Annotated in this window: 456 protein-coding genes, 11 tRNA genes, 2 other RNA genes, 6 pseudogenes and 1 riboswitch (1 of these 476 only partly in view); of the genes and pseudogenes, 214 read left to right on the forward strand and 261 right to left on the reverse strand. The window is 35.0% G+C overall.

Annotation, left to right across the window (positions count from 1 at the left end):
• The first annotated feature begins 282 nt into the window (after positions 1–282).
• Positions 283–2,667, forward strand: coding sequence for a tetratricopeptide repeat protein (locus AC6EJB_RS05120; RefSeq protein ID WP_498492681.1), 2,385 nt, complete (start codon positions 283–285; stop codon positions 2,665–2,667).
• 1,407 nt (positions 2,668–4,074) lie between these two features.
• Here the strand turns inward: AC6EJB_RS05120 and AC6EJB_RS05125 are convergent.
• The 7 genes from AC6EJB_RS05125 to AC6EJB_RS05155 all read right to left on the reverse strand — a co-directional run bounded on the left by AC6EJB_RS05125 (position 4,075) and on the right by AC6EJB_RS05155 (position 10,072).
• Positions 4,075–4,212 carry a hypothetical protein gene (locus AC6EJB_RS05125; RefSeq protein WP_498492683.1) on the reverse strand — a complete coding sequence of 46 codons (138 nt, stop codon included), beginning with the start codon at positions 4,210–4,212 and terminating at the stop codon, positions 4,075–4,077.
• Between the two features lie 394 nt (positions 4,213–4,606).
• Entirely contained in the window at positions 4,607–5,215 is a 609-nt protein-coding gene (lexA, locus tag AC6EJB_RS05130) for a transcriptional repressor LexA (RefSeq protein WP_498492685.1), read from the reverse strand.
• 65 nt (positions 5,216–5,280) lie between these two features.
• Positions 5,281–6,237 carry an ornithine carbamoyltransferase gene (gene argF / locus AC6EJB_RS05135; protein WP_498492687.1) on the reverse strand — a complete coding sequence of 319 codons (957 nt, stop codon included), beginning with the start codon at positions 6,235–6,237 and terminating at the stop codon, positions 5,281–5,283.
• A gap of 55 nt (positions 6,238–6,292) precedes the next feature.
• On the reverse strand, positions 6,293–8,167 hold the full coding sequence (gene ftsH / locus AC6EJB_RS05140) for an ATP-dependent zinc metalloprotease FtsH (protein ID WP_498492688.1): 1,875 nt from the start codon (positions 8,165–8,167) through the stop codon (positions 6,293–6,295).
• Positions 8,168–8,272: 105 nt separating this feature from the next.
• The gene (ribD, locus tag AC6EJB_RS05145) at positions 8,273–9,325 is read right to left on the reverse strand and encodes a bifunctional diaminohydroxyphosphoribosylaminopyrimidine deaminase/5-amino-6-(5-phosphoribosylamino)uracil reductase RibD (protein ID WP_498492690.1); all 1,053 of its coding nucleotides are present in this window, start codon (positions 9,323–9,325) and stop codon (positions 8,273–8,275) included.
• Positions 9,326–9,369: 44 nt separating this feature from the next.
• Positions 9,370–9,864, reverse strand: a complete 495-nt coding sequence (locus AC6EJB_RS05150) for a DUF3122 domain-containing protein (RefSeq protein WP_498492692.1) — start codon at positions 9,862–9,864, stop codon at positions 9,370–9,372.
• Complete coding sequence (locus AC6EJB_RS05155) at positions 9,848–10,072, reverse strand: DUF8678 family protein (RefSeq protein WP_498492694.1); 225 nt, start codon at positions 10,070–10,072, stop codon at positions 9,848–9,850. Before AC6EJB_RS05155 ends, AC6EJB_RS05150 begins: the two co-directional genes overlap by 17 nt.
• A gap of 161 nt (positions 10,073–10,233) precedes the next feature.
• Between AC6EJB_RS05155 and cbiE the strand changes: the two genes are divergently transcribed.
• A complete protein-coding gene (gene cbiE / locus AC6EJB_RS05160; protein ID WP_498492696.1) occupies positions 10,234–11,520 on the forward strand; it encodes a precorrin-6y C5,15-methyltransferase (decarboxylating) subunit CbiE in 1,287 nt (428 codons plus the stop codon).
• 3 nt (positions 11,521–11,523) lie between these two features.
• Here cbiE and AC6EJB_RS05165 read toward each other — a convergent pair whose 3' ends face one another.
• Positions 11,524–12,432: an NAD(+) kinase gene (locus AC6EJB_RS05165; protein WP_498492698.1), complete on the reverse strand. Its 909-nt coding sequence runs from the start codon at positions 12,430–12,432 to the stop codon at positions 11,524–11,526.
• Between the two features lie 96 nt (positions 12,433–12,528).
• Positions 12,529–13,536 carry a phenylalanine--tRNA ligase subunit alpha gene (gene pheS / locus AC6EJB_RS05170; protein WP_498492700.1) on the reverse strand — a complete coding sequence of 336 codons (1,008 nt, stop codon included), beginning with the start codon at positions 13,534–13,536 and terminating at the stop codon, positions 12,529–12,531.
• A gap of 67 nt (positions 13,537–13,603) precedes the next feature.
• Here pheS and surE point away from each other — a divergent pair, with 67 nt between their 5' ends.
• The gene (gene surE, locus AC6EJB_RS05175; RefSeq protein WP_498492702.1) at positions 13,604–14,392 is read left to right on the forward strand and encodes a 5'/3'-nucleotidase SurE; all 789 of its coding nucleotides are present in this window, start codon (positions 13,604–13,606) and stop codon (positions 14,390–14,392) included.
• A gap of 3 nt (positions 14,393–14,395) precedes the next feature.
• Here the strand turns inward: surE and AC6EJB_RS05180 are convergent, their stop codons facing one another.
• The gene (locus AC6EJB_RS05180) at positions 14,396–14,959 is read right to left on the reverse strand and encodes a DUF3611 family protein (protein ID WP_498492704.1); all 564 of its coding nucleotides are present in this window, start codon (positions 14,957–14,959) and stop codon (positions 14,396–14,398) included.
• 27 nt (positions 14,960–14,986) lie between these two features.
• Between AC6EJB_RS05180 and AC6EJB_RS05185 the strand changes: the two genes are divergently transcribed.
• From AC6EJB_RS05185 to AC6EJB_RS05210, 6 genes are all read left to right on the forward strand, one after another.
• Positions 14,987–15,940 (forward strand): bifunctional riboflavin kinase/FAD synthetase, encoded by a 954-nt coding sequence (locus AC6EJB_RS05185; RefSeq protein ID WP_498492706.1) that lies wholly within the window; start codon positions 14,987–14,989, stop codon positions 15,938–15,940.
• 157 nt (positions 15,941–16,097) lie between these two features.
• Positions 16,098–17,144 carry a thiamine phosphate synthase gene (locus tag AC6EJB_RS05190; RefSeq protein ID WP_498492708.1) on the forward strand — a complete coding sequence of 349 codons (1,047 nt, stop codon included), beginning with the start codon at positions 16,098–16,100 and terminating at the stop codon, positions 17,142–17,144.
• Positions 17,141–17,359 carry a sulfur carrier protein ThiS gene (gene thiS, locus AC6EJB_RS05195; RefSeq protein WP_498492710.1) on the forward strand — a complete coding sequence of 73 codons (219 nt, stop codon included), beginning with the start codon at positions 17,141–17,143 and terminating at the stop codon, positions 17,357–17,359. Before AC6EJB_RS05190 ends, thiS begins: the two co-directional genes overlap by 4 nt.
• Positions 17,360–17,378: 19 nt before the next feature.
• Positions 17,379–18,341, forward strand: coding sequence for a DUF1517 domain-containing protein (locus tag AC6EJB_RS05200; protein ID WP_498492711.1), 963 nt, complete (start codon positions 17,379–17,381; stop codon positions 18,339–18,341).
• A 124-nt stretch (positions 18,342–18,465) separates the two neighbouring features.
• On the forward strand, positions 18,466–18,633 hold the full coding sequence (locus AC6EJB_RS05205; protein ID WP_156095773.1) for a DUF8633 family putative protein: 168 nt from the start codon (positions 18,466–18,468) through the stop codon (positions 18,631–18,633).
• A 65-nt stretch (positions 18,634–18,698) separates the two neighbouring features.
• Positions 18,699–18,836 carry a hypothetical protein gene (locus tag AC6EJB_RS05210; protein ID WP_498492713.1) on the forward strand — a complete coding sequence of 46 codons (138 nt, stop codon included), beginning with the start codon at positions 18,699–18,701 and terminating at the stop codon, positions 18,834–18,836.
• On the opposite strand, the gene larB is transcribed toward AC6EJB_RS05210, so the two are convergent.
• The 4 genes from larB to era are packed head-to-tail and all read right to left on the reverse strand — an operon-like array spanning position 18,833 to position 22,098.
• Positions 18,833–19,480 (reverse strand): nickel pincer cofactor biosynthesis protein LarB, encoded by a 648-nt coding sequence (gene larB / locus AC6EJB_RS05215; RefSeq protein ID WP_498492715.1) that lies wholly within the window; start codon positions 19,478–19,480, stop codon positions 18,833–18,835. The two genes, AC6EJB_RS05210 and larB, sit on opposite strands and share 4 nt — an antisense overlap.
• A gap of 2 nt (positions 19,481–19,482) precedes the next feature.
• The gene (locus AC6EJB_RS05220; protein ID WP_498492717.1) at positions 19,483–19,938 is read right to left on the reverse strand and encodes a TIGR03792 family protein; all 456 of its coding nucleotides are present in this window, start codon (positions 19,936–19,938) and stop codon (positions 19,483–19,485) included.
• Complete coding sequence (gene trmD, locus AC6EJB_RS05225; RefSeq protein ID WP_498492719.1) at positions 19,925–21,151, reverse strand: tRNA (guanosine(37)-N1)-methyltransferase TrmD; 1,227 nt, start codon at positions 21,149–21,151, stop codon at positions 19,925–19,927. Before trmD ends, AC6EJB_RS05220 begins: the two co-directional genes overlap by 14 nt.
• Before the next feature lie 5 nt (positions 21,152–21,156).
• Complete coding sequence (gene era / locus AC6EJB_RS05230; protein ID WP_498492721.1) at positions 21,157–22,098, reverse strand: GTPase Era; 942 nt, start codon at positions 22,096–22,098, stop codon at positions 21,157–21,159.
• Between the two features lie 51 nt (positions 22,099–22,149).
• Between era and AC6EJB_RS05235 the strand changes: the two genes are divergently transcribed.
• The gene (locus AC6EJB_RS05235) at positions 22,150–22,662 is read left to right on the forward strand and encodes a sll1618 family protein (RefSeq protein WP_498492722.1); all 513 of its coding nucleotides are present in this window, start codon (positions 22,150–22,152) and stop codon (positions 22,660–22,662) included.
• A gap of 44 nt (positions 22,663–22,706) precedes the next feature.
• On the opposite strand, the gene AC6EJB_RS05240 is transcribed toward AC6EJB_RS05235, so the two are convergent.
• The 5 genes from AC6EJB_RS05240 to AC6EJB_RS05260 form a co-directional block, all read right to left on the reverse strand.
• Positions 22,707–23,444 (reverse strand): Bax inhibitor-1/YccA family protein, encoded by a 738-nt coding sequence (locus tag AC6EJB_RS05240; RefSeq protein WP_498492724.1) that lies wholly within the window; start codon positions 23,442–23,444, stop codon positions 22,707–22,709.
• Positions 23,445–23,519: 75 nt separating this feature from the next.
• Entirely contained in the window at positions 23,520–24,497 is a 978-nt protein-coding gene (locus tag AC6EJB_RS05245; protein ID WP_498492726.1) for a PhoH family protein, read from the reverse strand.
• A 37-nt stretch (positions 24,498–24,534) separates the two neighbouring features.
• Positions 24,535–24,867 carry a 30S ribosomal protein S16 gene (gene rpsP / locus AC6EJB_RS05250; protein ID WP_498492727.1) on the reverse strand — a complete coding sequence of 111 codons (333 nt, stop codon included), beginning with the start codon at positions 24,865–24,867 and terminating at the stop codon, positions 24,535–24,537.
• A gap of 87 nt (positions 24,868–24,954) precedes the next feature.
• The gene (gene ffh / locus AC6EJB_RS05255) at positions 24,955–26,418 is read right to left on the reverse strand and encodes a signal recognition particle protein (RefSeq protein WP_498492729.1); all 1,464 of its coding nucleotides are present in this window, start codon (positions 26,416–26,418) and stop codon (positions 24,955–24,957) included.
• A 38-nt stretch (positions 26,419–26,456) separates the two neighbouring features.
• Positions 26,457–28,508, reverse strand: a complete 2,052-nt coding sequence (locus AC6EJB_RS05260; RefSeq protein WP_498492731.1) for an IMS domain-containing protein — start codon at positions 28,506–28,508, stop codon at positions 26,457–26,459.
• 113 nt (positions 28,509–28,621) lie between these two features.
• On the opposite strand from AC6EJB_RS05260, the gene pdhA reads away from it, so the two are divergent.
• A complete protein-coding gene (pdhA, locus tag AC6EJB_RS05265; protein WP_498492968.1) occupies positions 28,622–29,698 on the forward strand; it encodes a pyruvate dehydrogenase (acetyl-transferring) E1 component subunit alpha in 1,077 nt (358 codons plus the stop codon).
• 12 nt (positions 29,699–29,710) lie between these two features.
• Here the strand turns inward: pdhA and AC6EJB_RS05270 are convergent, their stop codons facing one another.
• Together AC6EJB_RS05270 and AC6EJB_RS05275 are read right to left on the reverse strand one after the other, a co-directional pair.
• On the reverse strand, positions 29,711–30,652 hold the full coding sequence (locus AC6EJB_RS05270; RefSeq protein ID WP_498492733.1) for an RpoD/SigA family RNA polymerase sigma factor: 942 nt from the start codon (positions 30,650–30,652) through the stop codon (positions 29,711–29,713).
• A gap of 158 nt (positions 30,653–30,810) precedes the next feature.
• The gene (locus AC6EJB_RS05275) at positions 30,811–32,358 is read right to left on the reverse strand and encodes an NAD(P)H-hydrate dehydratase (RefSeq protein WP_498492735.1); all 1,548 of its coding nucleotides are present in this window, start codon (positions 32,356–32,358) and stop codon (positions 30,811–30,813) included.
• Positions 32,359–32,400: 42 nt separating this feature from the next.
• Here AC6EJB_RS05275 and mnmA point away from each other — a divergent pair, with 42 nt between their 5' ends.
• Entirely contained in the window at positions 32,401–33,615 is a 1,215-nt protein-coding gene (gene mnmA / locus AC6EJB_RS05280) for a tRNA 2-thiouridine(34) synthase MnmA (protein WP_498492737.1), read from the forward strand.
• Here the strand turns inward: mnmA and AC6EJB_RS05285 are convergent.
• A complete protein-coding gene (locus AC6EJB_RS05285) occupies positions 33,612–35,090 on the reverse strand; it encodes an apolipoprotein N-acyltransferase (RefSeq protein ID WP_498492738.1) in 1,479 nt (492 codons plus the stop codon). The genes mnmA and AC6EJB_RS05285 overlap by 4 nt on opposite strands.
• A 164-nt stretch (positions 35,091–35,254) precedes the next feature.
• On the opposite strand from AC6EJB_RS05285, the gene AC6EJB_RS05290 reads away from it, so the two are divergent.
• The 3 genes from AC6EJB_RS05290 (at position 35,255) to sodX (ending at position 36,727) form a co-directional block, all read left to right on the forward strand.
• A complete protein-coding gene (locus AC6EJB_RS05290) occupies positions 35,255–35,809 on the forward strand; it encodes an FKBP-type peptidyl-prolyl cis-trans isomerase (protein WP_498492739.1) in 555 nt (184 codons plus the stop codon).
• Between the two features lie 95 nt (positions 35,810–35,904).
• Positions 35,905–36,375, forward strand: coding sequence for a superoxide dismutase, Ni (gene sodN, locus AC6EJB_RS05295; RefSeq protein WP_498492741.1), 471 nt, complete (start codon positions 35,905–35,907; stop codon positions 36,373–36,375).
• The gene (sodX, locus tag AC6EJB_RS05300; protein WP_498492744.1) at positions 36,350–36,727 is read left to right on the forward strand and encodes a nickel-type superoxide dismutase maturation protease; all 378 of its coding nucleotides are present in this window, start codon (positions 36,350–36,352) and stop codon (positions 36,725–36,727) included. Before sodN ends, sodX begins: the two co-directional genes overlap by 26 nt.
• 33 nt (positions 36,728–36,760) lie before the next feature.
• Here the strand turns inward: sodX and trpC are convergent, their stop codons facing one another.
• Genes trpC through AC6EJB_RS05315 form a run of 3 tightly spaced genes read right to left on the reverse strand, consistent with a single transcriptional unit; the run spans position 36,761 to position 39,967 of the window.
• Positions 36,761–37,648, reverse strand: coding sequence for an indole-3-glycerol phosphate synthase TrpC (trpC, locus tag AC6EJB_RS05305; RefSeq protein WP_498492747.1), 888 nt, complete (start codon positions 37,646–37,648; stop codon positions 36,761–36,763).
• A gap of 44 nt (positions 37,649–37,692) precedes the next feature.
• Positions 37,693–39,135 carry a dihydrolipoyl dehydrogenase gene (lpdA, locus tag AC6EJB_RS05310; protein WP_498492750.1) on the reverse strand — a complete coding sequence of 481 codons (1,443 nt, stop codon included), beginning with the start codon at positions 39,133–39,135 and terminating at the stop codon, positions 37,693–37,695.
• The gene (locus AC6EJB_RS05315; protein ID WP_498492752.1) at positions 39,128–39,967 is read right to left on the reverse strand and encodes a TrmH family RNA methyltransferase; all 840 of its coding nucleotides are present in this window, start codon (positions 39,965–39,967) and stop codon (positions 39,128–39,130) included. Before AC6EJB_RS05315 ends, lpdA begins: the two co-directional genes overlap by 8 nt.
• 241 nt (positions 39,968–40,208) lie before the next feature.
• Here AC6EJB_RS05315 and murA point away from each other — a divergent pair, with 241 nt between their 5' ends.
• The 4 genes from murA to AC6EJB_RS05335 all read left to right on the forward strand — a co-directional run bounded on the left by murA (position 40,209) and on the right by AC6EJB_RS05335 (position 44,115).
• Positions 40,209–41,585 carry a UDP-N-acetylglucosamine 1-carboxyvinyltransferase gene (murA, locus tag AC6EJB_RS05320; RefSeq protein WP_498492754.1) on the forward strand — a complete coding sequence of 459 codons (1,377 nt, stop codon included), beginning with the start codon at positions 40,209–40,211 and terminating at the stop codon, positions 41,583–41,585.
• 41 nt (positions 41,586–41,626) lie between these two features.
• Positions 41,627–41,708: transfer RNA gene (locus AC6EJB_RS05325), tRNA-Leu, on the forward strand.
• Positions 41,709–41,716: 8 nt separating this feature from the next.
• Positions 41,717–42,898 (forward strand): aspartate aminotransferase family protein, encoded by a 1,182-nt coding sequence (locus AC6EJB_RS05330; RefSeq protein WP_498492756.1) that lies wholly within the window; start codon positions 41,717–41,719, stop codon positions 42,896–42,898.
• Complete coding sequence (locus tag AC6EJB_RS05335; RefSeq protein ID WP_498492758.1) at positions 42,877–44,115, forward strand: bifunctional folylpolyglutamate synthase/dihydrofolate synthase; 1,239 nt, start codon at positions 42,877–42,879, stop codon at positions 44,113–44,115. Before AC6EJB_RS05330 ends, AC6EJB_RS05335 begins: the two co-directional genes overlap by 22 nt.
• Before the next feature lie 22 nt (positions 44,116–44,137).
• Here the strand turns inward: AC6EJB_RS05335 and AC6EJB_RS05340 are convergent, their stop codons facing one another.
• Together AC6EJB_RS05340 and AC6EJB_RS05345 are read right to left on the reverse strand one after the other, a co-directional pair.
• Complete coding sequence (locus AC6EJB_RS05340; protein ID WP_498492760.1) at positions 44,138–45,490, reverse strand: FAD-binding oxidoreductase; 1,353 nt, start codon at positions 45,488–45,490, stop codon at positions 44,138–44,140.
• Positions 45,487–46,797 (reverse strand): amidohydrolase family protein, encoded by a 1,311-nt coding sequence (locus AC6EJB_RS05345; RefSeq protein WP_498492762.1) that lies wholly within the window; start codon positions 46,795–46,797, stop codon positions 45,487–45,489. The genes AC6EJB_RS05340 and AC6EJB_RS05345 overlap by 4 nt, the downstream gene beginning before the upstream one ends.
• A gap of 208 nt (positions 46,798–47,005) precedes the next feature.
• On the opposite strand from AC6EJB_RS05345, the gene AC6EJB_RS05350 reads away from it, so the two are divergent.
• The 6 genes from AC6EJB_RS05350 to ftsZ all read left to right on the forward strand — a co-directional run bounded on the left by AC6EJB_RS05350 (position 47,006) and on the right by ftsZ (position 52,164).
• Positions 47,006–47,078: transfer RNA gene (locus tag AC6EJB_RS05350), tRNA-His, on the forward strand.
• Positions 47,079–47,142: 64 nt separating this feature from the next.
• Positions 47,143–48,534 carry a tRNA (N6-isopentenyl adenosine(37)-C2)-methylthiotransferase MiaB gene (gene miaB / locus AC6EJB_RS05355; protein ID WP_498492764.1) on the forward strand — a complete coding sequence of 464 codons (1,392 nt, stop codon included), beginning with the start codon at positions 47,143–47,145 and terminating at the stop codon, positions 48,532–48,534.
• Between the two features lie 53 nt (positions 48,535–48,587).
• On the forward strand, positions 48,588–49,649 hold the full coding sequence (locus AC6EJB_RS05360; protein WP_498492766.1) for a D-alanine--D-alanine ligase family protein: 1,062 nt from the start codon (positions 48,588–48,590) through the stop codon (positions 49,647–49,649).
• Positions 49,650–49,686: 37 nt separating this feature from the next.
• A complete protein-coding gene (locus tag AC6EJB_RS05365) occupies positions 49,687–50,097 on the forward strand; it encodes a hypothetical protein (RefSeq protein ID WP_498492768.1) in 411 nt (136 codons plus the stop codon).
• Positions 50,085–50,897: a cell division protein FtsQ/DivIB gene (locus AC6EJB_RS05370; RefSeq protein WP_498492770.1), complete on the forward strand. Its 813-nt coding sequence runs from the start codon at positions 50,085–50,087 to the stop codon at positions 50,895–50,897. Before AC6EJB_RS05365 ends, AC6EJB_RS05370 begins: the two co-directional genes overlap by 13 nt.
• Positions 50,898–51,060: 163 nt before the next feature.
• A complete protein-coding gene (gene ftsZ, locus AC6EJB_RS05375) occupies positions 51,061–52,164 on the forward strand; it encodes a cell division protein FtsZ (protein ID WP_498492772.1) in 1,104 nt (367 codons plus the stop codon).
• A gap of 24 nt (positions 52,165–52,188) precedes the next feature.
• Here ftsZ and ffs read toward each other — a convergent pair.
• An RNA gene (gene ffs, locus AC6EJB_RS05380) (signal recognition particle sRNA small type) lies at positions 52,189–52,285 on the reverse strand.
• A gap of 42 nt (positions 52,286–52,327) precedes the next feature.
• Between ffs and panB the strand changes: the two genes are divergently transcribed.
• Positions 52,328–53,146 (forward strand): 3-methyl-2-oxobutanoate hydroxymethyltransferase, encoded by an 819-nt coding sequence (panB, locus tag AC6EJB_RS05385; RefSeq protein WP_498492774.1) that lies wholly within the window; start codon positions 52,328–52,330, stop codon positions 53,144–53,146.
• Here panB and hemW read toward each other — a convergent pair.
• Positions 53,088–54,317 carry a radical SAM family heme chaperone HemW gene (hemW, locus tag AC6EJB_RS05390; protein ID WP_498492775.1) on the reverse strand — a complete coding sequence of 410 codons (1,230 nt, stop codon included), beginning with the start codon at positions 54,315–54,317 and terminating at the stop codon, positions 53,088–53,090. The two genes, panB and hemW, sit on opposite strands and share 59 nt — an antisense overlap.
• A gap of 108 nt (positions 54,318–54,425) precedes the next feature.
• On the opposite strand from hemW, the gene AC6EJB_RS05395 reads away from it, so the two are divergent.
• The 5 genes from AC6EJB_RS05395 to cbiB all read left to right on the forward strand — a co-directional run bounded on the left by AC6EJB_RS05395 (position 54,426) and on the right by cbiB (position 59,045).
• Entirely contained in the window at positions 54,426–55,535 is a 1,110-nt protein-coding gene (locus AC6EJB_RS05395) for a PIN/TRAM domain-containing protein (RefSeq protein ID WP_498492777.1), read from the forward strand.
• A gap of 38 nt (positions 55,536–55,573) precedes the next feature.
• Positions 55,574–56,248: an ATP-dependent Clp protease proteolytic subunit gene (locus AC6EJB_RS05400; protein ID WP_498492779.1), complete on the forward strand. Its 675-nt coding sequence runs from the start codon at positions 55,574–55,576 to the stop codon at positions 56,246–56,248.
• A gap of 62 nt (positions 56,249–56,310) precedes the next feature.
• A complete protein-coding gene (locus tag AC6EJB_RS05405; protein ID WP_269625399.1) occupies positions 56,311–56,913 on the forward strand; it encodes an ATP-dependent Clp protease proteolytic subunit in 603 nt (200 codons plus the stop codon).
• A 129-nt stretch (positions 56,914–57,042) separates the two neighbouring features.
• Positions 57,043–58,035 (forward strand): ketol-acid reductoisomerase, encoded by a 993-nt coding sequence (gene ilvC, locus AC6EJB_RS05410; RefSeq protein WP_498492781.1) that lies wholly within the window; start codon positions 57,043–57,045, stop codon positions 58,033–58,035.
• Positions 58,020–59,045, forward strand: a complete 1,026-nt coding sequence (gene cbiB / locus AC6EJB_RS05415) for an adenosylcobinamide-phosphate synthase CbiB (RefSeq protein WP_498492783.1) — start codon at positions 58,020–58,022, stop codon at positions 59,043–59,045. Before ilvC ends, cbiB begins: the two co-directional genes overlap by 16 nt.
• Before the next feature lie 5 nt (positions 59,046–59,050).
• Here cbiB and AC6EJB_RS05420 read toward each other — a convergent pair whose 3' ends face one another.
• From AC6EJB_RS05420 to AC6EJB_RS05430, 3 genes are all read right to left on the reverse strand, one after another.
• Positions 59,051–59,803: an undecaprenyl-phosphate galactose phosphotransferase family protein gene (locus AC6EJB_RS05420; RefSeq protein WP_498492785.1), complete on the reverse strand. Its 753-nt coding sequence runs from the start codon at positions 59,801–59,803 to the stop codon at positions 59,051–59,053.
• 66 nt (positions 59,804–59,869) lie between these two features.
• Positions 59,870–61,087, reverse strand: a complete 1,218-nt coding sequence (locus AC6EJB_RS05425) for a glycosyltransferase (RefSeq protein WP_498492787.1) — start codon at positions 61,085–61,087, stop codon at positions 59,870–59,872.
• Between the two features lie 134 nt (positions 61,088–61,221).
• Positions 61,222–61,674 carry an NAD(P)H-quinone oxidoreductase NdhF gene (locus AC6EJB_RS05430; protein ID WP_498492788.1) on the reverse strand — a complete coding sequence of 151 codons (453 nt, stop codon included), beginning with the start codon at positions 61,672–61,674 and terminating at the stop codon, positions 61,222–61,224.
• Positions 61,675–62,163: 489 nt separating this feature from the next.
• Between AC6EJB_RS05430 and AC6EJB_RS05435 the strand changes: the two genes are divergently transcribed.
• Together AC6EJB_RS05435 and AC6EJB_RS05440 are read left to right on the forward strand one after the other, a co-directional pair.
• Complete coding sequence (locus AC6EJB_RS05435; protein WP_498492790.1) at positions 62,164–62,460, forward strand: high light inducible protein; 297 nt, start codon at positions 62,164–62,166, stop codon at positions 62,458–62,460.
• A gap of 56 nt (positions 62,461–62,516) precedes the next feature.
• On the forward strand, positions 62,517–62,729 hold the full coding sequence (locus AC6EJB_RS05440; protein ID WP_498492792.1) for a hypothetical protein: 213 nt from the start codon (positions 62,517–62,519) through the stop codon (positions 62,727–62,729).
• Here AC6EJB_RS05440 and AC6EJB_RS05445 read toward each other — a convergent pair.
• From AC6EJB_RS05445 to AC6EJB_RS05465, 5 genes are all read right to left on the reverse strand, one after another.
• A complete protein-coding gene (locus AC6EJB_RS05445) occupies positions 62,726–62,965 on the reverse strand; it encodes a hypothetical protein (RefSeq protein WP_498492793.1) in 240 nt (79 codons plus the stop codon). The genes AC6EJB_RS05440 and AC6EJB_RS05445 overlap by 4 nt on opposite strands.
• Positions 62,966–63,021: 56 nt before the next feature.
• A complete protein-coding gene (locus AC6EJB_RS05450) occupies positions 63,022–63,204 on the reverse strand; it encodes a DUF8633 family putative protein (protein WP_498492794.1) in 183 nt (60 codons plus the stop codon).
• Positions 63,205–63,376: 172 nt separating this feature from the next.
• The gene (locus tag AC6EJB_RS05455; RefSeq protein ID WP_498492796.1) at positions 63,377–63,652 is read right to left on the reverse strand and encodes a hypothetical protein; all 276 of its coding nucleotides are present in this window, start codon (positions 63,650–63,652) and stop codon (positions 63,377–63,379) included.
• A 146-nt stretch (positions 63,653–63,798) separates the two neighbouring features.
• Entirely contained in the window at positions 63,799–64,125 is a 327-nt protein-coding gene (locus tag AC6EJB_RS05460; RefSeq protein ID WP_498492798.1) for a hypothetical protein, read from the reverse strand.
• A gap of 183 nt (positions 64,126–64,308) precedes the next feature.
• Positions 64,309–64,584, reverse strand: a complete 276-nt coding sequence (locus AC6EJB_RS05465; RefSeq protein WP_011295240.1) for an HU family DNA-binding protein — start codon at positions 64,582–64,584, stop codon at positions 64,309–64,311.
• A 734-nt stretch (positions 64,585–65,318) separates the two neighbouring features.
• On the opposite strand from AC6EJB_RS05465, the gene AC6EJB_RS05470 reads away from it, so the two are divergent.
• Positions 65,319–67,379, forward strand: a complete 2,061-nt coding sequence (locus AC6EJB_RS05470) for a glycogen debranching protein (protein WP_498492800.1) — start codon at positions 65,319–65,321, stop codon at positions 67,377–67,379.
• 11 nt (positions 67,380–67,390) lie between these two features.
• Here AC6EJB_RS05470 and AC6EJB_RS05475 read toward each other — a convergent pair.
• Positions 67,391–67,461, reverse strand: a tRNA-Gly gene (locus AC6EJB_RS05475).
• A gap of 134 nt (positions 67,462–67,595) precedes the next feature.
• On the opposite strand from AC6EJB_RS05475, the gene AC6EJB_RS05480 reads away from it, so the two are divergent.
• From AC6EJB_RS05480 to plsY, 5 genes are read left to right on the forward strand one after another with little or no spacing between them, the layout of a single operon-like run.
• On the forward strand, positions 67,596–68,933 hold the full coding sequence (locus AC6EJB_RS05480) for an MFS transporter (protein ID WP_498492970.1): 1,338 nt from the start codon (positions 67,596–67,598) through the stop codon (positions 68,931–68,933).
• A 3-nt stretch (positions 68,934–68,936) separates the two neighbouring features.
• Positions 68,937–69,683, forward strand: coding sequence for an MlaE family ABC transporter permease (locus AC6EJB_RS05485; protein WP_498492802.1), 747 nt, complete (start codon positions 68,937–68,939; stop codon positions 69,681–69,683).
• A 5-nt stretch (positions 69,684–69,688) separates the two neighbouring features.
• Complete coding sequence (locus AC6EJB_RS05490; RefSeq protein ID WP_498492803.1) at positions 69,689–70,096, forward strand: DUF3119 family protein; 408 nt, start codon at positions 69,689–69,691, stop codon at positions 70,094–70,096.
• A 37-nt stretch (positions 70,097–70,133) separates the two neighbouring features.
• Complete coding sequence (locus AC6EJB_RS05495; RefSeq protein ID WP_498492805.1) at positions 70,134–71,162, forward strand: DUF3086 domain-containing protein; 1,029 nt, start codon at positions 70,134–70,136, stop codon at positions 71,160–71,162.
• A gap of 20 nt (positions 71,163–71,182) precedes the next feature.
• Positions 71,183–71,779, forward strand: a complete 597-nt coding sequence (plsY, locus tag AC6EJB_RS05500; protein ID WP_498492807.1) for a glycerol-3-phosphate 1-O-acyltransferase PlsY — start codon at positions 71,183–71,185, stop codon at positions 71,777–71,779.
• A gap of 4 nt (positions 71,780–71,783) precedes the next feature.
• Here the strand turns inward: plsY and pyrF are convergent, their stop codons facing one another.
• Genes pyrF through AC6EJB_RS05515 form a run of 3 tightly spaced genes read right to left on the reverse strand, consistent with a single transcriptional unit; the run spans position 71,784 to position 74,110 of the window.
• A complete protein-coding gene (gene pyrF, locus AC6EJB_RS05505) occupies positions 71,784–72,509 on the reverse strand; it encodes an orotidine-5'-phosphate decarboxylase (protein ID WP_498492809.1) in 726 nt (241 codons plus the stop codon).
• 9 nt (positions 72,510–72,518) lie between these two features.
• Positions 72,519–73,766: a tyrosine--tRNA ligase gene (gene tyrS / locus AC6EJB_RS05510; protein ID WP_498492811.1), complete on the reverse strand. Its 1,248-nt coding sequence runs from the start codon at positions 73,764–73,766 to the stop codon at positions 72,519–72,521.
• Between the two features lie 26 nt (positions 73,767–73,792).
• Positions 73,793–74,110 (reverse strand): DUF1825 family protein, encoded by a 318-nt coding sequence (locus AC6EJB_RS05515; RefSeq protein WP_498492813.1) that lies wholly within the window; start codon positions 74,108–74,110, stop codon positions 73,793–73,795.
• 318 nt (positions 74,111–74,428) lie between these two features.
• Here AC6EJB_RS05515 and AC6EJB_RS05520 point away from each other — a divergent pair, with 318 nt between their 5' ends.
• Positions 74,429–75,028, forward strand: coding sequence for a GIY-YIG nuclease family protein (locus AC6EJB_RS05520; protein ID WP_498492815.1), 600 nt, complete (start codon positions 74,429–74,431; stop codon positions 75,026–75,028).
• Positions 75,029–75,065: 37 nt separating this feature from the next.
• Positions 75,066–76,553: a leucyl aminopeptidase gene (locus tag AC6EJB_RS05525; RefSeq protein WP_498492817.1), complete on the forward strand. Its 1,488-nt coding sequence runs from the start codon at positions 75,066–75,068 to the stop codon at positions 76,551–76,553.
• A gap of 64 nt (positions 76,554–76,617) precedes the next feature.
• Here AC6EJB_RS05525 and msrA read toward each other — a convergent pair whose 3' ends face one another.
• The 7 genes from msrA to purC form a co-directional block, all read right to left on the reverse strand.
• The gene (msrA, locus tag AC6EJB_RS05530) at positions 76,618–77,175 is read right to left on the reverse strand and encodes a peptide-methionine (S)-S-oxide reductase MsrA (protein WP_498492819.1); all 558 of its coding nucleotides are present in this window, start codon (positions 77,173–77,175) and stop codon (positions 76,618–76,620) included.
• A 47-nt stretch (positions 77,176–77,222) separates the two neighbouring features.
• Positions 77,223–78,398: a lipid-A-disaccharide synthase gene (gene lpxB, locus AC6EJB_RS05535; RefSeq protein WP_498492821.1), complete on the reverse strand. Its 1,176-nt coding sequence runs from the start codon at positions 78,396–78,398 to the stop codon at positions 77,223–77,225.
• Between the two features lie 3 nt (positions 78,399–78,401).
• Positions 78,402–79,253 (reverse strand): acyl-ACP--UDP-N-acetylglucosamine O-acyltransferase, encoded by an 852-nt coding sequence (gene lpxA / locus AC6EJB_RS05540; RefSeq protein ID WP_498492823.1) that lies wholly within the window; start codon positions 79,251–79,253, stop codon positions 78,402–78,404.
• A gap of 4 nt (positions 79,254–79,257) precedes the next feature.
• The gene (fabZ, locus tag AC6EJB_RS05545; protein WP_498492972.1) at positions 79,258–79,665 is read right to left on the reverse strand and encodes a 3-hydroxyacyl-ACP dehydratase FabZ; all 408 of its coding nucleotides are present in this window, start codon (positions 79,663–79,665) and stop codon (positions 79,258–79,260) included.
• A 63-nt stretch (positions 79,666–79,728) separates the two neighbouring features.
• Positions 79,729–80,574, reverse strand: coding sequence for a UDP-3-O-acyl-N-acetylglucosamine deacetylase (lpxC, locus tag AC6EJB_RS05550; protein ID WP_498492825.1), 846 nt, complete (start codon positions 80,572–80,574; stop codon positions 79,729–79,731).
• Positions 80,574–82,877, reverse strand: coding sequence for a BamA/OMP85 family outer membrane protein (locus tag AC6EJB_RS05555; protein ID WP_498492827.1), 2,304 nt, complete (start codon positions 82,875–82,877; stop codon positions 80,574–80,576). The genes lpxC and AC6EJB_RS05555 overlap by 1 nt, the downstream gene beginning before the upstream one ends.
• A 55-nt stretch (positions 82,878–82,932) precedes the next feature.
• Complete coding sequence (gene purC / locus AC6EJB_RS05560) at positions 82,933–83,676, reverse strand: phosphoribosylaminoimidazolesuccinocarboxamide synthase (RefSeq protein ID WP_498492829.1); 744 nt, start codon at positions 83,674–83,676, stop codon at positions 82,933–82,935.
• Between the two features lie 185 nt (positions 83,677–83,861).
• Here purC and purD point away from each other — a divergent pair, with 185 nt between their 5' ends.
• Together purD and AC6EJB_RS05570 are read left to right on the forward strand one after the other, a co-directional pair.
• On the forward strand, positions 83,862–85,175 hold the full coding sequence (gene purD / locus AC6EJB_RS05565) for a phosphoribosylamine--glycine ligase (RefSeq protein WP_498492831.1): 1,314 nt from the start codon (positions 83,862–83,864) through the stop codon (positions 85,173–85,175).
• A 16-nt stretch (positions 85,176–85,191) separates the two neighbouring features.
• A complete protein-coding gene (locus AC6EJB_RS05570) occupies positions 85,192–87,261 on the forward strand; it encodes a HAMP domain-containing sensor histidine kinase (RefSeq protein ID WP_498492833.1) in 2,070 nt (689 codons plus the stop codon).
• A 6-nt stretch (positions 87,262–87,267) separates the two neighbouring features.
• Here AC6EJB_RS05570 and kaiC read toward each other — a convergent pair whose 3' ends face one another.
• Together kaiC and kaiB are read right to left on the reverse strand one after the other, a co-directional pair.
• Complete coding sequence (kaiC, locus tag AC6EJB_RS05575; RefSeq protein WP_498492834.1) at positions 87,268–88,767, reverse strand: circadian clock protein KaiC; 1,500 nt, start codon at positions 88,765–88,767, stop codon at positions 87,268–87,270.
• Between the two features lie 128 nt (positions 88,768–88,895).
• Positions 88,896–89,219, reverse strand: a complete 324-nt coding sequence (kaiB, locus tag AC6EJB_RS05580) for a circadian clock protein KaiB (RefSeq protein WP_498492835.1) — start codon at positions 89,217–89,219, stop codon at positions 88,896–88,898.
• Positions 89,220–89,400: 181 nt separating this feature from the next.
• Here kaiB and rplU point away from each other — a divergent pair, with 181 nt between their 5' ends.
• A complete protein-coding gene (gene rplU / locus AC6EJB_RS05585) occupies positions 89,401–89,820 on the forward strand; it encodes a 50S ribosomal protein L21 (RefSeq protein WP_498492837.1) in 420 nt (139 codons plus the stop codon).
• Positions 89,821–89,845: 25 nt separating this feature from the next.
• Positions 89,846–90,118: a 50S ribosomal protein L27 gene (gene rpmA / locus AC6EJB_RS05590; protein WP_498492838.1), complete on the forward strand. Its 273-nt coding sequence runs from the start codon at positions 89,846–89,848 to the stop codon at positions 90,116–90,118.
• On the opposite strand, the gene AC6EJB_RS05595 is transcribed toward rpmA, so the two are convergent.
• Positions 90,110–90,865 carry a class I SAM-dependent methyltransferase gene (locus AC6EJB_RS05595; protein ID WP_498492840.1) on the reverse strand — a complete coding sequence of 252 codons (756 nt, stop codon included), beginning with the start codon at positions 90,863–90,865 and terminating at the stop codon, positions 90,110–90,112. The genes rpmA and AC6EJB_RS05595 overlap by 9 nt on opposite strands.
• 96 nt (positions 90,866–90,961) lie before the next feature.
• On the opposite strand from AC6EJB_RS05595, the gene truB reads away from it, so the two are divergent.
• On the forward strand, positions 90,962–91,906 hold the full coding sequence (gene truB / locus AC6EJB_RS05600; protein ID WP_498492841.1) for a tRNA pseudouridine(55) synthase TruB: 945 nt from the start codon (positions 90,962–90,964) through the stop codon (positions 91,904–91,906).
• A 53-nt stretch (positions 91,907–91,959) separates the two neighbouring features.
• Here the strand turns inward: truB and AC6EJB_RS05605 are convergent, their stop codons facing one another.
• Complete coding sequence (locus AC6EJB_RS05605; protein WP_498492843.1) at positions 91,960–93,210, reverse strand: SpoIID/LytB domain-containing protein; 1,251 nt, start codon at positions 93,208–93,210, stop codon at positions 91,960–91,962.
• Between the two features lie 97 nt (positions 93,211–93,307).
• Between AC6EJB_RS05605 and rnz the strand changes: the two genes are divergently transcribed.
• Both rnz and AC6EJB_RS05615 read left to right on the forward strand, forming a co-directional pair.
• Positions 93,308–94,264 (forward strand): ribonuclease Z, encoded by a 957-nt coding sequence (rnz, locus tag AC6EJB_RS05610; RefSeq protein WP_498492844.1) that lies wholly within the window; start codon positions 93,308–93,310, stop codon positions 94,262–94,264.
• A gap of 75 nt (positions 94,265–94,339) precedes the next feature.
• Positions 94,340–94,888, forward strand: a complete 549-nt coding sequence (locus AC6EJB_RS05615) for a pentapeptide repeat-containing protein (RefSeq protein WP_498492846.1) — start codon at positions 94,340–94,342, stop codon at positions 94,886–94,888.
• A 74-nt stretch (positions 94,889–94,962) separates the two neighbouring features.
• Here the strand turns inward: AC6EJB_RS05615 and AC6EJB_RS05620 are convergent, their stop codons facing one another.
• The 5 genes from AC6EJB_RS05620 to serA form a co-directional block, all read right to left on the reverse strand.
• Positions 94,963–95,154 (reverse strand): hypothetical protein, encoded by a 192-nt coding sequence (locus tag AC6EJB_RS05620; protein WP_158467090.1) that lies wholly within the window; start codon positions 95,152–95,154, stop codon positions 94,963–94,965.
• Positions 95,155–95,279: 125 nt separating this feature from the next.
• Positions 95,280–95,669, reverse strand: coding sequence for a DUF8632 family protein (locus AC6EJB_RS05625; RefSeq protein ID WP_498492848.1), 390 nt, complete (start codon positions 95,667–95,669; stop codon positions 95,280–95,282).
• Positions 95,670–95,778: 109 nt separating this feature from the next.
• Entirely contained in the window at positions 95,779–96,078 is a 300-nt protein-coding gene (locus AC6EJB_RS05630) for a 2Fe-2S iron-sulfur cluster-binding protein (RefSeq protein WP_498492849.1), read from the reverse strand.
• Between the two features lie 36 nt (positions 96,079–96,114).
• Positions 96,115–97,026 carry a 50S ribosomal protein L11 methyltransferase gene (gene prmA / locus AC6EJB_RS05635; RefSeq protein WP_498492850.1) on the reverse strand — a complete coding sequence of 304 codons (912 nt, stop codon included), beginning with the start codon at positions 97,024–97,026 and terminating at the stop codon, positions 96,115–96,117.
• Between the two features lie 25 nt (positions 97,027–97,051).
• On the reverse strand, positions 97,052–98,638 hold the full coding sequence (gene serA / locus AC6EJB_RS05640; protein WP_498492852.1) for a phosphoglycerate dehydrogenase: 1,587 nt from the start codon (positions 98,636–98,638) through the stop codon (positions 97,052–97,054).
• 104 nt (positions 98,639–98,742) lie between these two features.
• On the opposite strand from serA, the gene AC6EJB_RS05645 reads away from it, so the two are divergent.
• The 3 genes from AC6EJB_RS05645 (at position 98,743) to AC6EJB_RS05655 (ending at position 100,382) form a co-directional block, all read left to right on the forward strand.
• Positions 98,743–99,312 carry a hypothetical protein gene (locus AC6EJB_RS05645; RefSeq protein WP_498492854.1) on the forward strand — a complete coding sequence of 190 codons (570 nt, stop codon included), beginning with the start codon at positions 98,743–98,745 and terminating at the stop codon, positions 99,310–99,312.
• 142 nt (positions 99,313–99,454) lie between these two features.
• Positions 99,455–100,243 carry a photosystem II electron transport protein, Sll1252 family gene (locus AC6EJB_RS05650; RefSeq protein WP_498492856.1) on the forward strand — a complete coding sequence of 263 codons (789 nt, stop codon included), beginning with the start codon at positions 99,455–99,457 and terminating at the stop codon, positions 100,241–100,243.
• 67 nt (positions 100,244–100,310) lie between these two features.
• A tRNA-Val gene (locus AC6EJB_RS05655) sits at positions 100,311–100,382 on the forward strand.
• Positions 100,383–100,448: 66 nt separating this feature from the next.
• On the opposite strand, the gene AC6EJB_RS05660 is transcribed toward AC6EJB_RS05655, so the two are convergent.
• Positions 100,449–100,595, reverse strand: coding sequence for a hypothetical protein (locus tag AC6EJB_RS05660; RefSeq protein ID WP_498492858.1), 147 nt, complete (start codon positions 100,593–100,595; stop codon positions 100,449–100,451).
• Positions 100,596–100,884: 289 nt separating this feature from the next.
• On the opposite strand from AC6EJB_RS05660, the gene murD reads away from it, so the two are divergent.
• The 4 genes from murD (at position 100,885) to AC6EJB_RS05680 (ending at position 103,533) form a co-directional block, all read left to right on the forward strand.
• Entirely contained in the window at positions 100,885–102,294 is a 1,410-nt protein-coding gene (gene murD / locus AC6EJB_RS05665; protein WP_498492859.1) for a UDP-N-acetylmuramoyl-L-alanine--D-glutamate ligase, read from the forward strand.
• 94 nt (positions 102,295–102,388) lie between these two features.
• A complete protein-coding gene (locus AC6EJB_RS05670; protein WP_498492861.1) occupies positions 102,389–102,697 on the forward strand; it encodes an MATH domain-containing protein in 309 nt (102 codons plus the stop codon).
• 117 nt (positions 102,698–102,814) lie between these two features.
• Positions 102,815–103,237: a hypothetical protein gene (locus tag AC6EJB_RS05675; RefSeq protein WP_498492862.1), complete on the forward strand. Its 423-nt coding sequence runs from the start codon at positions 102,815–102,817 to the stop codon at positions 103,235–103,237.
• 47 nt (positions 103,238–103,284) lie between these two features.
• The gene (locus AC6EJB_RS05680; RefSeq protein WP_498492863.1) at positions 103,285–103,533 is read left to right on the forward strand and encodes a hypothetical protein; all 249 of its coding nucleotides are present in this window, start codon (positions 103,285–103,287) and stop codon (positions 103,531–103,533) included.
• Here the strand turns inward: AC6EJB_RS05680 and AC6EJB_RS05685 are convergent.
• The 3 genes from AC6EJB_RS05685 to AC6EJB_RS05695 form a co-directional block, all read right to left on the reverse strand.
• Complete coding sequence (locus AC6EJB_RS05685) at positions 103,530–104,396, reverse strand: EamA family transporter (protein ID WP_498492865.1); 867 nt, start codon at positions 104,394–104,396, stop codon at positions 103,530–103,532. The two genes, AC6EJB_RS05680 and AC6EJB_RS05685, sit on opposite strands and share 4 nt — an antisense overlap.
• A gap of 95 nt (positions 104,397–104,491) precedes the next feature.
• Complete coding sequence (locus AC6EJB_RS05690) at positions 104,492–105,253, reverse strand: GAF domain-containing protein (RefSeq protein WP_498492866.1); 762 nt, start codon at positions 105,251–105,253, stop codon at positions 104,492–104,494.
• A 238-nt stretch (positions 105,254–105,491) separates the two neighbouring features.
• On the reverse strand, positions 105,492–105,740 hold the full coding sequence (locus AC6EJB_RS05695; RefSeq protein ID WP_498492867.1) for a DUF8653 family protein: 249 nt from the start codon (positions 105,738–105,740) through the stop codon (positions 105,492–105,494).
• Positions 105,741–106,175: 435 nt separating this feature from the next.
• Here AC6EJB_RS05695 and AC6EJB_RS05700 point away from each other — a divergent pair, with 435 nt between their 5' ends.
• Positions 106,176–106,574 (forward strand): DoxX family protein, encoded by a 399-nt coding sequence (locus tag AC6EJB_RS05700; protein WP_498492869.1) that lies wholly within the window; start codon positions 106,176–106,178, stop codon positions 106,572–106,574.
• Between the two features lie 8 nt (positions 106,575–106,582).
• Here AC6EJB_RS05700 and AC6EJB_RS05705 read toward each other — a convergent pair whose 3' ends face one another.
• Positions 106,583–106,963, reverse strand: a complete 381-nt coding sequence (locus tag AC6EJB_RS05705; RefSeq protein WP_498492871.1) for an OsmC family protein — start codon at positions 106,961–106,963, stop codon at positions 106,583–106,585.
• A 210-nt stretch (positions 106,964–107,173) separates the two neighbouring features.
• Here AC6EJB_RS05705 and AC6EJB_RS05710 point away from each other — a divergent pair, with 210 nt between their 5' ends.
• On the forward strand, positions 107,174–107,545 hold the full coding sequence (locus AC6EJB_RS05710) for a DUF8671 domain-containing protein (protein ID WP_498492872.1): 372 nt from the start codon (positions 107,174–107,176) through the stop codon (positions 107,543–107,545).
• A gap of 465 nt (positions 107,546–108,010) precedes the next feature.
• Here the strand turns inward: AC6EJB_RS05710 and AC6EJB_RS05715 are convergent, their stop codons facing one another.
• The 3 genes from AC6EJB_RS05715 to AC6EJB_RS05725 are packed head-to-tail and all read right to left on the reverse strand — an operon-like array spanning position 108,011 to position 108,394.
• Positions 108,011–108,160: a high light inducible protein gene (locus AC6EJB_RS05715; RefSeq protein ID WP_498492106.1), complete on the reverse strand. Its 150-nt coding sequence runs from the start codon at positions 108,158–108,160 to the stop codon at positions 108,011–108,013.
• Positions 108,160–108,279 carry a high light inducible protein gene (locus AC6EJB_RS05720; protein WP_011294968.1) on the reverse strand — a complete coding sequence of 40 codons (120 nt, stop codon included), beginning with the start codon at positions 108,277–108,279 and terminating at the stop codon, positions 108,160–108,162. Before AC6EJB_RS05720 ends, AC6EJB_RS05715 begins: the two co-directional genes overlap by 1 nt.
• A gap of 7 nt (positions 108,280–108,286) precedes the next feature.
• A complete protein-coding gene (locus tag AC6EJB_RS05725; RefSeq protein WP_011125327.1) occupies positions 108,287–108,394 on the reverse strand; it encodes a high light inducible protein in 108 nt (35 codons plus the stop codon).
• A 196-nt stretch (positions 108,395–108,590) separates the two neighbouring features.
• Here AC6EJB_RS05725 and AC6EJB_RS05730 point away from each other — a divergent pair, with 196 nt between their 5' ends.
• The 6 genes from AC6EJB_RS05730 (at position 108,591) to AC6EJB_RS05755 (ending at position 111,982) form a co-directional block, all read left to right on the forward strand.
• Complete coding sequence (locus tag AC6EJB_RS05730) at positions 108,591–108,851, forward strand: hypothetical protein (RefSeq protein WP_498492873.1); 261 nt, start codon at positions 108,591–108,593, stop codon at positions 108,849–108,851.
• 332 nt (positions 108,852–109,183) lie between these two features.
• Positions 109,184–109,858, forward strand: coding sequence for a DUF3386 domain-containing protein (locus AC6EJB_RS05735; protein WP_498492875.1), 675 nt, complete (start codon positions 109,184–109,186; stop codon positions 109,856–109,858).
• A 120-nt stretch (positions 109,859–109,978) separates the two neighbouring features.
• Positions 109,979–110,524, forward strand: coding sequence for a hemagglutinin (locus AC6EJB_RS05740; protein WP_498492876.1), 546 nt, complete (start codon positions 109,979–109,981; stop codon positions 110,522–110,524).
• 505 nt (positions 110,525–111,029) lie between these two features.
• Positions 111,030–111,254 (forward strand): hypothetical protein, encoded by a 225-nt coding sequence (locus AC6EJB_RS05745; RefSeq protein ID WP_498492878.1) that lies wholly within the window; start codon positions 111,030–111,032, stop codon positions 111,252–111,254.
• Between the two features lie 46 nt (positions 111,255–111,300).
• The gene (locus tag AC6EJB_RS05750; protein WP_498492879.1) at positions 111,301–111,624 is read left to right on the forward strand and encodes a hypothetical protein; all 324 of its coding nucleotides are present in this window, start codon (positions 111,301–111,303) and stop codon (positions 111,622–111,624) included.
• A 187-nt stretch (positions 111,625–111,811) separates the two neighbouring features.
• Positions 111,812–111,982, forward strand: coding sequence for a hypothetical protein (locus AC6EJB_RS05755; RefSeq protein ID WP_269606777.1), 171 nt, complete (start codon positions 111,812–111,814; stop codon positions 111,980–111,982).
• A 48-nt stretch (positions 111,983–112,030) separates the two neighbouring features.
• Here AC6EJB_RS05755 and AC6EJB_RS05760 read toward each other — a convergent pair whose 3' ends face one another.
• The 5 genes and pseudogenes from AC6EJB_RS05760 to AC6EJB_RS05780 form a co-directional block, all read right to left on the reverse strand.
• The gene (locus AC6EJB_RS05760) at positions 112,031–112,237 is read right to left on the reverse strand and encodes a hypothetical protein (RefSeq protein WP_498492881.1); all 207 of its coding nucleotides are present in this window, start codon (positions 112,235–112,237) and stop codon (positions 112,031–112,033) included.
• A gap of 341 nt (positions 112,238–112,578) precedes the next feature.
• The gene (locus AC6EJB_RS05765; RefSeq protein WP_498492883.1) at positions 112,579–112,746 is read right to left on the reverse strand and encodes a hypothetical protein; all 168 of its coding nucleotides are present in this window, start codon (positions 112,744–112,746) and stop codon (positions 112,579–112,581) included.
• A 591-nt stretch (positions 112,747–113,337) separates the two neighbouring features.
• Positions 113,338–114,594, reverse strand: a complete 1,257-nt coding sequence (locus tag AC6EJB_RS05770) for an ABC-F family ATP-binding cassette domain-containing protein (RefSeq protein ID WP_498492974.1) — start codon at positions 114,592–114,594, stop codon at positions 113,338–113,340.
• A gap of 171 nt (positions 114,595–114,765) precedes the next feature.
• Positions 114,766–115,197, reverse strand: a pseudogene (locus tag AC6EJB_RS05775) (ATP-binding cassette domain-containing protein); the annotation flags it as partial.
• Between the two features lie 264 nt (positions 115,198–115,461).
• A complete protein-coding gene (locus AC6EJB_RS05780; RefSeq protein WP_498492884.1) occupies positions 115,462–115,623 on the reverse strand; it encodes a hypothetical protein in 162 nt (53 codons plus the stop codon).
• A 130-nt stretch (positions 115,624–115,753) separates the two neighbouring features.
• Between AC6EJB_RS05780 and AC6EJB_RS05785 the strand changes: the two genes are divergently transcribed.
• The 9 genes from AC6EJB_RS05785 (at position 115,754) to AC6EJB_RS05825 (ending at position 124,816) form a co-directional block, all read left to right on the forward strand.
• Entirely contained in the window at positions 115,754–116,119 is a 366-nt protein-coding gene (locus AC6EJB_RS05785; protein WP_498492886.1) for a DUF805 domain-containing protein, read from the forward strand.
• 690 nt (positions 116,120–116,809) lie between these two features.
• Positions 116,810–117,013 carry a hypothetical protein gene (locus AC6EJB_RS05790; protein ID WP_498492888.1) on the forward strand — a complete coding sequence of 68 codons (204 nt, stop codon included), beginning with the start codon at positions 116,810–116,812 and terminating at the stop codon, positions 117,011–117,013.
• Positions 117,014–117,356: 343 nt separating this feature from the next.
• On the forward strand, positions 117,357–118,403 hold the full coding sequence (locus AC6EJB_RS05795) for an amino acid ABC transporter substrate-binding protein (RefSeq protein ID WP_498492890.1): 1,047 nt from the start codon (positions 117,357–117,359) through the stop codon (positions 118,401–118,403).
• Positions 118,404–118,421: 18 nt separating this feature from the next.
• Positions 118,422–119,321: an ABC transporter permease subunit gene (locus AC6EJB_RS05800; protein WP_498492891.1), complete on the forward strand. Its 900-nt coding sequence runs from the start codon at positions 118,422–118,424 to the stop codon at positions 119,319–119,321.
• 3 nt (positions 119,322–119,324) lie between these two features.
• A complete protein-coding gene (locus AC6EJB_RS05805; RefSeq protein WP_498492893.1) occupies positions 119,325–120,359 on the forward strand; it encodes an amino acid ABC transporter permease in 1,035 nt (344 codons plus the stop codon).
• A gap of 6 nt (positions 120,360–120,365) precedes the next feature.
• Entirely contained in the window at positions 120,366–121,112 is a 747-nt protein-coding gene (locus AC6EJB_RS05810) for an amino acid ABC transporter ATP-binding protein (RefSeq protein WP_498492895.1), read from the forward strand.
• A gap of 339 nt (positions 121,113–121,451) precedes the next feature.
• Positions 121,452–121,874, forward strand: coding sequence for an alternative ribosome rescue aminoacyl-tRNA hydrolase ArfB (gene arfB / locus AC6EJB_RS05815; protein WP_498492897.1), 423 nt, complete (start codon positions 121,452–121,454; stop codon positions 121,872–121,874).
• A 590-nt stretch (positions 121,875–122,464) separates the two neighbouring features.
• The gene (locus tag AC6EJB_RS05820) at positions 122,465–124,222 is read left to right on the forward strand and encodes an FAD-dependent oxidoreductase (RefSeq protein WP_498492898.1); all 1,758 of its coding nucleotides are present in this window, start codon (positions 122,465–122,467) and stop codon (positions 124,220–124,222) included.
• Between the two features lie 120 nt (positions 124,223–124,342).
• A complete protein-coding gene (locus AC6EJB_RS05825; protein ID WP_498492975.1) occupies positions 124,343–124,816 on the forward strand; it encodes an EVE domain-containing protein in 474 nt (157 codons plus the stop codon).
• A gap of 1 nt (position 124,817) precedes the next feature.
• On the opposite strand, the gene AC6EJB_RS05830 is transcribed toward AC6EJB_RS05825, so the two are convergent.
• From AC6EJB_RS05830 to AC6EJB_RS05840, 3 genes are all read right to left on the reverse strand, one after another.
• Positions 124,818–125,081, reverse strand: coding sequence for a DUF2811 domain-containing protein (locus AC6EJB_RS05830; protein WP_498492900.1), 264 nt, complete (start codon positions 125,079–125,081; stop codon positions 124,818–124,820).
• Between the two features lie 304 nt (positions 125,082–125,385).
• Positions 125,386–125,766, reverse strand: coding sequence for a DUF1818 family protein (locus AC6EJB_RS05835; RefSeq protein ID WP_498492902.1), 381 nt, complete (start codon positions 125,764–125,766; stop codon positions 125,386–125,388).
• Positions 125,767–125,979 (reverse strand): DNA-directed RNA polymerase subunit omega, encoded by a 213-nt coding sequence (locus tag AC6EJB_RS05840; protein ID WP_498492976.1) that lies wholly within the window; start codon positions 125,977–125,979, stop codon positions 125,767–125,769. It abuts the gene before it with no gap.
• 167 nt (positions 125,980–126,146) lie between these two features.
• On the opposite strand from AC6EJB_RS05840, the gene AC6EJB_RS05845 reads away from it, so the two are divergent.
• On the forward strand, positions 126,147–127,772 hold the full coding sequence (locus tag AC6EJB_RS05845) for an Hsp70 family protein (protein ID WP_498492903.1): 1,626 nt from the start codon (positions 126,147–126,149) through the stop codon (positions 127,770–127,772).
• A 19-nt stretch (positions 127,773–127,791) separates the two neighbouring features.
• On the opposite strand, the gene pyrR is transcribed toward AC6EJB_RS05845, so the two are convergent.
• A complete protein-coding gene (pyrR, locus tag AC6EJB_RS05850) occupies positions 127,792–128,349 on the reverse strand; it encodes a bifunctional pyr operon transcriptional regulator/uracil phosphoribosyltransferase PyrR (protein ID WP_498492904.1) in 558 nt (185 codons plus the stop codon).
• Positions 128,350–128,510: 161 nt separating this feature from the next.
• Here pyrR and gpmI point away from each other — a divergent pair, with 161 nt between their 5' ends.
• On the forward strand, positions 128,511–130,136 hold the full coding sequence (gpmI, locus tag AC6EJB_RS05855; RefSeq protein WP_498492906.1) for a 2,3-bisphosphoglycerate-independent phosphoglycerate mutase: 1,626 nt from the start codon (positions 128,511–128,513) through the stop codon (positions 130,134–130,136).
• 9 nt (positions 130,137–130,145) lie between these two features.
• Complete coding sequence (gene secG / locus AC6EJB_RS05860; RefSeq protein WP_498492908.1) at positions 130,146–130,376, forward strand: preprotein translocase subunit SecG; 231 nt, start codon at positions 130,146–130,148, stop codon at positions 130,374–130,376.
• 156 nt (positions 130,377–130,532) lie between these two features.
• On the opposite strand, the gene groL is transcribed toward secG, so the two are convergent.
• Positions 130,533–132,170, reverse strand: coding sequence for a chaperonin GroEL (gene groL, locus AC6EJB_RS05865; protein WP_498492910.1), 1,638 nt, complete (start codon positions 132,168–132,170; stop codon positions 130,533–130,535).
• Between the two features lie 66 nt (positions 132,171–132,236).
• The gene (groES, locus tag AC6EJB_RS05870; RefSeq protein ID WP_011295315.1) at positions 132,237–132,548 is read right to left on the reverse strand and encodes a co-chaperone GroES; all 312 of its coding nucleotides are present in this window, start codon (positions 132,546–132,548) and stop codon (positions 132,237–132,239) included.
• A gap of 221 nt (positions 132,549–132,769) precedes the next feature.
• Between groES and atpD the strand changes: the two genes are divergently transcribed.
• A complete protein-coding gene (gene atpD / locus AC6EJB_RS05875) occupies positions 132,770–134,236 on the forward strand; it encodes a F0F1 ATP synthase subunit beta (protein ID WP_498492912.1) in 1,467 nt (488 codons plus the stop codon).
• A 53-nt stretch (positions 134,237–134,289) separates the two neighbouring features.
• The gene (gene atpC, locus AC6EJB_RS05880; protein ID WP_498492913.1) at positions 134,290–134,697 is read left to right on the forward strand and encodes an ATP synthase F1 subunit epsilon; all 408 of its coding nucleotides are present in this window, start codon (positions 134,290–134,292) and stop codon (positions 134,695–134,697) included.
• Positions 134,698–134,748: 51 nt separating this feature from the next.
• Here atpC and AC6EJB_RS05885 read toward each other — a convergent pair whose 3' ends face one another.
• Both AC6EJB_RS05885 and AC6EJB_RS05890 read right to left on the reverse strand, forming a co-directional pair.
• Complete coding sequence (locus AC6EJB_RS05885; RefSeq protein ID WP_498492914.1) at positions 134,749–135,249, reverse strand: 30S ribosomal protein PSRP-3; 501 nt, start codon at positions 135,247–135,249, stop codon at positions 134,749–134,751.
• Positions 135,250–135,442: 193 nt separating this feature from the next.
• Positions 135,443–136,762, reverse strand: a complete 1,320-nt coding sequence (locus AC6EJB_RS05890; protein ID WP_498492915.1) for an aminopeptidase P N-terminal domain-containing protein — start codon at positions 136,760–136,762, stop codon at positions 135,443–135,445.
• 95 nt (positions 136,763–136,857) lie between these two features.
• Between AC6EJB_RS05890 and AC6EJB_RS05895 the strand changes: the two genes are divergently transcribed.
• The 4 genes from AC6EJB_RS05895 to AC6EJB_RS05910 are packed head-to-tail and all read left to right on the forward strand — an operon-like array spanning position 136,858 to position 141,450.
• On the forward strand, positions 136,858–137,850 hold the full coding sequence (locus AC6EJB_RS05895) for a CNNM domain-containing protein (RefSeq protein WP_498492917.1): 993 nt from the start codon (positions 136,858–136,860) through the stop codon (positions 137,848–137,850).
• Positions 137,847–139,169 (forward strand): GTP-binding protein, encoded by a 1,323-nt coding sequence (locus AC6EJB_RS05900; RefSeq protein ID WP_498492919.1) that lies wholly within the window; start codon positions 137,847–137,849, stop codon positions 139,167–139,169. Before AC6EJB_RS05895 ends, AC6EJB_RS05900 begins: the two co-directional genes overlap by 4 nt.
• Entirely contained in the window at positions 139,166–139,750 is a 585-nt protein-coding gene (locus AC6EJB_RS05905; RefSeq protein WP_498492921.1) for a nicotinate-nucleotide adenylyltransferase, read from the forward strand. Before AC6EJB_RS05900 ends, AC6EJB_RS05905 begins: the two co-directional genes overlap by 4 nt.
• The gene (locus tag AC6EJB_RS05910; RefSeq protein ID WP_498492923.1) at positions 139,750–141,450 is read left to right on the forward strand and encodes an NAD+ synthase; all 1,701 of its coding nucleotides are present in this window, start codon (positions 139,750–139,752) and stop codon (positions 141,448–141,450) included. The genes AC6EJB_RS05905 and AC6EJB_RS05910 overlap by 1 nt, the downstream gene beginning before the upstream one ends.
• 22 nt (positions 141,451–141,472) lie before the next feature.
• Here AC6EJB_RS05910 and AC6EJB_RS05915 read toward each other — a convergent pair whose 3' ends face one another.
• The 10 genes from AC6EJB_RS05915 to AC6EJB_RS05960 form a co-directional block, all read right to left on the reverse strand.
• Positions 141,473–142,579, reverse strand: a complete 1,107-nt coding sequence (locus tag AC6EJB_RS05915) for a DUF3326 domain-containing protein (protein ID WP_498492925.1) — start codon at positions 142,577–142,579, stop codon at positions 141,473–141,475.
• Positions 142,580–142,586: 7 nt separating this feature from the next.
• On the reverse strand, positions 142,587–142,814 hold the full coding sequence (locus AC6EJB_RS05920; RefSeq protein WP_498492927.1) for a DUF8621 family protein: 228 nt from the start codon (positions 142,812–142,814) through the stop codon (positions 142,587–142,589).
• A gap of 53 nt (positions 142,815–142,867) precedes the next feature.
• Entirely contained in the window at positions 142,868–143,818 is a 951-nt protein-coding gene (locus tag AC6EJB_RS05925; RefSeq protein ID WP_498492929.1) for a F0F1 ATP synthase subunit gamma, read from the reverse strand.
• 31 nt (positions 143,819–143,849) lie between these two features.
• Positions 143,850–145,364, reverse strand: a complete 1,515-nt coding sequence (gene atpA, locus AC6EJB_RS05930) for a F0F1 ATP synthase subunit alpha (RefSeq protein ID WP_498492930.1) — start codon at positions 145,362–145,364, stop codon at positions 143,850–143,852.
• 61 nt (positions 145,365–145,425) lie between these two features.
• The gene (gene atpH / locus AC6EJB_RS05935; protein ID WP_498492931.1) at positions 145,426–145,974 is read right to left on the reverse strand and encodes an ATP synthase F1 subunit delta; all 549 of its coding nucleotides are present in this window, start codon (positions 145,972–145,974) and stop codon (positions 145,426–145,428) included.
• Complete coding sequence (locus AC6EJB_RS05940; protein WP_498492933.1) at positions 145,974–146,486, reverse strand: F0F1 ATP synthase subunit B; 513 nt, start codon at positions 146,484–146,486, stop codon at positions 145,974–145,976. Before AC6EJB_RS05940 ends, atpH begins: the two co-directional genes overlap by 1 nt.
• The gene (locus AC6EJB_RS05945) at positions 146,483–146,944 is read right to left on the reverse strand and encodes a F0F1 ATP synthase subunit B' (RefSeq protein WP_498492934.1); all 462 of its coding nucleotides are present in this window, start codon (positions 146,942–146,944) and stop codon (positions 146,483–146,485) included. Before AC6EJB_RS05945 ends, AC6EJB_RS05940 begins: the two co-directional genes overlap by 4 nt.
• Before the next feature lie 124 nt (positions 146,945–147,068).
• A complete protein-coding gene (gene atpE, locus AC6EJB_RS05950; protein ID WP_011125758.1) occupies positions 147,069–147,317 on the reverse strand; it encodes an ATP synthase F0 subunit C in 249 nt (82 codons plus the stop codon).
• Between the two features lie 168 nt (positions 147,318–147,485).
• Positions 147,486–148,211: a F0F1 ATP synthase subunit A gene (gene atpB / locus AC6EJB_RS05955; protein ID WP_498492936.1), complete on the reverse strand. Its 726-nt coding sequence runs from the start codon at positions 148,209–148,211 to the stop codon at positions 147,486–147,488.
• A gap of 77 nt (positions 148,212–148,288) precedes the next feature.
• Positions 148,289–148,804, reverse strand: coding sequence for an ATP synthase subunit I (locus AC6EJB_RS05960; protein WP_498492938.1), 516 nt, complete (start codon positions 148,802–148,804; stop codon positions 148,289–148,291).
• 329 nt (positions 148,805–149,133) lie between these two features.
• Here AC6EJB_RS05960 and AC6EJB_RS05965 point away from each other — a divergent pair, with 329 nt between their 5' ends.
• Genes AC6EJB_RS05965 through AC6EJB_RS05975 form a run of 3 tightly spaced genes read left to right on the forward strand, consistent with a single transcriptional unit; the run spans position 149,134 to position 152,411 of the window.
• Positions 149,134–150,345, forward strand: a complete 1,212-nt coding sequence (locus AC6EJB_RS05965) for an FtsW/RodA/SpoVE family cell cycle protein (RefSeq protein WP_498490440.1) — start codon at positions 149,134–149,136, stop codon at positions 150,343–150,345.
• 39 nt (positions 150,346–150,384) lie between these two features.
• Entirely contained in the window at positions 150,385–151,125 is a 741-nt protein-coding gene (locus AC6EJB_RS05970) for a cytochrome c biogenesis CcdA family protein (protein ID WP_498490441.1), read from the forward strand.
• Between the two features lie 5 nt (positions 151,126–151,130).
• Entirely contained in the window at positions 151,131–152,411 is a 1,281-nt protein-coding gene (locus AC6EJB_RS05975) for a cytochrome c biogenesis ResB family protein (protein ID WP_498490442.1), read from the forward strand.
• On the opposite strand, the gene queF is transcribed toward AC6EJB_RS05975, so the two are convergent.
• The gene (gene queF, locus AC6EJB_RS05980) at positions 152,400–152,786 is read right to left on the reverse strand and encodes a preQ(1) synthase (RefSeq protein WP_498492978.1); all 387 of its coding nucleotides are present in this window, start codon (positions 152,784–152,786) and stop codon (positions 152,400–152,402) included. The genes AC6EJB_RS05975 and queF overlap by 12 nt on opposite strands.
• Positions 152,787–153,000: 214 nt before the next feature.
• Between queF and AC6EJB_RS05985 the strand changes: the two genes are divergently transcribed.
• Together AC6EJB_RS05985 and AC6EJB_RS05990 are read left to right on the forward strand one after the other, a co-directional pair.
• The gene (locus AC6EJB_RS05985; RefSeq protein WP_498490443.1) at positions 153,001–153,228 is read left to right on the forward strand and encodes a hypothetical protein; all 228 of its coding nucleotides are present in this window, start codon (positions 153,001–153,003) and stop codon (positions 153,226–153,228) included.
• 40 nt (positions 153,229–153,268) lie between these two features.
• A complete protein-coding gene (locus AC6EJB_RS05990; protein ID WP_498490444.1) occupies positions 153,269–153,607 on the forward strand; it encodes a P-II family nitrogen regulator in 339 nt (112 codons plus the stop codon).
• On the opposite strand, the gene AC6EJB_RS05995 is transcribed toward AC6EJB_RS05990, so the two are convergent.
• Entirely contained in the window at positions 153,604–154,404 is an 801-nt protein-coding gene (locus AC6EJB_RS05995; RefSeq protein WP_498490445.1) for a TlyA family RNA methyltransferase, read from the reverse strand. The genes AC6EJB_RS05990 and AC6EJB_RS05995 overlap by 4 nt on opposite strands.
• Positions 154,405–154,500: 96 nt before the next feature.
• Between AC6EJB_RS05995 and AC6EJB_RS06000 the strand changes: the two genes are divergently transcribed.
• The 3 genes from AC6EJB_RS06000 to AC6EJB_RS06010 all read left to right on the forward strand — a co-directional run bounded on the left by AC6EJB_RS06000 (position 154,501) and on the right by AC6EJB_RS06010 (position 157,620).
• Entirely contained in the window at positions 154,501–154,761 is a 261-nt protein-coding gene (locus tag AC6EJB_RS06000) for a hypothetical protein (RefSeq protein WP_498490446.1), read from the forward strand.
• Between the two features lie 43 nt (positions 154,762–154,804).
• Positions 154,805–156,100, forward strand: a complete 1,296-nt coding sequence (gene purB, locus AC6EJB_RS06005; RefSeq protein ID WP_498490447.1) for an adenylosuccinate lyase — start codon at positions 154,805–154,807, stop codon at positions 156,098–156,100.
• Positions 156,101–156,225: 125 nt separating this feature from the next.
• Complete coding sequence (locus AC6EJB_RS06010; RefSeq protein WP_498490448.1) at positions 156,226–157,620, forward strand: class II fumarate hydratase; 1,395 nt, start codon at positions 156,226–156,228, stop codon at positions 157,618–157,620.
• An 18-nt stretch (positions 157,621–157,638) separates the two neighbouring features.
• Here AC6EJB_RS06010 and AC6EJB_RS06015 read toward each other — a convergent pair whose 3' ends face one another.
• Complete coding sequence (locus AC6EJB_RS06015; RefSeq protein WP_498490449.1) at positions 157,639–160,416, reverse strand: DEAD/DEAH box helicase; 2,778 nt, start codon at positions 160,414–160,416, stop codon at positions 157,639–157,641.
• 128 nt (positions 160,417–160,544) lie between these two features.
• Here AC6EJB_RS06015 and AC6EJB_RS06020 point away from each other — a divergent pair, with 128 nt between their 5' ends.
• Genes AC6EJB_RS06020 through bioA form a run of 5 tightly spaced genes read left to right on the forward strand, consistent with a single transcriptional unit; the run spans position 160,545 to position 165,171 of the window.
• Positions 160,545–161,687, forward strand: a complete 1,143-nt coding sequence (locus tag AC6EJB_RS06020; protein WP_498490450.1) for an aminotransferase class I/II-fold pyridoxal phosphate-dependent enzyme — start codon at positions 160,545–160,547, stop codon at positions 161,685–161,687.
• Entirely contained in the window at positions 161,684–162,412 is a 729-nt protein-coding gene (locus AC6EJB_RS06025; protein ID WP_498490451.1) for an alpha/beta hydrolase, read from the forward strand. The genes AC6EJB_RS06020 and AC6EJB_RS06025 overlap by 4 nt, the downstream gene beginning before the upstream one ends.
• Positions 162,393–163,148 carry a methyltransferase domain-containing protein gene (locus AC6EJB_RS06030; protein ID WP_498490452.1) on the forward strand — a complete coding sequence of 252 codons (756 nt, stop codon included), beginning with the start codon at positions 162,393–162,395 and terminating at the stop codon, positions 163,146–163,148. Before AC6EJB_RS06025 ends, AC6EJB_RS06030 begins: the two co-directional genes overlap by 20 nt.
• Positions 163,145–163,789, forward strand: a complete 645-nt coding sequence (gene bioD / locus AC6EJB_RS06035; protein ID WP_498490453.1) for a dethiobiotin synthase — start codon at positions 163,145–163,147, stop codon at positions 163,787–163,789. Before AC6EJB_RS06030 ends, bioD begins: the two co-directional genes overlap by 4 nt.
• Positions 163,790–163,845: 56 nt before the next feature.
• Positions 163,846–165,171: an adenosylmethionine--8-amino-7-oxononanoate transaminase gene (bioA, locus tag AC6EJB_RS06040; protein ID WP_498490454.1), complete on the forward strand. Its 1,326-nt coding sequence runs from the start codon at positions 163,846–163,848 to the stop codon at positions 165,169–165,171.
• A 51-nt stretch (positions 165,172–165,222) separates the two neighbouring features.
• On the opposite strand, the gene AC6EJB_RS06045 is transcribed toward bioA, so the two are convergent.
• Entirely contained in the window at positions 165,223–165,663 is a 441-nt protein-coding gene (locus AC6EJB_RS06045) for a J domain-containing protein (protein ID WP_498490455.1), read from the reverse strand.
• Between the two features lie 77 nt (positions 165,664–165,740).
• Here AC6EJB_RS06045 and rsmG point away from each other — a divergent pair, with 77 nt between their 5' ends.
• Positions 165,741–166,487, forward strand: a complete 747-nt coding sequence (gene rsmG / locus AC6EJB_RS06050) for a 16S rRNA (guanine(527)-N(7))-methyltransferase RsmG (RefSeq protein WP_498490456.1) — start codon at positions 165,741–165,743, stop codon at positions 166,485–166,487.
• Here rsmG and AC6EJB_RS06055 read toward each other — a convergent pair.
• The 14 genes from AC6EJB_RS06055 to rpsT form a co-directional block, all read right to left on the reverse strand.
• On the reverse strand, positions 166,484–167,710 hold the full coding sequence (locus AC6EJB_RS06055) for an aldo/keto reductase (protein WP_498490457.1): 1,227 nt from the start codon (positions 167,708–167,710) through the stop codon (positions 166,484–166,486). The two genes, rsmG and AC6EJB_RS06055, sit on opposite strands and share 4 nt — an antisense overlap.
• Before the next feature lie 16 nt (positions 167,711–167,726).
• Entirely contained in the window at positions 167,727–168,146 is a 420-nt protein-coding gene (locus AC6EJB_RS06060) for a ferredoxin (protein WP_498490458.1), read from the reverse strand.
• A 15-nt stretch (positions 168,147–168,161) separates the two neighbouring features.
• Positions 168,162–168,554, reverse strand: coding sequence for a DUF1257 domain-containing protein (locus AC6EJB_RS06065; protein WP_498490459.1), 393 nt, complete (start codon positions 168,552–168,554; stop codon positions 168,162–168,164).
• Positions 168,554–168,757 carry a DUF2997 domain-containing protein gene (locus AC6EJB_RS06070; protein WP_498490460.1) on the reverse strand — a complete coding sequence of 68 codons (204 nt, stop codon included), beginning with the start codon at positions 168,755–168,757 and terminating at the stop codon, positions 168,554–168,556. Before AC6EJB_RS06070 ends, AC6EJB_RS06065 begins: the two co-directional genes overlap by 1 nt.
• Before the next feature lie 88 nt (positions 168,758–168,845).
• On the reverse strand, positions 168,846–169,655 hold the full coding sequence (locus tag AC6EJB_RS06075; RefSeq protein WP_498490461.1) for a HEAT repeat domain-containing protein: 810 nt from the start codon (positions 169,653–169,655) through the stop codon (positions 168,846–168,848).
• A 24-nt stretch (positions 169,656–169,679) separates the two neighbouring features.
• Positions 169,680–169,805 carry a DUF8624 family small hydrophobic protein gene (locus AC6EJB_RS06080; RefSeq protein ID WP_498490462.1) on the reverse strand — a complete coding sequence of 42 codons (126 nt, stop codon included), beginning with the start codon at positions 169,803–169,805 and terminating at the stop codon, positions 169,680–169,682.
• 59 nt (positions 169,806–169,864) lie between these two features.
• The gene (locus AC6EJB_RS06085) at positions 169,865–171,622 is read right to left on the reverse strand and encodes a sodium:solute symporter family protein (RefSeq protein WP_498490463.1); all 1,758 of its coding nucleotides are present in this window, start codon (positions 171,620–171,622) and stop codon (positions 169,865–169,867) included.
• Positions 171,623–171,651: 29 nt separating this feature from the next.
• Entirely contained in the window at positions 171,652–172,731 is a 1,080-nt protein-coding gene (rlmN, locus tag AC6EJB_RS06090; protein ID WP_498490464.1) for a dual-specificity RNA methyltransferase RlmN, read from the reverse strand.
• Positions 172,728–172,880, reverse strand: a complete 153-nt coding sequence (locus tag AC6EJB_RS06095; RefSeq protein WP_498490465.1) for a CAB/ELIP/HLIP family chlorophyll-binding protein — start codon at positions 172,878–172,880, stop codon at positions 172,728–172,730. The genes rlmN and AC6EJB_RS06095 overlap by 4 nt, the downstream gene beginning before the upstream one ends.
• A 65-nt stretch (positions 172,881–172,945) precedes the next feature.
• Positions 172,946–177,055 carry a DNA-directed RNA polymerase subunit beta' gene (locus tag AC6EJB_RS06100; RefSeq protein WP_498490466.1) on the reverse strand — a complete coding sequence of 1,370 codons (4,110 nt, stop codon included), beginning with the start codon at positions 177,053–177,055 and terminating at the stop codon, positions 172,946–172,948.
• Between the two features lie 40 nt (positions 177,056–177,095).
• Positions 177,096–179,003 carry a DNA-directed RNA polymerase subunit gamma gene (locus AC6EJB_RS06105; protein WP_498490467.1) on the reverse strand — a complete coding sequence of 636 codons (1,908 nt, stop codon included), beginning with the start codon at positions 179,001–179,003 and terminating at the stop codon, positions 177,096–177,098.
• Positions 179,004–179,043: 40 nt separating this feature from the next.
• Entirely contained in the window at positions 179,044–182,331 is a 3,288-nt protein-coding gene (rpoB, locus tag AC6EJB_RS06110) for a DNA-directed RNA polymerase subunit beta (protein WP_498490468.1), read from the reverse strand.
• A 247-nt stretch (positions 182,332–182,578) separates the two neighbouring features.
• Complete coding sequence (locus tag AC6EJB_RS06115) at positions 182,579–183,370, reverse strand: TatD family hydrolase (RefSeq protein ID WP_498490469.1); 792 nt, start codon at positions 183,368–183,370, stop codon at positions 182,579–182,581.
• Positions 183,371–183,412: 42 nt separating this feature from the next.
• Positions 183,413–183,709, reverse strand: a complete 297-nt coding sequence (gene rpsT, locus AC6EJB_RS06120; RefSeq protein WP_498490470.1) for a 30S ribosomal protein S20 — start codon at positions 183,707–183,709, stop codon at positions 183,413–183,415.
• Positions 183,710–183,826: 117 nt separating this feature from the next.
• Between rpsT and hisD the strand changes: the two genes are divergently transcribed.
• Positions 183,827–185,176, forward strand: a complete 1,350-nt coding sequence (hisD, locus tag AC6EJB_RS06125) for a histidinol dehydrogenase (RefSeq protein WP_498490471.1) — start codon at positions 183,827–183,829, stop codon at positions 185,174–185,176.
• On the opposite strand, the gene rpiA is transcribed toward hisD, so the two are convergent.
• Both rpiA and AC6EJB_RS06135 read right to left on the reverse strand, forming a co-directional pair.
• Positions 185,163–185,873, reverse strand: a complete 711-nt coding sequence (gene rpiA / locus AC6EJB_RS06130) for a ribose-5-phosphate isomerase RpiA (RefSeq protein WP_498490472.1) — start codon at positions 185,871–185,873, stop codon at positions 185,163–185,165. The two genes, hisD and rpiA, sit on opposite strands and share 14 nt — an antisense overlap.
• A gap of 36 nt (positions 185,874–185,909) precedes the next feature.
• Entirely contained in the window at positions 185,910–187,055 is a 1,146-nt protein-coding gene (locus AC6EJB_RS06135; RefSeq protein ID WP_498490473.1) for a trypsin-like peptidase domain-containing protein, read from the reverse strand.
• A 98-nt stretch (positions 187,056–187,153) separates the two neighbouring features.
• Between AC6EJB_RS06135 and AC6EJB_RS06140 the strand changes: the two genes are divergently transcribed.
• The 4 genes from AC6EJB_RS06140 to infB are packed head-to-tail and all read left to right on the forward strand — an operon-like array spanning position 187,154 to position 193,039.
• Positions 187,154–187,705, forward strand: a complete 552-nt coding sequence (locus AC6EJB_RS06140) for an LSm family protein (RefSeq protein ID WP_498490474.1) — start codon at positions 187,154–187,156, stop codon at positions 187,703–187,705.
• A 55-nt stretch (positions 187,706–187,760) separates the two neighbouring features.
• Positions 187,761–189,194: a transcription termination factor NusA gene (gene nusA, locus AC6EJB_RS06145; RefSeq protein ID WP_498490475.1), complete on the forward strand. Its 1,434-nt coding sequence runs from the start codon at positions 187,761–187,763 to the stop codon at positions 189,192–189,194.
• Complete coding sequence (locus AC6EJB_RS06150) at positions 189,191–189,466, forward strand: YlxR family protein (RefSeq protein WP_498490476.1); 276 nt, start codon at positions 189,191–189,193, stop codon at positions 189,464–189,466. Before nusA ends, AC6EJB_RS06150 begins: the two co-directional genes overlap by 4 nt.
• A 60-nt stretch (positions 189,467–189,526) precedes the next feature.
• A complete protein-coding gene (gene infB / locus AC6EJB_RS06155; protein ID WP_498490477.1) occupies positions 189,527–193,039 on the forward strand; it encodes a translation initiation factor IF-2 in 3,513 nt (1,170 codons plus the stop codon).
• 60 nt (positions 193,040–193,099) lie between these two features.
• On the opposite strand, the gene AC6EJB_RS06160 is transcribed toward infB, so the two are convergent.
• Complete coding sequence (locus AC6EJB_RS06160; protein ID WP_498490478.1) at positions 193,100–193,366, reverse strand: DUF3493 domain-containing protein; 267 nt, start codon at positions 193,364–193,366, stop codon at positions 193,100–193,102.
• A 33-nt stretch (positions 193,367–193,399) separates the two neighbouring features.
• Here AC6EJB_RS06160 and AC6EJB_RS06165 point away from each other — a divergent pair.
• A tRNA-Thr gene (locus tag AC6EJB_RS06165) sits at positions 193,400–193,471 on the forward strand.
• Positions 193,472–193,709: 238 nt separating this feature from the next.
• On the opposite strand, the gene AC6EJB_RS06170 is transcribed toward AC6EJB_RS06165, so the two are convergent.
• Positions 193,710–194,150: a hypothetical protein gene (locus AC6EJB_RS06170; RefSeq protein WP_498490479.1), complete on the reverse strand. Its 441-nt coding sequence runs from the start codon at positions 194,148–194,150 to the stop codon at positions 193,710–193,712.
• 3 nt (positions 194,151–194,153) lie between these two features.
• A complete protein-coding gene (locus AC6EJB_RS06175; RefSeq protein ID WP_498490480.1) occupies positions 194,154–198,803 on the reverse strand; it encodes a S8 family serine peptidase in 4,650 nt (1,549 codons plus the stop codon).
• A gap of 538 nt (positions 198,804–199,341) precedes the next feature.
• Between AC6EJB_RS06175 and folE the strand changes: the two genes are divergently transcribed.
• Complete coding sequence (gene folE, locus AC6EJB_RS06180) at positions 199,342–200,082, forward strand: GTP cyclohydrolase I (RefSeq protein WP_498490481.1); 741 nt, start codon at positions 199,342–199,344, stop codon at positions 200,080–200,082.
• A 187-nt stretch (positions 200,083–200,269) separates the two neighbouring features.
• Positions 200,270–200,691 (forward strand): annotated as a pseudogene (locus AC6EJB_RS06185) (GTP cyclohydrolase I); the annotation flags it as partial.
• A gap of 72 nt (positions 200,692–200,763) precedes the next feature.
• Here AC6EJB_RS06185 and AC6EJB_RS06190 read toward each other — a convergent pair.
• Entirely contained in the window at positions 200,764–201,222 is a 459-nt protein-coding gene (locus AC6EJB_RS06190) for a hypothetical protein (protein ID WP_498490482.1), read from the reverse strand.
• A gap of 493 nt (positions 201,223–201,715) precedes the next feature.
• The gene (locus AC6EJB_RS06195) at positions 201,716–202,552 is read right to left on the reverse strand and encodes a porin (protein ID WP_498490483.1); all 837 of its coding nucleotides are present in this window, start codon (positions 202,550–202,552) and stop codon (positions 201,716–201,718) included.
• 222 nt (positions 202,553–202,774) lie between these two features.
• Here AC6EJB_RS06195 and AC6EJB_RS06200 point away from each other — a divergent pair, with 222 nt between their 5' ends.
• Both AC6EJB_RS06200 and AC6EJB_RS06205 read left to right on the forward strand, forming a co-directional pair.
• Complete coding sequence (locus AC6EJB_RS06200) at positions 202,775–202,957, forward strand: DUF3721 domain-containing protein (protein WP_498490484.1); 183 nt, start codon at positions 202,775–202,777, stop codon at positions 202,955–202,957.
• A 12-nt stretch (positions 202,958–202,969) separates the two neighbouring features.
• Positions 202,970–203,413: a DUF3721 domain-containing protein gene (locus tag AC6EJB_RS06205; protein ID WP_498490485.1), complete on the forward strand. Its 444-nt coding sequence runs from the start codon at positions 202,970–202,972 to the stop codon at positions 203,411–203,413.
• 122 nt (positions 203,414–203,535) lie between these two features.
• Here AC6EJB_RS06205 and AC6EJB_RS06210 read toward each other — a convergent pair whose 3' ends face one another.
• Together AC6EJB_RS06210 and AC6EJB_RS06215 are read right to left on the reverse strand one after the other, a co-directional pair.
• A complete protein-coding gene (locus tag AC6EJB_RS06210) occupies positions 203,536–204,153 on the reverse strand; it encodes a hypothetical protein (RefSeq protein ID WP_498490486.1) in 618 nt (205 codons plus the stop codon).
• 162 nt (positions 204,154–204,315) lie between these two features.
• Positions 204,316–205,101 (reverse strand): metal ABC transporter permease, encoded by a 786-nt coding sequence (locus AC6EJB_RS06215; RefSeq protein ID WP_498490487.1) that lies wholly within the window; start codon positions 205,099–205,101, stop codon positions 204,316–204,318.
• Between the two features lie 53 nt (positions 205,102–205,154).
• Between AC6EJB_RS06215 and AC6EJB_RS06220 the strand changes: the two genes are divergently transcribed.
• On the forward strand, positions 205,155–205,559 hold the full coding sequence (locus AC6EJB_RS06220; protein WP_498490488.1) for a Fur family transcriptional regulator: 405 nt from the start codon (positions 205,155–205,157) through the stop codon (positions 205,557–205,559).
• 23 nt (positions 205,560–205,582) lie between these two features.
• On the opposite strand, the gene AC6EJB_RS06225 is transcribed toward AC6EJB_RS06220, so the two are convergent.
• Positions 205,583–206,278, reverse strand: coding sequence for an ABC transporter ATP-binding protein (locus AC6EJB_RS06225; RefSeq protein WP_498490489.1), 696 nt, complete (start codon positions 206,276–206,278; stop codon positions 205,583–205,585).
• An 89-nt stretch (positions 206,279–206,367) separates the two neighbouring features.
• On the opposite strand from AC6EJB_RS06225, the gene AC6EJB_RS06230 reads away from it, so the two are divergent.
• From AC6EJB_RS06230 to AC6EJB_RS06265, 8 genes are all read left to right on the forward strand, one after another.
• Positions 206,368–207,837: a metal ABC transporter solute-binding protein, Zn/Mn family gene (locus AC6EJB_RS06230; RefSeq protein ID WP_498490490.1), complete on the forward strand. Its 1,470-nt coding sequence runs from the start codon at positions 206,368–206,370 to the stop codon at positions 207,835–207,837.
• Between the two features lie 53 nt (positions 207,838–207,890).
• A complete protein-coding gene (locus tag AC6EJB_RS06235) occupies positions 207,891–208,208 on the forward strand; it encodes a hypothetical protein (protein WP_498490491.1) in 318 nt (105 codons plus the stop codon).
• Between the two features lie 9 nt (positions 208,209–208,217).
• Positions 208,218–209,600, forward strand: coding sequence for a CobW family GTP-binding protein (locus AC6EJB_RS06240; protein ID WP_498490492.1), 1,383 nt, complete (start codon positions 208,218–208,220; stop codon positions 209,598–209,600).
• Positions 209,588–210,661, forward strand: a complete 1,074-nt coding sequence (locus tag AC6EJB_RS06245; protein ID WP_498490493.1) for a WD40 repeat domain-containing protein — start codon at positions 209,588–209,590, stop codon at positions 210,659–210,661. The genes AC6EJB_RS06240 and AC6EJB_RS06245 overlap by 13 nt, the downstream gene beginning before the upstream one ends.
• Before the next feature lie 92 nt (positions 210,662–210,753).
• Positions 210,754–210,951 (forward strand): hypothetical protein, encoded by a 198-nt coding sequence (locus AC6EJB_RS06250; RefSeq protein WP_498490494.1) that lies wholly within the window; start codon positions 210,754–210,756, stop codon positions 210,949–210,951.
• Between the two features lie 127 nt (positions 210,952–211,078).
• Positions 211,079–211,234 carry a hypothetical protein gene (locus AC6EJB_RS06255; protein ID WP_498490495.1) on the forward strand — a complete coding sequence of 52 codons (156 nt, stop codon included), beginning with the start codon at positions 211,079–211,081 and terminating at the stop codon, positions 211,232–211,234.
• 150 nt (positions 211,235–211,384) lie between these two features.
• The gene (locus AC6EJB_RS06260; protein WP_498490496.1) at positions 211,385–212,014 is read left to right on the forward strand and encodes a 2OG-Fe(II) oxygenase; all 630 of its coding nucleotides are present in this window, start codon (positions 211,385–211,387) and stop codon (positions 212,012–212,014) included.
• A gap of 227 nt (positions 212,015–212,241) precedes the next feature.
• On the forward strand, positions 212,242–212,382 hold the full coding sequence (locus AC6EJB_RS06265) for a hypothetical protein (protein ID WP_498490497.1): 141 nt from the start codon (positions 212,242–212,244) through the stop codon (positions 212,380–212,382).
• A 559-nt stretch (positions 212,383–212,941) separates the two neighbouring features.
• Here the strand turns inward: AC6EJB_RS06265 and AC6EJB_RS06270 are convergent.
• Positions 212,942–213,126 (reverse strand): annotated as a pseudogene (locus AC6EJB_RS06270) (DUF8641 family protein).
• Positions 213,127–213,135: 9 nt separating this feature from the next.
• Between AC6EJB_RS06270 and AC6EJB_RS06275 the strand changes: the two are divergent.
• Positions 213,136–213,635: pseudogene (locus AC6EJB_RS06275) on the forward strand (amidohydrolase family protein); the annotation flags it as partial.
• 24 nt (positions 213,636–213,659) lie between these two features.
• Here the strand turns inward: AC6EJB_RS06275 and AC6EJB_RS06280 are convergent.
• A complete protein-coding gene (locus AC6EJB_RS06280; protein WP_498490498.1) occupies positions 213,660–213,887 on the reverse strand; it encodes a DUF1830 domain-containing protein in 228 nt (75 codons plus the stop codon).
• A gap of 157 nt (positions 213,888–214,044) precedes the next feature.
• On the opposite strand from AC6EJB_RS06280, the gene AC6EJB_RS06285 reads away from it, so the two are divergent.
• Both AC6EJB_RS06285 and AC6EJB_RS06290 read left to right on the forward strand, forming a co-directional pair.
• Entirely contained in the window at positions 214,045–214,224 is a 180-nt protein-coding gene (locus AC6EJB_RS06285; RefSeq protein ID WP_498490499.1) for a DUF8638 family protein, read from the forward strand.
• Positions 214,225–214,503: 279 nt separating this feature from the next.
• Positions 214,504–215,508, forward strand: a complete 1,005-nt coding sequence (locus AC6EJB_RS06290; RefSeq protein ID WP_498490500.1) for a porin — start codon at positions 214,504–214,506, stop codon at positions 215,506–215,508.
• A gap of 74 nt (positions 215,509–215,582) precedes the next feature.
• Here AC6EJB_RS06290 and AC6EJB_RS06295 read toward each other — a convergent pair whose 3' ends face one another.
• The 4 genes from AC6EJB_RS06295 to AC6EJB_RS06310 all read right to left on the reverse strand — a co-directional run bounded on the left by AC6EJB_RS06295 (position 215,583) and on the right by AC6EJB_RS06310 (position 216,875).
• Positions 215,583–215,774: a hypothetical protein gene (locus AC6EJB_RS06295; protein ID WP_498490501.1), complete on the reverse strand. Its 192-nt coding sequence runs from the start codon at positions 215,772–215,774 to the stop codon at positions 215,583–215,585.
• Between the two features lie 14 nt (positions 215,775–215,788).
• Entirely contained in the window at positions 215,789–215,965 is a 177-nt protein-coding gene (locus AC6EJB_RS06300; protein ID WP_498490502.1) for a hypothetical protein, read from the reverse strand.
• A 222-nt stretch (positions 215,966–216,187) separates the two neighbouring features.
• Positions 216,188–216,460, reverse strand: coding sequence for a hypothetical protein (locus tag AC6EJB_RS06305; protein WP_498490503.1), 273 nt, complete (start codon positions 216,458–216,460; stop codon positions 216,188–216,190).
• 166 nt (positions 216,461–216,626) lie between these two features.
• On the reverse strand, positions 216,627–216,875 hold the full coding sequence (locus AC6EJB_RS06310) for an RNA recognition motif domain-containing protein (RefSeq protein WP_498490504.1): 249 nt from the start codon (positions 216,873–216,875) through the stop codon (positions 216,627–216,629).
• Between the two features lie 197 nt (positions 216,876–217,072).
• Between AC6EJB_RS06310 and rpsU the strand changes: the two genes are divergently transcribed.
• On the forward strand, positions 217,073–217,249 hold the full coding sequence (gene rpsU / locus AC6EJB_RS06315; protein ID WP_011295405.1) for a 30S ribosomal protein S21: 177 nt from the start codon (positions 217,073–217,075) through the stop codon (positions 217,247–217,249).
• Between the two features lie 57 nt (positions 217,250–217,306).
• Positions 217,307–217,531 carry a hypothetical protein gene (locus AC6EJB_RS06320; protein ID WP_498490505.1) on the forward strand — a complete coding sequence of 75 codons (225 nt, stop codon included), beginning with the start codon at positions 217,307–217,309 and terminating at the stop codon, positions 217,529–217,531.
• A 27-nt stretch (positions 217,532–217,558) separates the two neighbouring features.
• Here the strand turns inward: AC6EJB_RS06320 and AC6EJB_RS06325 are convergent, their stop codons facing one another.
• On the reverse strand, positions 217,559–218,077 hold the full coding sequence (locus AC6EJB_RS06325) for an AbrB family transcriptional regulator (protein WP_498490506.1): 519 nt from the start codon (positions 218,075–218,077) through the stop codon (positions 217,559–217,561).
• 239 nt (positions 218,078–218,316) lie between these two features.
• On the opposite strand from AC6EJB_RS06325, the gene AC6EJB_RS06330 reads away from it, so the two are divergent.
• Positions 218,317–219,930 carry a photosystem II high light acclimation radical SAM protein gene (locus AC6EJB_RS06330; protein WP_498490507.1) on the forward strand — a complete coding sequence of 538 codons (1,614 nt, stop codon included), beginning with the start codon at positions 218,317–218,319 and terminating at the stop codon, positions 219,928–219,930.
• Here AC6EJB_RS06330 and AC6EJB_RS06335 read toward each other — a convergent pair.
• From AC6EJB_RS06335 to AC6EJB_RS06345, 3 genes are read right to left on the reverse strand one after another with little or no spacing between them, the layout of a single operon-like run.
• A complete protein-coding gene (locus tag AC6EJB_RS06335) occupies positions 219,852–220,703 on the reverse strand; it encodes a CPBP family intramembrane glutamic endopeptidase (protein ID WP_498490508.1) in 852 nt (283 codons plus the stop codon). The genes AC6EJB_RS06330 and AC6EJB_RS06335 overlap by 79 nt on opposite strands.
• Before the next feature lie 44 nt (positions 220,704–220,747).
• Positions 220,748–221,059, reverse strand: a complete 312-nt coding sequence (clpS, locus tag AC6EJB_RS06340; RefSeq protein ID WP_498492979.1) for an ATP-dependent Clp protease adapter ClpS — start codon at positions 221,057–221,059, stop codon at positions 220,748–220,750.
• A gap of 56 nt (positions 221,060–221,115) precedes the next feature.
• Positions 221,116–222,342 (reverse strand): LL-diaminopimelate aminotransferase, encoded by a 1,227-nt coding sequence (locus tag AC6EJB_RS06345; RefSeq protein WP_498490509.1) that lies wholly within the window; start codon positions 222,340–222,342, stop codon positions 221,116–221,118.
• A gap of 387 nt (positions 222,343–222,729) precedes the next feature.
• On the opposite strand from AC6EJB_RS06345, the gene AC6EJB_RS06350 reads away from it, so the two are divergent.
• The gene (locus tag AC6EJB_RS06350; protein WP_498490510.1) at positions 222,730–224,619 is read left to right on the forward strand and encodes an Rne/Rng family ribonuclease; all 1,890 of its coding nucleotides are present in this window, start codon (positions 222,730–222,732) and stop codon (positions 224,617–224,619) included.
• A 2-nt stretch (positions 224,620–224,621) separates the two neighbouring features.
• Positions 224,622–225,209 carry a ribonuclease HII gene (locus AC6EJB_RS06355; RefSeq protein WP_498490511.1) on the forward strand — a complete coding sequence of 196 codons (588 nt, stop codon included), beginning with the start codon at positions 224,622–224,624 and terminating at the stop codon, positions 225,207–225,209.
• A gap of 14 nt (positions 225,210–225,223) precedes the next feature.
• Here the strand turns inward: AC6EJB_RS06355 and AC6EJB_RS06360 are convergent, their stop codons facing one another.
• A complete protein-coding gene (locus AC6EJB_RS06360) occupies positions 225,224–225,736 on the reverse strand; it encodes a DUF1997 domain-containing protein (RefSeq protein WP_498490512.1) in 513 nt (170 codons plus the stop codon).
• Positions 225,737–225,792: 56 nt separating this feature from the next.
• On the opposite strand from AC6EJB_RS06360, the gene pheA reads away from it, so the two are divergent.
• Positions 225,793–226,623, forward strand: coding sequence for a prephenate dehydratase (pheA, locus tag AC6EJB_RS06365; protein WP_498490513.1), 831 nt, complete (start codon positions 225,793–225,795; stop codon positions 226,621–226,623).
• Between the two features lies 1 nt (position 226,624).
• Here pheA and AC6EJB_RS06370 read toward each other — a convergent pair whose 3' ends face one another.
• The 7 genes from AC6EJB_RS06370 to rpsL all read right to left on the reverse strand — a co-directional run bounded on the left by AC6EJB_RS06370 (position 226,625) and on the right by rpsL (position 233,040).
• Positions 226,625–227,557 (reverse strand): methyltransferase domain-containing protein, encoded by a 933-nt coding sequence (locus AC6EJB_RS06370; RefSeq protein WP_498490514.1) that lies wholly within the window; start codon positions 227,555–227,557, stop codon positions 226,625–226,627.
• Between the two features lie 2 nt (positions 227,558–227,559).
• A complete protein-coding gene (locus tag AC6EJB_RS06375) occupies positions 227,560–228,222 on the reverse strand; it encodes an LON peptidase substrate-binding domain-containing protein (protein ID WP_498490515.1) in 663 nt (220 codons plus the stop codon).
• A 60-nt stretch (positions 228,223–228,282) separates the two neighbouring features.
• Positions 228,283–228,603 (reverse strand): 30S ribosomal protein S10, encoded by a 321-nt coding sequence (gene rpsJ, locus AC6EJB_RS06380; protein WP_498490516.1) that lies wholly within the window; start codon positions 228,601–228,603, stop codon positions 228,283–228,285.
• A gap of 122 nt (positions 228,604–228,725) precedes the next feature.
• Positions 228,726–229,925 (reverse strand): elongation factor Tu, encoded by a 1,200-nt coding sequence (gene tuf / locus AC6EJB_RS06385; RefSeq protein WP_498490517.1) that lies wholly within the window; start codon positions 229,923–229,925, stop codon positions 228,726–228,728.
• A 40-nt stretch (positions 229,926–229,965) separates the two neighbouring features.
• On the reverse strand, positions 229,966–232,041 hold the full coding sequence (gene fusA, locus AC6EJB_RS06390; protein ID WP_498490518.1) for an elongation factor G: 2,076 nt from the start codon (positions 232,039–232,041) through the stop codon (positions 229,966–229,968).
• Between the two features lie 106 nt (positions 232,042–232,147).
• Complete coding sequence (rpsG, locus tag AC6EJB_RS06395) at positions 232,148–232,618, reverse strand: 30S ribosomal protein S7 (protein ID WP_498490519.1); 471 nt, start codon at positions 232,616–232,618, stop codon at positions 232,148–232,150.
• Positions 232,619–232,665: 47 nt separating this feature from the next.
• A complete protein-coding gene (gene rpsL, locus AC6EJB_RS06400; protein ID WP_011824478.1) occupies positions 232,666–233,040 on the reverse strand; it encodes a 30S ribosomal protein S12 in 375 nt (124 codons plus the stop codon).
• Positions 233,041–233,316: 276 nt separating this feature from the next.
• On the opposite strand from rpsL, the gene gltB reads away from it, so the two are divergent.
• The gene (gene gltB, locus AC6EJB_RS06405; RefSeq protein WP_498490520.1) at positions 233,317–237,906 is read left to right on the forward strand and encodes a glutamate synthase large subunit; all 4,590 of its coding nucleotides are present in this window, start codon (positions 233,317–233,319) and stop codon (positions 237,904–237,906) included.
• A 10-nt stretch (positions 237,907–237,916) separates the two neighbouring features.
• Entirely contained in the window at positions 237,917–238,243 is a 327-nt protein-coding gene (locus AC6EJB_RS06410; protein ID WP_498490521.1) for a YciI family protein, read from the forward strand.
• Here AC6EJB_RS06410 and lipA read toward each other — a convergent pair.
• Both lipA and cobJ read right to left on the reverse strand, forming a co-directional pair.
• Complete coding sequence (gene lipA / locus AC6EJB_RS06415; RefSeq protein ID WP_498490522.1) at positions 238,231–239,100, reverse strand: lipoyl synthase; 870 nt, start codon at positions 239,098–239,100, stop codon at positions 238,231–238,233. The genes AC6EJB_RS06410 and lipA overlap by 13 nt on opposite strands.
• A gap of 138 nt (positions 239,101–239,238) precedes the next feature.
• On the reverse strand, positions 239,239–241,020 hold the full coding sequence (gene cobJ / locus AC6EJB_RS06420) for a precorrin-3B C(17)-methyltransferase (protein ID WP_498492980.1): 1,782 nt from the start codon (positions 241,018–241,020) through the stop codon (positions 239,239–239,241).
• Between the two features lie 593 nt (positions 241,021–241,613).
• On the opposite strand from cobJ, the gene psaA reads away from it, so the two are divergent.
• Both psaA and psaB read left to right on the forward strand, forming a co-directional pair.
• Positions 241,614–243,920, forward strand: coding sequence for a photosystem I core protein PsaA (gene psaA, locus AC6EJB_RS06425; RefSeq protein WP_413683605.1), 2,307 nt, complete (start codon positions 241,614–241,616; stop codon positions 243,918–243,920).
• A gap of 21 nt (positions 243,921–243,941) precedes the next feature.
• On the forward strand, positions 243,942–246,170 hold the full coding sequence (psaB, locus tag AC6EJB_RS06430) for a photosystem I core protein PsaB (RefSeq protein ID WP_498490523.1): 2,229 nt from the start codon (positions 243,942–243,944) through the stop codon (positions 246,168–246,170).
• A 274-nt stretch (positions 246,171–246,444) separates the two neighbouring features.
• Here psaB and AC6EJB_RS06435 read toward each other — a convergent pair whose 3' ends face one another.
• Both AC6EJB_RS06435 and AC6EJB_RS06440 read right to left on the reverse strand, forming a co-directional pair.
• A complete protein-coding gene (locus tag AC6EJB_RS06435) occupies positions 246,445–246,972 on the reverse strand; it encodes a photosystem I reaction center protein subunit XI (protein ID WP_498490524.1) in 528 nt (175 codons plus the stop codon).
• Between the two features lie 35 nt (positions 246,973–247,007).
• The gene (locus tag AC6EJB_RS06440; protein WP_011295429.1) at positions 247,008–247,124 is read right to left on the reverse strand and encodes a photosystem I reaction center subunit VIII; all 117 of its coding nucleotides are present in this window, start codon (positions 247,122–247,124) and stop codon (positions 247,008–247,010) included.
• Between the two features lie 133 nt (positions 247,125–247,257).
• On the opposite strand from AC6EJB_RS06440, the gene AC6EJB_RS06445 reads away from it, so the two are divergent.
• Positions 247,258–247,740 carry a HEAT repeat domain-containing protein gene (locus AC6EJB_RS06445; protein WP_498490525.1) on the forward strand — a complete coding sequence of 161 codons (483 nt, stop codon included), beginning with the start codon at positions 247,258–247,260 and terminating at the stop codon, positions 247,738–247,740.
• On the opposite strand, the gene AC6EJB_RS06450 is transcribed toward AC6EJB_RS06445, so the two are convergent.
• On the reverse strand, positions 247,698–248,660 hold the full coding sequence (locus AC6EJB_RS06450; RefSeq protein ID WP_498490526.1) for a glycosyltransferase family 2 protein: 963 nt from the start codon (positions 248,658–248,660) through the stop codon (positions 247,698–247,700). The genes AC6EJB_RS06445 and AC6EJB_RS06450 overlap by 43 nt on opposite strands.
• 33 nt (positions 248,661–248,693) lie before the next feature.
• Positions 248,694–249,446 (reverse strand): C40 family peptidase, encoded by a 753-nt coding sequence (locus AC6EJB_RS06455; protein WP_498490527.1) that lies wholly within the window; start codon positions 249,444–249,446, stop codon positions 248,694–248,696.
• Between the two features lie 21 nt (positions 249,447–249,467).
• On the opposite strand from AC6EJB_RS06455, the gene AC6EJB_RS06460 reads away from it, so the two are divergent.
• Positions 249,468–250,361, forward strand: coding sequence for a serine hydrolase (locus tag AC6EJB_RS06460; RefSeq protein WP_498490528.1), 894 nt, complete (start codon positions 249,468–249,470; stop codon positions 250,359–250,361).
• On the opposite strand, the gene AC6EJB_RS06465 is transcribed toward AC6EJB_RS06460, so the two are convergent.
• From AC6EJB_RS06465 to AC6EJB_RS06475, 3 genes are all read right to left on the reverse strand, one after another.
• Positions 250,354–250,488, reverse strand: a complete 135-nt coding sequence (locus tag AC6EJB_RS06465) for a hypothetical protein (protein WP_011295180.1) — start codon at positions 250,486–250,488, stop codon at positions 250,354–250,356. The two genes, AC6EJB_RS06460 and AC6EJB_RS06465, sit on opposite strands and share 8 nt — an antisense overlap.
• 121 nt (positions 250,489–250,609) lie before the next feature.
• On the reverse strand, positions 250,610–251,173 hold the full coding sequence (locus AC6EJB_RS06470; RefSeq protein WP_498490529.1) for a hypothetical protein: 564 nt from the start codon (positions 251,171–251,173) through the stop codon (positions 250,610–250,612).
• A 91-nt stretch (positions 251,174–251,264) separates the two neighbouring features.
• On the reverse strand, positions 251,265–252,416 hold the full coding sequence (locus AC6EJB_RS06475; RefSeq protein WP_498490530.1) for a hypothetical protein: 1,152 nt from the start codon (positions 252,414–252,416) through the stop codon (positions 251,265–251,267).
• A gap of 166 nt (positions 252,417–252,582) precedes the next feature.
• On the opposite strand from AC6EJB_RS06475, the gene AC6EJB_RS06480 reads away from it, so the two are divergent.
• The 4 genes from AC6EJB_RS06480 to AC6EJB_RS06495 all read left to right on the forward strand — a co-directional run bounded on the left by AC6EJB_RS06480 (position 252,583) and on the right by AC6EJB_RS06495 (position 260,267).
• Positions 252,583–254,346 carry a tetratricopeptide repeat protein gene (locus tag AC6EJB_RS06480; RefSeq protein ID WP_498490531.1) on the forward strand — a complete coding sequence of 588 codons (1,764 nt, stop codon included), beginning with the start codon at positions 252,583–252,585 and terminating at the stop codon, positions 254,344–254,346.
• Entirely contained in the window at positions 254,346–254,957 is a 612-nt protein-coding gene (locus AC6EJB_RS06485) for a 2OG-Fe(II) oxygenase (protein WP_498490532.1), read from the forward strand. Before AC6EJB_RS06480 ends, AC6EJB_RS06485 begins: the two co-directional genes overlap by 1 nt.
• Positions 254,958–254,963: 6 nt before the next feature.
• Positions 254,964–257,597: a tetratricopeptide repeat-containing sulfotransferase family protein gene (locus AC6EJB_RS06490; protein ID WP_498490533.1), complete on the forward strand. Its 2,634-nt coding sequence runs from the start codon at positions 254,964–254,966 to the stop codon at positions 257,595–257,597.
• Between the two features lie 117 nt (positions 257,598–257,714).
• A complete protein-coding gene (locus AC6EJB_RS06495; protein ID WP_498490534.1) occupies positions 257,715–260,267 on the forward strand; it encodes a tetratricopeptide repeat protein in 2,553 nt (850 codons plus the stop codon).
• 8 nt (positions 260,268–260,275) lie between these two features.
• Here the strand turns inward: AC6EJB_RS06495 and rfbB are convergent, their stop codons facing one another.
• The 3 genes from rfbB to AC6EJB_RS06510 form a co-directional block, all read right to left on the reverse strand.
• The gene (rfbB, locus tag AC6EJB_RS06500; protein ID WP_498490535.1) at positions 260,276–261,319 is read right to left on the reverse strand and encodes a dTDP-glucose 4,6-dehydratase; all 1,044 of its coding nucleotides are present in this window, start codon (positions 261,317–261,319) and stop codon (positions 260,276–260,278) included.
• Positions 261,320–261,394: 75 nt separating this feature from the next.
• Positions 261,395–262,309 (reverse strand): glucose-1-phosphate thymidylyltransferase RfbA, encoded by a 915-nt coding sequence (gene rfbA, locus AC6EJB_RS06505; RefSeq protein WP_498490536.1) that lies wholly within the window; start codon positions 262,307–262,309, stop codon positions 261,395–261,397.
• 63 nt (positions 262,310–262,372) lie between these two features.
• Positions 262,373–263,629, reverse strand: a complete 1,257-nt coding sequence (locus tag AC6EJB_RS06510; RefSeq protein ID WP_498490537.1) for a DegT/DnrJ/EryC1/StrS family aminotransferase — start codon at positions 263,627–263,629, stop codon at positions 262,373–262,375.
• Between the two features lie 226 nt (positions 263,630–263,855).
• Here AC6EJB_RS06510 and AC6EJB_RS06515 point away from each other — a divergent pair, with 226 nt between their 5' ends.
• From AC6EJB_RS06515 to AC6EJB_RS06600, 18 genes are all read left to right on the forward strand, one after another.
• Positions 263,856–265,133, forward strand: coding sequence for a tetratricopeptide repeat protein (locus tag AC6EJB_RS06515; protein WP_498490538.1), 1,278 nt, complete (start codon positions 263,856–263,858; stop codon positions 265,131–265,133).
• A 2-nt stretch (positions 265,134–265,135) separates the two neighbouring features.
• On the forward strand, positions 265,136–265,759 hold the full coding sequence (locus AC6EJB_RS06520; RefSeq protein WP_498490539.1) for a 2OG-Fe(II) oxygenase: 624 nt from the start codon (positions 265,136–265,138) through the stop codon (positions 265,757–265,759).
• A 141-nt stretch (positions 265,760–265,900) separates the two neighbouring features.
• On the forward strand, positions 265,901–267,808 hold the full coding sequence (locus tag AC6EJB_RS06525) for a tetratricopeptide repeat-containing sulfotransferase family protein (RefSeq protein WP_498490540.1): 1,908 nt from the start codon (positions 265,901–265,903) through the stop codon (positions 267,806–267,808).
• A gap of 80 nt (positions 267,809–267,888) precedes the next feature.
• Complete coding sequence (locus AC6EJB_RS06530; protein ID WP_498490541.1) at positions 267,889–269,493, forward strand: tetratricopeptide repeat protein; 1,605 nt, start codon at positions 267,889–267,891, stop codon at positions 269,491–269,493.
• A 71-nt stretch (positions 269,494–269,564) separates the two neighbouring features.
• A complete protein-coding gene (locus AC6EJB_RS06535; protein ID WP_498490542.1) occupies positions 269,565–270,842 on the forward strand; it encodes a tetratricopeptide repeat protein in 1,278 nt (425 codons plus the stop codon).
• Positions 270,843–271,091: 249 nt separating this feature from the next.
• The gene (locus AC6EJB_RS06540; protein ID WP_498490543.1) at positions 271,092–272,765 is read left to right on the forward strand and encodes a tetratricopeptide repeat protein; all 1,674 of its coding nucleotides are present in this window, start codon (positions 271,092–271,094) and stop codon (positions 272,763–272,765) included.
• Positions 272,766–272,972: 207 nt separating this feature from the next.
• On the forward strand, positions 272,973–274,796 hold the full coding sequence (locus AC6EJB_RS06545) for a tetratricopeptide repeat protein (protein WP_498490544.1): 1,824 nt from the start codon (positions 272,973–272,975) through the stop codon (positions 274,794–274,796).
• Positions 274,797–275,043: 247 nt separating this feature from the next.
• Entirely contained in the window at positions 275,044–277,101 is a 2,058-nt protein-coding gene (locus AC6EJB_RS06550; protein WP_498490545.1) for a tetratricopeptide repeat protein, read from the forward strand.
• Between the two features lie 20 nt (positions 277,102–277,121).
• Complete coding sequence (locus tag AC6EJB_RS06555; protein ID WP_498490546.1) at positions 277,122–277,718, forward strand: 2OG-Fe(II) oxygenase; 597 nt, start codon at positions 277,122–277,124, stop codon at positions 277,716–277,718.
• Positions 277,719–278,062: 344 nt separating this feature from the next.
• The gene (locus tag AC6EJB_RS06560) at positions 278,063–281,038 is read left to right on the forward strand and encodes a tetratricopeptide repeat protein (RefSeq protein ID WP_498490547.1); all 2,976 of its coding nucleotides are present in this window, start codon (positions 278,063–278,065) and stop codon (positions 281,036–281,038) included.
• A gap of 52 nt (positions 281,039–281,090) precedes the next feature.
• Positions 281,091–281,972 carry a tetratricopeptide repeat protein gene (locus tag AC6EJB_RS06565; protein ID WP_498490548.1) on the forward strand — a complete coding sequence of 294 codons (882 nt, stop codon included), beginning with the start codon at positions 281,091–281,093 and terminating at the stop codon, positions 281,970–281,972.
• A complete protein-coding gene (locus AC6EJB_RS06570) occupies positions 281,969–282,580 on the forward strand; it encodes a 2OG-Fe(II) oxygenase (RefSeq protein WP_498490549.1) in 612 nt (203 codons plus the stop codon). Before AC6EJB_RS06565 ends, AC6EJB_RS06570 begins: the two co-directional genes overlap by 4 nt.
• Positions 282,581–282,887: 307 nt before the next feature.
• Positions 282,888–284,456, forward strand: a complete 1,569-nt coding sequence (locus AC6EJB_RS06575) for a CmcI family methyltransferase (RefSeq protein ID WP_498490550.1) — start codon at positions 282,888–282,890, stop codon at positions 284,454–284,456.
• Positions 284,457–285,048: 592 nt separating this feature from the next.
• Positions 285,049–287,307, forward strand: coding sequence for a tetratricopeptide repeat protein (locus AC6EJB_RS06580; RefSeq protein ID WP_498490551.1), 2,259 nt, complete (start codon positions 285,049–285,051; stop codon positions 287,305–287,307).
• A gap of 442 nt (positions 287,308–287,749) precedes the next feature.
• Positions 287,750–288,724 carry a tetratricopeptide repeat protein gene (locus AC6EJB_RS06585; RefSeq protein WP_498490552.1) on the forward strand — a complete coding sequence of 325 codons (975 nt, stop codon included), beginning with the start codon at positions 287,750–287,752 and terminating at the stop codon, positions 288,722–288,724.
• Complete coding sequence (locus AC6EJB_RS06590; protein WP_498490553.1) at positions 288,725–289,321, forward strand: 2OG-Fe(II) oxygenase; 597 nt, start codon at positions 288,725–288,727, stop codon at positions 289,319–289,321.
• Between the two features lie 57 nt (positions 289,322–289,378).
• Positions 289,379–290,215 (forward strand): tetratricopeptide repeat protein, encoded by an 837-nt coding sequence (locus tag AC6EJB_RS06595; RefSeq protein ID WP_498490554.1) that lies wholly within the window; start codon positions 289,379–289,381, stop codon positions 290,213–290,215.
• A complete protein-coding gene (locus AC6EJB_RS06600) occupies positions 290,216–290,815 on the forward strand; it encodes a 2OG-Fe(II) oxygenase (protein ID WP_498490555.1) in 600 nt (199 codons plus the stop codon).
• Between the two features lie 684 nt (positions 290,816–291,499).
• Here AC6EJB_RS06600 and AC6EJB_RS06605 read toward each other — a convergent pair.
• Together AC6EJB_RS06605 and AC6EJB_RS06610 are read right to left on the reverse strand one after the other, a co-directional pair.
• Positions 291,500–291,670: a hypothetical protein gene (locus AC6EJB_RS06605; protein ID WP_498490556.1), complete on the reverse strand. Its 171-nt coding sequence runs from the start codon at positions 291,668–291,670 to the stop codon at positions 291,500–291,502.
• Positions 291,671–291,898 carry a hypothetical protein gene (locus AC6EJB_RS06610; protein ID WP_498490557.1) on the reverse strand — a complete coding sequence of 76 codons (228 nt, stop codon included), beginning with the start codon at positions 291,896–291,898 and terminating at the stop codon, positions 291,671–291,673.
• Between the two features lie 404 nt (positions 291,899–292,302).
• Here AC6EJB_RS06610 and AC6EJB_RS06615 point away from each other — a divergent pair, with 404 nt between their 5' ends.
• The 3 genes from AC6EJB_RS06615 to AC6EJB_RS06625 all read left to right on the forward strand — a co-directional run bounded on the left by AC6EJB_RS06615 (position 292,303) and on the right by AC6EJB_RS06625 (position 295,243).
• A complete protein-coding gene (locus tag AC6EJB_RS06615; protein WP_498490558.1) occupies positions 292,303–292,611 on the forward strand; it encodes a DUF1651 domain-containing protein in 309 nt (102 codons plus the stop codon).
• 441 nt (positions 292,612–293,052) lie between these two features.
• Positions 293,053–293,277 carry a hypothetical protein gene (locus AC6EJB_RS06620; RefSeq protein ID WP_498490559.1) on the forward strand — a complete coding sequence of 75 codons (225 nt, stop codon included), beginning with the start codon at positions 293,053–293,055 and terminating at the stop codon, positions 293,275–293,277.
• A gap of 82 nt (positions 293,278–293,359) precedes the next feature.
• Entirely contained in the window at positions 293,360–295,243 is a 1,884-nt protein-coding gene (locus AC6EJB_RS06625; protein ID WP_498490560.1) for a tetratricopeptide repeat protein, read from the forward strand.
• A gap of 490 nt (positions 295,244–295,733) precedes the next feature.
• On the opposite strand, the gene AC6EJB_RS06630 is transcribed toward AC6EJB_RS06625, so the two are convergent.
• Both AC6EJB_RS06630 and alr read right to left on the reverse strand, forming a co-directional pair.
• Positions 295,734–295,822: transfer RNA gene (locus tag AC6EJB_RS06630), tRNA-Ser, on the reverse strand.
• A gap of 60 nt (positions 295,823–295,882) precedes the next feature.
• A complete protein-coding gene (alr, locus tag AC6EJB_RS06635) occupies positions 295,883–297,085 on the reverse strand; it encodes an alanine racemase (protein WP_498490561.1) in 1,203 nt (400 codons plus the stop codon).
• An 83-nt stretch (positions 297,086–297,168) separates the two neighbouring features.
• Here alr and AC6EJB_RS06640 point away from each other — a divergent pair, with 83 nt between their 5' ends.
• Complete coding sequence (locus tag AC6EJB_RS06640) at positions 297,169–297,675, forward strand: HNH endonuclease (protein WP_498490562.1); 507 nt, start codon at positions 297,169–297,171, stop codon at positions 297,673–297,675.
• 6 nt (positions 297,676–297,681) lie between these two features.
• Here the strand turns inward: AC6EJB_RS06640 and prfA are convergent, their stop codons facing one another.
• From prfA to rplC, 30 genes are all read right to left on the reverse strand, one after another.
• On the reverse strand, positions 297,682–298,779 hold the full coding sequence (gene prfA, locus AC6EJB_RS06645) for a peptide chain release factor 1 (RefSeq protein ID WP_498490563.1): 1,098 nt from the start codon (positions 298,777–298,779) through the stop codon (positions 297,682–297,684).
• Between the two features lie 35 nt (positions 298,780–298,814).
• Positions 298,815–299,075 carry a 50S ribosomal protein L31 gene (gene rpmE / locus AC6EJB_RS06650; protein WP_498490564.1) on the reverse strand — a complete coding sequence of 87 codons (261 nt, stop codon included), beginning with the start codon at positions 299,073–299,075 and terminating at the stop codon, positions 298,815–298,817.
• A 37-nt stretch (positions 299,076–299,112) separates the two neighbouring features.
• Positions 299,113–299,520 carry a 30S ribosomal protein S9 gene (gene rpsI / locus AC6EJB_RS06655; RefSeq protein WP_498490565.1) on the reverse strand — a complete coding sequence of 136 codons (408 nt, stop codon included), beginning with the start codon at positions 299,518–299,520 and terminating at the stop codon, positions 299,113–299,115.
• Positions 299,517–299,969 (reverse strand): 50S ribosomal protein L13, encoded by a 453-nt coding sequence (gene rplM / locus AC6EJB_RS06660; protein WP_498490566.1) that lies wholly within the window; start codon positions 299,967–299,969, stop codon positions 299,517–299,519. The genes rpsI and rplM overlap by 4 nt, the downstream gene beginning before the upstream one ends.
• A 222-nt stretch (positions 299,970–300,191) precedes the next feature.
• Positions 300,192–301,001, reverse strand: coding sequence for a tRNA pseudouridine(38-40) synthase TruA (truA, locus tag AC6EJB_RS06665; protein WP_498490567.1), 810 nt, complete (start codon positions 300,999–301,001; stop codon positions 300,192–300,194).
• 70 nt (positions 301,002–301,071) lie between these two features.
• Positions 301,072–301,422: a 50S ribosomal protein L17 gene (gene rplQ / locus AC6EJB_RS06670; protein WP_498490568.1), complete on the reverse strand. Its 351-nt coding sequence runs from the start codon at positions 301,420–301,422 to the stop codon at positions 301,072–301,074.
• Between the two features lie 37 nt (positions 301,423–301,459).
• Entirely contained in the window at positions 301,460–302,398 is a 939-nt protein-coding gene (locus AC6EJB_RS06675; RefSeq protein WP_498490569.1) for a DNA-directed RNA polymerase subunit alpha, read from the reverse strand.
• Between the two features lie 51 nt (positions 302,399–302,449).
• Positions 302,450–302,842, reverse strand: a complete 393-nt coding sequence (rpsK, locus tag AC6EJB_RS06680; RefSeq protein ID WP_269611556.1) for a 30S ribosomal protein S11 — start codon at positions 302,840–302,842, stop codon at positions 302,450–302,452.
• Positions 302,843–302,904: 62 nt separating this feature from the next.
• A complete protein-coding gene (gene rpsM / locus AC6EJB_RS06685; protein WP_498490570.1) occupies positions 302,905–303,270 on the reverse strand; it encodes a 30S ribosomal protein S13 in 366 nt (121 codons plus the stop codon).
• A 115-nt stretch (positions 303,271–303,385) separates the two neighbouring features.
• On the reverse strand, positions 303,386–303,502 hold the full coding sequence (rpmJ, locus tag AC6EJB_RS06690; protein ID WP_011295453.1) for a 50S ribosomal protein L36: 117 nt from the start codon (positions 303,500–303,502) through the stop codon (positions 303,386–303,388).
• Positions 303,503–303,543: 41 nt separating this feature from the next.
• Complete coding sequence (locus AC6EJB_RS06695) at positions 303,544–304,095, reverse strand: adenylate kinase (RefSeq protein ID WP_498490571.1); 552 nt, start codon at positions 304,093–304,095, stop codon at positions 303,544–303,546.
• A 21-nt stretch (positions 304,096–304,116) separates the two neighbouring features.
• Positions 304,117–305,436, reverse strand: coding sequence for a preprotein translocase subunit SecY (gene secY, locus AC6EJB_RS06700; protein ID WP_498490572.1), 1,320 nt, complete (start codon positions 305,434–305,436; stop codon positions 304,117–304,119).
• Between the two features lie 63 nt (positions 305,437–305,499).
• On the reverse strand, positions 305,500–305,952 hold the full coding sequence (gene rplO, locus AC6EJB_RS06705; protein WP_498490573.1) for a 50S ribosomal protein L15: 453 nt from the start codon (positions 305,950–305,952) through the stop codon (positions 305,500–305,502).
• Positions 305,953–305,957: 5 nt separating this feature from the next.
• Positions 305,958–306,584, reverse strand: a complete 627-nt coding sequence (gene rpsE / locus AC6EJB_RS06710) for a 30S ribosomal protein S5 (protein ID WP_498490574.1) — start codon at positions 306,582–306,584, stop codon at positions 305,958–305,960.
• Positions 306,585–306,598: 14 nt separating this feature from the next.
• On the reverse strand, positions 306,599–306,967 hold the full coding sequence (gene rplR, locus AC6EJB_RS06715) for a 50S ribosomal protein L18 (protein ID WP_498490575.1): 369 nt from the start codon (positions 306,965–306,967) through the stop codon (positions 306,599–306,601).
• A gap of 33 nt (positions 306,968–307,000) precedes the next feature.
• A complete protein-coding gene (rplF, locus tag AC6EJB_RS06720) occupies positions 307,001–307,540 on the reverse strand; it encodes a 50S ribosomal protein L6 (protein WP_498490576.1) in 540 nt (179 codons plus the stop codon).
• 17 nt (positions 307,541–307,557) lie between these two features.
• Positions 307,558–307,959 (reverse strand): 30S ribosomal protein S8, encoded by a 402-nt coding sequence (rpsH, locus tag AC6EJB_RS06725; protein WP_269611567.1) that lies wholly within the window; start codon positions 307,957–307,959, stop codon positions 307,558–307,560.
• A gap of 19 nt (positions 307,960–307,978) precedes the next feature.
• Positions 307,979–308,518: a 50S ribosomal protein L5 gene (gene rplE, locus AC6EJB_RS06730; RefSeq protein ID WP_413678650.1), complete on the reverse strand. Its 540-nt coding sequence runs from the start codon at positions 308,516–308,518 to the stop codon at positions 307,979–307,981.
• Positions 308,519–308,609: 91 nt separating this feature from the next.
• On the reverse strand, positions 308,610–308,966 hold the full coding sequence (gene rplX, locus AC6EJB_RS06735; protein ID WP_498490577.1) for a 50S ribosomal protein L24: 357 nt from the start codon (positions 308,964–308,966) through the stop codon (positions 308,610–308,612).
• A 2-nt stretch (positions 308,967–308,968) separates the two neighbouring features.
• Positions 308,969–309,334 carry a 50S ribosomal protein L14 gene (rplN, locus tag AC6EJB_RS06740; RefSeq protein ID WP_498490578.1) on the reverse strand — a complete coding sequence of 122 codons (366 nt, stop codon included), beginning with the start codon at positions 309,332–309,334 and terminating at the stop codon, positions 308,969–308,971.
• Positions 309,331–309,597 carry a 30S ribosomal protein S17 gene (gene rpsQ / locus AC6EJB_RS06745; protein ID WP_413679101.1) on the reverse strand — a complete coding sequence of 89 codons (267 nt, stop codon included), beginning with the start codon at positions 309,595–309,597 and terminating at the stop codon, positions 309,331–309,333. The genes rplN and rpsQ overlap by 4 nt, the downstream gene beginning before the upstream one ends.
• A gap of 10 nt (positions 309,598–309,607) precedes the next feature.
• Positions 309,608–309,820 (reverse strand): 50S ribosomal protein L29, encoded by a 213-nt coding sequence (gene rpmC / locus AC6EJB_RS06750; RefSeq protein WP_498490579.1) that lies wholly within the window; start codon positions 309,818–309,820, stop codon positions 309,608–309,610.
• Positions 309,817–310,302: a 50S ribosomal protein L16 gene (rplP, locus tag AC6EJB_RS06755; RefSeq protein ID WP_498490580.1), complete on the reverse strand. Its 486-nt coding sequence runs from the start codon at positions 310,300–310,302 to the stop codon at positions 309,817–309,819. Before rplP ends, rpmC begins: the two co-directional genes overlap by 4 nt.
• Positions 310,303–310,314: 12 nt before the next feature.
• A complete protein-coding gene (gene rpsC, locus AC6EJB_RS06760; protein WP_498490581.1) occupies positions 310,315–311,049 on the reverse strand; it encodes a 30S ribosomal protein S3 in 735 nt (244 codons plus the stop codon).
• Positions 311,049–311,429 carry a 50S ribosomal protein L22 gene (rplV, locus tag AC6EJB_RS06765; RefSeq protein ID WP_498490582.1) on the reverse strand — a complete coding sequence of 127 codons (381 nt, stop codon included), beginning with the start codon at positions 311,427–311,429 and terminating at the stop codon, positions 311,049–311,051. Before rplV ends, rpsC begins: the two co-directional genes overlap by 1 nt.
• 2 nt (positions 311,430–311,431) lie before the next feature.
• On the reverse strand, positions 311,432–311,707 hold the full coding sequence (rpsS, locus tag AC6EJB_RS06770) for a 30S ribosomal protein S19 (protein ID WP_269608978.1): 276 nt from the start codon (positions 311,705–311,707) through the stop codon (positions 311,432–311,434).
• A gap of 35 nt (positions 311,708–311,742) precedes the next feature.
• On the reverse strand, positions 311,743–312,606 hold the full coding sequence (rplB, locus tag AC6EJB_RS06775) for a 50S ribosomal protein L2 (protein ID WP_498490583.1): 864 nt from the start codon (positions 312,604–312,606) through the stop codon (positions 311,743–311,745).
• A 4-nt stretch (positions 312,607–312,610) separates the two neighbouring features.
• Positions 312,611–312,922, reverse strand: coding sequence for a 50S ribosomal protein L23 (locus tag AC6EJB_RS06780; protein ID WP_498490584.1), 312 nt, complete (start codon positions 312,920–312,922; stop codon positions 312,611–312,613).
• The gene (rplD, locus tag AC6EJB_RS06785) at positions 312,915–313,550 is read right to left on the reverse strand and encodes a 50S ribosomal protein L4 (protein ID WP_498490585.1); all 636 of its coding nucleotides are present in this window, start codon (positions 313,548–313,550) and stop codon (positions 312,915–312,917) included. The genes AC6EJB_RS06780 and rplD overlap by 8 nt, the downstream gene beginning before the upstream one ends.
• A 2-nt stretch (positions 313,551–313,552) precedes the next feature.
• A complete protein-coding gene (rplC, locus tag AC6EJB_RS06790; protein ID WP_498490586.1) occupies positions 313,553–314,209 on the reverse strand; it encodes a 50S ribosomal protein L3 in 657 nt (218 codons plus the stop codon).
• A gap of 368 nt (positions 314,210–314,577) precedes the next feature.
• Here rplC and AC6EJB_RS06795 point away from each other — a divergent pair, with 368 nt between their 5' ends.
• From AC6EJB_RS06795 to recA, 5 genes are all read left to right on the forward strand, one after another.
• Positions 314,578–315,042: an NAD(P)H-quinone oxidoreductase subunit N gene (locus tag AC6EJB_RS06795; RefSeq protein WP_498490587.1), complete on the forward strand. Its 465-nt coding sequence runs from the start codon at positions 314,578–314,580 to the stop codon at positions 315,040–315,042.
• Between the two features lie 12 nt (positions 315,043–315,054).
• Positions 315,055–316,077 carry a Light dependent period protein LdpA domain-containing protein gene (locus tag AC6EJB_RS06800; RefSeq protein ID WP_498490588.1) on the forward strand — a complete coding sequence of 341 codons (1,023 nt, stop codon included), beginning with the start codon at positions 315,055–315,057 and terminating at the stop codon, positions 316,075–316,077.
• A gap of 183 nt (positions 316,078–316,260) precedes the next feature.
• A tRNA-Gln gene (locus AC6EJB_RS06805) sits at positions 316,261–316,332 on the forward strand.
• Positions 316,333–316,345: 13 nt separating this feature from the next.
• Positions 316,346–317,125 (forward strand): HAD family hydrolase, encoded by a 780-nt coding sequence (locus AC6EJB_RS06810; RefSeq protein ID WP_498490589.1) that lies wholly within the window; start codon positions 316,346–316,348, stop codon positions 317,123–317,125.
• A gap of 112 nt (positions 317,126–317,237) precedes the next feature.
• On the forward strand, positions 317,238–318,371 hold the full coding sequence (gene recA / locus AC6EJB_RS06815) for a recombinase RecA (RefSeq protein WP_498490590.1): 1,134 nt from the start codon (positions 317,238–317,240) through the stop codon (positions 318,369–318,371).
• A gap of 20 nt (positions 318,372–318,391) precedes the next feature.
• Here recA and AC6EJB_RS06820 read toward each other — a convergent pair whose 3' ends face one another.
• Positions 318,392–318,631: a DUF2839 domain-containing protein gene (locus AC6EJB_RS06820; RefSeq protein WP_498490591.1), complete on the reverse strand. Its 240-nt coding sequence runs from the start codon at positions 318,629–318,631 to the stop codon at positions 318,392–318,394.
• A 38-nt stretch (positions 318,632–318,669) separates the two neighbouring features.
• Positions 318,670–320,118, reverse strand: a complete 1,449-nt coding sequence (locus AC6EJB_RS06825; RefSeq protein WP_498490592.1) for a helicase — start codon at positions 320,116–320,118, stop codon at positions 318,670–318,672.
• A gap of 73 nt (positions 320,119–320,191) precedes the next feature.
• On the opposite strand from AC6EJB_RS06825, the gene AC6EJB_RS06830 reads away from it, so the two are divergent.
• The gene (locus AC6EJB_RS06830; protein WP_498490593.1) at positions 320,192–321,067 is read left to right on the forward strand and encodes a prephenate/arogenate dehydrogenase; all 876 of its coding nucleotides are present in this window, start codon (positions 320,192–320,194) and stop codon (positions 321,065–321,067) included.
• Here AC6EJB_RS06830 and crtD read toward each other — a convergent pair.
• Positions 321,060–322,577: a C-3',4' desaturase CrtD gene (crtD, locus tag AC6EJB_RS06835; RefSeq protein WP_498490594.1), complete on the reverse strand. Its 1,518-nt coding sequence runs from the start codon at positions 322,575–322,577 to the stop codon at positions 321,060–321,062. The two genes, AC6EJB_RS06830 and crtD, sit on opposite strands and share 8 nt — an antisense overlap.
• A gap of 28 nt (positions 322,578–322,605) precedes the next feature.
• On the opposite strand from crtD, the gene AC6EJB_RS06840 reads away from it, so the two are divergent.
• Positions 322,606–323,493: a fructosamine kinase family protein gene (locus AC6EJB_RS06840; protein WP_498490595.1), complete on the forward strand. Its 888-nt coding sequence runs from the start codon at positions 322,606–322,608 to the stop codon at positions 323,491–323,493.
• A 42-nt stretch (positions 323,494–323,535) separates the two neighbouring features.
• Here the strand turns inward: AC6EJB_RS06840 and AC6EJB_RS06845 are convergent, their stop codons facing one another.
• Positions 323,536–323,898, reverse strand: a complete 363-nt coding sequence (locus AC6EJB_RS06845; RefSeq protein WP_498490596.1) for a CAAD domain-containing protein — start codon at positions 323,896–323,898, stop codon at positions 323,536–323,538.
• A 123-nt stretch (positions 323,899–324,021) separates the two neighbouring features.
• Between AC6EJB_RS06845 and AC6EJB_RS06850 the strand changes: the two genes are divergently transcribed.
• On the forward strand, positions 324,022–324,534 hold the full coding sequence (locus AC6EJB_RS06850; RefSeq protein WP_498490597.1) for a M67 family metallopeptidase: 513 nt from the start codon (positions 324,022–324,024) through the stop codon (positions 324,532–324,534).
• Between the two features lie 23 nt (positions 324,535–324,557).
• Positions 324,558–325,703 carry a molybdopterin-synthase adenylyltransferase MoeB gene (moeB, locus tag AC6EJB_RS06855; RefSeq protein WP_498490598.1) on the forward strand — a complete coding sequence of 382 codons (1,146 nt, stop codon included), beginning with the start codon at positions 324,558–324,560 and terminating at the stop codon, positions 325,701–325,703.
• 6 nt (positions 325,704–325,709) lie between these two features.
• Here moeB and AC6EJB_RS06860 read toward each other — a convergent pair whose 3' ends face one another.
• Positions 325,710–326,861 (reverse strand): cob(I)yrinic acid a,c-diamide adenosyltransferase, encoded by a 1,152-nt coding sequence (locus tag AC6EJB_RS06860; protein ID WP_498490599.1) that lies wholly within the window; start codon positions 326,859–326,861, stop codon positions 325,710–325,712.
• Positions 326,862–326,989: 128 nt separating this feature from the next.
• Here AC6EJB_RS06860 and larE point away from each other — a divergent pair, with 128 nt between their 5' ends.
• Complete coding sequence (gene larE, locus AC6EJB_RS06865) at positions 326,990–327,838, forward strand: ATP-dependent sacrificial sulfur transferase LarE (RefSeq protein ID WP_498490600.1); 849 nt, start codon at positions 326,990–326,992, stop codon at positions 327,836–327,838.
• Between the two features lie 47 nt (positions 327,839–327,885).
• Here the strand turns inward: larE and speD are convergent, their stop codons facing one another.
• Complete coding sequence (gene speD / locus AC6EJB_RS06870) at positions 327,886–328,353, reverse strand: adenosylmethionine decarboxylase (protein ID WP_498490601.1); 468 nt, start codon at positions 328,351–328,353, stop codon at positions 327,886–327,888.
• A gap of 40 nt (positions 328,354–328,393) precedes the next feature.
• Positions 328,394–329,494, reverse strand: coding sequence for a DNA replication/repair protein RecF (gene recF / locus AC6EJB_RS06875; protein WP_498492981.1), 1,101 nt, complete (start codon positions 329,492–329,494; stop codon positions 328,394–328,396).
• Between the two features lie 80 nt (positions 329,495–329,574).
• Here recF and AC6EJB_RS06880 point away from each other — a divergent pair.
• Positions 329,575–329,648: transfer RNA gene (locus tag AC6EJB_RS06880), tRNA-Arg, on the forward strand.
• Positions 329,649–329,661: 13 nt separating this feature from the next.
• On the opposite strand, the gene AC6EJB_RS06885 is transcribed toward AC6EJB_RS06880, so the two are convergent.
• The 6 genes from AC6EJB_RS06885 to AC6EJB_RS06910 all read right to left on the reverse strand — a co-directional run bounded on the left by AC6EJB_RS06885 (position 329,662) and on the right by AC6EJB_RS06910 (position 337,767).
• Positions 329,662–330,114, reverse strand: coding sequence for an N-acetyltransferase (locus AC6EJB_RS06885; protein WP_498490602.1), 453 nt, complete (start codon positions 330,112–330,114; stop codon positions 329,662–329,664).
• 1 nt (position 330,115) lies between these two features.
• Positions 330,116–333,100: a phosphoenolpyruvate carboxylase gene (ppc, locus tag AC6EJB_RS06890; RefSeq protein ID WP_498490603.1), complete on the reverse strand. Its 2,985-nt coding sequence runs from the start codon at positions 333,098–333,100 to the stop codon at positions 330,116–330,118.
• A gap of 35 nt (positions 333,101–333,135) precedes the next feature.
• Positions 333,136–334,275 (reverse strand): glutamate--cysteine ligase, encoded by a 1,140-nt coding sequence (gene gshA / locus AC6EJB_RS06895; RefSeq protein WP_498490604.1) that lies wholly within the window; start codon positions 334,273–334,275, stop codon positions 333,136–333,138.
• Positions 334,272–335,792, reverse strand: coding sequence for an anthranilate synthase component I family protein (locus tag AC6EJB_RS06900; protein WP_498490605.1), 1,521 nt, complete (start codon positions 335,790–335,792; stop codon positions 334,272–334,274). The genes gshA and AC6EJB_RS06900 overlap by 4 nt, the downstream gene beginning before the upstream one ends.
• A gap of 61 nt (positions 335,793–335,853) precedes the next feature.
• Positions 335,854–336,279: a photosystem I reaction center subunit II gene (psaD, locus tag AC6EJB_RS06905; protein WP_269611601.1), complete on the reverse strand. Its 426-nt coding sequence runs from the start codon at positions 336,277–336,279 to the stop codon at positions 335,854–335,856.
• A 96-nt stretch (positions 336,280–336,375) separates the two neighbouring features.
• The gene (locus tag AC6EJB_RS06910; protein ID WP_498490606.1) at positions 336,376–337,767 is read right to left on the reverse strand and encodes a sensor histidine kinase; all 1,392 of its coding nucleotides are present in this window, start codon (positions 337,765–337,767) and stop codon (positions 336,376–336,378) included.
• Between the two features lie 69 nt (positions 337,768–337,836).
• On the opposite strand from AC6EJB_RS06910, the gene AC6EJB_RS06915 reads away from it, so the two are divergent.
• On the forward strand, positions 337,837–337,962 hold the full coding sequence (locus AC6EJB_RS06915; protein WP_498490607.1) for a hypothetical protein: 126 nt from the start codon (positions 337,837–337,839) through the stop codon (positions 337,960–337,962).
• Between the two features lie 236 nt (positions 337,963–338,198).
• On the opposite strand, the gene rodA is transcribed toward AC6EJB_RS06915, so the two are convergent.
• Both rodA and AC6EJB_RS06925 read right to left on the reverse strand, forming a co-directional pair.
• Complete coding sequence (rodA, locus tag AC6EJB_RS06920) at positions 338,199–339,473, reverse strand: rod shape-determining protein RodA (protein ID WP_498492982.1); 1,275 nt, start codon at positions 339,471–339,473, stop codon at positions 338,199–338,201.
• A gap of 9 nt (positions 339,474–339,482) precedes the next feature.
• A complete protein-coding gene (locus AC6EJB_RS06925) occupies positions 339,483–340,568 on the reverse strand; it encodes an Mrp/NBP35 family ATP-binding protein (RefSeq protein ID WP_498490608.1) in 1,086 nt (361 codons plus the stop codon).
• A 181-nt stretch (positions 340,569–340,749) separates the two neighbouring features.
• Here AC6EJB_RS06925 and hemF point away from each other — a divergent pair, with 181 nt between their 5' ends.
• A complete protein-coding gene (gene hemF / locus AC6EJB_RS06930; RefSeq protein ID WP_498490609.1) occupies positions 340,750–341,796 on the forward strand; it encodes an oxygen-dependent coproporphyrinogen oxidase in 1,047 nt (348 codons plus the stop codon).
• An 11-nt stretch (positions 341,797–341,807) separates the two neighbouring features.
• Here hemF and AC6EJB_RS06935 read toward each other — a convergent pair whose 3' ends face one another.
• Positions 341,808–342,560 carry an N-acetylmuramoyl-L-alanine amidase gene (locus AC6EJB_RS06935; RefSeq protein WP_498490610.1) on the reverse strand — a complete coding sequence of 251 codons (753 nt, stop codon included), beginning with the start codon at positions 342,558–342,560 and terminating at the stop codon, positions 341,808–341,810.
• Positions 342,561–342,572: 12 nt separating this feature from the next.
• Complete coding sequence (locus AC6EJB_RS06940) at positions 342,573–343,130, reverse strand: cofactor assembly of complex C subunit B (RefSeq protein WP_498490611.1); 558 nt, start codon at positions 343,128–343,130, stop codon at positions 342,573–342,575.
• A 185-nt stretch (positions 343,131–343,315) separates the two neighbouring features.
• Here AC6EJB_RS06940 and AC6EJB_RS06945 point away from each other — a divergent pair, with 185 nt between their 5' ends.
• Positions 343,316–343,960, forward strand: a complete 645-nt coding sequence (locus tag AC6EJB_RS06945) for a ribonuclease D (RefSeq protein WP_498490612.1) — start codon at positions 343,316–343,318, stop codon at positions 343,958–343,960.
• A gap of 21 nt (positions 343,961–343,981) precedes the next feature.
• Here AC6EJB_RS06945 and AC6EJB_RS06950 read toward each other — a convergent pair whose 3' ends face one another.
• Positions 343,982–344,251, reverse strand: a complete 270-nt coding sequence (locus AC6EJB_RS06950) for a DUF8658 family protein (RefSeq protein ID WP_498490613.1) — start codon at positions 344,249–344,251, stop codon at positions 343,982–343,984.
• 56 nt (positions 344,252–344,307) lie between these two features.
• On the reverse strand, positions 344,308–345,528 hold the full coding sequence (locus AC6EJB_RS06955; protein ID WP_498490614.1) for a lipid-A-disaccharide synthase-related protein: 1,221 nt from the start codon (positions 345,526–345,528) through the stop codon (positions 344,308–344,310).
• Between the two features lie 57 nt (positions 345,529–345,585).
• On the opposite strand from AC6EJB_RS06955, the gene AC6EJB_RS06960 reads away from it, so the two are divergent.
• Positions 345,586–345,656, forward strand: a tRNA-Cys gene (locus AC6EJB_RS06960).
• A gap of 340 nt (positions 345,657–345,996) precedes the next feature.
• Positions 345,997–346,428 carry a hypothetical protein gene (locus AC6EJB_RS06965; protein WP_498490615.1) on the forward strand — a complete coding sequence of 144 codons (432 nt, stop codon included), beginning with the start codon at positions 345,997–345,999 and terminating at the stop codon, positions 346,426–346,428.
• 74 nt (positions 346,429–346,502) lie between these two features.
• Here the strand turns inward: AC6EJB_RS06965 and AC6EJB_RS06970 are convergent, their stop codons facing one another.
• The gene (locus AC6EJB_RS06970; RefSeq protein WP_498490616.1) at positions 346,503–346,682 is read right to left on the reverse strand and encodes a DUF8639 family protein; all 180 of its coding nucleotides are present in this window, start codon (positions 346,680–346,682) and stop codon (positions 346,503–346,505) included.
• A gap of 50 nt (positions 346,683–346,732) precedes the next feature.
• On the opposite strand from AC6EJB_RS06970, the gene AC6EJB_RS06975 reads away from it, so the two are divergent.
• Positions 346,733–347,704, forward strand: a complete 972-nt coding sequence (locus AC6EJB_RS06975) for an aldo/keto reductase (RefSeq protein ID WP_498490617.1) — start codon at positions 346,733–346,735, stop codon at positions 347,702–347,704.
• A 7-nt stretch (positions 347,705–347,711) separates the two neighbouring features.
• Here AC6EJB_RS06975 and AC6EJB_RS06980 read toward each other — a convergent pair whose 3' ends face one another.
• Positions 347,712–348,344, reverse strand: coding sequence for a DUF8655 family protein (locus AC6EJB_RS06980; RefSeq protein WP_498490618.1), 633 nt, complete (start codon positions 348,342–348,344; stop codon positions 347,712–347,714).
• A gap of 162 nt (positions 348,345–348,506) precedes the next feature.
• On the reverse strand, positions 348,507–349,547 hold the full coding sequence (gene purM, locus AC6EJB_RS06985; RefSeq protein WP_498490619.1) for a phosphoribosylformylglycinamidine cyclo-ligase: 1,041 nt from the start codon (positions 349,545–349,547) through the stop codon (positions 348,507–348,509).
• 122 nt (positions 349,548–349,669) lie between these two features.
• Here purM and AC6EJB_RS06990 point away from each other — a divergent pair, with 122 nt between their 5' ends.
• Positions 349,670–351,220 carry a bifunctional pantoate--beta-alanine ligase/(d)CMP kinase gene (locus tag AC6EJB_RS06990; RefSeq protein ID WP_498490620.1) on the forward strand — a complete coding sequence of 517 codons (1,551 nt, stop codon included), beginning with the start codon at positions 349,670–349,672 and terminating at the stop codon, positions 351,218–351,220.
• Here AC6EJB_RS06990 and AC6EJB_RS06995 read toward each other — a convergent pair.
• From AC6EJB_RS06995 to AC6EJB_RS07010, 4 genes are all read right to left on the reverse strand, one after another.
• Complete coding sequence (locus AC6EJB_RS06995; protein ID WP_498490621.1) at positions 351,210–351,683, reverse strand: low molecular weight protein-tyrosine-phosphatase; 474 nt, start codon at positions 351,681–351,683, stop codon at positions 351,210–351,212. The two genes, AC6EJB_RS06990 and AC6EJB_RS06995, sit on opposite strands and share 11 nt — an antisense overlap.
• 18 nt (positions 351,684–351,701) lie before the next feature.
• Positions 351,702–352,478, reverse strand: coding sequence for a phycoerythrobilin:ferredoxin oxidoreductase (locus AC6EJB_RS07000; RefSeq protein ID WP_498490622.1), 777 nt, complete (start codon positions 352,476–352,478; stop codon positions 351,702–351,704).
• A 7-nt stretch (positions 352,479–352,485) separates the two neighbouring features.
• Positions 352,486–353,208, reverse strand: a complete 723-nt coding sequence (locus tag AC6EJB_RS07005) for a 15,16-dihydrobiliverdin:ferredoxin oxidoreductase (protein ID WP_498490623.1) — start codon at positions 353,206–353,208, stop codon at positions 352,486–352,488.
• 147 nt (positions 353,209–353,355) lie between these two features.
• On the reverse strand, positions 353,356–354,063 hold the full coding sequence (locus AC6EJB_RS07010; RefSeq protein ID WP_498490624.1) for a biliverdin-producing heme oxygenase: 708 nt from the start codon (positions 354,061–354,063) through the stop codon (positions 353,356–353,358).
• A 79-nt stretch (positions 354,064–354,142) separates the two neighbouring features.
• Here AC6EJB_RS07010 and AC6EJB_RS07015 point away from each other — a divergent pair, with 79 nt between their 5' ends.
• On the forward strand, positions 354,143–355,567 hold the full coding sequence (locus tag AC6EJB_RS07015; RefSeq protein WP_498490625.1) for an NADP-dependent isocitrate dehydrogenase: 1,425 nt from the start codon (positions 354,143–354,145) through the stop codon (positions 355,565–355,567).
• Between the two features lie 28 nt (positions 355,568–355,595).
• Here AC6EJB_RS07015 and AC6EJB_RS07020 read toward each other — a convergent pair whose 3' ends face one another.
• From AC6EJB_RS07020 to AC6EJB_RS07040, 5 genes are all read right to left on the reverse strand, one after another.
• Positions 355,596–356,948: a four-carbon acid sugar kinase family protein gene (locus AC6EJB_RS07020; RefSeq protein WP_498490626.1), complete on the reverse strand. Its 1,353-nt coding sequence runs from the start codon at positions 356,946–356,948 to the stop codon at positions 355,596–355,598.
• Between the two features lie 30 nt (positions 356,949–356,978).
• Positions 356,979–358,163 carry an alpha-hydroxy acid oxidase gene (locus AC6EJB_RS07025; RefSeq protein ID WP_498490627.1) on the reverse strand — a complete coding sequence of 395 codons (1,185 nt, stop codon included), beginning with the start codon at positions 358,161–358,163 and terminating at the stop codon, positions 356,979–356,981.
• 146 nt (positions 358,164–358,309) lie between these two features.
• Positions 358,310–359,167, reverse strand: a complete 858-nt coding sequence (locus AC6EJB_RS07030) for an aldose epimerase family protein (RefSeq protein ID WP_498490628.1) — start codon at positions 359,165–359,167, stop codon at positions 358,310–358,312.
• A 3-nt stretch (positions 359,168–359,170) separates the two neighbouring features.
• Complete coding sequence (locus AC6EJB_RS07035) at positions 359,171–360,082, reverse strand: alpha/beta fold hydrolase (protein ID WP_498490629.1); 912 nt, start codon at positions 360,080–360,082, stop codon at positions 359,171–359,173.
• Between the two features lie 116 nt (positions 360,083–360,198).
• A complete protein-coding gene (locus AC6EJB_RS07040) occupies positions 360,199–361,572 on the reverse strand; it encodes a cation:proton antiporter (RefSeq protein ID WP_498490630.1) in 1,374 nt (457 codons plus the stop codon).
• 164 nt (positions 361,573–361,736) lie between these two features.
• Between AC6EJB_RS07040 and AC6EJB_RS07045 the strand changes: the two genes are divergently transcribed.
• Entirely contained in the window at positions 361,737–364,256 is a 2,520-nt protein-coding gene (locus AC6EJB_RS07045; RefSeq protein ID WP_498490631.1) for a glycogen/starch/alpha-glucan phosphorylase, read from the forward strand.
• Positions 364,257–364,260: 4 nt separating this feature from the next.
• On the opposite strand, the gene AC6EJB_RS07050 is transcribed toward AC6EJB_RS07045, so the two are convergent.
• The 3 genes from AC6EJB_RS07050 to AC6EJB_RS07060 all read right to left on the reverse strand — a co-directional run bounded on the left by AC6EJB_RS07050 (position 364,261) and on the right by AC6EJB_RS07060 (position 365,258).
• Positions 364,261–364,713 (reverse strand): DUF8661 family protein, encoded by a 453-nt coding sequence (locus tag AC6EJB_RS07050; protein ID WP_498490632.1) that lies wholly within the window; start codon positions 364,711–364,713, stop codon positions 364,261–364,263.
• Positions 364,714–364,749: 36 nt separating this feature from the next.
• Positions 364,750–365,088 (reverse strand): DUF8670 family protein, encoded by a 339-nt coding sequence (locus tag AC6EJB_RS07055; protein ID WP_498490633.1) that lies wholly within the window; start codon positions 365,086–365,088, stop codon positions 364,750–364,752.
• Between the two features lie 96 nt (positions 365,089–365,184).
• Positions 365,185–365,258: transfer RNA gene (locus tag AC6EJB_RS07060), tRNA-Arg, on the reverse strand.
• Between the two features lie 35 nt (positions 365,259–365,293).
• Here AC6EJB_RS07060 and rnpB point away from each other — a divergent pair.
• Both rnpB and rnc read left to right on the forward strand, forming a co-directional pair.
• Positions 365,294–365,694, forward strand: an RNA gene (rnpB, locus tag AC6EJB_RS07065) — RNase P RNA component class A.
• Positions 365,695–365,766: 72 nt separating this feature from the next.
• Positions 365,767–366,510: a ribonuclease III gene (gene rnc / locus AC6EJB_RS07070; RefSeq protein ID WP_498490634.1), complete on the forward strand. Its 744-nt coding sequence runs from the start codon at positions 365,767–365,769 to the stop codon at positions 366,508–366,510.
• A 23-nt stretch (positions 366,511–366,533) separates the two neighbouring features.
• Here the strand turns inward: rnc and AC6EJB_RS07075 are convergent, their stop codons facing one another.
• Positions 366,534–366,719: an NAD(P)H dehydrogenase subunit NdhS gene (locus AC6EJB_RS07075; protein ID WP_498490635.1), complete on the reverse strand. Its 186-nt coding sequence runs from the start codon at positions 366,717–366,719 to the stop codon at positions 366,534–366,536.
• Positions 366,720–366,766: 47 nt separating this feature from the next.
• Between AC6EJB_RS07075 and rimM the strand changes: the two genes are divergently transcribed.
• Together rimM and AC6EJB_RS07085 are read left to right on the forward strand one after the other, a co-directional pair.
• Positions 366,767–367,297: a ribosome maturation factor RimM gene (rimM, locus tag AC6EJB_RS07080; RefSeq protein WP_498490636.1), complete on the forward strand. Its 531-nt coding sequence runs from the start codon at positions 366,767–366,769 to the stop codon at positions 367,295–367,297.
• Between the two features lie 58 nt (positions 367,298–367,355).
• Positions 367,356–368,807 (forward strand): mannose-1-phosphate guanylyltransferase/mannose-6-phosphate isomerase, encoded by a 1,452-nt coding sequence (locus AC6EJB_RS07085; RefSeq protein WP_498490637.1) that lies wholly within the window; start codon positions 367,356–367,358, stop codon positions 368,805–368,807.
• A gap of 69 nt (positions 368,808–368,876) precedes the next feature.
• Here AC6EJB_RS07085 and glmS read toward each other — a convergent pair whose 3' ends face one another.
• The gene (gene glmS, locus AC6EJB_RS07090; RefSeq protein WP_498490638.1) at positions 368,877–370,781 is read right to left on the reverse strand and encodes a glutamine--fructose-6-phosphate transaminase (isomerizing); all 1,905 of its coding nucleotides are present in this window, start codon (positions 370,779–370,781) and stop codon (positions 368,877–368,879) included.
• Between the two features lie 67 nt (positions 370,782–370,848).
• Positions 370,849–371,094 (reverse strand): photosystem I iron-sulfur center protein PsaC, encoded by a 246-nt coding sequence (gene psaC / locus AC6EJB_RS07095; RefSeq protein ID WP_011295528.1) that lies wholly within the window; start codon positions 371,092–371,094, stop codon positions 370,849–370,851.
• Positions 371,095–371,230: 136 nt separating this feature from the next.
• Between psaC and acpP the strand changes: the two genes are divergently transcribed.
• The 3 genes from acpP to tkt are packed head-to-tail and all read left to right on the forward strand — an operon-like array spanning position 371,231 to position 374,797.
• The gene (acpP, locus tag AC6EJB_RS07100; RefSeq protein ID WP_269609037.1) at positions 371,231–371,473 is read left to right on the forward strand and encodes an acyl carrier protein; all 243 of its coding nucleotides are present in this window, start codon (positions 371,231–371,233) and stop codon (positions 371,471–371,473) included.
• Positions 371,474–371,480: 7 nt separating this feature from the next.
• The gene (gene fabF / locus AC6EJB_RS07105; protein WP_498490639.1) at positions 371,481–372,728 is read left to right on the forward strand and encodes a beta-ketoacyl-ACP synthase II; all 1,248 of its coding nucleotides are present in this window, start codon (positions 371,481–371,483) and stop codon (positions 372,726–372,728) included.
• A 56-nt stretch (positions 372,729–372,784) separates the two neighbouring features.
• Positions 372,785–374,797, forward strand: coding sequence for a transketolase (gene tkt / locus AC6EJB_RS07110; protein ID WP_498490640.1), 2,013 nt, complete (start codon positions 372,785–372,787; stop codon positions 374,795–374,797).
• Positions 374,798–374,851: 54 nt separating this feature from the next.
• Here the strand turns inward: tkt and thiC are convergent, their stop codons facing one another.
• The 5 genes from thiC to ruvB all read right to left on the reverse strand — a co-directional run bounded on the left by thiC (position 374,852) and on the right by ruvB (position 379,727).
• Positions 374,852–376,252 carry a phosphomethylpyrimidine synthase ThiC gene (gene thiC / locus AC6EJB_RS07115; protein WP_498490641.1) on the reverse strand — a complete coding sequence of 467 codons (1,401 nt, stop codon included), beginning with the start codon at positions 376,250–376,252 and terminating at the stop codon, positions 374,852–374,854.
• Positions 376,253–376,295: 43 nt separating this feature from the next.
• Positions 376,296–376,398: riboswitch (TPP riboswitch) on the reverse strand.
• Between the two features lie 58 nt (positions 376,399–376,456).
• Positions 376,457–376,678, reverse strand: coding sequence for a DUF3188 domain-containing protein (locus AC6EJB_RS07120; protein WP_498490642.1), 222 nt, complete (start codon positions 376,676–376,678; stop codon positions 376,457–376,459).
• Between the two features lie 12 nt (positions 376,679–376,690).
• A complete protein-coding gene (locus AC6EJB_RS07125) occupies positions 376,691–377,875 on the reverse strand; it encodes an amidohydrolase (protein ID WP_498490643.1) in 1,185 nt (394 codons plus the stop codon).
• Positions 377,872–378,660 (reverse strand): tetratricopeptide repeat protein, encoded by a 789-nt coding sequence (locus tag AC6EJB_RS07130; protein ID WP_498490644.1) that lies wholly within the window; start codon positions 378,658–378,660, stop codon positions 377,872–377,874. Before AC6EJB_RS07130 ends, AC6EJB_RS07125 begins: the two co-directional genes overlap by 4 nt.
• On the reverse strand, positions 378,657–379,727 hold the full coding sequence (ruvB, locus tag AC6EJB_RS07135; RefSeq protein ID WP_498490645.1) for a Holliday junction branch migration DNA helicase RuvB: 1,071 nt from the start codon (positions 379,725–379,727) through the stop codon (positions 378,657–378,659). The genes AC6EJB_RS07130 and ruvB overlap by 4 nt, the downstream gene beginning before the upstream one ends.
• A 47-nt stretch (positions 379,728–379,774) precedes the next feature.
• On the opposite strand from ruvB, the gene smpB reads away from it, so the two are divergent.
• On the forward strand, positions 379,775–380,272 hold the full coding sequence (gene smpB / locus AC6EJB_RS07140) for an SsrA-binding protein SmpB (protein ID WP_498492983.1): 498 nt from the start codon (positions 379,775–379,777) through the stop codon (positions 380,270–380,272).
• A 66-nt stretch (positions 380,273–380,338) separates the two neighbouring features.
• On the opposite strand, the gene AC6EJB_RS07145 is transcribed toward smpB, so the two are convergent.
• The 6 genes from AC6EJB_RS07145 to AC6EJB_RS07170 form a co-directional block, all read right to left on the reverse strand.
• Complete coding sequence (locus AC6EJB_RS07145) at positions 380,339–380,590, reverse strand: DUF8660 family protein (protein WP_498490646.1); 252 nt, start codon at positions 380,588–380,590, stop codon at positions 380,339–380,341.
• A 41-nt stretch (positions 380,591–380,631) separates the two neighbouring features.
• Entirely contained in the window at positions 380,632–382,152 is a 1,521-nt protein-coding gene (lysS, locus tag AC6EJB_RS07150) for a lysine--tRNA ligase (protein WP_498490647.1), read from the reverse strand.
• Positions 382,153–382,222: 70 nt separating this feature from the next.
• Positions 382,223–382,963, reverse strand: a complete 741-nt coding sequence (rpaB, locus tag AC6EJB_RS07155; protein WP_158467370.1) for a response regulator transcription factor RpaB — start codon at positions 382,961–382,963, stop codon at positions 382,223–382,225.
• Between the two features lie 158 nt (positions 382,964–383,121).
• The gene (locus AC6EJB_RS07160) at positions 383,122–383,643 is read right to left on the reverse strand and encodes a hypothetical protein (RefSeq protein WP_498490648.1); all 522 of its coding nucleotides are present in this window, start codon (positions 383,641–383,643) and stop codon (positions 383,122–383,124) included.
• On the reverse strand, positions 383,636–384,385 hold the full coding sequence (gene mreC / locus AC6EJB_RS07165; protein ID WP_498490649.1) for a rod shape-determining protein MreC: 750 nt from the start codon (positions 384,383–384,385) through the stop codon (positions 383,636–383,638). The genes AC6EJB_RS07160 and mreC overlap by 8 nt, the downstream gene beginning before the upstream one ends.
• Before the next feature lie 3 nt (positions 384,386–384,388).
• On the reverse strand, positions 384,389–385,441 hold the full coding sequence (locus AC6EJB_RS07170) for a rod shape-determining protein (protein WP_498490650.1): 1,053 nt from the start codon (positions 385,439–385,441) through the stop codon (positions 384,389–384,391).
• Between the two features lie 85 nt (positions 385,442–385,526).
• Between AC6EJB_RS07170 and AC6EJB_RS07175 the strand changes: the two genes are divergently transcribed.
• The gene (locus AC6EJB_RS07175; RefSeq protein WP_498490651.1) at positions 385,527–385,916 is read left to right on the forward strand and encodes a single-stranded DNA-binding protein; all 390 of its coding nucleotides are present in this window, start codon (positions 385,527–385,529) and stop codon (positions 385,914–385,916) included.
• A 10-nt stretch (positions 385,917–385,926) separates the two neighbouring features.
• Here the strand turns inward: AC6EJB_RS07175 and AC6EJB_RS07180 are convergent, their stop codons facing one another.
• Positions 385,927–386,583, reverse strand: coding sequence for a DedA family protein (locus tag AC6EJB_RS07180; RefSeq protein ID WP_498490652.1), 657 nt, complete (start codon positions 386,581–386,583; stop codon positions 385,927–385,929).
• 19 nt (positions 386,584–386,602) lie between these two features.
• Entirely contained in the window at positions 386,603–388,036 is a 1,434-nt protein-coding gene (ahcY, locus tag AC6EJB_RS07185) for an adenosylhomocysteinase (RefSeq protein ID WP_498490653.1), read from the reverse strand.
• A gap of 25 nt (positions 388,037–388,061) precedes the next feature.
• Here ahcY and tsaE point away from each other — a divergent pair, with 25 nt between their 5' ends.
• The gene (gene tsaE, locus AC6EJB_RS07190; RefSeq protein WP_498490654.1) at positions 388,062–388,550 is read left to right on the forward strand and encodes a tRNA (adenosine(37)-N6)-threonylcarbamoyltransferase complex ATPase subunit type 1 TsaE; all 489 of its coding nucleotides are present in this window, start codon (positions 388,062–388,064) and stop codon (positions 388,548–388,550) included.
• Here tsaE and AC6EJB_RS07195 read toward each other — a convergent pair.
• The 4 genes from AC6EJB_RS07195 to AC6EJB_RS07210 all read right to left on the reverse strand — a co-directional run bounded on the left by AC6EJB_RS07195 (position 388,529) and on the right by AC6EJB_RS07210 (position 394,385).
• The gene (locus tag AC6EJB_RS07195; protein WP_498490655.1) at positions 388,529–389,545 is read right to left on the reverse strand and encodes a carbohydrate kinase family protein; all 1,017 of its coding nucleotides are present in this window, start codon (positions 389,543–389,545) and stop codon (positions 388,529–388,531) included. The two genes, tsaE and AC6EJB_RS07195, sit on opposite strands and share 22 nt — an antisense overlap.
• A 51-nt stretch (positions 389,546–389,596) precedes the next feature.
• Complete coding sequence (mutT, locus tag AC6EJB_RS07200; protein ID WP_498490656.1) at positions 389,597–390,757, reverse strand: 8-oxo-dGTP diphosphatase MutT; 1,161 nt, start codon at positions 390,755–390,757, stop codon at positions 389,597–389,599.
• 29 nt (positions 390,758–390,786) lie between these two features.
• Positions 390,787–392,607, reverse strand: a complete 1,821-nt coding sequence (locus tag AC6EJB_RS07205; protein WP_498490657.1) for a tetratricopeptide repeat protein — start codon at positions 392,605–392,607, stop codon at positions 390,787–390,789.
• 134 nt (positions 392,608–392,741) lie between these two features.
• On the reverse strand, positions 392,742–394,385 hold the full coding sequence (locus tag AC6EJB_RS07210; protein ID WP_498490658.1) for a glycosyltransferase family 4 protein: 1,644 nt from the start codon (positions 394,383–394,385) through the stop codon (positions 392,742–392,744).
• A gap of 161 nt (positions 394,386–394,546) precedes the next feature.
• On the opposite strand from AC6EJB_RS07210, the gene AC6EJB_RS07215 reads away from it, so the two are divergent.
• Positions 394,547–395,446, forward strand: coding sequence for an alpha/beta fold hydrolase (locus AC6EJB_RS07215; protein WP_498490659.1), 900 nt, complete (start codon positions 394,547–394,549; stop codon positions 395,444–395,446).
• Here the strand turns inward: AC6EJB_RS07215 and AC6EJB_RS07220 are convergent.
• Entirely contained in the window at positions 395,431–396,432 is a 1,002-nt protein-coding gene (locus tag AC6EJB_RS07220) for an RpoD/SigA family RNA polymerase sigma factor (RefSeq protein WP_498490660.1), read from the reverse strand. The genes AC6EJB_RS07215 and AC6EJB_RS07220 overlap by 16 nt on opposite strands.
• 100 nt (positions 396,433–396,532) lie before the next feature.
• Complete coding sequence (gene mgtE, locus AC6EJB_RS07225) at positions 396,533–397,942, reverse strand: magnesium transporter (RefSeq protein ID WP_498490661.1); 1,410 nt, start codon at positions 397,940–397,942, stop codon at positions 396,533–396,535.
• A gap of 62 nt (positions 397,943–398,004) precedes the next feature.
• Between mgtE and AC6EJB_RS07230 the strand changes: the two genes are divergently transcribed.
• Positions 398,005–398,481 (forward strand): glutathione peroxidase, encoded by a 477-nt coding sequence (locus AC6EJB_RS07230; RefSeq protein ID WP_498490662.1) that lies wholly within the window; start codon positions 398,005–398,007, stop codon positions 398,479–398,481.
• On the opposite strand, the gene AC6EJB_RS07235 is transcribed toward AC6EJB_RS07230, so the two are convergent.
• From AC6EJB_RS07235 to gyrB, 4 genes are read right to left on the reverse strand one after another with little or no spacing between them, the layout of a single operon-like run.
• Positions 398,478–398,789: a fluoride efflux transporter FluC gene (locus AC6EJB_RS07235; RefSeq protein ID WP_498490663.1), complete on the reverse strand. Its 312-nt coding sequence runs from the start codon at positions 398,787–398,789 to the stop codon at positions 398,478–398,480. The two genes, AC6EJB_RS07230 and AC6EJB_RS07235, sit on opposite strands and share 4 nt — an antisense overlap.
• Positions 398,790–398,822: 33 nt before the next feature.
• On the reverse strand, positions 398,823–399,197 hold the full coding sequence (locus AC6EJB_RS07240; RefSeq protein WP_498490664.1) for a fluoride efflux transporter FluC: 375 nt from the start codon (positions 399,195–399,197) through the stop codon (positions 398,823–398,825).
• Positions 399,198–399,201: 4 nt separating this feature from the next.
• Positions 399,202–399,540: an SH3 domain-containing protein gene (locus AC6EJB_RS07245; RefSeq protein ID WP_498490665.1), complete on the reverse strand. Its 339-nt coding sequence runs from the start codon at positions 399,538–399,540 to the stop codon at positions 399,202–399,204.
• The gene (gene gyrB / locus AC6EJB_RS07250; RefSeq protein ID WP_498490666.1) at positions 399,540–401,507 is read right to left on the reverse strand and encodes a DNA topoisomerase (ATP-hydrolyzing) subunit B; all 1,968 of its coding nucleotides are present in this window, start codon (positions 401,505–401,507) and stop codon (positions 399,540–399,542) included. Before gyrB ends, AC6EJB_RS07245 begins: the two co-directional genes overlap by 1 nt.
• Positions 401,508–401,680: 173 nt before the next feature.
• Here gyrB and miaA point away from each other — a divergent pair, with 173 nt between their 5' ends.
• The 4 genes from miaA to cysE all read left to right on the forward strand — a co-directional run bounded on the left by miaA (position 401,681) and on the right by cysE (position 405,092).
• Positions 401,681–402,580 carry a tRNA (adenosine(37)-N6)-dimethylallyltransferase MiaA gene (gene miaA, locus AC6EJB_RS07255; RefSeq protein WP_498490667.1) on the forward strand — a complete coding sequence of 300 codons (900 nt, stop codon included), beginning with the start codon at positions 401,681–401,683 and terminating at the stop codon, positions 402,578–402,580.
• A gap of 60 nt (positions 402,581–402,640) precedes the next feature.
• Entirely contained in the window at positions 402,641–403,249 is a 609-nt protein-coding gene (gene infC, locus AC6EJB_RS07260) for a translation initiation factor IF-3 (RefSeq protein ID WP_498490668.1), read from the forward strand.
• A gap of 91 nt (positions 403,250–403,340) precedes the next feature.
• Entirely contained in the window at positions 403,341–404,330 is a 990-nt protein-coding gene (locus AC6EJB_RS07265; RefSeq protein ID WP_498490669.1) for a GntR family transcriptional regulator, read from the forward strand.
• A gap of 18 nt (positions 404,331–404,348) precedes the next feature.
• Entirely contained in the window at positions 404,349–405,092 is a 744-nt protein-coding gene (gene cysE / locus AC6EJB_RS07270) for a serine O-acetyltransferase (protein ID WP_498490670.1), read from the forward strand.
• Positions 405,093–405,123: 31 nt separating this feature from the next.
• On the opposite strand, the gene AC6EJB_RS07275 is transcribed toward cysE, so the two are convergent.
• From AC6EJB_RS07275 to secA, 4 genes and pseudogenes are all read right to left on the reverse strand, one after another.
• Positions 405,124–405,903, reverse strand: a complete 780-nt coding sequence (locus tag AC6EJB_RS07275) for an ABC transporter permease (protein ID WP_498492984.1) — start codon at positions 405,901–405,903, stop codon at positions 405,124–405,126.
• Positions 405,890–407,266: an ABC transporter ATP-binding protein gene (locus AC6EJB_RS07280; RefSeq protein ID WP_498490671.1), complete on the reverse strand. Its 1,377-nt coding sequence runs from the start codon at positions 407,264–407,266 to the stop codon at positions 405,890–405,892. Before AC6EJB_RS07280 ends, AC6EJB_RS07275 begins: the two co-directional genes overlap by 14 nt.
• 23 nt (positions 407,267–407,289) lie before the next feature.
• Positions 407,290–408,729 (reverse strand): annotated as a pseudogene (locus AC6EJB_RS07285) (preprotein translocase subunit SecA); the annotation flags it as partial.
• Positions 408,730–409,774: 1,045 nt separating this feature from the next.
• Positions 409,775–410,197, reverse strand: a pseudogene (gene secA, locus AC6EJB_RS07290) (preprotein translocase subunit SecA); the annotation flags it as partial.
• A 267-nt stretch (positions 410,198–410,464) separates the two neighbouring features.
• Here secA and gmd point away from each other — a divergent pair.
• From gmd to AC6EJB_RS07320, 6 genes are all read left to right on the forward strand, one after another.
• The gene (gene gmd / locus AC6EJB_RS07295) at positions 410,465–411,523 is read left to right on the forward strand and encodes a GDP-mannose 4,6-dehydratase (protein ID WP_498490672.1); all 1,059 of its coding nucleotides are present in this window, start codon (positions 410,465–410,467) and stop codon (positions 411,521–411,523) included.
• A gap of 41 nt (positions 411,524–411,564) precedes the next feature.
• Positions 411,565–412,725: a DUF4214 domain-containing protein gene (locus AC6EJB_RS07300; protein ID WP_498490673.1), complete on the forward strand. Its 1,161-nt coding sequence runs from the start codon at positions 411,565–411,567 to the stop codon at positions 412,723–412,725.
• A 104-nt stretch (positions 412,726–412,829) separates the two neighbouring features.
• Complete coding sequence (locus AC6EJB_RS07305) at positions 412,830–413,015, forward strand: DUF6447 family protein (RefSeq protein ID WP_498490674.1); 186 nt, start codon at positions 412,830–412,832, stop codon at positions 413,013–413,015.
• 78 nt (positions 413,016–413,093) lie between these two features.
• The gene (locus tag AC6EJB_RS07310; protein WP_498490675.1) at positions 413,094–413,837 is read left to right on the forward strand and encodes a peptidylprolyl isomerase; all 744 of its coding nucleotides are present in this window, start codon (positions 413,094–413,096) and stop codon (positions 413,835–413,837) included.
• Entirely contained in the window at positions 413,837–416,770 is a 2,934-nt protein-coding gene (locus tag AC6EJB_RS07315; protein ID WP_498490676.1) for an ABC transporter transmembrane domain-containing protein, read from the forward strand. The genes AC6EJB_RS07310 and AC6EJB_RS07315 overlap by 1 nt, the downstream gene beginning before the upstream one ends.
• A gap of 2 nt (positions 416,771–416,772) precedes the next feature.
• A complete protein-coding gene (locus tag AC6EJB_RS07320) occupies positions 416,773–417,876 on the forward strand; it encodes an HlyD family secretion protein (protein ID WP_498490677.1) in 1,104 nt (367 codons plus the stop codon).
• A gap of 299 nt (positions 417,877–418,175) precedes the next feature.
• On the opposite strand, the gene AC6EJB_RS07325 is transcribed toward AC6EJB_RS07320, so the two are convergent.
• Complete coding sequence (locus AC6EJB_RS07325) at positions 418,176–422,174, reverse strand: DUF4214 domain-containing protein (protein ID WP_498490678.1); 3,999 nt, start codon at positions 422,172–422,174, stop codon at positions 418,176–418,178.
• A gap of 502 nt (positions 422,175–422,676) precedes the next feature.
• Between AC6EJB_RS07325 and AC6EJB_RS07330 the strand changes: the two genes are divergently transcribed.
• Positions 422,677–423,636: a GDP-mannose 4,6-dehydratase gene (locus AC6EJB_RS07330; protein WP_498490679.1), complete on the forward strand. Its 960-nt coding sequence runs from the start codon at positions 422,677–422,679 to the stop codon at positions 423,634–423,636.
• A 1-nt stretch (position 423,637) separates the two neighbouring features.
• On the opposite strand, the gene AC6EJB_RS07335 is transcribed toward AC6EJB_RS07330, so the two are convergent.
• Positions 423,638–427,291: a glycosyltransferase gene (locus AC6EJB_RS07335; RefSeq protein WP_498490680.1), complete on the reverse strand. Its 3,654-nt coding sequence runs from the start codon at positions 427,289–427,291 to the stop codon at positions 423,638–423,640.
• Complete coding sequence (locus AC6EJB_RS07340; RefSeq protein ID WP_498490681.1) at positions 427,288–428,502, reverse strand: class I SAM-dependent methyltransferase; 1,215 nt, start codon at positions 428,500–428,502, stop codon at positions 427,288–427,290. The genes AC6EJB_RS07335 and AC6EJB_RS07340 overlap by 4 nt, the downstream gene beginning before the upstream one ends.
• Before the next feature lie 142 nt (positions 428,503–428,644).
• Here AC6EJB_RS07340 and AC6EJB_RS07345 point away from each other — a divergent pair, with 142 nt between their 5' ends.
• Positions 428,645–429,127, forward strand: coding sequence for a GNAT family N-acetyltransferase (locus tag AC6EJB_RS07345; protein WP_498490682.1), 483 nt, complete (start codon positions 428,645–428,647; stop codon positions 429,125–429,127).
• Here the strand turns inward: AC6EJB_RS07345 and AC6EJB_RS07350 are convergent.
• The 3 genes from AC6EJB_RS07350 to psbZ all read right to left on the reverse strand — a co-directional run bounded on the left by AC6EJB_RS07350 (position 429,128) and on the right by psbZ (position 430,069).
• Positions 429,128–429,199: transfer RNA gene (locus AC6EJB_RS07350), tRNA-Gly, on the reverse strand.
• Positions 429,200–429,285: 86 nt separating this feature from the next.
• On the reverse strand, positions 429,286–429,762 hold the full coding sequence (gene ribH / locus AC6EJB_RS07355) for a 6,7-dimethyl-8-ribityllumazine synthase (RefSeq protein WP_498490683.1): 477 nt from the start codon (positions 429,760–429,762) through the stop codon (positions 429,286–429,288).
• Positions 429,763–429,871: 109 nt separating this feature from the next.
• Positions 429,872–430,069, reverse strand: coding sequence for a photosystem II reaction center protein PsbZ (psbZ, locus tag AC6EJB_RS07360; RefSeq protein ID WP_498492985.1), 198 nt, complete (start codon positions 430,067–430,069; stop codon positions 429,872–429,874).
• Between the two features lie 171 nt (positions 430,070–430,240).
• Between psbZ and mutS the strand changes: the two genes are divergently transcribed.
• Positions 430,241–433,015 carry a DNA mismatch repair protein MutS gene (mutS, locus tag AC6EJB_RS07365; protein ID WP_498490684.1) on the forward strand — a complete coding sequence of 925 codons (2,775 nt, stop codon included), beginning with the start codon at positions 430,241–430,243 and terminating at the stop codon, positions 433,013–433,015.
• A 25-nt stretch (positions 433,016–433,040) separates the two neighbouring features.
• Here mutS and AC6EJB_RS07370 read toward each other — a convergent pair whose 3' ends face one another.
• Positions 433,041–433,676: a precorrin-8X methylmutase gene (locus AC6EJB_RS07370; RefSeq protein WP_498490685.1), complete on the reverse strand. Its 636-nt coding sequence runs from the start codon at positions 433,674–433,676 to the stop codon at positions 433,041–433,043.
• A gap of 57 nt (positions 433,677–433,733) precedes the next feature.
• On the opposite strand from AC6EJB_RS07370, the gene holA reads away from it, so the two are divergent.
• Both holA and AC6EJB_RS07380 read left to right on the forward strand, forming a co-directional pair.
• Positions 433,734–434,762 carry a DNA polymerase III subunit delta gene (gene holA / locus AC6EJB_RS07375; protein WP_498490686.1) on the forward strand — a complete coding sequence of 343 codons (1,029 nt, stop codon included), beginning with the start codon at positions 433,734–433,736 and terminating at the stop codon, positions 434,760–434,762.
• A 27-nt stretch (positions 434,763–434,789) separates the two neighbouring features.
• Positions 434,790–436,556, forward strand: coding sequence for an aspartate kinase (locus tag AC6EJB_RS07380; protein ID WP_498490687.1), 1,767 nt, complete (start codon positions 434,790–434,792; stop codon positions 436,554–436,556).
• An 8-nt stretch (positions 436,557–436,564) separates the two neighbouring features.
• On the opposite strand, the gene uvrB is transcribed toward AC6EJB_RS07380, so the two are convergent.
• The gene (gene uvrB / locus AC6EJB_RS07385) at positions 436,565–438,601 is read right to left on the reverse strand and encodes an excinuclease ABC subunit UvrB (RefSeq protein WP_498490688.1); all 2,037 of its coding nucleotides are present in this window, start codon (positions 438,599–438,601) and stop codon (positions 436,565–436,567) included.
• Between the two features lie 89 nt (positions 438,602–438,690).
• Positions 438,691–439,470 carry a DUF561 domain-containing protein gene (locus AC6EJB_RS07390; RefSeq protein WP_498490689.1) on the reverse strand — a complete coding sequence of 260 codons (780 nt, stop codon included), beginning with the start codon at positions 439,468–439,470 and terminating at the stop codon, positions 438,691–438,693.
• Between the two features lie 130 nt (positions 439,471–439,600).
• On the opposite strand from AC6EJB_RS07390, the gene tilS reads away from it, so the two are divergent.
• Positions 439,601–440,581, forward strand: a complete 981-nt coding sequence (gene tilS / locus AC6EJB_RS07395; RefSeq protein ID WP_498492986.1) for a tRNA lysidine(34) synthetase TilS — start codon at positions 439,601–439,603, stop codon at positions 440,579–440,581.
• A 19-nt stretch (positions 440,582–440,600) separates the two neighbouring features.
• Here the strand turns inward: tilS and AC6EJB_RS07400 are convergent, their stop codons facing one another.
• The 3 genes from AC6EJB_RS07400 to AC6EJB_RS07410 form a co-directional block, all read right to left on the reverse strand.
• On the reverse strand, positions 440,601–442,550 hold the full coding sequence (locus AC6EJB_RS07400; protein ID WP_498490690.1) for a ribonuclease J: 1,950 nt from the start codon (positions 442,548–442,550) through the stop codon (positions 440,601–440,603).
• A gap of 74 nt (positions 442,551–442,624) precedes the next feature.
• The gene (gene dapA, locus AC6EJB_RS07405) at positions 442,625–443,533 is read right to left on the reverse strand and encodes a 4-hydroxy-tetrahydrodipicolinate synthase (protein ID WP_498490691.1); all 909 of its coding nucleotides are present in this window, start codon (positions 443,531–443,533) and stop codon (positions 442,625–442,627) included.
• Positions 443,533–444,564 carry an aspartate-semialdehyde dehydrogenase gene (locus AC6EJB_RS07410; protein ID WP_498490692.1) on the reverse strand — a complete coding sequence of 344 codons (1,032 nt, stop codon included), beginning with the start codon at positions 444,562–444,564 and terminating at the stop codon, positions 443,533–443,535. Before AC6EJB_RS07410 ends, dapA begins: the two co-directional genes overlap by 1 nt.
• 153 nt (positions 444,565–444,717) lie before the next feature.
• Between AC6EJB_RS07410 and tig the strand changes: the two genes are divergently transcribed.
• From tig to AC6EJB_RS07430, 4 genes are all read left to right on the forward strand, one after another.
• A complete protein-coding gene (gene tig, locus AC6EJB_RS07415; RefSeq protein ID WP_498490693.1) occupies positions 444,718–446,136 on the forward strand; it encodes a trigger factor in 1,419 nt (472 codons plus the stop codon).
• Positions 446,137–446,180: 44 nt separating this feature from the next.
• A complete protein-coding gene (clpP, locus tag AC6EJB_RS07420; RefSeq protein ID WP_498490694.1) occupies positions 446,181–446,837 on the forward strand; it encodes an ATP-dependent Clp endopeptidase proteolytic subunit ClpP in 657 nt (218 codons plus the stop codon).
• 107 nt (positions 446,838–446,944) lie between these two features.
• Positions 446,945–448,303 (forward strand): ATP-dependent Clp protease ATP-binding subunit ClpX, encoded by a 1,359-nt coding sequence (clpX, locus tag AC6EJB_RS07425; protein ID WP_498490695.1) that lies wholly within the window; start codon positions 446,945–446,947, stop codon positions 448,301–448,303.
• 139 nt (positions 448,304–448,442) lie between these two features.
• Positions 448,443–450,152 (forward strand): DNA polymerase III subunit gamma/tau, encoded by a 1,710-nt coding sequence (locus AC6EJB_RS07430; RefSeq protein WP_498490696.1) that lies wholly within the window; start codon positions 448,443–448,445, stop codon positions 450,150–450,152.
• Positions 450,153–450,165: 13 nt separating this feature from the next.
• On the opposite strand, the gene AC6EJB_RS07435 is transcribed toward AC6EJB_RS07430, so the two are convergent.
• On the reverse strand, positions 450,166–451,482 hold the full coding sequence (locus AC6EJB_RS07435; protein WP_498490697.1) for a glycosyltransferase family 2 protein: 1,317 nt from the start codon (positions 451,480–451,482) through the stop codon (positions 450,166–450,168).
• A gap of 45 nt (positions 451,483–451,527) precedes the next feature.
• Positions 451,528–453,081 carry a SpoIID/LytB domain-containing protein gene (locus tag AC6EJB_RS07440; protein WP_498490698.1) on the reverse strand — a complete coding sequence of 518 codons (1,554 nt, stop codon included), beginning with the start codon at positions 453,079–453,081 and terminating at the stop codon, positions 451,528–451,530.
• Between the two features lie 93 nt (positions 453,082–453,174).
• On the opposite strand from AC6EJB_RS07440, the gene rpmI reads away from it, so the two are divergent.
• The 7 genes from rpmI (at position 453,175) to AC6EJB_RS07475 (ending at position 457,962) form a co-directional block, all read left to right on the forward strand.
• Entirely contained in the window at positions 453,175–453,372 is a 198-nt protein-coding gene (gene rpmI, locus AC6EJB_RS07445) for a 50S ribosomal protein L35 (protein ID WP_038654742.1), read from the forward strand.
• A 53-nt stretch (positions 453,373–453,425) separates the two neighbouring features.
• Positions 453,426–453,773, forward strand: a complete 348-nt coding sequence (gene rplT, locus AC6EJB_RS07450; protein WP_498490699.1) for a 50S ribosomal protein L20 — start codon at positions 453,426–453,428, stop codon at positions 453,771–453,773.
• Positions 453,774–453,916: 143 nt separating this feature from the next.
• Complete coding sequence (locus AC6EJB_RS07455; RefSeq protein WP_498490700.1) at positions 453,917–454,474, forward strand: tetratricopeptide repeat protein; 558 nt, start codon at positions 453,917–453,919, stop codon at positions 454,472–454,474.
• A gap of 28 nt (positions 454,475–454,502) precedes the next feature.
• Positions 454,503–455,309, forward strand: coding sequence for a thiazole synthase (locus tag AC6EJB_RS07460; RefSeq protein ID WP_498490701.1), 807 nt, complete (start codon positions 454,503–454,505; stop codon positions 455,307–455,309).
• A gap of 50 nt (positions 455,310–455,359) precedes the next feature.
• Positions 455,360–455,527 (forward strand): high light inducible protein, encoded by a 168-nt coding sequence (locus AC6EJB_RS07465; RefSeq protein ID WP_498490702.1) that lies wholly within the window; start codon positions 455,360–455,362, stop codon positions 455,525–455,527.
• 56 nt (positions 455,528–455,583) lie between these two features.
• A complete protein-coding gene (locus AC6EJB_RS07470) occupies positions 455,584–456,777 on the forward strand; it encodes an NAD-dependent epimerase/dehydratase family protein (RefSeq protein ID WP_498490703.1) in 1,194 nt (397 codons plus the stop codon).
• 36 nt (positions 456,778–456,813) lie between these two features.
• Positions 456,814–457,962 carry a glycosyltransferase family 4 protein gene (locus AC6EJB_RS07475; protein ID WP_498490704.1) on the forward strand — a complete coding sequence of 383 codons (1,149 nt, stop codon included), beginning with the start codon at positions 456,814–456,816 and terminating at the stop codon, positions 457,960–457,962.
• A 3-nt stretch (positions 457,963–457,965) separates the two neighbouring features.
• Here AC6EJB_RS07475 and AC6EJB_RS07480 read toward each other — a convergent pair whose 3' ends face one another.
• The 3 genes from AC6EJB_RS07480 to gcvH all read right to left on the reverse strand — a co-directional run.
• On the reverse strand, positions 457,966–458,226 hold the full coding sequence (locus AC6EJB_RS07480; protein WP_498490705.1) for a hypothetical protein: 261 nt from the start codon (positions 458,224–458,226) through the stop codon (positions 457,966–457,968).
• Positions 458,227–458,349: 123 nt separating this feature from the next.
• Positions 458,350–461,256, reverse strand: coding sequence for an aminomethyl-transferring glycine dehydrogenase (gene gcvP, locus AC6EJB_RS07485; protein ID WP_498490706.1), 2,907 nt, complete (start codon positions 461,254–461,256; stop codon positions 458,350–458,352).
• 101 nt (positions 461,257–461,357) lie between these two features.
• Positions 461,358–461,373 carry the end of a glycine cleavage system protein GcvH gene (gcvH, locus tag AC6EJB_RS07490; RefSeq protein ID WP_498490707.1) on the reverse strand. The gene runs 371 nt beyond the window's last position, so only the last 16 of its 387 coding nucleotides appear in the window; its start codon lies beyond the right edge, outside the window; the stop codon is at positions 461,358–461,360.

Consider the following 461,373-nt stretch of genomic DNA (forward strand, 5'->3'; position numbering starts at 1 on the left):
TATACAACTTCGCAAGATATGGCTAATTATGACTAATATGCTAACGAAAACTCCAGATAGCGATTGATTGGGAAGCAAATCTACAAACACTAAAAAAACGGAGAGGCTAAGGAAACGGAGAATGGAGTGAGTTTATATGCACCGCACCGAAAGAGATTTAACAGATCAAAGAGATAGAAGCGATTCAACAAGTAGTTGATAAGCAAATAGTTCGTTTTACAAAAAACTCCTTAAAAATCAAATAGAAGCCTGATATAGTTGAGAAATATTAGGCTTTTTGATTTGAAAGCAAATATAGATATAGCTCAATCGCTCTTTCAACAAAATAAATATCAAGAAGCAATTGTTATCTGTAATCAAATATTAGCTACTGATAGCAATTCAATAGAAGCTATCAAATTAATCGCAAAATCTTTTTTAGCTACAAGAAAGATAGATGATGCTCGTTTATATCTAAATAAAGCTCTAAATATTAAACCTGATGATTATGAAGTCTTTAAAGATCTAGGTAATACCTATCAAGCTGTTGGGGATGTAAGTTCTGCTAAAAACTATTATCAAAAAGCAATAGCCATTAATAGTTCTTACGCTCCAGCTTTAACGAATCTAGGAAGCATTGAACTCAACACAGATAATAAACAAGAAGCATTATCTTTATTAATCAAAGCGACTGAATCTGACCCTCAATTAGCTCCTGCCTGGGGAAATCTAGCTAATGGTTATGTTCAACTAGGAAAGACAAAAGAGGCTGAAATTGCTTGCCACAAATCCATAGATCTCAATCCCAATCTGTTTAAATCTCATTTCCTTCTTGCCAACATCCTACTTGAACAAAAGAAGCTTCAAGAAGCGGAAATTGCTTCCCGTAAATCAATAGCACTCAATCCCAATCTCTTTAATTCTCATTTCCTTCTATCAACCATCCTCATTGGGCAGAAGAAACTACAAGAAGCTGAACAACCTCTACGCAAAACTATTGAACTTAATCCTGATTTCTTTCAGGCTCATTCCAACCTTGGAAGCATTTTGAGAGATCTTGGCAATTTACAACAAGCAGAGGAATCTACTCGCAAAGCGATTGAACTTAATCCTAATCTCGCTGAGGCGTATTCCAATCTGGGAATCATATTGAGAGATCTTGGCAAACCAAAAGACGCAGAATTCGCTTACCGCAAAGCAATTGATATCAAACCTAATTACCCAGAAGCTCATTACAATCTAGGAAATGTATTGAAAGATCTTGGCAAATTACAAGAGGCAGAATTCTCTTACCGCAAAGCAATTGATATCAAACCTGATTACCCAGAAGCTCATCTAAATCTAGGTAATATATTGAAAGATCTTGGCAAATTACAAGATGCAGAAATCTCCACTCGCAAAGCTATTGAAATCAATCCTAATTATCCAAAGGCTCATTCCAATCTGGGAATCATATTGAGAGATCTTGGCAAACTAAAAGACGCAGAATTCTCTTACCGCAAAGCAATTGAAATTAAAACTGATTTCGCAGAGGCTCATACCAATCTCGGGAATGTACTGAAAGAACTCGGTAAATCAAAAGACGCAGAATTATCATATCTCAAAGCGATTGAAATTACTCCTGATTACGCAGAGGCTCATTCCAATCTAGGAGTCTTATTTAAAGATCTAGGCAAATTAAAAGAAGCAGAATTATCTACTCGCAAAGCAATTGAACTCAATCCTAAGAATGAAGAGATAAACCATAATCTCTCTTTGATTCTACTGAAAACAAATAATTTTAAAGAGGGTTTGAATAGATATGAATCCAGGTTGAGAATAGGAACAAAAAAACCAATTATCAAATCTAAACCAGAATGGAGCCCAATAAAAAAGGGCAAAGTTTTACTTTGGGCAGAGCAAGGTATTGGAGATGAGATATTATTTGCATCTTTGATACCTGAATTAGTAAAGAAAGTTGATCAACTAATAGTTCAAGTAGATGAAAGATTAATTCCATTGTTTAAAAGATCGTTCGATAAACGAATCATTTATATACAGAAAAATCAGATTTTAGAAGAAAAAAAATATGATTTCCAAATCGCAATGGGTTCAGTGATTAGATACCTTCGAGATGACAAAGAAAGTTTTAAGAAAGGCAAAAAAAAATATCTTAAAGTTAATGAAAGAAAAACTATTCTTTTTAGAGATAAAATCCTAAAATATTCAAAAAAAAATAAAATTATTGGTATCTCATGGATCTCTAAATCTCTAACATATAAAAATAAATCGATATCTCTAGAAAAGTTTTTAACCGGAATTTATTCACCAAATGTAGTCTTTTTAAACCTACAATATGGAGATACTAAAGAAGAGATAAATAAAATGAAAATAAAATATGATATTGATATCTTTGATTTAAAAGAAGTAGATAATTTTAACAATATAGATGATCTGGCTGCCCTTACAAATGCTTGCGATATGGTAGTTTCAATTGAAAACATAATATTTGCACTTGCAGGCGCCTTAGGTATTGATAGCAAAATATTACTTATGCGTAATTGTCTTTGGGTTAATGGTAATAATGATTTAAAAAGTTATTGGTTGGAAAGTCAAACCTTTTTCAGGCAGACATTATCTGGAGATTGGGAAACAGCATTAAGTCAAATAAAGAAAGAAATAGAAGACTCTAATTCATCAAATCTATAAGATCATGAACTTTCGAAAGAGGTAATATTTTAAGAGAAGGTGCAAAATATATAATTACTGGTTGGATCAGTTTTGCTAATTAATTTAAGAAAGAGTGAACGAGAATTAGAATCGACTTTTGTAAACCGTCTATGAATTCAAATAATCATTTATAAAGAATCAACAAGGATTAGAATTAATAGTAAAGTTACAAGAATAAAAAAGAGAAAAAAGGAATGGAGCGCTCTACTAGGAATGCGGAAGAAAAAAACAAGTCTCTCAAGCAAACACTATTACATTTCCTTTTAACTCCATTCAAAATAAAGACATTATTTCATTTTCTACATTCCATATATACTCATTGATTCTAATCATGAATATTTGCTAGGAGTAATAGAGATAAGGCTTAAATTATTGTCCTTCAAAACCTAGTCTTAAGGAAGGCTTAGTTAAATAATATAGCAGATAACTTAAGAATAGATACTTTTAATTAGGATCTCTAAAAGGCAACTTTTGATAGTTTTGGGGAGTATTAATTGAGTTTAAAAAATAGAGGTATTTTTTCTGCAAGAATAACTAGCAATCCTAATGAAGTAAATAGGTTTTCTATAGCCATTTTATAAAACAACCTTGAAACTGATCTCAAGTACTTAATTAAAAAATTAGTATGATTTAGTTATGTTTATTTTAGATTTGCATGCAAGAAGGAAGAAAAAATGACTCAAATACAATCTCTCTAGCTTTTCTTATCAATATCAGAAATTCGTTTTTCTTGTTCATTATCAAAACTTGATAAAGCAGCTTCAGAGAAAATCTCCCTTATTTTCCAATTTACATCGAAAGGAAGTCTAATTTTTTTCCGATTTAAGGTGGTCGTCCATTAAGTCAAATAATTCTTGTACTTGATAAAAAATTAATAATTTCTCAAAGAGTGGTCTAAACATATTTTATTCATAACAAAAATTCATATCAAAAAAAAGAACGGCTCCTTTTTAAAAAGCTCATAATTAACCTTGGAATTCAGGTGATCAGTCCTATTAAAAGACTTGTTATACATTGTGATGCTTTTCCACATTTTTATCTTTTCCTCATATTACAAAAAGTTTTGTCTGAGAATTTTGACAAGCACATCGTTATGTATCAAGAGATACTTAATCCTTGAAAGCTGCTGCAGTAACTAGTTTTTAGAGAGGGCTAATGCTTTTTGTAATTAATCCACTTATTCAATTGACATGCTCCCTATTGAGATTTTTTTTAAAATATGAATTTTGTGGAAAAGTGGAAAACCAACCTCTAAAGATCCAAAAATACTATTTTTTTTGAACTTTAATCTTCTAGAAAATTCTTTCCATAAAGGTATTAATTCAAGCTGAAAAGAAAACACAATTCAGACTGCTTAATAGACTCCGGCTAGTCGATCTAGCCACTCTAGCTGCAATCATTCTGGTCTTCTTCAACTTCTTTTGTGAGTAATTCCAATTCCTTTTCAAGCGCGTCAATTGTTTTAAAACCTAAGACTTCAAGAGTTTCATTGCCTAAGGAATTTTCAAAAAGAACGTTGTTCATGATATTTTTTTCATAAAATAAATAATTAATTACCACTTTCAATTATTTATGTTGAAAATAAGTTTTGAGATAAGAATAGAAATTAGTTAATTAATTTATTTTGCTAACTTTGAGGCACTCACAGATAATATAGAAACATATTGGTTTAATACATAATCCTTTCACCATTTATTGGAATAAAAACTGGACATTTCAAATAGTTCATATAGAAGGTGTTATTTATTTAGAAGCAAAAGGGTTAGGAGTTCTTTTAAGAAAACCTTTCCAGCTAAATTAAAATCCATTCACTGCAGCAGATAATTTAGTTTATCGCGAAGATAAAAATAGAAAATATTTTTTGAACTCTTGGAAATCAAGAAAACTCACTAATTTTTAATTAGTTTTAAAAATAATTTTAAGTTTGCCTCCACACAGCAGCTAATTTTCCTTGAACATGAACTTGTTCAGCATCGATTTCTATAGGTTCATAAGCTGTATTAGCGGCTTCCAAGCGGACTAAGCTCCCATCACGGAAAAAATGTTTCAAAGTAGTTCCCAAGCCTGGGACCATTGCACTTACTACCGTTCCATTCCTCAAGCGAGAAGGGTCGTTCACAGGTTCCATTAAGACCATATCTCCATCTGCGATATAAGAATCAATCATTGAATCTCCATTTACTGTCAAAGCAAAAAGGCCTTTTAACTGTAGGACTGAATTAAAATCAAGAGTTTCGCGCACATCATCAAAAGTTTCAACTAGTCCACCAGCAGCTATTGCACCCAAAACAGGCACGCCAGAGATGCCTTCTTCAATTAATTGGAGCGTTCTAGCCTGACCCTCTTGCCATTTTATCCAACCTTTTTCTTGCAAATGTCTTAAACGGCTTTGTATCGGTGCTGGAGACCTCAACCCCATAGCATGCATCATCTGCCTTATTGAAGGGCTATGGTGTTGATCTTCAATAAAATCCACAAGCCAGTCATAGAGCTCTTGCTGGGCTGTTGTTAAATCCTCTCCAGGCATTTGAATTAATCAAGTACATATGTCCTCCAATACATATGTACCTAATATCTCTCGTTATAGCAACCCTAAAGTCCTCCTAGTTGAGCAGCAAGCAATGCTTGCTGAATATGTAGACGATTCTCGGCTTGATCAAAAACACAACTGTTTTTGCTTTCCAAAACCTCGTCTGCAATTTCCTCACCTCTATGCGCTGGTAAACAATGCAAAAGAATTACTTGCTCATCGGCAAGTGCAACTAATTCCTTATCAACTCTATACTTTTCAAAAATTTCTTTTCTATTTAGATATTCTTCTTCTTGCCCCATTGAAGCCCAAACATCCGTGTAAATAACTTGAGCATTTTTGACAGCCTTTGTAGGGGAATTGCAAATAGAAATTTTCGAACCGAATTCAGAAAGAGATTTCGCCTTTTCTACAATTTCAGGATCAGTTTCAAAACCTTTTGGCGAGCAAATTGTGACATTAACTCCCAAAATTGTTCCACATATCATCAATGAATTTGCGACATTATTGCCATCCCCAATATAAGTAAGATTTATCCCTTTGATAGTCCCAAATTTTTCTTGAATAGTTAGATAATCAGCTAATGCCTGACAGGGATGTTCAAGGTCAGTCAAAGCATTAATTACTGGAATAGTAGACCAATCTGCATATTCATCGAGCTCTTCCTGAGAGAAAGTTCGAATTGCGAGGGCATCACAATAACGACTCAAAACTCTTGCGGTGTCTTTAATAGGTTCTCCCCTGCCCAGTTGTGTAACTTGAGGATTCAAATCTACAGTCTGACCTCCAAGTCTTGCCATTGCTACTTGAAAACTGACTCTTGTTCTTGTGGAGGCTTTTTTAAAAATTAAACCTAATACTCTATTTCCAAGATCTATTCTTCTATTTCCTATTTTGAGCTGTTTAGCCAACTCAAATAAGGAGAGAATCTGATTGTTTTTTAAATCAGCTGAAGAAAGAAAATTTGAGTTATTGAGGGTACTTAAGTTAGAAGCTAACCCTATAGATGCTGAAGCCATAAGAAAGCCTCAAATATCCTTTATCGGGGATAAAGGATATAAAAGTCAAGTCTTTTTAATTTAAAACTTTTTCAGGCATGACACTGCTCGATAACATCTCTTTAAGCTCATCTCCCTCTATAACTTCCTTCTCAAGGATTTTTTGAGAGATATCTTCCAATAATGAAAGATTATTCTTAAGAATGTTTAAAGCACTTTCATGCGCATCATCTACCAAACTTCTTACTTCTTTATCAATGGCCTGGGCAGTTGCATCACTTAATTCTCTTCTTGGATTGTTATTGCCCCCTAGGAATTGTCCCCCTCCCTGTTTGTCATATGCCAATGGTCCTAAAATATCACTCATACCATATGTTCCAACCATTTGCTCTGCTAAATCAGTAGCTCTTTGAAGATCATTTGATGCTCCAGTTGTAATTTTTCCAAAAATTATTTCTTCTGCAGATCTACCCCCTAGAAGAGTAGCTATTTGTCCTTGTAAATCTTCTTTTGAATTTAAAAATCTTTCCTCAGTAGGTAATTGAAGAGTATAACCTAGTGCACTCATTCCCCTTGGTACTATTGATATTTTTGCAACTTTGCTCCCTCCAGGCATTAAGTGTCCAACTATTGCATGGCCTACTTCATGATAAGCAACGATCTTTTTCTCATCATCTTGTAAAACTCTACTTTTTTTCTCCAATCCAGCTACTACTCTTTCAATTGCCTCATTAAGATCCTTTTGTTCAACTGAAGTTCTTTTTCCTCTTGCAGCTAGAAGAGCTGCTTCATTTACCATGTTGGCCAAATCAGCCCCAGCAAAACCACTTGTTGCCTGTGCAATACGTTCTAAATCAATTTCATTAGAAAGTTTTACCTTTTTGGTGTAAATCTCCAAAATTGTTTTTCTACCAGATAAATCAGGTCTATCGACGAGTACCTGTCTATCAAATCTGCCAGGACGTAGTAAGGCTGCGTCTAAGACTTCAGGTTGGTTAGTTGCAGCAAGGACAATAACTGGTTTGTCAGTTGAAGCAAATCCATCCATTTCAGTGAGAAGTTGGTTCAGAGTTTGTTCTCTCTCATCGTTTCCACCAACAACTCCCATTGAACCTGACCTACTTTTACCTATGGCATCAAGTTCATCTATAAAAATTATGCAAGGAGCTTTTTTCTTAGCTTGCTCGAACAAATCTCTTACTCTTGCTGCACCAGCACCAACGAATAGTTCAACAAATTCAGAGCCAGAAATGATAAAGAAAGGTACTTCAGCTTCACCTGCTACCGCTTTGGATAAGAGAGTCTTACCAGTTCCAGGAGGGCCTACTAGCAAAACACCTTTGGGAATTCTTGCGCCAATGTCGGTGTATCTTTGTGGCTTCTTGAGGAAATCAACTATTTCAGTAAGCTCATCTTTTGCTTCATCAACTCCTGCAACATCCTCGAAAGTAACTTTAGATTCATCATCAGGAACATATACTTTTGCCTTGCTTTTAGTAAAACTGAGTGCACCTTGAGCTCCCCCTCCACCCATACTTCTACGAGCGAAAAACTGCAAAACAAGTATAAAAATTAGAGGTGGTACAACCCAACTAAGAATAGTAGTAAATATGTTTGGCTTTTTAGGAGGTGCAGCTGCAAATTCTACCCCTTTTTTCTCCAATCTTTGAGGTAACTCCATATCAAAAATTGGAGTTGTTGCAAGTACTGACGGGGCGCCTTCTTCTGCTGTAGAAAGTTCGTATCTTATTTGATCTTGAGTTATGTACGCTCGTTTCACTTCTCCGTCATCTACTTGGTTAATAAAGAGGGAATAGGGAACTCTTGGAACTTGTGTATTTTGACTTGGGAAAAAACTACTAAAGAGTAGAAGTGCTCCAAAACCGATTAGAACTAAATTAATTATTCCAAAACGTCTATTTGGTTGATTTTCATCCTGTCGTATTGGCATTAGCAAATATTTAGTTGTCTCTAAGTTAAACAATTTTCATCCCAAATCGACTTGTTTAACTGGAGGGAGATCCGAACGAATATCTAATGCTAAAAAATTATCCCCCTAAAGAAGTAGTCTCCAACAAAGATCTTCTCCTTTTCGATCTAAAAAAAAATGTTGCAATTTGTAGGTAGAACTTATTGATTCAAATCCAAAGCTATTCAGAGGGCTCATTGCAGTCTTTCCTCCCAAGAGTTTTGGGGCGACAAAAACCACTAATTCCTGAACACAATTGGCCTCAATTGCACTTGTAGCTAATTGGGGGCCGCATTCCCAAAGTATTTTATTACAGCCTTTTTTCGCAAGCGCAATAAGTAATTCGGTTGGATCATTTGTATTCAATCTCAATTTCTCTGGACCATCTGGGAAATCAGTAAAGAAAGCTTCATCCCCCGCTGGTCCATAAGCAATTATTGTCTTTGCAATTTTTGTATCCCAAAGTTTTGCTGATTTAGGTAAATTCAATGACCTTGAGAAAATGACCCTTAAAGGTTCAAGATTAGATTTTCCCCTTGAAGTCAAAAGAGGATTATCTTTCCTAACTGTTCCTCCTCCAACAATTACTGCATCACATTTAGATCTGATTTGATGAACCGAATTCCTGGCAGGAACATCTGAAATCCACTTACTGCAACCATTGGGCAAGCCAATTCTTCCATCTAAGCTCATCGCCCATTTAAGAATTCCCCAAGGGCGACCATGACGAACTCGAAAACTAAATTCCCTATTAATGGATTCACATTCTTGAGTCAAAACACCCTCTATAACTTCAATTCCAGAGTCTCTTAATCTTGAAATTCCATTACCTGAAACTCTTGGATCAGGATCAACCATCCCAACAACAACTTTTTTTAACCCTGCTTTTATTATTGCTTCAGTACAGGGAGGGGTTAGACCTTGATGGCAGCAGGGCTCTAAGGTTACAACGATAGTTCCATCAACCGATTTATCTTTAGCTTGAGCAAGTGCTTCTATTTCTGCATGTGGTTTCCCTGCTCTTCTATGAAAACCCTCTCCAACAAGCCTACCATTAGCATCCAAAACAATTGCTCCCACAAGAGGGTTAGGACTAGTATTCCCTTCAGCTAACAAAGCCAGTTGGATTGCGCGTCTCATCCAAGGCACCCAAATTTTTTGATTCCAAGGCAAATTAATCATTTTTAGTCAGCCAATGATCTCCATTCACTTACCAAGTATGGCGGGATAGGTAAATCATTTATAAAGCCAGGCAATCTGAATCTTAGGGGTCTATTTTTGTCCAACTCAGCAATCAAAGTGCTTAGATCAAATTCTGCAGCAGAGTCATTCAAGGTTTCAGCTTTGATTTTATTGATTTTTGTTATGTCTTTCAGATCCCAAGTCTTTCTACCTGAGTTAACTTTCATGTTAGTTGGATGATCAATTCTTAATGATCCTGGATAACCCACAATTCTTAAAATTAAATTCTTAGCCTCTTTGGGACTTGGATAGACGATAATTTGCCAAGTTTGGTAATCCAAGTCTTTGAGGCTCTCTAAGCTTCTTTTTATCTCTTTTTTCTGATTATCTACAGTGAATTTTGAGTCTGCATAACTTTTAGTTACGCTAGTAAAAAAACAACAATAAATCAAAAGAAAAGAAATTATTAGACGAAATAAATTACGAAATCCTTCCATCACTAATGTCGTAATCTTCTGATTCAAGTAGTGCATCCAACGCTATTGCTGAGCGAACGAGTGACTGGTATTTCTTAATGATACGTTGATTACGTTCAACTATTTTGGAAGGAGCATATTTTTCTAAATGATTAGTAGAGTTTTCAAAGATTTGAACATCATCGTCCATAAGTTCTAAATCTTTTTGTTGCTTGATCAAAGCTATCAAAATTTCATGGAGTCGGGATCTTCTTGATAAGTGTTCATCGGCTTCATTTTTTTTAAGATTCACAAAACTTTCAAACTAGCTATTGAAGTTTTAGTTGATTTTCATCGAAAAAATAGTAAAGCTATAAAAAAGAAATTTTTCTAAGTCCATTTATTTAAACCATGCCTAATGAGTCAAAGCAGATTCACATAATAGGAATTGATACTTCAAATATTGAAAGTTTTTTTGAAGCTAAAAAAAACTCAATTTTTAAAGCTGAGAGAATCGCTGGTCCAAAAAGAATTTTAGATTCATTCAAAACTTGGTTGCAGGATAAAAACATAAAAAATCATAAGTTTGAATTCATTGCAACTGACAAACTAAATGAATTTATGGATATATTAAAAAAGGAAGAGAAAAGAACAATTATTTTTTCTGGTGGTGATCCTCTGTGGTTTGGAATTGGTAGATTATTAATTCAAAACATTCCTTTATCAAAACTTTATTTTGAACCTGCCGTTACATCTTTCCAACTGGCTTTTTCCAGACTTGGGAAACCTTGGCAAAATACAAAATGGATCAGTCTTCATGGACGAGACCCTCTTCCATTTGAAAAAGCAATTAAAAAGCTTCCTTCCTCACTAGTTGTTTTAACTGACTCATATAGAGGGGGGGCTAAAGAAGTTTATGAATTGCTTATCACACTGGGGCTTGAGAGGAAATATGAATTTTGGACTTTTGAAAGGCTTGGATATCAAAATGAAAGAATCTTAGAAATTAATTCAATTGAGGATTTACCAACTGATATAGATCCATTGCATCTTGTTATTCTTTTTGAGAAAGGAAAGCCGCTAATAAAATCAAAAAATTTACCCTTATTTGGAATTGATGATTCGGTTTTCCTTCAAAATAAAGATTGTCCTGGCTTGATGACAAAAAGAGAAGTTAGAGTTCAACTTCTTGCCGAGCTTAATCTTCCCAAAAAAGGAATAATTTGGGATATAGGTAGTGGTGTCGGGAGTATAGGCTTAGAAGCATTAAGGATATCCCCAAACTTAAAACTAGTGTCCATTGATAAAAGGATTGGAAGTAAAAATATTGTTGAAGAAAATGCTAGAAGGCTTAATGTTCGTCCATCTTTAATAATTGAAGATGAAGTATTAAATATATTTAAAGAAAAGAAAATCCCATATAATCTTTTACATCCAGATAGAGTGATTATAGGAGGCGGTGGATCAAGATCAGATTTAATTATTCAAGAAGTATTAAAGAAAATAAATGGTTTCTGTATTTTAATCATTCCTTTAATTTCGTTAAAATCTTTGTCAAAGTTAGAATCAATTTTGAAGCCTAAAGTTAACAAATTTTCTATAAGCCAACATCAATCATATCGGGGGATAAATATTGGAGATGATATAAGATTATCTCCTTTAAATCCTGTTTTTATTTTGAAAGGTGAAATTCAATAATCATTATGTTTTATCAGGTTTAGCAACGTGGGGTAGTCCCCAACCCAATTTATTTCTTAGAACTTGAAAGAACTCATGATCTGAAAGTCTAATGAACTTGACTGGATGATCACTTTTTCTGATTAAAACTCTATCCTCTGGCCATACATAACAGCCTGCACTACCGTCAACTACCATCATTAATCTTTCAGGTGTAGCAGGAAAAACTGTAACTGGCTCTTCATTACTAAAGACAAGAGCTCTTGATGCCAATGAGTGAGGAGATACAGGGGTAAGCTGCAAAACAGGACAATCAGGAGTAATTACTGGCCCCCCAGCACTGAGTGAATAAGCCGTTGAGCCAGTAGGAGTAGACAGAATCACACCATCAGCAGAAATATCGACAGGTGCATGCCTCCCAACAGAAATTTCAAAATGACACATGCTAGTCATAGGTTCTCTATGTAATGCCATTTCATTTAGGCAAAGGGCTTCCCATCTACATTGATCACCTCTCATAACACTTACTACTAGGCTTGTTCTCTCCTCAATATTCCATTGCCTTGCAATTAAATGTTTAAAGATTTTATCAATATCTGAAAGATAAGCTTCTGCTAAAAACCCTAAATGCCCTGTATTTACAGTGAGTATAGGGATGCCCAATGGTGCAGTTTGCCTTGCTGCAGATAAGACAGTCCCGTCCCCACCTAATACAACGGCAAACAAAATTGAAGAATCAAAGCCATCTGGAATACATGAGTTGTATCCTTGTGAACTCATGTATTGATCAGGATTAGTAAATCCTAATAAGCCTCCTGCGCTGCTAACTCTGACAACATCAAAACCAGACTCTTCTAGTTTCTTGTGAAAAGAGCTTGCTGTCTTAACAGCAAGCTCTTTTCCGTCATTAACGATCAGTCCTACTCGGGGCACCGATCATACATCACAAACTATCAATCAATATTAGCAATTAAACGTCAATAAATATTTATTTAATACAATTAAAAGTTAATTCAAAAATATCTAACTTTAAAATTGTTCTAAAAATCTGAGATCACTTGTATATAACTTTCTAATATCATCTAATCCATGACGAACCATGCAAAATCTTTCCACCCCAAGTCCAGCGGCAAAACCACTATATTTTTCTGGATCAATCCCTAATCCTTCTAGGACAGCAGGATCTACCATCCCGCAACCCATAACTTCTAACCATTTACCTCTCCATTGAACATCAACTTCTGCTGATGGCTCCGTAAATGGAAAATAACTAGCTCTGAATCGAATAGGAAGATCTCCAAAAAACGCTTTTAAAAAAGCCATTACTGTTCCTCTTAAATGACTAAAGTCAAGCTTTTCATCGATTGCTAAGACCTCAATCTGGTGGAAAACAGGAGAATGAGTAGCATCAACTGCATCTCTTCGATAAACCCTGCCAGGAGAAACAATTCTCACAGGAGGTTTTTTGTTTTCAAGGGAACGAATCTGAACAGGCGAAGTATGAGTTCTTAAAAGGTATTCACCTCCCAAATAAAAAGTATCTTGCATATCTCTTGCAGGATGGTCAGATGGAATGTTTAGTGCCTCAAAATTGTAGTAATCATTCTCTATCTCAGGCCCTTCAGAAACTTGATATCCAAGGCCTAAGAAAAGATCAATTATATCCTCAGTAGTTGTTATTAAGGGGTGTCTGTTTCCTTGAGAAACTCCGGTTGGAGGGGCTGTGACATCTATAGTTTCTTTTATTAGTATTTGATTAAGTGCTTGAGTTTTTAAATATTCAAGCTTTTCTTTTATTAATTCTTGCAGTTGACTTTTCAAAACATTCGCTCTTTGACCAATTAAAGGTCTCTCATCATTAGAAAGATTTCTCATCTCTCCCAATAAAATTGAGAGTTTTCCTTTTTTCCCAAGGAAACCCAACCTTAATTTCTCTATTGATTCAGAATTTTTAGCAGCTGCAATCTCTTTTGCAGCCTGGCTTTCCAAAATCTCAAGCTCATTAATGAGCTGTTTTAGGGAAAATGTTGAACTCAATGAATTCCAATAGCAATTACTAGCTTAATCGGCAATCAGTCCCAGTTCTATAACCAAAAGCTAAAAAATGAAACCATTGAGAATTTTAATAAGTAACGATGATGGAGTTTTTGCAGAAGGGATAAGAACACTTGCTGCATCAGCAGCAAGTAGAGGACATGAAGTAACTGTTGTTTGTCCAGATCAAGAAAGATCAGCAACTGGGCATGGATTGACTTTGCATTCTCCAATAAGAGCTGAAAGGGCAGATGAATTATTTGGAGAAGGTATTAAAGCATGGGGCTGTAGTGGCACTCCTGCCGACTGCGTAAAACTCGCTCTTAATGAACTTCTAGATCAAAAACCTGATTTGATACTTTCTGGAATTAATCATGGGCCTAATCTAGGTACTGATATTTTTTGCTCAGGAACTGTAGCGGCAGCACTAGAGGGAACTCTGGATGGAATTCCCTCTATAGCCGTAAGCATTGCCAGTTTTCAATGGAAAAGTTTTAGTTTTGCTGGGAAACTCGCCTTAGATATTGCAGAAAAAGCAATTAATCAACATTGGCCGAAAAATCTCTTACTAAATTTAAATATTCCACCTTGTGATGAAAAAAAGATGGGGGCTTTAGTTTGGACAAGACTTTCAATAAGACAATACGAGGAACAATTCATCCGTCGAGTAGATCCAAGAGGGAATACCTACTTTTGGATGGCTGGAGAAGCCGTCAAAGATCTTCAATCGGCCGGAGAAGGTCCTAAAGAATGGCCAAGTGATGTTTCACAAATAGCTTTTTGCTCCCCTTCGCTCACACCCATTCAACCAGATCTTTTTTGGCGAGGAGATTTAAATAATTTGCCAAAGCTGGAATAGAAGTTAGTTTTTCCTAAAAATTCTCTGTAATAACCACAGAGAAAAAATTAGCCCAATCAAGTGAGCGAACAAAACTTGAGTATTACTTAATACTGAGAGCATTTCTAAAGAAGTAATTGGATAATTTTCCATTGCCCTCATTCCTGCCCCGATTGAAATACCAGGGGCTTGCATTGACGCCTGAACAAATAAAGCGCCTGCCAAAGATTGATATCCTACCGAAGAAAACACTAATCCAACCAAATCGACAATCAAACCTCTCTTAAGCAATCGACTTGTTTCCCCTCTGCTTGGGCGAGCCTCACTATCAAGGGCTCTTCCAGTCTTTACAATCAACCAACCTTGCCAAAGACTAAATAGCAATAAGATAAAGGCCAATGTCGTAAGTGACAAACCGGGTCCTAAGCCCAATGCCCGCTCTGAGTTTCTAGCTAAACTACTTCCAACATTGTTGAACAACAAAACACCCACTACCACTACACCCAAAATTGTTTGAATCCAAAACCGAATCCACCCAATTCTTCTCAAACCCAAAGAAAGCAATTGAAAGTCTCGTTGATCTGCCATCACGATGAATAAGGCGATAAACCAAACTTGCCATCAAAGCACAAAAATTGCACGCTTATCTTGATCCCTCTCTGTGCCCCTAAAGATGCAAAGCTACCTACAGCACTGGCTTTAGGTAGTTTCGATGGCCTTCATATGGGTCACAAAAAAGTAATAAAAGCTATCTTAAAAGAACCAATTGGGATTCCAACAGTAGTCAGTTTCTGGCCTCATCCACGTGAAGTACTCTTCGGAGAATCAAGGTTAAGATTGGACTTACCCAGTGAAAAGACATTATTACTTAAGCCACTTGGAATAGAGCAATTAGTTTTAGTTCCATTTAATAAAACACTTGCATCTAAAAGTGCTGAAACCTTTGTAAATGAAATTCTCGTAAAAACACTTCAGGCGAAACATATAGCAGTTGGAGAAAATTTTCGATTTGGACGTAATAGAGAAGGTGACATTTTTACTTTAAAAAAAATCGGAGCATCACTAGGAATAAAAGTTTCTATCATTCCTATTCTTGAGGACCATAACGGACGATTGAGCAGTAGCAGAATAAGAAAAGCACTATCTGATGGAGATTTACAGCATGCAAAATATCTTTTAAACCGTCCTTATACCTTTAGAGGAACTGTAGAAAGAGGTAAAGGTTTAGGTAACAAAATTGGATGGCCAACTGCAAATTTAAAAATAGATGGACGAAAATTTCTTCCATCTTTGGGTGTTTATGCTGCCTGGGCTTCAATAGCAAATAAAAAAGAACGTTTCTATGCAGTTATGAATCTTGGCCCTCAACCTACGATTGATCCAAATTCTTCTTCAGCAGTAGAAGTTCACCTTCTAGACAAAAAAATCGATCTATTAGAAAAAGAATTAATTATTGAACCTATTCAAAGGATAAGACTTCAAAAAAGGTTTGAAAATATTGAAACTCTGAGCAAACAAATAAGTTCAGATGCAAAGTTGGCAAAAGAAATATTGATTAATAACCTTTAGATTTAAGAAATTGAGGGATAAGCATTTGATAATCCCCATACAACAAACAAGCCAATGCCTCCTAACAAAAACACGCCCCAAATAAGCACATTCATATTGTTTTCAGAATTATTTTCCACAATAAAATTTAAATACATACCATCTAATAAAGGATGACATGAAATCAATGTCTGTCACCCCTCCATCAGATAATCGTATTGCACAATTAATTGACGCGAACCTTGATCGAGCAAGAGAAGGGCTTCGAGTTATGGAAGATTGGTGCAGATTTGGTCTGAAGAGAAGTGATTTTTCAATTCAAATTAAAGATTGGAGACAACAGTTAGGAGTTCATCATCACAACATTTATCGAAAAGCAAGGCTCACATCCAATGACCCAGCCATGGGAGTTTCACATCCATTACAAAAAGTCAGGTCCACCCCATATGCTGTATTCATTGCAAACTCATCAAGGGTTCAAGAAGCCTTGAGAGTAATAGAAGAATTTACTCGAATAACAGATCCGAAGCTTTGTGAAATCGCCAGCAAAATCAGATACGAGACTTATGCAATAGAGATAAAAGTACTTAACATGACTGAAGGTATAAATAAAAGGCAAACTCTAAAAGATTGTTCCTTATATTTAATAACTAAAAATAGTAGAGACCTCGAGGATATTGTTCTTCAGGCTCTAAAAGCGGGTGTAAAAATAGTCCAATACAGAGAGAAACTTTTACACGATAAGGAAAAAATTTTACAAGCAAAATGCCTAGCCTCTCTTTGTAAAAAATTTAGTTCTCTATTTATAGTCAATGATCGCATCGATATCGCACTTGCTGTTGACGCTGATGGGATTCATTTAGGACAAGAAGACATACCACCAAAAATTGCAAGAGAACTTTTAGGGGCTGAAAAGATTATTGGCCGAAGCACACACTGTCTTGAAGACATAAAAAATGCCGAAGTAGACGGCTGTGATTATATTGGCATAGGACCGATATTTCCCTCAAAAACAAAAAAGAAACTAAATCCTATTGGAATTAACTACCTTAAAAAGGGATTAAAGGAAACTCTCCTACCAGCTTTTGCTATTGGGGGAATCAATAGCTCAAATTTCAATGAATTAAACAATATAAATAATCTACGTATAGCCGTTTCTGATGCAATCATTAATTCAACTAATCCCCACAAGACAACTCAAGAGCTTCTCCAATTTCTAACATGAAATTAAAAATCAACGGTGAAATTAAAACTATTGACAACTCTAATGAAGATTTTCCACTGGAAGATTTACTTGAACACTTAGGTTACAAACCTCAATTAGTTGTAGTTGAGTTAAATGGAGAAATAATTAGCCCAAAAGTTTGGACAACTACAAAAGTAAAAGATGATGATTGCTTAGAGGTTGTGACAATTGTTGGTGGAGGCTCCTACAGTTAATTAAATCTGTCATAAATAGGTGTTCAAACTTACTCGCTTTAATTGGTTGATTAGAAAACGTTTTTTTTATTTTCTAGTTATTTCTTCAATAATTTCCTCTTTTATATTTATTAATCCCAACCCGGCGTCAGCAGCCAGTGGAGGACGTATCGGTGGTGGAAGTTTTCAGTCACCGGCACCACGAAGCCAAAATTACGGAGGCTATGGAGGCAATAACTTTCGAGGCTATGGCAGTGGATACAGAGGAGGTGGTATTGGTTTTCCTTTCTTATTACCAATATTTGGCTTTGGTGGTGGTGGGATTTTTGGGTTTTTAATACTTATGTCAATCGTTGGTGTGATTGTTAATTCATTTAAAAACTCTTCAAATTTTTTCAACTCAAGCAATAACTCAATAGTTTCTCAATCGGCAAACCCATCCAAAGTTTCTTTAATACAGTTTCAGATTGGTTTACTTGCAAGTGCAAAAGAGATTCAAATGAAGCTTAGGGAACTTGCTTCCTCTTCCAATACTTCAACCTCATCTGGTCTTCAAAGGGTCCTTCAAGACACAACACTCTCCTTACTAAGGAAGCCTGAATTATGGGTCTATTCAAATGTAGAAACAGGCTCTGTTCCTTTTGCCTCCGCAGAATCAACATTTAATCGAATCTCAATAACTGAAAGAAGCAAGTTAAAAGCTGAACTCACATCAAACTATTCCGGTCAAATATCTACATCAACAAATAAAGAATCAAATCCTGGTGATTCAGATTCAACAAATGAATACATCGCGATAACGATTTTAGTCGCAGCAAAAAAGGATTTAAGGCTAAACAACTCCGCAAACAACGAACAAATCACAGAGGCATTGAGACTCTTAGGATCAATATCATCAAATGACTTAATCGCTTTAGAAGTTATCTGGCAGCCTGATGGAGAAGGAGAGACACTGAGAGAGGAAGAGCTAATAACTCAATACCCAAATCTTAAACATTTATAAAGTCAGTGTCCTAAGCGACCAAAAACCTAATTTCTTTATATTTTTTTCATCTTATTTACGTAAAGAAGAGTCAAAAAATATACAAATACGAGTTAGCATTCCATGACAGTTATTTAAAATAGAAGTGTCGGCTTCTTCGCAACCAGAACCTCGTTCAATGAAATGGGAAAGCTCAGGTGAGCTAGCTCAAAGAGATTTATCAGAATTAGTCACTCGTCTTCTTGATGTTGAATCGAGCAACAATAGTGACGAGCTAACAAGACTTAGTAGCAAATATGACGAAGAATCTTAAAACTATAAATACCCCCTTGCGCTCCTAAATTAAATAGCTCAATTTAGGATAAAGAAGATAGTTTAATGAGACGCAAGACTATTCAATGGATAAACACCCCGGTTATTACTGAAGCGATATTTCGTTATGAGAGAGGACTACTACCTAATTCGATGAAATTGTGGTTAGAACAAGTTCTAGAAATAGATTCAAATAAAGTTTAAGCCGATAAAATTCTAATAGCAGCCATTGCTGCACCATAGCCATTATCAATATTCACTACTAGTAATCCTGGGGCACAACTAGCAAGCATTCCTTCCATAGCTGTTTTACCACCACCACTAATCCCATATCCAACTGAAACTGGAAGTCCAATAATTGGCTGCGGAATTAATCCAGCGAGTACCGTAGGCAAAGCCCCCTCCATTCCAGCACACGCAATAACTACTTTTGCTGATTTTATTTCCTCTATCCTATCCAGAAGCCTGTGAAGTCCTGCGACACCAACATCAATCAACAATTTAGTCTTTATTCCATGCAGATTTAAAGCTATTTCTGCTTCCGAGGCCACTACTACATCACTTGTTCCTCCAGTTAAGATGATTACTTCTCCCTCTGAAGAATTACATTCCTTAAACTCTCCCATAGTTAAACAACCAGCTATTTCATGAAACTCTGCCGAAGGAAATTCAACTAAAAGTTTTTCTCCTTTATCTTTTGAAAGTCTTGTCACCAAAGCAGTTTCAGATTTAAATTGATATTTTTTCAATATTTCAGAAATTTGTTCAATTGTTTTATGCTCCCCCCAAATAGCTTCAATAACACCAAGTCGACTTCGCCTCTGAAAATCAATAATTGATTGATTCATTTTTACTCTGGATTTAATTCCCCTTCAAAAATCAACGGGAAAGGATTTCCACTAGTTGCTCCTGTTTCCTCTCTGGCAATCATTTCGAAATCCTGCTGAACATCATTTATTTCTACCTGAGAGATGTTTTTCCAAACTGCTCTTGACTCCCAACCAATCAATAAAGTTGCTTCTTCATTTTTTGGATCCCAAAAAAGTTGGCGTCCTAAAAAACCATTTTGTTTCAACAACCATGGCTCCCAACTTCCTTGTTCGGCTTTTAACCAAGCATGTTTAAATTTTTTCGGTACATCAAGCTTAAGGTGCTCGACAATAGATTCCTTTGGGAAATTCACTTTCAATAAAGACTCAGCTTGAATATTTTTGACATTTCCAAAAATAGTAGAAAGAAAAATCAAACCAAGAAAAAGAAACTTACATATTTTTTCGGTAAAGTTTTTATTTCTATGTATTTTCATTTCTTTTCATCAGAACAACTGCATGACAACATATACCTTCCTCTCTTCCTTCAGCACCTAATTTCTCATTTGTAGTTGCTTTAACTCCTACATCATCAATTTCAACTCCTATTTTCTTAGATATTTTCTCCTTCATCAAGTTAATGTAAGGTTTTAATTTTGGTCTTTCAGCAACAATAACTGAATCAATATTTTGAATTTGCCAACCTTTCTCCTCAATTAATTCCATTACCTTTTCAAGAAGAATCAAACTATCCGCATTTTTCCATTTCGGGTCATCTGGAGGGAAGTACTTCCCAATATCACCCAAAGATAATGCCCCTAAAATGGCATCCATAATTGCATGAGTAAGAACATCTGCATCACTATGCCCATCAAGACCTAAACCTTCAGGATGATTTAACTTTATGCCTCCAAGTATCAAAGGGCGACCAGGAACCAATCTGTGCATGTCATAACCGTTGCCTATTCGCAAACTCACTTCTGTTTTAAAAAATGAACTTCTTTTATCGAATGATAATTGGTCAAGTCTCCAAAGTTCGAACAAATCAGGTCTACGGGCCTGAGTTCTGATTTCTCTTTGCTTCTGCCTCCATTCTCTAATTAATTTATGGTTACCACTTAGTAGTACATCAGGAACTTTCATGCCTTTGAATTCTGAAGGTCGTGTGTACTGCGGATGCTCTAAAAGAAAATCATTATGACTTTCTTCTTCCAATGATTCGGCACTACCTAAAGTTCCAGGCAAAAGACGTACTACTCCATTAATCACAGTTATTGCAGGGATTTCTCCACCGGTAAGAACAAAGTCTCCAATTGAAATTTCCTCATCGGCCAGAGACCTAATCCTTTCATCAAACCCCTCATAGCTACCACATATCAATATGAGTTGATCTTCTCTTGACCATCTAGACAAATCAGATTGAGCTATTTTTCTACCTTGTGGAGTCATCAAAAGTATTCTTTTTTTATTGAGCTTTGGAATTTGATCAAATATCGAAAAAAAAGGTTCGGGTTTCAAAACCATGCCGGCGCCTCCACCATATGGTTCATCATCAACTTTTCGATAATTATCTATTGCATGATCACGAGGATTGTGTATATGAATTGATGCAATCTTCTCTTCAAATGCCTTTTTTATAAGTCCATGATTAAAAAAATTTCTAAAGGCTTCTGGGAAAAGGCTTACGACATCGAATCTGAATTTACTCATATGAATTAACTCCCTTCATAACCAAACTCATTAAGCCTAGAAGATTTACTTCTCCAGTCAGGAACAACTTTAACAAACAACTCTAAATACACATTTCCATTAATTAAAGTTTGAATTTGAAGTCTTGATTCCTGGCCAATTTTCTTCAACATACTTCCCCCTTTACCAATTAAAATTCCTTTCTGACTTCTTTTCTCAACACAAATAGTTGCAAGAATTCCTGTTCTTGAATTCTCTTTAGATTTTTTTTTCGAGGGGATATCTTCAATTTTATCAATAGATACTGCAACACTATGAGGGACCTCTTCGCGTGTATTGATTAACACTTGTTCTCTTATAAATTCAGCCATTAAAAACTTCTCAGGATGGTCACAAGTCATATAACTTGGATACAACTGAGGTCCCAAAGGTAGTATTTCTTCTATTTCATTAATCAATTCAGTACATCCCTGTCCTGTAAGAGCACTACAACAAAAAACCGGCCAATTTGTACCTTCAAAAAAGTCTAAATATTCTTTCTTCCTTTCTTTAAATTGACTCAACTTAACAAGATCCCACTTATTCAAGGCAACAATCACTGGTATTTGTAAATTTCTAATCAAATTCAAAATAAATTTATCACCCCTACCCGGAGAATGATTGGCTTCAAAAATAACTAAAACTGCATCTACCTCTCCAATAGAACTTTTGGCGCTCTGAACAAGTCTTTCACCTAATAAATGATGGGGTTTATGAATACCAGGAGTATCTACAAAAATAATTTGAGATGTTTCATTACTTAGTATTCCTTTTAATCGATTTCTAGTGGTTTGAGCGATGGGTGATGTAATTGCTATTTTCTCGCCTATAAATTTATTTAAGAAAGTTGATTTACCAACATTGGGTCTACCTATTAATGCAATAAATCCTGACTTAAAATCCTCATTCTTTAAATCTCCTAAAGACATTTTCTTTTTCTACGATTATCTATAGCCTTACTCTAAAAGAGCAATAAAACCATGAATGAGCAGAAACCAACTTTTAAAGAAGCTATGCAAGCTTCAATGATTTGGTGCAAAAGTTGGGAAAATGATGAAATAAGTGACGAAGTTATTTCTGATCGCATTGGAGAGCTTATTAAAACAGTAGATGGTGCAAGAGGATTTTTTGTTGTAAGTCTCTCAATAGATTCCCCTTTAATGGATAGATTTCCTGATGCATTAATTTTTCAATTAAGAAGTTCTGGAGAAATTGTTATTGACTTAATCGTAAAGAATCTTGCCATGAGTTCAGCGATGATAATTACACATCGAAAAAATAAAGATCCACAGGAAACCCAATCAGAAAGAATAAAAATTCGGTGCATTGAATTGCTTAAGTTGTTAGATTCTACTCAAGTAAAAAAACGTCTTGATGTTTTACTAGAAGCGACAAAAGGGAGTGGAACGGACTTGGAGTTTATTAATAAATGGGGGTATAACGATGAACAAATCAATGCAATTTCAGAAAGTATTTATGAAATTGCAACATAAAAAAAGAGCCTTGCGGCTCTTTTTTTATGTTTAAAGTATTAATTTCAGTCTCTTCTGCCACCACCTTGGAGAGCAATAATAAGACGAAGTACAAAAACAAATAAATTTATGTAAGTTAAGTACATTCCCAAAGCTCCAGCCAAATACTGTTCATCGTTGTATCTTCTTGGCATTGTGTAGAAATCTACAAAAGACATAGCAACAAAAAGTACAGTTCCAAAGCCAGCTATCATCAATTCAAAGCCACTGCCTCCAAACATCCCTGGAGCAAATAAACCACCAATAAACTGGAATAGCATTGCAATAATCAAACCAAGCAATCCAAGACCCACTGCGCCTTGCAAAGCTTGACCGACGTTATCACTCATTTTTCTACCTACAGAAGATGCGATCACGAAAGTGATTCCTGTAGCAAATACAGCTGTTCCTATCGCACCCATTCCTGCAACTTGAATTGCTAATCCAACAATCCCACTCAAAGTAAATCCAGTTAGCAGGCTGAACCCAGTCAATAGTGGGAGAGCTTTGGAATTATTAGCATTGTTAGCAGCGCTGCTTGCCATGAAAAATAGGACTATTTCTGCAATAAATGCAACTATAAATAATGGTCCAAAAAGAGGATTATTAGTTGCTTGTAAAGAAAGTCCACCCAATACACCTAATCCGGTTAATGCCATTCCGCCGCCTACATAAGGCAAGGCTTTATTAACAACATTTGGGCCGATAAGTGCACTTGATTGTGCTTCACGAATAGCTTGTTGAAAATTGCTGTTTGCTGGCATAACGCACCAGATAATTAATAACTATTATTTTGACACAAAAAAAATAAGTCTTCATGAATGTGAATGCGGATCACCCTATCGTCTTTTTTTATCTAGTTCTGCATAGGCATCAACAACGCTTTGAACAAGTGGATGTCTTACTACATCTGCTGAGGTAAGTCTGCAAACTGAAATTCCATCAACCTTTTCGAGTAAATCTGCTGCTTCAATGAGTCCACTCATTTGTCCGAATGGCAAGTCTATTTGGGTTACGTCCCCTGTTACTACCATTCTTGATCTCTCACCTAACCTGGTAAGAACCATTCTCATTTGTGCTGTTGTTGTATTTTGCGCTTCATCAAGTATCACAAAAGATTCTTCTAAAGTCCTTCCCCGCATGTAAGCCAAAGGAGCAACTTCAATAACGTTTTTTTCTATGAGCAAATTAGTTTTTTCTTGTCCAAGTAAAGAATGGAGAGAATCATATAAAGGTCTTAAGTAAGGATCTACCTTTTGCTGTAAGTCTCCTGGCAAAAAACCCAATCTTTCTCCAGCTTCAACGGCAGGTCTTGTCAAAATAATTTTCTCAATTTTTCTCTCTGTAAGCATTCTCACAGCTAATAAAGTTGCCAAGAATGTCTTACCTGTTCCTGCAGGACCTAAAGCAAAAGTAAGATCGCTTTTTTCCATTGCTTCAACATAATTTTTTTGTCTAATTGTTCTAGGTCTTAAAAGATTTCCTCTTTGACTTCTCGCCAAAACTTGATTTGTAGATTTCGCGTGATCATTTCTTTTCCCACTATCCAAAGCTCCAGCTGCTGCCTGAAGATCAACGGTTGAGACAATTTGTCCCTCTTGCCAGATTGGTCTAACCAATTCAACAATTGCCGCCGCTCTCTCTAATTGATAAGAATTGCCTTTTATCTCAAGCTCTAAGCCTCTCAAAGAAAGAGAAGCTCCGGTAAGTGTTTCCAATCTGTGAAGTGTTGACTGACCAGTCCCTGATAAAGCTGTAGCGGCATCGGAATCAGGGAGATCTATACAAAAGCGACCTTTAGTGGTTGCTTCAGACATAAATTTTCATAAAGTTTTTGATATTCATCAAGACTTCTTATTTCGAAGTTTCTGATGCAACATCACCTTTTTTCTTTTCTGATCTTTCTTTTTCTTGCTTTTGCTTACCTAAAACTTCAGCTGGTCGAATTTTCTTTTCAAGGAGACCACCTTTTTCTAATAGAGTTCTTACTGCATCTGTAGGCTGTGCACCCTGCCCAAGTCGAATTCTCAAGGCCTCAGTATCTAATCTAGTTTCTTTGGTTCTTGGATTGTAAAAACCTAATTCTTGTAGAGGTCGGCCATCTCGCCTTGATGTGCTATTACAGGCAACCAGACGAAAACTGGCTTCACGTTTTTTACCAAACCGCTTTAGGCGGAGCTTGATCATCTTCTATGTATTTGTAAGTGGATTGAACTCAAAGGTTCTTCGTTTAAATAATACTCCACAGATGTTTAATTTCGGCTTTTGTTATGTCTAAAGATCACCAAAACCCTTCTTTTTCTTCAATGGTCGATGTCTTCGTGGAGCGGAACCAGGTGCTCCTCTTCCTTTTCTTGACTGATATGGATTAGGACCTGATGAAGGCATACCAGTAAGTCCGCCCATCCCTGGCAATCCTCCTTCCATACCTGGAAGCCCTCCTCCAGTAGACATCTGCTTCATTAGTCCTCGCATACGCTGAAAATCTGCAAGAACCTTATCAACATCAGCTGGCTGATGTCCGCTTCCACTAGCAACTCTTCGTCGTCTTGAGGGTTGTGCTGCCAGTAACTCAGGCTTAATCCTTTCATCAGAAGTCATTGAACCAATCATTGCTTCAATTTTTTTAAGTTGATCTTCTCCACTTTTAATCATTCCATCATCAATTTTGTTCATCCCAGGAATCATTTTTAGCAAGCCCCCTAAGGACCCCATTCGTTTAATCATCCTCATCTGCTTGACGAAATCTGAAAAATCAAAAGTTGCCTCTTGAAGCTTCTTTTGCATGATTTCTGCATCAGCAATTTCAACTTCTTTCTGTGCTTTTTCTACAAGTGTTAAAACATCTCCCATTCCCAAGATTCTGCTTGCCATCCTCTCGGGATAAAAAGGCTGTAATGCCTCAACTTTTTCTCCAGTACCTATAAATTTGATTGGTTTTCCACTTATTTTTCTAATAGAAAGAGCAGCTCCTCCCCTCGAGTCTCCATCAAGTTTAGTTAACACAGCTCCTGTTATTCCAACTTTTTCATGAAAACTTCTTGTAATGTCTGCGGCCTCTTGGCCAATCATTGAATCAACTACCAATAAAACTTCATCAGGTTGAACAGCCTCTTTAATACGAACCATTTCGCTCATCATTTCTTTATCGATTTGAAGTCGACCAGCAGTGTCAACAAGAACAGTGTCAAAACCTTCTTCCTTCGCTTTTTCTAGACCTTTTCTGGCAATTTCCTCTGGCTTCAAATCGGAACCTAAATTAAAAACCTCCACATTAATTTGATTACCTAAAGTTGATAATTGATCAATAGCGGCTGGTCTGTATGTATCCGCAGCAACAAGTAATGGCTTTTTACTTTTTTCTTTGAGAAGCAATCCAAGTTTTGCTGTGGCTGTAGTCTTTCCCGCCCCTTGAAGTCCAGCCATCAAAATAACGGTTGGTTTTTCCTCTGCATTTGCCAAGGGATCATTCTCGCCTCCCATGACATTCACAAGTTCCTCATGAACCACTTGAATAAATTTTTGACCAGGGTTTATACCTCTAACAACTTCTGTGCCAATGGCCTTGATTCTTACTTCTTCAATAAAGTCTTTTACTACAGACAAACTAACATCTGCCTCTAACAGAGCACGTCGTACTTGCTTTAGTGCTTCATCAACATTTTCCTCTGAAATCTTAGCTTCGCCTTTAAATGCTTTTACAGCATCCTCAAATTGATTAGTTAGTTCCTCAAACATTTTCTTAGAGCTACAGAATTGATTGTAAAAATTATTTTTTAATTTCCACTAATATAATCAACAACTTGCCAATTATTTTTATTCTTACCGAGTATATATCTTACTTTCAATGAAGGAATAACAGTTTCTGATAAAATCTCTCCTGAAGAACTAATTCTTTTATCCTGATAGTTTAATTCAACATCTGCTGCGATTCTATTAAGTGATCTTTGAACAATCTTTATTAAGGTTATCTTTGCATCAATAATTTCTCTTTCACCTAGTAAATTATCTTTCTTTCTTTGATCAATGACTCGATTGAACAAAGAAGGTCTTGCAACTAAAGCAAGAGTTTCACTTTCTGATCCTTTCAAAATATCTGCTTTTCCCTTTAACCAAGCCTCAATTAGAAATTGAATTTCCTGATCTGTTGGAGAATCCGAAATAAGAGGCAACCTCTTTATTTTTTCTCTTTCATTATTATTTTGTCTTTCAGTTAATCTATTTGCATCAGTTTTCAAATTTCCTTGTTCAATAGTTTCTGAACTAGAAATAATATTGAGTTTTTTATTTTCAGATGGTCTTCTCTGCGTGAGAATTCCTAAGCTTGTGCCCAAAATAAACAATCCAATAAATGCTGCAGCACTTGTATAAATTGGTCTTTTTAAAATTAAAGATTTTAAATCTGCATTTTTTATAGTCTCAGACACTGAATAATATTTTTTAATTATCTTTTGGGCTAATTTAGATTTTAAGAAAGTTTCTTTACTTTTTAAGCTTTCATTAAAAGCATTTTCTTTCATATTCGCATCCAAAGATCCTCCTGGCATTGCCAAATCAGCTCCTGATTCTGAATCTTTGGATGAATTACTATCTATTTGCTGTTCAGAGGCCAAAGACGATAGAAATGAAAATCCAGCCTTTGCAAGACCTATTGCACTCTTTGTTTCCAAGTGATCTACATATTCTTGAACTTCTTTAGTAGTAAACCAATCATCAAGATTTACAGCTTGGGTCTCAACATCACTAAATCCCACTAAAACATCTTTCCTCAACCAATTTCTGCAGTAGTCACAAAGGGCTGCCAAAGTCTCACCAGGATAATTATCTAACCAGTCTTTTAATTTCTCATCTGAGCTACTTCTAAAACGTGATTCAGCTTGTCTTACATCTCCCAATAAGAGATCTAAACATCCAATTAATGGCATGGAATCAAAACCATTAATGTTGATATTCCGAAGATATTTTCGAGCCTCTTGTAAAAGTTCTGGATTTCTATAGGTGAAGCCAGAGGCTATCAAAGCAAAAGCAGCAAGAAATCCTGCATCCTCAGATCCTCTTCGATACCAATTTATAAAAAGTTTTGACTGTTCTTTTGCAGTTAAAAATTTTCTAATTTGAAGGAAAAATAACTCAAAATCGTTTTGATTTAATCCTGCTATTTTTTCTGAATTTCTTTTTCCTTCTAATCCACCCCTTCTGTTAACAAAATCTTCTAAGAATCTCAATCCTTCTTGATGAGATATTTCATCTTTTTGGTCCCTACTTAATAAATCTAGAATTCTGTATGGAAGTAAAGTCTCTAAATCAGCTTCAAGAGTTTTTCTTTCTTCTAGAAGCTTTCCCATCCTTTGTAACAATTGAATACCTTCCTGGAGCAAATCAGCCCCTGAGGCATACCTTCTAGCCGTCTGCTCATCAATAGAGGCATCTCTGCAAGATAAAGCCGCTATTAATGTCAAATCAGACTCTCTACCACTGCCTAGAGCTGGAGCTTGAGGAGGTTGCAATGCTTTCTTTGCAAGCTTAAAAGCCTGCAAAGAAGCGTTTGATTCCCAAAGAAGAAGCAAACCAGCAACTTCTCGGTTTGAAGATAAATCAAGGCCCGAAGAGCCCTCAACAAGAGCACGCTCGTAAGATTGACGCTGTTTAGGGTCAGATAGAAGATCAGCCGAAAGTCTAAGCAACTCAGATCTCTGAGCTAAAACTTCATAAGTAAATCCTTGCTTGGGAGGACGATCTAGCCTTAACTGAAAAGCCCTGAGGACTTCTTCAGCATTTGCAGAAGGGCTAACCCCCAATAAGCGAAAATGATCAATAGGTAATTCCAATCGCTACTAGGTAATCAGAAAAAAGCTCTAGGCATCGTAAGGGGTTTTAACCATTTTGCATCCATTGACGCTTAAAGTCTAAAAAGGATTGATACGTGAATATGAACAAAGTCATGTCTCCAAACTCAGAACAAACCAGCCAAGACCCTATTCAGCACAGGGAACACGCCGACAGACTAAGTAATCTTGGCAATTCCAAACCAGCCGAAATTAATAGAGAAATTGGTTTAAATCTTTTCAAAGATATGACTTTGGGAAGACGATTTGAAGATAAATGCGCAGAAATGTATTACAGAGGAAAGATGTTTGGATTTGTTCATCTTTACAACGGACAGGAAGCAATAAGTACAGGTGTTATTGGGGCAATGCAACTCAAACATGACTGGTTTTGCAGCACCTACAGAGATCATGTACATGCTCTGAGTGCAGGAGTACCTGCTAAAGAAGTAATGAGCGAGCTATTTGGTAAAGAGACAGGTTGTAGTAAAGGCAGAGGAGGATCAATGCATCTCTTCTCAAAAGAACATCATTTACTAGGTGGCTATGCATTTATTGGAGAAGGCATTCCAGTTGCACTAGGAGCAGCTTTCAGCAGCAAATATAAAAGAGAAGCTCTTAAAGAAAATAGCGATTCTGTAACTGCAGCCTTCTTCGGAGATGGTACCTGCAACATTGGTCAATTTTATGAATGTTTAAATATGGCTCAATTATGGGAATTGCCGATCATCTTTGTAGTTGAAAATAACAAATGGGCAATTGGTATGGCTCATGACAGAGCAACTAGTGAGACAGAAATATGGAGAAAAGCTTCTGCATTTGGGATGCCAGGAGAAGAGATCGATGGAATGGACGTTTTAGCGGTAAGGGGTGCCGCTCAGAGAGCTGTTGAGCGAGCAAGAGCTGGCGGCGGTCCCACCTTAATAGAATGTCTAACTTATAGATTTAGAGGCCATTCATTGGCTGATCCAGATGAGCTTAGATCAGAAAAAGAAAAAGAGTTTTGGGCCAAACGAGATCCAATAAAAAAACTAAAAAATGATTTAACAACTTCCGGATTAGCCTCAGATGAAGAATTAAAAAATATCGAAAAAGAAATAGATCAAGTGGTTAATGATGCGGTCGAATTTGCTCTAAATGCACCAGAGCCTGACCCTAGTGAACTGACTAAATATATTTGGGCGGAAGATTAAAAATAAAATTTTTCAAATCCCACTTGGCAGCTTTCTAGTAAGGTTTCTCAACTTTCTTAAAGCTTTTAACTCTACTTGTCTAACCCTCTCACGCGAAACTTGGAGCAGTCTTCCAATCTCTGCAAGAGTATGTCTTTCATTACCTTCTAAACCAAATCTCAGCCTAATAACGTGCTGCTCTTGTTCGCTTAAATGACTTAGCCACCTTCCAAGTTGCTCTTGATGAATTTTTTGTTCAACTTTATCTAGTGGTTCTTCTCCAGAACCATCAGCTATTAAGTCTCCTAAAAAACTTCGCCCTTCATCGCCATTGACTGGAGCATCAAGACTACTAGTAGTAAGAGCTTGCCTCAAAATTGAATCAAGTTCTTCCACCTCAATTTCCATTGCCTCGGCTATTTCAAGGCGGCTAGGCATTGCGCCTAGCTTATGAGCTAAATCCAAGCTAACTTTTCTGATCGTCGCTAATCTCTCACTTAAATGAACGGGTAAACGAATTGTTCTTGACTGGCAGGCAATCGCCCTAGTCATGCTTTGCCTAATCCACCAAAAAGCATAAGTGGAGAACTTATAACCACGAGTTGGGTCAAATTTTTCAACGGCTCTTTCTAAACCAAGAGAACCTTCCTGAACTAAATCGAGAAGTTCAAGCCCTTTCCCTTGATACTTTTTTGCAACGCTGACTACTAATCGAAGATTGGCTTTCATCATTCTCTCCTTTGCTCTTCTTCCAATTCGAATCAATCTTCTCTGGTGAGAATTAAATTCTTTGTTATCTTCTTTTATTTGACCATCTTCAGTAAGATTCATCATCGTTTGAACCTGATTTCCAAGTTCAATTTCTTCCGCAGGGGTTAAGAGAGGAACTCTTCCTATGGAAGACAAATACCAACTAATTGGATCACTGCTGCGTCGTTTTTGTGATTCAGCAGGCTTGGGTGCAGATGAAACCATTGTTTCTTGACCCCGTACTTCAAAGTGATAAGACTTTCCTACATAAATTGTAAAAAAGCCCTGGGTTTCAAGAAGGCTTCAGATTCTGTTGACGATTAGTTAACAAATGGCACCAAATCGACCATTTAGAGCCCTCTAAATGTTTGTTTCAAAACATTTCAAGAACTTTCTTTTTTTATTAATTCACCAAGAAAAGTGCAAATAGCACTTGCTGTACTCCCTTTTGAGCAAGATGAACCTGCATATGCATGCATCAATGCAGATGCAGCAAGCAAATTTGTATCCACTTGATTATTAGTTGCCAGGCCAAAAGCTCCCATCCCTGAAACGAAACCAGCCAATACATCGCCAAAGCCAGTTCTTGCAACACTTGAACTTACTTGTCCTATTTGCCAGGTTTTCCCTTCTGGATCAGAAATAACACTATGAGCACATTTCAATAAGATCGAAGAACTACAAATTTTTGAAGCCTCAAGTCCAGCCTTCAATGGGTTCGAATAATCAATAAAAGGAAATAGCCTCTTAAATTCATCTAAATGAGGGGTAAGCCAGGTGGGACCTTTTCTAGTATTTAGCCATTTAAAACCCTTCGAAGTTATCGAAAGACGATTTATCGCATCAGCATCAAGAATTAGCAGGCCTTTGAAATCCTGTAAATCAGCTCCAAAAAATTCTTTTTCTTCTGCAATTCCTAATCCTGGGCCAAGCAAAATCGAGTCAAACCTACTTAAATCAACTTCATTGAAGACTTTGGAACAATCTGCAGAACCGTTCTGAAAAGTTTTTAAATCTCCAAGCAATAAGACTTCAGGATGAGTACTCCAAAGAGAAGATGAAACTGAACTAGGCAAAAAAGCGCTAACACTACCTGTTCCACTTGCTAAAGCTCCATTCAAAGCAAGTGATGCTGCTCCCCTGTATATCTCACTTCCTGCAACGACCAGAACTCTCCCTCTCTGGTATTTACTTTTACTTTTACTTGGTTTGGGCCAAACAAAAGTTGACAAATCTGAAAAAGAAATCCTTAATGGCTGGGTTTTAGGGAGATCCGCCAAAATCTTATCTGGGATCCCGATATCTACTCTCTCTAAATCACCTACAAAATCAATAGCTGAATCTTGAATCAACCCAGACTTAAACAAGCCTAAAGATAATGTAGATGAGGCTATGCATGATGAATTTGATAAGGTATTCCCATTATCTGAGTCCAATCCTGCAGGGACATCAATACTAATTAATTTATAAGGACTAAATGTCTTCTTCTTATTCAATAAGTGTCCTATTTCATCAGAAAGAATTCTTGATTGACCTAATCCAAATAAAGCCTCAATCCATAATAAATCAGAATTCGAATCGGGTTTTTGCAAAAGGTTTTTAATCCCAATCTGCATTGCATAGTCGAAATGTTTTTTTGTTAATTCTTTTTTCAATGGGTATGGACACCAAATAGAGATATCAACACCTGCCATATAAAGTTCTCTAGCGACAACAAGTCCATCGCCTCCGTTGTGACCTGGGCCTACTAAAACGAGTGCACCATTTTCAATCAATCCTTGTCTGTCTAGTATCCATGAAGAGATACCAATCCCTACTTTTTCCATAAGAGCTTCAACAGGCATACCCATAGAAAACATTTCTTTTTCTATGTTTTGCATCTGCGCTGCAGAAACCATCAAATGTTCCGAATCAGATTGAGGCCAATTCAAAATCAAAAAGCAACCAAACCCGCTTAAGAGAAGCTACTATCAATGCCCATGAATGTGGAAACAAGGGAAACAAAAAAAGTCATTAATCATTTGACTTCAGAAGAAACAGTCGCAACAACATTAAAAAGACTGAAAAATTTTTCTGGGAATCATTCTGTTGTTGTCGGGCTTTCTGGAGGCGTAGATAGCTCTTTAACGGCTGCTCTTCTCTGTGAAGCTGGCTGGGATGTGGCAGGATTAACTTTGTGGCTAATGAAGGGGAAAGGCTCTTGCTGCTCAGATGGATTAATTGATGCTGCCGGGATATGTGAACAACTTGGAATCAAGCATCACATAGTGGATTCAAAAGAAATCTTTCAAAACGAAATCATCAATAATGTCGTAAAAGGATACGAGGAAGGAATTACCCCTTTGCCATGCTCTCGATGCAATAAATCAGTTAAATTTTCAGAAATGCTGAAATGGGTTGAGGAACATAAAACCATCGAAAAGATCGCTACAGGGCATTACGCAAGGATTAGATATTCAAATGAATCTTTCAACAAAAATGATCTTCCGAGTGATGGAATTAAAAGACATAAGCTTTTAAGAGGCAAAGATCTCAACAAAGATCAAAGCTATTTTTTATATGATCTCCCTCAAGAAATATTAGGAAAAACTATTTTTCCTCTTGGAGAATTAACTAAAGAGATCACACGAATCGAAGCTAATAAACATTCATTAAAAACCGCCGAAAAGCCAGAAAGTCAAGACCTTTGTCTTGCTGAACATTACGGATCAATGAATGCATTTATTGATAAGTATCTACCCCCAAAGAAAGGAGAAGTTGTCCTTAAAAACGGAAAAATTATAGGATCCCATAATGGAATTCAGCATTTCACGATAGGACAAAGAAAGGGACTAGGTATTGCTTGGGAAGTTCCTTTACATGTAGTTGAAATTGATGCCTCATTAAATAGAGTAATTGTTGCCCCAAGAGAAGACTCTGGGAAGTCAAAGTGTATTGTCAAAGAAATAAATTGGGTATCAATTGAAGCGCCTAAAAAACCTATAGAAGTTGAGGTCCAAATTAGATATAGAAGTAAAGCTGTAAAAGCAAAGTTAACACCAATTATTGATAGTACTCAAGAAAGTTATTGTTATAAATGTCAAATTAATTTTGAAGAAGATCAGTTTTCAATAACGCCTGGGCAAGCAGCAGTATTTTACAAGGGTGATTATGTATTAGGAGGAGGACTTATTTCGAAAGAGTATTAATATTGATCATACTTACGTAATCTCAAAACACCTATTAAACTTACAAAAATCACTGAAATTAAAGGTAAATCAGTAATCAATGTATATACTGTTTTCTTTCCATTTAATTCCAAGTCAACGAGTTGGACAAGTTCTTTATTTGGCTTAAGAAGGGTATCAATTTTCCCATTACTTTTAATCAAAGATGTCGGGCCGGTATTAGCGACAGATATTAAATTTTTTGAGGTTTCAATACTCCTTAATTGAGCAATAGATAAAAATTGTCTCTGCAAAGATATAGGATAGGGATCTAAATTTGCAATCACTAAGATCCATTTAGCCCCTTGATTTACTGCTTTAGCTATTGCTTTACCATTACTCAATTCATAACAAATAGAACCTGCGAAAGATGGCCCCTCCCAATGAAGAAGTCTTGATGGATTCCCACTTTCAATTCCACCTACTGCAGAAAGACCACTTAGCAAAAAACTTGGCAATGTAGGAATCCATTCTCCTAGAGGGACTAATCTAGATTTGTCCAGTACTTCCGAAAAAGACTCTTCAACTGGATTAAAAACTAATAGTGAACTTCGTAGAGAACCATTTATTTTCCTGAAACCTCCAGATAGAAATTTAATAGGAAAATCTCGAATCTTTGATCTATCCAGTGGCAAAGTTCCCTCCGGAGCAATTAAAAAAGATGCATTCATTTCAACAGCATCAGTTAATGCACTTTTTACTTTTGAAGGCAAAGCATTTATTTCTTCCTGACTAAATTTTTGTCTTATTGGAATATTTGTTTGCCACATCGCAACCTTCTCTGCCGAATCAGTTGGAGAATCCAACAACAAGATAAATCCAATTAAATGAGCTAACGAAAAATAAGCAAAGCCATGAATAATCAATTTCTTGAATTTTTTTCTAGCTTGAAAACTAATTGAAAGTTGCCAAATCCACCATCCAACTAAAAGATGAATTGAGGCCAATCCTCCCGAACCTATCCATCTTGCTAAGCCAGCCAAATATCTATCTTGTGGTAATAAACTTGGCCCTACACCCATCCAAAACAAGGGGCCTCTAGATAATATTTCTTCAGTTAGGCCCCATATTGTTGACAATAAGACGGCATAAATAAACTTATTTTCTAATTTAGAAAACTGCAGTCTTCTAGGAGCCAAAAAGCAACTCAAAGCTGACCAAATAAAAACGAGAGTCCCTCCAAAGGCTCCACAAAAAAGCCATATAAAAATGGTAATAGGTAAGCTTAAATTAGAGTTTATCCCTACCCAACTGATTGGATGCAAAGATAGCAGCCAGTTATGACTCCATAAAATAGCCATCGCACCCCAACAAAAGCCTCCCCATGGATTCTTACTAGCAGGCCAAAGTAAAGATATTCCCAAAAGCATGAATATATAATTGCCTTCACTAAGAGAGATTCCTGCTAGAGCTCCACCAGCAAAAGCTTGAAAAAAAAGAAAATAGATATTATTCATAAATCCAATTTAGATAAAATATACACCGACAAAATTCATACTCTCTGGTTAGTTATCTTTTAAATAGATGTAATTTGGGTATTAATCTGCAAGAATATTTCCGACTACTCAAAAATGCAGTGAGAGAAATCTTAATTAGCTTTTCTGTTTGCCTTAGCTGCTTGATGATTGCAGTGATCAGCCAAATCATCTCGCCAACTCCAACGAATGCCTTACAAATTGACCAAACAATCCAAGCGGATGTAAGGCAATCCACAAAAACCAGCAAATCTGTAACTAATCCATTTGAATTAGACCCAGAAGACCCAAATCCATTACTTTTTACTATGGCTTCAGATAACACCAGTGCAAGTAACGTTCCTCTAGAAGGATCTGAAATAGGAGCATCTCAAGTAACTTCAAGTGGGCTGAAAATTACTGAATTAGTTTTAGGTGATGGTCAAGAAGCTACTCCAGGAACAAGTGTCTCTGTAAATTACAAGGGTACTCTTGATGATGGGAAAGAATTTGATAGCAGTTATGGAAGAGGTCCTTTTGAATTTTCTTTAGGTGCAGGGATGGTGATAAAGGGTTGGGATGAGGGCGTAGCAGGAATGAAAGTTGGAGGCAAAAGAAAATTAGTCATCCCTCCAGAATTGGGATATGGCAGCAGAGGGATAGGTCCAATACCCTCTAATTCAGTTTTAACTTTTGAAGTGGAATTATTGGGTGTTAAGTGAATTTCTTAAAATTTTCAGAAAGCTCTAGAAAAAGTTATGGCGTTTGTGAACAAACGCCATTAATGTAAAAAAAATTGTTCTCAAATTATTTTCAGATGTTGAGCGAAACACTTGAATCAATCTTTAACAAGCTACCAGCCAAATCTGTTCACGCTCACTGTGACGGACCTTGCGGTGTATACGACCCTGCTTCTGCGAGAGTTGCCGCTGAGGCAGTTTTGTCTATGACAAAAAAACTCATTGCCCTATCTCCAGCTGGTAACGATCAAGCTTCCGTTTCAGCTTATAACAATACTTTTTCTCGCTTCGTTGCGATTAAAGAAGAAGAATCACAAAAGGCCAAAAAAGAACTTTTGATCCTCTGGACTGATTACTTCAAACCTGAACACTTAGCTACATATCCAGATCTTCATGAAACTTTTTGGAAAGCAGCAAAGCTTTGTAGTGCATGCAAGGTAAATATTGATCAAACCAAGGCAGAAGAATTGTTATCAGCTGTACAAAAGATTCACTCGATGTTTTGGTCTTCAAAAGGTAGAAGTGATAACTGGGTTACAGCAAGCTGATAAACGCCTTTTCCAAAAGCCAGACTTATTTACTTTATTTACCTTAATAATCGGATACCGACAACATTTACGTGTTGTCGGTACTTCTATGGAGGGAACGCTCAAAGAGGGAGATTTAATAATATATAAAAAATTAAATCCAAAAAATATTGACTTAGAAATAGGAGATATCGTCATTGCCTCTCATCCAAAAACAAAAAATAAGTTAATCATTAAAAGAATTCATCGGATTTATCAAAATAAATTTGATTTAAGAGGAGATAACTCTTCGGCAAGCATTGATAGTAGAGAATTGGGTTTAATTAAATTAGATTTAATCATTGGAAAAGTAGAAAAAATTTTCCCTAAATAAATTTAATTGATTGATATAGATCTTTTCCTTAATTTATAAGTTACCAATTAACTTTTTAACTCCACCCAATATATCTTCCTGTGACATAAGAGATTCACCAACCAAAACAGCATCAGCCCCATAACCATGAACCAAAGTCAAATCTTCTCGAGAAAATAGACCTGACTCACTCACCAAAGTAATAGATTTTTCTTTAATTTGATCAACATATTTCTTAGCCAATTCCCTTGTAACTTCGAGATCAGTTTTAAAACTCTTTAAATTTCTATTATTAATACCTATTAAATTAAATACATTAATATTTAGGACTCGTTCAAGTTCTTCTGAGTCATGAACCTCTACCAATATTGTCAATCCCAAATGATCAGCGACCTTCGATAGGTATTTTAAATCAGAATCGGTTAGGATTGCAGCTATCAAAAGTGCCGCATCAGCTCCTGAAGCTCTTGCTTGATAAAGCTGATATGGATAAAGAATAAAATCCTTACATAGGATAGGTATTGTAATTTCCTTTCTAACTTCAACTAAGACATCAAAACCACCTTGAAAAAATTTTTTATCTGTTAACACTGATATGCAGTTAGCACCCCCCTCTTGATACATTTTTCCTATCATTCTCGCGTCAAAGTCTTCTCTAATTATCCCTTTACTTGGACTAGCTTTTTTTATTTCTGAGATTAGTGCTGGTTTCGACTTACTATTTGTTAATGCACCTATAAAATTTTTCGTTTTTGGTAAATCCTTAATCTTTTTTTTTAAATCTTCAAGCGAAACTTTTTTTCTTGCAATCTCAACTTCTATATGTTTTTCCCAAACAATTTCCTCCAAAATATTTTTTGGTTTTGAGTCTGGATGAGGGATTGCATACTCTAAATTAGCGACTTTTATACTTGGGTTAGGAGGTCTTCTTCTGATTTCCATAATTTAAATAATTAATGATCTATAAAAATAAACTTTTGATTTAACTACTTCTTAATTTGTAAAGATGCCTGTTTATAGGCAACCTCAACAACTTCGCTTAATGTTGGATGAGTATGAATTTCTTTTGCAAGGTCATTGACTCGTTGTCTTCTTGAAATTGCATTAGACACCTCTTGTATAAGATCAGCCGCATGTAACCCATAAATATGAGCACCAAGGACCTCTCCCGTCTCTTTATTAAAAATCAACTTCATAATTCCATCACTTTCTAATTCAGCCAATGCCTTAGAGTTCGCTTTAAAATAGCTTCTAACGATTCCAAGTTCAAAGCCCTCATTTTTCGCCAGATCTTTTGCTTCCTCTTCCGAAAGTCCAACGGAACTTATCTCAGGGTGAGTAAAAGTCGCTGCAGGAATACTTCTATAGTCAATTTCTATTGCTTTTCCTAAAATATTTTCTACAGCAATACTCCCTTGCGCTGCAGCAGTATGAGCCAACATCAACTTACCCGTGACATCTCCTACTGCCCATAGATTAGGAACTGGTTGTTCATTTACCAATACTCTCATCTGATCATCAATTGGAATAAAACCTCTTGTTGTTTCAACTCCAACGGATTGTAGATTTAGATTTTTAGTCGAAGGTACTCTGCCTGTTGCGACTAGAACAGCATCAACTTGTAACTCCTCAATAACTTCTCGACTCTTTGCATCTGTAAGCTCTACCTCGACGGGACAACCTGGCTTAACTTTAGTAGCGAATACTCCAGCTCGAGTTTCAATATCTCTTTTATCAATTAGGTTTCTTGAAGCAATTTTCGTGATATCTGGATCAAAAGTAGGCATTACTTTATCTAGAGCTTCAATCATGGTTACCTCACAGCCTAAAGCGGTATAAATATCAGCGAATTCCAAACCTATATAGCCACTACCAATTATTGCAATCCATCTTGGTAACCATTCTAAATTAATAGCCTCATCACTTGTAAAAACAGATCGTCCATCAATTTCAATTCCAGGCGGTACAAAAGGGTCTGAGCCTGTAGCCAAGATAATATTTTTAGCGGAAAAAATTCTATCAACTCCATTAGCTTCTCTTAAACCGACCTTTTGATTACCTTCTAGACGTCCTTCTCCTCTAAGTATCTCTACTCCCGATCTTTCTAATGTTTTGGTTAGATTTTTTCTAATTGTCTCAACTAAGTTTTTAGCATGTTCGGCAATTTTTTTACGTTCAAATCTAACAGGAGCGGAATGGATCCCAAATTCAGCAAGATGAGGAACATTAGCAAGCTCACGAACTTTGCCACTTGCTGCTAGTAATGCTTTAGAGGGGACACAGCCTCTATTGACACAGGTTCCGCCCATATCTCTTGATTCGACAATCGCCACTTTCATGCCAGCCTCTGCTGCATGTTTAGCAGCATCAAAACCTCCATATCCAGCTCCGACAACAATTAAGTCAAAGTCAAAAGAAATTTCACTCACGGTTTTTTTTGGATACCCTTACCATTTTTACTCTTTGTCGCTCCAACAACAGAGGAACTGCAGCAGATGCCACATTTAGTGAATCAACTAATGAGCTATGAGGCAGCGTAACAAAGTCTGTACAACAGGCTTCAATTGAAGAATGAACACCTGAGCCTTCATTACCAAGAACCAATACAGTAGGGAGATCCCAGTCTAATTCCCAATAAGGTTTCACTTCCTTATCAGTAATTTTATTCGGTGAAATTGTTCCTACTACTTGGTAATTATCATCAATTGCAATATTGAGTTTTGAAACAAGTATTTCAATACTTGATGAAGATGAATCTCCAATTCGTTCAAAAGGTAAATGAAGAACTGACCCAGCTGAGGATCTTAAAACCTTTTGATTTAGGGGATCTGCTCCAGCAGCCAACCACATAACTTCATATTCACCAGCAAGGGCTGATCGGAATAAATTCCCCAAATTGCCTGGATCTTGAATTCTATCTAAAGCCAAAATGTGTTTTGGGGCTTTTCCCGGTTTTGGCAACCCTGACATTGGAAATATTGCTGCTACACCATTAGGTGTCACTGTTGACAAAGATGCTTCTAGAACGTTCGAAGTTACTAGGGTTAATACGGATCTGGAAGCTATTTTTTTTAAAACTTCCTCATGCTCATCACACCATTCAGGAGTTGCAATTATTTCTGTTGGCAAAAAATTTGTTTTCAAAGCCTCTTCTAACAAATGAGACCCCTCAAGCAAGAGAGAAGAATGCTCTTCACGTCCAGTTTTTTTCAAAAGACCCCTTAATTTTCTAACCAAAGGGTTTCTTTTACTTGTAATCAATGGCAAATATGAATTATTAATTTTCTAACCTCAAATTATTTAATTTTTGAAAAGCAAAAAAGTTTCTTTCATTGAGATAAACAATTAATTTTCTTATTAAGTTCAACAAAACTATAATGAAATTTTATTCAAACTTTCAACATTATCAATATTTAATTTGAACCCATCAATTTTCAATAAGGTTGACTGGACTATTTTAAATCCACTTGGCATTATGGCTTGGTAAGCAGTTTGCTTCAACATGAGTAGTGTGGCGACAATTAAAAGGAATATTATTCCGCCACATCTGGAGGTAAAAGGAGGGCGTCCGCTTAGTGGGGTTTTAAAAGTTAGTGGGGCAAAAAATTCTTCGCTCGCTTTAATGGCTGCGTCTATTCTTACGAAAGAAAAACTCCTAATTAAAAATGTCCCACAACTTACGGACATTGAAGTCATGTCAGAGATTCTCTGTAATTTGGGCGCAAAGTTAACTAAAACAAATAATTCTATTGAGATTAATGCAGAGTCCATTTATAACGCTGAATTACCCTATCAACTAGTTCATAGCTTGAGAGCAAGTTTTTTCTGTGTTGGGCCCTTACTTACAAGACTTGGAGAAGCAAAAATCCCTTTGCCTGGTGGTTGCAATATTGGAGCAAGACCTGTGGATGAACATATCAATGGTCTAAAAGCTTTAGGAGCGGAAGTTGAAGTTATAAATGATGTTGTAAAAGCTCAAGTTTCAACCAAAAACAAAAGATTACATGGAGCAAATATTACTCTTAAATATCCCAGTGTTGGAGCGACGGAAACCATATTGATGGCTTCTTGCTTAGCTTTAGGCAAAACAACAATATCGAACCCGGCTAGAGAACCAGAGATCCAGGATCTCGCGAAGATGCTTAATTCAATGGGAGCAAAGATTTTTGGAGCTGGAACGAAAAGAATCACAATCATTGGAGTGGAATCTTTAAGCGGGACTTCTCATTGTGTTATCCCCGACAGGATAGAAGCAGGAACTTTTCTTATTGCTGCAGCAATAACACGATCGCCTCTCATCGTTGGTCCAGTAATTCCAAATCATTTGAGCACTGTTATTTCAAAATTACAAGAATGTGGCTGTTCAATATCTCATCATGGGAATCATCATTTAAAAATCATTCCAAGAGAAATATCAGGAGTTGACATAACCACAAGTCCATTCCCTGGCTTTCCAACTGATCTTCAGGCTCCATTTATGTCATTAATGGCCACAGCTAAAGGTTCAAGCAAAATCAAAGAAAGAGTTTTTGAGAAGAGAATGCAACATGTTTTGGAGCTAAATAAGATGGGGGCCTGTATTTATCTAGAAAACAATACTGCTTACATAAAAGGAGTAAAAGAACTTATAGGTTCAAATGTAAATGGAGGAGATTTACGTTCTTCTGCTGCCATTATCCTTGCATGTCTCTCTGCCAAAGGAAATAGTATTTTCACTGGCCTTGAACACTTAGATAGAGGTTATGAAAAATTGGAAGAAAAATTAACTAGTGTAGGTTCTATTATTGCTAGAAAATTTGATCAAACAACATCTCATAGTTCTTTCTCTAACAAAATAATTAGTGAAGACAATATTGATACTCAAAAAAATGCAGCTTAGTTTCATATTTTTGCTAGTTTTAACATAAAATAAAAAATAATGGGAGCGTGGTGGAATTGGTAGACGCACCGCACTCAAAATGCGGCACCTTCGGGTTTGTCGGTTCAAGTCCGACCGCTCCCACTTCATTGATGAAAACTTACAATCGTTTTCCCTTAGATCTCATCAAGGGTAAAGGCTCATGGGTTTGGGACCAAAAAGGCCGGAAATATCTTGATGCTGTGGCTGGTATTGCAACTTGTTCACTAGGCCATAGTGATAAAGCATTAATCAAATCCCTATCAAAACAATTAAGAAAACTTCAACATGTATCTAACCTTTACGGGATACCAGAGCAAGAAGAGCTATCTCAATGGTTAACTTCACAAAGTTTTGCCAAGAGTGTCTTTTTTTGCAATAGCGGTGCTGAAGCAAACGAAGCTGCAATTAAATTGGCAAGAAAATATGGACATAAAGAACGTAACATCGACAACCCAATCATTCTTTGCTCAAGGGAAAGCTTTCATGGAAGAACACTCGCAGCTGTAAGTGCTACAGGGCAACCAAAATACCACAAAGGTTTCGAGCCAATGGTTCAGGGATTTAAGTTTTTTTCTTATAACGACAGTGAATCTTTTGAAAATCTATTTGATGATTTAGAAAAAACAGGTCCACAAATTGCAGCTGTATTTATTGAACCCATACAAGGTGAGGGAGGTATAAATATTGGGAGAAAATCGTTTTTTGAGCTCTTAAGAAAAAAATGTACCTACAGCAATGTTTTATTGATATTTGATGAAGTCCAAACTGGAATGGGAAGAACAGGTACTCTTTGGGGATATGAACAACTAGGTATTAAACCTGATGTTTTCACACTAGCCAAAGGGCTTGGTGGAGGTCATGCCATTGGAGCTCTATTGGTTAATGAATTAGCTGATGTCTTTCAGCCCGGTGATCATGCCAGCACTTTTGGAGGGAATCCTTTCGCTTGCAGAGCAGCTCTAACTGTTGGGAAAGAAATACAAAAAAGAGACCTCCTAAATAAAGTTACCGAGAGAGGTACTCAATTAAAAGAAGGATTAATTAAACTTTCAAATAAATATTCAGACATATTTATTTCCAATCGAGGCGTTGGACTTATTCAAGGTCTCGTTATAAAAGACAATATCAAAATAACATCTCTTGATATTGTCAAATCCGCCTTAGAAGAAAAACTACTTCTAGTATCAGCTGGTGAAAAAGTATTAAGGATAGTCCCTCCTTTAACTATTACAAAAAAAGAAATCAACGAGCTTTTATCGAGACTAGACAAATGTCTGATGAAACTTTCATAACACAATCAGATTCCATTTTTGAAAGCAAGAGCAAAGAATATAAAGATATGAAGCTGGGCATAGATCGTATGTCATTGGCTATTAATGCCATTGGAGATCCATGTAAAAAAACACCTGCTATTCACATAGCAGGAACAAATGGGAAAGGCTCTATTGCCGCTTTTACTAATAGTGTTCTTAGCTTAGTAAATATCAAAACCGGAGTTACCACCTCTCCCCATTTAGTTGATTGGGTCGAGAGAATTTGTATCAACAAGACTCCAATATCAAAAGAAGAATTTCAATCATTAAGCCTGTCTCTTTCTCCAATTGTTAAAAAATATAGCTTGACTCCTTTTGAATGTGTCATAGCAATAGCACTTAAATATTTTACTTTAAAGGATGTTGAACTTCTTATCCTTGAAGTAGGGCTAGGAGGCAGACTAGATGCAACAACCGCGCATCAATATAGACCTATTATTGCATTTGGAGCTATTGGGCTTGATCATTGTGAATACTTAGGTAATAGCCTAGAAAAAGTAGCTATTGAGAAAGCAGCTGTAATAACTACAAAGAGCACTGTTATTACAGCTGCTCAACATAATATTGTAAAAAGAGTTTTCGAGGAGACTGCTAAAAGGAAACAAGCAGTCATTCATTGGGTAGATCCGATTCCATCAGACTGGAAACTCGGCCTATCAGGAGCAATACAGAAAGAAAATGCAGCTGTAGCCAAGGGGATTATTGAATCCTTAAGAAATCTTGGATGGAATATTTCTGAAGGACAACTTCGAGAAGGCTTATCTCTTGCTAAATGGCCTGGAAGACTTCAAACAACAAAATGGCAAGGGATGCCCATAGTTGTTGATGGTGCACATAATCCTCATGCGGCTAAGCAATTATCAATTGAAAGAGACACATGGACTGATCAAGAAAGTGGAATTATTTGGATACTAGGGATTCAAAATAGAAAAGACATGATAGGCATTTTGCATAAGCTAATTAGAGAAAAAGATTTAGCTTGGATCGTTCCTGTCCCAGGCCAACAGAGCTGGTCTAAAGATCAAATTTTAAGTTTTTGCCCTGAATTTAAAGACCAAATCAAAGAAGCGCTTAGCGTGGAAGATGTTTTATCAGCACTTAAAAAACAACCTAAATGGCCCTCTCCACCACCTATCATTTCAGGATCGCTATATTTAATAGGTGATCTTTTTCAAAGGGAAATATTGACAAGTTAAATTGTTTAATAGATCAATTAAATTAATTGCCTTTTATATTCCACCCTTTGAGTTTACCTGGATTGAGAATCCCTTTTGGATCAAAGTTACTCTTAGCTTGCACTTGATCAGAATCAATTACACCTAGACCTCCATCTTCAACAGTGATTGTATGCGGATTAAAAATCACTGCACCAAGATCTCTGCATTGACTGATTAATTGATTCATAGACTCTTCACCTTGCCATTTAACAAGTGGGAGTGAAGCTATCCTTTGAACTCCATTTTGACGAACACATTCCAAATGCCATAAAAGATTGGATCCCCAATCAGATTTCAATTTTCTCATCATTTCAGATTCAGGCTGAGGAAGAAGCATTTGCAAATAGGTCCAATCAGGATCAATACCACGCATATGTAAAGTTGTATGGTTCCAAGAAAGCTCTCGAAGGCCTGTCCCAGCCTTAAGATTTTCTGGACCTAAGTCATAAAAGTCAGCACCAGCTGATTTCGCAAGTCGCTCAATGGTGCTAACACCATCAGGCGACACCAACAATAAAATCCTATGTTTGCCTGAAGGCTTACCAGACCAATGTGGAAGACAATTAACAATTTCTTTCTCTAATAAGGTTCCCAAATAAAGCTCTAGTGCAGCACAATTAAATTTGCATAACAAGTCAACAGACTGATTCCAATCAAAACAATCGACAACTATTTGTTGCCATTCAACATATGGAGCAGTTGTTAATGTCAACGCAGTAATAATTCCGTTGGTTCCGTAAGCATGGTTCAATGCCTCAGAAGTATTTGCGTTCAATTCTAGTTTTCTTGGGGAATCCTCAGTCGTTATTACTTCTAAGGCCTGCAAATGCCCAGGATCTCTGAGGAAGCCCCAGCGAACGGATCCTATTCCACCTGAACCACCAGCAATAAATCCACCAATAGAGGCGCTTCTCCATGTACTTGGAAGCAACCGTAATTGACGGCCATTTTTAATCAACTCATCATTGATATCTCTAAGCAAACAACCAGATTCAACTGTGATTTCACCTGATTTAAAATCGAAATTTCTAATTTTCTTAAGACCAGACATAACCATAACCACTCCACCGTCAAGAGGAACACTCTGCCCATAGTTCCCTGTTCCTGACCCTCTAAGGGTCAATGGAGTTGAGTACTTATTACAAATTCGAGCAACATCAATAATGGCATCTAAGGAAAGTGGTCGAACAACTATGTCAGCCAAACAATCTTTCAATTCATTAATCAATATTGGTGAATAATCAAAGAAATCTTTAGAGAACCTTTTTAAATCACTAGTTTTTTGGAAGATCTCTAGATCAGATACTTGTTTTAGTTCACTTAATAGAAACTCTATTTTCTCTTTACTATTCATGACTCATGATTTGTGAATGTTGTTTTTTTAGATAATTCATTCAAGAATTCACCATTAACTACTACTCTTCTTTTAGGCCTTTCAGACAAAGCTTTTACCCAACTATTTGAATCTAACAAAATAAAATCTGCAGGGCTTCCCTTTTGAAAAAGGCCATCCCATTTAAGGCTAAGTAAATCTGCTGGAGACCAAGTAAATGGAGAGAGGCCCAATCTGTCCCATGGAGATAGATGAGCAATTGGCATGGAAAACGACATTAAATTTATAGGATCAAAATTAGATAAAGGGAACCATGAATCATTTATATTATCTCCTCCTACAGATACATCGACTCCAGCTTTTTGAAGTTGATAAATTGGTGCTAAAGGTCTTTTCGTTAAAGTGGATCGATCTTTTCTTCCTAAAAGCCAAGCATTAGTTAATGGTAAAGCAACAACTTTTAATCCGTTCTTAGCCATTTTGTCCGCTAAAAATGAAATCTCTTTTTCTCTTAACAAGCCCATACTGCTTAGATGACTACAAGTTATTGATATCTCATTTTTAACTTGGCCTAATACCTCTAGAAGTAATTTCAATCCCCCAGCTTGGCAGAATTGAGCCTCATCAATATGAAGATCAATATCACAATTAAGTCTATTTGCCAGTTGCACTAAGTGAAGTAAGGACTTAAAAGTCTTCCTCTTATTGAAAGGAGGCGCTATTACCCCGCCTAAGAGATCTCCATTTAGAGCAACTCTTTGAGCTAAACGCTCACCTTCATAACTTTGCCAAAAATCTAATGGAACCAAAGCCACAAACTGTAAAAAACATTTCTCTTGCCATTTTGTTCTAATACTTTCTATCAGATCCCAATCTCTCATTGCTGTTTTTCCAAAACTATCTATGTGAGATCTAATTGCCCTGATCCCATTAACAAGAGCTAGATTGAGACACTTTTCAACTCTGAAAATTAATTCTTCTTCGGACCTCAATTCATATTCACGGAGATTTGCTGCTAAAGCTTCTTGATAACTACCCCTCAAGTTAGGTGAACGTGACCATGAAAATGCTTTATCTAAATGTGCATGCGGTTCTGCAAATCTTGGCAGAAGGATTTCCCCAGGAACCTTTGAAGTTTCTTTTAAGCCCCCAATTGATGTAATAAATCCATCTCGCCACTCAACCTGAACAGACAACAGTCCTTCTTTATCAGTTGAGGTACCTAACACATCCTGTCCATTACCAATTAAACATCTTGGGACAAGAACATCTACTCGCCCAGATTTTGGAGGACTTGCAATCAATTCAAAATCTTTTGCGAAATTCACTTTTGAATAAATATCAATCCCGAGCTTTTACTATTACGGGTTCTGCCTACACACAGTAACTTCCATACCTGTCAATTGCGTTTTGATCAAGATATAAAAAGTGATAATTTCAATCCGAACTATCTACAATACTAACAAGCTAAATTTTTTTACCAAAATCATTTTGGAATTTCAAAATGACAAATCATTGGTAGATTAAAAGCACAAGGCGGGCGTCGCCAAGTGGTTAAGGCAGCGGCTTGTGGCGCCGCTATTCGGGGGTTCGAATCCCCTCGCTCGCCCTTGAACATTTTTTTAGGACAATCTCAAAAAATCTTTTTCCCCAAGGAAAAAAATTAATCTGCGATGACAACAACCATAGCTCCTACTAAACAAAGCAAGTCTTTTAAAAGCCATAGAGGAAGCTACTGGATTACCACTTTCGGTTGTCAAATGAATAAGGCTGATTCAGAGAGAATGTCAGGCATTTTGCAAACAATGGGATATAAGCTTGCGGAAGAGGAACTTAAGGCAGATTTAGTTCTCTACAACACATGTACTATTCGTGATAATGCTGAGCAGAAAGTTTACAGCTATTTAGGAAGGCAAGCTATAAGGAAAAAATCAGATCCTAATTTAAAAATTATCATTGCAGGATGCTTAGCTCAACAAGAAGGGGAAACACTTTTAAGAAGAGTTCCTGAAGTAGATCTTGTTATGGGACCTCAGCATGCAAATCGACTGGAGACTCTTCTTAATCAAGTTGATAACGGACACCAAGTTTTAGCGACTGATGAACAGCATATTTACGAAGACATTGCGACAGCAAGAAGAGAGAGCGCAATCTGTGGCTGGGTTAACATTATTTATGGATGCAATGAGCGATGCACTTATTGCGTAGTTCCCTCGGTTAGAGGTAAAGAACAATCACGAACACCGCAAGCTATCAAGCAGGAAATTGAAGAATTAGCGAGAATTGGATACAAAGAAATAACCCTTTTAGGGCAAAATATAGATGCTTATGGCAGAGACTTTAAATCTTATGAATTCAATAAATCTGGGCAATTAACACTTTCATATTTATTAGAATATATTCATGATATTGAGGGAATAGAGCGTATAAGGTTTGCCACAAGTCACCCTAGGTATTTCACGAAAGAATTAATAGATGTATGTGCAAAACTTCCTAAGGTTTGCGAACACTTTCATATCCCAGTCCAAAGTGGAAGTAATAAAATACTAAAAAATATGGGTCGAGGGTATACAGTTCAAACCTATAAAGAAATTGTAAATTATATAAAACAATTAATGCCTGAGTCGTCAATTACCTCTGATGCAATTGTGGCTTTTCCGGGAGAGACGATAGATGAATTCGAAGAGACGCTATCACTTATAGAGGATATTAAATTTGATTTGGTCAATACTGCGGCCTATTCTCCCAGGCCAAACACTCCTGCTGCCTTATGGCCTAATCAATTACCTGAAAAAATAAAAATCGATCGCCTAAGAGAAATTAATAATTTAGTAGAAAAGACTGCAAAGAAAAGAAACTTAAGGTATAAAGATTCTTTACAGGAAATACTCGTTGAGAGCATAAATTCTAAAGATAATTCCCAATTACTAGGAAGGACTAGAACAAATCGACTAACATTTTTTCCAAAATCCTCAATTGATAGAAAATCACCTCAACCTGGAGAAATAGTGAATATAAAAATCAATGAAATACGTCCATTCTCTCTAACTGGAAGCTTGTTATAAATGTTGATTAATTCAATAAACTTCGTTTATAGAATATTGAGAAGCAAATAGACATGTCGAATAGAAAGCAAATTATAGGACTAGTTTTTGGTGGTTACTCAAGTGAACATGAAGTTTCTATCAAATCAGCTCAAACTATTTACGCAGCCTTATCTCATTCTTGCAATATTGAACGTTTTATTGTAAATCCAATTTATATAGACAAGAATGGTTTTTGGGCGGATTCAGAATACTCAAAGTCAATTTTATTTGAAGGAAAAGAATTAACTAGATCAATAAAAAGCAATAAAAATAACATCAATAATCTTACTAATTTGCCAAAAGAAAGCAACAAAGTTGACATATGGTTTCCCGCATTACATGGTCCAAATGGAGAAGATGGAGTTATTCAGGGATTATTTAAATTAACAGGAAAGCCTTTTGTCGGATCAGGAACTCTTGGTTCATCTTTAGGTATGGATAAAATAGCAATGAAATCAATATTTAAATCTTTTAGTCTTCCTCAAGCTCCATATATTTATTTACACAAAGAGAATTTATCAACTAAATTATTTATGATGTCTTTTTTTGAAAAAATAGAAAATACAATAAAGTATCCATGTTTTGTAAAGCCAGCAAACCTAGGATCTTCAATTGGTATCACTAAAGTATACTCAAAACAAGAATTAATTAATGGAATAGAGATTGCGGCAAAATACGATGAGAGAATTATTGTAGAAAAAAATATTGAAGGGAGAGAACTTGAATGTGGAGTATTAGGAAAGTCAATAATGAAATCTTCAGTTGTTGGCGAAGTTAAATTTCAAACTGATTGGTATACATATGAGTCCAAATATAATGAGAATCTAAGCAGTACAATTATCCCAGCTGAATTGAATACAGAAATAACCAATAAGATACAAAATTTAGCTATCGAGGCATGTAAAGCTATTAATGCTTATGGCTTGGCGAGAGTCGATTTCTTTTACCAAGAGAGCACGCAACAGATTTATATAAATGAAGTTAATACCATGCCAGGCTTCACAAACACAAGCATGTATCCGATGTTATGGGAAGCTTCAGGATTAAAACTAGAAAAACTTGTTGCTAGTCTCATAGAAACATCAAGAGAATAAATTTAGCCATGACATTTTTTGATTTCTTTTCCCAAAAATGATTCACGGTCTACTTTGGTTGCCATTATTGATGGCTTTTATTCTTATAACTGCTCTTGGCTGGCTAGAAAGAAGGCGGCAAAATCTCTATCTTATTTGGGCTAAAGATTCAGAGCTTGCAAAGCTTGATGGGACAGGGGCTGCCCGATTAAAAGATGGATTGTTATGTTGGAGCAGCTTTGAAGCTGGTAGTTTCAAAGAAGAAGCAATTTTCGAAGTTAAACAATTAGAAATGGTCGAACTAATGGCTCTTAGTTCAGGAGAAGCTCCTCTAACAAAGGAATCTCAAGGCCGTTGTCGACTTAGACTTGTTGGTTCTGGAAACGAAATAGATGTACCTTTTTCAGATGCTGAGCGTGCTCGACAATGGATGGATCAGCTCATGTCTAAAGCAAGATGCGATATTTAAAATCAAATACAAGTGGGGGGGGTAGAAGCAAACAAAATAAAAAGTCAAATATTTTTCAACGTAAAAAATTCCTAATTGAACTTTGGCAATTACTTTTTTTTTCAAGTACATCAATTTTTCTTTTTTTCATATTTTTAGACCAGGCTTGGAAACCAATAGATTTCGAACAAACTAAACTAACTGGTCTTTCTGGAATAACAAAAAATGAAATTAAAAAAACTACAAGTATTTTTTACCCAAAAAATCTGTTGGAATTAAATCCAAAAGAAATTGAATCTTATTTGATAAAAAAATTTCCAATCAAAAACGTTTCAGTAAGTCGTAATTTTTTCCCACCTCAAATCAATATAAACATTGTAGAAAGAGAGCCAATCGCTCTTGCAAGTAGAGTTATTTCAAATACCATTGAGAAAGGAATGATTGATAATGAAGGGTCATGGATTCCACTTCGGTTTGTGAATAAATCAAAAAAAAGTAAAATAAAATTATCTATAGAAAATTGGAATATAAATAAGAAAAATGAAATCCTTTCAATAATAAAAAATAGATTTTATATTCAAAGTCCTCTTCTAAAAATTGAAATAACCCCACTTCAAGAAATAATCCTCAAAACTGAGCACTTCAATTCTGTTTTTTTAGGCTCTAACACTGATCGTTTAATTGAGCAAATTAACAAACTTAACCAACTCCAAAAATCATTACCAAATCTTTTAATCAACACAAATGTAAAAGTCGTGGACCTAACCGATCCAAGTAAACCAGAACTAAAAATCGAAAAAGCGCTGAAGAAAGAGTTGTAGAAACCCTGCTATGACTTGATTACAAAAAAAATTTTAAAAAATTAAAGTCAATTCTCTTAAAATCCTAGAAATTAATTTGTTAATCAATTTAAACCAATAAACCAACAGAATTCATAGATGATGTTCATAATGCCAAAAACGAGTTCTAATCCTGAATATGGTGATGGGAATTGGAAACAAATCTGGCTTCAACATGGATGAAGGAATCCTACCAAGTCAATCTGCACGTATTGAGGTTATTGGTGTTGGGGGTGGAGGGAGTAATGCCGTCAACCGAATGATCAATAGTGATCTTGATGGAGTCACATACCGAGTACTCAATACAGATGCTCAAGCTCTTATTCAATCATCTGCAACTCATAGAGTTCAGCTAGGACAAAGCCTCACCAGGGGGCTTGGAGCAGGCGGAAATCCAAGCATTGGACAAAAGGCAGCAGAGGAATCGAGGGCGGATCTCCAACAAGCTTTAGAAGGTGTAGATCTTGTCTTTATTGCCGCTGGAATGGGTGGAGGGACTGGAACAGGTGCTGCCCCAGTTGTTGCTCAGGTTGCCAAAGAGAGTGGTGCTTTAACAGTAGGAATTGTCACCAAACCGTTTAGTTTTGAAGGGAAGCGTCGTTTAAGGCAAGCTGATGAAGGCATTGCAAGGCTTGCAGAAAATGTAGATACTTTAATTGTCATACCAAACGATAGATTAAAAGATGTAATTTCAGGAGCACCTCTGCAAGAAGCCTTTAGAAGCGCTGACGATGTTTTAATGAAAGGAGTCCAAGGAATAAGCGACATAATTACTTGTCCAGGATTAGTTAATGTAGATTTTGCTGATGTTAGGTCTGTAATGACCGAGGCTGGAACTGCACTTTTAGGAATTGGATTGGGTTCCGGCAGATCAAGAGCTCTAGAAGCTGCTCAAGCAGCAATTAATAGTCCTCTCCTTGAAGCAGCTCGAATAGATGGAGCAAAAGGATGTGTAATAAACATAACCGGAGGTAAAGATATGACTCTAGAAGATATGACATCTGCCTCTGAAGTTATATCTGACGTTGTAGATCCTGAAGCAAATATAATAGTTGGAACAGTTGTTGATGAAAGACTAGAGGGCGAGATTCAGGTAACGGTTATTGCCACTGGATTTGACAGTAATCAAATTTATTCAAGTGAAAGGAATAGATCAAGACTTACTCCACAATCCCTTTATGAACAATCTGAAACTAGAGAATCAGGGGCTTCAATACCTGAGTTTTTAAGACTAAGACAAAATCGCTGAGACTATCAATCTAAATTTGATTAAGGTGACCCGGAGTCCACGCCTGCTTTGAGCATCCCATATGGCTGCTACCTTCCGGTCCTGACCAGGTTTAGGCGTCACAGCCGCATGGGGCCGAGTCAACAATATTCTAGCAATAGCTAGCCACGTTATTAAGAATTAAATGCAAACCACAGATTTGATTCGTTTTAAAAAGTTAGGCAAGCAGTTAACTGTGTTAACTGCTTGGGATGCAATTTCATCCTCAATAGTCGAAGCCTCAGGAGCAGATGTTGTGCTTGTGGGAGATTCACTTGGAATGGTTGTTTTAGGACACGCAACAACCCTCCCAGTAACACTAGATCAGATGCTTCATCACACTCAGGCAGTATGTAGAGGTTTTTGCAACCCACTTTCAAAACAGCCACTAGTAGTTTGTGATCTCCCTTTTCTTAGCTATCAATGTGGAGAAGATAAGGCTGTTGAAGCTGCTGGTACTCTTTTGAAAAATTCTTGTGCTTCAGCAGTAAAACTTGAGGGAGCAGAACCCGAGACTTTAAAAGTAATTGAAAGACTTGTAAGAATGGGAATTCCAGTAATGGGACACCTTGGTTTAACTCCGCAATCAGTTCATCAACTTGGATATAAAGCTCAGGCAAGAGATAAAGATAGTCAAGATAAAATCCTAAAAGACTCAGAACTTCTACAAGAATCAGGATGTTTTGCAATAGTTCTAGAACACATTCCAGGCGAAATTGCGAGCAAATTAAAAAAACATTTAAACATACCTGTAATTGGCATTGGTGCTGGGAGTGATTGCGATGGGCAAGTAAGAGTTACAGCTGATATTCTTGGCCTTTCAATCGACCAGCCGCCTTTTGCAAAACCTTTATTTGCAGGTCGAGAACTTTGTATTGATGCTCTAAAAAAATGGATTGAATCAACTAATCAATATCAAGAGAATCCCACCACAAAAACATCTGAATCAAAATTTGATTGCTAATCTGTATCCCATTAGGATTACTCAGGAAATATCTACCATTTTTTTTTAGTAAGTATCCATCATTAAAAAACTTTAGCCAATATTTTTCAAGTGATTTTGAGTGTTTAAAGCATTCTTTTTGAGTCCATCCAAAATTCATAGCAAGTTCCTCAAAATGAAAACCTTCACGTCTCCTAAGACCAATCATGAAAAGTTCATCCAATGGCATTGGGCTGGATTCTTCAATAAATAAAGTTTTCTCTAATAATTGACTCTCTTGTTGATCAAGCCATTTTTTATAACCAGCAATTGTTCTTGGTCTAGAGAATCGCTCCCCCCAAGGAGAACTTGTTGCGCTCATCCCAAAACCCCACCAACCAGAACCACTCCAATACATGCGATTATGTCGAGATGCATGGCCTGGCAGAGAATAGCTTGAGATCTCGTATCGAGAATAACCTATGTTTGTGAGGTATTTATTGGTTTCTAAATCTATTTTTTGAGCTTCAGATTCAATAGGGATTTTCAGCTTACCTTTTTTGTGCATTCTTCCAAAAACCGTCTCCGGCTCTATATTTAAATCATAAATCGACAAATGTGGGGCTTCCGTTTGCACTGCTTGTTCTAACTCTTTAACCCATTTAGTTAAAGTTAAACCTGGTAGATTTTGAATCAAATCGAGACTCCAGCTCCTTAACTTTCCCTTTTTAAATAATCTATTTACCCATTCACAAGCCTCCAATAATTGCAATCGACTATGTTTCCTGCCTATTGAGACCAAAGTTTTGTTATCAAACGACTGGCCACCCAAGCTAAATCTATTAATTCCAATTTCTAAATATTCTTCGAGGTTATTTTTAGAAAATGTTGCTGGATCAACCTCCATAGTTATCTCGGCTCCATCCTGAAATCCAAATTTCGTATGAAGGTTCTCAAATAAATCACCTAGTTCATTTTTATTTAGCAAAGAAGGCGTTCCACCACCCAAATATATTGTTGATAAAGGGGGTCCATTGGGGGCGATTGAAATTTCTCTATGAAGTAAATCCAAATATGCGTTAATGGAAGTTATTCCTGGACTCCCTGGACCTTCAGCGCTATCACCTAAAGGGATAATAGAAAAATCACAGTAGAAACATCTTTTATGGCAAAAAGGTATGTGGACATAAGCACTTCTTGGTGGTTTTACCATTCGAGCTCTAGATATACAAACCCAAATAAATGGTCATTTTTGCAGTTCAAATCTTTGAAAATAAATAAAGCTTTCGTAAAAAACGAGATGCAAGCATAACCTAAATATATGGCAGACTTAGTAATTCTGGTTTTATTCCTTATCTCAGGTGCAATCACTGGATGGATTGGGGTGAATTGGTTACCTCAAGAAACTTTAGATAAAATTACTAATCTAAAAAATTTAAAAATTGCTTTATCAGGTTTAACAGCACTTGTGGGCCTTTTAATAGCTTTTCTTTTTCAGCAATTCAGAAATAAATTAACTAAAAGGATAAGAACTATGCCAACTGATCTGCTAGTTAGTAGATCAGTTGGCATAGTTTTAGGGCTAGTAATAGCAACCCTTTTATTAGTACCTGTACTACTTTTACCTTTGCCAACTGAATTATTTTTCGTAAAGCCTATTTTTGCTGTACTTAGCAACATTTTTTTTGGAGTTCTTGGATATAACCTTGCTGATGTGCATGGTCGAACTGTTTTACGTCTTTTCAACCCAAACAGCACTGAATCTCTACTAATGGCAGATGGAATTCTTACACCAGCCAGTGCAAAAGTTTTAGATACTAGTGTAATAATTGATGGCCGTATTCAAGCTCTTCTAAGGTTTGGGTTAATTGAAGGGCAATTGATTGTAGCCCAATCAGTTATTGATGAACTACAAAAGTTAGCTGACTCTAGTAATAACGAAAAAAGAGGGAAAGGGAGGCGAGGGTTGAAATTACTAAACCAATTAAGAGAAATTTACGGGAGAAGATTGGTTGTTAATAGTACAAAATACGAAGGAGATGGCACTGATGAAATTCTCTTAAAATTAACTTCAGATCTATCAGGAATATTAATCACTGTTGATTACAACTTATCTCAAGTGGCTCAAGTACAAGAAATAAAGGTTCTAAACCTAAGTGATTTAGTTCTTGCTGTAAGACCTGAAGTCCAACCTGGTGAGAAGTTAACTTTGAAAGTCGTTAGAGAAGGTAAGGAAAATTCGCAAGGTATTGCCTATCTTGAAGATGGCACAATGGTAGTTATTGAGGAGGGGCTCAAATGGATAGGTAAAAGAATTGAAGTTGTTGTGACTGGAGCATTACAAACACCGACAGGGCGAATGGTATTTAGTAAAGCTTCCAATGATCAGCCACCAAACAAATTTGAAACAACAAAAGCATCTCAAGGCTAGATCTAGCTAGGCTCCATTCCAAGAAGACTTAACTTCATATGACTGCATCTTCACCGTATTATGGCGATTCAGCTGTAATGAGAACTCCACCTCCTGATTTACCATCACTTCTATTGAAAGAAAGGATAGTTTATCTGGGTTTGCCACTATTTTCAGATGATGATGCCAAAAGGCAACTGGGAATGGATGTAACCGAACTAATTATTGCTCAACTTCTCTTCCTGGAATTTGATAATTCAGAAAAACCTATCTATTTCTATATAAACTCAACTGGAACGAGTTGGTACACAGGCGATGCTGTTGGATTTGAAACTGAAGCTTTTGCGATTTGCGACACTCTTAGATACGTAAAACCTCCAGTGCACACAATTTGCATAGGACAAGCAATGGGAACAGCCGCAGTAATTCTGTCAGCTGGAACGAAAGGGCAACGAGCAGCTTTACCCCATGCCTCAATTGTCCTGCATCAGCCCAGGAGCGGGGCGCAAGGTCAAGCAACTGACATACAAATAAGAGCAAAGGAAGTGATACACAATAAAAAAGCGATGCTTGAAATACTTAGCCAAAACACTGGGAGGTCAGTAGATCAATTATCCAAGGACTCAGATCGAATGAGCTATCTCAACCCTCACGAAGCAGTTGAGTATGGGGTTATTGATCGAGTTCTTACAAGTAGAAAAGACTTACCAAGTGAAAAAGTTTTACCCAAATAAGCAAAATGATTTTATAAAAATATTTTCAACCCTTAACACCAACCATTCAAACCTAATTAACCATGCCAATAGGTACCCCAAGCGTTCCATACCGTCTTCCAGGAAGTCAATTCGAAAGATGGGTTGATATATATACAAGACTTGGTGCAGAAAGAATTCTGTTTCTTGGCCAAGAAGTCAATGATGGAATTGCAAATAGCCTCGTAGCGCAAATGCTTTACCTTGATTCTGAAGACAGTAGTAAACCTATTTATTTATATATCAATAGTCCTGGAGGCTCTGTAACTGCTGGTTTAGCGATCTATGACACCATGAAGTATGTAAAAAGTGACCTTGTTACCATCTGTGTTGGATTGGCGGCCTCAATGGGTGCTTTTTTACTATCTGCAGGGACAAAAGGCAAAAGGCTCGCACTTCCGCATAGCAGAATAATGATTCATCAGCCTCTTGGTGGCACTGCTCAGAGACAAGCAAGCGATATTGAGATAGAAGCTCGTGAAATCCTTAGGATAAAAGAGATGCTTAATAAATCCATGGCAGAGATGACCGGACAAACATATGAAAAAATAGAAAAAGATACTGATCGTGATTATTTCTTAAGCGCAGAAGAAGCAAAAAATTATGGACTAATAGACCGAGTGATAACACATCCAAATGAAAGTTAATATGAAAAGCTTGTTACTTTTATTAAGCTCATTGTCTTGATAGTCAAAAAAATATATCAATGAAAGTGGTTTGAATAGCACTCTATTTCGTAAGCTCAGCCTTAATACAGTTCTGGTATACCCACTCAGATGGCAAAACTTTTTTACGACTCCGATGCAGACTTAAGTCTTCTTCAAAATAAAACCGTTGCAATTATTGGCTATGGATCTCAAGGGCATGCACATGCCTTGAATTTAAAAGATAGTGGCATCAAAGTTGTTGTTGGACTTTATGAAGGAAGTAGATCAGCCAGCAAGGCAGCTTCTGATGGTTTGGAAGTTTTCAGTGTTGCAGAAGCTTCCGAGAAGGCAGATTGGATAATGATACTTCTGCCTGATGAATTTCAAAAAGATGTATACAACAACGAGATAGCACCTCACTTAAAGCCAGGAAAAATACTAAGTTTTGCTCATGGTTTTAACATTCGTTTTGAATTAATAAAGCCCCCTGAGTTTGTTGATGTGGTAATGATTGCTCCTAAAGGACCTGGACACACAGTGAGATGGGAATATCAAAATGGTCAAGGAGTTCCTGCTTTATTTGCTATTGAACAAGATGCCTCAGGTAACGCCAGATCCCTTGCAATGGCCTATGCAAAGGGGATTGGAGGAACACGTGCTGGGATTCTAGAAACAAATTTCAAAGAAGAAACAGAGACTGATCTTTTTGGAGAACAAGCTGTTTTATGTGGAGGTCTATCAGAGTTAGTCAAAGCAGGTTTTGAAACGCTTGTAGAGGCAGGATATCAACCTGAATTGGCCTACTTTGAATGCTTACATGAAGTCAAATTAATAGTTGATCTCATGGTAAAAGGAGGTCTTACTGCAATGAGAGATTCAATTTCAAATACAGCTGAATATGGAGATTATGTAAGCGGTCCAAGATTAATCACCAAAGAAACGAAAGAAGAGATGAAAAATATTCTTGCCGATATTCAAGATGGAACTTTTGCTAAAAACTTTGTAAAAGAATGCGACTCTGGGAAACCTGAAATGAAAAGAATTCGCCAAAAAGATTCACAACTCCCAATAGAAAAGGTAGGTAAAACACTTCGCTCAATGTTTAGTTGGCTCAAAGAGTAAGAGATATCATCAACTTAATTTTATTTGCCGTCATTTTTGATCTTTTAATAGGTGATCCAAGATCTTTACTTCATCCTGTCGAATGCATGGGGGCTGCTATTGATTTTTTGAGAAAATTGGTTGAAAGAATTGCAAAAAATAGCATCCCAAAACTATATATAGGAGGTGCATTAATTACATTAATAGTAATATTTTTAAGTGGGATATCAGGGTGGATAATAGAAAGATTATTTTTATTTTATGAGATAAAAAGTCCTATTTTAAGCACCTTATTATTTACATTTATTTTAAGTAGTTCTCTTGCTTCAAAAAGTTTAAGTAAAAGTATTTTAGAGATAATTGATATAATTAATAATAAGAATATCTTATTTGATCTTAATACTGCAAGAGAAAAACTAAGTTTTATAGTTGGCAGAGATGTTGAAAATCTAGATAAAGATGAAATCCTAAGAGCTTTAGCTGAAACTGCAAGTGAAAATTCTGTTGATGGTATTTTTGCTCCATTATTTTGGATGTTTATAGGAACAATTTTCTGGCAACTCAATCAATTAATGCCTGGGCCATTGGCAATGGCTTGGATATTCAAAGCGTCTAGCACTATTGATTCAATGCTCGGATATAAAAAAGGTAACTTAAGGTGGCTTGGATTTATTGGTGCAAAACTAGATGACTATATGACATGGATTCCAACAAGAATTGTATTAATAACACTCCCTTTTTGCTGCAGACCAAAACAATCAATTTTTAAAACCATCATGAATGCGTGGAAAGATGGTGTGATTGATGATTCTCCCAATGCTGGAATTTCTGAATCAATATTTGCTCATTGTGCCGGAGTCAGAATGGGAGGTGTAAACTATTACAAAGGCAAAAAAAAACCCAAATCTATAATTGCAAATTCTTATCCAATCGCAAGTATAAGTTCTATCAAAAGAATACTCAATCTTAGACTTAGGCTTCAATTAATTTGGATTTTAGGTATTACATTAATGTTAAAATTTATTAGTTGATAAATTCAAAAAGCACCTCTATCCATCGGGAAAAGTAATACACCTAATGTAAGAATAATAATTTCTAAATCAAGTACAAAATTTCTATTTCTAGCATATACCAAATCTAATTGTACCCTTTTCTTATAACTAAGATTATTTCTACCACTAACCTGCCAAAGGCCTGTCAAACCTGGCCTAACAGATATCACTTCTTCCATAAAAAGACTATATTTATTAATCTCATTGAAAACTATTGGTCTTGGTCCAACAACGCTCATTTCTCCTTTCAGAACATTAACAAATTGAGGTAATTCATCAAGACTTGATCGTCTAAGAAATCTACCTAATTTTGTTATCCTTGGATCATGACGTAATTTAAAATCTTTTTCAAACTCCTTTCTCATAAGTGGATATTTCTCTAATAAATTTGGAAGTACCTCATCAGCATCTTTATACATAGTGCGAAACTTAATGCATCCAAATTCCCTATAATTTCTCCCAACTCTTTTTTGAATATAAAATACAGAGCCTGGAGAGCTTAACTTTACTAATATTCCAATTAAAATAAATATTGGCGAACCTATAGTTAAAACTAGCGAAGAAAAAACAACATCTCCTACTCTTTTTAACGTGCGTCCATATCTACTCTGATTTCTTATTATTTCAACAGCAAGCAACGAAGAAGGTTCTTTTGAAATTACTTCAAAAGGTATTGATGGGGAGCCTTTCCTAAATTCAGACCACCTTAATAAAGATTTTCTAGGATTAGTTTGCACAAATTATTGAGTTAGTAAGCTCAAGACCGCAGCTAAATAACACGATACTTAATTAGTATTTCTTGATCAAGAATAAAGGTCACTAGTAGCAATGTCACAAGAATTCATATGCTCACTCCAAGCTTTATTTACGGTTCTCTCAAATCTTAATTTAAATGAATCTTGAGAAAAAGAATTAGCCCAATCTCTAATCAATTCAGAATTGAAATTTCTCCAAAGTTGTTTTTCCTTAAAAAATTCGACCGTATCCACTAATGATTTTACTGTCTGAGATGAAAACAAGAGACCAGTTGCAACCTTGTCTCCCTTGGAATTAATGCATTTAACTGTATCTAAAATTCCCCCCTTACCATAAGCAATTACAGGAGCTCCCGAAGCCATTGCCTCCACGGGAGCAATTCCAAAATCTTCAATACCAGCATAAACAAAAGCTCTACATTGGCTCATTAAATTCTCAATCTTTTTCTTACTTTGGAAACCAAGAATTTGAACTGTTGGACCAGCAAGATTTTTCAAATATGTTTTTTCGACTCCATCTCCAACAATTATAAGGGGTAATTTAAGCCTATTAAAAGCTCTCACAAGCAAGTCAACTCTTTTATTTGGAACCAATCTGCATACACTTAGATAAAAGTCCTCTCTAGGCTTATCCCATTCAAACCGATTCACGTCGACAGGTGGATGAAGCACCTTAGATCGCCTTCTCCAGTACTTCCATATTCTCTTTGCAGTAAAATTAGAATTAGCAAGCAAATAATCTATTCTTGAGCTACTTAATTGATCCCATTGTCTCAAAGTATGTAATCGCCATCTAATTAACGGCCCCAAACCTATTCTGCCTAAAAAAGATCTTTTCAAATATATATTCATCTGATCCCAAGCATATCTAACAGGTGTATGAACATAACTAATATGAAGTTGATCAGGCGAAGTCAAAACACCCTTAGCGACTAGGTGACTGCTGCTTATAACCAATGGATATCCTTCTAAATCGAGTTGTTCAATTGCAAAAGGTAATAATGGTAAATATTGTTGAACATGTGAGATTCCGAATGGTAATTTTTGGATAAAGCTAGTTCTTACTTTTCTATTAAATAACCAACTGCTTTTTAGTAAATTCTCTTCATTGACTAAAGAGAAAAGTTGAGGCTGAACTGCTTTTTCAGTTAATAAATCATCAATTGCCTGAACAACATTTTCAGCCCCACCCATAGATCTAGGAGTAAACCATTCATGCACTAATGCAATATTGCTTGGAAGATTTAAAAGTGAATTTACACTCAAAGTAAAAACCTTAAGTCCTAAAAATTATTTTTAGCTTATTACAACTCAGATAATCTGACAATAGCCAATTAAATCATAAATAATTCAAACTAAATTATTTTTCATTTTGTTCTTTAGGTGAACAAATATTTTCTCTACAAAGATATGCCTATGTTGTCTAAAGATGATATTAAAGGATCATAAAAAGTATGGAATAAACTACCACTAAAGGAGATCGTATAAACAAATCCGCTTAAGAAACCTAGGAAAATAAAGTATCTAACATAGCCATTTCTTCTTTGTAACTTAGCAACTGAAAAAAGCATAACCAATAAAAAAATCGACCCAATCGATTCAGCAAAGAGTAAAGATGCTCTATCAACAAATAATTCAAAATCACTTCCAAAAATGGCATTATGACCTGATATATTATTTCTAAATAAAATAAAGTTAATTATTTCCGAGAGACCAAGACAAATAATTAGAAAATAAGATACTGGCTTTGTAAGCCTATTCATTGTTTTAGTAAAACTCAATAAAAGAATTGCTATAAAGATAGAGCCTAAAATTGGTAGCCCAGGAATTAACCAAGTCAATTTTAATAACATAATTCTCAAGCAAGCTTTCTTTTATATGAGACCTTAAGTTCTTTTATCAGCTCTCTAAGTCCAATAGCAACAAAGAAAAATGAAACTAAAGAAATAATAAATGGAATAGCACTATTCATTAATAAAAACCATATAATATTTATTTAGCAAGGAAGTGATCTAAAAACAAGTTCTAAAACAATAGTCAAACAAAACTTAATAAGAGAAAAATTAGAATTTTTAGATATATTAAAAACTCATTTTTTTTTAATCTATTATAATAAGGATTGCTAATATATTTCTTAAAAATATTATCTAGGCATGAACATTATCATATTAATATTTATTTTGATTCTTTTTTTTCAATTTTAGGTTTTGTTGTAAATAAAATTGAGGTTTACTCACTTTCAAAAAATCAAAACCGAATGGTGAAAACCAGAAAGAAGAAGCATTGGAACAAAATCTTAAAAAGATAGCCTATAATTTAATTTATATATATTCTAAATTCCAATGCCTGATAATAATGATTCAGAGATCAATAATCAAAATAGCTATTCAGAGTCAGATAAGTCAAAAAAAGCTGGGCCGACGTCTGATCCCGAAGAAATTAAGCAAAGTCCAAGTCTGAATTCTTCCCCTAAATGGATCAACAATCAAGGGGAGGAAGTAAAACAAATTTTTGGTTTTAATGAAAATGCTGAATTAGTTAATGCCAGAGCAGCTATGATTGGTTTCTTAATGCTAGTACTCACCGAACTTGCTTTTGCTGGAGAACCGGCAACCCAGAAAATCTTTGGAATTAACTAGAATTCAAATAAATATCTTATATTTATTCCATTAACTTAACCAATTTTTTTAAAACTATGAATAAAGAAACATTAATAGGCATATCATACGTTTCAGCTTGGATAATCCTTTGGGGAACGATTGGTTCACTAATTGACTTTTATTTCCTTCAAAATACATATCTTCCAGGATCGACAGGACAATTTTTAACATTTATAATTACAGCTATAATTTCATTAATAGCTGCTATATATTTATTCCCTACAATAAATAAGAAATTTATCAATTAATAGCGATAACGTTGCATAACTTGAGCAGGTTCATTATTGATTCCCTTCCTATATAGAAGCCATTGATTTGTTTCAAGGTCATGATCACAATCAAGGTCATCTAATTCAACAGATTTTAACCTCATTTCGTAATGACATTGTTGATCAGCTTCAAAAGCTGATTTGTATCCTGTAAAAAAGTAAAGAATCCCTAAGATTAGAGCTATTAAAAATAAAAAAGCAATAGCAAACTTCATTATATCGAAGTCAATTTATAGCTAATATAAACTATTTTCATAGATAAAAGAAGGATTTATGATTTTTTTTTAGTCTCTAAAGGTATTTCACATTCAGTTAAATCTTGATCATTCAAACGATCTAATATTCGAACCATATCTATAGATGACAGCTCGCCATTGGTTCCCCATTTAAGAGTTGTCTTTCTCTGTTGTGGAACTTTTATTGTTTTTTCATCCTGGCCTTTTTTTTGTAGCATTACTACTTATACGACTCTAATAAAAGATTAAATTATAGGACTTCAAAAATAGCACTATAAAAAATATTCTTAGTTAAACTTTACTTTATTTCCCCCTTGATAGTAATATTTTCCTATTTTCAGCAAATATTCATCTAATTTATTTGATTAAAATATTAATAATTTTCAACCACTAGCTACGTCCAAAATTGTAAACAAAATCTTGGAACGAAGGACTATAAAAGTAAATAAGTACACTAATGACTAATAAAACATTCAAACCAATTACTATTGAACCAATAATAACCCTTTGACGCTTTCCAGGGACTTTATATTTCATGCCAGCTGGCAGATTAACTAATACGTCTGGATCATTAGAGCTTGATTTCTTAAATTTGTTTTCTTTGACCTTATCAGTCTTTATTGCCTTATCCTTAGTTTTTTTGGAATTAGAAGCTTTGGAGCCCATTGTCTTAGTTAGAAAAAAATCTTTATATTTCTTGCCCTAATTTTACTTAGATAAATCAAATAAAACCTCTTTTGTTCTAGTTTTTCACATTATGTTTTTGACCAAGTCAAAAATCAATAATAATGTTATCAGTTTATCGGTACTCTCTAGCAATATTTCTTCATAGCTTGAATAATACTTTTAACCTCGTTTTTTTTGAAATTAGAATTCATAGCCATTATTACATTTGCTTCTAGGCCTAACAATCTAGTTTGACAAGAAAACTTTTTATCTATTACTGCTCTTTTTTGATAAGAATTTATCATAAATAATGCCTTATTACAAAATTTCGTATCTTTATAACAACTCTTTAATAGCAGATCAAAAAATTGATAATCTCTAGAATCAAAGGCTGCAACAGGTATTAAAGGTATGAATAAACTTATAAGAATAATATATAAAAATTGATTATTTTTTAATGGATTAATAAACATAAAAAAGTTCGACTTTAAAAAGTTAATATTGATATGTAATTAAAAAACAATTTATAAGCTAATAAAAGAAGGTTTTTTTATTTATTAGATACAATATGATGGCTTACAAAAAAAGGACTCAATTTTTTAAAAGAGTCCCTTTAAGGAAGCAAAAATTAATAAGAAAATTAGCTTTTTAAGAAATTACCCCTGAACACGATCCTTAAATAACTTTCCAGCTGTAAACGCAGGCACTCGCTTAGCAGGTATTGCTATCTTTTCTCCTGTCTTTGGGTTTAAACCCTGACGAGCAGAACGATCGCGTGGTTCAAAAGAACCAAACCCAAGAATGGAGACTTTCTTACCCTCCACTACTGAATCAATAATTGTATCTATGGCGGCATCTACTACCAGAGAAACGTCTGTTTTAGTTAGCTCTGTACGAGCTGCAACCAGGTTAACAAGATCTGCTTTGTTCATTGGAAAGATTGTATGTAGCAGGGAGTAAGAGGAAGAAAACCAATAGAGGAATTAGTTTCCAAAAAACTCAATCTTGCTAATCGTATGGAGCAAATGACTTGCCTGCAACCCAAAGGCCTGTGGCAGTGAGCTTTCTAAAAAAAATAAGAGCATTTTTTTTTGGATTCAAAAATCTTTCTCAGTTTTCTTGAGAACCACCTAAAAAAATAAAACTTTTGTATTTTCCAAGCAAAAGCCTGTCATGGCAAGCTTTTACAAAGATAGATTTTTCAAATTATTACCCAGAAGAAGTATGACTTTTGCAATTAATTATTTTTTTTGACCAAAAAATAAATATTCAATTCAATTTCGTATGCATTAACAAAGGTACGCAGAACAGGACATTTATTGGTATTACAAAATAATAAACGCACTAAAAAGCAGAAAAATTTACATCCAATCTTTTTTTCTCAGCTCAAGAACTCCCATTTTCTGATTCCATGGCTTGCAAATGCTCTAAAATTTAGCTCTAAAAACATTTTTCTAAGTTTTTTGAGAATGCTATTCCTTTTGCTCAAAAAATAATTAGCTGCTCGCGAAAAAAGGATTTAGGATTTTTTCAAAACAAAGCTTAAAGTAAATTCTAAAAGTTTCTTTTTTAAAATGAGATTTCATTTTATATAACTTGTTAAAATAAACTAAACAACTAAGTTGGAGTAGATGTTGCTTGATTAGTAATTTAAAGGACAAAAAAATTGAGAAAAGTAAATGTTGGTTCAGCATGGCCTCTGGGAAGCGCAGTAACTCCTGATGGGGTTAATTTCTCACTAGCAGCTCCACATGCCAAAAATGTAGAATTACTGATATTTGAGAGTGAAGAGGACGACTATCCAATTGAAACAATATCTTTAGATCAAAAAAACAGATCTGGAGATTATTGGCACATTGAACTTGAGGGGCTGACTGAAGGGACTTTATACGGATACAAAGTTTTTACCGAAAAGAATACAGAAAAAGAGGGTTTTCTTGTTTTAGATCCATGCGCGCGAGCAATTACAGGCTGGGAAAGATATACAAGGAATCAAAAAGATAACTTTACTAACGGATATAGTCATTTTTTAAAAGGAGTAGTAACAAATAGAGATAATTTCAATTTCAAATCTCATCCAAGACCTAAACATTCATGGAATAAAACAATTATTTATGAATTACATGTTGGTGGATTTACTAAAAATCCAGATTCAAATGTTAGCGATTCTAAAGAAGGCACTTTTATAGGGTTAATTGAGAAAATACCTTATCTTAAAAGCCTTGGCATAACAAGTATTGAACTTCTTCCTGTTTTCGCCTTTGACACTTCAGATGCCCCAGAAGGATTAGAAAACTATTGGGGTTATAGTCCTATTAATTGGTTCACACCTCATCAAGGTTTTGTATACGGTCAAAACCCATTAGAGGCTCGAGAACAATTCAAGAAGTTGGTATCTGTTTGCCACGATAATGGACTTGAAGTATTAATTGATGTTGTTTACAATCACACATCAGAGGGCAATCAAGATGGTCCAATTATAAGCTGGAAAAATTTTGGTCCCAAAGTTTATTATCATCAGGATGAAGATGAAACTTATCAAGATGTAAGCGGATGTGGAAATACTATCGCTGCCAATCGTCCTTTAGTTAGGAAACTAATCTTAGAGTCCCTTCGCTGTTGGGCAATAGAACTTGGGGTTGACGGGTTTCGTTTTGACTTAGGTATTGCTTTGAGCAGAGGAGAAAATCTAATGCCTTTAGATGAGCCCCCTCTCTTTGAAGAAATTGAGTCAGATCCTAAACTTAGTGATATTAAATTAATTAGTGAACCCTGGGACTGCGGAGGCCTTTATAAATTAGGTAATTTCCCTGCAAAAAAATTCAGAACATGGAATGGTCATTTTAGAGATGATGTTAGAAGATTTTGGAAAGGTGAAAAAAGTACAATATGGCCGCTAAAAGATAGATTAATAGGCAATAAAGTCCTTTATCGAGATAATAAATTAGCGAATATATTTAGTGTTAATTTCATAACTTCTCATGATGGATTCACATTAAAAGATCTAGTAAGTTTTAATAAAAAACATAACTTTGCAAATGGAGAAAATAATAGAGATGGAGAGAACCATAATAATAGTTTTAATTATGGAGTTGAAGGACCTACTACAAATAAAGCAATAAATAATTTAAGGAAAAGACAACAAAGGAATCTGCTTTCTTCACTTCTTTTATCTCCTGGAATACCAATGATTTTAATGGGTGATGAGATAGGAAGAAGCCAAGGAGGCAATAACAACTCCTGGTGTCAAGATAACCAACTTGGTTGGATGACTTGGAACCATAAAAATTGGGATCAAGACTTAAAAGATTTTGTGATAAAACTGATTTTTCTTCGGAAACAACTACCAGAGTTTTTTAGTCCAGAATTTGTCTATGACTCTTGCCAGGATGGTACAAATATCAACAACTCTGATTTTTGGATTCAGTGGCATGGGATTAAAGTAAATAAACCTGACTGGGGTGACTGGTCTCACACAATTGGATATAGCATTAACAAAAGTGATCACGGCTCAGCAATCTGGCTTGGCTTTAATGCTTATAAAGAAGCAATGCTTTTTGAATTACCAAAGCCAATTTCTCCATGGAAAAAGTTTATTGATACCTCTTTTTTAAAAAATAAAAGCATCTCTAAAAAACCTCTAGCAAATCAATCAAACATACGAATTGAAAGTAATAGTCTTGTGCTAATGGTCGCAAGTGAGTATTCAAAAAAAATTAAGCTATGAGGAGACAAATAAGCGGGCGGCGGGAATCGAACCCGCATCATCAGCTTGGAAGGCTGAGGTTTTACCACTAAACTACGCCCGCGCTAATAAAAGAATATTTCCAGAAAACTGGATTATTCCCATATAGCCTACATACATTATTACCTTTCACCCCCCCTGTTCTCAAAAAGATTGACGAATTCCAATAGGCTGATAAAAAAAGATCGCATAAGGCTAATGCTGTCTTATGGGCTGGGGGATTCAGGGACAGGGCTGGCGTCAGCTCAATTTGGCTTTTATCTATTTCCTTTCTTTACCTGTGCCGCTGGGTTGCCCCCATGGATAGCTAGCTCTATTTTGATGATAATAAAACTCTGGGATGCAATTAATGATCCTTTAATTGGCTGGATGAGTGACCATACTCAATCTAGGTGGGGGCCAAGATTACCTTGGATGGTTGGAGCATCATTACCTTTGGGAATTTTTTTAGCCGCCATGTGGTGGATTCCCAATGACTTCTCAATCAGAGAAAAAACTGCTTATTACATTTGCACATCAATTCTTTTCATGACAGCTTATACATCTGTCAACCTTCCTTATGGTGCATTATCAACAGAACTTAGTGAAGATGAAAATGTGAGAACTAGACTTAATGCTGCAAGATTTACCGGCTCCATACTAGCTTCTTTATCAGGTTTGATTGTAGGAGCAATGTTTTTAACAAAAGGGGATGAAGGTTACTTAACGATGGGGAGAATCTCAGGAACTATCGTTACGGTGGTAACTCTGCTTTCTACTTGGGGGCTAGCTCCTTTTGCAAAGATTGCGAGAAAGCCAATTAATACAATACAGCCAATAAATAATCAGTTTAAACGTATTGTAAGTAATAAAATATTTATAAAAGTTATATATCTTTATTTGCTGCTTTGGTGTGGACTTCAACTAATGCAAACAGTTTCATTAATATATCTACAGCAAGTGATGAATGTACCAAGAGGGATATCTTTTTGGATCATAATTCCTTTTCAAATAAGTGCTCTTTTAGGATTACAAGTCTGGAGTTTTTTTTCTAATAAATATGGAAGAATTAATGCCCTCAAAAGAGGGGGCATTATATGGATAAGTGGTTGCTTAATTGCAATGATCTTGCCTCCATTATCAAATAATTTTGCAATTAACAATTTAAATATAGACCTCATAAAAATGCTAGTTTTATTTATAACTATTTTATTTGTTGGATTTGGCGCATCAACAGCATACTTAATACCCTGGTCCTTATTACCAGATGCAATAGATCATGATCCAGATAAGGCTGCAGGAATTTATACAGCTTGGATGGTTTTATGCCAGAAACTAGGCATTGCTCTAAGTGTAGGTTTATTTGGATACCTTCTTACTTTTGCAGGATTCAAAGAAGGAGCATGTCAGGAAATTATTGACATTGCTCAGCCTGCCTCTGCATTACTTACTGTAAGAATTTGCATGGGTTTAATACCATCTATTCTTGTATATTGGGGCTTATTAATAACTAGAGATTGGCAAGATAAAGATGAAATTAAATTAATAAAAGTCTGATTTATGAATTCACCTAGATGGATAAAAAGGTTTGGGGCCAGTCTTTTAATAGGCGGACAAGCTATCACTTCAACAGTTAAAGGTCGTATTAACAAATCAGACTTAATTGACCAATTAATGGAGGCTGGACCTGGAAGTTTTTTAATAGTTTTAATTACGGGGATTGCTGCTGGGACAGTTTTTAATATTCAAGTTGCAGCAGAATTAAGTAAACAAGGTTTAGGTTCTGAAGTTGGCGGCCTTTTAGCTATTGGGATGGCGAGAGAGATAGCACCCTTGCTTACCGCAACTCTTTTAACTGGAAAAGTTGCAACTGCTTATGCTGCGCAAATAGGCACTATGAAAGTTACCGAACAAATTGATGCCATTACAATGCTTCAAACAGATCCAGTTGAATATTTAGTTGTCCCAAGAATTTGTGCAATGGTTTTGATGGCGCCCATACAATGCTTATTCTTCTTTACTGTTGCTTTATATAGCGGTCAAAGCAGTAGTACTATTCTCTATCAAATTCCACCAAGTATCTTTTGGAATTCAGTAAGAGAATGGCTAGCCACCTCTGATCTGCCTTTTATGCTAATTAAAGCGTTAGTATTTGGTCTTTTGATAGCAATTATTGCTTGTGGATGGGGCTTAACCACTAAAGGTGGGCCAAAAGAAGTAGGATCAAGTACTACTGGTGCAGTAGTCATGACTCTAATATGCGTATCTTTAGTAGATGTGTTACTCACCCAAGTTCTTTTTGGCTAAAAAATATGGCATCTGAGAATCCTCTTGACAAAGATAGTGTGATTTTATCGCCTTCTTATCGTTTACCCATCTTCATAATAATAATAGGCTTATTATTTTTAATATCCCCTTTTCATCCCTGGCCTACAATTATAATTTGCAGCTTTGGTTTTTTTCTATTACTCCAATCTTTCACATTAAAATTGAAATTCACTAAGGATGATTTAATCGTTATGCAATTAGGAAATGAATTAAGAAGATTTCCTTTTAAGAACTGGATAGCTTGGAGAATTATTTTGCCACAATTGCCAGGTTTTTTTTACTTTAGAGAAGAAGCAAGCCCTCATCTTTTACCCATACTTTTTGAGGTTAACTCTTTAAGAGAACAGTTAAGGTTAAGAGTTAAGGATTTAGAAATACAAAAAGAAGTATAATTATAAAAATTTAAAACTTAGTTATAGTTTTTGAAATATGGAATTCGAAGAAAATCTATCTCATGACAAACCAAAATCAGAAGAAAAAATTTCTTTAGAAAATTCCTCAAAAGAGAAACTTGCAGCCCAAAAGCCTCTCGATAAAGAATCAAAATCAAGAAGCAAAAATATGACAGAAAAGAATCAAAGAATATCTAATGAACAAACACAGTCTTTAATTAATCTTGCTCTTAAAGATCTTCACCTTTCACGTGAGAGATTAGAGAAAGAATTAGAAGAACTTACAAAAAAGAAAGTACAAATCGAGACTGAGCTAAAAAGCACATTTTCAGGTCAATCTGACGCAATTGCCAGAAAGGTTAAAGGTTTTCAGGAATATTTAACCGGAGCACTTCAAGACTTAGCCCAATCAGCCGAACAACTAGAGCTTATTGTTCCACCAGTAATAGTGAAACCATCTCCCCTTGATGAAAATAAAAAAATAGAGCCTTCCAAAGAACAAGAAATTATTCATGCAGTTTCTGATACTTTCAAACCTGATGAAAATTTAATAAGAAGGTGTTTTAATCAATTTCTAGAACAACCCGATTTCTATGCAGAACCATGGAAACTAAGAAGGAGTCTAGAAAGAAATGATATTGAAATGCTTGAAGATTGGTTCTTTAGCATGGGTGGAAGGGGCGCACAACCTAGTAGAGGAAGTAGATCAAAGAATGCATTGGTAGCAGCAGGGATTATTGCAATTTTAGGTGAGTTATATGGAGAACAATTTCAAACTTTGGTGCTTGCAAGTCAACCAGAACGTCTTGGTGAGTGGAGAAGATGCCTTCAAGATGCATTAGGTCTTAACCGTGAGGATTTTGGACCAAATAGCGGGATAGTCCTTTTCGAAAGATCCGATGGATTAATTGAAAGAGCCGATAGACTAGAAGAAAGAGGCGAGCTGCCTTTAATAATTATTGATGCAGCCGAGATAAATGTAGAAGTTCCAATTCTTCAATTTCCAATTTGGCTTGCTTTTGCGGGAAGTCCTAATGAGATTTTTGAAGAAGATGAATTAATATAAAAATTGCTATTTAATTTATTTTGAATTTATTAATTCTACTTTTAGGATATTTATTTGGATCTTTTCCTAGTGGTTATTTAGCTGGAAGAATTGCTAAAGGAGTTGATATTCGTTCATTAGGTTCTGGATCTACAGGAGCGACAAATGTATTAAGGCATATTGGTAAACGCGCCGCTATTACAGTTTTTTTAATAGACGTTTTCAAAGGAATAATATCTATTTTATTAGCAAAATATTTCCTTTTAAATGATTCATGGCAAGTTGCAGTTGGTCTCTCAACACTAATCGGTCATATATGGCCTGTTTGGCTTAATTGGAGAGGAGGTAAAGCTGTCGCTACAGGTTTAGGAATATTTCTTGGACTTTCATGGCAAGTTGGGCTTGCAACATTAGGTGTCTTTCTCTTGGTTATCACAATATTTAGAATAGTATCTTTAGCTAGTGTTAGTGCTGCATTAGCTCTACCTTTAATGATGTTTATAAGCTTCAATAATACAATTATTTCTATGCCATTTTTATTAATCTCAATACTAGCTATGTTCTTAGTGATTTGGAGACATAGAGAAAACATAGCCAGACTAATGAAAGGTAAAGAGCCAAGAATTGGGCAAACCTAAGAAATTAAATAACAACTTTATTACAAAAACTTTTGAACATATTAGCCGGATCTTTTGATTTAGTGATTGCTCTGCCAATAACTAATTTTGAAGCTCCCATCTTGATCGCTTCGGATGCATCAGAGACCCTGGATTGATCGTTGATATCTGAATCTAATGACCGTATTCCAGGAGTTACCAATTCAAAGGTCTCAGGGTATACTTCACGAAGAAATTGAACCTCTCTAGGGCTGCATACACATCCTCCTAAGCCTGACTTAAATGCAATCTCTGCTAGATGCTTAACACGTTTATCAATTGATTGATTAATTAATAGATCACTAGCAAAACTTTCGCTATTCCAACTAGTCAGAATTGTAATTCCTAACAGTTTTGGTGGCTCTAAATTAACTTTAGCGGCTCCCTCAAGTGCAGCTTCATTGGCCATCTTAAGAGCATTTGTACCTGCGCAAGTGTGCAAAGAAATATACTCTGCACCAGTTTGTGAAGCTGCGAAACATGCTCTAGCAACTGTATTAGGAATATCATGAAATTTAAGATCTAAAAATATTTTTTTCCCCTTATCTCTCAATATAGACAATACATCTAGTCCTTCACTAACAAATAACTCGAGGCCAACTTTAACCCATATAATTTCGGGTATTTTTTCCATTAGATTTAAAACATTGTTCTTATCCATACCATCTAAGGCAATAATTATTTTTTCACTTGGATTATCAATATTTTTCATAAGAATCTATCAATTTGAAACACGAAGAAATTTTTTCTTTCCTACTTGCAATATTTTTCCTATAAGATCATTTGGTGTATCAAACTCTAGATTAGGATCCATAATTTTTTCACCATCAATTCTTACTCCTCCTCCAAGGATTTGTCTTCTTGCTTCACTGCTACTTGAACACATTTCCATCTTACTAAATAAATAAAATGCTTTAGCTGGAAAATTCACATTTGAAATTGAGGCTTCTGGTATTTCCTCAAGGGGATCTTGAGTACCTAAAACTAATTTTTCAGAATTAGCTTGAGCTTTTTGGGCGGCTTCAATTCCTTTAAAATTAGATGTTATTTTTAAAGCCATGAATTTTTGAACCTCTCTTGGATTTGAACTTAATTCTTTTAAGTTTTCATTAGTTAGTAAATTTAAATAACTAAAAACTAAATTATCTGGAACCTTTTCTAATTTTGAATACATAGATAATGAATCTTCATTTATGCCTACAATATTGTCTAAGCTTTTACTCATTTTTTGTGTCCCATCTAACCCAACTAAAATAGGTAATAGCATTCCAAATTGGGGTTTCTGTCCAAAGGCTCTTTGCAGATCTCGTCCCATAGCAATATTAAATTTCTGATCAGTACCACCAAGTTCTAAATCAGAATTGATTGCAACTGAATCATATCCTTGAAGAAGTGGATACAGAAATTCATGAAGAGATATGGGAGTGCCAGATTTATATCGATTACTAAAATCTTCTTTAGCCAGCATTTGACCAACTGTTGAATTTGACAAAAGTTCTATAACTTTAGACAAATTAAGATTTTCAAGCCACTCACTATTTCTTCTTATTTCTAAGCGACTAGAAGTTGAAAAATCAAGTAATGAATCTTTGGGTTCTTTACCTAAGCCTAATTGTTCAAGATAATTTAATGCATTTGCTTCAACCTCATCTTTTGAAAGCTGAATTCTAGTTTTACTTTTTCCAGTTGGGTCTCCAATCCTTGCTGTAAAATCTCCAATTATTAGTACTGCTGTATGTCCAGCATCTTGGAAAGCTCTTAATTTCCGAAAAAGAATACTATGACCTATGTGAATATCAGTTCCTGTTGGATCAATTCCAAGTTTTACACGTAAAGGATTTTCTTCTTTAGATGCAAGTTCTAATCTTTTTTGAAAGCTTTGATCTGAATCTTCGGAATTATCATAAGGGAAAAGATCATCTAAACCTCTAGAGACCCATTCAGGTAATTCATTGAATTTATTTAACATAGTCTAAACATTAAAAAGGTTAAAAATCATTTATCTAATTCAGATTTCATTCGTACTAATGTTTTATTCATCTGATCAAACATTTGATCAGGTGTAATCCCAAATTGACTCAACTGAGTCTTTAACTGTTCCACAGTCATTTTTGCCTGAAAATCTTCTGAAAGTTCAAATCGTTTCATAAATACTTTATACCTCTCCATTAAACTCTCCATACTATCAATAAACATTACTTTCCCTTCTCTATCAAATTTTCCATAATCAGATCCTAATTTCATCAGATTCTGATAATCAGTGAAAAGTTTTTTTGCCTCTTCCTGAACAATTTCGGACTCGAAAAAACTCATATCCTTAAACCAAGTTGATAGATCAATAGCTCGATTTGGAATTCAAAGACTTCCATTGATCATAACATCGAAACATTTATGAAGTTTAGACCATTTCCATGCAAAAACATTTGTATGGGTAGTGTAAATAGCCACACCACCAAAAAAATATAATTCTTACTCAAGTTAAATAAAAACTTACTAATAAAGAAAAACACTTTAAATTTGATCTTGACAAGCTAAGCTCAAAGTGTTCTAAACCAAAATAATATAAAATTTTGGGCACTTCATAATAAAAATATTAATTCAACATCTCTTTTTTATTTTAATCTTTTTAAAATGATAAAATTAAATCGGCAATACAATTTATTTAACAATAATGATTTAGATTTTTCAGCAAAAGATCATCTTCAAGATATATATATTGACAAAAAAATAATTCTAGAATGGCAAGAAAAAATCGTTAATCATCAATCTCCCATTTTTAAAAGCGGTTACAAAGATGTAAATCAATCTTCACTATTTGAATCTAGTTCAGAAGAATTAAATGAATCTTTCAATCCAATTGAGCTTACTCCTTTACCTTTAAGTTTTTGGAGATGGCCAAAAGCAATGCATGAGGGACCTGCGGTTTATTTTGTAATGGATAAAATTATTGATTCAGATGAAAATATAATTTTATATATCGGAGAAACAATTTCCGCAGAGAAAAGGTGGAAAGGGGTACATGACTGTAAAAATTATCTTTCAAATTATTCCGATTCTCTTCATAAAGCAAATATCTCAAACAAAATAAATATTCGTTTTTGGCTTGATGTTCCTAGTAAAACCAAGGAGAGAAGAAAATTAGAACAAAAGCTTATTCAAACTTGGCTTCCACCATTTAATAAAGAGACAAGGGAAATATGGGCAACGCCATTTACTTCTCAAATCAATTAGTAAAAATTGTTATCATAAATACAAGTATAAAAATTAAATGCAAATTTCAGCAGTCTCCAAAAAAATTAACGAATGGTCAGGATCAGTTCTTATTGCTGGGATTTTGGAGGGAACAATAGAAAGCCAAATTAATTTATTTAAGACAATTATAAAAGATACTTTTTTAAACCAAAGGTTTATTGATTCAAAGTTCGAAGGCAAAAAAAATCAGAATTTATCAATTGAGCTTATTGAAGGGAAAATAAAAAAAGTAATTTTTGTAGGCTTAGGCAAGGCCGAAACTCTTCGAATTGACGATCTAAGGAAGGCAGCTTCAATCTGTACTCGTAAAGTTTCAAGTCATGAGAAAAAATTAGGAATATTTTTTCCCTGGGATGCATTTGACCCTTCCTCAGCTGCATGCGCAGTTGGAGAAGCAGTTCGATTGTCATCTATTAAAGATCTTAGATTCAAATCAGACTCAAAAGAGACTACTCCAATTGATGAAGTTGAATTTATAGGCTTGGACAGCAAAATCACTAAATCAGCCATTGCTGAAATAAATCCAATTTGCGAAGGAGTTAAATTTGCAAGAGAGCTTGTTTCAGCCCCCCCCAATATTCTTACCCCACATCAAATGGCGAAAGAGGCTGAAAAATTAGCCGTTGATTATGATCTAGATCTAAAACTTCTTGACAAAAAAGAGTGCGAAGAGCATGGAATGGGAGCCTACTTAGCGGTTGCTAAAGGATCAGATCTAGAACCTAATTTTATACACTTAAAATATTCTCCAAAAACCGCAAAACACAAAGTCGTATTAGTCGGCAAAGGTTTAACTTTTGACTCTGGTGGCTACAACTTAAAAGTAGGTGCTTCTCAAATTGAAAAAATGAAGTACGACATGGGAGGAAGTGCTGCTGTTCTTGGAGCAGCAAGAGCAATCGCAGAACTAAAACCAAGCAACACCGAGGTTCATTTTATTGTTGCTGCTTGCGAAAATATGATTAACGGTTCTGCATTGCATCCTGGAGATGTCATCAAAGCATCGAACGGAAAAACCATTGAAGTAAACAATACTGATGCAGAAGGAAGATTAACTTTAGCTGATGCTTTGGTGTATTCATGCAAACTCAAGCCTAACGCCATAGTTGATCTGGCGACTCTTACTGGAGCTTGCGTGATTGCGTTAGGAGATGAAATAGCTGGGTTATGGACTGACGATGATCAGCTCTCTGAACAATTAACTAAAGCTGCAGGCAAAGCTGGAGAGGGTATTTGGAGGATGCCTATGCAAGATTCATACAAATCTGGAATTAAATCATCTATTGCCGATTTACAAAACACAGGGCCTAGACCAGGAGGATCAATTACTGCTGCATTGTTTCTTAAAGAATTTGTGAACTCAAGCATTCCATGGGCTCACATTGACATAGCAGGTACATGTTGGACTGAAAAAGATAGAGATATAAATCCAAAGGGTGCAACTGGGTATGGAGTAAGAATGTTAGTTAACTGGATAAAAGAATTGAATCTCAGAGCGCATTAATATATTTACTTAATCCAAAGATCAAAAATATATATTTAAGATCTTTGGATTAAGTAAATGATTACTATTTATATTCTCCCCATACCTTTTTAAGTCTATTATCTCTTCCACAACTTGTTCTATAGAAATTATATTTAAGTGGATTTTTAGCAGCAAAGTCCTGGTGATATTTCTCTGCTATCCAAAAGTTTCTTGAATCAAGAATATCAACTTTTAATTGGTCTAAGGGTATATTTAATCCAACAGAAATATTTTCTTGACTCTCTTTTGCAGCTCGCTCTTGTTCTTGATTCGATGTAAAGATAACAGGCTTATATGAATCACCTCTATCACAAAACTGTCCCCTACTATCAAATGGATCAATATTAAACCAATACTGTTTAAGTAACTCTTTATAGCTAATAATATCTGAATCAAAACTAACTTTCACAACCTCTTGATGCCCACTATGATTTTCATATGTAGGATTAATTAAATCACCTCCGGAATATCCACTTTCTACCGAAACTACTCCATCTAGTTTCTCTAGATCATGTTCTAGGCACCAAAAACAACCTCCTGCAAAAATAGCTTCTTCTGTTCCGGCAAATGCTTGCAGCGGACAAAATATTAAAAGTTGCATCAGCGTGCAAAATACTATAAGTTTTCTGAAGATTTGATTCATAGGAATTATTTAACTAATAAGTCCAGAATATCCTTTGATGCTCTATCTGTAACTCCAGGCTTTCCTAATTTATCTTTTAATCTCTTATAGCCAAGCATTATCTCATCTTTAGTCGAAGTATCCTCAAGGATTCTTAATGCTGCATTAAAAATCCTTTCAGCTTTAAAGTCCTCTTGAATGAACTCTGGTATTAACATTTTATTTAAAAGAAGATTAACTGGAGAAATATATTTAACATTAAATCTCAATAAATATTTTGCCAAAATAGCAGTAACTCTACTTACTTTATATCCAACTATTTGTGGAACTGAATTTAGAGCTAATTCCATATTTATCGTACCAGACTTAGTCAAAGCAAGATGAGCAGCTGAAAATAAAAATGGCTTTATATCATCAACTTCATTCGACAAAATAATCCTTCCAGATACGCCATATTCTTTCAATGAAATATTTAATAATTTATCAAATTCTTTTAAACCAGAAGGTATTAAAACAGTAATAGAAGGGTCCTTTTCTTGAAGAAGCTTAGCCGCTTTAAGTAATGTTGGTAAAATATATTTAAGCTCTTGTTTTCGAGAAGCAGGAATAAGAAGAAGAAGCTTTTGATCAGGTTTTAAGCCTATTCTCTTAAAAGATTCTTCTTTAGTAGGAATATTTTGATAAAAATCCAACATTGGATGACCAACAAATTTTACATTTCCTCCCTTATTCGAATAAAACTTAGCTTCCGCTTCAAAGATAGCTAATATTTTATCTGTAAAACCAATCAAATCGGTTGTACCCGAATCACCTAATCTCCATGCCCATTCCTGAGGCGCAATATAATAAATTATTGGAATATTAGGGAACTTTTTTTTAACTTTTAACCCTAGTCGAATATTTGGCCCCATATAGTCAATTAAAACAACGGCATCAGGAGGGGAAGAACTTAGGTAATTATCAATTTTCGATTGTGCATTTAAAGTTGGCAGGACGTAAGGAAGAGCTTCTAAAAAACCAATTGCACCTATTGAAGAAGTATTAGATATTAATTGGGCTCCAGATTCCCTCATCCTCTCACCACCTAGAGCGATTATCTTTAATTCAATTTTTCTTTTTTCTGCATTAATCTTTAAAGCCTTTATTAATAAACTTCCCTGCAAATCCCCAGAGACTTCACCAGTACTAATTAACAACTTCATTCTTTATTTAGTTGCCATTAAAGAAGGCATTGGCCCCCTTCTACCTTTACCAATAGAGAGTTCTATAAATCCACATAATCTTTCGGAGGATTGGTATAAATTCTCTTGTCTTGCAATTTTTAAACCATCAGAAATTACATTTTCAGATTTAAATAGTAAGTTCCAAACCTTTTTCAATTGTATATATTCTTCTTTATTCTCTTTATCTATACTCTTCCTTTTAATTCCAACTTTATTTAGCCCCCGCATTCTTCCTGGATGTCCTTCTGCTAAGCAATATGGAGGAACATCTCTATCAACTCTTGTCATGCCTCCAATCATAGCTAAATAACCAATATGAACAAATTGATGTATTCCCAAACAACCTCCTATAACAGCTCGATCTTCAACGACAACATGACCTGCAATCTGTACACTATTAGCTATGACTACACTGTTTCCAATTTCACAATTATGTCCTAAATGTGAATAAGCCATTAACAAATTTTGATCTCCAACTATAGTTTTCTCGCCTTTAAAGGTAGCCCTATTAATAGTTACACATTCCCTAAAAGTATTATTATCTCCAATTAACACATCAGTAGAGTCTCCTTTATATTTTAAATCTTGGGGTTCCAATCCAATACATGCTCCTGGAAAAATTTTATTATTTGATCCTATTTTTACTTTTCCCTCAATAATTACATTTGGTCCAATCCAAGTATTTGGACCAACAATCACATCTGGACCGATAACGGCCCCTGAACCAACACTTACACCTTTCCCAAGTTCAGCCTTAGGAGATACATCTGCAAAGTCATGAATATTAACTTTGTTATCTCGTTTAAAGCTTTCAGAATATTCAAGTTCACTCATCACTTCAATCCATAAGGGAGAACATCAAATCTCCCGAACAAACCAAATTTTCACCCACTTTTGCTTCTCCCCTAACCTTCCCAAATCTCTTCCTTTTAATGCTTATCAATTCGCAAGATATTAATAATTGATCTCCAGGAACCACTGGTCGTCTAAACCTAACTGCGTCAATCCCAGCAAAAACAAACAGCCCTTTTGGAAGATCGGGCATTTGTGAAACAATCAAACCACCGACCTGAGCCATTGCTTCAACTATTAAGACTCCAGGCATTAAGGGTCTCTCAGGGAAATGGCCTTGAAATTGAGGCTCATTAAGAGTGACATTCTTTATAGCTAAAGCTTTTTTTCCTGGATCATGTTCTATCACTCTGTCAACAAGCGCAAAAGGATATCTATGTGGCAAAAGCCCCATTATTTGCTCACTATTTAAAACAGGTGGTTCGGAAGGAGAGATGTCAGTCAAAATCAGATTTAATTAAGTTAATACCTTTTGAAGAGAAGAGGCAAATTCCGCATGAAGAGCGTGAGACCCTTTATAAACAAAAATTTGCGCTTTCGGCAATCCAACAAAAGCTAAATCTCCAATCAAGTCAAGCAATTTATGACGCACTGGTTCGTTTGCAAATCTCAAGGGTGGATTCACCCAAGAATCACCATTACAAACCAGCGCATTTTCAAGAGCTCCTCCTTTAATTAGACCAGCTTTCTTTAATTCTTCTAACTGATCAAGAAAGCCAAAAGTTCGTGCAGGTGCAATTTCTTTAACAAAATTATTTGGGGACAGCTCAATAGAGAACATTTGCTGTCCAATTGCCTTGTATGGGAAATCAATCAAACCTACTAATTTCAATTTTTTTGATGGTATTGCAAAAATCACACTTTCTCCTTTGCTTACAAAAATTGGAGATTTAAGTTTTGGCCTTGGTTTAGGAGGTGTTATGGATTTAACCATTCCTACCTTTTGAATCTCTTCGATCCAACCAATAGCAGAACCATCAAGTAAGGGAATCTCACTGCCATTTATTTCCATAAGTGCATGAGTCAAGCCTGCTCCAATTAGTGACGCCAACAAGTGTTCTACGGTAGCTACTTTTTTTTCATTCAAAACAAGAGTTGTACATAAAGGAGTATTCCTTACTTGCGAAATATCTATGGGAATAACTTTATTTGGTTCATCTGAAAAAGATAAATGAAAGCCTGGTAATTCTATTGGTTTAAGTATGATTTTACATTTTAACCCTGAATGTAATCCAACACCTTCTTTTTTAATTTCATTCCTAAGCGTCCAACCTTGTTCATAATCATCGGGGAAAGAAAACACTAGAACTTCCAACCAATCCCAATGTTATATCTCCAATGACCACTAAAATCCTGACTAGCAGCCTCTATCCGAATGGGGCCAACGGGAGTATTAATGACTGCTCCTGGTCCTACAGAAAAACCTGATCCTGGCTTTTCAAGGATTTTGCCAGGCTTGCCAGGGACATACGACTGGGAGCCAAAATCAGATCCTGCATCAAAAAATAACGATCCAGAAACCAATCGCCAAATAGGGAATCTATATTCCGCTGTTGCTTCTCCATAATTTCTTGAAACTCCTAGATCACAAGAACTCCAACCTCTAACAGAACTAGTCCCACCCAAGCAAAATGCTTCGTAAGGGGGCAGGTCTCCAACTATTGTTCCAATTTTTGCTTGAAAACCAATCGATTGGGGGCAATCAGTTTTTTCACCAGACTTAGGTCGACAACCCTTATGAAACTTCAACAAATTAACAGGATAAAAACGTGAATAACTGATTCTAGTTCTATTAAAAGTTGGAGAATCTTCTCCTAAAGTAATAAATTGTTCTGAACCTATATTGAAATAATCCCCTGAAGTCGGATTCCTTGAATTATCTAAATTATTATAAGTAATAGCACTTTTAAAACTAACAAGTGTATTTTCTGTAGAGCAATTATATGCGACACAAATAACTTCATTTTTAGGAACTTTACCTTCCTTAAAATTTGTAGATGCTACACCGTATGGTCTTTTATCTCCTGCATAGTCTATAGGTTTAACTTTCTGAAAGTTTGCACCTACTAATACACTCCAAGGAACCTTTTTTAGAGGCTGACCTCCATTTAGTGGTCTTGCGAAAGAGAAACCTCCGCCTGTTCGCTCCAAGACAATAGAATCACCCTCATAATCAAACCAGCTAAATTGAGGTGCAAATTTCTTGGCTGAAGAAAGATTAGCAAATGGGCCAGTTTCAACTAAGACATTATTGTTACTTAAATCTAAATTATGAGATTGATTAGTGTCATAACTTATTGATGAATTAGCTGCCTCATATCTATCTGCAACTCCACGGATACTTCCCCCATCTTGACTCCTAAACTCTTGAGGAACTTCTCTACTTAAATATAGTGAAGTTCTAAAGGATGTTCTATGCTTATCATTTTTAATCCAGGGGTCATATAAAGAAAGGTTTAAGAGTGCTCCATATTCTCCATAGGTCAGATTCATATTGGATGACCATGACCTTCCAACAAGATTAGACTCCTGTAATCCAATCTGACCAAATACACCTTGAGCCCCACTATAACCAAGACCTCCTGTCAAAGATCCAGTTCTTTGCTCGGTTATACCCAATAAAACTATAATCTTTCCAGGTTCAGAATTAACAGGTTTAAGAGTAACTTTTACATCATTAAAAAGTGAAGTAGAATATAATCTTTTAATATCAGATTCTAATTTAGATCTATTAAAAATATCTCCTACTTTAGTAATCAACTCTCTTTCAATTACCCATTTTTTTGTTTTCCCCTTTATTAACCTACCTTTTTCATCTTCTATATTTCCATCTTCATCAATAAAGTTAATCTCAATTCCAGCAATATATCCTTCTAAAATATTAAGCTCAACTATTCCATCTTTTGTTACACGACTTGGACCAGATATCCTTGCCAAAGAGTAGCCATTAGAATTATACCAATCTTTGATTTCTTTTATCCTTATTTGAAGAGTATTTAGATTTAAAGTTTTACCATAGTCATTATTAAAAATCTTATCTAATTTTGTATTTGAAAGTTTTTTCTCAACAGGCAAGATATTTATCCTATTTAAGATTGGATTTGGTTCAACTTTAATCAGAAGTTTAACTCCAGAGGCAGTCTGCAAAGATTCAATTTTTGCACCTGAGAAGAAACCCGATGAGTAAATACGATCTAAGTCTTTCTTTACTTCCTCACTTATAACTTTACTCCCAGGTCTAATTAGCATTGCATCATAAGCAATAACTTCCAAGAGTTCTTTTTCAGGATGATCTTCAAGACCTTGAATAATTATCTCTGATATTAATACTCTTTTTTCTTCAGTTGCTTTATTTTCATCTTCTTGATTCGTTTCTTCAGCAATTAGTCTTCTATCTAATATGCGATTCAATTCATTATCATTAAGCTGATTATTATATTGAGAGTTTTCATTATGCTGATTAATAGAAAATAATTTTTTTTCTTCTGAGACTATTCCAGATGCTTTTATTTCTCCTAAAAGACTAATAAAAGGAATTGTCAAAGCAAATGCAGATAAACTTTTGCTTATTAATTTTGTATTCGAGTTGGCGTGTCTTTTGAACATAGTTTTCAAACGAATTTCATTTAAACGACTGAATTACTAATAGAGAAAAATTTGCTTAAGTAGCCTTCGAGGAGTCTTTTTCTATACGTTTCAAAATCTCCTCATAGGCGTCTATCACACCTCCAAGATCTTGCCGAAAGCGGTCTTTGTCAAGGATACGTTCCTTAGGATCAGAATTTTTTTTATCCCAAAACCTACAATTATCTGGACTTATTTCATCCGCCACCACAATTTTTCCTGAGGAATTAGTTCCAAATTCTAATTTAAAATCAACCAATAGGAGATCAAGTGAATCAAAATATTCTTTTAAAATTCTATTAACATGTCTAGTAATTTTTTTTACTTCTTCCATCTGAATATCACTTATCAAATCAAGCAACTTTAGTCTTCCTTCTGTAAGTATAGGATCCCCCAATTCATCATCTTTATAATATAAATCCATTAGTGGAGGGATTAATATTGTTCCTTGGTCAATTGGTGTTTCTCTGCATAATGATCCAGTAGCAATATTACGAATAACAACCTCTAAAGGAATTACTTTAATTTTTTCAGCGATCATAAATGTTTCTGAATGAAGTTTTAAGAAATGAGTAGGGATTCCATTAAATTGAAGCAATTTAAAAAGTGCTGCAGAAATTTTGCAATTCAAACGACCTTTACCCTCAATCTCTGATCGTTTTTTTGCGTTAAAGGCTGTAGCATCATTTTTGAACTCTATCAAAACCCTATCTGGGTTTTCACAAGCAAAAACTCGTTTTGCCTTACCTTCATAAATAAGGTTTCCTTGGATATGATTCATTAATGACACTCATATCAAATTAGTATAAATAGACAATGATTAAAAAATCACCTCAATCAAAACAAATTTATTTAAAAACTAAAAAGCAAACAATTCAAAAATTGATTGGCCCAGAACTAATTAACTATTAAAAGCTAATTTTAAGTTCCTCTAAACTTCTTTTTCAATATAGCAAGAAAAAAACTATGGCAAAGAATCAAAACGACATTGGAATAAATCAATTAAAAAGGATTTTAATTGTTGGAAGTGGTGGAAGAGAAAACTCAATTGCTTGGGCATTATCGAAAAATATTTCTATTGAACAAATATATGTTTGTCCTGGGAATGGAGGCACCGCCAATTTCGAAAAATGTATTTGCCTAGAACTTGAATCTAAAGAGGAAGAAACAATTATTTTTGAATGTATTAGGTTGCAAATTAATTTAATTATTATTGGTCCTGAAATTCCTTTGGCTGAAGGATTAGCTAATAAAATGCGCGAAGCAGGATTAACAGTTTTTGGTCCCTGCAAAGAAGGTGCTCAATTAGAAGCAAGTAAAGACTGGGCAAAGACTTTAATGATAGAAAACAATATACCTACAGCCAATTACTGGACCACAGAATCTAAAGAGGACGCACTAAAAATTCTCGACAGTTTCAACCAACCTCTTGTTGTCAAAGCTGACGGTCTTGCCGCAGGTAAGGGTGTAACTGTTTGTGAAACAATTGAAGAATCTAAGTATGCAATTGAAGAAGTCTTTTCAGGAAAATTTGGGTCTTCAGGGAACAAAGTAATTCTTGAAGAAAAAATTGAAGGACCAGAGGTCTCTATTTTTGCTCTATGTGATGGAGAAAAATTAATTGTTCTTCCTCCAGCACAAGATCACAAAAGGTTGCTTGAAGGGGACAAAGGTCCAAATACAGGTGGAATGGGAGCTTACGCACCTGCACCTTTAATTAACGAAAAAGATTTGAAAGAATTAACTGAACTAATTCTTATCCCAACACTAAAAGGTTTAATAAAAAGGAAAATCAAATATATCGGAGTAATTTATGCAGGGTTAATGCTTACCACATCTGGACCAAAAGTTATTGAATTTAATTGCCGCTTTGGCGACCCAGAATGTCAAGCACTAATGCCATTAATGGGAGAAGAATTTGCATCTGTACTTTTTTCATGCGCTCGTGGTGAGGCAGAAAAGGCACCAAAGCTAACATTTAATAATTTGTGCAGTGTTTGTGTAGTTGCTGCATCAAAGGGATATCCTGAAAAGCCACAAAAAGGTGATCAAGTAAATATAAATTTTCAATCAAATTCCTCACTCCAAGTTTTTCATGCTGGAACCACAAGAGATCAATTTAACAATATAATTACAACAGGAGGTCGAGTGCTTTCGGTAGTTGCTCAAGAAGATAGCTTCGAAAGTGCCTTCGAATTGGCCTACGATAGTTTAAATCAAATCAACTTTGATGGTATGCATTATCGCAAAGATATTGGTTACCAAATAAGAAATATTTAAAATTTAGGTTTAGTTAATGAACAATCAAAATTCAAATTCAAATAATAATTTTTCGCCTCCAGATGAAGAGCAATTATTTGAGTTTTCTAGATTATCCAGAAAAATAACTTCATGGTGGTCTAGATTTAATCTAAGGTCGAAGTTACTAGCAATTGGAACGCTAGTAGTTAGTTTTATAATGACACTTATTACATTCTTTGCTTTAAGTAGCATACAAAAAGATGCAGGAATGAATGATACAAGATATGCCAGAGATTTAGGATTATTACTATCAGGAAATGTTACAGAGTTAGTAGCTAATAATCAAAAAAGAGAACTTTTTAATGTTGCTGAGAAGTTCTGGCGTTCAAGCAGAAATTTAAGGTACATTTTTTTCACCGATCCAGATGGTTTTGTCAAACTGGGTATCCCTGTAAGTGCTACAAACTCAGAGCCAGAAGACGAAGCCGCTTTACAACTTACAAGAAAACTGCAATTACCTAATGAATTAAAGAAACAACCTCAATTTCCATTAATCAGACAACATTCAACTCCTCAAGGTCAAGTAACTGACGTTTTCGTTCCAATGCTTTGGAAGGGTGAATATTTGGGCACCTTGGCTCTAGGAGTAACACCTAATAAAAAAGCCCTTGCGACAGCAGCATTAACTAGAGAGATTACTGTTGCTGTATTTATTTCAATTTGGGTATTAGTAATAATCGGAGCAGTATTTAATGCTCTAACAATCACAAGACCAATTAGAGAATTGGTTATTGGAGTCAGAGAAATTGCCAAAGGTAATTTCAAATCAAGAGTAGATCTCCCAATGAGTGGGGAACTAGGAGAGCTTTTAAATGGGTTTAATGCAATGGCATCTAAATTAGAGGACTATGATGCTGCGAATATTGAGGAATTAAAAGCTGCTCAAGTTAAACAACAATCTCTTATAGCCACTATGGCTGATGGTGCTCTTCTTCTCGACGAGGAAGGTAAAATTGTTTTAGTTAATCCCACTGCCAGAAGACTGTTTCGCTGGGAAGGAAGAAATCTTGAAGGGCAAAAGTTATTAACTCAACTTCCTGACTTACTTATAAAAGAATTAGAAACACCCATAACATCTCTTTTAAATAATTTTGGAGATAGTGATGACTTACGTTGTAATCTTGAAGAACCTCCAAGAACACTTCGTATTGTTTTAAAATCGGTCAGGGATACAACTGGTGAAAACATTAAAGGTATTGCAGTTACCGTTCAAGATCTCACTAGGGAAGTTCAATTAAATGCAGCACAAAAAAGATTTATTAGTAATGTTTCGCATGAGCTAAGGACACCTTTATTTAATATAAAAAGCTATGTAGAAACTCTTTATGATCTTGGAGAACAGCTTACAAAAGATGAGCAAAAAGAATTTTTAGGTGTAGCTAATTCAGAGACAGATAGACTTACTAGATTAGTTAATGATGTTCTAGACCTATCGAAATTAGAATCTGGTAGAACTATCCAATTAGAACCAATAAATATAAAAGAAGCTATTGAGCAAACCCTAAGAAATTACAAACTAAATGCCGAAGATAAAAATGTTAAATTAACACTAAACCTAGAAAACAACTTACCGTTTGTTTTAGGTAACTGGGATATGTTGCTTCAAGTTTTAGATAACCTTGTAGGCAATGCGCTTAAATTCAGTAATGATGGAGGGATAATTAACTTAAAAGCTTATACCTGGCCAGATATATGCGTTGCCTCACAAGTTGATCCAGATAATAAAGCTCCTCATTGTGAGATTCTATCTCCAATGCCTAAAATCAGATTAGAGGTCTCTGATACAGGGTGTGGTATTTCAGATATCGATCAACAAAGAATATTTGAACGTTTTTATAGAGTAGAGGACTCTGTTCATACAGAAGTAGGAACTGGTCTAGGGCTTTCAATTGTTAAGGGTATCGTTGATAAACACGGAAGTGAAATAAGAATGGCTAGCGAACCAAATACTGGAACGACTTTTTGGTTTGAACTTCCACTTGAAGACTCTGATGCTGATCAGTTATTACTAAAGTCTGCAAGAAAAAACTGGGAGATAGAAAATGATAATTCTTTAGTTTTATAGAAACCACTATTCATTTGACTGAATGCTTTTGAATACTCCTGGAATCTGATCTTCATTATTAATACGATGAGGGGCTCCACTGAAAATCTGCTCAAAATTAGAGAATGAGTCTTTAATTTCAGGACCATCATTAGTAATAATATATTCGCGAATCCTTTTGTCATGCCAGGATCCGCGCATTTTAAAGACATTTATTGCTCTTGCCATTTCACCTCTTATTTCTACATATTGCAAAAGCAAAATAGTATCAGTTATTGTTGATATATGGGAATCAGTTATTGAGTGACTTCCCATAAATTCTTCCGCAGTATTTGTAAAGAATCCTGCTATTTCTTCCTGTTTTGCATAGCCGGTAACACCAATAACGAATTGCCTAAATGCATTCAAACTTACACCTCTAGCTAATGCAGAAAGAGAATCAATTGCCATTCTTGAGGGTTTATATTCACAAATCTCTGATTTAATGATTTGCAAATGGTCTTCAAGCCCAGTTGATTCTGGATATGCACAAATAATCTTTAATAATCCTTCAGCTTCCATTTTTTCAAAGTCAATCCCCCAGCTGGTTGCATTACGAAGCAGTTGTGCTCTTGATTCCTCATAAGCAAAAAGTATTGTTCTTTCCTTATTTAAATAAGCGTCCTCAACGAACTTAGAAACCAGCATTGTTTTTCCAGTACCAGTTGCACCAGTTGCAAGAATGATTGAATCTTGAAAATACCCACCTCCACACATTTCATCTAAATCGGGGACACCTGAACTAATCCGAATATTTGATGATCTTTGAGTTAATCTCATTGCACCCAAAGGAAATGCAACTATTCCATGAGCACCCATAGTGAAGGGGAATTCACCCTTCATATGTGTAGTACCCCTTAATTTTAGGATTTCCACAGTTCTTCTTCTTTTCTCTGCCTCTAACACATTCCTCAAAATGACAACATTGTCAGAAACAAATTCTTCAACTCCATATCTAGCAATTGGACCATATTCCTCTATCCTTTCAGTTGTCATAACAGTAGTAACTCCTATTTCTTTAAGCCTTGCTATCAGTCGGAAGATCTCTCTTCTAACGACATAAATGGCATCATATTGTTGAAAAACTGCGGTCATAGAATCTATAGCAACTCTCTTAGCTTTGAATTTTCTAATTGCATAACTAATCCTCTCAATTAATCCTGACAAATCAAAACTTCCAGCAACGTCTTGTCCATCTGGATCTGGTGATGCATCTAAAATAAAAAGTTTATTTTGATCAATTAATTCTTGTAAGTCCCAACCAAAACTTGCTGCATTTCTAATGATATCTAAGGGCGATTCTTCAAAAGTAACGAAGACCCCAGGTTCATCAAAATTACAAATCCCATGATGAAGATATTGCAAAGAAAAAACTGTTTTACCTGTTCCAGATGTTCCGCTTACAAGAGTGCTTCTCGCATTCGGCAAACCTCCATGACAAATATCATCAAAGCCCTCTATTCCTGTAGGGAGTTTTTGAACCTGCATTGTTACTCGAATCTTTTTAAATAAAGAACGTAAAAGCTCTTATATAGAAACATAATAAACAAATATCAAGAATGGTTAATTCTCGGGTGGACTTAAGAATTCATTTACTTCTTGTTTTAATAGCTCCGTTATTTATCTGAAGAATAAAACATTTCTTTATCAGATAATTCATCATATAAGAGGTCTAAGCCAATTAAAACCTTTTCTCTATCTGAAAGGTCACCAATTATTCTTCTGACAGGTGGAGGTAGGATCTTGGCCAACGTTGGAGTAGCAAGAATTTTATCTTCTTCGGCTAATTGTGGACTTTTTAAAACATCAATTACTTTAAGAGCATATACCCCTTTGAATTCACTTTCCAAGATTTCGCGCAAAGTATTCAAAGCTCTCATTGAGTTTGGTGTATTCCCAGCCACATAAAGCTTGAGAATATATGTCTTCCTTACACTCATTTAAAAACCTCCAAAAATCACAGGAACATTTGTCCTTAATTAAATCTTGACTAAGTAAGCCGTAAAAAGCGAAAATGTTAGTTTGTTTTTCGATTACGATTAAGGCCAAATCGATTTTTAAATTAAAAGAGGAGAATTCCATCTTTAACTTATTTCGAGCCTTAACGTGTCACCAATAATCATGGCTGATAAAAAATCAACTCCAAAAAAGGAAACTCAAAAAAAAGAAACTTACGCGATAGTCGAAGCTTCGGGGAAACAATTTTGGCTTCAACCCAACCGCTACTACGATTTAGATAGATGCCAAGCGGAAGTCAATGATGTTTTGACAATAGAAAAAGTTCTTTTAGTTAGTGACGGCAAGGATTTAAAACTTGGAAAACCTTATATAAAAGATGCGAAAGTAGAAATAAAAGTCTTAGAACATAGAAGAGGTCCCAAAATAATTGTCTATAAAATGAGGCCAAAGAAGAAAACAAGACGAAAAAATGGACATCGTCAGGAGCTCACACGAGTTTTAGTTCAATCAATTTCTATAGGAACAAAATCAAAAAAATCGAAAGATTCCAAAACTACTACTGGTAAAGTAGAATCTGATTGATTTTAATTAAAAAATTACATAACCCATGGCTCATAAGAAAGGCACTGGATCAACTAGAAATGGAAGAGATTCAAACTCCAAAAGACTTGGTGTGAAAGCCTATGGTGGAGAAAAAGTAACAGCTGGATCTATTCTTATTCGTCAAAGAGGAACATCAATTCTTCCTGGAATTAATGTGGGAAAGGGAAAAGACGACACACTTTTCGCTTTAACTGATGGTTCTGTACATTTTGAAAGTATTCGCAGAGGCCTAAGAAACAGAAAAAGAATTAATATTTCTGCTGCAAAATCAATTTAATTTTTTTGTCAATGGTTTATAAGCTCTAGTAGTAATTAAGAACGGGTGAAAGACCTCTTGATAATTTTTTTGTAGGGTAAAGAAGAATTTTCTTATCATATCTGGATCATCAAAATGAAAAGGATATTCACCATTTTTTCCTTTGTAAAAATACCAATTCATTAAAGCAACCCCTTTAGGGGAAAGTTTCTCCAAAAAAATCTCTAATTGTTTTGATGGATCAGGAAGATGTTCTAGCACATCAAGGCAAATAACAGAGTCGAATATCACATTTGATACGCTTTCTAAATCTCTATGAACTGAAATCTGATTCTCAATACCTAATTGCTTCGCCCTTAGCTCTACGAAACTTCTATTTTGAGGATTAAGATCTATAAACCATACATGTTCAACATCAGGGAGCAATGAAGCAGCAAGAGCGTGCGTGCCAATACCTCCTCCAAAATCCAAAACTTTTCCAAAAGCAAATTGTTGTTGTAGTCGAAGAGTATCAGCTATGTAATTAGAACTGTTTAAATGCCATGATGCTAGGTCTATTAAATGAGCATCACCAACTTTTTCTTCATAAAAATCATCAGCATCATTCTTATTAAAAGCACCTGGGTGCAATGCTGCCAAATCATCAACACCGTTAATTAATCTTTGATCTAATTGCTCATTATTTATATGAAGAAAATTGGTAAGGTGATTTTTCAAATTAAAGCCATCTTCAAGGAAGCGAGAAACACTTAAATCCATATTGCTCATATTATTTGGCTCACTGAACGCACTGAGTTATAACTTTAAATGTTCAGGGTTACTTGAACAATCTTTTTATAAAAGCTTCAACCTGCAATATTAGTTTTGGAAAAGCCTTTTGGATTTGTTGTAATTGATAAGCCTGCTGGGCTTACTTCACATGATTGCGTAAATAGACTTCGAAAAGTATTTGGAATCAAAAAAGTTGGACATGCAGGAACTCTTGACCCATTAGTAACGGGAGTCCTTCCTATAGCAATTGGAGATGCGACAAGATTAATCTCCTATTTACAAGGTTCGAAAGCTTATAAAGGCATAATTCAACTTGGCTCCTCTACATTCACTGATGATATACAAGGAGAAGTTATACAATCAACAAGTTGGCCATTAATCAGCGAAACTAATTTAAATGATCTACTAAATAATTTTAGAGGTGAGATATTACAAAAGCCTCCTATATTTTCTAGTGTTCACATTGAAGGAGAGAGGGCGTACAAGAAAGCAAGAAGAGGAGAAAAATTTAATTTAACTCCTAAAAAAATTAATATAAACAAATTAGATTTATTAAGCTGGTCTCAAAATAAAGGGGAATTAATAGTTGAAGTAGACTGCTCAACAGGGACATATATTAGATCACTAGCCAGAGATATTGGAGATGAAATTGGATGTGGTGCTTATTTAAAAAGTTTAAGGCGTACAAAAGCATTTAATTTTAATGAACATCATGCAGTTTTACTTCCAGAGAAATTAGAATTTTATCCTGAAGAAAATAAGCCTAAGATACTAAATCCAAAAACATTTTTTGACCATCTTTCTTCCTTTAAATTAAGTTCTAAAGAAGAAATCTTAAGATGGCGTACAGGGAGAGAAATAAGCTATAAAAAACAGATTGAAAGTTTTAATTTGTTAAGAAAGTATGGAACCAAAAAGGGTAGCTATAATAATAAAATGATACTAGTATTTGATCAGGATGAGAACATCGCAGGTATAGCAAATTTAGAAGATGATTTAACAATTAAACCCAAAGTTGTTTTCAATGCAATTGGATAAAAATAATTCCATATAAAAACTAATAATAATTAAAAGTGAATTAAATTATATTTTTAATAGGTTTTTATTTGTACTCCAGTATAATAATGTTTGAGGATATTTCGAAAACTTGCCCCCTTTTCCGCCATTGCTTTCGCTCCCCATTGACTCATACCTACTCCATGCCCAGCCCCATAACCTTTTACCAATAAAAAATAATCTATTGGGATTTTTGGAAGAGGATAAAGTACTAAATCAGAAACTACTGTATTATCTAAATTAAAGTTATTTTTATTATTAGAATTAATTTCTTTAAAGAATTTATGTTGACTAGTTTTATTAAATTTTAACTCTAGCTCAAACTTATTACTAAGTAATTTAAGGTTTTTTCTTAAAGTTTTACCAGAAATATTTTTAGTACCATTGGGTCCATAAAGTCTAACCTCTAAGACTCTATCACTATTACTTTTTTTTAAAATTTGGATACCATTTAGTCCGCCCAATTCAGGAAATATCGCATTCAATTCTAAAGAAGTAAATTTTCTTGACCATCTATATTTTTTACTATTTTGATCATAGTCAATAACACTCTTTAAATATGGCAACTGATACTTCCAGACTTGACCACTGTTTTCAGTCATACCACCAGAACTACTATGAAAAACTGCCTCTATAAGTCTATTTTTATAAAACAAAGCTAGTGAATTTGTACTTTTAACTGCCCTATTTATTATTGCTGTTTCAGCTTCAAGTCCTAAATAAACTTGACTAGCTTGAGTAGAATGAATATCGAATAATTCATTTTTTTCTAAAAATTTTAAAGCATATGTCCTAGCGGCAATTGCTTGAGCTTGAAGTGCTGCGAGTGGAAATTCTTTAGGCATTTCACTACCAACAACACTTTGCAAATATTTCTCTAGTTTTAAATTATTTATTATTTGCAATTTCTTATTATTTAATAAAATTCTTAATTCTCCCGCATATCTTCTATTGTTATACCAAATCCCACGTTTATCGTTATTTTTAAGAATTAAATTAAAGTTATCAGGCAAATCAAACCATGAATTTAGATTGTTATTGATAGAATATCTAACTTTATCATTATTAAAGATAATATCTATAGATTTAATACTTTTATGTTTAGAAGATATCCCTTTAACAACAATAGATTTGAGACCATCTGCTCTAAATCTTGCCTTCTTTTCTTGACCTATTAAGACGCGAATTATAGGCTCTTGGGCCGCAGTCGCCTTTAATGGAGAAATGAATAATATGGCTACACAGATTATGACCCATCCAGACTTATTTTTAGGTGATGTGCTCAAAATAAAAATTGGATTTAGGTACTAATTCTGCCTATAAGAAAGATGATCTACCAGTGGTCAAAGCTATGAATGGCACCATTGATTAAAAGGAGAAAATTTGCAAATAACTTTCCTAGGAACAAGTTCAGGGGTTCCCACTCTGACAAGAAACGTATCAGCAATGGTATTTAAACCTCCTCAAAGATCAGATTTGTGGTTGTTCGATTGTGGCGAAGGTACACAACATCAGTTCATCAGAAGCAATCTTAAATTATCTCAAATAAAAAAAATTTTCATAACCCATATGCATGGGGACCATATCTATGGTCTACCAGGACTTTTAGCAAGTATTGGTTTGGCTGGTAGCAGCTCTGGTATTGAGCTTTATGGGCCAGCACCTCTTAAAGATTTTATCGATGCTTGCTTATATAACAGTTCAAGCAGATTGGCTTACTCTTTGACATTTCATAAAGTTGAGAATGCTGCCTTTCAAAAAGAAATATTATTTGAAGATTCAGACTTAGAAGTCAAAGCTGCTCCTCTCAAGCATCGAATTCCATCTTTTGCGTACAGAGTAAATCAGAAATCCAGACCAGGCAGATTCGACATAGACAAAGCAAAATCTCAAAAAATACCTCCTGGTCCTATATATGCAGCATTAAAAAGAGGAGAAGAGGTGAGATTAGATGATGGACGTATTTTTTCTGGGAAAGAATTCTGCGGTGCCTCTATACCTGGGATTAGCATGGTTTATTGCACAGATACTGTTTATACAGACTCAGCAATTGAAATTTCTAGAGAAGCAGATCTATTAATTCATGAAGCTACCTATGCTTATAAAGAAACTGAAATGGCTTATCAACGTGGGCATTCAACTGCCACTATGGCAGCTCAAATTGCTGCAAAAGCGAACGTAAATCAATTAATTTTGACTCATTTGAGTCCGAGATATACCCCTGGGAATGAAACAAGTCCTCATGATTTGCTTAATGAAGCAAAAGCAATTTTTCCAAATACCCAGTTGGCGAAAGACTTTTTACAAATTGACCTAAAAAAATGCTGCAACAGTTCTTGATCCCTTTGCCTATGAAATGCCACTACATGAAACAATGGTCGAGTTTGGTGCTTCCGTCAATCGCTGGCGTTATTAATGGACTCTCTTATTTCTTCTCTTAAACGGTCCCTTACAAGACTATTTGTTTTAATACCTGTGCTTGTAAGTCTCAGTATTAGTCCTCTTTCTGTAAGTGCCCTGTATCCCAGCGACCCTTCTTCAGTGGAGACCTTAGATACAAGCTTGGCTGGTCAGGACTTACAAAATACAGAGTATGTAAAATACGACTTATCAGGAAAAGATCTTGGTGGGGCGAATTTCACTGGGGCTTATTTCAGTGTCTCAAGTTTGAAGAACTCTGATTTAACAGGCGCAAACATGACCAATGTCATTGCCTATGCAACAAGGTTTGATAATGCAAACCTTACTAATGTCAATCTCACAGGTGCAGAGTTACTAAAAAGTATTTTTGATGGTGCGACCATTGATGGTGCTGACTTTACTGATGCTGTATTAGATAGAAGTCAACAAAAAAATCTATGCAAAGTAGCTACTGGGAACACAGCCGATAGTCTTGGTTGTAGCACTACAGCTGCTGGATATGTTCCTGCAACCAAAGGTCAAGGTTTCAATCCAGGTACATAAATTTATCTAAAATTTATTAACCAATAAAAAAAGGGCCAATGGCCCTTTTTTTATTGGTTAATAACTACTTTTTTTTACTTTGTGATCAGAAAGAAAGCCGCTGCAGCGCCACCAACCGCAAACATAGGCAACCCGACTAGCAAATGTGAGGTTCCAAATCCAAAGCCTTTTTGGCGCAATATAAAATAGCCAACTCCAGCAGCTCCAGCAGCCAATGGAATAGCAGCAGTAGCAGCAGAAGCAACAGCGTGATAGTCGAAGTTCATCCCTGTGTTGAAATTTAATTACTTACAATTATCCTTCAAATTTGAAAAATGGTATGAACATATGACTGAAATGCTTCATATCTTCATCACTTTAAATCCAAAAAGAGTTTCCAATTTTTCTAAACTCATGTCACTTGAGGCGCAATATTTGAGCTATCTCTAGAACGTGGATGCTTGCTGTACCACCATTCCTGAATATTCGTATCTAAACGACTAGAGAATAAAGTCAGAATAGTTTTTGTTGGTTTGACTCCTGGTTGGATAATCTCAACTGAATAAGATGGACATTTTTGTGCAGCAATGTCAGCAACCAATCTTTTCCCAATTCTTCTCCAGCTAGGCTCTTTACTTCGCCATGAGAGCCTGCAACAAGGCCAAGGTAATTCCTCACGGTCATAAAGACGACAACATGGTCCTAAAACCCTAAAACTAAATTGACCTCCAATACTTGAATGAATAGAACCATGATCTAAAAGACCTTGAACTTTATTGGTTGGCAAAACTTCTGAAATCAATTAAGGCCTAAATAATTTTATTTGCGCCCATGAGCACATAAACCAGAGGTTGGCGAGAAAGGAGCTATTTGGCAAGCAAAACGACAAAAATCTGGCGAAAAAATTAATATCAATACATTTCGTCTTCAGCATGGGTTCTGATTGTGCAATCTGAAATCGGATATGCAACACAAATCAAAACATAACCTTTTTTAATCTGATCATCGTCCAAAAAACTTTGATCCTGCTGATCAACCGCTCCTTTTTCTAATTTAGCTACACAAGTTGAACAAGCACCCGATCGACAGGAGCAGGGAAGCTCAATATTTTGTTCACATGCAGCATCAAGAATATATTTATCATCTGGGATATCAATAATTTCTTTAAGACCACTTAACTCATTAATAAAAGTGATCTTAAAAGATGTCATGAAGATTTTTAATCTGAAAATTTAGAATTTATTGAATCAAGGTGAATATAAAGTCAAAACCATTAAGGCCCATTGATCCTTTATTTTGATTTCAAGAATTTTCCAACCAAGTGGTAAAAAGAATTCTTGAAGTTCTTCAATTTGCTCAACTAATAAACCAGATAAAATTACTTTACCTTTATGACCAATAATTTTTTCGAAACCTGGCCCTATTGATTTTATGACAGGTGCAAGAATATTGCAGAGCACCAAATCAATTTTTTTTCTTGGCATATTCGCCTCAACTTCTTCAATAGAGCCAAGAAAAACATTTAAGAGATTTTCAGAAATATCATTTAAGGCAGAGTTGATTTTGGTGGCTGATATTGCCAAAGAATCAGTATCGACTGAGAAAGTACTCTTTGCTCCCAACTTCAATGCAACTAAAGATAGTATTCCGCTTCCACAACCTATATCAGCAATTGCTAGACCAACTGGAGGCTTATCATCCATGGCTTCAATACATAGCCTAGTAGAAGGATGGCTACCAGTTCCAAAAGCGCTCCCAGGATCCAAACGAATAATTTTTCGTTCTAAAAATTTTTCAGGAACATCTAACCACGCCGGTAAAATTAAAATTGATTTTCCTACTGGATCAGGTTTCCAATTTTTTTTCCAACTTAAGCTCCAATCTTCATCTTTTACTTGAATCCATTTGCATGGAGGCAATGTAAAGTCAAAAGTTTTTGCCAACGAGCTTAGTGATTGCACTAGGTTCTCTTGCTCACCAACTGTCCACTCATTCAAAGGAAGCCATATAAATAAGGTTTGAGTAGTATTTTGATTTGGATCATGCTCAAAAGAAAATCTATGAATTTCTAAATTGCTAAAAAGCCAATAAAAAGAATCTTCTAACTCAACTGGAAATTCCTGCTCAAATCTCAACCAAGGAAACTGGGAGTTTTGCAAATCTATAGTTTTTTCAACAAGCAATTTATAAAGTCACTGAATGAGCTTCGTTTATTCCTTGCATTGTAAGAATTGAATCCAACAATTCAGATGGGATAGGATCATCGATACTTAAAACCATAACCGCCTCACCTCTAACAATCCTTCTTCCTACTTGCATTGAAGCAATATTCACATTATGTTTTCCAAGCAGTGAACCTATCTGTCCAATTATTCCTGGCATATCCCTATGCCTTGTAAAAAGCATATGCCTACTTGGCACAAAATTTATCGGGTACTCATCAATACTTGTAATACCAAGATCCCCATCACCAAAAACAGTCCCAGAGACACTATGTCCACCTTTGTCGCTAAAGCTATCCAACTGCAAAGAACCTCGAGCAAACTCTGGGCTCAACTCATCCTTAATTTCAACAACATCAATACCACGTCCTTTGGCTTCCAATGAAGCGTTCACATAATTAATTTTATCTCCCAATGCACTGGTGAGTAATCCCTTCAAAGTTGCAATAACAAGAGGCTGAGATGGATGTTGAGCGAATTCACCTTGCAAACGGACTTCTAATTTTTGAATCTGTCCCCCTGAAATTTGACTAACTAATAGTCCTAATGTCTCTGCAAGTTTTAAATGTGGTTTAAGACTATCCATTATCTCTGCACTAAGTCCTGGAATATTTACGGCGCTGCGAGCAGGTAGGCCTAAAAGAACATCCCTAATTTGTTCTGCAACATCAATAGCCACATTTTGTTGAGCCTCAACAGTTGAAGCTCCTAGATGAGGTGTAAGTACCAAACCTTTTTTTACAGCACGTAGAGGAGAATTTTCAACTAAAGGCTCTTTTGCATAAACATCGATTGCAGCACCTTGAATAACATTTTCCTCTAATGCATGCGCTAAATCATTTTCATTAATAATCCCGCCCCTTGCACAATTAACCAATCTCGCAGTTGGTTTCATTTTTCTTAGAAGGTCAATATCAACTAAATTCTCTGTTTCAGGGGTCCTTGGAAGGTGAAGAGTTACATAATCAGATTCTTTGAACAACTCATCAAGCTCACTTAATCGAACCTGCATTTGCTGAGCTCTTTCACTAGAGACAAAAGGATCAAACCCAATGACGTCCATACCCATCGCATTCGCAACTTTTGCGACATGAGATCCAATCTTGCCAAGTCCAACTACTCCTAAAGTTTTCTTATAAAGCTCATTTCCTACATATTTCTTTCGATCCCAACCTCCAGAAAACATACTTGCATGAGCTTGAGGAATATTTCTAGATAATGCAAGAATCATTGCCAGAGCATGCTCAGCGGCAGCAATAGTGTTTCCACCTGGCGAATTAACAACTAAGACCCCCTTCCTAGTTGCGGTTGGGACATCAACATTATCTACGCCAACCCCTGCTCTGCCAATAATTCTCAATTTCTTTGCCTCAGCAATCACATCCGAGGTAACTTGAGTGCCAGAACGGATCATTAATCCGTCATAATCACAGATTATATTCTTTAACTCATCTATTGAAAGACCTACTTTTTGGTCAACCTGAGCAACCTGAGTAAGAATATCTATACCTGCTTGATCAATGGGATCAGAAACAAGAACTTTCGTCATTAAAGGCGATAAACGTGCCGATCTGAACTTTAGTGATCTATTTGCCTCTGACCAGAATTATGTTGAGCAGGATTGAATATCCAAACATTTCAAGGAGCTAATTAGTGTCCACATACGTCATCATCCTAAAAGAAAAGAAAACAGCAAAAGAGTTGCTATTGAAATTGAGAGAGGCTCAAACACCTATCCTTAATTGCGATCTTGTAGAACCATTGGATAATAAATCGGACCATGAGACTCAAAATTCGAAAGAATCTGAAGAAGTATTTGCCAATCAATCAAGTTTTAGTAATATCAAGCTTTTAAATCCAGCTCTTGCTCGTAAGGATCGCCAAAAAACATTAGCGACATGGTTAATACCCTTTGGTTTTATTGCAGGTATAAGCTTTTCTCAAATGACCGATCTGAAGACATTTGCAGATATGGGATTCCCAAATCAATTAGAGAAGCTTTTAGGTGGCCTAGTTGGAATGATTTCAGGAGCGCTGGGAAGTTTTTTTTCGGCTGGCGGCATTAGCCAAGAGACAGTTGATGATTTGAGAGCTCTTCGAAAAAAAAGTGAAGAAGGTTTTTGGTTGTTAATTCTAGAATTACCCATAGAAATAGAACCACCTTGGGCAATTCTAAAAGGAACAGCAGACACTCTTGAAATAATAACTGTAGTCAAAGAATAGTACTAAGTTAAATAATATTTAAACAAACTGACTAATAATATTAATAGTTTTGATCCAAGATTGTATATTAGAGTTTTCTGAACATAGAAGAAAAACAGGTTAGACTATTTATGTATAAAATGAGAAAATTCTATCTCTTTTGATGCATCTTCCAAAAGAAAAGATTCTATCGCAAAGTCCTTTTAGTAAGGAGTTAGAGACTTTGCTTCACTTGGCGGAAAAAGCCCTAAATCATAGAGAATTAGTATGGTCTCCTTTTGTATCTGCACAATTAATAGAGGAAGTTAAAAATAAATTTAATAACTTAAATGATCTTAGTCTTCTTTTCGAGGGAGGATTCCCGCGAGCAGAACGTCAAAGAATATGTTTCCTACGATCAGAAGAAGAGATTAACTATCCCTCTATCGATATTCCCATAAAGGGTATTTACCTTAAAGGTAATTTCTTGTTTGATAGAGCTGAACAAAATGATTTTAGAAATCTCTTACATGAACTTCATGCGCAAGCAGATGAGATTGGAGACATTTGGTTAATCAGAGATAGAGGAGCTCAGGCTATTTGCTCGAAAAAATGTGCCGATTCATTAAATCAAAAGAATGGAAAACTAAGAGAAGTTGAAATATCGATCCAGGCATTAGATTTAGGCGAAATGGAGGTCCCTTTTAATAGGCCAGAGAAAGTAATTAATACTGTTGAAGCATCTACTAGGATTGACGCAATAGCTTCTGCTGGTTTTGGATTATCAAGGTCAAAAATAACCAGCCAAATCAAGAAAGGATATTTGCGACTTAACTGGGCTTTGAATAATCAGCCAAGCAAATCTGTAAATATTGGAGACCTTATTCATTTAGAGAAAAAAGGTTCGCTTAAAGTTTTAAATATCGACAAAACGAAAAAAGAGCGTTGGAGAATCAAATTACTAAGGCAATGATTATTAGGTCCTATTGCCTGCTAACTTCATTGAGGTACTTAAAACTTAAGTCCTAATTGATTTATTAGGGCGATTAGCTCAGAGGTAGAGCACTACCTTGACACGGTAGGAGTCACTGGTTCGATTCCAGTATCGCCCATTCACCAAAAACCGATGGCGTACAAATTTAAATAATAAAAAATAATGGAGAAAGTTTTTAAAATCTTTACTTATCAAACATTTGATGAAGTTTTATCCATGTAATTTCACTCTCGCTCTGATCTGCTAAACCTTCTAGAGAATACTCAACATTCGTTGGCCCTTGAATTTCTTTTTGTTTTAAAATTTCAATCCCCTCAATTTTTGCAGCCATTAAACAGAAGCAAGTGCTTTTGCATTAAAACAACTTTTAAAGAATAAGCCAGAGTTATTAACGTTTTTTAATCTTATTAAAATCAATTTAAAAAATTTAAACTTCATATCCTAAAAAGGAAGGTTTTCAAGCATTAATGAGTAAAATATCTTTATTTAAAAATCAAAACAATACTAATATAAAAATATTTTATATTAGAGAGTATTCAAATTGCATGCAATCAAATTTTCCCAAGGGTAAGAGCTTCCTACCTACGAGAAAAACTATTTACATTAAAAACTAAATTAAATTGCCAAAACAAAAACAATCAAATCAAATACATATTGTACTTGGACTTGGCAGCTCAGGGATAAGTGCGGCAAAACTACTAAAATCAGAAGGGAAGAACGTTTTGGTATTAGAGAATAATTCAAATGAAAAACTAATAAATATATCTAATAAATTAAAATCAGAAGGAATCAAGGTTATTTTACTTGGGGAACCACTTCATATTAATAATTTCATGCCTTGGATAGAAAGAATTTCTTCAATTACTGTAAGTCCAGGAATAGATTGGGAGCATATAGCTCTAAAAGAATTAAGATGTAAAAATATCAATATTCATGGAGAAATAGAATTTGCATGGGAAAGATTAAACCATATTCCATCTGTTGGTATAACTGGAACTAATGGTAAAACTACTGTCACCAATATGCTTAATCATGTTCTTAAATTTAATAATTTAATTACTGATATGGGAGGAAATATTGGGAAACCTTTATCCAAAATTGCTTTAGAAAGTATGAAAAATAATTCCCAAGCATTAAACTGGCTAGTGCTAGAATTAAGTAGTTATCAAATTGAAAGCTCACCAAAAGTAGCACCAAATATAGGTATATGGACAACATTTACACCAGATCATTTAGAAAGACATAATGATATGGAAACTTATTTCAAAATAAAACGTAGTTTACTAGAAAAATCATCTATTCGTATTTATAATTCTGATGATAAATATTTATCCAGTAAAAGAAAAGAATTACCCAAAGGTATATGGGTTGGAACAAAACAGCAGTCCTTCTATGCTCAATATCCAAAATTCTGGATCGATCAAAAAGGTTATATAATTGAAGACCAAAAACAACTATTTCATAGTTCTATACTTAAGTTACCTGGTAAACATAATTTGCAAAACCTCTTGCTTGTAACAGCAGCAGCCAGAGAAATAGGTCTTGATCATTCATCAATAGCTTCATCTATAAATTCATTTAAATCAATCTCCCATAGATTAGAATATTTAGGAAAGGTAAACAATTTAAGTTTTTACAACGACAGTAAAGCCACTAACTTCGACTCTTCACTAACTGGTTTAAGGTCTATTCCCTATCCAATAGTTTTACTAGCTGGTGGTATACAAAAGAAAGGAGATTATCTGCCGTGGATGAAACAAGTAAAGCAATCTACCAATGGGATAGTTTTATTTGGACTTAGTGCAAATAATTTAAAGGAAGCATTATTAATGTCTTCTTATAGAGGAGAAATAATTGTCAAACAAAATCTAGAAGAAGCCACAATAGCATCTATTTATATGGCAAGAAAAACAAATTCCAAAAGCATACTATTGTCACCAGCCTGTGCAAGTTTTGATCAATACCAAAACTACGAAGAACGAGGAGATCATTTCAAAAAACTAGTTAAAAAGTATAGAGATATCAAGTGATATATTTTAAAAATTGTATTTAATTTGGTCGGGGATCCACCCTTGGAAACCATTTTACGCATGATAATTTATATACAGATTTTATATATATAAGTTGAACCACAATCAATTCTCACAAAACGCTATTAGTCACAAAGAATTAAATGACTTTTTGATCAAAGCCAAAAAAGATATATCTTCAATTAATAGCTCTAAGAACGATCAAATCAATGAAAATCAAGAATTCAATGATTTAATTCAAACCTGGATGGAAACTAGTCAAAAAATATTACTCATGATGCATAAGGAAGAGAAAATTTTAACTGAAAATAGAAATCCAAAATCTCTTATGGCCTTTGGGGCTATGGGAGCACATATAAATATGGCTTTACAAGCACTCAAAGCAACAGAACCTGATCAATGAGTGTCAAATATAAGGAAGTTTATTACATAAAAAATGAAAAGAACTAAATGTACTTTCAAAAAAATATAATTAAGAATTAAATCCCTAATTCAAGAAGGGTTATACAAGTATCTTATTTTGTCAGAAAAAAATCAAAATCCTCTAGTTCTCGTTCCAGAGTCAACAGCTAAGTTGATGAAGTCGATATCAGGCAAAAGTAAAGGATCGGTTGATGATTTGATTTATTGTCACCTTTATGGAGTTGTAGGTGATTGGTACCTTTCTGAGATATCAGAAGACAGAGAAAAAGCCTTTGGATTTCAAATAATAAATTCTGAACCTGTTTGGGAAATGGATAATTGGTTAACTAATTCCAGTAAATGGGGAGAAATCCCGATAAAAGTACTGCAAGAACTTGTCAATGAGAAATTTTTAAAAGAGAAAGATATTCGTTTTTTAATTACAAGAGATTTATTTTGGGAACCTATTCAGTTTTCAGCAATTAATATTGATCAAAATACTCTTTTCTATCCTGGTACTACTGATAGAAATTTATCTTGAATACATTAGAGACAGAATCAAACCTACCTAAATAATTCCTAATTAAAATGAAAGAAATAGAAGACCACAAAAGCGATCCTATTTATTTACTAACAAAAGCTGTTGAGCAAGGGGATCCTCAAGTTTCCAAAGAAATCAAGAATCGGCTAGATAAATCTGATGACCCTTCAGAAATGAGATATTTGGAAGGATTGCTCATCCTACTCGGTGAAAAACCTGGAGAACTAGAAGATCCACCCGACGTCGAAGATGATCCAGATGAATATTGGCAAGAAAATGATTACTTTGAGGTCTAAATCAAAGCAATAGAAACTCCAATAAAAGATAAAAAAGAATAAAAAATTGTTAATTGATTTATTTGATCTCCCTCTTTTTGTGAAATAAAAAGTGCACAAATAGGAGAAAGACTCAACAAAGTCCAACCAACCCCAATAGGTAAAAATTTAAAAACTATCTGTTGAAATAATATTCCACAATTGGTACCAATTAAGGTTGATAAAATTAAATTTGAATGATTTTGTTTAGTTATTGATCTATTTTTAAGAAGATTCACAAAATCTTTTTTAAAAATTAAAAATAAAAATATTGATGCTGATAAAAGTCTAATTTCAGTAGTTTCCAAAGGGGTTAATGTAGAGTTTGTTAAAATTACTCTTGACATTAAAGCTGCCAAAACAGCACAAAAGACTGACCCTAATGCGCAGAGGATTCCAAGAATATTTGTTTCTCTAGAGTCCTCTCTCTGGGATGTATTTTGACGTACAATCATTAATAAAGAAAAAGAAACAATCAAAGATCCTATCCATACTTTTTGAGGATAAATTTCATTGATACTCAATGTTCCTAAAGTAGTTGCAATTATTGGTGTTAACGCTTCAAATGAAAGAGTTTTTCTAGTCCCTATGATTTTTAAAGAATTTATATATAAAGTATCCCCAATAGAAATACCTACTATTCCACTTAGCATCAAAACAATAATGGAGAATACATCAGAAAACCAACTTATCGTTAAGACAACTGGCAAAAAGAAAATTGAAGCAAGAACATTTTTATAAATATTGATTTGCCTAGGTAGCAAGTATTCAGATTCTCTACGCCAAATAGAACAAGCAAAAGTCCAAGATAATACTGCAGATATTGCCGCAAAAAAACCAATCATATTTTAAACTTTTTGATAAAATAAACTTTAAACGAATTCAATATTCATCAAAAGTTTAGAAATGAATTAACTCAAACAAATTTATTTTTAGGTAACTAACTACTTTTTTTGCATTCTGACTTGTTTGTTTTACTATTTAAATTAAGTTTTTCATCACTCCAAACTTCTAATACATCAGGGAAGTGCTTCTCCATACATAAATCACAAATCCCATGACTGAAACGAATATCTGCAATTTTTGAGAGGTATTTTTCTAGATGCTGCCACTCACCATCAGCATCCCTGACCTCTTTGCAATATGAACATGTCGTTAAAATACCCTCCGTTTTATGCATATGGGTAAGAGCATCAAGAAGACGAAGAGATCTTTTACGAAGTTCCAATAAGGTTACAACCTGTCTAGATAATGCCTCCATAATTTGATGCTGTTGACCAGACAAATGTCCCGGCTTTCTATCGATCACGCAGAGAGTTCCTATTCGCTGATCATTTGGAGTTTGCAAAGGGAATCCAGCATACAAACGAATTTTTGGTTCTTTAACCACCAAAGGATTTGATTTAAATCGCTCATCTAAAAGAGCATCCTCAATAATCAACGGTTCTGGACTAACAATTGCATGAGCACAAAAAGAAACGTCCCTTGAGGTTTCTTTCGTTTCAAAGCCACACATTGATTTAAACCATTGCTTATCTGTATCAACCAAGCTCATTAAAGAAATAGGAGCTCCACAAGTTAAAGAGGCAATTTTCGTTATGTCGTCATAACATTGCTCAGGCTGAGTACCTAAAATCCTATACTCAGCAAGAGCTCTTAAGCGCTCTTCTTCATTGCTTATTTTTGGGGCACCAAAACCCAAAGTAATTCCTTGATTTATATGAGTTAAGAATAGATAGTATTGGCTGTGAAAAGCATATCTCTTCTCAATAATAAATAATTAAGTTTTTATAAGAAAAATTTCAACAAAGTTAAAGTTAAAATTTAATCACAAAAAGACAAAACATGCTAGAAAATCTATCAAAGATAGCTTCTCATGCATTTCTTTTTTTTTCTTTTCTTTTCTTTTTAAATAAATTAGGAAAATACTTTAATTTTTTTTAAAAGGTCTTCGTAGTCCTAATTTTAAAACTACCTTTAGTTATCAAAGTATCATCGCTAACATCTAGCCCTTTGACGCTTGAGATCTGTCCTTCTAGCCCCTCTAATTGCAGTTGATCGATCATCTGCTGAATAACCTGACTTTCCACTAATTTTTGATCAATCATTTCTGGAGTCATCTTCTCAAATAATTTACCTGCTTTAGAGGCAACTACATCTGATGCATTAGTAATTTTGAGAAGAATCATAATTAATTCAAAACCTAGATAGATTTAAATCAAATTAAATTTATTTATAGTAAACACTATATAAAGCAATCAGTACTGTAATGTTAAAGAATTATGGAAATATAATTCAACTAAAAATCAATATAAAAATTTGAATCAAAGCTAAGCATATAAAGACCCAAAGTAATATCATTCCTATTTTATTATGGAAAGAACCCCTCTTATAAAATGATGGACCTGAGTCCCAATCCCTTGTCATTATTAAAAGTCAAATAATATAAAAATAACATAGCAATATATTTGCATTTTAATTACACTCTAAAAAAAGTAATACAATTTAAAATTATAATTGAAAAATAGAACAATATCCACGAAAACAAAGTATATATTACATAATAATATTAAGAATTCAAAAATTTCCAAAAGAAATTAACTTTTATCCCTGATACTGAGTAAATGAATTTTGAACAAACAAGAAATCTAATTGGAAGAATATTAATTTCAGCAATATTTATTTATGCAATTCCTGGAAAAATAATAAATTTCGAACAAACTATTGAAGTTATCATAAATAGAAACATACCATCGATTTTAGCACCATTTTTATTAATTCTTGCAATTATTTGCTTGATTTTTGGTTCAATACTTTTCATTTCAGGATTTAAACAAAAATTAGGTGTATATCTTCTACTAACATTCATAGTCCCAACAACTTTTATTTTTCATTTTTCCCCTTTCCAAGCAAAAGCAGTATTAATGAATGCTGGACTAATGGGGGGCTTGATACTTGGTCTAAGCAATTTAAAAGGTAACTCACTTAAAAAACTTTTTTATAACCAAAAAATCAAAAAATAATTTTGAATTTAAATTTTTGTTTTGTGCCAATTCAATTTAATATCCACAGAGCTCTGAAGATTAAGTTTTACAGGGCAGTCTTCAGCTATTCTTTGAAGGATTTTATACTTGCGAGAATCTAATTCAGATGACATAAAAATTTCTAGCACAAGAGTTTTTATTTTTCTAGGCCCCTCTGATGTCATTGTTTTGTAAACATCAATCTTAATATTGCCAAGGTTCCACCCTCTACGTTTTGCCTCAATGCCCATAATTGTTATTACGCAAGTCCCCAAAGATGAAGCTAATAAATCAGTAGGAGCAAAATCTTTTCCTTCACCATCATGGTCTTTAGGTGCATCAGTATGAATAACACTCCCTGAAAAAGAATGTTTTGCTTCAGTCTGCAAATCTCCAAGATAGCTGCAACTGATCTTCGTAGAATTGAAAGAAGGATCTTTTGAGTTTTTGATTTGAAGGACCTGTTGTATTATTTTATTTTACCGAAACCATATTATTATCGAGCTTCAAATAAGTTCTATTATCAGAGAAAATGAGTATTTATAACAAAAAAATTAATACCATTTTTACCATATAAATTTCTCTGCTACAAAAAATAAATGGTTTTTATTTCATTTTTTCTTAGTTTACTTATTACTCTCACTCCTTCTTCAGATTTCAATTGCGATGGAGATAGATTAACAGCAACTATAAGAAACAACTTAAATGGAGATTTCGCAATAACTGATGATCTTGAAAATATTGATAAAGGCGCATTTATCGTTCTTAATTGGAGAGATACCAACCTCATGCTCCCAGTATCTTTTAAGGTCGGTGACATCTCCTTTACAGACAAGAAATGGTTGTGGAGTTATAAGGATGACAAAAATGGATTAAGAATGGATGAACCCAGATTGGCTAAACTTTTACCTAATGGGGAAATTAAAGAATTTTCTTGTGAGGCTATTTACATGGAAGACAGAGTTTCATAAAGAAACTCTTAAGCAGGAAATAATCCGGACATGATATGGCTAGGTATTAAGTAGTTGAAAAAATTTGCGTGACTGTATCAAGATCAAAGAGATTTGTATTTGTAGATACAAAGAAAGAGGTAAACAAAAAACAAATTTTTATTTTTGGATCAATAATTGCTAGTGGCTGCCTGAGCGGTGCTTTTTTAATCGCATTTTATATTGAATACCTTCATAATCCAGCTTTTCACAGCTTTATTCAATCAAAGGGAATATTTCTTTGAATTTTGAGTTCATTGATATTAGATATTCATTTTAAAATAAAAAAAGCTCTCAATATCGAGAGCTTTCTTCACTTGAAGTTTAAACATTCCTTGGGAGCTTTCAGTAATAGAGTCTAATGTCAATAACTGCTGAAGGTAAACCAACAATTGCTAAACATCAATTCAAAAGTTCAGTTATTTTTCAAATAACTTTTTAATGAAGTTATACAAAACCAGGGATGATTTGACCTGTTGTTGCATATGCACCAACTAAAGCAATGCATCCAAACAATGCTGCATAGCCATTAAGTCTTTCAGCAGTTACCTTTTCGGGGTCAATTTTCCTACTGTTGTTGTCGTTTTGAATAGTCATTACACGACACCTGGGATAAGTTGGCCAGTTGTTAGGTAGATACCTGTTAGGAGAACGAAAGCCATCATTGCTGGTCTTCCGATACTTCTTTCTAGGATTGTCTTGTTAGAAGGTTGCATAATAAATTTAGAAGATTCCAGGAATTATTTGTCCTGTTGTTGCATATGCACCGAAGGCTGCAACGAAGCCAAGCATTGCTGCCCAACCATTAAACTTTTCTGCTTCAGGAGTCATTTGAAAATGAAGTAGTTAATGTAAAGTAATGTAACGGGCTCATGCCTTTGATTGATGGTGGGCAACCGAACATACTAGTAAAAATGATCAAATACATTAGAAAAATCTATATAAAAAACGAAACTTAAATCAAACCTTTTCTTTGAATCACTTGTTAAATTCCTATAATCTTAAGTAATAAAATTAGGAAATAATTTTGTACGACCCCTCGATCGGACAAGAATCTCTCACTACAGTTGATGTTGTAGGCGTACTTGTCGGACATATCCTGTTTGGCGTTGCCGCTACACTTTTAGTTGATTGGAGTTGGATCCCCTTAAGTCCTCAACAAAGAGAAAGTGGTCGATCACTAAAAGAAATCAAAAGAAGCTGGGGTTGGGATGAAAAAACTGATAACAAGGATGAATCTCTAAGCCAAGAAAATAGAAAGTCCTATGTTGAAGAAAATAACCAATAATCTTTTAATTGCTAATCAGGTCAAATGATTTGCAGTCATTTGTATTATATAATCTGAAGAAATTTTAAAGATATATTAAAAATAGGTAGCAAGGATTTTTTAACTCAGGGATTTTTTTGCGTAAAAGCTATTTCATGCATGTTCTTGGCTATCAAAAATAATAACCTTAAATAAAAATGTAATTAAACATTAATTCTTGGAAAGTAATTTATCTGTGTTTATTACTCATAAAAATCACTATAGGTAACTATAAGTAATTGTGTTTCTAAATATATTTTTAATTAGTTTATTAAAATCTTTAACTGACTAAAATAAATCATAAACCGAGTTTTATGCTTACCAAAGAAATGAAAGGATCAGATTGTACGCATTTATTTAAGTCTGCCTATGAAAATCGCTACACGTGGGAATCAGATTTTTCAGGTTATCAAGGTAGATGTTCTTGGACAGATGGCGAAAAAGAAGTAGAAGGAAGCTTTTGCTTAGGACAAGATTTAAAAGCCACTGTTAAAGAAATAGATGACGAAGAAATACACAAAGCCATTTCTTCACAACTTTGGGAAGTTGCAATTCATAGAGTTAGAAGATCATTTGAACAAACCCATGGTAAAAACACCTTTACTTTTGGAGATAGAAATGAAATTGGCTCAGAAATTATAGTTGGAGGAAAAAACGAAGGTGACAAATACAGGGTCAAAAACGATGTTGTCACCATGGTTTATAGGCATATTCATGGAAATCTAATAATCATCCACACTAAGGATGTGACTCACACTGGCAATGGCTACTTAAGCAAGAGTTATTCCAGCCAATATCTTGATCCGATTTCAAAGAAAGATTTAAAGGGAAAAAGCTTTTACAAAGATACTTTTATACCTTTATTCAAAGGTGGGCCCTGGGTTTTAGCCTCTAGATCCATACATCAAGAGTCCTCAGAAGGTTCAATAATAAATAAACAAATATTTTCTTTTTCGGAGTTAAAAAGTCTTGGTTCTGAGCAAGGATAGTTTACGGTAAATAGCCAGAAAAATAATTTATATAAGAATATCTACCCAGGTGAAAACCGAGATTTATAAATTAACTATTTTCGATTATGAATGAGATGTGAACACAGGAGGGGCTTAGACATGCTTCTTCAATTTGTCCCTATTCATGTTTTTCGTGAAACACCTCAAGTATCATTTTTTGATGCAGGCGTAAATGGATCAAATGGCGCCGACGTTGTCATCCATCACAAAAATGCCATATCTCCACCTGATGACGGCAACTTTGAGCAATATTACATCCACCATCATCAAATTGATCATAATTTAGTGATTGAGGGTAATCGAAAATTCACTCTGATTAACCCTACATGGGATGAGCCGCATCATGTGATTTTTTTAACTAGGGCAATGGGTGCACTGCAAATACCAATTGGAACTTATCACCGATCAGAGTCAGGGAAAGAAGGTAGTATTGTTTTGAATCAAGCAACTAGAGATAATTCATTTGATCAAACAAAAGAATTCTCACCAGTTAGCCTTAGATCAAACAAACAACTAAGAAAATCTAGACAGGCTCATCCCGTTTACTGGATTTGGGAAGAAGAAAGAATAAAAAGAGTAAAACTTGATTGCACAGGGTTTTCTAAGAACATTGAGTTTGAACCTTTAATACCTGCGCATAAATAAACACAATAATCCAGCATATTTTTTAAATTAGATAAACTAGAATAATGTGCTCAATGCTTCTCAAACTCAACCTGGATTTATTGTTTAGCTGCTTTTTTGAGTGTTTTTGAAGTCCTATTATTCTTTTTAGCCAGATCAGCCTTGCTTGGATTAGGAATACTGAACTGAGTTAGTAATTTCATGAAAATTATGAGAAATTAAAAAATATTCAAAACTTAATAAATAACTAATCATTATCAACTTGAAACTCTTTTAATGAGTCTCCGTAATAACTCATAGCCAATTGAAGCAAAACCCAGTTCACAGCTCTAGACATTGTGACCTCGAAATGAATTCAACTTAAAGATGGCTTATGTTTCAAAGCTTTGCTATGAGTAATTATTATTTTTAAAGGATTTAAAAAATCCGTTGCTAATCAAAAATGAAATTAGTCATCAATTTTAGTTCTAAGAACAAGTAAAGATAAGTAATTATTCATAGCATTTATGCATTTTAAATATAAACTTTGGTCATAAAAGCAATGGAAAGGTATTACATGGTTTTTCTATCGAATCCTCAGGTGTGGCACTTACCTGGCACTTGGTCTGAACAACCTATTGATGGTCCTTACTTGGGAATGACCCCAAGTCAATTAACTTGGTTGGCTGCATCGATTTTGGTAACTCTATTGATAGCTTTTAGTATTTACATCCTTGAGACGAACAACTCAAAGCGTAAAAGAAGTTCTTAGAATAATTTGAATTATTAAAATCGATTTACTTGGTAAGTGATATTTCATGACTTATTTAATTTTGTATTTTGTTTGCATAGCTTCAATTTGGTGGATTTATCGTGTTGGATGGACTGAAGCTCTAAAGACCATTCTCAGTGTTTTGATTCCTTCTTTATTAATTATTCTTTTTAATGTCAAAGCAGGACGACTCATATTCAAAAATCCTGCAGTTGGGATCATAAGTGTTCTTCCTACCGCCATTTTAATTTATCAAGGATCAAAACCTCTTGTATTTGGAATTAATAGTTGGATAGATAGGAAAAGAAACGAATTTGTTGATTCAAAAGAAGTGGTTGATGCCGAAGTGATTTCGAAAGAGGAAGCGTAAATTTTGAATTTAACAACATAGTCATAGTTAGAGATTTGAAGCGAAAAGAACTCTCAACCCTTTTATAGAGATCTATTTCCCATTGAAGAAAAGTGGGTTATATTTTGAATTTCTAAAAAATTAGGAGTTTCTTTATTCTTTTATTAGTTATATTTGTTGAACGCTTTAGATAAATGGCAATAATAAAGTGATTAATAATTCAACCATGACAGATAACGAGCCAAAGTGGGATTACACCACCAAAGAAGGAAATTTTGCTGCAGGAGCAGCCGTTGTTGGAGGGAATTTACTAGTTCTTATTATTTACATTCTTTATAGAACGGTTCCCTCTGTTCACCATTTCATTATCGGGAGATAACTCAAGCGTTACCTAGAGAACAACTCCAATTATTGGAGAACAGAATTCTCAGTATCTTCGGTTACTTTTTGATTGCGTCCAGATGAAAGCCAATAAAAAAGCCATTCCAATTAAAGGTAGAAGGGTTTTAATTAACCCAACTAGAGCCAAAACCCCTATACCGACAGAGCTATAAATTGCCCATTTCGGAACATATCTACCTGCTCCGCTCCCTTTATTACTTGAGGGGGAAATTACTTCTGGATCAATAGCCATTTTCAACTGAAAGATAATCTATCTTTTATCAGAATAAATTCATTCAAAAGGAAAACAAGCACCTAATGGATAATGTAATCATGAGAATTTGTTGATAACCATATCCTCGTATATAAGTTTAATGAAGCATCTATGTATTTTTAGTTTCTTCGAATAGTCCCAAAAAAGTCCATGCTATTAATGAGATAAGCCCTATTAGCAATAAAATCATAGCAAAAGTAAATTTCCCTAAAAAAAGAACTGCAATAGCTGTTGTTATGAAAATCAAAGAAAAAATTAGATAAATATTGGGAGAGATTTTTTTCAGAAACTTCATAATTCACCAATTAAAAACATCTTTATTAAAAAGGAAACTCAGATTTCATCCATAAGGCAGAAATAACTTTTATAAGTAACCACATAACTAAAGCGCCCTCAAGGAAGCCAAACCAATAAAGTGCGTAGTTGGATATACCCATTTCTTTTTGAGCACGTTCAACAAATGATTTATGCCATTTAATCAACTTCACAAATCATCTATGTACATAGAATTATTATAGTCAAAAGCGGCAAATAACAAATTTTTTAACGACAATAGTATCTGTTATTCTTATGAGAGATTTTTCTATGCCACAGTTCTAAGGCTAACGAAATAAAGACAAACATAATATTTCCTTGTATTAATAGCTACATAAATGAGTCATTTAAAATTAATTTAAAACATCATTCCAGTTATTCAACTAATTAAGCAAAGTTTAATAGGTATAAAAATAATTTAATCTTACTCTAAAACATGGATATTTTGAAATGAATTAAATTATTAGAGGCATGAATTATCTTGAATAATTTAATCCTCTATAAGTTAGCTTTATCTGAGGCTTTGAAGCTAAATTACAATAAACGAAGATCTTCCATTGAAATACATATTGACCATGATAGAGACTACTCAAAAGCGCTCAAGTCCCCGTCCTGTGACTTGAATCGAACAGCGGTATACATATGTAGATCCGACGATTGGTTAGCAAAAGCTACTCCTCCTTTATGTTATTTATGCTAAAAAGTTCAATGATAGCTAATTGGTGTCTTTCTTCTTTTTCTAGGCCACAAAAAAAATTATTTTGTTACTTCGCTGACTCAGACAACTCACTAAGCTCAATCCATCTATCCTCATGTTCTTGAATAGCTTCAATAAGCTCTGCTAATTGATGACTAGTTTCATTAATGTCTACATCACTATCAATTATTTTTTTTTCTAAATAAATTTTCTGTTTTTCTAGTATAGGCAGTTTCAGGTCTAGTTCTTTCAATTCCCTAGCTTCTTTAAAACTCAATTTTCTTGTTTTATTTTCAGGGTTAGATTTACTTTCTGATCCAGGCTTATTTTGCAAATTATTGATTATCTTATCTCGTTCTTTTGTTTCATCATTTCGCTCCTCTAAAATTTTTTGTTCCAGAAATCGTGAGTAATTTCCTTCGTATCTTTTTAAGCGACCATTTTCAAAATTAAAAATTTTATCAATAGTTCGGTCAAGAAAAAATCTATCATGCGATACGACTACAACACAACCTTTGAAGTCATCAAGAAAATCTTCTAGCACGCTTAGTGTTTGTATATCTAAATCATTTGTAGGTTCATCAAGCAACAATACGTTTGGTGCTTGTATGAGCATTTTACAGAGAGCAAGTCTTCTTTTTTCTCCTCCTGAAAGTTTAAGTATAGGGCTATGTTGATGACTAGGTGGGAACAAGAATTTTTCTAAAAGTTGTGATGCGGTAATTTGTTTTCCTCCATGATCAATTAGAAATGCGGCTTCCTCCACGAATTCGATAACTTTGCGGTTTAAGCCATTACCTTGATTTAAATCATTTGTATGTTGATCGAGATATCCAATATGAACGGTTTCTCCAAGTTTGATTTCCCCACTAGTAGGCAATCTTTTACCTGCAATTAGATCTAAAAGAGTCGATTTACCACTTCCATTAGGACCAATAATGCCTACTCGATCCTCTGGACTAAAGCTATAAGTGAAATCACGTAAAAGATCCAAATTTTTCTCTTTATAATTTAAAGAGAGTCCTACTCCTTCAGCTTCAATTGCGATTTTTCCAATTCTTCTACTTAATGAATTCATTTCTAATTTAGCTTTGACATGATTTTTAGGTTTCGCCTTCATTTCAGCAATCCTTTGGAGACGTGCTTTTTGTTTTGTACTTCTTGCTTTGGGACCTTGTCTTAACCAAGCTAATTCCTTTCTTAAAATACCCTGAAATTTTTTCTTTGCAGATGCCTCGGATTGTTCTTGTTCAACTTTTTGTTGAAGAAATTGACGATAATTTCCTGAATACTTGCGAACTTCACCATTATTGATTTCGACCATCCGAGTAGTAATGCGATCAAGAACATATCTATCGTGAGTTATCAAGACAAGAGCACCATCATAATGGTCTAACCAATTTTGCAGCCATTCCACTGCAGATGCATCTAGGTGATTGGTTGGTTCATCAAGAAGTAAGACGTCAGGTTTAGAAACAAGTGCAGCCGCAAGTCCCACTCTTTTGCGGTAACCACCAGAAAGATCTTTTACTGGCTTCTCTAAATCTTTTAGACCTAGTCTTCTTAGAACATCTTGACATTGTTGTTCTAAATTCCATGCCCCAGCGGCATCCATAAGTTCACTCGCATGACCAAATTTTTTCAAAAGGCCTTCATCTTCTGGACTTTGAGCAATTTCTCTACTTAGCTGACTGAAATTAAGTAATAATTTTCTTTTTTCTCCACACCCTTCAAGGACTTCTTCCAAAATACTTTTTTCACTGTTGTAACTTGTTTCTTGCCCAACTAAAGATATCCGCAAAGATGGTAAACACCTCCTTTCTCCTTCCATCAAAGGTTCTATTCCTGCAATGACTCTCAAAAGTGTTGACTTACCAGAGCCATTTGGACCAATCAAACCAAGTCTCTCTTTTTTATTTATATGAAGATCTAAATTTTTAAAAAGATTTTTTATTCCAAAGTCTGTTGAAGCATTAACAAGACTAATCAACACAGCTTACGTCCTCACATACATAACTAAAACTAACTCATAAATATTAACTCCCTTAGTCCTCATGATCTTTTTCAAAGCTTGAACATGAAATTAATCAATAAATTCTGTCATTGCTCTACAGCTAATACAGTCTATTTCAAAGTTACATCAACTACGAAATATGTATGGCTGCAAAAGCAAAAAGCATAATCAAGAAACTTAGCGAAAGAAATTGCAATACTGCTCAACCCTTGAGCTGACACTACCAGAATCTTTTAAGCCTAATAACCTTGCGGCATCACCAGCATTAATTTCGACTGCATAATATCGTCCACAAATATTTTTGGTTTCATAAATTCGATCATCAGAGTTCACTGCCATAGGAGACATAAAAGAAAAAGATAGCGCCAGGAGAAAGATACGGTTCATTATTTTATTTATGAGATAAAAAACTTTAGAGCCCTTTAAGAGTAAGATCTTACATAATTATTTATATGTATTGAGAATAACGATGAATTTTTTAGAGAGAGTTCTTTCTAATTACTTTCTGGCTTGGAGTCAGATTTTTAATTACAAAGATAAAACAAGTAGAATCCCTTTTTGGCACTTTTTTGTTTTGGATGGGTTAATAGGAGCTTTGGTTTCAATACTATCTAATAACAACTTTGCTAATAATCCAAACGATTTTTATACCATCGCTGAAGTATATGACTGGAGTTATTTGTATAGCATTCCATCTTTTTTAGTTTTTATAGCTTTATTAATCAGAAGGCTGAGAGATATAGGTAAGGAAAACCTAGTTTTATGGGCATTTTGTTCATTTATTCCTTTCTACAATCTTTATATATTTGCCCAGCCATCCTCTGAAAACAAATGAAGTATTTTAAAATTGAAAGCATTGTTTAGTTTTCTTTTAATTCTCATTTTCTACCCTTAAAAGTTCTAGGATAAGGGATATCAAGAGCGTTAAACCTTTTCAATTTTTTACTCCGCTTGTAACGCTTATAAAACAAGTCGAAAAATCTCGACACTCCTAACCAAGATAAAATACAACTTATAAATATCCTGGCGCCTTCAGTAGAAGCAAGCCAGTAGATAATAGGATCTACTATAAGATTAATACTAATTATAAGGCCAATAAACAAAGAAAAAGTAAGGCACGCTATTACTAATAAAGCTCTGATTATTTTTTTTGTGTTGGAAATTTTCATACCCAAATGCTTGAAATCGTATTAGGAGTCCATATTTTCCATTCTCAAGCAAGATAGATAGTAAAAGAATTTGAATGTAATAAAAGTTGATTCACCTTCAATATTGAATATATACAATTCACAGATCAAATAATAGAAAAGCCAAAGACAGAAATTAAGATTTGATTATAATTAAGATTAAATTTAAATCAACTACTTTTAATAGGTATGTCTATAAAAGAGCGGTTAGACGCCTACATATTAATCAGATATAGAGCTTAGGTTCATTCATCTAAATACAAAAAATACTTATAGCCAAATTTTTAAAGTTTACAAACCAATCTTAGAAGTTAATTTTGATTAGCTACTTTTAGCCAATGGAATATCATCCATCTGTCGAGGAAACGATGTCAGACCTTATGTGTCATATGATAAAAAGAACCGACTATCTCAAAAGTGAATATCAATTAGCTATTGGTCAAGAATATAGAGAATGGATTAAATGTATAAAGGATAAAGGCCTTGTGCCACAAAACATACTCTTTATAAATACATCTACTTTTGGGAAAAATGTTCAATAAAAAGAATCACGTTCTTAATAGTTAGAAAAGTTCCTAAACTTTTCCCCCTATTTACACACAAATCATTTGATAGAGATATAATCAACTATTGGATAATGAGGAGTGCATCTAATGCAGATTAATTTAAGTGAGTTAATCTTGCAGATTTCAGCTTATTCATGTACGTAAAGTCAAAAGTTCTATCTTTAAATAAAGATTTAGACTCACAAAAATAAGCTTACAAATTTATACGTGCTTTATTTTTGAGATCACAACTTTCAATGAAGAAAAAGTAAAAGATTTTCTTTAATTGCCTAGAAAACAGAAAAATCTGGCGAAAATCAATTTTAATGTTCAAAAAATTATGCGTCGATTACTATCAGGAATAGTAGGTCTAGCTGCTTTATTAGCTGGTTGTGCTACCACAAATCAAGACAATAGTTCTAGACTTAATCTAATAAAAAATCGCAATGAGCTGATTTGTGGAGTAAGTGGAAAGATTCCTGGATTTAGTTTTCTCAAAAGTGATGGTAGTTATCAAGGACTAGATGTAGATATATGTAAGGCATTTGCTGCTGCAATTATTGGAGATTCGGAAAAAATCCAATATAGACCTCTTACTGCAGCAGAAAGATTCACAGCTATTAAAACAGGGGAAATTGATCTGTTATCAAGAAATACCACTTTTACTCTCAGTAGAGATTCCGCAGGAGGTAATGGGTTAACTTTTGCACCAGTTATTTTCCATGATGGCCAGGGATTGATGGTCAAGAGAGAAAGTGGAGTTGATAGTCTTAAAGATCTTGCAAATAAATCTATATGTGTAGGTTCAGGTACAACTACTGAGCAAAATATAAATGATGCATTTGAGAGTGCATCACTGCCTTATACACCAATCAAATATCAAGATCTTAATCAAGTAGTTGCTGGCTATTTACAGGGTCGTTGTACAGCTATGACTTCTGATCGTTCCCAATTAGCAGCAGCCAGATCTGGTTTTAAGAATCCAAAAGAACATATCATTCTTGATGATGTATTAAGCAAGGAGCCACTTGCTCCAGCTTCCGATGGCCAAGATCAGAAACTAGCTGATGCCATGAGATGGGTTATTTTTTCCCTTATATCGGCAGAAGAGCAAGGTATAACAAAGTCAAATATTTATGAGAAAGTACAAATTGCAAAGAATAATCCTCAATTAAAACCTTTAAGAAGATTTCTAGGTATTGATGGAGGATTAGGAGAAAAAATTGGTCTTAGCAATGACTTTGTAGTTAAAGTAATTAGCTCAACTGGCAATTATGGAGAGATTTACGAAAGGCATTTAGGACAAAATAGCGAAGTACCTATTCCAAGAGGTCAAAATGAGTTATATAAAAAAGGAGGTGTACATATTTCACCACCATTTAACTAAAAATAATTTATTGCAGAAATGAAAATAAATCAAAAAATATTTTTGCAATTTGGAATATGTATTATCTTTTTTGGTTTGATTACGATATTAATTAATAATTTAACAATAAATCTAATAAGAACAGGTCTTGGATTTAATTTTAGCTGGCTTTTTAAACCAGCAAGTTTTGCTTTAGCGGAACATCCCCTACCTTATACCTCTTCGGATAGTTATACTTGGGCATTATTTATAGGTTGGCTCAACAGTCTTAAAGTCATTTTCTCATCATTAATATTAGCCACTCTTTTGGGAACACTTATAGGCTTTGCAAGAACAGGTAAAAACTCATTACTAGGTCTCATTTCAGCTGGTTACATAACAATAATCAGACAAACGCCTCTCTTACTTCAACTAATGTTTTGGTATTTTGTTGGGTTCTTAGGCTTAAAAGACGATATGTTTATCCAATTAAAAAATATATTTGATATTTCAAATCAAGGAGTAGAGTTTGTAGGATTAACTTTTTCCTCGGAATTTCTAGCATTATTACTTGGTCTTAGTATATTTACGAGTGCTTATATAGCAGAGGTAATCCGAGGAGGCATCCTTTCTGTTTCTCGAGGCCAATGGGAAGCATTTAGGAGCTTAGGACTTTCAGAAAGTAAAGGACTTATCCGCATAATAATTCCTCAGGCATTACCAGCAATCATTCCAGGATTGACAAGTCAATATCTTAATCTTGCTAAAAATAGTACTCTAGCAATTGCAGTTGGATATTCAGATATTTATGCAATTAATGATACTATTATCAATCAAACAGGAAGAGCTATCGAGTGTTTTATTATATTATTAGTTAGTTTCTTGTTGTTAAATTTATTAATAACTAATGCAATGGAAATCATAAATAGATTAATTTTAAAATCACAAAAGTACAGTTAATATATGTTGAAAATTAATAATAATTCAATAAAATTCTCCTTTAAGAACCTAAAGAAGACCTTATTTTCAAATTTATTCAATACTTTTATTAGTTTACTCATTATTACATTGATTAGTGTAACTTGTGTGAATACTTTTGAATGGCTCATATTTAAGGCTGATTGGAAAGTTGTAATATCAAATCTTCCTTTATATGCCTTTGGCAGTTTTCCACAAAATGAACAATGGAGACCTGCTACTTGGATTATTAGTCTTCTTTTACTCAGCATCTTTACTCTGTGCAGCCCTGAATGGAGATGGCTACGTAAAAATCTACTAATTATATGGGTAGGAACAATACCTTTAGGTCTATATTTACTTTACGGAGGGATTGGCTTATCGCCTATAATGAGTAGACATTGGGGTGGCTTAACTCTAAGTATATTTTTAACTGTTTGCAGCTCATTATTATCATTACCTTTTGGAATAGTTTTGGCGCTATGTCGACAGAGTTCATTACCGTTAATTCAAAAGCTAAGTTCAATGTATATAGATGGTATGAGAGCGATCCCTCTTATTGCAGTACTCTTCTTTGGGCAACTACTAATACCTTTATTTCTTCCAGTTGGAATAGAAATTGATCGTGTTTGGAGAGCTATCTTTGCGTTCACTCTTTTTGTTTCTGCCTACATAGCTGAAGATATTCGTGGAGGACTGCAGTCAATCCCAAACACTCAAATAGAGGCAGCCAATAGCCTGGGCCTTAACCAATACCAAATCATTCAATTCGTATTAATTCCTCAAGCTTTACGTATTGCATTACCTGCTCTCACTAATCAATCTATTGGACTTTTTCAAAATACATCTTTAATGGCTATTTTAGGATTAGTGGAGTTACTAGGTGTAGGCAGAAGTATCCTGGCTAATCCAGAATTTATTGGTCAATATATTGAGGTTTATATTTGGCTAGCATGTGTCTACTGGATAGTTTGTACAATCATGGCTGTTCTAGCAAGACATCTTGAACAAAGAATGACCATTAATCAAGCTAATTTCTGAGAATACATGGAACCTATTGTTGTCGCGAAGAATCTTACTAAGTCGTACACAAAAGGATTACGAGCTCTTGATAATGTTTCTCTTACAGTTGATCAAGGGAAAGTCTTAGTAGTCATGGGTCCCTCAGGCTCAGGGAAAAGTACTCTAATACGGACTTTTAATGGTCTTGAAACTTTTGATAAAGGAGAACTAAATATTTTAGGAATAAAAGTTGATTCCACTCATGATGAAAGGAAAATCCAAAAAATAAGAAGAAGAGTAGGGATGGTATTTCAACAATTCAATTTATTCCCTCATCTATCAATCCTTGAAAATATCACTCTCGCTCCAGTACATGTGCAAAAACGTCGTCAAATTGAAGCTGAAGAACATGGCATGTATCTCTTGAGTCAAATGGGAATAGATTCTCATGCCAGAAAGTATCCAAATCAACTTAGTGGAGGAGAACAGCAAAGAGTAGCCATTGCTAGGGCTTTGGCCTTAAAGCCTGAATTACTTTTATTCGATGAACCGACTAGCGCTCTTGATCCAGAGAGAATCAACGAAGTTCTTGATGCAATGAGAAGACTAGCTGAGCAGGGAATGACAATGATTATAGTAACGCATGAAATTAATTTTGCTAAAGAGGTAAGTGATAAAGTTTTATTTATGGATTCAGGCAAAGTAATAGAAACCTCTACTCCAAATATTTTCTTTTCTAATGCAAAGCATGAGAGAAGTAGAAAATTTCTAAATCAACTTGATAAGCACTAGTAAAGATTAGATAGGTAGGCAATAGTAGTATTTATACCTCCAACCAATCCAATACCCCTGTCAAAAACAAATATAAAAAGATCACTAATAATTCATTTTGAATATTATACTCACCCATTAACTAGAAAAATGCCTTTACAGATGTGACCATGTTTAGCCTCTCAAAGTAGCTAATTGAGAGGAGGCAACAGACAAGAACTGTTAGCATCTGATTAATTACAGGAAAAAGGATTATCAATAGGTGTTCCAAAATACGAATCAAACCTAATCCATGGAGCTAAAGTTTTAAATAAAAAGGAAAATCCCAGCCTACAAAAATGAAAAAGATAAAGTAGGAAAATGAATCTAACGATTAATTCTAAACTTAAAATACCAACTAATGAAATACAATGGAGATTCTCCAGATCATCAGGAGCAGGTGGACAAAACGTAAACAAGACTGACAGTCGAGTTGAAATTGTATTTAATGTATCTAAATCAAACACATTAACTCCATACCAGAAGCATAGAATCTCAATTCAGGATGAAATCAAACTCATCAAAGGTTGTATTTGCATAGCTGTTCAAGACAAGAGAACCCAATATCAAAATAAACAATTAGCTTTAACTAGACTTGCTAAAACTTTACGAGAACTTTTAAAGCCACCTCCAAAGAAAAGAAGGGAGACGATCCCAACGCGCTCATCTCAAAGAAAAAGGGTGGAGTCAAAGAAGAGACGAGGTGAACTAAAGAGAAATAGACAATCAAAAATAGATTATTAATAACAAAAAATAATCTACTTTATCCGAAAAAGATTTTTTCAACTTAAAGGAAAGGAACTCAAATCGACACGAAAAAGTAGATGTATAGTCTTATATATAGCCAATAATGAAACGGTTATATTTACTGCTAAAATTCTTGACAAAAATATTTGCAGTCGAATTACTATGCAGCAGTTATGCAAACTCAAAAGACCGTTTTTGCGAGAAGAGGAGGCTGCTTAGAGACGATCCCCTCGACTCTTGTTGGTGCTTGAGCCAACTATTAACAATTCTCGCCAGGCAGAGAAGCAAGCTTGCTAAAGATGATGTACGGATAGCTGAAAACGGATTTATTTCGTGCGTATTGTGCCATCTGTTTTGACTGCTTGATCTACGTTAGACTTCACTAAATAAAGAAAGTCAGTGAGTCACTAGATTCAAAGTTACTCTAACTTTACTGTAACTCTGCATTTCCTCCATAATCTATGTCTTACAAAGATACCTCGTATTGGCTAATGAAAAATGAGCCCAAGTGAAGAGATAAGGTTAAAAACAACCAATGGCTTCTATCCCAACTCAAAAAAAACTTTGAATAATTTTCAAACAATTCAATGACAAATCTTAACCATACAACTCAAATTTCAAATGTTTTGGTAATTGGCTGTGGAGGTGCAGGGTTACGAGCTGCTATTGAAGTCAAGCTCGCTGGACTCCAAGTATCAGTACTTGGAAAGCGAGCAAAGACAGATTCACATACTGTTTTGGCTGCAGGAGGAATTAATGCCGCATTTGGGAATGTCGATAAAGAAGATTCTTGGGAACGACATTTTGCAGATACTTATATCGAGGGGTATGGACTTGGGGATGCATCCCAAATTGAGATCATGGCTAAAGAGTCTCCATCACTTGTTGAAGAAATAGATCAATGGGGAGCAAATTTTGCAAAATTAAAAAATGGTCTTCTTGATCAAAGATTTTTTGGAGCACATTCGTATAGGAGGACTTGTTACTCAGGAGATTTTACAGGTTTATCAATCTTAAAAACACTTCTGAAAAAAGCAGAGTCTTTAAATATTCCAATTCATGACAACCAATACGTTACTGAGATTCTTATAAGAGATGAGATTTGCTTTGGAGCCATGTCATTCGATACAAGCACAGCTGAAAGGACAGTACATCTAGCTGATGCTGTTATTCTTTGCACCGGAGGTCATACAAAAATATGGAAACGAAGTTCTTCTAGAAAAAAAGAGAATACAGGAGACGGCTTGTACTTAAGTCTCAAAGCAGGTTGCGAATTAAGAGATATGGAAATGGTTCAATTCCACCCCTCAGGCATGCTTTTCCCAGAAGAGATTGCAGGAACATTGGTCACAGAAGCAGTTCGAGGGGAAGGAGGAAAACTTAAAAATAACAAAGGAGAACGATTCATGGTTAATTACGATAAAGAGAGAATGGAACTTTCAACTAGAGATAGAGTTGCGATAGCGAATTACACAGAAATTGCCGAAGGGAGAGGTACTCCTAACGGAGGGGTATATCTAGATATAAGTCATATGAGTAAAGATTTCATAATGCAAAAAATACCAAGCATATACAGGCAGTTTTTAGATGCACAAATGCTAGACATCTCAAAAGAGCCAATGGAAGTAGCTCCAACAGCACACTATTCGATGGGAGGAATTGTAATAAGTCCTGAAGAGCATTGCACATCAGTCAGAGGTTTATATGCCGCAGGAGAAGTAGCCGGTGGATTACATGGTGCAAATCGTCTAGGAGGTAATTCTCTTGCAGAAATTTTAATTTTCGGGAAGAGGGCTGGAATAGCTAGTATTAATTATTCAAAACAATTAAAGTCACAAGTAAGATCTGAGATTTCCATAAAAAATGCCCATGATCATATAAATAAATTCATAAATAAAGGGACAGAATTAGCAAAGCCATTACAGTATGAATTAAGTAATGTTATGTGGAAGCATTGTGGTGTGATTAAAGATCAAAACTTATTAGAGTCAGGCCTTAAAAAAATTATAGACATCAAAAATATTATTGAAGACGTTGATGTGAGAATTGACTATCAAAGTTGTGATGATCTTGTTCAAGTCTTTGATTTAGAAGCATCTGTAATTTCTGCTGAAGCCACAATTCTATCTTCTTTAACTAGACAAGAAAGTAGAGGTTCGCATCAAAGGAGTGACTATAAGGAATTAAATACTGATAATAAATGCAATTATCACGTCAAGTTGAACAAGCAGACTTTTGATTTAGAAATTTCACAACGACATATTTCTCCATTAAGAAAGGATCTTCAAAATATTATTGACCAAACAAGCAAAGTCATTAATCTCAAAAATAAATTACTTGAATAGTCGTATCTAATCTATTGGTAAATACTAGTAAAAACCTTTTTTAAATAGAATAAAGAGATAGGGGTGAAAATGTTAAGCCATCCACACACCATCCACACATTGCAATATCGCGGAGATCCAATGGCACAAAAGGAAATCAACTACTGGCTAATGAAAAGTGAGCCAGATGCTTACAGTATTAAAGATTTAAAACGTGAAGAAGAAACTCTCTGGGATGGGATTCGAAATTATCAAGCTAGAAACTTTATGAGATCAATGAAAAAAGGTGACCAAGCCTTCTTTTATCATTCAAATACTAAACCACCTGGAATAGTTGGTCTAATGGAAATTATTGAAACAAATTTAATTGACCCATATCAGTTCGATAAAAGTTCAAAGTACTTTGATAAAAAATCAAACAAAGAAAATCCTCGGTGGGATTGTGTAAAAACTAAATTTATCTGTGAATTTAAAAATATGATTACATTAAAAGAGTTATCAGATCTTTATAGCTCAGAAGAGTTAACTGTAGTTCGCAAAGGAAATAGATTATCAATAATGCCAATCAAAAAAAATATCGCCATGGATCTCCTTAAAAAGCTCAATAAAAATTAAATTAAAAAGAATGAGATTCAAACATATTTCCAATATAAAGACGCGTAATCAATCTAGAACTTACACCATTTTGAATTAAGAATCCTGCAAGTGCAGCTTGCAAAAGTCTATATTGGTCCCAATTAGGATGCTTCTCAATATAAAGATTCATGGCTTGTTGAATAGCCTTAGGTATTTTAGTTTGAAAACTGATTACATCCTCGGAATCCAAAGCCCCTTCTCTTTTGCACGAAAATCTTTCTTCAGTCAAATTAATGCTTTTCATTTTAATGCTTTCAAAAAAATTAAATCTGTAAGCAAAATACTCTCAAAATCAAAAAATCATAAACCCTTTCTCGAGCCGTCTCATTGTCAGATCAAGCACTGAACAGCATTTTTCTAGACAGCATAAGTATTACTTATCAAATGTATTCAAAATTATTTATTTTAGAAATCAATCATATTTTAAATGAGTCTTTTCCACAATTATCAATAAGCGCTTCATCGATCTAATCAACCCTGTGGAAAAGTTGTTAGTTAAATCAAGCTGATATTGGGGAAAAAATTGAAAACCTTTTAATTAAGTTCTCTCACAAATAGCCGCAATCCCACATTGTTCTCATGGCTTTAGTAACGTCAGCTGTCACATTTCTAGGCCAAAACACCTCGGCTCCTCTAGTTATGGAGTCACTAGTATTTAGGATCAATTTAAGGTTCCATCCATATTTATCACCTTTCAAAATTGCCAACCAAGGGCTACGTCCTAATTCCAAGGTTATATCCTCATCGCCCATTAATTGTTCTTTAACATCTTGGTATTGATCAGATAAATCAATAACTAAATTAACTAAAATTTGCCATTCTAATTGGTTCAACTCAATAGCCCAAGAATCACCCCCAATAAGTGTAGAAAAGTTTTCTCTTGTTGAATCTCTAATTATTCTCCAACCATTACCTTCTTTTTTTAACACCTAACCAGGCAAAAGATCAGGCTGATCTTGTTCATCGCTAAGTTCAATTATGGCTCTTTGTACTGGCTTTACTGTTGATTCTTCTAAAAGTCCATCAAAGTCATCAAATCTTCTTTGCTTTGCTCTAAAAGCAATGCGCACCGTAGTCAGGTAACGATTAGTGGAGTGTCTTACAAGACTCTCACCTCTTTTTGCTAAATCCTTGGAATTAATCCCTGAACCTGATTTAATCACACTAAATACCTTCTTGTTAATTTATTCTAGAAGAGAATCGTTCAATTCCACATTTTTAGGCAAACAAAAACAGTGATGTAAGTTTTTTTAAGAATCATCTCCTACTAAAAAATCTTGCGGCACAAGCCAATCAATTCTTTGGATATATGGATAATAAAACTGAACAATTAGAAAATATCGAGCGGACTCAAGTCGATATCAAAGATTTTGGAACATTAGCTATTGATTTAGGAAGTTCAACAACTGTTGTAGTTTTTCAAAAAGAGAATAGGCAATCGCCTGAACTTCTTGATTTGCCACCCATTAGTCGTTCTCCAGGAGAGATCCCAAGCTTAATTTGGCAGCCGTCAGAAAATAAAGAAGAATTTTTAATAGGACAAGAAATCGTAGAATCAAACGTTATAAGTGACAACGAAGAGAATAAACTAAGCCAAGATTTCAAAAGATGGATCGGGTCTCCAATTATTGACCCAATATATACTTCAAGAATTAGTCCAGAAAAAGCAGGTGAAATATTAATTCAGAACATTTGGGAAAAAGTCTCATTAAAAGTCAATATAAAAAGACTAGTTCTAACTGCGCCTGTAGATACTTACAGAGAATATAGAAAATGGTTAGTTAAAATTTGCGAATCACTGAAAGTTAAAGAAATTGCACTAGTTGATGAACCTACTGCAGCTGCTATGGGAGCAGGAATAGAGCCTGGATCAACATTGCTTGTTATGGATTTTGGAGGAAGCACTATTGATATGTCAATTGTTGCGTTAGAGGGAGGAGAAGGACAAGCATCGCCAATTGCTCAACTTGTCAGGTTTAATGGAACTAATTTAGAAGGGAAAAGTTCGCAAGTTCTTCGCACAGCGAAGGTTCTAGGAAAATCTGGACTACGATTAGGGGGTAAAGATATTGACAGGTGGATATCTCATCATTTATTACCAGAAGAAAACCCAACAAATCTAATCTTAAGTAAGGCAGAAGAGCTCAAATGTGAATTAAGTAATATAAATATAAAGGAGACAGTTGTTATCACTAAACAAATAAAAAATAATCAGAATAAAGAAAAGTTTTTAAAGTTATCTAAAAAAGGACTTGAAGAATTACTTATAGAAAAAGGACTTTTAAAAAGTATTGAAATTCTTTTCAACACCACAATAAATAATGCAAAGCGAAATTCTTTTAAATTGGAGGATCTCGATAGTGTTGTTTTAGTTGGTGGAGGATCACAAATACCATTGATTAAAAAATTTATCACTAGTCTTTGTAATTCTGTCCCTTTCATCACTCCTCCCCCAGTTGAAGCTATTGCAATAGGGGCTTTAAAGCTTACTCCGGGTGTAGAGGTAAAAGATGTATTAAATAAAGGTATCAGTCTAAAATGTTGGAATAAAAAAAATGAAAAACATATATGGCACCCTCTATTTTTCCCAGGACAAACATGGCCAACAAGTAAACCTTTAGAAATAATCTTATCTGCTAGTGTAAATAATCAATTATCTATAGATTTAATCATAGGTGAACCTGAAGAAAAGGGTTCTAATGAAATTATTTATATTAATGGTTTACCTACAATAAAAGAAATTGAATTTAATGAAAGAATTACTAAATTAGACAATAAAATAATTTCAATTTCATTAAGCCCCCCAGGAGAGATTGGAGAAGATTGTATTAAATTGAGATTTAAAATTAATAATCTATGTGAAATAGAAGTAGAAGGAATTGATTTAAGAAATAATAAGATAATAACTCTTAAAAATCTTGGTCCAATTAGATAATTATCTAAATAATTTTAAATCAATCTTTCAATTTCTTGCATAAAAATATACCTTCCTCATCATCCACTTCCCTCAATCTAAGATCAATAATTTCATCTTTACTCGTTGGGACAACACGACCACAGAAATCTGGCTGAATCGGAACCTCCCTATGGCCTCTATCTACCATCGCAACCAGCATGACTCTTTTTGCTCTACCCCAAGAATGAAGGGCTTCTAAAGCTGCTTTAACAGTCCTTCCTGTATAGATAACATCATCAATTAAAACAACTTCCCTATTATCAACAGTAGAAGGTAAATCAGTTACTTGTCCTATTCGAGTACCAACTCTTGATAGATCATCTCTATAAAAAGTAGGATCTAAGCAACCATTTTCCACTGGTTGTCCTGACAATTCTTCTAAGTAAACTGCTAATAATTTAGAAAGATAAACACCTCTGGTTGGTATCCCAATAAGCAATAGCGAACTTGTATTTGGAACCTTTTCCAAAATTTGAGAAGCCAATCTTTTTATGGTTCTATCAAGTTCTTTTTCTGAGAGAATTTCAATCTCTTTTTTTATGGTTTCATCTGACATATTTTAAAATCCTAAAAATTTAATTTTTTCTTAGGAATAACTGAAATACTTTTTTAATCTAATAGGGAAAAGCTAACCAAACATCAAAGAATTAGCCTCTTTACCTATTAGGAAGTAATTTAATACGAAAGAAAACCATTAACAGGATTCAATTTCTTTGAATGTCAAGCAGTAACACCGCTGTTTCAACGACCAAAGGGAAAGTAGCACCAGTTGTACTGGCGATACTTGATGGCTGGGGTCATACAGAAGAAAGTAAAAACAATGCTGTTAAACAAGCTTCTACCCCTGTAATAGATGCCTTATGGCATGCATATCCCCATACTCTCATTGAAGCAAGCGGTGCAGATGTTGGACTGCCAGACAATCAAATGGGTAACTCTGAAGTTGGACATCTAACTATCGGAGCAGGAAGGATAATTCAACAAGAATTGGTTCGCATATCTAATACTGTTAAAGAAAACAAATTAATTAAGAATACGCCTCTGAATGAATTTTCAAAAACCTTAAAAAACAACGGAGGTACTCTTCACCTCATGGGGCTTTGTTCTGATGGAGGAGTTCATAGCCACATAAATCATTTGTGCGGACTGCTGGAATGGGCTTCTGAAAAAAACCTATCAAAAGTTTCATTACACCTATTCACTGATGGAAGAGATACCTCCGCGAAAAGTGCCTCAAAATATATTCAGAAAATAAAAACCACAATCAAATCAACTGGAATTGGAGAGATTGCTTCAATTTGCGGAAGGTACTGGGCTATGGATCGAGATAATCGGTGGGAGAGGACGGCAAAAGCTTATGAATTACTTACAAACCCAAACTTTGTAGTTAGCAATTTATCAGCAGAGGAAAGTTTAAACAAAAGCTATGAAAAAGGCATTACAGATGAATTTATTGAACCCGTGAGGCTCTCCTCTTCTTTTTTAAAAGATGGAGATGGTGTTGTTTTTTTTAATTTCCGACCTGATAGAGCTAGACAACTAGTAAAGGCAATTAAACTAAAAGATTTTGATTGCTTTGAAAGAAAAAACAAATTAGATATTGAGGTGCTAACTTTTACACAATATGAATCAGGTCTTCCAGTATCAGTCGCTTTCCCTCCTGAACCTCTTAATGATTTATTGGGTGAAGTAGTTTCTAATCATGGATTAAATCAATATCGAACAGCTGAAACTGAAAAATATCCACATGTCACTTATTTTTTAAATGGTGGTATTGAAAAACCTTTAAAAGGAGAGGTAAGACATCTTGTTCCTTCACCAAGAGTAGCAACATATGATCTACAACCTGAGATGTCAGCAGACGAGCTAACCAGAAGTTGTATCAATGCAATTGATAGTGGAATTTACTCTTTGGTTGTAATTAATTTTGCTAATCCAGATATGGTCGGACATTCTGGAATAATGGAAGCAGCTATTAAAGCTAATGAAAAAGTTGATAGTTGCGTTGGAAAATTATTAAATTCAATTGGGAAACTTGGGGGATCTCTGCTAATAACAGCTGATCATGGCAATTCTGAGATGATGATTGGCCCAGATGGCCAACCATGGACTGCTCACACAACAAATCCTGTTCCAGTTATTCTTGTAGAAGGAGAAAAGCGTAAGTTAAGAGGATATGGCAATGATATTAAACTAAGAGAAAGCGGAGGTGGATTATCTGATTTAGCTCCTACTCTTTTACAACTGCTAAATTTACCAAAACCAAAGGCGATGACAGGATCAACTCTTATTGAACCCATTAACTTGCCTAAAAAACCTAATCTCATTCCTCAACCCGCATAATAAAGAAAAATGATCATTCCACTTTTATCTTGGGCATGGGCAATTTCAGGAGTTTTTCTAATTCTTTTAGTACTTCTTCATAGCCCAAAAGGAGATGGAATGGGTGGATTAGCTTCAAGTGGAAGTTCTATGTTCACAAGTGCTAGTAGTGCTGAATCAACTTTAAATAGAGCAACTTGGTTATGTCTAATCTTATTTTTATCTTTGGCAATTATTCTTAGTGCAGAGTGGTTAAAATAAAAAATTTTATTCTATTTTCAATTTTTTTCTAAGTCCAAAAAATATAAATTTTATATCTAGTAAAAGTAAGAAAATTTTTATTAATTACAAAAAAAGGAGAGAAAGCATAAAAGCAATCTCTCCAATATTGACGAGTAGAGATAAAGATCCAACTAATCAATAATCAAAATCACCACCCATTCCGCCAGACCCACCAGCAGGAGAAGAGTCTTTCTTCTCAGGTAAATCTGCCACTATGCATTCGGTTGTCAGTACCATTCCTGCAATTGAAGCAGCATTTTGAAGACCTGAGCGAGTTACCTTTGCAGGATCTACAATTCCAGCGGAAAGCATATCTACGTATTCTCCAGTTGCAGCATTGTAACCATCATTGACCGGCTTAGATTTAACATTCTCAGCAACCACTGCTCCATTGGCTCCAGCATTCTCGGCTATTCTCATTAGAGGGGAAGTTAGAGCAGCTTCTACAATATTTGCTCCAATCAGCTCTTCACCTGAGAGATTAGCGGAAGACCAATCACCCAATGCTGGAGCTAAATGGGCAAGTGTAGTGCCGCCTCCAGGTACAATCCCCTCTTCAACAGCAGCTTTGGTGGCATTGATTGCATCTTCCAGACGAAGTTTCTTATCCTTCATCTCTGTCTCAGTGGCTGCTCCCACCTTTACAACTGCCACACCACCGGATAACTTTGCCAATCTTTCTTGAAGCTTTTCTTTGTCGTAAGTTGAGTCAGTCTCATCCATCTGCTTCTTAATCTGTTCACATCTGGCATTTACTGCTACCTCATTGCCTTCAGCAACTATTGTCGAAGTGTCTTTATTGATGGTTACTCTTCTTGAAGTTCCAAGCATGTCAAGCGTGGCATTTTCCAGCTTCAAACCTGCGTCTTCAGTAATGAGTTGACCATTTGTCAAAACAGCCATATCTTCAAGCATCGCTTTTCTGCGATCTCCAAAACCAGGAGCTTTAACCGCTGCAACGTTTAAAACACCCCTAAGCCTATTAACGACCAAAGTTGCTAAAGCTTCTTTTTCTATATCTTCAGCAATTATTAGAAGAGGTTTACCGGTTTTAGCAACTTGCTCTAAAACAGGAACAAGGTCTTGAACTAGCCCAATTTTTTTATCAGTCAATAAGATGTAAGGCTCATCCAATACTGCTTCCATTCTTTCGGTATCAGTAGCAAAGTAAGGAGAAATATATCCCTTGTCAAAACGCATTCCTTCAGTGACCTCTAGTTCGGTGGTCATTGACTTGCCTTCTTCTAAAGAGATTACGCCCTCTTTCCCAACTTTATCCATGGCATCTGCAATCATTTTGCCAACTTCATCATCATTACCAGCAGCAATGGTTCCGCACTGGGCTATTGCATTACTGTCGCTTATAGGCTTGGAATGATCTTTAATTTTTTCAACTAAAAATTCAGTTGCTTTATCAATTCCTTTTTTCAAAGTGATTGCATTCGCACCTGCAGCTACGTTTTTCAAACCAGCTTTAACCATTGCATGAGCTAGAACAGTCGCAGTGGTTGTTCCATCCCCTGCCGCATCGTTTGTTTTTGAGGCCGCTTGACGAATCAATGCAACGCCAGTGTTCTCAATGTGATCTTCAAGTTCTATTTCCTTAGCAATAGTTACACCATCATTAATTATTTGAGGTGCACCGAACTTTTTCTCTAGAACAACATTTCGACCTTTAGGTCCTAGAGTTACTGCGACTGATTCAGCCAAAATGTCAATACCACGCTCGAGTGCACGGCGGGCTTGCTCGTTGTAAATGATGCGCTTGGCCATAAGAGGCGAATTCCTTAAATTCTAAAAGTTTTTTTTGGTTTGGACTGCAGCTAAAAAAGCTGAGTTTTAGTTAACGACAGCAAGAATGTCTTTCTCGGATAAAAGAACATATTCATCACTGCCAAGTTTGATATCAGTACCTGCGTACTTACTGTAGAGAACTTTGTCTCCGACACTTACCTCAGGAGATTGACGGGAACCATCCTCATTCCTTTTGCCAGGGCCAACCTGTGCAACTTCACCTACTTGAGGTTTTTCTTTGGCTGTGTCGGGAAGCAATATGCCTCCTGCAGTCTTCTCTTCTGATTCAGAAACTTTTACAAATACACGATCTCCAAGTGGCTTAACAGTGGAGACGCTGAGTGATACAGCTGCCATAAATTAATGCAGGAGAAAAAAAACAAAAGCGCTTAGCGCCACTCGATAAAGAGTATTACTCAATACCAACGATATTAATTTATGCGTCTAAGTACGCTGAAGACCACATTTATTCTGTGCGGTTGACCGAACACTGAAAAAAAATGCCTGTGGAGTGGTAGTCTTAGCCGCTGATAAGAGTATGCGCATCAGAGCATGCTCACAAAGTTTCTAGTTATCTTATGGCCGCTTCTGCTACCGCTACTGTTGGAACCAAAGGTATTGTCCGACAAGTAATTGGTCCAGTATTAGATGTTGAATTTCCTGCTGGCAAACTTCCCTCAATTCTTAATGCATTAAGAATTGAAGGAAAGAATCCTGCAGGGCAAGATGTCGCACTTACAGCTGAAGTTCAACAATTGCTTGGTGATCATCGGGTTAGAGCCGTTGCAATGAGCGGAACCGATGGATTAGTTAGAGGGATGGACGCTTTAGATACAGGGGCCCCAATTTCAGTACCTGTTGGAGAAGCAACACTTGGAAGAATATTTAATGTTCTTGGAGAGCCTGTAGATGAGCAAGGCGATCTTAAAAACGTAACCACTTCACCAATTCATCGCTCCGCACCAAGCCTTACAGACTTGGAAACAAAACCAAAAGTATTTGAGACCGGTATAAAAGTTATTGATTTACTTGCTCCATACCGTCAAGGTGGAAAAGTCGGGTTATTTGGAGGAGCAGGAGTAGGAAAAACAGTCCTAATTCAAGAGCTTATTAATAATATTGCAAAAGAACATGGAGGAGTATCAGTATTTGGTGGTGTTGGAGAAAGGACCAGAGAAGGTAATGACTTATATGAAGAATTCAAAGAGTCTGGTGTTATCAACTCAGAAGATCTAACAAAGTCAAAAGTTGCTTTGTGCTTTGGTCAAATGAATGAGCCTCCAGGAGCAAGAATGAGAGTTGGCCTATCAGCTCTAACAATGGCTGAGCATTTTCGTGATGTAAATAAACAAGATGTTCTTTTATTCATTGATAATATTTTCAGATTTGTTCAGGCTGGTTCAGAAGTATCTGCATTATTAGGCAGAATGCCATCAGCTGTTGGGTATCAACCAACATTAGGAACAGATGTAGGAGAACTTCAAGAAAGAATCACTTCAACGCTCGAAGGATCAATAACCTCAATTCAGGCTGTTTATGTACCTGCTGACGACCTAACTGACCCTGCACCTGCTACGACTTTTGCTCATTTAGATGCTACTACAGTTCTAGCAAGGGCTCTCGCAGCTAAAGGGATTTATCCTGCTGTTGATCCACTTGATTCAACTAGTACAATGCTTCAGCCTTCTGTTGTAGGTGATGAGCATTACCGCACAGCCAGATCAGTTCAATCAACACTTCAAAGATATAAAGAATTGCAAGATATAATTGCAATTTTGGGATTAGACGAATTATCAGAAGAAGATAGAAAGACAGTTGATCGTGCACGTAAAATAGAGAAGTTCTTATCTCAGCCTTTCTTTGTAGCTGAAATTTTCACAGGGATGTCAGGCAAATATGTAAAATTAGAAGATACAATCAAAGGCTTCAATATGATTCTTGCTGGTGAACTTGACCACTTACCTGAGCAAGCTTTCTATCTTGTTGGAAGCATTGATGAAGTTAAAGCTAAAGCAGAAAAGATAGAAGCTGAAGCAAAATCTTAAATGTTTTGTTTCTAATAAATTACCTTCTCTAAACGTTTTCTAAATCCTTAAAAATGCCTTTAACTCTCCGAGTGCTTGCTCCTGATCAAAGCGTATTTGATGATACAGCTGATGAAATAATACTTCCAAGCACCACAGGGCTATTGGGAGTTTTACCGGGTCACATTTCAATGGTTACTGCTATTGATTTTGGTGTTTTAAGGATTTTTAAAAACGGCAATTGGGACTCAATTGCCTTAACTGGAGGTTTTGCAGAAGTTGAATCTAATGAAGTTACAGTTTTAGTAAACAAAGCTGAAATGGGTAAAAATATTGATTCTGTCAAAGCTGAAGCTGAATTAGAACAAGCAAAAAATTTACTGGGCCGTGCTGATGATCAAAAAAATACTACTGAGAAAATAAAAGCACAAGAAAATTTGAATAAAGCAAAAGCTTGGTTTCAAGCATCAAAATCAAATTAAATATTAGACCAATATGAAAAAACTTTGAGCGATAAATTCGCCCAAGGATTTTTATGCTGTGCCGCAAAAGGTTACATCTGGGAATTTAACTTTAGCTTGTTCTAAAGTTTTTCCTTTCCCTTCTTCCTGCCAGTAATTAATAACCTCAGTCGCTTTATTTAGAACTTCAACTCTTTCATTGTCTGTAATCCAACTTTTTTCTTCTAATTGAGTTTTTAATGTTTCCCATGCATCTTCCCTTGGCCAAAAGAAATAAGCGGTAAGTGGACTAGGCCCGCCTCCAACAATTTGATCTACTGCCAACGCAACATTATCTGGCAACCAAAGAATCTTCAGCAAAAATCTTCCTTCGTCGGCCTTAGGTGTATGTCCAGAAGGGACTCCATCTGCGTCAATGGTTGCTGTTGCCAATGCTGCAGCCCCGCCTAAAGCACTTGGTCGTCCTGACTTCGTTTCATCGGCATCTACTTTTCCTTGATTTTCAGACAGTGTGCCTTCCTCAGTACTTGTTACATCTTCTTGAACAGTACCAGCCTCTTCAGAAACCATCATTGCTAAGTTTTCAACTATCTAACAAATACCTAACTTAACAGGAATCAGGACCCATTTGAATTACTAAAGGGAGAATTCAGAAGGTTTTCTACTATTTGATAATGAAGAGATTATTCAAGGAGAACAATATTGGAATATATTCATTAAGTTTTGAGAGTTCAAACTGATTAGCTTCACTTAAAACTCACTTAAATCAATTTTCTAAATCAATCAAGTTTTTAACGGCACTACTGCTCAGCACCTCGACAGAATCTTTTGATACCAATACATCATCCTCGATACGTATTCCAATACCCTTCCATCTTTCGTCTATCTCAGGCTGACCCTTCGGAACTGCTAACCGATCACTGATATAAATACCAGGCTCAACGGTTAAAACAATGCCAGGTTCAAGATTTAAATGATAATCACCTAGCCTATATGCTCCTACATCATGCACATCAAGGCCTAACCAATGACCTGTTCGATGCATATACAAGTGAGAATAGGCTTCTTGTTCAATAATCGAATCAACATCGCCAACAAGCAAACCAATATCAACCAATCCCTCAACAAGGTGTTTTAAAGCAGTCAAATGAACATTGTCTGCATTATTACCTGGTCGAACACATTCAATTGCGGATGTTTGAGCTTGAAGAACAATTTCATATAAAGCTCTTTGTTCTCCAGAAAACTTTCCATTGACTGGAAAGGTTCTTGTTATGTCACCATTGTAATAATCATCCAAAGAGCAACCTGCATCTATCAAAACAAGGTCTCCATTTTTTATTTGTGAATTATTTGCTGTGTAATGAAGAACACATGCATTATCACCTGAAGCAACTATTGAGCCATAAGCAGGACCTCGAGTCCCTTTCTCAAGAAAAATTTTTTCTATTTGAGCTTGTAAATCTCTTTCATTCATTCCTGGTCGAGCAAATTCTCTAACAAATTCATGTGCCTCTGCGGAAATTTGTGAGGCAATACGCATCCTTTCTATTTCAAAATTATCCTTTCGAAGTCTCATATCATGAAGTATTGGGCAAGGTGCAATCATAGAAAATGGAGAGAAGCCACTTCTAGGAAGTTTTTGTAAATGTTCTGACCAAATTTTCAAAACCAAAGGTTCCAAATGTGAATGTTTCCCAACTCGAAAGGCAATCCCATCAGCCCCCTCTAGATAATGAGGCAAAAGACTTGGCAGCTCAGTCAAAGGATGAGATATATCAACATCAAAATTGTCTAAGACACCTTTTGTTCCCCATCTAAAACCTGTCCAGATCTCTGCCGAGGATTCTTTGGGTAAGACAAATAATACATATTGTTCTCCCTTTGGTTTATGGGGTAAAAACAAAGCCACTGCGTTTGGCTCGTCAAACCCAGTTAAGTACCAAAAGTCGCTATTCTGCCTGAATGGATACTCACAATCTGCATGATGAGTGACTAATTCTGCAGCAGGAATAATGGCCGCATAAGAACCTAAATGTGACAAAAATATGTTTCTACGCCCACGAAAAATGTTTGAATCAGCCACAAAAATACTCCTATTTACTATTTAGGATGGCAAGAGAACTAACTTAGTGGAAAAATAAAAGCAAAAGATCCTTATTCTTTAAAAATCACTAGGGGATGAGCCAAGACATTCTGCTCTTAACTGCTCTTGTTGTAGTTGTTTTAATAGGTTCTGCAATGTGCTCAGGAATAGAAGCAGCATTGTTAGCAGTAAACCCATTACGCGTTCATGAACTTGCTAGAAGAACTCCAAAAGTCCTAGGAGCTAGAAGACTAGAAAAATTACGTCACAGACTTGGGCGTACTTTAACTGTAGTAACAATTGCTAATAACAGTTTTAATATTTTTGGAAGTTTGATGGTTGGTAGCTATGCAAGTTTCATCTTTCAAAATAAAATTGGATATCTGATGCCCATTTTTTCAATTAGCCTAACTGTACTTGTTTTACTTCTTGGAGAAATTGTACCTAAAGCTCTTGGCACAAGGCTTGCGTTGCAAATAAGTTTAACTAGCGCTCCTATACTTGATTTATTAAGCATCATAATGCGACCATTGCTAATTTTTCTTGAACGTCTACTACCAATTATTACGGCCAAAAGCGAACTAACAACTGATGAAGAAGAAATCAGGCAAATGGCTAAACTTGGTTCTCAAATAGGTCAAATAGAAGCAGACGAAGCAGCAATGATATCCAAAGTTTTCCAGTTAAATGATCTTACTGCTAAGGATTTAATGACTCCACGGGTTGCGGCTCCAACACTTCCAGGAGGAGTTTCACTGAAATCTGTTAAGTCAAACTTATTAGAGAATAATTCAACATGGTGGGTAGTTTTAGGGGAGGAAGTAGATAAGATCGTTGGCGTCGCTAATCGCGAAAAACTTTTAACCTCTTTACTTCAAGGCGACTCTCATCTGACCCCATACGATCTAAGTGAGAATGTAGAGTTTGTACCAGAAATGATTAGAGTAGATAGACTTCTTCTTGGCTTTAATGACGACAAAAAGGGAGTTAGAGTCGTGGTAGATGAATTTGGAGGATTTGTTGGATTAATTGGTGCAGAAGCTGTCTTGGCAGTTTTAGCTGGTTGGTGGAGGAAATCTAATAAATGATTTACAAAAAAAATATGTCTTTAAGATGTAAGTTTTTAATTAAACAATGGAAAAAAAATTTAAACCTTACTAATTATGAGAAAACAAAATACAGTGATCTATTAAAGCAAATTGACTTTCAAATAAAAAAATTAGATCAAAAAGAACTTCAGGTATCAGTATATGGAAGAGTGGGAGTTGGGAAATCAAGTTTATTAAATGCATTAATTGAAAAGCAAGTATTTGAAACAGATATAATTAACGGGAATACCAAGACACTTCAATCTCATAAATGGCACAAATCATTTAAAAGCCTAAACAGTGTTGAACTAATAGACTCACCAGGTATAGATGAAATAAATAATCCTAATAAAGAAGAAATAAATTTTAATTATGTATTAAATACAGATTTAATTCTTTTTGTAATTGATAGTGATATAACACGAATCGATTTAAATTCAATAGAAGAGCTTTTAAGGCATAATAAACCGATACTAATAGTATTAAATCGTTGTGACCAATGGACTACAAGAGAGGCAAAATTAATTCTTTCAAGTATCCATAAAAAATTATCATTTTATCAACATAAACTGAAAATTGCTCTTGTTGCATCATGTCCAAGGGAAGCCAAAATAAAAACAGACGGTACTATTAGAAGTGAGCAAAAATCTCCTAAAGTAGATATCCTTAAAAGGGAGCTTAAAGATATAATTGATCAAAGTGGTGAATTACTTATTTGTATAAATAGCTTAAGGATTGCAGACCAATTTTACAAATTACTTAAAGAGAATCGACTGCTGAAAAAGAAAGAAGCTGCGCAAACTTTAATTGGTAAATATGCAACTTTAAAAGCCTCTGGAGTAGCAATTAATCCCTTTCTAATGATTGATCTTATTACTGGTCTTGCTTTTGATAGTGCCCTTGTTATCCAATTAAGTAAATTATATGGGTTAGAAGTAAGTGGTCCTTCCGCTAGACAATTAGTAAAAAATCTTAGTTTACAAAATTCATTACTTGGGGGTGCTCAAATCGGCATCCAAATTACTTTAAATCTTTTCAAGAAAATACTTATCCTTGCTGCACCGCTTACTGGAGGAGTCACCCTTGCGCCTACCGCTCCGATAGCAATTGTACAAGCAGCTATTGCTATCCATGCAACAAAAGTAATAGGGCGTCTCGCTGCTTATAAATTTCTAATGGGTACAAATAGGTATGATGGAAGGCCTCAATCAATGTTGAAATATCTTCTTAAAAAAAATACAGACTTAAGAATAATGCTTTGTGATTTTAGATTTTCCACATCAAGTCTAGACAAAAATAAAAATCTTTTATTGCCATGATAGCCAAAATCAATTCAATAGCCTTATTTGGCACGAGCGCTGATCCACCAACTTTGGGTCATCAAGCTTTATTGTGTGAATTAACAAAAATCTTCCCAAAAGTTATCACATGGGCTAGTGATAACCCTGATAAGAATCATAAAATTCCACTTCTTAAAAGAACTGAGCTTTTAAAAATTTTGGTAAAAGAGATATCAGATCCAAAGTTAGAGCTCGTTCAAGAACTGAGTAGCCCTAGAGCTATTTATACTTTAAAAAAAGCTTTACGACTATGGCCCAAAGCAAGTTTTAGTTTTGTAATTGGTAGTGATTTAGCTATTCAAGTTCCAAAATGGCTTAATGCTACATCAATTCTCAACAAAGCAACAATAGCGATCGCAATGAGGGATGGATGGCCAATTAGAGAGAAACAATTAGAAGAGATTAAAAAACTTGGAGGTAAAATTGATCTATTACCTTTTAATATACCTGAATCATCAAGTTCAAAATTTAGAGAGAGACCGCAAGAAATACTTGTTCCTCAAGGGCTTGTTCCATTACTACTTGAAGAAAATCTATATGGTCTAGCAGATAACAGATAATGAAATTCGCATTGGCCCAACTCAATCCAGTCATTGGAGACCTCGATGGTAATGCAGAGAAAATTTTTGAAGCATGCAAAAAGATCAAAAGTAAAGAAGTGAATCTAGTAATAACACCAGAGCTCTCTTTGATCGGCTACCCTCCAAAAGACTTATTATTTAATCCACGACTTTTTAAAGAGGAAAAAGATATTTTAAATAACTTAAGCAAAAGAATAAGTAATCTTAGCCAAAACCTATCTGTATTAATTGGGATAGCAGAACCAACTCCAGATTTAGAAATTCCCAAACTCTACAATTCAGTAGCTATTTTAGAAAAGGGTAATTGGAAAATCATAGCAAGAAAGCAACTTCTACCCACTTATGATGTATTTGATGAGAAACGTTATTTTCGTTCTGCAGACAATAGTAGTGTTTTAAATTTTACTTACCAAGAACAACTTTGGAAGATTGGAATAACTATTTGTGAAGATATTTGGGTAGAGGAAAACCTACAAAACGAAAAGATATTAGGGAAAGATCCTATAAAATCTCTAGAAAAAGAAAAGTTGGATTTACTTATCAATCTTTCAGCTTCTCCATTTATTCAATCAAAAAGTTTATTACGCCAACAAATTGCAGCTAAAGCAGCTATTCGTCTTTCATGCCCAGTGATGTATGTCAATCAAGTAGGAGGGAATGATGAATTAATCTTTGACGGTTCTAGTTTTGCTCTTAATAAAAAAGGCAAGTTACAACTAGAACTTCCTGCCTTTAAAGAGTCAGTCTCTCTTTGTGATATTACTTCGCTAAAACGACAATCTTCCATTTTAAGAACAGATCCAACATCACAAGAAGTCCTTTTTAGAGCTTTAGTTCTTGGAGTTAAAGATTATGCAAAAAAATGTAATTTCAATAGTGCCATTATTGGATTAAGTGGGGGTATCGACTCAGCTCTAGTAGCAACTATTGCAGTAGCAGCTTTAGGAATCTCTAAAGTTCATGCGATTTTAATGCCTTCTCCATGGAGTTCGGTAGGTTCTATAAAAGATGCAACGGCATTAGCTAATCGTCTTGGAATAAATCATCAAAAGATTCCGATCGCAGATGTAATGAATAGTTTTAACGATGTTTTATCCGATTCAACATGGGGAATCCCAACCGGTATCACAGCTGAAAATCTACAATCTCGTATTAGAGGTACAATATTGATGGCTATAGCAAATCAAAAAAAACATTTGCTTCTATCTACAGGAAACAAATCAGAATTGGCCGTAGGATATTGCACTCTTTACGGAGACATGAACGGTGGCTTATCTGTAATTGGAGATCTTTATAAGACAAGTGTATTTGATCTATGTAATTGGATAGATAGTGAGTCTTCATCCAATTGTAGGAATGATTTCTTTCTCCCTGAAAAAGGAGAAATTATAAGCTCTGAAATAAGAAACAAGCCTCCCAGCGCTGAATTACGACCAGAACAATTAGACAGCGACTCTTTGCCTGATTATTTCATTCTTGATCCAATACTAAAAGGGTTAATTGAACAACATTTACCAACTGAAGTTTTAATAGAGAAAGGATTTGACAAAAAAATTGTAGATAAAGTAGCCAACTTATTAAAGAACGCCGAATTCAAACGTTATCAAGCACCTCCTTTATTGAAAATAAGTAATCAAGCTTTTGGAAGTGGGTGGAAAAAGCCAATAGCCTCAAAATAAATCTTTTAATTTACTTCTATTCTTAATTCAATTCTTTTACGCAATCAATTGGTCTTCGTAGAGACATAATATTAATCCCTTGACGTAAAGCTGTTATTAGTCCTGCAGCCTCTAAATAATTCTCAGCATATAAAATATTCTTATTTTTATCACCACTTAAGTAATCTAGCCTCATCTTTGTAGAGCTAACATTTAATACTCCTTTATTAGAAACTATTATCAAAGGTATAAATCTTTCGAGACATGACAAAACCGCTTCGCCACCTAGTGCTCCCTGTGGCACAACAACGGCTCCTAAATCCTTATTACTTAATAAAGTTTTCATCGTAAAAAAATCATTTGCTTTGGTTTTCATTGTTGACTTACTAATCAGATCGGGGGCACGACTAAGACCAACTAAAACACTTTGCAAAAATGTATATCCTATCTCTTCTCCAGAGGTGCGAGGATCTAGATCATAATCAATTGGTAAGGGTGCTAACCCGGGTGCATGTGCACATGGAATCAATAAATGTTTTACAAGAAAATGACTTATTACAGCTTCAACTCCTGCAATGATATCTACACCATTACCTTGTCGATAAAGTTTAGTTTCTAATTCATCACTATCATCAGGAAAGCGAGTTATCACAGCAATTGCTGTTGCACCAGCTTTTTTAAGTTTTTCAGCTCCTCTCAAGAGGACGTCTGGTTCTTTGATAATTCCCCAACTTGAGCCACTTAAACCTTTTTTTAGATTAATTCGTATAGCTCTTTCAGTGGTAATTACAGGGCCAATATCTAGTCCTAAACTTGCTACACAGCCATCAGCAACTTGTAAATGTCTTTTCTTTAATTCAGACTCTATGCCAGCATCTAACAGTATACCTACTTTTTGTTGCCTTACTGGTTTTAGAAAAACTTCTCCAGCGGCAAAAAGATTTAAACTATATCCTTCTACATATTGGATACAAGTATCTGGCCAATATAAAGACCCACCATTCATAACATTGGGATGAGTTATTAAACATTCGCTTACAGAAGCCAACAATCTTGCAGCAGGGATTGCATCCCCTGCATATCCACCGATATTGCATCCTATCCCAGTAGGAATAATCAATAATGTTGGTAAAGGTTCAATGTTATTCATTAAGAACTCAATTCAAGTCAGGATTAATACCTTTCCCCTTATCTTGATTAATAATCAACACAACTTCGACCGATATTATCTGGATTTTTTTTTCAGAATGAGTGGTCACTGAGGTAATAGCCCACCTAAGTGGTTCACCATATTCAATTAGCTTAGATAAAATATAGTTTTTCAAGTCAAATACACTTAATTCAGAAGGCCAATCAAGGTCCAATTCTATAAATTCAAGATTCACTTTATTAATAACTTATACTTTGAGAATTAGTAAAATCAAAGACAGATAAGAAGCTATGCTGCAGCTCCACCCACAACTTCTAAAATTTCTTGAGTAATTGCTGCCTGTCGAGCCTTGTTGTAATCAATGGTAAGGTTTTTAGCCAATTCCTTCGCATTATCACTAGCATTATTCATTGCAGTCATTCTACTCGCCAACTCTGAAGCAGCGGATTCTTGTAATGCACGTAATAATTGATTCTGTAAATAAAGAGGTAAAAGAGCATTCAAAAGTTGATCAGGACTTTGTTCAAAAACAATATCAGATGGTAATCTTGGCTCTTCATTAGAAGGAGCGGCATCTTTCTCAATAATTAATTGACTATCTTTTGTAGTTAATCTAAAAATTTCATCTTCTGAATCTGCTATCCCTTGAGGATCTAAAGGTAAAAGAGTTTGTATTGTTGGATTACAACTAACCAAACTTACAAACTTAGTAAAAATAACCTCTACTCGATCAGTACTTTCAGAAAGAAATTCTGCTAATACTTCACTAGTAATAGAGCCAGCATCCTCAGAAGTTGGAACTTGCTCCAATTCTTTGAAAGTAGCTCTTATGTTATAGAGACTTGATCTGTTCTCAAAATATCCTATCGCTTTCTTACCAATTAATACTAAGTCAGGACTATATCCTTGGCCTTTTAATTCAGCATATCGTTTCTCTGTTCGCTTAATAATATTGGCATTGTACCCCCCACATAAGCCTCTGTCCCCAGTGACTGCTAAGAGAGTAATTGTCTTTACTTCACGCCTATTAAGCAAAGGCGAGTCAGCAGCTTCAAACTGCATTCTTGATTGTATATTTTCTAAAACCCTTGCCAATCGATCAGCAAAAGGTCTACTCCTTAGAACCTGATCCTGCGCTCTACGAACTTTAGCAGCAGCAACGAGTCTCATTGCTTCTGTGATTTTTCTGGTGTTTTTGACAGATACAATTCTGTCTCTTATGTCCTTGAGGTTAGCCATAGGTGATTGTCTTTCTTAGATAGCCTTGGATTTAAGCCGCTAACATGGAGGATTTAACCTCATTAATAGCGTCTTTAAGCATTGATTCAGATGCTTCACTTAAGACTTTTTCGGAGAGAACATTTTTAATGAAATCAGCCTTATTTGTTTTTAGATAATCACGCAATTCGCGAGCAAACTTTGTCACTTCCTCCTCAGGGACCTCATCAATCAATCCTTTAACACCTGCATAAACAATCGCTACTTGTTCGGCTAAATTCAAAGGATCAAATTGAGGTTGCTTAAGAAGTTCTCTTAGCCTTTTTCCTCTACCCAATTGTTTTTGAGTAGCCTCATCAAGATCTGAAGCAAATTGAGAGAATGCAGCAAGTTCATCAAACTGAGCTAATTCAAGTTTTAATGTACCGGCAATTTTCTTAATCGCTTTCGTTTGCGCTGCTCCTCCTACTCGACTAACTGAAATACCAACGTTAATTGCTGGTCTTAATCCAGAGTTGAATAAATCTGAACTCAAGAAAATCTGACCATCAGTAATTGAAATAACATTAGTTGGTATATATGCAGAAACGTCACCAGCTTGAGTCTCAATAATAGGCAAGGAGGTCATTGATCCTGCACCCATAGCATCAGAAAGTTTTGCAGCCCTCTCAAGCAAACGACTATGACAATAAAAAACATCTCCTGGATATGCTTCACGGCCTGGTGGACGACGTAAAAGCAATGACATTTGTCTATAAGCCTGAGCTTGCTTGGTTAAGTCGTCATAAATAACTAGTGTCGCCTTACCTTGATACATAAAATGTTCAGCAATCGCTGCACCTGTATAAGGAGCTAAATATTGCAAAGCCGCAGCTTCAGATGCCCCTGCATTAACAATAATCGTGTAATCCAAAGCTCCTTTTTCTTTAAGAACTTCAACTACATTTGCAACTGATGCCTGTTTTTGACCAACAGCTACATAAACACAAACAACATCTTGACCTTTCTGGTTGATGATTGTATCTATTGCTATTGCAGTTTTGCCTGTTTGACGATCTCCAATAATCAACTCTCTCTGGCCTCTTCCAATGGGAATCATTGCATCAATTGATGTGATTCCAGTTTGCATAGGCTCATGAACTGACTTTCTTTTAATAATTCCAGGAGCTATTGACTCAATTAATCTTGAATCATTTGTAGCAATCTCCCCTTTTCCATCAATTTGTTGCCCAAGAGGATTAACAACTCTTCCAAGCATTGCCTCCCCAACTGGGACAGAAGCAATCTTTCCTGTTGCTTTTACTGTGCTTCCCTCTTGTACTCCTAAAGCTTCTCCCATCAAAACGACACCGACATTGTCATCCTCAAGGTTTAAAGCAATTCCTTCTGTTCCATCTTCGAATTCAACTAGTTCACCTGCCATAACCTTTTCAAGGCCATAAACTCTTGCGATACCATCACCAATTTGTAAAACAGTACCTACGTTGCTAACGGATACTGATTTATCGTAATCAGCGATCTGCTGTTTAAGGATTGAACTGATCTCGTCGGGACGTATAGAAACCATGGGATTAACTTAAGTTGGGGAAGATGAGAGGAAAGAGGAAAAGGAAAAAGTCAGTGGCGAATTAGCTGACCTTTGCCAAAGCAAGACCAAGTCTCCTGACTTGTCCTGCAATGCTGGCATCAATGACTTTTGATCCAACATTGACCACAAAGCCACCTAGCAATTCGGAGTCGACTTTGAGATCGATTTCCAAATTATCAGTACCGGCTATGGATTGTACTTTCTTAAGTAGCTCAGATTGTTGATCTTCATTGAGCGCTGAAGCTGAAGTAATTGTTGCTAAAGCAATATTTCTTTGTTCTCTATAGATTTCCAATAATCTTTCAAGAACAGAATTCAACAATCCAATTCTCTGTCGATCTGCCAAAAGCTTTAGAAGATTCAAGAAAGAGGGAGTTACCTGACTAGAGAAAAGCTTTTCTAGAGCTGCTTTTTTTTGATTAACCTCTAAAACTGGTGATGACATTGCATCACTAAATTCAGGGCAAGTATTCCAAATTTCTAAAATAGATTTAGCTTGAGAAACTACTTCTTCAACTTCTTTGCGGCTTTCTGCCACTTGAAGGAAAGCTTCAGCGTATGGAGTAGTAATTGTATTTAGTAGTGGCATTAGTTATCTCCAATATTTTTAATTGACTGTTTAAGAAAATTGTCTTGAGTATTTGAATCTAACTTTTTAGGAAGCATTTCTAATGCTTTTTGAATAGCTAGTTCTGCAGCCTCTTTTCTTAATTGAGAAGTAACCCTTGCAGCTTCAGCATTTAAGTCAGATGCTGCACCTTGTTTGATTCTTGCCATTTCCTCTACAGTCCTTTTTTCGCTCTCTAGACGAATTGCTTCTGCTCTAACTTTACAATCACTTCTTATTTTGTCTGCTTTTTGCTTCGCTGAGGCAAGTTCCTCTTTTGCTTGTGAAAGAGAATCTTGCGCTTGAGCTAAGCGCTCTTCTGATTCTTTCAAATCAGAAAGAATTGAAGTCCTTCGTTTCTCAAGAATTTTTCCTAAAAAACCAGGCAAGAACTTGTAGAGGCCAAAAACAACAACTGCTAAGTTGAGAATATTGGTCTCAAAAATATTTAAGTTAAGGCCAAAGCCTTCGGTAGCGAAAATTAAAGAAGTCATTTTTTAGCCAAGAGTCTTTCAACAATCAAATCACCAAGATTGTCAGCATCGCTTTTGAGTTGATTAAGAGCTTCATCTCTTTGTGAATCAATCTCTCGCCTAGCCTTCTCTCTCGATGCATTTGCCTCTGAAGTAGCAAGAGCAAGAGCGTCCTTATAGAGATTCTCAGAATCCTGCTCTGCCTCAAGAATCACTTTCTGAGCTTCAAGACGAGCTTCTTTGAGCTGTTCTTTAAGTTCAGTCTCTAGTCGTTCGACCTCAGCGATTTTTTTCTTTGCTTCTGCCCGACTGGTATTTACATAATCCTCTCTTTCTTCTACTACCCGTCCAACAGGCTTGAAGAAAAGAGCATTAAGTATGAAAGTAAGCAATACAACCTGAACCGCCATAAGCGGAAGAGTTGCATCGAAATCAAACAGACCTCCCTCAGAGGCACCAAACAAAAACAAAGTTGGCATTAGCTAGGGGTGCAAGAATTTAAGCGGACCGAATAACGGCAATTGAAATTTGCTAAAGAATTTTCAAATTGTTGGGCTGAAAGTTAATCAATTGATCAACTCAATCAGCCCTTATTTGAAATGTTCAACCAGCAAAAGGGTTAGCGAAGAGAAGCACCAATGCAACCACAAGACCATAAATGGTAAGTGATTCCATGAAAGCGAAAGAAAGAAGCAAAGTACCTCTGATTTTTCCTTCAGCTTCTGGTTGACGGGCTATACCCTCTACTGCTCCTTGTGCAGCACTACCCTGACCGATACCAGGGCCTATTGCGCCAAGGCCTACAGCTAAACCAGCTGCAACAACTGATGCGGCGGTGGTAATGGAATCCATAATTCTGCTAAAGATGTGTAGCGCTTTAAACGCTTATAGAGTTGTGACCGGGAGTTTATACCTGCGAGGGGTGCATCTCATAGTTCTTGAGATGATAATGAAAGAATTTCAGACCTCAAAGCAGGAAATTTGCTATTGAAAAGTTAATTCAGTAGCAAAAAATTATGATTAATGATGCTCTTCAACTGCTTCCCCGATGTAATAAGCAGCAAGAGTTGCAAAAATCAGAGCTTGAATAGCACTAGTAAACAAGCCTAGAAACATAACAGGAACTGGCAGAACAAGAGGCACAAGAAAAACAAGTACCGCTACAACAAGTTCGTCCGCGAGAATGTTTCCAAATAAACGGAATGAGAGAGAGAGAGGCTTTGTAAAGTCTTCTACAATTTTGAATGGGAGCATTATTGGCGTTGGGTGAACGTAATACTCGAAGTAACGCAAACCTTTATTGCTCAAGCCCGCATAGAAATATGAGAGAGATACCAGTAGTGCTAAAGCAACAGTTGTATTTATGTCAGCTGTAGGAGCACCAAGTTCGCCACTTGGCAGTTCGATCAGCTTCCAGGGAACTAATGCTCCGCCCCAGTTGCTCACGAATATGAACAAAAAGAGGGTTCCGATGAAAGGCATCCAATCTCTGTAAACCTTTTCACCAATTTGTGTCCTTGCAAGATCACGAATGTAATCCCAAAGAAATTCCAAAAGGTTTTGAACCCCCTTTGGATCACGTTCCATTTTTTTTGTCCCAATGACTACTAAGGCAAGCAAAGCGCCTATGAGTAGCCATGAAGTCATGAAAACTTGGCCGTGAATTCTAAAATTTCCAATTTGCCAATAGAGATGTTGACCCACCTCTAATTCAGCTAAAGGAAAAACAAATGGCAAAGGACCCATTTATCTGGAAGTTAGGTTACGAAGAAAATAAAGGCCAAACAAACAAAACTTAAAAATTTGATTTCTAAATCAAGCCACTAAGGCATGGATAGAAATTGAATAATTAACGCTGGTTTATAAAGCAAAAATCCTAATAATGCCGGTATCAAATCCAATTGTGGAAATCTAGAAGATGCCAAAACCAAAAGGACAGGAACAAGCAACTGGACTTTACCGACGATTTTTGTTGAAGTACCAAGTTTTCCAATTCCACGTGCAAGCAAGCGAAAATAAAGAATTCCTGATAAAGCACCAATAAATAGGCTTGCACTAGCTTGGATTCCCCAAAAGAAACCTGCTGTGCCAACAGACAAAATTGTCAATAAAAACGTCAAACGAAATACTCGAAGTTGAAGTTCGAGATATTCATCTGATTTGACCCCGGACGATGAGTCCAATGAATCAAGATCCAGAAGAGGATCAGGACTTGAGCAATCTTCAACAATCTCAGATGCCACAAAAAACCTCCGTGTTGGAGTTTCTTGGTGATAATCGGAAGTTGAATTGCAAACAAGACACCTAAGCTCTCTGCAAAGGCCCGGGGAATCTATCACGAGACTTGCATCAAAACAAAAAAAATTCTTAATTAATAAATTGACAAATTTATTAATCTATTAATCTAAACAAAATATTTCCAATAAAACTTTACTTATAAAATCAAATTAAATAGATTAATTCTTTAAAAATTAAATTGTCATATTATCAAATTAAATAGATTAATTATCGATCTATCTATAAGCCATCTCTTTACAAACTAGTAATTAAATTTCGTCTAAAAAATTCTTGAATTTTCTTGAATTCCATAAAAAAGTAAATTAATTACACTTATAGACTTGGCAAAAATAGTTTTAAGCGGCTCAATGGGATACAAGCTTGACATCCTTTGAGTAATATTTCTAATAAAAAAATTCAATATCAGCCCAAAGAAAAAAAAATTCATCAGTCAAAAGATTGTCTGAGAAATTTAATAAATAACAAGATACTTCCATTGCCTTGGTTTTTATGGCCAAAAGAAGGGCGTTTAATTACTGGATTAATTACCTTTTGGAGCATATCAGGCATTTTTATTCTTGGATCAGCTAGCTGGTGGGTAGCCAATAGAGAAATGGGTGACGGGGCCTATTACATAAAAAGACAAATAATATGGATGGCTGCTAGTTGGAGCATTTTCTACCTAGCTATAAATATTAATCTAAAAAAATGGCTCAGGCTCTCTGGGCCATGCCTTCTTATAGGAATGGTTCTTATAGCAGCAACAAGTTTTGTCGGTAGCACAGTTAATGGTTCTACTCGATGGTTGATTATCGGACCATTACAAGTTCAACCATCCGAATTAATTAAACCTTTTATCATTCTCCAAAGTGCAAAAATTTTTGGTCAATGGAGAAGAATAAACTCAGAAAAAAAACTTTTTTGGTTAACTATTTTTGCATCTATCATTTTATTAATTATAAAGCAGCCAAATTTAAGTACAGCGGCTCTAACAGGGATATTACTTTGGATGATCGCTTTGGCAGCTGGTATTAATTTTCGCTCACTTTTCAACACTGCTCTATCAGGTGTATTTATAGGCTCAATAAGTATTCTTTCTAATGAATATCAAAAAATCCGAGTAATGTCATTTCTGAACCCATGGCAAGACCCACAAGGAAGTGGATATCAATTAGTTCAAAGTCTTTATGCTATTGGTTCAGGTGGTCTATTTGGAGAGGGTTATGGTCTTTCAATGCAAAAATTACAATATTTACCTATACAAAGTACTGATTTTATTTTTGCTGTTTATGCGGAAGAATTTGGATTCTTTGGATCTATCTTACTTTTATCATTTCTACTTTTAGTTTCATATTTGACCCTAAAAATATCGATTAATTGTAAAAATAATTACTCCAAGTTAATAGCAATTGGATCAGGAACTATTCTTGTTGGACAATCAATTATGCACTTAGCAGTTTCTTCAGGTGCAATGCCTACAACTGGTCTACCTTTGCCTTTAATAAGTTATGGGGGAAACTCATTAATTTCAAGCTTACTAATAGCTGCCTTATTGGTAAGATCATCTATTGAATCAACAGAGTTATTAGTTAAAAATCACTAAAAAAGACTTTAACTAGATAACCTAAGAAGAGATTTTAGAGTGGCAAATCTTTTTTTGAACATTTCTTCTATAAGTTTGATTCTCTCTGATTTAACTCGTCATGGCGAGCAATTAATTAATAACGGGCTAAATAATCCCAATCCCATAACAGTTCTAATAGTTTTCACAGGGGGGCTTTTAACCAGTTTAGGTCCTTGTTCATTGTCACTTTTACCAATAACAGTTGCATACTTAGCTGGATTCAAAAACAACCAGACCCCCTTACAAAGGACTATCAATTTCTGTAGCGGTATAGTCATATCTCTTGTAATACTTGGAAGTCTAAGCGGTTTTTTAGGGAAAATTTATGGTCAATTACCTGGTTTTTTCTCAATATTTATTAGTTTGCTAGCAATAACTATGGGTCTTAATCTTCTTGGTATTTTCAAATTCTCACTACCACTGGGACCTAACCCTGAAATTTGGAAAAATCAAGTACCTCCTGCACTAGCCCCAGTTTCGGCTGGCTTAGCTTTTGGATTAGCCTCCTCTCCTTGTACCACTCCTGTCCTTGCCGTACTTCTCGCCTGGGTTGCAAAAGAGGGAAACCCTATTAGTGGAATAATATTTCTTGGAAGCTTTGCAATTGGCCAAATTGTTCCTTTATTTTTTGCAGGTACTTTTGCTGCAAGCATTCCAAAATTATTATCATTTAGACGCATTGGCCAATGGGTTCCTCCCATTAGTGGAGTAATTTTATTATCGGTCGGGCTTTTAAGCCTTCTCTCTATTTGGATATAAAAGAGATGAAAAAGATTAGCCAAATTTTAAATTGGCTTTCTAGTTTAAAAATTGCGATATTACTATTATTACTAATAGCAATTTCATGTGCAGCGGGAACTATAATTCCTCAACAAGAATCGGATCAATATTATTTTGATTATTTTAATAAAAATCCTTTTCTTGGAGTAATTAATGGAAATATATTACTACTTTTAGAATTCAATCATATCTATACAAGTTTTTGGTTTTTATTACTACTCGTTTGGCTAAGTATAGCTTTAGCAGTTTGTAGCTTCAGAAGACAATTACCAATACTTAAATCTGCATTAACTTGGATAGATTATAAATCACCTCGTCAAATAGCAAAACTTGCAATTGCACAAACAATACAAACAAATAATCCTACAAAAAGCTTAAAAAAACTTACAACCAACTTAAAAGAGCAGGGATGGAATGTTAAAGAAACTGAAGGAAGAATAGCAGCTCGGCAAGGTGCAATTGGAAGGATAGGGCCTATATTAATTCATCTAGGGATGATCTTATTAATGATTGGGGCAACTTACGGATCATTAAATGGGAAAACCATAGAAAGATTTCTTGCACCTGGTAGATCAATAGATTTATTAAACAAAAATGAAGAGAAGGGATTAACTATTGAATTGCAAAAATTTCAAATTGAAAGAGACCCTCAAGGGAGAGCTGAGCAATATAGATCTATCATCAATATTATTGAACCTGATGGCAACAATAAAACAAAAGAAATTAGTGTTAATTATCCATTAAGATACAAAGGGTTAACTTTATATCAAGCTGATTGGTCAATTGCAGCAGTTACTATACAAATTAATAAAAGTCCTAAATTACAAATTCCAATAAAATCTATACCCGAGCTTGGAGAGCAAGTATGGGGAACAATAATACCTACAAAAAAAGATGGAACGGATACAATTCTATTGACAGTTAATAATGAACTTGGGCCAGTAATAATTTATGACAATGACGGTACAAAGCTAAACAGCTTAAGTATTAACAAGGAAAAAGAAATAAAAGGCTCATTAATAAAGATAATCAACATAATACCGAGTAGTGGATTACTTCTAAAGCGTGATCCAGGAGTACCTTTTGTTTATACCAGTTTTGCCATCATACTTATTGGAGGATCGCTAAGTATAATTTCTACTAAGAAAATTTGGATATTACAAGAACAAGAAAAATCTATAATTTATATAGGAGGATTGAGCAACAGAAATCTTTCTGGCCTTTCAAAAGAATTGCCTAAATTTATTAGTTGTTTAGATAATTAGATCTAAATTATTTCTATTCCCATGACATACCCTAATAATAGTGTGTACATTTCCTCTAGGATTAAAATCAGCCTCAATTTGCATCCACTTTGGAGCAGAAGCCTCAACGAGATCATCTATTATTTTATTAGCAACTTCTTCATGAGAGATTTTCTTATCACGAAAGTTATTTAAATAAAGTTTAATCGCTTTTAGTTCTATCACCTTCATATATGGCTGATATATTATTCTCAAAGTTGCAAAATCAGGATAGCCAGAGAAAGGGCACTTACATGTAAACTCAGGGAAATCTATAGAAATTTCATAATCTCTATTGGTATTAGGATTAGGAAAACAAATTAAATTCCCAGTCTCGATATTTCTCTCCCCATACATGATTTCCTTTTCATTGTCTTCTTCGCTCTTAATCACATTTAAATAGCATATTTAATTTACACACTACATAAAAGTTAGATAAAAGAAGTCAAACCAGAAATAATTTTCCCTAATTAAACAAATATCAGAAAAGTATCAAAAAGTCATTTTGTAGCAATAAGCACAAAACTTATGGGCGCTATCCCCCCTAATAGAAATACGAACAAGGTATTGAATGGACATCAATCTTTCAGATCACAGGAGAGGGATTCTAATTGAGCCAAGCAGTGTGCATGGGGTCCTTTGGCTTCAAACTCATTTTGAATCCGATAATTGGGAATCAATATGTAATGGTCTAGTAATTATTCCTATAAAAGATGCAAAAATTCTTGAGGAAGATGCAATTCAAGCTGGTCTAAATGTAACTTTCATAAGTTCTCTTAGTAAACTAGACAAAAATTGATCAAAAGCTCTCTAATATTTAAGGAGTTTCCCAAAGAGATATGAAAAAAATAGAAGCAATAATTCGTCCTTTTAAGCTTGAGGATGTAAAAATTGCATTAGTTAATGCAGGAATAGTTGGGATGACAGTAAGTGAAGTAAGAGGATTTGGCAGACAAAAAGGACAAGTTGAAAGATATCGAGGATCAGAATTTACCGTTGAATTCCTTCAAAAACTAAAAATTGAAGTTGTAGTTCCAAATGAAAACGTTGACATGGTTTTAACTGCCATTGCAGATGCAGCTAAAACTGGAGAGATAGGTGATGGAAAGATTTTCGTTACTCCAATTGATTCCGTTGTTCGAATCAGAACAGGCGATAAGAACGAAATAGCTCTTTAAGTTAACAAGAAATTTATAAATTTTTCAATTTTAATATCCCCTTCAACCTCATCACTCATCCAAAGAAGATATTCTTGATTACCAGCCGGCCCTTTTAAAGGGGACGCAATTAGTCCTTTTGGATACCATCCATATTTTTCAGATTCCTTGATCACCCCTTCAATTGCCTTTGCATGTAGAGAGTGGTCACGCACAACTCCACCCTTACCTACTTTGTCTTTGCCAACCTCAAACTGAGGTTTAACAAGAACGACTAATTCAGATTTAGCACTTTGAAGTAAGGCTTTAATACTAGGCAAAACAGTTTTAAGAGATATAAAAGATAAATCTGCAACTGCGAAGTCTGGTATTTGTTCTCCATAATTACATAATTTTTCAGGAGTTAAGTATCGAATATTAGTCCTTTCTAAAAGAACAACCCTTGGATCATTTCTAATACTCCATGCGGTTTGACCATACCCAACATCTATCCCATAAACTTTTGCTGCCCCTAACTGCAAAAGACAATCAGTAAAGCCGCCAGTTGAAATCCCAGCATCTAAACAAACTCGATTCTTAACATTTAGAGGAAATTGATTAAACGCTTCCGCTAACTTTTCACCTCCACGAGATACATACCTAAGCGGCTGTGTAATCTCTAACTGAAGATCTTTTAAAACTTCTTGGCCTGGCTTATCAAGAATTTGTCCATTAATCGTTTTAACTTTGCCAGCTCTAATAAGCTTTTGCGCCTCTTGACGAGATTTTACTAAACCTTTAGTTAGCAAGTGAAGATCTAATCGCGATTTTTTGGTCATTATTTTTACAAAAACAAACAAGAAACGGAACAAAAACCGGAGAACTAGTACTTTTTCTCTTTTTCAATAGAGAATCTAATCAATTGAACCAAGGTTTTGTCTAAAAAGCTCAGGCATCCAATCAATGAAAATGAGCTATCTAGCAAAGGTGATTTTCATCTAACTCCAAAAAAGCAAACTGGAGAAGTACTTGAACTTTTACCTCCAGGAAGTTTTGCAAAATTTGCGAACCAACCTAATGATTTGCCTCCCTTCCAAGTAATTGATTGCAAAGGTGGGAGGTGCAGAGTAAGACAGCAGGCTTGGGGCAGATATGTGCATTGGGAAGTTGAACACAATAGACTCAAGTCAGCTTGACCTTGACGACCTAAATTAAAGTAACCTTTAACTTTGTAGCACTTTGATTGAGCGTTACACAAACCCAGAGATGGGAAATATTTGGTCTGAACAAGCCAAATACCAAACTTGGCTTGATGTTGAAATAGCCGCATGTGAGGCGAATTGCAAATTAGGGAAAATCCCCCTTAATGCAATGGATACCATTCGATCAAAAGCAAGCTTTACCCCTGAACGCATACTCGAAATAGAGGCGGAGGTGCGACATGACGTAATTGCTTTTTTAACAAATGTGAATGAATATGTTGGAGATGCAGGTCGATACATACATGTTGGCATGACGAGTAGCGATGTTCTCGATACAGGTCTTGCACTCCAATTAAAGTCCTCGGTAAAACTTTTAAGGAAAGAACTTTTATTACTTGAAGAAGCTATTAGAGATTTAGCAAGGCAACACAAGGAAACCGTAATGATTGGCCGTTCACATGCGATTCATGGAGAACCTATTACTTTTGGATTCAAACTTGCAGGATGGCTAGCCGAAACTCTCAGGAACAAAAATAGACTAGAGAGTCTCGAAAAAGATATATCCGTTGGTCAAATTAGCGGTGCCATGGGAACTTATGCGAACACCGATCCTGAAACAGAACGAATAACCTGCGAACTTTTGGAACTTGAGGTTGATACAGCTAGTACTCAAGTTATCTCAAGAGATAGACATGCGAATTACGTACAGGTTCTTGCTTTGATTGGATCTTCATTGGATCGTTTTTCTACAGAAATTCGGAACCTTCAAAGAACTGATGTTCTTGAGGTAGAGGAAAACTTTGCTAAAGGTCAAAAAGGTAGCTCCGCCATGCCTCATAAAAGAAATCCCATAAGAAGTGAAAGAGTTAGCGGTCTTTCCAGAGTTTTAAGAAGTTATGTAGTTGCAGCTCTCGAAAATGTAGCTCTTTGGCATGAAAGAGACATTAGTCACAGTTCCAATGAAAGATTAATGCTGCCAGATACGTCTATTACACTTCATTTTATGATCACAGAAATGACAGCGATCATTAAAGGGCTTGGCGTTTACCCAAATAATATGCTGAATAATTTAAACATTTATGGAGGAGTGGTTTTTAGTCAAAGAGTTCTTTTGGCTTTAGTTGAGAATGGGATGAGTCGAGAAGATTCTTATCGATTAGTACAAAAACATGCTCATTCAGCATGGAATCATCACCAAGGTAATTTCAAAAAAAATCTTGAGAATGATCCAGAGGTAATGAATAGTCTCGCACTAGAAAAACTTTCTGAATGCTTTTCAACTGAATTACATCAATCGAATTTGAAGATTATTTGGGATAGGCTTGGTATATAACGGCAGAAACTAAATCAATTAATATTAGTTAGTAGAATCTAAAAAGGACATAGTAATAGATTTAACTAAAATCCATAGCTATAATCCTTACTCTCTAGGGAACTTTAAATTTCCAACCCAGATCAATGTCCAATATGAAACGACTTGAGAAAGATAGTCTAGGTTCAATTTCTGTTCCAGAAGATGCTTTATGGGGAGCACAAACTCAACGATCAATATTAAATTTCGCTATTGGTGATGAGGTCGTACCTCTTGAGATTATTCATGCAATTGCCCAAATAAAAGCCTCTGCAGCAAGGGTGAACAATCATTTAGGTCTAATAGATACAGAAACCACGCAATTTATCACCGAAGCAAGTTCAGAAATTATTGAAGGTAAACATAATAATCAATTCCCTTTGAAAGTATGGCAAACAGGTAGTGGCACCCAAACAAATATGAATGTAAATGAGGTAATCAGCAATATAGCTTCAAAGCGTTTAAATAATCCTTTAGGTAGTCATGATCCACTACATCCAAATGATCATGTCAATCGCTCTCAATCTACAAACGACGTTTTTCCAGCAGCCATACAAATAGCCACAATACTTAGCTTGAAAAAGACTCTAATACCCGAATTAAAAAAGCTCATTGATTTGTTTCATCAAAGGAGTCAAGAATGGAAGGATCTTATCAAAATAGGACGTACGCATCTTCAAGATGCAGTACCCCTTACTCTTGGACAAGAGGTCTCTGCTTGGGCTGCTCAGTTGGAAACGGCCTTAGGACGTATTGAAATCAACCTCGAAGAACTTTATTCACTTCCCTTGGGAGGAACCGCTATTGGAACAGGAATCAATGCTCCTGAAAATTTCGACAACCTCATTGCTCTTGATATTTCTAGAAAAACAAATTTACCCTTTGAAACCGCAGACAATAAATTTGCCATCATGGCTAGTCATGATGGTCTTGTAAATATAATGTCCCAGCTAAAATTGTTAGCCGTAACTTTTCTCAAAATTGTTAATGATCTTAGACTTTTATCTTGTGGACCAAGAGCTGGATTATCAGAGCTACAGCTACCAGCCAATGAGCCTGGCAGCTCAATAATGCCAGGGAAAATCAATCCGACTCAATGCGAAGCCATGGCGATGGTATGCACACAAATAATTGGTATGGACACCTCAGTATCCATAGCTGGAAGTGGTGGACATCTACAAATGAATGTTTATAAGCCTCTAATTGGATACAACATTTTAAAAAGTATTAATCTTATTCAAAACGCATGTAAAAGTTGCAGAGAAAATATGATTGAGGGTATTCAACCCAATAAACCAAAAATCAAACAATACCTAGATAATTCTTTGATGCTGGTCACAGCATTAGCTCCATCAATCGGATATGAAAAAGCAAGTCAAATTGCCCACTTGGCGCATGAAAAGAATCTCAGCCTAAGAGAAGCATCAAATCAACTAAACTATATCGACGAAGAAGAGTTTGATAAACTAATTAATCCAAAATTTATGGTTCGGACTGATTGAAAAAATAAATTTTTAATCTTAATTATTTCTTTCAGTTGCCGGATTAATAACCTTATGATTTTTTTCTTGTGTTTGATGAATATCTTGAGCTTCACAAACTGGGAATCTATCCATTAGTTTAATCGCTGCTCTAGCATTATTCCTAAGTTGCCTACTCACTGCCTCGCAATAGGGAATCTGTGAAAGTAAATCATTTGTTCTTCTTAGAATTCTTACAACATCTCCCTCGTCTAAAGAAGTATTTGAAATTAAATCCGTCCAAGTAGTACCTCTTGCCCAGGATTCTACTAAACCCATTAATTCTGAACTCCAAAGAATTGGGACTTCTATACCTAATCGTTCTTGCACTCTAAATAATTCACCTCGTATGTTTGATAAATCATTAAAGGCATCCTCTGCAACTGCACTAGGAATAAATCCAGTCCATAAATCAGGACGATTAACTTCCGTAACAATTGACTGAATAACTCCAGCTAATTCTACTGGAGTCAGTTCATCAAGATGTCCACTCATCAAAACCAAACCTAACCATAATTCATTTTCACCTCTTAAAGATCCAATACCTCTACCAATCTCAGTAGGGTTTAAATCATCCAAACATCCAAAAAATTCTAGTACTTTAATCAGTGATAAAAAAGTTTCCCAGTGACGATTTGACCTGTCATAAAGGATCTCCTCACGTTGATGAATTTCAATAGATAGTTCATTCATTTTACGTCTATGCTTCTTTAATTTTTTCTTATCTCCCCATCGATGAGCCGGCTGAAGCAATAATTCATCATCTAAAGATTTGACTAATTGAGCTTGAGACAAAACTTCACTAGCAAGATCATATTGAGCAATTCTCATATTATTTTTCTTAGCCAAATTTGATATGATTAAGGCTATTTCGTTACTCATCAAATCTCCATGATGTATTTCACCTAGTCTACTAATTTTAGGAGAGGTAATATTTGTTACGTCTAAGCATGTCAGGTCAGCATAAAGACTAACGACCTCTTTACAAGAAATAAGTATCCAAATATTTTCATCTGTTAAGCATAATAATTGAGATGGTCTATCTATTTTATGTATTTTTTCAACAATTACAGCAGGTATAACTTTCCCTTTTAGCTGTGAAGTTTTTAGACTGATGAGGGTTCCATTATTTGCAAATTCCAAGGCTAAGATCAATTCATTAGATAAAGTTTCAGCAGACTGTTTTTGGAGAATTTTTAAAAGTCGTCTTTCTTCTTTCAGATGACTTTTTATTTTTTCATATCTTTCAAAATCTGACCATGGTATATCCTCTGAAAAGGTTTTATATTCTTTAAACTCCTCTTTTAATCTAGATATTTCTTCTTCCTCTTCAACTAAATCTAAGCTGGCTAAGTATCTACTAAAGCTTCTTTCTATCAATTCTTTTGATTTATCTAAGTCATAACGCTGCAATAAATTCAGAACCATACTATAGCTGGGATTGAATTGGCTAATCAGCGGATCAGCTGGGCTGGTTGCCAATTGACCAGCTTCTCGAACTCCTTCAAATCGAGTTTGTACAGTAACAACATAACCTCGAGAATCAAGACCTCTCCTTCCTGCTCTACCAGCCATTTGTAAAAACTCACTTCCCATTAATTGACGATGTCCATTATCTGATCTCTTCGATAAAGTAGATATAATTGTACTTCTTGCCGGCATGTTGATTCCAGCAGCTAATGTTTCAGTTGCAAAAACAACCTTTATCAAACCCTCTTGAAATAATTCCTCAATCAATTCCTTCCACGCAGGAAGAACTCCTGCATGATGAGAGGCGATTCCATTAAATAAAGCTCTGACATGTAGATCATCTCTAATCCCTTCTGAATTTAAAATAGAATATTTTTCAAATCGATCTTGAATTGAATTTCTTTCTTCTTGGTTAACCAAACAAATACTAGCGATTGTTTTCACAGCCTTGTCACAACCACGACGACTAAATATGAAATAAATAGCGGGCAACATATTTCGTTCAGCCAACTTTGATATCACAAAGCCCAATGAAGGGGACTCAGGTTGACTAGGTTTGGATAAGCGTCCTCTCTTCTTGTGTGATTTTGTTGGACGCCAAATCTTACAGTTTGGATGTAATCCAGTTCCTTTATTATTGAGTAATGGATGAAGTCCTTTAGCACTACAAAAATTGAATTCCAGGGGAACTGGCCTTAAATCGCTGGATATTAGATCTGTTGGTCCATGAACTTGTTCAATCCAATCAGTTAATTGCCCAGCATTAGCAACTGTTGCTGATAAAGCAACGAACTGAACGGATTTAGGACAATGAATAATTGATTCCTCCCACACCGTTCCTCTATGAGCATCATTCATGTAATGACATTCATCAAGGACAACAGTCTCTATATCAAGTAGAGGGTCATCATTTCTATCTGCTGCTGCATAAAGCATATTTCTAAAAATTTCAGTAGTCATAACAAGAATCGAAGCCTCTCTATTAAGACTTAAATCACCTGTTAAAAGACCCACATTATTTGCACCAAATTGATTCCTAAAGTCTCTTAGTTTTTGGTTAGATAAAGCTTTTAAGGGCGTTGTATAAAACACTTTGTTTCCATGAGAAATCGCTCTATAAATTGCATACTCTCCTATTAATGTTTTTCCTGATCCTGTAGGGGCGCTGACAACTACAGAATGCCCTTGATTGAGTGAATCAATTGCTTTAAGTTGAAACTCATCCAATACAAAAGGAAAAATTTCCTTTGGATTTAAATTGTTTTGGAGGATTTCGTTCTCAGGCGTATCTCTTTCTAAGGAAGTCATTACTAAATATTAGGGGAATATTCTATGACCACATGATTTTTGACGTGGATACATAATAAAATCAAGAAACAAAAGAAAAAAATGTTAAACCAGCACTCAAATCTTTAAATACAGAAAACAAAAACAATATGCCTGAAATCCCTCACTCTAGAATTCGTAAACTCAGGACTTGGATCCCAGGGAAAAGATCATCAGAATTGATTGGTGTAGATGAAAATAAAAATCAAATCACGTTAATTGACCTAGCAAGTAATGACTATCTAGATCTCGCAAGACATCCCTCTTTAATTGAGGCCGCAAGACAAACTTTAGAAACTGATGGAGTTGGTTCTGGTGGTTCAAGATTTATTACTGGTAGTAGAAATATTCATCAAAAACTTGAAACGAAGCTTGCTGAATGGCTTAATCGTGAGATTGTACTGCTTTACCCGAGTGGTTTCCAGGCTAATCTTGCTGCAGTTTTAGCACTTACTGATCGTCATACTCCTGTTATTTGTGATCGTCTGATACACCATTCTCTGCTCGTTGGAGTCAAAGCGAGCGGAGCAAAGCTCATGAGATTCAAGCACAACAATTTATCTGAACTAGAAACACTTTTAAAAAAATCCAGACATAGCAATCCTCAAAAACAACCTTTAGTAATTACTGAAAGTCTTTTTAGCATGGAGGGGACCACAGCTCCCATAAAAGCAATCTCAAAACTATGCATTAAGTATGATTCAAAGTTATTGATAGATGAAGCTCATGCTTTTGGCATCATGGGTCCAGAAGGGAGAGGTGAGTCATTTGGACTCAAAGAACCTATTTCAATTATCAGTGGGACTTTTGGTAAGGCGTTTGGAAGTGGGGGAGCCTTTCTAGCAACTGACAAGATCACAGGAGAAAATCTAATACAAAACTGTGGAGCATTTCGCTATACAACGGCATTAGCTCCTCCACTCTGTGCAAGTGCTTTAGCCGCATTAAACCTAATTGAAAGTAACCCTAGCTGGAGTAGAGAACTAAAAGAGAAATCAATAGATTTAAGAGACAGATTGTCTCAAGTTGGGTGGCAACGCCCTGTTGGGAGAGGTCCAATTGTCTCCATCATTCTAGGTTCAGACGATTTAGCCATGGATTATCAAAAGAGACTTGAAGTACAAGGTCTTCTAACTGTTGCGATCCGTCCACCAACGGTCCCTGAAGGCAAATCGAGACTCAGGTTAGTAATCAGGCGAAATACACCAGTTCAGGCCTTCGAAAGACTTATCGAAGTTCTTAAAAACAAATGAAAGAACTAATTGCTATGCATGGCTGGGCTGGTGATAGTCATCAATGGTCAAATTGGGAAAAGATATTTAAAAGTTGTAATTGGGAATGGCAAACTTCTGAACGTGGATATAAAAATATAAGTCCTCATACACCCAAATGGAATAACGAATCAAATCAAGTCGAAGTTAAAAGAGTTGCTATATGTCACTCCCTTGGTTCACAGTTGATAGACAAAGAAGTTTTACAATCAGCTACTCATGTTGTATTAATCAATAGTTTTAGTCGTTTTATTCCAAGAAGCAAAGAGAATCGCCCTATAAAGCTAGCCCTCAACAGGATGATGAATGCAATTAATACACCTAATGAAGCAGCTATGTTAAGAAAATTTCATATAAAAGCTTATAAACCAAATCACATAGATGTTAAGTCATCCCAATCAAATCTCCTTCAAATGTCAGATTCAGGAAGATTGAGATTAAAAAATGACTTAAAACTTCTCATGAATTCTGATTCTCTACCAATTGGCTTAAACAATTCTGCCAAAGTACTTATAGTTAACAGTGAACAAGACTATATTTTGGCTAATCAGACGAAAGAGAAGCTAGCTGAAGATTTAATAAACCACTTAGAGACTTTACCTGAAATAATTAGCTTTCAAGATGAGGGGCATTTCATCACAAAAATTGAAAATATCAAAAAAGTCAAACACTGGCTAGAATTTGATCATGCAAAAAACATGGTCTAGCCAAGTTAATAAAAACTTTAACGAAGCTGCATTAAGTTATAACGATTCAGCATCAATTCAAAAAAGTACTGCTTTAAAACTTGCAAAAATATGTTCTCATCATTCAATTAAGCATGGACTATGGGTTGACCTTGGTTCTGGCACTGGACTACTCGCTAAATCATTAGAAGATCTTCATCCAAACCAATATGTAGTGAGATTAGATAATTCAAAAAAGATGATTGCTCAACATTCAGAAAAACGTGTTAAACAACTTTGGGATTTAAATAATGGATTACCTAAGTGGTCTAAAAAACCAAATTTATTAGCTTCAAGTTTTGTTTTACATTGGCTTGATAATCCACAAAAACAACTTAAGGAATGGTTGAATTCTCTTAGCTTAGACGGATGGATTGCTTTAGCAATCCCAATCAAGGGAAGTTTTCCAGAATGGTACGAAGCTGCAGAAAAGGCAAATTTGACGTGCTCGGCTCTTGATTTACCATCATACGACTCACTAATAAGAGTCGTTCCGAAAAAAAGTATATTATATAATAAAATTGAAGTTACTAAACAAACGGCGAAGAAGGCGACTTCTTTATTAAAACCGATGATCAAGGTCGGAGCACAAAGTAGTCAGAAGGAACAATTAAGTGTTTCAGATTGGCGACATCTATTGTCTTTTTGGCCAATTTCCAACAAGGATAAACAAGTAAGCCTTAGTTGGTCAATTCAGTTTTTATTAATAAAGCGATGAGTGTTTTCTCAAAAAGAATTATTATTTGTGGTACAGATACAGATGTCGGTAAAACGATAGTTAGTAGTTTTTTCGTCCAAGGTCTTAAAGGTATTTACTGGAAACCCATTCAAAGTGGAACAGAGGAAGGAACAGATACCAAAACTGTTTGCAATATCTTAAATCTTGAACCTAACCGCTATCTTTCTGAAAGGTATAAATTCAAGGCTCCTGTCTCTCCACATTGGGCGGCCGAACAAGAGTCTGTTTTTATTGAACCAAATAATTTAGAATTGCCTGACTTAGACGAATTAATAATCATCGAAACTGCAGGTGGCTTAATGGTTCCTTTAAATCGGGATTGGCTACAAATAGACCAATTAAGGGTTTGGCGAGCTCCAATAATTCTTGTAGCCAGGACCGGTCTTGGTACTCTCAATCACACCTTATTAAGTCTAGAAGCCTTGAAGCATAGAAATTTAGATGTATTAGGCATAGTATTAAACGGCCCTCCACACAAAGACAATCCGAAGACTCTAGAGCAATTTGGAGACACTAAAATTCTTGCAAAGCTTCCTATCTTTAATGAAGTAAGCGCAGAAGTACTTTCTCAAGAATGGAAGAAACAAAAATTAGAGCAAAAGCTTAAACAATACATTTAAAATAAAATTTTATTTTTTTCTTAATCAATAGATTTTTTTAACTCTAATCAAGTTAAATGAAAAAAGAGGGAATACTAAATTTGATGAATGAAAAAGAAAATTCAAATCACACTCTTCAAAATCCTCATATTTGGCCACCTTTCACACAACTTGCTTCCTCTAAACCTCAATTATTAGTTGAAAAAGCGAAAGATGCCCTTTTATTGCCTAAAAACAACCCTCCAATAATCGATGGTATTAGTAGTTGGTGGGTCACATTACACGGCCATGCAAATGAATATATTGCCAAAGCCATCTCCAAACAAGCAGAGCAATTAGAGCAAATAATTTTTGCAGATTTTACGCATCCACAAGCTGAATTGTTAGCTAATAGGCTGAGTCAATTAACCGGTCTAGATAAATTATTCTTTTCAGATAATGGCTCTACTGCGGTAGAAGTTGCTTTAAAAATGGCCCGTCAGTGGTGGAAAAACAAAGGTGATAATAGATCTCAAATCATTGCATTTGAAGGTGCCTACCATGGGGATACCTTTGGGGCAATGGCAGTAGGTGAACGAAATATATTCAGTGAACCTTTTGATCAAATGCTATTTCCTGTGAGTAGAGTTCCTTGGCCTGAGACATGGTTAGGAGACAAAGAGTTTGAGAGTCGAGAAAAGAAAGTTTTAGAGATTCTTGAACATCTCTTAAAGACTCCAACTATTGCAGTAATTCTTGAGCCACTAGTGCAAGGAGCTGGAGGGATGAGAATGGTTCGTTCAGAGTTTTTATTAGAAGTCGAAAAAAGAATTCGCCAGGCGAATTCTTTACTTATTACAGATGAAGTATTAACTGGTTTTGGAAGGTGTGGAGAATTATTTGCTTTTCAAAGAGCCGGCTTAAGCCCTGACCTCATATCACTCTCAAAAGGACTAACTGGTGGATTCCTTCCAATGGGAGTTACTATGTCTAGCAAAAAAATTTCAGATGGTTTCCTTGGTGATGATCCTAAACAAACTTTTTGGCACGGGCATAGTTTTACAGCTAATCCATTAGGCTGCGCAGCTGCAAATGCTAGCTTAGATCTTTTAGAAAAATCCCCTAAACAATATTTAGATTTTGAGTCACGTCATTTACCTCATCTACAAAAAATAGCTAAAGATCCAAGAATTCAATGCCCAAGAATCACGGGAACCATTGCTGCATTCAATATTAAAGTGCAAGGTCAAAAAGGATACTTAAGTTCAGTTGGAAAGATTATGAAAGCCAGTGCATTGAAGGTTGGTGTTTTCATTAGACCATTAGGAGATGTAGTTTATCTAATGCCACCACTTTGTATCACAGATGAGCAACTAGAAAAATGCTATTTTGGAATCCAAGAAGGCTTAAATTCTCTCCTCTAATATTTATTGCCCTTTAAAAAAATATCATCAAAAATTTTATATATAAATGAATTACATTAACCAACTTGGCGTAAATTCTATATTTGCTTCTCGTACAAAAGCGACAAGCAAACAAAAGGCTAAGCTTAAGAGGATAGAAATTACTAAAAGAAGAAGTGAAAACAATTCTCCACCCGAAAATGGTCGCCTTACACCAATTGATTTAGAAAATTGTAAGGGTTCTATACTTTTCAGCTTCGATTCTGTTTTTAGTTTAGTAAAATTATTTTCTTTTTCTATCCTTAAATCGTAATTTGCCCTTAACACAGGATCACTTAACAAGTCATAAGCTTCACAAACATTTTGAAATTGTCTTGTTGCCTCTTCTCTTGGAAGAGAGGTTGTATCTGGATGCAATCGCTTACTTAGTTTTCGAAAAGCTTTTCTCAGTTCTGCATTATTTGCAGAAGGAGAAACTCCAAGTAATTCGTAACAATTATCAGAAGGCTCCAATTAAAGAAAATATGATCTAATAATGTATAAATTTTATCTAAATATCTCAAACCTGACTATTTCAAAAACAATTCCCAATGTCTGATGATAAAAACAACAAAAAGTCAAGTCCATTTATTATATGGAATGAGCTCAAATGGGAACCAACTGAAAACCAATTAGAGCAATTTATAAGATTACAAGAGTTTCTCAAAGAATGGAATGAAAAGACAAACCTAACTCGTCTAGTTAATGGAGATGATTTCTGGATTGCACAAGTATTTGATAGTTTATTACCATTTAATGAAGAGCTTCAATATTCAAAACATTCTCATAAATTTATTGATGTTGGTTCTGGCTGTGGATTTCCGGGCATAGCCATAGCTATAGCTATGCCAAATGCAAATATCACTCTTCTAGATTCTTCAAGTAAGAAAACAACCTTTTTAAAAGAAGTTTCTAAAGAAATCGGATTAAGTTCTCGCATAACAGTTATAACCGAAAGAGCTGAATCAGCAGGAAATGATTTAACTTTAAGAGGTACTTTTGATTACGCGATTGCCAGGGCTGTTGCTCCTTCAACTGTAGTAGCAGAATATCTAGTCCCTTTTTTAAATGCTAAAGGGCAAGCACTTATATACAGAGGAAGCTGGACTGAGACAGAAGAACAGATACTGGAAAAAGCCTTAATTCATCTAAATGCAGAAGTAAGGCAAAAACATAAATTCCTACTTCCTGGTAATCGAGGTATTAGGAATATCATTAGAATTCACTCTACTAAAAAATGTCCCAAACAATTTCCGAGATCAATTGGCAAGCCAAGAAAAAAGCCATTAGGTTATTAAATCCCCCATAATCTATCTCTTCTTTCCCCACCCAATCGATCTTTCAATTTTCTGAGTATGAAAGGTATTTCCGAACACCACGGACTTTTAATTAAAACTTTTTTTAAATCAACTTCACTCACTTCACAATCTAAGCAATCTGCATTTGATCCTGGGAACCAATGTCCACCTCTACCTAAAAGTCCATAACGATCTTTAGCAAAACTTTCCAAATCCCAAGCCTCTAACAAGTTATTTAGCCATAGCAATACAGGAATATTAATACCCCCTGGAGTTTGATCCCAACTAGGTAAACCTACATTCCAAGTAGTCAACCATGACTTACCAAGAGACTTATATGAGGCATTTACGAGCCTCCTTTCAATAGTATTAATGAACCCATACATGGTATCCATTTTTGAGATTGCATTCAAATGAATATCAAGATCTTCAGGCTTTGATGCTCCAACACTCAAGGTATGAATTCTATGATCACGCAAACAAAATAAATCATTAAACTCTATTGGATGTAGGGGACTACATAACTCTAAAAGTTTCATTGACGGGGTATGCAAATGTCCTCCTTTATCAGTAGGACTTATAATAAAAACTCCCATATCATTATGATTAGCAGCCTGTAAAGCTTGTTCGTTTTCCTGCCGAATAAAATACCAATGCAAATTAATATAATCAAAAAAACCTGTTTCAATTGTTTTAATTATCAGGTCAACCTTCGCGTGAGTTGAGAAACCTATGTGACCAATAAGTCCATCTTTTTGCCAACGACGAACAATGTCTAGACATCCATTAGGACGAATAGTCATATCTAAGTGTTCTGGAAGATTAATACCATGAATGGCCAATAAATCAATTTTCTTAGAACCTAATCTAAATAAACTCAACTCAAGTTCTTTCTCAAAAACCGAAGGATCTTCATTTGGTGGGATTTTCGTTTGCAAGATTCTATTTGGATCGTCGATTTGACCCAACGCCCATCCTATCTGGAGTTCTGAAGTTCCATAATGGCGTGCAGTTTCTATGTGATACATACCTTTTTGAGAAGCATGACTAATGGTTTTTTGTAAGACATCTTGTTGCTGTTTGTTAATTTCTTTAGGATCAAGCTCCTTCCAACTTTGTTGAAAGCGCATCCCTCCAAGAGATAAGACAGGCATTTGAATCTCTGTTCGCCCAAATCTTCTGCTGGGTATTGAATTGTTTTTAATATCTTTGTTACTTATCACTTTTGCTATTTGAAATTCAAGTAACCGGTGGTAAACCTAAATTGCGAAAATGATGCTTTTCCAGAAGATTTCTTAATGTAATTAATTCTTCAAAAGAAACCCATTCAATACAATCAACAGGGCAAGTATCTATTGCTTCTTGGATTAATTCCTCACTATCTCCATCTTGTCTAAACGCTCTTGCTCTTCCTTGTTCAGGCTCCATTGCAAAAGTGTTAGTAGCCACTGAGCTGCAATAAGTACAGCCTATACATTTCCTCTCATCAACCCATACAGCTTTTTCCCGTAATTTTCCACCTAATGATGGATCTCTTCCACTGAGCTTGAAATCATGATTGTTAACAGCTTTAAATGCAACATTTGGATCATGAATATCAGAATTTTTCTCAAATTCACGAAGCCCAGTTTCAAAAGCAGCGCTAGGATCAAAAGTCAATTTTTATTATTAAATTTAAGAGTCCCAACGAGTAACTACTAATTCTATTGATCCATCTAAATTATTTTTTTGCTCAGATACTTGAAATCCCTCTTGGGAAGTTGAATCAAGAACTGTATTTAACGCATAGCGTTGTGTAACCTGAGCTAAAAATCTTTCGACGGGAACAGGTTGCTTCCACAAATCAAGGTCAGTCACAAGTTCATATGATTTTGAACCTTCATTCCAACGGAATCCTATATCTGTTCCCATACTCATTTTGACAGTCACTTCAGCTTTGACTGTTTGACCTCTATAACCTCTAACAAAATTCTCACCTTCGTTGGGTATGTAGCCCAAATCTATAAGAGCCTGTTTTAAGAATTTCTTCTTGCGAAGTTGGGTTTTTACGGTGCTGAAATGTGACATCAGTTAATTTCTGCAGGAATAGTCTGTTTTTGAACCTTTTCACGTAGAAAGGTATCAGAGGTTGGTTCTCTCCGCTCGACGGTGCCTAGAGCATCTTCAAGCTTCTCTGTTAAATCGATACATGCTTCTCCAACAAGACCCTCGACGGTTTCTTCAACACGTCCGTCTTGTCTAATTTTAAAGCGCAATGTGCGTTGTGGCATGTAAAAGAAGCCTTAAGTCACTGATGATATAGAAAAAACGCATAGATTCGCGAATTATTAATTACAAAGAAGTGTTTTGTACCAAAAATTAAACCAATTGGCCATCATCAATTAGCGCTTTTAATTTTTTTTGTAACTCTGGATTATCTAATTGCTCCAAAGCTATTCTGGCCTCGTACCTAACTGAAGGCTCCAAATCGTTCAATAAAACAGAAATAAAAGTCTCTTCTATATCGATTTTGATTTCCTCACTCAAAAGGCTGTAAAGACGACCAAGGGACCAAATGCAATTACTTCTAACAATTGGTTCTCCATCAACTTGCAAACTTTCAAGTAATTGATTCGCTGCGGAAAAAGAACTCTCTTTTGCATTAATTCCAACCTCAGCTAAAGAGCTTGATGCCCACAATCGAACAGCCGCAACATCCTGTTTTAATGCATTAATTAAGCATTCCAGGACATGAGGGTCTGTGTAATTTCCGAGACTCCATGCAGTAGCTTTTCGAACATAAGCATTACTATCAAACCGTAATAAATGCAATAAAAGATCGATTGCTTTTGGACAAGGATTTCTACCTAATGCATAAACAGCACTCATCCTGATAACAGGTGAAGGTTCGTCAAGTAAAGGTACTAATAAGGGTAGAGCTCTAGGATCTCTATGTTCGCAAAAGACTCTTAAACCCTGGAGTCTTTCTTCGTTTCCGGATTGGAGCCATTTCAAGGCCCGATCGCACTCTTTTGATGAATCATTTAAATCTTCGTCAATTTTTTCTAAATCTATTTCATCTAGAGGATCTCCCGCTAATTGAGCTGCTAATTCTTGAGCCAATACTTCAGGATCTATGGCCAAATTAGCCAACCCTTCACTACTTAATTTTTGATTTTCATCATTCATGGCTCTGACTAAAGAAGAGCAAACTTAATTAATTGGTGCTGGTGCAAGCATATCCCCAGGGAGCCAGATACGGGCGCTAACTGCCAATAAAGCAACACCAAAAAGGGTCACAATTAAAATAGGGAAAAGAGTTGTGCGTAAAAAACCCAAGGCCATAAACTATTTAAGATCCTATTCTGCTCTAAATTTTGACCATTTGGCCATGAAGATCAAATTATTGAGTTATATAGCCTTGTTTTCTTGATTAAAAGCAAACAACTAAATGTAATGAAGAGTGAAATCCACCCCCCTCTCTCTTGATGTAATAAAAAAGCTCCAATACTGATCAATCCCCCATACAGAATTCCTGACCCTAACAAAAAACGGGAAGCCAGAACTAACAAAGAGTCAGCTGGATAAAGATTCAATTTTTTTCTTATTTTCATCCACCCAGGGCCAGGAGGCTTGACTTGCATAACAAATTTTTCAAGAGTCTCCGCTGACTCTGGCTTGGTAAAAAATAAAGTAGTAAGCCAAATAACAGCAGTAAATGAGGTAGTAAAGAAGAGACGCTTTCCAAAATCCTCGATTAAAAAATAAGGTGAAACGGAAGTAATTAATCCAACAAAAAAACCACTTACCATTGCGGAAAGTTCCGCTAATGCATTAACTCGCCACCAAAACCACCTAAGGACAAGGACAGCCCCTGGACCAGTTCCTATCGCGATCACAAGCCTAAACATTGAGCCAATACTGTTACTAAATAAAGCAGTAGCGACTCCAATTAGAAGCAATAAAATACTTGCAAACTGACCTATAAAAATCATTTCTCTGGGACCAGCCAGTGGTCTCAAGAATCTTTTATAAAGATCATGAGCTAAATAACTTGCTCCCCAATTAATTGAAGTACTTACAGTGCTCATAAATGCAGCCACCATTGAAACCACAACTAATCCGAGCCCCACAGGTGGTAAATAAGTCACAGCAAGCAATGGATAACTTAATTCCCAATCTGATTGATAAGGCAAAAGGACTAGAGCAGCCAATCCAACTAAAATCCAAAGCCAACTACGAACCAGATAATTAACAATTAAAAAAACTATTCCTGCCAAAGTAGCCTGTTTTTCATCTTTTGTAGCTAATAAACGTTGTATAAATTCCCCACCGCCATCACTACGCCTAAAACTCCACCACTGTAAAGAAATAAATGCTAAAAAAGTAGAAATACTGATTCCCGAGCTATCTAGCCAATTAAAACCATCGTTATTAAATGTCCATGGAAATATCGAAAGTAATTCAGGTCGACCTAACTCCTCCAGTTTCAATAACAAATCGGTCATTCCCCCCGAAGCATCTAGCACTACATAGCAAACAGTAAAAGCACCTAGAAGTGCCACTAAAAGTTGTATAAAATCATTAACCACTACTGCCAGAATTCCACCTAGAACAGTGTAAATAAGCAAAAACGAAGCAACTAAAATCATTAAAAGTATCGTGTCAGTAAATACCCCAAAAACTATATGCCCATCTACGATGCCTAATGACTCGGCAACTTTACGTAATGCCAAAAATGCATAACCAATTCCAATACAATTAATAGGGACAGACAATAAAAATGCTTTTATTCCTCTTAAGTAAGCGGCTGGTTTCCCCCCATAACGTAATTCAGTAAAGGCGGCATCAGTTAAAACTCCACTACGCCTCCAAAGTGGAGCAAATATAACAGTCATCGCGACATGAGCGAGTCCAAAGCTCCACCACTCCCAATTTCCTGCCATGCCTCTCGTTCCAATAATGCCAGCCACATAAAGAGGTGTATCAATTGAAAAAGTTGTAGCAGCCATAGACATGCCTGCCAACAAACCATTTAAGCGTCGACCAGCAACAAAGTAATCTGATTCATTATGGTTTTTTTGTGAAATATAAATTCCTAATACCAGGGAAAAAATTAAATAAGAAAATAAAATTAACCAATCAATAAATTGCATAACAGTTCAAAAGCAACTTTTTTACCTGCTTAATTAATTTTTATTTTATCTATTTTTTGACTCCTTAATTGCCCACATGCTGCATCTTTATCTCTACCTCTACTTGCACGAACACTTACAGCAATTCCTCTATTTTCTAATTGCTCTCTAAAACTATTAACTCTGGATTGACTTGGTCGTTTAAATTTCTCTTCAGCAATGGGATTATAAGCTATCAAATTCACATGGCTTTGAAATCCTCTCATCAGATTAGCTAATTGTTCTGCATGAAAATCTTCATCATTCAAACCACCAAGGAGGATATATTCAAAACTTACTCGTCTACCAGTTAGCTCTATATATTTTTTACAGTCGTTTAGCAATGAAGTTATTGGATAAGAACTAGCTGAAGGAATTATCAACTCACGCAAATCCTGATTAGGTGCATGAAGACTAACAGCAAGAGTGAACTTCACTCTTCCTAAACGTTCTTGAGCTAATTTTGCTAGATCTGGAAGAGTATCAGGTATTCCAACAGTGCTAACAGTTATTTTCCTTTGACCAATTCCAATATCATTAGTAAGACATTCAATCGAATCTAAAACATTACGAATATTTAAAAGTGGCTCTCCCATCCCCATGAAAACCACATGAGTTGGTCTCCTATTCATTGTTTCTCTAACACTAATAACTTGATCAATTATCTCATTGACATCAAGAGATCTATTAAGTCCCCCTTTGCCAGTTGCACAAAACTTACAGCCCATAGGACAGCCAATTTGACTTGAGACACAAACAGTCAGTCTTTTATCTGTCGGTATTCCTACTGTCTCAATGATTTCACCATCAAAAGTACCCATCAATAACTTTAAAGTTGAATCATCTGCAACTACTCTATGGATTTCATCAAGTCTTCCAATCTTTATACCTTTATTTTCTAAAGAATCTCGCCATTTCTTGGGAAGAACAGATATTGAATCTAATTTTTTTGCCCCTTTATGATAAATCCATTCATAAATCTGTCTGCCACGAAATGCTTTTTCACCTTCCTGAAGAGCAAAATCTTCTAGTTTTTTCGAACTTAAACCAAGTAAAGATGAATTACTTGAAAATTTTGAAAATTTGGTCACCAATTCATTAAACCATGACCCAATTTAAACTCCAAAATAACTAATGCAATAAAACCAATCATTGCCCATCTACCATTGACACGTTCTGTATGGGTATGAAAGCCATATCGAGGTAATTTACGTTTTGGGACTACGGGTGGTTCAATCATCGCTCAACTTTTAAGTAAAAGAAATTAATATTAGAAAATTAAAAAGATTATTGTAGAAATTTGATTTATTCATCTGAAAGTAAGCCTTCTTCTTGCAAGCCTTCTAAAGCAGCAGGATCCGGCATTTGGTCCTCAGGTGAATCATCATCACCTGTTGGGCGTGCAAATGCTGCAAAATTACTCGTTGTCGGATCAATTCCATGTCTACTTCTTGTTGCCTCTAAATCTTCTTCACTTGGATCATCTAAAACAGAAGTATTCTTAGCTACTGGAGAAGATGGCATATCAACAGTGTAGTCAGGTCTAAGATTTTGTATCCTTCGATAACCTGCTGGGTCTTCTGCCAAAATATCTGGATGAGGACCTGCTTCAGCATTTAACTCTTCAACAAAGCCACTAAAACCAGTACCTGCAGGTATGAGGCGACCAATAATAACATTTTCCTTGAGTCCACGAAGCCAATCAGACTTACCTTCAATTGCCGCTTCTGTTAGAACACGTGTTGTTTCTTGGAAAGAAGCAGCTGATATAAAGCTATCTGTATTAAGTGACGCTTTAGTAATACCAAGTAAAACAGGAGTAAATTCTGAAGGGGCACCTCCAGTAATTGATATAGCCTGATTGGTATCTTCAACTTGCCTCAATTCTATTAATTCTCCTGGTAAAAATGTTGTATCACCAGCATCTTCAATTCTCACTTTACTCGTCATCTGACGAACTATTACCTCTATGTGTTTATCGTCAATAGCTACTCCTTGTGACTTATAAACATTTTGGACTTCACTTACCATTCTATGCTGTAATTTAGCAATTGCTTCCTGAGCAGCATCCATTAATGGTTTTTTATCGCGCAGATCTAGGAAAAAACATTCCAAAAGCTCATGAGGATTAACCGGTCCATCAGTCAAGAACTCACCTGCAACAACTTGTTGACTATTTCTAACCATTACGTTACGTCCCAATAGAATTGGATATTCAGTAATCTCGTCATTATCTTCGATAATAGACACAACGACAGAATCATCGTCATCTCCCTTCTTAATATCTACTGTTCCAGATTTTTTACACAGAATCGCTGAATCCCTGGGTCTACGAGCCTCAAGCAACTCTTCAATCCTTGGTAATCCTTGAACAATATCTCCTGTTTTTTGCCTTTCGAAAACTAATAACGCCAACCCATCACCTCTTTGAACGAGATCTCCATCGCGAACATGAAGGACCGAGTCTGGAGAGACCATATAAGGTCTACCAAGACGCAACTTAACTTTATTCCCATCTATCTTTTCGATTTCTCCACAAGAACCGATTGGTTGGTCTTTTGAGACGAAGTCTCCATCTACAACCCTTTCTCCAACCTTCAAAAGAGAAGCACCTTTAGACTCAATTGTAATTGTATCCTCTTCCCTCTCAACTATGAGTCGACGTATTGGATCACCTTCTAGAGCATCAGGGAGTTGAACAATTCCCTCTTGCTTACACAGTATCTGAGTTGTCGCTACAACATCTCCAGCTAAAACAATTTGAGCATTTTCTATCTGTAATTCAGTATGTGTTGATCCATGACTGGAGTCAGATGTAGTATCTCTTCTTACTAAAATACTTTCAAGAATAACTAATTTCAGCCTATCAACACTCTTTGAATTCGAGTCTTTAACGACTTCAACATCTACCGTCATCTGTGGCGTTGTATCGAACGTCTCAAGCATCAGTTGTGTTTTAAGCAACTCAATACCTTCAACAGATTTAATGAGTTCTCCATCTTTAAATGCAAGTCTTTGAGATGCTTTGATTCCTAGTGATGGTCCTTTTGGTTGTTTAACATGAGCCAGCTCAGGCAATTGCGCTTCGTCAGGAATAGTGTATTCCTCGACTGGTCTCATTAGAAGGCCTTTACCTTCTGGTGTCTCAACTGATTGAACCAATACCATCGATTCAGCTTTAATACCCTTAGATATAGTCTCACCAGGGTTAACTATTTGTCCTTCACCCTCAAATCTGTCAAGAACTTTGCTTTCTTTACATATTTTGAACGTTCCGCTTCTAACAATAATTTCTCTAAGAATATCATTTTTCTGTGTAACAGTTACTATTCCCGCTGTCTGACTAAAAATATCCTTGACGACTTCTGTGCCTGCCTCTATCCATTGACGATCTTTAATCATCAACAATGAAATATCTTTATTTATTTCATGAGTTTCTTGAGGAATCCATAAAAGAGTTCCACCTTTGCTGACTTCATATCCATTCTTGGCCGAACGAGCTTTCTTAATTGTTAATCCAGGGGCATATTTTACAAGTCCGCCAGTTTCTGTTTTAAACCGATCATCAGCTAACTCAGCTATGACCTCGTTATTTCCAATTTTACTTCCAGGAATAGTATTCAATCGATATCTAGTATTATCTTTCGCTTCCAGATGCCATATCTCACCAGAGTGAGTCGACTCTTCTAAAAGTTTAAAGTCTTTTAAAGTCATCGACGTCGTAACAATTTGAACTTCTCTAGAATCACCAATGGAGTCTCTAAGTCTCACTTCACCTCCAAACTCACTTGCCTGGCTTGCTTCTGCTAAAACTTGCCCTTTAATTACAGAAACGTTCCCAGAAACTACTGGCATAGCATTAGGAGGTAAATTATATACATCACCAGCCAAGACCCAAAGTCTCCCAAGTCGTTGAGCTTTAAGAGTTATATTACCTTGCCTATCTGTAACTTCTTTTGGTTGAATGATGGATTCATATCTAACTTGACCAGCTAAATCACAAATAACATCTTTAGTAGCCTTCTCGACACTTTTTTGAACTGCACCAGTTGCAATCTGCGCAACAGTAACATCAACCTCAATATCTTGATTATTATCTACAAAAAGTAGAGATCCGTTGGGAATATCAATTTTTTGTGGTTTATGACCACTTGATGGAACGATACTAAGACTGAAATCAACTTCCGCTTGCTGAGCCTCAACGCCATGAGGAGTCCTATAACCTCTGACACGGGCTTTTGAACCAAATTGAACTTTTCCTGAAATAGTAGAACGAACTACACCAGTTTCTGCAGTTGAAACTCCACCAGTATGGAAAGTTCTCATGGTGAGCTGGGTCCCAGGCTCCCCAATAGATTGAGCAGCAACAATTCCTACGGCTTCCCCTAAGTCAACTAATTGATTGTGTGCTAGCGCCCAACCATAACATTTACGACACACTGACCTTGTCGCCTCACATGTAAGGGGAGACCTAACCCTGATACCTTGGACATGAGATTGCTCAAACTTCTTTGATAGCTGTGGATCAATTGGAGTATCTCTTTCAGCTAAAATTTCTTGCTCTGTATTAACTATTTGTTCAGATGTCAGACGTCCAACAAGCCTATTGCCATATTTTCCATCCTCAGCATCTATTAAAATTGATCTTGTAGTACCACAATCCTCCTCTCTAACAATTACATCTTGAGCAACATCAACTAAACGTCTAGTTAAATATCCAGAATCAGCAGTTCTAAGAGCTGTGTCAACAAGACCTTTTCGAGCTCCATAGGAAGAAATTACATATTCAGTAACTGTAAGTCCTTCTCTAAAATTCGTTCTTATTGGCAAGTCAATGATCTCACCCTGGGGATTTGCCATTAATCCCCTCATCCCAACAAGCTGACGAACTTGAGACATATTCCCTCTGGCTCCTGAATTAGCCATCATCCATACAGAATTTAAAGGATCGTTCTGGTTAAAATTCTTTTTAACTGCATCGACCAATCTTTCATTAGTTTCTGTCCATGTGTCTATAACTTTTGTATGCCTCTCAACTTCAGTAATTTCTCCTAACCTATAGCATTCCTCAGTAGCAGTAATTTGTTCTTCAGCCTGACCAAGTAAATCTTGCTTTGCTTCTGGAACCTTTAAATCATCAACAGAAATTGAAACTGCTGCTTGTGTTGCATATCTGAAACCAAGATCTTTCAAGTCATCAGCCATAGCAGCGGTTGCGGCTGTTCCATGATTTTTAAATGCCCATGCAACCAAATTCTTTAAACCTTTCTTATCAACTACTTTATTCCTAAATGGTGGCGGAGTTTTAGAAAGTCTTTCAACAGTTTTTATTGCTGCTGCTTTTTTTGCTTTAGAACCTCTTTTTGCTTTGGATTTAGTAGAGGATTTACGAGTTTTAGGAGATGAAGAAGTCATGAAAAAGCTATTTAAAAATAAAGAAAATTAGTTCTGAGAGCTATGAAGTGGCTGCTACAGCGTCAATGATTGTATGATTCATGACAACGCGACCAACTGTAGTCAATATGTATCGGCTAATAAGACTGCCATCTTCATCTAAGCGGTCTCGTCGGAATGTCCATTCTTCAACACGAGTACCATCTTTCAAAGTCTCCGCCTTTCGTGGTTCTTGAAGCTCATCGTCATCCTCTACTTCACCTAAGAATCGAACCCATACCCAATCATGTAAATCTATTCGTTTATCTTCAAGAGCTTGTATGACATCTTCAAGTGATGCATATGTTTGTGCATAATTCCCAAACTTAGGTTGACTTGCTTGAGGCTGGATTGCGGTTAGGTAATAGGAACCTAAAACCATATCTTGAGATGGAGTAACGATTGGATCTCCAGTCGCAGGGGAAAGAATATTATTACTAGCCAACATCAACATCCTTGCCTCTGTTTGCGCCTCTATAGCCAAGGGCACATGTACAGCCATTTGATCACCATCAAAGTCAGCATTAAAAGCAGGACATACTAATGGATGTAGCTGTATAGCCCGACCAGCAACTAATTTAGGCTCAAAAGCTTGAATCCCAAGCCTGTGCAAAGTAGGAGCACGATTAAGGAGAATTGGATGACCATCAATTACTTCCTGTAAAACTTGCATCACTTCATCGTCTGCTTTTTGAATCAATTTCTTTGCAGCCTTAATATTATTTACAATATTTTGACGAATCAATCTGTGAATAACAAAAGGTTGAAAAAGCTCTATTGCCATTTCTTTAGGCAATCCACATTGATGCATTTTCAACTTAGGACCAACTACAATTACTGAACGACCAGAATAATCAACTCTTTTTCCAAGTAAGTTCTGGCGGAATCTACCCTGCTTACCCTCAATAATATCGCTTAAAGATTTCAAGGGACGATTATTTGCACCAACAACAGTCCTTCCTCTTCTCCCATTATCAATTAGTGCATCTACAGCCTCCTGTAACATCCTTTTCTCATTTCTAACTATTATTTCTGGAGCTAAGATTTCCTGAAGACGAGCTAGACGATTATTCCTATTTATCACTCTTCTATATAGGTCATTCAAATCGGAAGTAGCAAATCTACCCCCATCCAATTGAACCATGGGTCTTAAATCAGGAGGTATTACAGGTATCGCATCTAAAACCATCCATTCTGGGCTTGCACTAGTAGCAATAAAGTTATCTATTACTCTTAATCTCTTAATAAGCTTAGCCCTTTTTTGTCCTTTACTAGTTGCTATTTCTTCCCTTAACTGCTCGGCTACTTCTTTCAAATTCAAGTCTTCGAGTAATTGCTTTAAAGCCTCTGCACCTATTCCAACAATAGGTTCATTCTCAATGGTTGAATCCTCAGCATAAATCTCATCTTCAATTTCAAGCCATTCATCTTCAGTTAATAACTGCTTATATTTAAGATCCTTACTATCACCAATATCTAAAACCACATAACAATTAAAGTAAACTATCTGCTCTACATCTCTTAGAGGCATGTCCAATAAGATAGCTACATAGCTAGGAATACCTTTTAAATACCAAACATGAGAAACAGGGGCTGCTAATTTTATAAATCCCATTCTATGCCTTCTTACACGACTTTCAGTGACTTCTACGCCACATCTTTCGCAAACAATTCCACGATGTCTAACTCTTTTGTATTTTCCACAATGACATTCCCAATCTTTTGAAGGGCCAAAGATTTTTTCACAAAACAAGCCATCCATCTCGGGCTTCAATGTCCTGTAATTTATTGTCTCAGGTTTTGTAACTTCACCTACCACTTGACCATTGGGCAAAGTTCTCTGCCCCCATTCCATAACTCTTTCAGGCGAAGCTAATTTAATTTTGACGTAATCAAAATGATTTTCTGTGCGTAGATTGCTGTTAGTCATGAGAAGTTTGGGTGTTTTGAGATTGTTCCAGTTGAGCCGATTACTCTTCGTACTCTTTACCTAATGATTCATAAGTAGGCCTACTTGGAGTACTTCTACGTGGATTCACATCTTGCATAAGATCAACCTCTTTACCGTCATCTGTATAAACTCCAATATCAAGTCCCAAAGACTGAAGTTCTCTCATTAAAACTTTAAATGATTCAGGAGTCCCAGGTCTTGGAATTGGTTTTCCTTTAACGATGGAGTTAAGAGCTTCATTTCGACCTTGCATATCATCAGACTTCACAGTAAGAAGTTCTTGCAAAGTATAAGCAGCACCATAAGCCTCTAGTGCCCAAACTTCCATTTCTCCCAATCTCTGCCCACCTTGCTGTGCTTTACCTCCAAGAGGTTGTTGAGTAACTAAAGAATATGGACCTGTCGAGCGAGCATGAATTTTATCGTCAACTAGGTGAACAAGTTTCAGGAAATGTGCATAGCCTACAGCAACTGGTTGATCAAAAGGCTCGCCTGTTCGACCATCAGTAAGAAGTAACTTTCCAGGATCTTCAGGGTTATACACCCATGATTTACCTGGCTGTTTTGCAGCTTCTTTTAAGTATGATTGAACAGTCTTGTTAGACATCTCTGAACCATACATCTCATCGAATGGGACAACTTTTACGCGACAATTCAAGTTTGAAGCAGCCCATCCCATGAGAAGTTCAAAAACTTGCCCTACATTCATTCGACTCGGAACACCTAGTGGGTTAAGGCATATATCTACAGGAGTTCCATCAGGGAGGTAAGGCATATCCTCTCTGGGAAGTATCCTACTAATAATTCCTTTATTACCATGCCGGCCAGCCATTTTATCGCCAACTTGAATCTTCCTGCGTTGAGCGACATAGACCCTCACCACCATATTTGCACCAGGGGGTAGTTCATCACCTTGTTCTCTTGTATATATTCTGACATCCACTACTCTTCCTCTCTCAGTTGAAGGAACTCGAAGAGAGTTATCTCTAACATCCCTAGCTTTCTCTCCAAAAATAGCTCTTAAAAGCTTTTCCTCTGGTGGTTGATCTGATTCTCCTTTTGGAGTTACTTTTCCGACTAAAATATCTCCACTCTCAACAAAAGCTCCAATTCGAATAATCCCCATTTCATCCAAATTCCCAAGACTTTCTTCTGAGACATTTGGGATTTCCCTTGTTATTTCTTCCGGACCTAACTTGGTTTGACGTGCTTCAATTTCATATTTTTCTATATGCACTGAAGTATATAGATCATCTGTAACTAATCTTTCGCTAACCAGAATTGCATCTTCATAGTTGTAGCCTTCCCATGGCATATATGCAATTAAAACATTTTGACCAAGGGCTATTTCTCCCCCCTCACATGCTGATCCATCTGCTAGTACTTGCCCAATAATAACTTGATCACCATTAATAACTATAGGCCTATGGTTTAAACACGTATCTTGATTTGATCTTTGATATTTTTGTAAGTAATGAGTATGGTCATTTCCTTCTTCATCAGTAACGACAATTGCATTCGCATCGACATAAGTTACTGTTCCATTTACTTTTGAAATTGGAACCATTCCAGAATCTCTAGCAACTTGAGTTTCTAAACCAGTTCCAACAAGAGGTCTTTCTGGACGCAAAAGAGGAACTGCTTGTCTTTGCATGTTGGAACCCATCAAAGCTCGGTTCGCATCATCATGTTCAATAAATGGAATTAGTGATGCAGCTACTGAAATAACCTGCACAGGTGAAAGTTGGACATAATCAACTTGCTCAGGTGGAACAGTTTCAAAGTCTTGTCGATACCTAACCGGAACAAGTTCTGTCAATATTTTTCCTTCTTCGTCGGTAGCCACATCACCAGGTGCGACCCTGCATTCATCTTCTAAATCTGCAGATAAATAAATAGGATCTCCTTCTTTGATTAATCTTCCATTTTCTACTTTCCAAAAAGGTGTCTCGATAAAACCATATTCATTAACTCGAGCGTGAGTTGCTAATGAATTTATAAGACCCGCATTTGGACCTTCAGGCGTTTCGATAGGACATAATCTTCCATAATGAGATGGATGAATATCTCTGACTGCAAAACCAGCTCTTTCACGAGTTAATCCCCCTGGTCCTAAAGCAGATATACGTCTTTTATGTGTTAATTCTGCTAATGGATTGGTTTGATCCATGAATTGACTTAGTTGACTAGATCCAAAAAATTCTTTTATTGCGGCAACCAAAGGTTTTGGATTAACTAATTGTGCTGGAGTAAGAGAGTCTGTTTCCCCAACTGTCATTCTCTCTTTAATTATTCTTTCGAGTCTGTTTAAACCAACTCGGACTTGATTTTGTAAAAGTTCTCCAACTGACCTTACTCTTCTATTCCCTAAATGATCTATATCATCCAAAGTTGCTCCACCAACATCAAGCTCTAGGTTAATTAAATAATCTAAAGTTGATAGAACATCTTCATTAGTAAGTGTTCTTACAGTATCGGGAATAGTAAGCCGTAACTTTTTATTTATTTTATATCTACCTACCCTTCCAAGGTCATAACGTTTTGGATCAAAAAATCTTGTTTGAAGCAGCTGTTGCCCGCCACTAACAGATGGAGGCTCACCGGGTCTAAGCTTCTTGTAGAGCTCTAGCAATGCCTGGTCTTCTGAACTTATACCCTCTTCATTTGCTGCATCAATTGACTTTTTGTAAAACTCAGGATGTCTCAACTTATCGATAACATCATTATCTGATAAACCCATTGCCCTCATAAGGACATGAGCATTAATTTTCCTTGTTTTATCTACTCTTACATGTAAAAGATCATTTTTGTCAGTTTCAAACTTTAACCATGCTCCTCTATTTGGGATAACACTCGCGTTATAAGTTCTTCTACCATTTTTATCTTGCTCATCTTTGAAATAAACTCCAGGACTTCGAACAATTTGATTAACTATTACTCTTTCAGCACCGTTTATTATAAAAGTTCCTCGCTCCGTCATCAAAGGAAGTTCACCTATAAATACTTCTTGTTCTTTAATTTCACCTGTTTCTTTATTAACTAAGCGACAAGTAACATACATTTGAGAAGCAAAAGTTGCATCTCTTCTTTTTGCTTCTTCTACATCGTGCCTTGGACGCTTTAATTTATATTCTTCACCAATAAAATGTAATTCCAACTTACCTGTGTAGTCAGTAATTGGTGAAAAATTGTCTAATTCTTCTATTAAGCCTTTATCCAAAAACCACTTAAAACTTGATCTTTGCACCTCAACCAGATCAGGCAGATATGTAGCTGCTTTGGCTACCTGAATCGCGCTTCTGCTCATTCGAGAACCTGCGTTTATTATGTAGAGGACGGGGTGGATGTCTTGTCCTTTGGGTCGAAAATGGTCTTTACTAAGAAAAAACAAATAACAATCTTTAGAAAGACTGCCGTCTGAAGATGAATTTACTTAATTAACGAACAAACTGACTCAATAAGGTAGGACCTAAAAGCGTGGATAAAACGCTTTTCACGACAATAAATAACTCTACACTCAAATCTGATAATTAACTAGGGGGAAATCATGATATTTAAGGCAACCCAAACAATTCCCTTGCATTTCTAGTGGTTTTTTCTGCAATTTCAGAAAAACTCTCACCTCTAAGCTCTGAAATTTTATCAACTACATGCTTTACAAAAGAAGGTTCATTTCTCTTGCCCCTATGAGGAACGGGTGACAAAAAAGGACTATCGGTCTCAACCAAAAACATATTGGGAGGCACCTCTTTTGCACATTCATGGATATCGATGGCGTTTTTGAAAGTCACATTTCCACTAAAGCTTATGTGAAAACCAAGATTAAGGAACTCTTCCATCTCTTTTACATTTCCACTCCAGCAATGCATGACTCCTTTTGGACAGCAACCATCAGCATCAAGATTTGAGAAGACTTGAAGCATTTCCTTTGCAGCATCTCTGCAATGAACAATGACAGGTAAATTCAATTCAAAAGCCAGGTTCAATTGTGGAATTAAAATAGATAACTGCTCGCTCAAGTTCTCTGCTTTAAAAAGATCTAGACCTAACTCTCCTATCGCAACAACTCGATTATCATCAATGGCTGCATTTTTCAAAACACCTAAAGTCTCATTCTCCCAATGATGTGCATCCAATGGGTGTACTCCAACTGAATATCTCAATTCCTCAAATTGATCAGCCATTGACTTGATAGCCGGGATTTCAGAAGGCTCTACGCAAGCATGTAATAAAGCTCTCACTCCCTCTGCTCGCCACCTTGCTGCAACTTTTTCTCTATCTTCATTAAAGTTAGAGAATACGATATGACAGTGACTATCAATTATTGAACTTTTGGGATAGTTCAAGATAGAAAATAAATTATTCTCAAAATACTAAATTATTTATTCTCATACAGCTTCCTTCAAAACTTTCTTAAGAGCACCGCTCAATCTAGATTTCTGATTGGCTCCAGTATTTCTATGCAAAACTCCTTTTTTAACAGCTTTATCAATTTTGCTGAAGGCTAAATTAAATGCTTTTTGAAGATTTGCTTTAGATTCTTCTCCAGGCTCTTTTTCAAAAATCCCACAAGCAACGAAGCACCGCTTGATTAGCGTGCGAACTGTAGATTTGTAATTTTTGTTTTCAAGGCGGTTGCGTTCCGCAATTTGAATTCGCTTTTTAGCTGATTTAGTATTTGCCACGGAGGCTTAGTGTTTTAGTCTTATATTAATCCACACTACCTCAAGACCATGAAGAAGATCTACATAAATCAAAATTAAGGCATAAGATAATCAAATTGAACCAATAGCCAAAAGTTCATGACGCAAATATTTAATAAAGATAAGGTTCAAACAGCCTTCTCAAATCAATCCATTATAAAAATTGTTGAAAATTTTGAGCAAGCTCAGTCTGAGCTTAAAAGAATTACTCAGAGGACCTCTGGAGACGTTCAAGATAAAGCTATTAAAGTTGTCAAAGATATTCTTAAAAGTGTTAGAGATAAGGGGGATCAAGCTCTTAAAGAATACACATCCCGTTTTGATGGATTCTTAGCTGAAGAATTGCAAGTACCATCAAATTTAATACTAAAAGCTTGGGAAGAAACGCCTAAGGCTTTGCAAGATTCACTTCTATTAGCAAAGCAAAGAATTGAAAAATTTCACAGTTTACAGGTACCAAAAAATATCACTTATGTTGGACCTCACGGTGAAAAATTGGGAAGAAGATGGAGTCCAGTTGAAAAAGCTGGAATCTATGTTCCTGGAGGAAGAGCAGCCTATCCAAGTACTGTTTTAATGAATGCTATTCCTGCATATGTTGCAGGTGTCAAGCAAACAATAATGGTTTCTCCTGGCAACTCTAAAGGAGAGATAAATAAAACAGTTTTAGCTGCAGCACATATTTCTGGCATCAACAAAGTTTTTCGAATTGGAGGAGCTCAAGCCATTGCCGCACTTGCTTATGGAACTGAATCAATTCCAAAAGTTGATGTAATTACTGGTCCTGGAAATATATATGTAACCTTAGCAAAGAAAAATGTTTATGGAAAAGTAGGAATTGATTCTTTGGCTGGTCCAAGTGAAATTCTCATAATTGCAGATAAATCAGCAAAATTGGAACATGTTGCAGCAGATATGTTAGCGCAATCAGAACATGATCCTCTTGCTTCAGCAATACTAATCACTACTGATACACAATTAGCCAAAAAATTACCCGCAGAAATTGAACGCCAATTAACTAATCATCCAAGATTTGAAATATGCAAAAAATCAATTCATGATTGGGGTTTAATAGTTATTTGTAATGATTTACAAACTTGTATAAAATTAAGTGATGTTTTTGCTCCAGAACATCTTGAATTACTTGTAGAAAATCCCAAAAAATTATCCAAACAAATTAAAAATGCTGGAGCAATATTTATGGGTTTATGGAGCCCAGAGGCTATTGGAGATTATCTTGGAGGACCAAATCACACGCTTCCTACTTCAGGGACTGCAAGATTTGCTGGAGCTCTTGGGGTTGAAACTTTTATGAAAAATACTTCACTTATAGATTTTTCAAAAGAAGCCTTTAATCAAACTAAAAGTGCTGTCGTGCAGTTAGCTAATAGTGAAGGTTTGCATAGTCACGCAGAATCAATTCGAATTAGAGATTCTAAATCTTGTTAAGTGATTCAACCCCCACTACTTCATTTTCTACTTTGCCAACTAGTACCTCATCAGTAAGATTTACAAAAAGTCCATTTTCAAGAACACCTGGAATGTTGTTAATTTGACTCTCAAGTAATTCTGGTTTATCAATACCATTTTTAAAAGTTAAATCGAGTATCAAGTTTCCCTGATCAGTAACTACTGGCCCTGCCTTTTTTTGGGCCATCCTCAGATTCCCATCTCCTCCCATGTCATTTAAGGTTTTTTGTACTTGTTTCCAAGCTGAGGGAAGGACCTCTACAGGTAATTTGAAATCTAAGTTCAATTTCTCAACAAGTTTTGTTGAGTCAATAACAACTATAAATTTTCTAGCCAAAGCAGCAACAAGTTTTTCCTGTACATGACAAGCTCCTCCTCCTTTAATAAGTTGAAATCTGGGATCAACTTCATCTGCGCCATCAATTGCAAGGTCAATTTCTGAAACAGACGCAAGAGATTTGAGTGGTATACCTAATTCAGAAGCAAGAACTTCACCCTGAAAAGAAGTTGTCACTCCAACAACATCTTTAATTTCTCCTGATTTTATTTTCAAAGCAAGAGATTCAATCATCAAAGCTGCTGTAGACCCAGAGCCAAGACCAAGAATCATCCCATTTTTTATTTGACCTACAGCAGCATTAGCAACTGCCTTTTTCATCTGAGTTTGAAGATCCATTTAGTCGTACCTTTTCGAGTGACAGTAGCAAGATTTTTAGCTTATTCCAGGTAAAGCAGCTGGCTTAATAGAAAGATTAATCTCTTTATTATTTCTAAGAACATCCAATTTGAAAGGTTTTCCTATTTGAGCATTCTCAACTTGTAAAAGCAAAGATTTTGGATCGCTAATTTCATTTCCCTCTGCATTGATAACAAGATCACCTCTTCTTAGCCCTCCCTCCTCAGCTGGACTTTGAGGAATTACAGATTGTACAAGTGCTCCAGATCTTTCTGGTAAAAAAATCAATGCATTTGGATCTTGATTGTGCTCTTTGGCTATTCTTTCATTTAATAAAACCAATTGAGCGCCCAAATATGGATGTACAACCTCGCCATTAGCAAGCAACTGATTAGTAACTTTTGAAGCAAGGTTTATTGGAATTGCAAATCCTAATCCAGCTCCAGGGCCTGATCGGACCAGAGTATTTATTCCAATAACTTCTCCATTGGAATTGATCAATGGTCCACCAGAATTTCCTGGATTTATTGCTGCGTCAGTTTGGATTAAATCCAATCTTTTATCAGAAAAGCCAAGGCTATTTATATCTCTATGGAGGCTGCTGACTATACCCAATGTAACTGTGCTTTCAAGGCCATAAGGAGTCCCCAGAGCAATTGCCCAATCCCCAACTTGAATATCTTCGGAGTCTCCCAATTTTGCACTTTCTAAACCAGAAAATTCTTCAATTTTTACCAAAGCCAAGTCAGTCACTTGGTCAGATCCAATTACTTTCCCATCCACCTGATTGCCGTTTTGAAGAGTGATAGCAACATGATCCACTCTTTCAACAACATGAGCATTTGTGAGAACTAATCCAGAACTATCAATTATCACTCCAGAACCCTGACCCCTCTCTTTTTGGGGGAAAGAACCCAAATCTCCTAAAAGATCTCTTAACAAAGGATCTAATAAATCAGATTCAAATTCGTTTGCTTGAAGTTCCCTTTCAATATCAATTCTCACTACCGATGGTGAAACCTTTCTGGCCACATTGGCAACAAAACTATGAGGTTCAGTTAATTGAAAACCCTCTGATGCGTTTACCAATGAAGGGGTAAACATGAGGAAAAAAAGAATTGTTGCACGAAAAAATATATTGCTAGTCTTACGCATGATTTCTAACTTTTTAAGGCTAAACATAACTAGTCAAAACGTTTGGAAAGAATAAAGTAGATAATTGCAAAACAAGAAGTATTTGATTTTAGAGGTAACCGAAACCTTTATCTAGTAATATTTAGTTGCCTGACGGTACCTCTTTAAATAGAGGCGGGTCAAAACTTAAACCGGTCGGGCCACCTGTCCGACCTCGACACTGCCTTTTGTCTAATCAAACCGTTATAGAATTGAAAGCTCTTGCAGCAAAGTCGGCAACTAATAAAGGCTTTGATGTAACTGATTTTAAGATGTTTACTCATTTAAATCCCTTATCAATTCAAGTTAATATCCGACACAAAAATCCTGATAAGAAAGTCACTATTGATGACTGCACGATGCTTAGTGAATATATTGATGAAGCTATTCACAATTCGTCAATCCTTGATCAAACTTTTACCTTAGAGATTAGTAGCGAGGGGGTTGGTGAAATCCTAAGTGAGGAAAAAGATTTTCAAGTTTTCAAAAGTTTCCCAATCGAAGTTACTTATCAGGATTTAAAAAAAAATGAACAACAAACAAATGGTTTGCTTCTAAAAAGGTCAAATGTTGATCTACAAATAAATCAAAAGGGAAAAATTCTTCGTATCCCTGTCGAAGACATTATTCAAGTCCGACTTACAACACCTTCTGGTTAAGATCTAGATATTAACTATCTAACCCAATCACTCTCATCTCTATATCCCATCATCGATGGCTCTTGTTTTACTCCCAGGCTTAAATAACTTAATTGAAGACATTAGTGAGGAAAAAAAACTTCCATCACAAGTTGTCGAAGCTGCTCTAAGAGAAGCACTTTTAAAAGGTTATGAAAGATATCGAAGAACTCTGTACTTAGGTATTAGCGAGGATCCTTTTGAAGATGACTATTTCAGTAACTTTGATATTGGTTTGGATCTAGAAGAAGAAGGATATAGAGTTTTGGCAAGCAAAATAATAGTTGAAGAAGTTGAGAGCGAAGATCATCAAATAGCAATAGCAGAGGTTATGCAAGTAGCTGATGATGCTCAAGTTGGCGATACAGTTGTCCTAGACGTGACACCAGAGAAAGAAGATTTTGGAAGGATGGCTGCGGCAACAACTAAACAGGTTTTAGCCCAAAAGTTGAGAGATCAGCAAAGAAGAATGATTCAAGAGGAATTTGCTGATTTAGAAGACCCAGTACTAACTGCCAGAGTAATCAGATTTGAAAGACAATCTGTAATTATGGCTGTGAGCTCAGGTCTAGGAAGACCAGAAGTCGAAGCAGAGCTTCCAAGGAGAGACCAATTACCCAATGATAATTATCGAGCAAATGCAACATTTAAAGTATTTCTTAAAGAAGTTAGTGAGGTACCTAGACGAGGACCTCAACTTTTTGTAAGCAGGTCAAATGCTGGATTGGTAGTTTATTTATTTGAAAATGAAGTTCCTGAAATACAAGAAGGATCTGTTCGTATTGTTGCTGTTGCTCGTGAAGCTAATCCACCTTCAAGAGCAGTAGGTCCAAGGACAAAAGTAGCTGTTGATAGTATTGAAAGAGAGGTTGACCCAGTTGGAGCATGTATTGGTGCCAGAGGATCTAGAATTCAGCAGGTAGTTAATGAACTTCGAGGAGAAAAGATTGATGTAATACGCTGGTCTTCTGATCCTATTCAATACATTTGTAACTCACTAAGTCCTGCAAGAGTAGAAGTAGTCAGGCTAGTAGATCCTGAAGGTCAGCATGCGCATGTTTTAGTCCCTCCAGATCAACTTAGTCTTGCCATTGGGAGAGAAGGTCAAAATGTAAGACTTGCAGCAAGGCTAACTGGCTGGAAAATAGATATCAAAAATTCTCAGGAATATGATCAAGCTAGTGAGGATACTGAAGTTGCAGAATTAATTTCTCAGAGAGAAGAGGAAGAATCTTTACAAAGAGAAGCTGAGCAAAGATTAGAAGCAGAACAAGCCGCAAGAGCTGAGGAAGATGCAAGATTACGAGAACTTTATCCTCTACCAGAGGATGAAGAAGATTTCCAAAATGAGCAAATTTTAGAAATGGAGCAAGATGAAACAGTCAGTCAATCTGAAGAAAGTGACATAGCAGAACTAACCGAAGAGTCTTTTGGAGACGATAAAATAATAGAAGAGGAAGGAACCCGGTGAGTCAAAATCCCATTCTGCGTCGATGCGTAGCTTGTAAAAAAGTTCTTGATCGCAAGTATCTTTTGAAAGTTACTAGAGATATTCAGAATGGAGTAGTTCTCTCAAGCGGGATGGGAAGATCTGCCTATCTCTGTCCAACTGAATCATGTTTTGAGGAAGCTTTGAAGAGAAAACGATTACAAAAAGCCTTGAGATGTGAGATTCACTCAAGCGTTTTCAATATGCTCCAAAAAGAACTTAATACCTGCATTGATTCAGATACTGAGGCATGATGTAAATGAAGAGAACTCACTTAACTCAAACACCAAATCTAAAGTTCAAGAACAACATTAATGACCAGCAGCGGCAAAATCAGAATTTATGAGTTGTCCAAGGATTTAAGCCTTGACAATAAAGAAGTGCTAGACGCAGCTCGAAAGCTTGCTATTTCAGCAAAAAGCCATAGCAGTTCAATAAGCAGTCTTGAGGCTAACAAAATTAAACACTTTCTAAAAAAAGAAAGTGTTGAAAAAACGCCCAATAAAACAAATAAAAAATTAGATAAAGAGATACTTTCTGTTAAAAAAAGTTCAACCAAAGCCCAAAAAAGTCAAAAGGCCGAGATCAAGCAAAATACCCATGCTAGAGCAGAACATTCACAATCAAAGTTAAATGTCCCTTCTAAACCTAATCCAACTTTAGTTAAATCTCAAGAATCGACGTCCTCAAAAAACCAACTTGCTAATCAGCAACAAAGAACAACCTCACCATCAAAACCAAACAAACCACTGCCTCCTAAACCAAGAATCGAGACAAAACCAAACATTTCTAAACTAATAACCAAAACGGATGGGAAACCCCCTCTTCCCGAACGAAAAAAAGATAATGAATTAAATAGTCAACCAAAAAATATAGCACCAGCGAAAACTCCAATAAATAAACCACAAATAAGTTATCAGCAGGGACCAAAAAGGCCATTAGCCCCTCCAAGCAGACCAAAAATAAATATTCAAGATAAAAAACAATCACAATCAAACAATCAACAAACAAACACCAATCAAGGTGCAATTCCTAATAAGAAAGTTGGACCGGGTAATTTCCAAAGAATCAAAAATCAGAATAAACAAAATTACCCTTCAAGACCACCACAGAAGCCTAGTAAAGGAAATACTCTTGAATTAGTAGGAGCGCCAATACGAAGAGAAAAACCTATAAATAAACCTCAAACTAACGAGGCAAGAAACAAGCCCTCAATACCAACCAGGCCTGGTGCACCAAAACCCCCAGTTTCATCCAATCGTCCTAATACAAATAATCGAGGAGGGGGGCCCACTCGTCCTGGTGCGGCAAATCGTCAAGGAGGTAACCGTGGAGGTGGAGTACCTAATAGGCCTATTCAAGGTCAAAATCGTCCAGGAGTTAATAGTCGAACTGGGGGACCAGTTCGTTCTGGATCTCCAAGTCGAGGTGCAGGGCAAAATAGGCAAGGAGTTCCACTAAGAACTGCTGGGGGGCCAAATCGTTCTAATAATCGTCCAGGAGTTCCATCTGGCATGCGAAAGCCAGTTGCACCAAGTGAATTGATGCAACTGCAGAAACCACAAGCCAGACCAAGTGGTCCTCAAAGAAAATCTGATTCTCCAACTAGTCCCAAATCAAAACGAGAGAACTCAACTGGTGCAAGGCCACCAGTAAATAGGCCCTCTCCAGCAGCCCCTAAAAAACCAGCTCATAGGCCTGGTGGAGCTCCAGCCCCAAGAAGGACAGGGAGACCTGACTGGGATGACAGTGCAAAGCTAGATGCTTTAAGAAATAAGTCTCCTCAAAAACAGCGTCAAAAAGTCCATATCATTGGAGAAAATGATGATGCTCTTACAGCAGAAACAAGCGGCTTTGCAGGCGAACAACAAGCAGTCGTTCTTTCAGCGAGCTTGGCTCGACCATCTAAACCTAAAACTGGCAAGAAAAACAATGGGAAGCCTTTAACCGCTCTTAAAAAACGTAAGAAAGAAACAACACGTCAAAGACAAAGAAGACGGGCAATGGAATTAAGGGCCGCTAGAGAAGCAAAACTGGTTCGCCCTGAAATGATTGTTGTTCCAGAAGATAATCTCACAGTTCAAGAACTCGCTGACATGTTGAGTGTTGAGAGCTCTGAAATAATCAAATCATTATTTTTTAAAGGAATTACTGCCACTGTCACCCAATCCCTAGATCTTGCAACAATAGAGACAGTTGCGGAAGAGTTTGGAGTCCCTGTTCTTCAGGATGATGTTGAAGAGGCAGCAAAGAAGACTGTTGAAATGATTGAGGAGGGAGATTTAAAACACTTAATAAGAAGACCTCCCGTAGTAACTGTTATGGGGCATGTTGATCATGGAAAAACATCTTTATTAGACGCTATTAGAAAAGCGAGGGTTGCAGCAGGAGAAGCTGGAGGTATAACTCAACACATCGGTGCTTATCAAATTGAAACTGAACATGATGGATCAACGAGGAAACTAACTTTCCTTGACACACCAGGCCATGAAGCCTTTACAGCGATGAGAGCCAGGGGAACAAGGGTGACAGATGTAGCGATTTTGGTTGTAGCGGCTGATGATGGCGTCAGGCCTCAAACCCTTGAAGCCATAAGCCACGCAAGAGCAGCAAAAGTTCCAATCGTGGTTGCAATCAATAAAATTGATAAAGAAGGAGCATCTCCCGATCGCGTAAAACAAGAGTTATCAGAACAAGATTTATTGTCAGAAGAATGGGGAGGGGATGTAGTTATGGTCCCTGTTAGCGCAGTTAAATCCGAAAACATAGATAAACTTCTAGAAATGGTTTTGCTCGTTACTGAAGTAGAGGACCTTCAAGCAAACCCAGACAGGTTGGCTAAAGGGACTGTTATAGAAGCCCACTTAGACAAGGCGAAAGGACCTGTTGCCACTTTATTAGTTCAAAACGGTACTCTTAAATCAGGAGATGTGGTTGCAGCTGGTCCAGTGCTTGGGAAAGTAAGAGCTATGGTAGATGAAAATGGATCAAGAATTAAAGAAGCAGGGCCATCTTGTCCAGTAGAAGCTTTGGGATTCAGCGAAGTTCCAACGGCTGGAGATGAGTTTGAGGTTTACCCAGATGAAAAGACAGCAAGATCGGTAGTCGGAGAGCGAGCCACAGATGCACGAGCCGCCCGCCTTGCTCAACAAATGGCTTCCAGGCGGGTATCACTTTCTTCGATGTCTGGACAAGCTAGTGAGGGTGACCTCAAAGAATTAAATATTATTCTTAAGGCTGATGTTCAAGGAAGTTTAGAAGCAATTCTTGGTTCTCTGGAACAACTTCCCAAAGACGAAGTCCAAGTGAGGGTATTGTTATCAGCCCCCGGTGAAATCACTGAGACTGATGTTGACCTAGCGGCAGCCTCAGGTGCAGTCATTGTAGGATTTAATACTTCCATGGCATCCGGTGCTAAGCGTGCAGCTGATGCAAATGGTGTAGACGTAAGAGATTATGAGGTTATTTATAAACTTTTAGAAGATATACAATTAGCCATGGAGGGTCTTCTAGAACCAGAAATGATTGAAGAAAGTCTAGGGGTTGCAGAGGTAAGAGCAATATTCTCAATTGGTAAAAGTGCTGTAGCTGGTTGCTATGTAACAAACGGAAAAATACAACGAAATTGTCGCGTCAGAGTTAACCGAGGTAAGCAAATAGTTTTTGAAGGCGATCTAGATTCACTCAAGAGAAACAAAGACGATGTGAAAGATGTTGCTACTGGTTTCGAATGCGGAATAGGTTGTGATCGCTTCGCAAACTGGGAAGAGGGAGATCAAATAGAGGCCTTCAAGCTTGTCACTCAAAGAAGAAAGTTGACCAATTAACTTTTTAAATCAGCAGGAAGTTAAAGCTAAATAGACATAAAACTACTAATGTCTAAAGATTTAATCATCAGATGGTTTATTTCTATCTTTCAAAAGTAAAAAGCCAAGAATTAATAAAGCAGAGGTTTGGATTACAAAATCATTCATAGAGACCGTATCTCCTGTAATGAGTTTGCTAAACATAATAAAAAAGCCTAGAGCGGCCGACCCAAAAAGAGCTATCCATAAAGCTCTTCTTAATCCCCTAAAAGGATTTTTAGACTCATTTAGCAGTCTAGATCTTAAATTAGGATCCAAATTGGATTCAGGCTTATTAGGATTTTTCAAAAATAAACTCAAAGTTTATAATTTTATTCTAATGCCGGTGTAGCTCAGGGGTAGAGCAACTGATTCGTAACCAGTAGGTCGGTGGTTCAATTCCACTCATCGGCATCAAATTTTTCAGAATCTTAGAAAAAACAAAAAAATCAATCTTATAAAAGCCTGAATGGAAAGTTAATTCAAAACAAGCAAAAAGTATCTTAAAAGTATTTAATTTATAAATAAAATAAGCTAGTTCTAATCTCTTAAATCCATATTATGGAAATTAAAAATTAATATCATATACAGAGGTAAAAATCAAAGATTCAAAAATAGATATAATTTATTTATTTAAAATTTTATATTTATATTAATATAAAACCCCTCGCTTATCTATGATCACTATATCATTCCTATTTGATCGTATTATCTTTGACAAAAAATAACCTTTTCCATCAAAACTATTTAAATAGGCTTGATCTTCCAAAAGAATAAAAAAAGTATACTCTCCTTTTTCTAGCCTAAATTTAAATATCCCTTCATCATTTGTCATAGATATCCTTTTAATAGATCTAATTTTATTTATTGGAATAGATTCTTTTGTTGGTTTAGCTAAAATCTTTCCTTTTGCCACGAGAATTTTAGCCCCACTAATTGGAATATTCCTAATAGAATCCTCATACATTGGATTTTGAATGCCAGCTGACATCACTGCTTTTCCAGTAACATCAAAAAGAGGAGGTTTAAAAGAATTAAATACTCCAAAAACAACCAGAAAAAATAAAATTAAATAAAAAGTTTTTATATTCACTAATCAAAAACCTGTCATTTCAGTAAATAAAGTTTTATTTTCGGCCGATTCAGAAAAACCTAATAGTACTTCATACTTGGTCTCTACTCCATTAGAGAGTTGTCCAACCCAGTAATCATAACCACTTTGATCTGGCAATCTTCCAAGCACATTATTGTAAATTGTATTTATAAATTGACCATAAGTTAAATTTGACCCATACTTTTGCTGAAATTCAGCTGATTGAAGAAAAGAACTTGCGACAACTCTCTCACTATTAACCCCCGATGTTCTCTGGGTAATCCAATACTTGAGGCCACTAGGATCAGGGAATCTTTTAAAAGCTGCATTATATAAACGAAACATTTTCCCAGTAATGTTGTCTTTTCCAGTAACAAGATCGAAAGTACCTTTAATATCAGTAATAGCGCTAATATTTTGATCAGCAAACTGTATATTTGGTAGTCCTGTTATGTCATCAATGCCCTTCTCTGTCACTATTTGATAGGTTTTGTTCCCTGAATTATAAAATTTATAATCGCTATAGTTTCCTGAGTAATTCTTAACTAGAGAAACATTCTTTGCTTCAACTAATTGATCTGAAAATTCTACCCATTCAATATTTTTTAACTTATTTTTTCCATCTGGTGCCAAATATCGTTTATCATTAACTATTAATTCATTAATGCTCCATCCTTTTGTATCTGAAAAAAGAAGTTTATTGCTGAATATATAGTCTTTATATTTACCACTAAAAATAACTTTATCTGATCCTGATCCTCCATCAATTACATCAGAACCTTTACTTGAATAAATAATATCATCTCCTTCACTTCCATTAATGATGTCATCAGCAGCACTACCTTTTAGCACATCATTATTTATAGTTCCTTCTTCAACATTGTTAGATGAAGTTAAATCTATTTTTTGCAATGTAGCGTTATTTACTTGAATTACTTGTTGATTACTCGCTGAAGATGTAAGTAAGTTTTCAATTTGATCTGCAGTTAGATTTTTATCATAACTCTTTAGCAAAGCTGCAATGCCAGCAACATGAGGTGCTGCCATTGACGTCCCACTTGCTATTTGATGACCTCCTCCCTTCCAAGCAGAATAAACCCCTTGCCCTGGAGCAGTTACATAATCCAATTTTGTTGAACCTGCCTTATCACACCAATAGGTGATAACTTTTTTAATATCCTCAGCACCAACAGCGATCCCATTATACAAAGCATTTTTTGCGGGATAACTTGGATCAGAGAAGCCAACCTTGGTATTCTTCCAGCCTTGATGACCATTCCCTGATGCCATAACACATACGACACCTTTACTACTTGCATATTGAATAGCATTGAATACACCAAATTTTTTACCATGATCCCAAGGAAAAGTTCCAAGAGACATATTGATGACATCTGCTCCATTATCTACGGCATATCTAATTGCTTTGTCTAAAGTATTTCCCGTGCCACCCTTTCCTAAGACTTTTAATGGCATTATTTTTGCGTCATAAGCCACACCAGTGATTCCAATCCCATCATTTGCTGCTGCTATTGTTCCTGCCACATGTGTTCCATGACCATTTGTATCTTCAGGAATAGAGTCATTATCAATAAAATCCCAAGGTTTAAATATTTTGTTCTTAAATTCATGGTGATCCATATCAATTCCTGTATCTAAAACTGCTACCACTGCTCCGTTACCTGTACTTCCCTTGAATGAGCCAGTTCCATTCCAGACTTCTTTCGCTCCAATATTATCTAAACACCAAAAATTTCCTCCATCATCTGGTCGAGACAAAAGATCAATTCCTAATAATTTTTCAAAAGCTTTCTCTGCACTTGCTGAACCATAACCATTAATATGGCTGAAAGTAGCTTGGGATGCTGATACAGATTGTGCATAAATTGTATAATCTCCTAAATCATTGTCTCCGATATCTCCAATATCTAAATAATAATCACCTGATTTAGTCGGTGTAAATAAAATTCTTGCATCATCTAAATCACCACTTCCACTATCATTATCATATTTAAGAGATATTCCTTGTTCATCTCTTAAATGTAAAAATGAATCAATTGAATTCGATTCAACAGAGTCAAATTGGTAAGTATAACCCTTAAGAAGTGAAACCTTAAACCAATCTCTATCTCCATTAAAGTCAAGTGAACCGACTAGAGAAGAACCAATAGGAATTGTTCCTTTTGTACTAATATTTCCCGCATAATCATCTACATTAGATGAACTAGAAATACTCTTGGCAAAAACATCATATGTTCCACTATTTTTATTATCTATATCACCAACACCAAGAAAATAAACTCCACCATTTTTGGAGGTATACGTTATTTTTGCATCATTAGCATTACCGCTATCATTATCGTAAGCCAGACTTTTTCCTTGACTATTTATTAGGTGAAGATAAGGATTAATATCATTTTTTGCTTTAACATCAAACTGATATTTTGAACCTTTCAATAGAGAAACTTTGAACCAATCCTTATCACCAATGAAGTTAATTTGACCTGATTTTTTTCCCCCTATACTTACCTCTCCAATTGTATTTATATCATCACTATAATCATCACTAGTAGTCAATGTTTTTGAATGAATCGTATACTCACCAATATTGCTATTAGTAAGATCTCCAACAGATAAAAAATAATCTCCTGATGAAGTAGCGGTGAATTTGATCCTCGAATCATCAGTATCAGATCCGCCATTATCATCAAAGGCAATATATGCACCTTTACTGTCACGAAGATAAAGGTAGGGATCAATTAAACTCTTTTCGGTTACATCAAACTGATATAAATTTCCTTTAATTAGAGAAATCTTAAACCAGTCAGAATCACCCTTAAAATCTATTTTTGCTATAATTTTTTCACCATTTTTCAAAAGCCCAGTAGTAGAGATATTTGAACTATAATCATCAGCAATAGACAAGATTGTTGATTTAATTGTATATAAACCAGTTGTGTAATGATCTTTATCTGCTATATCGATAAAATAATCTCCAGTATATGTCGCTGTATAAGTTATCTTTGGATCATCTCCTGATCCACTATCATTATCGTATTTCAAACTTGTCCCTGCACTATTTCTCAGGAACATATCAAGATCTAAATAGTTATATTCCTCAGCGTCAAATTGATATGTATAACCCTTAATTAATGAAACTTTAAACCAATCAACATCTCCTTTAAAATCTATTTCTCCTGAAGTTTTAACGCCATGAACTAATTTACCTTTAGTGTTTTTATTTCCAGAAAAATCATCATTTGAACCTATTTGTTTGGCTTTAATTGTGTATGCTCCTGTTGTGTAATGATCTTTATCTGCTACATCGATAAAATAATCTCCAGTATATGTCGCTGTATAAGTTATCTTTGGATCATCTCCTGATCCACTATCATTATCATATTTCAAACTTATCCCTGCACTATTTCTCAGGAACATATCAAGATCTAAATAGTTATATTCCTTAGCCTCAAATTCATATGTAAATCCCTTAATTAATGAAACTTTAAACCAATCAACATCTCCTTTAAAATCTATTTTAGCGGAAATATCTTGACCAAAAACTAATTTACCTTTTGTACTTACATTCGCAGAATAATCATCATTAGAGCCTATTGAACCAATTAACTTTGATTTAATTGTATATAAACCAGTTGTGTAATGATCTTTATCTGCTACATCGATAAAGTAATTTCCAGTATATGTCGCTGTATAGGTTATCTTTGGATCATCTCCTAATCCACTATCATTATCATATTTCAAACTTGTCCCTGAACTATTTCTCAGGAACATATCAAGATCTAAACTATTAGATTCAATTGCCTCAAATTCATATGTAAATCCCTTTATTAGATAAACTTTAAACCAATCAATATCTCCTTTAAAATCTATTTTTCCAGCTTTACTAACACCAATCGATAAACTACCATTCGTATTTAGATTTCCACTATAATCATCTGTTGCTAATTTCTTTGCTTTAACTGTATATGCTCCTGTTGTGTAATGATCTTTATCTGCTACATCGATAAAATAATTTCCAGTATATGTCGCTGTATAGGTTATCTTTGGATCATCTCCTAATCCACTATCATTATCATATTTCAAACTTGTCCCTGAACTATTTCTCAGGAACATATCAAGATCTAAACTATTAGATTCAATTGCCTCAAATTCATATGTAAATCCCTTTATTAGATAAACTTTAAACCAATCAATATCTCCTTTAAAATCTATTTTTCCAGCTTTACTAACACCAATCGATAAACTACCATTCGTATTTAGATTTCCACTATAATCATCTGTTGCTAATTTCTTTGCTTTAACTGTATATGCTCCTGTTGTGTAATGATCTTTATCTGCTATATCGATAAAGTAATTTCCAGTATATGTCGCTGTATAGGTTATCTTTGGATCATCTCCTAATCCACTATCATTATCATATTTCAAACTTATCCCTGAACTATTTCTCAGGAACATATCAAGATCTAAATAGTTAGATTCAATTGCCTCAAATTCATATGTAAATCCCTTTATTAGATAAACTTTAAACCAATCAATATCTCCTTTAAAATCTATTGAACTATTTGTTTGTCCTCCAATAGATACTTTACCAGATGTGTATATATTAGAAGAGTAAAAAGGTTGAAGATCCATTAATAATTGAAGCAGACTTTAGAAATCAATGTTTTATTAAATCAATTATCCTGTATTCAGAAAAATTTGAATAAAAATGGTCAGGGCAATCAAGAATAGTCTTAAAGGATAGTCTTTCTAGCTTAACTATTCTTCTCAAATGCATCAGAAGGTTTAATGCAAAGTTATTTAGCTCAAATTTTTCTTTAGACAAGCTGTAGTTCAACATGTGCGGTTTCAAGTTTTCAATAGGTATAACAAAAATATACAAAAGCAGAGGGTGAAAGTTGTGGGAAGTAGAAAAAACTCAGATACATCAATCAAATTGGTTCTTCTTAGTTTAATCAATTAAACAATAAGAATGAATTTTTTTTCTTTCACATGAAAACTTCTAAAGGGGATATACAAGCTTGCACAATGGAAAAATTCATTTTCTATTAATACTAGAGCAATTTACTTTCAGAAAAATTGCTAGAAAATTGAGGCCCTAACGAAAAGCATGTTTGTATGTTAGTGTCATTAGCTGGTTGATTGTTTATTGATTCCTCAATAAGGGTTTATGACTTCTACTACAAAAATTGAAGAAATTGACGATAATTTTAATCCGCTTTCTCAGCATTTAACTTCAGAAGTTATTCGTTCTCGCCTTTTGAAGGAAAACGTTTCTTTTTTCGCTAATGACAATATCGCTGATCATATTGAACCAGGTGAGATAGAGGATTTAGAAGCTGAAGTTGCAGGCAGAATAAGAGATTTATTAAAAAGTTTAATTATTGATATTGATAATGATCACAACACATTAGAGACCGCAGAAAGGGTCGCTCGGATGTATATCAATGAAGTCTTTAAGGGCAGATATCATAAACAACCAAAAGTAACAAGTTTCCCAAATGTAAAAAATTTAGATGAGATTTACACTGTCGGACCTATGACTATCAGGTCTGCCTGTTCTCACCATTTTGTACCAATTATTGGAAATTGTTGGATTGGAATTAAACCTGGGAAAAGAGTGATTGGTTTATCCAAGTTTTCTCGAGTTGCAGATTGGGTTTTTTCTAGGCCACATATTCAAGAAGAAGCTGTGATGATTCTTGCTGATGAAATAGAACGCCTATGCGAGCCGCAAGGATTAGGAATCATAGTTAAAGCAGATCACTATTGCATGAAATTAAGAGGTGTCAAAGAATCACATTGCAGCATGGTTAATTCCGTTGTAAGAGGTGATTTCAGACACGATCCAAGCTTAAAACAAGAATTCTTTGAACTCGTCAGACAACAGGAAACAGCCTTGTCTAGATAGTTGAATTTAATTTCTTATTATCAATACTTTGCTTTCACTTGGGCTGACCTAGGTCAGTCCTTTTTTTATGGTTATTTGGCATAAGATTTGGCATAAACTCTATATTCTTTGAATTGAGTAAATATAAGTCTCGTTCTGCTGGAATTAGAGTGAGGCCCTCGCAGGCCTCGTGGATCAATTGGGTAATAAAGTTACTAATTCCTCCAACGATAGAAATTCAGATGAGATTTATACACTTGGGCGAATAACTGTTAGATCTGCATGTTCTCATCACTTTGTTCCAATACTTGGAGATTGCTGGATAGGAATAAAACCAGGTGAAAAAGTTATTGGAATTTCTAAGTTTGCAAGAGTAGCTGATTGGGTTTTTTCTAGACCACATATACAAGAAGAAGCTGTAATGATTCTTGCTGATGAAATAGAACGTTTGTGCGAACGAAAAGGTCTAGCAATCCTTGTAAAAGCTCAACATTACTGTATGAAATGGCGAGGAGTAAAAGAACCCTGTTCAACTCAATAGTTAGGGGTGATTTTCACCATGATGCAAGTTTAAAGCAAGAGTTCTTCGAACTTGTTAAACAACAGTCAAACTTCGGCAAAAATTACTAAATCTATTTCAATTAATTTTTAGTTAATTACAACTTAAGAAAGACTTTCTCAGAGAAAAGAGGGATCTAATAGTTAGAGGCGATAAGAAAGTAAAAACGGCCTGTTACTACTCCTAACTGCGATAATCAAATCTTCACCTGTGTGCCATATCCATTGTTGCTCAGAAAAAATATCTTCAACATCAACATTTGTTCCAACCGGAGAACCAAAACGATAACGCAATCCTGCTAAGACCTCCGTCATATTTTCGTTGTCAATTTCATAAGCAAGTTGTCTTAATCCAGCCTCCTTTTCAATTCGAACTTTCAGGGCATCTAAAGGCAAACCACTGATTTGAATATCTTTCACTTCGAACAAATTCTGATTTGTATTTTCTTTGATAGGAATTAAGGAGACACCAAGATGTGTCTCTACATTGGATAGATTCATTCCCCATTTTAACCCTTCAACACATGCATCAACTGGTTGAGAAAAAACTTGAAAAAGGAAAACACAAACTATAATCAAATTATATTTAGACGCCTTATTCATAGTTGAGTTAACGTTTTTAATCTTGATAATAGATCTCTAGAGACAAATAGTCATTGTATACACTCTTCATAACAATATCTCGACAATTGAGATAATGACCTTAATATTGTCTACTGGATTAGCTGAATCGAAGTAACAAAAATTAGAATCAGAACTTGAATGTGGTTTTCACCAAAGCTCCATTAACGTCCTCTTTACCATCTTTCTCGATAACAAAGATAGCTGGAGTAACAATGACGCTATCATTCACTGTAAAATCATAAAAAGCTTCCCAAGCCCTAGGATCATCATAGCCACTGTCATCTCTATGTGTTTCGGCTGTTCCAAAACCAACTCCAAACTTATTCCCCTCAATAAACGCATCATGTCATAGGAAGCCAACAGACCAGGTATTACCATCCTCCACCTTATTCGTTGCAGTATCAGGACTATCCTCGTTTTCAGGATTCTTCCAACCAATACCAGCATTCAGGCTGTAGTCGTCTCCGAATTGTTAACTACCACTAATTCCATAAGAAGAGTAATCATTCACATCAGGAGAATCATCAGTATTCCCGTTATCCGCTTGAGTATAAGCCGCTGCAAGAGTAAATTTCTCATCAACCCATGCCAACTGAGTTGTTATGTGATCTTTACCTTCATCAGTTAAAAAGCCAATCGAAGAATTTGATGCGTCTTCTGAAACGAAGAGTGCAGAAGCAACTAGTTTGACATGGGACCAAGTAATACCAGCACCAGCTCCCATTTTTTTGAAATAAGTATCATTAGCTCCTGCCTGGCTTAACACAAACAAGACTCCATCGCCTGGGTAAGCACTTGGCCACACACCAAGCAAATCATCTTGACGAAGCTTGGGGCCAAAAGTTACTTGAATATCTTCTCCAACAGGGAATTGGTAATAAGCCTTGTGAAGTTCTAACGAATCACTACTACTGAAAGCAGTATCTAATCTTGCCTCACCCATCATCCCGAAGGGCTCCATCATCCCAAAATTACCTATGCGAACAGCAGTCTTAAGCATGTCTTGGCCAGTAAAACTGGTCATAAAAATGAGCTTTGTATCGTAATGAAAAACTGTCCCATCCTTGTCCTCAGAAGTAGACATTCCACCCATTCCAGAATCGCTTACACCATCTACTCCACCCAAAACAAAAGTCGTTTGATCCATAAACATAGTTGAAGGGTATGAATCCCCCACCTTCATGTGACTACCATGGCTATCATGATGACCTTTATGATCGCCACCTCCTGCTTCAACAGCCATTGGAGCCATTAAGCCTAAAGCAGCAGGAATTAAGATTAATCGAGAAAAGAGCTTTACAGATCTCATAAACGCTAGTAAAACTAGTAAAACTATTCATGAGAGAGAATAATCTCAAGAACTTGCGAGAACAAAAATAGATGTGCTTTTTGCTACAAATATTTAAGGTCTTTTACTGACAACGCTAACTATTTAACTAGCCTAAAGCTAGACGAACTAGATAAACCTAGAAAGATGAACAATCTCAAGCATATTTTCACGTCCATCATTATTTCTATTTCGTTTTCACTGATGGGATTCTCAGGTAATTCACAAACAAACGGAACTCCTGCACTTTTTGAAACAAAAGCAGAAGCTGAAAAAGCAGCAAAAAATCTCAATTGCACTGGAGCTCATAAGATGGGAGATAAATGGATGCCTTGCAAAAGTCATACAGATCATGAATCTCAAGATGGGCATCACCATCATCACTAATATTGTTAGATAATGACAAATTCAAATAGTACCGATCAGAACAATTCCGAAGGTCCTTCTCATTGCGGCAGTAAACCAAAAAAAATTGCATTTGGGATAGCACCACTAGGATTTATATCCATTGGTATTGTTCCCATGGGAATTATTAGCATTGGGATTGTTCCCATGGGTGTCGTTTCTATAGGCGTAGTGGCTATGGGAGTCGTTAATGCCTCAATAGTAGGAATGGGTATATTTTCAGCAGGAATAACAACTATGGGTCTAAAGGTATGGAGTCCGGAAAATAATGCTATTCAGGAGTCAATAAACCGTTCACATTCTCCTTCCTCAAAAAATATATATGCTTATCCAACTAAATCTCAGGCAGAAATCGAAGCCAAAAAACTCGATTGCGTTGGCATCCATAAAATGGGGAAGTTATGGATGCCTTGCGCGACGCATTTCAATCCAGACTAATCTTTAAAGTTTAAATAATTGATAGTTTTTGTATTAACTAATTGGGAAGACACTAAAACAATTTATTGAATTTTAAATACAACTAAAGGGTTCATTAACGTCGAGAACTGATGTAAATTTCTCTAGGAATATATATCTTCGACTAGAATTGAACCCTTTTCGCAAATTTGTTTCTGTGAGGGGAAATTCCTAACTGAACAACAACATTGACCTCTATCTGAATTATTTATCCAATTAATTATCCCTGTTCGAATTGGTTGAGGACATATTTCTCCCTCTTTAAGTTGATTAATTTCATCGCTTGTTAATGGGTCCCCATGTTCAAAAAAAAGAGACTCTTTAAGTCTGAAAGAACATCTGTCATCCCATTGATCAAAACAGTTTATGTGATTTATAAAATCATTCCATGCTTCTTTTATTGATTTATATCCCTTCCTTTTTAACTCTTTTTTAAAAACAGCCTTGATAAATTCATTAAAATTATGTAGTTCCTGAGATGTAAAAGCTGGAGTTTTTCGAGTTTGAAGAACTGATAATTCAATTTTCTTCTCTATTAATTGAAGTCTGTGTTCAATCGATTGGAATCGAGACTCTATCGATTCAACAGGAAGGTTTTCTATTTGATTAATAAAGCAATCGGAAACAAAAGCAACCAATGACTTTCCTGAGATTCTGGCAGTCTCCTTAATCTTCTCTAAGAGTTTTGGATCAATACTTACATTGAGTTGGGTTCTCTTCATGAGTTAATCAATGAAAGGGTGGAAATAACCAATTAATCTGATTTTATTGAATTCAAAACCATATCGTTACTATTTTCAGATTTCTTGATCTTTAAAAACCTATATATATCTTTTAATCACTCGATAAAGTTTTTCATAAAAGAAATAAAAGTAAAAATAAATCTATTTATTATTTGGTAGCAATATCAATGAAATCACACAAAGCACACTAATCAATGGTCCAGGAGGCAAATTCAGAATCATAGCTAGCGAAAAGCCTATCAAAGATAAAATCAATCCAAATATGGAGGATCGAACCATTGCAATCCATAGAGATCTTGCTTTCTGTAACCCCAACAAAGTTGGAGTTGAAAGTAAAGCAATCACGAGAATGACTCCCACTGCAGACATTGAGCTCACAATGACAAGTGCCGTAGTAAAGCCAAGAGCCAAATTTAAAAAAGATACATTAACTCCAATTGAAGCAGCTCCTTCTGAATCAAGACCAATATGAACAAGCTTGTCGTAACCAAAAAGCATCAAGCAAATAAATACCGAGAAAGCGGTCAAAGTTCTTAGCAGATCACTCAAATTTGCAGTTAATAAATCTCCAAATAAAACAGCCTCCAAATCAATCCTGATTCCTAGTAGAGGTATAAGCAAAACACCTAGGCCCATGGAACCTGCAAGAATTGTATTCATAACTGTTTCATAATTTTGATTTTTTTTATTTGTCAAACTTTCTGCTGCAATAGCTCCTACCAAGCCGCTGATGACACCACCAATAGAAGGATCTAAACCAAGCGCCATAGCCAAAGCAAGACCTGGCAGCACACAATGCGAAATTAAATTAACTTGAAGAAGCCTTTTGTGAGTGATCAATACAGTTCCCATGGCAGGGCAAAGTATTCCTGAAAAGGAAGTTATCAAAAGAGGAATTATCCACCAATTTGTATTGAAAAAAGACATTAAGCTAATGATTCAGTATGGTCAGTTAAAGAGATCAAGTTAAGATCTTGCTAATGAGTACAAGCAAGCCTGAAATCACTAAACGGCAACAACAACTTCTCAATGAACTCAAGAACTGTACTGATGAATTGAGTGGGCAAGAGCTGCATAGACAACTTCATAATGGTGAAAAGGCGATGGGACTGACCACGGTCTATCGAAACCTGCAAGCACTAGTAAAGCAAGGTTTGATTCGTTCCAGACATCTTCCCAACGGTGAGGTTCTTTATGCGCCCGTGGAAAGAGATATTCATCATTTAACTTGCGTAAGCTGTGGAGCAACCACACGCTTGAAGGAATGTCCGGTCAAAACGATGGATCTGTCGAAAAACACTTCTAAAAACTTTGAGCTTTTGTTTCATACTCTTGAGTACTTTGGTCTCTGCCAAACTTGCTCTCAGCAATTGAATGCTGGATAAGAGTATTTGAATATGAATCGAACCTATAACTTCCATCTCAAATAATTAATTGAACTAAGTTTTTCTTGAACTTCCTGAGGGCTACCAGAAGCCAAAATAATTTTATCTAAAACAACAACCTTGTCATAGGCATTTAAAGATGTTCCCCAGTCGTGACTACTAACAAAAACCGTGAATCCTGAATCAGCTAGCTGACGAATGATTAGCAGGAAATCTTCTTTAGCCGGAGGATCAAAGGCGGAGCAAGGTTCATCAAGAAGAAAAATTTTGGCTGGATTCATTAATGTTTTTGCAAGTAATGCTCTTTGTTGCTGTCCACCAGACAAAGCATCAAGTCTCCTTTTCGCTAAATGAGATATTCCAACACGTTGAAGAGCCGCTTCTAATTCACAACAAGTCGATTTCGAATGATTGACTCGACCCAAAGAAACTAATCCTTCAACAGTAATTGGAAAATTCCAATTGAGCTTCCCCCTCTGAGGCATTAAAGCCACTTGAGATCGATTATTTCGCAATGGTTTCCCATCAACAGTAATTTCCCCTTCATCCGGTTTACTACTCCCTTGCAGCAAGCTTAATAATGTGGACTTACCAGCACCATTCGGACCAACAAGAGCAGTCAAAGTACCTTGCTCAAGCTTAAGAGAAACCTTGCTTAAAGCAGGTTTAATTTTACTTGAATAAGAATATGTCAAATTTTCAGCAATCAAGCTAGGCATCAATTAGAGGATTTGCTGACAAGAAACATAATATACTTGCCAAGACTAAATGAAAATGATTATCGTTTTAGATACGCTTTGTATTTTTAATGTTGAATTTTTCAAATCAGTCCAAAAAGGTTAAACCCATAATCAATAAAACAGTTCTCAAAAGTTCTCTTGTTGCTGGAGCATTTTTATTTTCTGGAATCAATCAGACAGCGCAAGCAAATACAAAATCAATTGTTGCAGTAGAGCCATTGGTTTGCGATATTGTATCTGCGATTGCACCAGCCTCTACGCCCGTAACCTGCTTAATTGACAGAAATCAAGATGTTCATGATGTCAAGATCACTCCAAGGCAAGCTCAAACACTAAAAAGTGCGAATCAAGTATTTACTCTTGGTTCAGAGATGACCCCTGCAATTAAAAAATGGTTAGATAATCCCTTAACTGTTGTCGTTGGAGTAAGTGCAATAGAAATAGACGATCATGACGACCACGATGATCATGACGATCATTCAGCTGCTAAGCATGATGATCATGGCGATGCCCATGAAGAGGGAGCTTTTGAATGGGCTGGTGTTTTTGATCTTTCCGCAGGAGTCTACAAATGGTCTTTCGCCAAAGTTGATGGAGACTATGCTGATCCTGCGATGAAAATGGTTATTCTTAAGTCTGGTGATATTGAAGCATCAGAAGAGCTTGCTAAAGAATTATTAGGATCCAAAAATTCAGAAGTCCTGCGCAATAATGACAAACTTATTGCGCAGGACAAAGCCTACCTTCTTACATTTAATGAAAAGAAAGACATCACAACATTTACTGTAGAAATAAAAAAATCTGGTAAATACGCTTTCTTTACTGAGCATATGCCGTTTGAGTTTGAAGCCGATGAACATTTCTTTAAAGATGTTTCAGGCGACGAAGTTGAACCGATTGCCCAAGTACCAGATGAAGGAGATCATCATCACCATGACCATGGAGGCTTAGATCCTCATATCTGGCATGATCCACATAACATCATCAAGATGGGAAATGTAATTTCTAAAAATATCAATAAGAAGATTTCATTCTTTGATACTGAAACTAAAAAAGTTTTAAAAGAAAAAACTCAATCTGTAAATTCCATTTTGGAAGATCTAGATCAATGGACTCAAGAACAAATAGCTACTATTCCCTCTGATCAAAGGACGATGGTTTCTAAGCACAAATCCATGGAATATTATGGAGATGCATTTGGATTGAAGACCATGAGCCTACTAGATTTTCTTGGTGATTCATCCAGCCTTAGGCCTCAAACTATTTCAACTGTATTAGCTGAGCTTAAAGAAGAAAACGTGAAAGTTTTATTCGCTGAGCAAAAGCCTCCTTCAAAGCTATTGAGAAACATCAGTAGACAAACTTCCACTCCTATCGCATCAACTCAAATCTATGTTGACGGTCTAATGCCAACAGGGAATACTGTTTCAGTTGCTGTACATAACACCTGCACAATTGTTAATTCACTTGGTGGAGAATGTGATGAGCAAGAGGGCGATGAACTTGAGGGGAAATGGAATTCTTTAATTAATCCTTAACTTTTACAGATACAATCCAGTCTAATTTTTAAATGTTGAAGGTATGGAAAAAAATGTTTCCAACTAAAGGATATAAAGTTTACAAACAACACTGGGAAGACCAGGTAAGTTTCATGGATAAACCACCATGGGATAAAGATAAGATATTAAAACTTACTGTCGCAACTGATTTTGATGACAATCTAAAAGTACTTCAATTTACAAATCATTCGCTGAAAAAAGAGAATAGCAAGCTTACAGTAAGACTAAAAGTTCCTTACAATTATCGTGAGTTTGATGACTTTGAATTAAAATCACTTGAATTGTTGGGTATCCAAAAGAATTGGCTAACTGATATTGCTCTTGATAGCACTCATTGTTCGCATCGTTAATTAAAGAAAATGAGCAACACGCAAAAAGTACCGGTTACAATACTGACTGGTTTTCTAGGATCTGGCAAAACAACCCTACTCAATCGAATCCTGAGCGAAGAGCACGGTAAAAAAATAGCTGTTATTGAGAATGAATATGGTGAAGTTGGCATTGATCAGGGATTAGTCATCAATGCTGATGAAGAGGTCTTCGAGATGTCTAATGGCTGCATCTGCTGCACCGTTCGGGGAGATCTTATTCGTGTACTTGGAAACCTCATGAAGAGGAGAGACAAATTTGACTATGTATTAGTTGAAACTACTGGCCTTGCTGATCCTGGTCCTGTAGCTCAGACATTTTTTATGGACGATGAAATCCGTGAGGAGTTTTCACTTGATGGCATAGTCACACTTGTTGATGCAGCCCATATAGAGCAACAACTTGGTCGTAGTGATGAGAGTTCGGAGCAAGTTGCCTTTGCTGATGTCCTTGTCCTAAATAAGACTGACCTAGTTACAGACGAGTCACTTGATAATTTGGAGGCACGTCTACGCGATATGAATCGTATGGCTCGTGTAATACGAAGTAAACAAGCAGACGTCTCAATTGACACTGTGCTAAATCTTAGTGCTTTTGATCTAGATCAAGTACTTAAGCGTCGTCCAACTTTTCTTGAACCAGAATATCCATTTGAGTGGACAGGTGTGTTTTCACTTGAAAAAGGTCGCTATGAACTTACGCTCGAAGAAGGTCCTGATCCCGTAATGTCACTCGTCCTTTTGTCAGACCAAGGTAAAGACGAGACAGCTCTCAATACAGGTGCTGAGTCATGCGTGAGACTCTACGCCGAACAAGAACAACCTATGAATCCCGGTGATATAATTCCAGTCGGCAAACATGTGAGCCTTCAACTTCAATCCGAAGGGACTAAGTCTTTCCTAATAGAGGTTGACAAGGCAAGAGAGATAGGTCTATTCACCCAACATACAGCCGAGGAATTCAATTTAAAAATAACTAAGATAAAACCCTCAATTGCTGACGATAAAAATAATGATCAAGACGTTTCCTTAATCACTCCAATAACTGAGAGGGTTTGGGTAGCAGAACACGAACACGATGACGAAGTTGGTTCATTTGCTATCGAGCGAGTAGGCGATGTAGATCCAGAAAAACTCAATAAATGGTTAAGTAGGCTCCTATCAGAAAAAGGTATAGATATATTTCGCACAAAGGGATTCATTAGTTATGCGGGAGAGTCTAGGCGAATAGTTTTTCAAGGAGTACATATGCTCTTCACAGCTCAACCTGATAAAGAATGGGGCAATGAAACTCGGCGTAACCAACTCGTCTTTATCGGTAGAAATCTTGATGAAGCAGAAATGAGAAAAGAGTTTAATAAATGTCTGGTATAGAAGCATTTAGTCCCAAGGGAATGCTTCATGAAGGTTGGTCTGCTCAAGCTGACGACTACGCGATTGTCTGCGGCTGGGCACTAAAAGGTAAAACTTTTTTAGTAGGTGATGTCGCTGGTGGGCTTTACGCATTTGAGGGGAATTCTGGAAAGCTCATTTGGCAAATAAAAGATATCCATAAAGGTGGCTTACTAGCAATGTCTATTCATCCAGATGGAAACACTTTTGCAACTGCTGGCCAGGATGGACATGTATATATCTGGGAAAGCCAAGAGGGTAAGCCAACTAAAGACTTAGAACTTGGGAAAGGATGGGTTGAGCACATCAAGTGGTCCCCAGACGGAAAATTTTTAGCAGTAGTTTTTACTAAATACGTATATGTTTTTGATGAAAAAGGTCAAGAACATTGGCGATCAGGTGAGCATCCCAGCACTGTCAGCGCTATTTCTTGGTCTAGTTCAAATGAATTAGCAACAGCATGCTATGGCCAAGTAACTTTTTTTGATGTAGTAAGCGACAAGATTAATCAAAAGCTGGAGTGGCGAGGCTCACTGGTATCCATGGTGCTTAGTCCAGATGGAGACATAGTGGCATGCGGCAGTCAGGATAATTCTGTTCATTTCTGGCGTCGTTCAACTGATCAAGATTCAGAGATGACTGGCTACCCAGGGAAACCAAGCCACCTAGCTTTTGATCAAACCGGCACAGTCCTTGCTACCGGGGGTAGTGATCGAGTGACAGTTTGGAGTTTTCAAGGCGATGGTCCTGAGGGCACTGTGCCAGGAGAGTTAATGCTTCATACGGAACCCATTTCATGCCTTGCTTTCTCACATAGCGGAATGCTTTTAGCTTCTGGCGCGCGCGATGGTTCAGTTTTTTCTTGGTTTCTACAAAAAGATGGGCAGGGTGATCCAGTTGGTGGTGCATTTGCAGGTGACCTTGTAAGCCAAATCGCTTGGCATCCTGATGACACTGCCTTGGCTGCAATAAATGCAAACGGAGGAATTAGAGTTTGGGAGTTTAAGGTTCGGACAAAAACGCCACCTCAAGGATTCGGATAAGGTCAACATTTCTTATTTACAATAGATACTCGAGAGCTGCTGGATTGCCATTGCATAGAAAATTAAAAATTCAACAAAAGGAGTTTTTACTGATGCATAAATATTCCACACAACTTATATCTGGTTATATTCCACCAGAGGACTCCATGAAAAAAACAATTCTTTGGCTTCAAGAATTACTCATTTCAATGGGAAATGCTCTATTTCATCCTTATCAAGAGAACTCACCTCCAAGTTTTGAAGCACAGCCTTTCAGGGATGACCCGTATAAAAATCGCGGGATTGCCTAAGTAAAAGTCAAAATTGTTTTGAATTTTCAAGAGGGGTCCAAATGGGCCTCTTTTTTATTAACTATTTACGAGAGGAAAAAGTAACGACCGAACCATGAAGAATTAGAGAATGTGCTTTAATATACGCATGAATACACCGATTAAGAAGAAGTTCAGCACTAGCAATCCTGGCGTTAACTTAAAAAAAACCGACAACAAACAACCTACTTGGCATTTTGAAGTAGAAGGTAGCGGTCAACGCAAGAGATATTTAAGGTCTCTGAAAGAAAAAACTGCCGCTTAATTATTCTTTTTTAATTAAAACAACTTCATCTAAATTAAACATACCTGCTAGTCAAACACGAGGTAAAAAGTCTGTTTAAATTTTTATTGAAATGGTATTTTCAGGTGATTTAAATTATCCAGAAATCAAAAACTTAAAGAAAAAATTTCTATGAATTTAATAGCTAGCTATAGAAATAAAGGCTTTGAATCTGTTGCAGATGGTGTGATGTCGTTTTTCGATCGTCGTACAGACTTGCATCGCAATGGAATCGCCTTCAGTAATGGGGCAAATAATGACTCAGATCCTGCAAAAATCTCCACTGATATCAGCCTTGTAGCTATAGATCGAACTGATCCAGAATCATTTGCTTTGTCTGAAGTGATAATTAGAGGAGTAAACGCTGGTGTTCAAAAATACCTTCAAGAACGGCCACTTTTTAGCGAATGTGCTCCAGAAAAATCTCTCTTTGTTAACCCCATTTTCAACTTACAACGTTATGCTCCTGGGGAAGGTTTTAAAAAATGGCACTGTGACTGGACTATTAGCGAAGAAGCGACCGAACCAGTTCATAGAGTCTTAGCTTGGATTCTGTATTGCAATGATGTCGATTCAGGAGGAACAGAATTTCACTGGCAGGAATATCATGAAACAGCGGAACGAGGAAAACTAGTTATTTTTCCCGCTGGTCTTACACATATTCATAGAGGTCGAATCAATAAGACTCATTCAAAAACAATTGCGACCGGATGGATCAATGCCGGTTCACGAGATTCATACATTTCTAGACTGGCTAGATAGTTAATTACTTATTTCATTCATTTAATAAGACCTCTCATTAGGAATATTCAATCTTATTGTCTCTAAATTCTTTAACCGAGAGTTCAGATATAGATTGATAATAATTTTTGAAGAAACATCAACAGATTGAGAATGTATTGTGTATTATTTATAAACGTTCAGCTCTACTAGAGTCGCAGTTAGATTCAAGCCATGGAACGGGGACTTGAACGATAACATCTATTTTAATGACTGAACTTACTTACAGAGGACTTAAGTACACTCAAACTAAATCTGCTAAAGGATCACAAGAGGTGCACTTGCAATATTGTGGTCATGAAATCATGAGTAAGAGAATCCACGAAGCTATGAAAGCTGAAATGGGTTGAAAAGGTTAAAAAAATTTATTTCCTCTAGTTAAATATAATTTAAAATTATATATTTTTACTATCTTATTTTTAAATAAACAATAAGATATTTCTTTAAATAGTGAATCAATAATTACAGATTTAATTTAATTAATGTCTTAAAAATATTCTCTTTCAAGTTCAACATGCAATACGAGCCAGGGACAATAGATTGCCATGTCTTCTTAGACTGCAAAGAGCAAATAGAACAAAGGCTACTTAGATTATACAAAGTAGAAAATACTGAGCATATTTGCAATAAACTTCAATCTATTTATCAACAAATAGAAGGTATGCACGAGTTAAAAAAAGTTTAACGAAAAAAGATTATTTCCAATCAAGCATTAAGTAAATAAAATAAACTTACTCTAATTATTGATAGATTTTTGATTTTGTATCAATTAAGTCTTAACTTACTCAACTAAATTACTTATAACTGTTTTATCAGAAAACCCGTTCCAATGTTTTCTGTAGGGAGGTTAGCAATACTGGGAAGGGTTATGACCTCCCTCTCTAATTTTAAAGATAAAAAATAAATTTATTAATTAAATCCTAGTTTCAAAGTCCCCCAAAGATAAATGCTCCAAATAAAAAAACTATAAATACCAAATCCCATGCTTTCTGCTTAATAGCCCAAGGAGCAAAAAAGACCTCACCTATCCCATGAAGAGCTGCTCCAACTCCTAGGTGATCTAAAACCAAAAGGCCATGAGATAATAAAAACAATCCACTAGTAAAGTACTCTCAAAAGTAACTATTAATCTCGCAATAGCTCATGGAATTAACCGTCATGTTGGTTCTATAGAAGTTGGCAAACTAGCAGACTTTGTACTTTGGAAACCAGGATTTTTTGGAATCAAGCCTGACTTAGTAGTCAAAGGAGGATCTATTGCATGGGCTCAAATGGGAGATACAAATGCATCCATTCCTACTCCACAACCAGTTCATGGACGTCCAATGTTTTCTTCCTTTGGTAAGGCAATAAATCCTATATGCCTCACTTTCTTGAGTGAGTCTGCAATTGACGCTGGTGTACCTGATCTTCTTAAATTAAATCGATCATATGCTGCCGTTAAAACACAAGAAAGATATCCAAACAATCAATGAAACTCAATCAGGAGAGGCCAGAGATAGAAGTTGATCCCCAAACATATGAGGTTTTCGCGAACGGAGAGTTATTAACTTGTGAACCTGCAGAATCACTACCACTTTCACATAGATATCTATTACTTTGATTAATTATGATTCAGGTAAAGTAATTAAACTGCAATTGGATCATCTGAATTAGCAGCAGATACTCTTAGACGTTGCTCTAGATGTGGCCCATAGGATTGGATACCCCAAATCTCTAATTGTGATCCTTCTGGTGCCATTGATGAAAAAACTTCTTGAGGGGAAATAGCTCTTTCTAGAAAAAATCTATCAGGACCAATGCATTTCAATATGACCAAGCTTGAAGTAATGTTCCTATAGGAGAAATCGACCATAACTTTTAAATATTTTTCGGAATTAAAACAAAGATATCAAAAAATATTTGTAATTTTTTATACAAAAAAAAGGAGCGTGGATTATAAAAAATTTATAAAATCGTCCAAGCTAAACGACTGCACTAAAATTCTTAGGTTATAAATAAAATAAAGATTTATGATTTCATCTAATACAGGGATCCGAGTCAAAAATATACTAAATCGAATAGAAAATAATCAATTAGTTACATTAGAAGAAAGAATTTTTCTTAGTAAATTATCCAGCGTATCTGTAGTTATATCAAGTTGGATTAACTCTGCTCTTGGCCCTGAAGCAAGCTCAATAGATAATGACTAATTATTTCTTTTAAGTTTCATTATTAAAATAAATAATCAAAAATAAGCACAGAAGCTCAATCAATCACCCACACTTTTTATAATCTTACACAACTTATCTAAGGATAATTAAATAAATATTCCATTAAGCATTCATTTATAAATTATTTAATTAAAAACCCGGGATAATCTAAAAATGTATTCATAAATACAAAATAGTTGTTAATTATGTATTTATTAATACGTCAAATTACCACCGATATTATAAAAATAAAATGCTCTTATTTTGTGTGAGGACACTATGAAGCTTTTTTCACGTTTATTAGTAGCTCCTGCAGCTTTGGGCCTAATGGCTCCAGTCGCAGCAAATGCAGACACTGCATTTGCATCAACAACAACTCTTTCTGGTTCTGCGGTTTTCACAACTGGTTCAGTTGCAGATGGCGGAACATCAGATGCAGAAGAAGAGCTTTATATGCAGTATGCATACAGCCTTGACTTGAACTCTAGTTTCACAGGCGAAGACTTATTCTCTGCAGGTATTGTTTCTGGTAATGCTAGTGGTCCACTTGCAAGCATGGATAGTGCTGAGACAGGTGACCTCAATGTTCAATCTCTTTTCTACAATTTCCCAGTTGGTGATCTTTCAGTAACTGTTGGACCCTTGGTTGATCAGGATGATGTTGTTGCAGCAACAACTTCTGCTTATTCAGACGCTTTCAGACTAGGCGCTATGCCTTACTCTTTAGCTGGTAACGAAACTGGTCCTGGAGTTGGTGTTGCTTACTCTAATGACAACGGCGTAGTTGCTTCTGTAAGTTTCGTTTCTGTTGGTGGTGCTTCTTCTACAGTAGGAATCGGTGCTGATGATGGTGATGATGTTTCAACTTTCACACTTGGCTATAACGGCGACGGCTTTGGTGGCGGTCTTGTAATCGCTTCTAACGACGGTGAAGGCGGAACAGCCGGATATGACACATTCGGTGGCGGTATCTACTACAGCCCAGAATCAATTGATGCAACATTCAGCGTAGCTTATGATACAACAGATCCAGAAACAGGTGCTGATGCAACTGACTTGTTCTTTGGTGTTGATTACCAAGTTGGTCCAGGAACATTAAGTGCTGCTTACAACTCAACTGATGTTGATGGTAGTGATTCTTTAGATTCAACTGGATTTGAAGTTTCTTACACTTATTCATTGAACGACAACGTTACACTTACTCCTGGTTTCTTCACTGTTGAAGATACAAGTACTGGTGATGACGACACAGGCGTTGTTGTTGAAACTGCATTTAGCTTCTAGAATCAAAATTTAGTTAACTCCTAATAAAAAACCTCCTATTAATTAGGAGGTTTTTTATTGATAAATACAAAAAATTATTTAATATTTGAAATAACTATTATAACTTTATGGTCCAATATATTTATTTGTTTTTTCATTAAGCGTCTTGATTTTATTAGAGCCTCATATGGATCAAGTTCCTCTAATCTCATCACATCCTCATAAGGATCAGGGTTGATTTCATTATTTTTTGTAGTTTTTTCATTTTCTTTTACTAAATAATTCACTTTAATTTGATTGATTATGCAGCCATATCAGAACTTAAACCTCTATCTCTACTGCCTTTGAACCACTTCATTTGGTTGGTAACACGATGTCCATTAGGATATAAGTAATTAAGATTTTCAAAATTAATAAGCTTTTCATTTTTATTAAATTCATGATGAGAATTATCAACTTTACTCTGATTAGATTCCATGATAAATGATATAACTAAATTATTAAATCTATTAATTTAGTAGATTGATGTCCATCATGAACAAAATGATGATTTCCAAACTTTGCAAACTACTCGAATAAAATTAATTATTTACATAAAGTTCTTCAATTAATTTTTTATTATTTGTAGTTAAATATCAGATATATAAAAAGGCAGCTTATTTAGCTGCCTTTTTTAAAACAAATTGTATCTAAAAAATTCTTAAAAATATTTAAATGGGAAAAATATTTTATCAGGGCCAGCAAGCATAACCGAAGCAGCAATAAGAGCGGTTACTATTTGAACGCCAATAAATTGTTTTTGAAGGTATCGATAAGAGCCAGATGCAGAGAGCTCAACTTTTGGTTCGTTCTCTGGTAATCCATAATAGTAAATCTGAGAAATTTGAAAAAAGATCACTAAACCTGCAATAGCAGCCAAGGGATTAAATCCACCAAATGTGATTGTTGAAAATGGGATTGTTGAGTAAAGCATTAAAAAAAGCATTTCTCTTAACTGGTAATCATTACAGCATTAATTTGAGAAAATGCTTAAAGAGCTAATAGACTGAAATCTAAAATTAATTAAAATTTCAACAAATATCATTAATCTTTTCCCTGACAGGTTGATAGCGAAAAAGCAGAAACTAGAACTTATGCAACTATGAGTTTTTTGGTCTAGCTTTTGTAACTCTAATTGCTCTACCCATCCATTCAACATCTTGAAGATCATCGATCGCTTTTTGTTCTTGTGATTCATCGCCCATATCAACAAACGCAAAACCTCTTTTTCTACCAGTTTCTCTTTCTAAAGGCAATTTACAATTAGTGACTTCTCCATAACTGCTAAAAACCCCGACAATATCTTCTATTTCAGCATCAAATGAGAGATTCCCGATGTAAATAGTCATTGGATAACGGACCTAAGAAGTAATAATGAATGGTCCGAAAAGGAATAAACCTCAATTATTTGGCTGATCAAGCCAAAACTTGAGGAAAGCTATTTGGATAATTCAAAAAATATTCTAGATCTTTATCACCCAAAAAGGATAAAACAAAAATTTGCTTTATCGTCCTGTAAAATTAACTGACTTAATTTTTTATCTTTTTGACACAAGTAACTGTTGGAGAAAACGAAGGCATTGAATCAGCACTTCGCCGTTTTAAGCGTCAGGTTTCCAAAGCTGGCATCTTTGGTGAATTAAAGCGTCTTAGGCATCATGAAACTCCAGTTGAAAAATATAAGCGCAAATTACAACAAAGACGCAGAAGTAGAAGAAGATAACTAAAATTCAATCAGCAAAAATAATTCAAATTATTCATTACTCTTATAGAGTTTTTAATGGAAAAAGAAAATTGTTGGGTTTGGTTTAAAGGTTCACTTAAAGGAGGAGGATCATGGAAGGGAGGTTTTAAATATAAAAAAGATGAAAATCCAGGTATTCTTATTCAAAGCACAGCTTACGTTCAATGTCGTGTTCCTGAATGGCGAATAAGGACTACAGAGCCATTGGATAAATACAAAGGTCCTGAGATACCTAAAAACTCAGTCTGGAAAATTTTATAGAAAAAAGCATTACCGTTTTTTAAATTTCTAACTGACTTTAATTCCAACAAAGGGAGCTAAGTACTTAACAACTGCAGGAGTAATTAATAAAACAGTTACCAATCTAAATGCATGAATTGCTGCCACTGCGGCTCCTACTCCAAGCTCAGCGCCTACCAGGCTCATCCCAAGAGTTCCTCCAGGAGCAGAGCCGAGTAAAGCTATCAAAGGATCAATACCAAACAATCGGACCACTAGGAATCCAACGAAGAGACCAGTCAAAATCAGGGTTATCGTGATCAAGATGGCTGGCTTCCAAAGAGTTTGCAGCTCTGAAAGAGTATCTCGATTAATACCCGTACCAATAACAGTTCCTACACCAATGCCAAGCAAAGTTTTTGTCCCAATAGGCCATTGTGCCGGTTCAAATTGACCACTGATACTTAAACATCCCGCCGCCAAAATTGAGCCAAGAAGGGGTGCGGCAGGTATACCGCTAAGAAGCATCAAACTTCCTAGAGCAGCTCCACTAAGTAAATATATGATCAAAGTCATTGAAAAATTCATAATTCAAGCGTTAGTTCTAATATCTTTAGTTTGCTCTATTTTTAGTATTTGAATTAAATCAATTTTTTTATATTTTGAAGAAAAACACAAAAATTATCTCCACAACTATGTTTTGACCACATTTGAAATACATTTAGATTTCCTCCTTTTAACTATTAATCCAATTTTCAATCAAAAAGGTCAACAAATTGTTAGTGTTTAACCCTGAATGATTATTTTTGTTAGTAATAGATGCTCTGATGAAAGCAAATTCGACTTTGGAATGTAAATTTCTTGGACCGAAAGCTGAGGTTAAGGTCTTGTATGTCAGGCTGCCTTGTAATCCAATTTTTCCAATTGGACCAATTTATTTGGCTGATCATGTTCATAAATGTTTCCCAGAAATTCAACAATTAATTGTAGATTTAGCGTCTTTACCAATCTTAGATGTCGAAAGAATATTAATAAATAACATAAAGAACTTCAAACCAACTCTAATAGTTTTCTCATGGAGAGATATACAAATTTATGCTCCTGTAGATGGAAGAGGAGGAAACCCATTACAAAATTCATTTGAAGTTTTTTATGCACGAAATCCTCTAAAAAAGATAAGAGGTGCTTTAGGTGGTTTTCAACTCATGAAAAGTCATTATGGAGAAATATGGAGAAACCAAAGATTAATTAGGAAGGGATTAAAATACGCAAAGAGATTTAATCAAAATGCAACTGCTATTTTGGGTGGAGGTGCAGTCAGTGTTTTTTATAATCAATTAAAAAAATCACTTCCAAAAGGTACTATTATTTCATTAGGAGAAGGAGAGCTATTAATAGAAAAATTAATAAAATGTGAGTCAATTGAAGATGAAAGATGTTTTGTTGTAGGTGAATCACCTAGAGAAAAGCTAATTCATGAAAAACCAAATAATATAATTAAAACTGCATGCGATTATAGTTATATAGAATCTATCTGGCCAGAATTTAAATGGTATTTAGATGGTGGAGATTTCTATATTGGAGTACAAACTAAGAGGGGTTGTCCTCATAATTGTTGTTATTGCATTTATACCGTAATTGAAGGTAAAAAAGTAAGAATTAACCCTGTAAGTGAAGTTGTTAAAGAAATCAAACAACTATACAAACTAGGCGTTCGAGGCTTTTGGTTTACCGATGCCCAATTCATACCCTCAAGAGGACATATCCAAAATGCTAAAGATATACTTAATGCAATCTATGAAGAAGGGTTAAATGATATTCATTGGGCAGCATACATTAGGGCTGACAATTTAGATGAAGAATTAGCTAAATTAATGGTTAAAACAGGAATGAGTTATTTCGAAATTGGAATAACTTCTGGTTCCCAAGAACTTGTTAGAAAAATGAGAATGGGATACAATTTAAAAACCGTTTTGAAAAATTGCGAGCTTTTATCAAAAGCTGGTTTTAAAGACCAAGTATCAGTAAATTATTCATTCAATGTTATAGACGAGCGTCCAGAAACAATAAGACAAACAGTCGCTTACCATAGAGAATTAGAAAGAATTTTCGGGGCTGATATTGTTGAGCCTTCTATATTTTTTATAGGACTTCAGCCTCACACATTATTAGAAGATTATGGACTGAAAAATGGTTTATTAAAACCTGGTTATAACCCTATGAGTTTAATGCCTTGGACAGCCAGAAAACTACTTTGGAATCCTGAACCAATGGGCAAAGAGTTTGGAAGAATTTGTTTAGAAGCGTTTGATACTAATCCAAATGATTTTGGTAGAACAGTTATGAATTTACTAGAAAGAGATTATGGAGTTTCATCATTAAATGAGGCGTTAACTGTAGAGGCTAAAAATCGTCCAGTGCTTGCGAAAAGCTTTCTTTGAGCAAACAAAGTGATTAATAAAATTATTATCCCAATAACACTTCCTATTGGATTTACCATATATTTGCTTGGTCCAAGTAAATAATAAGGAGTATTAGGAGAAAAAATAATCATTCCAGAATCAAAAAGATACCAAATTCCTACCAACCCTCCATGAAAGCCGATGCAACCCAATAAAGAACCTTTATCAATAGTACGTCTTAAAGTTAGAACTAGTCCAAAAAGAAAAAGGCCAGTAAGGAAAGGAATTAAAGCTATCAGGCTAATATCTGATCTATAATGAGCAAGACTAAAAATTGCAGATTGCAAAATAATTCCTCTTCGTAAGCCAAATAAAAGTATCATTTCCTCCATTAACCATCCACGAAAAATTATCTCCTCGGCCAAAACAATGCCAGCTATCAGAAATATTGCATTTAAAAGCGTACCAATTTTTATATAATTAAAACCATCAATCCAACCATTTACATATATAAATAGACAAAAAATCAATAAAAGAAAAAATGAAAATGTAAACCCATCAAAGAATACTTTGATAGCTCTAGATTTGTTTGTCATATCTAATCCTAAATAAAACCATAAATTATTAGTCTTCCATCTTATTTTTCCCCAACTAGGAAGAATAAATAAAAACAAAAAGAATGTTATTATTGTACCTATAATACTTAACTCATTTGAGCTAATGTCTCCTTTAAAAAGATACGTAAATTTAGCTAAAAGCCATCCAGCAGGGTATAGAAATAAAAACAAAGTAAATGTTGGAATCCATTGCATTTTTTGATGCAACCATCCATACCAAAAATTGTTAATTAATGTTTTCAGCTTTCTAATTCTATAGTACTTGTTAAACCTTTTGCCTTTAAAGACTCTGAATAAAATTCAGCAGGTTCCAAGTCGCAAACTATAACAAGTCCTACACCGCTATTATGTGTTTCTAACATAATATTCAAAGCATCCTGTTCACTTAGTTGAGGGACTACCTGCCTTAAAGTTGCTACAACATATTCCATAGTGTTCACAGGATCATTATGAAGTAGAACCTTATATTTAGGAGACACTTTTCTTACTCGCTGAACCTCGCGATCAATAACAGCAGTATCTCCATCTGTTTGATTTAAAGAATCAACCATAATTAAACTGCCAGGATTAATAGCACTTTTAAAAGAGGAACTTAACATGAGAATGGTCATTGAGAATTTACGATCCTTTGCATAGCTTTTTCGACATTTTCTCTACTGTTGAAGGCTGATAATCTAAAATAACCCTCTCCTGCAGCACCAAAGCCACTTCCTGGAGTACCGACCACATTGGCGTTTTCGAGCAAGAAATCAAAGAAATCCCAAGAGCCCATGTTTTTCGGTGTTTTTATCCATGCATAAGGCGCATTGACAGCACCAAAGACTTCAAATCCAGCAGAAGTCAGATTTGATTTAATAATATGAGCATTATCCATATAAAAATTTACTAATCTTTTGATTTGGCTTTTCCCTTCTTGGGAATAAACAGCCTCAGCCCCTCTCTGAACTACATAACTTACTCCATTGAATTTAGTACTTTGACGACGATTCCATAAAGACCAGATATCAACATCTATGTCACCTGCTTTACCTTTTAAAGACTTAGGAATGACAGTAAAAGCACATCTTACTCCGGTAAAACCTGCATTTTTTGAAAACGAACGAAACTCAATGGCACAATCTTTTGCTCCCTCAATTTCATAAATTGAATGTGGAATAGATTCATCTTTAATAAAAGCCTCATAAGCAGCATCAAAAAGAATCAAAGAATTATTTTTCTTTGCATATTGCACCCAAGATGCTAATTGTTCCTTACTTGCTACTGCTCCAGTTGGATTATTAGGAAAACATAAGTAAATTAAATCAAATTTTTCTTGTGGAATCTCTGCTACAAAGTCATTTTCTGAATTAATAGGTATGTAGCATAAACCTTGATATTCTCCTATCGAATTAATCTCTCCTGTTCTACCAGTCATTACATTGGTGTCGACGTATACGGGATAGACTGGATCAGTTACGGCTATTCTGTTTTCCTTGCAGAGGATATCTAAAATATTACTGCTATCGCATTTTGAACCATCGGAAACAAATATTTCTTCTGCTGAAATCTCACAACCTCTAGCTAAATAATCATTTTCAGAAATACACTCTCGAAGCCATTGATATCCTTGCTCTGGGCCATATCCTCTAAACCCTTCCTCTGTGCCCATCTCTTCAATAGCTACCTTCATTGCTTCGCGGCAAGCTAAAGGCAGAGGCTCCGTGACATCGCCAATTCCTAATCGGATTAAATCAGCTCCGGGATTCTTTGAACTAAAGTCTTTAATTCTTCTAGAAATCTCGGGAAAAAGATAACCTGCTTTTAACTTCAGGTAATTGGCATTAATTTGTACCACTTAAAAATCTTTTGAATTTATTTAAGGATAATCCCCAAGCACCTTAAATCTGCATAGGTATTCGATTCAAAAATTAAGAGCTAATTTTTAGAAAGGACTTAAGACTTAAAGCAATGAGTAATAACGAGTTACTGTGTTAATATAATTTTAGAACTATGCAAAAGGGTTTCCGCCCTTAATGTTCTTAATTAACGTCAGTTATTCTTAAAGGGTCATCTAGATCAAACTCTGGCTCCTCCGGTAATCTAACCGGATTATATTTAATTCACATTCTGAACAATAATCAAAATCCTTTAAGTTTGTTTGGCGTTAAGAAATTTCTAACCTTGCAATAAGCAGTTTTTCTGCTAATCAATTTTAATAGCTTGAAAAAGCTCAACATTATATATGCCCCAGCAAATTGTCATTGCTGAGCATTTGCGAATTGCCGCTCTGCTCACTGATGAGAGAATAGATGAATTAATTGTGGCTCAAGGTAGCTACCAAATCGGAGATGTTTTTTTAGGAACAGTTGAAAATGTTTTACCTGGAATAGATGCAGCTTTTGTCAATATTGGAGAAAGTGAAAAAAATGGTTTTATCCATGTAAATGATTTAGGTCCGCTGAGATTAAAAAAAGCTAATGCAGGAATAACCGAGTTACTAGAACCAAGACAAAAGGTTTTAGTTCAAGTAATAAAAGAGCCCACTGGAACAAAAGGACCAAGGTTAACTGGAAACTTGGCTCTTCCAGGTAGATATCTAGTACTTCAACCTTATGGACAAGGTGTAAATATTTCTAGAAGAATAAGCTTAGAAAGTGAAAGGAATCGACTTAGAGCATTAGGAGTCCTAGTTAAGCCTCCAAGCGCTGGAATTTTAATCAGAACAGAAGCTGAAGATATTTCTGAAGAGTTTTTAATAGATGATCTTGAGAATCTTATAAAACAATGGGAACTCATTCTACAATCATCTGACAACTGTGTCCCTCCAATTCTTTTAAATAGAGATGAAGATTTTATTCATCGAATTCTTAGAGATCATATTGGACAAAATGTTAACAAAATAGTTGTAGATAATTCTGATGCAGTTAATCGTATTAAAAACTTTCTTGGGAAAGATAGCAAAGAATTAGTAATAGATTCACACAACGATTCTCAAAATATATTAGAAAAATATAGAGTCATTTCTGCAATTAATGATGCATTAAAACCAAGGGTCGATCTACCTTCAGGTGGATATATCATAATAGAGCCAACAGAGGCATTAACAGTTATTGATGTAAACTCAGGATCATTTACACGTTCTGCAAATTCAAGAGAAACAGTTTTATGGACTAATTGTGAAGCAGCAATCGAAATAGCTAGACAATTAAAATTAAGAAATATAGGCGGAGTTATTATCATCGATTTTATTGATATGGATACAAGAAGAGATCAACTTCAATTATTAGAACATTTCATATCTGCCATGAACGGAGACTCAGCTCGTCCACAAATTGCTCAACTTACAGAACTAGGACTTGTTGAGTTGACTAGAAAAAGACAAGGACAAAATATATATGAATTATTTGGAAAAACTTCTCCTGATTCTCAATCACAAAATAATCTACCCAATATTACAATTCAAGATATAAGCCCAACGAACTCAACTGAAGCCAGGGTAAGCAATTCGACTTTAATATCAGGTAACGACCTGGAATCTACAAAAGAAAACAATATTAAAAAGAAAAGTATAAATAAAATAAAAGATAATGAAACAACCTTAATCAATGAAGAAAATAAGTCATCTCGTATTAATATAAAATCTGTAAGCGGTCAAACAATTACAGATGATATATCATTAGACAATAAAAACAAAAAGGAAAATATTCTTATTAATGTAATCATGAGCGAAAATGAAGAGATGATTTATAGTGAAATGGGTTTAGACCCTATTTTACTTTTAGAAGAACCTCCACTATCTGATAACTACAAGGTAAATATAATCAGGAATGGGCTAGAGTTAGAAGAAGAAAATAAAATAACTGAAGTATCTCAAGAAGTTAAACTAAATAATTCCAACAAGATTCACAAAAAAAATAATAAAGATATTGTTTATCTCAAAAATAGCAATCCTGGAGATATAGAAAATATAAAAGAAGTAAATCCTAATTTAGATTTAACTGAAGAAGCCAAAGATTCAATTAGCGCCGATAATATTTTAGTCAACGAGAAGAATGAATCTAGTACCACCGAAACCAAAGAAACTGAGGAGGATCCAAGACGCAAAAGAAGAAGATCATCTGCAAATTCTTAAAGATGACAGGAACCAAATCACTAATTGCAGGAGTTGACGAAGTAGGGAAAGGCTCTTTATTTGGTCCAGTATTTGCAGGGGCCGTAATATTAAGCAAAGTAAATGAATTGAAACTCTTAAGCAAAGGATTGAAAGATAGTAAAAAATTAACTTTTCGACAAAGGAATAATCTAGTTCCGCTAATTAAAGAAAACTCAGTAGCTTGGTCTCTGGGCCAGGCTTCAGCCAGAGAAATCGATAGTATCGGCATACGAAAGGCTACTGAAAAGGCAATGCTTAGAGCATTAGAAAAATTAGCTAATACACCTGAATTGATTCTTGTCGATGGCACCCTACCTATTCGATCGTGGCCAGGGGAACAAAAAACCAAAGTTCGAGGAGAAAGTTATTACCCCTCAATTGCTGCTGCCAGCGTTTTAGCAAAAGAAGCTAGAGATGAATTAATCAAGCGACTAGCGCAGAAATATTGTCTTTATGAACTAGAGAGAAACAAGGGATATGGAACTGAAGTTCATAGAAATCAATTAATCAAAGAAGGTGCAACAAAACTCCACCGGAAAAGTTTTCTGTCCAGACTGATAAAAAATTAATTTTAATTTTATAACTAATTTTCTTTACACCAATTATTAAAATCAACAATTAGCTGCTTGCCAACCCTGGCCTTGATCCCAAGCAAAATTCCATTCAATATTGATTGCCCAGTTGATTCAAGCATTTTTGGAGGAATTAATCTCAATAATGGAGGTTGGCTAACTGTTACCCCTAAAAGCGCTTCGCCTTCAAGTCCAGATGATTTTGCCTCCAGAAGGGCATCTAAGGTTAATTCAAAATCATCAACGAATCCCAGTCCCTCTAAGTGACTATCAGTAACATACATTCTAATTTTACCCTCAGTATTCTCTACACCAATTGATACGACAGGATTTATTTGAAGTTGAAAAACTTGAAAACTTGTTACTTCATACTTAAAGCTACCTGGACCCAAAGGAGTCAATTTTTTAGAATCAAGCATTGCACCAACAACTCTTTCCTGTTGTAAGAGATAATCAGGTAGTTGCTCCGCATTATCTTGAACAACTAGATCAATTTTTTGTCGTGCTTTAAAGGCAAGAGACATTATTAAAAGCTTGCTCAGCATGATCTTATCGGCATTTACCCCATTTTTTTTATCTAATGTCAACTCGAGTGGCCTACCTTGGCCCTAAAGGTACATACGCTGAGAAGGCCGCAAAAGCCCTTGCAGCCTTGGAAAAACTCTACACACCATCGTTTTTGCCCTGCAAAGGCTTGAGGTCTGTGATAGATAATCTTGCAAATAATCTTTGCGAAGCTGCCGTAGTGCCAATTGAAAATTCAGTAGAGGGGGGGGTTACCTCAACATTAGATTCTTTGTGGAGGCATAAAAATATATTTATTCATAGAGCACTGGTGCTCCCTATCAAGCATTCATTAATGAGTAGTGGATCAATATCAACTATTTCAGAGGTCCTTTCCCATCCTCAAGCAATCGCACAATGCAGCCAGTGGCTAAATGACAATATTCCTAATGCAGTTCATTTACCAACCAATTCAACTGCAGAAGCGATAAGGATGGTTCAAGGTAGCTCTTTTAGGGCTGCAATAGGATCAAAAGATGCAAGCGAAGAGCTAAATATTCTGGCTTATCCTATTAATGATATCGAAGGGAATTGCACTAGATTTGTGCTTCTAAGTAAAAATAATATTAAAGCAGATGGAAATAAAGCAAGCATTGCTTTTTCATTGAAATCAAATAGTCCTGGTGCATTACTAAACTCACTGAATTGCATTGCAAATCTAGGACTAAATATGAGCAGAATTGAATCTCGTCCTTCAAAAAGAGAATTAGGAGAATATATTTTTTTCATAGATCTTGATTTAAATGATTCTAATAAAAAGGACTATAAACAAATTACTGAAGAATTATCTCCTCTTTGCAATCAAATAATTAATTTTGGATGTTACTTCGGATCCGAAATTGAGTAGATTATCCTCTTGATTTAAATACTCCAAATCTCATCAAACCATTTGAGAAAGCCCATTTCATCATTAATATAGTCGGGATTTCCCTAAGTCCTTTTAAAATCGATCTTAGGCCTAGTTTTAAAATAGAGGATGGCCTTCTAAAACCCTCATATATAGATTCATTCCAAGATTGGATCGTATATTTGGTCCAATCCGATGTATCTACTGAACTTCCACAATAAGTACTATTTAATAAATTATTTTTAAATCCTTCAATACTTGAAAATTCAGGATGGGTCCATTGAATTAATAATTGATTCATAATAAATTTCTCAAAAAGATTTAAAGGATACTTTTTTAAATCTCTTTGATTCCAATCTGCAATTGCTAAAACTCCTCCAGGTCTAAGGACTCTGAGCATCTCATCTGCAAATTTTTGTTTATCAAAAATATGGGGCCCAGCTTCAACGCTCCAAACCCCATCAAAACTGCCTTTTTCAAAATCCAATTCAAGTGCATTCATTACTTCAAAGCGACAAAAATCTTTATTAGTTGTTAATTCATTCGCTCTTTTTATTTGTTCTTGACTTATTGAAATACCAACAACATCAAAACCATAATAATCAGATAATATTCTGGAACTTCCTCCTATTCCGCATCCTACATCTAGTATTCTTGAACCTTTTGGCAAATTATGCAAACCACTCCAATGCACTAATTCGTGGACAAAATCAATCTTAGCTTTCCTAAAATCTTTTTTTATTCTAGGTCTTTCATAAAAGCCAAGATGTATATGTTCTCCCCAAAGAGTTTCTAATAATTGATCATTAGTCCAAGAATCATAAGACGAAGCAACGCTACTAACAGATTCATATTTACGACTTTTCTTAAGCCAAATAGTACTTACAGTGTATAAAGAAAAAGCACTAAAAATAATAATTAATATCCATTGCATAATTAATTATTAGCTTGATCAGCGTTTGAGAAAGTATCTTTTAAAGCAGTTCGGGCAGCTAGCTGTCTTCTCGTATGATCTAGCAGTTCGTATTCTCTTTCCAATCGATGCAAAGTATTTGTTAATTCTAGTAAGTTCTGCTGCTCACTTGCTACTGGCCCTCCTAGATGCGCAGCTATCCAAAAAGACAGTTCTCTAGGAATAGTTGGCAAAGAATCGGGGAGAGCGTTCTCAGATTCAGTTAATTTTGAAGTGAGAGTAACGACATCTTTGAGAGCAATACCAACCTTGTCCTTAAGTTCATCAAGTTTTGTTTGATCTGAAATTTGCTCATCATCAACCCAACTAACTAAAGCATTTATAAAAGGAGTCTCACTAATAATTTCTAGTATTCGAAATCTTTGCTGACCAATAGTAACAATATTACTTCTACCATCTTCTGACGTTTGATGCTTAATTACCTCAGCACAGCAGCCAACATCAGCCATTTTCTTTGAGACAGGATCCCATCTAACAACTCCAAAACGGCTATCCGATTTCAAGACAGACTGAAGCATAACCCTATAACGAGTCTCAAATATATGAAGTGGCAAGTACTCCTGAGGAAAAAGCACAACCTCAGGCAATGGGAAAAGTGGTAACTCCCTAACTGAAAGTTCGCTCAAATGGGTATTCCTAATTAAACATATCCTAGATAATCAATCTCTGGTTTGAGAGAAAAAGGACTAGAGCTTAACTTCTATATCAACTCCACTTGGGAGGTCCAGCTTCATTAAAGCATCTATGGTCTTTGCTGAAGGGCTATAAATATCAATAATTCGTCTATGGGTTCTTGTTTCAAAATGCTCTCTTGAATCTTTATCAACATGAGGCGAACGCAAAACACAATAGATTTTTCTTTTTGTAGGGAGAGGTATAGGTCCTATAGCAGATGCAGATGTTGTGTCAGCTGTCTCAATAATTTTATCGCAAGATAAATCAAGCATCCTTCTATCAAAAGCCTTAAGGCGTATGCGTATTTTTTGCTGGGCAATTGAAGTTGACATAGTTGAATTACAAAAAGGCTAAATTAAATTTTCAAGGTTCTTTTGGATATGAACTGAAGAGTTCATCAATTTAATAAATCTAAAGGATGACCTGATGAAATTACAAGTCATCCTAAAAATAATTACTCGAGAATTTTAGAAACCACTCCAGCACCGATGGTTCTACCACCTTCACGAATTGCGAATCTCATTCCTTGCTCTATGGCCACAGGGGCTATCAATTCACCTGTCATTTTTATTCTGTCGCCAGGCATGACCATTTCAACATTACTTCCATCATCAGAAGTGAATGCAGTGATTTGACCAGTAACATCAGTAGTACGAATATAAAACTGAGGACGATAACCAGCGAAGAAAGGAGTATGACGACCACCCTCCTCTTTTTTTAATACATAAACCTCACCTTCAAATTTGGTATGAGGTGTAATGGATCCTTTTTTCACAAGTACCATTCCTCTTTCAATATCTTCTTTCTGAATACCTCTTAATAGAAGACCAACATTATCCCCAGCCATACCTTCATCGAGAAGCTTTCTGAACATCTCGACTCCCGTAACAGTTGTAAGTCTTGTATCTCTAATACCTACAATTTCCACCTCCTCTCCAACTGTTACTTTTCCTCTTTCGATTCGGCCTGTAGCAACAGTTCCACGACCAGTAATAGAGAAAACATCTTCAACAGCCATTAAGAATGGCTTATCGACTTCGCGCTCTGGCTCTGGTATGGAGGAATCAACAGCTGTCATCAATTCATCTATTTTTGTCTCCCAATCTGTTTCTCCTTCAATTGCTTTTAAGCCTGAAACTTGAATAACAGGGATATCATCACCTGGAAAGTCATAACTTGTTAGAAGCTCACGAATCTCCATTTCAACAAGTTCTATCATTTCCTCATCATCAACCATGTCACATTTATTCAAGGCAACTACCAAGGCTGGGACTCCAACCTGCTTAGCCAAAAGAATATGTTCTTTTGTTTGAGCCATTGCTCCGTCAGTAGCAGCCACCACAAGAATTGCTCCGTCCATTTGAGCAGCACCTGTAATCATGTTTTTGACATAATCAGCATGTCCTGGGCAATCAACATGTGCATAATGTCTGCCGTCAGTTTCATATTCAACATGAGCAGTATTGATTGTGATACCGCGTTCACGCTCTTCAGGAGCACCGTCAATATCAGCATAATCTTGTTCTTTGGCTTGCCCTTTTTTGGCTAAAACCTTTGTGATTGCTGCAGTTAGGGTTGTTTTGCCATGGTCAACGTGGCCAATAGTACCTATGTTGACGTGAGGTTTGTTCCTCTCAAACTTCTCGCGAGCCATTTTTTTAAAGAATCGGGGGTTGGTTAGTAAATTTTAGAGATCAGGAATTGCCCTGATTCTTGGAGATAATTGCTTCAGAAACATTGCGAGGAACTTCCTCGTATGTACTGAACTCCATTGAGAAAATACCCCGACCTTGAGTCATTGATCGGAGTTGAGTGGCATAGCCAAACATTTCGGCTAATGGCACTTTTGCCTGGACTTTGGATTGTCCATCATCGATGGACTGACCTTCGACCTGGCCTCGTCTAGAGGACAGATCTCCAATAATAGACCCTAGGAAGTCCTCTGGGACTTCTACCTCAACTTTCATCATGGGTTCAAGAAGAACAGGATTGCACTTCTTGATCCCATCTTTGAAAGCCATAGAGCCAGCGATCTTGAAGGCCATCTCTGATGAGTCAACATCATGATAAGACCCATCAACCAAAGTGACTTTTACATCAATTAAAGGATAGCCAGCAATCACACCAGACTCACAAGTTTCTTTCATTCCTGATTCAGCCGGCTTTATATATTCTTTGGGAACAGAACCACCAACAATTTTGTTAACGAACTCAAAACCTGTTCCTGGCTCTCCTGGCTCAACCTCAATCACCACATGTCCATACTGACCTTTACCTCCTGTTTGCCGCGCAAACTTACCTTCACCTGAGGAACTCGCTCTAATAGTTTCCCTATAGGAGACCTGGGGTGCACCAATATTAGCTTCGACCTTAAATTCTCTCAGCATACGGTCAACAAGTATCTCCAAGTGAAGTTCACCCATACCAGCAATGACTGTTTGATTTGTCTCTTGATCAGTACTTACTCTAAAAGTTGGATCTTCCTCAGACAAAGAAGTCAAAGCTTTGCCTAGCTTTTCCATATCACTTTTTGTCTTAGGCTCAACTGCAACGGAAATAACTGGTTCTGGTATATATAGAGTTTCAAGAACAATTGCCTCTTCAGAAGAGCACAAAGTATCTCCTGTAGTTGTATTTTTAAGTCCAAGGACAGCCCCAAGATCTCCAGCTCTTAATTCATCCACTTCTTCGCGATCATCAGCTTTTAATACAATTAATCGAGATATTCTTTCTTTAGCATCTTTGGTTGAATTAAGAACATAACTTCCTTTTTCAAGAACACCTGAATACATTCGAACAAAAGTTAGCTTCCCATATGGGTCAGCCATAACTTTGAAAGCAAGTGCACTAAATGGTGCTCCATCATCAGAGGGCCTAACAGCTTCTTTACCGTTGGGTAACAACCCTTGGATCGGTGGGACATCAACTGGAGCTGGCAGGTAATTAACTACAGCATCCAAAAGTAATTGAACTCCTTTATTTTTAAAAGCTGAACCACATAACATTGGAACTAAGCCATGATTAAGAACTCCCTCTCTGATACCTGCTTTCAGTTCATCTACTGATAATTCGCCGTTGTCCAAAAATGCATCAAGCAATTTCTCATCGGTCTCAGCAATTGACTCCATCAATTTAGAGCGCCAATCAGATACTAAATCGACCATTTCTGAGGGGACATCAGTCTGTTCGATATCTTTTCCAAGATCATCCTTATATATATATGCTTTGTTTTCTACAAGATCAATAATACCTTTGAGATCATTTTCAGCTCCAATTGGCAACTGAATGGGAACTGCATTTGCTTTTAACCTATCTTTGATTTGTCCATGGACTTTTAAGAAATCTGCACCTGTTCTATCCATTTTATTAACAAAAACCATCCTGGGAACTGAATACCTGTCAGCCTGCCGCCAAACTGTTTCAGATTGGGGCTGGACTCCACCAACGGCACAGAAAACAGCAATAACTCCATCTAGAACTCTCATCGAACGTTCAACTTCAATCGTGAAATCAACGTGACCTGGAGTATCGATAATATTTATACGATGGTCGTCCCATGTAGTTGAAATTGCCGCTGCAGTAATTGTTATTCCTCTTTCTCTCTCCTGTGCCATCCAATCGGTAACTGCGGCACCATCATGTACCTCGCCCATTTTGTGAACGACACCTGAATAGAAAAGGATTCTTTCAGTGCAAGTTGTTTTACCAGCATCAATATGTGCAGCTATCCCGATATTTCTAACTCGTTCCAAAGGAAAGGCGCGTGCCACAGAAAATTCTCCGACTAAAGGGCTTTAAAATGCGCCTGGACTCTACAACTCAGCATGCAAAAAAAGAAATATTTTTGAGGATTTAAATAGAAAAATTTGAACAAATTCAATAACGATAGTGAGCAAAAGCCTTATTGGCTTCGGCCATCTTATGAGTCTCTTCCCTTTTCCTTACTGCGTTCCCAGCCTCATTAGCTGCATCCATTAGCTCTCCGGCAAGTTTATGAGCCATGCTTCTACCATTTCTTGATCTTGAGAAATTTACTAACCATCTGAGTGCCATAGCAATTCCTCTCTCTTGGCGAACCTCCATTGGAACTTGATAAGTAGCTCCTCCCACTCTTCTGGCTCTAACTTCAACAAGAGGAGTTACATTTTTCACTGCTGTTTCAAATAACTCAATCGGGTCTGAACCAGTTCGATCATTAATCAAACCAAAGGCATCAGAAAGAATTCTTTGAGCTGTTGATTTCTTCCCATGCTTCATCAAACGATGAACCATCATGCTTGCAAGTCGATTATTAAATTGTGGATCTGGGAGAACAGGTCTTTTCTCTGCAGCGTTTCTTCTAGACATGAAATTAAATTGTTAAAGGTGAAAATTAACTAGATAAAAATAATTTTTTATTCTTTAGGAGATTTAGCTCCATATTTAGATCTGGATTGACGACGATCCTTAACACCTGCGGTATCGAGAGTTCCTCTGACTATGTGATATCTAACTCCTGGAAGATCTTTAACCCTTCCACCTCTAAGCAAAACAACTGAGTGTTCTTGAAGATTGTGACCAATACCACCAATGTAAGCAGTCACCTCAAAACCGGAGGTTAATCTGACACGAGCTACTTTCCTAAGAGCAGAGTTAGGCTTTTTCGGAGTAGAGGTGTAAACCCTTGTACATACTCCTCTCCTTTCTGGGCAACCTCGCAAAGCAGGGGATTTTGTCTTTGTTTTTAGAGTCTTTCGCTCTGTTCTTATCAACTGTTGAATGGTTGGCATTAATTTAATATTTGGTCTTGGTTCGACCAGATTCAACAATTCCCCAGATTACTTGGTCAACTACCCAAATTCATAGTTTTTTTCAATTAATATTTAATTTTTATCCAGGTTTAAGAATAAGTACAAATATTTTCAAGAAAGTATTGAATAAAAAACTTGTCAGTAGACAAAAATGTTTAAGATGTAACTCTAGGATCTATCAAATTATTCTAATAAGCTTTCTCAAGCTTACCGAAAGCACTTTTGTAAGAAAAGAAAAAATAGTAAGTTAAAAACATGCATCAACGACCATCAAGATCAAATTGGCCCTACTGCGATAGTACCTATCCAGATGCCTTCTCTGGGGAAAAAGATTCTTGTGGTGTTGGCTTCATAGCTAGCGTTGAAGGCAACCGAAATCATTGGGTCTTGTCTCAGGCACTTCGTGGTCTCAGCTGCATGGAGCACAGGGGTGGATGTGGCGGAGATGGGGACTCAGGTGATGGTGCTGGAATTTTGTGTGAAATTCCATGGTCATATTTAAGGGAAGTCTGGGGCACGGCTAAACAATGCGACCCCCAATTGTCAGGAATAGGTATGATTTTCATGCCTAAAGACTCTAAGAATAGAGAAATAGCGAAGAAGATATGTGTGCAGGAAGCTGAGTTATTAGGGTTAAACTCAAAAGGGTGGAGAGATGTTCCTATTAAAGAAGAAGTTTTAGGCAAACTTGCAAGGGAAAATGAACCCTTTATTACACAATGGATAGTTAGTGTTCACGATAAAGAAATCAATCTTGAGGCTTTACTTTTCAGACTGAGGCAAAGGATTTCTAATCGAGCAAATATAGAATTAAAGGAAGATGAATTAGGTCTTTATATTTGCTCTTTGAGTAGCAAAACTATTGTTTATAAAGGAATGGTTAGGTCAGAAATATTGGCTCCTTTTTATAATGATTTAAAGGACGATAGATTTGAGGTTTCCTATGCGGTTTATCATAGAAGATTTAGTACAAATACATTACCTAAATGGCCTTTAGCTCAACCAATGAGACTTTTAGGTCATAATGGAGAAATAAATACATTACTAGGAAATATAAATTGGGCTAAAGCAAAAGAAACAGATATAAGTTCAGTTTGGAAAGAAAATGCAAATGATCTAAAACCTATAGTCAATAATTTATATAGTGATTCAGCAAATCTTGATTTAAACCTTGAACTATTAGTACGAAGTGGAAGACCAATAACTGATAGTTTATTAACACTTATTCCCGAAGCTTTTAGAGACCAACCAGAATTAATAAATAAACCTGAAATAACTGCTTTTTATGAATATGCAGCAGGAACCCAAGAACCCTGGGATGGGCCAGCTTTAATAGTATTTACTGACGGAAGAAATATAGGTGCAACTCTTGATAGAAATGGTTTAAGACCAGCTCGCTATTGCATCACTAAAAATGGATATGTTGTTATGGGTTCTGAAACAGGTGTTGTTGAATTAAAAGAAGATCTAATACAAGAAAAAGGTCGCCTAGGACCTGGTCAAATGCTTGCGGTAGATTTAGAAAGCAAGAGAATTTTACGAAACTGGGATGTTAAAGAAGAGTCAGCAAATAGATATCCATACTTAGATTGGTTAAAAGCAAATCGTATAAACCTTAATAACCAAAGTTGGGAAATAAATAATAAATTTGATAAGCAAAAATTGCTTCAGCAACAAATTGCATTTGGCTTTAGTGCAGAAGACTTTGATTACATAATTAATAGCATGGCAGCAAATGCAAAAGAACCAACTTATTGCATGGGAGACGATATACCACTAGCAATACTTTCTAATAAATCACATATTCTTTACGACTATTTTAAACAGAGATTTGCACAAGTTACCAATCCACCAATTGATCCTCTTAGAGAAAAGCTAGTCACTAGCTTAGAGATGCATCTTGGGGTTAGAAAAGCACCCCTAAGGCCTAACGAAAAGTCTGCAAGACTAATTCATATTAAATCACCAATAATTAATGAAAAAGAATTGAATTCAATAACAAAATCAGAACTTTCATGCAAGCAGATATCGACTTTAATTCCTGTTAATGATGATCAAGTTAACCTTGAAAAAGGTCTCAAAAATCTATGCCAAGAAGCAGAAAATAGTGTAATTAATGGTGCAGAAATACTAATCCTTTCTGATAGAGATATTAATCGAGAAAATTCCTACATTCCGCCTCTTCTTGCTGTTGGTGCAGTTCATCATCACTTACTTAAAAAAGGACTAAGACTAAAAACCTCGATAATTATAGATACAGCTCAATGCTGGAGTACTCATCACATTGCCTGTCTGATTGGATTTGGAGCAAGTGCAATTTGTCCTTGGTTGACATGGGAAACTACTCGCCATTGGTGGCAATTACCTAAAACTCAAAAACTTATTTCAGATGGGAAGTTATCTAATTTATCTATAGAGATTGCTCAAGAAAATGTTAAGAAAGCAATGGAAGATGGATTAAGAAAAATACTTTCTAAGATAGGAATCTCAGTATTAGCAAGTTATCATGGAGCACAAATCTTTGAAGCTATAGGTATCGGTGCAGATTTAATTGATTTAGCTTTCAAGGGAACAACAAGTCGTATAGCAGGACTAACTTTAAGCGAATTATCAATCGAGACAATTTCATTTCACAAAAAAGCTTTCCCAGAACTAGATCAGAAAAAACTTGATTTTAATGGATTTGTTCAATATCGAAATAGTGGAGAATTTCATTTAAATAATCCAGAAATGTCAAAAATTCTTCATGCTGCCGTAAAAGCTGGACCTGGATATGACCACTTCAAAACTTATCAACAACTTCTAGAAAGTCGTCCCGCTACTACCCTCAGAGATCTTCTTACATTTAAAACAGTTACCCAGCCTTTACCCATTGATCAAATAGAAAGTGTTGAGAGTATTTGTCAAAGATTTTGCACCGGCGGAATGAGTCTAGGTGCCCTATCTAGGGAAGCGCATGAAGTTCTTGCAATAGCAATGAATAGGATTGGAGGCAAAAGCAATAGTGGTGAAGGAGGAGAGGATCCTGCGAGATTCAATGTCCTCAAGGATGTTGATGAAAATAATCAATCAAAAACATTACCTAATCTCAAGGGACTTTTAAATGGAGATACAGCATGTTCTGCAATAAAACAAATTGCATCTGGCCGATTTGGTGTAACCCCTGAATATTTAACAAGCGGAAAGCAATTAGAAATCAAAGTAGCTCAAGGTGCAAAGCCTGGCGAGGGAGGACAATTACCCGGGCCAAAGGTTGATGAATACATAGCAAAGCTTCGTAATAGCAAGCCAGGAGTAGCTCTTATTTCTCCTCCTCCTCATCATGATATCTACTCCATAGAGGATCTTGCCCAACTTATTCATGACTTACATCAAATAAATCCAATTGCAAAAGTCAGTGTGAAATTAGTTGCTGAGATAGGGATTGGCACAATTGCAGGGGGAGTAGCCAAAGCCAATGCGGATGTAATCCAAATTTCAGGACATGATGGAGGGACGGGTGCTTCTCCACTTAGTTCAATTAAACATGCTGGCTTGCCATGGGAACTTGGATTAACGGAAGTTCATCGATCTTTATTAGAAAATGGTCTTCGCGAAAGGGTTTTATTAAGAGCAGATGGAGGTCTAAAGACAGGGTGGGATGTGCTTATTGCAGCTTTACTTGGAGCAGAAGAATATGGTTTTGGAACAGTCGCAATGATTGCTGAAGGTTGCATAATGGCTAGGATTTGCCATACAAATAAATGTCCAGTAGGTGTAGCAACTCAGCAAGAAGGCTTAAGAAAAAGATTTCCTGGATTACCAGAACATGTCGTTAACTTTTTTATCTTCGTAGCTGAGGAAGTCAGACAATTAATGAGTCAAGTTGGAATAGCAAAAGTAGAGGATCTTATTGGAAGAACAGATCTATTAATCCCACGAAATTTAGACTTAAAAAAAACAAAAGAAGTTGATCTATCCAGCCTTCTCCAACCCATAGATAACTCAACTGATCGTTCATGGTTAAGCCACGAAATTAAAGCTCATAGCAATGGAGATGTTCTTGAAAATGCCCTTCTAAAGGATGAAGAAGTTTCTAATGCAATTCAAACTCAAGGAAGCATTACTAAAGAAATTCCAATTGTTAATACAGATAGAAGTGTTTGTGCCCGAATCTCTGGAGAAATAGCTAAAAAATATGGGAATAAAGGTTTTAATGGGGATTTAAATTTGATATTTAAAGGTTCAGCCGGGCAAAGTTTTGGTGCATTTATTTTAAAAGGAATGAATATATCTTTGATAGGAGAAGCTAATGATTACGTAGGAAAAGGTATTAACGGAGGTTCCATTACGATTGTTCCCGAAATTATTAATAACTCATCTAACACTCAGGTAATACTTGGTAACACATGTCTATATGGAGCAACTGGTGGAAAATTATTCGCCCTTGGAATCGCAGGTGAACGTTTTGGAGTTCGCAATAGTGGAGCTCATGCTGTTATTGAAGGAGCGGGTGATCATTGTTGCGAATATATGACAGGCGGAGTAGTTGTCGTGCTTGGAAAAACTGGAAGAAACATTGGAGCAGGAATGACTGGAGGCATAGCTTTTATTTTTGACAATAAAAATGAACTTGACTTAAGAGTGAATAAAGAAATTGTTGATGTTTATCATCTAACTGCAACTAACCAAGAACAATTCTTAAATGACTTAATTATTGAATATCACCAAAGAACCAAAAGTCCCTTAGCGCAAAAGATTCTCTCAGACTGGTCTTCGTGGAAAAAGTTGTTCAAGGTTGTAGTTCCTCCAAGCGAAAAGAATAAATTAGGTATTGAGGAAGCACTGGAGAAAGCAGCAATTTAGTCAAACAATAATGCCTCTATTTATTAAGACAGAGAAGTTTAAAGACAAAACCTTAGAATTATCTAATATTGAAAGGAAAAAATTCCTATTAATGCATAAAGAATGGGTTAAGAATATTAGTAACTTCGGCCATAAAATCTATAGCGGATATTTAATAAATGAAAAAAAGATGCCAGGTGGTGGAGGTTTATTAATTCTTGAAGCAAAGGATTATGTAACAGCAAAAAAGATCATAAAAAATGATCCCATGATTAAAAATAATTTAGTTACCTGGGATCTTCAAGAATGGATATCAATTGATGGAAGTCAACCAAATTTTTCAAATCATCTTGGATGAGACATCATTAATTTTTTAACTTCTCCTGCGTGATAACTACTTCTAGTTAATGGTGAGCTAATGACCTGCAAAAATCCTAATTTATTTTCTCCCTCCAGTCGGTAACTATCAAATTGAGAGGGAGATACAAATCTATTTACAGGTAAATGGTTTGGGCCTGGTGATAAATATTGGCCAATAGTTACTATATCAACTTTATTGAGATGCAGATCAGCAAGAACACTCAAAATCTCTTCATCTGTTTCCCCTAATCCAGCCATTAAGCCGGATTTCGTATACACTCTTGGCCAGCCTTCACGAACTCTTTTTAATAACTCCAAAGACCTCTCATATTTCCCCTGTGGTCTAACTCGTGGATAGAGCCTTGGTACCGTCTCGATATTGTGATTGAGAACATTTGGAGCTGCATCCAAAATCACTTTTAAAGCATCCCAATTTCCGCAAAGATCTGGTATTAAGACTTCAATAGAAGTAAAAGGAGATTTACTTTGAACAGCCTTAATACATTTCAAAAATTGACTCGCACCACCATCTTCTAAATCATCACGATTGACGGAAGTTATTACCACATGAGTTAAGCCCATCCTAGAAACAGCTTCACCTAAACGATCAGGTTCTGATGGGTCTAATTGCCTTTTCGAATTATCAAAAGAGATATCGCAATAAGGACATTTCCTCGTACAAGCCGGTCCCATAATTAAGAAAGTAGCTGTACCTCCTGCAAAACATTCTCCAATATTTGGACAACTAGCCTCCTGGCAAACTGTATTTAGTTTTAAATCAACCAATAGATCAGCAACGTTGCCAATCCTTTCTTGCTGAGGAGCCTTAACCCTTAACCAGTCTGGTTTAAGCAAAATTCTTTTAATAGCAAACTAACTTTAGAAAGAATTCAGAGATTGACTTGATTTTTTAACTTCTTCTAAAGTTGATGACCAAAACTAAACTTAAAGCTAACCATTGGATTTTCTAGTTCTTTGTAATCAACAAAAAAATTAATTAGATAAATAACCTCTTGGCGTTAAAAATTTATTGTTTTTGATAACACTCTGACTATTCCCAATAACAACAATAGTAAGCATATCAACCTGATTAAAAGGCAAAGATTCGAGAGTATGTATTTCTATATTTTCCTCTGGCCTGCCAAGCTCTCTAGCTATGGCAACAGGTGTGCTTTTATCCCTAAATTCAAGTAATAAATCAACAGCCTTTTTTAATTGCCAATCACGTTTTATTGATTTGGGGTTAAATATTGCAATAACAAAGTCACCTTTCGCCGCACTTTGGAGTCGCTTCTCAATTTTATTCCACGGAGTTAAAAGATCACTTAAGGAGATAGAGCAAAAATCGTGCATAAAAGGAGCTCCTAGCTTGGCTGCAGCCATTTGAAAAGAGCTAATACCAGGATGAACTTGGAATAAAGGCCTAGATTCAAAAGAGTCATCTAGCCAAAGTTCTAGAGCTAATCCTGCCATTCCATAAATTCCACTGTCTCCAGAGGAAATAAGAGCAACCCTTGCTCCCTGTTTTGCAAGATCAAGAGCCTGTTGACAACGATCTTTTTCAAAAGTTAATCCTGAATCGATCCGAACCTGATCATGACGTCTTATTGTTTCCAAATAATTTAAGTAAGGACCATAACCAATCCAAGCAGCACATCTAGTCAGCGCTTGACGTGCGTCAGAAGTAAGCATTTCTAATTTTCCAGGCCCACTGCCAATTAAATGCAATTCACCTTTATGGGGAGCAAAAGGTTTATCAAGCTCTACCAATGCAATAGTGACAGCACCAAATTCATCCTCTTTGGCGTAATGGATTTGTTTTTCTTGTATTAACCTTCCACTCTCTGCTCCCTGTGAAATTGCTGCTGCCTCAGCTACTGAGGGGGTTCCCATTTCTTTTAACACTAAGTTTGAAGGAGTAGGGACCTTTACTTTTGAAAGTTCAAGGGCACTAAAAAAATAAATTGGCCATTCATTTTTTTTCGACAAATTCAATAATCCTATTTCATCATTTTTTTTATCAATCGTTGCAATACAAGCGATTGAAAGAAGTGATAAACCTTTTTTTGAAAAAGACTTATTGATTGCTCTTTGAATCAATTTTTCATCAGTATTTCTCTCGCAACCAATTCCGATAATTATTGATGATGGATGCCAAGAACATATGCCGTTTTTCTCTTGACCTATATATAAGTCGATATTTTTAGAAGATATCTCATCATTTTTCTCTAAAAAAGAAAAATTTGAGCAAGCTTTCAACTTATTCCATAGTTTTGAGCCTTTAGATTGAAAAACAACATTTTTTCTCTCTCTAGCTTGACTAATCATTAAATTTCGCCAATCAGCATCATCTCCTCCTCTCTCCCATCCCCAACCTTTGCCAAAACAATCCAAGGGGATTTTTCTTTCAATATATGAATCTGAGGTGAAAATCGCTTCTGCTTCTAAAGCTGCTGATAATTCATTTGCAAATCTATCTCCCCCTTGTTTATGGCCTCCCAATAGAGGAATAATATTTTTAGCTTTTGAATCCATTACCAGTATCGCTGGATCATTTTCTTTGGAACTGACGAAAGGAGAGATGAGCCTAACTACTGCTCCGATTGAACCTATAAAAATTAATTGATTGTTTTTCTGCCAATGATCTTTTAAAAAAGCTTTAGGCATTGATTGAATACAACCTGAAGCTTTTTCCTCGAATAAAAAATCTGATCTATCCGATGTGAAAATTTGATCAACATGATTAGATGCCTTTAATCTCTGGAGCAAAGGCAAAGAACTCAAAGAGAATCCAAATGCAATTCTTTTTGGAGTATTAATAAAAGGTTTTTCCAGAACAGAAGTAAGAAACAGCTTTATTTTGATGCATTTCAATAAAATGCCCATCGAAAAGATTCACTAATCATCAAAAAGCAATTTTCAAAACTTAAAACAATAGGAGTATATTCGCCTATGCATAAACGCTCAAAGAGAGTCTAGTAAGCTAAAAACATTACGATAACTGGGATAAGTAGCTACCTAGACGAATATTAATTTAATATATTTATCACCAAAACTACTATGTGTAATTCATTGATTCTTTATTTCACCTCTAAAAAAATTGAGGTTAAGCAAAGTTTTAAATTTAAATTGACACAAAAATAAAAGTGTAGAACATTTGTTACACGCCATCGTAGTAACTGAATCTCTGTTTTATGATTGTGACATAACTAAAAACCACAAATTCAATTACCTTCAAGGTAGGTTTTGAATTACTAAATCTATCCACGGAACTAGCTTTTTTTTATTAGTTTTTCCTTCATAGATTTAACACCTAATCTGAAAAGATTACTCCCCCACCTCGATCACATTCCTAAAGGAATCACTCGATGACCATAAGCCCCCCAGAAAGAGAACAAAAAAAAGAACCAGTTCTCGATAAACCTATCGAAACTGATGCAATCCCCGTAGATTTTTCCAAGCTTGACAAGCCTGGTTTTTGGTCTAAAACCCTTGCAAAGGGTCCCAAAACTACAACTTGGATTTGGAATCTTCATGCTGATGCGCATGATTTTGATACCCATGTTGGAGATCTACAAGAGACAAGTAGAAAGGTCTTTTCAGCTCACTTTGGACACTTAGCAGTCATCTTTATTTGGATGAGTGCTGCTTTTTTCCATGGAGCTCGCTTTTCCAATTACTCTGGCTGGCTAGCCGACCCAACTCATGTAAAGCCTGGAGCGCAGGTTGTTTGGCCAATAGTTGGTCAAGAAATGCTTAATGCTGATTTGGGTGGTAATTATCACGGAATTCAGATCACATCAGGAATTTTTCAGATGTGGAGAGGCTGGGGTATTACTAACGAAACAGAGTTAATGGCTTTAGCTATTGGTGCTTTGCTAATGGCTGCCATTATGCTTCACGGGGGTATATATCATTATCACAAAGCTGCTCCTAAGCTTGATTGGTTCAGAAATCTTGAATCTATGCTAAACCACCACATTGCTGGTCTTGTTGGTTTAGGTTCAATTGCTTGGGCTGGACATTGCATTCACATTGGCGCACCAACCGCAGCGATTATGGATGCAATTGATGCTGGGAAGCCACTGATTATTGATGGCATTCCTATTGCTTCAATTGCGGATATGCCTTTGCCTCACGAGCTTTGCAATCCTGCTATTGCTAGTCAAATATTTCCTGGTCTCGCTGGAAGAACAGTTGAAAATTTCTTTACTACTAATTGGTGGGCGTTTAGTGATTTTCTAACTTTCAAAGGTGGTCTAAATCCTGTTACTGGTAGCTTATGGATGACAGATATTTCTCATCATCATTTAGCTTTTGGAGTACTAGCTGTATTTGGCGGACATCTATACAGAACAATGTTTGGCATTGGTCATAGCCTCAAAGAAATACTAGACAATCATGCTGGAGATCCAATTCTTTTCCCTGCTCCAAATGGTCATAAGGGCATTTATGAGTTTTTAGCTAATAGTTGGCATGCTCAGCTTGGTTTAAACCTTGCAATGATTGGCTCCTTGAGCATAATTATTTCTCATCACATGTATGCGATGCCCCCATATCCTTACTTGTCGATTGATTACCCAACAGTTCTTGGTCTATTTACCCATCACATGTGGATAGGAGGATTGTTTATTGTTGGAGCCGCAGCTCATTCTGCTATTGCAATGATTAGAGACTATGACCCAGCTGTTCATATAGATAACGTCCTAGACAGAATCTTGAAAGCAAGAGATGCATTAATTAGTCATCTGAATTGGGCTTGCATGTTCTTAGGTTTCCATAGTTTTGGTCTTTATATTCATAATGATGTAATGCGCGCCTTGGGAAGACCTGCAGATATGTTCAGTGATACAGGAATCCAACTCCAACCTGTTTTCGCTCAATGGATTCAAAATATTCATCATTCAGCTGCTGGCTCTACCACGCTTGCTGGTGCGAATGTAAACCTTCAAAGTGGCTTAGTTAGCGAGGTCTTCAATGGTTCAGTAAGTCAAGTTGGGGGGAAAATTGGAATCGCTCCCATACCTCTTGGAACTGCTGATTTCATGATTCACCATATCCATGCTTTTACTATCCACGTAACTCTTCTGATTCTTCTAAAGGGAGTTTTATTCGCAAGGAGTTCCAGACTAATTCCTGACAAAGCTAATCTTGGATTTAGATTCCCATGCGATGGACCAGGAAGAGGAGGTACATGCCAAGTTTCATCTTGGGATCATGTTTTCCTTGGATTATTCTGGATGTATAACGGCTTATCAGTTGTTATCTTCCACTTCTCATGGAAAATGCAAAGTGATGTATGGGGCCTTACAGGAGGAAATTTTGCTCAAAGCTCTATAACTATAAATGGATGGCTTAGAGATTTCCTCTGGGCTCAGTCTTCACAGGTCCTCACAAGTTATGGTCAACCTATAAGTATGTACGGTTTGATGTTCTTAGGAGCACATTTCGTTTGGGCATTTAGTCTTATGTTCTTATTCAGTGGTCGTGGTTACTGGCAAGAATTATTCGAGTCAATTATTTGGGCTCACAATAAACTTAAGTTGGCACCAACTATTCAACCAAGAGCTCTATCGATCACTCAAGGTCGTGCAGTTGGAGCAGCTCATTTCCTTCTAGGAGGAATTGCTACAACTTGGGCCTTCTTCCACGCTCGCTTAATCGGTCTCGGCTGACCCTCTCTGATCTTTTATAAAATGGCAACTAAATTTCCATCTTTTAGTCAGGGTCTTGCTCAAGACCCTACAACCAGAAGAATCTGGTACGGTATAGCTACCGCTCATGACTTCGAAAGTCATGATGGCATGACAGAGGAACAGTTATATCAAAAACTCTTCTCTACTCATTTTGGTCACTTAGCCATCATTGGTCTTTGGGTGGCAGGAAATCTTTTTCACATTGCTTGGCAAGGAAACTTTGAGCAATGGGTTCTAGATCCAACTCATACACGTCCAATTGCCCATGCAATTTGGGATCCTCATTTTGGACAAGGTCTTACTGATGCTCTAACTCAGGCTGGAGCAACTTCTCCTGTCAATATTGCTTACTCAGGCCTATACCACTGGTGGTACACAATTGGTATGAGAACTAATGAGCAGCTTTTCCAGGGTGCAATTTTTATTAACATTCTTGTCTGCTGGTTATTGTTTGCTGGATGGCTTCATCTTCAACCTAAATACAGACCATCATTGGCATGGTTTAAAAATGCAGAATCTCAATTAAATCATCACCTAGCTGTTCTTTTTGGATTCAGCAGCATTGCTTGGACTGGTCATTTAATTCACGTAGCCATACCTGAATCAAGAGGTATACACGTTGGCTGGGATAACTGGTTAACTGTGATGCCTCATCCCGAAGGTTTAACTCCATTTTTCTCTGGAAATTGGGGAGCCTATGCTCAAAATCCTGATTCACTTGATGCAGTTTTTGGAACTACTCAAGGAGCTGGTACAGCGATATTTACATTCTTAGGTGGACTTCACCCTCAAAGTGAATCACTATGGCTAACAGATATTGCTCACCATCATTTGGCTATAGGAGTTGTATTTATAATAGCTGGTCATATGTATAGGACTAACTTTGGTATTGGCCATAGCCTTAAAGAAATTGTTGAAGCGCATAATACAAGTCATCCAAAAGATCCACATAAGGGTTATTTCGGTATCAAGCACAATGGTCTTTTCGAGACAGTTAACAATTCACTCCATTTCCAACTTGGACTTGCGCTTGCTTCTTTAGGTGTAGCTTGTAGTTTGGTCGCTCAGCATATGGGTGCACTTCCTTCATATGCATTTATCGCAAGGGATTACACAACTCAGTCAGCTCTTTATACCCATCATCAATACATCGCAATGTTCTTGATGGTTGGTGCTTTCTCTCATGGGGCAATTTTCTTTGTCAGAGATTATGATCCAGAGCTGAATAAAGATAATGTATTAGCAAGAATCCTTAGTACCAAAGAAGCCTTAATTAGCCACTTAAGTTGGGTAACAATGCTTCTAGGCTTCCATACCCTTGGAATTTATGTTCACAATGATGTAGTTGTAGCCTTTGGTACACCTGAAAAGCAGATTCTTATTGAACCAGTATTTGCTCAGTTTGCTCAAGCTGCAAGCGGTAAAATGATGTATGGTTTTAATGCTTTATTAGCTAATGCATCTAGTTCTGCGTCAATTGCTGCAAGCACCATGCCAGGTAACCATTACTGGATGGATATGATCAATAGACCAGATGCTCTTACAAATTTCTTACCCATAGGACCTGCAGATTTTTTAGTTCACCATGCAATTGCTTTAGGACTTCATACAACTGCTCTGATTCTTATAAAGGGTGCTCTTGATGCTAGAGGAACAAAACTCATTCCAGATAAAAAGGATTTAGGATTCGCTTTCCCCTGTGATGGACCAGGCCGTGGTGGTACTTGTGATAGTTCTTCTTGGGACGCTACTTATTTAGCAATGTTCTGGGCCTTAAATACTATTGCTTGGATTACCTTCTATTGGCATTGGAAACATCTAGCAATTTGGATGGGTAATACAGCTCAATTCAATGAATCTGGTACCTATTTGATGGGTTGGTTCCGAGATTATCTATGGCTAAATAGTTCTCAGTTAATTAATGGATACAACCCATTTGGTGTAAATGCTTTATCTCCATGGGCTTGGATGTTCTTATTTGGTCATCTCATATGGGCGACTGGATTTATGTTCCTCATATCTTGGAGAGGTTATTGGCAAGAACTTATAGAAACTCTTGTTTGGGCTCATCAAAGAACTCCAATAGCTAATTTAGTTGGTTGGAGAGATAAGCCTGTTGCATTATCAATTGTCCAAGCAAGATTGGTTGGTTTAACCCATTTCACAGTTGGAAACTTTGTCACCTTTGGAGCCTTTGTTATCGCATCTACTTCAGGTAAGTTCGGATAAATTTTTAACAAGCTTCCACTCAGAAGAACACTGTTTTATAAGCAGTGTTCTTTTTTTATGGGAACTAATCTTAATGAAGTTATCTATGGATATTTATAAGCAAAATCGATCAATTTAATATCAAGAAAGTAGGATTATAAGAATAAAGAAAACCAAATAAATTAATCGCAATTAAAGCTTTTGAAAAAAACATCCAATTTAAGTAAATAATTTAAAGAATTAAAAAGCCCCTTAAATAAGAGGCTTTTTAATTCAAATTCTTCTAGGAAAGATTTTAAGCTCCAAGTAAATGATATTCCTTAATTAAAGGGAGAACAGTATCTAAATGCAAAGTACCAATTAGCAACCAAGCAAAAACTACACCTCCTGTACCTCCTAACCAAAAACCATTTGTAAAATCATTCCATCCTGCTCTAGTAAATAAATCAGAAGGAGGATTAGCTACTGTTGCATCAGGAGGTTGGACATTAGGTGCCTTACCTGGAGCGTTGTAAAGAATAAAAAGGGCAGTGAGTATTTGTACCGCCCCTACTCCACCTAGTAAGCCAGCAGTCAAGGCGAAGTCAGTATTTCTAAGAGGGCCCGTCATAGAAAAAGGACCATAAAGTAAGTAGCCAAAAATTGCGCCTGTTTCTAGACCTCTAAAATTTGGTGATAGGCCCTCTCGATAAACAGGCAGATTATTAATAATCATTTTAGTAAACCAACCACTATTTACAGGGGTTTGGAGGTTACCAACTGTCGGGTCTGAGACTGTTTTTACAGCCCACTTTTGCATCAGAGTTTCTTGAGATTTAGTCATTTGCTAAATAAGTTGAAAAAATAAAGTTTTTGAAATTACTCAGTAGCAGTTATGTACCTACCAATCAAGACAATGAAAACTGCTGGACCCATTATTCCAACTAGAGGAATCAGAATAGCGGGAAGCAAACTCGAAGCTAGTTCACTAGTCATTACTTATTTCAATAAATCCACTCTTATTTTATAGAATTATGATCTAATCAAACCAAATACAGCGCATTGATGACATAAAAGTTCAATCCGTATATCTTCTTTAAAGATGCACTACTAAACAAATTTTCTTATCATGAATCAGGTCTTTGCTGGTAGTTTAGCTCTAATTATTGCTTTAATCCTTTGGAGTTCAAAAAAACAATCCAAGCCATCAGCTTTCTTCAAACCTCAAAAGCATTCCTTATCAAAGGCAGATATAACATCATCAGCATTGATAATCGATAAGAGTTTACAAAATCAAAAAGAAACAAAACTGTATAACAAAAACTCGACTCCTTTTTTCAAGCCAGCTTCACTTACTTCAATAGAGACAAAGAAACAATTAACTAAATTAATCTCTAGCAACCCTTCTGATCGTATATTAGCTATTCAAATTGCTAGTCAATGGAATAACAAGAAAGCATTACCATTTTTAAGAAGAGGATTGAAGGATTCTGACAGTAGAGTTGTTATTGCTTCTGCTGCTGGGATTTCATCTTACAAAGGGAAAACTATTGATTTACATAAAAAATCTCAAGGTTCTCGTCCCCCTCGAAATGTATCTCTAATGCGATAAATTGGTCTATTTTGACTTTCATGATAAGTGCGGATTTGCAACTCACCTAGCAATCCAAACCCAAAAAGTTGAACTCCAGTCACTGCAAGAAGTAAAGCAAAAATTAGTAAAGGTCTATTACCTATATCTTCTCCTAAAAGTTTGATTGTTAATAGGTATATGCTTGTTATGAAGCTCCCAAAAATTGCAAGAATTCCACCAAAGCCAAAAACATACATCGGTCTAGTTAAAAATCTATTCATAAACCAAACAGTCAACAAGTCCATTAAGACTCTAAAAGTTCTATCTATTCCATATTTACTAGATCCAAATTGACGGGCTCTATGATTTACTTTAACTTCAGTAATTCTTGCTCCTTCAATATTTGCAAGAACAGGCAAAAATCTATGCAATTCTCCATATAATCTCATATCTGTCAGTACTTCTTTCCTATAAGCCTTTAAAGAACATCCATAATCATTAAGTCGCACACCAGTCACCTTCCCAATCAATCGGTTAGCAATTTTTGATGGAAGCTTTCGACTTATCGCAGCATCTTGCCTTCGATATCTCCATCCACTTACGAGATCAAATCCATCCCTAATCTTATTGACCAATAACGGAATATCTGTAGGATCATTTTGCAAATCACCATCAAGTGTGACAACTATCTCTCCAGAAGAAATATCAAATCCTGCTGCCATCGCTGCGGTCTGTCCATAGTTTTTACGTAGAAGAACTCCAACTAATTCCGGTATTTCAAAGCTTAGTTTTCTAATTACCTCTGCGCTGTTATCTGATGAACCATCATTAACTAAAACTAATTCAAAAGTTTCCTCCATGGGCTGTAAAACTTCTAATAACTGATTCACCAAATAAGGAAGACTTTCTTCTTCGTTGTAGATAGGAACAACTATTGATAGTGCAACTTTAGAATTCATTCAAAACTCCTCATAAGGGTCAATTAATCTTCTTTAGAGTGTTTCACTCTGATAACAAGAGATCACTCTTCCAGCAGATCTAAATTTAGATCGGTAAAAAGAAGAAATTTTTCCACAGTTCGGTTGAAATAAATTATCAATCTCTATTCCATTATGCCCATCCATTACCCCAGAACTATGAATATAAAAACCATTCTCAATATGCAATCCAACGTGGGTACATTTTTCAGATGATCCAAAGAAAAGTAAATCTCCAGGTTTTAATTCTTCGCCTAAAGCTTCAATATCCAATGCAATATTTTTACAGAATTTTTCCTGCTGATAAGCATCTCTTGGTATCCAAATTCCTTCACTTGCGAAAGCAGATTGCACCAAACCAGAGCAATCAAAATTTGGACCTATAGTGCCACCCCACAAATATTCATTACTTATTTTTTTCGCAGCCTTAGTCCAAGATAATATCCCAGGAATTCTAGAAATGATTGTCTCTTCAGTAAAAGATGCAGATTCCCATGATTCTATTTTTGAAGCTTGATGAATTAATTCCGAAAATCTAAACCAACAAATATAGTCATCTTCCAAAAGACGCACTTTAACTCTGTCTATAATTTCCTTATTTTTAAAATTAGATTTTAAAGAATCAATCAATTGAAAACTCCTACCAATACTAGCTTGAGTAACTAATTCATCACTATTTTCACTTTTAAATCCATCAATATTTTTTTGCAGTTTCCATAAACTTCCCAAAACATATGAAGCTTTAGTTAGCAAAACCTCTAAGGTCATATTGAATTCTTCTCGAGCGCTATGGCGTTCTACCAAAAAGACCCAGAGATGGCATATTGCCTGAAAGGTCTCCTCGATAGGTTTGAAAAAGAAGGTCATCCAAACCTTCAAGAAAATATTGCAATAACATGCATACGTTATGACAAGCAAAAACCATCAACATCTAGTGGATACGGGGCAGGGTGGAATTCAAACAGAAATTTTTATCCTGCAAGCGTAGTAAAAATAGTTTATGCATTGGCAACTCAGGTATGGCTTCAAAAAGACTTAATTGTTGACTCAGAAGAACTTAGAAGAGCTTTACATGAAATGATCGCAAACTCAAATAATGACGCCACAAGTTATATTTTAGATCTTTTAACAGGCACAACAAGTGGTCCATCTCTTAATGAGTCAAACTATCAAGCATGGAAAATCCAAAGGCAATTAATTAACCACTGGCTAAATGATCTTAGATGGCCTGAAATACAAAATTGGAACTGCAGTCAAAAGACCTGGAATGAAGGACCATTTGGTAGGGAAAAAGATTTTTATGGAAAAAAAAATGAGAATCGAAACAGTATGACAACCGATGGGAGTGCCAGAATCTTTGAATCATTAATGACTCTTGAAATGCTCCCAAAATTGGCAAGCGAGCATTTAATCAAAGTTTTTCATCGCTCTCTAGATCCAGTAGCTCGCAAGCAAAATCTAGAGAATCAAGTAGATGGTTTTTTAGGTGCAGGTCTCCCTTTGGCTTCTAAACTTTGGAGCAAAGCAGGTCTTATGAGTGAAGTTCGCCATGATGTCGCATGGTGGGTGGCCCCTAATAAGAATCCTATGCTTGCAGTCGTTTTTACAACTGGCAAAGAATTAGTCAAAGATCAATTTTTACTTCCTGCTATTAGCAGTGAGTTCAATAAATTAGCTATTTAGCAATAAGTAAAATTCCAGCGAATAAAATAGATCCCAAAAGGAATCCAACAGCCAAAAGCACGGCTATTATTGGTGTATTTAAGTAAACAGATATAGTTGCGAGTTGATTACCCTTTGCTTCAGACACCTTAAAACTCATAAAACTCACTTCGATTAAAGCATCTGACTATGCCAAAAAACAAAAAAGTTTAACTGATAAAACAATTTTTAAAAAACCAAAGAATTTTTATTGATATCAAAAAAATAGTTCAAATAAAATTTGATTTTGGTTTCTTATTTTGTAAAATTTTAATATCTTTATTAATTTCAATTTCTTTTATTGAAGAATCTTTTTTATCTATTTTTTTATTTATTATTTTTTCATCTGCTTTCTCTAAATCATCATCTAATGAAATGATTTTACTTGGTTTATCAATGTCTATTTTCTCAATATTTTGTTGGATTGTTGCATTCGTAGAATCCGTATCCGTTAAAGTACTGATATTTAGGTCCTTGTTTTGATCAACATTAATTACTTCGTTAATTGCGAAATTATCAAGTAAATCTATATCAAACCTTCCTTTTACAATAGATACTGAGGTAAATACAAATATTGAACCTAGAATAATAATCAAAAAAATATTCGATAATAAACTATTTAATGGAGACCAAAATAGTGTTATGTTTGCAGCTTCATTTTTTTGTTTATACTTTTCAGCAGAGGGACTTAAATCTAAAAATATATCTTGATTAAGCCAACCTTTATTAGCTTTCCTATAGGGAGACTCACTTTTAGTGAAATCAAATACTTCCTGGATTCTTTCTTTAATCACAGCTTAGATTTATCTAAAACTACAAGAACGAAAACATAGCAGAAAGTCAGAATAAAAAAGTTGCTTTCGCATAGATATTTGTGAAATTGAATTACCCAGCAATAAATACCATTGCAGAAACAAGAATAGCCGAAGCTAAAATCCCTATAGATGCTATTGAAACGATCTTTCCAGTGTTTAAGGAGACTGATACCGTTAACAACTCAGTTCTTGAGTCTCGTTTTTGTTGTGAATCAATTTGAGTTCGAGAATTAACTTTCTTACTGACTTGAACTTTCTTCGCCGCTGCGGCTTTGTTCTTCGCTAAGACTTTCTTCTCCGCTAAAGCTTTCTTTTCTGCTTGAGCTTTCTTATCTGCGGCTGCCTTTTTCTCTGCTAAGGCTTTCTTCTCTGCTTGAGCTTTCTTCTCTGCGGCTGCCTTTTTCTCTGCTAAGGCTTTCTTCTCTGCTTGAGCTTTCTTATCTGCGGCTGCCTTTTTCTCTGCTAAGGCTTTCTTCTCTGCTTGAGCTTTCTTATCTGCTTGAGCTTTCTTATCTGCGGCTGCCTTTTTCTCTGCTAAGGCTTTCTTCTCTGCTTGAGCTTTCTTCTCTGCGGCTGCCTTTTTCTCTGCTAAGGCTTTCTTCTCTGCTTGAGCTTTCTTATCTGCGGCTGCCTTTTTCTCTGCTAAGGCTTTCTTCTCTGCTTGAGCTTTCTTATCTGCTTGAGCTTTCTTATCTGCTAAAGCTTTCCTCTCTGCGGCTGCCTTTTTCTCTGCTAAGGCTTTCTTCTCTGCTTGAGCTTTCTTCTCTGCTTGAGCTTTCTTATCTGCGGCTGCCTTTTTCTCTGCTAAGGCTTTCTTCTCCGCTAAGGCTTTCTTCTCTGCTTGAGCTTTCTTATCTGCGGCTGCCTTTTTCTCTGCTAAGGCTTTCTTCTCCGCTAAGGCTTTCTTCTCTGCTTGAGCTTTCTTATCTGCGGCTGCCTTTTTCTCTGCTAAGGCTTTCTTCTCTGCTTGAGCTTTCTTCTCTGCTTGAGCTTTCTTATCTGCTAAAGCTTTCCTCTCTGCGGCTGCCTTTTTCTCTGCTAAGGCTTTCTTCTCTGCTTGAGCTTTCTTATCTGCGGCTGCCTTTTTCTCTGCTAAGGCTTTCTTCTCCGCTAAGGCTTTCTTCTCTGCTTGAGCTTTCTTATCTGCTAAAGCTTTCCTCTCTGCGGCTGCCTTTTTCTCTGCTAAGGCTTTCTTTTCTGCTTGAACGGAAGCTACTGGCACTTTTAATCCTAAATTTCTTCTTATTTAAGCATCTTGCATAGGTTGATTTTTCAAATAATTATTAGTTGCAACTATTATTATCTATATGAATTTAATAGAAAGATTTTTGTAGCTAGTTAGATAAAATTTAAATGATAAAATTAAATAACGTTCTATTTAGCAGTAATTGAAACCAACTATAATTAATGCAAAAACACTGTTTAATCGAAATGAATTTGAAGAAGCAATAGGAATATGCAATAAAATATTAAGTAGCAATAGAATTTCTATAGAAGCTTTAAAGCTAATAACCAAATCATATATAGCTCTCAAAGAATTTGAAATTGGATATAAATATTTAAAACAGATAATTGAAAACTACCCAAATGAAATCGAAACAATTAAAGAGATTGGTAACTCATTTCAATTCTCCGGTCAATTAGCATTCGCAAAAAAATGCTACCAACATTCGATCAGAGTTAATAGCAACTATGTACCAGCATTAACTAATTTAGGGGCTATAGAACTAATGAATAAAAATATGGAAAAAGCAAAGGCTTTACTTTTAAAAGCAACAAAAATTGATCCTAGTTATTCTCAAGGATGGGGAAATTTATCTAATTACTTCATACAAATTAATCAATTAGATAAAGCAGAAAAAGCAATAAGAAAAACTATAAGTCTAAATCCAAATTCATTTAATTCATACTATATTCTTGGTACAATATTAATAAAAAAAAATAAATTAAAAGAAGCTGAAATAATGTTTAAAAAATCGATAAGTATTAATCCAGATTTCGCTTTATCTCACTCAAAATTAAGTACAACCTTAAAGGATATAGGCAAGATAAAAGAAGCAAAATTTTCAATTAATAAATCTATAAAAATAAACCCAAAATCATACGAATCATTCTATATTCTTGGACTTATATTAATAGAAGAAAATAAATTCGATGAAGCAATTGAGGCATTTAAAAAATCTATTGAAATAAACCCAAAATCATCATCTTCATTTTCATCTATTGGAATGGTATTGAAACATATGAAAAAATTAAATGAAGCAGAAAAATATATGAGGAAATCGATTTCACTAGAACCATCATATACAAATTCTTACTTAATTCTTAACTCTATATTAAAAGATCAAAATAAGAAAAAGGATGGGATCGAGTGTCTAGAGATAGCAATAAGTAAAGATCCAACTTCAGCAGAATTATATACTCAAATAGGAATTTCACTTAAAGAAATAGGTAGCCTGAAAAAGGCAAAGAAAGCCTTTCTTAAATCTATAGAACTATCAGCTAATAATGATGCATGTTATTTAAATCTTGGTGCAACTTTAATTGAGCTAGGTGAATTAAAATATGCAGAAGAAGTGACTCAAAAAGCCATAAGTTTAAACCCAAACTTAATATTAGGTTATTCTAATCTATCATTAATACTATATAAATTAAATAATCTTTTTAAAGCTGAAGAATATATACTTAAGGCACTAAGGTTAAATCCTGATAATCAAGATTTAAAAGTTACTCATGCAAAAATATTAATAGGATTAGGAAGACTAGATGAAGCCGAAAAATTATCAAGGGAAATGATCCAGATCAATCCAGAACTAGCGAAGTCTTATTCAAACCTTGGATTTATTCTAATGAAACAACGCAAATTAAACGAAGCAGAGTTAGCCACTAAGAAAGCTTTAAAAATAGAACCTAATTCTCCTGAATTTTTAACCAACCTTGGTAAAATACTAGAAGCAAATGGAAAGACATCTGAAGCAATATCAAATTTCAAAAAAGCACTAATTATACAAAATAATTATTATCGAGCAAAGGATTCCTTAGGATATATACTATTAAAAAATGGAAAGCACATTGAAGGGCTTCAGAAGCTAAGAGAAGCAAATGGCTCAATTGTATTTGACATGAAGACCTCATCACTACGTATTGAATAATGATTCAAAGAATTACTTCAACTAAACAAAATAAAAATCCAAATTTTATTGGCCAATGGAAAATCGAACCTAATTCTATCTGCGAAAAAATAATTGATTATTTTGAATTTCATAGTATTCAACAAGAAGAAGGCTCTACCGCAGCAGGAATAGATACTAATATCAAAGACTCAATGGATATATCTATTAAACCAAAAGATATTATTCAACCAGGAAATGAAGTTTTTAAAGAATATTTTGATAGGCTTTTTGAATGTCAAGCAGATTATTTTGAGCAATGGCCATTCCTTAAAGACTTTATAAAAAAAACTGAAATTGGTAAATTCAACTTACAAAGATACAAGCCAGGACAACATTTCAAACATCTCCACTCAGAAAGATGTTCATTACCTACCCTACATAGAATATTTGCTTTTATGACCTACTTAAATGATGTTAATGAAGGAGGTTCAACATATTTCAGCCACTATGATTTGGAGATAAAACCAGAGAAAGGTCTTACTTTGATTTGGCCAGCCGAATGGACTCATGCACATAGGGGTAATGTTTTGACTTCAGGGAAAAAATATATTATTACTGGATGGATGGACCTACCAGGTAAAAACCTATAAATAGATATGAAAGGTTTTAAAAAAGAAACAAATAAAAAAGACCATAAAAAACAAATCAATAAAAGTTCAAAAGACAATATTATCAATAAAGCATTTATTTTACATACTGAAGGTAAGATCGCAGAAGCAATAAAACAATATCAAATATGTATTCAAAATAATTTTGAGGACGCTAATGTTTACTCAAATTATGGAGTAATATGCAAACAAAAAGGCCAACTAAAAAAGGCATTAGAATTATATAAAAAGTCTATTATAATAAATCCAAAAAATCCTAGTGTACATTCAAATCTTGCTAGTCTGTTGAATGATTTAGGTGAACTTGAGCAAGCAAAAAAACATGTTAATATAGCTATAAGTATACAACCTAATTATGCTGAAGCATATTACAATCTAGGTGCCATTTTTAAAAAAGAAGGTGACTTACAAAAAGCAAAAGATTCAACATTAAAATCAATTAATCTTAAACCTAACTTTCCTGATGCATATAACAATTTAGCAATAATATATATTCATCTTGGCAATTTAAAAGAAGCTGAATTATATACCAAAAAAGCAATCGAAATCAAACCTAATTATTTTCAAGCATATTCAAATCTTGGAAAAATACAATGTGATTTAGAGAAATTAGATGAAGCAGAAGAATCAGTAAGAAAAGCAATTCAAATAAGTCCAGAGTTTGCAGATGCATATTGTAATCTTGGCAATATTTTAAATGATAAAGGTAAACAGTATGAAGCTGAATTAGCAATAAGAAAAGCTATTAGTCTAGATCCTAATCATGCAGAATCCTATTCAAATTTAGGCGTAATACTAAATGATCAAAGTAAATTAGACGAAGCAGAAATGATAATTAAGAAAGCTATAGAATTAAATCCAAAATATGCACCTGCATATTGTAATCTTGGTAAAGTTTTGAAAGAACATGGTAAACTTAATGAAGCCAAGTCAATGACTAAAAAGTCAATTTCAATAGAACCAAATAACTCAATTGCATATACAAATTTAGGAAGTATTTACAAAGAACTAAGAGATTTAAATAAAGCAAAAGATTCAACACTCAAATCTATAGAATTAAAACCTGATAATGCAATTTCATATTGTAATTTAGGTATTATTTTCCATGAGTTAGGTCAAATTCAAAAAGCCAAAGAAGCTACAATAAAAGCTATTGAACTTGAACCCTCACTAGCAGAAGCTCATACATGTCTTGGAAATATTTTGCACGATCAAGGGAATAGTTTAGATGCACTAAAATGTATACGAAAGGCTATTGAACTTAAACCAGATTACGCCGAAGCATATTCAAATCTTGGGAAAATACTCAATGAGATTGGAGAAAGAAATCAAGCTGAAGTACTTATTAATAAAGCAATTAAACTAAAACCTACATTAGCAGAAGCGTATTTAAATCTTGGAACAGTCCTAAATAACCTAGGGAAATTAAAAGAAGCAGAAATTTCGACACGAAATGCAATAAGAATAAAGCCAAATTTTGCAGAGGCCTATTCAAATCTTGGTAGTATTTATAAAGAAATAGGTAACTTCAACAAGGCAGTAGATTATACATTAAAATCTATTCAAATAAATTCAAGCTTTTCAAAATCTTATTTTATTCTTTCATTACTAAAAATAGGTGAAAGAGAAGGTTGGAGAAAAAGACTATTTACAGATAAGATTCTGAAAAATAAGTCAAAGAAAGAGAAAATTGATTTGTATTTTGCAAGAGCAAATATACTTCATAACGAAAAAGATTATATCAATAGCGCAAAATATCTAAAAATAGCTAATGACATTAAATTAAGTCTTTATCCATCCAAAAGGGATATATTAATTAGAAAATCAGATAAGCTTTTATGTGAATCAGAACAATTAAAGATTCCTTCAAGTAATTTTAATAATGATTCAGAATATATATTTATAGTCGGCATGCCTAGGAGTGGGTCAACACTAGTAGAATCAATTTTAAGCATGAAACAAGGTGTAGCTGATTTAGGAGAAGTTAATATTCTTGAAGAATCCTACCAAAATTTTAAAGACTTGAATAAATCTCAAATAAAAACAAATCTTGAAAAAGAATATAATAGAAAAGTTAAGAGTATAGTAAAAAATACTAAAATAACAACAAATAAATGGCTATATAATTATCAATATGCAGGAATTATTGCAAGTCAAATAAAATATTCAAAAATAATCTATTGTACTAGAAATCCTTTAGATAATATACTTTCATTATATAGATCACATTTTTCCATAGGTAACCAATACTCATCTTCGTTAATTGATTGCTCTCACATCTATCTAAATCAAAAAGAAATCATGGAAAAATATATAAAGACCTTTCCATCTAAAATTTATGTTTTGAATTATGATTCATTAGTAAAAGAACCTACTGAAGAAATAAAGAAATTACTATTATGGCTCAAATGGAGTTGGGACGAATCGTATTTAATGCCACATTTAAATAATCGGCCGGTATCAACTGCTAGTAGCGTAGAAGTACGCTCCCCTATAAATTCAAAATCAGTAGAAGGTTGGAAAAATTATAAAGAAATGCTCAAACCAGCGATCGAAATATTAAATAAATCAAATAAATATGAAAATATAGACTACAATATTTCTAAGAAAGATTACTCTTAATAAAGTTAATCAAAATTAATAAATAAATAGACTATTTAAAAGTAAATAGGATAACTTTAAATTACTTAGAAAAAAATCAGAATAGATTGTATAATAGGAATATTAATATTAAAAAAATTGAAAGCGCCAAACAACAAAAAAGGTGGGAATAATCATGGAAAATATAATCCTAGAAAATATAAAGTGCCACATCAAAAAGCAGAAGCCAATAATCTAAATGTCAAAGAATATATATCAAATCAAATAAAGTTATATTATGTTCCTTATGAAGAAGAAGAAGAAAAAGAAACTTATAGTAAAATTTCGAACCAATTAAAAGAGGAAATTAACCAAAAGATTTTTGAAGCTTGTCAATTACATTCTGAAGGAAAAATTCTGGAAGCCGAAAAATATTACAAAGATATTCTCGATCAGGACATTATACATCCAAGCGTACTAACAAATTATGGCTTAATCAATTCTTCTAAAGGTAAAAATGATAAAGCAAAAGAACTATATATGAAATCTATAAAATATTTTCCAGATAAACCCGATGCTTATATTAATATGGGTCAATTACAAAAAAAACTTAATAAAAATAGAGAAGCATTAGAATATCTAGTTCAGGCAATAAGAATAAAACCAGATTGTGCAGAATCTCATTTAATTCTATCTAACATTTTAAGTGACTTGAATCAAGAAAATGAGGCAAAGATATCAATCAATAAAGCTATTGAGTTGAAACCAGATAATGCTGAAGCTTTTCATACTTTAGGAAGTATCAATCAAAAAATAGGTAATGTCATAGAAGCAGAAAAAGCTTATCGTAAAGCAATTACATTAAATCCAGGTATAGCAGCTGCATATGCAAACTTAGGTGGAATATTGAAATCTCGAGGAGAATATAAAGAAGCAGAGAAATATATTCTAAAAGCAATTAAAATAAAACCAAATTCAAAAGAAGCTTACAATAATCTTGCAGGAATATATCTTGATAATGGTGATTATACTTTGGCTGAAAAATATACAAGAAAAGCAATAGAAATTAATAAAAATTTCGCCATGGCTTATACAAATCTAGGCAGCATATTAAATATACTTGATAAAAAAGAAGAAGCTGAAAAAATATTACTTAAATCATTAGAATTAGATCCTAATTGTCCAACAGCTCATTCTAATCTAGGAACCATAATGGAACGCCAAGGGAAAGATATTGAAGCAAGAAAATTATTTAAAAAAGCATCTCTACTAGCTCCAGAAAATCTTAGCTTTAAAATTAATTCGGTACTTTATTTATCTTCAATCCCTTTTAGTAATAAACATATTGAATCAGAGAGAAACGAATATGTAAAGCAAATATCCTTATTGAATGAGAACAAAGATTTAATCTTCAAAGGTCAAATTTTTACTACAAGTATGTTCTATTTAGCTTATCATAATAAGCAAGATGACAAAAATATACTAATGAAATTATCTAAAGTTTTATCTTCAAAGAACGGTATCGTAAATAGAAATTTTAATAAAAATAAGCAGCTCCTTAACTATAAAAAAAGAAAAAATATTCGTCTAGGTGTTTGCTCAGACTATTTATACCAGCATTCTGTAAGCAACTTTTTCGGGAATATCATAAAAAATATTGCTACTGCTGGTATTGAAGTATTTATATTTAGAGGACCTAATGCAAAGGAAGATTCCCATAGCAAATCTATCGATGCACTTGCTACTGAGGTTATACGAATGCCTAGATGCATTCAAAGCTCATGTGATTTGATATTAAGTAGATCAATTGATATTCTTTTTTACGTTGATCTTGGGATGTCTAATTATACTTACTTACTCTCACTATCAAGATTAGCATTAGTACAATTCACCACTCTTGGTCATCCAAATACATCTGGATCAAATGAAATTGATTACTTCATTTCATGTGATGACTATGAAACCAATCACTCAGAAAGTTTCTATTCAGAAAATTTAATAAAATTAAGCAGAATACCTGTAAATTATACAATGCCTAAAATCAATATTACTAAAACTAAATTTAAATTCGAAAGTTTAAATATACCAGATAATTCTTTCTTAATAGGTATACCTCATTCTCCTTTTAAATTTCATCCAGATTATGATTTAGTTTTAGATAAAATATTAGAAGAAATACCACATGCTTTATTTTTCTTTGCAGATGGCATAAAAAAGAATGAAACGCTCCAATTAAAAGAAAGATGGAAAAATAATACAAAATTAATACTTCAAAAAACTATATTTTTTCCTAGAGTTAGCCTAAATGAATTTTTTCAAATAATAAAAGATTTAGATATAATATTGGATCCCTTTTATTTTGGTATGGGAAATACTTTTTATCAGTCAATGTGCTTTAATACACCTGTAGTTACTATGCCTACTAATCATATAAAGTCGAGACATGCATTCGCTGGATACAAACAAATGGGTATCAAAAATCCACCAATTGCAAGTTCACCATCTGAATATATATCAATATGCAAGAAATTAGCTTTCGACCATTCCTATAGAAATAATCTAAAATCACAAATCAATGATGAGTCAAGAAGCCGTATTTTTAATGATCAAAACATTTATCAAGAATATATTGAATTCTTCAATGCTTCACTTGATGCTGCAAAGTCAGATAAATTATTACCGACTAATTGGCAACCTAAATTAGATTTTTAAGTTGCCAATTATTTTGATAGGTTAATTTGTTTTCTGCACCAGTCAATATTATTCAAATACCATTTAACGGTAATTGACATGGCTTCCATAAAATTATATTTAGGGTACCATTTTAACTCTTCTTTTAACTTTGTTGTGTCAACAGCATATCTTCTATCATGTCCTAATCTATCCTTTACATATACTTTAAATCTATTATGTGGAGAATTTGAATTATCATAAGAATCTAATAAGCTGCAAATTATTTCTACAATATCGTCATTACTCTTTTCTTGAGTTCCGCCAATGCAATAGGAATCTCCAACTTTGCCATTTAAAGCAATATTTATTAATGCATCTATATGATCTTCTACATAAATCCAATCTCGTATGTTCTTACCATCTCCATATATCGGAATTGACTGATTTGCTATTGCCTTGAGTATAATAATAGGTATTAATTTCTCGGGAAATTGCCAAGGTCCAAAGTTATTACTTGAATTAGTTACTATTGTAGGAATTCCATAAGTTTGATTCCAAGCTTTAACAAGATGGTCACTAGCCGCTTTTGATGCTGAGTATGGACTGCTTGGATTATAAGGACTTGTTTCTGTGAAAGTCCCCTCTAACCCAAGGGATCCAAAGACCTCATCAGTACTAATATGTATAAACTTAAAAGTTTTTTTTCTTTCGACTGCAAGTGTGTCCCAATAATTTCTAACTGACTCTAATAAATTAAAAGTCCCGATTACATTACTTTCTAAAAATATCTTAGGTCCAGAAATAGATCTATCAACATGAGTTTCTGCTGCTAAATGAAAAATAATATCAGGATTAGTTAAATTAATAGCTTTTTGAGTATCAGAGGAGTTACATAAGTCAGTCTTCAAAATTTGATATTTTTTATTTTCAGAGTTTTCATAAAGAATCGTTGAATTACTTGCATAACTTAGCTTGTCTAAATTAAATACATTAAGTGAAGGCATTGTAAGTAACTTTCGAATTAATGCGCCCCCAATAAATCCTGAACCTCCAGTTACAAGTACTCTATTGTAGGTATTAGAAAAATTCATTTAAAAAATGTTTTCACTCTTATCATTTTAAGAATAATTTAAAATAGATAGTCTTAAAAAAGATTATTTTCTATATTAAAGAAATTGATTATCTCGACCTTGAAGAAGTTTAATCAAGTATTTACCATAACCACTGTTTATTAGATTATTAGCGAGAAGTTCTAATTGTTGATCATTAATCCATCCTTGTCTCCATGCAATCTCTTCAGGACATCCAATTTTTAATCCTTGACGATGTTCAAGAGTACGAATATACAATGATGCTTCTTGCATAGCATCAATTGTTCCTGTATCTAGCCATGCGATCCCTCTCCCCATCATTTGTACATTTAAAAGATTATCTTTAATATATTGTCTATTGAGATCAGTAATCTCAAGTTCTCCTCTTGAAGAAAAAGTTAAATTTTTCACCCTTTCGACAGCTGTATTATCATAGAAGTAAAGTCCTGTTACTGCATATTGGCTAGATGGCTCTTTAGGCTTTTCTTCGATATCTAAAACAGAACCTGAGCGATCAAATTGAACAACACCATAATTCTGAGGATCTCTCACAGGATAAGCAAAAACGGTACCTCCTTTATAATTAGAATCTGCAGAGCGAATAAGAGTTATTAAATCATTTCCATGAAAAATATTATCTCCTAGAGCTATAGCTACATTGCTACCATTAATAAAATCCTCTCCGATTAAAATTGCTTGAGCTACACCTTCAGGATTTTGCTGTGTTGCATAAGTGAAATTAATTCCCCATTGCTTGCCATCTCCTAAAAGATTTTCAAATAATTGAATATTAAAAGGATCACTAATCAATAAAATATCTTGAATTCCACAGAGCATTAAAGTACTAATTGAATAATAAATCATTGGCTTATCATAAATAGGAATCAACTGCTTACTAATCGTATTAGTAAGTGGTGCTAAACGTTTTCCATAACCTCCTGCAAGTAAAATTCCTTTTCTTAATGATGAATAACTCAATTTCATATCCATATATTTTCTCGATTAATAATATAAAGCAATTATATTAGTTCAGATGAAAATAGTTTCAAAAAATTAATTAGCAAACAAATATTCTGCTTCCAAAACTTTTTTCACAAGATAATCAAGATTATCTTGTGTTTGCCTATTATGAATCCCAAGCAATATTCCTGACCTCATTACCATATCACTAACTTCAAAAGTTCCGAATTTATCCCACTTAAATTTACTAGCAACTGGCTGTCTCATAATATTTCCAGTAAATATTGTTCTTGTTTGAATACCAGCCTTTTCTAAAAAAATCTGAATTTCCTTTCTTTTATAAGTTAATTTATCTTTAAATATCAAAGGGAAAGCTAGCCAACCTGTCTTAACATTACTATAGGAACTAGGTGTATAAAAGTTATTAGAATTAGCAAAATTATCTCTTAGAAAATTAAAGTTTTTAATTCTTTTTTTAATATTCAAATCCAATTTGCTTAGTTGAATCAGAGCAAAAGCAGCTGATATTTCAGATGGTAAAAAATTATATCCAAGTTGATCAAAGATATATTTATCATCATAGCTTAAACCATCAATCTCAGATGAAAATCTTCGTTCATAATCTTCTGTTTCACCATACAAACATGATCGTCGTCCCCAACCTCTCAAAGATAAAGCTTGATTATAATATGATAAATTTTCATAAGAAACCATCCCACCAAAACCAGCTCCTGTAATAACGTGTGATGCGTAAAAACTAGTAGTTGAAATATCAGACCAATTCTTCAAATTAGTTTTATAGTTATATCCTATAGTATCAGCAGAATCTTCAATCAATTTGAGTTTATTTTCTTTAGCAAAATAATATAATTCCTGCCAGTTTGCTATATTTCCTATAAGATTGGGGACTAATATAGCTGAAACATTATCTAAATCAATTTGCTTAAGTCTTGATATATTTATCTGTAAAGTTTCCTCTTCTACATCAATAAAATACGGAACAAGATTACTCTGAACAATAGGAGCTATAGTAGTAGAGAAGGTAAGAGATGGAGTAATTATTTTAGAACCTTGCTTTAATTGAAGTGACAATAAAGCTATTAGATTTGCTGACGAACCACTATTAACCATTAAACCATATTCTTTATTAAAAATAGATGAAATTTCATTTTCTAGTCTTTTAACTCGCTCTCCGCCCATAAGAGATAATCTACTTTCTTTTAAAACCTTTATTACAGCATCAATTTCATCTTGAGAATAATCAGCCTCAGCATAAAAAACCTTTTTACGAGTATCTGCTAAATCCACTCTATGACCATAAATAAATAATAATTTTCTTAATCTAGACAAAAAATACTATCAAAACACACAAAAATAACAAAAATCAATAAATGGGGTTAAGATCATTAAAAATATAATTCTAATAACTAAATAGTTTAATAATATGACTTTATTTAAAGATTAAAAAATTTCCAAGCATCAAAAAAAATTAGAAAGTAAAAATCCTTTAAATATATCAAGGTCTTAGACTAAAGAAATGTATAATTTATAAGGGATAGAGCGAACCAAAGTGACCATGAGCGAATTTGAACGAGAAGAACAGAACAAAAGAAAACAGTCAGAAATAAAAGATTTAACAATGAAAGACTCTGCAGAAGTTAAGTATAAAGGCAATCAACTTCTAGATAAATCGAGCAAAATTAGCAAAGAAGAGCTGATAGCTAAAGGAACAAGTCTGCATGCTCAAGGAAATATCTTAGAAGCTGCGAAATATTATCAATATTTTGTTAATCAAGGTTATATAGACGAAAAAGTTTTTGCAAATTTTGGGTCAATTTTAAATAATTTAGGAAAATCAAAGAAAGCAGAAGTTTATACACGAAAAGCCATTAAAATTAAGCCGGATTTTCCTGAGGCTTATTATAATCTAGGATGTATTTTAAAAGACTTAAATAAATTAGAACAGGCTGAAATAGAAACTAGAAAAGCTATTCAACTTAAAAATAATTTTCCTGAAGCTTATTATAATCTAGGATGTATTTTAAAAGACTTAAATAAATTAGAACAGGCCCAAATAGAAACTAGAAAAGCTATTCAACTGAAAAATGATTTTCCTGAGGCTTATTATAATCTAGGTTGTATTTTAAGAGACTTAAATAAATTAGAACAGGCAGAAATAGAAACTAGAAGAGCTATCAAGCTTAAACCAAATTTCATAATGGCACTAAATAATCTAGGTAGTATATTGAGTGATCTAGGCAAATATAAAGAAGCTGAAGATTTTCTTCGTAAATCAATAAACATAGATCCAAATTATGCAATTGCCTACTCAAACCTTGGCAATATCTTAAATAAGATAGGTAAGCCTAATGAGGCAGAAAGATCCATTAGAGAAGCAATTAAGATAGATAAAAATTTAGCAGAAGCTCATTTGAATCTAGGAAATATATTAAAAGACCTTGGCAAATATAAAGAAGCAGAGTTTCATTCCCGACAAGCTATTAAAATTAATCCTGATTTAGTAATTGCTTACAACAATCTGGGAAGTCTCCTACATGAGACTGGAAACCTTAAGGAAGCTGAATATTTTTTTCATAAAGCTACTCAACTTAAGCCTGACTTTGCAGATGCATATTCGAATCTTGGCAACATTTTATACTCTCTAAATAAGTTTAATGAAGCGATTGCTAGTTATAATAAAGCAATTAATTTAAAGAAAGAATATAATCAATGTTTAGTAGGAATAGGAAAAGTGCTTTTAAAACAAGGCAAACATCAAGAAGGGTTAGAAAAACTTAAAGAAGGTGATGGTTATATTTCTTTCAATCTGGAAGAAGGGTTATCAATTAATTAATTATGTTACATAGACAAGAAATAAACCCTACGATTCTATCTCCAAATTTTATTGGCTCTTGGATGATCGAAAAAAGTATATGTGATGAGCTAGTAAATTATTTTGAAAAAAATAAAAACGAGCACATACAAGGAATAACATCAGGAGGTGTAGTAAATTTAAAAGTAAAAGATAGAAAAGATATATCGGTATCACCAAAAGATATAAAAATCCCCAAAAACAAAGTCTTTGCGAAATACTTTGAAAAATTATTTGAATGCTATAAAGATTACTCCCTACAATGGCCTGTTATTAAAACAATAGCTAATAGTATGGAGATAGGTAGATTTAATTTAGGCAGATATATTCCAGGACAACATTTTCAAGAAATTCATACTGAGAGAACAGGATTGTCTACTCTCCACAGATTATTTGCATTTATGACCTATTTAAATGACGTAGAAAGTGGAGGATCAACATATTTTAAGCACTATGATTTGAAAATATATCCAAAAAAAGGTTTAACGATACTCTGGCCAGCTGAGTGGACACATGCACATAAAGGTAACCCTATTAAAGTTGGAGAGAAATATATTATTACAGGCTGGCTGGATTTCCCAACCGAAAAGTCAAATAAAATTAGTTGAATCAAAATTATTTAAAATATTAGGTCAAAAAATTTATTGTAAATATATAGACTAAATAAAAAATTGTTAAATGAATGACAAAATAAAAAAAGAGCTGAGATAATCAACTAAGAATCTTATACAAGCATTGAAATTGGAAAAATGAATGGTTTCGGAAAAAATAAAAAATTAGAATCTGATAAAGATGAAAAATCGTTTAGTAATACTTCTAATGAGAATATTCTTAAGAAAGCATTTGATAACCATTCAAAAGGGAATATTTTACAAGCTGAGAAATATTATAAGTATTTAATTGAAAAAGGTTTTAACAACCCAGGGATGTTTTCAAATTATGGAGTAATTCTCAAACAACGGGGGGATACTAGTAAGGCAATTGATTTATACAAAAAATGTATTCAATTACTTCCTAACAGTTCAGAAACCTATAACAATTTAGGAAACATTTACAAAGATATAGGGAAATTAGACGAAGCAGAAGAAAATCACAGAAAAGCTATAGAGCTTAAACCTGACTTTGCAGAAGCTCATAATAATCTAGCTAACACACTTACAAAGCTTAAAAGAATCGATGAAGCAAAATTATATTTACTAAAAGCAATTGAATTAAAACCTAATTTCTATGAAGCACAAAATAATCTAGGTTCTATATTCATAGATAATGGAAAATTAGAGGAAGCTGAAATTTCACTAAAGAAAGCTATAATAATTAATCCTATGTTTGCTCAAGCCTATCATAATCTAGGATATATATATAAAGAAAAAGAAATGTTGTTAGATGCAGAGGATTGTGAAAGAAAAGCTATTAAATTAAATCCTAATTATGCTGAAGCTTATAACGCTCTAGGTCTAATAATGATGGATCAAAATAAATTTTTAGAAGCAGAAATATTAATAAGAAAGGCTATCAAGATAAGTCCTTATTATTATGAAGCTTATAATAATATTGGTGTGTTATTAATGAATATTGGTAGATTAAAAGAAGCTGAGATAAGCATAATAAAAGGAATTAAAATAAATCCAAATTTTGTTAAATCATACTATGTACTATCAACAATGAAATCGTCAGTCAATACAAATAAATGGGAAAAACTACTATTTACTTCAAAAATATTAGAAAACAAGAATGATAAAGATATAATTGATATTTACTTTGCTAGATCAAATATATTACACAGGGAAAAAAGATATAATTATAGTGCTGAATATCTAATTAAAGCAAATGAAATAAAGCTAAAAATTTTTCCGTCTCAAGCAAATAGACTAATTAAAAAGACACAATCCCTCGTAACTGAATCTAAGAAATTGGAATCCTGCTTCCATAAAATAAATAAATCGCCATTAGCAATTTTCATTGTGGGAATGCCTAGAAGTGGAAGTACACTTATAGAGTCAATTTTAAGTATGAATAAAGATCTAAAAAGTTTAGGAGAAAAAAATTTTTTTGAGAAATCATTCATTGAATGGAAAGAATTTAGTAAAATTAATACTAAATTAAAACTAGCAGAACTATATAGAATGAAAACACAAAATAAGAATAATGTACCAAAAATAACTTCAGATAAATGGCTATACAATTATCAATATGCAGGTATAATAGCAAGTCAAATTCCTAATTCTAGAATCATACATTGCTTCCGGAATCCATTAGATAATATACTTTCACTATTTAGAGCACATTTTAAGAAAGGGAATAGATATAGTTCCAACTTAATAGATTGTGCAAAGGTTTATCTAAACCAAGAAGAAGTAATGCAGTATTACAAAAACAAATACAGATCAATCATATACGATTTAAACTATAATTTGTTAGTAACTAATCCTGAAAAAGAAATATCTAAATTAATTAAATGGCTAGAATGGGATTTTAATGAAACATATTTATCTCCACATTTAAGCAATCGAGCGGTATTAACAGCAAGTAATATACAAGTTCGTTCACCAATAAACTCTAATTCGTTAGAAGGCTGGCGGAATTATAAAGCGACTCTTAAACCTGCATTAAATATATTAAGACAAAGTAAAGCGTATCAGAATTTACGAATTGAATAGTTGCAAACAATATATCATTGTGATATTAATTACATCATATAAAACAGTAGATAAATTAGCTGACTAATCACATAGGTATTATGAAACACTTTAGAAAAAAAAAAGAACAAAAAAGAAGATCAACGAAAACATATCCCATTCAATTCAGTTTTGAAGAAACACAAGAAAATATTAGATTAAATTTAAATACCTTTCAAAAACAATCAAAAAATGAAATTCTTAGTAAGGCATTTGATAGTCATTCAAAGGGACATATTCTGGAAGCTGAAAAATACTATAGGTATTTAATTAAAAAAGGTTTTAATGATCCAGGAATATATTCAAATTATGGAGTGATTCTAAAACGCAGAGGAGATACTGATAAAGCAATAAAGTTATATCAAAAATGTATAGAAATTTTTCCAAATAGTTCAGAAGCATATAATAATTTAGGAAATATTTATAAAGATTTAGGTAAAATAAAAGAATCAGAAAAATATCATAGAAAAGCCATAGATATTGATTCTGAGTTTGCTGAAGCTAATAATAATCTAGGCAACACATTGAAAACGCTTGGTAAACTAGAAGAGGCTGAAAAATATTTCCTAAAAGCAATAAAAATAAATCCAAACTACATAGCAGCTTATAACAATCTTGGAAGTACATTAATAGCTCTTGGAAAATTAAGTGAAGCTGAATTATTTACCAGAAAAGCAATTAAATTAAATACAAATTTAGCAGAGGCTCATATAAATCTTGGAAACATAATGATCGCACTTAATAGATTACACGAGGCAGAATTATCAATTTGCAGAGCCATTGATATTGATCCTAAAAACAAGAAATTCAAAAGTAATCTGTTAGCATTACTAACCATATATGACCCTAAAGAAACTGAGAGGAACAAATTATATAAGATTAATATTGATTATAAGGAAATAAATCTAAATATTGATCAGAAAAGATATATATGTAATAACCAAGTCAAAAAATTATATTTAAAGGGTTTATCTCTATATAATGAAAACCAGTTAGATCTTGAAACACATCTAACCCAAATATATAAAAGCAAAGAACTAGAACTAAATTGCAAAAGACATATGTATATCTTTAATAAGCATAAAGTCATCCCGAAATTTTGTTTTAATTGCTTTAAAGTACAAGTTGAACTAGATTCAGTAATTGACTTAATTAAACTTTATTTAGTATTTAACAGTTTAAAGCTTAAAAACAATAATACTAGAAAATGTTTTATAGAAATGAGACCAAATATTTCTGGGTTTTATAAAGGTCTAATTTATTGTGAAGACTTAGAGGAAGCAAATCAAATATCTAATCAATTAAATTTAGAAATTCAAAAGAATATAAGTATAGATCTGAAATCAAAAGTGAAACATGGATGTTCAGAGTATTCTCTGGAGTATCCTGCGTTTAAAGAAATCAACAAAGATGAAAATAAAGTAATGAGCTATAACAAGAATTGGAGGATATTGGAAGAAGAATTTGATAGAGAGAATAGATTTTGGAGTAAAGAAAAAACCTCGATTAAAGGATTTAATCTAAATAACTTTCTTATAATACGAAACTGGATTGGATATGCACAAATAATTGAAGATAAAACTGTAGAAACAATAACTGATGAGAAAATAAGTTTGCCAAAAAGATTTTTTTCTATAAAAAGAAAAAAAACATATAAAAATAAATAAAATTAGATACACTACTAACACTAGAAGAAGGTTTAATCCTATAATAAATTAGGTTAAGATACTTAGAGGAAATGGAAGAATCTGTAAATGAAGAAAGGAGAAATAAAAACCAAGTAAAAAAATTCCCAGTACCATTTTCTATCGACGAAAATAATCAATATATAAATATAACTACTAATAATTTTCACCCTAAATTAACAAATAAACAACTAGTTAAAAAAGCAGTAAACCTGCATCTCAAAGGCAATCTTCAAGCAGCTGCAAGATATTATCAAGACTGTATTGATAGAGGAATTGATGATGCAAGAGTTTACTCTAATTATGGAACAATACTTAAAGATCTTTTTAAATTAAAAGCTGCTGAAATATTGACCCGTAAAGCTATTAAATTAGATCCTAATTTAGCAATGGCTCATAATAATCTTGGTAATATTTTGAAGGAACAAGGTAATCTAAAGGAAGCTGAACTATCTATAAGAGAAGCAATTAAAATAGATCCTAAGATACCCTTAGCACATAGCAATCTTGCACTAATATTAAAATCAACTGGAAAGTCAAAAGAAGCTGAAAAATACCAAAAGAAAGCCTTGGAAATAGATCCAAATTCCAATACATTTTTTTACTATTCTGGATGCTTATTTGAAAATAATAAATATGAAAATATTTTGAAAAATCTCGAAAATGCAATAGATTTGGCAGAGAATGAACATGAGAAAGCTTATATATATTCTGCAATGGAATCAACAATTAAAGAAAAAAGTATATCAATAAATGATTCTAATATTGTTGAATCAGAAGAAACGAATGTTCTAAACGATAAAAAAAATAATAGATTAATTATAAATAGACCAGTTGAAGATAAATTATTATCTCATTTATATAGTATAAAGAAAAAAGCCCTCGATGATACCGGTGATATTAGATATGGAGATGGTTTCTGTTATGAAAATTTTAACTTTTTTGAGGAGGATACTTCATCAATTATATCAAATTTTAAAAATGATATAATAAAGATTTGCAAGAAAGAATTAGGTGTACAAAAAATATTTATAAGTGAATCATTTTTTAATATTTTCAAATCTGGTTCTGGCGCAAATCCACACACTCATATTGGCGAAAGAGATGAATATTTTAAATTAAGTAAATACAAGTTTTCATTAATTTATTATCTTGATATTGGTGATCAAGCAGGTAATGATCCTGGAATACTTAAATTAACAAATCCCGAGGAAAATATTTTACCCGTTAAAGGTATGCTGCTCATCATAGGTGCAGGAAGAAAGCATTCAGTTTCATATAAAGGCAATAAAGACAGAGTGATAATTGGTACTAACTTCTATGGCTTCTAGGATAAATATACTGAAACTAAATGAAGTATTATCCTTAATTAATTGTATCCAATCTTATAGAAGTAATAAATTTTAAAAAGAAGATATTATAATTTAAAGATCAAAAAAATAAACACTATTTATTATAAAACTAAATTAATAGCCACAAAGAATTAAAAATATACTAAAATAGAAGATAATTTAAATCAATAAGGTGTTTAAAAATAATGATATTTAGCTTATAATGATTACTAGATCAAGGAAGATAAAGTGTCGTTTTCTCCAGAGAAAGAAAATCAAAGTCCCAAAAAAGCTGAAGTATTTACGATACCTGTCTCTTTGAATTCAGCAGAAAAAAATACGGTTATAAATACAAATAGTCAAGATTTAAATTCAAAAGATCAGATTATTAAGCTAGGGTTAGATGCACATAGTAAAGGCAAGCTTATAGAGGCATCAAAGTATTATAAAGCTTTCATAAATAAGGGTTTAAAAGATAGACGAGTTTTCTCCAATTATGGAATTATATTAAAAGAATTTGGCAGACTAGAAGAGTCAGAAATACTACTTCTCAAGGCAATTGAAACTGATTCAAATTTTGCATTAGGTTATTACAATCTAGGAATCATATATCTAGATCTTAACAAGATTTCAGATGCAGAAAAAGTAACTCGTAGAGCAATTGAAATTGATCCTAACCTCGCTATAGCTCATTTTAGTCTGGGTAACATTTTTCGTGAAAAAGGAGATCTCAAAGATGCTGAAACATCAACGCGTCAGGCAATCAAACTAAAACCTGATTTCGCAGATGCTTTTATTAATCTTGGAACGATTTTGAAAGATCTTGGGAAAATAGATGAAGCTGAGTTAATGACTCTAGAATCAATTAAACTTAATCCCAAAATCGGCAGAGCTTATAATCTCTTAGGCTTAATTCTTTTAAGGAAGGGACAATACAACTTAAGTCTAAATAATTTTTATAAGAGCGCAGAAGTACTAAGAGGAAAACATACTGAATTTACTAATGAATTAAAATTCAAGACAATTAGCAGAGCGAAAATACAACATGATATTGAACAATTTGAATATCTAGTATCTAAAGGTTATGAAACTGAAAAATTCAGTTCTCTCACCCATCTATATAAAAAGGTAGAAAATGAAATTGATTGGCCCTCAGAAACTAAATTAATCACCCTCAGCACTAAGCATCAAAATCTTCTCAGAGACAGTTATAACCGTATAATTCATAGAATTGAGACGCCAAGATTAAATGACTCAGCAGTGAACAAATCCTTAAATATTGAGAAAATCACAAATGATTATTTTAAACATAGTTTTGGTTTAACTCATATTGATAATTTCTTAAATAATTCAGCACTAGAAGCTCTTCGAAAGTTTTTCTTGGGAAGCACAATTTGGTTTGATATCAAAGGAGGTGGCTACATAGGGGCATATTTAAGGGAGGGTTTAGCTAATCCATTACTTATACAAATAGCTGAAGAACTAAGAAATGATTTTCCAAAAATATTTAAAGATTATTATATTAATGAAATATGGGCTTATAAATACGACAGCCGAGCAAAAAATCCAAATTCTTCACTTAGTGGAATAAACGTTCACGCAGACTTCGCAGCAATAAATGTAAATTTTTGGATCACTCCAAGTAAGGCAAACTTAAATCCAAAATCTGGTGGCCTAATTGTTTATGATGTAGAGGCGCCAAAGGAATGGAATTTTAATTCTTACAATAATGATATTGAAAAAATAAAGAAAGAGTTAAAAAAAAGCAAGGGAGAAACAAAAGCTATTCCATATAAAGGAAATAGAGCAGTTGTTTTCAATTCTAATTTATTTCATGAAACTGATACCTATACATTTAAGGAAGGATACGAAAATCGGCGAATTAATATCACAATGTTATTTGGGAATAGAAAAGATCAATAATTAATTTTTAATAATAATTAAAAATATCACTTATACAAGAGAAAAGAAATAGACATATAAAACAATTTTTAAAGATAAACATAATAATTTCTCAAAAACTGTACTACTAAACTTTTACGACTATAAATAATCCTGAAAAATACTTAGCTTAATAAAATAAAGTTATAGTAAAATATTTTAATATAATGAAAGAAATTTCAAATTTCAGTGGAACTCTCAAAGGGAAATAAAAGAGATCAGCATAGAATCAATACATATCCTGTACCATTTTCGATAGGTAACTATCAAAATGATTCGATAAGTTCAAAAGAGGATCTTCTTGCTTTAGCCTTCAAAGCTCATCACGAGGGAGAAATAGAACAAGCAATAAATTATTATGAATACATAATAGATAAAGGATTAGAAGATTATCGAATTTTATCTAATTATGGATCAATTCTTAAGGATCTAGGTAAAGTAAAAGAAGCAGAGTTATATCTTCAAAAATCAATTAAAAGTAATCCTAATTTTGATTACTCTCATCATAATTTAGGAACTTTATTAATTGATATAGGAAGACTTAAGGAAGCAGAAATATATCTTAGAAAAGCTATTAATATTAATCCAAGTTCGACAGAGTCATATAATAATCTAGGCACTTTATTAATAGATTTAGGAAAACCAGAAGAAGCTGAATTATGTTTACGAAAAGCTATTAATATTAATCCAAATTTTGAAAATGCTCATATCAATCTTAGTAATATTTTGAAAGATAATAATAAATTAGAAGAAGCAGAATTGTCACTAAGAAAAGCTATTGAAATTAATCCTAACTCTGCTGAGGCTCATTCTAATCTTGGTAATATTTTAAAGGAGCTTGGAAAGTTAAAAGAAGCAGAACTATCACTCATTAAAGCAATTAAAATTAAACCTGACTATGCCAGTGCATATTCTAATCTAGGAATATTATTAAAGGATCTTGGTAAATTAGATAAAGCTGAAGACTTATTTCTTAGTTCAATTAGAATAGATCGTAACTTTGCAAAAGGATACTATTCTTTATCAACACTTGAATGTTCAAAAAATAATAAAATTTGGCATCCTCAACTCTTTTCAGAAAGTATTTTACATAATAAATCAGTCAAAGATAAAGTTGATATTTATTTCGCTAGAGCAAATATACAACATAAGAAAAAGAATTACAAATCAAGTTCTGAATACCTAAATTTGGCTAATGATTTAAAAATTCTTATTAAACCTTCTAAATCGGAACTACTAATTAATAAATCCAGACTATTACTTGAAGAAACTTACAAAAACGAAACTATTGAAAAAGAAAATAATAACTATAATGAAAGCATTTTTATTGTAGGGATGCCAAGAAGTGGATCAACATTGATAGAATCTATTATTAGCATGAATAAAATGATTGTTGATTTAGGTGAGATAAATACCCTCGAAGAATCCTATATAGCATATAATAATAATAATAATAAACTATCTCTTTCTGAATTATATTTTGAAAATATAAAGTATTTAAATCATGAGCAAATAATCACAACTAATAAATGTCTCTACAACTATCAATATGCAGGTATGATTGCCATGAAAATGCCAAAAGCAAAAATCATTCATTGCTTTCGTAATCCATTAGACAATATTCTTTCAATTTATCGAGCACATTTTGCCGTGGGAAATGAGTACTCATCTTCCTTAATTGATTGTGCAAAGGTTTATACAGATCAGGATATGATAATGACAGAATATAAGAATAGATTTCGATCAAAAATATATGATCTTAATTATGATTTATTAGTAGCAAATCCTAGTCAAGAGATCAAATCTTTGATCTCTTGGCTAGGTTGGGAATGGGACAATTCTTATCTAATGCCTCATTTAAATAAAAGATCAGTCTCAACAGCAAGTAGTGTTCAAGTCCGTTCACCAATTAATTCAAAATCAGTTGGAGGATGGAGAAATTACAAAGAGATGCTTCAACCAGTAATTCAAATAATTAATAAAGTTGAAAAATATCGTGACATAATATATTAATATCAAATAAATATTTTTAAATATAATAGTAGGAATATAGGATTACAAAATAATCACAGAGTTAGTAAATTGTTTTACTTTTAAATTCTTAATTATTCCATGAAGGATTGACTATTTATAAATTCTATTACATTAGAATAAAAATTGATAAATTTATTTCTATATAGAGAAATCAAAAGGTATAGTTGAATAAAAAAATGATTTAGATAGAATAATTATCTAAATTATCATATTTAGATTGAAATTAATGATAGCATCAGCAAAAATACTTTTTGATCAAAAAAGGTATCTTGAAACAATTGATACTTGCAATAAAATTCTATCTTTGGATCAAAGTTCAATAGATGCTTTAAAGCTAATAGCAAAATCTTTTTTAGAATTAAGAAGATACGAAGAATCCCGTACATATTTTAAGAAAGTACTTACACTTAATGCTCTTGATTATGAAGCAATTAAAGATATCGGAAATACATATCAAGCTATTGGTGATTCTAATAATGCAAAAAAATATTATAAAAAATCTATAGCTATTAATAATTCTTATGCTCCAGCACTAACTAATCTTGGAAGTATTGAACTCACCAAAGGAAATAAACACGAAGCATTATCTTTATTCATCAAATCAACAGAATCTGATCCTAAACTTGCTTCTGCTTGGGGAAATTTAGCCAATTGTTATATTAAATTTGGAAAAATAAAAAAAGCTGAAATCTCCATTCTTAAAGCAATAGATCTAAATCCCAATCTTTTTAACTTACATTTCCTTCTTGCAAATATCCTCATTGCGCAAAAGAAACTACAAGAAGCAGTTGAACCTCTACGCAAAACAATTGAGCTAAAAAACGATTTCTTTCAAGCTCATTTAAACCTTGGGGCAATTTTAAAAGACTTAGGAAAACTCAAAGAAGCTGAGTATTATTGCCGTAAAGCAATAGATCTAAATCCCAATCTTTTTAACTTACATTTCCTTCTTGCAAATATCCTCATTGCGCAAAAGAAACTACAAGAAGCAGTTGAACCTCTACGCAAAACAATTGAGCTAAAAAACGATTTCTTTCAAGCTCATTTAAACCTTGGGGCAATTTTAAAAGACTTAGGAAAACTCAAAGAAGCTGAGTATTATTGCCGTAAAGCAATAGAGTTAAATCCCAATCTTTTTAACTCACATTTTCTTCTTGCAAATATCCTCATTGCGCAAAAGAAACTACAAGAAGCAGTTGAACCTCTACGCAAAACAATTGAGCTAAAAAACGATTTCTTTCAAGCTCATTTAAACCTTGGGGCAATTTTAAAAGACTTAGGAAAACTCAAAGAAGCTGAGTATTATTGCCGTAAAGCAATAGAGTTAAATCCCAATCTTTTTAACTCACATTTTCTTCTTGCAAATATCCTCATTGCGCAAAAGAAACGACAAGAAGCAGTTGAACCTCTACGCAAAACAATTGAGCTAAAAAACGATTTCTTTCAAGCTCATTTAAACCTTGGGGCAATTTTAAAAGACTTAGGAAAACTCAAAGAAGCTGAGTATTATTGCCGTAAAGCAATAAATATTAATCCTAATTTAACAGAGGCTCATTATAATTTGGGAAATATATTGAGAGATCTTGGTAATTTAAAAGAAGCAGAATTTTCAATTCGCAAAGCTATTAAATTAAATCCTAATTTCACTGATGCTTATCTCAGTCTAGGAAATATATTAAGAGATCTTGGTAAATTACAAGAAGCAGAATTATCACAAAAAAAAGCAATCGAATTGAATCCTCATTTTGCAGAAGCCTATTCGAATCTTGGCATCATTTCGAAAGATCTTGGTAAAGTAGAAGAAGCTGAGTCATTACAAAGAAAAGCGATTGCATTGAATCCTGATTTAACAGAAGCTCATTTTAATCTAGGTAATGTATTGAGAGATCTTGGTAATTTAAAAGAAGCAGAATTATCAACTCGCAAAGCTATTGAATTAAATCCTAATTTTGCTGATGCTCATCTCAGTCTAGGAAATATATTAAGAGATCTTGGTAAATTAGAAGAAGCAGAATTATTACAAAAAAAAGCAATCGAATTGAATCCTCATTTTGCAGAAGCTTATTCCAATCTTGGCATCATTTTGAAAGATCTTGGTAAAGTAGAAGAAGCTGAGTTATTACAACGAAAAGCAATTGAATTAAAATCTGATTTGACTGAGGCTCATTATATTCTTGGGAAAATGTTATTAAGACAAGGAAAATATTTTGAAGGTATTAAAGAACTGAAGGAAGGAGAAGGATTTATTGAATTTGACCTGATAAATGGGGTGGCTATAAAATAATCACAGAAAAAATCTATAAAATGAGACGAGCCCCATTAGGCAAATCTAATCTTAGTCCTAACTTTATTGGCTCATGGATAATCGAACCTTTGTTATGCGATCAAATAATCGAATACTATGAAAAAAATAAACAAAGACAAAGCCAAGGTAAGACCTCTGGAGGCTTAAAACTAGATACTAAAGATAGAAAAGATATAGCTCTTTCACCAAAAGAATTAACTCTCCCAGAAAACGAAGTATTTAAAATATATTTCGAAAATTTATTTGAATGCTATAAAGACTACTCTAAACAATGGCCATTTTTATCAGGTATAGTTAATAAATTAGATATTGGAACTTTTAATATTGGAAAATATATGCCAGGACAACACTTTCAAAAAGTACATTGTGAAAGGACTGGTTTAAGCAATCTTCATAGACTACTAGCTTTTATGACTTACTTAAATGATGTTGATGATGGCGGTTCAACATATTTCAATCATTATGATCTGGATATAAAGCCCAAGAAAGGTTTAAGTTTACTATGGCCAGCTGAATGGACGCACTCTCATAAAGGAAACATACTAAAATCAGGAGTAAAGTATATAATTACTGGTTGGCTAACATTCCCTAAATAAAAAATTAAAGATAAAATAATAATTAATTAAATAATTTATTTACAACATAAAAATCATGAAAATTTTAGTGATTCGAGAGTGCCAATATCAAAGTTTTTTCAAGCTATTTAAATATATCAAGACATTGAAAGATTACTAGATACTTATATATATTTGAGAAAAGGGAGATGTGAAAAAGATCATCATAACAGATTTCACTACGAGATGACGGACCGAAGAGTTAGATCTAAAGATTAAAAATTGAGCTCAATTTGTCTAAATATTAATTAAGAGCAATTAAGCTTATTAATGGCTAAAGAGAATAAAAGCCTGATATATTGGAAAAAATGATATCCTTTTGTTTCTTGGACGCCAACATAGATTTAGCTCAATCGCTCTTTGAAAAAGATAAATATCAAGAAGCAATTGATACTTGTAAGAAAATATTGGCTAAGAATAACACCTCCATAAAAGCTATAAAGTTAATAGCAAAATCTTTCTTAGCTTTAAGAAAGATAGATATTGCTCGTTCATATTTAAATAAAGCTCTAAAAATGAAACCAGATGATTATGAAGTAATTAAAGACCTGGGTAATACCTACCAAGCCATTGGGGATCTTAATAGTGCTAAAACCTATTATCAAAGAGCAATAGAGATTAATAGGGATTATGCTCCGGCGCTAACAAATCTTGGTAGCATTGAACTATCCTTGGGTAAAAAACAACAGGCAATATCTTTATTAATAAAAGCCACTAAATGCGACTCTCAATTAGCTCCAGCTTGGGGAAATCTAGCCAATGCTTATCTACAATTAGGAAAAAACAAAGAAGCGGAATCATCCATACGCAAAGCAATAGATCTCCATCCAAATCTCTATCATTCATATTTACTTCTTTCCTCAATACTTATTAAGCAAAAAAAACTAGAAGAAGCTGAATTGTCACTTCGCAAAACTATTAGTCTTAAACCTGATGTCTTTCAGGCTCATCTAAACCTTGGAACAGTTTTAAAAAACTTAGGGAACCTTCAAGAAGCTGAAAATTCTACTCGGAAGGCAATGGAACTGAATTCCAATTTATTTAATTCTCATTTTCTGCTTGCCACAATACTCACTGGGAGAAATAAACTAAAGGAAGCTGAATTATCGCTTCGCAAAACGATTAAACTTAAACCTGATTTCTATCAAGCACATCTAAACCTTGGAACAGTTTTAAGGAACCTAGGGAAGCTTAAAGAAGCTGAATTTTCCACTCGAAAAGCGATTGAAATCAAACCTGATCTAGCCGAAGCGCATTCTAATCTTGGAGATTTACTGAGAGAGCTTGGAAACTTAAAAGAATCAGAAGTATCAATGCGCAAAGCAATTGATATTAATCCTAATAATGCCAATGCTCATTACATTCTTGGAAATACCTTGTACCAGTTAGGAAAATTAAAAGAAGTTGAGTTACATCAACGAAAAGCAACTGAGCTTAAACCTGATTTCGCAGCTGCACATCACAATCTAGGAAAAGTACTAAGAAAGCTTGGCAAATATAAAGAAGCAGAGTTTCATACCAGAAAAGCAACTGAGCTTATACCTGATTTAGCAGAAGGTCATTTGAATCTTGGCGATATATTAAAAGATCTTGGCAAATATAAAGAAGCAGAGTTTCATACCAGACAAGCTATTGAAATTAATAAAAATTTCGCCATGGCTTATACAAATCTAGGCAGCATATTAAATATACTTGGTAAAAAAGAAGAAGCTGAAAAAATATTACTTAAATCATTAGAATTAGATCCTAATTGTCCAACAGCTCATTCTAATCTAGGAGCCATAATGGAACACCAAGGGAAAGATATTGAAGCAAGAAAATTATTTAAAAAAGCATCTCTACTAGCTCCAGAAAATCTTAGCTTTAAAATTAATTCGGTACTTTATTTATCTTCAATCCCTTTTAGTAATAAACATATTGAATCAGAGAGAAAAGAATATGTAAAGCAAATATCCTTATTGAATGAGAACAAAGATTTAATCTTCAAAGGTCAAATTTTTACTACAAGTATGTTCTATTTAGCTTATCATAATAAGCAAGATGACAAAAATATACTAATGAAATTATCTAAAGTTTTATCTTCAAAGAACGGTATCGTAAATAGAAATTTTAATAAAAATAAGCAGCTCCTTAACTACAAAAAAAGAAAAAATATTCGTCTAGGTGTTTGCTCAGACTATTTATACCAGCATTCTGTAAGCAACTTTTTCGGGAATATCATAAAAAATATTGCTACTGCTGGTATTGAAGTATTGATATTTAGAGGACCTAATGCAAGAGAAGATTCCCACAGCAAATCTATCGATGCACTTGCTACTGAGGTTATACGAATGCCTAGATGCATTCAAAGCTCATGTGATTTGATATTAAGTAGATCAATTGATATTCTTTTTTACGTTGATCTTGGGATGTCTCATTATACTTACTTACTCTCACTATCAAGATTAGCATTAGTACAATTCACCACTCTTGGTCATCCAAATACATCTGGATCAAATGAAATTGATTACTTCATTTCATGTGATGACTATGAAACCAATCACTCAGAAAGTTTCTATTCAGAAAATTTAATAAAATTAAGCAGAATACCTGTAAATTATACAATGCCTAAAATCAATATTACTAAAACTAAATTTAAATTCGAAAGTTTAAATATACCAGATAATTCTTTCTTAATAGGTATACCTCATTCTCCTTTTAAATTTCATCCAGATTATGATTTAGTTTTAGATAAAATATTAGAAGAAATACCACATGCTTTATTTTTCTTTGCAGATGGCATAAAAAAGAATGAAACGCTCCAATTAAAAGAAAGATGGAAAAATAATACAAAATTAATACTTCAAAAAACTATATTTTTTCCTAGAGTTAGCCTAAATGAATTTTTTCAAATAATAAAAGATTTAGATATAATATTGGATCCCTTTTATTTTGGTATGGGAAATACTTTTTATCAGTCAATGTGCTTTAATACACCTGTAGTTACTATGCCTACTAATCATATAAAGTCGAGACATGCATTCGCTGGATACAAACAAATGGGTATCAAAAATCCACCAATTGCAAGTTCACCATCTGAATATATATCAATATGCAAGAAATTAGCTTTCGACCATTCCTATAGAAATAATCTAAAATCACAAATCAATGATGAGTCAAGAAGCCGTATTTTTAATGATCAAAACATTTATCAAGAATATATTGAATTCTTCAATGCTTCACTTGATGCTGCAAAGTCAGATAAATTATTACCGACTAATTGGCAACCTAAATTAAATAAAAATAATCTCAGGGAGAGTTAGGAATAGCAATATAGTGCATAATAGAATAAGTTAAATCAGAAGCGAAAAAAAAATGGTCGAATCTACTGATAAAGATCTAAGTAGTAAGAATTTAACAAAAATAAAAACATTCACAGTTCCATTTGCCTTAAAGGAAATTAAAGAAAATATTACTGTCAAAACCAATACGCCTTCCAAACCTTCTAAAGAACAAATAATTAATCAAGCATTTAAATTTCACTCACAAGGAAATATCTTAGAAGCAGAAAAATATTATCAGTATTTCATCAATCAAGGGTTTGATGATCATAGAGTTTTTGCTAATTATGGCATAATTTTAAAAGATCAAAATAAACTAAAAGAAGCAGAATTATCCACTCGAAAAGCACTCAAACTCAATCCTGATTTTGCTAATGCTAATTATAATCTAGGACTTATATTAGTAGCTACTGGAAATTTACAAGAAGCAGAACAATCTACTCGAAAAGCAATTGAACTCAATCCTGATTTCGTAGAAGCTCATTCCAATCTAGGAAATATTTTGAGAGATCTTGGTAACTTACAAGACGCAGAGCGATCCACTCGAAAAGCAATTGAACTCAATCCTAATTTTGCAGAAGCTCATTCCAATCTAGGAAATATTTTGAGAGATCTTGGTAATTTACAAGAAGCAGAACTATCTACTCGCAAAGCAGTTGAACTTAATCCAAATTTCGCAGAAGCTCATTATAATCTAGGAGTCATTTTAAGTGATCTTGGAAATTTAGAAGACGCAGAATTATCTACTCGAAAAGCACTTGAACTCAAACCTAATAACGAAAATAGTCATAGAAGTCTTGGATATATTTTAATGAATAAAGGTAAACATTTAGAAGGGATAAAGCAGCTAAGAAAAGGAAGTGGATATATTATTTTCAATCATAAACTTTCAGAAGTTAATTTTCTTTCCCAATGAAAAGAGTCGCGAATAAAGTAGGTTCTTTAAAACCTAATTTTATTAATTCCTGGATGATAGAACCTCTCGCATTATGCGATAATTTAATAGACTATTTTGAATTACATAAAAGCAAACAAAGACAAGGAAATACATTTTCTGGAGTTGATAATGCAGTTAACAAGAATATAAAAGATAGTACAGATATCACGATTCATCCTAAGGACATTCTATTGCCAGGTAATGAAATCTTTAATCAATACTTTCATGAACTATTTGAATGTCATAAAGACTATATTTCTGAATGGCCTTTTTTAAAAGAAAGATCCGAGAATTTTGAAATTGGTGATTTCAACCTTCAACGATATGTACCTGGGCAACATTTCAAAAGTCTACATACCGAGCGGTTTTCTTTAGATAGCCTTCATCGTGTTTTTGTATTTATGACTTACTTAAATGATGTACAAGAAGGAGGTTCAACATATTTCAGTCATTATGATCTTGAAATTCAACCTAGAAAAGGATTAACCTTGATTTGGCCTGCCGAATGGACACATGCACATAAAGGAAATATTTTAAAAGCAGGCAATAAGTACATCATTACAGGTTGGATAAATTTTACTTTTTAATTGATAGGTTTCATAAAAAATATAGCTTCACAATTCACCAGTTTCAGAAACTCCCAGATCTAATGAATTAATTTTTTTAGATTCTAATTTCCTCAACCAATCAAATACCTCTATAAGAACTTTTCCCCAGTGGAAAAGCCATATAAAAAAAACCAATCGCCCCTACTCCCACCCACTATGTTATAAACTATTAATTAAGCGAGAGTATTCTCTTGCCTTTAATAAAGAGAATAAAATAGCAAACTCATTACCATAACTAAAAATTCTTGCTATACTCCATGAAATTATATAATTTCATAATTACAGCATGAAGGGATTAGGTAATAAAAAGAAAGGACAAAAGAACGTCTCTAAAATAGAAACAGTCACAGTTCCATTTGCTTTAAACGAAATTAAAGAAAATATTACTGCCAACACTAATAGAACTTCCAAACATTCTAAACCTTCTAAACCTTCTAAACCTTCTAAAAAACAACTAATTAATCAAGCATTTAAGTTTCACTCACAAGGAAATATCTCAGAAGCAGCAAAATATTATCAGTATTTCATAAATCAAGGGTTTGATGATCATAGAGTTTTTGCTAATTATGGCATAATTTTAAAAGATCAAAATAAACTAAAAGAAGCAGAATTATACACTCGAAAAGCACTCGAACTCAAACCCGATTTCGCTATTGCTAATTACAATCTAGGAGTTATATTAATAGCTATTGGAAATTCACAAGAAGCAGAACAATCTACTCGAAAAGCACTTGAACTCAATCCAAATTTCGTAGAAGCTCATTCCAATCTAGGAAATATTTTGAGAGATCTTGGTAACTTACAAGACGCAGAGCGATCCACTCGAAAAGCACTTGAACTCAATCCTGATTTCGTAGAAGCTCATTACAATCTAGGAAATATTTTAAGAGATCTTGGTAATTTACAAGAAGCAGAACAATCTACTCGAAAAGCACTTGAACTCAATCCAAATTTCGCAGAGGCTTATGACTTATTAGCCAAAATTTTAAATAATCTTCAAAATAGAGATCATTCGATTAAGTATCAAAAAAAATATTTCACTCTCAAAGCAAAAGATATTAATACTAAATCTAATATAGAAAATGTTATTGATTTATTTTCTAAGAAAATTGTAAGTCAAGATCACATTTATACTTTTTTTGATAACGCAGTAAACAATCATCTTATCAATAGCGATTCAAATGGAATTGACTATTCATATATTTTTGAATCCATAATTAAATCAAAGGATCAGCGTTTTATTAGTTATAAAGAAAGAAAAGCTATTACCCAAAACAAAAGACAGATAGATGATTTACCATTGATAATTTCTCAGGGTACTCATTCTCTGATCAATTGGAAAGAATATTCCTTGTATAAAACAGCAAATGATATGATTATATATTCGATGTTACTTAATGAGATAAGACCTGAAATAATTATTGAACTCGGGTCTGGCTCTGGTGGAAGTGCTGTTTGGATGGCAGATATTTGTAAGTCTTTAGAGTTAGATTGTAAGATTTTTAGCTATGATATTAAAAAACCAAGTTTCAATTACAATAATATTACTTTTATAGAGTTTGATATTAGTAAATTAGATATTAATGAGGGATTACCATTACTTAATTCTTTATATAATGAACGAATACTAGTAATCGAAGATGCACATGTTAATCTTTTATCTGTTTTATATACAGTAAATAAATTTCTTAAATCTGGAGATTATTTGATAATCGAAGACAGTCAAATTAAAGAAAAACAAATTGAGAAATTCACCAAAAATTACCCTGAAAGATTCATGCTAGATCAATATTACCTTGATTTTTTTGGGACAAATATGACATGTTCTTTTGACTCGATTTTCAAGGTGTTTTAATTACAAATCCTAGAATTTATATTTCCTCTATCAATTAAATCTTTCTGCAAGCACTATTTACTAGAAGATAAGATACAAAACTAGAAAAAATTTGGAGAGAAACATTCAAATATCTTTCGAGGTATATATCAATTATGAGTACATATAAGTAAATAAATAATATGCAATGTTTGAAACTCTTTATCTCTCTAAACCATTACTATAACTTTATATATATGATCCTGGTAACGCATGAGAAGCTCTAATACTAAAAAGAACGTAGAGATAGTCCTTTGGTGGCGAACCATAATGCACTGCAGCGGAAGAGGATGAACTAATTAACCGAGAAACAGCAATATTTACCCTAAGCAGAAACCATATTAAGTAAGAAAGTTACAGTAGAAGAGTTTTCGCGAAACTCTTTCTATAGGTTAAAGGACAAACTAATTTAAATGACTTCAATAAAGTATTTTATTGGGAAAAAGTTCTTTTTATGAAGCAATTAATCTTTCATATAACTCTATGAGTTAAATTACAATAATCTCAGTAAGAATTTCAAATGGCAATTAAAGTAAATAGTAGACTTACTATAATTAGAATTTCTTAGTACATAATGGTATCTAGGAATAAAAAGCAAGGAAACAAGAAAGTCACTAAGATTAAAACATTTCCAGTTCCATTCGCTTTAGAAGAAAAAAAAGAATATGTAACTATTAATAGAAATAGCCCTTCTAAACAAACTAAAGAACAAATAATTAATCAAGCATTTAAGTGTCATTCACAAGGCAATATTTCAGAAGCAGCGAGATATTATCAATATTTCATTAATCAAGGTTTTAATGATCATAGAGTTTTTTCTAATTATGGAATAATTTTAAAAAGTCTTGACAAGTTAGAAGAAGCAGAAGTCTCATACCGCAAAGCTATTGAAATCAAAACTGATTACGCAGAGGCGCATTACAATCTGGGAAATGTATTGAGAGATCTTGGCAAATTACAAAAAGCAGAAGTCTCATACCGCAAAGCTATTGAAATCAAAACTGATTACACAATGGCGCATTTCAATCTGGGAAATGTATTGAGAGATCTTGGCAAATTACAAAAAGCAGAAGTCTCATACCGCAAAGCTATTGAAATCAAAACTGATTACACAATGGCGCATTTCAATCTGGGAAATGTATTGAGAGATCTTGGCAAATTACAAGAAGCAGAAATCTCATACCGTAAAGCAATTACACTTAATCCTGATTACGCAATAGCACATTCAAATCTGGGAATCATTCTGAACGGTCTTGGCAAATTACAAGAAGCAGAAATCTCATACCGTAAAGCAATTACACTTAATCCTGATTACGCAATAGCACTTTCAAACCTGGGAAATGTATTGAGAGATCTTGGCAAATTTCAAGAAGCAGAAATCTCATACCGCAAAGCAATTGAAATAAATCCTCATTTCGCAGAAGCACATAATAATCTGGGAATCGTATTAAAAGATATTGGCAAATTCCATGATGCTATAAATCACTTCAAGAAAGCCATAGAATTAGACAATGAGTTATCAATAGCGAAGACTGGATTAATTGAATCCAAAGGAATCATATGCGACTGGAGTGAGCAGAAAGCTCAAGCTATTTGGCTGGATACACTTGGAATTAAAGGAGCAGCTATAACCCCAATGTGTTTACTTTATCTCGAGGATAATCCATTAAAACAATTAAAAATAGCGAAGAAATTATACAAAGAAAGATACACAAAAATATCAAAACCTATAGCTAATTTTAAAAATAAAAAAATTCATATTGGTTATTTCTCCGCTGATTTTAGAGCTCACCCAATGATGTTTTTAATGGGTTCTATGTTTAAGTTACATGATAAATCTAAGTTCAAAGTATACTTATACTCATTTGTAAAGAAAGAGGATCAGTATACTAAAATAGCTAGAGATTCAGGTTGTATATTCAGAGATATAAAAGAATTAAATGATATTGAAGCAGTTGAATTAGCCAGAAGTGATCAATTAGATATAGCTATTGATCGTATGGGATATTGTTTAGGAAACAGAATGAATATATTTTCTTATCGAGTAGCTCCAATACAAATCCATTATATGGCTTATCCTGGAACTCTTGGAAGTGATAATATTGATTATCTGATTGCTGATAAGGTAATAATTCCAAAAGGATATGAAAAATTTTATAAAGAAAAAATAATAAGAATGCCAAATTGCTATCAATGTAATGACGATACAAAAGAAATATGTAAAGAACCTATTTCTCGTAAGAATTTCAATCTTCCTGAGAAAGGATTTGTATTTACTTGTTTTAACGCTAATAAAAAGATCACTCCAAAAGAATTTAATATTTGGATGAGATTACTAAAAAAAATCAAAGGCAGTGTTCTTTGGTTATATAAATCTAATCAATATTCAAAAAACAATTTAATTTATGAAGCAGAAAAAAGAAATATTAATCCAAAAAGGATAATTTTCTCCAAACAATTGCCACAAGAAAAACATTTAGCGAGGCTTACTCTTGCAGATTTAGCACTCGATACTTTTAACTATAATGGTCATACAACAACCTCTGATGCTTTAAGGGTAGGCCTACCAGTTCTAACAAAAATAGGAGAAAGTTTTGCTGCAAGAGTCTCTGCTAGCATAATTACTTCTATGGGGATTCCAGAATTAATTACTAATACTGAAGAAGAGTATGAAGAGAAGGCTTTATATATAGCTAGAAATCCTAGTGAACTTAAAAGATTGAAATCTAAATTGGCCAAATCAAGAGAAATCTCATCTCTTTATAACTCAGAATTATTTACACGATCTCTAGAAGATAAATTCAAGGAATTAGTAAAACCCAATAGTCATTAAGTAAGACAATCATATTAGTAAAAATAATCCACTTGTTAGCGATGTTATTGGAATCCACCAGTTCGCCAATATCGTCATCACCATAATCACATTCATTATTTCCTTCACACTCCCCGCAGTTATGAAAGACCAAACCACCATAAAGTATTAGTTTCTAGCAGTTATCGTAGTATTGGAGGAAATTGTTCAGGCAATGCAAGCACGGGAGAATTACTTGGAGACGGCAGCGGATGGGAATGCACTAATAAAGGGAGATATACCTTTATTTCCCCCCACATTTCCCCCCACGCAGTAAAAATATTAATTAAGAACAATTCTTTTTATCAAGCAACTAATCAATCATCAAGCATTATTAGTTAAGTATCAATAATCTCAGGAAGAGGTTCAAATGGCACTTATAGTTAGTAGTAGAATTACTACATACAGTAGTTCTTAGAAGATAATGGAACCTAGTGATAAAGCTCTCGATAAAAAGAATACACCTCAAGTCCAAACATTTGCAGTTCCATTTCCTTTAAGAGAAAATCCAGAAAACTTAACTATTACTACTCATACTCCTTCTAAACCTTCTAGAGAACAAATAATAAATCAAGCAATTCAATTTCAACTAAAAGGAAATATTCTAGAAGCAAGAAAATATTATCAGTATTGCATAAATCAAGGTTTTAATGATCACCGAGTTTTTTCTAATTATGGAATAATTTTACAAGGTCTTGGTAAATCACAAGAAGCAGAATTATCGACTCGCAGAGCTATTGAACTCAATCCTAATTTCGCTAATTCTCATTCCAACCTAGGATACATCTTGAGAGATCTTGGAAAATTACAAGAAGCAGAATTATCGACTCGTAAAGCTATTGAACTTAATCCTAATTACGCAGAAGCTAATTACAATCTGGGAATCATATTGAGGGATCTAGGCAAATTAGAAGAAGCAGAATTGTCATACCGAAAAGCAATTGAAATTAAACCTGATTACGCAGAGGCTAATTACAATTTGGGAATCATATTGAAAGATCAGGGTAAATTAAAAGACGCAGAATTTTCATACCGTAAAACAATTCAAATTAAACCTGATTACGCAGAAGCTTATTCCAATCTGGGAATCATATTGAAAGATCAGGGTAAATTAAAAGACGCAGAATTTTCGTACCGCAAAGCAATTGAACTCAGACCTGATTTCGCAGAGGCGCATTTCAATCTGGGAGTCATATTGGAAGATCTTGGTAAATTAGATCAAGCTCTTTTATGTTTTGAGGCAGCAATTGATATTAATAAAAATCTTGAAAGTGCTCTAGAAGGAATAGGCAAGGTACTTTTAAAGATAGGTAATCATTCTGATGGTATTCTTAAACTAAGAGAAGCTGTTGGTTCCATCAGTTTTAATCATAAAAAATCCTCTATAACAATTAATTAAATGAAAAAAATAGCAATAGATTCAGGAAATAAAAATCCAAACTTTATTGGCTCTTGGACTATAGAACCAATATCGATTTGTGACGATCTCATCTCATACTTTGAACTTAATATTTCAAAACAAAAAAGTGGTATAGCAGGAAATAGTTTAAATCCCGATATAAAAGATAGCGTTGATATTACAATTAAGCCTAAAGAGATTATTCTTCCTGGTAATGAGACTTTTAAATTATATTTTGATCAACTTTTTGAATGCTATAAAGACTATATAGAGGACTGGACTTTTCTAGAGCAAATATCTGAAAGATTAGAGATTAGTTCTTTTAATTTACAAAGATATAAACCTGGACAACATTTTAAAAAAATACATACAGAAAGATTATCTTTGGATAGTCTTCACCGTATTTTTGCTTTTATGACTTATTTGAATGATGTTCAAGAAGGAGGGTCAACATATTTCAGTCATTATGATCTTGAGATACAACCAAAAAAAGGATTAACTTTAATTTGGCCTGCTGAATGGACTCACGCACATAAAGGCAATATACTTAAAGCAGGTTCAAAATATATCATTACGGGTTGGATGAATATTTGCTAATTAATTTTGGCATTATATTAATTGACTCTCATTATTAGTAGCTGAGGAGAAAGTAAAGTGACTGAAGTAAAAACATTCACTGTTCCATTTGATTTAGGAAAAATCAAAGAAAACATAACTATTACTACCAATACTCCTCCCAAACCGTCTAAAAAAGAAATAATTAATCAAGCATTTAAGTTTCATTCACAAGGAAACATCTCAGAAGCAGCAAAATATTATCAATATTTCATAGATCAAGGTTTCAAAGATCACAGAGTTTTTTCCAATTACGGAGTCATATTTAGCAATCTTGGAAAATTAAAAGAAGCAGAAATCTCATACCTCAAAGCAATTGAAATTAAACCTAATGACGCAAGTGTCCATTACAATCTGGGAATAATATTGAATGATCTTGGTAAGTTACAAGAAGCAGAAATCTCATACCTTAAAGCAATTGAAATTAAACCTGATCACCTAAAGGCTCATTACAATCTGGGAATCATATTGAAAGATCTTGGCAAGTTACAAGAAGCAGAATTATATACTCGCAAAGCAATTGAACTTAATCCTAATTTCGTAGATGCCTATTTAAATCTGGGAAACATATTGAAAGATCTTGGCAAGTTACAAGAAGCAGAATTATATACTCGCAAAGCAATTGAAATCAAACCTGATTACGCAGAGGCACATTCCAATCTTGGAAACATATTGAATGATCTTGGCAAACTAAAAGAATCTATTTTATGCTACGAAGAAGCGATGTGTCTTGATAAAAACCTTGATGAAGCAAAAGCAGGTCTAGGCAGCATCCTATTGAAGACTGGTAAGTTGCGGGAGGGCCTACTTAGAATAAGAGAAGCAAATGGGTCCATTAATTTTAATTATAAAAACTCTAATATCATCATTAATTAAATGAAAAAAGTTTTCATAGAAACAAATAATCTAAATCCTCATTTTATTGGATCTTGGAATCTGGAACCATTTTCTATATGTGAAGATCTTATTAACTATTTTGAACTCAATTTAGTCAAGCAAAAGAAAGGAAGAACAATAGGTGGCGTTGATACTAATCAAAAAGATAGTATTGATATTTCGATTAAACCGAAAGAAATTACTCTCCCTGGCAATGAAGCATTTAAGGCTTATTTCGAAAAACTTTTTGAATGCTATAAAAACTACATAGAAGAATGGCCTTTTTTAGAAGATTTAGCTCAAAAATTAGAAATTGGTTCCTTCAATCTTCAAAGATATAAACCTGGCCAACATTTTAAAGCAATACATACTGAACGACTAAGCATAGATAGTTGTCACCGTGTGTTTGCTTTTATGACTTTCTTAAATGATGTTGAAGAAGGTGGTTCAACGTATTTCAGTCATTATGATCTTGAAATACAACCAAGAAAAGGACTAACTTTAATATGGCCGGCTGAATGGACTCACGCACACAGAGGAAATATTTTAAGAAAAGGTTCAAAATATATCATTACTGGTTGGATCTGTTTTGCTAATTAATTTTTGATCGATATCATTTAAAACTTTTAACAAGATTTTTCTGTTCGGGTTTCTAAAAGCAAATAAATAATGGAAGATATGTGATTTTTTTGACTGACGGAAAGCATTTTTGATTTTCCTATCTTGTTGATCTGTCAACGAAGAAAACCCCGAAGTTTTTTCCTTCAGGGTTTTTTCTTGCTTAATCCTATTTCTCTTGGAGTAAAAACACCTGCTTGGTAGATGCTTTTTTAATGCCTTCAGTAATAAACAGACCAGATATATCCAACCAAGAAACTTCAATCCACCTCCACGAGAGTGAAAACTATTGACATACCTGAGATCTCTCTCCTACTGAGTTCTTAAAATCCCCCCTCTACATTTCCGATCTCTTTAGCACACTTATGGAAGGGAAGGGACTTTCTGTTCTTCTAATCCTTATGTGCTACTGCGTTATTTCTGTTTTATGAACTTATACGAACTCGCCTGAACCAATAAAGAACGAAGAGGGAGGACAGTTGAGTCAAGCTAAGTGGACTTTGATGGAGAAGCATACCGCAAGTTGATTAGATTTTGGCGTTATTCCACCCAACACATTTTAAATGTTATTTAAGGAGCACGATTACACTCTAAAATATACTTTCAAGATGAAGAGAGGGAGTCAAGATCGCTGAAGCAGTAGAGTCCCTTTCTCAATGCAAAAAATTAAGGTTTCCAATACGCATCCCATTCATCCTGAAGTTCTTTGTGCGATAAAGAGTTGTAGAAACCTCTCCACTTCTTTTCTGAATTTGCGTCAGTTGCACTCAATGACACCATTAGATCTATTGTTTCTTCTTTGGTAAAGGATTTGCCTTGATTTGATTTGAATATCACTTACGAAGCAATCTCTTCCCAAGGATCACGTGAAGATAGCTCCTGAAATGGTATCAATTTAAAATCACCTCTCCTGATACCACGACAGATTAATCCATTTGGATGTTCTCTCTTAAATATTTCAACTGCATCTTGTTTTCGTTCTGATGGAATAGTGACTTTATAAATCACATCACCTGAATCACGAATCTTATAAACAAAGTTCCAATCATATTCTTTAATATCCATTTTCAATTAACTACTTACTTATTATTGTTTTAACTCACTTTGGTCTGATGAACCAATTACACAAATGGAAACAGGTGTTTTGTCTCATGTCCCAATAATTAGGTTTGGTTAGAAATGGGTTGGAGTTCTAGCACTTGTCTTCCCGTAGGTCAGGGAAGTGGTTAGTAAAGGAAATGGATGGTTCACAAGGATAAACAAGTGCTGAACTTAAAGGGGGCGACCAAAATCTCGCCCCCTTCTTTAATGGAATTTTTTAGGTTGACCACCTAGACAAAGATAGTATATTTGTATTAGTTTTATTCCTGTTACAAGCATAAGCATCCAAAGAACCAGTGAGCAGATGCTTTTTTGTCTCTACTTCGTGATTCCTCTGATTACTACCTTCGTCAGAATCTTTATCGGAAATGAATTCCCCATCAGATATCAGTTACATGAATGAACCAGTGAGAGAAGCATTACCAACACCATCGGGGTGGTTAGTTTCTCCTGCTAGAGATTTTTGTTTGTTGTTTATAAGAGATCCCGAATCTGTGATGGTTTCGCCGACAGTTTTTACTCAACTTTGGTTTTGCACTAAAAAAGGTGTTCCAACCAGATTGAAGAACACAAGAAGATTGGACTATCAGTCTTCTTATGAAACTTGGAATGAATTGATTAGCAACGGTTGGGAATTAGTAGAACATCAGTTCAATGCTTGTGTTGATGCTGCTTAATCAACCACTTATTTCACCCAACACAAAATTGTTTCACACCAAACATCCACCCAACAAAAAAATGAACTGTATGCAACAGTATGGGCACTCCTGAATCAATCAATTTCGTTATGTCTCTTCTCCATCAGGGGTTTGGGTGTCTATGAAACATCCTGGACAAATTAAGAACGGAGAGGTAAGAGAATCGGGGGGAGTTCAAACGCACCGCAGCGAAAGGGATTGAACAGTTCAAAGGTGAATTAGCGATATTTCCCCCTACTAATACCCCTACGCAGTAAAATGCTAATCAACACACAGAAAGCAGAAAACTCCAAACCCCTTACCACAAAACGAAGTTTGTGCTATAATGTTTACATCCAAAACGGAAGATATTGCTTGAAAAAGGTTAATTACTGAATCGTAGAGGATTATTTTTACTAACTGATAAATGAGGTTTTTATTATGAAAACTATAGGAGAGAGATTGCTTCGTTTACCCGAAGTATTAGAAAGAGTAAAAGATAAAAACGATCACACACCTCACAAAGTTCCAATAGAAGAGTTTGAACAAACCTTTGACTATGGGTTGAAAGACATAACCAAATTGGATGACTTCAATCAAGTAGTTGATTGGCAAAATAGTTCGTTTTATCAAGCAACTATTCAATCATCTAGCGTTGTTAGTTAAGTATCAATAATCTCAGGAAGAGGTCCAAATGGCACTTATAATTAATAGTAGAATTACTTCATACAGAAGTTCTTAGAAGATAATGGAATCTAGTGATAAGGATCAAGGAAAAAAGAATATACCTCAAGTCAAAACATTCCCTGTTCCATTTCCTTTAGGGGAAAATAAAGACAATATCACTATTACTACTAATACTCCTTCTAAACCTTCTAAAGAACAAATAATCAATCAAGCATTTAAGTTTCATTCACAAGGCAATATTTCAGAAGCAGCGAAATATTATCAGTATTGTATAAAGCAAGGTTTTAATAATCACCTAGTTTTTTCTAATTATGGAACAATTTTACAAGGTCTAGGTAAATTACAAGACGCAGAAATCTCTACTCGCAAAGCAATTGAAATCAAACCTGATTTAGCAGAGGCACATTATAATTTAGGCAATATATTGATTGATCTTGGCAAGTTACAAGAAGCAGAATTATCTACTCGCAAAGCAATTGAACTTAATCCTGAGTTCGCAGAGGCGCATTTAAATCTGGGCAACATATTGAAAGATCTTGGTAAATTACAAGAAGCAGAATTATCTCATCGCAAAGCAATTGAACTTAAACCTGATTTAGCTGAGGCGCATTTAAATCTGGGCAACATATTGAAAGATCTTGATAAATTACAAGAAGCAGAATTATCTCATCGCAAAGCAATTGAAATTAATCCTGATTTCGCAGAGGCGCATTCCAATCTGGGAAACATATTGAAAGATCTTGGCAAATTACAAGACGCAGAATTATCTACTCGTAAAGCAATTGAAATTAGACCTGATTTAGCTGAGGCGCATTTAAATCTGGGCAACATATTGAAAGATCTTGATAAATTACAAGAAGCAGAATTATCTCATCGCAAAGCAATTGAAATTAAACCTGATTACGCACAGGCGCATTCCAATCTGGGAAACATATTGAGTGATCAGGGCAAATTAAAAGAAGCAGAATTATCTCATCGCAAAGCAATTGAACTTAATCCTCATTTCGCAGAGGCTCATTACAATCTGGGAAACATATTGAGTGATCAGGGCAAATTAAAAGAAGCAGAATTATCTCAACGCAAAGCAATTGAACTTAATCCTCATTTCGCAGAGGCTTATTCCAATCTAGGACTCATATTGATTGATATGGGCAAATTACAAGAAGCAGAAGTATCAACTCGCAGAGCAATTGATCTTGAACCTAACTCAGCAAAGTGGAAATTAAACTTAGGCATTAACCAGTTTGCTCAAGGAGATATAAATTCTTCATTAAAAACACTAGAATCAGCTTATAGATTAGAACAAAATAATAGACAAATTAATTCCTTGCGGGCGATTCTGAAAGGAAGAAAGAAGAAAAAGCCTAAAAACCTGCGAGTAGAAAATATAACAAAATCTCTATTCGATGATCAATTCGATTGGAATCCAATTGTTTTACATAGATCTGTCGAAGAAGAGCTAATTCAAAAGTTATATTCACTTAAAACCAAAGAATCTTCACGCCCAATCTATGGGAATATCCAAGGATCAGACTATTCTTTATTCGAGAATGATATCCCAATATTAAAATATTTTCAGAAAGATTTAATAAGAAAACTAAGTGAATATTTTAATTCGGAAATATCTATTACTGAATCCTTTTTCAATATAATCGTACCAAAAGATGGGGTTGGAGGGGGTAGTAAAATCCACGGACATTTAAATAGAGTAGACAGAATACCTCAGCTTGACATAGAAAAACAAAAGTTTAGTTTAGTTTATTATTTATCTATAGGTGACAAAAGTAGCAAAGATAAAGGTATATTGAAATTTCATAATCCAAATAAAGATTTTCTACCCGAAGAGGGAATGATAGTTATTTTTCCAGCATCTAGATTACATTCTGTACATTATAATGGGAAGAAAGATAGAGTTGTTATAGTAGTTAATTTTTACTTATTATAAATTAACTAAATTATACTATTAAATACTACTTTCTCAGCTAGATTAATAATATAATCTTAGATTATCTTATTAAAAGACAAAAGTATTCTCCCATTACAAGTAATACTTAAAAGTTTACTAAATAATTATGCTTTAATAATATGTTCCTACATATAAAGAATACATAGAGTAAGGAATCCAATTTCTCTTATAGTAAAAGCACCTGCTTGGTAGTTTTTTAATGCCTTAAGCAATAAACAGACCAGACATATCCACCTAAGAAACTTCAATCCCCCTCCACGCAGCAAAAACCCCCCTCCACGAGCGTGAAACCGATTGACATACCTGAGATCTCTTTCTCCTACTGAGTTCTCAAAATCCCCCTCCACATTTCCGATCTCTATGGCACACTAAGGGAACGCTTGAAACTCTTTGTCTCTCTAAACCTTTACTACTACTGTATTTTTAATCTGTTTAGAACTGCTTGAAACTCTCTTACACCAAATAAGAACGGAGAGGGAGGGATTCGAACCCTCGACAGAAGTTACCTCCTGTAACTCCTTAGCAGGGAGCCGCTTTCAACCACTCAGCCACCTCTCCATGATCAATACCTTATCAAGGAAAAGATCCAAAAGAATATATTGTGATCCTCTTTAGATGTTAAATGACAACTCTTGGAAGTCGATTTTTAAATCCACAAAGTATTTCCCATGGAATTGATCCAGATAAATCACTCCAAGTATGTGGAGAAATAACCTCCTTACCGTCTATTCCAAGAAGAGTTAGAACTTGACCAACTTTGATATCGGGTAGTGAAGTAACGTCAAACACCATTTGATCCATTGCGATTGCACCAACTTGAGGAACTAAAACGCCACCAATCGAGGCTGATATCTTTCCTGAAAGAGCCCTATTCACTCCATCCGCATACCCAATAGCCACAACAGCGAGTCTACTTTTCCTTTTTGTTATGAAAGAGTGACCGTAGCCAACCCCTGTGCCTTTTGGAACATCTCTAATCAAGGTAATTCTTGCATAAACTTTTAAGGCTGGATTTAGGTTTAAATCAGACTCAAAATCTCTATTAGGAAAATATCCATACAAACTCAGACCTACACGAACCATGTCAAAGTGAAGACGCGCATCAGAAAGTGTTCCTGCAGAGTTTGCCAAATGTCTACACAGTGATTTATTCCTTTCACCTAAATCCTTTATTACCTTATTAAATCTATTTAGTTGAATTTGCGTATAACTTTTTTTTCCATTTAGCTTTTGCTCTTCTTGATCAGCAAGAGCCAAATGACTATATATACCTTGCAAAGTAATATTCTCTAAACAATCAATTTTTTGAACCACTTCTAAAACTTCATTTAAGTTACATCCAAGTCTTGTCATACCTGTATCAACTTTTAAATGAATAATGAATTTTTTATTTTTATTTTCAGCGATATTATTACAAATAATTGCTTCTCTAATTCCACTAATTGTTGGGAGTAAATTCCAGTGAAGACAGGCATAAAGTTCTTCCCAGTTTGTAAGATTTCCAAGAATCAATATCGGACAATTTAAACCAGCTTCGCGTAGTTCAATTCCCTCTTCTAGCGTTGCAACGCCAAGGCTATCAGCACCTCCAGTTAATGCAGCTTTTGCTACTGTTTTGGCACCATGTCCATACCCATCAGCTTTAACTACTGCCATTAATAAGCAATTTTTGCCGAGAAAGTTCTTCAAAACTCTAGAATTATTTTCAATCGCTTGAGGATTAACCTCTATCCATGCGCGACTACACGGATCTGCGTTAATTATATTTTTTGGGGTCTCACCAAAAGAGATAAATTTTTCATTCGCAGATAGGTTTGGCATAATTCCACATTCAGTGAATGTAATAAGGAAAACTGCAACAAGTTTGTAATACCACTAGCATGACTCCTAAATAGCCTGCGTCCATGGGTCAGGTTCTTGTTTTAAATGCGTCCTATGAGCCATTGAACATCACTTCATGGCGTCGCGCGACAGTTTTAATGCTTAAAGGCAAGGCTGAGAGCCTTGAAGAAGATGCTTCTCACAATATTAGACAAAATATTAAAGCTCCAACAGTAATTAGGTTGAGGCAATTCATTAGGGTTCCATACCGTGACATTCCTCTCTCGCGTAAAAACATCTTCCAAAGAGATAATAATTGCTGCCAGTATTGTGGTCAAAAAAACAAAAAACTATCTATTGATCATGTTTTACCTAGAAGCAGAGGAGGCTCTGATAATTGGGAAAACGTCATAACCGCTTGTCTTCAATGCAATGTCATGAAGGGGAATAGAACTCCAGAAGAAGCAAAAATGCCATTAATGAAAAAGCCTTATAAGCCTTTAAACAACATGAGTTTCGAAACTACTAAACAAATTCATTCTGGTCTTAATAAAGAATGGGGGAAATACGTGATTGGGTGGGTAGCTTGACAGATTTCAGTCTGAAGATTGATTACTAAGCTCTTCCATTTGCCTTTTTTGTTCTTCTGCAATACATGCACCAATAATGTCCTCAAGTTGACCTGCTAAAACTTGTTCAAGAGGAAAATTAATTCCTAATCGATGATCAGTTGTACGATTATCTTTGTAGTTATATGTTCGTATCTTTTCGCTTCTATCTCCTGTCCCAACCTGAGATAATCGAGCAGATCTCTCTTTTGCATTCGCCTCTGCAATCTCTAACTCTAATAATTTGGCTCTTAAAATTTCCATAGCTCTCTCTCGATTTTGCAATTGAGAACGTTCCTGAGTACAAAAAACTCGTATACCTGTGGGCTTATGAAATAAATCAATAGCTGTTTCAACTTTATTAACATTTTGTCCCCCAGCACCTCCTGACCTGGCTGTACTAATTTCTATATCCGTAGATTCAATTATTACCTCGACTGGATCAGCCTCAGGCATTACAGCAACAGTTGCAGTTGAGGTATGCACTCGTCCTTGTGATTCAGTTGAGGGAACTCTTTGAACTCTATGAACGCCTGCTTCAAATTTTAATTGGCTATAAACGGAATCCCCTTTCACTGAAATAATCATTTCTCGAAAACCACCCACATCCGCTTCTGTCGAACTTATGGGTTTTACAACCCACCCCAATTTTTGCCCATATCTCTCATACATTCTTGCCAAGTCTCCAGCCCATAAACAAGCTTCACTGCCTCCTGCTCCTGCTCTTATCTCAAGCATTACACTCCTTTCATCTCTAGGATCTTTTGGTAAAAGTGCTAAAGTCAATGTCTGAATCAATTCGCTTTTTGATAATTCGAGATTTTGAAGTTCCTCTCTAGCCAAAAGTTCCATCTCCTTATCATCTTTACTCTCTTTAACTAAACTTTTTGCCTCTTTACATTCTTTTTCTATAATCTGGAGTTTCAAAAAATCGTTAACCAAAGGCTCTAAACGAGATCGTTCTCTGGCAATTTTTTCTAGTTGTTTGGGATCTGATGCAACATCTGGGTCAGCCAGTTGCAACTCCAAGTTTTGAAAACTACTTTTAGCTGTTTCTAATCGTTTTATTAGGGTTGAAGAATCCATTCTTTGTATTCCCTAAATCTTTAGATCAAAGGATATCAACTTTCTTTTTTTTCTTTTGGAGATTTATCTTTTTCTTCGCTTGAGTCCGATGAAGCCATACCATATTTTCTCATAAATCTATCAACTCTTCCTTCAGTATCTAAAATCTTCTGGGTGCCTGTAAAGAAAGGATGGTTTCCACTCCAAACATCCACCTGAATTTCAGGCTGGGTAGAACCTGTTGTCATTACAACTTCTCCATTACAAATAACCTTTGCTTCTGGATACCAAGTTGGATGTATATCTGATTTAGGCATGTTAAGAAAAGAGCAAGATTTAAGATAAAAAGTAAAATTATCTCTTTGAGAATTGTGGAGCTTTACGAGCTTTTTTGAGACCATATTTACGCCTCTCTTTAGCCCTAGGATCACGACTAAGATGACCCTCTACTTTAAGAGGCTTACGGTTATCAAGTGACAAGTCACATAAAGCCCTGGCAGCGCCCTGCTTTATAGCATCAGACTGACCTGTCAAACCCCCTCCATAAACATTTACCAAAACATCATATGATTCACTAAGGCCTAAAGTTTTTAAAGGAGCTTTAACAGCAGATATGTAAGCAGGATTAAAATTCAAATAATGATCGCCAGGCCGACCATTAATGGTGATTTCACCTTTGCCAGGGGTTAACCTTACTCTCGCTACAGATGTCTTACGTCTACCAGTCCCCCAGTAAACTACTTTATTTGTGGAACTAGTCATTTCGAAACAGATTCATAATTTAATTGAAGGGTTTTAGGTTCTTGGGCTGAATGAGGATGGTCAGAGCCTTTATAAACCTTGAGTTTAGTAAATAGTTGCCTTCCTAACCTTGTGTGAGGCAACATCCCTTTGATTGCCTTTTCAACTATTCTCTCTGGAATTCTAGATTGAAGAGCCTTAAAAGTTTCAACTTTCATTCCTCCTGGACGCCCAGAGTGTCGTCGATAAAGTTTTTGCTCAGCTTTTTTGCCAGTAACTTTAATCTTTTCTGCATTTACGACAATAACAAAATCACCAGTATCTAAATGAGGGGTGAAATTTGGCTTTGTTTTACCCCTTAATACACTAGCAACTTCAGTTGCTAGTCGACCAAGAGTCTGATTCTCTGCATCCACCAAAAACCACTGGCGATCAATTGAATCCGGTGATGGAACTGATGTCTTGTTCATTTTACCTGAACACTTTTAACGCTGAATAAGCATTATCGTGTTGATAATACTGTTTAAGGAAGTTATCAAGTCAAATAATTGATCTGATTCTTCAGGAAATTGATTCTACACTTCCATGGCTGAAATCTGGCCTTTTTGTACTCATAAAATTTAAATTGCAGATTTAATAAAAGTCCAAGTTTCTTTTTATTCAATTTTTACATAGTCAAATTTATATAAGAATTAAATTATTGGCAGGGTAAAGCTTGGAAAAGTGTCAAAACTTTTCTCTTTTGAAAATATTATTTCATCGTAGCCAACTCTAATCAAACAAAGTCCATGGGGAGGAGCAGCTTCCTTAACCTCTGAACGCAAACGCTCTCTCCATCTACATTTAAATTGATCAAGAGTCAGTCTCTTTTCTCCAACAGCCACTAATTGTCCCATCAAAAGTCTTACCATTCCATACAAAAAGCCACTGGCCTGTATTTCAGTTGTAACTATGTCCCCATCACGACGAATAGAAACTTCTTGCACCGTTGTAAATGAATTAGACCTATTACTTCCTGCTTTTTGAAACGCGGCGAAATCATGCAAACCAATTAAGTCATTCAATGCATCCTTCATCAAATTTATATCTAATCGAACTCTATATTTGTGCCAACAGACGTTTTGGATAAAAAGGTTTGGACAAGAACTATTAAAGATAGAATATCTATACCTTCTGTATTTTGCCGAATAGCAAGCATGCCAATTTCTTGGCACATTAACAGCTTCAAGAACTTTAATAGATTTAGGGAGTCTTCCATTCAATGCTGAAGCCCATTTGTGAAAGGGAATTGGTCCAACACAATCAAAATGAACAACCTGCCCAGAAGCATGAACACCTGCATCAGTTCTACCTGCCGCTATAGCTTTGACTGGTCTAATTGGATCTATTTCTGCAATTTTTTCTTCTAAAATTCCTTGAACAGTTATACGATCTTTTTGATTTTGCCAACCACTAAAAACTGATCCATCGTATTGAATAACAAGTGCAATTCTCTTAATCAAATTAGATTAAAACAAATAAATTAATTAACAAAGTTATAGTTCTAAATTTCATAGAAGAAGATTAAATGTCCTACACAAGTTCAACTATGGCCATTTCAGAATTATCACCACGACGTGGAGTTGTTCTAACGATTCTTGTATACCCACCTTGACGATCTCCATATCTTTCTTGAGCCTTTTCAAAAAGAGCATGAACTAATTGCTTATCGTATACATATCCTATGGCTCTTCTCCTTGAAGCAAGACTTCCATCCTTAGCCAAAGTAATCATTCTTTCAGTTTCATCTCTCAAGGCTTTTGCTCTAGCTTTGGTTGTTGTAACTCTACCCTCACGAATTAATTGAGTAGTTAATCCTCTTAGAAGTGCCTTCCTTTGGTCAGCAGGAAGACTCAGTTGGGGTATTCGACGTTGATGACGCATTGGATTAGCTTTGAAATGTGGTAATAAAAACCGAAAGTTATGCAGAAGTTCTACTTTGCGGAATAGAAATTCCTATTCTCTCTAGAGCCTCAATAACTTCATCAGCAGATTTAGAACCGAAGTTCTTAATTTCCAACAAATCCTCATAACTGAAACCCATCAGGTCTGAAACAGAATTCACTTGGGCACGTTTTAGGCAGTTGTAAGCTCTTACTGATAAGTTTAACTCCTCAAGGGGTATTTGAGCCTCAGCCGCAGGCTCAGGCTCTTCAGGAATCTCTTCTACCATTGATACCGTGGCAAGAGGTTGAAAAAGTTCGATTAATTGATTTGCAGCTTCAGCCAATGCATCGTCTGGAGAGGTTGATCCATCAGTGACTAACTCCATTTTTAATCGTTCTCTAGTAGAACCTCCTTCTGCTACAGCTGTTTCATCAATAGTAAAATTGACTCTAGTTATGGGCATAAATACAGCGTCAATTTGAAGTAAATCAATTGCACTTGTCTCTTCGTTTCTTCTATCGACTGGTCGATAACCAATACCTCTCTCTACATGCAATTCAAGTTCTAAGTTATGACCCTCATGAACTGTTGCTATTGGACGGTCACCATCAACAACTTCAACTTGAGAAGAAAACTGAATATCCTTTGCTTTGACTTCAGCAGGACCAGTAACCACAAGTCTTCCTATTTCAAGTTCTTGACTGCGACTATCTACTGAAATTTGTTTGCAATTTAAAAGAATATCTAAAACGTCTTCTCTTACTCCTGGAATTGTTGCATATTCGTGATTGACACCTGCGATCCTTACAGCAGTGACTGCACTGCCCTCAAGTCCGCCCATTAAGACTCTTCGTAAAGAATTACCCAGAGTTGTAGCCTGACCTCTTTCAAGAGGTCCAATTAGGAAGACACCTGTTTGGGAACGATCATTAGAAACTTGATGGTCGATCCTGTCAATCTGGTATTGCAACACGGTCTAATGCGATGTGGAAAGAAAAGAAAGTTTCACTTAAGTGAATAGAATTTAAACGCGTCTGCGTTTAGGCCTCCTACAACCATTATGAGGAAGAGGAGTTACATCTCTAATCAAAGTAATTTCAAGTCCAGCTACTTGCAACGCCCGTATTGCGGTTTCACGACCAGAGCCTGGTCCTCTTACAAGTACTTCTATTTGACGCATCCCTTGCTCTAGGGCTCTTCTAGCGGCAACTTCAGCCGCAGTTTGAGCAGCAAAAGGTGTGCCTTTTCGAGCTCCTTTAAATCCGCTTGCTCCTGCTGATGACCAGGAAATAACTTCACCTGATGTGTCAGTAATGGAGACAATGGTGTTATTGAAGGTACTTTGAATATGCACAACTCCATTTGGAACATTGCGCTTAGACTTCTTAGAACCGGATTTCTTTGAGGTTGTAGCCATTAGGCTGTGACTTATTTAAAAGAATTAAAAATTAACAAGTTGTAAGCAGGAGACTTAAGAAATTATTTCTTTCTTCCTGCAACAGTTTTTCTCGCCCCTCTACGAGTACGAGCATTGGTCCTAGTTCGTTGTCCACGAACCGGCAAACTCATTCTATGCCTACGTCCACGTATACATCCAATGTCCTGAAGTCTTTTGAGTGCCATTCCTTCTTGGCGCCTCAAATCTCCTTCAAGAGTGAACTCTTCAGTAACCGCTCTGAGCTTCTGAACATCACTATCGTCTAAATCCTTTACACGAATATCAGGATTGACTCCTGATTTTTCGAGGATATTCTGGGCTCTGTTCAAGCCAATACCATAGATGTATGTAAGGGCAACTTCAACCCGCTTTTCACGAGGTATGTCGATGCCTGCAATCCGTGCCACTTAGGGAATAAATCGAAGAGGACAATTAAAGTCATCATAATTTAAAGATGACTCTTATTTGAGAAGTAAACGAAAAGAAAATTAATCGTTTAAGACTTCTAAGAAAAGTCAGGAATTATCCCTGACGCTGTTTGTTACGAGGCCTTTTCTTGTTGATCACATAGATTCGGCCTCTGCGCCTCACGATCTGATCGTCAGGACTGATTTTTTTGACTGAGGATCTGACCTTCATTTGGCTAGACTCTCCTATTTCCAAACATTAAGCTTACTACATCATGTGCCTAAAGCTTTCTCAATACATGAAAACACAACATCTATGTCAGCATTACCATCTATCTCCTCAAGAATTCCTTGATTTGTATACAAATCAATCAGGGGAGCAGTTTTTTCTCTGTAGATTTTGAGCCTATTAATGATTACTCCTTCAGTATCATCCTCTCTTCCTCTTGCTAAAAGCCTTTTAGTTAAATAATCATCTGCAATTTTTATTAATACAACTGCCTCCATAGGTTGATTGATTTTGACTAAAAGTTGTTTTAGCGCATTTGCTTGATTAACATTTCTTGGGAAACCGTCTAGCAACCAACCTTGCTTAATTTTTTCCAATCTTCTCTCAACAATTGAGAGAACCAATTCATCACTTACTAACTCTCCTTTATTCATAACCTCCGCAGCTTTAACCCCTAAAACAGATCCAGAGGAGACCTCATCTCTAAGTAAATCTCCAGTTGAAAGATGATCTAATCCATACTTTTCACAAAATAGTTTTGCTTGCGTCCCTTTACCTGCTCCTGGAGGACCAAGGAATAATAATTTTTTTTTCATAGGAAAATCATACTAAAAATTTTATTGGCGAACTAAACCTTCATATCTTTGAGAAATAACATAAGTTTGAACTTGCTTGGATGTATCTATTGCGACTCCTACCAAAATCAATAATGAAGTTGCTCCAAGACCTTGAAAAGTTTGAACATTAGTTGCTCTCTCTACCGCAGCAGGGACAATAGCTACTGACCCAAGGAATAATCCACCAAGTAAGGTTAGACGATTTTGAACGCCTGAAAGATAAGTAGCTGTAGAGCCTCCTGGCCTTACACCTGGAATTGCAACACCACCTTTTTTTAAATTAGATGCAATATCTATTGGGTTAATTGTTAAAGAGGCATAAAAATATGCAAAACCCAATATTAAAGCAAAGAAAGTGATTGCATATGGCCAAGGATTTGACGAACCCGGATTGAGTGAACTAGCAGCTTTAATAAGTAAGGGATTTTGAGTAAAATTCGCAATTGTTATTGGAAGAAAAATCAAAGCGGATGCAAAAATTATCGGCATGACACCCCCTGCATTTAATTTCAGAGGAAGATAGCTTTGTCTTGTTGGCAATAGCGCAGTCCCTCCCATCTGACTTTTGGCACTGACTATTGGAATTCTTCTCGCTCCTTCTTGAACAAAAATAATACCTACGATTGTTATTAAAAACACCATCAAAAGAATTATTATTCCAAGAACGTCAGCTCTATCTCCAGTTTGAGCTTTTTCAATTGTAGAACTTAGTGCCTTAGGTAAAGTTGCCACAATATTCAGGAAAATAACTAATGAAGCTCCTTGGCCTATCCCTTTTTCAGTAATAATTTCACTAAGCCACATAACAATCATAGATCCCGTAACTAATGCCAAGGATGTTTGAATGACAAATTCGGTTTCGCCGAGTCCCTCTACTGAATACTGTCTAAGAATTAATGCAAAAACTGTACTTTGAACTAATCCCCAACCTAAAGCAACATATCTAGTAATTTGAGCAATCTTCCTTCTTCCTGCCTCTCCTTCATTCTTCTGCAGATCCTCCAATTGAGGTAATGAGGCAGTAAGCAACTGGATAATTATTGAGGCATTAATGAATGGAAGAATCCCTAGTGCAAAAATGCCCAAAGTTGAAATACCACCACCAGTGAAAATATCGAGAAATCCAATCAATTGCCCTCCCTGATCAATAAAAGTTTTAAAAGCCTCTCTATCTATTCCAGGCATAGGAATGTAAATTCCTAATCGAACAATCAACAATAAACCTAGAGTTGTGATGACTCTTCCCCTTAGCTCTTCATTAGTAAAAAGCTGGGTTATTACTTCACCTGCGCTTGGGTTTCGACCGCGACTTATTAACATTTAATAATAATAATAAATTATTTAAGTTAATTTATAGAAGTTTTATTTTTAGTCATAAAGAAATTAAGTATACACCTCACATGAACCGCCAACTTTTTCAATTTTCTTTTTAGCAGTTAAGGTAAATGCTGCAGCTTGAACTGTCAATTTAACTTCCAATTTTCCATTACCTAAGATTTTTAGGGGATCTTTGGGCTTTGTAAGGATACCTTCCTTTACCAAAGAATCTAGGTTAACAACAGTTCCATCTTTCAAAGAATTCAAGCTTGAAACGTTGAGAACAGTAAAGTTTTTCTGATTGACTATCGGGAAATGCTTGAGTTTTGGAACTCGCCTATACAAAGGCATCTGACCACCCTCAAACCCTGGCCGAGTCGGTCTTCCAGATCTAGATTTTTGCCCCCTCATCCCAAAGCCACAACTTGCTCCCTGGCCAGCGGCGATGCCTCGACCTTTACGCATTTTTTTACGTCTAGATCCTTTATTTGACTGAAGAGTTTCTAATTTAATAATCATGATTTTTAAGAATAAATCTGCTCAAGTGAAATTCCACGCTCTTTTGCTGTGGCTTTGTGAGTTCGCAATTCACTTAGTGCAACCATTGCAGCACGAGCATTGTTGAGTGGTGTCTTACTACCTAATCTCTTTGCAAGTACATTTTTGATTCCAGCCAACTCTAAAACAGTACGAATTGAACCTCCTGCAATTACTCCTGTTCCAGGCGCTGCAGGACGAATCAACACACTGGCCGCTCCGTCTCTTCCATTTGAAAGAGTTGGTATTGAACTATTGCGGGTTAAAGGAACACGAACTAAATGTTTTTTCCCATCTGCTACGCCTTTACGCACAGCACCAATTACATCTCCAGCTTTTCCAACTCCTACGCCAACTTGACCTTTTTCATTGCCAACTACGACTATTGCCCTAAAACTCATTTTCTTTCCCCCTTTAACTGTTTTAGAAACCCTTCTAATTTGCACAACACGTTCTTGCCATTCGGAGTCTCTTTCTTGGCCTCTTCTATCTCTCCTTCCTCCTCGCTTTTCGCCTCTGTTGCGACGATTTTCCTGTCTACCATCAGCTGCAGGGGGAGCATCTGATGATCCGGAGGTTCTTTTATTTTGGGACTGGTTTTTAGAGTCTGTCATTATGAAAGCAATGATTAAAAGTTCAAGCCTGCCATCCTGGCAGCATCGGCTAGAGCTTTAACCCTGCCATGATAGATGTTCCCACCTCTATCAAAGATAACTTGTTTGATGCCTTTTGATAAAGCTTTTTTTGCAACAAGTTCTCCTACTGCTGTAGAAGCATCGCAACTTCCAGCATTAACTTTAAGAGTAGCTTTTAAGTCTTTATCAAGAGTTGATGCAGCACATATAGTGTTTTGAGCATCATCGTCTATTATTTGAGCATAGATGTGGTTGTTTGAACGAAAAACAGCAAGCCTTGGGCGAGCCTCTGTTCCGCTTAAGTTTCTTCTCAAGCGTTTATGTCGTTTTTGGGTTTGTTGTTTTCTAGAAAGTTTTGACATGACTTAAGGATTTAAAAGACAAAAAAGCAAAAATTAAGCTTTGCCAGATTTACCAGCTTTTCTAATTATCTGTTCTCCTTCATATTTGATTCCTTTACCTTTGTAGGGTTCTGGAGGCCTAATTGCTCTTATTTTTGCAGCTTCATTGCCAACTAATTCTTTATCTGGTCCAGTTACAGTCACATTTGTATTATTTTCAACTTTAAAAGTTATTCCTTCAGGAGGGACAACCTCAATTGGATGACTATAACCGGCACTAACAACAAGAGTTTTTCCTTTTACTTGAGCTCTTGAGCCAACACCAACAATCTCAAGTTTTTTTGTAAAACCATTACTAACTCCTTCAACCATATTAGCCACAAGAGATCTACATAATCCATGCATTTCCCTGGATTGTCTCTTTTCATTGATAGGTTTAACAACTAGGGTATTGTCATTTTTGCTTAGGCTTACTCCATTTGGAAGAGTGCGCTTCAGTTCACCTTTTGGACCTTTTACAGTTATGGAAAGTCCTTCAAGTTTGACATCTACCTTTTCAGGAAGGGAGATTGGTTTTTTTCCAGTACGAGACATAATAAATACCTAATCAATCAACAGACGTAGCAGAGGACTTCTCCTCCAACACCTTGCTTGCGTGCATCACGATCACTCATGACTCCCTTAGAGGTCGAAATTATTGCAACTCCAAGACCTCCTAAAACTTTTGGTAATCCTCGAGTATTTTTATAAATCCTCAAGCCTGGTTTACTCACTCGCTGCATTGAACGAATAATAGGTGAGCGATGCTTACCAGTATATTTCAATCCAAGAATGAGCTGCTTTCGAAAGCCTTCTCCTTCTTCATTGATTTCTGCAATAAATCCCTCACGCTGAAGAACCTTAGCGATACTAAGAGACATTCTAGAAGCAGGAACTTTGGTTTTTTCATGACGTTTTTCACTTGCATTTCTTATGCGAGTGAGCATGTCTGAAATTGGATCGTGGTTGGCCATAGTATTTAGCTAATCAAACTCATTTTTTACGGAAGGGCATTCCCATTTCACTAAGAAGAGCCTTACCTTGTTCATCAGAGGAAGCACTTGTCACTATTGTGATATCCATGCCTCTAATAGAGTCGACTTTGTCAAAAGTAATCTCAGGGAAGATAAGTTGCTCTTTGACTCCAATGGTGTAATTTCCTCGGCCATCAAAGCTTTTGGGACTCACGCCACGAAAGTCTCTGATTCTTGGAAGTGCCAAATTGATGAACCTTTCCAAGAAGGCATACATGCGATCACCTCTTAGTGTGACTACACAGCCTATTGGCATTCCTTGTCTAATCTTAAAGGTCGCAATTGCTTTCTTGGCCCTTGTCACAAGAGCTTTTTGCCCAGAAATTGTTGCCATTTCAGCTAAAGAAGCCTCTAAAGCTTTTGAATTAGATGCAGCCTCACCAAGTCCTCTGTTTAAAGTGACCTTCTGCACTTTAGGAACTTGATGAACGTTTTTTAGACCGAGGTCTTTTAAAAGCTTGGGTCTAATTGTCTCTCGATAGCGGGTTTTTAGTGACATAGCTGGGAAAAATTAATTCTGGTCTTGGTCAGAATTGAAGTAGGGAAAAAAGTCTGCTGTAGTTAATTCAGACAAAGGAATAGTGAATTAATTAATCAATTAATTCCCCTGTCTTCTTTAATCGTCGTTTCTTGGATCCGTCTTTATCTACAAAAATTTCAACCTTACTCGCAACTTTTTCTTTACTTGAGTAGATCATTACATTTGAGGCATGCAAGGAAAACTCTTTGGTCTCTATTCGACCATTTTCCCCTTCCTGTGATGGTTTTACATGCTTTATTCTTTCATTGATTCCTTTAACTACAACTCTATTTTCATAAGGAAATGTTTGAAGAACTTCACCCGTTTTTCCCTTGTCTTTTCCAGAAATGACTTGAACTGTATCTCCTTTGCGAATCTTCATTTTGATCCGATCTGTAGAAACTTTAGTTTTGTTAGTTACTGACATAGCTAGATAACCTCCGGAGCCAGGGAAACAATTTTAGTAAAATTACGATCTCTTAATTCCCTTGCGACAGGGCCAAATACTCTGGTACCTCTTGGATTTTGATCATCATTGATAAGCACAGCAGCATTGTCATCAAAGCGAATTGAATTCCCTGTTTCTCTTCGCATTGTCGCTCTAGTACGAACTACAACCGCTTTCACCACATCTGATTTTTTGACTCCCATATTCGGCATTGCATCTTTAACAGAAGCAACAATTACATCGCCAACATGGGCATAACGACGATTAGACCCCAAGACTCTAATGCATTGCAAACGTTTGGCACCACTGTTATCTGCAACGGTTAGGAATGTTTCTTGCTGGATCATTTTGCAGCCTCCTTGGATTTCATACCCTTAACTAGAACATCTGTAACCGTCCATCGTTTGTGAGCGCTCATAGGAGGAGTCTCTTTAATCCGAACTCTGTCTCCAACTTTGCAATGGTTTTCCGCATCATGAGCTTTATATCGAGTAGTCCGACTAATAATTTTTTGGTACATAGGGTGTGGAAATCTATTTTCCACAGCTACTACAACTGTTTTTTGCATTTTGTCACTGACAACAGTGCCGACCATTTCCTTAAGTGCCATAACTAAAAAATCAAGATGATGTGTTTGAGCGACTTCGCTCGTTAGAAACCGTTAAAAGTTGAGCAAGTTCGGTTCGTGCTTCTTTGAAACGGTGAGTTTTAGCTAGCTGTCTAGTAGCTTGCTGAAAACGAAGATCAAAAAGTTCTTTTCGAAGGTTTTCAATCTTTTCTGATATCTCAGAATCAGAGAGATTCCTTACATCTTTCGTAGTTGTTTTGCTCATGATGATGACTCCGAATCATCTGCTTTAACTGGCGTTTTAGCAGGTTTGTAATTTCCCTTATTGAGATCTTCCTCTAGGGAAATAAATTTTGTTTTTACTGGCAGTTTGTATTGAGCAAGACGCATTGCCTCTTTTGCAATTTCCTCTGTAATTTCTTCTCCGCCCATTTCAAACAAGATTCGACCAGGCTTAACAACTGCAACCCAAAATTCTGGATTACCTTTACCAGATCCCATTCTTGTCTCAGCAGGCCTCATCGTTACTGGCTTATCAGGGAAAATACGAATCCAAATTTGTCCTCCCCTTTTTACATAACGAGTCATAGCTCGCCTACTTGCCTCGATTTGTCTTGAGGTAACCCACCCACAATCTTGAGCTTGCAATGCAAACTGACCAAAAGCGATTTTGTTGCCTCTAGTAGCAACACCGCGCATACGGCCTCTCTGTTGTTTGCGAAATTTTGTTCTTTTGGGACTAAGCATGATTAAAACTCCTTATTTACCTTCATTGGAACGATCCTCAAATTGTTGAGGTCTTCGATTCCCCCTATTGCGTCTAGGAGAAGAACCAACAGGTAATGGCTGTTCTTCTTTAGGAAGAACTTCGCCTTTGAAAACCCATACTTTGATTCCTAAAACGCCATAGGTTGTAGTAGCTACTTTGGTTGCATAATCAATTTCTGCTCTCAAAGTGTGGAGAGGAACTCGTCCTTCTCGAGTCCATTCAGAACGTGCTATTTCGGCTCCGTTCAATCTTCCACCAACTTGTATTTTTAGACCTAAAACTCCAGCCCTTTGTGCACGTTGGACAGCCATTCGAATTGTTCGTCTAAAGGCGACTCTCTTCTCTAGTTGCTGAGCAATATATTCGGCAAGTAGAAAAGCATCAGCATCGACTTTTTCGACTTCAACAACATTTATACGTACTTGACGATTTCTATCGCCAATTGTTTTTTGAATACCAGATCTAAGTTCTTCAATACCGCTTCCTTGCCTACCAACAATCACTCCTGGTCTAGCAGTTTTTAATTCAACCTCCAATTGATCTGCTTTTCTAGCAATTAGTACATCACTAATTCCTGCAGCACCATACTTTTTCTTAATGAAAGTACGAATTCGATCGTCTTCTTGAAGGAGTAAAGGATACGTTTTAGTTGGTGCATACCATTTAGAACGATGCTCTTGGGTGATACCAAGCCTAATTCCAGTAGGGTGAATTTTATGTCCCATCAGTCTGAGTCCTCAGAATTGGTTGATTGATTTGCAGAAACAGTAATGCTGATATGGCATGTCTGCTTTTTAATAGCAAATGCTCTGCCTTGAGCCCTAGGCCTATAACGTTTCATTGGTGGTCCCATATCAGCAGTAGCCGTGGAAATAACCAAAGCAGATGGATCAAGACCAAGATTGTGTTCAGCATTAGCAACAGCTGATCGCAATACCTTCGTGATTGGCTCAGTTGACCGATAAGGCATAAATTCAAGCATGATCAAAGCATCCCTGTAAGTTCTTCCTCTTATTTGATCAAGAACTCGTCGTACTTTTGAAGCAGATCCGCGAATATAACGCCCATGTGCTTGGGCTGTCGTTGTAGTAGATGAAGTAGTCATGATTAGCGTGCTCCTTTTTTATCTCTGATATGACCTCTATAGGTTCGAGTAGGTGCAAACTCTCCTAACTTGTGTCCAACCATTTGCTCAGTTATGAAAACAGGAATATGACTCTTTCCATTGTGAACGGCAATTGTATGGCCAATCATCATTGGCAGAATTGTTGAGGCTCTGGACCATGTTTTGATGACAGCTTTATCATCATTAGAGTTTTGCTTCTCAATTTTACGAAGCAAACTGTCGGAAATAAATGGCCCTTTTTTTAGTGAACGTCCCATAACGGTTTAAAAGAATTGGTAAAGAAAGATAGAAATCATGAATCGCGACCTCCTCTACTTCGTTTAGATACACGACGACGCTTGCGAAGAACGTACTTATTACTGGGCTTATTCTTCTTCCTAGTTTTTAAACCAAGAGCAGCTTTACCCCAAGGGGTCACAGGACCAGCGCGTCCAACTGGTGCTTTTCCCTCTCCCCCTCCATGTGGGTGATCACATGGATTCATGACACTTCCTCTAACTTGAGGTCTTCTGCCCAGCCATCTTCTTCTCCCAGCTTTACCAAGGCTTGTATTTCTAATTTCTGAATTACCAACCTCTCCAAGTGTGGCGTAGCATTCTTTTCTAACTAAACGAACTTCAGTTGAAGGTAATTTCAATGCAACATAATCTCCTTCTTTAGCCATGACTTGGGCACTCGCTCCAGCTGTTCGAACCATCTGTCCGCCTCGCCCTGGATAGAGTTCAACACAATGAACGCTCGACCCTAAAGGCATTGAAGAAAGTGGTAAAGCATTCCCAGTTTCAATTGGTGCATCTGGACCTGAAATAACTTCTTGCCCAACTGTTATGTCTGCTGGTGCAAGTATGTATCTCTTTTCACCATCAGAGTAAAAGAGTAGAGCAAGTCTTGCATTCCGATGCGGGTCGTAATGTATTGCGGCAACTTTGGCCGAAACACCATGCTTATTGCGACGAAAATCAACAATCCGATATAACCTTTTGTGCCCTCCTCCTCTATGACGACAGGTAATTACTCCTCGGTTGTTGCGCCCTTTCTTACGATGTTTAGATACTACAAGTGAGCGCTCAGGTTTATTGGATGTAACTTCACTAAAGTCAGTTACTACTCTTGTACGTGTACCAGGTGTGTAAGGTTTGAAACTTCTTATTGCCATTGTTTTAAGCCTCCTCTGATTCTGGGAACAACTGTATGGAATTGCCTTCTGCGAGGCGGACCACAGCCTTCTTCACTTGAGGCCTCTTCCCAGAAAACCTTCCAACTCGCCTGCTTTTTCTAGGTGGATTCATAGTACTAATACCAAGAACCTTGACATCAAACATTTTTTCTACAGCAGCTTTTATATCAGGTTTAGCGGCTCTTGGATCGACTTCAAAAGTGTACTGATTTAAATCCAAAGCTTTTGTAGCCTTCTCAGTTATCAAAGGACGCTTAATCACATCAGTAAGTCGTTTATCAAAAAATCTAGTCATTGCTATAGACCTCCTTAATGGTTGATAATGCGTCTTCGCCTATTACCAACGAATTGGCATTGAGAAGGTCAAACACATTTAATTGATCAGCAGAGATAAGCTTTACTTTCTCTAAGTTTCTAATTGAGCGCTTTATAATTTCTGATGGTTTATTGAGAATAATCAGAATTTTCCCATCAGAATCAATTCCTACTCGCTTCAGTAGAGCAACAATTTCACTTGTTTTAGGAACTTCAAGCTTTGAAGCGAAGTCTTTGATTATTTTTGCGTCTGAAATTCGACTCATTAGAGCAGTACGAAGAGCTAGTCTTCGTTCCTTTCTATTCATTTCTAAATTATATTTGCGAGGCTTAGGGCCAAACACAATTCCACCTCCTGGACGAAGAGGAGTTCTAATTGAACCTTGCCTTGCTCTACCAGTACCCTTTTGCTTGTAGGGTTTACGGCCGCCGCCTCGAACCTCAGATCTGGTCAAAGTACTAGCAGTCCCTTGGCGGCTGTGAGCTTGTTGACGCAAAACAGCACGATGTAATAAATCTGCCGCGGAGGATTCTTTGGCAGTTTTCAAATCAATAGATGATTCTCCAGCCTCTTTTCCTTGCCAATCAAGAACAGTGCAGTTAGCCATAATTATTTACCTCCTTGCTGAGTAGAAACGCCAACTCTTTTGGCAGGTCTTATGTTTAAAAGAGATCCAGGTTTACCTGGGACAGATCCTTTTACTACTAGTAAATTGTGATTTGTATCTATCTTTAAAATTTCAAGGCCTCTGGTAGTGACTTTTTTACCGCCCATACGACCAGCCATCCTTTTCCCAGGATAAACGCGACCAGGAGTTGTTCCAGCACCTGTTGAACCAGGCAATCGATGATTCTTTGAACCGTGACTCATAGGACCACGGCTAAAACCATGTCGCTTTTGGTAACCTGCGAATCCTCTGCCCATAGTGTCGCCACTAACATCAACTTTTTGACCTTTTTCGAAATCATCTACAGTTATTGAAGCTCCAAGTTGAAATTGATCAGAATTTTCTACTCGGTACTCTCGAAGATGACGCAAAAGGTCATCCCCTGACTTTGCAAGATGACCTTTTGAAGGCTTGTTAATAAGTTTTTCACGGATCAATTGGAAACCTATCTGTACAGCGGCATAGCCATCCGTATCAGCAGATTTCAATTGAGTGATTCGACAGGGACCCGCTTCGATCAAAGTGACTGGAACGGCTCTGCCTTGATCATCGAAGAGTTGGGACATACCCAACTTCTTACCTAGGATTCCTAAAGACATGAGTTAAAAAAACGCCAGCTAAATGGTCAATCTGTTGAGAGAGACTTGGAATCTGAATTAAATCGCTTATCTGGCCAAAAAAGTTGAAGTTAATTGAAGTTCAATTTATTTGGAAAAATGCTAGCGACTATCAGCTGGCTGAGACTTTTTCAAACTTTTCAAAAAGTTCAAAGAGTATCTCGACAAAAGAAAATAAATTCTTCTGCACTGGCCAAAAAGACTAAACGCAAACGCCTAGTCTGCTCAAGCGTCTAGAGGCCCGGCTAGCGGGCGGGCATAGAAAAGCTTTAGCAACTTAAAAGATTACACTATTAACACCCATTTTGTGTGATGCTTCAGTTGAATAAGATAAAGAATTTGATTTAAGGATGCCTTTATTACTCTCTGGTCAGAAATTTCGCACTGATCTTGAATCATTCGGCTGCCTTGCCATCCTTAGCCCATTAGAAGGTGGAGCAGAAACTCGTTTACTTCGAAGACTTAGAGCTAGCGGATATCAAACACAGATAACTTCCGCTAGAGGATTAGGGGATCCAGTTGTCTTTCTTACCCAATTACATGGAATCAGGCCACCACATTTGGGACATCAAAATGTCGGAAGAAATGGGGCTTTAGGGGAAGTTCAACAAGTTATTCCTCAATTGAATGAATTGTTAGTCGAAGATAAACCCTTGGTTCTATGGTTATTAGAGGGTCAAGTCCTATCCAAGTCAGAACTATTAGCAATAAATAATCTTTGCCAAAAGGAACCTCGAATCAAAATTGTTATTGAGATGGGAGGGGCTCGAAGTATTAAATGGCAACCATTAAATGAATTCATCAAAAGAGATTAGAAATTCATCAAGGTGATTCATCAAAATTCGATATGCAATTCTGAAGCCCTCAAAAAAGGGAACTGGGTAAAATTAATTTGTGGCGCAAGTAATCAAGACTTACCTGCAATAAATGATCTTTGCTCAATTTATGGAGCTGCAGGTGTACATTGCATTGACCTCGCTGCCGACGAAGCAGTTATAAATGCCGCTCGTAATGCTATTGATTGGGTTTTCGAAACTTATGGAAAAAAACCTTGGCTGATGATCAGCTTCAGTGATGGAAAAGATGCACATTTTCGCAAAGCTTGGTTTAATCCAGACCTATGTCCTTCGAATTGCTTAAGACCCTGTCAAAGCATTTGTCCAGCTCACGCGATTGAAAACGATGGTGGTGTAAAGACTAATAAATGCTATGGATGTGGCCGATGTATTGATTCATGCCCATTAGGAATCATTCAAGAAAAGGATCGAAGATTAACTCTGCAAGATTTTGCTCCATTATTAGCGAAGATCAAACCAGACGCAGTGGAAATTCATACTGCTCCAGGAAGAGCGAAAGAATTTGAAAATACAATCAAAGAAATTTTTAGAGTAAACCTGGAATTAAAACGATTATCTGTTAGTTGTGGATTACAAGGTCATGGAATTAATCATGAAAAATTAGCAAAAGAATTATGGTTGCGTCATAAATTCCTGAGAATTCACAATCAAAAACCTCTTTGGCAACTTGATGGGCGCAGAATGAGCGGAGATCTTGGAGCTGGCACAGCTAAAATTGCAGTAAAGCTTTGGGAAAGGATTCGCCCAATAGCGCCACCAGGCCCCTTACAGCTTGCTGGCGGTACTAATGAATCGACCATTAAGTACCTACCAGAGATCAAGGGCCCTGAAGGAGTTGCTTTTGGAGGGAAAGCAAGAAAGATAATCCAACCATGGTTAGAAGAGGCTCAACGCAAAAGAATTAGTCTTAGAGAATGGCCTGAAGGCTGGGAAGCGGCTCTTGCAGAGGCAAAACGACTCATAAATCCTTGGCTTGTAAGAAAATCTTTATAATTCGATTCTCCTTAGCTAAATCAATCATTCGAAAGCCCGCGTTGAGCTTTATTAATGAAGAAATCTACCGATTAACTAAAAAAAACTGGGTAAAGACATGACAGGATTGAATCAAATATGCAATTATCTAAGAGAAAGAGTTCAAATCTATGTCTTTCTATTGCAAACATAGATCTGGAACAATGGGCCGTCGCCAAGTGGTAAGGCATCGGGTTTTGGTCTCGACATTCCTAGGTTCGAATCCTAGCGGCCCAGTTTTAAACAGTTAGTGATAGAGAAACCTCTACTTGTTCTTGATTTTGATGGCGTCATCGTTGACGGCATTAAGGAGTATTGGTCAAGTTCACGTCAAACTTGTCTAAATATACTTTCTGCTAAAGAAAAAAAAATTATTTCTTTTCCTAGTGATATTCCCAAAGCTTTTAAGATCATTAGGCCATGGGTTCATCATGGTTGGGAAATGGTTATTTTGGCTGCTGAATGTTCAAATAAAACTAGTCAATTAAACTTAAAAGGTTTACAAAATTTCTCAAGAAATTATCAAACAGAATGCTCCTTAGCCCTTGAAAAATGGGGTTGGACCCCTTTTCAATTACAAGAAGCTTTAAATCAAACTAGAAGAGAAGCAATATCAAATAATTTCAATCAATGGTTAAATTTTCATGAGCCTTTTTCTTTAGTTACTCAGCGTCTCAAGACACTTGAGAATGAAAGCATTGAATTTGCTGTTTTAACAACAAAAAGTATTGAGTTCACAAAAAAACTTTTGGATTCTTTTGATCTTCAGCCAAAGCTTGTTTTCGGTCACGAGTCAGGAAGTAAAGTTGATGTCTTGAACCAACTTTTAAAGACAAGAATAATTCAAGGTTTTATTGAAGATCGAAGAGCTACATTGGAAAAAGTCTTGGAAGATCCAAAGCTAAAATCTATCCCTTGCTACTTAGCAAGCTGGGGATACTTAAAACCTCAGGATATAAATAATCTTCCTTCCGGTATTAAATTATTAAATTCAGATACTTTACGAGAACCTATTTCCAAGTGGTCTTGACTTAATAGCGTACGTCTGTACTATCGGTTTAAATGCTATTCGTTGAGGAACTGAGTATTTCATCATCAATCCCAACGTCTGTTGTTATTCCTCTGAATTAACGTTATTTGTCATGTCAAACGAAGGTAAATCACTCCAATCAACTGAATCTAAGAAAATAGACGCAAAATCTGGAGAAAAAGAAAAAGCATTGAGCTTAGTGGTTGGGCAAATAGAACGCAATTTCGGGAAAGGTTCGATCATGCGTCTTGGGGACGCCTCAAAGATGCGGGTAGAGACAATATCTACGGGTGCTTTAACTCTTGATTTAGCTCTTGGTGGTGGCTATCCCAAAGGACGTGTAATTGAAGTTTATGGTCCCGAAAGTTCTGGGAAAACAACGCTGACATTACATGCGATAGCTGAAATTCAACGTAACGGCGGAGTTGCTGCATTTGTAGATGCAGAACATGCTCTTGACCCAGTCTATGCAGCTTCTCTTGGGGTTGATGTAGAAAATCTTCTCGTGTCTCAGCCGGATACAGGCGAGATGGCATTGGAAATCGTTGACCAACTTATTAGATCTGCTGCAGTCGATCTAGTTGTTGTTGATTCAGTCGCTGCACTTACGCCCCGTTCAGAGATAGAAGGAGAAATGGGTGATCATTCAGTAGGAGCTCAAGCTCGTTTAATGAGTCAAGCAATGAGGAAAATTACTGGAAATATTGGCAAGTCTGGTTGCACAGTAATTTTCTTAAATCAATTACGTCTAAAAATTGGTATTACATACGGGAATCCAGAAACAACAACTGGTGGAAACGCTCTTAAATTTTATGCATCTGTAAGATTAGATATTCGTCGTATTCAAACTTTAAAGAGAGGAACTGAAGAATATGGAATTCGTGCAAAAGTGAAAGTCGCAAAAAACAAAGTTGCACCCCCATTCCGAATAGCCGAATTTGATATTCTTTTTGGAAAAGGAATTAGCACTCTTGGTTGTCTTCTTGATTTGGCAGATGAGACTAATATCGTTACCCGCAAAGGAGCTTGGTATAGCTATGAAGGTGACAATATTGGGCAAGGAAGAGACAATACCATTACTTGGCTTGAACAAAATCCCGAATCAAAAGAACTAATTGAAAAGTTGGTCAAAGAAAAGTTAACTGAAGGCTCAGAAGTAAGTGCTAATTCAATGAGACCATTAGCGGCAGCTGCTCGACAGGCTTCATCACGACCAAACCTAAGTCAAATTTCAGCGAACGGTTAAAGGTAAAAACATACTATGCTTTATCTGATATCAGCAGGGATCCACCACCCTGCAGCAGGTCCAACAAAGCGAACAATGATCCAAAGAATAACTAAAGCAGCAATACCTACCCATCCTGCACGAATACTTAATTGTATGAATTGATCTCTTTGAGCTTTCGTAACAGGAAACCAAGAGACAATACGAGGTGACCCATTCTTAGAGTTTTTCTGACTACGAGGTTTTAAGCCTTGTTCAGATCTTCGGCGAGCTTCTCCCATTACAATAAAACAATATTTTTTAATCTAAGAGATTGATTTTAATCAGGCAATAAACGGTCCAAAGCGACCCAAGGTTCCAGAGCTTCGAATATTAGTTTTCCCCAACTTCTATAGTGCATACGGCCGTCAAGTATGGCGACTCGCACATCTTCACCCCTAATGGTTGCAAGCGATTGAAGAAGGGTAGTAAGGGTTTCTGGAAAAAGGAATTCTCGAAACCAGTCACGACCTTGATGCTTAAGCATTTCAACTTTAGCGGCAATCCAAGGTGATTCTAAAGTAGGCAATGGAATAACTGGGAAAATCAATTGATCTGGAGTTGGCAAATTGTACTGATTAATAATCCACCAATTACAGCTACAACAAATAATCCCATTAGTCTCAATATTAGTAGTTTCGTGAACGACTCTCAATCCAAATTCTCCAGCTAATTCACTAGTTATCTGAAGTCGTAGTTGTAAATCATCTACCAAGATAATAGTTGGGCGAATACGACCAAGGATTAATCTTTGACACTGTTGAATAACATGACGATAAAAGTGAGACGTATTAGGCAAAGGTTGTCTTCTAGGAACAAACAAAGGAGTAGGTTCTTGATCAAATTTATTCCCTAAATTCACCTTCACATTGAAAGTAAGTTTTTTTCTATTTAAATCCAAAAAGAAAGAATCGCTTTGACCTGAGTTATTTAGCATCAAAAGAGTATTTTTTGATAGCAGACCTGAGAGAGTTCGCAAAGGCAGCAAAGGTTGAATATACCAATCCCAACTAAGTTTTCGATTATCTAGTTTCGCCCATGTTACCCATTCATTGTTGACGACACTAAGAGCTCGTTTCCAAGGCATTACTAAAGGTACATCACCTTTGAGAATTTCTTTTAATGCTAAAAGTTCCCTATAGTCAATTCTTACGACAGTATCAGAACTTAGGGAATGACTGAAAAGACTTCGACTTAGACGCTCATGAACTTCAATAATTGGAGCTTCATAACGTGAGTGAGAAGTAATTAAATTCTCCCAATCTTTTGCAGTAATTTTAATAGACATAGATTCTCTTAGCTCACTAGAAATAAACTCAGATTCAGGAAAAATTAATTGGCGATTTTTTAATAAATCTTTTTCCTGTGCAAAAATAAGATCTTGATATCTTAGAACCCAAATTTTTTTGTCTGATGGAATTAATTCAATTCCTTCTACATAATCAAAGCCTAATCGACTGGATCTTAACTTTGGTAATTCCACTTCAAACAAAAGTCGATATTGTCTCTCTGAAAGAATCAGCACAATATTATTGTTATGCAAGCAAAGTGGAATCAAAAGGCCAGGCCACCAAAAATTTTTACTGTCACTTGATAATTGAATAAAAGTATTATCTTTACGACTTAAGCTTCTGGAGATCAATCTAGTTAGGGTCAAATTATGAGGCCATAGAGCAAGATTATTTTGATAGTATTTTTTTAGATATTTATGTGAATTCACCTCAAGCATTAGTAGGACCTTTTATCAATAAATTCTTTTAAACATGTTGCCCTATCAATAAAGATATAGAACAATACTATCTATGGAGCTTAAAACAAAAACCTCAAAAAATATTGGAATTGTCGGATTAGGTCTAATCGGAGGCTCCTTAGGCTTAGATCTCCAAAAGCTTGGATACACAGTTTATGGGATTACTCATCGTGAAAAAACTGCACATAAAGCAAGAGAAAGAAAACTAGCCCAAATTATTAGTACTGATCCAAGTGTATTAAAAAATTGTTCTCTTATTTATATTGCTTTACCACTTGAGCAACTCCTGAATCCTTCATCCGCTTTAATCAATGCCATTCCTAAGAAAGCTGTTGTTACTGATGTTGGATCTGTAAAAGTCCCCATTTTAAATACTTGGAACAAGCTACATCCGCGCTTTGTAGCCAGTCATCCAATGACAGGAACGGAAGAATCTGGCGTTAACGCAGGTCAATATGATTTATTTAAAAATAAGCCATGGGTCGTTACTCCAAATAAAGATACTGATCAACAAGCTCTCGAAATAGTTCACCAAATTTCTTTATCACTTGGGAGTATATGGATAAGCTCTGAAGCTCAAATCCACGATGAAGCTGTTGGCTTGATTTCACATTTACCAGTTCTAATTAGCGCGGCATTAGTCAATACACTTAGTGAAGCTGTAAAGCCTTCTTTATATTCACTTGCAAAAAGTATTGCATCCAGTGGGTTTGCTGACACCTCCAGGGTCGGAGGTGGCAACCCAGAACTAGGAGTCTCTATGGCAAAATTGAATAAAAAAAATATAGAGAAACATTTAGCATCTTATAGATACTCTCTAGATCTATTTGAAAAATATTTACTTGAAGAGAACTGGGACGAACTCGAAAAAATACTAGTTAAAACACAGGAAATAAGACAGAATTTCATTTTGAAACCTACTAATTAAAGACAGGAATATTCAAATGTCTACCTCTAGATTCCATTAGTTGTCTGACAACCATCATGGCTGATTGGCTTACGCCAGCTGTACCTTCGCCAGGATAAATTGAATCCCCACAAAGCCATAAACCTCTAAGAGGGGTTCTACTTGATAAGCCAAAAGGGCCGAATTGATCTGGATGTTGACCAAGCCCTCCGACTATTCCACCAGGACGTCCTGTCCACCTTTCAAAGCTTCTTGGAGTTGAAAGTTCTTGATGATCCCAACTCGTCTCTAGCAAATCAAACTTTTTATTTAAAATAGTTCTAATCTTTTTTGCTAAAATATTTTTTTTTCTGGAATAGGATTGACTATCTAGATTAGACCATTGATCAATATCAACAAATACACTTGCAATTAAAGTAGCCATTCCAGCTGGTGCACGCTGATCATCTTCCATACTTATAGAAATAAATAACGAACCAAAATTCTCATCGAATAATTGAATATGCCCTGGACAATCGACTGGCAACTCAGAACGATGGAGAGCTCCGTAAAATACAAGGGCACCACTGGGTTTGGGTAATTTTTTTATACTTTCACGGTATGTTGTGGATAAACCTCCATCAAGAGGAAATAAATCTAAAAGAGATTGAGGAGGTAAGCTAAAAACAATATCAGATGCTTTCAGCTTTATCAAATTATTCCTTCTATCAATTACATTGACATCAAAAATATTTAAATTTTTTTTATTTAATATTTTGGTCACTTTATGCCCAATCAAAAGGCGTCCACCATCTCTCAAAAAACTATCTTTCAACAAATCGCTGAGAATTTGCATTGATCCATGAAGATGCCATAGGCCTCTAGGGGATTGGGCCATTTGAAGAACAGTTGCACCATATAAAGCTGCCGTTCTACTTGCTGGCTCTTGAGAGTAAAGTTTTAATTGAAGGTCTAGAAAACTACGTAGACGTCTATCTTTATGACAACCAGTTATGGTAAGCAAGTCTGAAATAGTCAACTTACTCAAAAAACCTGTTAAAAGATTTGAAGGACGTAAAGCTCTAATTAATTGACTTAAATCCCAAAAATTTCTTACCGGAAGTATGGGATCTCTTTCGACAAATCCCCAGTTACTTTCATGAATTTTAGAACATAATGACCAGAAGACCTCACTCCCAGGAAACTGTTCTTGTCTTTCTTTCTGCCATCTCAATGGATCATGCCAAAGATTGATTGGCCTACTCCCATCACCTAAAACAACTGAACATCCAGGATCTAAAATTTTTGCATCAGGTAACGGAATATCTAAATACTTAAATAAACGATGATGAATTCCACCACTCTCAAGGCCTGCAACTTGGGTAGCGCCTACATCAAAGGTATAAGAACCTCTTTTAAAAGTTCCTGCACAACCACCTAATTGACGATGTGATTCGACCAAAGTTATCTGATAACCTTCTTTAGCGAGAAGAGCAGCACCTGTTAAGCCAGCTATCCCTCCGCCAACAACAATGATAGATTCTTCAGACATCAAAAATTTTCAAGCGAGAATAAAGTGAATGCAGGAATTAATCCAAAAGGCTCTTTCAAGTTCAAATAAAATAAGCATCGACTCATTAATAGAAAAAATAATTCCGGTAAGCGGAGGTTGTATCCATAAAGCTTGGTGCATTCATTTCCAAAATGGCAAGAGAGTTTTCGCCAAATCAAATCATATCGACAATATTAATATGTTTAAGTTCGAACGTGAGTGTCTTTCAGTTCTAAAAAGATTTGCTAATAAATCGTATATCTGCGTTCCTAAAACACTTGATCTTATAAGTATTCAAAATATATCTATACTTTTTTTAGAATGGATAGATCTCAAACAATCCCAACAAAATCTCCTTGGGAAAGGCCTAGCACTACTGCATCAATCATCGAGTGAGTGGAGCCAAAAAAATTTCGGATGGGAAGAAGAAGGGTTCATAGGTTCTAGCACCCAAACAAAAGGTTGGGACTGTAACTGGGGAGAATTCTTTGTAAATTATCGTCTTCGACCACAACTTAAACAAGCAAAAGCTTGGGGAGTTAGAGTTAATGATTATGAGGATGTTTTAAGATATTTAAGCTCATATCTTAATGATCATAACCCAAGGATCTCAATAGTTCATGGTGATCTATGGTCCGGTAATTGCGGAAGTACTAAAAATGGTTTAGGAAGTCTTTATGACCCTGCTAGTTATTGGGCTGACAGAGAAGTTGATATCTCAATGACTAAACTATTTGGTGGTTTTAATAGAGAATTTTATCAAGGATACGAAGAAATTTGGCCATTAGATAAATTTTCAAAAGATAGAACTGATATTTATAATCTTTACCATTTGCTTAATCACGCAAATATATTTGGTGGATACTACAAAGAAAATTCACTAAAAACGCTAAAAGATCTGAGATCTCGTCTGTAACGAAACCTCAGATCCAGATCTGTTTTATTCTCTCTTATTAATTTATCCTAAGTACTCTTTTTTGAGATTTTGAACTTTGTCAAATACAGCTGTTCTTTTCTCACTTGTTGTTAAGTTCTGCCAACTCCATTGGCCTAAAACAACAATTCCAAGAAGTTCTAGCAGACCAGGGAGTATTGGGAAGAAATTAACTGTATCAATAACAACCTTGATTAAAACTTGAGCTAAAACAACAACGGCAATGATCCCTGCCGCTTTGCCATACTTACCCATTTGAGTCCAATCAATTTTGTTCAAAGATTCATTAACTTTTCCCATTACGTCACTGTAACGTTCTGAAAAATTAACACCTTCTGTTTTCCCTGCCTTTGATTCATCTTTAGAATCAGGATTAACATCAGACATGAACACAAGCTACTAAGCAAATATGGACTGAGCGTATCGAATTAATTTAATAAATGCCATAGGCTGAATAGAGATAAGTCCGAACCAAAATAGAGAGGATGCCGAATCAAATCATTTTTTTTCATGAAAACCCCAAAATATATTGAATTCCATAAGGACACGAATTGTGTTCTCTCCAGATTTTTAAAGGCAGCAGAGCCAGAAGAAGGCTGCTGTATATTAATGGGCAAAACCAACAGCTCAGCTAAAGATCACAAAAGATATATTTGGGAGATAACCCACATCTGGAATTGTCGAAATATTTGGGGAGAACAAGAATCAAAATTAATTGATCAAAAAATAAGATCGTTTTCTATTAAAAAAAATATGCAATTCTCCAAAAAAAATCGCTTCGAAATAGACGCTAAAGATCAAATTGCATCTCAAAAATGGGCAAGAGAAAATGATCTAGAAATCTTATGCTGTGCTCATTCTCATCCTTCAGGTGAAAACAAACCTTCGGAAATGGATTTACTCTTACACCAATCGCCAGGTCTTATGGTTATTTCAAATAAAAATGGAGATTTAAAAGCATGGTGGGTCAAAAATAAATTAAACTTTCATAGCGTGAAAATTAAAATTTTTTCTTTATCGTAAATCAATCAGGAAAGGTTTGATTAATGGAGCAAAGCCAGAATGAAACAAATTTAAGTTCTGAAGAAATTGCTAGGTATGCAAGACACATAAGTCTTCCTGAAATAGGTGTTAAAGGCCAAGAGAAATTAAAAACAAGCTCAGTTGCTTGCATTGGTACAGGAGGACTAGGATCTCCACTTTTAATTTATCTTGCAGCAGCTGGTATTGGACGTATCGGAATAGTTGATTTTGATGTCGTTGAATATTCAAACTTACAAAGACAAATCATTCACACAACAAATTCAATAGGTCTATTAAAAACAGATTCTGCCAAGCAACAAATACTAAAAATAAATCCTTCTTGCAGAGTTGATTTATTTAATCAAAAGCTAACAAGTAAGAATGCTTTGGAAATACTTAGAAGTTATGATTTGATATGTGATTGTTCAGACAATTTTCCAACGCGGTACCTAATTAATGATGCTTGTCTAATACTTAAGAAACCTAATATATATGGTTCAATTGCAAGATTTGAAGGTCAAGTAAGTGTATTTAATCTCAAAAAAGATAGCCCTAACTATCGAGACCTTATCCCAACACCTCCTCCTCAAGAATTAATTCCATCATGCTCTGAAGCAGGTGTTATGGGAATTCTGCCAGGAATTATTGGAACAATTCAAGCTGCAGAAGCCATCAAGATAATAACAAATATTGGTAATCCATTGAACGGCAGGCTCCTAATTTTTAATGCATTACAGATGAGATTTAAAGAACTAAAATTGACACCGAAGGATGAAAATAGACATATCAATAAACTAATAGATTATCAAAGTTTCTGTTCAGAGGTCACGGTTAAAAATGAGGTGGATTGTGATATACAAAGTATTTCAATTAAGGAATTAAAAATACTCCTTAGCCAATCATCAAAAGAAATAATCTTAATAGATGTTCGCGACCAAAATGAATACAATCAATTTTCAATTGAAGGATCAAAACTTATACCTCTTAGCACTATTGAAAGTGGGAAAGCCATGAATGAAATAAAAACCCTTACCGCAAAAAAAAATCTTTATGTATTTTGTAAAAGTGGAAAAAGATCATTACGAGCATTAAAGCATTTAAACAAATTTGGAATAAAAGGTATTAATATTGAGGGAGGTATTGAAGCCTGGAATAACGAAGAAAATTAATTAAAACTAATAATCAACTCCCCTTTTTAAATCAACTCCATTTTCTGCATAGTGCTTGTGACATACCATCTCAGAATGAACACTTGCTAAATCAAAGTATATAGGTTGGTTTTTGCATCTTCCTGTAATAATCACCTCAGTTTCTGCAGGTTTACGAAGCAATGTTTGAACAATAGGCTCAACTGGTAGTAGCTCCAAATCAACAGTTGGATTTAACTCATCCAAAATCACAGTCTTATAGAGACCACTTGAAATCGCTGCCCTTGCAATTTCCCATGCTCTCTCAGCTTCTACATAATCAATAGGCTGTTGCTGCCCCCTCCAAACAATCGCATCTCTACCAGATCGAAGATGGTCGACTAAATGAGGATAACTTTCTCTAAGAGCTGCAATAGCGGCATCCTCTGTGTAACCACTACCACCCTTAAGCCATTGCAAAATCAATACACGATGACTTTTATCCTGACTTATTCCTCTACCGATAGCTTGTAAAGCTTTACCCAAAGCACTGGTGGATTTACCTTTCCCTTCACCTGTATATATTTCAATCCCACCAACATTATTCTCAAAAAGAATTTCGTCGTTGTTAATTCCAGGCCGTCTGTGAGCTCTCATCTCAGAATGAAGTTCCGCAACTTTAATCAGAGGGTTTGGTGCCGCTCGTCCAGTGACAATAATTTCCATACCGTTTGGTCTCGCAGTTAGTGTTTTAACTACTTCTCCAACAGGCAATAATCCCAAATCCAGAACTGGGTTCAATTCGTCTAGGACAACAACTGAATATAAGGCACTAGCAATCGCCCCTTTTGCTATGTCCCATCCTCTTTGAGCTTCCTGATAATCAAATTTGGTGGATTGGTCGGCACTAAAAAATTCGCCCCTACCTGTCCTAACTTGATCTATCAGGTGAGGAAAGCCTTGCTGCAAAGCATCAATTGCTGCATCTTCATCATACGAGCGACCAGGTCCTTTCAAGAATCTAAGAAGTAATACTCTAGTTTTTCTTTGCTCACATATACCTAGACCTATAGTCCTCAAAACCACACCCAAAGCTGCTTGGCTCTTACCTTTACCCTCTCCGTCATAAACATGTAATTGTCCGTGACTACGTTCCTCTCTTTCCGATGCTGTCGTAATTCCTATACCGTTTAATACCACGATAGAAAATTCTGCTTCTTATGCATGCAACTTAACTACTTCTACATTAGACGTCATAGAATATGCAAAATACACACAAAGATGAAAGGGTGTAAGAGTCTCAATCTAATCAATGATCTTTCAAAAAAGTGTTTTTTAGTCAACTTGAATCTTTATCTGACCCAGAGCTAAAGCAATTAAAATTGTTAAGGGAGTTTATTAAAGATCTAAATCAAGCCTGTGTTGCTTTCTCTGGAGGCGTTGATAGTTCTTTGGTAGCGACAATAGCGCAAGAACAACTAGGTTCAAAAGCTTTTGCTGTGACTGGTGTCTCTCCTTCCTTAGCTCCGTATTTACTTAAGCAAGCGCGTCTTCAAGCAGCTTGGATTGGTATTCATCATGAAGAATGTCAAACGAATGAAATCAATGAACCAAATTACTTTAATAATCCTGAAAATAGGTGCTTTGCATGCAAACAAGAATTGCATAAACATTTAGATCAAATTTCCAAAAGATTCCATAATGCTCAGGTTCTTGATGGAGTGAATTATGATGATCTTCAAGACTTTCGACCAGGCATTAAGGCATCTAATCAAGCTGGAGTTATATCCCCTCTTGCTGAATTAGAAATAGATAAAAAATCAATTCGTTCAATTTCCAAATCTTTAGGTTTACCCTGGTGGGATAAACCTGCTCAACCCTGTTTAGCCTCTCGTATTCCTTTTGGAGAGGAGATAAGTTCGAAAAGGCTTGAGCAAATTGCTTTAGCAGAAGAATGGATTATTAATAAAGGTTTTTCAAAAGTACGTGTAAGAAGTCAAGGCCTTTCAGCCAGAATCGAATTACCTGCAAATGAAATAGATCACTTTCTGAAAATTATTGATAGAAATAAATTGATTAAATATTTTTTGTATTTAGGTTTCCATTCCATCAGCCTAGATTTAGAGGGTTTAATTAGCGGAAAACTTACTAGAGACTTAAAGACTAATAAAAAATAAACTCTGATTTCATAAAGATGTTTGGTTTATTTAACTGTTCATTTTTATCAAAGTTCACGATGCAAAGTTTGGACTCCTGAAGGGATCTCTCTCGCAATATTTCTGAAAGAGAAGTGCTGAGCCAAAAAATCTTTAAAAAGTAATTTGCAAGCTTTTTCAGGCATCGTATGGTCCCCGCAAGTGAAAACATCAATAGCTGCATAACCAATCTCGGGCCATGTATGTATTGATATATGAGATTCAGCCAATAACGCTAGTCCTGTTACTCCCTGAGGTTTAAAGCTATGTGTTACCAAGTTTAAGAGAGTTGCACCAGCGATTTTGGCCGATGAGGTGATTGTTGTCCTTATAAAAGCTTCATCATTCAGCTTTGCATGATCACATTGATACAGTTCAAGTATGCAGTGCCTTCCAATATGCTCACTAGAGTTAGTAGGTATGCTTTCTATATCTTTTGACTTGCAAGAGTCTCCCCATCCAGGGTTTGGATGCAATTCGGGTAAAAAAGGTTCCATATTATCAAAAAATCATTTCCACAATAACCGACCAATAGTTTCAACCAAAGGAATCTAATTGCATTAATTGTGAGTTTCGTACCCATTCACCTTCAAAAGATTCCACATGTGTTGCACTTATTAAACACTGATGTTTTTGACCAACAGCCTCTAAAAGCAATAATTGTCGTTTGGAATCTAACTCAGCCAACACATCATCTAAAAGCAAAATTGGAGTTTTGCCATACAACGTTTTAATTAATTCTAATTCGGCCAATTTCAACGCTAATACAATAGTCCTCTGCTGACCTGCAGAACCAAAGCGTCTTGCATCTACATCATTTATTAAAAACTGAACATCATCACGATGAGGACCTACTCGGCAAGTACCCGATATCTCTTCCTCAGATCTCATTTCTAAAAGTTGACGTTCAATACTCTCCCTCCAAAGCCTTTCACTCTCTTCACCCTCGAGTTTACTACCTGGCAAATATGTAATATCCAATTTCTCTTTGCTATTGCTAAGATGTTGTTGCCAGTTTGAAGCAATAGGAAGTAGACGATCTAAAATACGCCTACGTCTTCGATGAATTCTTGTACTCACCAAAGCCATTTGCATATCAAAAGAATCTAATAAAATCATTTGATCCTTAGTTGATACGATATTTAAATTACGCCAAAGCTGACTTCTTTGCCTAAGCAATCTAGAAAACCTCCCCATCAAGTCAGAATATATAGGCTCAAGTTGTTGAACAATTCTATCCAACCAATTTCTTCTTAGAGACGGTTCTCCTCTTATTAATTCCAGATCAAGAGCACTAAAACCTACACTTCTCATAGGTCCAATCAAATCAATTTGCCTACTTAAGAGTTTTTCATTTTTGAAAGCTTTTCTACCACCTTTTCTATTCAATTCTAATGAAAGTTTTTGATCATCTTCAATTATTGCTCTTAAGGTAGCCTGATCTTGATCCCAATAAATCAAATCCTGATTTCGGTTAGATCGATGAGAACGTAAACTAGACAATAGCTCTACAGATTCTAAAAGATTAGATTTACCAACTCCATTTTGACCTGTTATTATCAACCTATTTTCAGTTAACTCAAACTGAAAACGTCGATAATTTCGGAAATTATTAAGTTCTAACTGATGAAGTTGAATGTTTCTTTATAGAATTTGTATGTAAGCTAATTTTAATAAGGTCTCAGCATTTGGCCTTTTTTAATAACACCCCCTTCGTTGGGCATGTAGCTCAGTTGGATAGAGCATCAGATTCCGGTTCTGAGAGTCGGGGGTTCGAGTCCCTCCATGCTCGTAAAAATAAATTTTCAAAGCCTAAATCCCATTGTTTGAATACCATTTGGATCCAATAAAAACCCATTAGCTTTTAATGCTTTAAGTGAAATTAATGGAGCAGCAACAGAAATGCTACACCCTGGCAACTCACGTCTAATAATTTCAATTGCCTTAAAAACTATAATTGACATATATTTTTCTTGTTGCCCCCCAGGCTCAGATGCTAAATCCCATAAATTTGCATTTAAACCTTTATCACTAGTCACACGAACAAAACCTACAATATTATGAGAAGTTTTTTGAAGAAGGGTTAAATAAAAATCACTACTTTTTAAAGCTAATTCAAACTTTCTTGGTTGATGAGTATCTTGATTACATCTTGAGAGAAGCCTATTTATTTCTCGTACAGAAACAGTTTCATTTCTAAGTAATACAAAGCCATCAGGAATTTGGGGGCATTTATTTACTGAATTTAATCCAAGCATATCATCCTGTATTTCTCATACCTGCAGCGATACCATTTATTGTCAACAATGCACCACGTAATAATTCACTACGACTATATGTTCGTGAAGCCTGAGCAGAATCAACACTTAAAGCCTCACTAATAGGTGGTTGACGATTCTGATCTCTTAATCGTTTTAAAAGAGCAACTTGTAAAAATCCTAGAGGAACAATAGTGCTATTTCTAAGATTTACAGACAATTGCAAAGCAGGATCTGCACTTAATAATTTTGGCTTATCTGTGATTTGTAAAATTAATTTCTTAGTTAAATTATATTCCATTGAGATTATCTCAAAAATACGAGCAAAAGACTCTCTATTATCCTTCCCTCCTAAACTAACCATATAGTGATGAGCGACTTCCAAATCAACTTTTGAAAGTGTCATCTCTACTTTAGAAATCAACATTCTAAAAAATGGCCATCGCTGATTTAACATGCGCAACATATCCATTTGGTCGGGGTCTATCTTAAGTTCAGCAGCCAAGGCTGTCCCTACCCCAAACCAACTTGGCAACAGGAAGCGACTTTGAGTCCAACCAAAAACCCATGGGATAGCACGAAGACTTGATAAATCTTTTGCTCCACTTTTTCGTCGAGCAGGACGACTAGAAATTTGTAACTTGCTTATTTCCTCTATTGGAGTCACTACTTGAAAAAATTGAACCAATTCTGGATTATCATGCACTAAAGCTCGATAATGCTCTCTGGAACGAGCCGCAAGTCTAGTCATCAATTCATTCCAACTTGGCGTAGCATCTAATTTATTTGTAACCAAACTGTTCTGGAGAACGGCGGTAGTAACAGTCTCAAGGTTGTATAAAGCTAATTCTGGAAGACTATATTTTGAGGCTAGAACCTCTCCTTGTTCTGTTATTTTTATTCGCCCTTGAAGTGTTCCACTTGGTTGAGCCAAAATTGCTTGATAAGCTGGTCCACCTCCCCTTCCCACAGATCCACCTCTACCATGAAAAATACGTAGTGCTATTCCTTGTCTACTCGCAAGATCTTGGAGCGCGATTTGGGCCTTATGAATTTCCCAATTACTTGAAAGAAAACCAGAATCCTTATTGCTATCAGAATATCCAAGCATAAGTTCCTGAAGTGGTTGAATTTTTTCTCTTACTGGTGGTAGCAAGTCACGGTAAACATTTGTCTGGAGAAGCGACTCCATTACAGAAGGAGCACGCTGTAAATCCTCAACCGTCTCAAATAATGGAACAACGAGAAAATCAGCAGCTCCTGTAGTTGGATCAATCAACCCTGACTCTTTAGCTAATAAAAGAACTTCTAATAAATCCGATGCTGTATGACTCATAGAAATTACATACGAGCGACAAATACGAGCCCCAAATTCTTTCTGAAGCCTATGAAGCATATGAAACACTGAAATAGTTTCTTGAGTACTTTTAGACCACTGAAAAGCAGGAGGAATAAGTGGTCTCCGAGTTTGCAATTCCTTCATCAACCATTCAACTCGACTTTCCTCATCCATCGCTCCATACGATTTAGGCAGATCTAAATAGCTAGTTAGCTCATCCAATGCATCACTATGTCGTGTACTTTCTTGACGAATATCCAAGCTCGCCAATGAAAAGCCAAAGATATGAACTTGATTCAATAAAGTATCAAGAGGTTCACAGGTTAAATCTGTACTAACCAAGCTATTTTTAATAAGTTCTAATTCATTCTTAAATTCATCTACACATCCATAGTGGAGAAATTCATCAAAACTATTATTAGTAGACATTAAAGGTTTTCCTTCAGGCGAAAATTGCCATCCAGCATCAGCCAATTGCTTATTACGTAATTGAGTTAGTCGTAGTCTCTCTATTGTATAGCTAAGCTTAAGACGATAAGGTTCAAGACGATATCTAGCTGCTCTTTCCTCGTATACATCTGGGAAACGAACTCTATCCATTTCCAAAGACTCTAACAACGGAGTGCTTACTTGACTCCATTGCATAGAGATACTTAATTGGTCTCTCAACTCTTGAACTGATGCAATATATCTATCTAACATCAATTGTCTTTGATAACACGCAGTTCTCCATGTAATTTCAGGAGTGACAGAAGGGTTGCCATCACGATCTGAACCTACCCACGAACCAAATGTACAAAAAGCTTCATTAGGTATCTCGACGTCTGGATAACTTGAAGCTAGTGCCGATGTAAGTCTCCTTCTTAATTGAGGCATAGCATCAAACAAAACCTGCTGAAAATAATGAAGTGCATAATCAACTTCATCGAGAACAGTTGGTTTAAATTGATGAAGCTCATCAGTTCTCCACCAAAGTCTGATCTCCTCCTCTAATTGCAACCTAAATATTTCCTTTTCAGAGTGAGAAATTAAGTTGTTAGATTGAAGTTGTTGCAAAAGAGTGGCCACTCTTCGTTGCTTGTGTCGAACTGTGTGTCTAACAATTTCAGTGGGATGCGCGGTAAAAACAAGACGAATATCCATTTCTCTCATCAAAGCATCAAGCTGAGCTGGAGGTACATTTAAACGACGAAGTCGCTCAAATAATTGTCTAAAAGTAGCTGGAGCAGTCTGACTAGCTAAGGCTGGAGCGAATGGATCTACTTTATCCTTGCTTTGATCTAGCTTCCCTTTTTTCATGCTTTCTAAATAACTATCTTCTTCTATACGTTGCTCCAGAATATTTACTAACTGAAAGTAAAGAGAAAAAGCTCTTGCAGCAGATATTGCCTCCGCTAAGTCCATTTCTGTAATCAATTGGACTATTGCTTCAGAGGAATTATCTTGATTTGTATTACTAGGGTCACTTAATTCCTTTAAACGCAATAAGCGCTCAGTTTGATCAGGGGGACATTCACTTTTGAGGACTGTTTTCCAAAGATCCTCAACAAGTTCAAGCCTTTGCTGCAATAAATATCCAGGATCTTGATCCTCAACATTTACTGTCGAGTGATTAGAGATATTTTCGTTAGAAGGATTTTTCAACATGTTCTTATTATGAAGCAGTTCCGCCAACTTGGTCACTAATAGGTTGATTTCATATGAACGAAATTTTTCTCTTCTAGTTCCATTTCACTAATACCTTTCTGGAGCAAGGACTTGATTGATATACCATTGGAATAAGAATTAATCCACTGCATTGATTGATTGCCATTTATTAAAATAGATTCGATAGGCTGAAGTAACTCAAACATATCAAGCTCTTTAGCTAATGGAGTGACATCTAATAAAAGTTCCTTGATCCAATCACGACAGTTGATTTGTTTTCCATTTCTCCAATGAAATAATTTTGCATCAAGACTAGATTTAGCTGCATTCAAATCATTTTGATCTGATAAACGAGCCAATTCTGTTTGAGTTTTGGAACTCGCTTTAATTGGATCGTACTTTTTTGTATTTTTTTTAAGATTTAGAATTCTAAGTTCTAACAAAGCAGTGATAGCCAATAGCAAATCAACATTACCTACCAAATCACATATTCTTAGCTCTAATCGATTCAAAACATGAGGTCTTTGTGGACCATTTGGCCTTACTGATGTCCATAAATGTCTTTCATTATGCATTTTGCCCTGACTAAGTTGATCTTCAACCCATTTCACATAATGAGGATGATCTAGAAAAATGGGTACATTGGGAGGTGTCTTTGGGAATTGAAGCCATCTTTGTGAATGTACCCCCGTTGCACATCCTCCCAAAAAAGGAGAACTAGCACTTAATGCAAGAAATAATGATGCTTCACATCTAACTAAGCGAAGCGCCGAAAAAAGTAAGGATAAATTTTCTATACCTAAATTGATATGAATACTTGCTGTAACAACATTTGTTCCGTAATTTTTTTCTATGAAAGAATGATATGAGTTTTCTGAATCTGACCTTTCAAAAATTTTTGTATTACCAAGGCTCAGTGTACTTCCTGGAAGAATTGTTAATTTCTTACAAGAAAGCCATTTCCTAAGTTTTTGTCTTGGCAGTAAAAGAGCATGTTTTAAAACCGCATATCGTTTATCTGGAACAGTTATATACTCAAGATTTCTTTGATCAGGTTCCTTAACAAAGTCTAAAAGTTCTTCAGTAATAGTTGATGCAACTCCTACATTTTCGCCAAGAAATGTGCCTGTAAAAAGCTCCACCTCAAAGCCCTTTAAAAGCATAAAGTTGCTCATAGATTAGTAGCTTCTAAGCAAGCTAAAGCAGTAAACATTCCTTTTGCTTTATTTAAAGTTTCTTGATACTCATTTGAAGGAATAGAATCTGCAACAATACCTGCACCAGCTTGAACTTGAACAGTAAAATTGTTTTTATTCTGCCTACGAACAATCATTGTTCGTATAGTAATAGCTGTATTTAATGCTCCATTTAAATCTAAAGACCCATAAACGCCAGAATAAGGTCCTCGTCGTTGTTTTTCTAATTGGTTAAGTAGTTGCATCGCTCTAATCTTTGGAGCCCCACTAACAGTCCCAGCAGGGAAAGAAGCAATTAACAAATCCCAAACATCCTTTTCTTTTTTCAAGATACCTTCTACTTCACTGACTATATGCATTACATGAGAATATTTTTCTATAACCATTAATTCTTTTACACAAACACTACCCGGGTAGCAAACCCTACCTAAGTCGTTGCGACCTAAATCTACTAACATTACGTGCTCAGCTCTTTCTTTGGGATCTTCCAAAAGATCTTTCTCAAGAGTTGCGTCTTCAAAAGCATTTTTACCACGCGGACGTGTACCTGCTATTGGTCTTAAACTAGCTTTAATACCTTCTTCTGTTCGTTGGGCCTTAACCATTACTTCCGGACTAGAACCAATTAGTTGCCAATCTCCAAAATCAAAAAATGCCATAAATGGTGACGGATTTACCATCCTCAAGCTTCGATATAATTCAAAAGGTTTTTGTTTTACGGTCGACTCCAATTTTTGACTAAGAACCAACTGAAAAACATCGCCTTTATTAATATATTCCTTTGCCAATTTCACACCCTGTTCGAATTGATTTTTATTTGTATTACTTGTCATATCAATAGATCTATTACCATTTTCATTCCACTTAAGAGACTTTATAGGCTTTAAAGGGGAAGCCATTAAATCTTGAAGTTCATTGATTTGATTAAGAGCGATTTCATAAGCTTGATCTGGAGAAACTCCATCACTAATATTGCCATAAGCAACAGCTGTTATTAGACGTTTAACTTGATCAAAAATAAGAATCTTATCCATAAACATCCAAATTCCATCAGGTAAATCTTGATCGGACAATTCATAGGTAGGTACTGAGGGCTCAATCCATTGAATTAGTTCATATCCCCACATTCCAAAAAGTTGTCCTAGTTGTGGCAATCCAGGCAAAGAACCAGATTCATAAGGCCCAAGCATTTGCCTTAGTATTTCAATAGGATTTCCCTGGAACTTTTCTTGTTTCCCATTTCGCCAACATCTCAACAATTCATTACCCCTTACTGTCACCTGCCAGAGTGGATCTGATGCCACCACACTCCATCTTCCAATCGTTTCTCCACCTTCTACGGATTCAAGTAATACTCCTGGTGGATTATCGTTCCCAACCTTAAGCCAAGTTGTGAGAGGAGTTTCTAGATCTGCAGGCCAACTTTTCGCCAAAGGGATATAATTTGACCCGCGGGAAGCAGATAGAAGAAATTGTTTTTTATCTAAGCTAAGCATGACTGCATAATGGCAGCCCAATATATAAATTTAAAGAGGGCAAAAGTTTAAATTGGATGACTTATGCATCGTAAGTTTTTTTTCCACTAAATTTCAAGCTTGCTGGGTTAGGATTTTCTCCAATACGTCTATTGTTATAGCCTTCTTTTAGACGACCCTCATTGGGTTTTTCTGAAAAAACTCCATCTTTAGGGAAAAGTAGTTCTCGATCTCCTCCAGGATAAATTCTATAGATTTTACTTGTTTCTATTCTTGGCTTGAATCCCCTCAATTGAGTATTCAAAGCGAAACACTGTTCTTTTCTAGCAAAATACATAAGATTGTCGCCCTCATGCATAACAGCAGCACCACCTGTAGGAAGTTCAAAAACTTCAGAGGTTTTACTTGTCCAAGTAATTGCATATTTCTCTTCAGTTTCAGCAGAGTTTAATAATCCCCCAGTGCTACCAATATGCTTTGGAAGTGTTCCAGGTAATACTTCTGTCATTTTTTTAATTAAATCAGCTTATTCTTTATTTCTTTAAATTAGCACTTTATTTTGTGCCTTTTGACTCATTTGAAGTCAACTTCACACGGCTCAACATTAGTCGAAAGAATCAAATTCTTTTACTTCAGAAATAGGAAAAAATATTGTAATTCCACTATCTCTCCTATTGGTTAGGCGACCACCGAGACTTTTTAACAGCCTTTGGGTTGCAGCCTGACTAAGTTGCAAATTCCCCGTAGCTGGATTCCAACTAAGCACTGGACCAATTTCTTCATTAGAAGCATTTTCAGAAACTTCAGAACTATTTGTATTAGAGAGCTGCCTTAAAATTTGAAGCTTTAATCTTTGTCCTGCTGGCCTTAATTTCAAAGTTAATTCCCCACCCATCTGTAATCCTCGAGTATTACGATCTATAAGACCTGTAAGCATTAATTCAAGACCTTTAGAATCACTCAAAACTTTAGGCAAATCTGGTGTGAGATCAAGAACAAGTTTTAAACCTTTTCGCTCTAAATGATTACTCCAAACTGGAGAGAGCATGACAAGCATTTTACCTAAATCAGTTAAAGCTAAATTTGTTTGTTCAGATTTGCTTCTCTCCAACTCAACTGCATTAAAAATCAAACCAAAACGATCAATTTGTTCTGTACATTCAATATCAATTTGCTTCAAACGACTTTCAACTACTTTAGATAAGTCTTTCTTCCTAAGAAGAGATCTTATTAGGGTTCTTATTGTTGCTAATGGTGTTCTAATCTCATGAGTTAGGGCTTCAAGTAAGGAAATTTCACTATTTTTTGAATTGGACTTTTGATCATTGATTATGCTGTCAGGCAAGGTTTGTATATTTAAACTTGGCGCAATATCCGCAAGTCGTTGTGATAGTAAAGGCCAGAACACTTTAGATAAATCATCATTTGTTTTTAGCTGACCCATCTCTTGAAGAGAGTTTCTAAGATGATTGGCTTGTTCAATATTTTCTGTATTTAATCTATTATCAAGTAAGGTAAGAAGATCACTCAAAGTCTCAGGATCGCTCCGCATTAACAATTTTCTTTCCTTAGATTTTCCTTCCAAAGCCAAAGCAATTTGAATTTCAGGAGTAATTACAATTAGCAATGGATCATTGCCATCTTCCTCTAAAAGAGTCAAGCGCTCATACTCTGATGAATCACTCTCAATATCAATTGAAGCTGACTGACTAGGCGGCAACATACCAATACAAGGATTAGTCAGGTTTAACAAATCCTTGGGTGCCCAAACCCAGCCTTGAAATTTCTTCAATAATTTGGGCTCATATAAGGCTGGCAAAGGCGAAGACAACCATAAACCTCTTGTAAGGTTCATGGGCAGCAAAATATCTGACTGAAGAGTATCAAGAGCTGCCCACCACATTCTCCTTACTGCAGACTCACTGCATGAGGCATGTGGAACACCTTGAGCCATCCTTTCTTGCAAAGCTTTGATAGTTACTAAAGGCTTGGTCACGAAAAACTCCAAACCTCATGCAAACCTTTAAATCTATTCGATTGGTTAGATTTTAAAGGATGAAAAAGCATGGAAAATAAGGTTGCAACTCCTAAAGGTGCTTTGGCTGACTATTTTCAAATAGATGGCTTGAGAATTTCTCAGTCAATCTATTCAATAGGGACACAAAGTTTTTTTAGACAAATTAAGATCTAGGGAGCTCATTCGTCTATCAGTAAGGATTAGTAAGGAGAAGTAGATCCCTTCAATCCTAAGGATTTGATATTAACTAATCCAATGAAACTAATGTTTAATCGAAAAGTGAGGATTCCTTCCTTTACATAGATCAAAAAACTTAACCTCAAGATGGTATTGAGGCATTGGACATACTGAGTCTCAAAGTTTTATTTGACTCAATTAATGCGTTTACAGAAACACGTAAAAGTATCTAATCAAAGATTTTTTCTTATTGACTGGCCTCGTCTCGATACAGATAAACATAAGCCCAAGCTTATAAAATTAACAAATAAGGCAGTTCTTCCATAGCTCATAAAAGGTAATGGGATTCCAGTTACAGGACCTAGACCAATAGTCATAAATATATTCACCATAATTTGAAAAATAAACATTGAAGTTATACCAATCACAATTAAAGATTCAAAATCAGTGCGCGCCTCAATAGCTATCTTTATTAATCGAAAAATTAGAATAAAAAATAAAAATAAGACTAATAAAGTCCCTAAAAAACCTGTCTCTTCTCCAAGAGCACTAAAAATGAAGTCTGTATGCTGCTCTGGGATAAATTTTAATTTAGTTAATTGGCCTTGCATCAGACCTGATCCAAACAATCCTCCAGATCCAATACCTATTTTACTTTGAAGCATATGATATCCACCCCCTAAAGGATCTTGGCTAGGATTAAGAAAAAGAATTAATCGATCTCGTTGGTAATCTCTTAAAACAGTTTCCCAAAACCAAGGAGAAATTTTCGCTATTAATGAATGAATAAGGACAACAAATAGTGTTAGTAATTTTTTTTTATTTGGCAGAGACTTATAAGACATGAAACCAATTATTGGAATCCATATAAAAAGTCCAAATTGATATAAATATGCAAGTAATCCTGTAACCAAAGTAGCCAAAATAATAAATGCCCATTCATATGGCATCCCTGCCCAATACAACATTCCAAGAAGTATGGCGCCAAAAACAAGAGAGGTTCCAAGATCAGGTTGTAAAAAAACCAAGATCCAAGGTAAAAAGGAAACTAATAAAGGTTTAATTACATGAGTTAAATCAGAGAATCTTTTTCGATCTAAAATAGAAGCCAAGACAAGTATTAAGGTTAATTTTGCAAACTCAGATGGTTGAATGTACAACCCGGCGAAGCTCAACCATCTTTTTGCTCCGAGAGCAGAAGTGCCACTAAAATTCACATACAAAAGTGTTAAAATATTCAAAAAATATATTGGCGTAATATATTTTCGTAGATCTTGCAAAGGAAATTGAGCTAAAAGACAAGCAATTACAGACCCTATATAAGCAATAATTGCATGCTGGTACCAATATGCAATTCCATGATTTCTTTGAGTACTTGCAATTAAAAAACAAGCTAAATGTACTAAAGTAAGAGGTACAATCCAAATTATAAAATCTACATCTTTCCAAATTTTTTTATTTCTCACTATTTTAAAAGTAGGTATTTTATTGCGACCAAAACCCATAATTACTTTAAATCACTGTTTAACAGATAAGACATTACATAAAGTGCCGGCAAGTTCTAAAAATACTTTGGCTGTTATTGAATCTCGAGATGTATGAACGACTGGGAGATCCTTGCCTGTTCCTGAAAAAGTATCTGACTCAATTGGTATTTGAGAGAGTAAAGGGACACTATTCTCTTTCGCTAATTGATAACCTCCTCCTGAACCAAAAATCTCATAAGATTTTAGTGGTTGATCTGGAGGAATAAAATACGTCATATTTTCTATCACTCCGAGTACAGGTATATTCATTTGTTTAAACATTGCCAACCCTCTTCTTGAGTCTTGAAGCGATACATTTTGAGGAGTTGTAACGATTATTACACCTGCCATTGGAACTGCCTGAGCCAATGAAAGCTGAGCATCTCCAGTCCCGGGAGGAAGATCTACTATTAAAAAATCACGTTCACCCCAGGAAGCTTGATATAAAAATTGTCGAATAATCCCATTAAGCATTGGGCCACGCCAAATTACTGGCTGATTTTGATCAATTAATAATCCCATTGAAACCATTCCAATTCCGCATGTTTCAATGGGAATAATTTTTTGTTCTGCACCCGAACCACTTACTTCAGGAGTTATTTCGCTGACACCAAGCATATATGGCGTATTTGGTCCATAGATATCAGCATCAAGCAATCCAACCTTGAAACCCTTTTGACTAAGAGCACAAGCCAAATTTACGGCAACAGTACTTTTACCGACACCACCTTTACCGCTACTTATGGCGATAACATTTTTCACTTTAGGAATTGGAGTTAAACCCTGAGATTGACCACCATGCCCGGCTTGACCAATAGGAGACTGCTCAGATGGAGATGAATCTCCTATTTCAATTTGTACTTCTTCTATATCTTCCAATGACTTAATGCTTTCCCTAATATCATTTGCTAATTGACCTCTTTGAGCTAAAGCGGAATTAGGAAGAGTAAGTCTTACAACAATTTTCGGTGGCTTTACTGAAACTATTTCCAGCCATCCAAGTTCAACAATAGATCGTTCACTTCCAACATCTTTTACTGAACTAAAAGCTTTTAAAACCTTCTCGTTGGTTTTCATTCTTAATTTCTATTACATTCGATGATAGTAAAAAAATCGCCATATATTGCACCTCATTATCCAATGCTATTGCCTTTAGTAATAAGTAAAAACTATTCGCAATACAAACTTTTCCAATATTGGTGTGAAATTTGCATCATTTGAAAGTATTTTTTTAAAAGAAAGCAACATACAATTAATTTTGTCCTCCTCACAAGATAAAGCCAATTTACCGGCAAAAAACTCAAGAGATCGAGCTAAAAAGCTTGTTTTAGGGCTCCAAGATGAAATTTGTGCAGGATTAGAGGCTATTGATGGAGAAGGCAAATTCCAAGAAGAATCTTGGGACAGACCAGAGGGTGGTGGTGGGCGATCAAGAGTCTTGAAAGATGGAAAAATCTTTGAACAGGGAGGAGTGAATTTTTCCGAAGTACATGGCAATGAACTTCCTCCCTCAATCATTAGCCAAAGACCAGAAGCAAAAGGTCACTCTTGGTTCGCGACAGGAACCTCAATGGTGCTTCACCCCAAAAGTCCATATATACCAACTGTTCATCTTAATTACAGATATTTCGAAGCAGGTCCTGTTTGGTGGTTTGGAGGAGGGGCAGATTTAACTCCCTTCTATCCATATTTATCCGACACGCGTCACTTCCACTCTTGCCATAAAGCTGCATGTGACACGATTAACGAAGATCTTCATAAGGTTTTCAAACCTTGGTGTGACGAATATTTCTTTCTAAAACATCGAAATGAGACAAGAGGCGTTGGAGGTATTTTTTATGACTATCAAGATGGATCCGGCTTGCTTTATAAAGGACAAAATGCCAATGGGAAAGCCTCTCAAATCTCAGAAGAGCTAGGTAACTATTCTTTGAATTGGGAAAATCTTTTTTCACTTGCTAAAGCATGCGGGCAGGCATTTCTGCCCTCCTATGAACCAATAATAAAAAAGCGAAAAAACCAAAGCTTTTCAACAAAAGAAAGAGACTTTCAACTCTATAGGCGAGGTAGATATGCTGAGTTCAATTTGGTATGGGATAGAGGCACCATTTTTGGATTACAAACTAATGGAAGAACGGAATCAATTTTGATGTCATTACCGCCCTTAGCAAGATGGGAGTATGGATATAAGCCAGAAGAAAATTCACGTGAGGCACTCTTAACAGATTTATTTACTAAGCCTCAAGATTGGTTTACAGATAAATCTCTGGAAGAGAGGTGTTTAACTCATCAAGCATTGGATTAGCTGCTGCACTTCTAGATTATTCCATTTAAAAAAGCCTGAACTATTTCATTTGCAATGAGCTTTATTGTTTTTTGCCTAGTTTTTAAATTTCTGAGATTTTTTTCTAACAAACCCTCTAATTTACCAATTTCAAGAATCCTTATTTGCCTTCTAGGAGCTCCTAAACCCCCTCTAAACAAAACAGGAAACCGTCCAAATGTTCTTGCGATTGACTCGTCTATTTTATTTGGCGTCTCAGAGAAAGGAGGGATCAAACCTGCACCAACTCCATACTTACCATATGCATCAAAATGAATCTCAATTGCATAGCCACCATTTTTAGCAAATCTCCTCCCAACTGACCAATTCGTTCTTGGATCATTAGCGTCATCAATATTTCTTATTCCAGGGTCATAAGATCTAATATTTAAACCTTTCTTTTTGCCAAGATTAACAATTGATTCTTGTAATTTTAAATTCCAAAAAAGTTCATCACTTATTCCAGGATGCATTGGATTCAAACCAAACTTATCAACAGCTTCGCCAGGTGTGCCAGCGCCAGCCAATCCCTGAGAGTCTGCATGACCAGCTAATATTAAAATAGGGATATTTTTATCTACATCTATAATACCAATCCACTTTGCAGGGATATCAGAGCTTTCACCAATGATCAGATCAAAATCCTCAGTAATATTTAAATTCCTATTTGAATACAGTTGATAAAAAGCATAAAAGATAATTAAAAAGACTATTAATTTTAAACTATTTAATACTTTATTTCTCACCACAAATGCTAATTAAATAGGGGAAGAAAGTAAAGAATTTTCACTACTAAGCTCAAGACTTTCAGATAGTTCCAACTGAATTGCTATCAGCTCATCACGATGAGCTTTGATTCGTAATATGCTTACTTCAGAAAGATCTGAACTTAATAACTTAACTTCTAATGATTCCTCTCGTTTGGATTTAACACGATAAATAATTCCAGCCAGAGGGGCCCCAATTGCAGCCAATAGTAAAGGCCACCAACTCAAAGATGGATAAAGCTGAATCAGAACAAGACCCAAGCATGCTGAGCCCAGTCCTCCAAGGCAAGATAAAAAGATCACTAAAAAAGTACTGGAAGCAACATTGCCATTAAAGATCAATAATTTCTCTTCAGCATTGCCTCCATTTTTTTTCCAACCACGCTCCTCCAACCAAAAACTAATACCTTTTAAAACTTCAAGCGGAGGTAAAGGAGACTGAACATCTACAACTGTTGTGCGGTCCTTACTTGCAGCGCGCAGAAAAAAACCCAAACCTATCGCCAATAGGATAGTGAGAAACAAAGTTGAGGAGAATGCAGATTGCATCTCAAAAATACGATCTCTTTTATTTTAATTGTTCAGAAAAACATAGCTACAAAAGTGAGCTAAAAAAATTAAAAGATATTAGAAAAGATAAAATCGTTGAATTTACTCAATATTTTGATCATTTGAGGCATTAGACTTAGATCATAAAGAAATTACTAATGCATTAAATTCACATTAAATTTATTATGCCAAAAAAACTTGATGAACCCTCGACTTTCAAGATCTTTGATAAAGACATAGATAATGAAACTGAAATTGCTTTAAGCTCATCTATGGCTTTAGCAGTTGATACAGAAGCCATGGGACTAATTCATGGTAGAGACAGGCTATGTTTAATACAAATATGCGATGAATTTGATAACGTTATTTGTATTCGTATAGAAAAAAATCAACATGCAGCACCGCACCTAAAATCTATTCTCGAGAAAAAAACAATTGAAAAAGTCTTTCATTTTGCAAGATTTGATGTTGCTGCATTAGCAAGTAATCTCAATATTTACGTAAATCCAATTTTTTGTACAAAAATCGCAAGTAAAATAGGTAGAACTTATAGTCCAAGGCATGGCTTAAAAGAAGTGGTTATGGAAACTGTTGGTGTGGAATTAGATAAACAAGCTCAAAGCAGTGACTGGGGAAAAGTTGGTGATTTAACTCAAAAACAACTGATCTATGCAGCGAATGATGTTAGATATTTACTAGGAGCAAAACACAAACTTGAAGAGATGTTGAAACGTGAAGAAAGATGGGAATTAGCCCAAAAATGCTTCAAATGCGTACCAATTTTTTCCGAGCTTGACAGAAGACGATTTACAAATATTTTTGATCATTAATTTTGTCAACAGGAACTTGTATTAATCCTCAAGCATAAAATTCTCTTCTTCTTTTAGAGCCTTTAATAATTGATCAAATGATGCAGAGGCAGATAGACATTGTTTTTTATCCTCATTTAAAGTTTGCTCAAGGATCTTTTGCGCAATTTGTTTTCTCGATTGCAAATCTTTTTTTCCTTCCTTAGCTGCCGCGACCTCTACTTTTCGTCGAGCTGCTGAAATACTAATACTTAAAGAAGATGCTAACTGAGCACAAATTTTAAGATAATGATGATCTTCAATTAGTGGCATATGCAGAAGCTTGAATAGAAAATCTTAATGAAAATCTTCTACTAGATTACACTCCACTATAAACCCTTGAACAAGTGAGTCGAGATAGTAAGGGCTATAGCATGACTTCCACCCTCTGGACCCATTCTTTCAGACCCTCTTAAACCAATAATCTCTCTATCAAAGTCAGAATTCAGTAAAAAACCCACTTGTTTTGCGAGAGTTTCATAACCCTCCGCAATAGCTACAGCACCTCCTAACAAACGACTTTGACGCTTCGCAAAATTGAAATTAAATTGATGTCCTTTCCCTGGCAAAGATACGCATGGGACACCTAAACCTACTAATTGTTCTGTAGCTGTACCTGCATTAGCTACTCCTACTTCTCCCCACGTAGCCCAACAAGAAAATTGGTTAAAGCCAATCAATATGAGTAATGAATTTTTTTCCCAACTTGCCGAAATTCCATATCCACCTATTGACTGATAAGTAGGTTTAAAACCTAAGTCCATCAATATTAATTCTATTTTTTTTCTCATTGCAGAAGAACTTAAAGGCACAAATACTGCAATGGAAGATGTAATTTGAATCAACTGAATTGCAATTAAAAGTTTTTTAAAATTCTGATACGCCTCAGGCAAACGACTTCCACACAATAAAATCAAACGTCTATATTTTTTAAAGTCATTAGGACATTCGCTCTTAGAAATTCCATCCATCATTGGATTCCCGGGCGATAATGCCTTTACACCATGATTTCTCAAGCCTCTGGCAGTTATTTTGTCTCTTACTGCAACCATTATGCAACGACTAGATCGCATCAACCAATATTCCCATGGATCCCACTCAGTTCCTTTCAATCGATGGTAACAATCACTTAAAGCGGATCTTGGCCCACTCGTCCATGTGTAATCACTTTTAGGAGTGCCAATAAAAAAATAATTTGCCCCACTAGCCCATGCAAAAAGAAGAGGTAATAAATCTCCAACTGCAACGATTATTCTTCCTTCCTTGGCTAATCTATGAACCAAGGTCCATTGCTTCCAAAGACTTCCTAATAATCCAGCTTTTAAATCTAAAACCAAGCCACTAAAACTCTGATTACTAAATCCCCCGCTAGGCAAAAATATTGAGGAACCAATCTTGGCAAGCCAGCCATCTTTTACTAGCTTTGAAAATACTTTCCCATCTCCAACCATCGGGAGAACTTCATGGGAAATATCTGGATTAATGTGATGTAGAGCTTTGATAACACTGCAGGCAATCGTGTCTTCTCCATGTCCATTACAAAGAAACAAAAGATTTTGTTCGGCTTGACTGATACGATTTGAATTGGAAATGAAAGTTTCATTTTCGGCGGCATGGCCAAGTGGTAAGGCAGAGGATTGCAAATCCTTTATCCCCAGTTCGAATCTGGGTGCCGCCTTAATTATTTTTCCTTTAATTTTCCTGAGGAAGCCCTCCAGCACAATGCTCCATGTGTAGCGAGTCGCAAGTTTCAAGAAAGTTCAGAAATTAATAAATTGATTTTGGACTAGATCTAAATATTGATCACATATCCATTCTTACAGTTAGCCTCTAAAAGAACCACTAGCGAAAAGCTTGTAGGCACGCAGGATGACAAATATTTACATCTTATTTTCAACACTTTATTGAATGTTTTTTGTCCATGTAATGAAAGTTTTTTTTCATTACAAAAAAATAGAAGGGTTCACATAGAAACATTATTCATGAATTAATATTAATCATATTAACCAATAAGAACAGTGTCTGATCAAATTGAATTCAGTTCTTTTTATAAATTATTAAATTCAATTAAGGAAGGTGAATCTCAACATATATCTTTACTTGATGAAAAAATTAACGAATTCAAAAATGGTAAAAACTCAAAAAGTTTTCTTGATGAATTAGGATCTCTTTATCTCTCTATAGGAATAACAGAATTATATAATTTTACGAATACAAAAGATCTACAAAAAATTGGACTCATCGATAAAGAAGGATGGGAAACTTTGGCTACTACAAATCAACAAGAATTACCTGTATACCTAGCAAATAAAATGATTGGGCACATTAAAGAAAATAAAAAAGTGAAGGAAATGTCAAAGAAGTGGAATATTAAAGAAGGTGAAGTCAGAAAACATATAACTAAAATGGCAAGATATATAACTGAAGGAATTATTGATGTAATTGAATAATATTAAATATAGATTAATACTTTTGTTAATCATCTATTTTAATACTGTCATCTCTAAATATGATAAATCATAAATTAATAATCATTATCTGCTACACAAATACCTAAACATCTTATTCCGTTACTAGAAGTTCTTCCACAATGATTACATAGAACTTTTTCTTGTTGATCTTTACCTTCATTTTCATTGTGATTTTCTTCATTACTATGTTTTTTTTCCAAAGAAGAGTCTTTAAAATTATTTAATTTATTCATGTAAGATACTGATATTAGTTTTCTTTATTTGAAATAACATCAATGAAGTCATGACTAAGAAAAAAATTGGAATTGGTTTTGGAACTTGGGCGTGGGGAAATAAGCTTGTTTGGGGCTACAAAGCTGAAACAGATGATATTTTACTTAAAAAAACTTTTTTTGATGCTATAGATGGGGGATTAGATCTTGTTGACAGTGCAGATTCATATGGCACCGGAAGTTTATTTGGGCAAAGCGAAAAGCTGATCGGCGATTTTCTAGAAGAGTTACCTAAGAGAAAACTCAAAAAAATCACAATCGCCACAAAGCTCGCACCCTTTCCATGGAGAGTTGGTCGCAATGGTCTAAATAAAGCTTTTCAAGAAAGCAATCAGCGTCTGAAAGGGAATATGACAAGAGTTCAACTCCATTGGAGTACTTATCGCTATGCACCTTGGCAAGAAGAGCAATTACTTAATGGCCTAGGAGATTTGTACGACAAAGGTTTAATTAAAGAAATTGGGCTATCTAATACTGGTCCAAAAAGACTAAATTTTTTATTCCAACAACTAAAAAAAAGAGGCATTAAAATTAATAGTGTACAGATGCAACTTTCGTTATTAACAAAACCATCCTTAGAAGATGAAAATTTAAAAAATGTATGTGATGAAAATGAAATTGAATATTTAGCTTACAGCCCCTTAGGGCTGGGAATCCTTACAGTTCCACCGGATCAAGCTCCTAAGCCTAAAACATTTTTACGACAAAAATTATTCCAAAAGATACTTCCAAAAACTATAGAGTTGAGAACATTAATCACTAATATCGGTAAAAGTTATTCAGCCTCCCAAGCACAAGTTGCTTTGAATTGGGTAAGGTCTCATGGAGCTAAACCAATAGTAGGGATTCGTAATCCATGTCAAGCTAAAGATGCAATTTCTGCACTTAATTGGTCTTTGACTAAAAGTGAAAAAGAAAGTCTGGATTTATGCAGGAATAAATGTTTAGCAAATATGCCTCAAAACCCGTTCTCCAGTCCTTAATAAAAATTCAAGTATCAGGGCTGACAATAACCTTCATTGAATCTGTAGCAGTAGGAAGACTAATCACTTTTGCTGGTGGAATAGGCTGTGAATTTGCGCTTTTTTCAATCATTTCTTCTTTAGGCTCTTTTTCATCTTTGGCACACGCTTCTAATGCCTCTCTCAACAAAGAGTCAAAAGTCGCACCTGGCAATCTATGCCTAGCGACCTCAAGAAATGTGAGTGGTAGAGACTCTGATGCCGCATCTTTTAATGCAGGATTATTTTTTCTATGCTCTTGTTCGTCCTGAATGGCTCGAATAAACCTGAGTGTGACTTCATGCTTAGTCGATGCTTTGATCAAAGTATCGTTATCTCTTTGCCCATTAGTTGCTTCATTTTCTAGGTCGTTAATTCTACTCTCCAAGCTTGTAAGCACTTCATCAGCTTCTTTCCCAATATGAGACAGTTGCCCATCAGACAAGTTTGGTAAATCAGCAACATAAACTTTTCCATGATCTCTAAGGGTTAAAAATGTTGGTCTTGGGCCACCATTTTGTCGCATAGCTGAATCTGGTTGACCTCCCAAAGGCCTTTTAGGAGGTGTTGGACCTGCAGAACTTCTCCTACGCGTTAGACGCTGTTGATTTTCAAAAGGCATAGAGCTAATTAAGATCTAACTTCGCATTACCCGAACTAATATCCGGCTTGCGTTTTTTAATATCTTACTGTTTTTTTACCGTTATAGAAAATCTTTTTTAACCTTCATTTAATTTGTTCAAAAAACTGGACTACAGAATTTCATAAAACTAGGCTTAAGGTCTCACTTAGGTATTCCTAAAATATCGATATGCTTTGAATGATTCTGACTTTCAACAACTTGACCTATATTCCAAGCTTCAAAATCATTTTTCATACATATTTCTAAAGCAACATTTACTTCATTTTTAGGAACAATTAGACAAAAACCTATCCCCATATTAAAAGTATTCCAAAGATCAATTTCAGGAATATCTCCAGATTTTTTTAACCAACTAAAGATTTCAGGTATTTCCCAAGTAGTTGTATTTATATGTGGTGATAATCCAGAAGGGAAAATTCTAGGGAGATTCTCAGGTAGACCTCCACCGGTGATGTGCGTCATGCCATGGATTAGTAAATTTTCTCTCAACAATTTTTCAACAAGTTGAGCATAAATTGCCGTTGGTTCCAGCAAAGATTGAATCAAGTTCCTTTTATCTTTCCCATAAAGAGTGTTTTCATCCACATTCACCATCGACAATACCTTACGAACAAGGCTAAAACCATTGCTGTGAACACCGTTACTTTTAATCCCAATAATCTGATCTTCACAATTAATTTGAGTGCCGTCTATTAAGTGATGATTTTCAACGATCCCAACACAAAAACCTGCTAGATCATATCTTCCACTGGGATAAAAACCTGGCATTTCAGCAGTTTCACCTCCCAAAAGAGAACAATCCGATTGACCACAGCCTGATGCAATCCCCTCTATTACTTCAGCCAAAGCATCAGGAGTCAACCTCCCGCTTGCAATGTAATCAAGAAAAAATAAAGGTCGAGCGCCATGAGTTATTACATCATTGACGCACATCGCAACCAGATCTATTCCAACTCCATAATGACAACCATATTGCTGAGCTAATTCTAATTTTGTACCAACACCATCTGTCCCAGATACCAAGACTGGACTTTCATAGCCTTTTGGAATTCTTATACATCCTCCAAAGCCTCCTAATCCTCCAATAACCTCACTTTTATGAGTTTTTTCAACGCATGATTTAATTCTCTCCACAAAGGCTCTTCCAGCAGTAACATCAACTCCCGAAGTTTTGTAATCCATCAGTAAAAAGCTGTCTTATGCAAAAGATTGAACCCTAATATGAAATCTATATGGGATCTGTATGCAATCAACTTATTTCATTTCAATCATAAGTTTATGAAATTAATTTATTTACGAACATAGTGGTACAAAAAATCTTTCAAACTAATGCTGAATTAAAAGATTGGCTCAGCAAACAAAATTCAAAAATAATTTTCATCCCTACAATGGGAGGACTTCACCCTGGCCATCAATATTTAATTCAACAAGCAAAAGCAAGAAAAACAAAAAAAAGTCAAATTATTCTTGTAAGTATTTTTATCAATCCATTGCAATTTGGAAAGGATGAAGACTATAAAAACTATCCCAGAAATATAAGCGAAGATGCTGAATTAGCTTTTCAAGCTGGAGCAGATGCAATTTGGGCTCCAGATTATTTTGAAGTTTTTCCTGGGGGCGAAAATTCACATTTTAAAATTAAAGTTCCTCAAACATTACATAATCGATTATGTGGAGCAGAGAGGGCAGGACATTTTGATGGAGTTGCAACAGTTATTATTCGTCTCATCAGAATTATCAGACCAGAGAAACTAATTCTGGGAGAAAAAGACTGGCAACAATTGATTATTATTAGAAAGCTATTTCAAGAACTCTCCATACCTATCAAAATTGAATCCTTCTCCACACAAAGAGACCAAAGTGGATTTGCTTATAGTTCAAGGAATTCTTATTTAAGTGCCTCTGAAAGAGTAAATGCTCAATCATTACCGAATGCAATCAAATTAGCAAAAAAAGAATTTGAGAAAGAGAAAATAATAAACCTTAAAAAAATAACCTCTATACTTCAAGAAAACAATTTAAAAATTGAATATCTAAAAGTCGTAGATCCATTTTCATTAAAAGAAACAGAAAATATAAATAGAATGTGCCTTTTGGCAGCAGCAGTAAAATGTGGATCTACGAGGCTAATTGATCACACTTTTCTTATGCAACGCAAACCAATTATTGCAATTGATGGTCCAGCTGGTGCCGGCAAAAGCACCGTAACTAAAGCATTTGCCAAAAAACTTGGTTTCATTTATTTAGATACAGGCGCAATGTATAGAGCAGTGACTTGGTTAATAATAAGCAATTCGATTAATCCAAGTGATCAAGCGGAAATCAAAAATAGCTTGAAAGATTCAAAATTAGAATTTACAAACTCAAGCTATAGTGAGCAAAAAATATTAATAAACAATGTTGACGTAACACAGAAGATACGTTCCCCAGAAGTGACTTCAATGGTTTCCGAAATTGCCAAACAACAATATGTAAGAGATTTACTCACAAAACAACAACAGTTAATTGGAGAGGATGGAGGTTTAGTTGCTGAAGGAAGAGACATTGGAACAGCAGTCTTTCCAGATGCAGATGTAAAAATCTTCCTAACAGCCACTCCAAAGGAAAGAGCAAAACGAAGATCTATTGACTTAGAAAAAAGGGGTTATGAATACTCAAGCATTGAAGATCTTGAAAAAGAAATTGAAGAAAGAGACAAGCAAGATAGTGAAAGAGAAATCGCCCCTTTAAAAAAAGCTCATGATGCGGTAGAGATTTGTACAGATGGAATGAATATTGAAGAAGTTTTAGAAGAACTAACTTATATTTTTAGATCAAAAATTCCAGAAGAGGTCTGGGCTACTCCTAATCCATAATACTATCTATCAATTCATCAATTGCATCATTCAATAAATCTAGAACCTTTTCAAAGCCATTTTGACCGCCATAATAAGGATCAGGGACTTCATCTAATTTAGAGTTTTTTGAGTAACTTAGAATAAGCTTTATTTTAGAATTTACTGGATTCATATCATCTTTAATTAATGATTTCACAGCCTCAAGATTATCTTTATCCATTACAAGAATCTGATCAAACTCATATAAATCATTTTCTTTTATTTGTCTCGATCTACTGGTCAGTGCAATACCCCTAGATAATGCTGTTGCACGCATTCGCCTATCAGGAAGATTTCCGACATGCCAACTACCTGTACCTGCAGAATCAACTACAAAAAATTTTTCTAAGTCTCTTTCTTTGATTTTTTGATTAAAAATTCCTTCAGCTGCAGGAGATCGACAAATATTTCCTAAGCAAACAAAGAGAATTTTTTTTACCATTTTTTGAATATCTTTACTTTATTTTAGGTCAAAAAGAATATTATTTATATAGCTTTCAGTCCATGGCTCTCCAAAAAAGCCTCTTAACATACCTCTTGCAGGATCTTTTTTCGCGCGATATCGCATATATTTTTTCTGACCATTTAATAATTGAAAAGATCTTTCCTTAGAAATCATCTTTGCATCTCTCACTAAATCTAAGAAACAATTCAAGTATTCATCAAAAGCAGGTTTAATTACCTGACCCATTAATTTGTCACCTTCCTCTCCTAATGGAATTCTAGACCAAAGAAAAGCTGGAGAAAAGTATTGTCTAGCCTCAGAAGGGATATCACCTCCTGAAGGAAGTTTAGATTGCCATTTTGCATGTATAAGTTTTGATTTATCCCAAACATTTTGAGTGTGATTTATATCATCCTTTAAAACAGGTTGAAGATCTAATGCAATAAGATGTCCATTTGGGAGTGTTACAAAATCGGCTCCAAAAAATGGTAAATCATAATTATTTAAAGGTGAAATTACCAAATTCATGACAGAAGTAATTTCACCAGCTTGTAGGCAAGCACACCTGGCCTGTCGAATTTTTTTTGTCTTTAAGCCCCATGTTTCCAAAATAACTTTATTAGGATGAGAGCGAGACCCAAAAGAAGACTCTTTAAAAAGAAAATCATTCTCTATATGATAAGGTCTAGGTTGAAAAATAGAAAATGCCTTAATAGTTTCATCTAAGAAATAAGACCAACGCCAATTACAAATTGAAATAGGCTCAAGACTATTATTTCGTTTACATTGCATTTAAAAACTAAAATGAAGAATTAATGTTTTCTAGACTTAAAGGAAATAAAAAATCTTTCATATATTGCTCTGACCATTCTTTACCAAAAAAATTCGAAAACAAACCATGAGCAGGATCTTTTTCAGCACTATATTTATCATAATCTATATGCAATAATTTGACCTCATTGGATTTAATAAAGTTTTCATTAGCTTTAGATAAATCAAGATTTATCCAATAATATTTAAGAAAAGAGCTAAAAACTTTTGGTAAAATCTTTTCGGCTTCAAAATTACCACCTTTACAAAATAGAGCCCATGGAGAGAAGTACTTAGTTGGATCATATATGTTACTCTTCATATCAAAATTAAACTCTTTAAAACATTTTTTAAGGCTTTTCAACCCATCAAAGTATCTATCAAAATATGCTTTATCTTGCACAAGAGGCTGAAAATCAAGAATAGCAACAAGCTTTTGTTTTTTTTCAAACCATAAAAGGTCAATGCCTAAAATTGGCATATCATTTTGATGATGAGGATAAGCCACTGAATTTAATACTTGAAGACGGTCGCCTGCGTCCAATCTGGTCACTCTCCATCTTCGAAATTCAGGAACATCCCATAACCAGCTATTCAGTTTACAATTGCCTTTTTTAGAAACACGTTCACAAAATTCATTCTGAACAATCAACTTCTTACCGCCATGTTCAAGAATATTTCTTGTTAACTCACTTAAAAGATCATCAAGCATATACTGTCATCTCCTTAGAGAATTTGAGAATTTACTCTCATTTAACGTGATGAAATCAGTTAAAAAGAATAAATACAAAACTTTGATACGATCCTAATAGATACTGAATATAAATAAAGGTATAGGCTTGAGAAAATATGAATTTCATTACTCGGTACTACCTTTTCGCTTTTTATTTGCAAAAAATCTAAATAAAACTTTCCCTATAGCAGCAATTAAGTTTCCTTCTAATTCATTAAAAATATCCATATTATATTTAAAAGATCTATTAGCCTCTTCTATAATTGAATCAGCTATCTTTTGATCAATAGGAAGATTATCTAAAGTATTTCTATACTTAATTTTAAATTCTTTTTCATCTCTGATTTCCTCAAAAATATAGAAACTAAGTCCCTGATCGTCAGGCAGATTCATAGCTTTTTTAGTGATGGTTTTCAAAAGCTGTCCACCAGACAAATCGCCTATATATCTGCTGTAATGATGCCCAATCAAAAGCTCAGGATGATCTTTAGCGATTTCTCTAATTCTTGCTTCATATTCAATAGCTGGCTTTGAAGGTTTAACCAATTCAGACCAATTACTACCAAAGTAAAACGACAAATCTTGTTCCAATTTTTCCTTACGAAAAAGCTCTTTAAATCCAATTGGAGAAATTATCGGATGAGAGTTTTCACAAAGTTTTCCTATCTCTTCCTCCATAGCTGAATAAACAAAATATAAATCAGCTAATAAATTTCTGTATGAGGACTTATCAACTACTCCCTTAAGGAAACAACTTATAAAACCTGTATTTTCAGCCATCGTATGAGACTTTTTAGTCCCTTCACGAAGTTGCCTAGCCAAGGCTACTGCCATGAGTTCAAAATCATTTAATCAAAACTTACCACTTAGACATAAGCTCAACATTAGATCTATTAATAGCTGAATAAAAATTATGGCAAATTTTGAAAAGCTCACTGCACCATCAGAAGGCCAAAAAATTACTTTTGTTGATGGAAACCCAATAGTCCCAGACCATCCAATCATTCCGTTTATCAGAGGTGATGGAACAGGGATAGATATTTGGCCTGCTACACAATTAGTAATCGATAAAGCTATTGAAAAAGCGTATGGGGAAAATCGATCCATTGAATGGTTCAAAATCTATGCAGGCGATGAAGCTTGCGACTTATATGGAACTTATCAATACTTACCAAACGACACTCTTGAGGCGATAAGAACTTACGGGATCGCGATCAAAGGACCTTTAACCACACCTGTAGGAGGAGGGATTAGATCTTTAAACGTATCTCTAAGACAGATTTTTGATTTATATTCATGCGTTAGACCTTGCAAATATTACGAAGGGACTCCAAGCCCTCATAAAAAGCCGCAAGATTTAGATGTGATTGTTTATCGAGAAAATACCGAAGATATTTATATGGGCATTGAATGGGAATCTGAAGATCCCGAATGCATCAAATTAATTAATCAACTCAATAATGAAATAATTCCAGCTAGCCAAAAACTAAAAAACAGAAAAATTCCCAACGGATCAGGAATAGGAATTAAACCAGTTAGCAAAAGTGGTAGTCAAAGACATATCAGAAGAGCGATTAAACATGCACTCAACCTTGAGGGAAGCAAAAGACATGTGACCTTAGTTCATAAGGGAAACATCATGAAATTTACAGAAGGAGCTTTCAGAGATTGGGGATACGAATTAGCAACCACAGAATTCAGGAATGTGTGCGTAACCGAGAGAGAAAGTTGGATTTTAGATAACTTAGAAAAAAATCCTCGCATCTCCGACAAGAAGAATGCTGAGTTAATTGATCCAGGTTTTTCATCTTTAACAGAAGAGAAAAAGAAAGCTATTTGTGATGAAGTTTCTTCGGTTCTAACAAATATTGAGAGTAGTCATGGCAATGGGAAATGGAAGGATATGGTGATGGTTGATGACCGAATAGCAGATAGTATTTTTCAACAAATTCAAACTCGTCCTCAAGAGTATTCCATACTTGCCACTCTCAATCTCAATGGTGATTACATATCAGATGCCGCCGCAGCAATTGTTGGTGGACTGGGGATGGCACCTGGAGCAAACATTGGGGATACCGCGGCTATTTTCGAAGCTACCCATGGAACAGCTCCAAAACATGCAGGCTTGGACAGAATAAATCCAGGTTCAGTAATACTTAGTGGAGTAATGATGCTGGAATATTTAGGTTGGAATGAGGCAGCAAAATTAATTACCAATGGATTGAGCAAATCTATTTCAGATAAAAAAGTTACTTACGATCTGGCACGATTGATGGAACCAAAAGTAGAGCCTCTAAGTTGTAGTGATTTTGCTAAATCAATTATTGAAAGATTTTAATTAAGTATTATTGAGAGTCTTTCAACAATTAAGAATTTGACTCCATCAATCTAAATGATTCTAGAAGTGTTTTCTCATTTCCTAGATTACCTGGAAAAGTAACAACTGGTAAATCATATTGATCAGAATTACTTTTTACTATTGACAATCCTGGTAATATTTGGCCTTTTAATTCTACTTGATTAAAATTCAATCCTTTATGAAGCAAGAGTTGTGTTGTAATACCTCCTTTGCTAATAATGTAACCTAGCTTGTTAGTTATTTTTCTAACTAAGATAGCCATAAACTCTGCAAGTTGAAGTCCAAAATGCATTCTTTTAGAGTAAGAAGAAAACTTCATTTCTTCGCGAGTAGTATATAAAACAGGTACTTTTTTTGTATTCAAAATGTCATCTATTTTCGATAATAAAATATCTTCCAGCTCTAAGATTGCCTGTTGACGATTTTTTAAAGTAAAAATATCAGCTAATTCACTAACTGGTATTTCCAAACCTTCGCAGGAATTATCTTTCAATAAAACCTCTAATTGATCTGTCGCTAATTCCACATGGGAGCCAACCATTATCAAACCAGGCTTATATTTAAATTCATTATTTTTAGATTTTAAAGATACTAAATCTATAGTGTTTTTAGGATTAGGTGGTAGCCCAGATAAAGAACTAATAAAACTTGCAGCTGTTCTAAAAAGAAATCTTTTTTCTTTAGAAAGTACCTTAATCGCCTTCGCCAGTGTTTCTAAATGATGAGGTAATTTAGCATCCACAACTACTGAAGTATTATTTTCCAATTGAGACAAAAAGCATAAAAGAGATTTAAAACCATTTTCATTCTTAAAAGCCATATCTAATTGTTTAATTTCAACATGCAAGATATTTTCCGCCTGTATCTTTCCAAAACTTTTTTCTTCAATCCATTTAGCTAAATCACTAGTAGAAAATCCAAAAATATTATCACGGCCAAAATCAGTAGTATGGACAGGTATCCCATTTAGATAATGAATACCGTTTTCAGTTGTTCTTCCACCTTCCAAAAAAGCTGGAATGTGAAATGTTGCATGAAATGGTCCTAATTCTTCTTCAAGAATTGCAGGTTCCAAAACACCATGACCACGTAACGTTGAATCACCTCTACTAATATAAAAATAATCATCTTTGGAATATCCTTGTTTTAAAAAAAACTTCTTAATAGATGCGCATATTTCTCTCGTTTTCTTAACAGCTAAAACAGCAGATAAAGATCTTGTGTTCGCAAGTATAAATATTAAAGGCGAGGATTTTGTAAATGCTTTTTCTAGAGTTTGCTCATCCCAAGTTAATAATAATGGGCATCCGTGAACAGTTTGAGATCCAGTTGGATCATCATCAAAAATAATTATTTTCATAAAAAATTAATCTATTGTTTACTCAATGATTTATTCGAATCTCTCCCAACTTTCAGGAACTTGAATATAAGATTTATTTAAATCGGCAACAGACCTACAGCCCAATAATTTCATGGTTCTCACAATATCTGTTTGAAGAATTTCTATTGCTCTGGCAACGCCTTTACCTCCTGCAGCTGCAAGTCCATACGCATAGGCTCTACCTATCAAAACTCCTTTCGCGCCAAGACATAATGCTTTAACTACATCACTACCCCTTCGAATACCTCCATCTAGCAACACATCAATTTTCCCATCAACTGCAGCTAAAATTTCCGGCAAAACACGTATCGTAGGAGCAACGCTATCAAGTTGCCTAGCTCCATGATTAGAAATAACGATCGCATCAGCACCTAGCTCTGCTGCTTTTTTTGCATCATCACCAATATGTATACCCTTAACAATAATTTTTCCACCCCATGCCTCGCGTATCCATTGAAGATCATCCCAAGTCACAACTGATTTTTCTAGAGCAGGACCAATTGCTGTATATCCCATTGGACCATCATCAAGTTGAACATTTGGAAAACTCATTAAGCCTCCATCACCTATCCATTGAGTCAACCAGCATGGTTTAACTAATATTTGAGGGACATAAGGAAGCATCTCCAAAGGATTTCTTGATAAAAGCTGTTGGGTTCCTGATCGCATATCCCTTTCCCTTAAACCAGATACAGGCGTATCAATAGTTACGACTATTGCAGAGTATCCAGCTGCTTTAGCTCTAGCAATTGTTTTTAACGCGACTTCTTTACCACCTAGTAAATAAAGCTGATACCAAGCTGGTCCTTTTGTAGCAGCTTTAACGTCTTCTAATAAACAACCTGAGAGAGTCGACAAGGTATAACCAGTCCCAGCTTTACCTGCCTCTCTAGCTGCAACCACTTCTCCCTGGGGATAGAACATTCTGCTACTACCTACTGGCCCCAACAAGAAAGGAAGTTTAAATTGCTGATCTAAAACAGATATTCCAAGATCACATGATGGAACAGAAACTGCACATCTAGGTCTAAATAAAATTTTATTATATGCGTCGCAATTTTCTGAAAGAGTTTGTTCTCTATCTGCACCACTATCTATGTAGTTAAAAACCATTGCCGGTAAACGATTTTTAGCTCTAGACCTGAGGTCATCAATATTTAGTACGCCTGGAGAGGAAACATCTGCTCCTAACATTATTAATCAAAAATTAATGAATAATGAATCTAGAATATATTGATCATAGATGCAAAAACCAAAAAAATATTGAAATATTTATCATGCAAAAATCTATAAATTGGATTTAATTAGTAAGAAACTATACTACTCTAAAACTTGAAAAACTAATATGAATCATGCTTAAAAGTAGTAAAGAATTCTATATATTCTTCTGGCTTAATTTCAAGTTTTCTATCACCAGTCACCAGTGAATTCCTAGGGCTTGTCCAAGGCTCAAGACAAACCATTTTTCTGGGAGGGTCAGTCCATATTACTGTTGTATCCATTGGCTCTTGATGAATTAATTCAATTACATTGCTAGATAAACAATCGACAAGCTTAACCGAACATGAAGGATAGGAAAGAAAATCGACTCCCTTATCTAAAATTCTAATCTGGTCAGAGGCATTAGTAACTTTCATATTAGTTTGATCAATACATTTTTCAGGCAAACCATCTATCTTTATTTTTTGTAAATTTGAAACCTGAAAATATGGATGTAGGCCGAAACTGAAGGGCATAGAATCATGACTCTGATTATAAATTTTCACGGATATTTGAAGACTTTTTTCTTTCAAGCAAACATCCATCAAAAGAGTAAAGAAAAAAGGAAAATTAGAGCGTGATTCACTTGTATCACTTAGTTTTAACCTTATACCTAATTTATTTTTTAATAAATCAATTGACCAAGGTAAATCTCTTGCAAAACCATGTTGTCTTAAAAAATACTTCTTACCACCAATTAAATAGCCTTCAGGCAAGTCACCACATATAGGGAAAAGGATAGGTATTCCTCCTCTGATACTTTTTTCTTTATCTAGAAAACGCTCTAAATCGAAGTACAAAAGTTCTTTTCCTTCGCTTATCCATTCAGTAATCAATCCTCCTCTTTCAGGGACAATTCTAATTAATGAATCGAATTCAAAATTTGAATATTCCCAGTGAGGATATGGATTTGTCTTTTTCTCGAAACTGACCGCCATTAATTAAAGCTGATTGATCCATTCTAAAAGAGCGGAATTAACCTGATCAGGAACTTCATCATGAGGACAATGGCCAGCGTCTAAAACAACTTCTTTTGTATTTGAAGGTGTATGTTTTCGATAAGTAGCCCTTTTACCAGGTGCATTCATCCAAGGATCTCTATTACCCCAGAGTAATAACAATGGTGACTTTAACTGAGCGAACAACTCATCAAGCGGTCTCCCCTGAGGTCCTGCGGGATCAAAAACACTTTTGAAGACATTAAAAGCGCCCGCATCCAAAGAGGGTTTTCGGATCGCTTCTACTAGTTCATCATCAACATTTGATGTATCAATATAAACTTGTTTTAACGTACGTTTAATTGTTGAGGGCTGTCTAAGGTTTTCAAAAATTATTCTTTGCAATAGAGCGTTTTTGAGAAAGATACTAGCAACAGTTTTTCTAGCTGTAGCCCAAAATCCTTGAGTTGGTTTCTTATCTTCACTGAAATAACCAGCAGCATTTAATAAAACCACACCTGCTGACTCTGCACCCAAAGCAGCACCACTAGCTAGCGCGGCATAACCCCCTAGAGAGTTGCCAACAAGTATTGTTGGTCTACCAATATTTTCCTTAACATAAGAAACTATTTGATCTTTCCAAAGTGAACCTCCATAAGCAAGGCCACCAGGTTTAGAGCTTTTACCAAAGCCAAGAAGATCTAAAGCGTGAACTTCATACTGCTTTCCCAGGACTGGTAAATTGTGCCTCCAGTGCGTTGTAGAGGCACCAAAGCCGTGAATCAAAAGAATTGCGGGCCCTTTTTCATCATCTGTCTTATTTTTATGATCTTCAGGAATAATGCTCAAACTGTAAACAGAATGTCCTAAGAATTTCCAATCAGAAAGATTTTTTTCTACAACAGAGGAAACCATTTAAGAATAATCTGATACTTACAGATCTTAGTAAATCATTGATAGAAATAGATTAGAAATTTTATTTCTTTTTTTTAGAAATTTCCTCACCTTTTTAAAAGAGTTTTCAATAATTTCTAAACCAAACCAACTGGATCAGCTGCGACATCATCAGGAATTGAGTTTCCTCCTGATGGGGGTTTATCTTTCAAAACAACTCTAAGCAAAACAGGAGCTAAAAATGTTGTTCCAATAACCATTAATAATATTGCAGCCTCCAGGGAAGGCGTAAGCAAACCAGCACTTGTTCCCAATCCTAGAAAAATCAATCCGACCTCACCTCGAGGCATCATTCCCAATCCAACTACTAATCTGTCTGTTGGTTTATCAATGAAAAAGCACCAGCCAGCAGCAATTTTTCCAACAATTGCAACTATAAATAAGAAACCAGCAACAACTAGAGCAGAGCGACTCTGAGGATCCAGAGGATTAATTACAGAAAGATCCATTCCGGCACCGACAAGCACGAAGAAAATAGTTGCAAATAGTGAGACCAATGGCAAAACAGATTGTTGAATTGCGTGATTATTTTTTGAACTACTTAGTATCAATCCAGCGGCAAAAGCACCTAAAGCAGCTTCCAAACCAATAGCAGTAGCAACAAAACAACTTAAGACTAATATCACGAAAGAAGCCACAACAACAGCTCCAGGAGCTTTAAGTCTTTCAAGCAACCAATCAAAGGCTGGAGCAGCTGTTCGACTCAAAGCAATTGCAGCAAACACAAAAACAGTTGCAGCCAGTACTAATTTGACAATAGGAGCTATCTGCAAAGATCCTCCAGTCGCAAGAGCTACTACAACGGCAAGAATAACAATTCCGAGAATGTCATCTAATACTGCTGCGCCAATAACAATTTGACCCTCACGGGTTTTTAAATAACCAAGTTCACCAAAAACACTTGCAGTAATACCAATGCTCGTCGCAGTCATAGATGCCCCAGCAAATATCGCAGGAATGATATCTACTTGAAAAATAAACATTAATCCAAAAGTTCCAAAAGCAAATGGCAAAATCACTCCTGCCATAGCGACAGTGAAAGCTTGCGCACCAACTGCTACAAGTTCCTCTAATTCACTTTCCAGACCTGTAAGAAATAACAAAGCGTATAGCCCTAAAGTTGCTACCGCTTGTAATGATGGAAAAGTTTCAAAATAAATATCCGGAACTGCTTCTTTGGGTACTGAAGCAAGTGTGCTTATAAGAGAAACAAAACCTTGATTTAATTCAGCATGAGCACTTGGCGGCAATAAAAGATGCAATCCTGAGGCACCAATTAAAACTCCCGCCAGAAGTTCACCTACAATTGTAGGCAAACTTAGTCGAACTAAGATTTCAGCCAAAGTCCTCGCTGCAACAAAGATCATTAAGAAATTAATGACCCCTATAAGTGTTTCCGCAACCTCAACATCATGAGTATTTAGGGCTGAGACTAAAGGAGTTAATACCATCAGGTTTTCTAGAAAAGCCTTTTCTTTAAGACATAAATTACCTAATCACAGGGCATATTTGTCACAAGTATCAAAGGAGACTTAACTAATAAGGTGTGGATCTGAAGTTACTAACTGATTACTAAAGCTTTATTGGCTAGCGTCCAGAGACCTTTGATGCCTTTATGAGCAGCTCCCAGTCACTTGACCTGCGTCTGCCGACCCCAGGATGCTATGCGGATCCTGTTCGGGCTGGCATGGATGCTGATGCAGTCTTCGATGGAATGACTGAACATCTATTTTTTACTCTTGGCAAACTTGCGACATCGGCAAGTCTGAGAGATCTCTACATGGCTTTAAGCTTTGCTGTTAGAGACAGATTGATGAGTAGATATTTAACAAGTCAAGAGACAATCCGAGCAAGACCTCAAAAAACAGTTGCATATCTTTCAGCTGAATTCTTAATTGGACCTCAACTGAATAATAATTTACTTAATTTAGGTATCAAAAAAGAGGCAGAGGAAGCTCTCAAAAGGTTTGGGATTGAATCTCTAAACGAAATATTGGAAGTAGAGGAAGAGCCTGGGCTTGGAAATGGAGGACTAGGTAGACTTGCAGCTTGCTATATGGAATCACTTGCAAGTCTTCAGGTGCCTGCAGTGGGATATGGAATTAGGTACGAATTTGGTATTTTCAACCAATTAATAAGAGACGGTTGGCAAGTCGAAGTTACTGATAAATGGCTAAAAGGTGGATGGCCCTGGGAATTACCCCAACCAGATGAAGCTTGCTTAGTCGGTTTTGGCGGTCAGACTGAGAGCTATACGGATGACAACGGAAATTATCGCTCGCGATGGATACCAAGCGAACATGCTATTGGTGTCCCACACGATGTTCCTGTTCTTGGTTATCGAGTCAATAGCTGCGATCGATTGAGATTATGGAGAGCTGATGCAACCGAAAGTTTTGATTTTTATGCTTTCAATATTGGCGATTACTACGGTGCTGTTGAAGAGAAAGTAGCGTCAGAAACTCTTTCAAAAGTTCTCTACCCCAATGATGGAACTGATGAAGGAAGAAGATTACGCCTCAAACAACAACACTTTTTTGTAAGTTGTTCGTTACAGGACATGCTTAGAAGCCTAGAAAAGCGATCAATAGCTGTTGAGGAATTTCCAAATCATTGGACAGTACAACTTAATGATACTCATCCAGCAATTGCAGTTGCAGAGTTAATGAGGCTATTAATAGATCAACATAGATTGGATTGGGATAAAGCCTGGGAAATTACAAATAGATCTGTAGCTTATACAAATCATACTTTGCTTCCCGAAGCTCTTGAAAAATGGGATCTCAGCTTATTTAAAAATTTATTACCTAGACATTTAGAACTTATATACGAAATAAATAGACGATTTTTGCAACAGGTACGACTTAAGTATCCAGGAAAAGATTCAATTTTGCGAAAACTTTCAATTATTGATGAAGAAGGAGGTAAAGCTATACGAATGGCGCACTTAGCAACAATTGGAGCACATCATGTTAATGGAGTAGCTGCTCTCCATTCTGATTTAATCAAGAGACAACTTTTACCTGAATTTGCAGAACTCTGGCCTGAAAAATTTACTAATGTTACTAATGGAGTTACTCCTCGTAGATGGGTAGCTTTAGCCAATCCTGAACTTTCTAAACTTCTTGACAAAGAAATTGGTCCAAATTGGATTACCAATATGGATCTACTACTTGAATTAGAAAAAAAAGAAAATGACTCTAATTTCTTAGATCTTTTTGCATCTGCAAAGCTTTCTGGAAAAAGAAAACTTGCTGGATATATTCATAGGCAAACTGGTGTTTTAGTTGATCCCTCAAGTTTATTTGATGTTCAAGTCAAAAGAATTCATCAATATAAAAGACAGCATTTAAACGCTTTGCAAGTAATTGCACAATATCTAAGAATTAAAAATGGAATAACAAAAAATATTGCACCTCGTACGGTCATTTTTGGTGGCAAAGCTGCACCTGGTTATTTCATGGCCAAGTTAATGATTAGATTTATTAATGGAATAGCTGACGTAGTCAATGCAGATCCTGATATGGATGGCTTGTTAAGAGTCGTATTTCTACCTGACTACAATGTGAAGTTAGGTGAACAAGTTTATCCAGCGACTGATCTTTCTGAACAAATTTCAACTGCTGGAAAAGAAGCCTCGGGAACTGGAAATATGAAATTCGCCATGAATGGTGCATTAACAATTGGAACACTTGATGGGGCTAATGTAGAAATTAGAGAAAGAGTAGGAGCTGAAAACTTCTTTTTATTTGGAAAAACAGAGTCAGAAATTATGAAATTAAGAGACCAAGGGTACAGTCCAAATAGCTTTATTCAAGATTCAAATGAACTGCAAGAAACTCTTAAATTAATAGAAGTTGGCCATTTCAGTAATGGAGATAGTGAGCTATTCAGACCAATAATAAATATCTTGACTGGAAATGATCCCTTCTTTGTTATGGCTGATTTTGATGATTACCTTCGTGCTCAAGATGAAGTTAGTAAAGCCTGGAAAAAAAGTCAAAAATGGAACCGTATGGCATTACTTAATACAGCAAGATCAGGCTTTTTCTCTTCTGATAGATCTATTCGAGAATATTGCCAATCAATATGGAAAGTAAAACCATTACCTGTAGAAATCAGTTGTGAAAAATAAATATTTATTTATCAGGCAAATCTGGCGTTTGATGTAACAATCTATTCAAACGTAATCGATCAATATTTAATGGATCTGGAGCAAGTTCTCCGGCAATCTCTCGAAACTTATCTTCAAATTCATCAGGTACTTTGACATCAAATATTCTTTCCATAAGCGCTTCAATTGAATATAAGTGAGCATTAATATTCTCTAGATCAGAAATGACTTCTGTAATAGATTTTTCTTTATTCTCACTAGTCCGAATTTTTAAATTTTCTTCAGTTTGATTTGATGAACTTGAATTCAATTTTTTTTGCAAATCTTCTAAAACTCGTCCAGATAGAGTTCTAAATGATTGAAGCGCAGCCCAATTTATTTCTTGTTGTTGTCGCAAAGTTGGAAACTCTCTAATCAAACGATCATGTTCCCTATAAAATCTGAGACAATCTGGACATTGGCATGGTTCTTCAGGCACCTTCACAAGGCAGCTTAAAACCTATCATTGCATTTCTTAGGCCGTCATAGGTGGCTCACCGTTAAAAAAGTCCCCTCCACAATCTTTGTTATCTAAATCAGAACTCTCAGGAAGGGGAATTTCAATGCTTGTAACTAACTGAATGACATCACGCAATCTCATTGAGTCAGCGAACCATCCCATTGCCTGTTCTGTATCTCCCCTTCCTTCTGCATCATTAGCTTGATCTTCATGAGCTTCGGCTAGAAGTGTTAACCAACATAAACACCTAGCTTGAACAATTGATAAATCCAAATCATTTGGTTGTGATTTAGATATTCGTTCACTCTCTTGTTGAACAAGTAATCGTAAGCGAAGATCGTGAAGCTGAGCCATGTTACTGATTCACTTCACTAACGCTAGCGAGAGAGTCAAGATTTTGCACACCCACCACATATAGGACTACATTTTTAGTTTTAATTCGTTATTCGACGGGGCTGGCGGGACTTGAACCCACGACCTACGGTTTAGGAAACCGTCGCTCTATCCAACTGAGCTACAACCCCATGAAATTAATTATGCCTTGAGGCATGATGGTATTGAAAGCAGGGGAGGTAATCGCAATTGAACTTCAGCTTCTGTTTAGCTTCAATTGAGGAAAGTCCGGGCTCCTAATTGGCCAGGCATGCTGGGTAATTCCCAGTGCGGGTGACCGTGAGGATAGTGCCACAGAAATACACCGCCTAATGCTTAATGGGAATTCCCCATCAAGCATGGCAAGGGTGCAAAGGTGCGGTAAGAGCGCACCAGCAGCATCGAGAGGTGCTGGCTAGGTAAACCCCGGCCAGGAGCAAGGCGAGGGACAAAAGGTGGCCATAGACCTCGTTCCTAATTAGAGCCGCTTGAGGCTATTGGTAACGATAGTCCCAGATAGATGATTACCCATTCACTTTCTAACCAAAGAAGAATGAACAGAACCCGGCTTATGACCTGCTTTCACTTTCTTTATTTAAAAAAGCAAACAAAATTAAATTCTTATTAATTACTTAATGTAATTGAATATTTTTAATACTTATGAAACTTTCCAATCAAAGAGTAGAAGACATAGTTAATTTCATTAGAGATCTACATTTAGAAAAAAAGTATCATAAAGAATTTACCAGTAAAAAAATAAGGAATATTTTATATATTAATGAAGCACTCACTCATAGTTCTGCAAATAGTGAAGTTAACTATGAAAATCTTGAATTTCTTGGAGATGCAGTTTTAAGACTAATTGCATCTGATTTTATAAAACATAAATTTCCTTATATGCGAGTTGGAGAAAGATCCGAACTTCGTTCACATCTTGTAAGTGATCAATGGCTAGAACAAGTTGGTAAAGAAATAAAAATTAATAGAGTTTTAATCATTGGGAATAAAGCCCTTAATGATAAATCAGCCAATGCAACTATTCAAGCAGAAGCAACTGAGGCATTAATTGGAGCTTTATACGAAAGTCTAACTATTCTTGATCCCATTAAAAATTGGCTATTACCTTTCTGGGAAGAAAAAAGTAATGAAGTTTTAGCAGATCCCCATAGGAAAAACTATAAATCAGCACTTCAGGAATTAACTCAAAGCAAAGGCTTATCAATTCCCACTTATAAAACAATTGAAATTGACAAAAAGCATAACAATCCAAAACGATTTTTTTGTACTGTTTTCATCAAAAATATATCAATAGCTCAAGGTTGGGGGAAATCAATGAAACTAGCAGAAAAAAATGCAGCTAGTGAAGCATTAAAGTCTTTAGAAAAGAATGTAATTGATCTGTAATTATTAGCTGATAAAAAAATTACTTAGGTTTTCAAAAGATCTTTTAAAGGCAATGTAAGTAACTTATCCCAATTCCCTCCTTCAAAAAGTACAGCAGCTTTATCACCACTTATTCTTTGCACAAAACCTACATAACCATTGTAAATTGACTCTTGATTATGAACAGTTACTGTTGTGCCAGGGAGAATAGGTTCTTTTGAGTCAGTCATAATTAAAAATATTCAAATAAACTATTATTAAGAGTTTAATCATAACAATGATCGAACAAGATCAATGGATGTTAATAGGTGAAATTGTTGCCCCCCAAGGTTTAAAAGGAGATATCCGAATTAAACCTAGCAGCGACTTTCCAGAAAGGTTTACTAAACCAGGTAAACGTTGGATTCAAAAAGCTGACGAGTTGCCCACTGAAATTAAATTAATCAAAGGAAACCTTATTCCTGGCAAATCAATCTATGTACTTTCCATCGAGGGCGTATCTAACAGGAGTGCTGCAGAAAAAATTGTTGGTTGGAATCTCGTCATACCTATTGATAGCAGGCCAAATTTGGATGACGATGAGTTCCATTACTTTGATCTAATTGGTTTAGAAGCAAGAAAAGGATCCCAAAAAGCTCTAGTTGGTTATGTAACTGACTTGATTAAGGGGGGTAATGACCTTCTAGAGATAGAGTTAATAGAAGGTAAAAAAGTTTTGGTACCTTTTGTCAAAGAAATTATCCCAGAAATAGAAATCAAAGAAAAGTGGCTTCTAATCAACCCACCTCCTGGTTTATTAGAACTCTAAAAATTATTCAGATTTTTAATCAGAAATTCAATCATGAACAAAAAGTTTTTTCAATGAGATGACTGAAAATTCAATAATACCAGTAATTCTTAGTGGTGGATCAGGAACTAGACTCTGGCCACTTTCAAGAGAAAGTTATCCCAAACAATTTCTAGCACTAGATTCACGAACAAAAAAAACTCTTTTGCAGAAGACTTATGAAAGGCTTATAGGTTTGAAAGGACTTGAAAATCCGATTTTGATATGTAATGAGGGACATAGATTTATAGTTGCCGAACAATTTAGAGAGATTAATACTGATCCACAAGCAATTATTCTCGAACCAATAGGTCGCAACACTGCTCCAGCAGTAGCTGTTGCTGCTCTTCAAGCAATGTCTTCAGGTGAAGATCCTTTGCTGTTGATTTTGGCAGCTGATCATTTGATAGAAAATATCGTTGAATTTAAAAGAGTAATACACTGTGCAAAAACTTATGCAAATCAAGGAAGATTAGTTACTTTTGGGATTGTTCCAACTTGCGCAGAAACTGGTTACGGTTACATTGAAGCAAAAGAATCGCCTAATCAAAAAGATCAAATAAATGGCTTAGAAATAAACAAATTTATAGAAAAACCTAATAAAAATATAGCCGAGAAATTAATCCAAGATTCTCGCTATACATGGAATAGTGGTATGTTTCTTTTTAAGGCGAGTTCAATTATCAATGAACTAGATAAATTCTGTCCAGAGATAATTAGATATTGTAAAATTGCTCTCGAAAAAGATGTGATAGATCTTGATTTTCTACGATTAGAAGCAGAATCATTTAAGAAATGTCCAAAAATATCTTTAGATATTGCAGTGATGGAGAAAACAAAATTAGGAACCGTTCTTCCTTTAAATGCAGGTTGGAGTGACATAGGAAGTTGGAAATCTTTATGGGATATTAGCAAAAAAAATAATGATGGAAATTATATAAATGGAAGAGTACTAGTTGAGCAAAGTAAAAACTGTTATTTAAAAAGTGAACAACGTCTAATAGTAGGAATAGGAATAGAAAATCTAATAGTGGTAGATACAAATGATGCTATCTTAATAGCCAATAGAGCTCAATCTCAAAATATAGGAAATTTAGTCAAAAATCTGAGTTCATCAGAATTCCCAGAAGGAAAAAATCACAGAAAAATTTATAGACCTTGGGGGAATTACACTACAATAGTTGAGGGGAATAGATGGCTCGTAAAGCTAATCGAAGTAAAGCCAAATGCCTCTCTTTCTTTGCAAATGCATCACCATAGAGCCGAACATTGGGTTGTAGTGAATGGAACAGCATTGATAGAAAAAAATGGAGAAAAACAACTTTTAAGTGAAAATGAAAGTACATTTATTCCTCTTGGCTGCAAGCATAGATTAAGCAATCCAGGGAAAATGAAACTTGAGCTTATTGAAGTTCAAAGCGGTACATATTTAGATGAAGAAGATATTATTCGTTTTGAAGATTCTTATGGGAGAATAAAAGATATTCATTAATAAAAAAACTAATATTTTATTAGTACAAGTTGTTAGAGATTATTTAGATAAATTATTAATAAAAACTTTTTATTCAACAGTTACACTTTTTGCTAAATTCCTAGGCTGATCAACATCTAAACCTTTATGTGCAGCTATGTGATAACTAAATAGTTGTAAGGGTACAACCGTTAAAAGAGGACTAACCCATTCACTAACTTTTGGAATAATAAATAATTCATCAAACATTTCTGCTTCAGGTCCACATACAGATACCCCAATTAAACTTGCATCTCTAGCTTTAGCCTCTTGCGAGTTACTAAGAACTTTTTCATACACAACTCCAGGGGCAGCTATCGATACCACTGGAACATGTTGATCTAATAGTGCTATTGGTCCATGTTTTAGTTCTCCAGCTGGATAACCTTGTGCGTGGATATAACTTATTTCTTTGAGCTTTAGAGCACCTTCAAGTGCAATTGGATAATTTATTCCCCTACCTAAGAAAATTACATCCTTTGTTTCAACAAACAAATGTGCAATTTCCTTAGAGAGGGAGTCATGTTTTTTTATAATATCAGTTAATTGATTAGGAATTAATCTCAACTCATTGGAGAGATCTAAAATTTCTTCAGTGGTTCTTTTTGCTTTATGAGCAGCAAATAAAAGTGTCAAACCATAAAACGATAACATTTGACCAAGAAATGTTTTAGTTGCTGCAACACCTATTTCAATACCTGATCCAATATCTATAATATTATCGAGTTCGCGTCCTAATGAGCTATCAATTCTATTAGTAATTCCTAATTGATGAAAAGAATAAGTAATATCGTTAGTCGAATCTCGTCTCTCCTTTTCCATTCTTAAGGCAGCTAAAGTGTCTGCGGTTTCGCCCGATTGACTTACTGCTATTGTCAAAGTATTAGGAGAAAGAGGAGGGGGAGCATATCGAAATTCACTTGCGAAATATACCTTTGTTGGAATACCGGCAAACTGTTCCAATAAATAAGCACCAACCATACCTGCATGTCTACTAGTACCACAGGCAAGTATTTGTATCTGTTCTATCTTCTCAAGGATAGATTTCGAGATCGGCAAAGCTACTGAGCTCTCCGAAGGTAAGTCCATTGGCAAAAACCTATCTATCCATAGTTGTGCCGTCTCTGGCTGCTCGTAAATTTCTTTAAGCATGAAATGACGGAAATTTCTTTTATCCGCAAAAAGTTCAGTACCCTTTAAAAGTGATGGTGCTCTGTGCTGCCTATTTCCATCATCATCGTAAAGTTCAATTCCCAATGGTGTTAAAAGGGCAATTTCATTATCCTTTAAAGGTAAAAATGTACGCGTAAATCCCACTAATGCTGGAGTATCACTTGCACAAAAGAACTCACCTTCACCAAAACCAAGAACTAATGGCGCTTGTCCGCTGGCTACTACTAAAGCATTAGGTGCCTTAGACCAAATCACTGCTATGGCATAAGTCCCTTCTAAAACAGTCAAAACCTTTTGAACCGCTATTAATAATGTTTGACCATTAGGGGACAATCCATTAGCCAAAGACTTTTCTATTTCAAGGCCAATTAAATGTGGAATTATTTCAGTATCAGTTTCGGAGATAAATTTAATTCCTTTTTGTTTCAGGCTTTTAGATAAATCTCTGTAATTTTCGATAATACCGTTTTGTACGACTGCAATTTGTCCTGAGGAATCAATGTGAGGATGAGCATTTGTCTCGTTAGGTTTACCATGAGTTGCCCATCTGGTATGACCAATACCTACATGACCTTTTGGAGGCGTTTTTTTTATTAAATTTGAAAGATTAATCAGCTTTCCTTTTGACTTTGTAATATTTAATTGTCCAAATTGATCAATATTTGACTCACCAATTGTTGCTATCCCTGCTGAATCATAACCACGGTATTCAAGTTTTCTTAATCCATCAACCAGTAAAGAAGAAACTTCCCTTGATCCAATAACAGCGAATATTCCACACATGCAGATGAACTAATATCACAAATTATTTATATATAAAATAAACCTGGATTAAGAAAAATACTAATTTTTAGTAAGCCAAACCCATACTTCTAGTTGTTTCATCACCTAAATAGACCCGGATACTAAGGAAATCAGTAGGACAAGCAGTTTCACACCGCTTACATCCAACACAATCTTCAGTTCTTGGAGATGAAGCTATCTGTGAAGCTTTACAGCCGTCCCAAGGGACCATCTCAAGAACATCCAGTGGACAAGCCCTTACGCATTGGGTGCAGCCAATACAGGTGTCATAGATTTTGACGGCGTGTGACAAATTACCAACCCATATATCCTTAATGTATAAAACTATACCTACGTTTCGCTACATAAAAAAAAATAGTTGCAATGCCGTCACTTTTGTTAACTCGACACTCTAACCCGTAGGATTGGAAGTCAGGTCTAAGAAGGTTATGTCCCAGGAAGCAATCCTTGAAAAAGTTCGTTCTATCGTCGCAGAACAACTTAGCGTTGAAGCCGGTGAAGTAAAACCGGATTCAAATTTCCAAAACGATCTCGGTGCTGACTCTCTCGACACTGTCGAATTAGTTATGGCTCTCGAAGAAGCATTTGACATAGAGATCCCTGACGAGGCTGCAGAGGGCATTGCCACAGTCGGGGATGCAGTCAAATACATCGAAGACAAACAGTCCTGAGGTCCAAATGATGGAGAAACTCCATCGAGTTGTTATTACAGGTCTTGGAGCCATTACTCCAATTGGCAAAGACCTCGAAAGTTACCTCCAAGGGCTTCAATCTGGACGAAATGGAGTAGATCAAATAACACTCTTTGATGCATCATCCCATGCATGCAGATTTGCTGCAGAGGTGAAAAATTTTGACCCTACTGGAAAATTAGAGCCAAAAGAATCCAAAAGATGGGATCGTTTCTCAAAATTTGGAGTTATTGCTGCAAAAGAGGCCCTGAATCATTCAGGTCTAATAATTGACGATTCAAATTCTGGAAGAATTGGTGTAATTATTGGTTCTGGAGTGGGCGGATTACTGACCATGGAAACCCAGGCTCAAGTTTTAAATAACAAAGGAGCTAGTCGAGTTAGTCCTTTTACTGTTCCCATGATGATTCCAAACATGGCTAGTGGGTTAACTGCAATTGCACTTGGCGCAAAAGGTCCAAGTTCAGCAGTTTCAACTGCTTGTGCCGCGGGATCAAATGCCATTGGTGATGCATTCAGACTGCTGCAGTTAGGAAAAGCAGATGCAATGGTTTGCGGAGGGGCAGAAGCAAGTATTACTCCTTTAGGAGTAGCAGGTTTTGCAAGTGCCAAGGCCCTATCCTTCAGGAATGATGATCCTTCGACTGCAAGTAGACCATTTGATTCTCAACGAGATGGGTTCGTAATTGGAGAAGGGGCAGGGGTATTAATTTTAGAAACTCTTGATCATGCACTAAAAAGAGACGCGACAATTCACGCAGAAATTATTGGTTATGGAACTACATGTGATGCCCATCACATTACCTCTCCTACTCCTGGAGGAGTGGGAGGTGCAGAAGCCATTAAACTTGCATTAAGTGATGGAAAAATTAATCCAGAAGAAGTCGATTACATTAATGCTCATGGAACTAGCACTCCAGCTAATGACAGTAATGAAACATCTGCAATAAAAACTGCTCTAGGAAATCATGCGTACCAAGTGCCTACAAGCTCAACCAAATCAATGACAGGGCATCTATTAGGAGGTTCTGGTGGAATCGAAGCTGTTGCTTGTGCTCTGGCAATAAAACATGAAATAATTCCGCCAACAATAAATTATTTCAATCCAGACCCAAATTGTGATCTTGATTATGTGCCCAACAAAGCAAGAGAAAAGAAATTAGGCGTCGTACTATCTAACTCATTCGGGTTTGGCGGTCACAATGTATGTCTAGCTTTTCGACAAATGATCTAATCAATTTCATTTTCACTTTCCACTTAAATTTCTTTTTACCCACTCACTAATTCACAATGGTTGCCTTGACTACTTCCCTTGACACGCTTTGCATCAACAGCATCAGGATGCTCGCCGTTGATGCAATTAATAAATCCAAAAGTGGTCATCCAGGCCTCCCTATGGGTTGCGCACCCATGGGTTACGCATTGTGGGATAAACACTTAAGACATAATCCAAAAAACCCAAAATGGTTTAATCGAGACAGATTTGTTCTTTCAGCAGGACATGGATGCATGCTTTTATATGCTCTTTTGCATTTGACTGGCTATGACTCCGTAACCATCGAAGATATAAAAGAATTTAGACAGTGGGGAGCTAAAACTCCAGGACATCCAGAGACCTTCGAAACTCCAGGAGTTGAAGTAACTGCAGGACCTCTTGGAGCAGGAATTTCAAATGCAGTTGGATTAGCCATCGCGGAAGCTCATTTATCTGCAAAATTCAACAAGCCCGACTCAACAGTTGTAGACCATTTCACCTATGTGATCATGGGAGATGGATGTAATCAAGAAGGTATTTCCTCAGAAGCCTGTTCTCTTGCAGGGCATTTAAAACTTGGCAAATTAATAGCTCTCTATGACGACAATCACATCACTATTGATGGAAGAACTGATGTCTCCTTCACTGAAGATGTTTTAAAAAGATATGAGGCTTATGGATGGCATGTTCAAGAAATTCCAAATGGCAATACTGATATAGAAGGGATATCTAAAGCCATTGCAAATGCCAAAGCAATAACAGACAAGCCATCAATCATAAAAGTAACTACAACCATTGGATATGGTTCACCAAATAAGAGTGATACAGCTGGAATTCATGGTGCGCCTCTAGGTGAAGAAGAAGCTGAACTCACGAGAAAAGAATTAGGTTGGTCATACAAACCTTTCGAGATCCCTCAAGATGCTTACGATCAATATCGACAGGCTATTCAAAAAGGTGCGCAACTTGAAGAGGAATGGAATCAAACACTAGCAACCTATAAAGCAAAATATCCCAATGATGCATCAGAATTTGAGCGCATGCTCAGAGGGGAGCTACCTCAAGAATGGGATAAAGATTTGCCTACTTATTCAGCCGATGATAAAGGTGTCGCTACTAGAAAACACTCACAAATATGTTTAGGTGCGCTTGGCCCCAAAATACCCGAATTGATAGGAGGTTCTGCAGATTTAACCCATTCAAATTATACAGATATAAAAGGGGAGTCTGGTTCTTTTCAACATGACAGTCCCGAAAAGCGTTATTTGCATTTTGGAGTAAGAGAGCACGCTATGGCAGCGATATTGAATGGTATTGCTTACCACGATAGTGGTCTAATTCCATACGGTGGAACCTTCTTGGTTTTCGCAGACTATATGCGAGGTTCTATGCGTTTATCCGCACTGAGTGAACTTGGCGTAATTTATGTTCTAACTCATGATTCCATTGGTGTTGGTGAAGATGGGCCCACACATCAACCAATAGAAACCATTCCATCATTGAGAGCAATGCCAAACATGATGGTTTTCCGACCAGGCGACGGTAATGAAACCAGTGGTGCTTATAAAATCGCAATTAAAAACCGCAAGAGACCAAGTTCTTTATGCTTAAGTAGACAAGGTATGCCCAACCAACAAAATTCCTCAATCGAAAAAGTTGCTTTGGGTGGATACATCCTTGAAGATTGCGATGGCACCCCTGAACTAATTCTCATTGGAACTGGGACTGAACTTGATTTGTGTGTACAAGCAGCCAAAAAGCTAACTTCCGAGGGTAAAAAAGTACGCGTGGTTTCTATGCCCTGCGTAGAACTATTCGAAGAACAAAGCCCAAGATACAAAGAAGAAATCTTACCTTCAGCAATAAGAAAACGTTTAGTTGTAGAAGCTGCAGAAAGCTTTGGATGGCACAAATATATCGGTCTTGATGGTGACAGCGTTACAATGAATACTTTCGGAGCTTCCGCTCCAGGTGGATTATGTATGGAAAAATTTGGCTTTACAGTTGAAAACGTACTTGAGAAATCTAGAAATCTTCTAAACAAATAAAATTGAATTGAATTGAATTAAAAATCGAAACTCACCCTGAAGTTAAACAAAGAGTTATTTCTCTTTATTTAACTTAAGGGGAGTTAATTCTGCTGCACCTTTTAATTTTATTTGATCATCTAATTTTTCCAGATCTTCATCTGTAATTTTTGTATTCATTGGACAATGGTTTGGACCACACATTGAACAAAACTCTGCTTTTTTGAAAATTTCTTCAGGTAATGTTTCATCATGATATTGCTTTGCTCTTTCCGGATCCAAAGAAAGTGCAAACTGTTTGTTCCAATCAAATTCTTTTCTAGCTTTACTCAATTCATCATCACGATCACGAGCGCCTGATCTATGCCTTGCGACATCTGCAGCATGAGCAGCGATTTTATAGGCAATCAACCCTTCTCTCACATCCTCAGGATTTGGCAACCCTAGGTGTTCCTTAGGTGTTACATAGCAAAGCATCGCGGTTCCATACCAACCTGCCATAGCAGCACCAATCGCACTAGAAATATGGTCATAACCTGGGGATATATCTGTTACCAAGGGACCTAAAACATAAAAAGGAGCTTCAGAACACTCTTCCATTTGCTTCCTAACATTAAATTCAATTTGATCCATGGGTACATGGCCTGGTCCTTCTACCATGACTTGAACATCATGCTTCCAAGCACGTCTAGTTAATTCACCCAAAGTCTTCAACTCAGCCAGTTGAGCTTCATCTGATGCATCATGCAAACATCCAGGTCTTAATGAATCACCTAAAGAAAAAGTACAATCATAGCGTTTGAATATTTCACAAATATCATCAAAACGAGTAAACAAAGGATTTTGCTTGTAATGATAAAGCATCCACTGGGCAAGTATTCCTCCGCCTCGACTAACTATTCCAGTGATTCGACCTTTAACCTTGGGTAAATGTTCAATCAATAAACCAGCATGAATAGTTTGATAATCCACTCCCTGCTGACAATGCTTTTCAATTATGTGCAAAAAGTCATCCTCAGTTAATCTTGAAATAGAACCGTGAACACTTTCTAGTGCTTGATAAACCGGAACGGTCCCTATAGGAATAGGGGATGCATTTATTATTGCAGTCCTTACCTCATCTAAATTCACTCCTCCAGTAGAAAGGTCCATAAGGGTATCCGCTCCATATTTGACTGCCAAATCAAGCTTCTTTAATTCTTCTTTAACATCACTAGCATTAGGAGAAGCGCCGATATTTGCATTAACTTTGCATTTAGAAGCAATGCCAATCGCCATAGGCTCTAGGTTTGTATGGTTAATATTTGCGGGTATAATCATCCGACCTCGTGCAACCTCTTCCATAACGAGAGACTCAGGAAGATTTTCACGCTTTGCCACATAGATCATTTCCTCAGTGATTTCGCCTTTACGAGCAAAATGCATCTGAGAAACATTAGTTTTACCCTTTCTGGAAGACACCCATGAATTCCGCATGAACTAAAAAGCTATTGAATATACAAAAGGGGCAATATACAAAGATCACAAGAATTCACTTTCCTTACACTGGTTGATACCAGTCAAGTTCAGAGGGTGTGATCTCAGCCATATCGCGATGCAATATGGCACCCCTAGTGATAAATACAAATTAGCTCGAAATACCGAACTTAACCCTAAAGTTTTTCTAGATAAAATTTGTTATCAAAAATTTTGATCATTCATATCTTTTTTAATCTCTAAAAGCAACATTCTTCGTCTTCTAAATCTTCTCACCGTTCCAGTCAAAATCAATCCACTTCCAACTACAACTGCTGGTATTGCTTGGATTTTATCTTTGCCCTCTCTATGCATCAAGCCTGTTATTGCTAAAAAAATTAGTAAAGGTGCTGAAATTGAAATTACTGGGTTACCTAATCGTTTCATAAAATAAAGCAACTAATTTTTTTGAAGCCCCTCAGAAGACATAATTATTGTTTGGGACAAAATTTTTATTCCTAATTCAAGGCTTTTTTCATCCAAAGAAAATTTCCCACTGTGCAAGGGAGCACAACCGTTTTCTCCAGAAACTCCCAAACGAAACATTGTTCCTGGAACATCTTGCAAAAAGAAAGCAAAATCTTCTGCACCTAGTGACGGGTTTTCCAAATAAATAATATTTTTTTCATCAATAAAATTCTTCGCACAATCCGATAACAAGTTAGTCAACTCTGGATCGTTATAAACTGGAGGTGCGATTGACTTAAACTTAATACAAGCTTTAGCTCCATAATTAGAGGCTATATTTTTTACTATTTTCTCAATCCAATGAGGTAGTTTTTCATAAAGGTCACTATCTAGACACCTTACAGTTCCTAAAAGCTTAACCCTCTCAGCTATTACATTAAAAGCATTTCCTCCTGAAATTTTTCCAAAACTAATAACTACTGGCTTAAGCGCATCGAGACGTCTGCTAATAGCTTCTTGAAGTCCACTGATAACTTTTGCAGCAATCCAAATAGAATCAACGCCTTCATGTGGCCTAGCCCCATGCCCACCATTACCAATAATATCTATTTCCAATTCAGCAGCTGCGGCAGTAAAAGTACCACTTTTTATTCCAATTTTTCCGACTGACAAATCTGGATAGACATGAACTCCAAAGAGAGCTTGTACTCCATCCAAAACATTTTCATCTCGCATCCAATTTGCGCCTTGAGCAATCTCTTCGGCAGGTTGAAAAATAATCCGAATTCTTGAAGTTGTAAATTTATTTTTTGATAAAACTTTTGCTACTCCTAAACCAATGCAAGTATGAAGATCATGGCCACATGCATGCATTAAACCTTGGATTGAGGAAGAGTAATCTAAACCAGTTCTCTCCTCGATTGGCAATCCATCCATATCAACCCTTAAGCCGATAACAGGTCCAGTGTTATGACCCATTTCAGCAACTAATCCAGTTCTTCCAACTGCCTCTTTAACATCCCAACCTGATTTTCTAAGCTCACCGGCTACCAGAGCAGCAGTCTGATATTCCTGACCACTAAGCTCTGGGTGAGCATGAAGATGACGCCTTAATTGAATCAAATCAGGCAATATATCCTTTAATAAAACATCAATTTTTTTTCCTAAATCTTTCATCTACCCTCCAAAGAAAGAAATGCAATCAAATCATTTGTTGGTTTTGGAGGCCAACGACGAATATTCAACAACCAGTTTTTTTCACGATATCTAATATCTAATCCAGCAGCTGCAGCCCAATTACTCTCTGCTTCACCCTCAAAACCTTTTCGCCACAAAAGCGCACTTAATGCTGCTCTAGCATCTGCGAATAAAGGATATTTACGGATTAATATTCTAATTTTCTTTTCTGCAAGTTCAAGATCACCTAATTGATAAATAGCCAATGCTTCACTAGAACTAGCCATAGCATTAGCATTATTTGAAGCAGCAGCTTTGGAAAACAATAACTTTGCTTCTACCCAATTATTCATAGAACCCATAACATTACCCAAGTTATACGAAGCTGAAATATCTTGAGGATTCTGCTTTAAAACGTATTTGTAATCTTTACTAGCATCCTCCCAAAGCTTCAAGGATTCTTCAGCAATTCCTCTATTTAAATAAGGCTCTACAACTTCAGAGGAAATGTCTATCGCTCTAGTTTGATCAATTATTGCTCCTTGAGGATCTCCAAGAGCTAAACGAATATTTCCTCTGTTACTCAGAGCAGCGGCATCATCTGGATTGTCATTTAAATAGATAGTCCAATCTTTTTCAGCTTGAATGAAATCACCATCCTTACTTTCTTGAAGAGCTTTCTCAAATAAAGCTTTAGGAAGCATTTTCGCTTGAGAGGGAAATGGTGTAAAAACTAAAATACTAAACAACAAAATTAAAACTATAAAAACCCTTGTGTGATTCATTTATCTATCTTATTTTCTGAAGTTAGCAGATAATGTTTTTTTGCTGCAGGAGTAACAACCCTCCCCCTAGCAGTTCTTTGTAAAAAACCTATTTGCATTAAATATGGCTCAACTACAGTTTCAAGAGTGGTTGAATCTTCTCCAAGAGCAGCTGCCAAAGTTTCCAGTCCTACTGGCCCTCCTTTATATTGATTAACTAACAAGCCTAGATAACTTCTATCTGTCGCATCTAACCCTCGTTGATCTACACGATGAAGATCAAGTGCTTCATTAACAATATCTACATCAATTATGCTTGAGTATGAATGAACTTCTGCATAATCTCTAACTCTTCGAATTAACCTATTGGCAATTCGTGGTGTACCTCGACTTCTTCTTGCTAATTGATAAGATGCTTCTTGAGTAATTGATAAATTAATCAAATTCGCAGATCTTTTAATTATATTTTCGAGATCCGAAAAACTATAAAAATCTAGTCGCTGAGATATTCCAAATCTATCTCTCATTGGAGAGCTTAACGCTGCAGGCTTTGTAGTAGCACCTACCAAGGTAAAAGGAGGTATTTCGATTGATCGCATTCTGGAGGATGTACCTTTACCTACAGTCAGATCCAACCGTCTATCTTCCATAGCTGGATATAAAAGTTCCTGGGATATCCTATTAAGTCTGTGAATCTCATCAACAAAAATCAATTCTCGTGGATGCATATTGATCAATAATCCAACAATGTCCCGCGGACGTTCAAGTGCAGGAGCACTTGTCACTCTGGCTTTAACTCCTAATTCCTCTGCAATAATTAGAGCCATGGTTGTTTTCCCAAGTCCAGGTGGGCCATAAAGCATTAAATGATCAAGTGCTTCTCCTCTTGCTAATGATGCTTTAACTGAAATTTCAAGAATTTTCTTCAATTCAGATTGACCTAAAAATTCATTAAAAGATTTGGGTCTGAAAGAATCTTGCTTGGATAATTTAATCTCTTCTTTTAAAAGACTTGAACCAACTAATCTTTCCTCTCCTTTATCATTGGGGAAAGGGGAAGGATTATTAATTGAGGACACAATTGCCATGACCGAAGGGTAGTGGCATCTAAACAAAAATGGAGGTAAATAGAAGAATGAGCAAAAAAGGTAAAAAAAAATCCAAAGCAAATTCTGCAGTTGATGGAAATCGTCGTTTAGCTGAGAATCGACAAGCTAGATATGAATATGAAATTCTAGAAACACTTGAAACTGGATTAGAGCTTCTTGGAACTGAAGTAAAATCAATTAGAGCAGGAAAAGTAAACTTAAAAGATGGATTTTGTTTAATTAAAAGAGATCAAATTCAACTTCATAATGTACATATATCGCCTCATAATCGTGCTGGTAAATTTTTTAATCATGACCCGCTAAGAATAAAAAAGCTTCTTGCGCATCGCAAAGAAATCGAAAAATTGAAAATAAATTTAGAAAGGAAAGGATTGGCATTGATACCTTTAAGTCTTTATCTTAAAGGCTCATGGATAAAATTAAAAATCGGAGTAGGAAAAGGAAGAAAGCTTCACGATAAAAGGGATCGAGAGAAAATTAATGACTCGAAAAGAGATATGGCTCATGCCCTAAAACGTTTTTAAGAGAAAAGTTATTTAATACTTTTCCCTAGATTTTTTCATCAACATTAATACGATAACAATTAGTTATCAGTTAGTTTCCAAACTCACATTTTCAGGTGGCGGCGTAGGGTCAGGGTCTGCAATGAGCATATGTTGCAAAACAATTTCGGGACGCTCACTATCTCTCCACCTGATTCGGTAAGCAGGCATTTTCGTACCCCTGCTTGTCGTTTGTTCAACAGGTTCCATGACCCAACCGCGTCTTGAACGCCCCTGGGGATTTCGTTTAACCACAGCATCTGCGTGCTTGAAACGAAAACCAACTCTCTCGCCGCTCATCTGAACAAAATTCTTACTCGCCTATTATCCACTGTGATGGGTCATTTTCCAGTTTGTTTCATATTTGATTCGGGTCGCAAAAGTGGGAAAGCAATCACATCTCTAATGGAAGGGCTATTAGTTAATAGCATCACAAACCTATCGATTCCTATTCCAAGGCCTCCTGTTGGAGGCATTCCAACTTCAAGAGCATTAATAAAATCTTCATCTAAGCTTTGTGCCTCAAGGTCACCTGCTTCTTTTTTTGCCTGCTGCAAAAGTAAACGTTCTTTTTGATCGATAGGATCAATTAATTCGCTAAAAGCATTAGCAGTCTCTCGTCCAACAATAAAAAGTTCAAACCTTTCAACTAAACCTTTCTTAGTCCTATGTTTTCTCGCCAAAGGAGAAATCTCAATTGGATAATCCATAACAAATGTAGGTTGCACCAGCTTGGGCTCAACTGATTGCTCAAAAGCTTCATTTAAAAGTCTTCCAACGCTATTAGCCTTATCTGGCACTTGAAGCCCTTCTAGAAGCATTGCAGCTTTCGCAGCGTCAAAATCATCTCCAAACAATTCAAAGTTAATTCCTGTGAATTCCTGTACTAATTGATGCATCGTCGCCCTTCTCCATGGAGGTTTTAAATTAATTTCTTGGTCTTGATAAATGATTTTGGTCGACCCACAAATCTTTTCACAAACAGATGAAAGTAATTTTTCTGTTAATTCCATCATGTCAAAATAGTCTGCAAAAGCCTCATAAATTTCCACAGACGTGAATTCAGGATTATGCCGAGTGCTAATTCCCTCATTTCTAAAAATTCTTCCAAGTTCATAAACCCTTTGAAAACCTCCGACCACTAATCTTTTTAAATGCAATTCTGTAGCAATTCTCAAATACAATGGCAAATCAAGTGTGTTGTGATGGGTAATAAAAGGCCTTGCATCTGCGCCACCGGCTTCTGCTTGTAAAACTGGAGTCTCAATTTCAAGAAAATCTTTTTCATCCAACCATCTTCGAATTGAACTAACAAGTAAAGCCCTAGTACGAAAAGTTTTTCTTGACTGAGGATTAACAATTAAATCCAAATATCTTTGTCTATATCGCTTTTCAACATCAGCAAGTCCATGCCATTTATCCGGTAAAGGCTGTAAAGATTTTGATAACATTATCCATTCGAAAACCTTTATTGAAAGTTCACCTCTATCAGTTCTCCTCAAAGTTCCACTTACTCCTATCCAATCACCTGAATCAACAAGAGAGGTAATATTTTCAAAATTATTCTCGTTAGTTTTGCTTTTTTCATTTTGATTTAGTGTCGCCTTTTCCAAAAACAGTTGAATTGTGCCTGTTTCATCAGAAAGAGTAAAAAAAGCAAGTTTACCCATAACTCGTCTGGAAATTACACGCCCAGCAATGGATACTTCTTCTTGATTTTCTTCGCCATTTTGCAAGTTTGCATATTGTTTTTGTAAGGCTTTGGCAGAGTTAGTGGGCCTGAAATTCAAAGCATATGGATCTTGACCAATGCTTTTTAATAATCTTGCCTTCTCAAGGCGTGTATCTCTTAATTCAGACAAAGCAATTCATACATACGGCAAAAAAAAACAAATTCATATGAAAAACCTATCAATATTGAGCTATATATCTCTAACTGGCAATAGCAGTAGGAAATTCTCCCATTCTTTGAGAAGCATAACCAATACCTCTGACAGTTAAGATTAGTTCTGGATTTCTTGGATCTGGCTCAAGCTTCCCCCTAAGACGAGCCACATAGACATCAACAACTCTTAAATCCGCAGCTCTTCTTGGAGGATAACCCCAAAGCTGCTCCAAAATTTCTGCTCGAGGCACAACGCGACCTGGATCTCGAAATAACAACTCAAGCAAACTAAACTCTGTATATGTAAGCCCAATCCTTTCTCCTCCCCTACTGACTTGTCTCCTATTAGTATCTACAACAAGATCGCCTAGTTTCATTACCCCTTGTCCTGATGGGACCTCTCTGGGCTCATCCACAGTAGGGGCTGGTCCAACTCTTCTTAAAATCGTCGCAATTCTCGCCTCTAGTTCCTTTGGACTAAACGGCTTAGCCAAGTAATCATCAGCTCCTAAATCTAAACCTGCAACTCTCTCAGAAATGGCCTCAAGTGCTGTCAAAAATATAATAGGTACACAAGATTCTGCTCTAATTCTTCGACAAACTGCAAAACCATCCATCTTTGGGAGCATTACATCCAAGACAACTAAGTCAGGTGCTTCTTTATGAAACACTTCAAGCGCTTGCTCACCGTCCTGTGCAGATAGAACTTGATAGCCCGCAAGATTAAGCCTTGTTACCAAGACTTTTAATACTGCAGGTTCATCATCTACAACCAAAATGCAGGTCATGAGATTAGTTGTTGCCTTCGAGACAGGACCATCAAAATTTTATGTCAAAAAGGGCTTCTTGTTAAATGAAGATATCATCTTAACGTTAGGTAAACATAGCCCTTTTCTCAATCTAAAAGACTAACTACCCAGCAATTAATAAGTATTTACTCTATTTTTTAAGCTTTGAAAATTTTTTTATTGGTTTTTTTATAAATTAAAAGAAGCCAAGAAGAAAAAAATGGAGCAACTAAACCAGTAATAATCACTTCGGAAATCAATACAAAAATTGACCAAGAATGAAACCAATTATTTCTGAGGGTGCTATGGAAAAAAATCTTTTGAGCCCAAATAGAAACCCCAACAACCGCCGTTCCAAAAATAGACATCAAACCAATATTAAAAAAAAATTCGATTTTTTTATTGCGAAATCCATATTGACTCCAAACAAAAGACAAAAATAAAAAAGAGGGAATATAAGAACAATCACTAACCGTAAAAGAATCTATAAAGATTCCTAACGAAATCGCAGCGATAGCAGCTATCCAAGAAGAATTTTCGAGTGAAAATGGTAATAACCAAATAATAGGCCAGCATGGAGAAATTCCATTTATTTTCAGCCATTCTGGGGTTGATATTATAAAAAAAGGCAAAAAAATCGTAACTAAAAATAATAATAATTTGTTATTTTTACTAATCATTATTTTTCAAAACCTGTACCCAATCTATTGCCTCTGGTGATGCAGTTAATTGAACTATCGCGAATGGAGAAGGTAAAGCTTTTTCATCAACATACTGAACAATTCCAATTATTAGATTTGGGGGCAATAAAGTACTTGCTGGAGATGTAGTTACTGCATCTCCAATTTTAGCCAAACTATTTTTATTTAAGAAAATTAATTTTGGTCTATTGGTACCCATGCCAGTCAAAATCCCATGACGCTTAGTTCGATCAATCCAAGCCCCGATTTGATGGCCAGGATCAGTCAATAATCTAACTCTTGAGGTAAGTGGAGTAATGCTATCTATAAGGCCAATTAAACCTCCTGGTCCAACGACAGTTTGTCCTTTCAAAACTCCATCTTTTGCCCCCTTATTAATTTCAAGTTGCTGCCACCAACTACTTGAAGATCTTGAAATAACAGCTGCTGAAATTCTTTTATCATTGCTAAACTCTTGCAAAGAAAGAGCCTTTCTTAAGCGAATATTATCTGCTTCAAGTAATTTCAATCGAATATTTTTTTCCACATTTTCGCCTTGCTGAATCCATTCTTTTTGGGCTGTCCCAGGAAGTATTGGTTTTATTAAAACGGAATAAAAATCTAAATAACCTGCTCCTTTTGTCCAACGAGTAAGAAAAAATAAACACCCAAACAAAACAATTAGCCAAAATCTACTTTTAAAAAGCAAATGCAACCCAATTTTTCTTCGGGCTTGGATCATTGTTCAGTCTCTAATGACATTTCTTGCAAAATCAGGAGTATCTAGAACTCTTCTCATTGATTTAAAATCATCTAAAACCAATCCACATCCATTTACTACACACAACAATGGATCCTCAGCCACGTGAGTAAAAATTCCTGTTTCATGACTTAATAGATCGCTAATTCCTCTAACTAAGGCTCCTCCTCCTGCAAGCATTATCCCTCTATCAACAATATCCGCTGCAAGCTCAGGTGGAGTTCTCTCAAGCGTTCTTTTTACGGCATCAACAATCTTATTTAAAGGCTCTGACATGGCTTCACGTAAATCACCTGCTTTCAAATTTATTGAACGAGGTAACCCTGAAAGTAAATGCAACCCTCTTACATCTATTGATTGCATATCAAATTCATCAGAAGGGAAAGCAGATCCAATTTTAATTTTGATCTCTTCAGCTGTCCTTTCACCAACTACTAAATTGTGTACTTTTTTCAAATAAATAGCGATAGCCTCATTAATCTCATCACCAGCAACTCTGACAGATTCACTTAAAACTGTTCCGCCAAGACTTAAAACGGCTACTTCAGTCGTTCCTCCACCAATATCAACGATCATTGTTCCAATAGGCTCAGTAACTGGCAAAGAGGCTCCGATTGCGGCAGCGACAGGTTCATCAATTAGATGTACCTCTCTAGCTCCTGCAAGGCCTGCTTCGCGAACTGCTCGTCTCTCTACACCAGTAACTCCGCTAGGAATACCAACGACTAATCTTGGAGCAATAATTCCACGACCCTCATTACACTTTTGAATAAAAGTCTTAAGCATTTGCTCTGCCGCATCAAAATCAGCTATTACACCATCTCTTAATGGGCGAACAGCTCGAATATTCCCAGGTGTTCGTCCTAACATTAATTTTGCATCATCGCCCACAGCGAGAGGCACTCCCTCCTCTAAATCCATCGCTACAACAGAAGGTTCTTGCAATACAATTCCCTTTCCAGAAACATATATCAAGGTATTTGCAGTACCTAAATCAATCCCAATATCTCGGGAAAATTTCAAACGGTTAAAAAACACGGATTTCAATCATTTGAGCAATCATATAGATAGTTGAACTAAGATAAAAACATTATTTAGCAACCAATAAACATCGGAGACAATAATGGGAATAAATTCAGTCACTCTTGTAGGGAGAGCAGGAAGAGATCCCGAAGTTCGATATTTTGAATCTGGAACAGTGGTAGCAAATCTCACGCTTGCCGTAAACAGAAGGAATCGAGATGATGAACCAGATTGGTTTAATCTAGAAATTTGGGGTAAACAAGCTCAAGTTGCAGCTGATTATGTAAAAAAAGGGTCTTTGATCGGTATAACAGGCAGCTTCAAATTGGACAGTTGGAAAGATCGAAATACCGGTGAGGACAGAAATAAACCTGTTGTCAGAGTTGATCGTCTTGAATTATTAGGATCCAAAAGAGATTTAGAAAATAATAATTTCCAAAACAATAATTCGTTTAATCAGCAGCCAAGTAATGACGAAATTCCATTTTAAAAATTTACTTTTAATTGAGAATTAATTTACGGATTGTTTTGTAAATTAAATTTATTAATGCCATTGATAAGATTAAAAGAATAATTGACTTAAGGATGCTTGAAAAAGGACTAATCCATTTCTCAATATTTCCATAATTATCTCCTAAATAAAAACCTGTAATTGTTAAAAATAAGTTCCATATAAGACTTCCTGCAGTAGTCCAAATAATAAAGGGCGTTATTGGCATCAACTCAACCCCTGCAGGTACTGAAATCAATGTCCTAATTCCAGGTACTAATCTTCCCCAGAAAACCAAAGAAACGCCATACCTATTAAACCATTTACGGCTTTTCGCTAGTTCCTTGGGATTAATTCCAATCCAACGTCCATTTTTCTCGAGCCATTGCTCAAGTTTTTCTTCATTTACTAATCTACCTATTCCATACCAAGGGAAAGCACCGATTACCGTTCCTATTAGCCCTGCTAAAACAACTGGAAAAAAATCTAATTGACCTTGAGCAACATAAAAACCACCGAGAGGCATTATTAATTCTGAAGGAATTGGTGGAATTAGATTTTCCAAAAACATTGCAAGTAAAATTGCCCCGTATCCAATCCATTGATTAGTATCAACTGCATTGCCTATGAATACTGGTAATGAAGATATAAATTCTGCTATTTCCATTTAACTTGAATAAATTAATTTAATAGCGATATTGATCAGTCTTATAGGGACCTTCTACTGGAACATTGATATATGCAGCTTGTTCTTCAGTTAACTTGGTTAACTTTGCTCCTATCTTTTCAAGATGAAGAATCGCCACCATTTCATCTAAATGTTTTGGCAAGACATAAACTTTATTTAAATATTTAACCCCATATTTGAATAATTCTATTTGGGCTAAAACTTGATTCGTAAAAGAATTACTCATTACAAAGCTTGGATGACCCGTAGCACATCCAAGGTTGACTAGTCTTCCCTCAGCTAAAAGAATTATCTTGTTCCCACTGGGAAGAGAAATGTGATCAACTTGAGGTTTAATATTTTCCCAATCATATGACTTTAAAGACGACACCTCTATTTCATTATCAAAATGACCAATGTTACAAACTATGGCTTCATTCTTCATTCTAATTAAATGCTCATGACGAATAACTTGAAAGTTTCCAGTTGCAGTAACAAAAATATCTATATTTTCCACAACTTCATCCAATCTCACAACTCTGAAACCCTCCATCGCAGCTTGAAGAGCACATATTGGATCTATCTCGGAAATCATAACTGTGGCACCTAGCCCCCTCAAAGATTGAGCAGAACCCTTTCCAACATCTCCATAACCCATAACAAGAGCCACCTTCCCAGCTACCATTACATCTGTAGCTCTTTTGATTCCATCAACCAATGATTCTCGACAGCCATAAAGATTATCAAACTTACTTTTGGTAACAGAATCATTTACATTTATTGCCGGAAAGACGAGTTCTCCCGTTTTTTCCATTTGATAAAGACGTGCTACGCCCGTTGTCGTTTCCTCAGTCACGCCTTTTATATTTGCTTTAGCTTTTGAATAGAAATTTGGATTTTTCGCAAGTTTTTTCTTAATGGAAGCAAATAGAGCAATTTCTTCTTCATTCGAAGGATTATCAAGAACTGAAATATCCTCTTCCGCTTTGCTCCCTAAAATAATTAATCCTGTAGCATCACCGCCATCGTCAAGAATCATATTTGCAGCTTCTCCGTCAGTCCATTCAAAAATTTTGTGAGTATATTCCCAGTATTCAATTAATGTTTCTCCTTTCTTTGCAAATACAGGAACACCTGATTTTGCGATAGCAGCCGCAGCATGATCTTGTGTAGAGAAAATATTACAAGAGGCCCATCTAACTTTTGCACCAAGTTCAACAAGAGTCTCTATGAGAACCCCTGTCTGAATAGTCATATGAAGACTCCCAGCAATAAAGGCTCCTTTTAAAGGTTTTTCAGATCGATATTTCTTTCTAAGTGCCATTAATCCTGGCATTTCAGTTTCAGCTATTGCAAGTTCTTTGCGCCCGAATTCTGCTTCAGTTATATCGTTAACTATGTAATCGGTACTTTTCTCAATATTATTGAGATTTGATTTGGTTGCTGCAAACATAAATTTGAACTCTGTATGGGAGATTGTGAAAAAAGATTCTCAAGAACAATTCGAGGTTGTTAATTCATTAGCTCAGCAAACTAATAATTTTTGCTGGACTCTAAACGAAACTGAATCAACTATCGCATTAGGTTCAACATTAACAAAAAAATTTCCAAATCTAAGAATTCTCTTATTAAATGGTCCTCTTGGAGCAGGTAAAACCACATTAGTTAAAGGAATTGCAAAAAGTTTAAGGATTACAGAAACGATTACTTCTCCCACTTTTCCATTGTCACAACATTATCCATCAGGATCTCCGCCATTGATACATCTTGATCTATATCGAATTGATAAACAAAATGATGCAAACGAATTTTTTCTTCAAGAAGAAGAAGAAGCCAAAGCCATGCAAGCTTTGATGGTCATTGAATGGCCAGAAAGGCTTTCTTTACCAATACCAGAGGCATGGATAGGTAAATTGAAATATAACTCTCAAAATGGCAGAATTTTTCAACTTATACCACCTTCGTAGGCTGACAATAATTGTTCAACATCCTCTTTGAAGGGTTGAGAGTCTATAGCTCCCACACCTTGACACACATATGCACCACAAGCTGTAGCAAATCCAATAATATCTTTAGCCATCTGAAAGTTAATTTGATTTACATTAAAAGATAAAAGTTTGTAAATCACCCCTGCTGTAAATGCATCCCCAGCTCCAGTTGTATCGATAACTGAGGTCGGTAAAATTGCCTTTGTAATTCCCTGATGTTTATTTAGATACCAAGAAATAGGATTTGGACCATCAGTAACAATCACAGCGGGTTGTTGTTGAAATATTGATGATATTTCACGAGGATTACTCGAACCAAAAAACCAAATAGCTTCTTCTTTAGCTAATTTTAATAACGAAACATATTTCATAATAGATCTAATTTTTTTTCTGTTTTTTGCAGAAGGAGTAATATCTTGCGAAACTTGATTGGTCCAAAAAGTTGGCCTCCAATTCAAATCCATTGCGATTTGAATTCTTAGGTCAAAAGCTCGTTCCAAAGTCCACAACAAAGCCTCTCCAGAAATTTCAGAAGCTAAAGGAATTGAGCCGGCTATTAGCCACTTAGCATTTTTAGAAATTAGATCCCACTTTTCCTTGATTTGCGAAGAAAAAATTGCTTGATCCGCGAAGCCATACCCTCGATCCCCCTGAAAACCTCCAAAAAACCTTTCTCCATCATTATCTCTTCTAACTAGAACAATCCTTGTTGGACGTAAATCATCACTCTGCAATCCTAGAGTATTTATGCCTCTTTGATCCATTAAATTTTGAAATCTTTTTCCGAAAGAATCATTTCCAAGCGAACCGATAAAAGAAACATTAACTCCTAGTCGACTTAAGGCACAAGCAACATTCGCAGGCGCACCTCCAAAGCAATCCTTCACAAATTCATTTGAAAATGAGTTTTCTCCAGGAGAGCCAAGTCTGTCAATCAGTGCCTCACCAATAGATATAACTTTTGAGGAATGCATACTTAATTAACTACTTGTAAGTACATGCCTTAAAAAATATCAATCTTTTAACTATTTCGAATTTTGAATTGAAATATAGTCATGCAATGCATCAATAATTTTGATATTTGCTGATGGAAATGGATACTCCGAGAGAGAATCAGCACTTACCCAGAGAAACTTTTTACTCGCCAAAGTCTTAGGTTTACCTGACTTCCATTTACATATGTGTACTGTAAAATGTAATTTCTTATGACTAAATGAATGGTTAAAAGATAGAAGTTTTTCCCTAACATCAACGGCAATTCCCAATTCCTCATTGATTTCTCTTTCTATAGTTTTTTCTATAGATTCGTTTATTTCTCTTTTTCCTCCTGGAAACTCCCACATCCCCGGCATACTAGATGCACTATCAAGACGTTGATCTATTAATAATTTTCCTTGATCATTAAATACGAGCCCAATTCCAATTTCAACTGTCGGAATTATTTTTTTCATTTCTTTTTTTGGGAAATCCATTGGATCGTACTTGATATATGCCATACAAAATTTTTGTAATGGACATAAAGAACAAATTGGATTTCTCACTGTACAAACCATTGCTCCTAAATCCATTAGAGCTTGATTAAAGTTTCTTGAATTATGTATGGGCACTAATTTAGAACTCAACATCCACAATCTTTTTTGATCTTTATTTATTGGTATTTTACTAGCAGACAATCTACTAAGAATTCTTTTAACATTTCCATCTAAAATTGGACTAGGTAAATCGAAAGCTGAAGAAATAATACTTCCTGCTGTAGTTCTACCTATTCCAGGTAATTGCATCCATAATTCTAATTCAATTGGCCATGCTTTAGGATCTAAAACTTTATTTTCTCCTACCAAATCTATCAAGATTTTCGATGATTCATGAATTCTTCTTGCTCTTGAATAATAGCCTAAGCCTTTCCATATTTGAAGAATACTTTGTTCATCTGTCTTAACAAGAATACTTAAATCTGGGAAAGATAACATCCATCTTTTCCAATAAGGTAAAACAACATTTAATTGAGTTTGTTGAAGCATAACTTCAGCTATCCAAATTCCATATGGAGATAAACTTTCACCTGAATTGGGCAAAGATTGATCTGGTTTTATTTTCCAAGGTATCCACTTTCTACCATTAGAATAAAACCATTGTAAAAGGTTAGTTCGAATATCTATAAAATCATTGGTATTTAATAAGTACATATTTTTTACAATTTTTCTAATATAATAGTTTAGATACTTTTAAGTAACTCCATCGCTGGGGAAAGCATCTTCCTATAATTTTTCCATCCTCCTAGGGATTTTGGATTAATTGGAGACCGAACTTGAACATTACTTGCAGTAAAAACTGAGCGTTTATTTAAATGAGGTAATAAATAAGAGTCATCCCAATCCCAACGAAGCCAGGAAATTAAAGACTGAATTTCATATGTGGGGTTAGTAACTAATAAGTCATAATTTAAATTATAAATTTTTGAACCGTATAATTTTTTATATTGCTTCATAATTTTGTCGTGATCTAAATAAACTTTTGCAGAATCAACTAAAGATGATGCATATTCGTTTCCTCTAGCAAAATGAGTCCTATAAATTGAAAGAATATTATCTAACGGATCTCTAAAACAATGAATAATTTTAGAATTCGATAATTGACTGGCTATAATAGAAACATATTGATAATTATATAATAGTTTATTAGTCGTAATTTTAGACTTTCCAAATTTGTAGTCAATTTTCTTTTGATATATTTGATCTATGTTCTCATGAATACTCGAATCATTCAAAGAACTTTCCCATTCCAGAAAAGAGTCTTCAAAAATATTTGTTTCCCCTAAATCTTTTACGTTCGAATTCATACTGATAATGGATTCTACAAGAGTACTACCACATCTAGGCATACCTACTATGAAAATATTTTCGTTAAGATCAGTTTTTTGTTTTATATTGTCATTTACTAAATTTATTTTTGAAAATAAGTCATTAGTTTTATTAATAAGTATATTTGCATTTGAAGGATTGATTGCAAGTTTATTTTGATTAGCTAATTCTAAATATTCCGCACTTTCTTCAAATTTATTATTAAGATGAAGAACATTTGCTCTAGCAAAAAAAATATCAATTTTTTCCATAGTTGATTTATTCTTTATAATATAATTAGAAAATAAATATTTTTGCCAATCAGAATTACCTACTATATTTAAAGTAGAAATATTAAAATAAGGTCGAACAAAATCAGGTTGAATATTAATAGCTACTTTTAGATTTCTTTCAGCTTCATTTAACTGGCCTAGGTCTTTAAATACACAACCAAGATTTGAATATGCTTCAGCAAAATCTGATTTTAATTCAATTGCTTTTCTAAAATAAATAATGGCTAGATCTACTTTACCTAATTCTTTTAAAATATTACCCAAATTATTATAAGCTTCTATATAATCTGGATTTATTTCAATTGCTTTTCTTTGATTAATCTCTGCATCATATAATTTACCATTCTCTTTAAGCGTATTTCCAAGATTATAGTAAGCTTTAGCAAAATCAGGTTTTAACTTTATTGCTTTTCGTAGATTAATCTCTGCATCATCTAAATTACCGTTCTCTTTAAGCGTGTTTCCAAGATTATAGTAAGCTTCGGCAAAATCAGGTTTTAACTTTATTGCTTTTCGTAGATTAATCTCTGCATCATGTAAATTACCAATCTCTTTAAGTAGAATTCCATAATTGGAATAAGCAAATGGACTATCTGGAAATATATTAATGGATTTTTTATATATAATTTTAGCTTCTTTCAATTGACCAAGCTGCTGATATATCGCACCAAAATTGGATAAAACTAAAGGATGATAGATTCGTTGATCAATTAAAAGTTTATAGAGTTTAAAGGCTTCTTTAATATCTCCAGAGGAATGAAGCCTTAAGGATTTTGAAATCAGAAATCTATCAGTTAAATCAAGAACATTGGATTTGGTTTCATCTAATGTTAGTTGAACTGGGAATATAGTTATCTTCCGAATTGATTTTTTTATTATACCCTGATTATTCAAACCTTCCATATTTCTATTATAAGATAAATTGGTTTAGTTCAACTATACTATGAATTTATAGCTTACTTAAAGAAAAAATTGATATATGAATTATGATAGATGATCTTAATTTTAATAAAAAGATAAAACTGTAAGAAATTAAACTACTCAATTTTAATAATATCAAATTTATTTAACCATAATAAAATTCTTGTCAATTCGATAATGCCTAATTCTCTAAATTCTTCTTTAATCATCTCCACGGTCTTATTTTTACCTTCTTGATTAATATTATTAATTAATTTAATTATTAAAGTATCTCCAGGAAGGGTATATCTCGAATAATTAACAATATATAAGTCTTTCGCTATTTTAAGTTTCTTAATAGTTTTATCTATAGAAGATTCAACAAGTGAAATCACGGAGTGCCTAGAAATGATATTTGTTGGATATGAATAGAATCCAAGAAAAGGATCAATACTTGAAGTATGCATATAATGAATATTTGATGAATTTTTCCTGGCTGTATTTAAATCACTCCATAATTTTTCATATTTAGGAATAATTTTACTCCAATCAAAGTTATCTATAACTCTTTTCCTTGCATTATTAGCCATGTCAATTCTTAATTTATCATTGGTAAGAATTTGATATAAAGCATTATTAAGAAGTGAAGAATTAATTGAAATTAAATTGGAAATATTACCTATGTACATATCATAATTATCTATCTCCATAGCATATCTAAGCGCCAAATCAGAACCGTAACCAGGTGGTGGCATTAGGGTAGGTATTCTGTATCCATCTAAACCATCTCTGACCGTGTCTTTGTAACCATTCCAATCAGAGACAATCACAGGCAATCCTGCTGCCATTGCTTCAATAGGTGTAATCCCAAAAGTTTCTTGAATATTGTCAGATAAAGAACAAAATAAATCAGCTGCAGCAAATGATTTTAATTTCAAATCATTTTGACTTCCGTCAACTCTAAGTACTTTTATATTTGGACATAATTTGTTAGCAGCTTGAATAAATGCATCTTGAATTCCTTTATTTGCATACCATCCACATTCAATTAATACTAATTTCCTATTGGATTTATTTGCAACCGTTTCCAATGATTTATACATTGGAAACGGGTTAGCTTTAGCATGGAAGGATAATCTTCCAACATATAAAACAACAAATTCATTTTCATCAATATGAAAATTCTTTCTTGCATTAATTCTATCCTCTTTAGTAAATTTAAAGTCATCGGTATCAATACCAAGAGGAATCACCGGTAATTGAGGCCTAATAAATTGAGTTGCTTTTAATCGATTTCTAAGATGTTCCTCTTCAATTTCAAGAATTTTCTTTACATTTGACTTGACTGCTTGACTAGTGCAAATCACTGCATCCCATTGATTAACAGGAGAAGTAACTAAAGATTTAATAGATTCCATTACTTGTGAACTAGAAGTAGTATGTGTAATCCCACAAATACTCCAGGAATTATCTTTAAAAAAAGAACGATTATTTGCTTGTTTATATATATCAGGTCCAGGATAAAAGAGAATATCAGCTTCTTTTAATGCCGCAGGGTTATTATAATTAATGAATTTGACTTCTTCTTTTCTTCCTATTTTTCTTGCTAAAGAGAAAAACTCTTCTGCTTCCGCTTTTGTCCTGGAGTATACCCAAAATTCGGTTGAATTAATATATTCGAAATAAGCTTTTAGGAAAGAATTACCTGCAACCCTTCTTCCCATTATTTGATTTTGTCCTATTTTATAAGCATCAGAGGCATAATAAATTGCTGTCTTCATAATAATATGATTTTTCTATTTACTTTATAAGTAAAAATATTTTATCATTGAGTTTGAATACCATTCAAAAAGATAAGTATTGTCAAGTATATATACTAAGCATTCTTATAAATTGCTAACAAAATATTCAGTGTAATACAATTAGGAAATATGAAAAGCTTATGAAAAATCTTTGGAATTGGAAAGGTCTACAAGTTTCATGGCAAGTAGAAGATCAAAAAAACAACTCTGATGTTGCAGTTATCTTAATTCACGGTTTTGGTGCAAATAAAAATCATTGGAGATTCAACCAAAAGATTATTAGTTCAATAGCTCCCTGTTATGCAATAGATTTAGTGGGATTTGGAGAAAGTAGTCAGCCAAATTCACAACTTTTATATGAAAAGAAAACAGTTGAAAATTTCAATTACTGTTTTGATAATTGGAGTCAGCAAGTATTTGATTTCTGTAATGAAATAGTAAAAAGGCCTGTCATATTAATAGGTAATTCAATTGGTGGAGTTATTGCATTAAAAACATCTCAAAAATTATCTATCAAATGCTTAAAGGTAGTATTAATTGATTGTGCTCAAAGAACAATGGATGATAAGCGCCTCGAAGAGCAATCATTATTGATGCGTTTTCTGAGACCAGTAATTAAAACTTTAGTAAGGCAAAGAATTTTAAGTTCCAACCTTTTTAGCAATGCAGCCAATCCAAATTTCATAGCAAAAATTTTAAAAGTAGCTTATCCAAGTGGATGTAATGTTGACGAAGAGTTAATAGATATTTTATTTCTGCCAACCCAAGGGAAAGGAGCAAAAGAAGCGTTCAGAGGATTTATTAATTTATTTGATGATTATCTTGCACCAGATTTACTTAGAAAATTGAATAAACCTGTTTATTTAATTTGGGGAGAGAAAGATCCCTGGGAGCCTGTAAAAGAAGCTCGAAAGTGGTTTGAAACTTTTGAATGTATCAAATCTTTAGACATTATTTCTAATGCTGGACATTGTCCTCACGATGAAATGCCAGAAAAAGTCAATCCTATAATTTTAAAAATAATTCAAGAAGCCATATAAGCTTCAACCGATTCACCCGTTTTTCTAAGACCTCTCAATCCATCACGCTCTAAATTTCTTACTCTATCTCTGCTAATACCAAGGACTCTCCCTATACCAGTAAGGCTCATAGGGTCATCACCATCCATACCATAACGCATTCTTAAAACTCTATTTTGCAATTCAGGCAACTGTTCTAAAAGTGTTTCTAAATCTCCTTTCATGCAGTCACTTTCAATTTGCTCAGCAGGCATATCAATTTCATTAGAAAGCAGATCTAATAAAATAGTGTCTTCACCATCACCAATCTTGGTTTCGAGGCTTACTGGTTGGCCTGCTCTACTCATAAGATCTTTTACATCGTTTTCAGGCAAATCAACATATTCTGATAATTCTTTCAAAGTTGGTGTTCTAGAAAGTTCTTGGCTTAATTCACGTTGACCCTTTTTCAGTTTATTTAGCATTTCAGTTATATGAATAGGAAGTCTTATGGATCTACTTTTTTCAGCTATTGCTCGTGTGATCCCTTGACGAATCCACCAATAGGCGTAGGTAGAAAATTTATATCCCCGAGCTGGATCAAATTTCTCGACTCCTCTAACTAATCCTATAGTTCCTTCTTGTATGAGATCTAATAACTCCATATTTCTCTTTGTATATTTCTTAGCAACACTTACAACTAATCTCAGGTTTGCAGCGACCATTCTCTCCTTAGCTCTTCTACCGCTTTTCAATTTCTTTTTTAATTGCAATGTGGAAACTCCAACCTTGTCAGCAAATAGGTTAATAGACGGCTTTTCTCCTAAATCACTCTCAAGCTCTGTCTCAATATTTTCCAGAAGCATTAGATTTTGTACTTGTCTTCCTAAAGTTATTTCCTGCTCATGCGAAAGTAATGGAACTCTTCCAATATCCCTTAGATATGAGCGGACTAGATCTATATCCGAAACAGTCTTGGTAGCAGTAGTTTGATTTTTAGTTTGAAGAGCCTCTACTGCCGTTGTCATGGGTTTGTTGAGTTTTGTAAAGCTTACTACTAAGAATTGTAAAGATCAATTAAGTAGAGCTCGGCTTCCCACACTTTGAGTACAAACACTCATTCGGTTTCTACGCCAATCTGCCTAAAAGCCAAGAAGCTGTTTTCAGGTAAATCAACACCCCTGCAACGTCAGTAGCAGTAGTAATGAATGGAGCAGACATTAGTGCAGGGTCTAATCCCATCCGATCAAAAAGCAAAGGCAGCGCTGCTCCTGCAGTAGCAGCAAGAGTAGTAATCGCCATTAAGCTTATCCCTACAGCTGTTGCCACCAAAGGTCCCTGTCCTTGCCACCAAGCAAAAGGAACAACAAATACAGCCATCAAAATCCCTAGCAAAGCTCCTGCTAATGCTTCTTTTGCTATGGCCCTAACAAGACCAAGTCGTTGAATTCGCTGAGTACTTAAACCTCTAATAACAACTGTTGAACTTTGAGCACCAACATTCCCCCCCGCTCCAATCAACAAAGGAATGAAAGCAGCTAATAAAACTACTTGCTTTAAAACCTCGTCATTCATTGCAATGACCTGCGTTGTTAACCCATTAGCCAAGACCAAAACGGCAAGCCAAACGATACGACGTCTAGCTACAACGAATAAATTACTTTGAAAATAATCATCTTCATCCCCAGCTTGAACCGCACCAGCGGCATAAATATCCCTAGTAGCTTCTTGTTCAATAACATCGATCACATCATCAACCGTGACAATACCTACTAGTCTTTTTTCAAGATCAACTACCGGCAAAGCTAAAAAATCATACCTTTGAATTGCTCTTGCAACCTCTTCTTGGTCAGTATCAGTTCTAACGTTAACGACTTCTCTTGTCATCACTTCACCAATTAGCGATTCAGGATCCGCAACCACCAAATCTCTTAACGATAAAATTCCAGTTAAATGTCTTTCTTTGTCAGTTACATAAAGACTATAAATTGTTTCTGAAAAAGTAGCTCTTTGTCTGACTAGTTTCAAGGCCTGTGAGACACTAAGAAATTCTTTAAGATCTATAAATTCTGTTGTCATCAATCTTCCTGCTGTTTCAGATTGATAGCCCAAAAGTTGAGCAGTTACTCGTCTTTCTTCAGGACTAAGTTCAGCAAGCAAACGTCGAACAACCTTGGCGGGTAACTCATCAAACAGACGCACACGATCATCAGGTGAAATCTCCTCTACCAAGTCTCTAACTTCATTTGATCTCAAGCGATCTAAAAGATTTTGTTGAACTGAGGGGTCTAAGTATTCATATACCTCTATAGCTTCATTTTTATTTAGTAACCTGAAAGCCAAGGCTTGCAAAATCATTGGCAACGTCCCAATCGCCTGTGCTATGTCAACAGGCTGTACGGGGCTTAGTAATGATTTAACGCCATCGTAATTACCAGCGGAAAGCATTGCCTCTAATTGCTGAGAAACCACTTCAGCGACAAAGCTTGCATTCGTCAAAGATTGGTTCTCAGTGGATGCCCCTAATTGTTCTTTCATATTCGGAGCAGCAAGCCTCTATTATTTTATGGCTAACTTCCACTTTTGTTACTTCCGTATCCATGTCCGTAAATATCAGCAAAGTTGAGGTCCTCAATTTTGAAAATGAAAAAATAACTTTTGATCATTTCAAAGGAGATGTTTTATTGATTGTCAATGTTGCCAGTAAATGCGGGTTTACAAAGCAATACCAAGGCCTTCAAAATCTTCAGGAAAAGTACGAGTCAAAAGGATTTAGAGTTTTAGGTTTTCCTTGCAATGATTTTGGAAATCAGGAACCAGGAGAATTAGAAGAAATAAAAAAATTCTGTTCATTATCTTATGGAGTAAATTTCCAACTTTTCCAAAAAGTTCATGCAAAAGGCAATACAACTGAACCATTTACGACATTGAACAAATTAAATCCAGTTGGTGAGGTTGAGTGGAATTTTGAGAAATTTCTTGTGAATAGAAAAGGAGAAGCAATCGCAAGGTTTAAAAGTTCCGTAGAACCTGAAAGCATTGCAATAACCCAAGCTATTGAAGATCTACTGAACTAATTGATAATTTTATTAGCAAAAATATGACCTAATCCAACAGAAATAAAACCAAAAAGAACCATCAAGATAGAATTCAAAAAAAATAATTTGTATAAACCTTGACTAATTAAATTAAACAATTGAAAAGACCATCCACTAAATGTAGTAAAAGATCCACAAAAGCCAAATGCAAAAACTAATTTATATTTCCTAGCAATAGGCAATGCATTAAGAAAACCTATTAAAAAGCAACCAATTATATTAACTATAAAAATATTTTCAATCTGCCATCTAAGTATTGCAGCAGGAAAAGCTCCTGTTGAAATCAAAAAAAAAGTATTTTTTTGAAAAAAATATTTCATTTACTGATTACCTAAAAAGAAACCAATTGTTATTGCAATTAATCCTGAGACCAAAGAAAAAATAAATAATCTGAATGCTTTAAAAAGTTTAAATTGTAAAAATAAATCAAATAAATCATAAATAAACGTAGAAAAAGTACTTAAGCTTCCTAAAAAACCAATTGAAAAAAATAATAAAATTTTATCATAAAAATTAAAAGAACTAAATCGTGAAAAAAGTGAAAGGAAAAAACCAAAAGAAAAAGAAGAAAAAGTATTAATTATTAAAACAGAAAAATAATTACTTAGATTTATATTCTTAAGTTTTTGATAGATTAAAAATCTAGTATTAGCACCCAATAATGCACCAAAAGAAACCAGTAAAATATCCTGCAATATACTAAGAATTGCTAATATTTACCCATCCTCTTTTATTAAATATTTGATATAAATTTTGACTCAGAACATTAACTAATAACCATTTTCCACCATTAGAACTATACCAAACCTTTATTACATTAACCGGGGTTCCCACTTTGACTTTGGTTAAAATAGATGAATCAAAAGAAGCCGAAGAAAGTAAATTGAATTCTCTCATTGCAATTATTGGAGAACCAATATTATTTCTATTTTGCTGAATAATTGATTTTTGGGCACCTCCTGCAGGCAAAGCAGTTGGAGCGACCAAAGCAATACCTAGCAACCATGTCCAAACTATAAAAGTACTAATGAAATTCATCAAATATCTAATGTAGCCAAATCAAGTTCAACGCTATGAGTTTCAATAAATTCCCTTCTTGGTGCAACTTTATCACCCATCAAAATTGTAAATATTCTATCAGCTTCAAGTGCATCTTCTATCTCAACTCTTTTCATCATTCTAGTAGTTGGATCCATAGTTGTTTCCCATAATTGTTTTGGCATCATTTCTCCTAATCCTTTAAATCGTTGAATTGTATAATTAGCTTTTTCTCCAAAACTTGCAAGAGTTTTTTGCAAATCTGATTCGTTATAACAATATTTATGATTCTTCCCTCTTTCAACTTTATAAAGAGGAGGGCAAGCAATATAAATATAACCACCTTCTACAAGAGCCTTTTGATATCTGTAAAAGAAAGTCAAAAGTAAAGTTCTAATATGCGCTCCATCAACATCAGCGTCAGTCATTATTACTACTCTGTGATATCTAAGATTCTTAACTTCGAAATCTTCTCCTTTAATTCCCAAACCAAGTGCTGTTATTAAAGATTGAATCTCAGTATTTTTATAGATTTTCGCATCATCAGTTTTTTCAATATTTAGAATTTTTCCTCTCAAAGGGAGGATTGCTTGGAATTTTCTATCTCTTCCTTGCTTAGCTGATCCACCAGCAGAATCACCCTCAACTATATAAATTTCCGATTCTGATGGGTCTCTTGAACTGCAATCAGCCAATTTACCAGGTAATGTAGAACTTTCTAGAACACTTTTTCTGCGAACAAGTTCTCTAGCACGTCTTGCTGCCTCAGCAGCATTAAAAGCTTGAATCGCTTTCTCTAAAATCAAATCAATCACGCCTGGGTTAAATTCTAAATATTGACTAAGAGATTCACCAACCAAGCTATCAACAATTCCTCGTACTTCAGTATTACCTAATTTAGTTTTTGTTTGACCTTCAAATTCTGGATCAGGAACTTTGACCGATAGAACAGCTGTTAAGCCTTCTCTAATATTTTCTCCAGCTAAGTTCGAGTCTCCCTCTTTTCTTTTACCTCTTTTTTTTGCAAATGAATTTAAAGTTCTTGTTAAAACTGTTTTTAATCCCTCAATATGAGTTCCCCCATCTATTGTTCGTATATTATTAGCAAATCCAAGGATGCTATCTGAATAAGCATCAACGCACCATTGCATTGCTGCTTCTACTTGGACTCCATCTTTTTCAGAATTTACATAAATAATCTCAGGATGTAATGAGTCTTTTTCTTTAGTCATATATTCAACGTATTCTTTAATCCCACCCTCATAAAAATAAACTTCTTCATAAGGTTTCTGACTGGAATCTACTGATTTCTTTCTCTCATCACGAAATACAATACGAACTCCACCATTTAAATAAGCTAGCTCTCTAAGTCTGGAAGATAATATTCCATATTCAAAAGATATTCCATCAGTAAAAATTTGATCATCAGGTTTAAAACAAACAGTAGTACCTGTTAAATTTTTATCTGATTGAGATAGATCCTCTGATTTCAAACTTCCTATAGATGAGCCTCGTTCAAATCTCTGGAAATGAACTTTTTGTTGCCTCCGAACTGTTACCTCTACCCATTCACTCAAAGCATTTACAACCGAAATACCAACACCATGCAAACCTCCAGAAACCTTATAGCCGCCGCTTCCAAATTTTCCACCTGCATGCAAAACAGTTAAAACTGTCTCAAGAGCACTCTTACCAGTACGAGGATGGATATCAGTTGGTATTCCACGACCATTGTCTGAGACAGAGGCTGATCCATCTTCACAAAGTAAAATTGTAATCTGATCACAATGCCCAGCAAGGGCCTCATCTACAGCATTATCAACAACTTCATATACAAGATGATGAAGCCCTTTAGACCCTGTCGAGCCAATATACATCCCAGGCCGCTTCCTCACAGGCTCCAAGCCTTCTAGTACTTGGATCTGCTCAGCACCATAAGCTGCTTGGACTTTTGAATCTTTACTCATTCTGATAACAGCAAACAGGCAAGGTTGTCTTTGATAAGAGCATTAGCTGAAACCTTTCCTGAAATTTCAATTTAACATTGGTATAAAGGAAAGTCTTAGGAAAAATTTCAAAACCAAATTAAAAAAATTTAATTTCATGCAATTACTGCTAATAAACCCTCTGAATGAGAATCATGCAACCCAATGAACCTCTTGTAATAGCCATTATGGGCCCCACTGCAAGCGGAAAAACTGAACTTGCCATTGATATTGCAAAAAAAATCAATTCGAATATTCATAATGTCGATTCTCGCCAAATCTATATCGATATGGACATTGGTACTGCCAAGCCAACTGCAGCTCAACAAAAACAAGTAAGGCATTTTCTAATTGATCTTTGCTTGCCATCGCAACCAATCAATCTTCATGTTTTTCAATCAATAGCTAGAGAATCTATTGATAGAGAATTAAAACACAGAAAAATAATTTTACTTGTCGGAGGAAGTGGACTATATCTTCAAGCCTTGATTGGAGGACTTAATCCACCAGCAGTGCCACCACAAAAATTCTTAAGAAATCAGCTCAACAAAATTGAAAAAATAGAACTACATAATTTATTAAAATGTTGTGATCCTTTAGCTGCAGAAACAATTCATCCAGAAGACTCAACAAGAATGATTCGTGCTTTAGAGGTTTTTTATGCGACAGGAGAAATGTTCTCTAAACAAAAAAAGTTGAAGCCCACTCCATGGAAAGTTCTGGAACTTGGATTAAATCCAACTAATTTAATCTCCAGAATCCAACTTAGAACTGAAAAAATGTATAAGAATGGATTAATAGAAGAAACAGAAAATTTACTTATTAAATACGGAAATGATTTACAGTTGCTCAAAACCATTGGATATGGTGAAGCAAGGTCTATGATTAAAGGGAATATTAATTATGAGGAGGCTTTAGAAATAACCATAAAACGAACTTGCCAATTAGCCAAAAGACAAAAAACTTGGTTTAGAAATAAGCATAATTCCAAATGGCTAAATGATGAGAATTCATTATCTGAAGCTTTATCTTCTATCTATAAGGTTCTAGGTTGATTACTTCATATATGCTTAGAATTAGTCCAAAAGGAACTTTCCACATAAATTAATCACTGAATGCCACCTCGTCCCCGTTTTGATCGTCGCGCTCCAGAAAGAGAGCTCCCCAACATTAATGAGAGAATCAACTATTCCGAATTGAGAGTTGTTGATTCCGATGGCACACAACTTGGTGTCATTAACCGAGAAGAAGCTCTCGAAGTCGCTAGAGAAAGGGAACTCGATCTTGTTTTAGTAAGTGAAAAAGCTACCCCGCCAGTTTGTCGAATAATGAATTATGGAAAATTCAAATTCGAGCAAGAAAAAAAAGCAAAAGAAGCTAAGAAAAAATCCCACCAAACAGAAGTTAAAGAAGTAAAAATGAGATATAAAATTGATCAACATGATTATCTAGTGCGTATTAATCAGGCCACTAGATTCTTAAAAGCCGGAGATAAAGTCAAATGCACCGTTATTTTTAGAGGTCGCGAAATTCAACACACTGCTTTAGCAGAAACTCTTTTAAAAAGAATGGCTAAAGACCTTGAAGAAAAGGCAGAAGTACAACAATCTCCTAAAAGAGAAGGAAGAAATATGATCATGTTTTTAACTCCTCGTAAAACACCTTTATTAAATAAAGAAACAGATACAACAGAACCCCAAAAAGCAACTAGAACGATTAATTAAATAAACAAACTTGACATTGGACAAACAATTAATTGTCACTTGCCATTCTATTTATTAGTGTAGCCACATTCACACCTGGCATACATAACGCGTGAGATTCCACATACAACAGGAAAGTGAAATCCCTGCATCAAGTCAGTTATATAACCAAATATGCTTTGCTATTGCAGCCAGGCATTACCCTCCTGGTCATAGGTTGCCCAGCACTAGACAACTTGCGATGCAAACAGGTTTACATCGCAACACAATAAGCAAGGTCTACAGACAACTAGAAACTGATGGGGTAGTTGAAGCTATTGCAGGATCAGGTATTTATGTTCGGGATCAACAAAAACAAAAAGATTTAAGAGGTGGTTCTCAATCAATACGCAAAAAAGGAATCAAAGATATTGACCACGAGGTTCGAAAAAGTATTGATGAACTTTTAAATGCAGGATGTACCTTGCAGCAAACCAGAGAATTATTTACCCGTGAAATTGATTGGAGACTTAGATGTGGAGCCCGCTTGCTAGTTAGCACCCCTAGAGAAGATATAGGCGCATCATTACTAATTGCTGAAGAATTAGCTCCTCACTTAGATGTTCCAGTTGAAGTCGTGCCAATGGAAGAACTAGAAAGTGTTTTAGAGAGTTCAAGTAAAGGAACAGTCGTAACAAGTAGATATTTCTTACAACCTCTGGAGGAATTAGCAAAACGTCATCAAGTCAGAGCCGTAGCAGTGGATCTAAGTGATTTTCAAAAAGAACTCACTATTTTAAAAAAGCTACGCTCAGGCAGTTGTGTAGGAATAGTAAGCATAAGTCCAGGAATATTAAGAGCAGCAGAGGTGATCGTTCATAGTATGCGCGGCAACGAAATTCTTTTAATGACAGCGAACCCTGATGTAGGTAGCCGACTCCTTGCTTTGTTGAGAGCTGCCAGTCATGTGATTTGTGATAGTCCCAGCTTGCCTGTTATTGAACATACATTGAGGCAAAATAGATCTCAATTAATGAGAATGCCTCAAATTCACTGTGCACGAAAGTATCTAAGCGACTCTACAATTGAAGAGTTAAGCAAAGAGATTGGTCTTCTCGAATAAACATTGCATTTTCAATCAATGTTTCGATCACTACGATCAGATTTTTCAATAATCAAAGAAAGAGACCCTGCTGCCAGAGGAGTTTGGGAAATAATATTTTGCTACCCAGGCTTTCAAGCGTTATCAATTCATAGAATTAGTCATAAACTTTGGAAATATAACCTTCCACTAATACCAAGGTTGTTAAGTCACTTTACGAGATTTTTGACAGGTGTAGAAATTCATCCAGGTGCAAAAATTGGTCAAGGTGTTTTCATCGATCATGGAATGGGAGTCGTTATTGGAGAAACAAGTGAAATAGGTGATCGTTGCTTACTGTATCAAGGTGTCACTTTGGGAGGCACAGGTAAAGAAATTGGCAAGAGACATCCCACTCTGGAAGCTAATGTCGTTGTAGGTGCAGGAGCGAAAGTACTTGGAGGGATTTGCGTAGGAACCAACACAAGAATTGGTGCTGGCTCAGTTGTAGTAAAAAATGTTGAGGCTAATAGTACTGTTGTAGGAATTCCTGGACGCATAGTTCATCAAAGTGGAGTAAAAATCAATCCACTTGCGCATTCTGCACTTCCAGATACAGAAGCCAATGTTATTAGAAATATGATGGAAAGAATTGATCAATTAGAAAATGATATTTTAAGTTTACAAGATCTGATTATTAATATTCAAAACAAAAAAAATAAAAAAGATATTATAATTGGCGAATCTCAGAATTTAAGAGATAAGGAAATCATAGAATTCATTGGAGACGACTTTAAAGAATAAAATATTATTTGCAATTAATTATAAATCTTATTTAGAGTAGAAAAGGCAATCTCTTACTCTCATGATTCAGTAATTTCATAGTAAAAAAGAGTCCTATGAAATTAAAGACAAGAATAAGAACTGATTGCTGAAAATTGATAGATCCATTGATTATACTAAGTCTAAGAGGATCTAAAATCTGATAAATAAAGTTTAAATTTGTAATCCACTCCAAAGAGCCTAAGCTTTCTTTTCTATATAATATTGGAGAAGTTAAAAAAACCAACTGAAGAACTATAGGAACTAACTGAGCTATATCTGTAAAACGAACACTAATAAGACATACAATCAAAGGGAACCAATATATGAAAATAAATAAATTTAGAAATGGTATCCATGAATATATTAATAAGTTATTTATTAAAGTAAATTTTAAAAAAAGAAATACTAAAAATACTAATATAAAAGACTGTATAAAAGTTTGCAATTGAAAAGACCATTCCTCTAAAGTATAAAAAATTGGCTTAAGATTCATATTCTTAATATTGGAAGAATTATATGCAAAAAGATTTGGAGAATTAGATATAGATGAACTGATTGTATTCCAAATAACTAAACCAAATCCTAAATATATAAAATAAGACCTAAAATCTTCTACTGAAAAAACAGTACCATAAACGATTCCTAAAGTACCAATAGATAATAGATTTGAAAAACCTAGCCAGAAACTTCCAAGAGTAGTTCTAGCAAACCTAGCTCTTGATCTTGAAGTAGCTGTATACCACCAAGCTCTTCTAGTTCTAAAAGCAAATTTAAAATTATCCAATAACATTTTTGCGATAATAGTCATGCGTATGATAGTAATTCAAGGCAGCATCTAAAGGACCATCATATGCAATAGATCCATGACTAAAAACGATACCTCTATTACAAAACTGCTTTAAAAGTTCTTCAGAATGACTAGCTAAAAATAATGTTGCTGCAGACTCCATAAATTGCTTCATTCTTTCTTCCGCTCTATCACAAAAATCTGCATCACCAGTACCAAAACCTTCATCTATTGCTAAACAATCATGAGGACTTGAAGTAAGAATAGAAAAAATCAATCTTGCAGACATACCCTCACTATAGGTTTTTATAGGTAAAGAAATATATGAACCAAGACCCGAAAATTCAATTATTTCATTCAAAAAAGATTCAAAGCCTGCAAGACTATGATTCTTTAACAAATAATGAGCTTTACAAGCATCGATTCCAGAAAGTTCTGGACTAGTCAAAAAAGTCTTTTGAAGCATAGGGTAAACATCCACTAAGATCTTAATATTTCCATTTGTAGGCAAATAAATTCCTGAAATTAACCTTAAAAAGCTACTTTTACCAGAACCATTATGACCAATTAGACCAACTCTTTCTCCTTTCATAATAGTCAAATTAATATTATTTAGTGCAATAATATTCGTTCTATTTTTTGATTGATCTAGAGCACCACCTGTAATATTAATTACTTTCTTAGCAAATTTCTTTGTTAGTGATCTGTTCTCTAAATGATAAATAGGTATGGAAAATGAAAGACCTTGAATTTCTATCGCAGGTTGAGTAAGAACACTAATTGAATGATCTGATAATGAAAAAATAACATCATTTACCTCGTCAATCGAAACTTTCTCAAAAGTAATATTTTTAATAAAACTAGATGCTTTATTAAAAGAATTTCCTGATAACCAAGGAGATATTGAATCAGGTTTATATATATTAATCAAAGAAATACTCTTACTAATTTGTTTAGTGAATAATTCTGCAGCGTAAGTTTTATTTTGCATAATATGAATATCATTTTTTGCTTGTTCAGAGTTAACAGAGTGATCTTTATTACTTGAAAAAACTAACTCATTTACAATATCAGAAATTTGATAATTTTGATTTTTTACCAAATCCATCCAATAATTTAAAACATCAAAATCTACTTTTCTATTAAAAAGATTTAAATATAATTTATTTATTTTTAAATCAACAGATTTTTCATAAGCTATATAGTTTTGATACTCATCTTGTCTGGACAATTCATTAGATATTTCACTTAGAGTAATTGATTCCTTTGAACGTGAAAGCCAATAATTTATTCCAGATGGATCACCAGGTCTTCCAAAATATGCTATGTATAACTTTTGCAACTGATTTGAATCAACTTTAATCATATGAATAAATCAAACAATTAATTTTATACTTCTACTTTCTTTTGAGTTGGTTGAAACATAAACATTGAATAAATTACATTCCTTCTCATATTTATCATCATATCTAAAAACATATCATATCCTTCATTTTTGTATTCAATTAAAGGATCTTTTTGTCCATACCCTCTTAAGCCAACTGATTCTCTTAAGGAATCCATAGACTGCAAATGCTCTCTCCAAAGCGTATCTAATTGTTGAAGAATAAAGAATCTTTCGGCTTCCCTCATGATTCCTGGATGTGTTTGCTCTACCTGAGCTTCCTTCATATCGTAAGCATTTCTTAACTGCTCTTTCAAGAAATCTTTTAATTCATTTTTATTTAAACTAAATAAATCTTCAGGTTTGAGATCTTCCAATAAATAAATAAATTCTTTCACTTTGGATACTAAATTAGTTAAATTCCATTCTTCAGGTGGCAAATCTTCATTAACATAAGCTTCAACTATTTCTTCCATAGTTCTTTGACCATATCCAATAACTTGCAGTTTTAACTCTCTACCTTCTAATACTCTTCTTCTTTCTGAATAAACTGCTTTTCTCTGATTATTCATAACTTCATCATATTCAAATATTTGTTTTCTAATATCATAATAATAAGTTTCTACTTTTTTTTGAGCGCCTTCTAAAGAGCGAGTAAGCATTCCAGATTCAATAGGCATATCCTCTTCAACACGAAACGCATTCATAAGGCCAGCCACTCGATCTCCACCAAATATTCGTAGCAAATTATCTTCTAATGATAAAAAGAAACGAGTGCTGCCAAGGTCCCCTTGTCGACCCGCTCTACCTCTTAATTGATTATCAACCCGTCTCGACTCATGACGTTCAGTCCCAATTACATGAAGACCTCCAACCTTACGAACATTAGTTTCTTCTTGATCTAAGACCTGTTCATATTCTTTCTTAATGAGTTGAATTGCACTTCTTAATTGCTCAATATTTTTATCCTGAGTAGGAGTTTTTTCAGCAGCAGTAGCAATATAGTCATCAAGTTCTATCGAGCTTAAAGCTCTATCACCCCAAGCTTTAACCAGTTTTGAAGCTAATGAAGCAAGTTTTTTATCTGTATCCTCAGTTAATAAAACAGGAAATATATTTTGAAAGTTGATTGATTGAATTTTTTTAACAGTTTGGGAACTTGAGTTTTGATCTTCTTTAAATCCTACTGAATCAGAATTTCGTTGAAGAGGAATAGGAGGTTTGTGACCCTCTTCAGGTTTTACTAGACGATTACTGAGAATTTCTTTGATTTTTAATCTGGCCATATAATCACTATTACCTCCAAGAATTATGTCCGTTCCTCTTCCTGCCATATTGGTTGCAATCGTAACTGCACCTGATCGTCCTGCTTGAGCAACTATTTCAGCTTCTCTCTCAACATTTTCAGGTTTTGCATTTAATAAATTATGAGGTATTCTTTTTTTTAAAAAAAAAAAAAAAAAAAAAAAAAAAAAAATTTTTTTTTTTTTTTTTTTTTTTTTTTTTTTTTTTTTTTTTTTTTTTTTTTTTTTTTTTTTTTTTTTTTTTTTTTTTTTTTTTTTTTTTTTTTTTTTTTTTTTTTTTTTTTTTTTTTTTTTTTTTTTTTTTTTTTTTTTTTTTTTTTTTTTTTTTTTTTTTTTTTTTTTTTTTTTTTTTTTTTTTTTTTTTTTTTTTTTTTTTTTTTTTTTTTTTTTTTTTTTTTTTTTTTTTTTTTTTTTTTTTTTTTTTTTTTTTTTTTTTTTTTTTTTTTTTTTTTTTTTTTTTTTTTTTTTTTTTTTTTTTTTTTTTTTTTTTTTTTTTTTTTTTTTTTTTTTTTTTTTTTTTTTTTTTTTTTTTTTTTTTTTTTTTAAAAAAAAAAAAAAAAAAAAAAAAAAAAAAAAAAAAATTTTTTTTTTTTTTTTTTTTTTTTTTTTTTTTTTTTTTTTTTTTTTTTTTTTTTTTTTTTTTTTTTTTTTTTTTTTTTTTTTTTTTTTTTTTTTTTTTTTTTTTTTTTTTTTTTTTTTTTTTTTTTTTTTTTTTTTTTTTTTTTTTTTTTTTTTTTTTTTTTTTTTTTTTTTTTTTTTTTTTTTTTTTTTTTTTTTTTTTTTTTTTTTTTTTTTTTTTTTTTTTTTTTTTTTTTTTTTTTTTTTTTTTTTTTTTTTTTTTTTTTTTTTTTTTTTTTTTTTTTTTTTTTTTTTTTTTTTTTTTTTTTTTTTTTTTTTTTTTTTTTTTTTTTTTTTTTTTTTTTTTTTTTTTTTTTTTTTTTTTTTTTTTTTTTTTTTTTTTTTTTTTTTTTTTTTTTTTTTTTTTTTTTTTTTTTTTTTTTTTTTTTTTTTTTTTTTTTTTTTTTTTTTTTTTTTTTTTTTTTTTTTTTTTTTTTTTTTTTTTTTTTTTTTTTTTTTTTTTTTTTTTTTTTTTTTTTTTTTTTTTTTTTTTTTTTTTTTTTTTTTTTTTTTTTTTTTTTTTTTTTTTTTTTTTTTTTTTTTTTTTTTTTTTTTTTTTTTTTTTTTTTTTTTCCCTGAAATAGTCATTAACGGTAACAACATGAACTCCTCTCCCCGTCAAAGCATTTAAGTAACTAGGCAAAGTAGCAACCAAAGTCTTTCCTTCGCCTGTTTTCATTTCGGCAATTTGACCTTCATGCAAAACCATCCCACCAATGAGTTGTACGTCAAAATGACGCATACCCAAAACTCTTTTCGAAGCCTCTCTCACGACTGCAAAAGCTTCAGGCAACAAGTCATCAAGTAATGCCGTCTGTAATTTTAATGTTGAGAGCTTTTCTAATTTCTGTTTGAAATCAGCTGTCTTTCGCCTAAGGTCATCGTCACTTAATATAGAAAAATCTTCTTCAAAGATATTAATATCCGAAACCAAAGGAGAGTATCTCTTTAGCTTACGACTGTTTGGATCCCCGAGAAGTTGCTTAAACATGCAACAAACTAAATTTTTTCTTATACATTAAACTATTAAGGTAAAAAATGGGAAGAGCACTTTCATTCCTTCAAAATTGATTTTTCGAAAGAAAAATGACCCTCAACTTTATATAATAATTACCAGATTGCAATCTAAACTTATCATTAAATCAAACTTTATCTTTTATATAAGAGTTGATCAAAAAAGCTTAAAATAAATCAGTTCTCCATACAGACTAATCATGAAGCACAATGAAGTATAGTATTAAAAGTTTTAATCATAAGTGTGAGCCAAGAAAAAACAGCCCTAATTACTGGCATTACGGGACAGGATGGTAGTTATCTTGCAGAATTACTTTTAGATAAAGGATATGATGTACATGGAATCATAAGAAGAGCTAGCAACATAAATACTGACAGAATTAATCATCTAATTAATAAAAAGGAGAGAATATTAAATTTACATTATGGTGACTTAAGTGACAGTTCAAATATTTTAAGAGTCATCAAAAAAGTGCAACCAGATGAAATCTATAATTTAGGAGCTCAAAGTCACGTTGCTGTAAGTTTTCAATCCCCTGAATATACAGCGGAAATTGATGCACTTGGTCCTCTTAGAATTCTTGAAGCCGTAAGAATTCTAAATTTAACTAATAAGACAAAAATTTATCAAGCTAGCACCTCCGAATTATATGGATTAATTAGAGAATCTCCTCAAAATGAAGACACACCGTTTTATCCTCGTAGCCCTTATGGAGTTGCAAAATTATATGCATACTGGATAACAGTAAATTATCGAGAATCCTATGGATTATATGCTTGTAACGGAATTCTATTTAATCATGAGTCTCCTAGAAGAGGAGAAACATTTGTTACTAGAAAAATCACCAAGGGGCTTGCAAAAATAGATGCTGGACTAGAAGATTTTTTATACTTAGGAAACCTAAATTCCTTACGAGATTGGGGGCATGCTAAAGATTATGTTGAGATGCAGTGGAGAATGCTTCAGCAAGAAAAACCCGAAGACTATGTTATAGCCTCTGGCAAAATGACGTCTGTTAGAAAATTTGTTGAAATGTCTGCTGAAGCTCTCAACTGGGGAGGTATAGAATGGGAAGGAAAGAATATCAATGAGATTGGAAAAAGAAAAGATAATGGCAAAACTGTTATAAAGATAAATCCTGAATTTTATAGACCAGCGGAAGTTGAAACTCTTCTTGGTGATGCAAGCAAAGCCCACTCAAAGCTTGGATGGAAACCTTCTAGAACTTTAGATGATTTAATAAGAGAAATGATTAGTCATGATAAGAAAGAAATCCAAAAAAATATTAATATCAATTATTAAACTACAAATTTATATTTTTTAAAAGACGATTCTAAAGGCCAATGAAACTAACATATAAAGGACTAATAAGTAATAATTTCGTAAATCATGCAAAGAAAACAATTTCTAATGGTGAAATTCTAACTTATTATATTGATAAAAGTATTGGATGGAATTCTATTGATAGATATATTCAATTAGAAAATAAAAATATTGAATACATAGATACCTTATCAACTTATAATATTGGTCACAAGGATTTTCATATAGAGTTTATTAGAAATACTTTTAAAAAATTAGATGACATTATTGATTTAGATTTTCATGAAATGTCTCATAATAATGGATCTATGCTTGATATTTATCATGTAAATTACTCTTCAAATTTTGGAAAAAATGTAATTGGGCAAGCATTAGCTCAACAGACTTCAGAGGGAGCATGGTGGGATATATTCTGGAAAGATGCTCCTTTAAACTCAAATCTACACACAATAATCCATGAAATAGGACATACCATAGGGCTTAGCCATCCTTTTGAAGATCCTCTGAATAAAGATTGGCATTCGAGCGATACAGTGATGTCATATAATAATAGCCCAGATGGATGGAATACATGGTTTTCACAAATCGATTTAAATGCTTTGATTAGTATTTGGGGTAGAGAAAATGACCTTGGATTGATAAAATATGAAAACACTAGTTCTCAGTATAAATATCAAAAATCATCTAATGGAAAATTATTCATTAAAACAACTGTTGGACTGGAAGATATCACGAATATTGACACATTAAAATTCTCAGATAAATCAATTGACGTAGACCAAGAAATAATAGGTGTATTTAAACTTTTAGAGAATATTGATGACATTACTGGTAAAGTTTATAGGTTATATAATGCTACATTTGGAAGATTCCCTGATAAGGCTGGCTTAAAATATTGGATTGAAAAAAATAAATCTAAAAAAGATTCATATAGAAGCACAGCTCAATCTTTTATATTATCTAATGAGTTTCAATCTCTGTACGGAAGCAACACTACAAATGCAGATTATATAGAAAGTCTTTATACTAATGTTCTTGACAGAGAACCAGATAAAGAAGGGTTTAATTATTGGTTTGATCAAATAGAAAGTGGTTATGAAGATAGAAGTGAGTTATTAATGGGTTTTTCAGAATCTCAAGAAAATAAACTAATATTCTCATCGGAAACAAGTATTTTTTGAGATGAAAACATAACCTATCAATATGAAATCAAATGAAACAAAAAACAAAAGGGAGTTATGCAGGTGTATAATCAAAAACGATTTTAATTACTCCAAAGGCTAAAATGGCTAACATTACTATTGATGGAAAAGATTACGATACAGATAATTTAAGTGAAGAAGCCAAGCAGCAATTAGCGAGCTTACAATTTGCTCAAACAGAGATAAAAAAAATCAATGCTAATCTTGCTGTTTACCAAACTGCGGCATCTGCTTATTCCGTAGCATTAAAAGAAGCTCTTGATAAATAAGAGACATATCCACTAAAATAAAGTAATAATTGATGTTTAATTCTGTTATAAAAAATATATTTAGTTTGAAATATCTTAATGGATAAACTTTATAAGCTACCAGAAGAGTCGATCAAACTACTTCACAAGCATGGACTTCTAAAGCAGCTTATTAAAGCTGAAGTTACATCCCAATTATTATCTAAAATATCAATTAATAAAGAGTTGCAGGAAAAGATTATTCAAGATTTTCTTACCAAAAGAGGTTTGAATAATCAAGCCAACTATGAACAATGGCTTACTGATAATCACTATAAAAAAGAAGAAATAGAATACATGGCTACAGCTGAAGTTCGATTTAAGCAATATTCCATAGATACATTCAACCATAAAGCTGGAACACGATTTCTTGAAAGAAAAAATCAACTAGATGTTGTTGTTTATAGTCTTTTGCGAGTATCAGACTATGACTTAGCCAAAGAACTATTTTTGCGGATCAAAGAAGGAGAAGCAGATCTAGGGGATCTAGCTTCACAATATTCTGAAGGGCTAGAGAAACAAACTCGAGGAGTAATTGGGCCCGCTCCATTAGATAATGCTCATCCTACTCTGGCTGAAGTTTTAAGAACCATTCCTTCAGGCCAAGTACAACCCCCTAAAAAGATACTGGGCTCATTTGTAATACTGAGGTTAGAATCATATGAACCTGTACAACTTGATGAGTTCATGAAAACAAAAATGAGCGAAGAATTATCTCATATATCAATAAACGAGAAAGTTGAAAAATTATCGAAAGAACTTTTAAATCAACTCAATGTTTCTATTGAAAATGGGGGAATATAATGGAAAATCAAATCAATATTCGATCCATTGAAGCATTTAAGAATATTAGTTCTCAAAGCGTTGCAAAAATAGCTGAAAGCGCAGAAATCAAAAGATATCCCATAGGCAGAAGAATATGCGATAAAACTATTATTCCTAATCAAATTCTTTGTATCATCTCCGGTGAAGCAAGAGTCTTACATGAAGAAAACAAAGAGAGTACAACAATATCTAAATATGGAGAAAATTCCTTTATTGGTCTTGCCTCGATATTAACGGCGAAAGGATTAGAAGATATTACTGCAAGTAGTGAAGTAATAACTTTTGGGTTATCAGATAAAATTATCCTTGAGCTTTATAAAGAAGAAATAGAATTTAGAAACTGGTGTGATACAAATTTTCAAATACAAGAAATATATGAAATCTATTGGAATTTACAAAAACAATCCTCACAAAAAAATAATAAAGAGTCAATCGACTCTTTATTAAAAAATTCAATACTAACTGTAATCGGATCTAATCAAAAATCAAAAGTTAGAGAAGGTTTTATACAAATTTTAAGTAGTGATAATGTGATTAACAAAAGACCAATGGATATTATCAATGATAATGAAATATTAGAAACAAGAGGTCCTCTACCTGCTCGAATTTTCTATATACCAATTAAAATATATAACTCCTTAATAGGTAAAGGAGATATCAGCAAAGATAAAAAACTAATAAATAATATAGAAGAATTAGAAGTAAAAGATGCTAGAAGTTTACCCGAAACAACGGTAGAAAAAATAGGTCAATACTCTCCTAAAAAAGATTTTAAATTAGTCAAAGCAAAGGGATCAATAAGAGAAGCCCAAGCTTGTTTACAAATGATATCAAATGAATTGGGATTACCTTTTAAACCTGATTTTATTGAAAAAATACTAAGAGACACAGTTATAAGAGGAAAGAAACCCTCACTTCAGCTTATTGGTAATATTGCCTCAAACATGGGATTATATACATCTACTGTAAAATTAAACACTAAATTTGCATCGAGACTTCCAATTCCATCAATGATTACTTGGGGTGATAGTTTTGCTGTAGTAACTAAAAGTAATTCAACTATTTTAGAAATAGCATCTCCAAGTGAAGGAATTATTCAATTGCTCCCGGAACAAATTAGTGATGCATTTGAGAAAGGTTTTATTGAATTATTAATATTAGAGAAAAATGAACAAACACCAGAAGTTAATTTTGGAATTCAATGGTTACTACCTTCAATTAAACGTTATAAAGGTGTTCTTGCTCAGGTCCTTCTTGCTTCTTTCGTTGTACAGCTATTTGGTTTAGCAAATCCATTAATGATTCAAATAATTATAGATAAAGTTATATCTCAAAGAAGTTTAGATACTCTACAAATTCTTGGTTTTGCTCTAGTTTTTGTAACTATTGTTGGCGGTGTAATCAGTAGTTTAAGAACTTTCCTATTTAATGAAACAACTAATAGAATAGATACAAGACTTGGTGCAGAAGTTATAGATCACTTATTGAAATTACCTTTAGGCTATTTTGATAAAAGACCGGTAGGTGAGTTGGGAAACAGAATTTCAGAGCTAGAAAAGATTAGAAATTTTTTAACAGGTCAGGCCTTAACTACAATACTTGACGCTATTTTCTCTCTAATCTATATAGTTGTAATGGTTATTTATAGCTGGTTATTAACATTATTAGCTTTAGGAGTAGTTCCTATTCAAATCATGATTACCGTTATAGGGACTCCATTAATCAGAAGACAAATTAGAGAAGCTGCTCAAGAAAATGCCAAAACACAAAGCCATTTAGTAGAAGTTTTGACTGGAATCCAAACAGTCAAGGCTCAAAATGTTGAGAGTGTGAGTCGCTGGAAATGGCAAGAACTTTATGGAAAATATATATCAAAATCATTTCAAAGAACTATTACTGGAACAGCATTAACTGAAACAAGCCAAGTCTTGCAACAGTTATCTCAATTAGTTGTTTTATGGGTTGGAGCTACACTAGTTTTAAAAGGTCAATTAAGCTTAGGTCAACTAATTGCATTCAGAATAATTTCTGGGTATGTAACTCAGCCTCTCTTGAGATTAAGTACTATATGGCAAAATATTCAAGAGTTAAGAGTCTCTTTTGAAAGATTAGGAGATATTGTAGATACGCCTGAAGAAACTTCAATATTAGATAAATCAAAAATACCACTACCAAGTATCAAGGGATTTGTCGAATTTGAAGATGTTTCATTTCGTTTTCTTAAAGGCCAGCCAAGTGTTCTTAACAAAATAAACTTAAAAATCAAACAAGGACAGTTTGTAGGAATAGTAGGCCAAAGTGGAAGTGGAAAAAGTACTTTAATGAAACTACTACCTCGACTATATAAACCTCAATCTGGGAGAGTATTTATTGATGGTTATGACGTAGATAAAGTCGAGTTGTATTCTTTGAGAAGGCAAATAGGTATTGTTCCTCAAGAACCTTTATTATTTGCTGGAAATATCAACGATAATATTGCTCTTACTGATCCTGATGCTGAAAGCGATGCAATTGTAAATGCAGCAAAAATTGCCAACGCTCATGAATTTATAATGACATTAAGGGATGGCTACAGCACTGATATAGGGGAAAGAGGAGCTGGACTTTCCGGGGGGCAAAAGCAAAGACTAGCAATAGCAAGAACACTTCTATCAAACCCAAAGTTGCTAATTCTTGATGAGGCCACTAGTGCCTTAGACTATGAAACTGAATCAAAAGTATGTGAAGGTCTTAAAGCCGCATGTACAAACTCAACTGTACTTTTCATCACACATAGACTAAGTACAGTCAAAAAAGCCGACCTAATTGTGATGCTTCATCAAGGATGTGTTGTAGAAACAGGTACACATGATGAATTAATGAAATTAAAAGGTAGGTATTATGCTCTTTATTTACAACAAGAATCGAATTAAATATGGCTAACAAACAAATAAAAAAACTAAAGAATTTTCAAAATAAAATTCATCAAAAAATAAATAACATAAATTTTGATCGATCTAAAATTATTGAATTACTGAAAAAAAAGACTAAATTAAATGGATCATTCACAAGTTTTCATCCTGGTGAATTGATTAACAATTTACAAGACAAAGTAGGAAATTTAGCAAACATAAGTGATAATAGTGAAGTTGTTCTGCAGCCTGCAAGATATTGGTCACAAGCAATAACTTGGGCTTTAATAGGTACAACAACTTTTGCATTTGGATGGATAACTATTGCTAAAACTGATGAAATAGTAATAGCTGTTGGCAAGTTGGAACCAAAAGGAGGTGTAATTGATGTTCAAATGCCTCTGGAAGGAATAGCACGCGAAATATTAGTTAAAGAGGGAGATCTTGTAACAAAAGGAGATGTCCTTATAAGATTAGATACTGAAATAACTGAAGCACAAAATCAAGCTTTAAAAAATAACTTAGAAATTAATGAAAAAATTATTGTGAAATTAGCGAACTTAGTAAAAGAAGGTGCCGTATCTGAAATCCAATATTTAACGCAGCAACAGAAAGTTGAAGATATTAAAAGTCAAATTAAAACGAATTTAGTTAAATTAAAATATCAAGAGATTAGTGCCCCCGCGAATGGAATAATTTTTGAATTACAGCCAAAAGGGCCTGGATATGTTGCAAGAGCAAGTCAACCTGTCCTAAAAATTGTGCCAACAGCAAATTTGGTAGCAAAAGTTGAAATAGAAAGCCGAACAATTGGCTTCGTAAAAACAGGCAAAAAAGCAGAAATTAGTATTGATTCTTTTCCAGCAAGTGACTATGGAGTTATAGATGGAGTCGTGACGAAAATAGGTTCTGATGCACTCCCACCTGACCCTGGTCTTGGTAAAGGATATCGATTTCCTGCAGAGATCAAATTAAATAATCAATATCTCAAAGTTAAATCTGGCAAAAGACTAGGATTGCAAGCAGGGATGAGTTTAAACGCAAATATTAAACTTAGAAAAATAACTTATCTTCAATTATTTCTAAATAAATTTAGCGACAAAACAAACTCTCTTAAATCTATATAAGAAAAATTTGAAAACAATTTGAAAATACCTACTAAAATAGGTAATCAAATACTGAGGATATAGCAGAATATAAAAAATTTATTTGTATTAATGTTTAAAGGAAAGAAAAAATCTAAAAGATTGACAAGTTTTTTTATTATTCATATTTTTACCAATTAGCGAATAATCGATCTACAAAGGATAAAAACAATATAGCCCTAACTAACCATGGTTGACATATTTAAAAAAACTAATAAACACAAAAAAAAGCCTACCCCTTTTGGGTAGGCTTTCTTAATTAAATCTTGTCTAGTTAAAGATTAACCAATGAAGATTGTATCAGCTGCAGCGGCTGTATCAGATAGAGCAGTAATACCTGTAACTCCAACTAATTTGATCATTGAATCATCACCAGTTGATGGGTTATGGAATACATAGGTATCTCCACTGAATTCAAAGGCTGCAGTATCACCAGCTGTGATTACGTTGGCAACTGCGGCTACACCATACCATTCAGCGATGGTGTTTACGTCGTCTGCATCAGTACCACCAAGAGAAATGATTCCGTTAGAAACCGTAGCTGTGATAATACCCGTTCCATTAACAGCGGCAGAAACGTTGATAGCAGTTGATTCGTCTGCGGTTACATCGAATGCAGCGGTAGTATTAACCAATTTATCCGCGTCAGCTAATGTAGCGGCGAAACCAGTAATTGCATCTGGAGCACTGGAATCTGAGTCATCAGTAGCAATGTTAATGATGTCAGATGCTGCAGTGGTTTCAGTCAAGGTAATGATGTCAGCACCTGTACCACCAGTAATGGTATCTGAACCGTAGCCACCGATAATGGTATCAACACCAGCTAAACCGGAGATAATGTCGTTACCTGCTCCACCTTTGATGTAATCAGTACTAGAACCACCAGTGAAGGTATCAGCAGAAGCAGAACCAACTACGTAGTTCAATCCGTTAGCAGCAAAATTGACACCTTCAATATTAGTTAAAGTATCTTGAACAGGGGAGTTGTTAGAAGACTCGGCATCGAATACATAGGCAGTCTTACCAGCTCCAACCTCAGTCAAGCCACCACCTAAGAACTCACCATGATAAGCGGTAATGGCTGCTGAAGTTATTGCCGAAGAACTCAAGTTAACAACAACACCTGTTGATGTTCCTGTACTTGCACCTTCAATAGTTGATGCAACCATGCTTGTTGTCTGGAAGAGGTCGGTACCTGCTCCACCATCAATGATGTCTGCACCAGTTCCACCAGCAATAATATCGGCACCAGCTCCTCCAGAAATGGTGTCAGCTTTTGTTGAACCAACCAGAGTATCAACTTTGCCTGAACCAGTGATGGTCTGAGCTTTGGTGTGAGAGATGGTTGACATTGTCAAACCAGCTTCTGTTGCAGCAGAAACAACTGTCATTCCTGAAGCATCAATAGTACCAACGGCTACAGCTGTATCAATGGTGACTGATTCAATACCGGTCACATTCAGAGTTTGAGCCGCACCGCCAGTCGCCTGAGTAATAGTTAAACCAACTGTTGCAGCTCGTAGTGTGGAGCTAGCAGTTACTTCGGTTAAATCAAGGTTGATAGTCTCAACATTTGCTATGGCTATGACACCGTAATCATCGTCAGCAGATTTCTTGAGGTTAACGTTAAGAACGTCAGAACTACCTGTTGATGCACTATTAACTGAAGGAGTCAGAATCCAAGTAACAGTACTTGGTCCGTCGGTGAGACATAGAGTGTCTCCTGAATCAAATCCAGTAAGAGCTTCATTACCTGTGTAAGCAGGAATAGTAACTTTGTTGACGGAATCTACAGTACCTAAGTCAAAAGTTGTGCTATTTAGCGCTTCGGATAGAAGAAGATTCTCTACGTTATTGAAACCTGCATTGAAAGTATTAGCTTCTGAAATGGTTAATGCTTTCAGAGCTGTTATTGAAGCATTGGTAATTGAAAGTGTGTCTGTTCCAGCTCCAAGGTCAATAGTATCGAGTGAACTTACATTTCCAGCAAATACAGCTGTATCATTACCTTCGCCGCCAGTTACTGTATCAGTACCTGCACCAGTGGTAATGGTGTCGTTACCAGCTCCACCGCTCAAGGTGTCATTTCCAGATCCACCAGTAATTGCGTCATTACCAGCACCACCGCTGATTGTTGAAGAAACGTCACCTTTCAATGTGTCATTTTTTGAACTACCAGTAATTGTGGTAATACCCTCAGCTGCAGCCACGTTCATGGTCAACGCACCAGTAGCTCCTGATGCATCAATTGTAGTTGCAGTAACTATTCCATTAGTAGCTGTAAGTGTTAAAGGGTTTGAACCAATAATTTTTAGAGCGTTAGTACCAATGTTTACAGCATTCAACAACTGGGCTGTTACGGTGTTGTAGCTTCCAGTATCAATAGTTACTGTCTCAAAATCAGTTGCTGTCAGGTTGGTAGCAGCGTTACCTATCTGATTAGAACCAGTAGCCAAGTTGGCGTTTTTGAAAGTTAAGGAATCAGAAGTTCCAGAACCAGAATCAACAACCACTGTGTCACCTGCAAGAAGCGCACTACCTAATACTTGGACAGTGAAGTCTCCAGGGACATTAATTGTCTGCGTGCGAGTACCAGTAGCAGCTGACTCTAAAGAAACAGTAGTTATATCTGCAGAAATAAGTGCAGGGTTAATGGTGTTGTCTTCAGTAGAAAACCCATTCAATGCAAGAACTTCAAAACCAGAGATGGTACTAGCTATTGAAGTAGTTCCTGTTAATCCAGCGGCAACGTCAAGAACGTCTACATCACTGATAAGTCTGTCAGTTCCAGAACCACCTTCATAACTATCAGCAGTTAGTGTTGAAGTTCCTTTTTGAGTAATATAACCAATAGTTAATGAGTCATCGCCGGCACCTAGATCAACGGTTCCTTCAACATCAGTTGCTACCAACTGAATTCCTATAGCGTCATTACCTGTACCACCAGTAATAGTTAAATCAGTTAAGTCAACAGAACCAGGGTTTGTAGCGTGAGACGTTGGATCAGCAATCCATGCAGTCAAAGCACCTGTAAAGGCTGATGCATCAACGGTTGTGACACTTGCATCAAGCGCAGTACCTGCAGCACCAATAGTTAGATTTTGAGCACCAGTAAAATTGACTGTAGTAACTGAACTAGTGATTAAATCTCCAATAGTACTTGCAGATCCAGTAGTAGCAACGTTAATAGTCTCAAAACCAGTACCGATTGTGACGATACCGTCAGTAGCTGCTGTAGCAGCAGTTCCACTCAAAGTAAGAGTTACAGAATCAGCCGTACCAGAGGTTGCTGCTGTTACGTAAGTAGCATTTAGATCAACATCAGTTGCGCTGGTCAAAGCCAACTTTGTACCAGAAGCAACATTAGTAAATGTAACTCCATCAGATTTAGTAGTTGTTGATAAACCGGATGCTTCTAGTGTTGTCGCACTGGAGTTAAGTGTATTTAAAGTTAGTGCGTGAGCAGCAGTTACATCGCCATCAGATAGAGCAACTGTAAGCGTTTCTACATTAGTTAAGGTGTAACCTTGTAATGTTGCCGCTGCAGAAATAGTTGCACTTACTGAAACCGTATCTGTACCAGCTCCACCATCAATTGTGTCTCCAGAAGTAAGAGTAGTGTTGAGTCCTACTATTGAATCGTTTCCAGCAGAACCAGTTACTGTGTCTTGAGCTGTTGTAAGGGTGTAAGTTTTACCAGCAGTTGATGTTGATTGAACACCATTAGTAGTGATAGTGGTAACACTTGCTGCTACACCAGCAGCTGTATGAGCTGTATCTTTATCGATACCAGAAAGGTATGTAATCGCCTCAGTTATATTTGCACCAGATACCCATGGATCTGAAGTAGTGGGTGCGTAAGCAAGTATTGCTGCTGTTGATTCTTTAACTTTTGCTGTATAAGCAATAGCAGCGTTAGTTCTATTTGTTAAAGCGGTTTTATCGTCCGAGCTACCAGAGTTATTTTGTGCAGCCCAAATAAGGTCATTTGCTATCTCAGCAAGCTGAAGATTCCCCAAGTTAATTTGCTGTGTCCAGTAAGTTAAACCGGTTACATCAGCTTCTCTATCAAAAAGGTTTTTGTAGATCTGATTTACTTGAGCTTCAACGGAAAGACTGCCGTAAGCATCCTTAAATTCGAGCTGAGCATACATGTCAGCAGCGAATTTAGAGGTTGTTATCCCTTTTGCAGTCCAGTAATCCAGACCTGTGGGATCAGCAGCTCGCCCGAAGTAAGCAACGTAAAGCTCTTGGAGTTGTGTGCTAGTCGCGTTGGCCATTGGGGAAAAAGGAGGGTTCTTTTGCTTGGGATCTCCGCATTAAGAATTGCGGCTATCTGTATTGGTCCGGCACTATATCGCCTGGACTGACAGAATCTCACGAAACTATAAGCTTTTATCACTAGATAGCAAGACTTATCGGTCAACAAACAAGGGAATGCAAACAATTAAATGAATAAAAATTTGGAAAATTTCAAAAACAAATCACAGTCTTTAGCACACTTCGAATATAGCATCCCATAGCTGGAAAAGCCTGCTGCATAAAGGTTTTGAAGAGATTGAAAGAGATGATATTTGCAAAATATTGACAACGGAGAAACGATTTTCCGTGAAACATGAAAATGGATAAATGTGCTAATAAGATCCAGAATTAAAAGTGCACACCTGACACAAAAATTGTTATCAAAGCTTAGTTTTTTGGATTTGAAATTGAGTTCAATCATCAGAAAAGGTAGAATTAAAGCACCTACAAAAAGTTTGAAACAAGTCAGGATTTAAAATATTGACAACTAAAACTGCTTTAATTTTAGGTTGCTATGGCCAAGATGGTTCATTACTATCCAAATCGCTTCTTGAGAAAGGATATAAAATATTTGGCATAACAAGATCACTAATAAAAAATCATAAAAATCACGTCTCGCTAGGAATTGAAAATGATATTGAAATCAGAGAAGGAGATATAACTGATTCAAAAACCATCAGAAAACTTATTGAGATACAAAAACCTAACACCATTTATAATTTAGCTGCTCAATCCTCTGTAGGACAATCATTTATCAATCCAACAAACACAATCGAAAGTATTGTTAATGGCTCATTAAATATTTTAGAAATAGCAAGGAATATTAAGTTTGATGGAAAAATATTTTTCGCTGGTAGCAGCGAGATTTTTGGTAATACTGACGAAGCCGCAGATATTAATCACAAACAATGCCCTAATAATCCTTATGGTATTGGCAAACAAACAAGCCTTAATTTAGTACGACTATACCGTGATATTTATAATATTAATTGTATGACTGGTATTTTATTTAATCACGAGTCTCCATTAAGAAATGAAAATTTTGTTACTCAAAAAATAATATCTGAGGCTATAAAATGCACAAAAAATAAATCACATACTTTCAAACTTGGCAATATAGACATTGCCAGAGATTGGGGTTGGGCGGAAGAATATGTTGAGGCGATGCAATTGATCACAAATTCAGAATTAGTAAATGATTATGTCATTTGCACCGGTAAGCTTACAACATTGAAAGATTTTGCAAAAACAACATTCAATTTATTAAATCTAAATTGGGAAAACCATATTATTATAGATGAACGTTTATTTCGTAAAAAAGATATCAAACGGAGCTTTGGTGACCCAAGACGCCTTTCATCAGATTTAAACTGGAAAGCTACCATAAAAGTAGAAAAAATTATCGAAAAACTAATTGATGCAAAAAATAAAAAAAAATGATTTAACTATTTATTTCCAAACTTTTTATTATAGAGCACAATCTATGCGCAAGATAAGAAAATCTCATAGCCTTTAATTTTTGCTTTCTATTACTTATATACGAAGAATCATAAGTCTCTAAATGATCGTTTTCAAACCATTTAAATAAACCATCAGCAAGATCTATTTTTGAAGTACCTGGAAAGAAATGAACTAAATGTTGAATATCATTAAAAATATTAATAGGAGTGACCATTACTGGACGTAAAGTTGCTAATCCATGTCTAACAGAAGCACTAGATGACTCCGAAGAGTATTGGTAGGGAAAAACAATTAAATCATATTTAGAGAGTATGGTGATTGTTTCGTTATCTGTCATATAATCTGGGCAAATATTTATCTGAGTACTAAGACCTAAATTATTTATTAAAGATTTTAGTTCTTCAAAATATTCACGAAAATCATCGTTATATATAGCTGAATAAATATCTAGTTCAACATCAAAGTTTTTATCTCTTAATATTTGTATAGCATAAATAATTTCCTTGAAACCTTTATTTGGCAAACAAAATCCGTATGATGCTATTTTCTTCTTATGTTTCTTATATAATCTTTTAAAAAAGAAATTTAATTTACTATTACTATGATCAAAATCCAAGATACCATGTGGAAATAAAGCAACATTATCAACTAAACCCAAATTCTTTAACCGATTTAAATCTGGAATTGTATGGACTAATAATCTATCACATTTTTGGAATGCATCCACCAGATATTTAAGAGATTTTGAGCAATCATTCTCTGGATCTGTAGTTGAATGAAGAAAAACAATAATATTAATTTTACTTGCAGATAATTTATGAATCAGATCTGATAAATTACTAAAATTAAAGAATCCATAATTAAATTGAATTACTACTGAAGTATATTCAGATATTTGAATATTATCAAATAATTGATTTAAATCTTCTGGATTTGAGGAATTAATATTCCATGTTGGGAAAATATTATCTTCAATATAATTGTCCAGAGATTCGTTAATTGGAGAATAGACAGATACATCCTCATACATTTTATCAATCAGATGGCGAGAATATGAAGCAATGCCACATCTAGAATACCAAGTACTTATCCAAGCAATTTTAGGGACATGGTTAATCAAAAAATTAGTAGAATTATTCACAAACTCAATATTTTTAGATGCAACTTTATCCCAAGTAAAATGTTTAATAGTTGATTGAGCTAGATCTGTCTTTAAATCTCGTTCGGCTTTTGGCATCTCATAAAGGTTAGTAAGTAAGTTACTTAAATGATCAATAGATGGTTCCGCCCAATAAGAATTATCTAGATTAAAATGTGAGTTTACATTAGCAAACTTATAATTTATCAGCCAACTATTTTTCGCATTACAAAAATCTAATTGACCTCCCCAACCCGTTGTGATTACTGGGATACCTAACAGCATTGCCTCAGCAATTGGCAAGCCAAAACCTTCACCTCTACTAGGAGCAACCAAAACATCAGACTGAAGATATAAAGATTTTATTTCTTGATCTGTAAGTTCTTTTTTTATAATTAGAACATCTGGATAAGAAGGGTTAATATCTATTTCATTCTTTAAAAGTAACTCTAAATTATTATGCGGATTTTGAAATGTTTTAATAACCAATGTCACATTATCGTCCTGATCAAAAGTCTTGCCATAGGCCTTTAATAAAATGTCAATACCTTTTCTATAGAAGCAAGATGAAATATGCAATATTTTATATTTTTTGGCATCAAGTTTATATTGATTACAAGATTCCAGATTGTTCAGATGATCAATACCTAGACTAGTAACTTTAATTGGTATTTTCAGTCCATTGTTTATGAGGATTTTTTTTACTATATTAGACATAACACTAATGCCATCTAAATTTGCATTAAATTCGTTAATCCATTGTGGAGGGAATTCAGATTCTTCCCAACCATATGAATGCATAAGTTTAAATTTTGCATCTAAATTATTAGTTCTTGGAGGATACAAGTTCCTGCTAATTACATCAGTTTGATCTTCAAATCTATATGAATCTAAATGAAGTTTATATATACTTGGATATTGTTTTAGAAAATCAATATTAGGTTCATAATCACCAAAACCTTCGGTATTTTTTATTAAAACGCGATTGATATGCCTCGTTAAAGCTTTAGTAAAATTCCTATTTAAAAGAGCCAAGCTATAACTAGAATCAAAAGGCCCCTCAACTTTCCAAGAATTTATTATTTTCTTCTCCGGTGAAATCTTCTTCAAATAATTTTCAATTTGCTTGCAGATAAGATCAATTGATGCAGAAACCTCACCTATTAAATACTTATTACTATTAATTTGTAATAACTTATCTTCAAGTATTTTTGTAAATAAAATATCTAAGTTCTTTTTATTATTTGAATGAAGAATATTTAAGTCGTATCTATCATAACTTAAAGGATATTTATTAACTATTGTCGTCAAAGCTTTTATGGCTTTTTGAGCAGAAGATGACCATGAAAATTTTGTACATTGGATCTTAGCATTAGTAAGCAATGAAGTTCTAAAAGTCTCATCGTGAAGTGCTTTTTCAATTAGATTTCTAAGTTCTAAAATATTTGTGGGATCAAATAAAGCTTTGTCATATCCAATCACTTCTGGAATACTGGTGCGATTAGAACCTATGACCGCAGCTCCACAGTTCATAGCTTCTAAGACTGGTAATCCAAAACCCTCATGTAATGAAGGAAAAATAAATAATGAGCACTTTCTATATAAATTAGCTAGATACTCATCAGAGACATATCCAATATGGATGATTAAATTAGGATTAATTTTAAAAAGCTCAGTCCATTGATTAATTAATTCAATCTCTTGAGGCAACAACTTACCACATAGAACTAATTTATACTCACTAAATCCTATTGATAATAAACTAAAGGCTTCTAAAAGACTTTTTAAATTTTTACGCGGATCATTTGCTCCTGAATATAATAAAAAAGGTAAATAAGAGTCAATTTCTTGATTGCTTTGATATTCAGTCAAATGATTAGTATTAAAAATATTGGAATTGCAAGCAGAAGAGATATTAAAAACATCATCTGAATCAATTGAAAGATATTTTATAGCCTCTTTTGCAGAGGAATTAGATATGGCAAGTAATCCTTTAACTTTTTCTATCTTATTAAGTTTAGATTTATAATATTTAGAAAACTGAGGATTACTATCTAAATATAAATTTGAATGTATTAATGGGATTAAATCATAGAAAATTGAAACTACTGGTGTTTCTAATAATTCATAATCGAAATCAGTCAAACAATTATCTGAGAATCCCTCTAGAAAACTTGTAATTAAGATGACATCCGCATGTAAATTTGCAAAAGCAAATGATCTTAATAAGGAACCTAGTCTAAGTTTTACATGATCTTTAGAAACATAATCTAATGGACAAGGTGCATACCACTGAAAATATGTCACATGATTAAAGTCTATTGCATATTGAAATTCAGATTTCAAATCTGGAAGCGATGCATTAGCAACTAAAATAATTTCTAAATCAGAACCTATCAATATAATATTTTTAATTATTTCTAGAGAATATCTACCTATACCTCTTGATCTGCTACCAACACTTTGTATTCCTTGTATATCAATAGCTAGTCTCATTTATTTTTTCTTCTTCTATTCAATATTTTACTGTAATCCTGTGATCTAAAAGAATTATCATGATACATTAATAACATTTTATTAAATCTTTTAGACTCATTACTCAAATTCAAAATCTTATTTATTTTATTCTCTATTTGACCTTTACTTACAGTAATTTTATTCAAAAAGATATACCTTAATATTAAATTAATTATCCTTAGAAAAGTCTTCGAAAAAAAAATTCTACGCATAAAAGCATACCTAGCCAAAAAATCAAATACAGTATTAAAGACATAAAGAATCTTTTTCTTTATATAACGTAATATCTTTATTATTAGATTTGAAAATTTATTTAAAATATTTAAAATATATATAAAAAATCTAAGTTGATTTTTAAGGTTAATGAATTCTTTATATATCTCTCTATTTTTTTTGATCTCTTGTTTTAAAATAGAAATTTCATTAATCAATCTATCTGATTCAAGATCATATTCAATAGCTGCTTGAAGTGTAGTCATTCCCTGCTCTAAATCTAACTCCCAACTTGGAGAGGGAGAAGAGAATATTATATCTGAAAATTTTTTTGTTTTAACAGCTATAAAAGCTACATCTTGAGATATTCCATTTAAAATTCTGGTAATTTTTAATGGATTAGAGTCATGCAAAGGACCACTATTAATAAAATAATTCTTTACATAATTAAAACCAATCTTCTCTAGATTAAATATTAAACTATCGGTATTAATATGATTAATATGGGTTGAATCAAGATAGAAAGTATTAGTTGAAATAATCAAATTATCGATACTAGGAGTTTCCATCAATAAAACTCCTTTGTCTGAAAGTACTCTATAACATTCTTTCATCAACTCAAATAATCTAGAATTATCTAAATGTTCAATTAAGTGAAAGATTGTTATCAAATCAACTGACTTATCCGATAACTTATTTAATGATCTTATCGCATCACCCTTTATTATATGAACATCATTATCTATACATGAGTTGATCATATTTGAATCATTTTCAATACCTACTATATTAGCAACCTTTTTCTTCCATTTCCTCAACCATTCACCTCTACCGCATCCAATGTCAATAAACTTAGGCGAATCATTATTGATAATTATCAACTCAATTAAAGAATCATAGATTGAAAGTTTCTTAATTAAGTCCTCTTGTTTGCCACGAAATTTATTTTCAAAATCTAAATAAAAATTAGAGTCCATATTCTTGAAACAAAATTTTAAACTTTTTTTAAGAGAAACTTGTTTTTGATTTGATCTTATTGAATTAACAAAATTCAAGACTTAAACATAGTATGTAATGCATGTAATAACTAGAATCATTATCTCATCATGTTGCAATCAAATGAATAATTTAATACTAGTAAAGCATGCTGCAGGGGCTCCTGGTTTGAGATTAATTGGCATGGGTCCGAATTTCTTACCTCAAAAAGGCCTAATGCAACTTCAAAAACTATTTAATGAGAATAGTTTCTGGGCAAAAAAGCGTAGTAAGAAAACAATTAAAAAAATGTTATCTCAAAGTGCTGTTATAACAAGCATTTGGCAAGGTAAGAAACTGATTGCATTCGGCAGGGCTACCACAGATGCAACATTTCGTTCGACTTTATGGGATGTAGTAGTTGATAAAAATTATCAATCTCTGGGAATTGGCAAAAAAATTGTAGATTCACTTTTGCAAAATCAACTAGTTTCTAAAACTGAAAAAACATATGTCATGACCACACATTCTGAAAATTTTTATGAAAATATCGGCTTTGAAAAAGAACATAATCAAACATTAATGATTTTTAAAAACCACAAATCACAACCAATGGATCAGACTTAAAGCGGATGAAGAGATTCGAACTCTCGACATTCTCCTTGGCAAGGAGATGCTCTACCACTGAGCTACATCCGCAATCAGAAGATGTTACTTCTTAGATAATAAGAGCATGCCTCAAAAGAGGGTTTCAGGTCAAATCATTTCTGGTTAAAAGAAATAATTCAAACAACCGCCTTCATTAATGAACCCATTTCTAGCGCTTGCAAGGCATAACTCCAACCTAAATTATTTTTTATTCCTGCTCTCTCTAATGCTTGCTGCATTGTATCTGTAGTTAAAACCCCAAATATGATAGGTATTCCAGTGTCTCTTGAAACAGTAGCGATCCCTTTACTCGCCTCAGATACTACAACATCAAAGTGTGGGGTATCTCCTCTGATTACCGCTCCTAAAGTTATTACAACCTCATATTTTCCTTTTCTTGCAAGTTCTTGAGCAACTATTGGCAGTTCAAACGATCCAGGTACCCACGCAATATCTAATTGAGAACTTGTCTCTGACACGTCAATGCCATGTCGAGATAAACAATCCAGACATCCACTTAAGAGCTTATTGGTTATTAAATCATTAAACCTTGCCACAACAATAGCCAAACGCAAAGTCGATGAATTCTCGAAGGTACCCTCAATTGTTGCCATCTTCTAAATACTTCAATTACAAAACAACACTAACCTCTTGAGAGTAAATTTAAAACATATTAATCAAAAATTACTCTATATTATGCAATCTCTAATCAAATAACATTACCTATATATTCATTTGATGAGTGATGTATTCACCCACTAATGCCTGAAGAAGGACCAAATGGAACCATACACCAGCAAGAATTTCGATCTTTTTTATATTTGGATTTCTATTATCCTCAGGATTAGTTTGGGTCATATAGAAAACTGGTACGCCAATGACCAGTAATAAAGAAGAAAATAAAAGTGCGTTCGCGACGATGGAATTAATAGCCAGCATGGGAAATGAAGCTGCAGAAGAATTTCTGATGATTTGATAATTCTCCCATGTAACTGTGTTTTTATCGTTGGTCTCTTAATATTTGTAGTGAGGCTTCACATGCAAAAAATAATTATTCTTCTAATATGCGGTGATTGAACATTGAGAAACTAAATGGCTGCCAGCCCAAACCCTATACAAGGCAGTCTATTTGGTGGCAACGAGCATAGAGATATTAATGAATCCGAGCAAACCAATATTTCTCAAATATCTAACGAATATCTTTCACATCAACAATTAAAAGAAGACGCATCACGGCGACCTCGGCTAAAAAAGCAGTCTAAAAAAACCAATCAATTAACCGATCAGGATTGGTTTTCTAATGGTGAAATTGAAGAACCCAAGTGGACACACCATAATTTGCCAAAAATTGAGGATCTTACCCCTGCATTGAGGCATTATGTAGAAATAAAGATTGATAATCCTGATCGCATTCTGCTTTATCGACTTGGTGATTTCTTCGAATGTTTTTTTGAAGATGCAATCACAATGTCACAGCTTTTAGAAATCACACTTACTAGCAAAGAGGGTGGCAAAAAAATTGGCAAAGTCCCAATGGCTGGGATTCCACATCACGCATCAGATAGATATTGCACGGAACTTATTAAAAAAGGTTTATCAATTGCTATTTGTGATCAACTTGAAGCTGCACCAACAAAAGGAAATAAATTAATAAAAAGAGGAATAACGAGATTAATCACACCTGGAACAATATTAGAAGAAGGAATGCTAACAGCGAAACAAAATAATTGGTTAGCTTCTGTGCTAATTGAATCTAATTCTAATCCAGCAATAATAAACTGGTCGCTAGCAAGGATAGATGTCAGTACTGGTGAATTTATTGTTGAAGAAGGTAAAGAAAGTAATAATTTACGTCAAGAATTAATTAAGTTAAAAGCAGCTGAGGTTATATCAGAAAAAAACTCAATCTCAATTAAAAGTTGGCATGAGGGATTAATAGATATAACAGAATTTAAACAAACTTCATTTTCTATTTTAGAAGCTAAATCAACCATTAAAAGTCATTATTCATTAAATAATATTGATGGATTAAGTATATCTTCTAACTATCTATCAACTAGGGCAGTTGGAGGGTTGATTGCATATTTAAATAAAACTCATCCAAAACTTAATATTGAAGGTAAAAATGATATAAAAACAAATTTATGTATTGATTTTCCTCAGATAAGAAATACAAAATCTGGATTAATTATAGATAATCAAACAAGAAAAAACTTAGAAATTACTTCAACTCAAAAAAATGGGCAATTTCATGGCTCTTTACTATGGGCAATTGATAAAACATTAACTGCAATGGGTGGCAGATGCATAAGAAGATGGGTCGAAGAGCCTTTAACAAATATTGATTCCATTCAAGATAGACAAAAAATAATTGGATTAATGGTCCAATCATCAACTTTAAGAAGAAATATTCGAAAAACTCTTAAAGCCATGAGTGATTTGGAACGTCTTGCAGGGAGGGCAGGGGCCCAACAAGCAGGGGCAAGAGATTTAGTCGCAATAGCAGAAGGGATTCACCGTCTACCTATAATTAAAAAATATCTTATTAACCCAATATTTGAAGAAACTAAATATTTCGACTCAATTATTAACTTAGATAAAGACTTAATGGAACTTGCAACAAAAATCAATAATGAAATCATTGAAAATCCACCATTAAGTCTGACAGAAGGAGGTCTAATTTATGATGGAGTCAATCCTATTTTAGATGGACTAAGAAATCAACTTGATGATCATAATTCATGGCTGAAAACTCAGGAAATACTAGAAAAGAAAAACAGTAAAATAAATAATTTAAAGCTTCAATATCATCGATCATTTGGATACTTTTTAGCAGTAAGAAAAACAAAGTCTATAAATGTTCCAGATCACTGGATTAGAAGACAGACCTTAACTAATGAAGAACGTTTTGTAACACCAGGTCTGAAAGAAAGAGAAGGAAAGATTTTCCAGATAAGAGCAAGAATATCACAGCTCGAATATGAACTTTTCTGTAAGCTAAGAATCCTTATAGGAAATAAATCAAACATAATTAGAAAAGCAGCAAAAGCAATTGCCTGCTTAGATGTTCTATCTAGCCTAGCCGAATTAGCCGCGACAAATCATTATGTTCAACCTAAATTAGTTAAGAAGAAAGATCAAAGTAGTTCAAGACAATTATCTATTATTGAAGGCCGTCATCCGGTAGTTGAACAAATTTTAGTAGATAAAGTTTTCGTTCCTAATGATGTCGAACTGGGATATAAAACTGATCTCATAATTCTTTCAGGCCCGAACGCAAGTGGAAAAAGTTGTTACTTAAGACAAGTAGGTCTTTTGCAAATCATGGCTCAAATAGGTAGTTGGATCCCAGCCAAATCATGCACTTTAGGAATTGCTGATCAACTTTTTACACGTGTTGGAGCAGTAGATGATTTAGCAGCAGGCCAATCAACTTTCATGGTTGAAATGATTGAAACAGCTTACATTCTGAATAAAGCCACCGAAAATTCATTAGTTTTATTAGATGAAATTGGACGAGGAACATCCACTTTCGACGGTTTATCAATTGCCTGGTCAGTAAGCGAGTTTTTAGCAAAAAACATCAAAAGTCGCTCAATTTTTGCGACACATTATCATGAATTGAATCAAATTTCTGAATATCTTGATAATGTAGAAAACTACAAAGTTCTTGTCGAACATAAAAATAATTCACTTTCTTTTCTCCACAAAGTTGAAAGAGGAGGAGCAAGTAAAAGTTATGGAATTGAAGCTGCCCGTCTTGCAGGAGTTCCAAATGAAGTAGTAAATAAGGCAAAGAACATATTAAATAGTCTTGAAAAAAACAATTCCAAATCTATTAAAGTAACTAAACCAATTGATATCTAGAAATAAAGCAAATAATTTTTTTAATTTAAATCTCTGCAAGTCTCAATAAAGCATTTACAGTAGCCGCACCTATGGATGCTCCTCCTTTAGATCCCTCAATAAGAATATATGGACATTGACTTTTTAACAATCTATTCTTACTCTCCGAAACACCAATAAATCCTACTGGCATTCCTACAATTAAGCTAGGTTTTTTACAGCCTGCTTCAACAAGATCTAATAGAGAAATTAAAGCTGTTGGTGAACTTCCAATCACCACTAATGGAGAATTTAATTTATTTTCTTTTTTCTCAAAATCCAACCACATTTTTTTCATACCTATCGCACTTCTAGTTGTCAAAGTTGAATCAACAGGTTTAGAAGGAGCCATAGCTAAAATACATTGAATATCAGTATTTAATGTCCTTTGAGCCATAGGCGATATTGCCGCTTCTGCCATATAAGTATCAGTCAAAATTTTGGCACCGTTCTGCAGCGCATTAATAGCATCTTCACAAGCAGTAGGACTAAAGCGTAGGCATGACTGCAAGCTAAAATCACCACTTGAATGAATAATTCTTTCTAAAATTGATTGCTGAAGCTTATTAAGGCCTGTGAAGGCTAGTTGAGATCTAATATATTTAATACTTTCAATAAAAATTGGATGTTCAGGTGTTTTCACAGTTGAATTTCTTTGGTTAATTTAAGAACAGATCTTTTATCAACATATATCTTAGTGATGCCAATACATTTAATATGGGGAGATGATTATGAAGCAAGCAATAGGGAAATAGAAGAAATAGTTCAATCAGCTATTGATCCAATATGGAAAAGCTTCAACTATAGTCAAATCGATGGAAATGATCAAAAGCAAAATTTCAGAGCACTTGAAGAAATTCAAAGTCCTCCACTTGGTAACGGAGGCAGAGTTGTACTAGTTAGAAGAAGCCCATTTTGTAACGGCTGCTCTCTAGAACTTGCTAATAAACTTGAAAAAGCAATCAAATTAATTCCTGATAATACACATTTGATTTTAAATAATTCAACTAAACCTGATAAAAGACTTAAAACGACTAAATTATTACAAAAACTTATCGAATCTAATACCTTTTCTAATGAAAAAAGTTTTAATCTTCCACTTCCTTGGGATATGAATGGGCAACGAAATCTAGTGGAGAAAATTGCGCATAGATTAAATTTAAAAATGAATAATGAAACAATAGATTTGATAATAGAAAGTATAGGCAATGACAGCTCTTTAATTAATACAGAACTTCAAAAAATTGCATTACTATCAGAAGCAACTAATAAAATGCACAAGATAAATAATCAAACAATCATCACAAAACAACTTGTTAAAAAGCTAATTCATCATAATTCCACTAATGCTCTTGAAATTGCAAATATCTTACTAAAAGGAGAAAGAGCGGTTGCATTAAATAAAATAAAATCTTTGCTAGATAATGGAGAACCAGCTTTAAGGTTAATTTCAACTTTAACAGGCCAATCAAGAGGATGGCTTTGGGTGCATTTATTAGATTCGCAAGGAAATCAAGACGTCAAAGAAATTGCCAAACTTTCTGGTATTGCCAATCCAAAACGTATTTTTGTAATCCGTAAACAAATCCAAGATATATCATTGGAAACTTTGCTTAGATTGATGAAAAAACTTCTAAGAATTGAAGCGTCAATAAAATCGGGAAATAATCCACTCGACTCTTTTAAAGATAATCTGCTAACAGAGAGTAAAATTGTTACTAGTTACTGAAATAATTAAAAAGTTCACGAGAGTTCAATGTCCATACTGGTTCAAAAATTTGGCGGCACCTCTTTGGGAAGCGTTGAGCGAATTAAATCAGTCGCGCAAAGAATTAAATCAAATAAAGAAACAGGACATGATCTTGTTGTGGTTGTATCGGCAATGGGACATACAACTGATGAGTTAACCAAATTAGCATCACAAATAACTAGTCATCCCCCTCATAGAGAAATGGATATGCTCCTATCAACAGGGGAGCAAGTTTCAATATCCTTATTGACAATGGCATTGAATGAATTGGGCATACCAGCAATATCATTGACTGGAAATCAAGCTGGAATTATTACAGAATCAGCTCATAGGCGCGCAAGAATTCTAGAGATCAGAACAGAAAGAATAAAAAATCTTGTAGAGCAAGGTAAAACTATAATTATTGCAGGATTCCAAGGAACCAGTCTTGGCATGGGAGGGATTCCTGAAATCACGACTTTAGGAAGAGGAGGATCAGATACTTCTGCAGTAGCTTTAGCAGCGGCTCTTAAATCTGAAAAATGTGAAATTTATACTGATGTTTCTGGTGTTTTAACCACCGATCCAAGAATTGTAAAAAATGCACAATTAATGAAAACCATTAGTTGTGATGAAATGTTAGAACTTGCCAGCCTTGGAGCTGCTGTTTTGCACCCTCGCGCAGTTGAAATAGCCCGAAATTTTGGCGTAACTCTTGTAGTGAAATCAAGTTGGGACAATCTTGATGGGACAACATTAACCAGCAATAAAAATAATGCTATTTCTAAGGGTGGAATAGAGCATCGAAGTCCTGTTGATGGATTAGAGCTAATAGAAAATCAATCAGTTATTGCAATATCTAATATCCCAGATCGACCAGGTATAGCTGCTGATTTATTTGAATCCTTATCTGAAGGAGGAGTAAATGTAGACCTTATAATTCAAGCATTACATCAAATTAATAAAAACGATATTACATTTACTGTAGATGAGAACGAGTTGGAAAATGCATATTTTCAGTGTAGAAAACTCATTGATTGTATCGGAGGGGAAATATCTACCCAAAAAAATCTAACGAAAATCAGTATCTATGGAGCTGGCATCATGGGGAGACCCGGCATAGCTTCTTCTTTATTTCAAACACTTTCTGACTCTGGTATTAACATACGTCTAATAGCAACAAGTGAAGTAAAAGTAAGTTGTGTTATTGATTCAGAAGCAGGTAAAAAAGCTTTGCGTAGTGTAGGAGAATTTTTCAAACTCAGTGATAAGAAAATTACTCTTAATCCAATTGTTGAAAATAACAACGAGCCACCAGTAAGAGGAATAGCTTTAGATAAAGATCAAATCCAAATTAGTGTCAAAAATGTTCCAGACAAACCAGGAACTGCATCTACAATATGTTCAACTTTAGCAGAGAAAAACATCTGCCTAGATACAATAGTTCAATCTGAAAGAAAGCATCAAGATAAAACAAAAGATATTAGTTTTACATTAAAGAAAAATGATACAAGAGAAGCTAAATTTGCTCTAGAAACGCTTTTATCAAAATGGAAAGGATCCAAGCTAGAAGAAGGTAAGGCAATAGTTCGAATTAGCGCAGTAGGATCTGGAATGCCATTCACCAAAGGTACAGCTGCTAAAATATTTAGAGCACTAGCAAATAAAAAAATCAATATAGAGATGATCGCTACCAGTGAAATAAGGACTACTTGTATTATTTCAGAAAAATATGGTGAAAAAGCGTTAAATGAAATTCATTCTTGCTTTAAATTAGGGAAAAGTGATCAATAATTAGTATATTAATTACCTATTAATCTATGGCGTAATTTCTTGATACGATCTCTAAGAATTGCAGCCTTTTCAAAATCTAAATCTTTAGCAGTTTTTTTCATCTTAGATTCCAATTTTTCTATTAATTCAGGTAGAGAATCTAGAGATACACCCATATCAGATTCCTTAGAACTTTGATCGATTAACTTATCTGCAATATCAACAAAATCATCTGAATTACCATCTTGATTTAATCTTCTAGATAACTCTAAGAAGGAAAGAATTGAATTATTGGCTTTTTTACCAGCTGGTTTAGGAGTTATACCGTTCTGAATATTATAAGTCTCTTGTATTTCTCGGCGCCTTTCAGTCTCGCTAATAGCCTTAGCCATAGAATCAGTCATTTTATCCGCATAAAGCAAAGCCAAACCCTCCACATGCCTTGCTGCTCGACCAATTGTTTGTATCAATGATCTTTCGGCCCTTAAAAATCCTTCTTTATCAGCATCTAGAATCACCACGAGAGAGACCTCGGGCAAATCCAAACCTTCCCTTAAAAGATTCACTCCCACTAATACATCATATTCTCCAAGTCGTAAATCTTGAATAATTTCAATTCTTTCTATTGAATGAATTTCTGAGTGTAAATAGCGAACTCTTATTTTGTTTTCAGATAAATAATCTGTAAGATCTTCGGCCATTCTTTTCGTAAGTGTTGTAACTAGTATTCTTTGATTTTTCTTTGCTCTTTTTCTAATCTCAAAAAGTAAATCTTCAACCTGTCCATTGGTGGGACGTACTTCAACTAAAGGATCTAAAACACCAGTAGGCCTTATTACTTGTTCAACAATATTTCCTGTACTCTGAGATAATTCCCAATCACCAGGAGTTGCACTTATAAAAACAGTTTGTTTTGCCTTATTCCAAAATTCAATATCTTTTAAAGGACGATTATCAGCTGCACTTGGTAATCTAAAACCGTGATCTATTAATACTTTTTTTCTTGATTGGTCACCATTGTACATAGCTCTTAATTGAGGACAAGTGACATGACTTTCATCAATCAGTAACAACCAATTCTTTGGGAAATAATCAATTAAGCACTCTGGCGCAGAACCTGGATCTCTCCCAGATAGATGACGAGCATAATTCTCAACTCCATTGCAATAACCTACTTCCTTTAACATTTCTAAATCGTAAATTGTCCGTTGTTCTAATCTTTGTGCTTCTAGCAATTTACCCTCTTGATTAAGATAATCTAATCTATCTTTTAATTCTTTTTTTATTGCTTTAATTGCAGCATCTAGGCGATCTTTGGGTGTTACAAAATGTTTTGCTGGATATATATTAATAGAATCTAGTTTATTTAATATTTCGCCAGTAGTTGGATCGACATAGCTAATACTTTCGACATCATCTCCAAATAATTCAAGTCTTACAAGTCTGTCATCATATGCTGGGCCTATTTCTAATACATCTCCTCTAACTCTAAATCTGCCTCTACTAATTTCGATATCATTACGTGTATATTGATTGGAAACTAATGATCTAAGGCAAGATCTTAAATCAATACTTTGACCAACTTGAAACTTTACAGAAGCCTTTAAGTATTCACTTGGAATTCCTAAACCATATATACAACTAATTGAGGCAACAACTATCACATCATCTCTTTCAAATAAAGACCTAGTCGCAGAGTGGCGTAACATGTCAATTTCTTCATTTATTGATGAAGTCTTAGCTATATAAGTATCACTTACTGGAACATAAGCTTCTGGCTGATAATAGTCATAATATGAGATGAAATATTCAACAGCATTATTAGGGAAAAACTCCCTTAATTCATTGCATAATTGAGCTGCAAGTGTTTTGTTATGAGCTAAAACCAGCGCGGGTCTTCCAGTTTGCGCGATCAAATTAGCTATTGTAAAAGTCTTTCCTGTTCCAGTTGCACCTAATAAAGTTTGAAACTTTTCCCCATCATTTACACCTTTAACGAGCCCTTTAATAGCTCCAGGTTGATCGCCTTTGGGAACATAAGGAGCTTGAAGTTTATATTCAGGCATATTCTTATTTAATACTAAAATTAAACAAATTTATTAATTTCATATTCATTAAATTTTAATCAACAAAGGTTTCAAATACCTTATAAAGTTCACTGATTAATCGTGGCAACTTTTTTAAACGAATCTAGAGCCTGTCGAAGACCTTTGACAGTGGCAATCATAGCTAATTCAGTATGCAATTTATTTACTGCTGACCCAATACCAACTCCATTAGCTCCGACTGATATGGCCATAGGGACAGTGACTTCAGAGAGTCCGGAAGCAGAAATAACAGGTACATCATGATGGCTCTCCTTTAAAGCAGATGCAATAGCGAAAGTCGCAGCCAATGTAGGTGAAGCTTTTTCTATTAAACCTAAAGTTCCAGGACTCATGGGATGAGAGCTTGTGCCTCCTTCTGTCTGAATTAAGTCGACTCCTCTATCAACAAGATCTAACGCTAATTGAGCTTGACTATCTAACGGCAAAACATGGGGAACGGTCACTGACAAAAAAACTTCAGGTAAAAGGCGTCGAGATTCTGTAGCTAATGAAAGCACCTCATCAGCTGAGAAAAAACGCCCATCTGGATAAAAAGAATCGAAATTCCCAATCTCAATCATTGAAGCTCCTGCTTTAACAGCGTTAGGGAAAAGCCTTGGTTCTACCGAACTTACACACACAGGAATCTTCGAGGCCTCTACAGCTAGCTCTACTAATTTTGGTTCACAAGCAATGTCCAATAAATCGGCGCCTCCATGACCAGCAGCTTTGGCAATTAGAAATACTGATTCTGAATTAAAATTACTTAAACCAGAAATTACTTTCAATAAAGATCTATTTTGAATACTCTTTTGAAGTGAAACTGGCAGTGTCTGCAAACGTGTCATAAAAACATCAACTATTAACCTGATTGTGACATTTACTCAGCAAAAGAACTAAAAAAATGCGAATAGAGCTCTGAAACCAAAGCAAATGTCACAATCTTCTCAAAATGACAGGTCTTGGAGTAAATGGCATATGCGTTTACACAAAAGGCTAAAACAAAATAAATCTCTGCTTCCCAGTAACTCCACCATTCTTTTAGCCATATCTGGTGGCCAAGATTCAATGGCCCTTCTCAAATTAATTATTGATTTAAAAAGGCTATATCAATGGCAAGTAGAAATCTGGCATGGAGATCACCAATGGCATGCTAAATCCGAGAAAATAAAAGAAGAGCTAAAACTTTGGTGCCTGAATAATCAAATATCATTTCACTCTAATAAAGCAGATAAACAAGAAGTAGCTAATGAAGAAAAGGCAAGAGATTGGAGATATAAAAATCTAATAATGAAAGCCAAGTTATTATCATCAAAAAATCTACATTTTCCGTGCACAAGAATATTAACTGGTCATACAGCTACTGATCGAGCAGAGACAGTCATTATGAACTTGGCCAGGGGGACAGATCTGACTGGACTTACTACTCTTAAGGAGCAAAGAAATATAGAAAGCAATTTAGATTTAGCCAGGCCATTACTGATTTTTAATAGAAATGAAACTCTTGAAATTTGTAAAAATTTTAATTTGCCAATTTGGGTTGATCCTTCAAATGAAAATATTAATTTAACAAGAAATAAAATAAGAAAAGAAGTTTTACCAATTTTAAATTCAATCTATAATGGAGCGGACTCAAGAATAGCCTCAGTAGCTCATAGACTTGAAAGTTATAACGAAGATCAAAAATTATTTGCAAAAATAGCAATAGAATTTTGCCAAGGAGAAAAGATCAATTCTCTTTCGAGAATAAAGCTATTCAGTTTAACAAACTCTATTAGACAAATAATTCTTTCTAATTGGTTAAAGACAATAGGTGTGAAAAGAGTAACAGCATTGCAAATTGAAGAAATCAATACCAAAGTATCTGAAAGAAAACCACCTGGAAGTATCCATCTTCATGGAGACTTCCTAATTAGATGGGACAAAGAAGCTATTTATATCTCAAATAAAACTAATTAAAATAGACAATTTTAAGTTATCAGCTAATTGCTGATCTGCGACGTCTTGTTCTTCCTGATGGCATTTCCTCAGCATTAGATTCCTTATTTGTTTTTTGTTCTGCTGATGAACTTGTCTCTTTATTTGCTACGGATACATTCGTTGTCTTGGGAGCTTTATCAGCAGTTTTCTTAACTACTTGTCGTGAGTCTGGCTGTTGATCAAGTTGAGGTTTATATGCGCGAGTTCCTCCTGGAGCAGGTTGAACAAGGCAAAGAATTAAAGGCTCAGCTTGAACCTCTCTTCTCAACCGTCGAGATAATCCTGATTCAACCTCTCTTTGCAATCCAATCCAATCGACCTCAACTGACTTTCCGCCTGTCTTAAGAACGAGCTGTTTCCATCGATTTTCTAAGACCCAATTAATCTCTCTTTCAGTCCAATTAACCATCGTTTTGGCATCAACATTAGTAATAACGCCTCGAAGATTCACCCTAGGTGGAGCAACCATCACGCCATCAGTACTAATTGGAGTAAGCACGGTGATAACTCCATCATCAGCAAGTTGCTGACGTTCTTTTAATACTCGAGTATCCACAACCCCTGTTCGAGAAGAATCGAGTAATTCCACTCCTGATTTAACTGGTGACCCTTGCACTAGAGAATCTGGCCTTAACTCAGCAACATCCCCATTTTCCATTACCAATACATTCTCTGGATGAACCCCCATTGAGACAGCCGTTTTCCCATGTAAAACTTGCATTCTGTATTCACCATGAACAGGAATGAAGTATTTGGGTCTAGTTAATCCAAGCATCCATTTTTGATCTTCTTGGCATCCATGGCCTGAAACATGAATCCCCTTATCTTTGCCATAAATCACTTTTGCACCCAATTTGATTAATTTATCAATCGTATGCATTACGGAAATAGTATTTCCAGGGATAGGGCTAGCAGAAAAAATGACAGTATCACTAGTTTTCAATTGAACATGTTGATGCTCACCTCTAGCAATACGACTTAAAGCAGCCATTGATTCACCTTGACTACCTGTCATCAATAAAAAAGTCTCTCTATCCGGCAAATCTCTGATCTGTTTAATTGGAAAAAATAAATCATCAGGAAAACGCATATATCCAAGCTCTCTTGCTTTCCCAACCACATTGAGCATTGAACGACCTAACAAGCCAACTTTTCTACCATTTTTCATTGCTAGTTCTAAAAGCATCGCCACACGATGAGTTGAACTAGCAAAAGTAGTAACCATCACTCTGCCCTCAGCAGTAGCAATGTATCTATCTAAATTGGGAAAAACAGAATATTCAGAAGGCGTGAATCCTGTAACTTCAGAGTTGGTTGAATCAGATAGAAGGCAAAGAACACCTTTATCTCCATAGTGAGCCATTCTGGCTAAATCTGAAGGTTGTCCGTCAGGTGGAGTATGGTCGAACTTAAAATCACCAGTGAAAAACACTACTCCCACTGGAGTCGTAACTGCGAAGGAATAACTGTCTGAAATTGAATGTGTATTTCTTACAAATTCAACTGAAAAATGTTGTCCAACTTTAATAACTTCTCTTGGTCCACATACTTGTATTGTTGTCCGGTCAGCAACTCCAGCTTCCTCCATTTTTCCCCTAAGCATAGACATCGCAAGGGGAGGGCCGTACACAATTGGAATATTAAAGTTTTTTAAATGATGAGAAATTCCTCCAATATGATCCTCATGCCCATGAGTAACCACCAAACCTCTTATTCGACTTTGATTTTCACGTAGGTAAGTAGTGTCTGGCATTACAACATTTACTCCATGCATCCCATCCGTTGGGAAAGCCAGTCCAGCATCAAGAATCATGATGTCGTCTCCATATTCAAAGACGCAAGTATTTTTTCCGATTTCTCCTAGGCCGCCTAAGGGAATAATCCTCAAACAAGGTGATTTTGTTTGATTATTTTTTGAACCTTGATAATTCATTGAACTTGATGTCATGGAAAAATTTATGTGAAAAAACTTGGTTGTTACTTAAATGAAAGTCAGATCCTCTTGGCTGAAAAGAGAATAGATCAAATTAATCTCAAAGAAGAGAGAGTCTTCAAGAGTTCTTCTTTCATTTCACTGTTTAAAGAGACTAAAGGACTTCGAGGAGGTCCAACAGACCAACCGATCAATTGAAGTGCCGCTTTAACAGGAATAGGATTAGTAGTTGCAAAAAGGGATTTAAAAAGAGGCTGTAATTTTTCATGCAAATAAAGCGCCTCAGCGTATTTCCCTTCTAAAAAACTATTTATCATTTTCTTCATATTAGATCCCACTAAATGACTTGCAACACTCACAACACCTACCGCACCAACAGAAAGCATTGGTAAAAGCAGAGCATCATCTCCGCTATAAATAGCTAATTCTTCCCCACAGTAGTGTCTTAATTGAGTCACTTCTTCTGTTGTTCCACTTGCAGCTTTAAAACTGACTACATTACTGCAATCCATAAGCTTACTTACAATACTAGGTGATATCGAACACCCTGTCCGCCCAGGGATATTGTAAAGCATTAAAGGTAACTGAGGAGCTGCATTTGCAATGGCTCGAAAATGAGCTTCTAATCCTTCTTGAGGAGGTTTGTTGTAATAAGGAACAACCACCAACGCACCATGAGCACCTGCATTAGCAGCTGCCTTAGTAGCTTCAATTGCCTCAGAAGTCGAATTGCTTCCTGTACCAGCTAAAACTTTAGCCTTAGAACCTATAGAATTTCTAACTGTTTCCAACATCTTTTGTTGTTCTTGCCAAGTCAAAGTCGGAGATTCACCTGTCGTTCCGCACACGACAATGCCATCAGACCCTTGGTCAACTAAGTAATGGGCCAAATCAGCAGCTAAACCAAAATCTACACTCCCATTTTCATCAAAGGGTGTCACCATTGCGGTTAGCATCCTGCCGAAAGGCGCTGAAGATAATAAAGCTGACTTACTCATTAGTGTTTGGGCAAAAGAAGTTCAGCAATTTGCACTGCATTAAGTGCGGCGCCTTTACGAATTTGATCTCCACATAGCCATAGCTCCAAAGCATTAGGGTTACTAATATCTTGCCTTACTCGACCTACGGATATTTGATCCTTACCAGTTACATCCAATGGCATAGGAAAACGATTCTTTTCCAGATTCTCAAGGATCTCAACTCCTGGTGCAAATTCCAAAATCTCATAAGCTTCTTTTACAGGGAAAGGTCGCGTGAATTCAATATTTACTGATTCAGAGTGCGCTCTTAAAACTGGAACTCTTACACATGTTGCAGTCAAAGAAAGATCAGGATTTCCTAAAATCTTTCTTGTTTCATTAACCATTTTCATCTCTTCCTCGCAGTATTTATTTGATTGCAAAGGTGAATTATGGAGAAAAAGATTAAAAGCCAAAGAATATGGCAACACTTTACTTTTTGGAATTAATCCATCTAAAACTTCTTGGCTTAATTGCTCTAATTCTTCCATTGCCATTGCACCTGCGCCACTTGCAGATTGATAGGTGGAGACAACAATTCTCTTTATTGGAATATGCTTATTGAGAGGAGCAAGTACCAATGCTAATAAAATCGTTGTGCAATTTGGATTAGCGATTAAACCTTTGTGATTCCTGACATGGTCAGGATTGACCTCAGGGACAATCAAAGGAACATCCTCCTCCATTCGAAAAGCACTTGAGTTGTCAATCATCAAAGCGCCAGAACTTTGAATTGAATCTTTCCACTCACGAGAAATTGAACTGCCAGCTGAAGCTAAAATTAAATCCACATTTTTAAAACTATCTTTAGTTGTCTCTTGTACTAAGAATTCAGTTCCACAAAAACTTTGAATTTCACCTGCTGAGCGATGCGAAGCTAATAATTTTAATTGCTTTATAGGGAAAGATCTCTCCTCAAGCAAAGCTAATAATTCTTTTCCTACAGCTCCAGTCGATCCAAGAATCGCAACTGTAAGAGGTCTGTCTGGTAGAAGAAATTGTGGGTTCAAACTTGCTTAAAGGAATAAAAGGTTTTAACAAAAAAATTTTTCTTATTGGAAAAATCAACAAATAATAAATTTTTCGATGCTTTTTAGGCCACAATAGCTTTGGAAGTGAACTAACGCTTCCTTAAGCTAACCAAATTAGAGATTTCCGTTTCAATGAGTGCTGCAAACTTAAAAGTTAAAACCAGCTCAAAACCTAATAGCAGAATTGCTGTAGAGGTAGAGGTACCCGCAGAACGATGCAAAAATAGTTACGTCGAAGCTTTAAACAAATTAAGCAGATCTATCTCAATTCCTGGCTTTCGAAAAGGTAAAGTCCCAAAAGCAGTAGTAATTCAGCAACTTGGAGTTAAAAGAATACAAGCATCAGCACTGGAGTCACTATTGCAAAAAGTATGGACAGAAACATTAGATCAGGAAGGAATTGAGCCTCTATGTGAGCCTGAATTAGAAGATGGCTTTGAAACTATATTGCAAAATTTCAACCCTGAAAAAATTCTTACATTAAGACTTGAAACTGACATAGCTCCTATTCCTACTTTAAAAAAATCTTCAGGACTTACTGCTGAAGTAGAAGCTTTAATCTTTGATCCAAAAAAAATAGATGAATTAATCGAGCAATCCCGACTTCAACTGGCAACCAAGGTGCCCGTTAGTGATCGTGCTGCAAAAAAAGGAGATTTTGCACTTGTAAGCTTTAAAGGGATTTTCTCTGATGATAAAAGTGAAATTGAAGGTGGAAGCGCAGATTCAATAGAAATAGAACTTACAAAAGGTCGAATGATTCCTGGATTTATTGAGGGAGTTATTGGAATGAATATCAACGATGAAAAAATTCTAAAGTGCGAATTTCCTAAGGATTATCATCAAGAAGATGCCAAAGGAAGAAAAGCTGAGTTTAATGTAAAACTGGAAGATTTAAAAATAAAAGAATTGCCTGAACTGAATGATGAGTTTGCGAAGCAAGCAAGTGATCAAGAAAATTTGACCGATCTACGATCAGATCTTGAAAAAAGGCTTAAGGAAGAGAATGAAAAAAAACAAGTAAAAAATCGTCAGGACGCACTTCTGGATGCTTTGGTCAAAGAACTTGAAGTGGAGCTACCAAAAAGTCTTATTGACCAAGAAGTTCGCATAATTGTTGAACAAACAGCTCAAAATTTTGCTCAACAGGGAATTGATGTTAAATCAATGTTTACTCCAGAGCTTGTTAAATCATTGATGGAGTCTTCGAAAGGAGAGGCAGAGAAAAAGCTTCGACAAAAACTAGCTTTAAATGCTTTAGCGAAATTAGAAAAAATTGAGATTTCTGAAGATGACATCAATTTAAAGCTGAACGAAGTAAAAGCTGATATAAAACTTTCTAAAGAAAAAAATATCGATGCTGATCGACTAAAAGAGGCTATCACTGACGATTTATTGCAAGAAAAATTATTTGTTTGGCTTGAAGAGAACAATGAAATTATAGAAAAAGCTCCAGAAAAAAATCAAAATCAAAGTCAAGAGAAAAGTTCTAAAAAGAAAACAACCAAAACAAATAAAGAAAAGAAAAGTTCTAAAACACCCAAATCTTAGTTTCAAGGCATAGATTAAAAGTGTTAGTTATCTAAGCTTTTAAGTTGATTGAAGCAAGACAAAATCATCCCATAAATAGTTTTTGGAATAACTCCTGCCTATTCTCTGGCCCAGGTGTACTTCCTACTGTAATTGAACAATCTGGTCAAGGTGATCGTGCATTTGATATCTATTCTCGATTACTTCGTGAAAGAATTATCTTTTTAGGTACCGAAGTCAATGATCAAGTTGCAGATGCATTAGTAGCTCAAATGCTTTTTTTAGAGGCTGATGATCCAGAAAAAGATATACAGTTATACATAAATTCTCCTGGAGGCTCTGTTACTGCTGGATTAGCTATCTATGACACTATGCAGCAAGTTAGTCCTGATGTCATAACAATTTGCTATGGGCTTGCGGCAAGTATGGGAGCTTTTCTTTTGTCTGGAGGGACAAAAGGTAAGAGACTTGCATTGCCAAATTCAAGAATAATGATCCATCAACCTCTTGGTGGAGCTCAAGGCCAAGCAGTAGAAATAGAAATTCAAGCTAAAGAAATACTTTATTTAAAAGAGACTCTTAACTCACTCTTGGCTGAGCATACAGGTCAAGAAATTGAAAAGATTTCCGAAGACACTGATCGAGACCACTTCCTTTCTCCTGAAGAAGCGGTTGAATATGGCCTGATCGACAAAGTGGTTTCAAATCTCAACTCCATATGAATCATTAAGGAAAGCTGACAAGCCAGCAATCCTCAATGATCCTGTTAATTGAGACTGAATAAAACTAATGATCGGTCTATCAAACCTTTATTTTTTTAGAGAGCTCGATGGCAAAATTTGAAGCCCATCTTAAATGCTCCTTTTGCGGCAAAGCCCAAGATCAGGTGAGGAAACTCATTGCTGGTCCAGGAGTTTACATATGCGATGAATGTATCGACTTGTGCAACGAAATTTTAGATGAAGAACTCATTGATAATCCCAATCATCATAAAAGTGGGCATGAACAAAACCGTAAGACTAAAGCAACCTCAACAAATACTCCTAAACCCGCACCAACGTTGGCTTCAATCCCAAAGCCTAAAGAAATTAAAAAGTTTTTGGATGATCAAGTAGTTGGTCAAGAACCAGCAAAAAAAATATTATCAGTAGCTGTATATAACCACTACAAGAGGCTGGCATGGAAAGGAGACGGGTCAGGCGAGACTGATTTAACAGCAACAAAATTACAAAAATCTAATATCTTATTGATCGGACCAACCGGATGTGGCAAGACATTACTTGCTCAAACATTAGCTGAAATGCTGGATGTACCTTTTGCAGTAGCTGATGCAACAACTCTAACTGAAGCTGGATATGTTGGAGAGGATGTGGAAAACATTTTATTACGTCTCCTTCAAAAAGCTGATATGGATGTTGATTTAGCTCAAAGAGGGATAATTTATATCGATGAAATAGACAAAATTGCAAGAAAAAGCGAAAACCCTTCAATTACAAGAGATGTCTCAGGAGAAGGCGTGCAACAGGCTTTATTAAAAATGCTTGAGGGTACTGTTTCAAACGTGCCACCTCAAGGAGGAAGAAAGCATCCTTATCATGATTCCATTCAAATTGATACAAGCCAAATCCTCTTCATCTGTGGCGGGGCATTTGTAGGTTTAGACGATGTAGTGCAAAAAAGACTTGGAAAAAATTCAATTGGTTTTATCCCAAATGAAAATCGAGCCAGAACAAAATCCAATCGAGATCGTATTGGGGCAGACTTAATAAATGACTTAGAACCAGATGATTTAGTGAAATATGGCCTAATCCCCGAATTTATTGGAAGAATGCCTGTCAGTGCAATATTAGAACCTTTAAATGCCAAAGCTCTTAAATCTATTCTCACAGAGCCAAGAGATGCCTTAGTAAAACAATTTAAAACCTTATTAAGCATGGATGATGTAGAGCTTTCATTTGACGACGATGCAGTTGAAGCAATTGCACAAGAAGCCTTTAAAAGAAAGACTGGAGCAAGAGCTTTACGGGGAATTGTTGAAGAAATAATGCTAGATCTTATGTATAGCCTTCCATCTCAGACAAAAGTTAAAAGTTTCAACGTAACAAAAACAATGGTCGATGAAATTACAGGTGGGAAAGTTGTTCCTCTCTTATCAAATGAGAAAAGAATCATAAAAGAATCTGCCTAATTCAAATAAGCTTTTTTCATTTCTCTACTACACCTAACTAGAAAAAATATAAAGTTAGTCAATTATTTAATCATAAATATACGATTTACAATATGATCGAATAAATCAGGATTAAATTCATAAATATCTTCAATTGCAAATGATAGAGACTTATGAGCCATTACATCAAAAATATCGACCGACACGATTTGACGAACTTATTGGTCAAGATCCAATTTCTTCGACCTTAAAACAAGCTTTAACCTCTAATCGAATTGCCCCAGCATACATATTTTCTGGCCCTAGAGGCACAGGTAAAACTTCCAGTGCAAGAATTTTTGCTAAATCTTTAAATTGCTTAAAAAGTGACAAAGCGACGATCAAGCCATGTGGAGAATGTGAACTCTGCAAGGGGATTAACTCTGGCAATGCTTTAGATGTAATTGAAATTGATGCAGCTTCAAATACAGGTGTTGAAAATATTCGTGAATTAATAGAAAGATCAAGATTTGCTCCTGCTAAAGCTCGGTGGAAAGTTTATGTAATTGATGAATGCCATATGCTTTCTACTGCAGCTTTTAATGCACTTCTTAAGACTCTAGAAGAACCTCCTCGACAGGTGGTTTTCATTCTTGCGACAACTGATCCTCAACGCGTTTTGCCAACTATTCTTAGCAGATGTATGCGTTTTGATTTTAGAAGAATAGGTATGCAGGATTTGAAAAGTCATTTATCCAATATTGCTAGAAAAGAAGAAATTATGATCAATGAAGGTGCTATATCTTTAATTGCAAAGCACTCCCAAGGTGGGTTGAGAGATGCCGAAAGCTTATTAGACCAAGTTAGCTTACTTCCAGCACCCATAAACGAATCAAATATTATTAACTTAATAGGTGCGGTACCAGAAGAGGAGTTAATTAATTTAGCAAAATCTTTAGCAAATACAGATCCCAATTCTATTTTAAATATTTGTAATAGCCTAATAAATAAAGGGAAAGAGCCAATTGCGATTTTACAAGGTGTTGCATCTATATTAAGAGACTTAGTAGTTTCTAAGGTTGCAAATAATGAAACAAATTTATATAGTATTTCCAAAGAGAATAGTAAAAATTTAAATGAATTAGCAAATTCAATAAATCTAGAACAAATACTAAGTTTACAATCCAAGTTAAGAGGATCAGAAAATTACATAAGAAATAGCAACCAACCAAAATTATGGTTAGAAATTCATTTACTTGGAATGCTTTCAAGCGAAGATGGAATATCAGAAAAAAGAATAAAAAAATCCTTGAACGAAACACACTTATCAAATGAATCTGAATCTGAAAACCAAAATCATATTGCCAAAAATATAGCGTCAAATACTAAAGATGAACTAAAAAGAGAGAAATATAATTCAGGGGAATCAGAAGAAATAGTAAATTACAATCTTGAAGCTATTTGGAATAAAGTAATAGCTATGTTAGAGCTTCCATCGACAAAAATGCTTCTTTCACAACAAGCCAAATTAATAAATTTAAATACAGATACTGCAGAAATAATAATATCAGAAAAATGGATAAATATGATTCAAAGTAGAAAGAATCTCATTGAAGAGGCATTTTTCAAAGCTATAGGTTCTTCAACTAAAGTTATTTTAAGACAACAAAAAGAGAGCTTAATAAATCAAAAAAAAGAGAATATAATTCATAACAAAAAAGAAGAAGAAAAAGAAGAAAATAAATTTAAAATTAATAGTAACACGACTCAAAATAATGTAGAAGATTCACAAAAAATTAAACATGAAAACAATCTAAATTCAAACTCTATTGATATAAAAGCTAAGCAGTTTGCTGATTTCTTTAATGGAGAAATTATAAATCTTGAATGAAATAATAACTTAATTAAGAGCCAATATGATTAGTTTTTTCCCAAATTAAAGTCTTATGAAATAGTGACATCTTAACCGCAATAAAAGGTATAACAATGAACCAATGTGCAAGGTAAATTGTTGCTCCAAGGATATTAATAAAATTAGGTGATGGTAATTTTGGACCCTCACTATTTTGAGAACAACCTTTCCAAAAAGCTAAACTAGAAATACCAAATGCAACTATTGATAAGGGCCAATATAATGGCATTTTAAATAAAATAATTGATACAACAAAGTCTACAAATGAGACAACAGGTAGAACATATTGCAACAAGAAGAAACAAGTTAAATCTAATTTCTTGAAATTTGATAAGCGTTTAGAGTATAGCAATGGCCAATAATCAAAGAATCTTTGAAGTCCGCCTTCAGCCCATCTTTTTCTTTGTCTAAATAAAGCAGAAATAGATTCAACTGCTTCCTCTTGAACAGGTGGATCCCACATTATTACGATGGGCGATCTTGTTAATAAAAAACGGAAACTCAAATCTAAATCATCAGTAATAGTTTTTTCATTAAATCCTCCACAAGATTCAAGAACTTTTCTATTTATTAATTGACCATTACCTCGTAACTCAGCAACTCCACCAGTAGCAAGTCGACCTCTTTGAATGACAGCATCCATTGCCATTTCCATTGCCTGATAAGCAGCAATTTGATTCAACTCATAGTTCACAACTGATTTTCTTAACTGCACACCAGACCAGCCACCATTTAAGGCAAGAGTTATCGCCCTAAGTAATACATTGCTCTGTAATTGTGCATCAGCATCAAGAATAAATAGCCATTCTCCATCAGTTTTTTTTAATACTGAGTTAAGAGCCCCTGATTTACCGCCCCCGCTCATCCTAGAGCGATTTAAAACATTAATTCTAGAGAAACTTGTACTTAATTCTTTTAATAAACTAGGTGTATTATCTTGACTTCCATCATCAATTATCCACAGAGATATTTTCTCCACTGGATATTCAATTGATAACAGTCTTGAGACTAGTCTCTCTATTACATTTTCCTCATCACGTGCAGCTACTAATACATCAACTTTAGGAAGAGTTTCGTACAAATTTTTATCTTCAATTAGATTTTCTCCTCGCAATTGATAATTTTCTCTACGGTCTCTTAGGACAACTCTTAATCCAAAAACACCCAAAAAAACTGCGAGAGTGATGGAAGGGTATAAATTCTTAGTGGGTTCAATCAGATGAGGAAAGATTCCTGCCAAAGCACAAAAAATCAAAAATAATATTGATTTAGTGCGTCGGTTTTCTCCACTGATATTGGCTAAAGCCATGGAGCAATCCTTTTATCAACTAATGACTCTAAGGGGCTTTCCTCACTAAGGCAAAAATCCATATTTTGTTTTTGGATAATAATGAGAGAGAATTTGTTGAGTAGTCCATCCATTTTTTGCTAACTCTATAGCTCCAGACTGCGACATTCCTGCTCCATGGCCAAAACCACCACCAGAAAAAAGCCATTTACCTTCTTTAATTTCTTTAACAACAAATAAAGTGCTTGGTAATTGTTTTAGAATCTGTCGGATCTCATCAAGTTTGAGAAATACTTTTGAACCATTTTTTCCCTCAAGTTTTAACGAAGTAACTCTGCCACTATTACCTCTAGTGACAGCCTTGATTTTTGTTGGATGAAAAGAACTAGACACTTTTTCAGCTTGCTTTAACTGTTGAGAAATTTGAAAAGAGTCCAGCGTTCTTGTCCATCGAAAAAGCGAGTGATCAGAACCAAAAGCCTCAGAATCAGTAAATAAAAAAGATTTCAAATTTTTTTCATTTGACAATGGTAATTCAACTTCACGAGACCAATTTTTTGGTCCATCCAAACGCATTTGCAAATAAGGAACTGAATTAGTGGACCATGCTTCATCAAGCGATGCCATAACTCCGCCATTTGTTGCGTGATAAACAGTATTTATAGGCTTTTGATTCCAAACAAGAATTTTGCCAGCAGTTTTTTTGATCGCAATTTTTATCTTTTGATTAACTTGAGAAGGATCCTTATATACCTGACATTGAGTATCACTGCACAGATTGTATCCATCAACTTTAAATCTATGCTTATTAGCTACCGCCCATGTTCTAGCAAGCACTGCCTGCGCTGCTAAAGCTGCTTCAGGAGAGTTAAAACCAATTTCATGAGGAACAACTCCATTTAGGTAGCTCTCGATAGATACATGCTCAACCAATGTCCAACTACCATAGGCATCTAATTGGATAGAAAAAGGTCCAGCGTAGATTCCATTTTCCCAAAGCAGACCATCTGGTGCATGCAATGAAATAGGGCCTTTTAAGTCAATCTTTCCATCATTTTGATCTAAGTAAGGAACAACAGACTTTGAAACTTTAATTTTTTGATACGTCGACTTAATAGATTGTGGAATCTGAATATCGCCAGATATCCAAACCTCCCAATCCAAAGGATGAGCAATAATTGATTCAATATCCATATCTTTTAAATCATTTGCCAATCTTTCAGCAGTCTCAAAGCTCGCCAAGGAGCCAATCTTCTGACGAACAAATACTTTTGGCTTTCTTAATTGTTTAGCTCGCCAACCAATTTTAATTTCTTTAGCCTTTCGAATAACTCCATTAGAATCCTGTAAAATCAAATGTCTGCCATTGCTAACAAGACTCAAAGGTGGTGCGCTTTTCCCATGAATAATTTCTTGACCTAAATATGGTTTGAGCCCAATAAGCAATACATTCTTTTCAGAACTAATTAAAATCGACTTAGGAGGAGCCTGATGGGTAGGGAAAAAATCTTCTTTGTTTATATTTGCTAAAATGACATTATTTGCATGATGTAAGCCAATAAATACAAAAAAGCTACAGGCAAAAAAACGCTTTTGAGCAAATAAAACACTTTTAATCACAACAAAAATCTCCTTTAAGCGAGAATTTAATAAATTTGGGTTGGCTTAAGTGAGCTTAAGGACGTATTCTTATGAACTAACTATGCTTTTTCAATGCCTAAGCTAAAGACCCGCAAAGCTGCTGCAAAGCGGTTCAAAGCAACTGGCACTGGCAAGTTCATGAGACGTCGTGCATTTCACAATCACTTGCTCGACCATAAGAGTCCTAAATTAAAAAGGCACCTTAAAACAAAAGCAGTTGTTGACGAGCGTGATGCAGAAAATGTAAGTCTTATGCTTCCTTATGCATAAGACCCCAAGAACGTTTATTTGTTCAATTGAATCTTGATTCCTGATTATTAATTATGGCACGCGTCAAAAGAGGTAATGTTGCTAGAAAACGCAGAAACAAAATCCTTCGTCTAGCAAAAGGCTTTAGAGGGGGGAATGGAACTCTGTTCAGAACAGCAAATCAAAGAGTAATGAAAGCTCTTTGCAATGCATACAGAGATAGAAGAAGAAGAAAGCGTGATTTTAGAAGACTTTGGATTGCAAGAATTAATGCAGCTGCAAGACTAAATGGTTTAAGTTACAGCAAATTTATTGGTGGTCTAAAGAAAGCAGATATAAGAATTAACAGAAAAATGTTAGCTCAATTGGCTGTCGCAGATCCTAATACATTCACAAATATTGCGGTTAATACAAAAAAATAATTATACTTTAATAATTTTTTCTTCTTTAAAGTAAAAATGATAGAAAAACTTAGCAGATAAAGAAGAAATTGCTAAAATCAATCATATGGTAGAAATAAATAATTATTATAAAATCAAAAAATTAGTACTTGAGGCTTAAGAAAATGACCCTTAATCTACCTCAAACTTATTTAATAGGATTATGTGTACTATTAATAGTTATTTCTATCTTAGTTGGAAGACAACTATATAAAGTTAGAAAAGATGAGCTCAAACTAATAAAGTTAGAAAAGGAAGAATCAAATACAAAAGAAGATTCAGCGAAAATGTATGAATTAGCATCGGTTCAATTAAAGAAAAGGTTATATCCTCAGGCGACATCAACTTTAAAAAAAGCATTAAAGAAACTTGATGGAGAACCTATGGAGGCAAAAGCACTGATAGAGAATGCATTAGGCTTTGCACTTGCTGCTCAAAATGACTTCAAATCAGCGATAATTCATTACAAAAAAGCATTGATCGCAAAATCTGAATATCCAGTTGCACTTAATAATTTAGGTTTCGCTAATCAACGCTTACTAAAAGAAGATGAAGCTTATAAAAATTATCAAGAGGTCTTAAAGCTAGATCCTAATAATAAAACAGCGATATCTCAAATTAAGAGACTTGAACGTATAATTGGTAAAGATAAAAGTCAATTATTAAGAAAAAAAGGTTTCTAAATCAATCTTAATTAATCATATAAAACCTATGCAAAGCACAAATCAATTACTGAAAATAGGAAATAAAGAATTTAAAAGTCGACTTTTTGTTGGGACAGGTAAATACTTATCATTAGAAGCAATGCAAAAAAGCATAATTCAAGCAAAGTGTGAAATAGTTACGGTGGCAGTTAGAAGAATTCAAGCAGTCGAAAATGGACATAAAGGTTTAATTGAATCAATTGATTGGAAAAAAATTTGGATGCTTCCAAACACTGCAGGTTGCAAAAATGCAGAAGAGGCTATTCGAGTAGCAAGATTAGGGAGAGAGTTAGCAAAGTTAGCTGGTCAAGAAACTAATAACTTTGTCAAATTAGAAGTAATTCCAGACAAAAAATATTTATTACCTGACCCTATTGGAACTTTAAAAGCAGCAGAACAATTAGTTAAAGAAGGCTTTACTGTTCTTCCTTATATTAATTCTGATCCATTGATTGCAAAACAACTTGAGGAAATTGGATGTGCAACTGTGATGCCGCTGGGTTCTCCCATTGGTTCTGCTCAAGGCATAAAAAATGCAGCAAATATTGCCATAATTATTGAGGAAGCTCGAATACCCATAATTGTTGATGCAGGAATTGGAGTTCCCAGTGAAGCTGCTCAAGCGCTGGAAATGGGTGCCGATGGAGTTCTAATAAATAGTGCAATAGCTCTAGCACAAAACCCTATTTTAATGGCCCAAGCTTTTTCCAAGGCCACTGAGGCCGGTAGAGAGGCTTATTTGTCTGGCAGACTGCAAAAGAAGCTACTTGCAGATCCTAGTTCGCCATTAGATGGAGTTATTTCAAATAATTAGAGTAATACCTTAAAAATTAGTAACGTAATAAGCTGTTAAACAAAAAAACCATGGCAGTCACTAGAGAAAGTCAAGGTAGGCTAAACGTTTTTGCGGATGAGCCGAAAATTGAAATACTTACAAAAGAAAGTAGTGGCAACAAAGGTTCTTGGCTTTTTACCCTTGCTGGAGTTATCCTTGTAGTTGGGCTTATCGCATATTCTTTAACAATCAAGTGAAACCCTTGTAGTAGCTTGAATAATATGAGCATTTGCTCTGTCTTTTGGAGTTTAGAGTGAAAGTTTTCGTTCTTGGTGGTGATGGCTTCTGCGGATGGCCTTGTGCAGCAAATCTTGCTGACAAGGGTCACGATGTATTCATCGTGGATAATCTAAGTCGTCGAAAAATCGATATAGACCTTGAAGTTGAATCCTTAACTCCAATTGCAAGTATTGGCGAAAGGATTAAAGCTTGGTCTGAGATAGGTGGAAAACCTATTAAATTTATTCATTTAGATCTTGCCTCAGAATATCAAAAGCTTTTAGATCTATTGATAGAGGAAAAACCAGATTCAATTGTTCATTTTGCAGAACAGCGTGCCGCTCCTTATTCCATGAAAAGCAGCGCAACCAAAAGATATACAGTTGATAACAATGTCAATGGTACTCATAACCTTCTTGCCGCAATCGTTGAATCTCAATTAGATATTCATATTGTTCATCTTGGAACAATGGGGGTTTATGGCTATGGGTCACATAGAGGAGCAACCATTCCGGAAGGCTACTTAAAAGTAGAAGTACCTCAACCAGATGGAACTCGTTTTGAAGAAGAAATTCTTCATCCCGCAAGTCCTGGAAGCGTTTATCACATGACAAAAACGCTTGATCAATTGCTTTTTCTTTACTACAACAAAAACGACCAAATCAGAATTACTGATCTTCATCAAGGAATTGTTTGGGGAACAAATACGGAAGTTACAAGCCGTGACCCAAGGCTCACTAATCGATTTGATTATGATGGTGACTATGGAACAGTATTAAATAGATTTTTGATGCAAGCCGCTATTGGATACCCATTAACAGTTCATGGTACTGGTGGACAAACTAGAGCCTTTATTCATATAAGAGATTCAGTCAAATGCGTTCAACTAGCACTTGAGAATCCTCCAGAAAAAGGTGAAAGAGTTAAGATTTTCAATCAGATGACGGAAAGTCATCAAGTAGGGGAATTAGCTAAAAAAGTAGCCTCTCTCACAGGAGCAAAAATCAATTATCTTCCAAACCCAAGAAATGAAGCTGTCGAAAATGACTTAATAGTTGATAATAGATGCTTTATTGAACTTGGATTAGATCCAACAACTCTTGATAATGGACTTTTAGCAGAAGTTGTAGATGTCGCAAAAAAATTCTCCAATCGGTGCGATTTAAAGCGAATCCCCTGTGTATCTGCATGGACATCAACTCAAGCAAAAGCAATAAATCAAACCTAAACCTAACAAATACAAACTCTTGAAAATACTCGCTCAGTGAAAATAGCTTTTTTTACAGAAACTTTCCTTCCAAAAGTTGATGGAATAGTAACGCGTCTAACCAAAACAATTCAAAATCTAGTGCAATCAGATGATGAGGTTACTGTTTTCTGTCCAGACGGCTGTCCATCAAACTATATGGGTGCAAAAGTTGTAGGTGTTCCCGCGATGCCCTTACCTTTATATCCAGAACTAAAATTGGGACTTCCAGGTCCAGGTGTTTCCGATGAATTAGAAAGCTTTAAACCTGACCTAATACATGTAGTTAATCCTGCAGTATTGGGATTGGGTGGTATTTGGCTAGCTAAAACAAACAATATTCCCCTTGTAGCCAGTTACCACACTCATTTGCCTAAATATTTAGAACACTATGGAATGGGAATGTTAGAGCCGCTTTTATGGGAATTGTTAAAAGCTGCTCATAATCAAGCAACCTTAAATCTTTGTACTTCCACTGCAATGGTGAAAGAACTCTCAGAAAAAGGAATTCAAAATACCGCGTTGTGGCAAAGAGGAGTTGATACAGATATTTTCAAACCAGAACTAAGAGATGAACAAATGAGAAAGCGTCTTTTAGGAAAGTTCAGCGATGAAGGATCTCTATTGATATATGTCGGAAGACTATCAGCAGAAAAACAAATTGAAAGAATTAGACCTGTACTTGAAGCACTCCCAAGCACTCGATTAGCTCTTGTTGGAGATGGTCCGTATAGACAACAATTGGAAAAAATTTTCCAGGGAACCTCTACTACATTTGTTGGATATTTAAGTGGAAATGAACTAGCAAGTGCTTATGCATCTGGTGATGCTTTCTTATTTCCCTCAAGTACAGAAACCTTGGGATTAGTTCTTTTAGAAGCAATGGCTGCTGGATGCCCAGTGGTTGGAGCAAATAAAGGCGGAATCCCAGATATCATTTCTGATGGAGAAAATGGATGTTTATACAATCCTGATGGAGAAAATGATGGGGCTTTAAGTTTAATTGAGGCTACTAAAAAATTATTGGGCAACGAAATAGAACGCACAGCAATGAGAAAATCAGCTCGCTTAGAAGCTGAGAAATGGGGATGGGCAGGAGCTACAAAACAATTGAGAAGTTATTACGAAGAAGTACTTAACAAAAAACAATCAAATATTGCTGCTTAGTTTTTAAGCAGCATGAGGAGGTGGAGTTGGGGAATCAAAAGATTGCAAAGGTAATACCAAAGTTGCCCATCTAGAAAGTTTTGCTGGCCTTTGTTTCTTAGGCTGACGAACCCCAAATGGGACTCGAACGACATTAGTTCCAGCAACTTGTAAAAGTTGTCCTTTGTTCAAAACAGTTTCAAAGCAATTAGAAAAAGAAGGCAAGGACAAATCATCCTTTTTCTTTATTTGATCTGCCAGATCAAAAGATGTCTTTTTGTTCATTTGGCCCCCATATAATTTAAGGCTGCGGCAAAGATTAATAGAAAAATTACAAAACAGCCCAAAAAAACCAATGATTTGGTTTTCGCTTGAAATTTAACTAATAAAAGAAGTTTTAACCAGTCCTTAAAAAGAATTACTATCTTCTAATTCAAGAACTGAAGGACAACTACATATCAAATTCCTGTCTCCATAAGCATTGTTAATACGTGAAACTGATGGCCAAAATTTATATTTTTCCTGGTCTGGCAATGGATAAGCTGCTTCTTTTCGAGAATAAGGTTTGTCCCAATTATCGGAAGTAACTGTTTTTAAAGTATGTGGGGATTGTTTTAAAGGATTATTAATAGGATCAATCTTTCCTAATTTTATTTGTTCAATTTCTTCTCTTATGCCAATCATCGCATCACAAAAACGATCTAATTCAGACAAACTTTCACTCTCTGTTGGTTCAACCATCAAAGTACCCGCAACAGGCCAACTTATTGTTGGAGCATGAAATCCATAATCCATCAATCTCTTAGCAACATCCTCAACTTCTATACCTAACTGACTCTTTAAAGGTCGTAAATCTAATATACATTCATGAGCTACCAAGCCATTGGGATCTTTAAATAAAACTGGATAATAAGGATCAAGTCTTTTTGCTAAATAATTAGCAGAGAGAATTGCAATTGAACTTGCTTTGCGTAACCCATCGCTACCCATCATTCGAATGTACATCCAACTGATCGGCAATATTCCAGCGCTGCCAAATGGAGCTGCAGAAACTGCCGAAATAGCCTTTTCGCCTCCACAACTCACAATTGAATGTCCAGGAAGATAAGGAACCAAATGGCTTGCAACAGCTATGGGTCCTACGCCTGGGCCTCCTCCTCCATGAGGAATGGAAAAAGTTTTATGAAGATTTAAATGGCAGACATCTATGCCATAAGTTCCAGGCCTGCAAATACCTACTTGAGCATTCAGATTTGCACCATCCAAATAAACCTGACCGCCCTCTTGATGAATAACTTGGCAAATGTCACGAATATTTGGCTCAAATACTCCATGTGTTGAGGGATAGGTAACCATTAATGCAGCCAAATTCTTTGAATGAATCTTTGCTTTATTTTTTAAGTCTTCCAAATCAACATTGCCGTATTCATCACATTTAACAGATACAACTTTCAGACCAGACATGACCGCGCTAGCCGGATTGGTACCGTGGGCACTAGTCGGAATCAAGCAAATATTTCTATGCTCCTCACCAAGAGACTTATGCCATGAACGTATTACAAGCAAACCAGCAAATTCTCCTTGAGAACCGGCATTGGGCTGAAGAGAAACTCCCTGAAAACCGGTTAAATCAGACAGCCACCTTTCAAGATCTTTAATTATTTTCTGAAATCCAGCTAATTGATCAGGAGGAGCAAAAGGATGGATGGAAGAAAACTCGCTCCATTCAATAGGTAAAAGTTCAGCAGATGCATTCAATTTCATCGTACAACTGCCAAGTGGAATCATTCCTTGTACCAAGGAAAAATCTTTCGATACTAAAAAATGAATATATCTCATCAAATCAGTCTCACTTTGATATTGATTAAATACCGCTTGTTCAAGCCAGGGTTTTTCACGAAGAGGCATATCTATTCTTGGATCATTTTCATTAATAAGATTAGAAATATCATGAACATTCTTACCTTTAACTTTGGCAAGTATTTGATATAATTTATCAATTTCTTGGTTACAAGTTAATTCATCAAAAGTTACACCAAACCCCTTAGCATTTTCAATATCTGATCCGACAGGAAGAACTCTAAGATTATATCCTTCTTCAGAAGATAACTGAATAACTTTTGATGCTTCTGGACAATATATATCAATACTATCAAACCCAGAATATCTATCTAAAGGATATTCCAAAAAACTTAAAATAGATTCAAAATCTGATCTATATTTAAGGATCTTTTTTGCAATTTTCTTAAGACCATGTGGACCATGATGAACTGCATAGAAAGAAGAAAGAACAGCTAATAGAACTTGAGCTGTGCAAATGTTACTTGTTGCTTTATCTCTTCGAATATGTTGCTCTCTTGTTTGAAGCGCAAGTCTCAAAGCTTGATTACCATCCACGTCAACTGATTGGCCAACAATCCTACCTGGTATTTGTCTTTTATATATTTCTTTAGTTGCAAAAAAGGCTGCATGTGGTCCACCACATGCAATAGGAACACCAAATCTTTGCGCGCTTCCAACAACAATATCTGCACCAAATTCTCCCATTGGTTTAATCAAAACTTGAGCCAATGGGTCAATTGAGATGGTAACAATTGCATCACATTTATGTACCTTATTAATTACTGAAGTTGGGTCCCAAAGACGACCATTTTTACCAGGTAACTGAATAAGTATTCCAAAGACATTATTATCAATTTCAAAATTCTTATTATCAAAGAACTCAAGTACAATTCCCAGTGGTTCACATCGAGTTTTTAATACGTCAAATGTTTGAGGCAAAGTTTCTTGATCTACTAAAAATTTATTAGCCTTTTTATTTTTTCTAACAGCCAAACTCAAACTTATTGCCTCAGCCACTGCAGTTGCTTCATCGAGTAAAGACGCATTTGCAATTGTCAAACCTGTTAATTCACTTATTAGAGTCTGAAAATTAAATAAGGCTTCTAATCTGCCTTGAGATATTTCTGCTTGATAAGGAGTATAAGCCGTATACCAATTGGGATTTTCCAATACATTCCTTTGCACAACTGGAGGTATGACTGTCGAATGATAACCAAGGCCAATCAATGATCGATTTTCAATATTTTTCTTGGAAATAATATTGATTTCTTTTAACGCGTCATTTTGATCACACCCACATGAGATAGAAACACTATGATTTTCTGAATCAAAGATTTCATTAGGAATTACAGAAGATATGAAATCTTCCAAATTTTCAAAGCCAAGGTGTTGAAGCATAAAAGCTTCGTCATCATTGGTTGGACCTAAATGGCGAGACTTAAAAGTGAAATCCTTTAGTTCTGCTTTTGACATGAGCTTGTTCTCAAGCACAAGCAAGTTAAGTTATTGGAGGGAATGCCACTGTAGAGAAAAATTCCTTGATTTGTTGTAAGAAAAAATTATTAAGTAAGATTTTACGCAGAAATTTTC

The organism is Prochlorococcus sp. G4PB17 (genome assembly GCF_059772445.1).

Coding starts and splice junctions, on each gene's coding strand:
- AC6EJB_RS05125 (WP_498492683.1), bottom strand. CDS start 4,212: ATGAACAACGTTCTTTTTGAAAATTCCTTAGGCAATGAAACTCTTGAA.
- lexA (WP_498492685.1), bottom strand. CDS start 5,215: ATGCCTGGAGAGGATTTAACAACAGCCCAGCAAGAGCTCTATGACTGG.
- argF (WP_498492687.1), bottom strand. CDS start 6,237: ATGGCTTCAGCATCTATAGGGTTAGCTTCTAACTTAAGTACCCTCAAT.
- ftsH (WP_498492688.1), bottom strand. CDS start 8,167: ATGCCAATACGACAGGATGAAAATCAACCAAATAGACGTTTTGGAATA.
- ribD (WP_498492690.1), bottom strand. CDS start 9,325: ATGAGACGCGCAATCCAACTGGCTTTGTTAGCTGAAGGGAATACTAGT.
- AC6EJB_RS05150 (WP_498492692.1), bottom strand. CDS start 9,864: ATGGAAGGATTTCGTAATTTATTTCGTCTAATAATTTCTTTTCTTTTG.
- cbiE (WP_498492696.1), top strand. CDS start 10,234: ATGCCTAATGAGTCAAAGCAGATTCACATAATAGGAATTGATACTTCA.
- surE (WP_498492702.1), top strand. CDS start 13,604: ATGAAACCATTGAGAATTTTAATAAGTAACGATGATGGAGTTTTTGCA.
- AC6EJB_RS05180 (WP_498492704.1), bottom strand. CDS start 14,959: ATGGCAGATCAACGAGACTTTCAATTGCTTTCTTTGGGTTTGAGAAGA.
- AC6EJB_RS05190 (WP_498492708.1), top strand. CDS start 16,098: ATGAAATCAATGTCTGTCACCCCTCCATCAGATAATCGTATTGCACAA.
- thiS (WP_498492710.1), top strand. CDS start 17,141: ATGAAATTAAAAATCAACGGTGAAATTAAAACTATTGACAACTCTAAT.
- AC6EJB_RS05210 (WP_498492713.1), top strand. CDS start 18,699: ATGAGACGCAAGACTATTCAATGGATAAACACCCCGGTTATTACTGAA.
- larB (WP_498492715.1), bottom strand. CDS start 19,480: ATGAATCAATCAATTATTGATTTTCAGAGGCGAAGTCGACTTGGTGTT.
- AC6EJB_RS05220 (WP_498492717.1), bottom strand. CDS start 19,938: ATGAAAATACATAGAAATAAAAACTTTACCGAAAAAATATGTAAGTTT.
- trmD (WP_498492719.1), bottom strand. CDS start 21,151: ATGAGTAAATTCAGATTCGATGTCGTAAGCCTTTTCCCAGAAGCCTTT.
- era (WP_498492721.1), bottom strand. CDS start 22,098: ATGTCTTTAGGAGATTTAAAGAATGAGGATTTTAAGTCAGGATTTATT.
- AC6EJB_RS05235 (WP_498492722.1), top strand. CDS start 22,150: ATGAATGAGCAGAAACCAACTTTTAAAGAAGCTATGCAAGCTTCAATG.
- AC6EJB_RS05240 (WP_498492724.1), bottom strand. CDS start 23,444: ATGCCAGCAAACAGCAATTTTCAACAAGCTATTCGTGAAGCACAATCA.
- AC6EJB_RS05245 (WP_498492726.1), bottom strand. CDS start 24,497: ATGTCTGAAGCAACCACTAAAGGTCGCTTTTGTATAGATCTCCCTGAT.
- rpsP (WP_498492727.1), bottom strand. CDS start 24,867: ATGATCAAGCTCCGCCTAAAGCGGTTTGGTAAAAAACGTGAAGCCAGT.
- ffh (WP_498492729.1), bottom strand. CDS start 26,418: ATGTTTGAGGAACTAACTAATCAATTTGAGGATGCTGTAAAAGCATTT.
- pdhA (WP_498492968.1), top strand. CDS start 28,622: ATGTCTCCAAACTCAGAACAAACCAGCCAAGACCCTATTCAGCACAGG.
- AC6EJB_RS05270 (WP_498492733.1), bottom strand. CDS start 30,652: ATGGTTTCATCTGCACCCAAGCCTGCTGAATCACAAAAACGACGCAGC.
- mnmA (WP_498492737.1), top strand. CDS start 32,401: ATGCCCATGAATGTGGAAACAAGGGAAACAAAAAAAGTCATTAATCAT.
- AC6EJB_RS05285 (WP_498492738.1), bottom strand. CDS start 35,090: ATGAATAATATCTATTTTCTTTTTTTTCAAGCTTTTGCTGGTGGAGCT.
- AC6EJB_RS05290 (WP_498492739.1), top strand. CDS start 35,255: ATGATTGCAGTGATCAGCCAAATCATCTCGCCAACTCCAACGAATGCC.
- sodN (WP_498492741.1), top strand. CDS start 35,905: ATGTTGAGCGAAACACTTGAATCAATCTTTAACAAGCTACCAGCCAAA.
- trpC (WP_498492747.1), bottom strand. CDS start 37,648: ATGGAAATCAGAAGAAGACCTCCTAACCCAAGTATAAAAGTCGCTAAT.
- murA (WP_498492754.1), top strand. CDS start 40,209: ATGAGTAGTGTGGCGACAATTAAAAGGAATATTATTCCGCCACATCTG.
- AC6EJB_RS05330 (WP_498492756.1), top strand. CDS start 41,717: ATGAAAACTTACAATCGTTTTCCCTTAGATCTCATCAAGGGTAAAGGC.
- AC6EJB_RS05335 (WP_498492758.1), top strand. CDS start 42,877: ATGTCTGATGAAACTTTCATAACACAATCAGATTCCATTTTTGAAAGC.
- AC6EJB_RS05340 (WP_498492760.1), bottom strand. CDS start 45,490: ATGAATAGTAAAGAGAAAATAGAGTTTCTATTAAGTGAACTAAAACAA.
- miaB (WP_498492764.1), top strand. CDS start 47,143: ATGACAACAACCATAGCTCCTACTAAACAAAGCAAGTCTTTTAAAAGC.
- AC6EJB_RS05360 (WP_498492766.1), top strand. CDS start 48,588: ATGTCGAATAGAAAGCAAATTATAGGACTAGTTTTTGGTGGTTACTCA.
- AC6EJB_RS05365 (WP_498492768.1), top strand. CDS start 49,687: ATGATTCACGGTCTACTTTGGTTGCCATTATTGATGGCTTTTATTCTT.
- AC6EJB_RS05370 (WP_498492770.1), top strand. CDS start 50,085: ATGCGATATTTAAAATCAAATACAAGTGGGGGGGGTAGAAGCAAACAA.
- ftsZ (WP_498492772.1), top strand. CDS start 51,061: ATGGGAATTGGAAACAAATCTGGCTTCAACATGGATGAAGGAATCCTA.
- panB (WP_498492774.1), top strand. CDS start 52,328: ATGCAAACCACAGATTTGATTCGTTTTAAAAAGTTAGGCAAGCAGTTA.
- hemW (WP_498492775.1), bottom strand. CDS start 54,317: ATGGTAAAACCACCAAGAAGTGCTTATGTCCACATACCTTTTTGCCAT.
- AC6EJB_RS05395 (WP_498492777.1), top strand. CDS start 54,426: ATGGCAGACTTAGTAATTCTGGTTTTATTCCTTATCTCAGGTGCAATC.
- AC6EJB_RS05400 (WP_498492779.1), top strand. CDS start 55,574: ATGACTGCATCTTCACCGTATTATGGCGATTCAGCTGTAATGAGAACT.
- AC6EJB_RS05405 (WP_269625399.1), top strand. CDS start 56,311: ATGCCAATAGGTACCCCAAGCGTTCCATACCGTCTTCCAGGAAGTCAA.
- ilvC (WP_498492781.1), top strand. CDS start 57,043: ATGGCAAAACTTTTTTACGACTCCGATGCAGACTTAAGTCTTCTTCAA.
- AC6EJB_RS05430 (WP_498492788.1), bottom strand. CDS start 61,674: ATGTTATTAAAATTGACTTGGTTAATTCCTGGGCTACCAATTTTAGGC.
- AC6EJB_RS05435 (WP_498492790.1), top strand. CDS start 62,164: ATGCCTGATAATAATGATTCAGAGATCAATAATCAAAATAGCTATTCA.
- AC6EJB_RS05440 (WP_498492792.1), top strand. CDS start 62,517: ATGAATAAAGAAACATTAATAGGCATATCATACGTTTCAGCTTGGATA.
- AC6EJB_RS05445 (WP_498492793.1), bottom strand. CDS start 62,965: ATGAAGTTTGCTATTGCTTTTTTATTTTTAATAGCTCTAATCTTAGGG.
- AC6EJB_RS05450 (WP_498492794.1), bottom strand. CDS start 63,204: ATGCTACAAAAAAAAGGCCAGGATGAAAAAACAATAAAAGTTCCACAA.
- AC6EJB_RS05455 (WP_498492796.1), bottom strand. CDS start 63,652: ATGGGCTCCAAAGCTTCTAATTCCAAAAAAACTAAGGATAAGGCAATA.
- AC6EJB_RS05460 (WP_498492798.1), bottom strand. CDS start 64,125: ATGTTTATTAATCCATTAAAAAATAATCAATTTTTATATATTATTCTT.
- AC6EJB_RS05465 (WP_011295240.1), bottom strand. CDS start 64,584: ATGAACAAAGCAGATCTTGTTAACCTGGTTGCAGCTCGTACAGAGCTA.
- AC6EJB_RS05480 (WP_498492970.1), top strand. CDS start 67,596: ATGCTGTCTTATGGGCTGGGGGATTCAGGGACAGGGCTGGCGTCAGCT.
- AC6EJB_RS05485 (WP_498492802.1), top strand. CDS start 68,937: ATGAATTCACCTAGATGGATAAAAAGGTTTGGGGCCAGTCTTTTAATA.
- AC6EJB_RS05490 (WP_498492803.1), top strand. CDS start 69,689: ATGGCATCTGAGAATCCTCTTGACAAAGATAGTGTGATTTTATCGCCT.
- AC6EJB_RS05495 (WP_498492805.1), top strand. CDS start 70,134: ATGGAATTCGAAGAAAATCTATCTCATGACAAACCAAAATCAGAAGAA.
- pyrF (WP_498492809.1), bottom strand. CDS start 72,509: ATGAAAAATATTGATAATCCAAGTGAAAAAATAATTATTGCCTTAGAT.
- tyrS (WP_498492811.1), bottom strand. CDS start 73,766: ATGTTAAATAAATTCAATGAATTACCTGAATGGGTCTCTAGAGGTTTA.
- AC6EJB_RS05515 (WP_498492813.1), bottom strand. CDS start 74,110: ATGAGTTTTTTCGAGTCCGAAATTGTTCAGGAAGAGGCAAAAAAACTT.
- AC6EJB_RS05520 (WP_498492815.1), top strand. CDS start 74,429: ATGATAAAATTAAATCGGCAATACAATTTATTTAACAATAATGATTTA.
- AC6EJB_RS05525 (WP_498492817.1), top strand. CDS start 75,066: ATGCAAATTTCAGCAGTCTCCAAAAAAATTAACGAATGGTCAGGATCA.
- msrA (WP_498492819.1), bottom strand. CDS start 77,175: ATGCAACTTTTAATATTTTGTCCGCTGCAAGCATTTGCCGGAACAGAA.
- lpxB (WP_498492821.1), bottom strand. CDS start 78,398: ATGAAGTTGTTAATTAGTACTGGTGAAGTCTCTGGGGATTTGCAGGGA.
- lpxA (WP_498492823.1), bottom strand. CDS start 79,253: ATGAGTGAACTTGAATATTCTGAAAGCTTTAAACGAGATAACAAAGTT.
- fabZ (WP_498492972.1), bottom strand. CDS start 79,665: ATGGGGCTTTTGCCACATAGATATCCTTTTGCGCTTGTTGACAGAGTG.
- AC6EJB_RS05555 (WP_498492827.1), bottom strand. CDS start 82,877: ATGTTCAAAAGACACGCCAACTCGAATACAAAATTAATAAGCAAAAGT.
- purC (WP_498492829.1), bottom strand. CDS start 83,676: ATGAATCATATCCAAGGAAACCTTATTTATGAAGGTAAGGCAAAACGA.
- purD (WP_498492831.1), top strand. CDS start 83,862: ATGGCAAAGAATCAAAACGACATTGGAATAAATCAATTAAAAAGGATT.
- AC6EJB_RS05570 (WP_498492833.1), top strand. CDS start 85,192: ATGAACAATCAAAATTCAAATTCAAATAATAATTTTTCGCCTCCAGAT.
- kaiC (WP_498492834.1), bottom strand. CDS start 88,767: ATGCAGGTTCAAAAACTCCCTACAGGAATAGAGGGCTTTGATGATATT.
- kaiB (WP_498492835.1), bottom strand. CDS start 89,219: ATGAGTGTAAGGAAGACATATATTCTCAAGCTTTATGTGGCTGGGAAT.
- rplU (WP_498492837.1), top strand. CDS start 89,401: ATGGCTGATAAAAAATCAACTCCAAAAAAGGAAACTCAAAAAAAAGAA.
- rpmA (WP_498492838.1), top strand. CDS start 89,846: ATGGCTCATAAGAAAGGCACTGGATCAACTAGAAATGGAAGAGATTCA.
- AC6EJB_RS05595 (WP_498492840.1), bottom strand. CDS start 90,865: ATGAGCAATATGGATTTAAGTGTTTCTCGCTTCCTTGAAGATGGCTTT.
- AC6EJB_RS05615 (WP_498492846.1), top strand. CDS start 94,340: ATGGACTCTCTTATTTCTTCTCTTAAACGGTCCCTTACAAGACTATTT.
- AC6EJB_RS05620 (WP_158467090.1), bottom strand. CDS start 95,154: ATGAACTTCGACTATCACGCTGTTGCTTCTGCTGCTACTGCTGCTATT.
- AC6EJB_RS05630 (WP_498492849.1), bottom strand. CDS start 96,078: ATGACATCTTTTAAGATCACTTTTATTAATGAGTTAAGTGGTCTTAAA.
- serA (WP_498492852.1), bottom strand. CDS start 98,638: ATGACGAAAGTTCTTGTTTCTGATCCCATTGATCAAGCAGGTATAGAT.
- AC6EJB_RS05650 (WP_498492856.1), top strand. CDS start 99,455: ATGCATCTTCCAAAAGAAAAGATTCTATCGCAAAGTCCTTTTAGTAAG.
- AC6EJB_RS05660 (WP_498492858.1), bottom strand. CDS start 100,595: ATGGCTGCAAAAATTGAGGGGATTGAAATTTTAAAACAAAAAGAAATT.
- AC6EJB_RS05680 (WP_498492863.1), top strand. CDS start 103,285: ATGAAAGAAATAGAAGACCACAAAAGCGATCCTATTTATTTACTAACA.
- AC6EJB_RS05685 (WP_498492865.1), bottom strand. CDS start 104,396: ATGATTGGTTTTTTTGCGGCAATATCTGCAGTATTATCTTGGACTTTT.
- AC6EJB_RS05695 (WP_498492867.1), bottom strand. CDS start 105,740: ATGATTCTTCTCAAAATTACTAATGCATCAGATGTAGTTGCCTCTAAA.
- AC6EJB_RS05700 (WP_498492869.1), top strand. CDS start 106,176: ATGAATTTTGAACAAACAAGAAATCTAATTGGAAGAATATTAATTTCA.
- AC6EJB_RS05710 (WP_498492872.1), top strand. CDS start 107,174: ATGGTTTTTATTTCATTTTTTCTTAGTTTACTTATTACTCTCACTCCT.
- AC6EJB_RS05715 (WP_498492106.1), bottom strand. CDS start 108,160: ATGACTATTCAAAACGACAACAACAGTAGGAAAATTGACCCCGAAAAG.
- AC6EJB_RS05720 (WP_011294968.1), bottom strand. CDS start 108,279: ATGCAACCTTCTAACAAGACAATCCTAGAAAGAAGTATCGGAAGACCA.
- AC6EJB_RS05725 (WP_011125327.1), bottom strand. CDS start 108,394: ATGACTCCTGAAGCAGAAAAGTTTAATGGTTGGGCAGCAATGCTTGGC.
- AC6EJB_RS05735 (WP_498492875.1), top strand. CDS start 109,184: ATGCTTACCAAAGAAATGAAAGGATCAGATTGTACGCATTTATTTAAG.
- AC6EJB_RS05740 (WP_498492876.1), top strand. CDS start 109,979: ATGCTTCTTCAATTTGTCCCTATTCATGTTTTTCGTGAAACACCTCAA.
- AC6EJB_RS05750 (WP_498492879.1), top strand. CDS start 111,301: ATGACTTATTTAATTTTGTATTTTGTTTGCATAGCTTCAATTTGGTGG.
- AC6EJB_RS05760 (WP_498492881.1), bottom strand. CDS start 112,237: ATGGCTATTGATCCAGAAGTAATTTCCCCCTCAAGTAATAAAGGGAGC.
- AC6EJB_RS05770 (WP_498492974.1), bottom strand. CDS start 114,594: ATGGTCGAAATCAATAATGGTGAAGTTCGCAAGTATTCAGGAAATTAT.
- AC6EJB_RS05780 (WP_498492884.1), bottom strand. CDS start 115,623: ATGGCAGTGAACTCTGATGATCGAATTTATGAAACCAAAAATATTTGT.
- AC6EJB_RS05785 (WP_498492886.1), top strand. CDS start 115,754: ATGAATTTTTTAGAGAGAGTTCTTTCTAATTACTTTCTGGCTTGGAGT.
- AC6EJB_RS05790 (WP_498492888.1), top strand. CDS start 116,810: ATGGAATATCATCCATCTGTCGAGGAAACGATGTCAGACCTTATGTGT.
- AC6EJB_RS05795 (WP_498492890.1), top strand. CDS start 117,357: ATGCGTCGATTACTATCAGGAATAGTAGGTCTAGCTGCTTTATTAGCT.
- AC6EJB_RS05800 (WP_498492891.1), top strand. CDS start 118,422: ATGAAAATAAATCAAAAAATATTTTTGCAATTTGGAATATGTATTATC.
- AC6EJB_RS05805 (WP_498492893.1), top strand. CDS start 119,325: ATGTTGAAAATTAATAATAATTCAATAAAATTCTCCTTTAAGAACCTA.
- AC6EJB_RS05810 (WP_498492895.1), top strand. CDS start 120,366: ATGGAACCTATTGTTGTCGCGAAGAATCTTACTAAGTCGTACACAAAA.
- arfB (WP_498492897.1), top strand. CDS start 121,452: ATGAATCTAACGATTAATTCTAAACTTAAAATACCAACTAATGAAATA.
- AC6EJB_RS05820 (WP_498492898.1), top strand. CDS start 122,465: ATGACAAATCTTAACCATACAACTCAAATTTCAAATGTTTTGGTAATT.
- AC6EJB_RS05825 (WP_498492975.1), top strand. CDS start 124,343: ATGGCACAAAAGGAAATCAACTACTGGCTAATGAAAAGTGAGCCAGAT.
- AC6EJB_RS05830 (WP_498492900.1), bottom strand. CDS start 125,081: ATGAAAAGCATTAATTTGACTGAAGAAAGATTTTCGTGCAAAAGAGAA.
- AC6EJB_RS05845 (WP_498492903.1), top strand. CDS start 126,147: ATGGATAATAAAACTGAACAATTAGAAAATATCGAGCGGACTCAAGTC.
- pyrR (WP_498492904.1), bottom strand. CDS start 128,349: ATGTCAGATGAAACCATAAAAAAAGAGATTGAAATTCTCTCAGAAAAA.
- gpmI (WP_498492906.1), top strand. CDS start 128,511: ATGTCAAGCAGTAACACCGCTGTTTCAACGACCAAAGGGAAAGTAGCA.
- secG (WP_498492908.1), top strand. CDS start 130,146: ATGATCATTCCACTTTTATCTTGGGCATGGGCAATTTCAGGAGTTTTT.
- groL (WP_498492910.1), bottom strand. CDS start 132,170: ATGGCCAAGCGCATCATTTACAACGAGCAAGCCCGCCGTGCACTCGAG.
- groES (WP_011295315.1), bottom strand. CDS start 132,548: ATGGCAGCTGTATCACTCAGCGTCTCCACTGTTAAGCCACTTGGAGAT.
- atpD (WP_498492912.1), top strand. CDS start 132,770: ATGGCCGCTTCTGCTACCGCTACTGTTGGAACCAAAGGTATTGTCCGA.
- atpC (WP_498492913.1), top strand. CDS start 134,290: ATGCCTTTAACTCTCCGAGTGCTTGCTCCTGATCAAAGCGTATTTGAT.
- AC6EJB_RS05885 (WP_498492914.1), bottom strand. CDS start 135,249: ATGATGGTTTCTGAAGAGGCTGGTACTGTTCAAGAAGATGTAACAAGT.
- AC6EJB_RS05895 (WP_498492917.1), top strand. CDS start 136,858: ATGAGCCAAGACATTCTGCTCTTAACTGCTCTTGTTGTAGTTGTTTTA.
- AC6EJB_RS05900 (WP_498492919.1), top strand. CDS start 137,847: ATGATTTACAAAAAAAATATGTCTTTAAGATGTAAGTTTTTAATTAAA.
- AC6EJB_RS05905 (WP_498492921.1), top strand. CDS start 139,166: ATGATAGCCAAAATCAATTCAATAGCCTTATTTGGCACGAGCGCTGAT.
- AC6EJB_RS05910 (WP_498492923.1), top strand. CDS start 139,750: ATGAAATTCGCATTGGCCCAACTCAATCCAGTCATTGGAGACCTCGAT.
- AC6EJB_RS05915 (WP_498492925.1), bottom strand. CDS start 142,579: ATGAATAACATTGAACCTTTACCAACATTATTGATTATTCCTACTGGG.
- AC6EJB_RS05925 (WP_498492929.1), bottom strand. CDS start 143,818: ATGGCTAACCTCAAGGACATAAGAGACAGAATTGTATCTGTCAAAAAC.
- atpA (WP_498492930.1), bottom strand. CDS start 145,364: ATGGTTTCTATACGTCCCGACGAGATCAGTTCAATCCTTAAACAGCAG.
- atpH (WP_498492931.1), bottom strand. CDS start 145,974: ATGCCACTACTAAATACAATTACTACTCCATACGCTGAAGCTTTCCTT.
- AC6EJB_RS05940 (WP_498492933.1), bottom strand. CDS start 146,486: ATGACTTCTTTAATTTTCGCTACCGAAGGCTTTGGCCTTAACTTAAAT.
- AC6EJB_RS05945 (WP_498492934.1), bottom strand. CDS start 146,944: ATGCCAACTTTGTTTTTGTTTGGTGCCTCTGAGGGAGGTCTGTTTGAT.
- atpE (WP_011125758.1), bottom strand. CDS start 147,317: ATGGATTCCATTACCACCGCCGCATCAGTTGTTGCAGCTGGTTTAGCT.
- atpB (WP_498492936.1), bottom strand. CDS start 148,211: ATGGGTCCTTTGCCATTTGTTTTTCCTTTAGCTGAATTAGAGGTGGGT.
- AC6EJB_RS05975 (WP_498490442.1), top strand. CDS start 151,131: ATGAAAAAGATTAGCCAAATTTTAAATTGGCTTTCTAGTTTAAAAATT.
- queF (WP_498492978.1), bottom strand. CDS start 152,786: ATGTATGGGGAGAGAAATATCGAGACTGGGAATTTAATTTGTTTTCCT.
- AC6EJB_RS05985 (WP_498490443.1), top strand. CDS start 153,001: ATGGACATCAATCTTTCAGATCACAGGAGAGGGATTCTAATTGAGCCA.
- AC6EJB_RS05990 (WP_498490444.1), top strand. CDS start 153,269: ATGAAAAAAATAGAAGCAATAATTCGTCCTTTTAAGCTTGAGGATGTA.
- AC6EJB_RS05995 (WP_498490445.1), bottom strand. CDS start 154,404: ATGACCAAAAAATCGCGATTAGATCTTCACTTGCTAACTAAAGGTTTA.
- AC6EJB_RS06010 (WP_498490448.1), top strand. CDS start 156,226: ATGTCCAATATGAAACGACTTGAGAAAGATAGTCTAGGTTCAATTTCT.
- AC6EJB_RS06015 (WP_498490449.1), bottom strand. CDS start 160,416: ATGACTTCCTTAGAAAGAGATACGCCTGAGAACGAAATCCTCCAAAAC.
- AC6EJB_RS06020 (WP_498490450.1), top strand. CDS start 160,545: ATGCCTGAAATCCCTCACTCTAGAATTCGTAAACTCAGGACTTGGATC.
- AC6EJB_RS06025 (WP_498490451.1), top strand. CDS start 161,684: ATGAAAGAACTAATTGCTATGCATGGCTGGGCTGGTGATAGTCATCAA.
- AC6EJB_RS06030 (WP_498490452.1), top strand. CDS start 162,393: ATGCAAAAAACATGGTCTAGCCAAGTTAATAAAAACTTTAACGAAGCT.
- bioD (WP_498490453.1), top strand. CDS start 163,145: ATGAGTGTTTTCTCAAAAAGAATTATTATTTGTGGTACAGATACAGAT.
- bioA (WP_498490454.1), top strand. CDS start 163,846: ATGAAAAAAGAGGGAATACTAAATTTGATGAATGAAAAAGAAAATTCA.
- rsmG (WP_498490456.1), top strand. CDS start 165,741: ATGTCTGATGATAAAAACAACAAAAAGTCAAGTCCATTTATTATATGG.
- AC6EJB_RS06065 (WP_498490459.1), bottom strand. CDS start 168,554: ATGTCACATTTCAGCACCGTAAAAACCCAACTTCGCAAGAAGAAATTC.
- AC6EJB_RS06070 (WP_498490460.1), bottom strand. CDS start 168,757: ATGCCACAACGCACATTGCGCTTTAAAATTAGACAAGACGGACGTGTT.
- AC6EJB_RS06075 (WP_498490461.1), bottom strand. CDS start 169,655: ATGAATGATGAAAATCAAAAATTAAGTAGTGAAGGGTTGGCTAATTTG.
- AC6EJB_RS06085 (WP_498490463.1), bottom strand. CDS start 171,622: ATGCAATTTATTGATTGGTTAATTTTATTTTCTTATTTAATTTTTTCC.
- AC6EJB_RS06095 (WP_498490465.1), bottom strand. CDS start 172,880: ATGATTGAACCACCCGTAGTCCCAAAACGTAAATTACCTCGATATGGC.
- AC6EJB_RS06100 (WP_498490466.1), bottom strand. CDS start 177,055: ATGACTTCTTCATCTCCTAAAACTCGTAAATCCTCTACTAAATCCAAA.
- AC6EJB_RS06105 (WP_498490467.1), bottom strand. CDS start 179,003: ATGACTAACAGCAATCTACGCACAGAAAATCATTTTGATTACGTCAAA.
- rpoB (WP_498490468.1), bottom strand. CDS start 182,331: ATGAGCAGAAGCGCGATTCAGGTAGCCAAAGCAGCTACATATCTGCCT.
- hisD (WP_498490471.1), top strand. CDS start 183,827: ATGACGCAAATATTTAATAAAGATAAGGTTCAAACAGCCTTCTCAAAT.
- rpiA (WP_498490472.1), bottom strand. CDS start 185,873: ATGGATCTTCAAACTCAGATGAAAAAGGCAGTTGCTAATGCTGCTGTA.
- AC6EJB_RS06135 (WP_498490473.1), bottom strand. CDS start 187,055: ATGTTTAGCCTTAAAAAGTTAGAAATCATGCGTAAGACTAGCAATATA.
- nusA (WP_498490475.1), top strand. CDS start 187,761: ATGGCTCTTGTTTTACTCCCAGGCTTAAATAACTTAATTGAAGACATT.
- infB (WP_498490477.1), top strand. CDS start 189,527: ATGACCAGCAGCGGCAAAATCAGAATTTATGAGTTGTCCAAGGATTTA.
- AC6EJB_RS06175 (WP_498490480.1), bottom strand. CDS start 198,803: ATGGATCTTCAACCTTTTTACTCTTCTAATATATACACATCTGGTAAA.
- folE (WP_498490481.1), top strand. CDS start 199,342: ATGACTTCTACTACAAAAATTGAAGAAATTGACGATAATTTTAATCCG.
- AC6EJB_RS06190 (WP_498490482.1), bottom strand. CDS start 201,222: ATGAATAAGGCGTCTAAATATAATTTGATTATAGTTTGTGTTTTCCTT.
- AC6EJB_RS06195 (WP_498490483.1), bottom strand. CDS start 202,552: ATGAGATCTGTAAAGCTCTTTTCTCGATTAATCTTAATTCCTGCTGCT.
- AC6EJB_RS06200 (WP_498490484.1), top strand. CDS start 202,775: ATGGGATTCTCAGGTAATTCACAAACAAACGGAACTCCTGCACTTTTT.
- AC6EJB_RS06205 (WP_498490485.1), top strand. CDS start 202,970: ATGACAAATTCAAATAGTACCGATCAGAACAATTCCGAAGGTCCTTCT.
- AC6EJB_RS06210 (WP_498490486.1), bottom strand. CDS start 204,153: ATGAAGAGAACCCAACTCAATGTAAGTATTGATCCAAAACTCTTAGAG.
- AC6EJB_RS06215 (WP_498490487.1), bottom strand. CDS start 205,101: ATGTCTTTTTTCAATACAAATTGGTGGATAATTCCTCTTTTGATAACT.
- AC6EJB_RS06220 (WP_498490488.1), top strand. CDS start 205,155: ATGAGTACAAGCAAGCCTGAAATCACTAAACGGCAACAACAACTTCTC.
- AC6EJB_RS06225 (WP_498490489.1), bottom strand. CDS start 206,278: ATGCCTAGCTTGATTGCTGAAAATTTGACATATTCTTATTCAAGTAAA.
- AC6EJB_RS06230 (WP_498490490.1), top strand. CDS start 206,368: ATGTTGAATTTTTCAAATCAGTCCAAAAAGGTTAAACCCATAATCAAT.
- AC6EJB_RS06235 (WP_498490491.1), top strand. CDS start 207,891: ATGTTTCCAACTAAAGGATATAAAGTTTACAAACAACACTGGGAAGAC.
- AC6EJB_RS06240 (WP_498490492.1), top strand. CDS start 208,218: ATGAGCAACACGCAAAAAGTACCGGTTACAATACTGACTGGTTTTCTA.
- AC6EJB_RS06245 (WP_498490493.1), top strand. CDS start 209,588: ATGTCTGGTATAGAAGCATTTAGTCCCAAGGGAATGCTTCATGAAGGT.
- AC6EJB_RS06250 (WP_498490494.1), top strand. CDS start 210,754: ATGCATAAATATTCCACACAACTTATATCTGGTTATATTCCACCAGAG.
- AC6EJB_RS06255 (WP_498490495.1), top strand. CDS start 211,079: ATGAATACACCGATTAAGAAGAAGTTCAGCACTAGCAATCCTGGCGTT.
- AC6EJB_RS06260 (WP_498490496.1), top strand. CDS start 211,385: ATGAATTTAATAGCTAGCTATAGAAATAAAGGCTTTGAATCTGTTGCA.
- AC6EJB_RS06265 (WP_498490497.1), top strand. CDS start 212,242: ATGACTGAACTTACTTACAGAGGACTTAAGTACACTCAAACTAAATCT.
- AC6EJB_RS06280 (WP_498490498.1), bottom strand. CDS start 213,887: ATGGTCGATTTCTCCTATAGGAACATTACTTCAAGCTTGGTCATATTG.
- AC6EJB_RS06285 (WP_498490499.1), top strand. CDS start 214,045: ATGATTTCATCTAATACAGGGATCCGAGTCAAAAATATACTAAATCGA.
- AC6EJB_RS06290 (WP_498490500.1), top strand. CDS start 214,504: ATGAAGCTTTTTTCACGTTTATTAGTAGCTCCTGCAGCTTTGGGCCTA.
- AC6EJB_RS06300 (WP_498490502.1), bottom strand. CDS start 215,965: ATGGAATCTAATCAGAGTAAAGTTGATAATTCTCATCATGAATTTAAT.
- AC6EJB_RS06305 (WP_498490503.1), bottom strand. CDS start 216,460: ATGCTTTACTCAACAATCCCATTTTCAACAATCACATTTGGTGGATTT.
- AC6EJB_RS06310 (WP_498490504.1), bottom strand. CDS start 216,875: ATGACTATTTACATCGGGAATCTCTCATTTGATGCTGAAATAGAAGAT.
- AC6EJB_RS06320 (WP_498490505.1), top strand. CDS start 217,307: ATGGAAAAAGAAAATTGTTGGGTTTGGTTTAAAGGTTCACTTAAAGGA.
- AC6EJB_RS06325 (WP_498490506.1), bottom strand. CDS start 218,077: ATGAATTTTTCAATGACTTTGATCATATATTTACTTAGTGGAGCTGCT.
- AC6EJB_RS06330 (WP_498490507.1), top strand. CDS start 218,317: ATGAAAGCAAATTCGACTTTGGAATGTAAATTTCTTGGACCGAAAGCT.
- AC6EJB_RS06335 (WP_498490508.1), bottom strand. CDS start 220,703: ATGCAATGGATTCCAACATTTACTTTGTTTTTATTTCTATACCCTGCT.
- clpS (WP_498492979.1), bottom strand. CDS start 221,059: ATGGTTGATTCTTTAAATCAAACAGATGGAGATACTGCTGTTATTGAT.
- AC6EJB_RS06350 (WP_498490510.1), top strand. CDS start 222,730: ATGCCCCAGCAAATTGTCATTGCTGAGCATTTGCGAATTGCCGCTCTG.
- AC6EJB_RS06355 (WP_498490511.1), top strand. CDS start 224,622: ATGACAGGAACCAAATCACTAATTGCAGGAGTTGACGAAGTAGGGAAA.
- AC6EJB_RS06360 (WP_498490512.1), bottom strand. CDS start 225,736: ATGTCTCTTGCCTTTAAAGCACGACAAAAAATTGATCTAGTTGTTCAA.
- pheA (WP_498490513.1), top strand. CDS start 225,793: ATGTCAACTCGAGTGGCCTACCTTGGCCCTAAAGGTACATACGCTGAG.
- AC6EJB_RS06370 (WP_498490514.1), bottom strand. CDS start 227,557: ATGCAATGGATATTAATTATTATTTTTAGTGCTTTTTCTTTATACACT.
- rpsJ (WP_498490516.1), bottom strand. CDS start 228,603: ATGTCAACTTCAATTGCCCAGCAAAAAATACGCATACGCCTTAAGGCT.
- tuf (WP_498490517.1), bottom strand. CDS start 229,925: ATGGCTCGCGAGAAGTTTGAGAGGAACAAACCTCACGTCAACATAGGT.
- rpsG (WP_498490519.1), bottom strand. CDS start 232,618: ATGTCTAGAAGAAACGCTGCAGAGAAAAGACCTGTTCTCCCAGATCCA.
- rpsL (WP_011824478.1), bottom strand. CDS start 233,040: ATGCCAACCATTCAACAGTTGATAAGAACAGAGCGAAAGACTCTAAAA.
- gltB (WP_498490520.1), top strand. CDS start 233,317: ATGCATCAACGACCATCAAGATCAAATTGGCCCTACTGCGATAGTACC.
- AC6EJB_RS06410 (WP_498490521.1), top strand. CDS start 237,917: ATGCCTCTATTTATTAAGACAGAGAAGTTTAAAGACAAAACCTTAGAA.
- psaA (WP_413683605.1), top strand. CDS start 241,614: ATGACCATAAGCCCCCCAGAAAGAGAACAAAAAAAAGAACCAGTTCTC.
- psaB (WP_498490523.1), top strand. CDS start 243,942: ATGGCAACTAAATTTCCATCTTTTAGTCAGGGTCTTGCTCAAGACCCT.
- AC6EJB_RS06435 (WP_498490524.1), bottom strand. CDS start 246,972: ATGACTAAATCTCAAGAAACTCTGATGCAAAAGTGGGCTGTAAAAACA.
- AC6EJB_RS06440 (WP_011295429.1), bottom strand. CDS start 247,124: ATGACTAGTGAACTAGCTTCGAGTTTGCTTCCCGCTATTCTGATTCCT.
- AC6EJB_RS06445 (WP_498490525.1), top strand. CDS start 247,258: ATGAATCAGGTCTTTGCTGGTAGTTTAGCTCTAATTATTGCTTTAATC.
- AC6EJB_RS06450 (WP_498490526.1), bottom strand. CDS start 248,660: ATGAATTCTAAAGTTGCACTATCAATAGTTGTTCCTATCTACAACGAA.
- AC6EJB_RS06455 (WP_498490527.1), bottom strand. CDS start 249,446: ATGACCTTAGAGGTTTTGCTAACTAAAGCTTCATATGTTTTGGGAAGT.
- AC6EJB_RS06460 (WP_498490528.1), top strand. CDS start 249,468: ATGGCGTTCTACCAAAAAGACCCAGAGATGGCATATTGCCTGAAAGGT.
- AC6EJB_RS06485 (WP_498490532.1), top strand. CDS start 254,346: ATGATTCAAAGAATTACTTCAACTAAACAAAATAAAAATCCAAATTTT.
- AC6EJB_RS06490 (WP_498490533.1), top strand. CDS start 254,964: ATGAAAGGTTTTAAAAAAGAAACAAATAAAAAAGACCATAAAAAACAA.
- rfbB (WP_498490535.1), bottom strand. CDS start 261,319: ATGAATTTTTCTAATACCTACAATAGAGTACTTGTAACTGGAGGTTCA.
- rfbA (WP_498490536.1), bottom strand. CDS start 262,309: ATGGATATGAAATTGAGTTATTCATCATTAAGAAAAGGAATTTTACTT.
- AC6EJB_RS06515 (WP_498490538.1), top strand. CDS start 263,856: ATGAGCGAATTTGAACGAGAAGAACAGAACAAAAGAAAACAGTCAGAA.
- AC6EJB_RS06520 (WP_498490539.1), top strand. CDS start 265,136: ATGTTACATAGACAAGAAATAAACCCTACGATTCTATCTCCAAATTTT.
- AC6EJB_RS06525 (WP_498490540.1), top strand. CDS start 265,901: ATGAATGGTTTCGGAAAAAATAAAAAATTAGAATCTGATAAAGATGAA.
- AC6EJB_RS06530 (WP_498490541.1), top strand. CDS start 267,889: ATGAAACACTTTAGAAAAAAAAAAGAACAAAAAAGAAGATCAACGAAA.
- AC6EJB_RS06535 (WP_498490542.1), top strand. CDS start 269,565: ATGGAAGAATCTGTAAATGAAGAAAGGAGAAATAAAAACCAAGTAAAA.
- AC6EJB_RS06550 (WP_498490545.1), top strand. CDS start 275,044: ATGATAGCATCAGCAAAAATACTTTTTGATCAAAAAAGGTATCTTGAA.
- AC6EJB_RS06555 (WP_498490546.1), top strand. CDS start 277,122: ATGAGACGAGCCCCATTAGGCAAATCTAATCTTAGTCCTAACTTTATT.
- AC6EJB_RS06565 (WP_498490548.1), top strand. CDS start 281,091: ATGGTCGAATCTACTGATAAAGATCTAAGTAGTAAGAATTTAACAAAA.
- AC6EJB_RS06570 (WP_498490549.1), top strand. CDS start 281,969: ATGAAAAGAGTCGCGAATAAAGTAGGTTCTTTAAAACCTAATTTTATT.
- AC6EJB_RS06575 (WP_498490550.1), top strand. CDS start 282,888: ATGAAGGGATTAGGTAATAAAAAGAAAGGACAAAAGAACGTCTCTAAA.
- AC6EJB_RS06580 (WP_498490551.1), top strand. CDS start 285,049: ATGGTATCTAGGAATAAAAAGCAAGGAAACAAGAAAGTCACTAAGATT.
- AC6EJB_RS06585 (WP_498490552.1), top strand. CDS start 287,750: ATGGAACCTAGTGATAAAGCTCTCGATAAAAAGAATACACCTCAAGTC.
- AC6EJB_RS06590 (WP_498490553.1), top strand. CDS start 288,725: ATGAAAAAAATAGCAATAGATTCAGGAAATAAAAATCCAAACTTTATT.
- AC6EJB_RS06600 (WP_498490555.1), top strand. CDS start 290,216: ATGAAAAAAGTTTTCATAGAAACAAATAATCTAAATCCTCATTTTATT.
- AC6EJB_RS06610 (WP_498490557.1), bottom strand. CDS start 291,898: ATGGATATTAAAGAATATGATTGGAACTTTGTTTATAAGATTCGTGAT.
- AC6EJB_RS06615 (WP_498490558.1), top strand. CDS start 292,303: ATGAATTCCCCATCAGATATCAGTTACATGAATGAACCAGTGAGAGAA.
- AC6EJB_RS06620 (WP_498490559.1), top strand. CDS start 293,053: ATGAAAACTATAGGAGAGAGATTGCTTCGTTTACCCGAAGTATTAGAA.
- AC6EJB_RS06625 (WP_498490560.1), top strand. CDS start 293,360: ATGGAATCTAGTGATAAGGATCAAGGAAAAAAGAATATACCTCAAGTC.
- alr (WP_498490561.1), bottom strand. CDS start 297,085: ATGCCAAACCTATCTGCGAATGAAAAATTTATCTCTTTTGGTGAGACC.
- AC6EJB_RS06640 (WP_498490562.1), top strand. CDS start 297,169: ATGGGTCAGGTTCTTGTTTTAAATGCGTCCTATGAGCCATTGAACATC.
- prfA (WP_498490563.1), bottom strand. CDS start 298,779: ATGGATTCTTCAACCCTAATAAAACGATTAGAAACAGCTAAAAGTAGT.
- rpmE (WP_498490564.1), bottom strand. CDS start 299,075: ATGCCTAAATCAGATATACATCCAACTTGGTATCCAGAAGCAAAGGTT.
- rpsI (WP_498490565.1), bottom strand. CDS start 299,520: ATGACTAGTTCCACAAATAAAGTAGTTTACTGGGGGACTGGTAGACGT.
- rplM (WP_498490566.1), bottom strand. CDS start 299,969: ATGAACAAGACATCAGTTCCATCACCGGATTCAATTGATCGCCAGTGG.
- rplQ (WP_498490568.1), bottom strand. CDS start 301,422: ATGCGTCATCAACGTCGAATACCCCAACTGAGTCTTCCTGCTGACCAA.
- rpsK (WP_269611556.1), bottom strand. CDS start 302,842: ATGGCTACAACCTCAAAGAAATCCGGTTCTAAGAAGTCTAAGCGCAAT.
- rpmJ (WP_011295453.1), bottom strand. CDS start 303,502: ATGAAGGTCAGATCCTCAGTCAAAAAAATCAGTCCTGACGATCAGATC.
- AC6EJB_RS06695 (WP_498490571.1), bottom strand. CDS start 304,095: ATGAAAAAAAAATTATTATTCCTTGGTCCTCCAGGAGCAGGTAAAGGG.
- secY (WP_498490572.1), bottom strand. CDS start 305,436: ATGTTAATAAGTCGCGGTCGAAACCCAAGCGCAGGTGAAGTAATAACC.
- rplO (WP_498490573.1), bottom strand. CDS start 305,952: ATGATTATTAAATTAGAAACTCTTCAGTCAAATAAAGGATCTAGACGT.
- rpsE (WP_498490574.1), bottom strand. CDS start 306,584: ATGACAGACTCTAAAAACCAGTCCCAAAATAAAAGAACCTCCGGATCA.
- rplR (WP_498490575.1), bottom strand. CDS start 306,967: ATGTCAAAACTTTCTAGAAAACAACAAACCCAAAAACGACATAAACGC.
- rplF (WP_498490576.1), bottom strand. CDS start 307,540: ATGTCTCGTACTGGAAAAAAACCAATCTCCCTTCCTGAAAAGGTAGAT.
- rpsH (WP_269611567.1), bottom strand. CDS start 307,959: ATGGCCAACCACGATCCAATTTCAGACATGCTCACTCGCATAAGAAAT.
- rplE (WP_413678650.1), bottom strand. CDS start 308,518: ATGTCACTAAAAACCCGCTATCGAGAGACAATTAGACCCAAGCTTTTA.
- rplX (WP_498490577.1), bottom strand. CDS start 308,966: ATGTCAGTAACTAACAAAACTAAAGTTTCTACAGATCGGATCAAAATG.
- rplN (WP_498490578.1), bottom strand. CDS start 309,334: ATGATCCAGCAAGAAACATTCCTAACCGTTGCAGATAACAGTGGTGCC.
- rpsQ (WP_413679101.1), bottom strand. CDS start 309,597: ATGGCACTTAAGGAAATGGTCGGCACTGTTGTCAGTGACAAAATGCAA.
- rpmC (WP_498490579.1), bottom strand. CDS start 309,820: ATGAGCAAAACAACTACGAAAGATGTAAGGAATCTCTCTGATTCTGAG.
- rplP (WP_498490580.1), bottom strand. CDS start 310,302: ATGCTTAGTCCCAAAAGAACAAAATTTCGCAAACAACAGAGAGGCCGT.
- rpsC (WP_498490581.1), bottom strand. CDS start 311,049: ATGGGACATAAAATTCACCCTACTGGAATTAGGCTTGGTATCACCCAA.
- rplV (WP_498490582.1), bottom strand. CDS start 311,429: ATGACTACTTCATCTACTACAACGACAGCCCAAGCACATGGGCGTTAT.
- rpsS (WP_269608978.1), bottom strand. CDS start 311,707: ATGGGACGTTCACTAAAAAAAGGGCCATTTATTTCCGACAGTTTGCTT.
- rplB (WP_498490583.1), bottom strand. CDS start 312,606: ATGGCAATAAGAAGTTTCAAACCTTACACACCTGGTACACGTACAAGA.
- AC6EJB_RS06780 (WP_498490584.1), bottom strand. CDS start 312,922: ATGACTAGATTTTTTGATAAACGACTTACTGATGTGATTAAGCGTCCT.
- rplD (WP_498490585.1), bottom strand. CDS start 313,550: ATGGCTAACTGCACTGTTCTTGATTGGCAAGGAAAAGAGGCTGGAGAA.
- rplC (WP_498490586.1), bottom strand. CDS start 314,209: ATGTCTTTAGGAATCCTAGGTAAGAAGTTGGGTATGTCCCAACTCTTC.
- AC6EJB_RS06795 (WP_498490587.1), top strand. CDS start 314,578: ATGCCTTTATTACTCTCTGGTCAGAAATTTCGCACTGATCTTGAATCA.
- recA (WP_498490590.1), top strand. CDS start 317,238: ATGTCAAACGAAGGTAAATCACTCCAATCAACTGAATCTAAGAAAATA.
- AC6EJB_RS06820 (WP_498490591.1), bottom strand. CDS start 318,631: ATGGGAGAAGCTCGCCGAAGATCTGAACAAGGCTTAAAACCTCGTAGT.
- AC6EJB_RS06825 (WP_498490592.1), bottom strand. CDS start 320,118: ATGCTTGAGGTGAATTCACATAAATATCTAAAAAAATACTATCAAAAT.
- AC6EJB_RS06830 (WP_498490593.1), top strand. CDS start 320,192: ATGGAGCTTAAAACAAAAACCTCAAAAAATATTGGAATTGTCGGATTA.
- crtD (WP_498490594.1), bottom strand. CDS start 322,577: ATGTCTGAAGAATCTATCATTGTTGTTGGCGGAGGGATAGCTGGCTTA.
- AC6EJB_RS06840 (WP_498490595.1), top strand. CDS start 322,606: ATGCAGGAATTAATCCAAAAGGCTCTTTCAAGTTCAAATAAAATAAGC.
- AC6EJB_RS06845 (WP_498490596.1), bottom strand. CDS start 323,898: ATGTCTGATGTTAATCCTGATTCTAAAGATGAATCAAAGGCAGGGAAA.
- AC6EJB_RS06850 (WP_498490597.1), top strand. CDS start 324,022: ATGAAAACCCCAAAATATATTGAATTCCATAAGGACACGAATTGTGTT.
- moeB (WP_498490598.1), top strand. CDS start 324,558: ATGGAGCAAAGCCAGAATGAAACAAATTTAAGTTCTGAAGAAATTGCT.
- speD (WP_498490601.1), bottom strand. CDS start 328,353: ATGGAACCTTTTTTACCCGAATTGCATCCAAACCCTGGATGGGGAGAC.
- AC6EJB_RS06885 (WP_498490602.1), bottom strand. CDS start 330,114: ATGCTTGGATTAAATTCAGTAAATAAATGCCCCCAAATTCCTGATGGC.
- ppc (WP_498490603.1), bottom strand. CDS start 333,100: ATGTTGAAAAATCCTTCTAACGAAAATATCTCTAATCACTCGACAGTA.
- gshA (WP_498490604.1), bottom strand. CDS start 334,275: ATGAGCAACTTTATGCTTTTAAAGGGCTTTGAGGTGGAGCTTTTTACA.
- AC6EJB_RS06900 (WP_498490605.1), bottom strand. CDS start 335,792: ATGCTTAGCTTAGATAAAAAACAATTTCTTCTATCTGCTTCCCGCGGG.
- psaD (WP_269611601.1), bottom strand. CDS start 336,279: ATGACAGAAGTATTACCTGGAACACTTCCAAAGCATATTGGTAGCACT.
- AC6EJB_RS06915 (WP_498490607.1), top strand. CDS start 337,837: ATGGAAAATAAGGTTGCAACTCCTAAAGGTGCTTTGGCTGACTATTTT.
- AC6EJB_RS06925 (WP_498490608.1), bottom strand. CDS start 340,568: ATGAAAACCAACGAGAAGGTTTTAAAAGCTTTTAGTTCAGTAAAAGAT.
- AC6EJB_RS06940 (WP_498490611.1), bottom strand. CDS start 343,130: ATGCAATCTGCATTCTCCTCAACTTTGTTTCTCACTATCCTATTGGCG.
- AC6EJB_RS06945 (WP_498490612.1), top strand. CDS start 343,316: ATGCCAAAAAAACTTGATGAACCCTCGACTTTCAAGATCTTTGATAAA.
- AC6EJB_RS06950 (WP_498490613.1), bottom strand. CDS start 344,251: ATGCCACTAATTGAAGATCATCATTATCTTAAAATTTGTGCTCAGTTA.
- AC6EJB_RS06970 (WP_498490616.1), bottom strand. CDS start 346,682: ATGAATAAATTAAATAATTTTAAAGACTCTTCTTTGGAAAAAAAACAT.
- AC6EJB_RS06975 (WP_498490617.1), top strand. CDS start 346,733: ATGACTAAGAAAAAAATTGGAATTGGTTTTGGAACTTGGGCGTGGGGA.
- AC6EJB_RS06980 (WP_498490618.1), bottom strand. CDS start 348,344: ATGCCTTTTGAAAATCAACAGCGTCTAACGCGTAGGAGAAGTTCTGCA.
- purM (WP_498490619.1), bottom strand. CDS start 349,547: ATGGATTACAAAACTTCGGGAGTTGATGTTACTGCTGGAAGAGCCTTT.
- AC6EJB_RS06995 (WP_498490621.1), bottom strand. CDS start 351,683: ATGGTAAAAAAAATTCTCTTTGTTTGCTTAGGAAATATTTGTCGATCT.
- AC6EJB_RS07000 (WP_498490622.1), bottom strand. CDS start 352,478: ATGCAATGTAAACGAAATAATAGTCTTGAGCCTATTTCAATTTGTAAT.
- AC6EJB_RS07005 (WP_498490623.1), bottom strand. CDS start 353,208: ATGCTTGATGATCTTTTAAGTGAGTTAACAAGAAATATTCTTGAACAT.
- AC6EJB_RS07010 (WP_498490624.1), bottom strand. CDS start 354,063: ATGGCAGTAGCCTTGGCTAGGCAACTTCGTGAAGGGACTAAAAAGTCT.
- AC6EJB_RS07015 (WP_498490625.1), top strand. CDS start 354,143: ATGGCAAATTTTGAAAAGCTCACTGCACCATCAGAAGGCCAAAAAATT.
- AC6EJB_RS07020 (WP_498490626.1), bottom strand. CDS start 356,948: ATGAAAATAATTATTTTTGATGATGATCCAACTGGATCTCAAACTGTT.
- AC6EJB_RS07025 (WP_498490627.1), bottom strand. CDS start 358,163: ATGTTAGGAGCAGATGTTTCCTCTCCAGGCGTACTAAATATTGATGAC.
- AC6EJB_RS07030 (WP_498490628.1), bottom strand. CDS start 359,167: ATGGCGGTCAGTTTCGAGAAAAAGACAAATCCATATCCTCACTGGGAA.
- AC6EJB_RS07035 (WP_498490629.1), bottom strand. CDS start 360,082: ATGGTTTCCTCTGTTGTAGAAAAAAATCTTTCTGATTGGAAATTCTTA.
- AC6EJB_RS07040 (WP_498490630.1), bottom strand. CDS start 361,572: ATGGTATTAACTCCTTTAGTCTCAGCCCTAAATACTCATGATGTTGAG.
- AC6EJB_RS07045 (WP_498490631.1), top strand. CDS start 361,737: ATGAGCAGCTCCCAGTCACTTGACCTGCGTCTGCCGACCCCAGGATGC.
- AC6EJB_RS07055 (WP_498490633.1), bottom strand. CDS start 365,088: ATGGCTCAGCTTCACGATCTTCGCTTACGATTACTTGTTCAACAAGAG.
- rnc (WP_498490634.1), top strand. CDS start 365,767: ATGAAACTTTCCAATCAAAGAGTAGAAGACATAGTTAATTTCATTAGA.
- AC6EJB_RS07075 (WP_498490635.1), bottom strand. CDS start 366,719: ATGACTGACTCAAAAGAACCTATTCTCCCTGGCACAACAGTAACTGTT.
- rimM (WP_498490636.1), top strand. CDS start 366,767: ATGATCGAACAAGATCAATGGATGTTAATAGGTGAAATTGTTGCCCCC.
- AC6EJB_RS07085 (WP_498490637.1), top strand. CDS start 367,356: ATGACTGAAAATTCAATAATACCAGTAATTCTTAGTGGTGGATCAGGA.
- glmS (WP_498490638.1), bottom strand. CDS start 370,781: ATGTGTGGAATATTCGCTGTTATTGGATCAAGGGAAGTTTCTTCTTTA.
- acpP (WP_269609037.1), top strand. CDS start 371,231: ATGTCCCAGGAAGCAATCCTTGAAAAAGTTCGTTCTATCGTCGCAGAA.
- fabF (WP_498490639.1), top strand. CDS start 371,481: ATGATGGAGAAACTCCATCGAGTTGTTATTACAGGTCTTGGAGCCATT.
- tkt (WP_498490640.1), top strand. CDS start 372,785: ATGGTTGCCTTGACTACTTCCCTTGACACGCTTTGCATCAACAGCATC.
- thiC (WP_498490641.1), bottom strand. CDS start 376,252: ATGCGGAATTCATGGGTGTCTTCCAGAAAGGGTAAAACTAATGTTTCT.
- AC6EJB_RS07120 (WP_498490642.1), bottom strand. CDS start 376,678: ATGAAACGATTAGGTAACCCAGTAATTTCAATTTCAGCACCTTTACTA.
- AC6EJB_RS07125 (WP_498490643.1), bottom strand. CDS start 377,875: ATGAAAGATTTAGGAAAAAAAATTGATGTTTTATTAAAGGATATATTG.
- AC6EJB_RS07130 (WP_498490644.1), bottom strand. CDS start 378,660: ATGAATCACACAAGGGTTTTTATAGTTTTAATTTTGTTGTTTAGTATT.
- ruvB (WP_498490645.1), bottom strand. CDS start 379,727: ATGGCAATTGTGTCCTCAATTAATAATCCTTCCCCTTTCCCCAATGAT.
- smpB (WP_498492983.1), top strand. CDS start 379,775: ATGAGCAAAAAAGGTAAAAAAAAATCCAAAGCAAATTCTGCAGTTGAT.
- AC6EJB_RS07145 (WP_498490646.1), bottom strand. CDS start 380,590: ATGAGCGGCGAGAGAGTTGGTTTTCGTTTCAAGCACGCAGATGCTGTG.
- rpaB (WP_158467370.1), bottom strand. CDS start 382,963: ATGACCTGCATTTTGGTTGTAGATGATGAACCTGCAGTATTAAAAGTC.
- AC6EJB_RS07160 (WP_498490648.1), bottom strand. CDS start 383,643: ATGATTAGTAAAAATAACAAATTATTATTATTTTTAGTTACGATTTTT.
- mreC (WP_498490649.1), bottom strand. CDS start 384,385: ATGATCCAAGCCCGAAGAAAAATTGGGTTGCATTTGCTTTTTAAAAGT.
- AC6EJB_RS07175 (WP_498490651.1), top strand. CDS start 385,527: ATGGGAATAAATTCAGTCACTCTTGTAGGGAGAGCAGGAAGAGATCCC.
- AC6EJB_RS07180 (WP_498490652.1), bottom strand. CDS start 386,583: ATGGAAATAGCAGAATTTATATCTTCATTACCAGTATTCATAGGCAAT.
- ahcY (WP_498490653.1), bottom strand. CDS start 388,036: ATGTTTGCAGCAACCAAATCAAATCTCAATAATATTGAGAAAAGTACC.
- AC6EJB_RS07195 (WP_498490655.1), bottom strand. CDS start 389,545: ATGCATTCCTCAAAAGTTATATCTATTGGTGAGGCACTGATTGACAGA.
- mutT (WP_498490656.1), bottom strand. CDS start 390,757: ATGTACTTATTAAATACCAATGATTTTATAGATATTCGAACTAACCTT.
- AC6EJB_RS07205 (WP_498490657.1), bottom strand. CDS start 392,607: ATGGAAGGTTTGAATAATCAGGGTATAATAAAAAAATCAATTCGGAAG.
- AC6EJB_RS07210 (WP_498490658.1), bottom strand. CDS start 394,385: ATGAAGACAGCAATTTATTATGCCTCTGATGCTTATAAAATAGGACAA.
- AC6EJB_RS07215 (WP_498490659.1), top strand. CDS start 394,547: ATGAAAAATCTTTGGAATTGGAAAGGTCTACAAGTTTCATGGCAAGTA.
- AC6EJB_RS07220 (WP_498490660.1), bottom strand. CDS start 396,432: ATGACAACGGCAGTAGAGGCTCTTCAAACTAAAAATCAAACTACTGCT.
- mgtE (WP_498490661.1), bottom strand. CDS start 397,942: ATGAAAGAACAATTAGGGGCATCCACTGAGAACCAATCTTTGACGAAT.
- AC6EJB_RS07230 (WP_498490662.1), top strand. CDS start 398,005: ATGTCCGTAAATATCAGCAAAGTTGAGGTCCTCAATTTTGAAAATGAA.
- AC6EJB_RS07245 (WP_498490665.1), bottom strand. CDS start 399,540: ATGAATTTCATTAGTACTTTTATAGTTTGGACATGGTTGCTAGGTATT.
- gyrB (WP_498490666.1), bottom strand. CDS start 401,507: ATGAGTAAAGATTCAAAAGTCCAAGCAGCTTATGGTGCTGAGCAGATC.
- miaA (WP_498490667.1), top strand. CDS start 401,681: ATGCAACCCAATGAACCTCTTGTAATAGCCATTATGGGCCCCACTGCA.
- infC (WP_498490668.1), top strand. CDS start 402,641: ATGCCACCTCGTCCCCGTTTTGATCGTCGCGCTCCAGAAAGAGAGCTC.
- cysE (WP_498490670.1), top strand. CDS start 404,349: ATGTTTCGATCACTACGATCAGATTTTTCAATAATCAAAGAAAGAGAC.
- AC6EJB_RS07275 (WP_498492984.1), bottom strand. CDS start 405,903: ATGTTATTGGATAATTTTAAATTTGCTTTTAGAACTAGAAGAGCTTGG.
- AC6EJB_RS07280 (WP_498490671.1), bottom strand. CDS start 407,266: ATGATTAAAGTTGATTCAAATCAGTTGCAAAAGTTATACATAGCATAT.
- AC6EJB_RS07300 (WP_498490673.1), top strand. CDS start 411,565: ATGAAACTAACATATAAAGGACTAATAAGTAATAATTTCGTAAATCAT.
- AC6EJB_RS07305 (WP_498490674.1), top strand. CDS start 412,830: ATGGCTAACATTACTATTGATGGAAAAGATTACGATACAGATAATTTA.
- AC6EJB_RS07310 (WP_498490675.1), top strand. CDS start 413,094: ATGGATAAACTTTATAAGCTACCAGAAGAGTCGATCAAACTACTTCAC.
- AC6EJB_RS07315 (WP_498490676.1), top strand. CDS start 413,837: ATGGAAAATCAAATCAATATTCGATCCATTGAAGCATTTAAGAATATT.
- AC6EJB_RS07320 (WP_498490677.1), top strand. CDS start 416,773: ATGGCTAACAAACAAATAAAAAAACTAAAGAATTTTCAAAATAAAATT.
- AC6EJB_RS07325 (WP_498490678.1), bottom strand. CDS start 422,174: ATGGCCAACGCGACTAGCACACAACTCCAAGAGCTTTACGTTGCTTAC.
- AC6EJB_RS07335 (WP_498490680.1), bottom strand. CDS start 427,291: ATGAGACTAGCTATTGATATACAAGGAATACAAAGTGTTGGTAGCAGA.
- AC6EJB_RS07340 (WP_498490681.1), bottom strand. CDS start 428,502: ATGGACTCTAATTTTTATTTAGATTTTGAAAATAAATTTCGTGGCAAA.
- AC6EJB_RS07345 (WP_498490682.1), top strand. CDS start 428,645: ATGAATAATTTAATACTAGTAAAGCATGCTGCAGGGGCTCCTGGTTTG.
- ribH (WP_498490683.1), bottom strand. CDS start 429,762: ATGGCAACAATTGAGGGTACCTTCGAGAATTCATCGACTTTGCGTTTG.
- mutS (WP_498490684.1), top strand. CDS start 430,241: ATGGCTGCCAGCCCAAACCCTATACAAGGCAGTCTATTTGGTGGCAAC.
- holA (WP_498490686.1), top strand. CDS start 433,734: ATGCCAATACATTTAATATGGGGAGATGATTATGAAGCAAGCAATAGG.
- AC6EJB_RS07380 (WP_498490687.1), top strand. CDS start 434,790: ATGTCCATACTGGTTCAAAAATTTGGCGGCACCTCTTTGGGAAGCGTT.
- uvrB (WP_498490688.1), bottom strand. CDS start 438,601: ATGCCTGAATATAAACTTCAAGCTCCTTATGTTCCCAAAGGCGATCAA.
- AC6EJB_RS07390 (WP_498490689.1), bottom strand. CDS start 439,470: ATGACACGTTTGCAGACACTGCCAGTTTCACTTCAAAAGAGTATTCAA.
- tilS (WP_498492986.1), top strand. CDS start 439,601: ATGCGTTTACACAAAAGGCTAAAACAAAATAAATCTCTGCTTCCCAGT.
- AC6EJB_RS07400 (WP_498490690.1), bottom strand. CDS start 442,550: ATGACATCAAGTTCAATGAATTATCAAGGTTCAAAAAATAATCAAACA.
- dapA (WP_498490691.1), bottom strand. CDS start 443,533: ATGAGTAAGTCAGCTTTATTATCTTCAGCGCCTTTCGGCAGGATGCTA.
- tig (WP_498490693.1), top strand. CDS start 444,718: ATGAGTGCTGCAAACTTAAAAGTTAAAACCAGCTCAAAACCTAATAGC.
- clpX (WP_498490695.1), top strand. CDS start 446,945: ATGGCAAAATTTGAAGCCCATCTTAAATGCTCCTTTTGCGGCAAAGCC.
- AC6EJB_RS07430 (WP_498490696.1), top strand. CDS start 448,443: ATGATAGAGACTTATGAGCCATTACATCAAAAATATCGACCGACACGA.
- AC6EJB_RS07435 (WP_498490697.1), bottom strand. CDS start 451,482: ATGGCTTTAGCCAATATCAGTGGAGAAAACCGACGCACTAAATCAATA.
- rpmI (WP_038654742.1), top strand. CDS start 453,175: ATGCCTAAGCTAAAGACCCGCAAAGCTGCTGCAAAGCGGTTCAAAGCA.
- rplT (WP_498490699.1), top strand. CDS start 453,426: ATGGCACGCGTCAAAAGAGGTAATGTTGCTAGAAAACGCAGAAACAAA.
- AC6EJB_RS07455 (WP_498490700.1), top strand. CDS start 453,917: ATGACCCTTAATCTACCTCAAACTTATTTAATAGGATTATGTGTACTA.
- AC6EJB_RS07460 (WP_498490701.1), top strand. CDS start 454,503: ATGCAAAGCACAAATCAATTACTGAAAATAGGAAATAAAGAATTTAAA.
- AC6EJB_RS07465 (WP_498490702.1), top strand. CDS start 455,360: ATGGCAGTCACTAGAGAAAGTCAAGGTAGGCTAAACGTTTTTGCGGAT.
- AC6EJB_RS07480 (WP_498490705.1), bottom strand. CDS start 458,226: ATGAACAAAAAGACATCTTTTGATCTGGCAGATCAAATAAAGAAAAAG.
- gcvP (WP_498490706.1), bottom strand. CDS start 461,256: ATGTCAAAAGCAGAACTAAAGGATTTCACTTTTAAGTCTCGCCATTTA.